Source organism: Stenotrophomonas sp. YJH_SMC_12-1, from assembly GCF_059370935.1.
The window spans coordinates 1-364,027 of the sequence record NZ_JCAFUD010000005.1 but is presented as its reverse complement, the minus strand read 5'-3'; the positions used below and the strand labels follow the sequence as shown (position 1 = coordinate 364,027).

The 364,027-nt window shown below is 66.5% G+C and carries 331 protein-coding genes, 3 tRNA genes, 3 pseudogenes and 2 riboswitches; of the genes and pseudogenes, 141 read left to right on the top strand and 196 right to left on the bottom strand.

Annotated features, from left to right (window positions below; all coding sequences use genetic code 11):
- Positions 1-282 precede the first annotated feature (282 nt).
- Positions 283-420 (top strand): hypothetical protein, encoded by a 138-nt coding sequence (locus tag AC5P8Y_RS11955; RefSeq protein ID WP_154213983.1) that lies wholly within the window; start codon positions 283-285, stop codon positions 418-420.
- 75 nt (positions 421-495) lie between these two features.
- Here AC5P8Y_RS11955 and AC5P8Y_RS11950 read toward each other — a convergent pair whose 3' ends face one another.
- The 4 genes from AC5P8Y_RS11950 to AC5P8Y_RS11935 form a co-directional block, all read right to left on the bottom strand.
- A complete protein-coding gene (locus tag AC5P8Y_RS11950) occupies positions 496-2,007 on the bottom strand; it encodes a hybrid sensor histidine kinase/response regulator (RefSeq protein WP_033834543.1) in 1,512 nt (503 codons plus the stop codon).
- A 4-nt stretch (positions 2,008-2,011) separates the two neighbouring features.
- The gene (locus tag AC5P8Y_RS11945) at positions 2,012-2,452 is read right to left on the bottom strand and encodes a response regulator (RefSeq protein WP_005411057.1); all 441 of its coding nucleotides are present in this window, start codon (positions 2,450-2,452) and stop codon (positions 2,012-2,014) included.
- A complete protein-coding gene (locus tag AC5P8Y_RS11940; protein ID WP_033834544.1) occupies positions 2,449-4,266 on the bottom strand; it encodes a sensor histidine kinase in 1,818 nt (605 codons plus the stop codon). The genes AC5P8Y_RS11945 and AC5P8Y_RS11940 overlap by 4 nt, the downstream gene beginning before the upstream one ends.
- 234 nt (positions 4,267-4,500) lie before the next feature.
- Positions 4,501-4,884 (bottom strand): BON domain-containing protein, encoded by a 384-nt coding sequence (locus tag AC5P8Y_RS11935; RefSeq protein WP_005411059.1) that lies wholly within the window; start codon positions 4,882-4,884, stop codon positions 4,501-4,503.
- Positions 4,885-5,054: 170 nt separating this feature from the next.
- Between AC5P8Y_RS11935 and AC5P8Y_RS11930 the strand changes: the two genes are divergently transcribed.
- The gene (locus AC5P8Y_RS11930; RefSeq protein WP_111108676.1) at positions 5,055-6,098 is read left to right on the top strand and encodes an oxidoreductase; all 1,044 of its coding nucleotides are present in this window, start codon (positions 5,055-5,057) and stop codon (positions 6,096-6,098) included.
- 289 nt (positions 6,099-6,387) lie between these two features.
- Here AC5P8Y_RS11930 and gnd read toward each other — a convergent pair whose 3' ends face one another.
- The 7 genes from gnd to AC5P8Y_RS11895 all read right to left on the bottom strand — a co-directional run bounded on the left by gnd (position 6,388) and on the right by AC5P8Y_RS11895 (position 13,812).
- Positions 6,388-7,293 (bottom strand): phosphogluconate dehydrogenase (NAD(+)-dependent, decarboxylating), encoded by a 906-nt coding sequence (gene gnd, locus AC5P8Y_RS11925; protein ID WP_033834559.1) that lies wholly within the window; start codon positions 7,291-7,293, stop codon positions 6,388-6,390.
- Between the two features lie 10 nt (positions 7,294-7,303).
- Positions 7,304-8,539, bottom strand: a complete 1,236-nt coding sequence (locus tag AC5P8Y_RS11920) for a hypothetical protein (protein WP_049433208.1) — start codon at positions 8,537-8,539, stop codon at positions 7,304-7,306.
- 17 nt (positions 8,540-8,556) lie between these two features.
- On the bottom strand, positions 8,557-9,147 hold the full coding sequence (locus AC5P8Y_RS11915) for a DUF2242 domain-containing protein (protein WP_049403145.1): 591 nt from the start codon (positions 9,145-9,147) through the stop codon (positions 8,557-8,559).
- A 245-nt stretch (positions 9,148-9,392) separates the two neighbouring features.
- Complete coding sequence (locus AC5P8Y_RS11910) at positions 9,393-11,570, bottom strand: carboxy terminal-processing peptidase (protein WP_033834547.1); 2,178 nt, start codon at positions 11,568-11,570, stop codon at positions 9,393-9,395.
- 237 nt (positions 11,571-11,807) lie between these two features.
- A complete protein-coding gene (lipA, locus tag AC5P8Y_RS11905) occupies positions 11,808-12,818 on the bottom strand; it encodes a lipoyl synthase (protein WP_005411065.1) in 1,011 nt (336 codons plus the stop codon).
- Between the two features lie 17 nt (positions 12,819-12,835).
- Positions 12,836-13,546 carry a lipoyl(octanoyl) transferase LipB gene (gene lipB, locus AC5P8Y_RS11900; protein ID WP_005411066.1) on the bottom strand — a complete coding sequence of 237 codons (711 nt, stop codon included), beginning with the start codon at positions 13,544-13,546 and terminating at the stop codon, positions 12,836-12,838.
- Positions 13,534-13,812, bottom strand: a complete 279-nt coding sequence (locus tag AC5P8Y_RS11895; protein WP_005411067.1) for a YbeD family protein — start codon at positions 13,810-13,812, stop codon at positions 13,534-13,536. Before AC5P8Y_RS11895 ends, lipB begins: the two co-directional genes overlap by 13 nt.
- A 351-nt stretch (positions 13,813-14,163) precedes the next feature.
- Between AC5P8Y_RS11895 and AC5P8Y_RS11890 the strand changes: the two genes are divergently transcribed.
- On the top strand, positions 14,164-15,222 hold the full coding sequence (locus AC5P8Y_RS11890) for a lipid A deacylase LpxR family protein (protein ID WP_005411068.1): 1,059 nt from the start codon (positions 14,164-14,166) through the stop codon (positions 15,220-15,222).
- A 395-nt stretch (positions 15,223-15,617) separates the two neighbouring features.
- Here AC5P8Y_RS11890 and AC5P8Y_RS11885 read toward each other — a convergent pair whose 3' ends face one another.
- From AC5P8Y_RS11885 to AC5P8Y_RS11845, 9 genes are all read right to left on the bottom strand, one after another.
- Positions 15,618-16,835: a D-alanyl-D-alanine carboxypeptidase family protein gene (locus tag AC5P8Y_RS11885; protein WP_005411069.1), complete on the bottom strand. Its 1,218-nt coding sequence runs from the start codon at positions 16,833-16,835 to the stop codon at positions 15,618-15,620.
- 100 nt (positions 16,836-16,935) lie between these two features.
- Positions 16,936-18,204: a septal ring lytic transglycosylase RlpA family protein gene (locus AC5P8Y_RS11880; protein ID WP_111188689.1), complete on the bottom strand. Its 1,269-nt coding sequence runs from the start codon at positions 18,202-18,204 to the stop codon at positions 16,936-16,938.
- Positions 18,201-19,346, bottom strand: coding sequence for a lytic murein transglycosylase B (gene mltB, locus AC5P8Y_RS11875; RefSeq protein WP_495201977.1), 1,146 nt, complete (start codon positions 19,344-19,346; stop codon positions 18,201-18,203). Before mltB ends, AC5P8Y_RS11880 begins: the two co-directional genes overlap by 4 nt.
- 991 nt (positions 19,347-20,337) lie before the next feature.
- A complete protein-coding gene (gene rodA / locus AC5P8Y_RS11870) occupies positions 20,338-21,432 on the bottom strand; it encodes a rod shape-determining protein RodA (protein WP_033834551.1) in 1,095 nt (364 codons plus the stop codon).
- Between the two features lie 136 nt (positions 21,433-21,568).
- Positions 21,569-22,681 carry a rod shape-determining protein RodA gene (gene rodA, locus AC5P8Y_RS11865; RefSeq protein WP_005411073.1) on the bottom strand — a complete coding sequence of 371 codons (1,113 nt, stop codon included), beginning with the start codon at positions 22,679-22,681 and terminating at the stop codon, positions 21,569-21,571.
- A complete protein-coding gene (gene mrdA / locus AC5P8Y_RS11860) occupies positions 22,678-24,753 on the bottom strand; it encodes a penicillin-binding protein 2 (protein WP_033834552.1) in 2,076 nt (691 codons plus the stop codon). The genes rodA (AC5P8Y_RS11865) and mrdA overlap by 4 nt, the downstream gene beginning before the upstream one ends.
- A 3-nt stretch (positions 24,754-24,756) precedes the next feature.
- Positions 24,757-25,242 (bottom strand): rod shape-determining protein MreD, encoded by a 486-nt coding sequence (gene mreD, locus AC5P8Y_RS11855; RefSeq protein ID WP_005411075.1) that lies wholly within the window; start codon positions 25,240-25,242, stop codon positions 24,757-24,759.
- Complete coding sequence (gene mreC, locus AC5P8Y_RS11850) at positions 25,239-26,252, bottom strand: rod shape-determining protein MreC (RefSeq protein WP_080240897.1); 1,014 nt, start codon at positions 26,250-26,252, stop codon at positions 25,239-25,241. Before mreC ends, mreD begins: the two co-directional genes overlap by 4 nt.
- Before the next feature lie 121 nt (positions 26,253-26,373).
- A complete protein-coding gene (locus AC5P8Y_RS11845; RefSeq protein ID WP_005411077.1) occupies positions 26,374-27,420 on the bottom strand; it encodes a rod shape-determining protein in 1,047 nt (348 codons plus the stop codon).
- A gap of 283 nt (positions 27,421-27,703) precedes the next feature.
- Here AC5P8Y_RS11845 and AC5P8Y_RS11840 point away from each other — a divergent pair, with 283 nt between their 5' ends.
- On the top strand, positions 27,704-28,642 hold the full coding sequence (locus AC5P8Y_RS11840; RefSeq protein WP_005411078.1) for a carbohydrate kinase family protein: 939 nt from the start codon (positions 27,704-27,706) through the stop codon (positions 28,640-28,642).
- A gap of 494 nt (positions 28,643-29,136) precedes the next feature.
- Here the strand turns inward: AC5P8Y_RS11840 and AC5P8Y_RS11835 are convergent, their stop codons facing one another.
- The 4 genes from AC5P8Y_RS11835 to ubiE all read right to left on the bottom strand — a co-directional run bounded on the left by AC5P8Y_RS11835 (position 29,137) and on the right by ubiE (position 33,579).
- Entirely contained in the window at positions 29,137-29,772 is a 636-nt protein-coding gene (locus tag AC5P8Y_RS11835; RefSeq protein WP_049404065.1) for an HAD family hydrolase, read from the bottom strand.
- Complete coding sequence (locus AC5P8Y_RS11830; protein WP_033834554.1) at positions 29,760-30,491, bottom strand: lipoprotein; 732 nt, start codon at positions 30,489-30,491, stop codon at positions 29,760-29,762. The genes AC5P8Y_RS11835 and AC5P8Y_RS11830 overlap by 13 nt, the downstream gene beginning before the upstream one ends.
- 127 nt (positions 30,492-30,618) lie before the next feature.
- Positions 30,619-32,547 carry a M1 family metallopeptidase gene (locus AC5P8Y_RS11825; RefSeq protein ID WP_049404068.1) on the bottom strand — a complete coding sequence of 643 codons (1,929 nt, stop codon included), beginning with the start codon at positions 32,545-32,547 and terminating at the stop codon, positions 30,619-30,621.
- A gap of 270 nt (positions 32,548-32,817) precedes the next feature.
- Entirely contained in the window at positions 32,818-33,579 is a 762-nt protein-coding gene (ubiE, locus tag AC5P8Y_RS11820; RefSeq protein WP_005411082.1) for a bifunctional demethylmenaquinone methyltransferase/2-methoxy-6-polyprenyl-1,4-benzoquinol methylase UbiE, read from the bottom strand.
- Between the two features lie 80 nt (positions 33,580-33,659).
- On the opposite strand from ubiE, the gene AC5P8Y_RS11815 reads away from it, so the two are divergent.
- The 4 genes from AC5P8Y_RS11815 (at position 33,660) to AC5P8Y_RS11800 (ending at position 35,472) form a co-directional block, all read left to right on the top strand.
- Positions 33,660-34,112 carry a nucleoside deaminase gene (locus tag AC5P8Y_RS11815; RefSeq protein ID WP_099562485.1) on the top strand — a complete coding sequence of 151 codons (453 nt, stop codon included), beginning with the start codon at positions 33,660-33,662 and terminating at the stop codon, positions 34,110-34,112.
- 198 nt (positions 34,113-34,310) lie between these two features.
- A complete protein-coding gene (locus AC5P8Y_RS11810) occupies positions 34,311-34,571 on the top strand; it encodes a hypothetical protein (protein WP_164133210.1) in 261 nt (86 codons plus the stop codon).
- Between the two features lie 75 nt (positions 34,572-34,646).
- On the top strand, positions 34,647-34,982 hold the full coding sequence (locus tag AC5P8Y_RS11805; protein WP_005411085.1) for a hypothetical protein: 336 nt from the start codon (positions 34,647-34,649) through the stop codon (positions 34,980-34,982).
- A gap of 67 nt (positions 34,983-35,049) precedes the next feature.
- Positions 35,050-35,472, top strand: a complete 423-nt coding sequence (locus AC5P8Y_RS11800) for a low affinity iron permease family protein (RefSeq protein ID WP_005411086.1) — start codon at positions 35,050-35,052, stop codon at positions 35,470-35,472.
- Between the two features lie 83 nt (positions 35,473-35,555).
- Here AC5P8Y_RS11800 and smeF read toward each other — a convergent pair whose 3' ends face one another.
- The 3 genes from smeF to smeD all read right to left on the bottom strand — a co-directional run bounded on the left by smeF (position 35,556) and on the right by smeD (position 41,368).
- Positions 35,556-36,956, bottom strand: a complete 1,401-nt coding sequence (gene smeF, locus AC5P8Y_RS11795; RefSeq protein WP_138970161.1) for a multidrug efflux RND transporter outer membrane subunit SmeF — start codon at positions 36,954-36,956, stop codon at positions 35,556-35,558.
- A gap of 92 nt (positions 36,957-37,048) precedes the next feature.
- Entirely contained in the window at positions 37,049-40,171 is a 3,123-nt protein-coding gene (gene smeE, locus AC5P8Y_RS11790; RefSeq protein WP_164133211.1) for a multidrug efflux RND transporter permease subunit SmeE, read from the bottom strand.
- A 12-nt stretch (positions 40,172-40,183) separates the two neighbouring features.
- Entirely contained in the window at positions 40,184-41,368 is a 1,185-nt protein-coding gene (gene smeD / locus AC5P8Y_RS11785; RefSeq protein WP_049404072.1) for a multidrug efflux RND transporter periplasmic adaptor subunit SmeD, read from the bottom strand.
- Positions 41,369-41,594: 226 nt separating this feature from the next.
- Here smeD and smeT point away from each other — a divergent pair, with 226 nt between their 5' ends.
- Positions 41,595-42,254 carry an efflux transporter SmeDEF transcriptional repressor SmeT gene (smeT, locus tag AC5P8Y_RS11780; RefSeq protein WP_049404073.1) on the top strand — a complete coding sequence of 220 codons (660 nt, stop codon included), beginning with the start codon at positions 41,595-41,597 and terminating at the stop codon, positions 42,252-42,254.
- A gap of 45 nt (positions 42,255-42,299) precedes the next feature.
- The gene (locus tag AC5P8Y_RS11775) at positions 42,300-43,292 is read left to right on the top strand and encodes a Gfo/Idh/MocA family protein (protein WP_495201976.1); all 993 of its coding nucleotides are present in this window, start codon (positions 42,300-42,302) and stop codon (positions 43,290-43,292) included.
- Positions 43,293-43,388: 96 nt separating this feature from the next.
- Here AC5P8Y_RS11775 and hslU read toward each other — a convergent pair whose 3' ends face one another.
- The 8 genes from hslU to AC5P8Y_RS11735 all read right to left on the bottom strand — a co-directional run bounded on the left by hslU (position 43,389) and on the right by AC5P8Y_RS11735 (position 50,874).
- Positions 43,389-44,762: an ATP-dependent protease ATPase subunit HslU gene (hslU, locus tag AC5P8Y_RS11770; RefSeq protein WP_005414521.1), complete on the bottom strand. Its 1,374-nt coding sequence runs from the start codon at positions 44,760-44,762 to the stop codon at positions 43,389-43,391.
- A 103-nt stretch (positions 44,763-44,865) separates the two neighbouring features.
- Entirely contained in the window at positions 44,866-45,417 is a 552-nt protein-coding gene (gene hslV / locus AC5P8Y_RS11765) for an ATP-dependent protease subunit HslV (protein WP_005411093.1), read from the bottom strand.
- Positions 45,418-45,502: 85 nt separating this feature from the next.
- A complete protein-coding gene (gene xerC / locus AC5P8Y_RS11760) occupies positions 45,503-46,399 on the bottom strand; it encodes a tyrosine recombinase XerC (RefSeq protein ID WP_005411094.1) in 897 nt (298 codons plus the stop codon).
- Between the two features lie 13 nt (positions 46,400-46,412).
- Positions 46,413-47,087 carry a DUF484 family protein gene (locus AC5P8Y_RS11755; protein WP_005411095.1) on the bottom strand — a complete coding sequence of 225 codons (675 nt, stop codon included), beginning with the start codon at positions 47,085-47,087 and terminating at the stop codon, positions 46,413-46,415.
- Positions 47,084-47,935: a diaminopimelate epimerase gene (gene dapF, locus AC5P8Y_RS11750; RefSeq protein WP_033834522.1), complete on the bottom strand. Its 852-nt coding sequence runs from the start codon at positions 47,933-47,935 to the stop codon at positions 47,084-47,086. The genes AC5P8Y_RS11755 and dapF overlap by 4 nt, the downstream gene beginning before the upstream one ends.
- Complete coding sequence (gene lptM, locus AC5P8Y_RS11745; protein WP_049404075.1) at positions 47,928-48,200, bottom strand: LPS translocon maturation chaperone LptM; 273 nt, start codon at positions 48,198-48,200, stop codon at positions 47,928-47,930. The genes dapF and lptM overlap by 8 nt, the downstream gene beginning before the upstream one ends.
- Before the next feature lie 82 nt (positions 48,201-48,282).
- On the bottom strand, positions 48,283-48,708 hold the full coding sequence (locus tag AC5P8Y_RS11740) for a YbaN family protein (protein ID WP_033834523.1): 426 nt from the start codon (positions 48,706-48,708) through the stop codon (positions 48,283-48,285).
- Positions 48,709-48,762: 54 nt separating this feature from the next.
- Positions 48,763-50,874, bottom strand: a complete 2,112-nt coding sequence (locus AC5P8Y_RS11735) for a S9 family peptidase (RefSeq protein ID WP_111108694.1) — start codon at positions 50,872-50,874, stop codon at positions 48,763-48,765.
- A gap of 220 nt (positions 50,875-51,094) precedes the next feature.
- Here AC5P8Y_RS11735 and AC5P8Y_RS11730 point away from each other — a divergent pair, with 220 nt between their 5' ends.
- Positions 51,095-52,288: a pyridoxal phosphate-dependent aminotransferase gene (locus tag AC5P8Y_RS11730; RefSeq protein WP_181453300.1), complete on the top strand. Its 1,194-nt coding sequence runs from the start codon at positions 51,095-51,097 to the stop codon at positions 52,286-52,288.
- 129 nt (positions 52,289-52,417) lie between these two features.
- Here AC5P8Y_RS11730 and AC5P8Y_RS11725 read toward each other — a convergent pair whose 3' ends face one another.
- Positions 52,418-54,514 (bottom strand): prolyl oligopeptidase family serine peptidase, encoded by a 2,097-nt coding sequence (locus AC5P8Y_RS11725; protein ID WP_111108695.1) that lies wholly within the window; start codon positions 54,512-54,514, stop codon positions 52,418-52,420.
- A gap of 69 nt (positions 54,515-54,583) precedes the next feature.
- Positions 54,584-54,907, bottom strand: a complete 324-nt coding sequence (locus tag AC5P8Y_RS11720; RefSeq protein ID WP_049404081.1) for a hypothetical protein — start codon at positions 54,905-54,907, stop codon at positions 54,584-54,586.
- 128 nt (positions 54,908-55,035) lie between these two features.
- Here AC5P8Y_RS11720 and AC5P8Y_RS11715 point away from each other — a divergent pair, with 128 nt between their 5' ends.
- Positions 55,036-55,656, top strand: coding sequence for a lipocalin family protein (locus AC5P8Y_RS11715; protein ID WP_049404082.1), 621 nt, complete (start codon positions 55,036-55,038; stop codon positions 55,654-55,656).
- A gap of 70 nt (positions 55,657-55,726) precedes the next feature.
- Here AC5P8Y_RS11715 and AC5P8Y_RS11710 read toward each other — a convergent pair whose 3' ends face one another.
- The 3 genes from AC5P8Y_RS11710 to AC5P8Y_RS11700 all read right to left on the bottom strand — a co-directional run bounded on the left by AC5P8Y_RS11710 (position 55,727) and on the right by AC5P8Y_RS11700 (position 58,518).
- Positions 55,727-56,416, bottom strand: a complete 690-nt coding sequence (locus tag AC5P8Y_RS11710; RefSeq protein WP_005411104.1) for a methionine ABC transporter permease — start codon at positions 56,414-56,416, stop codon at positions 55,727-55,729.
- Entirely contained in the window at positions 56,413-57,420 is a 1,008-nt protein-coding gene (locus AC5P8Y_RS11705) for a methionine ABC transporter ATP-binding protein (RefSeq protein ID WP_005411105.1), read from the bottom strand. Before AC5P8Y_RS11705 ends, AC5P8Y_RS11710 begins: the two co-directional genes overlap by 4 nt.
- 201 nt (positions 57,421-57,621) lie before the next feature.
- Positions 57,622-58,518, bottom strand: a complete 897-nt coding sequence (locus tag AC5P8Y_RS11700) for a DMT family transporter (RefSeq protein ID WP_005411106.1) — start codon at positions 58,516-58,518, stop codon at positions 57,622-57,624.
- Positions 58,519-58,661: 143 nt separating this feature from the next.
- Between AC5P8Y_RS11700 and AC5P8Y_RS11695 the strand changes: the two genes are divergently transcribed.
- The 3 genes from AC5P8Y_RS11695 to AC5P8Y_RS11685 all read left to right on the top strand — a co-directional run bounded on the left by AC5P8Y_RS11695 (position 58,662) and on the right by AC5P8Y_RS11685 (position 60,612).
- Complete coding sequence (locus AC5P8Y_RS11695; protein ID WP_005411107.1) at positions 58,662-59,144, top strand: YajQ family cyclic di-GMP-binding protein; 483 nt, start codon at positions 58,662-58,664, stop codon at positions 59,142-59,144.
- Positions 59,145-59,245: 101 nt separating this feature from the next.
- Positions 59,246-59,812 (top strand): DUF1415 domain-containing protein, encoded by a 567-nt coding sequence (locus AC5P8Y_RS11690; protein ID WP_043035533.1) that lies wholly within the window; start codon positions 59,246-59,248, stop codon positions 59,810-59,812.
- Positions 59,809-60,612 (top strand): SDR family oxidoreductase, encoded by an 804-nt coding sequence (locus AC5P8Y_RS11685; protein WP_111108696.1) that lies wholly within the window; start codon positions 59,809-59,811, stop codon positions 60,610-60,612. The genes AC5P8Y_RS11690 and AC5P8Y_RS11685 overlap by 4 nt, the downstream gene beginning before the upstream one ends.
- A gap of 102 nt (positions 60,613-60,714) precedes the next feature.
- On the opposite strand, the gene AC5P8Y_RS11680 is transcribed toward AC5P8Y_RS11685, so the two are convergent.
- Positions 60,715-62,745 carry a M3 family metallopeptidase gene (locus AC5P8Y_RS11680; protein ID WP_495201975.1) on the bottom strand — a complete coding sequence of 677 codons (2,031 nt, stop codon included), beginning with the start codon at positions 62,743-62,745 and terminating at the stop codon, positions 60,715-60,717.
- Between the two features lie 170 nt (positions 62,746-62,915).
- Between AC5P8Y_RS11680 and AC5P8Y_RS11675 the strand changes: the two genes are divergently transcribed.
- A complete protein-coding gene (locus tag AC5P8Y_RS11675; RefSeq protein WP_495201974.1) occupies positions 62,916-63,320 on the top strand; it encodes a hypothetical protein in 405 nt (134 codons plus the stop codon).
- A gap of 53 nt (positions 63,321-63,373) precedes the next feature.
- Here the strand turns inward: AC5P8Y_RS11675 and AC5P8Y_RS11670 are convergent, their stop codons facing one another.
- Complete coding sequence (locus AC5P8Y_RS11670; RefSeq protein ID WP_049433165.1) at positions 63,374-64,486, bottom strand: PLP-dependent cysteine synthase family protein; 1,113 nt, start codon at positions 64,484-64,486, stop codon at positions 63,374-63,376.
- Between the two features lie 125 nt (positions 64,487-64,611).
- Here AC5P8Y_RS11670 and gloA point away from each other — a divergent pair, with 125 nt between their 5' ends.
- Positions 64,612-65,130, top strand: a complete 519-nt coding sequence (gene gloA, locus AC5P8Y_RS11665; protein ID WP_043035640.1) for a lactoylglutathione lyase — start codon at positions 64,612-64,614, stop codon at positions 65,128-65,130.
- Between the two features lie 94 nt (positions 65,131-65,224).
- Positions 65,225-65,653, top strand: coding sequence for a VOC family protein (locus tag AC5P8Y_RS11660; protein WP_049404090.1), 429 nt, complete (start codon positions 65,225-65,227; stop codon positions 65,651-65,653).
- Positions 65,654-65,720: 67 nt separating this feature from the next.
- Here the strand turns inward: AC5P8Y_RS11660 and AC5P8Y_RS11655 are convergent, their stop codons facing one another.
- Entirely contained in the window at positions 65,721-66,152 is a 432-nt protein-coding gene (locus AC5P8Y_RS11655; protein WP_005411115.1) for a CBS domain-containing protein, read from the bottom strand.
- A gap of 445 nt (positions 66,153-66,597) precedes the next feature.
- Positions 66,598-68,436: a glutamine--fructose-6-phosphate transaminase (isomerizing) gene (gene glmS, locus AC5P8Y_RS11650; RefSeq protein ID WP_111188526.1), complete on the bottom strand. Its 1,839-nt coding sequence runs from the start codon at positions 68,434-68,436 to the stop codon at positions 66,598-66,600.
- Between the two features lie 203 nt (positions 68,437-68,639).
- Here glmS and AC5P8Y_RS11645 point away from each other — a divergent pair, with 203 nt between their 5' ends.
- The 7 genes from AC5P8Y_RS11645 (at position 68,640) to AC5P8Y_RS11615 (ending at position 76,429) form a co-directional block, all read left to right on the top strand.
- Positions 68,640-69,917 (top strand): efflux RND transporter periplasmic adaptor subunit, encoded by a 1,278-nt coding sequence (locus tag AC5P8Y_RS11645; protein ID WP_049404093.1) that lies wholly within the window; start codon positions 68,640-68,642, stop codon positions 69,915-69,917.
- Between the two features lie 35 nt (positions 69,918-69,952).
- Positions 69,953-70,678 (top strand): ABC transporter ATP-binding protein, encoded by a 726-nt coding sequence (locus tag AC5P8Y_RS11640; protein WP_005411118.1) that lies wholly within the window; start codon positions 69,953-69,955, stop codon positions 70,676-70,678.
- A 10-nt stretch (positions 70,679-70,688) separates the two neighbouring features.
- A complete protein-coding gene (locus AC5P8Y_RS11635) occupies positions 70,689-71,990 on the top strand; it encodes an ABC transporter permease (protein ID WP_111188527.1) in 1,302 nt (433 codons plus the stop codon).
- Positions 71,991-72,011: 21 nt separating this feature from the next.
- Entirely contained in the window at positions 72,012-73,226 is a 1,215-nt protein-coding gene (locus AC5P8Y_RS11630) for an ABC transporter permease (RefSeq protein ID WP_053495318.1), read from the top strand.
- 16 nt (positions 73,227-73,242) lie between these two features.
- The gene (locus AC5P8Y_RS11625; protein WP_014648487.1) at positions 73,243-73,614 is read left to right on the top strand and encodes a PDZ domain-containing protein; all 372 of its coding nucleotides are present in this window, start codon (positions 73,243-73,245) and stop codon (positions 73,612-73,614) included.
- Between the two features lie 119 nt (positions 73,615-73,733).
- The gene (locus AC5P8Y_RS11620) at positions 73,734-75,080 is read left to right on the top strand and encodes a sigma-54-dependent transcriptional regulator (RefSeq protein WP_049433173.1); all 1,347 of its coding nucleotides are present in this window, start codon (positions 73,734-73,736) and stop codon (positions 75,078-75,080) included.
- Positions 75,077-76,429, top strand: coding sequence for a sensor histidine kinase (locus AC5P8Y_RS11615; RefSeq protein WP_164133213.1), 1,353 nt, complete (start codon positions 75,077-75,079; stop codon positions 76,427-76,429). Before AC5P8Y_RS11620 ends, AC5P8Y_RS11615 begins: the two co-directional genes overlap by 4 nt.
- A 56-nt stretch (positions 76,430-76,485) precedes the next feature.
- Here AC5P8Y_RS11615 and AC5P8Y_RS11610 read toward each other — a convergent pair whose 3' ends face one another.
- The gene (locus AC5P8Y_RS11610; RefSeq protein WP_049433160.1) at positions 76,486-77,019 is read right to left on the bottom strand and encodes a GNAT family N-acetyltransferase; all 534 of its coding nucleotides are present in this window, start codon (positions 77,017-77,019) and stop codon (positions 76,486-76,488) included.
- The gene (glmU, locus tag AC5P8Y_RS11605; protein ID WP_049433159.1) at positions 76,988-78,355 is read right to left on the bottom strand and encodes a bifunctional UDP-N-acetylglucosamine diphosphorylase/glucosamine-1-phosphate N-acetyltransferase GlmU; all 1,368 of its coding nucleotides are present in this window, start codon (positions 78,353-78,355) and stop codon (positions 76,988-76,990) included. The genes AC5P8Y_RS11610 and glmU overlap by 32 nt, the downstream gene beginning before the upstream one ends.
- A gap of 84 nt (positions 78,356-78,439) precedes the next feature.
- Between glmU and AC5P8Y_RS11600 the strand changes: the two genes are divergently transcribed.
- A complete protein-coding gene (locus AC5P8Y_RS11600) occupies positions 78,440-78,823 on the top strand; it encodes a GtrA family protein (RefSeq protein ID WP_111188528.1) in 384 nt (127 codons plus the stop codon).
- A gap of 221 nt (positions 78,824-79,044) precedes the next feature.
- Here AC5P8Y_RS11600 and AC5P8Y_RS11595 read toward each other — a convergent pair whose 3' ends face one another.
- The 9 genes from AC5P8Y_RS11595 to AC5P8Y_RS11555 all read right to left on the bottom strand — a co-directional run bounded on the left by AC5P8Y_RS11595 (position 79,045) and on the right by AC5P8Y_RS11555 (position 86,261).
- A complete protein-coding gene (locus AC5P8Y_RS11595) occupies positions 79,045-79,467 on the bottom strand; it encodes a F0F1 ATP synthase subunit epsilon (RefSeq protein ID WP_005411127.1) in 423 nt (140 codons plus the stop codon).
- Positions 79,468-79,580: 113 nt separating this feature from the next.
- The gene (gene atpD / locus AC5P8Y_RS11590; protein ID WP_005411128.1) at positions 79,581-80,987 is read right to left on the bottom strand and encodes a F0F1 ATP synthase subunit beta; all 1,407 of its coding nucleotides are present in this window, start codon (positions 80,985-80,987) and stop codon (positions 79,581-79,583) included.
- A gap of 37 nt (positions 80,988-81,024) precedes the next feature.
- A complete protein-coding gene (gene atpG / locus AC5P8Y_RS11585) occupies positions 81,025-81,888 on the bottom strand; it encodes a F0F1 ATP synthase subunit gamma (RefSeq protein WP_005411129.1) in 864 nt (287 codons plus the stop codon).
- Between the two features lie 97 nt (positions 81,889-81,985).
- The gene (gene atpA / locus AC5P8Y_RS11580; protein ID WP_005411130.1) at positions 81,986-83,533 is read right to left on the bottom strand and encodes a F0F1 ATP synthase subunit alpha; all 1,548 of its coding nucleotides are present in this window, start codon (positions 83,531-83,533) and stop codon (positions 81,986-81,988) included.
- A 44-nt stretch (positions 83,534-83,577) separates the two neighbouring features.
- A complete protein-coding gene (locus AC5P8Y_RS11575) occupies positions 83,578-84,105 on the bottom strand; it encodes a F0F1 ATP synthase subunit delta (protein WP_005411131.1) in 528 nt (175 codons plus the stop codon).
- 2 nt (positions 84,106-84,107) lie between these two features.
- Positions 84,108-84,578, bottom strand: coding sequence for a F0F1 ATP synthase subunit B (locus AC5P8Y_RS11570; protein WP_005419512.1), 471 nt, complete (start codon positions 84,576-84,578; stop codon positions 84,108-84,110).
- Positions 84,579-84,684: 106 nt separating this feature from the next.
- Positions 84,685-84,990, bottom strand: a complete 306-nt coding sequence (gene atpE / locus AC5P8Y_RS11565; RefSeq protein ID WP_005411133.1) for a F0F1 ATP synthase subunit C — start codon at positions 84,988-84,990, stop codon at positions 84,685-84,687.
- Positions 84,991-85,063: 73 nt separating this feature from the next.
- Positions 85,064-85,864 (bottom strand): F0F1 ATP synthase subunit A, encoded by an 801-nt coding sequence (atpB, locus tag AC5P8Y_RS11560; protein ID WP_005411134.1) that lies wholly within the window; start codon positions 85,862-85,864, stop codon positions 85,064-85,066.
- Between the two features lie 31 nt (positions 85,865-85,895).
- On the bottom strand, positions 85,896-86,261 hold the full coding sequence (locus AC5P8Y_RS11555) for a hypothetical protein (protein ID WP_006394654.1): 366 nt from the start codon (positions 86,259-86,261) through the stop codon (positions 85,896-85,898).
- Positions 86,262-86,719: 458 nt separating this feature from the next.
- Between AC5P8Y_RS11555 and AC5P8Y_RS11550 the strand changes: the two genes are divergently transcribed.
- On the top strand, positions 86,720-87,538 hold the full coding sequence (locus AC5P8Y_RS11550) for a hypothetical protein (protein ID WP_032967007.1): 819 nt from the start codon (positions 86,720-86,722) through the stop codon (positions 87,536-87,538).
- A 438-nt stretch (positions 87,539-87,976) separates the two neighbouring features.
- Here the strand turns inward: AC5P8Y_RS11550 and lpdA are convergent, their stop codons facing one another.
- The 3 genes from lpdA to AC5P8Y_RS11535 all read right to left on the bottom strand — a co-directional run bounded on the left by lpdA (position 87,977) and on the right by AC5P8Y_RS11535 (position 92,288).
- Positions 87,977-89,785: a dihydrolipoyl dehydrogenase gene (gene lpdA, locus AC5P8Y_RS11545; RefSeq protein WP_033833955.1), complete on the bottom strand. Its 1,809-nt coding sequence runs from the start codon at positions 89,783-89,785 to the stop codon at positions 87,977-87,979.
- 107 nt (positions 89,786-89,892) lie between these two features.
- Positions 89,893-91,605, bottom strand: coding sequence for a dihydrolipoyllysine-residue acetyltransferase (gene aceF, locus AC5P8Y_RS11540; RefSeq protein WP_049433156.1), 1,713 nt, complete (start codon positions 91,603-91,605; stop codon positions 89,893-89,895).
- Between the two features lie 167 nt (positions 91,606-91,772).
- On the bottom strand, positions 91,773-92,288 hold the full coding sequence (locus AC5P8Y_RS11535; protein ID WP_005411139.1) for a DNA-deoxyinosine glycosylase: 516 nt from the start codon (positions 92,286-92,288) through the stop codon (positions 91,773-91,775).
- A 186-nt stretch (positions 92,289-92,474) separates the two neighbouring features.
- Between AC5P8Y_RS11535 and AC5P8Y_RS11530 the strand changes: the two genes are divergently transcribed.
- From AC5P8Y_RS11530 to glpK, 3 genes and pseudogenes are all read left to right on the top strand, one after another.
- Positions 92,475-93,110: an OmpW/AlkL family protein gene (locus AC5P8Y_RS11530; protein WP_005411140.1), complete on the top strand. Its 636-nt coding sequence runs from the start codon at positions 92,475-92,477 to the stop codon at positions 93,108-93,110.
- Positions 93,111-93,238: 128 nt separating this feature from the next.
- Positions 93,239-94,745: pseudogene (gene glpD / locus AC5P8Y_RS11525) on the top strand (glycerol-3-phosphate dehydrogenase).
- A 105-nt stretch (positions 94,746-94,850) separates the two neighbouring features.
- Positions 94,851-96,350: a glycerol kinase GlpK gene (gene glpK / locus AC5P8Y_RS11520; RefSeq protein ID WP_005414549.1), complete on the top strand. Its 1,500-nt coding sequence runs from the start codon at positions 94,851-94,853 to the stop codon at positions 96,348-96,350.
- Positions 96,351-96,456: 106 nt separating this feature from the next.
- Here glpK and AC5P8Y_RS11515 read toward each other — a convergent pair whose 3' ends face one another.
- Together AC5P8Y_RS11515 and AC5P8Y_RS11510 are read right to left on the bottom strand one after the other, a co-directional pair.
- A complete protein-coding gene (locus tag AC5P8Y_RS11515; RefSeq protein WP_012481327.1) occupies positions 96,457-97,251 on the bottom strand; it encodes a MetQ/NlpA family ABC transporter substrate-binding protein in 795 nt (264 codons plus the stop codon).
- A gap of 26 nt (positions 97,252-97,277) precedes the next feature.
- Entirely contained in the window at positions 97,278-98,249 is a 972-nt protein-coding gene (locus tag AC5P8Y_RS11510; protein ID WP_005411144.1) for a helix-turn-helix transcriptional regulator, read from the bottom strand.
- A gap of 81 nt (positions 98,250-98,330) precedes the next feature.
- Between AC5P8Y_RS11510 and AC5P8Y_RS11505 the strand changes: the two genes are divergently transcribed.
- Both AC5P8Y_RS11505 and AC5P8Y_RS11500 read left to right on the top strand, forming a co-directional pair.
- Entirely contained in the window at positions 98,331-98,933 is a 603-nt protein-coding gene (locus AC5P8Y_RS11505) for a LolA-like protein (protein WP_033833962.1), read from the top strand.
- Positions 98,934-99,039: 106 nt separating this feature from the next.
- Positions 99,040-99,816 (top strand): DUF481 domain-containing protein, encoded by a 777-nt coding sequence (locus AC5P8Y_RS11500; RefSeq protein WP_005411146.1) that lies wholly within the window; start codon positions 99,040-99,042, stop codon positions 99,814-99,816.
- 71 nt (positions 99,817-99,887) lie between these two features.
- On the opposite strand, the gene hemC is transcribed toward AC5P8Y_RS11500, so the two are convergent.
- The 5 genes from hemC to mdoH all read right to left on the bottom strand — a co-directional run bounded on the left by hemC (position 99,888) and on the right by mdoH (position 105,793).
- A complete protein-coding gene (gene hemC / locus AC5P8Y_RS11495) occupies positions 99,888-100,799 on the bottom strand; it encodes a hydroxymethylbilane synthase (RefSeq protein WP_111188530.1) in 912 nt (303 codons plus the stop codon).
- Between the two features lie 569 nt (positions 100,800-101,368).
- Positions 101,369-102,100 carry a LytR/AlgR family response regulator transcription factor gene (locus AC5P8Y_RS11490; RefSeq protein WP_033833965.1) on the bottom strand — a complete coding sequence of 244 codons (732 nt, stop codon included), beginning with the start codon at positions 102,098-102,100 and terminating at the stop codon, positions 101,369-101,371.
- 10 nt (positions 102,101-102,110) lie between these two features.
- A complete protein-coding gene (locus tag AC5P8Y_RS11485) occupies positions 102,111-103,154 on the bottom strand; it encodes a sensor histidine kinase (RefSeq protein WP_172958422.1) in 1,044 nt (347 codons plus the stop codon).
- 3 nt (positions 103,155-103,157) lie between these two features.
- Positions 103,158-103,817, bottom strand: a complete 660-nt coding sequence (locus AC5P8Y_RS11480; RefSeq protein WP_049450392.1) for an alpha/beta hydrolase — start codon at positions 103,815-103,817, stop codon at positions 103,158-103,160.
- 50 nt (positions 103,818-103,867) lie between these two features.
- Entirely contained in the window at positions 103,868-105,793 is a 1,926-nt protein-coding gene (gene mdoH / locus AC5P8Y_RS11475; RefSeq protein ID WP_033833967.1) for a glucans biosynthesis glucosyltransferase MdoH, read from the bottom strand.
- 496 nt (positions 105,794-106,289) lie between these two features.
- Between mdoH and AC5P8Y_RS11470 the strand changes: the two genes are divergently transcribed.
- On the top strand, positions 106,290-108,335 hold the full coding sequence (locus tag AC5P8Y_RS11470) for a TonB-dependent receptor domain-containing protein (protein ID WP_033833968.1): 2,046 nt from the start codon (positions 106,290-106,292) through the stop codon (positions 108,333-108,335).
- 60 nt (positions 108,336-108,395) lie between these two features.
- Here the strand turns inward: AC5P8Y_RS11470 and AC5P8Y_RS11465 are convergent, their stop codons facing one another.
- Positions 108,396-108,569, bottom strand: coding sequence for a hypothetical protein (locus AC5P8Y_RS11465; RefSeq protein WP_005411154.1), 174 nt, complete (start codon positions 108,567-108,569; stop codon positions 108,396-108,398).
- Between the two features lie 217 nt (positions 108,570-108,786).
- On the opposite strand from AC5P8Y_RS11465, the gene AC5P8Y_RS11460 reads away from it, so the two are divergent.
- Positions 108,787-109,173, top strand: coding sequence for a DUF2628 domain-containing protein (locus AC5P8Y_RS11460; RefSeq protein ID WP_005414559.1), 387 nt, complete (start codon positions 108,787-108,789; stop codon positions 109,171-109,173).
- Between the two features lie 77 nt (positions 109,174-109,250).
- Here AC5P8Y_RS11460 and AC5P8Y_RS11455 read toward each other — a convergent pair whose 3' ends face one another.
- The 3 genes and pseudogenes from AC5P8Y_RS11455 to AC5P8Y_RS11445 all read right to left on the bottom strand — a co-directional run.
- Positions 109,251-111,782 (bottom strand): methyl-accepting chemotaxis protein, encoded by a 2,532-nt coding sequence (locus tag AC5P8Y_RS11455; RefSeq protein ID WP_033833969.1) that lies wholly within the window; start codon positions 111,780-111,782, stop codon positions 109,251-109,253.
- Between the two features lie 209 nt (positions 111,783-111,991).
- Positions 111,992-112,885: an NAD-dependent epimerase/dehydratase family protein gene (locus AC5P8Y_RS11450; protein WP_005414561.1), complete on the bottom strand. Its 894-nt coding sequence runs from the start codon at positions 112,883-112,885 to the stop codon at positions 111,992-111,994.
- A gap of 98 nt (positions 112,886-112,983) precedes the next feature.
- Positions 112,984-113,265 (bottom strand): annotated as a pseudogene (locus tag AC5P8Y_RS11445) (S41 family peptidase); the annotation flags it as partial.
- Between the two features lie 121 nt (positions 113,266-113,386).
- Here AC5P8Y_RS11445 and AC5P8Y_RS11440 point away from each other — a divergent pair.
- Positions 113,387-113,692 carry a KGG domain-containing protein gene (locus AC5P8Y_RS11440; protein ID WP_033833971.1) on the top strand — a complete coding sequence of 102 codons (306 nt, stop codon included), beginning with the start codon at positions 113,387-113,389 and terminating at the stop codon, positions 113,690-113,692.
- A gap of 10 nt (positions 113,693-113,702) precedes the next feature.
- On the opposite strand, the gene AC5P8Y_RS11435 is transcribed toward AC5P8Y_RS11440, so the two are convergent.
- On the bottom strand, positions 113,703-115,175 hold the full coding sequence (locus AC5P8Y_RS11435) for an MFS transporter (protein WP_423168004.1): 1,473 nt from the start codon (positions 115,173-115,175) through the stop codon (positions 113,703-113,705).
- A 126-nt stretch (positions 115,176-115,301) separates the two neighbouring features.
- On the opposite strand from AC5P8Y_RS11435, the gene AC5P8Y_RS11430 reads away from it, so the two are divergent.
- On the top strand, positions 115,302-115,931 hold the full coding sequence (locus AC5P8Y_RS11430) for a TetR/AcrR family transcriptional regulator (protein WP_088431967.1): 630 nt from the start codon (positions 115,302-115,304) through the stop codon (positions 115,929-115,931).
- 15 nt (positions 115,932-115,946) lie between these two features.
- Here AC5P8Y_RS11430 and AC5P8Y_RS11425 read toward each other — a convergent pair whose 3' ends face one another.
- On the bottom strand, positions 115,947-116,297 hold the full coding sequence (locus AC5P8Y_RS11425) for a VOC family protein (protein ID WP_005411161.1): 351 nt from the start codon (positions 116,295-116,297) through the stop codon (positions 115,947-115,949).
- Positions 116,298-116,453: 156 nt separating this feature from the next.
- Positions 116,454-116,654, bottom strand: coding sequence for a hypothetical protein (locus tag AC5P8Y_RS11420; RefSeq protein ID WP_005411162.1), 201 nt, complete (start codon positions 116,652-116,654; stop codon positions 116,454-116,456).
- Between the two features lie 188 nt (positions 116,655-116,842).
- On the opposite strand from AC5P8Y_RS11420, the gene AC5P8Y_RS11415 reads away from it, so the two are divergent.
- Positions 116,843-120,199, top strand: coding sequence for an autotransporter domain-containing protein (locus AC5P8Y_RS11415; protein WP_495201973.1), 3,357 nt, complete (start codon positions 116,843-116,845; stop codon positions 120,197-120,199).
- A 115-nt stretch (positions 120,200-120,314) separates the two neighbouring features.
- On the opposite strand, the gene AC5P8Y_RS11410 is transcribed toward AC5P8Y_RS11415, so the two are convergent.
- The 4 genes from AC5P8Y_RS11410 to AC5P8Y_RS11395 all read right to left on the bottom strand — a co-directional run bounded on the left by AC5P8Y_RS11410 (position 120,315) and on the right by AC5P8Y_RS11395 (position 124,448).
- Positions 120,315-120,677, bottom strand: a complete 363-nt coding sequence (locus AC5P8Y_RS11410; protein WP_032967009.1) for a hypothetical protein — start codon at positions 120,675-120,677, stop codon at positions 120,315-120,317.
- Positions 120,678-120,701: 24 nt separating this feature from the next.
- Positions 120,702-121,082, bottom strand: coding sequence for a hypothetical protein (locus AC5P8Y_RS11405; protein ID WP_005411165.1), 381 nt, complete (start codon positions 121,080-121,082; stop codon positions 120,702-120,704).
- A 66-nt stretch (positions 121,083-121,148) separates the two neighbouring features.
- Positions 121,149-123,650 carry an RHS repeat protein gene (locus AC5P8Y_RS11400; protein WP_495201972.1) on the bottom strand — a complete coding sequence of 834 codons (2,502 nt, stop codon included), beginning with the start codon at positions 123,648-123,650 and terminating at the stop codon, positions 121,149-121,151.
- A gap of 345 nt (positions 123,651-123,995) precedes the next feature.
- Positions 123,996-124,448, bottom strand: coding sequence for a PA2169 family four-helix-bundle protein (locus AC5P8Y_RS11395; protein WP_005411167.1), 453 nt, complete (start codon positions 124,446-124,448; stop codon positions 123,996-123,998).
- Positions 124,449-125,002: 554 nt separating this feature from the next.
- Here AC5P8Y_RS11395 and AC5P8Y_RS11390 point away from each other — a divergent pair.
- Together AC5P8Y_RS11390 and AC5P8Y_RS11385 are read left to right on the top strand one after the other, a co-directional pair.
- Positions 125,003-127,837, top strand: coding sequence for a TonB-dependent receptor (locus AC5P8Y_RS11390; protein ID WP_495201971.1), 2,835 nt, complete (start codon positions 125,003-125,005; stop codon positions 127,835-127,837).
- A gap of 260 nt (positions 127,838-128,097) precedes the next feature.
- Positions 128,098-129,126, top strand: a complete 1,029-nt coding sequence (locus AC5P8Y_RS11385; protein ID WP_033833977.1) for a hypothetical protein — start codon at positions 128,098-128,100, stop codon at positions 129,124-129,126.
- A 27-nt stretch (positions 129,127-129,153) separates the two neighbouring features.
- On the opposite strand, the gene AC5P8Y_RS11380 is transcribed toward AC5P8Y_RS11385, so the two are convergent.
- Positions 129,154-130,104, bottom strand: a complete 951-nt coding sequence (locus AC5P8Y_RS11380) for a DMT family transporter (protein WP_495201970.1) — start codon at positions 130,102-130,104, stop codon at positions 129,154-129,156.
- Between the two features lie 7 nt (positions 130,105-130,111).
- On the opposite strand from AC5P8Y_RS11380, the gene AC5P8Y_RS11375 reads away from it, so the two are divergent.
- Entirely contained in the window at positions 130,112-130,915 is an 804-nt protein-coding gene (locus AC5P8Y_RS11375) for an AraC family transcriptional regulator (RefSeq protein WP_104920900.1), read from the top strand.
- Positions 130,916-131,000: 85 nt separating this feature from the next.
- The gene (locus tag AC5P8Y_RS11370) at positions 131,001-131,642 is read left to right on the top strand and encodes a glutathione S-transferase family protein (protein WP_033833980.1); all 642 of its coding nucleotides are present in this window, start codon (positions 131,001-131,003) and stop codon (positions 131,640-131,642) included.
- A gap of 23 nt (positions 131,643-131,665) precedes the next feature.
- Here AC5P8Y_RS11370 and AC5P8Y_RS11365 read toward each other — a convergent pair whose 3' ends face one another.
- Positions 131,666-132,073 carry a hypothetical protein gene (locus AC5P8Y_RS11365; protein ID WP_495201969.1) on the bottom strand — a complete coding sequence of 136 codons (408 nt, stop codon included), beginning with the start codon at positions 132,071-132,073 and terminating at the stop codon, positions 131,666-131,668.
- Positions 132,074-132,122: 49 nt separating this feature from the next.
- Complete coding sequence (locus AC5P8Y_RS11360; protein WP_495201978.1) at positions 132,123-132,542, bottom strand: H-NS histone family protein; 420 nt, start codon at positions 132,540-132,542, stop codon at positions 132,123-132,125.
- Positions 132,543-132,660: 118 nt separating this feature from the next.
- Between AC5P8Y_RS11360 and AC5P8Y_RS11355 the strand changes: the two genes are divergently transcribed.
- A complete protein-coding gene (locus AC5P8Y_RS11355; protein WP_495201968.1) occupies positions 132,661-133,053 on the top strand; it encodes a DoxX family protein in 393 nt (130 codons plus the stop codon).
- An 18-nt stretch (positions 133,054-133,071) separates the two neighbouring features.
- Here AC5P8Y_RS11355 and AC5P8Y_RS11350 read toward each other — a convergent pair whose 3' ends face one another.
- From AC5P8Y_RS11350 to dtd, 8 genes are all read right to left on the bottom strand, one after another.
- The gene (locus AC5P8Y_RS11350) at positions 133,072-134,847 is read right to left on the bottom strand and encodes a serine hydrolase domain-containing protein (RefSeq protein ID WP_231522798.1); all 1,776 of its coding nucleotides are present in this window, start codon (positions 134,845-134,847) and stop codon (positions 133,072-133,074) included.
- Between the two features lie 61 nt (positions 134,848-134,908).
- Positions 134,909-135,550: a hypothetical protein gene (locus AC5P8Y_RS11345; protein WP_495201967.1), complete on the bottom strand. Its 642-nt coding sequence runs from the start codon at positions 135,548-135,550 to the stop codon at positions 134,909-134,911.
- Positions 135,551-135,835: 285 nt separating this feature from the next.
- Positions 135,836-141,964: a DEAD/DEAH box helicase gene (locus tag AC5P8Y_RS11340; RefSeq protein WP_495201966.1), complete on the bottom strand. Its 6,129-nt coding sequence runs from the start codon at positions 141,962-141,964 to the stop codon at positions 135,836-135,838.
- Entirely contained in the window at positions 141,961-145,215 is a 3,255-nt protein-coding gene (locus AC5P8Y_RS11335; RefSeq protein WP_164133229.1) for an STY4851/ECs_5259 family protein, read from the bottom strand. The genes AC5P8Y_RS11340 and AC5P8Y_RS11335 overlap by 4 nt, the downstream gene beginning before the upstream one ends.
- 761 nt (positions 145,216-145,976) lie before the next feature.
- Positions 145,977-146,052, bottom strand: a tRNA-Ile gene (locus tag AC5P8Y_RS11330).
- 40 nt (positions 146,053-146,092) lie between these two features.
- The gene (locus AC5P8Y_RS11325) at positions 146,093-146,422 is read right to left on the bottom strand and encodes a hypothetical protein (protein ID WP_164133228.1); all 330 of its coding nucleotides are present in this window, start codon (positions 146,420-146,422) and stop codon (positions 146,093-146,095) included.
- Between the two features lie 563 nt (positions 146,423-146,985).
- Positions 146,986-148,839 carry an RNA polymerase sigma factor RpoD gene (gene rpoD / locus AC5P8Y_RS11320; protein WP_005411179.1) on the bottom strand — a complete coding sequence of 618 codons (1,854 nt, stop codon included), beginning with the start codon at positions 148,837-148,839 and terminating at the stop codon, positions 146,986-146,988.
- Between the two features lie 89 nt (positions 148,840-148,928).
- Entirely contained in the window at positions 148,929-149,369 is a 441-nt protein-coding gene (dtd, locus tag AC5P8Y_RS11315) for a D-aminoacyl-tRNA deacylase (protein ID WP_005411180.1), read from the bottom strand.
- A gap of 61 nt (positions 149,370-149,430) precedes the next feature.
- On the opposite strand from dtd, the gene AC5P8Y_RS11310 reads away from it, so the two are divergent.
- The 4 genes from AC5P8Y_RS11310 to AC5P8Y_RS11295 all read left to right on the top strand — a co-directional run bounded on the left by AC5P8Y_RS11310 (position 149,431) and on the right by AC5P8Y_RS11295 (position 153,686).
- Positions 149,431-150,351: a lauroyl acyltransferase gene (locus AC5P8Y_RS11310; protein WP_164133227.1), complete on the top strand. Its 921-nt coding sequence runs from the start codon at positions 149,431-149,433 to the stop codon at positions 150,349-150,351.
- A gap of 87 nt (positions 150,352-150,438) precedes the next feature.
- Positions 150,439-151,575: a GTP cyclohydrolase II RibA gene (gene ribA / locus AC5P8Y_RS11305; protein WP_111108297.1), complete on the top strand. Its 1,137-nt coding sequence runs from the start codon at positions 150,439-150,441 to the stop codon at positions 151,573-151,575.
- 75 nt (positions 151,576-151,650) lie between these two features.
- On the top strand, positions 151,651-152,151 hold the full coding sequence (locus AC5P8Y_RS11300) for a PH domain-containing protein (RefSeq protein ID WP_005414594.1): 501 nt from the start codon (positions 151,651-151,653) through the stop codon (positions 152,149-152,151).
- Positions 152,148-153,686 carry a PH domain-containing protein gene (locus AC5P8Y_RS11295; protein ID WP_049402286.1) on the top strand — a complete coding sequence of 513 codons (1,539 nt, stop codon included), beginning with the start codon at positions 152,148-152,150 and terminating at the stop codon, positions 153,684-153,686. The genes AC5P8Y_RS11300 and AC5P8Y_RS11295 overlap by 4 nt, the downstream gene beginning before the upstream one ends.
- A gap of 61 nt (positions 153,687-153,747) precedes the next feature.
- On the opposite strand, the gene AC5P8Y_RS11290 is transcribed toward AC5P8Y_RS11295, so the two are convergent.
- Entirely contained in the window at positions 153,748-154,806 is a 1,059-nt protein-coding gene (locus tag AC5P8Y_RS11290; protein WP_012481363.1) for a CDP-glycerol glycerophosphotransferase family protein, read from the bottom strand.
- On the opposite strand from AC5P8Y_RS11290, the gene AC5P8Y_RS11285 reads away from it, so the two are divergent.
- Positions 154,805-155,623, top strand: coding sequence for a glycosyltransferase family 2 protein (locus tag AC5P8Y_RS11285; RefSeq protein ID WP_005414597.1), 819 nt, complete (start codon positions 154,805-154,807; stop codon positions 155,621-155,623). The genes AC5P8Y_RS11290 and AC5P8Y_RS11285 overlap by 2 nt on opposite strands.
- Positions 155,624-155,666: 43 nt before the next feature.
- A complete protein-coding gene (locus AC5P8Y_RS11280) occupies positions 155,667-156,788 on the top strand; it encodes a glycosyltransferase family 4 protein (RefSeq protein WP_495201965.1) in 1,122 nt (373 codons plus the stop codon).
- 18 nt (positions 156,789-156,806) lie between these two features.
- Here the strand turns inward: AC5P8Y_RS11280 and AC5P8Y_RS11275 are convergent, their stop codons facing one another.
- The 4 genes from AC5P8Y_RS11275 to def all read right to left on the bottom strand — a co-directional run bounded on the left by AC5P8Y_RS11275 (position 156,807) and on the right by def (position 161,443).
- Positions 156,807-158,528: an ArnT family glycosyltransferase gene (locus AC5P8Y_RS11275; protein WP_033834008.1), complete on the bottom strand. Its 1,722-nt coding sequence runs from the start codon at positions 158,526-158,528 to the stop codon at positions 156,807-156,809.
- Between the two features lie 23 nt (positions 158,529-158,551).
- The gene (gene rsmB, locus AC5P8Y_RS11270) at positions 158,552-159,883 is read right to left on the bottom strand and encodes a 16S rRNA (cytosine(967)-C(5))-methyltransferase RsmB (RefSeq protein WP_049430216.1); all 1,332 of its coding nucleotides are present in this window, start codon (positions 159,881-159,883) and stop codon (positions 158,552-158,554) included.
- Positions 159,884-159,886: 3 nt separating this feature from the next.
- Positions 159,887-160,810, bottom strand: a complete 924-nt coding sequence (gene fmt / locus AC5P8Y_RS11265; protein ID WP_024957899.1) for a methionyl-tRNA formyltransferase — start codon at positions 160,808-160,810, stop codon at positions 159,887-159,889.
- Between the two features lie 120 nt (positions 160,811-160,930).
- Entirely contained in the window at positions 160,931-161,443 is a 513-nt protein-coding gene (gene def / locus AC5P8Y_RS11260) for a peptide deformylase (RefSeq protein WP_005411192.1), read from the bottom strand.
- Between the two features lie 126 nt (positions 161,444-161,569).
- Here def and AC5P8Y_RS11255 point away from each other — a divergent pair, with 126 nt between their 5' ends.
- The 9 genes from AC5P8Y_RS11255 to AC5P8Y_RS11215 all read left to right on the top strand — a co-directional run bounded on the left by AC5P8Y_RS11255 (position 161,570) and on the right by AC5P8Y_RS11215 (position 171,197).
- Complete coding sequence (locus tag AC5P8Y_RS11255; protein ID WP_005414604.1) at positions 161,570-162,703, top strand: LysM peptidoglycan-binding domain-containing protein; 1,134 nt, start codon at positions 161,570-161,572, stop codon at positions 162,701-162,703.
- Positions 162,704-162,864: 161 nt separating this feature from the next.
- Positions 162,865-163,992 carry a DNA-processing protein DprA gene (gene dprA, locus AC5P8Y_RS11250; protein WP_111108298.1) on the top strand — a complete coding sequence of 376 codons (1,128 nt, stop codon included), beginning with the start codon at positions 162,865-162,867 and terminating at the stop codon, positions 163,990-163,992.
- Between the two features lie 43 nt (positions 163,993-164,035).
- On the top strand, positions 164,036-164,509 hold the full coding sequence (locus AC5P8Y_RS11245; RefSeq protein WP_005411195.1) for a DUF494 family protein: 474 nt from the start codon (positions 164,036-164,038) through the stop codon (positions 164,507-164,509).
- A gap of 39 nt (positions 164,510-164,548) precedes the next feature.
- Complete coding sequence (locus AC5P8Y_RS11240; RefSeq protein WP_049402282.1) at positions 164,549-165,313, top strand: pilin; 765 nt, start codon at positions 164,549-164,551, stop codon at positions 165,311-165,313.
- A 49-nt stretch (positions 165,314-165,362) separates the two neighbouring features.
- Entirely contained in the window at positions 165,363-166,295 is a 933-nt protein-coding gene (locus tag AC5P8Y_RS11235) for an RDD family protein (RefSeq protein WP_049402281.1), read from the top strand.
- 193 nt (positions 166,296-166,488) lie between these two features.
- Entirely contained in the window at positions 166,489-168,975 is a 2,487-nt protein-coding gene (locus tag AC5P8Y_RS11230; RefSeq protein WP_005414607.1) for a DNA topoisomerase I, read from the top strand.
- A 129-nt stretch (positions 168,976-169,104) separates the two neighbouring features.
- Positions 169,105-169,695, top strand: coding sequence for an L-threonylcarbamoyladenylate synthase type 1 TsaC (tsaC, locus tag AC5P8Y_RS11225; protein ID WP_005411199.1), 591 nt, complete (start codon positions 169,105-169,107; stop codon positions 169,693-169,695).
- 43 nt (positions 169,696-169,738) lie between these two features.
- Positions 169,739-170,428 carry a DUF4124 domain-containing protein gene (locus AC5P8Y_RS11220; protein ID WP_049402280.1) on the top strand — a complete coding sequence of 230 codons (690 nt, stop codon included), beginning with the start codon at positions 169,739-169,741 and terminating at the stop codon, positions 170,426-170,428.
- A gap of 22 nt (positions 170,429-170,450) precedes the next feature.
- A complete protein-coding gene (locus tag AC5P8Y_RS11215) occupies positions 170,451-171,197 on the top strand; it encodes a hypothetical protein (RefSeq protein WP_049402279.1) in 747 nt (248 codons plus the stop codon).
- 94 nt (positions 171,198-171,291) lie between these two features.
- On the opposite strand, the gene AC5P8Y_RS11210 is transcribed toward AC5P8Y_RS11215, so the two are convergent.
- A complete protein-coding gene (locus AC5P8Y_RS11210) occupies positions 171,292-172,068 on the bottom strand; it encodes an SDR family oxidoreductase (protein ID WP_005411202.1) in 777 nt (258 codons plus the stop codon).
- Positions 172,069-172,179: 111 nt separating this feature from the next.
- Between AC5P8Y_RS11210 and AC5P8Y_RS11205 the strand changes: the two genes are divergently transcribed.
- Entirely contained in the window at positions 172,180-172,392 is a 213-nt protein-coding gene (locus AC5P8Y_RS11205) for a hypothetical protein (RefSeq protein WP_033835254.1), read from the top strand.
- A 99-nt stretch (positions 172,393-172,491) separates the two neighbouring features.
- Here the strand turns inward: AC5P8Y_RS11205 and sppA are convergent, their stop codons facing one another.
- From sppA to AC5P8Y_RS11185, 4 genes are all read right to left on the bottom strand, one after another.
- Positions 172,492-174,414 (bottom strand): signal peptide peptidase SppA, encoded by a 1,923-nt coding sequence (sppA, locus tag AC5P8Y_RS11200; RefSeq protein ID WP_005411204.1) that lies wholly within the window; start codon positions 174,412-174,414, stop codon positions 172,492-172,494.
- 115 nt (positions 174,415-174,529) lie between these two features.
- Positions 174,530-175,894, bottom strand: a complete 1,365-nt coding sequence (locus tag AC5P8Y_RS11195; protein ID WP_005411205.1) for an MATE family efflux transporter — start codon at positions 175,892-175,894, stop codon at positions 174,530-174,532.
- Positions 175,895-176,130: 236 nt separating this feature from the next.
- Entirely contained in the window at positions 176,131-176,715 is a 585-nt protein-coding gene (locus tag AC5P8Y_RS11190) for a DUF3106 domain-containing protein (protein WP_005414612.1), read from the bottom strand.
- Positions 176,708-177,712 carry a hypothetical protein gene (locus AC5P8Y_RS11185; protein ID WP_049402278.1) on the bottom strand — a complete coding sequence of 335 codons (1,005 nt, stop codon included), beginning with the start codon at positions 177,710-177,712 and terminating at the stop codon, positions 176,708-176,710. The genes AC5P8Y_RS11190 and AC5P8Y_RS11185 overlap by 8 nt, the downstream gene beginning before the upstream one ends.
- 413 nt (positions 177,713-178,125) lie before the next feature.
- On the opposite strand from AC5P8Y_RS11185, the gene AC5P8Y_RS11180 reads away from it, so the two are divergent.
- The gene (locus AC5P8Y_RS11180) at positions 178,126-180,303 is read left to right on the top strand and encodes a primosomal protein N' (protein ID WP_049402294.1); all 2,178 of its coding nucleotides are present in this window, start codon (positions 178,126-178,128) and stop codon (positions 180,301-180,303) included.
- A 96-nt stretch (positions 180,304-180,399) separates the two neighbouring features.
- On the opposite strand, the gene AC5P8Y_RS11175 is transcribed toward AC5P8Y_RS11180, so the two are convergent.
- Together AC5P8Y_RS11175 and AC5P8Y_RS11170 are read right to left on the bottom strand one after the other, a co-directional pair.
- Positions 180,400-181,020, bottom strand: coding sequence for a glutathione S-transferase family protein (locus AC5P8Y_RS11175; protein ID WP_005414615.1), 621 nt, complete (start codon positions 181,018-181,020; stop codon positions 180,400-180,402).
- Positions 181,021-181,162: 142 nt separating this feature from the next.
- The gene (locus AC5P8Y_RS11170; RefSeq protein WP_005411210.1) at positions 181,163-181,942 is read right to left on the bottom strand and encodes an NYN domain-containing protein; all 780 of its coding nucleotides are present in this window, start codon (positions 181,940-181,942) and stop codon (positions 181,163-181,165) included.
- 123 nt (positions 181,943-182,065) lie between these two features.
- Here AC5P8Y_RS11170 and AC5P8Y_RS11165 point away from each other — a divergent pair, with 123 nt between their 5' ends.
- On the top strand, positions 182,066-183,346 hold the full coding sequence (locus AC5P8Y_RS11165; protein ID WP_012481378.1) for an NAD(P)/FAD-dependent oxidoreductase: 1,281 nt from the start codon (positions 182,066-182,068) through the stop codon (positions 183,344-183,346).
- A 91-nt stretch (positions 183,347-183,437) separates the two neighbouring features.
- On the opposite strand, the gene AC5P8Y_RS11160 is transcribed toward AC5P8Y_RS11165, so the two are convergent.
- The 3 genes from AC5P8Y_RS11160 to AC5P8Y_RS11150 all read right to left on the bottom strand — a co-directional run bounded on the left by AC5P8Y_RS11160 (position 183,438) and on the right by AC5P8Y_RS11150 (position 184,677).
- Positions 183,438-183,893, bottom strand: a complete 456-nt coding sequence (locus tag AC5P8Y_RS11160) for a hypothetical protein (RefSeq protein ID WP_049450292.1) — start codon at positions 183,891-183,893, stop codon at positions 183,438-183,440.
- A gap of 5 nt (positions 183,894-183,898) precedes the next feature.
- On the bottom strand, positions 183,899-184,330 hold the full coding sequence (locus tag AC5P8Y_RS11155) for a nuclear transport factor 2 family protein (RefSeq protein ID WP_005411213.1): 432 nt from the start codon (positions 184,328-184,330) through the stop codon (positions 183,899-183,901).
- 71 nt (positions 184,331-184,401) lie between these two features.
- Positions 184,402-184,677, bottom strand: a complete 276-nt coding sequence (locus AC5P8Y_RS11150; RefSeq protein WP_005411214.1) for a GIY-YIG nuclease family protein — start codon at positions 184,675-184,677, stop codon at positions 184,402-184,404.
- Between the two features lie 40 nt (positions 184,678-184,717).
- Positions 184,718-184,807: riboswitch (glycine riboswitch) on the top strand.
- A gap of 13 nt (positions 184,808-184,820) precedes the next feature.
- Positions 184,821-184,926, top strand: a riboswitch (glycine riboswitch).
- Positions 184,927-185,008: 82 nt separating this feature from the next.
- On the opposite strand from AC5P8Y_RS11150, the gene AC5P8Y_RS11145 reads away from it, so the two are divergent.
- Entirely contained in the window at positions 185,009-185,626 is a 618-nt protein-coding gene (locus tag AC5P8Y_RS11145) for a trimeric intracellular cation channel family protein (protein WP_033835258.1), read from the top strand.
- A 168-nt stretch (positions 185,627-185,794) separates the two neighbouring features.
- Here AC5P8Y_RS11145 and AC5P8Y_RS11140 read toward each other — a convergent pair whose 3' ends face one another.
- From AC5P8Y_RS11140 to AC5P8Y_RS11110, 7 genes are all read right to left on the bottom strand, one after another.
- Complete coding sequence (locus AC5P8Y_RS11140) at positions 185,795-186,868, bottom strand: 3-deoxy-7-phosphoheptulonate synthase (protein WP_005411216.1); 1,074 nt, start codon at positions 186,866-186,868, stop codon at positions 185,795-185,797.
- 295 nt (positions 186,869-187,163) lie between these two features.
- Positions 187,164-187,421, bottom strand: coding sequence for a hypothetical protein (locus AC5P8Y_RS11135; RefSeq protein WP_005411217.1), 258 nt, complete (start codon positions 187,419-187,421; stop codon positions 187,164-187,166).
- Positions 187,422-187,532: 111 nt separating this feature from the next.
- Positions 187,533-187,871, bottom strand: coding sequence for a DUF6616 family protein (locus AC5P8Y_RS11130; RefSeq protein WP_005411218.1), 339 nt, complete (start codon positions 187,869-187,871; stop codon positions 187,533-187,535).
- A 47-nt stretch (positions 187,872-187,918) separates the two neighbouring features.
- The gene (locus AC5P8Y_RS11125) at positions 187,919-188,659 is read right to left on the bottom strand and encodes a DNA alkylation repair protein (protein ID WP_049430234.1); all 741 of its coding nucleotides are present in this window, start codon (positions 188,657-188,659) and stop codon (positions 187,919-187,921) included.
- Positions 188,656-189,156, bottom strand: coding sequence for a MarR family winged helix-turn-helix transcriptional regulator (locus AC5P8Y_RS11120; protein ID WP_005414623.1), 501 nt, complete (start codon positions 189,154-189,156; stop codon positions 188,656-188,658). The genes AC5P8Y_RS11125 and AC5P8Y_RS11120 overlap by 4 nt, the downstream gene beginning before the upstream one ends.
- Positions 189,157-189,228: 72 nt before the next feature.
- Positions 189,229-190,527 (bottom strand): sensor histidine kinase, encoded by a 1,299-nt coding sequence (locus AC5P8Y_RS11115; protein WP_033835267.1) that lies wholly within the window; start codon positions 190,525-190,527, stop codon positions 189,229-189,231.
- Positions 190,528-190,559: 32 nt separating this feature from the next.
- Positions 190,560-191,267 carry a response regulator gene (locus AC5P8Y_RS11110; protein ID WP_005411222.1) on the bottom strand — a complete coding sequence of 236 codons (708 nt, stop codon included), beginning with the start codon at positions 191,265-191,267 and terminating at the stop codon, positions 190,560-190,562.
- 106 nt (positions 191,268-191,373) lie between these two features.
- Between AC5P8Y_RS11110 and AC5P8Y_RS11105 the strand changes: the two genes are divergently transcribed.
- Positions 191,374-192,303 carry an aspartyl protease family protein gene (locus tag AC5P8Y_RS11105; RefSeq protein ID WP_111108780.1) on the top strand — a complete coding sequence of 310 codons (930 nt, stop codon included), beginning with the start codon at positions 191,374-191,376 and terminating at the stop codon, positions 192,301-192,303.
- A 67-nt stretch (positions 192,304-192,370) separates the two neighbouring features.
- Positions 192,371-193,534, top strand: coding sequence for a serine hydrolase domain-containing protein (locus tag AC5P8Y_RS11100; protein WP_049402275.1), 1,164 nt, complete (start codon positions 192,371-192,373; stop codon positions 193,532-193,534).
- Positions 193,535-193,562: 28 nt separating this feature from the next.
- Here the strand turns inward: AC5P8Y_RS11100 and AC5P8Y_RS11095 are convergent, their stop codons facing one another.
- The 3 genes from AC5P8Y_RS11095 to AC5P8Y_RS11085 all read right to left on the bottom strand — a co-directional run bounded on the left by AC5P8Y_RS11095 (position 193,563) and on the right by AC5P8Y_RS11085 (position 196,326).
- Positions 193,563-194,174, bottom strand: coding sequence for a DUF6445 family protein (locus AC5P8Y_RS11095; protein ID WP_033835262.1), 612 nt, complete (start codon positions 194,172-194,174; stop codon positions 193,563-193,565).
- Between the two features lie 133 nt (positions 194,175-194,307).
- Positions 194,308-195,957 carry a chaperonin GroEL gene (gene groL / locus AC5P8Y_RS11090; protein ID WP_005411226.1) on the bottom strand — a complete coding sequence of 550 codons (1,650 nt, stop codon included), beginning with the start codon at positions 195,955-195,957 and terminating at the stop codon, positions 194,308-194,310.
- Positions 195,958-196,038: 81 nt separating this feature from the next.
- Positions 196,039-196,326: a co-chaperone GroES gene (locus tag AC5P8Y_RS11085; RefSeq protein ID WP_005411227.1), complete on the bottom strand. Its 288-nt coding sequence runs from the start codon at positions 196,324-196,326 to the stop codon at positions 196,039-196,041.
- Between the two features lie 312 nt (positions 196,327-196,638).
- Here AC5P8Y_RS11085 and AC5P8Y_RS11080 point away from each other — a divergent pair, with 312 nt between their 5' ends.
- The 5 genes from AC5P8Y_RS11080 to AC5P8Y_RS11060 all read left to right on the top strand — a co-directional run bounded on the left by AC5P8Y_RS11080 (position 196,639) and on the right by AC5P8Y_RS11060 (position 204,991).
- A complete protein-coding gene (locus AC5P8Y_RS11080) occupies positions 196,639-198,429 on the top strand; it encodes an endonuclease (RefSeq protein ID WP_005414629.1) in 1,791 nt (596 codons plus the stop codon).
- A gap of 68 nt (positions 198,430-198,497) precedes the next feature.
- Entirely contained in the window at positions 198,498-198,836 is a 339-nt protein-coding gene (cutA, locus tag AC5P8Y_RS11075; RefSeq protein WP_033834043.1) for a divalent-cation tolerance protein CutA, read from the top strand.
- The gene (locus AC5P8Y_RS11070; RefSeq protein ID WP_111108779.1) at positions 198,833-201,205 is read left to right on the top strand and encodes a protein-disulfide reductase DsbD family protein; all 2,373 of its coding nucleotides are present in this window, start codon (positions 198,833-198,835) and stop codon (positions 201,203-201,205) included. Before cutA ends, AC5P8Y_RS11070 begins: the two co-directional genes overlap by 4 nt.
- Positions 201,202-201,765, top strand: coding sequence for a TlpA family protein disulfide reductase (locus AC5P8Y_RS11065; protein WP_111108778.1), 564 nt, complete (start codon positions 201,202-201,204; stop codon positions 201,763-201,765). The genes AC5P8Y_RS11070 and AC5P8Y_RS11065 overlap by 4 nt, the downstream gene beginning before the upstream one ends.
- 706 nt (positions 201,766-202,471) lie before the next feature.
- Positions 202,472-204,991, top strand: coding sequence for a PepSY domain-containing protein (locus tag AC5P8Y_RS11060; protein ID WP_111108777.1), 2,520 nt, complete (start codon positions 202,472-202,474; stop codon positions 204,989-204,991).
- Between the two features lie 77 nt (positions 204,992-205,068).
- On the opposite strand, the gene AC5P8Y_RS11055 is transcribed toward AC5P8Y_RS11060, so the two are convergent.
- Positions 205,069-207,606: a methyl-accepting chemotaxis protein gene (locus AC5P8Y_RS11055; RefSeq protein WP_111188665.1), complete on the bottom strand. Its 2,538-nt coding sequence runs from the start codon at positions 207,604-207,606 to the stop codon at positions 205,069-205,071.
- Positions 207,607-207,808: 202 nt separating this feature from the next.
- Between AC5P8Y_RS11055 and AC5P8Y_RS11050 the strand changes: the two genes are divergently transcribed.
- Entirely contained in the window at positions 207,809-208,648 is an 840-nt protein-coding gene (locus AC5P8Y_RS11050) for an arylamine N-acetyltransferase family protein (RefSeq protein WP_111108775.1), read from the top strand.
- Between the two features lie 65 nt (positions 208,649-208,713).
- Here AC5P8Y_RS11050 and AC5P8Y_RS11045 read toward each other — a convergent pair whose 3' ends face one another.
- From AC5P8Y_RS11045 to AC5P8Y_RS11035, 3 genes are read right to left on the bottom strand one after another with little or no spacing between them, the layout of a single operon-like run.
- Positions 208,714-209,085 (bottom strand): VOC family protein, encoded by a 372-nt coding sequence (locus AC5P8Y_RS11045; RefSeq protein ID WP_005411235.1) that lies wholly within the window; start codon positions 209,083-209,085, stop codon positions 208,714-208,716.
- A gap of 22 nt (positions 209,086-209,107) precedes the next feature.
- Positions 209,108-209,746 carry a response regulator transcription factor gene (locus AC5P8Y_RS11040; protein WP_005411236.1) on the bottom strand — a complete coding sequence of 213 codons (639 nt, stop codon included), beginning with the start codon at positions 209,744-209,746 and terminating at the stop codon, positions 209,108-209,110.
- Positions 209,743-210,843 carry a sensor histidine kinase gene (locus AC5P8Y_RS11035; RefSeq protein WP_495201964.1) on the bottom strand — a complete coding sequence of 367 codons (1,101 nt, stop codon included), beginning with the start codon at positions 210,841-210,843 and terminating at the stop codon, positions 209,743-209,745. The genes AC5P8Y_RS11040 and AC5P8Y_RS11035 overlap by 4 nt, the downstream gene beginning before the upstream one ends.
- Before the next feature lie 154 nt (positions 210,844-210,997).
- Here AC5P8Y_RS11035 and AC5P8Y_RS11030 point away from each other — a divergent pair, with 154 nt between their 5' ends.
- From AC5P8Y_RS11030 to AC5P8Y_RS11020, 3 genes are all read left to right on the top strand, one after another.
- Entirely contained in the window at positions 210,998-211,420 is a 423-nt protein-coding gene (locus tag AC5P8Y_RS11030; RefSeq protein WP_049403531.1) for a DUF2141 domain-containing protein, read from the top strand.
- A 26-nt stretch (positions 211,421-211,446) separates the two neighbouring features.
- Entirely contained in the window at positions 211,447-212,970 is a 1,524-nt protein-coding gene (locus AC5P8Y_RS11025; protein ID WP_049433114.1) for a carotenoid oxygenase family protein, read from the top strand.
- Positions 212,971-213,032: 62 nt separating this feature from the next.
- Positions 213,033-213,749, top strand: a complete 717-nt coding sequence (locus AC5P8Y_RS11020) for an ABC transporter substrate-binding protein (RefSeq protein WP_049433113.1) — start codon at positions 213,033-213,035, stop codon at positions 213,747-213,749.
- A gap of 31 nt (positions 213,750-213,780) precedes the next feature.
- On the opposite strand, the gene AC5P8Y_RS11015 is transcribed toward AC5P8Y_RS11020, so the two are convergent.
- Positions 213,781-214,680 (bottom strand): LysR substrate-binding domain-containing protein, encoded by a 900-nt coding sequence (locus AC5P8Y_RS11015; RefSeq protein WP_005411241.1) that lies wholly within the window; start codon positions 214,678-214,680, stop codon positions 213,781-213,783.
- Between the two features lie 98 nt (positions 214,681-214,778).
- Between AC5P8Y_RS11015 and AC5P8Y_RS11010 the strand changes: the two genes are divergently transcribed.
- Complete coding sequence (locus tag AC5P8Y_RS11010; RefSeq protein WP_174842251.1) at positions 214,779-214,922, top strand: hypothetical protein; 144 nt, start codon at positions 214,779-214,781, stop codon at positions 214,920-214,922.
- A 7-nt stretch (positions 214,923-214,929) separates the two neighbouring features.
- On the opposite strand, the gene AC5P8Y_RS11005 is transcribed toward AC5P8Y_RS11010, so the two are convergent.
- Both AC5P8Y_RS11005 and AC5P8Y_RS11000 read right to left on the bottom strand, forming a co-directional pair.
- Complete coding sequence (locus tag AC5P8Y_RS11005; protein WP_033834050.1) at positions 214,930-215,496, bottom strand: GIY-YIG nuclease family protein; 567 nt, start codon at positions 215,494-215,496, stop codon at positions 214,930-214,932.
- 42 nt (positions 215,497-215,538) lie between these two features.
- Positions 215,539-217,092, bottom strand: a complete 1,554-nt coding sequence (locus tag AC5P8Y_RS11000) for an alkaline phosphatase (RefSeq protein WP_049403537.1) — start codon at positions 217,090-217,092, stop codon at positions 215,539-215,541.
- 121 nt (positions 217,093-217,213) lie between these two features.
- On the opposite strand from AC5P8Y_RS11000, the gene AC5P8Y_RS10995 reads away from it, so the two are divergent.
- On the top strand, positions 217,214-218,008 hold the full coding sequence (locus tag AC5P8Y_RS10995; protein WP_033834052.1) for a D-alanyl-D-alanine carboxypeptidase family protein: 795 nt from the start codon (positions 217,214-217,216) through the stop codon (positions 218,006-218,008).
- A 13-nt stretch (positions 218,009-218,021) separates the two neighbouring features.
- On the opposite strand, the gene AC5P8Y_RS10990 is transcribed toward AC5P8Y_RS10995, so the two are convergent.
- Together AC5P8Y_RS10990 and AC5P8Y_RS10985 are read right to left on the bottom strand one after the other, a co-directional pair.
- The gene (locus AC5P8Y_RS10990; RefSeq protein ID WP_005414647.1) at positions 218,022-218,615 is read right to left on the bottom strand and encodes a TetR/AcrR family transcriptional regulator; all 594 of its coding nucleotides are present in this window, start codon (positions 218,613-218,615) and stop codon (positions 218,022-218,024) included.
- 16 nt (positions 218,616-218,631) lie between these two features.
- Positions 218,632-219,228: an NAD(P)H-dependent oxidoreductase gene (locus tag AC5P8Y_RS10985; RefSeq protein WP_049403528.1), complete on the bottom strand. Its 597-nt coding sequence runs from the start codon at positions 219,226-219,228 to the stop codon at positions 218,632-218,634.
- 126 nt (positions 219,229-219,354) lie between these two features.
- Here AC5P8Y_RS10985 and AC5P8Y_RS10980 point away from each other — a divergent pair, with 126 nt between their 5' ends.
- Complete coding sequence (locus tag AC5P8Y_RS10980; RefSeq protein ID WP_033834054.1) at positions 219,355-219,888, top strand: hypothetical protein; 534 nt, start codon at positions 219,355-219,357, stop codon at positions 219,886-219,888.
- Positions 219,889-219,962: 74 nt separating this feature from the next.
- Here AC5P8Y_RS10980 and AC5P8Y_RS10975 read toward each other — a convergent pair whose 3' ends face one another.
- Positions 219,963-220,790: an isocitrate lyase/PEP mutase family protein gene (locus AC5P8Y_RS10975; protein WP_049403527.1), complete on the bottom strand. Its 828-nt coding sequence runs from the start codon at positions 220,788-220,790 to the stop codon at positions 219,963-219,965.
- A 165-nt stretch (positions 220,791-220,955) separates the two neighbouring features.
- On the opposite strand from AC5P8Y_RS10975, the gene AC5P8Y_RS10970 reads away from it, so the two are divergent.
- The 4 genes from AC5P8Y_RS10970 (at position 220,956) to accC (ending at position 224,468) form a co-directional block, all read left to right on the top strand.
- Positions 220,956-221,684, top strand: coding sequence for a DOPA 4,5-dioxygenase family protein (locus tag AC5P8Y_RS10970; RefSeq protein WP_033834056.1), 729 nt, complete (start codon positions 220,956-220,958; stop codon positions 221,682-221,684).
- Between the two features lie 423 nt (positions 221,685-222,107).
- Positions 222,108-222,551: a type II 3-dehydroquinate dehydratase gene (gene aroQ, locus AC5P8Y_RS10965; RefSeq protein ID WP_005411251.1), complete on the top strand. Its 444-nt coding sequence runs from the start codon at positions 222,108-222,110 to the stop codon at positions 222,549-222,551.
- Between the two features lie 59 nt (positions 222,552-222,610).
- The gene (gene accB, locus AC5P8Y_RS10960; protein ID WP_005411252.1) at positions 222,611-223,090 is read left to right on the top strand and encodes an acetyl-CoA carboxylase biotin carboxyl carrier protein; all 480 of its coding nucleotides are present in this window, start codon (positions 222,611-222,613) and stop codon (positions 223,088-223,090) included.
- Positions 223,091-223,100: 10 nt separating this feature from the next.
- Positions 223,101-224,468: an acetyl-CoA carboxylase biotin carboxylase subunit gene (gene accC / locus AC5P8Y_RS10955; RefSeq protein WP_049403525.1), complete on the top strand. Its 1,368-nt coding sequence runs from the start codon at positions 223,101-223,103 to the stop codon at positions 224,466-224,468.
- Positions 224,469-224,565: 97 nt separating this feature from the next.
- Here the strand turns inward: accC and AC5P8Y_RS10950 are convergent, their stop codons facing one another.
- Both AC5P8Y_RS10950 and AC5P8Y_RS10945 read right to left on the bottom strand, forming a co-directional pair.
- Positions 224,566-224,940, bottom strand: coding sequence for a hypothetical protein (locus tag AC5P8Y_RS10950; RefSeq protein ID WP_005411254.1), 375 nt, complete (start codon positions 224,938-224,940; stop codon positions 224,566-224,568).
- Positions 224,937-225,902, bottom strand: coding sequence for a hypothetical protein (locus AC5P8Y_RS10945; protein ID WP_049403524.1), 966 nt, complete (start codon positions 225,900-225,902; stop codon positions 224,937-224,939). The genes AC5P8Y_RS10950 and AC5P8Y_RS10945 overlap by 4 nt, the downstream gene beginning before the upstream one ends.
- Before the next feature lie 164 nt (positions 225,903-226,066).
- On the opposite strand from AC5P8Y_RS10945, the gene prmA reads away from it, so the two are divergent.
- From prmA to fis, 3 genes are all read left to right on the top strand, one after another.
- Positions 226,067-226,987, top strand: coding sequence for a 50S ribosomal protein L11 methyltransferase (gene prmA, locus AC5P8Y_RS10940; RefSeq protein WP_033834057.1), 921 nt, complete (start codon positions 226,067-226,069; stop codon positions 226,985-226,987).
- 42 nt (positions 226,988-227,029) lie between these two features.
- Positions 227,030-227,797 carry a DUF3426 domain-containing protein gene (locus tag AC5P8Y_RS10935; protein ID WP_033834058.1) on the top strand — a complete coding sequence of 256 codons (768 nt, stop codon included), beginning with the start codon at positions 227,030-227,032 and terminating at the stop codon, positions 227,795-227,797.
- A gap of 114 nt (positions 227,798-227,911) precedes the next feature.
- Positions 227,912-228,187 carry a DNA-binding transcriptional regulator Fis gene (fis, locus tag AC5P8Y_RS10930; protein ID WP_005419706.1) on the top strand — a complete coding sequence of 92 codons (276 nt, stop codon included), beginning with the start codon at positions 227,912-227,914 and terminating at the stop codon, positions 228,185-228,187.
- 125 nt (positions 228,188-228,312) lie between these two features.
- Here the strand turns inward: fis and AC5P8Y_RS10925 are convergent, their stop codons facing one another.
- The 6 genes from AC5P8Y_RS10925 to AC5P8Y_RS10900 are packed head-to-tail and all read right to left on the bottom strand — an operon-like array spanning position 228,313 to position 234,113.
- Entirely contained in the window at positions 228,313-229,308 is a 996-nt protein-coding gene (locus AC5P8Y_RS10925; protein WP_005414654.1) for a phosphatidate cytidylyltransferase, read from the bottom strand.
- Positions 229,305-229,934: a lysophospholipid acyltransferase family protein gene (locus AC5P8Y_RS10920; RefSeq protein WP_005411260.1), complete on the bottom strand. Its 630-nt coding sequence runs from the start codon at positions 229,932-229,934 to the stop codon at positions 229,305-229,307. Before AC5P8Y_RS10920 ends, AC5P8Y_RS10925 begins: the two co-directional genes overlap by 4 nt.
- A 13-nt stretch (positions 229,935-229,947) precedes the next feature.
- Positions 229,948-230,385, bottom strand: a complete 438-nt coding sequence (locus AC5P8Y_RS10915) for a hypothetical protein (protein WP_005411261.1) — start codon at positions 230,383-230,385, stop codon at positions 229,948-229,950.
- Entirely contained in the window at positions 230,382-231,710 is a 1,329-nt protein-coding gene (locus AC5P8Y_RS10910) for a phosphatase PAP2/dual specificity phosphatase family protein (RefSeq protein ID WP_049403523.1), read from the bottom strand. The genes AC5P8Y_RS10915 and AC5P8Y_RS10910 overlap by 4 nt, the downstream gene beginning before the upstream one ends.
- Positions 231,710-233,461, bottom strand: a complete 1,752-nt coding sequence (locus tag AC5P8Y_RS10905) for a bifunctional alpha/beta hydrolase/class I SAM-dependent methyltransferase (RefSeq protein WP_049403522.1) — start codon at positions 233,459-233,461, stop codon at positions 231,710-231,712. Before AC5P8Y_RS10905 ends, AC5P8Y_RS10910 begins: the two co-directional genes overlap by 1 nt.
- A gap of 34 nt (positions 233,462-233,495) precedes the next feature.
- Positions 233,496-234,113, bottom strand: coding sequence for a CDP-alcohol phosphatidyltransferase family protein (locus AC5P8Y_RS10900; protein WP_049403521.1), 618 nt, complete (start codon positions 234,111-234,113; stop codon positions 233,496-233,498).
- 223 nt (positions 234,114-234,336) lie between these two features.
- On the opposite strand from AC5P8Y_RS10900, the gene purH reads away from it, so the two are divergent.
- Entirely contained in the window at positions 234,337-235,920 is a 1,584-nt protein-coding gene (gene purH, locus AC5P8Y_RS10895; RefSeq protein ID WP_049403520.1) for a bifunctional phosphoribosylaminoimidazolecarboxamide formyltransferase/IMP cyclohydrolase, read from the top strand.
- Between the two features lie 61 nt (positions 235,921-235,981).
- Positions 235,982-237,265, top strand: a complete 1,284-nt coding sequence (gene purD, locus AC5P8Y_RS10890) for a phosphoribosylamine--glycine ligase (RefSeq protein ID WP_049403519.1) — start codon at positions 235,982-235,984, stop codon at positions 237,263-237,265.
- A 78-nt stretch (positions 237,266-237,343) separates the two neighbouring features.
- Here purD and AC5P8Y_RS10885 read toward each other — a convergent pair whose 3' ends face one another.
- The 8 genes from AC5P8Y_RS10885 to rhlB form a co-directional block, all read right to left on the bottom strand.
- Entirely contained in the window at positions 237,344-237,676 is a 333-nt protein-coding gene (locus AC5P8Y_RS10885; RefSeq protein ID WP_005414661.1) for a helix-turn-helix domain-containing protein, read from the bottom strand.
- Positions 237,660-238,043: a type II toxin-antitoxin system RelE/ParE family toxin gene (locus AC5P8Y_RS10880; RefSeq protein ID WP_049403536.1), complete on the bottom strand. Its 384-nt coding sequence runs from the start codon at positions 238,041-238,043 to the stop codon at positions 237,660-237,662. The genes AC5P8Y_RS10885 and AC5P8Y_RS10880 overlap by 17 nt, the downstream gene beginning before the upstream one ends.
- A 175-nt stretch (positions 238,044-238,218) precedes the next feature.
- Complete coding sequence (rpoH, locus tag AC5P8Y_RS10875) at positions 238,219-239,094, bottom strand: RNA polymerase sigma factor RpoH (protein ID WP_005411269.1); 876 nt, start codon at positions 239,092-239,094, stop codon at positions 238,219-238,221.
- Positions 239,095-239,372: 278 nt separating this feature from the next.
- Positions 239,373-240,086 carry a uracil-DNA glycosylase gene (ung, locus tag AC5P8Y_RS10870; RefSeq protein WP_033834068.1) on the bottom strand — a complete coding sequence of 238 codons (714 nt, stop codon included), beginning with the start codon at positions 240,084-240,086 and terminating at the stop codon, positions 239,373-239,375.
- A 9-nt stretch (positions 240,087-240,095) separates the two neighbouring features.
- A complete protein-coding gene (locus AC5P8Y_RS10865; protein WP_005411271.1) occupies positions 240,096-240,938 on the bottom strand; it encodes a response regulator in 843 nt (280 codons plus the stop codon).
- A 7-nt stretch (positions 240,939-240,945) separates the two neighbouring features.
- Positions 240,946-241,893, bottom strand: a complete 948-nt coding sequence (ftsX, locus tag AC5P8Y_RS10860; protein ID WP_005414664.1) for a permease-like cell division protein FtsX — start codon at positions 241,891-241,893, stop codon at positions 240,946-240,948.
- 3 nt (positions 241,894-241,896) lie between these two features.
- Entirely contained in the window at positions 241,897-242,583 is a 687-nt protein-coding gene (gene ftsE, locus AC5P8Y_RS10855) for a cell division ATP-binding protein FtsE (protein WP_005411273.1), read from the bottom strand.
- A gap of 177 nt (positions 242,584-242,760) precedes the next feature.
- Positions 242,761-244,485 (bottom strand): ATP-dependent RNA helicase RhlB, encoded by a 1,725-nt coding sequence (gene rhlB / locus AC5P8Y_RS10850; protein WP_049403517.1) that lies wholly within the window; start codon positions 244,483-244,485, stop codon positions 242,761-242,763.
- A 511-nt stretch (positions 244,486-244,996) separates the two neighbouring features.
- On the opposite strand from rhlB, the gene trxA reads away from it, so the two are divergent.
- From trxA to AC5P8Y_RS10835, 3 genes are all read left to right on the top strand, one after another.
- Positions 244,997-245,326, top strand: a complete 330-nt coding sequence (gene trxA / locus AC5P8Y_RS10845; protein WP_005411275.1) for a thioredoxin — start codon at positions 244,997-244,999, stop codon at positions 245,324-245,326.
- Positions 245,327-245,554: 228 nt separating this feature from the next.
- On the top strand, positions 245,555-247,300 hold the full coding sequence (gene rho / locus AC5P8Y_RS10840) for a transcription termination factor Rho (protein ID WP_005414668.1): 1,746 nt from the start codon (positions 245,555-245,557) through the stop codon (positions 247,298-247,300).
- A 209-nt stretch (positions 247,301-247,509) separates the two neighbouring features.
- Positions 247,510-249,084: a sensor domain-containing diguanylate cyclase gene (locus AC5P8Y_RS10835; protein ID WP_049433104.1), complete on the top strand. Its 1,575-nt coding sequence runs from the start codon at positions 247,510-247,512 to the stop codon at positions 249,082-249,084.
- Positions 249,085-249,118: 34 nt separating this feature from the next.
- Here the strand turns inward: AC5P8Y_RS10835 and AC5P8Y_RS10830 are convergent, their stop codons facing one another.
- From AC5P8Y_RS10830 to AC5P8Y_RS10780, 11 genes are all read right to left on the bottom strand, one after another.
- The gene (locus AC5P8Y_RS10830; protein WP_049403515.1) at positions 249,119-250,006 is read right to left on the bottom strand and encodes an energy transducer TonB; all 888 of its coding nucleotides are present in this window, start codon (positions 250,004-250,006) and stop codon (positions 249,119-249,121) included.
- Positions 250,007-250,067: 61 nt separating this feature from the next.
- On the bottom strand, positions 250,068-251,798 hold the full coding sequence (gene aceK / locus AC5P8Y_RS10825; RefSeq protein ID WP_111108774.1) for a bifunctional isocitrate dehydrogenase kinase/phosphatase: 1,731 nt from the start codon (positions 251,796-251,798) through the stop codon (positions 250,068-250,070).
- Between the two features lie 146 nt (positions 251,799-251,944).
- Positions 251,945-252,304 carry a hypothetical protein gene (locus AC5P8Y_RS10820; protein WP_005411280.1) on the bottom strand — a complete coding sequence of 120 codons (360 nt, stop codon included), beginning with the start codon at positions 252,302-252,304 and terminating at the stop codon, positions 251,945-251,947.
- Positions 252,305-252,357: 53 nt separating this feature from the next.
- Positions 252,358-252,774, bottom strand: coding sequence for a roadblock/LC7 domain-containing protein (locus AC5P8Y_RS10815; protein WP_005411281.1), 417 nt, complete (start codon positions 252,772-252,774; stop codon positions 252,358-252,360).
- On the bottom strand, positions 252,767-253,315 hold the full coding sequence (locus AC5P8Y_RS10810) for a GTP-binding protein (protein ID WP_005411282.1): 549 nt from the start codon (positions 253,313-253,315) through the stop codon (positions 252,767-252,769). Before AC5P8Y_RS10810 ends, AC5P8Y_RS10815 begins: the two co-directional genes overlap by 8 nt.
- On the bottom strand, positions 253,308-254,270 hold the full coding sequence (locus tag AC5P8Y_RS10805; protein WP_111108773.1) for a hypothetical protein: 963 nt from the start codon (positions 254,268-254,270) through the stop codon (positions 253,308-253,310). The genes AC5P8Y_RS10810 and AC5P8Y_RS10805 overlap by 8 nt, the downstream gene beginning before the upstream one ends.
- 314 nt (positions 254,271-254,584) lie before the next feature.
- Entirely contained in the window at positions 254,585-256,807 is a 2,223-nt protein-coding gene (locus tag AC5P8Y_RS10800; protein ID WP_033833567.1) for an NADP-dependent isocitrate dehydrogenase, read from the bottom strand.
- A gap of 342 nt (positions 256,808-257,149) precedes the next feature.
- Positions 257,150-257,662, bottom strand: a complete 513-nt coding sequence (locus tag AC5P8Y_RS10795; RefSeq protein ID WP_005411286.1) for a hypothetical protein — start codon at positions 257,660-257,662, stop codon at positions 257,150-257,152.
- Between the two features lie 45 nt (positions 257,663-257,707).
- Entirely contained in the window at positions 257,708-258,001 is a 294-nt protein-coding gene (locus AC5P8Y_RS10790) for a LysM peptidoglycan-binding domain-containing protein (protein WP_005411287.1), read from the bottom strand.
- A gap of 215 nt (positions 258,002-258,216) precedes the next feature.
- On the bottom strand, positions 258,217-259,035 hold the full coding sequence (queF, locus tag AC5P8Y_RS10785; protein ID WP_033833570.1) for an NADPH-dependent 7-cyano-7-deazaguanine reductase QueF: 819 nt from the start codon (positions 259,033-259,035) through the stop codon (positions 258,217-258,219).
- Between the two features lie 522 nt (positions 259,036-259,557).
- A complete protein-coding gene (locus tag AC5P8Y_RS10780; protein WP_111109105.1) occupies positions 259,558-260,877 on the bottom strand; it encodes a M20 family metallopeptidase in 1,320 nt (439 codons plus the stop codon).
- Between the two features lie 188 nt (positions 260,878-261,065).
- Here AC5P8Y_RS10780 and AC5P8Y_RS10775 point away from each other — a divergent pair, with 188 nt between their 5' ends.
- The 9 genes from AC5P8Y_RS10775 to AC5P8Y_RS10735 all read left to right on the top strand — a co-directional run bounded on the left by AC5P8Y_RS10775 (position 261,066) and on the right by AC5P8Y_RS10735 (position 275,295).
- Complete coding sequence (locus tag AC5P8Y_RS10775; protein ID WP_111109104.1) at positions 261,066-262,310, top strand: efflux RND transporter periplasmic adaptor subunit; 1,245 nt, start codon at positions 261,066-261,068, stop codon at positions 262,308-262,310.
- 74 nt (positions 262,311-262,384) lie between these two features.
- A complete protein-coding gene (locus AC5P8Y_RS10770; protein ID WP_005414680.1) occupies positions 262,385-265,618 on the top strand; it encodes an efflux RND transporter permease subunit in 3,234 nt (1,077 codons plus the stop codon).
- 31 nt (positions 265,619-265,649) lie between these two features.
- Positions 265,650-268,772, top strand: coding sequence for an efflux RND transporter permease subunit (locus AC5P8Y_RS10765; RefSeq protein ID WP_111109103.1), 3,123 nt, complete (start codon positions 265,650-265,652; stop codon positions 268,770-268,772).
- A gap of 168 nt (positions 268,773-268,940) precedes the next feature.
- Entirely contained in the window at positions 268,941-271,118 is a 2,178-nt protein-coding gene (gene yccS, locus AC5P8Y_RS10760) for a YccS family putative transporter (RefSeq protein WP_111109102.1), read from the top strand.
- A gap of 156 nt (positions 271,119-271,274) precedes the next feature.
- Positions 271,275-272,069, top strand: coding sequence for an SDR family NAD(P)-dependent oxidoreductase (locus AC5P8Y_RS10755; protein WP_012481431.1), 795 nt, complete (start codon positions 271,275-271,277; stop codon positions 272,067-272,069).
- Positions 272,070-272,153: 84 nt separating this feature from the next.
- Positions 272,154-274,043, top strand: a complete 1,890-nt coding sequence (locus AC5P8Y_RS10750; protein ID WP_495201963.1) for an MFS transporter — start codon at positions 272,154-272,156, stop codon at positions 274,041-274,043.
- 182 nt (positions 274,044-274,225) lie between these two features.
- Positions 274,226-274,513 (top strand): CD225/dispanin family protein, encoded by a 288-nt coding sequence (locus AC5P8Y_RS10745; protein ID WP_005411297.1) that lies wholly within the window; start codon positions 274,226-274,228, stop codon positions 274,511-274,513.
- Positions 274,514-274,547: 34 nt separating this feature from the next.
- A complete protein-coding gene (locus AC5P8Y_RS10740) occupies positions 274,548-274,826 on the top strand; it encodes a CD225/dispanin family protein (protein WP_005411298.1) in 279 nt (92 codons plus the stop codon).
- 43 nt (positions 274,827-274,869) lie between these two features.
- On the top strand, positions 274,870-275,295 hold the full coding sequence (locus tag AC5P8Y_RS10735) for a DUF2752 domain-containing protein (protein WP_049403569.1): 426 nt from the start codon (positions 274,870-274,872) through the stop codon (positions 275,293-275,295).
- Between the two features lie 509 nt (positions 275,296-275,804).
- Here AC5P8Y_RS10735 and ampE read toward each other — a convergent pair.
- The 5 genes from ampE to AC5P8Y_RS10710 all read right to left on the bottom strand — a co-directional run bounded on the left by ampE (position 275,805) and on the right by AC5P8Y_RS10710 (position 279,488).
- The gene (gene ampE / locus AC5P8Y_RS10730) at positions 275,805-276,692 is read right to left on the bottom strand and encodes a regulatory signaling modulator protein AmpE (RefSeq protein WP_005414686.1); all 888 of its coding nucleotides are present in this window, start codon (positions 276,690-276,692) and stop codon (positions 275,805-275,807) included.
- 134 nt (positions 276,693-276,826) lie between these two features.
- Entirely contained in the window at positions 276,827-277,732 is a 906-nt protein-coding gene (gene nudC, locus AC5P8Y_RS10725; RefSeq protein ID WP_049403567.1) for an NAD(+) diphosphatase, read from the bottom strand.
- A gap of 119 nt (positions 277,733-277,851) precedes the next feature.
- Positions 277,852-278,244 carry an iron-sulfur cluster insertion protein ErpA gene (gene erpA, locus AC5P8Y_RS10720; protein ID WP_005411302.1) on the bottom strand — a complete coding sequence of 131 codons (393 nt, stop codon included), beginning with the start codon at positions 278,242-278,244 and terminating at the stop codon, positions 277,852-277,854.
- Positions 278,245-278,275: 31 nt separating this feature from the next.
- Positions 278,276-278,740: a bactofilin family protein gene (locus AC5P8Y_RS10715; protein WP_024958552.1), complete on the bottom strand. Its 465-nt coding sequence runs from the start codon at positions 278,738-278,740 to the stop codon at positions 278,276-278,278.
- A 4-nt stretch (positions 278,741-278,744) separates the two neighbouring features.
- Entirely contained in the window at positions 278,745-279,488 is a 744-nt protein-coding gene (locus AC5P8Y_RS10710; RefSeq protein WP_005411304.1) for a DUF6776 family protein, read from the bottom strand.
- Positions 279,489-279,667: 179 nt separating this feature from the next.
- On the opposite strand from AC5P8Y_RS10710, the gene AC5P8Y_RS10705 reads away from it, so the two are divergent.
- Genes AC5P8Y_RS10705 through AC5P8Y_RS10695 form a run of 3 tightly spaced genes read left to right on the top strand, consistent with a single transcriptional unit; the run spans position 279,668 to position 284,452 of the window.
- A complete protein-coding gene (locus tag AC5P8Y_RS10705) occupies positions 279,668-280,285 on the top strand; it encodes a DUF4126 domain-containing protein (RefSeq protein WP_005411305.1) in 618 nt (205 codons plus the stop codon).
- Positions 280,286-280,329: 44 nt separating this feature from the next.
- A complete protein-coding gene (locus AC5P8Y_RS10700) occupies positions 280,330-282,216 on the top strand; it encodes an EAL domain-containing protein (RefSeq protein WP_495201962.1) in 1,887 nt (628 codons plus the stop codon).
- A gap of 1 nt (position 282,217) precedes the next feature.
- Positions 282,218-284,452: an ATP-binding protein gene (locus AC5P8Y_RS10695; protein WP_164133453.1), complete on the top strand. Its 2,235-nt coding sequence runs from the start codon at positions 282,218-282,220 to the stop codon at positions 284,450-284,452.
- Position 284,453: 1 nt separating this feature from the next.
- Here AC5P8Y_RS10695 and bfr read toward each other — a convergent pair whose 3' ends face one another.
- The 3 genes from bfr to AC5P8Y_RS10680 all read right to left on the bottom strand — a co-directional run bounded on the left by bfr (position 284,454) and on the right by AC5P8Y_RS10680 (position 286,005).
- Entirely contained in the window at positions 284,454-284,924 is a 471-nt protein-coding gene (bfr, locus tag AC5P8Y_RS10690; protein WP_005414691.1) for a bacterioferritin, read from the bottom strand.
- A gap of 142 nt (positions 284,925-285,066) precedes the next feature.
- Complete coding sequence (locus AC5P8Y_RS10685; protein ID WP_049402336.1) at positions 285,067-285,276, bottom strand: (2Fe-2S)-binding protein; 210 nt, start codon at positions 285,274-285,276, stop codon at positions 285,067-285,069.
- A 108-nt stretch (positions 285,277-285,384) separates the two neighbouring features.
- Positions 285,385-286,005, bottom strand: a complete 621-nt coding sequence (locus tag AC5P8Y_RS10680; protein WP_005411310.1) for an RNA pyrophosphohydrolase — start codon at positions 286,003-286,005, stop codon at positions 285,385-285,387.
- A 121-nt stretch (positions 286,006-286,126) separates the two neighbouring features.
- Here AC5P8Y_RS10680 and AC5P8Y_RS10675 point away from each other — a divergent pair.
- Together AC5P8Y_RS10675 and AC5P8Y_RS10670 are read left to right on the top strand one after the other, a co-directional pair.
- Positions 286,127-286,203 (top strand) — tRNA-Met (locus AC5P8Y_RS10675).
- A 55-nt stretch (positions 286,204-286,258) separates the two neighbouring features.
- Positions 286,259-286,333, top strand: a tRNA-Gln gene (locus AC5P8Y_RS10670).
- Between the two features lie 322 nt (positions 286,334-286,655).
- Here AC5P8Y_RS10670 and rpsI read toward each other — a convergent pair.
- Positions 286,656-287,048: a 30S ribosomal protein S9 gene (rpsI, locus tag AC5P8Y_RS10665; protein WP_005411311.1), complete on the bottom strand. Its 393-nt coding sequence runs from the start codon at positions 287,046-287,048 to the stop codon at positions 286,656-286,658.
- A gap of 2 nt (positions 287,049-287,050) precedes the next feature.
- On the bottom strand, positions 287,051-287,479 hold the full coding sequence (rplM, locus tag AC5P8Y_RS10660; protein ID WP_005414692.1) for a 50S ribosomal protein L13: 429 nt from the start codon (positions 287,477-287,479) through the stop codon (positions 287,051-287,053).
- A gap of 198 nt (positions 287,480-287,677) precedes the next feature.
- Here rplM and coq7 point away from each other — a divergent pair, with 198 nt between their 5' ends.
- Complete coding sequence (gene coq7 / locus AC5P8Y_RS10655) at positions 287,678-288,322, top strand: 2-polyprenyl-3-methyl-6-methoxy-1,4-benzoquinone monooxygenase (protein WP_005411313.1); 645 nt, start codon at positions 287,678-287,680, stop codon at positions 288,320-288,322.
- Positions 288,323-288,404: 82 nt separating this feature from the next.
- Here the strand turns inward: coq7 and AC5P8Y_RS10650 are convergent, their stop codons facing one another.
- Positions 288,405-288,725 (bottom strand): DMT family transporter, encoded by a 321-nt coding sequence (locus AC5P8Y_RS10650; RefSeq protein WP_005411314.1) that lies wholly within the window; start codon positions 288,723-288,725, stop codon positions 288,405-288,407.
- 168 nt (positions 288,726-288,893) lie between these two features.
- Positions 288,894-289,688 (bottom strand): adenosylmethionine decarboxylase, encoded by a 795-nt coding sequence (gene speD, locus AC5P8Y_RS10645; protein ID WP_005411315.1) that lies wholly within the window; start codon positions 289,686-289,688, stop codon positions 288,894-288,896.
- Positions 289,689-289,837: 149 nt separating this feature from the next.
- Between speD and crp the strand changes: the two genes are divergently transcribed.
- Positions 289,838-290,527: a cAMP-activated global transcriptional regulator CRP gene (gene crp / locus AC5P8Y_RS10640; protein WP_012481435.1), complete on the top strand. Its 690-nt coding sequence runs from the start codon at positions 289,838-289,840 to the stop codon at positions 290,525-290,527.
- A gap of 62 nt (positions 290,528-290,589) precedes the next feature.
- Complete coding sequence (locus tag AC5P8Y_RS10635) at positions 290,590-291,351, top strand: sulfite exporter TauE/SafE family protein (RefSeq protein WP_005411317.1); 762 nt, start codon at positions 290,590-290,592, stop codon at positions 291,349-291,351.
- A 116-nt stretch (positions 291,352-291,467) separates the two neighbouring features.
- Here the strand turns inward: AC5P8Y_RS10635 and AC5P8Y_RS10630 are convergent, their stop codons facing one another.
- The 6 genes from AC5P8Y_RS10630 to trpE form a co-directional block, all read right to left on the bottom strand.
- Positions 291,468-292,184 carry a haloacid dehalogenase-like hydrolase gene (locus AC5P8Y_RS10630; protein ID WP_005411318.1) on the bottom strand — a complete coding sequence of 239 codons (717 nt, stop codon included), beginning with the start codon at positions 292,182-292,184 and terminating at the stop codon, positions 291,468-291,470.
- Positions 292,181-292,975: an indole-3-glycerol phosphate synthase TrpC gene (gene trpC, locus AC5P8Y_RS10625; protein WP_005414695.1), complete on the bottom strand. Its 795-nt coding sequence runs from the start codon at positions 292,973-292,975 to the stop codon at positions 292,181-292,183. Before trpC ends, AC5P8Y_RS10630 begins: the two co-directional genes overlap by 4 nt.
- A gap of 75 nt (positions 292,976-293,050) precedes the next feature.
- Entirely contained in the window at positions 293,051-294,082 is a 1,032-nt protein-coding gene (trpD, locus tag AC5P8Y_RS10620) for an anthranilate phosphoribosyltransferase (protein WP_005411320.1), read from the bottom strand.
- Between the two features lie 16 nt (positions 294,083-294,098).
- Complete coding sequence (locus AC5P8Y_RS10615) at positions 294,099-294,686, bottom strand: anthranilate synthase component II (protein WP_005414697.1); 588 nt, start codon at positions 294,684-294,686, stop codon at positions 294,099-294,101.
- 2 nt (positions 294,687-294,688) lie between these two features.
- Entirely contained in the window at positions 294,689-295,468 is a 780-nt protein-coding gene (locus AC5P8Y_RS10610) for an SIMPL domain-containing protein (RefSeq protein ID WP_049402337.1), read from the bottom strand.
- A gap of 66 nt (positions 295,469-295,534) precedes the next feature.
- Positions 295,535-297,010 (bottom strand): anthranilate synthase component I, encoded by a 1,476-nt coding sequence (trpE, locus tag AC5P8Y_RS10605; protein ID WP_033833582.1) that lies wholly within the window; start codon positions 297,008-297,010, stop codon positions 295,535-295,537.
- 367 nt (positions 297,011-297,377) lie between these two features.
- Between trpE and AC5P8Y_RS10600 the strand changes: the two genes are divergently transcribed.
- The gene (locus AC5P8Y_RS10600; RefSeq protein ID WP_053451622.1) at positions 297,378-298,322 is read left to right on the top strand and encodes an IS481-like element ISStma12 family transposase; all 945 of its coding nucleotides are present in this window, start codon (positions 297,378-297,380) and stop codon (positions 298,320-298,322) included.
- Between the two features lie 9 nt (positions 298,323-298,331).
- Here the strand turns inward: AC5P8Y_RS10600 and yegS are convergent, their stop codons facing one another.
- From yegS to AC5P8Y_RS10580, 4 genes are all read right to left on the bottom strand, one after another.
- Entirely contained in the window at positions 298,332-299,270 is a 939-nt protein-coding gene (gene yegS / locus AC5P8Y_RS10595) for a lipid kinase YegS (RefSeq protein WP_049403442.1), read from the bottom strand.
- Positions 299,271-299,596: 326 nt separating this feature from the next.
- Positions 299,597-300,079, bottom strand: a complete 483-nt coding sequence (locus AC5P8Y_RS10590) for a GNAT family N-acetyltransferase (protein WP_164133452.1) — start codon at positions 300,077-300,079, stop codon at positions 299,597-299,599.
- 59 nt (positions 300,080-300,138) lie between these two features.
- Positions 300,139-300,813: a ribulose-phosphate 3-epimerase gene (gene rpe, locus AC5P8Y_RS10585; protein ID WP_088436233.1), complete on the bottom strand. Its 675-nt coding sequence runs from the start codon at positions 300,811-300,813 to the stop codon at positions 300,139-300,141.
- A gap of 29 nt (positions 300,814-300,842) precedes the next feature.
- Complete coding sequence (locus AC5P8Y_RS10580) at positions 300,843-301,172, bottom strand: J domain-containing protein (protein ID WP_164133451.1); 330 nt, start codon at positions 301,170-301,172, stop codon at positions 300,843-300,845.
- A 144-nt stretch (positions 301,173-301,316) separates the two neighbouring features.
- Here AC5P8Y_RS10580 and AC5P8Y_RS10575 point away from each other — a divergent pair, with 144 nt between their 5' ends.
- From AC5P8Y_RS10575 to AC5P8Y_RS10540, 8 genes are all read left to right on the top strand, one after another.
- Complete coding sequence (locus AC5P8Y_RS10575; RefSeq protein ID WP_164133450.1) at positions 301,317-302,243, top strand: phosphoribosylaminoimidazolesuccinocarboxamide synthase; 927 nt, start codon at positions 301,317-301,319, stop codon at positions 302,241-302,243.
- A 201-nt stretch (positions 302,244-302,444) separates the two neighbouring features.
- Positions 302,445-302,930: an Mpo1 family 2-hydroxy fatty acid dioxygenase gene (locus AC5P8Y_RS10570; RefSeq protein WP_005411329.1), complete on the top strand. Its 486-nt coding sequence runs from the start codon at positions 302,445-302,447 to the stop codon at positions 302,928-302,930.
- Positions 302,931-303,263: 333 nt separating this feature from the next.
- Positions 303,264-306,092 carry a monovalent cation/H+ antiporter subunit A gene (locus AC5P8Y_RS10565; protein WP_049433488.1) on the top strand — a complete coding sequence of 943 codons (2,829 nt, stop codon included), beginning with the start codon at positions 303,264-303,266 and terminating at the stop codon, positions 306,090-306,092.
- Positions 306,092-306,484 (top strand): Na+/H+ antiporter subunit C, encoded by a 393-nt coding sequence (locus AC5P8Y_RS10560; protein ID WP_005414705.1) that lies wholly within the window; start codon positions 306,092-306,094, stop codon positions 306,482-306,484. Before AC5P8Y_RS10565 ends, AC5P8Y_RS10560 begins: the two co-directional genes overlap by 1 nt.
- Positions 306,481-308,016 carry a monovalent cation/H+ antiporter subunit D gene (locus AC5P8Y_RS10555; protein WP_033833876.1) on the top strand — a complete coding sequence of 512 codons (1,536 nt, stop codon included), beginning with the start codon at positions 306,481-306,483 and terminating at the stop codon, positions 308,014-308,016. Before AC5P8Y_RS10560 ends, AC5P8Y_RS10555 begins: the two co-directional genes overlap by 4 nt.
- A complete protein-coding gene (locus AC5P8Y_RS10550; RefSeq protein WP_005411333.1) occupies positions 308,013-308,519 on the top strand; it encodes a Na+/H+ antiporter subunit E in 507 nt (168 codons plus the stop codon). The genes AC5P8Y_RS10555 and AC5P8Y_RS10550 overlap by 4 nt, the downstream gene beginning before the upstream one ends.
- Entirely contained in the window at positions 308,516-308,800 is a 285-nt protein-coding gene (locus AC5P8Y_RS10545) for a K+/H+ antiporter subunit F (RefSeq protein WP_005411334.1), read from the top strand. The genes AC5P8Y_RS10550 and AC5P8Y_RS10545 overlap by 4 nt, the downstream gene beginning before the upstream one ends.
- The gene (locus AC5P8Y_RS10540) at positions 308,797-309,186 is read left to right on the top strand and encodes a Na+/H+ antiporter subunit G (RefSeq protein WP_049402775.1); all 390 of its coding nucleotides are present in this window, start codon (positions 308,797-308,799) and stop codon (positions 309,184-309,186) included. Before AC5P8Y_RS10545 ends, AC5P8Y_RS10540 begins: the two co-directional genes overlap by 4 nt.
- Before the next feature lie 74 nt (positions 309,187-309,260).
- Here AC5P8Y_RS10540 and AC5P8Y_RS10535 read toward each other — a convergent pair whose 3' ends face one another.
- Together AC5P8Y_RS10535 and AC5P8Y_RS10530 are read right to left on the bottom strand one after the other, a co-directional pair.
- The gene (locus AC5P8Y_RS10535; protein WP_495201961.1) at positions 309,261-310,220 is read right to left on the bottom strand and encodes a sodium:calcium antiporter; all 960 of its coding nucleotides are present in this window, start codon (positions 310,218-310,220) and stop codon (positions 309,261-309,263) included.
- A gap of 75 nt (positions 310,221-310,295) precedes the next feature.
- Complete coding sequence (locus tag AC5P8Y_RS10530; protein WP_495201960.1) at positions 310,296-310,952, bottom strand: hypothetical protein; 657 nt, start codon at positions 310,950-310,952, stop codon at positions 310,296-310,298.
- 125 nt (positions 310,953-311,077) lie between these two features.
- Between AC5P8Y_RS10530 and AC5P8Y_RS10525 the strand changes: the two genes are divergently transcribed.
- Positions 311,078-311,614, top strand: a complete 537-nt coding sequence (locus AC5P8Y_RS10525; RefSeq protein ID WP_033833880.1) for a hypothetical protein — start codon at positions 311,078-311,080, stop codon at positions 311,612-311,614.
- An 84-nt stretch (positions 311,615-311,698) separates the two neighbouring features.
- On the opposite strand, the gene hmgA is transcribed toward AC5P8Y_RS10525, so the two are convergent.
- Both hmgA and hppD read right to left on the bottom strand, forming a co-directional pair.
- A complete protein-coding gene (gene hmgA, locus AC5P8Y_RS10520) occupies positions 311,699-312,997 on the bottom strand; it encodes a homogentisate 1,2-dioxygenase (RefSeq protein ID WP_005411339.1) in 1,299 nt (432 codons plus the stop codon).
- 85 nt (positions 312,998-313,082) lie between these two features.
- Positions 313,083-314,195, bottom strand: coding sequence for a 4-hydroxyphenylpyruvate dioxygenase (hppD, locus tag AC5P8Y_RS10515; RefSeq protein WP_005411340.1), 1,113 nt, complete (start codon positions 314,193-314,195; stop codon positions 313,083-313,085).
- 66 nt (positions 314,196-314,261) lie between these two features.
- Here hppD and AC5P8Y_RS10510 point away from each other — a divergent pair, with 66 nt between their 5' ends.
- Positions 314,262-314,819, top strand: coding sequence for a MarR family winged helix-turn-helix transcriptional regulator (locus AC5P8Y_RS10510; protein WP_005411341.1), 558 nt, complete (start codon positions 314,262-314,264; stop codon positions 314,817-314,819).
- A 375-nt stretch (positions 314,820-315,194) separates the two neighbouring features.
- Positions 315,195-316,250: a PDDEXK nuclease domain-containing protein gene (locus AC5P8Y_RS10505; protein ID WP_033833882.1), complete on the top strand. Its 1,056-nt coding sequence runs from the start codon at positions 315,195-315,197 to the stop codon at positions 316,248-316,250.
- A 31-nt stretch (positions 316,251-316,281) separates the two neighbouring features.
- Here AC5P8Y_RS10505 and AC5P8Y_RS10500 read toward each other — a convergent pair whose 3' ends face one another.
- From AC5P8Y_RS10500 to AC5P8Y_RS10485, 4 genes are all read right to left on the bottom strand, one after another.
- On the bottom strand, positions 316,282-317,421 hold the full coding sequence (locus AC5P8Y_RS10500; RefSeq protein ID WP_464049365.1) for a hypothetical protein: 1,140 nt from the start codon (positions 317,419-317,421) through the stop codon (positions 316,282-316,284).
- 324 nt (positions 317,422-317,745) lie between these two features.
- Positions 317,746-318,351 carry a thioredoxin family protein gene (locus tag AC5P8Y_RS10495; protein ID WP_049402778.1) on the bottom strand — a complete coding sequence of 202 codons (606 nt, stop codon included), beginning with the start codon at positions 318,349-318,351 and terminating at the stop codon, positions 317,746-317,748.
- A gap of 19 nt (positions 318,352-318,370) precedes the next feature.
- Positions 318,371-319,870, bottom strand: a complete 1,500-nt coding sequence (locus AC5P8Y_RS10490) for a peptide MFS transporter (protein ID WP_065178867.1) — start codon at positions 319,868-319,870, stop codon at positions 318,371-318,373.
- Between the two features lie 181 nt (positions 319,871-320,051).
- A complete protein-coding gene (locus tag AC5P8Y_RS10485; RefSeq protein WP_005414712.1) occupies positions 320,052-320,927 on the bottom strand; it encodes a tryptophan 2,3-dioxygenase in 876 nt (291 codons plus the stop codon).
- Positions 320,928-321,262: 335 nt separating this feature from the next.
- Here AC5P8Y_RS10485 and pdhA point away from each other — a divergent pair, with 335 nt between their 5' ends.
- The 5 genes from pdhA to AC5P8Y_RS10460 all read left to right on the top strand — a co-directional run bounded on the left by pdhA (position 321,263) and on the right by AC5P8Y_RS10460 (position 326,340).
- The gene (gene pdhA / locus AC5P8Y_RS10480) at positions 321,263-322,345 is read left to right on the top strand and encodes a pyruvate dehydrogenase (acetyl-transferring) E1 component subunit alpha (protein WP_043034275.1); all 1,083 of its coding nucleotides are present in this window, start codon (positions 321,263-321,265) and stop codon (positions 322,343-322,345) included.
- Positions 322,338-323,405 carry an alpha-ketoacid dehydrogenase subunit beta gene (locus AC5P8Y_RS10475; protein WP_005414714.1) on the top strand — a complete coding sequence of 356 codons (1,068 nt, stop codon included), beginning with the start codon at positions 322,338-322,340 and terminating at the stop codon, positions 323,403-323,405. Before pdhA ends, AC5P8Y_RS10475 begins: the two co-directional genes overlap by 8 nt.
- A 1-nt stretch (position 323,406) precedes the next feature.
- Positions 323,407-323,760, top strand: coding sequence for an SH3 domain-containing protein (locus AC5P8Y_RS10470; protein WP_005411349.1), 354 nt, complete (start codon positions 323,407-323,409; stop codon positions 323,758-323,760).
- On the top strand, positions 323,757-325,148 hold the full coding sequence (locus tag AC5P8Y_RS10465) for a dihydrolipoamide acetyltransferase family protein (protein ID WP_033833886.1): 1,392 nt from the start codon (positions 323,757-323,759) through the stop codon (positions 325,146-325,148). Before AC5P8Y_RS10470 ends, AC5P8Y_RS10465 begins: the two co-directional genes overlap by 4 nt.
- Positions 325,149-325,359: 211 nt before the next feature.
- A complete protein-coding gene (locus AC5P8Y_RS10460; protein WP_239502966.1) occupies positions 325,360-326,340 on the top strand; it encodes a hypothetical protein in 981 nt (326 codons plus the stop codon).
- 35 nt (positions 326,341-326,375) lie between these two features.
- On the opposite strand, the gene AC5P8Y_RS10455 is transcribed toward AC5P8Y_RS10460, so the two are convergent.
- From AC5P8Y_RS10455 to AC5P8Y_RS10445, 3 genes are all read right to left on the bottom strand, one after another.
- Positions 326,376-326,762 (bottom strand): VOC family protein, encoded by a 387-nt coding sequence (locus AC5P8Y_RS10455; protein WP_049402780.1) that lies wholly within the window; start codon positions 326,760-326,762, stop codon positions 326,376-326,378.
- 345 nt (positions 326,763-327,107) lie between these two features.
- Positions 327,108-327,815, bottom strand: a complete 708-nt coding sequence (locus AC5P8Y_RS10450; RefSeq protein WP_049454149.1) for a helix-turn-helix transcriptional regulator — start codon at positions 327,813-327,815, stop codon at positions 327,108-327,110.
- The gene (locus tag AC5P8Y_RS10445; RefSeq protein WP_231522943.1) at positions 327,815-328,450 is read right to left on the bottom strand and encodes a Rossmann-fold NAD(P)-binding domain-containing protein; all 636 of its coding nucleotides are present in this window, start codon (positions 328,448-328,450) and stop codon (positions 327,815-327,817) included. The genes AC5P8Y_RS10450 and AC5P8Y_RS10445 overlap by 1 nt, the downstream gene beginning before the upstream one ends.
- Before the next feature lie 106 nt (positions 328,451-328,556).
- Here AC5P8Y_RS10445 and AC5P8Y_RS10440 point away from each other — a divergent pair, with 106 nt between their 5' ends.
- A complete protein-coding gene (locus tag AC5P8Y_RS10440; RefSeq protein ID WP_033833889.1) occupies positions 328,557-330,095 on the top strand; it encodes a GGDEF domain-containing protein in 1,539 nt (512 codons plus the stop codon).
- A 321-nt stretch (positions 330,096-330,416) separates the two neighbouring features.
- Here AC5P8Y_RS10440 and AC5P8Y_RS10435 read toward each other — a convergent pair whose 3' ends face one another.
- Positions 330,417-331,343, bottom strand: coding sequence for a DUF808 domain-containing protein (locus tag AC5P8Y_RS10435; protein ID WP_005411357.1), 927 nt, complete (start codon positions 331,341-331,343; stop codon positions 330,417-330,419).
- A 207-nt stretch (positions 331,344-331,550) separates the two neighbouring features.
- On the opposite strand from AC5P8Y_RS10435, the pseudogene AC5P8Y_RS10430 reads away from it, so the two are divergent.
- Together AC5P8Y_RS10430 and AC5P8Y_RS10425 are read left to right on the top strand one after the other, a co-directional pair.
- Positions 331,551-333,197: pseudogene (locus AC5P8Y_RS10430) on the top strand (ABC1 kinase family protein); the annotation flags it as partial.
- A 244-nt stretch (positions 333,198-333,441) separates the two neighbouring features.
- A complete protein-coding gene (locus AC5P8Y_RS10425; RefSeq protein ID WP_049433497.1) occupies positions 333,442-335,547 on the top strand; it encodes a phosphoglycerol transferase I in 2,106 nt (701 codons plus the stop codon).
- 625 nt (positions 335,548-336,172) lie between these two features.
- Here AC5P8Y_RS10425 and AC5P8Y_RS10420 read toward each other — a convergent pair.
- Both AC5P8Y_RS10420 and AC5P8Y_RS10415 read right to left on the bottom strand, forming a co-directional pair.
- On the bottom strand, positions 336,173-338,602 hold the full coding sequence (locus AC5P8Y_RS10420; protein ID WP_049397258.1) for a DUF3772 domain-containing protein: 2,430 nt from the start codon (positions 338,600-338,602) through the stop codon (positions 336,173-336,175).
- A gap of 247 nt (positions 338,603-338,849) precedes the next feature.
- The gene (locus AC5P8Y_RS10415) at positions 338,850-339,098 is read right to left on the bottom strand and encodes a hypothetical protein (protein ID WP_033834858.1); all 249 of its coding nucleotides are present in this window, start codon (positions 339,096-339,098) and stop codon (positions 338,850-338,852) included.
- A gap of 182 nt (positions 339,099-339,280) precedes the next feature.
- On the opposite strand from AC5P8Y_RS10415, the gene AC5P8Y_RS10410 reads away from it, so the two are divergent.
- From AC5P8Y_RS10410 to AC5P8Y_RS10400, 3 genes are all read left to right on the top strand, one after another.
- Entirely contained in the window at positions 339,281-339,775 is a 495-nt protein-coding gene (locus AC5P8Y_RS10410; RefSeq protein WP_012481467.1) for a lipocalin family protein, read from the top strand.
- Between the two features lie 11 nt (positions 339,776-339,786).
- Positions 339,787-340,995, top strand: coding sequence for an NAD(P)/FAD-dependent oxidoreductase (locus tag AC5P8Y_RS10405; RefSeq protein ID WP_033834859.1), 1,209 nt, complete (start codon positions 339,787-339,789; stop codon positions 340,993-340,995).
- Between the two features lie 126 nt (positions 340,996-341,121).
- The gene (locus tag AC5P8Y_RS10400) at positions 341,122-341,604 is read left to right on the top strand and encodes a hypothetical protein (RefSeq protein ID WP_005411364.1); all 483 of its coding nucleotides are present in this window, start codon (positions 341,122-341,124) and stop codon (positions 341,602-341,604) included.
- Between the two features lie 153 nt (positions 341,605-341,757).
- Here AC5P8Y_RS10400 and AC5P8Y_RS10395 read toward each other — a convergent pair whose 3' ends face one another.
- Positions 341,758-342,192, bottom strand: coding sequence for a PepSY domain-containing protein (locus AC5P8Y_RS10395; RefSeq protein ID WP_005411365.1), 435 nt, complete (start codon positions 342,190-342,192; stop codon positions 341,758-341,760).
- 163 nt (positions 342,193-342,355) lie between these two features.
- Here AC5P8Y_RS10395 and AC5P8Y_RS10390 point away from each other — a divergent pair, with 163 nt between their 5' ends.
- The 3 genes from AC5P8Y_RS10390 to AC5P8Y_RS10380 are packed head-to-tail and all read left to right on the top strand — an operon-like array spanning position 342,356 to position 344,621.
- Complete coding sequence (locus AC5P8Y_RS10390) at positions 342,356-342,646, top strand: PepSY domain-containing protein (protein WP_033834860.1); 291 nt, start codon at positions 342,356-342,358, stop codon at positions 342,644-342,646.
- Positions 342,646-343,305, top strand: coding sequence for a response regulator transcription factor (locus tag AC5P8Y_RS10385; RefSeq protein WP_111172521.1), 660 nt, complete (start codon positions 342,646-342,648; stop codon positions 343,303-343,305). Before AC5P8Y_RS10390 ends, AC5P8Y_RS10385 begins: the two co-directional genes overlap by 1 nt.
- Positions 343,302-344,621 (top strand): sensor histidine kinase, encoded by a 1,320-nt coding sequence (locus AC5P8Y_RS10380; protein WP_495201959.1) that lies wholly within the window; start codon positions 343,302-343,304, stop codon positions 344,619-344,621. Before AC5P8Y_RS10385 ends, AC5P8Y_RS10380 begins: the two co-directional genes overlap by 4 nt.
- A gap of 163 nt (positions 344,622-344,784) precedes the next feature.
- Here the strand turns inward: AC5P8Y_RS10380 and AC5P8Y_RS10375 are convergent, their stop codons facing one another.
- Positions 344,785-345,105, bottom strand: a complete 321-nt coding sequence (locus AC5P8Y_RS10375; RefSeq protein ID WP_059035666.1) for a DUF6122 family protein — start codon at positions 345,103-345,105, stop codon at positions 344,785-344,787.
- 37 nt (positions 345,106-345,142) lie between these two features.
- Positions 345,143-347,032 carry an arginine decarboxylase gene (speA, locus tag AC5P8Y_RS10370; protein WP_033834863.1) on the bottom strand — a complete coding sequence of 630 codons (1,890 nt, stop codon included), beginning with the start codon at positions 347,030-347,032 and terminating at the stop codon, positions 345,143-345,145.
- Between the two features lie 191 nt (positions 347,033-347,223).
- Between speA and speE the strand changes: the two genes are divergently transcribed.
- Positions 347,224-348,075 carry a polyamine aminopropyltransferase gene (gene speE / locus AC5P8Y_RS10365; RefSeq protein ID WP_049432009.1) on the top strand — a complete coding sequence of 284 codons (852 nt, stop codon included), beginning with the start codon at positions 347,224-347,226 and terminating at the stop codon, positions 348,073-348,075.
- A 118-nt stretch (positions 348,076-348,193) separates the two neighbouring features.
- Here speE and AC5P8Y_RS10360 read toward each other — a convergent pair whose 3' ends face one another.
- Complete coding sequence (locus tag AC5P8Y_RS10360) at positions 348,194-349,099, bottom strand: aspartyl/asparaginyl beta-hydroxylase domain-containing protein (RefSeq protein WP_024957655.1); 906 nt, start codon at positions 349,097-349,099, stop codon at positions 348,194-348,196.
- 434 nt (positions 349,100-349,533) lie between these two features.
- Between AC5P8Y_RS10360 and AC5P8Y_RS10355 the strand changes: the two genes are divergently transcribed.
- The gene (locus AC5P8Y_RS10355; RefSeq protein ID WP_111117745.1) at positions 349,534-350,193 is read left to right on the top strand and encodes an RIO1 family regulatory kinase/ATPase domain-containing protein; all 660 of its coding nucleotides are present in this window, start codon (positions 349,534-349,536) and stop codon (positions 350,191-350,193) included.
- Positions 350,194-350,318: 125 nt separating this feature from the next.
- Here AC5P8Y_RS10355 and AC5P8Y_RS10350 read toward each other — a convergent pair whose 3' ends face one another.
- The gene (locus tag AC5P8Y_RS10350; protein ID WP_005411374.1) at positions 350,319-350,657 is read right to left on the bottom strand and encodes a P-II family nitrogen regulator; all 339 of its coding nucleotides are present in this window, start codon (positions 350,655-350,657) and stop codon (positions 350,319-350,321) included.
- 155 nt (positions 350,658-350,812) lie between these two features.
- On the opposite strand from AC5P8Y_RS10350, the gene ubiK (AC5P8Y_RS10345) reads away from it, so the two are divergent.
- On the top strand, positions 350,813-351,070 hold the full coding sequence (ubiK, locus tag AC5P8Y_RS10345) for a ubiquinone biosynthesis accessory factor UbiK (protein WP_069138732.1): 258 nt from the start codon (positions 350,813-350,815) through the stop codon (positions 351,068-351,070).
- A 35-nt stretch (positions 351,071-351,105) separates the two neighbouring features.
- Here ubiK (AC5P8Y_RS10345) and AC5P8Y_RS10340 read toward each other — a convergent pair whose 3' ends face one another.
- Positions 351,106-352,035 carry a hypothetical protein gene (locus AC5P8Y_RS10340; RefSeq protein WP_495201958.1) on the bottom strand — a complete coding sequence of 310 codons (930 nt, stop codon included), beginning with the start codon at positions 352,033-352,035 and terminating at the stop codon, positions 351,106-351,108.
- Between the two features lie 73 nt (positions 352,036-352,108).
- Between AC5P8Y_RS10340 and ubiK (AC5P8Y_RS10335) the strand changes: the two genes are divergently transcribed.
- Positions 352,109-352,360 (top strand): ubiquinone biosynthesis accessory factor UbiK, encoded by a 252-nt coding sequence (gene ubiK / locus AC5P8Y_RS10335; RefSeq protein WP_005411375.1) that lies wholly within the window; start codon positions 352,109-352,111, stop codon positions 352,358-352,360.
- A 126-nt stretch (positions 352,361-352,486) separates the two neighbouring features.
- Positions 352,487-352,921 (top strand): NAD(+)--rifampin ADP-ribosyltransferase, encoded by a 435-nt coding sequence (arr, locus tag AC5P8Y_RS10330; protein ID WP_495201957.1) that lies wholly within the window; start codon positions 352,487-352,489, stop codon positions 352,919-352,921.
- Between the two features lie 156 nt (positions 352,922-353,077).
- Here arr and AC5P8Y_RS10325 read toward each other — a convergent pair whose 3' ends face one another.
- From AC5P8Y_RS10325 to AC5P8Y_RS10305, 5 genes are all read right to left on the bottom strand, one after another.
- Positions 353,078-353,683, bottom strand: coding sequence for a hypothetical protein (locus AC5P8Y_RS10325; protein ID WP_495201956.1), 606 nt, complete (start codon positions 353,681-353,683; stop codon positions 353,078-353,080).
- Positions 353,684-354,202: 519 nt separating this feature from the next.
- A complete protein-coding gene (locus AC5P8Y_RS10320) occupies positions 354,203-354,505 on the bottom strand; it encodes a hypothetical protein (protein ID WP_495201955.1) in 303 nt (100 codons plus the stop codon).
- Positions 354,506-355,182: 677 nt separating this feature from the next.
- A complete protein-coding gene (locus AC5P8Y_RS10315) occupies positions 355,183-355,887 on the bottom strand; it encodes a hypothetical protein (RefSeq protein WP_495201954.1) in 705 nt (234 codons plus the stop codon).
- 433 nt (positions 355,888-356,320) lie between these two features.
- Positions 356,321-356,650, bottom strand: a complete 330-nt coding sequence (locus AC5P8Y_RS10310) for a hypothetical protein (protein WP_495201953.1) — start codon at positions 356,648-356,650, stop codon at positions 356,321-356,323.
- A gap of 240 nt (positions 356,651-356,890) precedes the next feature.
- Positions 356,891-357,493: a DUF998 domain-containing protein gene (locus AC5P8Y_RS10305; protein WP_005419996.1), complete on the bottom strand. Its 603-nt coding sequence runs from the start codon at positions 357,491-357,493 to the stop codon at positions 356,891-356,893.
- 255 nt (positions 357,494-357,748) lie between these two features.
- Between AC5P8Y_RS10305 and AC5P8Y_RS10300 the strand changes: the two genes are divergently transcribed.
- From AC5P8Y_RS10300 to AC5P8Y_RS10275, 6 genes are all read left to right on the top strand, one after another.
- The gene (locus AC5P8Y_RS10300) at positions 357,749-358,609 is read left to right on the top strand and encodes an OST-HTH/LOTUS domain-containing protein (protein WP_235646041.1); all 861 of its coding nucleotides are present in this window, start codon (positions 357,749-357,751) and stop codon (positions 358,607-358,609) included.
- 474 nt (positions 358,610-359,083) lie between these two features.
- Positions 359,084-359,440, top strand: a complete 357-nt coding sequence (locus AC5P8Y_RS10295) for a hypothetical protein (protein ID WP_049404444.1) — start codon at positions 359,084-359,086, stop codon at positions 359,438-359,440.
- A 45-nt stretch (positions 359,441-359,485) separates the two neighbouring features.
- On the top strand, positions 359,486-360,082 hold the full coding sequence (locus AC5P8Y_RS10290; protein WP_495201952.1) for a cold-shock protein: 597 nt from the start codon (positions 359,486-359,488) through the stop codon (positions 360,080-360,082).
- Between the two features lie 99 nt (positions 360,083-360,181).
- On the top strand, positions 360,182-360,844 hold the full coding sequence (locus AC5P8Y_RS10285; protein ID WP_049404441.1) for an imm11 family protein: 663 nt from the start codon (positions 360,182-360,184) through the stop codon (positions 360,842-360,844).
- A gap of 41 nt (positions 360,845-360,885) precedes the next feature.
- Positions 360,886-363,585: an XVIPCD domain-containing protein gene (locus AC5P8Y_RS10280; RefSeq protein WP_495201951.1), complete on the top strand. Its 2,700-nt coding sequence runs from the start codon at positions 360,886-360,888 to the stop codon at positions 363,583-363,585.
- Positions 363,586-363,790: 205 nt separating this feature from the next.
- The coding region (locus AC5P8Y_RS10275) for a magnesium chelatase domain-containing protein (RefSeq protein ID WP_495201950.1) at positions 363,791-364,027 on the top strand (237 nt) is incomplete at its 3' end.

Here is a 364,027-nt window from a genome sequence, read left to right as displayed (position 1 = left end):
TGGAACAGGCGGTGGACGCCCTGCCACGCTTCCCCTGGGAAACTGCCGAACGGTAGTGCCGGCCGCTGGCCGGCAACCGCATTGATCCCGCCACACAGGGATGCCGGCCAGCGGCCGGCACTACCGGGCATCAGCCCAGCGCTTCGGCCGCTGCGCGGAAGACCAGCTGCATCTGCAGCGGCTGGAACAGACGGTGGACGCCCTGCCGCGGTTCCTCTGGGAAACTGCCGAACGGTAGTGCCGGCCGCTGGCCGGCAACCGCATTGATCCCGCCACACAGGGATGCCGGCCAGCGGCCGGCACTACCTGGCATCAGCCCAGCGCTTCGGCCACGGCGCGGAAGACCTGCTGCATCTGCAGCGGCTGGAACAGGCGGTGGACGCCCTGCCACGCTTCTCCTGGGAAACTGCCGAACGGTAGTGCCGGCCGCTGGCCGGCAACCGCGTTGATCCCGCCACACAGGGATGCCGGCCAGAGGCCGGCACTACCGGGGCATCAGCCCAGCGCTTCGGCCACGGCGCGGAAGACCTGCTGCATCTGCAGCGGCTTGTGCAGCACATGCACCTCCACGCCGTCCGGGAAGGCATCGGCCGCGACCGGCACTGCCGGGTCTTCCAGTACCAGTGCCGGGCCGCGATAGCCCAACGTCGCCATCTCGCCCAGCAGCTGGCTGGCCGGCAGCAGCTTGGAGCCGGCATCGGCAATCACCAGCGCGGGCATCGCCTCCTGCTGCATCCAGCGCAGCGCTGCCGGCCCATCGGAGGCCAACTGCAGCTGGTAGCCCTGGCTGGACAGCGCATTGCCCAGCAGCGATAGACGCGTGGCTTCGCCATCGACCACCAGGATCGATTGGCCGCTGCCCAAGGCCACCAGCTGTTCGATCGGCTCGCTGCCATCGATGGCGTCGTGCATCGGCAGGCGCAGTTCGAAGCAGGTGCCCTGCCCCGGCTGGCTGCTGACGTGAATGCTGCCGCCGGCACCTTCAACGATGCGCTTGCAGGAAATCAGCCCCAAGCCAGTGCCGTCGGCCTTGGTGGTGAAGAACGGATTGAACAGGTGCGACAGCGTGTCCGCATCCATGCCGATGCCTTCGTCGGCGACCCGTATGTGCATCCAGTCCACGCCATCGCGATGGCCAGCATGGCTGGCAGTCAGGCTCAGGCGGCCACCGTTGGGCATCGCCTGTATCGCGTTGAGCGCCAGGTTCAGCATCACCTGCTGCAGTTCGGTGTAGTTGGCGTCGACCACCAGGCCTTCGTCCTGCACCTGCAATTCCAGGCGCACCGCATCAGGCACGTTGCTGCGCAACAGTAGTGCCACCGCATCGAACAGGCCATCGATCTCGATGCGCTCGCTCGGCTTGCGCGAACCGCGCACGAACGACAGCATCGATTCGGCCATCTCATGGCCACGGCGGCCGCACTCGGCGATGACATCGGCTAGGTGGTGCAGCTGCGGATCGTCGGTACGCGCCTTCAGCAGGTCCGGCATGATCAGCAACGGCTGCAGGATGTTGCGCAGGTCGTGGCTGAGCCCGGCTGCGAGCAGCGACAGGCTTTCCAGGCGCTGTGCGCGCATCAGCTCGGTTTCCACCCGTGCGCGCTCGATCGCGCTGCGTGCATCGCGGATCGCACGTGCCACCGCCGACGGCAGGCGCGCCGGCTGGTGCTTGATGATGTAGTCATTGGCGCCCTTCTGCAGCGCCGCCACCGCATTCTCCTCACCCATGGTGCCGGAGACGAAGATGAAGGGTACTTCCGGCGAGGTCTCGCGCACGATGCGCAGCGCGTCATCACCGGAAAACCCCGGCATGCTCAGGTCGGACAGCACGATGTCCGGCTGGAACGCGGCCAGTGCCTGGCGCAGTTCGGCCTCGCTCTCGACACGCTCGAAGCGGGCCTCCAGGCCCGCATCGAGCATCTGTTCGGACATCAGCTCGGCATCTTCCGGTGAGTCCTCCACCAGCAGGATGCGCAGCGCCCCCAGGGCGGGACCGGTCAAGGGCATGGGCTCACTCGAGTTCCGGTGCCTGGTTGATCAACGCCCAGAACTTGCCCAGCGTCTGTACGGCGCCAAAGAACTGGTCCACGTCCACTGGCTTGACCACATAAGCATTCACGCCCATGTCCCAGCTCCGGGCCAGATCGCTTTCCTCGCGCGAGGACGACAGGATCACCACCGGCAGGCGCTTGAGCTCTTCGTGTTCGCGGATCTGCCGCAGTACTTCCAGGCCATCCATGCGCGGCATCTTGATATCCAGCAGCAGCACCGCCGGCAGGCCTTCCTCGCGGTTGGCGAAGGCACCACGGCGCAGCAGGTAGTCCATCACTTCCACGCCATCCTCGACGTGCACGATGGGGTTGGCCAGACGCGCCTCTTCCAGGGCGTCGATCGCCATTTCGGCGTCGGCCGGGCTGTCTTCGGCGAGAAGAATGGTGCGCAAAGTGGTCATGCAGAAGGCCCTTGTTTGTCCGCATCGATCGCGGGAGGCAGGTAGAAGTGGAAGGTGGCGCCGACGTCCGGTTCAGCCTCGGCCCAGATACGGCCGCCATGACGGGTGAGCACGCGGCGCACGCTGGCCAGGCCGATGCCGGTACCCGGGTAGTCGCTGGCCTTGTGCAGGCGCTGGAACACGCCGAACAGTTTGCCGGCATAAGCCATGTCAAAGCCTGCACCATTGTCGCTGACCGTGAACTGATGACCGCCGTCAGGCTGCGGCTGGTAGTCCACGCGGATCTTCGCCGGTTCGCGGTTGCCCGAGTACTTCACCGCGTTGCCGAGCAGGTTCAGCCAGACCTGGCGGATCATGTTCTCATCGCCGACCACGATCGGCAGCGGCGCGATGCTCCACTCCACCTGGTGCACATGGCCACTGTTCTCCGCCTCGGCCTGCAGGTTGGAATCGAGCATGGCGCGGGTATCGGCCACCAGCGACTGCATGTCCACCGCCTGCTGGCGCATCGCCGCACGGCCCAGGCGCGAGTAGACCAGCAGGTCATCGATCAGCGCCGCCATGCGCCGGGCCGAACTGGAGATCACGTCCAGGTAATGACGGCTCTTGTCATCGGCAGCGTCGCCCAGGTGGCGCGACAGCTTGTCGGAGAATCCGGCGACGTGGCGCAGCGGTGCGCGCAGGTCATGCGAGACCGAGTAGCTGAAGGCCTCCAGCTCGCGGTTGACCTCGGACACCTGCGCGACCTTGCCTTCCAGCTGGCGGTTGAGCTCTTCAACGCGCAGCTGGACTGCGCGTTGCATGGTGACATCGCTGACCGTCAGCAGCACCACTTCATCATCGGTATCGGGCAGCGGCATGCGCCGTGCGTTCAGCAGCATGTAGCGCGCCATGCCGTCGGCGGTGCGCTGTTCGTGCTCGAAATCCCACAGCTCGCGGCCGCGCAGCAGCACGTCGGACAGGCGTTGGCGCACGACGGCGTCCTTCCAGGCACCGTCGCCGACGCTTTCCAGCAGCAGGCCATCGGCGCGTTCGTCCTGCAGCCCGTACAGCTCGGCGAAGGCGGGGTTATGCAACTGCACGCGCAGGTCGCGGTCGAGCAGCACGATGGGTTCGCGCACGGTCTGCAACACCGATGCCGCGCGTGCCGCCGAGCGCAGCGATTGGCGTTCGGCGTGCAGGCGCCGCCCGATCTGCCGCTGCAGGAGCCAAAGCACCAGGCCGAGCAGTCCCAGCTGGATCACCAGCGAACTCCAAGACACCAGCTCGGTCTGCTTGCGCTGGCGCGCCGCCTGCTCGGCCCGCAGTGTCAACAGTTGCTGTTCGCTGGCCTGGAGTTCTTCCACCAGGCCACGGATCGGATAGCGCGTGCTCAGGTCCTTCACCAGCTCGCGTTGATCGCTGTTGGGTTCAGATCTGGCCAGCTCGCGGGCAAGCGCCATCCGCCCTTCCAGCATCGATTCGATACGGCCGATGCGGATCAGCTGGTCGGGGTTGTCGCGGGTCATCCGCCCCAGTTCGGCCAAGCGACCGGGAATGTCGTTGGCTGCGGCCATGCGCTCGCGCAGCCCGGGTGCGTCCACGCCCTTGGACAGCGTCAATGCGGCCGATTCGACGTCGCGCACATCAGCCTGCAGCTGCTGCAGGGCCACGCCCACCGCCTGGGTATGGTTGACCCAGGCCATTGCCTGCTCGTTGTCCTGCTGCAGTTTGCGCAGGGTCAACCACGGCACCACGATGATCGCTGCGGCCGCCAGCCCCAGGGCCGGCAACCGCCAGCGGTCCCAGATGTCGTCACTGAAAACCAGCGCCATAGTTCCTCTTCAGCACGGCCGCAGGGCGTCGGCCGGACCCTGTCCGGCTGCGGCGGAACCGGCAATATAGCGCAGGCGGTCACAACGCAGGGGTTTCCCCCCTGGTTGGCTGAACAGGTTCGCAGTCCTCAGACCTGTAGAGCCGGGCCAAGCTCGGCTGCCTTGGAGTTCCAGCCGAACATGGCCGCGGCCCTACAGCTCAACGGGCGCCCCGCGAGGGGGCGCCCGTCAGCTTCAGCGCTTGGCGGCAGCGCTGACCTTCAATGCGGCTGCATCAACGCGGGTCACGCCCTTGATGCCCTTGGCGGTGGTGACGGCCTTGTCCTTCTCGGCCTGGCTCGCTACGGCACCGCTCAGGCTGACCACGCCGTTCACGGTTTCCACCTTGATTTCGGTACCCGGAACGTTGCTGCTGGCGAGCAGGTCGGCCTTCACCTTGGTGGTGATCCAGGTATCGGTCACCGGCTCGTTGGAATCGTGGCGATCAGCATGGGTCGCCGGGTGCGCGCTGGTCGGCGGGCTCTTCGCGGCCGGATCCTTGGCGAATGCGGCCGAGGAGGACAGCGCCAGGCCCAGCGTCAGGGCGGAGGCAATCAGCGTGCGGGTCGTATTGCTCATCGTGTCGTACTCCTTCGGAATGTGCTGCCAGTCTGGACAAACCGGCGTAGAGCAGGCGTGGCGTTGCGGTCATGCCGCTGTGAATCGGGCTACCTACAACGACAACCGTTCAGCTTTGGCCCGTGAGCCCGCGTCGTTTACCCTGCCCTTCCCACTGCCGGAGCTCTGTCATGCGCCCCGACCTGCAACTGGCCCTGATCGGCTACGGCCTCGCCGGCCGTGTCTTCCACGCACCGCTGATCCAGCACACACCCGGCCTGGTGCTGCACAGCATCGTCAGTTCGCAGCGAGACACGTTGCTGCGCGCGTTCAGCGACGTGCACGTGCGTGCCACGCCGCAGGAGGTGTTCGACGACCCGGCCGTGGATGCCGTAGTGATCGCCACGCCCAATGAACAGCACGCGCCGCTGGCGATCGCAGCGCTGGCCGCCGGCAAGCACGTGCTGGTCGACAAGCCGTTCGCGCTGGATGTCGCTGAAGCCGAAGCCGTTCTGGCTGCGGCACGCGATGCCGGACGCATCGCCACCGTCTTCCAGAACCGGCGCTTCGATGCCGACTTCCTCACGCTGCAGGCGCTGCTTGCGGACGGGGCACTGGGCGACATCGCCGAGTGCCATGTGCACTTCGATCGCTATCGCCCGCAGGTGCGTGACCGCTGGCGCGAGCAGGACGGTCCCGGCAGTGGCCTGTGGTACGACCTGGGCCCGCACCTGCTGGACCAGATGCTGGTGCTGTTCGGCTGGCCCGAAGCGATCGATGCTGATCTGGCCGTGCAGCGCGATGGCGGCAGCGCCATCGATTACTTCCACGCCGTGCTGCACTACCCGCGGCATCGCGCGATCGTGCATTCCGGTTCCCTGGTGGCAGCTCCCACGCCGCATCTCAGCGTGCATGGCAGCAAGGCCAGTTGGATCAAGCACGGCCTGGATGTGCAGGAAGCGCAGCTGCGCCGCGGTGTGGCGCCCGGTGCGCCCGGCTGGGGCATCGACCCGCGGCATGGCGAGCTGGTGCGCTGTGATGCCGAGGACAACGTGCAGCGCGGCACCGTCGACAATCTGCCCGGTGACTACCGTCGGTTGTATGCGCAGTTCGCCGCGGCCATGCATGGCGACGGCGAAGCCACGGTCGATCCGGTGCAGGCGCTGCAGCTGATGCGGCTGCTGCAGGCAGGCATGGACAGTGCGCGCGAAGGGCGGCGGATCGCGTTGGGGTGATCGGCAGGGCTGCGCCCTGCACCCGTGGTAGTGCCGGCCGCTGGCCGGCAACCTCAACAGCAACGACAAAAACCGGCAATCCGTGAGATGGCAGGATGGGTCCGGTTGCGGGAGCCGTACCCACCCCGCCTTCGACAGAGTCCCGCGCCCGACGGTAGGTGTCGACCTTGGTCGACACATCGACGTGGAAGCCATCGGAGACGGCTTTTGCAGAGTCGAGCCATGCTCGACTGCCTGCATGGGGTCAGAGCCCTTTCCTGCGGAAAGGGATCCGACCCCGGCTTCGTGCTTACGATTTCTTGATCGCGTGGCCGCCGAATTCGTTGCGCATCGCCGACAGCAGGCGGTCGGTGAACGAATTGGATTCGCGCGAGCGCAGGCGTTCCAGCAGCGACAGGGTGATCACCGGTGCCGGCACATCGAGCGAGATCGCTTCGGCCACGGTCCAGCGGCCTTCACCGGAGTCCTCCACGTACGGCGCGATGCCATCCAGCGACGGATTGCGCTTGAGGGCTTCGGTGCTCAGGTCCAGCAGCCACGAGCGCACCACGCTGCCGTGGCGCCAGACTTCGGCCACCTGGGCCAGGTCCAGTTCCATTTCCTGCTTGCGCTCCATCAGCGCGAAGCCCTCCGCGTAGGCCTGCATCATTCCGTACTCGATGCCGTTGTGGACCATCTTGGTGAAGTGGCCAGCGCCGGACGGGCCGACACGACCCCAGCCACGGTCTTCGGCCGGTGCCAGCGTGCGCAGCAGCGGTGCGATCTGCTCCACCACCGCCGCTTCACCACCGACCATCAGGCTGTAGCCTTCCTGCAGGCCCCATACGCCACCGCTGGTGCCGCAGTCGACGTAGCCCAGGTCGTCTTCGGCCAGCGCCTTGGCGCGACGGATCGAGTCCTGGTAGTTGGAGTTGCCGCCGTCGATGACGATGTCACCCTCGGCCAGGTGCGGAGTCAGCTGACCCAGGGTCTGGTCGACGGTTTCGCCGGCCGGCACCATCAGCCACACCACGCGCGGCACCGGCAGCGCGGCCACCGCGGCGGCCAGCGAATCGACCACCTCCAGGCCGGCCTCGGCGGCGCGCTGGCGGGCACCTTCGCCCGGGTCGTAGCCGACGACGCGGTGGCCGCCGCGATGCAGGCGCTGGGCCATGTTGGCGCCCATGCGGCCGAGGCCGATCATTGCAATATCCATTGTTTCACCTTCAGTTGGGGTCTAGGGTCAGGCTGCCTGGCCTGCCGGTAGCCGCGCAGTGGCGCAGCTGCGCCTCGCGCCAACGCCGGTAGAGCGTGGTATGCAGATTGTGCACCGCCAGGTCGATCGAAAAGGGGGTTCGCGGGTTGCGGTCAAGCAGGCGGGCGATGTGGTAGCCGATGGGACGTATACCGCGCGGATGCACATAGATCACGAACTGCTGGTAGAACGGATCGTCCAGCAGGCGGTCCATGCGTGCCAGCGTGGCGTGGTAGCGCGGTTCCAGCCGTGCACGAAGGTCCGGGTCGCGCTCGAACAACAGGCGTTCGAAGTAGCGCCGGCCGATACGCGGGATGTCCTGCGCCAGCGCCCACAGCTCGGCATTGCGCTGGTCGTACCAGGCAAGGCCGCCGTGCGCGGCCAACGCCTGCGCGGCCTCCTCGCCCACCGACACCACCACGAAGTTTTCGGCCTGGTTGCTCAGGTCGTCCAGCATGCCCTTGTCGTACACATGTTCGATGAAACCAGGCACACCGACGAAGGCCTGGCGGCCCATCGCCGAGGTGCGCACCGCCTTGCCATCGGCGAAGTAGTCACCGGCGTGTGCGCCAAGCAGGATGCTGTCGGTATCGTGCAGCGCGAGGAACGTACCGATCGACAGTTCTTCTGCGGAGAATGCAGCGTCGAAGGCCGCATCGCCATACAGCTCGCGCTGTGTGGCCAGTTGTGCGACCTGGCGACCGACTCCACATTCGGCGCGTACATTGCCGCTGTAGAACGCCTGCAGCGCCTGGCTGTTGCCCGTAATGGGCACGAAACCACGGCCGAAGCTTCGCGTGCGCTGCCAGCCTTGCGCGTGTGCGCCGTACAGGCCGAAGCCGATCCAACCGAGCTGCAGGCCAGAGAAGCGGAATCCTGCATTGCCCTGCAGTGCAGCAGCGGCACGTTGCGTGGCTGCATCCAGCTGGAAGGCGTAGGCGCAAACCGTAGCCGGATCGTCCAGCACCTTCTGCAGCAACGCCTTGCGCGCTGCAGCGGGCATGTCCGCCGGCCATTGCACGCGCAGATCGCCTGCCGCCTGAGCCTCCGGCAGCGACGCGCGCGTGCACACAGGGCCACCATGCACCTGCGGTGCACTGATCGCGCGTGTTTCGAAGTGCCACCCCAGGCGCTGCAGCAGGCCTTGTGTACAGTCCAGCGGCGTGGCTGCCGTGCCCAGCGCGGGCAGCAGCAGGGCCACGCCCATCCATCTGCCGCGCACGTTCAATCCTGGTCCGTGCTCGCCGGTGCGGGCTCCGGGGTTGTGACCACAGGCGGAACGGGCTTGCCTGCCTCCGCCGGAAGGTACTGTTGCAGGCGCTGGAAGAAGCGACGATAGAACTCAGCATCGGCAACCGTGCTGCTGGCCACTTTCACCAGCGAGTCGTCATTGCTGCCGAACGGCAGCGATACGGATCCGAGCGCACCGACGCCAACACTGGCCGAGGTCGGACTCTTCTTCAACGCATAGCGATCCTGCACGGCACTGACGAATACCAGTGTCTGGCTCCCGCGCGGTGCGCAGGAAATACGCAGCACCAGCTGCTCGTGATCGTCCTCGCGCGGCTGGAAGTTCTTGTTGCCTTCCACCTGCGCCGCGTCGGAACGGGCGATGGCATAGCCCTGGCTGAGCAGGGTGCGCCGTGCGGCCTCGCAGGCGTCACCGGGACGGCCATCGACGGTGCGCGAGAAGGTGTCGCCGGAATCAAAGGATTCGCGAAGCAACGTGCTGTCAGCAGCGCGGCCACCACAGGCCGACAGGATCAGGGCGCTGGCGAGCGCCACGGCAACACTGGAAAGACGGGAGGCCCGCATGGGTACTCCTGCGAGGACGGTATCGCCAAGGGTAGTCCTGCGGCCGTGTGCGGCAGGTCGAAAGCACGCCCGCCAGCCCCCGCCGTTGCTGCCGGTTCATGCACGGAAAAGGGGACGGAGGGGATTAAGTCGTTTGTGGCACTTCGCCCCGCCACGCATGGCACGGCGCTACCGTGAACGAGGTCCCCCAAACGAAAAAAGGGCCGGCAATGCCGGCCCCTCGGGTATCACATGCCGTCGCCGGCTCAGTCCGCCCAGCGGCCGGCACCGGTGGACTGCGGCAGCACCTGCGCCGACAGCGGGCGGTCGTTGGCCAGCAGGTTCACCGCGTCGGCCAGGATCGAGGCTGACTCGCGCAGCAGCGGGTCCGGGCGCTTTTCGGCAGCCTTCTCGCGCGCGGCATCCTTGACGATGTCGCGCTCGTTGCCGGTCAGGCCGTCATCGCTGCTGTCATCGGCCAGCGGGTCCAGGGCCAGGCCCAGCTCCTTGCGCTGCACCTGGCGCTCCTTGCGCTGGGTATCCTGGCGCTCGCGCTCAGCGCGACGGGTCGCCTCGTTGAGCGAGATGTATTTCTTCGCCGCTTCGGTGCGGAACTGCTGCACGTCCTCGTTCCACCACTGGAACTCCTTGTCGGTGGCGATGCGCGCGTCGTGACGGGTTTCCAGCTTCGGCAGCAACGGCGCGAAGTTGCCGTACTGGGTGTGCGGCACGGCGGCGATGCGGGTCCACGGCAGTGCGTTGTCGTAGGTGCTTTCGCCGAACTCGGTGGCATCGACGCTGGCCGGGAACGCCAGGTCCGGCACCACGCCCTTGTGCTGGGTGCTGCTGCCGCTGATGCGGAAGAACTGGGCAATGGTCAGCTTGACCTGGCCGAAGCGCTGGGTCTCGCCGCTCGGCCAGCGGTCAAGGTCGACGATGTTCTGTACGGTGCCCTTGCCGAAGCTGGTTTCACCGATCACCAGGCCACGACCGTAGTCCTGGATGGCACCGGCGAAGATCTCCGAGGCCGAGGCCGAACCACGGTTGATCAGCACCGCCAGCGGGCCGTCCCAGGCCACGCCCTGGTTGCGGTCGCTGTTGACGGTGACGCGGCCACCGGATTCGCGCACCTGCACCACCGGGCCCTGCTCGATGAACAGGCCAGTCAGTTCGATCGCTTCATCCAGCGAACCACCGCCGTTGTTGCGCAGGTCCAGCACCACGCCGTCCAGCTTGTCGTTCTTGAAGCCGGCCAGCAGCTTGGCCACGTCGCGGGTGGCCGAAGCATAGTCGGCGGCGTTGCGGCGACGGCCTTCGAAGTCCTGGTAGAAGGTCGGCAGCTTGATCACGCCGATCTTCCGTGCCGGCTCGCCGTTGGCGGCCGGAATGGTCATGGTCTCGCCCTTGGCGGCCTGTTCGGCCAGGCGCACCTTCTGCCGGGTCAGCACCAGGGTGTGGTGCTTGCCATCGGCACCTTCGGCAGCCGGAATGAACTCCAGCTTGACCTGGGTGTCCTTGGCGCCGCGGATCTTGGCCACGACATCGTCGATGCGCCAGCCAATCACGTCCTCGACCTGGCCGGACTTGCCCTGGCCAACGCCGACGATGCGGTCACCCGGCTTCAGCGTGCCGTCCACCGCAGCCGGGCCACCGGCGATGATCTCGCGGATGACCACCACATCGTCCTGGCGCTGCAGCTGCGCACCGATGCCTTCCAGCGACAGCGACATCGCCTGGTTGAAGTTCTCGGCGGTGCGCGGGGTGAAGTAATCCGTGTGCGGATCAACGGCACTGGTGTACGAATTCATGAAGAACTGGAAGACGTCTTCGCCCTTCAGTTCATTGACCGACTTCTCCAGCGTCGCGTAGCGCTTGTCCAGCGTCTTGCGGATGTCATCCGGCTTCTTGCCGGCCAGCTTCAGGCGCAGCCAATCGTTCTTCACCGACTTGCGCCACAGCTCATCGAGCTCGGCACTGCTGGCCGCCCACGGCACCTTCTTGCGGTCGTACTCGAAGCGCTCGTCGGTGGTGAAGTCCGGCTCCTGCTTGAGCAGCTTGCGCGCGTACGCCACGCGCTCGCCGACGCGCTGCTTGTAGACAGCGAACACCTGGAACGCCGGCTCCAGCTCGCCGCCCCGGATGGCCGAGGCGATGTTGGCCTCGAACGGTGCGAAGCGCGCCACGTCGGCCTGGGTGAAGTACTGCTTGCCGCCGTCAAGCGTTTCCAGATAGCGCTTGAACACGTCCTTGGAGGTGGCCTCGTCCAGCGCGCGCGGGCGATAGGCGTAGCGGCTGTCGGACAGCAGGCCGTACACCAGCTTGGAGGTGGTCACCTGGTCGGCGGTGGCCGCCGCGGGCAATGCGGGCGAGTCGGCCTTGGCCGCCAACGCCAGTGGCGCGACCAGCGCCAGGGCCATCAGGAATGCGGGGGCTTTGAATTTCATTGACGTGCTCGAAGGCGCCTTGCCAAGGGGGAGACTGCGGGGTGTTAAGACACCACGACAGTGCCGAAAGTTGCCGGGTTTGTCACCCGGCCGCGCTCGGTGGAAAACCAGCCTAGCCGGGCCGGTGTAGCAAATTGTGAATGCAGGCGAAGGCGGGGCCGAGCATGGGCTCGGCTTTACAACAGGCAAAGGCGTGCGAACCAACGTTCGCACCCACCAGGGCGGTTCGCACCCACCTCAGGAGACGCCGGCGCCCTTGGCCTGCACGTCGGCGTGATACGACGAGCGCACCATCGGGCCGGAAGCAACATGGCTGAAGCCCAGCTCGTAGCCGTAGTCCTCCAGCGCCTTGTAGTCTTCCGGGGTCCAGTACTTCAGCACCGGGTGGTGGTGTGCGGTCGGCTGCAGGTACTGGCCGATGGTGATCATGTCCACGTCGTGTGCGCGCAGGTCGCGCAGGGTGGCCTTGATCTGTTCGAAGTCCTCGCCCAGGCCCAGCATGATGCCGCTCTTGGTCGGCACGTCCGGATGCTGCGCCTTGAAGTTCTTCAGCAGGTTCAGCGACCACTGGTAGTCCGCACCCGGGCGCACGTTGCGGTACAGGTCCGGCACGGTCTCGATGTTGTGGTTGAACACATCCGGCGGGTTCTGCGCCAGGATCTCCAGCGCGCGCTCCATGCGGCCCTTGCCACGGAAGTCCGGGGTCAGCACTTCGATGCGGGTGCCCGGCGACTTCTCGCGAATGGCGGTGATGCAGTCGACGAAGTGCTGGGCACCACCGTCGCGCAGGTCATCGCGGTCGACGCTGGTCACCACCACGTACTTCAGGCCCATGTCGGCCACGGTCTGGCCGAGGCTGGCCGGTTCGTTGGCATCCGGCGGCTTCGGGCGGCCGTGGGCCACGTCGCAGAACGAGCAGCGGCGGGTGCAGACCTCGCCCAGGATCATGAAGGTGGCGGTGCCGTGGCCGAAGCACTCGTGGATGTTCGGGCAGCTGGCTTCCTCGCACACGGTCACCAGGCGGTTTTCGCGCAGCTTGGCCTTCAGGTTCTGCACGGCATTGCCCGAAGGAATGCGCACGCGGATCCAGGACGGTTTGCGCAGCACCGGCGCATCGGCGAACTGCACCGGCGAGCGGTTGATCTTGTCACCGCCCAGCTGCTTGACCCCGGCCTGCAACGGCGCGGCGGACGGGGAGTCGCCCTGCACGATCTGCAGGGGAATGGAACGGGCGGTGGTTTCAGTCATGGCAGTTCCGGGGGCGGTCAGGCGGCCGCAGAAAGATCGGGCAGTTCGGGGGTGTGCTGCAGCAGCAGGCCGAACTGGCGGGCCAGGTGGTCCAGCAGCACCGGCTTGACGGCCTCCATCCCGGAGGGACCGCCCAAGTCTACCACCGAGGTCACCTGCAACCCCTGATAGCCACAGGGATTGATGCGGTGGAAGGGCTCCAGGTCCATGGCCACATTGAAGGCCAGGCCGTGGAAGGTGCAGCCGCGACGCACGCGGATGCCGAGCGCAGCGATCTTGGCGCCGCCAACATAGACGCCCGGGGCACCTTCGCGGCGTTCGGCACCGATGTTCCACTCGCCCAGCGTATCGATGATGGCCTGCTCGATGCGGCACACGTAATCGCGCACACCGATGCCCAGGCGCGGCAGGCGCAGCAGCGGGTAGACCACGATCTGGCCGGGGCCGTGATAGGTCACCTGGCCGCCACGGTCCACATGCAGCACCGGGATATCGCCCGGCGCCAGCACATGCTCATCCTTGCCGGCCTGGCCCAGGGTGAACACCGGGTCGTGTTCGACCACCCACAATTCGTCGGCATCGGTGTCGCTGCGCTGGTCGGTGAAGCGCTGCATGGCGCGCCACACCGGCTCGTACGCCTGGCGGCCAAGGTCACGCACCAGCGCCGGACGCGGCGCGCGGTCCTCGGGGGCGGCTTCAGCCGGGCAGCTGTCGGCTACAGCGTCCACTTCACTTCCGGGTGGTCGCGCAGCGCCTGGTGCGCCAGGTCGTACTGTTCGCGGCTCTCAGCCTTGAACACGATGCGGACGGACACGTACTTGCCGTTGGAGGAATGCTTCCAGCTGATGCGTTCATTGACGACATCGATGCCGGCAGCCAGCAGCAGGCGGGGGAGCTCATGTTCCAGGCCGCGGTTGGCCGGGCCCATGGCGCTGAGCTCGAACTGGCCGGGGAACTGGAAGCCGTGGTCGGGGTTGTCGGACTTGATTTCCATGGACCCATTATCGGGCCGCAGGGCAACAAACCCAAGAGTATTCATCAACGTCAAAGACGGCACCGGCGGCCTGCTGCGTTGCAGGGCACCCAGAGGCGCGGGGCGAAAGCCCAACGGCAGCTGACTGCAATCTGCTGTCACGCACTGGCCCAGGCATCGTATGGCGGCCAGTGGTCACCTTCACACCAGACCCGCGGCGCTTGCGCGGGTAACAAATTATGTCCGCTGGACAATGTTGTTTTCGGAACAGACAAGTGATTCGAACGTGCTCGTTCCGCCGCGCGGGCGCGAGTACCGTAGCGTTGCATATAACGACTGAAAACCGTCCCCTTCCCCATGAGCATTCCATCCATGCGTAGTGTCGCAGCCCTGGGGCTGGCCGGCCTGCTGGCCTCTGCCCTCCCCCTTGCCGCCCAGGCGGCCGAACAATGTGGCCCGGACGCGATGCGCGACCACCCGCCGCAGATCAACTTCCGCGTTGACAACGACCTGTTTGGTGGCCGCCACCAGGACCAGGGCTACACCAACGGTGCGCTGTTGACCCTGGTCTCGCCCAATCTGGTCGACTACACCGACGACCCCTGCCTGCCGCGCATGGCGCGCTGGGTGAACCAGTACCTGGAAGGGCTGCATCCGGGCAGGTTCGAACAGCAGAACATGATCTTCAGCATCGGCCAGGGCATCTTCACCCCGACCGATTTCAGCCGCAGGGACCTGATCGAGGACGACCGTCCTTATGCCGGCGTACTGATCGCAAACTTCGGTTTCAATGCGCGCAGCGGCGACCGCCTGCAGACCACCCAGCTGACTCTGGGCGTGGTCGGCCCGTGGGCACAGGGCAAGCAGGTGCAGAATGCCGTGCACGAAGTGCTGGGCGACGAGAAATTCAAGGGCTGGGACAACCAGCTGCACAACGAGCCGCTGTTCATGCTCACCCATGAGCGCATGCGCCGCTGGCCCGGCGATGCCAGCGTCAATGCCGACGGCTGGGGTTGGGACGCGATCAGCCACTACGGCGGGTCGATCGGCAACCTGGAAACCAAGGCCAACCTCGGCGGTGAGGTGCGCTTCGGCTGGAAGCTGCCGGACGACTTCGGCAGCACGCCGTTGCGCCCGGCCGGCGAGAACACTGCGCCGACCCGCGGCGGCCGTCCCAATGGCTGGTCCTGGCACCTGTTCGCGACCTCGGACGCGGCCTGGGTGATCCGCGACATCACGCTGGATGGCAACACGTTCCGCAACAGTCACAGCGTGGACAAGCGCCATGTGGTGGCCTACGGCGGCTACGGCGTGGCCGTGATGTACGGACGCTGGAAGTTCGCCGCGGCGCGCTACCACAGCACGCGCGAGTTCAACGGCCAGCGCGAAGCACCGGTGTTCGGCAGCTTCACCATCAGCCGCTCGCTGTAAGCGAGGGGCTGAGGGTGAAGCGGGTAGGTGCCGACCGTTGGTCGGCACACCGGTTATTGCATGGCTCGCTGTAAGCGAGGGGCTGAGGGTAGTGCCGGCCGCTGGCCGGCTGCCGGCATATCCGGATGGGTCCATGGGGAGCCGGCCAGCGGCCGGCACTACCCACATCCGGATGGGTCCATGAGGAGCCGGCCAGCGGCCGGCACTACCCACATCCGGATGGGTCCATGAGGAGCCGGCCAGCGGCCGGCACTACCCACATCCGGATGGCTTCATGGGCAGCCGGCCAGCGGCCGGCACTACCCATATCCGGCGGGAATCATGCGGAGCCGGCATCCCGAAACGGAAAAGGCCGGCATTCGCCGGCCTTTTCCTTCACCACGCCAGGGCGTGGATCATTCCGATTCCCACCACATCCAGAAGCTGTCCCACAGGCGCTTGAAGAAGCCGGCCTGCTCGACGGCGGCCACGGCCACCAGCGGTGCCTCGGCGATGACCTTGCCATCCAGGGTGACCTTCACGGTACCGATCTGCTGGCCGGCGGTGAACGGTGCTTCCAGGGTCTTGGGCACGTCGATGCTCGGCTTCAGGTCGTTGTAGCGGCCGCGCGGCACGCTGACCAGCATCGGCTGGGCCACGCCCAGCTGCACCTTGTCGGTGGTGCCCTTCCAGACCTTGTGCTCGGCCACGGCCTTGCCCGGCTCGTAGAGGCGGTGGGTCTCGAAGAAGCGGAAGCCCCAGTTCAGCAGGGCCAGGCTGTCATCGGCACGCTGCTTCTCCGACGCACCGCCCAGCACCACCGCGATCAGGCGCTGGTCGCCACGCTGGGCCGAGCTCATCAGGCAGTAGCCCGCCTCGGAGGTGTGGCCGGTCTTGATGCCGTCCACGCTGCCATCGCGCCACAGCAGCAGGTTGCGGTTCGGCTGCTTGATGTTGCCGACCTGGAATTCCTTGATCTTGTTGTACGCGTAGGTTTCCGGGTAATCGCGGACCATCGCGCGGCCCAGCAGCGCCAGATCGTAGGCGGTGCTGTGGTGGCCCTGCGCGGTCAGGCCATGGGCGTTGACGAAGTGCGAGTCCTTCATGCCGATCTTGGCGGCGTAGCTGTTCATCAGCGAGGCAAAGGCCTCTTCGCTGCCAGCCACATGTTCGGCCAGGGCGATCGCGGCATCATTGCCGGACTGGATCGCCATGCCCTTTTCCATGTCTTCCAGGCGCGCGGTCTGGTTGACCGGGAATCCGCTGTAGCTGCCATCGGTGCCGGCGCCGCCCTCGCGCCAGGCGCGCTCGCTCATCATCACCTGGTCATCCGCACGGACCTTGCCGTTCTTGACCTCGGCGGCGATCACGTAGGACGTCATCACCTTGGTGATGCTGGCCGGGGCCAGCTGCTCGTGGATGTTTTCACCAGCCAGCACCTGGCCGGTGGCGTAATCCATCAGCACCCAGGCCTTGGACACGCTTGGCGCCGGGGCCGGCGGAGTGGCGACGGTGGCCGGGGCGGCGGCGGCGGCGGGCGCCGGCGTGGCCGGAGTCGGCAGCGGCGTCTGGGCGGAAGCCAGGCCCACCACCAGGGTGGCGGCCAGGGCGGTGGCGGCGGAACGGAAATTCATTGGACAGCAGGCTCCAGGGGACGGCCGGGAATGGAGGGTGGAACGTAACGGCCATTGTAAGGCCGGGGGAGCATGGGCCGGCAGCACCGGCCCGGGCGGATCAGTCCTTGACGATCTGCGGCGAACCCAGGCCCAGACCGGCGATGCGACCGACAAGTTCCGCCGCACTGGCATGGTCGCTTGCCGGAACACGCAGGCGGAACAGGGTGCGGCCACCGGCGGCGATGTCGCTGATGGTCGCGCCGACGATGCCGGCGGCACTGAGCTGGCCCATCGCGCGGTTGGCGTTGTCGCGGTTGGAGAAGCTGGCGACCTGCACCATCACCGCGCCGACCATCTGCTGCGACAGGCTCGGCGCCGCCGCGGCGGCACGCACCGGTGCCGGTGCCACCGCGCGCGGGGCCGTGCTGGCGACAACCGCCGGAGCCGGCGCGGAGTTGCGCACCACCGGCGCGCTTGGCGGCAGGCTGCTGACCGCCACATCCGGCGCGGTGCTGGCCACGCCCCGGGTGGTGGCCGGCTGGCCGCGCGCCGGGGCGCCATCGGTCGGCAAGCGGTTGACCAGGCGATCGATATCACTGTCGGTGGAAGCACGTGGCGCCGGCGCCGGGCGCGCACTGGCCACCGCGGTGGCGGCAGCCGCTTCAGCCGCACGACGCTCGCGACGCGACGGCTTCTGCGCCATCTGGTTGCTCTCGCCCGGTTGCAGCGCGCGCACCTCGACATTGCCGGTACCGCGTTGGGTGATGCCCAGGCGCACGGCGGCGGCATAACTGAGATCGACCACGCGGCCGTCATGGAACGGGCCACGATCGTTGACACGCACGATCACCGACTCGCCGTTGTCCAGGTTGGTCACGCGGGCGAAGCTGGGCAGCGGCAGCGTCTTGTGCGCGGCAGTGAACTGGTACATGTCGTAGACCTCGCGGTTGGAGGTCAGGCGGCCATGGAACTTGGCCCCGTAGTACGACGCGGTGCCGCGCTCGACGTAGTCATGGGTGTCGTCGAGCACCTTGTACGACTTGCCCAGCACCACGTACGGCGACTTGTTGCCGATGGCCGAACGTTCCTCGGCGGTCACTTCCGGCTCGGGGATGCAGGCCACGTTGGGAATGTAGTCGGGCGTGCTGTCACGCACGCCTGGTTTGTACAGGCCACCAGCGGTGTAATTGCCGCGGGTGCTGAGGTCTTCCTTGGCCGCTGCATACGGCGAACCTTCCGGGCAGTGCGCCGGTCGCGAACCACGGCCCTGCACCAGCGTGCCGCTGGACTTGCCACCATGGCCGGCCGTGGCCGGCTTCTTCGGCGCGCTGCTGCAGGCCGCCAGCGCGAAGACGATCAAGCTCGGGACCAACCATCTGATGTTCATGCCGGGGGCAGCTCCTGTCCGGCGATGGCCTGGGACAGCTGGAACACGGCCATCGCGTACATCTTCGAGAGGTTGTAGCGGGTGATCGCGTAGTAGTTCTGGAAGCCCAGCCAGTACTGCTTGCCGGTGCTGCCTTCCAGGGTGATCGGGGTGGCGGTGGCGCCCGGCTGCACCGGCGTGCTCGGCTGGTAGCCGCGCTGTGCGAGGTCGGCCAGCGACCAGGTGGGCATCCATTCGGTCGGGTTGAACTCCTCGCGGCCCGTGGCCAGCGTGGCCGGTACCGCAACCTGGCCACCACGCATCCAGCCCCCCTTCTTCACGAAGTAGTTGGCGATGGAGGAGAACACGTCGTCGTAGCTGTTGAACAGGTCGCGTCGACCATCACCGTTGCCGTCCACCGCGTAATCGAGGTAACTGGACGGCATGAACTGGCCCATGCCCATCGCACCGGCATAACTGCCCTTGAGCGTGGTGATGTCCAGTTTCTCTTCGCGGCCCAGCTCGAACAGCTTGGCCAGCTCATCGCGGAAGAACAGTTCGCGGCGCACTTCGCGTTCGAGCTTGGCCGGGTCGCCGCTGCGTGGGTAGTAGAACGCCAGCGTGTACAGCGCATCGAGCACGCGATGGCTGCCGGCATTCTTTCCGTAACTGGTTTCCACGCCGATGATCGCCACGATCACTTCGGCCGGCACGCCGGTGCGCTGCTGCACGCGATCCAGTTCGGCACGGTGTTCGGCCAGGAACGCGCGGCCGCCATCAATGCGTGCCTTGCTGATGAACATCGGCCGGTATTCGTTCCACGGCTTGACCCGCTCGGCCGGGCGCGACATCGCGGCGATGATCGGCTGGCGCACCTGCGCCTGGTCGAGCACGCTGCTGATCTGCTCCGGCTTCAGGCCATAGCGCTTGGCGGTATCGGCAATGAAGCGGGCCCGCGCGACCTCGAATGGCACCGGGGTGAGATCGACCGGCGGCGCGGTAGCCGCAGTTGCTTCGGGTGCAGCCTCGGCCGGCCCATGGGCCCTGGTGGCGGGCTGGCGCGGCGTACTGCTGGCCTGGGGTGAAGACGGTGGGGACTTCGGCTGGGTCGCGCAGGCGACCAGGCCGAGGGTGAGCATGCAGGCCAGAGTGCGTCGAATCATCGTCGCAGGTTAGCAGGTCATGGATGAATTAAAACCCCTAACACCATGAATCACAACGATTTGCCCGTGTTCAGCGGGAAATGTGAAGGCGTCGTGATCGTGCTTCCCCATTCAGATAGAGGTGGCCGGTTGCGTCCCCATCCCCGCAGACGCAACCGGCGACCGGATCCGGTCGATACCTGCGCGGCTGCCGCTCCCCAGTGGCAGTGCCCCGCGCTCCTTGTATCCGTTGGATCAGTACTGCTTCCCGCCCGACGCCCCCTCGCGCTGCAACGATAGACGGCGCGCCGTGCCGAACGGGCCGCCATTGTGCAGGCCGATTACGACAAGTCCATTGATCAAGATCAACGCGGCGTAAAAGTGTGAACCAGCTAACATTTTTTGCGGACTTTGGTCAGCGAGTGTGCTGTCCTGCATCGTTGTGAGAACGCTTCCACAGCGAGCGTTGCGCAGAGTCAGGAAGTTTCCAGCCAACGGCGCAGCCCCTCGTGGGTGGTCGCGAAAAGCAGTTAACGGGTGAGGCCAGGTAGATGGGCTGCGCAGGGGCCGCTGCAAGTACGTCCATGTAAGCTCGATCGCCGCATCCATGCGGCTCACGCCCCTGCGCAGCCCATCTACCCGGCCACGGACAGGTTCCGTGCGCGTCTACCCACGGAGAAGAAAGAGAAGATCAAAAGCAAAAGCGGCTTGGCGGGTCGCTTCATTGCCTTGTGTGGAGCCGAGCCATGCTCGGCTCACAAGCAAGCGCAGCGCCGCGACCCGCTTTTGCTTTTCTCTTTTTTCTCCGTGGGTGGCAGACCGCCAAAATCTGTCAGAGGGCGGTCGGGTTGGGTACGTGGGGGTGTCAGCCGCATGGATGCGGCTGTCAAGCCTCCAGGGACGGATTCACGGCGTCCCCCGCGTACCCAACCCGACCGGCCCACCCGCGGCTTCTGCTTTCCGCGACCACCCAGACACCACCCACGAGGGGCTGCGCCGTTGGCTGGAAACCCTATCCCCCGTGCACGGGCCGGTGCCCGCGCACCGCCATCACCAGCCCGATACCCGCCAGCAGCGACACCGCCGAGGTACCGCCATAGCTGATCAACGGCATCGGAATGCCCACCACCGGCAGCAGGCCGGAAATCATCCCGCCGTTCACCAGTACGTACACGAAGAACGCCAAGCCCAGGCTGCCGGCCAGCAACCGTGCGTGCGTGTCGCGGGCGTGCACCGCGATCCACAGGCAGCGGCCGACCACGAACAGGTACAGCGCAAACACGGTGGCCACGCCGATCCAGCCGAACTCTTCGGCCAGCACCGAGAACGCGAAGTCGGTGGTGTACTCAGGCAGGAAGTCCAGCGTGGCCTGGGTGCCCTGCCCCCAGCCGCGCCCGTCCCAGCCACCGGAGCCGATCGCGATGCGCGACTGCAGGATGTTCCAACCGGTGCCAAGCGGATCCGCCGACGGATCAAGGAAGGTCAGCACGCGATCCTTCTGGTACTGCCGCAGCAGGCCGAACCAGGCCAGCGGCGCGGCAACGGCAAGGCCCGTCGCGCCAGTTGCCACCCAGCCCCAGTGCAATCCGGCCAACAGCAGCGCGAACACGCCGCTGGCGGTAACCAGCGTGGCGGTGCCCAGGTTGGGCTGCATCAGGATCAGCACGGCGGGTACACCGATCAGCACGGTGGTGGTCAGTACGGTGCGCGGCGACGGTGGCAGCGGTTGCCGATGCAGGTACCAGGCCATCATCAGCGGCAGGCTGAGCTTGAGCAGTTCGGACGGCTGCAGGTAGAACACGCCGAGATTGAGCCAGCGCTGCCCGTACTTGCCTGTACCGATCACATACACCGCCATCAGCGGCAGCATCGACAGCGCATAGATTGCCGGCGTCCACGCGCGCAGCCGCAGCAGCGAAACGCGCGACAGCAGCCACATCGACGCCAGGCCACCGGCAAAACGCGCCGCCTGCCCAGCCACCGGACCGGACACGCTGTGCAGCACCGCCAGGCCCGCGCCCATCAGGATCAGCAACGCGATCAGCAACGGCAGATCGATCGTGCGCGCCACCTCACGGCAGCCGCCAAGCAGTCGTTTCCATTCCACGCGGGCACGGTAGCAATGCGTGCTTGCGTGAAGCTGTCAGGGTGCGCGTGCGCTTGTAGAGTCAAGCCGTGCTCGACTCTACAGAACAGCGGAAGCAATCGAGCAGATGGAAGCGCGACGAAGCGCGCGACCGGTGCTAGCCGTAGCCGCCGTGCACCGGGTTGTGGCTGCGCACCGCCATCACCAGGCCGAAGCCGGCCAGCAGTGACACCGCCGAGGTACCGCCGTAGCTGATCAGCGGCATCGGCACGCCCACCACCGGCAGCAGGCCGGAAATCATCCCGCCGTTCACCAGTACATAGACGAAGAACGCCAGGCCGGTAGCGCCGGCCAACAGGCGCGAATAGGAATCGCGCGACTGGCTGGCGATCCACAGGCAACGCCCGATCACCACCAGGTACAGGGTCAGCACCAGGGCCACACCCATCCAGCCGAATTCCTCGCTCAGCACCGAGAACGCGAAGTCGGTGGTCTGTTCGGGAATGAAGTTCAGGTGCGACTGCGAGCCCTCGCCCCAGCCCTTGCCATCGAAGCCGCCGGAGCCGATCGCGATCTTCGACTGGATGATGTTCCAGCCGGCCCCCAGTGCATCCATCTCCGGGTCCAGGAACATCATGATGCGGTCCTTCTGGTACGGCCGCAGCAGCCAGAACCAGGCCACCGGCGCGACCGCAGCCACGCCGCCCACGCCCAGCCCGACCCACCACCACGGCAGGCCTGCCAGCAGCAGTACGAACACGCCGCTGGCGGCGATCAGCACGCCGGTACCGAAGTCGGGCTGCAACATCACCAGGCCGGTCGGCACGCCGATGATGATCAAGGCCACCAGCACGGTGTTGAAGCGCGGCGGCAGCGGCATCTTGTGCAGGTACCAGGCCACCATCATCGGCAGGCTGACCTTCAGCAGCTCGGCCGGCTGCAGGTAGAAGAACTTCAGGTCCAGCCACTGCCGGCCGTACTTGCCGGTGCCGAGCACGAACACCGCCAGCAGCGGAATCATGGAGATCGCATAGATCATCGGCGTGGCCGAGCGGATGCGCAGGATCGGCACCCGCGAGATGCCCCACAGTGCAGCCATGCCCACCGCGAAACGCGCGCCCTGGGCCATCACCAGGCCGTCGCCACCGGCACTCTTCAAGGTGGCCAGGCCGATCACCATCAGCGCGCCCAAGGCCAGGCACAACACCCAGTCCAGCGTGCTGAAGAAGCGGCGCAGCATGTCGCCGGCCCAGCGCAGGAACACTTTCATCGTGCGGGCTCCGCAACCGTCGGGCGTGGCGTGGCCGGCAGTGCGGCAGCGGCCGGCGTGCCCGGCTGCGGCGCAGGGGCCGGTTCGGGGGCGGGGGCTCCCACCTGCACCGGGTGTTCGCCCAGCTGCGCGGCCGTCAGATCACCGGCCTGGCGTGCGCCGGCGTCTTCGTTGTCGAACGCGGTGGCACCGATGGCGGTGGTACCACGCTCGCTGTCCAGCGGCTGCATGCCCTCGGGCATCTTGCCCAGCAGGTAGGCATCGAACACCTTGCGGGCGATCGGCGCAGCAGCCGAACCACCATAGCCACCGCCTTCCACCGCCACCGCGATCGCGATCACCGGGTTTTCGACCGGCGCGAAGCCGACGAACAGCGCGCGGTGGCGCAGGTGCATCGGCAGGCTCTTCGGGTTCACCGCTGCGGTGCCCTTGCGGCTGATGACCTGCGCGGTACCGGTCTTGCCGGCCATCACGTACGGCGCACCGACCGCCACGCGCCAGCCGCTGCCGCCCGGCCGCATGGTCGCCATCATGCCCTCGCGCACCGCCTGCACGTTGTTGGGGTTGGGGCTGACCGGCTTGCTCTCGCCGGGCGGCGTCGCGGTCCAGTCGCTGTCGAAGCCGTCGCGCTGCTGGATCACCAGGTGCGGGGTGCGCAGCTGCCCGTCGGCCAGCGCGCTGACGCCGCGCGCCAACTGCAGCGGGGTGACCTTCCAGTCGCCCTGGCCGATGCTGATGTTGACCGTATCGCCGGGGTACCAGGCTTCCTTGCGGGTCTTCCGCTTGTAGGCCGGCGACGGCAGGATGCCGCCGATTTCGCCGGTGAGGTCGATACCGGTCGGCTGGCCGAAGCCGTAGTACTCCATGTAATGGTCGAAGCGCTCGATGCCCAGGTCCAGCGCCAGCTTGTAGTAGTAGGTGTTGACCGACTCGGCGATGGACTTGCGCAGATCGGTCCAGCCATGGCCGCCACGATGCGCATCACCCCAGCCACGGCTGGTGCCGGGCAGGTAGAACATGCCGGTGGACAGCACCTTGTCTTCCGGGCGGCGCACGCCCGAGTCCAGGCCGGCCAGGCCGATCAGCGGCTTCAGCGTGGAACCGGGAGCGACGCCGCCGAGCACCAGGCGGTTGAACTGCGGCCGCGACGGGTTCTCGTTCAGCGCCTTGAAGTCGGCATGGGAAATGCCGTTGACGAACAGGTTGGGGTCGTAGGACGGCAGGCTGACCATCGCCAGCACCTCGCCGGTACGCGGGTCCATCGCCACTGCCGAGCCTTCCTGGTCGCCGAAGGCGGCCACCATGGCACGCTGCAGGTCCGCGTCGATCGACAGCCGCAGGTCGGCGCCGGACTGCGCGGCCACCCGGCCGATGGTGCGGATGGCACGGCCCTGCACGTTGGTTTCGACCTGCTCGTAGCCGACCTTGCCGCGCAGCTGCTGCTCGTAATAGCGCTCCAGGCCGGACTTGCCGATGTGGGTCAGCGCGGCATTGCCTTCGCCGAGGATCTCCAGGTCCTTGTCGTCGACGCGGCCGACATAGCCGATGATGTGCGCGAACAGGTCACCGTACGGATAACGCCGGGTCAGGTAGGGCTCAAGCTCGACGCCGGGGAAGCGCCAACGGTCGACGGCGAAGCGCGCCATCTCCTCGTCGCTCATGCGCAGCTTCAGCGTGACCGGCAGGAACTTGCGGCGCGCCTTGCGCGACTTGTTGAACGCTTCCAGCTCTTCCGGGCTGATGCTGATGATCTTCGCCAGCCCTTCCAGGGTGGCGTCCATGTCCTTGACCTTGTCCGGGGTCACGTCCAGGCGGAACGCTGGCACGTTCTCGGCCAGCAGGCGACCGTTGCGGTCGTAGATCATGCCGCGCCCGGGCACCACCGGCCGCGGCTTGATGCGGTTGGCTTCCGAGCGCGTGGCGTAGACGTCGTGATCCAGCACCTGCAGCTTGAAGTACCAGCCGCCCAGGCCCAGCAGGCAGACCAGCACGCCCAGGAAACCCAGCGCCGCACGGCGGCGGAACTGTTCGGCTTCGGCGTGCGGGTTCTTGACCTGGCGGCGCGGGATCATGGCTCAGCGCCCGCGCTTGCCGAAGCGCACTGCGTCCAGCAGCACGAACACCAGCGGCCACAGGCCCATGCCCAACAGCGGCGCCCACCAGTACGACCACGGCAGGGTCGGCTCGCCCACCAGGATGTGGACCAGCGCGCTGACGATGCGGTCGTTGAACAACAGGCCACCGATGGCCAGCATCTGCTGCGACATCGGGAAGAAGCGGATGCGGGCGCGGAAACGCTGCAGGATGAAGGCCAGCATCACCAGCCGCAGCGCCTGTTCGCCGAGCACGCCGCCGTACAGCAGGTCGGCGACCACGCCGCTGGCGAAAGCGATGCCCAGGCCGACGCGCTCGGGCGTCTCGATCACCCAGTACGCCAGTACCAGCGCCAGCCAGTACGGGCGCAGCGGCTGCAGCAGCGCCGGCAACGGCAGCAGGCCCAGCAGCAGGGCTACGACCAGGCTGGCCGGCAATACCCACGGGTTGTCGCGCAGGCGGCTCATCGCTGGGCCTCCGGCGTGGTCGGTTGCCGGCCAGCGGCCGGCACTACCGGGGAGCTGACCGGAGCTGGCGTCGTTGTCGCTGGCGCGGCTCCCGCTGGCACGGTGGCGCCGGTGGCCGGGCCACCCGGAGTGGTTTCTTCCAGCTGCAGGCGCAGTTCCGGCGGAATGCGGATCGCCGCACCGGGGCGCAGCAGCAGCACATCACGGCCACGATCCAGCTGGGCGGCTGGCTTCAGTTCGCCGACCAGGAAGGCATGGGTGTCGTCCGGGCGCAGGCCGGTGATGGTGCCGACCGGGAAGCCGGCCGGGAAGCGGCCACCGAGGCCGGAGGTGACGATCTCATCGCCCACTTCCACACCCGCGCTGAGCGGGATGTCGCGCAGCTCCAGCGTGTCGCCGCGACCGTAGACGATCAGGCGTACGCCGTTGCGGGCCACGGTGACCGGCACCGCGTGGTCGGGGTCGGTCAGCAGCAGCACGGTGGAGGTACCGCCGGTGACGCTGATCACCTGCCCCATCAGGCCACCGGCATCGATCACCGCCTGCCCGACGTGCACGCCTTCGCGGCTGCCGGCGTCGAGCACCAGGCGCTGCTTCACCGGGTCCAGGTCGATATCCAGGATCGGCGCCAGCTGCACGTCCAGGCCACTGCGCTCGGCCACGTTCAGCAGTTCGCGCAGCTGGGCGTTGTCCAGCGCCGCGGTCTGCAGACGGGTCAGGCGCGCGTTGGCCAGCAGCAGCTGGTTGCGCAGTTCACGGTTCTCGGTGACCAGCTGGGTGTGGCTGGCTGCGGAATCCTTGACCTGGTTGCCGAGCTTGCCGGGCAGACCCGCCAGTGCCCACACAGGCTGCACCAGGCTGTTGGCCTGCTCGCGCAGGCGCGCCAGCCAACCCGCCTGATCGTCAAGGACGATCAGTGTGATGGCCAATGCAAGATAGGCCAGCAACCGCAGGGGGCTGGCGGCATCACCGGATCGGGAGGCAACGGGAGGACCGGCGTAGGGCGGCACGGCAACGATTCAACTGGCAGAAGGCGGAAGGGAAACACGCGGACGCCCCGCCGGTGCCGGCCCGCCATCGCGGCGGGCCGCACCCCGGAAGGGCGCGGCGGGCAGGAACGGCCGGGACGGCTTATTCCGGCGCAAAGAACTCGTTGCCGTGCATGTCCACCAGTTCCAGCGCACGACCGCCACCGCGGGCCACGCAGGTCAGCGGATCGTCGGCCACCTGCACGTGCAGGCCGGTTTCCTCGGAGATCAGGCGGTCCAGGTCACGCAGCAGGGCGCCGCCGCCGGTCAGCACGATGCCGCGCTCGGCAACGTCGGCACACAGTTCCGGCGGGGTCTGCTCCAGCGCCAGCTTGACCGCGCTGACGATGCCCGACAGCGGTTCGTGCAGGGCTTCAAGCACCTCGTTGGAGCTGATCTTGATCATCTTCGGCACGCCCTCGGCGAGGTTGCGGCCGGAGATCTCCAGCTCCTGCACCTCGGCCTGCGGGTAGGCACAACCCAGCTCGACCTTGATGCGCTCGGCGGTGGCTTCACCGATCAGCATGCCGTGGTTGCGGCGCACGTAGTTGGTGATGGATTCGTCGAAGCGGTCGCCGCCGATGCGGACCGAGGCCGAATAGACGATGCCGTTGAGCGAGATCACCGCCACTTCGGTGGTGCCGCCGCCGATGTCGATGACCATCGAGCCACGGGCTTCGGTGACCGGCATGCCGGCGCCGATCGCGGCAGCCATCGGTTCTTCGATCAGGTACACGTCACGGGCACCGGCTTCCTCGGCCGATTCCTTGATCGCGCGGCGCTCGACCTGGGTCGAACCGGCCGGCACGCAGACCAGCACGCGCGGGCTCGGGCGCAGCACGCGCGACTTGTGCACCTTCTTGATGAAGTGCTTGAGCATCGCCTCGGTGTAGGTGAAGTCGGCGATGACGCCGTCCTTCATCGGGCGGATGGTGGTGATGTGGCCCGGGGTACGGCCGAGCATCTGCTTGGCCTCGGCGCCAACGGCTGCCACCGAGCGGGTGCCACCGATGGCACGGTCCTGGCGCACGGCCACGACCGACGGCTCGTTCAGCACGATCCCCTGCCCGCGCACGTAGATGAGGGTGTTGGCCGTGCCCAGGTCGATGGACAGGTCGTTGGAGAACATGCCACGGAGTTTCTTGAACATCTGAGGAAGGAGTCCTGAGGGGTGTCGTGCCCGCCGCGGGATGGCGAAAAAATGGGCAGAAATCGAGGCCGACAAGCCTAGCAACCCGCCTGCCGCCGAGCAAGGAAAAAACTAGCTGAACCCGCGTCTTCACAGGCTTTCGGCCTGATCGGGCATCACCCGGTTCTGGCCCTGAGCGGCACCAGCGGGTAACCTTTGCGCCGTCGGGCGCCCAAGGGCGCCGTTTGCTTGCCCGCTGAACCGGGCCGGCCCACCCCAAAATTCACCGCATAGGCTTACATCGATGTCCGCTCTGATCTGTGGTTCTCTTGCCTTCGACACCATCATGGTGTTCCCGGACCAGTTCAAGAATCACATCCTGCCGGACAAGGTGCACATCCTGAACGTGTCCTTCCTCGTGCCGCGCATGCGCCGCGAGTTCGGCGGCTGCGCCGGCAACATCGCCTACAACCTGCACCTGCTGGGCGGCCAGCCGATCCCGATGGGCACCGTGGGTTCGGACTTCGGCCCGTACCGCGAATACTTCGAAGGCCTGGGCATCGACCTGTCGCGCGTGCGCGTGATCGACGAGCTGTTCACCCCCCAGGCGTTCATCACCACCGACCACGACAACAACCAGATCACCGCCTTCCACCCGGGCGCGATGATGCGCTCCTACGAGAACCATGTGCGCGGCGTGCCGGGCGTGACCCTGGGCCTGGTCGGCCCGGACGGCCGCGAAGGCATGATCCAGAACGCGCAGGAGTTCCACGAGGACGGCATTCCTTTCATCTTCGACCCGGGCCAGGCCATGCCGCTGTTCAACGGCCCCGAGCTGCGCGCCTTCATCGATCAGGCCGACTACGTGGTGGTCAACGACTACGAGTCGAACCTGCTGCAGGAGCGCACCGGCTGGGACGAGAAGGAGATCGTCAGCCGGGTCAAGGCCTACATCACCACCCGTGGCCCGAAGGGTGCGGTCATCCACACCCCGGAAAAGAGCTACGACATCCCGCCGGCGCACGAACGCCGCGTGGTCGATCCGACCGGCTGTGGCGACGCCTTCCGCGCCGGCCTGATCTACGGCATCCAGAAGGGTTACGACTGGCTGACCATCGGCCGCATGGGCAACCTGATGGGCGCGCTGAAGGTCGAGCACCCGGGCACGCAGAACCAGCGCTTCACCTTCGATGAGTTCAACGAGCAGTTCAAGCAGCAGTTCGGTTACGCGCTGGGCGCGTAAGCCGAACTACCCACGCATTCCACCTTGTCCCCGCGCCTTCGGCGCGCCCTCTTGAACAACAAGGGGGCTTTCCACCCGATGCGCTGCTGGGAATGCTGTTGGTAGGTGTCGACCTTGGTCGACACTGCCGGCCAACGGCCGGCACTACCCCTTCTGCCAGGCCGCCAACCTGGCCACGGGTGTTCTGGTAGGTGTCGACCTTGGTCGACACTGCCGGCCAGCGGCCGGCACTACCCCTTTTGCCAGGCCGCCAGCCTGGCCACCGGTGTTCTGGTAGGTGTCGACCTTGGTCGACACTGCCGGCCAGCGGCCGGCACTACCCCTTCCGCTGCCAGGCCGCCAACCTGGCCACGGGTGTACTGGTAGGTGTCGACCTTGGTCGACACTGCCGGCCAGCGGCCGGCACTACCCCTTCTGCTGCCAGGCCGCCAGCCTGGCCACGGGTGTTCTGGTGGGTGTCGACCTTGGTCGACACTGCCGGCCAGCGGCCGGCACTACCCCTTCCGCTGCCAGGCCGCCAGCAAGGCGCGGCAATCGGCGAAATGCCAGTCGGCGCTGCCGGGCCACGGGTTCTCCGGCAGATTGACCAGCACGGTGTGGGCGCCCGCGGCGCGACCGCACTCCAGGTCGTAGGCGTGGTCACCGACCATCACCGCGTGCGCAGCCCCGATGCCCCAGCGACGAAGATGCTGCTGCAGGCCATCCGGCGAGGGCTTGGGCACCGCTTCATCGCGACCGATGATGTCTGCGTCGTCGAACAACGCCCCGACCCCGATCGCCTCCAGCGTCAGCTTCGCCAGCGCATGGTCGTTGCGGGTCAGGATGCCCAGCCGGCAACCCGCCGCCGCCAGCGCGCGCAGCAGCTTCACCGCCCCCGGCGCTGGCAGCGCGTCCTCGGCCAGCGCGCGCTCGTGATCCAGCAGCCACGCGCGCTTGGCCTGCGCCGGCGCGTCCGGCAGCGCCGCGATATGGTCGAGGATGTCCTCCTCGGCCGCGATCTCCAGCGCGCGGCGGATCGCGGCGAAGTCATGCACGGCCACCGTCAGTGTGCCGTCCATGTCGAACACCCAGTGCCGGATCGCGGACAACGCGTGCACTGCGCTGCCCGTCGCAACCCTCACTGCCACCACTGCGGCATGCGGCTGGCGTCGACACCGCCGGTTTCAAACACGGCCGTGCGCGTGCCACCGGCCTTGACCGGGAACTCGATGCTGATCGACTTGCCCTTGCGCGCCAGCTTCCACAGTGCCTTCTGATCGGTGATGAACAGGGCGATGGCTTCATCGGTCTTCGGGCGCCAGGCCGCCATTGGTACCGGCTTGCCGTCATCCACGGTCACTTTCACCGTGCATTGCGGGCAACGGAAATCACCGGCCTGCAGCACCAGGTAGGCATGCCGCTTCCACTCCGGATGATCGCGGAACACCAGCTGCACCGGTTTGGCACCGCTGCCATCCACGTCCACCCGTTCCTTGCTGTAGATCTGCGCCGAGACCTGGTTGCCCTTGCTGCCCACCGGAATCTGGTTGTACTGCCATAGCCCCTGCATGCGGCGCAGGTCGCGCGCGGCATCGCCCTTGGCCTTGACCTCGTCGAAGCCTGCGGCGATGCGCTCGGCGGCGGCGGTGTCCTTGTACTGGTCCAGCAGCGAGGCACCATGCAGGCGCGCGCGTTCCCAGTCCTGCGCGGCCACGGCCATGTCGTACTGCTTGGCCACGTCTTCGGCCTTGGCCTCCTTCTGCGCCTGCGCGGCGGCCGCAGCGGCTTCCTGCGCCCTGCGTTCCTCTTCCGGGTTGCTGCAGGCGGCCAGGGCCAGGGTGCAGGCGGTGAGCAGGATCAGTCGTTTCATGGCGGAGGTCCTATGCGAGTGCATCCCGATTCTATCGGCAGCGAAAAGCGGATACACCAACGGCGGGTTTCCCCGCCGTTGGTGGTGAAGCAGTGACCGGTTGCCGGCCAGCGGCCGGCACTACCGCTTACTTGGCTTCAGCCTTGGCCAGCATGTCCTGGACCGAGGCGGTGGTGATCGGGTGGTAGCCCGGTTTGGCCTTTTCGAAGGCCTGCTTGGCCAGTTCCAGACCCTTCGGGGTCTTCACCAGTTCGGCGTAGATCGGCAGGATCAGCTTGCGACGGCCGACGCGCTCGATGAATGCAGCCGCCCCTTCATTGGCCTGCTCGTAGCCGCTGCGGATCGCCAGCGGGTACCAGCGCATGGCGATCTCGCCATTGGGGGTGCCGGTGAAGTGGAAGGCCTTGTCCAGCGTGGCCAGCTTGTCCAGCGGCTGGGTCGCACCGAGGCCGTCGATGAAGCGCACCCATTCCTGGGTGCTCCAGTCGGCGATGACCTGGCTGCTGGGCACGGTGCCGGCGCTGGCGAAGGCGATGCGCGCGGTATCGACGCTGCTGAAGTTGCGTGACTGCGCCTTGGCCGCGAACGCCGGGATGCCCGGCTCGTCCAGCCACGCCTTCAGTTCGGCCTCGGTCACGGCCGACGGATTCTTCGGCAGCAGGTTCTTCTTCATGTACGCGACGAACTGGTCGGTGTTCGCGCTCTGGAAGGCGTGGTCATCGAACCAGCCCCGCAGGAACGGATCGAAGGTCTCGCGGCCGAAGCGCTGCTCCAGGAACTCCAGGAACCATGCACCCTTGACGTAGGCGACCTGGCTGAGCGCTTCGTCGGGATCACGCTCGTTCAGCGGCGGCAGCGCCAGTGCCTGGTCGGCCGGGCTCATGTCCTTCACTTCGGCCAGCAGGTCGGTCTGGTCGATCTGCTTCTCCATCTCGGCCATCTCCTTGCCGTACAGGGCTTCGGTGATGCGGCCCTGGACGTAGGTGGTGAAGCCTTCATTGAGCCAGATGTCCTTCCAGCTGGCGTTGGTCACCAGGTTGCCCGACCAGCTGTGCGCCAGCTCGTGGGCCACCAGCGAGACCAGCGACTTGTCGCCGACGATCACGGTCGGGGTGGCGAAGGTCAGGCGCGGGTTTTCCATGCCGCCGAACGGGAACGACGGCGGCAGCACCAGCATGTCGTAGCGGCCCCAGCGGTATTCGCCGTACAGCTTCTCGGCGGCACCGATCATCTTCTCGGTGTCTTCGAATTCCTTGGCGGCCTTGTTGACCATGGTCGGCTCGGCCCAGACGCCGGAGCGGCCGGAGATCGGCTCGAACACTAGGTCGCCGGCCGCGATGGCCAGCAGGTAGGACGGAATCGGCTGCGGCATCTTGAAGGTGTAGTCACCGTCACGCGCCGCCTTCGGATCGTTGTCGGCGCTCATCAGCACCATCACGTCCGGGCGCGAGACCACGTGCGCGCTGTAGGTGAAACGCACGCTCGGGGTGTCCTGCAGCGGCACCCACGAACGGGCGTGGATGGCCTGCGACTGGCTGAACATGAAGGGCAGCTTCTTGCCCTCGGTCATCGACGGTGCCAGCCACTGCAGGCCCGATGCGGTCGGCGCGGTGTGGTAGGTCACTTCCACCTTGGCCGGCTGTTCCGGGGCCTCGATGGTCAGCTTGCTGCCGAACACCTTGTCAGCGGCGGCCAGCTCGAACTTCAGCGGGCTGCGCGCGCCATCGGCGGCGACGGCCTCGACCTTGGACACGGTCAGCTCGCGGGTGTCGAGCACCAGCTGCCTGGCGTCCTTCTGCTTCCATTCCAGGGTGTAGGTGGCGGTGCCGCCGATCTGCTTCTGGTCGAAGTCCAGCTTCAGATCCAGCGCGATGTCCTTGATGACGACCTTGTCCGGCTCGGCGTACGAGCTTTCGTCGTGGCTGCGGTTCTCGGCGTTCACGGGGGCGGCAGGGGCCTTTGCGGCAGTCGGGGCGGCGGCGGGCGCGGCCGCCTCCTGGGAGCAGCCGGCGGCCAGGGCCACGGCCAGCGGAAGGAGCATCAGCGGATTACGCATGAATCGGGACCGTTACGGGGATCAAACCCCAATGGTACCTCCCTCCGGCCCGGCAGGCGTTGCGCGGTGCGGGGTAATGGCAGGCAAGCCGATCCTGCGCCTCGGGCGCATGCCAACCAAGGTTGGCATCTACAGGCAGGTACCAACCTTGGTTGGCACGGATCCATCAACGCATGCGGCAGGCCCGCGCCGACCCAGGTCGGCACCCACCAGAGCGGATCACCGCAGCGGGCGAGTACCAACCACGGTTGGCACACACCAGAGCGGGGCTTACAGCTTGTAGCCGGAGTGGATCGAAACGATGCCGCCGGTCAGGTTCTTGTAGTGGCAGCGCTCGAACCCGGCCTGCCCCATCATCGCCTTCAGTTCATCCTGCGGCGGGTGCTTGCGGATGCTCTCGGCCAGGTACTGGTAGCTGTCCGAGTCATTGGCGAACAGCTTGCCCAGCTTCGGCAGGATCTTGAACGAGTGGAAGTCGTAGATCGGCTTGAACCAGTCCGCGGTGACTTCGGAGAACTCCAGCACGCGGGCCTGGCCGCCCACCTTCAGCACGCGGTACATCTCGCGCAGGCCAGCGTCCTTGTCGGTCACGTTGCGCAGGCCGAAGGCGATGGTGACCAGGTCGAAGCTGTTGTCCGGGAACGGCAGGGCCTCGGCGTTGCACTGCACGTAGTCCAGGCCGAGCACCAGGCCGCGGTTGGTCAGGCGGTCACGGCCGACCGACAGCATGCCGGCGTTGATGTCGCCCAGCACCACCGAGCCCTCGGCGCCGACGCGCTCCTTCAGCAGGGCGGCGATGTCACCGGTGCCGCCCGCCAGATCGAGCACGCGGTCGCCCGGCTTCACCTGCGCGGTGGCCACGTAGTAGCGCTTCCACGCCCGGTGCACGCCCAGGCTCATCAGGTCGTTCATCAGGTCGTAGTTGCGCGCGACCGAGGTGAACACCTGGCCGACCAGCTTCTGCTTGTCCTTGGCGGCGACGTCGCGGAACCCGAAATGGGTGGTACCGGCTTTGTAGGGGGATTCGCTCATGGCCCCGATTATCGCACCGCCGGGGGCCAGCGGCACCCCCTGCCCGTATCATGGCGGGCCACGACTTACCGGAGCCCCGCATGATCACCACGCCCGACTACCAGGCCCTGCTGCAGACCGCCATCGCCGAAGCCCGCCAGGGCCTGGCCGAGGGCGGCGTGCCGATCGGCGCGGCCCTGTACCACAACGACGGCCGCCTGCTTGGCTGCGGCCACAACCGCCGCGTGCAGGAAGGCGACCCGTCGGTGCACGGCGAGACCGATGCGTTCCGCAAGGCCGGCCGCCAGCGCCGTTACCAGGACACGATCATGGTCACCACCCTGGCACCGTGCTGGTACTGCTCTGGCCTGGTGCGCCAGTTCAACATCGGCACCGTGGTGGTGGGCGAATCGCGCACCTTCCAGGGCGGCATCGACTGGTTGCGGGAAAATGGCGTCAACGTGGTCGACCTGGACAGCCAGGAATGCGTGGACCTGCTGGGCGGCTTCATTGCGCAGCACCCGGAGATCTGGAATGAAGACATCGGTGAATGATCACCACGCAGTGTCCTGTTGAACCCGTTTAATGAACGCTTCAGTGCCGGCACGCCCCAGTGCCGGCAGCGTTTGCGGCCATTGCCGTGAACCAGTGCACAGTCAGCTGCGCAACGTGCACACGCTGCGATAACACCCCGCCCGGCTGCCGCGCCTAGGGTGGGGTTACCGGGACTTCTTTCCCCGGCGGAGCCAGCCATGTGCGCGCACGCCGTACGACCTGCACCAGACTCGATCCTCGACCCGATCCGCGAACGCCTGCAGCGCCAATATGCACTGCACCGGCGCGGCGCGTTGTTCTGGACCGCCTACCAGCGCATGCAACTGGAGCTGGTCCGTCGCCATCCGCTCGACCACGAGCGCCTGTGCAACGCGCTGGCCACCCTGGCCGAAGATCTCGGTGCCGTCGAGCACGCGCAGTTGATTGGACATGCCAACGCCAGCTCCACATCGCGCTGACGCGGCATGCACCGCCACATACGCCACACTCCGATGAACCCCCACTCCCTTTCCACTCAACCGAACTGGATTGTCATGCACGCTGAAGTCCCCACCATTCCTCCGGTCATCAACGTTGACGCCGAGCTGGATCACTGGCGCCGCCAACATGCCGAAGGCGCACTGCCGCACAACTCGTTCGGCTCGTACGTGCCGTGGATCAAGTTTGCCTGCGATTCGCTGATCACCCAGCCGCGCGCCAGCGAGGCCGAACGTGACGAGATGTTCCAGACCCAGTACGCCCTGCAGATCATGCCGCGACTGAGTGAAGCCCAGGCCCGCGAATTCGTCGATCGTTGCTGGCAGCACGTCTACCAGAGCAGTCCGGTGCGCAGCCTGCAGGCACCGCGGCTGCAGCGCATGCGCGCCTGACCGCCGCTGCACGGCGCCTGCACGGGCCACTGCCGATCATCCTCGTCACCTGAGTGGGACGACGACGATGAAAGTACGAAACCTGTTCAATACGATCGCCAAGAAGGCCGCGGCCGCCACCGGCTCGCCGTGGACCTTCCTGGCCGCAGTAGCGATCGTGGTGATCTGGGGCATCAGTGGCCCGGTGTTCGGTTTCAACGACACCTGGCAGCTGGTGATCAACACCGGCACCACCATCATCACCTTCCTGATGGTGTTCCTGATCCAGCACACGCAGAACGCGGACACCGCCGCGATGCAGATCAAGCTGGACGAGCTGATCCGGGCGACGGCCGAAGCCAACAACGAACTGTTGGATCTGGAAGAACTGGACGAAGCGCGCCTGGAAGAGATCCGCGCCGAGTACGAGCAGATGGCGCGCGAAGCCGGCGATGCGCTCGCGCGCGTTCGCGCCTGCCATGCAGCGCGGCGCGACGATGAAGCGGTGTAGCAGGTCCTGAAATGACAATGCCGGCCAGCGGCCGGCACTACCATCGATCATCAGGGTAGAGCCGGCCGCTGGCCGGCTGCCCTTCAGCTGCGCTCGTGCCAGCCACCGCCCAGCACCTTGTACAGGGTGATGCGGTTGGCCTGCTGCGCCAGCTGCGCCTGCAGCTGGGTCTGTTGTGCGTTGTAGGCGGTACGCCGCGCATCAAGCAGGGTCACGAAGCTGTCCAGGCCCGCGTCGTAGCGCGCCTGCGACAGGCGGTTGGCCTGTTCGGCCGCTTCCACCAGGCGCTGCTGTGAACTCACCTGCTCGTCCAGGCTGACATTCAACGCCAGCGCATCGGCGGTTTCGCGGAAGCCCACCTGGATCGACTTCTCGTACTGCGCCAGAGCGATATCACGATCCGCGTTGGCGATGGCCAGGTTGGCGCGCAGCTTGCCGCCCTGGAAGATCGGCAGCGTGATCTTCGGCAGGAAGCTCCACACGCGCGTACCGCTGTCGAACAGGTTGGACAGTTCGCTCGAACCACTGCCGATGCTGCCGGTCAGCGAGATGCTCGGGAAGAACGCCGCGCGTGCCGCACCGATGTTGGCGTTGGCCGCCAACAGCTGGTGTTCGGCGGCCATGATGTCCGGGCGCTGCAGCAGCACGTCGCTGGGCAGGCCGGCCGGCGGCGGTGCCAGTGCAAGCAGCTGCGGCTCGATGCTGTCCGGCAGCAGCGCCGGATCCAGCTGGCCACCGGCCAGCAGCGCCAGCGCGTTGCGGTCCTGGGCCAGCTGGCCACGCAGGCGTGCGGCGTCCGTACGCGCGGTCTCGACCAGGGTACGGGTCTGGGTCAGCTCCAGCGCCGAACTGCCACCACGTTCGTGGCGGGCCTCGGCCAGGCGCAGCGAATCCTCGTAGGTCTTCAGCGTGGCATCGGCGATCTTCAGCCGCTGCGCGTCGGCACCGTAGGTCAGCCATGCGGTGGCCGTCTCGGCCACCAGGCTCAACTGCGCGTTGCGGCGGTTGGCGGCGACGGCGAAGTACTGCTGCAGCGCGGCTTCACTGAGATTGCGCACGCGGCCGAACAGATCCAGCTCGAACTCGGCCACGCCGACACCGGCGGTGAACTGTTCGTTGACACCGGCGTCGGTGCCCTGGCGCTGCATCTGGCCGGTAACGGCCACGCCGGGCACGCGATCAGCGCGCTGCACACGGTACTGGCCGCGCGCGCGCTCAACGTTGAGCACGGCCACGCGCAGATCGCGGTTGTTCTGCAGCGACTGGTCGATCACCTGCTGCAGGCGCGCATCGGTGAAGAAGTCGCGCCAGCCGACGGCGGCGACATCGGCCACCTCGCCCTGCGCGGCCTCGGCCGGCCACTGCGCCGGGATCGCCGGGGCGACAGCGGTGTTCTTCGGCACCAGGGTGGAGCAGCCGGCGAGCGCGAGCACAGCGGCAATGGAAAGGAACAGGGATGCACTTTTCATGGGAATGACTTCCATCGGTACTGCCGGATGGCAGGAGGTCATGCCGGCCAGCGGCCGGCACTACCGTTTCGACAACGCCAGCCTGAGGCCGGCATGACCGTTTCAGGTCACGTCGTGGATTTGCGCTTGAACACGCGCTGCACCACCACGAAGAACAGCGGCACGAAGAACACGCCGAGCACGGTGCCGACGATCATGCCGCCGAGCACGCCGGTGCCGATCGCCTGCTTGGCGCCGGAACCGGCACCGGTGGAGATCGCCAGCGGTACCACGCCCATGCCGAAGGCCAGCGAGGTCATCACGATCGGGCGCAGGCGGTCGCGCACGGCATGCATGATCGATTCGATCAGGCCTGCGCCCTTCTCCAGGTTCTCCTTGGCGAACTCCACGATCAGGATCGCGTTCTTGCTGGTCAGGCCCACCGTGGTCAGCATCGCCACCTGGAAGTAGATATCGCGTTCCAGGCCCTTGAAGGTATTGGCCAGCACCGCGCCGAGGATGCCCAGCGGGGCCGCCAGCAGCACTGCGGTCGGCACGCTCCAGCTTTCGTACATCGCGGCCAGACACAGGAATACGATCATCAGCGAGAGCGTGTACAGCAGTGGCGTCTGCGAGCCAGCCTGGCGCTCCTGGTACGACATCGCCGTCCATTCGATGCCGAAGCCCGCCGGCAGCTGCTTGGCCAGCTGTTCGATCTCGGCCATGGCATCACCGGAGGCGACACCCGGGGCCGGTTCGCCCTGGATTTCCATGGCCGACACACCGTTGTAGCGTTCCAGGCGCGGCGAACCGTAATCCCAGTGCTTGGTAGCGAAGGCACTGAACGGCACCATTTCACCCTTGTCGTTCTTCACGGACCAGAGATCGAAGTCCTCCGGCACCATGCGGAACGGCTGGTCGGCCTGCACGAACACACGCTTGACGCGGCCACGATCGACGAAGTCGTCGATGTATGAGCTGCCCCACGCGGCGGCCAGCGTGCCGTTGATCTGGTCGATCGACAGCCCCAGCGAGGTCGCCTTGGCCGCGTCGATGTCGATGCGGAACTGCGGCGTGTCCTCCTGGCCGTTCGGGCGCACGTTGGCCAGCTTCTTGCTACCGGCGGCGAGGCCGAGCAGCTGGTTGCGCGCGGCCACCAGTGCCTCGTGGCCCTGGCCGCTGTTGTCCTTCAGGAAGAAGGTATAGCCCGAGGCGGTGCCCAGTTCCGGGATGGCCGGCGGCGGGAAGGCGAAGATGAAGGCATCCTTGATCTGGCCCAGGGCCGCCATCGCGCGTCCGGTGATCGGCATCACGCCATTGTTGGCGTCACGCTCGCTCCAGTCCTTCAGCTTGACGAATGCCATGCCGGCGTTCTGGCCCATGCCGGCGAAGCTGAAGCCCTGCACCGAGAACACCGAGTCCACCGCATCCTTCTCGTTCTGCAGGAAGTGGTTTTCCAGTGCCGCGATCGATTCCAGCGTACGTTCCTGGGTGGCACCCACCGGGGCCTGCACCAGCGCCATCAACACGCCCTGGTCTTCGTTGGGCAGGAATGAGCTGGGCAGGCGCACGAACAACACGCCCATCAGCACGAACAGCGCCGCCACGATGCCCATGAAACGCCACGGGCGATGGATGATGCCGCGCACGCCACGCTGGTAGCTTTCGCTGGTGCGGTCGAATCCACGGTTGAAGCCATTGAAGAAGCGACCGGCCAGGCCGCGGTGGGCGACGTGGTGCTCACCCTTCTTCAGCGGCTTGAGCATGGTCGCGCACAGCGCCGGGGTCAGCACGATCGCGACCAGCACCGACAATGCCATCGCCGAGACGATCGTGGCCGAGAACTGGCGGTAGATCACGCCGGTGGAGCCACTCATGAAGGCCATCGGCACGAACACCGCCGACAACACCAGGCCGATGCCCACCAGCGCGCCGGTGATCTGGCCCATCGACTTGCGGGTCGCCTCGAGCGGCGACAGTCCTTCCTCGGACATGATGCGCTCGACGTTCTCCACCACCACGATGGCATCGTCCACCAGCAGGCCGATCGCAAGCACCATCGCGAACATGGTCAGCATGTTCACCGAGAAGCCGAGCATGGCCAGCACGCCGAAGGTACCCAGCAGCACCACCGGCACGGCGATGGTCGGGATCAGGGTGGCGCGGAAGTTCTGCAGGAACAGGTACATCACCACGAACACCAGCACGATCGCTTCGATCAGGGTCTGCACCACGCCCTTGATCGACACGCGCACGAACGGGGTGGTGTCGTACGGGAACTCGGCCTTCAGCCCGGCCGGGAAGAAGCTCTTCATGTCTTCCAGCGCGGCATTCACACCAGCGGCGGTATCGAGCGCGTTGGCGCCGGTGGCCAGGGTCACCGCCAGGCCGCTGGCCGGCTGGCCGTTGTAGCGGGTGACGAAGTCGTAGGACTCGGCACCCAGCTCGACGCGGGCGACATCCCCCAGGCGCAGCTCGGCACCGTCCTGCGCACCGCGCACGATGATGTTGCGGAACTGTTCCGGGGTCTGCAGGCGCGACTGCGCGTTGATGGTGGCGTTGAGCTGCTGGCCCTTGATCGACGGTGCACCGCCAAGCTGGCCGATGGCCACCTGCGCGTTCTGTGCCTTGATCGCTGCGGTCACTTCCGCAACCGACAGGCCATAGGTATGCAGCTTGTTCGGATCCAGCCAGATGCGCATGGCGTACTTGCCACCGAACACCTGGATGTTGCCCACGCCTGGCACGCGGCTCAGGCGATCGACAACATTGGAACCGACGTAGTCGGCGATGTCGTTGGCGTCCATGCTGCCGTTCTCGGACACGAACGCGATGACGTTCAGGAAGCCCGAGCTGGACTTGGCCACGTTGATGCCCTGCCGCTGCACTTCCTGCGGCAGCAGCGGCATGGCCAGCTGCAGCTTGTTCTGCACCTGCACCTGGGCGATGTCCGGGTTGGTGCCGCTCTCGAAGGTCAGAGTGATGGTGGCCTGGCCGTTGGACGAGCTGTTGGAGGAGAAGTAGATCAGGCCATCAAGGCCCTTCATGTTCTGCTCGATGATCTGCGTCACCGAGTCCTCGACCACCTTGGCCGATGCACCCGGGTAGGTGGCGCTGATTTCCACCGCCGGCGGTGCGACGTTGGGGTACATCGAGACCGGCAGCTTGAACAGGGCCAGGCCGCCGGCGAGCATGATGATGATGGCGATCACCCACGCGAAGATGGGTCGATCGATGAAAAAGCGTGCCATGGGGTTCTCCGCTTACTTCGCGTCGCCGGCCGGGGCGGCAGGCTGGGCGGCCGCTGCCGGCTTGGCCGGAGCAGCGCCCTTCTCGGTGGCCTTGACCGGCATGCCGGGGCCGATCTTCTGCAGGCCTTCGACAATGACCTTGTCGCCGGCCTTCAGGCCGTCCTCGACCAGCCACTTGTCGCCGACCGTGCGGCTGACCTTGACCGGGCGCACTTCGACCTTGTTGTCCTTGCCGACCACCATCGCCGTGGTGTCGCCCTTCGGATCGCGGGCGATGCCCTGCATCGGCACCAGCACTGCATCACTGCGCACGCCGCCGCCGATCACCGCACGCACGTACATGCCCGGCATCAGCAGGCCGTCCGGGTTGTCCACCTTCACGCGCAGGCCGAAGCTGCCGGTGGTCGGATCGACGCTGACTTCGGAGAACTCCAGCGTACCCTTGTGCTCGAAGGTGCTGCCGTCTTCCATCAGGATGCTGACCGGCAGGGTCTGGTTGTCCTGCAGGCGGCCGGCGGCCAGTTCGCGGCGCAGCTGCAGCAGCTCGGCCGAAGACTGGGTCAGGTCGACATAGATCGGGTCCAGCTGCTGCACGGTAGCCAGTGCATTGGCCTGGCCGGCGCTGACCAGCGCACCCTGGGTGACGCTGGACTTGCCGATGCGGCCGCTGATCGGCGCGGTGATGCGGGCGTAGCCCAGGGTGACGTTGGCCGCATCCAGCGATGCCTTCGCGGCGCCGACATCCGCCTCGGCCTGCTTCTGCGCGGCCACGGCATTTTCCAGGTCCTGCTGGCTGACCGCGTCGACCTTGGCCAGCTCGGTGATGCGCTTGGCGCTCAGGCGCGCGGCGTTGGCCGTGGCTTCGGCGCGGGCCAGCTGGGCGCGGGCGCTGTTGGCCTGGGCGCGGTAGCTGGCGTCCTCGATCTGGTAGAGCGGCTCGCCGGCCTTGACCATGCCGCCTTCGGTGAACAGGCGCTTGGCAACGATGCCGTTTACCTGCGGGCGCACTTCGGCGACCAGGAAGGCGTTGGTACGGCCCGGCAGTTCGCGGGTCAGGCCCACGGTCTCGGACTTCAGCGTGACCACGGTGACGTCACCCGGGCCCTGCTCGGGGGCCTGGGGTTGGCCGCCGCAGGCAGCCACGGCTGCGGCGATGGCCAGCGACAGTGCAAAGGGTCGGATTCGGCTCAGCAACATGACGGAAAGGCTCTTGAAGGAAAGGATCTCAGCCGGCGCTGATACGGCGGACCCTTCGACCGGTAAAGGTGAAGACCGTGAGAACAGCGCCCACCCGGGTGGAGCGGGAGCCGGACCGGCCTGCCACGCACACGACGGGAATGATGGGAGCGAAATATACATACATGCTTGTTTGTTTGTAAACCGGTACAATTCAGCCACGTTTCACCCGCACTCGTACCTACCCATGGCCCGCAAGACCAAAGAGGACACCCAGGCAACCCGGGAAGGCATCCTTGACGCCGCCGAAGCCTGCTTCCATGAACACGGCGTGGCCCGTACCACGCTGGAGATGATCGGCGCCCGCGCCGGCTATACCCGTGGCGCGGTCTACTGGCACTTCAAGAACAAGAGCGAGGTGCTGGCCGCGATCGTCGAACGGGTGCACCTGCCCTTCATGCAGGAACTGGAGCGCACCTCGACCGACCAGCGCGACACCCCCGTGCACGACCTGCGCGCGGTGATGATCCAGTCCTTCATCGAGCTGTCCGAAGACGAGCGCCTGCGCAAGACCATGGAGATCATGCTGCGCAGCGATGCCTCGGCCGACACCAGGGTGCTGACCGAAATGCAGCAGGCCGGATTCCGCGATGCGCTGGACCGGATGGAGCGTGCCCTGCGCCGCGCCCGCGATCTGGGCCAGCTGCGCGAAGGCGCCGACCCCAAGATCGCCGCGCGCATGCTGCATGCAACCGTGCTGGGCGTGCTGCACGGGGCGATGGTCGAACCGGACCTGATGGACCTCAAGCGCGACGGCATGCTCGCACTGGACATGACCCTGGCCGCCTACGTGAAGGACGGCGTGTTCGTGCCGGGCACTGTGCCCGAGCCGCTGCCCGAAGCGTGAGTGGCGCTGCTGCCGCCACCGCCGCGCCCATCTGAGGACAGCCCCGTGATCCTGGACAACGTGGTGTGGGGCTTCATCGGCTGTGGCAGCGTCACCGAGAAGAAGAGCGGCCCCGCCCTGGCCAGCACACCCGGCTCACGGGTGGCAGCGGTCATGCGCCGCAATGCGGGATTGGCCGAGGATTATGCGCGGCGCCACGCGATTCCGCGCTGGTACGCGGACGCCGACGCACTCATCGCCGATCCGGAAGTGAACGCGGTGTACGTCGCAACGCCGCCCTCGACGCACATGCAATACGCGCTGCAGGCGATCGCCGCGGGCAAGCCGGTCTACATCGAAAAGCCGATGGCCATGGACCACGACGAGTGCCAGCGCATCATCGCGGCCAGCGCCCGCAGCGGCGTGCCCGTTTTCGTGGCCTACTACCGCCGTGCCCTGCCCCGCTTCGCACAGGTGAAGCAGCTGCTGGACAACGGCGCGATCGGAACGCCGCGCAGCGTGCGCGCCACCCTGCATCGGCCGCATTCGGCGAATGCCGCATCGCCCGACTTCTGGCGGACCAATCCGTCGATCGCCGGCGGCGGGCTGTTCGTCGATCTGGGCTCGCATACCCTGGACCTGCTCGACCATCTGCTGGGGCCGCTGAGCGACGTGCGTGGCCTGGCCAGTTCGCTGACCGGCGCCTACGCCGCCGAGGACAGTGTCTCGATGTGCTTCCGTACCGGCAGCGGGGCGCACGGCATCGCGCAATGGAGCTTCTGCGCGTTCCGCCGCCAGGATGAGGTCGAGATCACCGGCGACCGCGGGCAGCTGCGCTTTGCCACCTTCGAGGACGTTCCAGTGGTTCTGGAGACCGAAGCGGGCATGCAGGCATTCGACGTCCCGAACCCGCCATCGATCCAGCAGCCATTGATCGCCTCCCTCGTGGACGAGCTGCGCGGCAACGGCCGTTCGCCCTCGACCGGCATCAGCGCCGCCCGCACCAGTGCGGTGATCGACCAGGTGCTGCGGGACTACCGCACCCGGCAGTCGCGCTGACCGCACAAGAAAATGGCCGCCCTGCGGCGGCCTTTTCTGTTGCAGCGGGCGGGGTCAGAGCCCTCGCTGGGGCGAGGGATCCGACCCCTACAGGCATTACAGGATGTAGCGGCTCAGGTCCGGGTCCTGCACCAGCTCACCCAGGTGCTTGTCGACGTAGGCGCTGTCGATCGCCAGGCTTTCGCCATCGCGGTCCGGTGCCTCGTAGCTGAGCGAATCCAGCAGGCGCTCCAGCACCGTATGCAGGCGACGGGCACCGATGTTCTCCTGGCGCTCGTTCACCTGGAAGGCGATTTCGGCCAGGCGCTCGATGGCGTCGGCGGTGAAGCTGACCTTGACGCCCTCGGTAGCCAGCAGCGCCTCGTACTGCTTGGTCAGCGCGGCCTTCGGCTCGGTCAGGATGCGCACGAAATCACCCTTGCTCAGCGCACCCAGTTCAACGCGGATCGGGAAGCGACCCTGCAGCTCCGGAATCAGATCGCTGGGCTTGGCCAGGTGGAACGCACCGGATGCAATGAACAGGATGTGGTCGGTCTTGATCGTGCCGTACTTGGTGGACACGTTGGAGCCTTCCACCAGCGGCAGCAGGTCGCGCTGCACGCCTTCGCGGGAGACATCGCCGCCGCCCACGTTATCGCCACGCTTGGCGACCTTGTCGATCTCGTCGATGAAGACGATGCCGTGCTGCTCGCAGGCCTCGATCGCCGCAGTGCGGATATCGTCCTCATTGACCAGCTTGCCGGCCTCTTCCTCGATCAGCAGCGGTCGCGCGGCCTTGATGGTCAGCGTGCGCTTGTGCGCCTTGGCGCCGCCGCCAAGGTTGGCGAACATCGACTTCAGCTGCTGGCCCATTTCCTCCATGCCCGGCGGGGTCATGATGTCCATGCTGACATTGGCGGCCAGGTCGAGTTCGATCTCGCGCTCGTCCAGCTCACCGTTGCGCAGCATCTTGCGGAACTTGATGCGGGTCTCGTTGTCCTGCGCCGACGGTTCGTTGCGGGCGACTTCCGGATCGAAGCCGATGCCACCGCTGCGGCGCGGCAGCAGCGCATCGAGGATGCGGTCTTCGGCGCGTTCCTCGGCCTGGGTACGCACGCGCACCTTGGCCTGTTCGCGGTACAGCTTCACTGCCGTATCGGCGAGGTCGCGGATGATCTGCTCGACGTCCTTGCCGACGTATCCGACTTCGGTGAAGCGCGTGGCTTCGACCTTCACGAACGGCGCGTTGGCCAGCGTGGCCAGGCGACGCGCGATCTCGGTCTTGCCGACGCCGGTCGGGCCGATCATCAGGATGTTCTTCGGCATCACTTCATTGCGCAGCTCAGGCACCAGCTGCATGCGGCGCCAGCGGTTGCGCAGGGCGATGGCCACGGCGCGCTTGGCGTCGTGCTGGCCCACGATATGCCGGTCCAGTTCCTGCACGATCTCGCGCGGGGTCATGGTGGCGGAGGAAACTTCGATCTTCGACATGGATGTGCTCACGAATTCGTTGTCGGTCGCGCCGGCCGCTGGCCGGCAACCAGGCACGCGTGTGGGGGATCATGAGGTTGCCGGCCAGCAGCCGGCGCGACCCTCAGAGTTCCTCGACCACCACGTTGCGGTTGGTGTAGATGCAGATATCGCCGGCAATGCCGATCGCTTCGCTGGCGATGGTGCGCGCATCCAGTTCGGTGTGTGCCATCAACGCGCGTGCAGCCGACAGCGCATAGGAACCACCCGAGCCGATGGCGATGATGCCGTCCTCCGGTTCGATCACATCGCCGGTGCCGCTGATGATCAGCGAGGTTTCCTTGTCGGCCACGGCCAACAGGGCTTCAAGCTTTCCGAGGCGGCGCTCGGTGCGCCAATCCTTGGCCAGTTCGACCGCAGCACGCTGCAACTGGCCGTGCTTTTCCAGCTTGGCCTCGAACAGCTCGAACAGGGTGAAGGCATCGGCGGCGGCACCGGCAAAGCCGGCCAGCACCTGGCCATCACGACCGAGGCGGCGCACCTTGCGCGCATTGCCCTTCATCACGGTGTGGCCCAGCGTGACCTGGCCGTCGCCGGCAATGGCCACGTGCTCGCCGCGACGGACGCAGACGATGGTGGTGGCGTGGAAAACGTTGGGGTTCTGACTGGGGTCCATGATGCCTCCGGGGTGACAGAACCAGAGGTGGGGACTGCCCTGCGCCCTTCAAGCCACCCGCGACCGGCTGCCGCACGGGCAACGTTCAGCTTTCTCCGCTGCCCTCGCTGCTGCTTCGACGCTTCGCGCGCGGATGCGCCGCGTCGTAGACCTTGGCCAGGTGCTGGAAATCCAGGTGGGTGTAGATCTGGGTGGTGGCGATGTCGGCATGGCCCAGCAGCTCCTGCACGCCGCGCAGATCACCGGATGATTCCAGGATATGGCTGGCGAAACTGTGCCGCAGCATGTGCGGGTGCACGTGCTTGAACAGGCCCTGGCGCTGCGCCAGCTGGCGGATGCGGATCTGCACCGCGCGTTGGCTGATCGGTCCGTTGCGGCCGGGAAATACCGGCGAGGCCGGACCACCGCCACTTTCGGCGCGCCACGCCTGCAGCGCTTCGCGCGCCGGCCGGCCGAACGGCACGCGGCGCTGCCGATTGCCCTTGCCCAGCACGTTGACCAGCCCGCTGTCGAAATCCAGATCGCGCCAGGTCAGCGCGCAGACTTCGCTCAGGCGCAGGCCGGAAGAATAAAAAAGTTCTAGCAGCGCGCGGTCACGGCGGCCGAGTTCACCTTCCGGCTCCAGCTCGACCAGCTGCACGGCCTCATCGGCGTCGAGGACCTGTGGCAACCGGCGCGGCGCGCGCGGCGCCTTCAGCGTTGCTGCAGGACTGACCTCGATGCGGCCGTGCTTGAGCAACCAGGCATAGAAGCTGCGGCAGGCGGACAAGCGGCGCTGCAGGCTCTTGGCCGACAGGCCACGGCGGTGCTCATCGGCGACGAACTGGCGCAGCGCGTCGGCATCGAGTGCCTCCACTGCAACACCGCGCGGCTCGGCCCAGACCGACAGCGCGTCCAAGTCACGGCGGTAGGCATCGAGCGTATGCGCCGACATCCGCCGCTCCACCTGCAGATGCTGCAGGAAGGCCTGTACCGCGCTCATCGTCGTGTCCTGCTCAGCCCGGGAAGCGCTTCAGGCCGGCGACCAGGGCGTCGCCCATCATGCGCAGGAACAGCGTGCCCATACCCGGATAGAAACGGTTCGGATCGTGGCTGCCCACCGCAATCAGGCCCACGCCCGGCAACGGCAGCAGCGCGGTGGTCTGCACTTCCTCGCTGCGCACGCCATACAGCACGGCATTCTTTTCCGGCTGCAGGCGGCCGCAGATCGGCTCGCCGTCCTTCAGGCAGTCGCGGAACGGGCCGAGCTGCGGATCATCGGCGGCGATCACCTGCAACCAGTCGGCCTGTTCCAGCCCGGCCACCGGTGTGTGCACCACCAATCGCACCAGGTCGCCGGCGAAATCTTCCTGCAGCGAGGCCGCCATCGCACGCAGGGTGTCGGCGGCGTTGTCCTGCTTCATCAACGCCAGGGTCAGCTGGTGCGTGCGCACCGCCAGGCGTTCGTTGACCTGGGCAGTCGCGCCCAGGTCGGCCAACCGTCGTGCCAGCTCGCGGTTCTTCTCGCGCAGCACTTCCAGCTGGTAGCTGGCCAGCGACGCGGTCGGGCCGTCGTCACGCGGCACCACCAGGGTCAGGGCCAGGTCCGGGAACTGCTTGAGGAAGCCGGGATGTCGCCGCAACCAGGCAGCGACCTCGTGGGCCCCGAGCTTGTCGACGGTTTCGGTCATGCCATCCACTCCCCTTCGAAGACGAATGCGGTCGGGCCGGCCATCACCACAGGCTGGCCATCGCCCGGCCACTGGATGCGCAGGTCACCGCCGGGCAGGCTGATGCGTGCATCACGCTGCAGGCGGCCGCGCTGCATCAGGGTCACCGCAGCGGCGCAGGCGCCACTGCCGCAGGCCAGGGTTTCGCCGACGCCGCGTTCATTCACACGCAGGCGTGCATGCGCCGGGCCCATCACCTGGGCGAAGCCCACGTTCACCGAGCGCGGGAACGAGGCATGCTGCTGCAGCAGCGCACCGACGCGCTCGACCGGTGCAGCATCGATCAGGCCCACTTCGATCACTGCATGCGGGTTGCCCATCGACACCGCAGCGAAACGCACGCTTTCGCCCTGCAGCGGCAGCAGGTATTCCTCGCGCGCGTGGGCGAAACCCACCAGCGGCACGTTGGCCGGCTCGAACGCCGGCACGCCCATGGTCACCGCGAACTGGCCATCGCCCAGCACTTCCACCTCATGGCTGGCCAGCGGGCTGTCGATGACGAAGCGGTCGCCCTGCGCACTGCCTTCGCGCACCAGCCAGGCGGCGATGCAGCGCGCACCATTGCCGCACTGTTCGGAATTGGAGCCGTCGGCATTCCAGATGCGGTACGACGCCACCGAGCCTTCCGCGCGCGGCGCTTCGATGGTCAGGATCTGATCGCAGCCGACGCCGGTGTGGCGGTCGGCCAGCTGCGCGGCCAGTTCAGGCGTGGGCGGCGCGGTGCCGTCACGCAGGTCGATCACTACGAAATCATTGCCCGCGCCATGCATCTTGCTGAAGCGCAGGGCCTTGGAACCGGCCTTACTCATTCCCGCCGCCCACCTTCTTCGCAGGCGCAGGCGCCGGTTGCGTGGTCGGTGCAGCCGGCTCCACGGTCGTGGCCGGGGGGCCGCTGCCTTCGGTCTGCGCCGGGGTCGCTTCGGTAGCGGGCTCGGCAACAGGTTCGACGGTTTCTTCCACCGGCACCGGCTTCTGCGGCAGTACCAGCGGGCCCTTGTTGCCGCAGGCGGCGAGGAACAGCAGCGAAGCCGCTGCCAGCGGAATCAGGATGGCGTTTCGATGGGGGATCTTCATGCCCCGAGTATAGCCATTGGCGGCTGAGCGGTTGGTGCAGGGGATCGGGTTGCCGGCCAGCGGCCGGCACTACCGCAGGTGCTCAATCCGCGGGGGGCGGCAGTGGCCGGGTCCACAGCCAGATCGCCACCACGGTCATGCTGCCGATCGAGAACCACTTCACCCAGGCAATCGGCACGCACCAGAGCATGATGCCGGCGCATACCGCCATGGTGATCGTGGCCATCCACTTGCCGTAGCGGCTGACCGCCCCGTGTGCCTGCCAGTTGGCGATGGCCGGGCCGAAGCGTGGATGCTGCAGCAGCCAGTTGTGCAGGCGCTCGGAGCCACGCGAGGCGGCCCAGGCCGAAATCAGGATGAATACGGTGGTCGGCAGGCCCGGCACGAAGATGCCGACGATGCCGGTGCCGAGGCTGACATAGGCCAGCAGCCACCACGCCCAGCGGAAACGCACCACGCGCGGTGGCGTGGTGGCACCGCGAGGGACGGAAGGATCTGGCGCGCTCATGGCCGCAAGGATACCGGTTCAGGGTGCCAGGCAGTGCCCGGCACCCTGTCGCGATCACGGCTGGGCGATGCCCAGCTGCTGCAGTACGAACGCGTACGACTCGGACAGCTCGCGATAGCGCTGGAAGCGCCCCGACTTGCCGCCGTGGCCGGCTTCCATGTTGGTGCGGAACAGGATCGGGTAGTGGCCGGTGTTGTCGTCACGCAGCTTGGCCACCCACTTGGCCGGTTCCCAGTACTGCACCTGCGAATCCCACAGGCCGGTGCCCACGAACAGCGCCGGGTACGCCTGCTGCTTCACGTTGTCGTAGGGCGAGTAGGACAGCATGTAGTCGTAGAACTGCTTCTGCTCCGGGTTGCCCCACTCGTCGTACTCGTTGGTGGTCAACGGAATGGTCGGGTCGAGCATGGTGGTCACCACATCGACGAACGGCACCTGGGCCACCATCACGCGGTAGTCCTGCGGCGCCTGGTTGGCCACCGCGCCCATCAGCAGGCCACCGGCACTGCCGCCGGATGCCGCCACGCGATCCTTCGCCGCCCAGCCCTGCGCCACCAGGCCACGGGTGACGTCGATGAAGTCGTTGAAGGTGTTCTGCTTGTGCAGCAGCTTGCCGTTCTCGTACCAGTCGCGGCCCATTTCCTGGCCACCGCGGATGTGGGCGATGGCATACACCACGCCGCGGTCGAGCAGGCTCACCGCGGTCTGGTTGAAATACGGATCCATCGACATGCCGTAGCTGCCATACGCGTACTGGAACAACGCGCCCTTGCCATCCTTCTGGTAGCCCTTGCGGTAGACCAGCGACACCGGCACCTTCACGCCATCGCGTGCGGTGATCCAGACGCGGTCGGTTTCGTACTTCGACGCGTCATAGCCGATCACCGGCTGCACCTTCAGCTGGCGGCGCTCACCGGTGGCGGTGTTCAGTTCGAACACGGTGGTGGGGGTGGTCATCGAGGTGTAGACGTAGCGCAACCAGGGCGTATCGGCCTCGGTGTTGTCGCCCAGGCCCATCGAGTACGCCGGCTCGTCGGCCTTCACGTAGTCGCTGCGGCCATCCTTGAACAGCAGGCGGATGCGTTCCAGGCCCTCGGAGCGTTCGGCGATGGCGGTGTAGCCATCGAACAGTTCGAAGCCTTCGATGAACACCGCATCGTCGTGCGCGATCCAGTCCTTCCACTGCGCACGCGAGGTCGCATCGGTCGGTGCGGTGACCAGCTTGAAGTTCTTGGCACCGTCATTGGTACGGATCACCCAGCGGCCATCGTAGTGGTCGGCGTCGTACTCGACATCGCGCTGGCGCGGCGCCAGCACGGTGAAGTGGGTCGGGTCGCTGGCCGGCGCGTAACGCTCTTCCGAGGACACGGTGCTGTGCACGCCGATGGTGATGAAGCGATCGTCGCGGGTGCGGCCGATGCCCATGTAGAAGCTGTCGTCCTTCTCTTCGTAGACGACGGTGTCGGCGCTGGCCGGGGTGCCCAGCACGTGCTTCTTCACGCGCACGGTCAGCAGCGTTTCCGGATCGTTCTCGACATACAGCACGGTGCGGTTGTCGTCGGCCCAGACCAGGTCGCCCGAGCTGCCGGTGATCACATCGGGCAGCACCTTGCCGGTGGCCAGGTCCTTGAAGCGGATGGTGTACTGGCGGCGGCCGACATCATCATCGGCCCAGGCCAGCAGCTGGTTGTCCTGGCTGACTTCCATCGAGCCGACGCTGAAATAGCCCTTGCCGGCAGCCATCGCGTTGACGTCCAGCAGGATTTCCTCGGCGGCCTCCATGCTGCCCTTGCGGCGCGCATGGATCGGGTAGTCCTGGCCGGTCTCGAAGCGGCTGTAGTACCAGTAGCCACGCTCGCGCGCCGGCACGCTGGAATCGTCCTGCTTGATGCGGCCGACGATCTCCTTGTAAAGGGTGTCTTCCAGCGGCTTCAGCGGCGCCAGCAGCTGGTCGGCGTAGGCATTCTCGGCCTGCAGGTAGGCCAGCATGTCCTTGTTCCCGCGCTTGTCGTCGCGCAGCCAGTAGTAGTCATCGCTGCGGGTCGCGCCGAACGGCGCCTTGACCACATGCGGATGCTTGGCGGCGTCCGGCGGAACGGGCGGAGTGGCGGCGGTGGCAGTGGTGGTCATCAGGCTGGCAAGCAACAGGCAGAGGGTGGATTTCATGAGATAGGGCTCCTTGAGGGGCAATGCAATGGCGTCCTTGCGCCCGAGTCTGGGTTGCGGAAGGACGGTGGGCAACCCTGCGGAACGTCATGGTGGCCATGCCTGCCGGTAGTGCCGGCCGCTGGCCGGCACCCTCACGGCCTGCGGGTGGGGCGGTTGCCGGCCAGCGGCCGGCACTGCCAGAGCGCGTGACCCCGGTGCGCGGCGTACCATGGGCTGCATGAGTACCCTGCCCCATACGCCGGGCTACAGCCGGCGCAGCCATGAAATCGCTCCGTTCCACGTGATGTCCCTGCTGGCCCGCGCGCAAGCGCTGGAACAGGCCGGCCACGACGTGATCCACCTGGAAATCGGCGAACCGGACTTCACCACCGCCGAACCGATCGTGCGTGCCGGCCAGGCCGCATTGGCCGCCGGCCATACCCGCTACACGGCCGCACGTGGCCTGCCAGCCCTGCGCCAGGCGATCAGCGGCTTCTATCGCAGCCACTACGGGCTGGACATCGACCCCGAACGCATCCTGGTCACCCCCGGCGGCTCCGGTGCGCTGCTGCTGGCCAGCAGCCTGCTGGTCGATCCCGGCCGCCACTGGCTGCTGGCCGACCCTGGTTATCCGTGCAACCGCCACTTCCTGCGCCTCGTTGAAGGCGGCGCACAGCTGGTGCCGGTCGGCCCGGACACTGCCTACCAGCTCACACCGTCGCTGGTGGAACAGCATTGGAATGCCGACAGCGTCGGCGCGCTGGTTGCCTCACCGGCCAACCCGACCGGCACCGTGCTCTCCGCCGACGAACTGGCCGCCCTGTCGAAGACCCTGCACGCGCGCGGTGGTCACCTGGTGGTGGACGAGATCTACCACGGCCTCACCTATGGCCTGGATGCACCCAGCGTGCTGCAGGTGGATGACAGCGCATTCGTGCTGAACAGCTTTTCCAAATACTTCGGCATGACCGGTTGGCGGCTGGGCTGGCTGGTGGCACCGCCAGCAGCCGTGCCGGACCTGGAGAAACTCGCGCAGAACCTGTACATCAGCGCGTCGAGCATCGCCCAGCATGCCGCGCTCGCCTGCTTCAGCGCGGAGTCGATGGCGATCTTCGAGCAGCGTCGCGAAGCGTTCCGCCAGCGCCGCGACTTCCTGCTGCCCGCGCTGCGCGAGCTGGGCTTCCGCATCGAAGTCGAGCCGCAGGGTGCGTTCTACCTGTACGCCGATGTCAGCGCATTCACCGATGACGCACAGGCGTTCTGCGCCCACTTCCTGGAAACCGAGCACGTGGCATTCACGCCCGGGCCGGATTTCGGCTTCCATCGCGCCAACCAGCACGTGCGCCTGGCCTATACCCAGGAAGTGCCGCGGTTGCAGGAGGCGGTGGCACGGATCGCGCGTGGGTTGCAGCGCTGGCAGGGATCACGTTGACGGTAGTGCCGGCCGCTGGCCGGCAACCCGGGAATGCGTGAATGATGCGGTTGCCGGCCAGCGGCCGGCACTACCGGATAAAGAAAAACGCCGCCCCGGGGGGCGGCGTTTTCCGTTCTGCCTGTCTGCTTACTTACCGCCCAACCGCTCCCACAGGAAGCTGTAGGCCAGCGCCGACATGTGTGCGGCCTGCGCATTGTTGGCTGCACCGCCGTGGCCACCTTCGATGTTCTCGTAGTAGGTCACGTCCTTGCCGGCGTCGATCATCTTCGCCGCCATCTTGCGGGCGTGGCCCGGGTGCACGCGGTCATCGCGGGTGGAGGTGGTGAACAGCACCGGCGGGTACTTCTTCTTCGCGTCGAACAGGTGGTACGGCGAGAAGGTCTTGATGAACGCCCAGTCGCTGGTATCCGGGTTGCCGTACTCGGCCATCCACGAGGCGCCGGCCAGCAGATGGCTGTAGCGCTTCATGTCCAGCAGCGGCACCTGCACCACCACCGCACCGAACAGTTCCGGGTACTGGGTCAGCATGTTGCCGGTCAGCAGGCCACCGTTGCTGCCGCCCTGCACGCCCAGGTGCCTGGCGCTGGTGATCTTGCGCTTGACCAGATCGCGTGCCACTGCGGCCATGTCTTCATAGGCCTTGTGGCGGTTCTGCTTCAGCGCCGCCTGGTGCCAGCGTGGGCCGTATTCGCCGCCGCCACGGATGTTGGCAACCACGTACACGCCGCCCTTCTCCAGCCAGGCGCGGCCCATACCACCGGAGTAGCCCGGGGTCAGCGAGATCTCGAAACCACCGTAACCGTACAGCAGGGTCGGGTTGGAACCGTCCAGCTTCATCGCCTTGTCGTGCACCACGAAGTACGGCACGCGGGTGCCGTCCTTGCTGGTGGCGAAGTGCTGCTCGATCACCTTGCCCTTGGCATCGAAGAAGGCCGGCATGGTCTTCAGCGTTTCCGGGGCCTGCCCGATCTCGGCCAGCGCCAGAGTGGTCGGGGTCAGGTAGTCGGTGGCGGTCAGCCACACCGCGTCGCTGTCGTTGCTGTCGACAGCAGCCACGCCCAGCGTGCCGAAGGCCGGCGCGCCGACGAAGCGGCTGGTCTGCCAGCCATTGGCGCCCGGGGTCAGCACCGACAGGCGGTTCTTGACGTCATCCAGCACGTTCAGCACCAGGTGGCTCTTGGTCCAGGTGGCGCTGGCCAGCGAGGTGGTCGCGGTCGGGGTGAACAGCACGTCGAACTCACGCTTGCCGGCCAGGAAGTCATCCAGCCTGGTCGCCAGCAGCGAACCGGACGCATAGGTCTTGCCACCCACGGTCCACGGATCACGCAGCTCCAGGGTCAGCCACTGCTTGTGCAGGCCCTTCTCGGCCGAGTTCGGCGCATCGATCTTGGTCAGCGTGCCATCGTCGCCACGCAGGTAGATCTCGTTGTTGTAGAACGCCAGCGTGCGGCTGACCAGATTGCGCTCGAAGCCCGGGGTGTCATCGTGCATCGCCGCGATGTACATGTCTTCCGGCTTGCCTTCATACACCACGCTGGCGGAGGCCATCGGCGTACCACGCTTCCACAGCTTGGCCACGCGCGGGTAGCCGGAGGTGGTCATCGAGCCGGCACCGAAGTCGGTGTAGACGAATACGGTGTCGCGATCGATCCAGTTCAGGCCGCCCTTCGACTCCGGACGGAAGAAGCCGTCCTTGATCCAGGTCTTGTTGGCCAGGTCGAACTCGCGGGTCACGTCGGCGTCGGCACCACCGCGCGACAGCGCGATCAGGCAGCGGCTGTAATCCGGGCGCAGGCAGTCGGCGCCGTGCCAGACCCAGTTCTCGCCCTCGGCCTTGTTCAGGGCATCGAGGTCAAGCACGGTCTCCCACTGCGGCGAGGCCTTGCGGTACTCGGCCAGCGTGGTGCGGCGCCACAGGCCACGCTCGTGCTGCTGGTCCTTCCAGAAGTTGTAATAGTAGTCACCGATCTTCTGCACGGCGGGAATCTTGGCATCGGAGTCGAGCACCTCGCGGATGCTGGTCTCCATCTGCTTGAAGGCCAGGGTCTGCGCCAGGCGCGCCTCGGACTTGGCGTTCTGTTCCTTGACCCAGGACAGCGGCTTGTCGCCGGTGACGTCCTCCAGCCAGGCGTAGCGATCGGTGTCTTCAGCAGCCACGGCGGTCCCCACCGAGGCAGCGGTCATCATGCCAGCCAGCAGGCAGGCGGAAGCGAGTCGAGACATTGCAGCTCCAGGCAGTCATAAGCCGTGGAACGCTAGCATGGATCGCTGCAGCCGCCCCCGTGTCGAAGGTCAGGCCGTGGCCGTAGCGCGGCGACGGCGGGGCGTCCCGGCGGTGCGACGATGTGCCTGTCCACCGGTGCGACGGGCCAGCCGCAGCCACGACAGGCGCGGCACAGGGAAGCGCAGCAGCGCCCACCAGGCCACCAGCGGCATGCCCACCAGCCACATCGGCAGCCAGCCCAGCCAGGCGTTGCTGCCGCGCGCGGCTGGCCAGACCAGTACCAGCGCCAGGCCGGCCAGGGCCACCTGCCGCACGCTGCGCAGCAGGCGCGGATCGGCGCGTTCAATGATGACGCGTTCAGTTGCAGGGCGGCGGACGGAACGTGCGTTCATGGGGCTTCTCCGGTGGACAATGCAACACAGCTTGGGCAAGGCCCTTCTCACAGGTTGCGACACCATTGACGGATCGCGCACGCTCAGTCGACCATGCTCAGGCAAAGCCCTTCTGAGCCCGCTCCCGCATGACTTCGATCCGCCCGCTCTGCGCCATGCTGTTGGCCCTGTCCCTGGCGGGCCCCGCCGTGGCCGCCAGTGAGCCGCCATCGCCCCGCGCCAGCACCCCGCGCGCGACCGACCCGGATGCGCCGACCGACCCGGATGCGCCGATCGACCTGAAGCGCTTCATGGGCACCTGGTACGTGATCGGCCGCGTGCCGAACTTCATCGAACGTGGCCATGTGGCCAGCGTCAACGACTACGAACTGCGCGACGAGCACAAGGTCGGCATCACCTACCGCTACCGTGATGGCTTCGGCGAACCGCTGCAGGAAGTGCGTGCCCGCGCCAGCGTCGACCCGGACAGCGGCAACCACGGCTGGCGCACCTGGTTCTACCGCGTCGTGCCTACCCATTCGCGGGTGCTGGAAGTGGCACCGGATTACTCGTGGGCACTGATCGGTTACCCGGGCCGCGAGATGGCCTGGATCTTCTCGCGTACGCCGGACATGGACAAAGCCCTGTACAAGGAGCTGGCCGAGCGCCTGCGTGACGAGTACGGGGTGAACACCGACAAGCTCAAGCGCGTGCCGCAGCACCCGGAGCAGGTCGGGAAGCTGGGTTACGAAGTACCGAACGTGCGTTGACCGCACGTGGGATTGCCGGCCAGCGGCCGGCACTACCCGAACAAGATGCCGGGCGCCGCCCAGCATTCTGTTATCTGCGGCTGTAATGCGCGACCAGGCGGTCGCCGAGCATCTGCAGCAGCTGCACCAGGATCAGCAGCAGGACCACGGTGACCAGCGCCACGTCGGTGTGCGAGCGCTGGTAGCCGTCGCGGAAGGCCAGGTCGCCAAGGCCACCGGAGCCGATCGCACCGCCCATCGCGGTGAAGCCGATCAGCGCGACGGTGGTGACCGTTGCGCCAGCGATCAGGCCCGGGCGCGCTTCCGGCAGCAGCACGCGGGTGACCAGCTGCCAGGTGGTGGCTCCCATCGCCTGGGTCGCTTCGATCACGCCACGGTCCACTTCGCGCAGTGCGGTCTCGACCAGGCGCGCGTAGAACGGCGCGGCACCGATGACCAGCGGCACGATCGCACCGCGTACACCCAGCGACGTCCCCATCAGGAACAGGGTGACCGGGATCAGCACGATCATCAGGATGATGAAGGGCACTGAACGCAGCAGGTTCACCACCAGCGCCAGCACGCCGTACGCAAATGGCCGGCGCTTCATCTGCGGTGCACCGAACAGGTACAGCAGCACGCCCAGGGGCAGGCCGATGGCCAGGGTCAGCGGCAGCGAACCGAGCAGCATCAGCAGGGTGTCGATGGTGGCCTGGCCGATGTCGGCCCACTTGCCCGCGTCCAGGTGGCGGAAGAATCCGCCGGCAGTAGCGATGATCATCGACGCAGCTCCTCAACATGCACGCCGGCGGCCACGAATGCGGCCTGCGCGGCGGACTGGTCGCCGCCCACCAGGGCGACCACCAGCTGGCCATACGGGGTGTCCTTGATCCGGTCGATGCGACCGGACAGGATGTTGTAGTCGACCCCGGTCTCGCGCGCGACGCGGCCGAGCAGGGGTTCGTAGGTGTCGCCACCGAGGAAGGTCAGGCGCACGATACGGCCACCGACGGCATCGAAATCGCGGTGCAGCGTGCCCTCGTCCACATGCTCCGATTCGCTGACGAAACGGCGCGTGGTCGGGTGCTGCGGGTGCAGGAACACCCGGGTGACCGGACCGGTTTCGACCATCTGGCCGGCATCGAGCACCGCAACGCGGTCGCAGACACGGCGGATCACGTCCATCTCATGGGTGATCAGCACGATGGTCAGGCCCAGCTCGCGATTGATCTTCGACAGCAGCGACAGCACCGAAGCGGTGGTCTGCGGATCGAGCGCACTGGTGGCCTCGTCGCACAGCAGGATCTGCGGACGGGTCGCCAGCGCGCGGGCGATGCCGACGCGCTGTTTCTGGCCACCGGACAGCTGCGCCGGATACTTCTGCGCATGCGCTTCGAGGCCCACGGTCTGCAGCAGCTCGGCCACGCGCGCGTCGATCTCCGTCTTCGGCGTGCCGGCCAGTTCCAGCGGGAAGGCGACATTGCCGGCCACCGTGCGCGAGGACAGCAGGTTGAAGTGCTGGAAGATCATGCCGATGCGCCGGCGCAGCGCGCGCAGGCCGTCCGCGTCCAGCGCGGTGACATCCTCACCGCCGATCAGCAGCCGGCCACCACTGGGCTCTTCCAGGCGGTTGATCATGCGGATCAGTGTCGACTTGCCGGCGCCGGAATGACCGATGATGCCGAACACCTCACCGGCCTCGATGGTCAGGTCCAACGGTTGCAGCGCGCTGACTTCGCGGCCGGCAACGGCATAGGATTTGTGCAGGCGCTGGAACTCGATCACGGGCGTGGCTCACCGGCTGGGTGACGGAAGGGGGCGTGCAGCCTACCAGCGCAGGCGGTCGCGCGCCCGCGCCATGGCCCAGAATGTTATTCCTTTTGGTTCTAAGAAACTGTCCCCGGTAGTGCCGGCCGCTGGCCGGCACCTGCAGCGGTCCCTCCGGCGCAAGGGGTTGCCGGCCAGCGGCCGGCACTACCCCCGGGCTCAGGGATGATCCAGCGGCTTCGGCGGTTCCTGCCGGTTTACCCGCTCGCGATGCAGCAGGTACAGCCCCGAGGCGACGATGATCGCCGCGCCCACCCAGGTATAGCCGTCCGGCAGCTGGCCCCAGAAGGCCAGATCCCAGCCGATCACCCAGACCAGGCCGCTGTACTCCAGCGGCGCGATCATCGAGGCCTCGCCCAGCTGGAAGGCCTTGGTCAGGGCAATCTGGCCCAGCGCCCCGGCCAGGCCCATGCCGGCAATCAAAGGCGCGTGTGCCAGCTGCAGCGGTACCCAGCCGGGAATGGCGAGCAGGCCGGCGCCGATGGCCATGATCACCAGGAACCAGACCACCATCGACTGCGAGGTATCGGTGCGGGTCAGCAGGCTGACCGTGATCGCCGCCACGGCATAGGCCGTTGCCGCCGCCAGCACCATCAGGCCGGGCACCGAAATGAAGCCATCCACGCCCGGCCGCAGCACCACCAGCACGCCCACCAGGCCAATGCCGATGGCGACCCAGCGCCGCGGCCCGACCCGCTCGCCCAGCAACGGCACCGACAGCGCGGCGATCAGCAGCGGGGCAACGAAGTAGATGGTGTAGGCGGTGGACAGCGGCAGGTCGCGCAGGGCGAACACGAAGCAGCCGATCATCGCCATGCCCAACGCGCCGCGCAGCAGGTGCAGGCCCCAGCGCCGCGGCACCAGCGAACGTGGGCCGGCACTGACCAGCACCCACACCAGCACGAACGGCAACGAGGCCGCACCACGCAGGAAAGTCACTTCCAGGGTGGGATAGCTGGCCGACAGCTGCTTCATGCCAGCGTCCATCAGCGAGAAACAGGCGACCGCAGCGACCATCCAGGCCACCGCACGCGAAGGGGAGCGTTGCACGTTCATGGCCCATTATCGCCCGGTCGTCGCATTCTGTAGAGCTCGGCCGCTCTTCAAAAAGCAGCCGAGCGTGGGCTCGGTTCTACAAACGGCGGGCATGGGGCCCTCGCGATAGAATGGCTGCCACTGAATCCTGCGGAGCATCGCCCATGCCTTCCTTCGACGTCGTGTCCGAAGTCGACACCCACGAACTGACCAACGCCATCGACCAGGCCAACCGCGAACTGGCCACCCGCTTCGATTTCAAGGGCGTGGATGCCAAGTTCGAACGCGATGGCGATGTGATCAACCAGTTCGCGCCGACCGAATTCCAGCTCAAGCAGATGAACGACATCCTGCGTGCACGCCTGGCCGCGCGCGGCATCGACGTGCTCAGCCTCGAGTTTGGCGACATCGAGACCAACCTGGCCCAGGCCCGGCAGAAGATCACCGTCAAGCAGGGCATCGAGCAGAAGATCGCCAAGAAGATCGCCGCCGCACTGAAGGACGCCAAGCTGAAGGTGGAAAGCCAGATCAATGGCGACAAGCTGCGCGTGCAGGGCAAGAAGCGCGATGACCTGCAGGACGCCATCGCCGTGCTCAAGGCCGGCAAGTTCGAGCTGCCGCTGCAGTTCAACAATTTCCGCGACTGAGCCACCTGCCGGGAATCCCCCGGCGCTGCCAGCCGCAGGTACGACGGCGCGTTGCCAGCGACGCGCCTACAATGTCGGCCCCGCCAGCCGACGTGCCCGCCATGACCGATTCCGACCTGCCCATCGATGACCCGATCGCCGCCACCCGCCTGTGGCTGGAGCGCATCGTCATCGGCCTGAACCTGTGCCCGTTCGCCAAGGCGGTATACGTGAAGGACCAGGTCCGCATCGTGCTCAGCGATGCGACCACGACAGAAGCGCTGGTTGAACAGCTGGCCGAGGAGCTGGTGCTGCTGCGCGACACGCCGGCCGAGCAGATCGACACGACGCTGATCGTGCATCCGCAGGTGCTGAGCGATTTCCTCGACTACAACGACTTCCTCGACAACGCCGATGCGGCGATCGAGGCACTGGACCTGCAGGGGATCCTGCAGGTGGCCAGCTTCCATCCGGATTACCAGTTCGAGGGCGTGGCCGCCGACGACGCCAGCAACTACACCAACCGCGCGCCCTTCCCCACCCTGCACCTGCTGCGCGAAGACAGCGTGGCGCGCGCGGTGGATGTGTATCCGGACCCGGACGTGATCGTCGAGCGCAACATCCAGACCCTGGACCGCATCGGCGTGGACGGCTGGCATCGCCGCCTGCGCGGCGAAGACCTGACGTGAGCACGGTGCCGCCGATTGCCGCATGGCCGGCCGCGCCACTGTCGGGCAAGGTGGTGCTGGTCACCGGCGGCGCCAATGGCATCGGTCGCGGTATTGCCCAGGCCGTGCTCGGTGCCGGCGGACGCGTGCTGATCGGCGACCTGGACAGGGAGGCCGGCCAAGCCTGCCTGGACGAATGGCAGCGCGGTGAGGATGCCGCGTTCCAGCGTTTGGACATCACCGACGAAGCCAGCGTGCGCGACTTCATCGCCGAGGCGCTGCAGCGTTTCGGACACATCGACGGGCTGGTCAACAATGCCGGCATCGCCGGGCCGCACGGCACGCGGGTGCAGGACATGGACTGGCACGAATGGCAACGCCGGCTGTCGTCGCTGCATGGCGCCTTCCTGTGCAGCAAGCACGCGCTGCCGGCGCTGACCGCCAGCGCCGCCGGTGCGATCATCAACATCGCCTCGACCCGCGCCTGGCAATCCGAAGCACACAGCGAAGCCTATGCCGCAGCCAAGGGCGGGCTGGTGGGCTTCACCCATGCGCTGGCGATCAGCAGCGGCCCGGCGGTGCGGGTGAACAGCATCAGTCCCGGCTGGATCGGCACCTGCGAGTGGCAGGCACCCTCACGGCGACACGCACCGGAGTATTCGGCCACCGACCATGCGCAACACCCGGTCGGCCGCGTCGGCCAGCCGGAGGACATCGGTGCGTTGGCCGTATACCTGCTGTCATCACTGTCCGGTTTCAGTACCGGCCAGGATTTCATCGTCGACGGCGGCATGACCCGGAAGATGATCTACGCCGAATGACCCGCCACCGGTAGTGCCGGCCGCTGGCCGGCATTCCGGTAGATCCACGCCATGCGTGGATGGCGGTGAAGTGCCAACCAAGGTTGGCACCTACCCGACGCCTTACGCCATGCCCGAGTGGCGCAGCAGCGCATCGATCTGCGGAGCACGGCCGCGGAAGGCCTTGAAGTTGTCCGCCGCCGGGCGGCTGCCACCGCGCGACAGGATCTCATCACGGAAGCGTGCACCGGTTTCAGCCAGTGCCTGCGGCGCTTCCTCGAAAGCGGCATAGGCGTCGGCGCTGAGTACCTCGGCCCACTTGTAGCTGTAGTAACCCGCGGCGTAACCGCCCGCAAAGATGTGGCTGAACTGGTGCGGGAAGCGGTTCCAGGCCGGCGGGTGGTTCACCGCCACTTCCGCGCGCACGCGGTCCAACAGTGCCAGCACGCTGTCCTGCGCTGGTTCGAACTGGCTGTGCAGCAGCATGTCGAACAGGCCGAACTCCAGCTGGCGGACGGTGGCCATGCCGCTGTGGAAGTTGCGCGCAGCCAGCATGCGCTCGTACAGCGCGCGCGGCAGCGGCTCGCCGCTGTCCACGTGCGCGGTCATGGCCTGCAGGTGCTCCCACTCCCAGCAGAAGTTCTCCATGAACTGGCTGGGCAGTTCCACTGCATCCCATTCCACGCCATTGATGCCGGCCACGCCCAGTTCGCCGATGCGGGTCAGCAGCTGGTGCAGGCCATGGCCCATCTCATGGAACAGCGTGGTCACTTCGTTGTGGCTGAAGGTGGCCGGCTTGCCATTGGCACCGCGGCCGAAGTTGCACACCAGGTAGACCAGCGGCGTCTGCACGCTGCCGTCCGGGCGCACGCGACGGTTGCGGCAATCGTCCATCCACGCGCCACCGCGCTTGCCCTCGCGGGCGTACAGGTCCAGGTAGAACTGGCCAACCAGCGCACCCTGCGCATCGACCAACCGGAAGAAGCGCACATCCTCGTGCCACACCGGTGCGCTGTCCTCCTGCACGCGCAGGCCGTACAGCTGCTCGATCACCGAGAACAGGCCGCCCAGCACCTTCGGTTCAGTGAAGTACTGCTTCACTTCCTGTTCGGAATAGCTGTAACGGGCCTGCTTCAGGCGGTCGGCGGCGAACGCCAGGTCCCAGGCCTGCAGGCTGTCGATGCCCAGCTGCTCGCGTGCGAACTGCTCAAGGTCGGCCCGGTCCCTGGCCGCGAACGGCTTGGCGCGCGCGGCCAGGTCACGCAGGAAACCCAGCACTTCGGCCGGGTCCTGCGCCATCTTGGTCGCTACCGAATAATCGCCATACGAATCGAAGCCGAGCAGCGCGGCCAGTTCAGCGCGCAGGGCGAGGATCCGATCGATGTTGCCGCTGTTGTCCAGGGACTCATCGCCGAATTCGGACGCACGCTGTGCGCTGGCGCGGTACAGGATCTCGCGCAGGTCGCGGTCCTCACCCCAGGTCTGCACCGGCAGGTAGCACGGCATCTGCAGGGTCAGTTTCCAGCCGGCCTTGCCGTCCTTCTGTGCTGCCGCATGCGCGGCGGCCTTCACGTCTTCCGGCAGGCCCTTCAGCCGCGCTTCGTCCTCGATGATCAGCGACCAGGCATCGGTAGCGTCGAGCACGTTCTGCGAGAACTTCGCCGACAGCGCCGACAGTTCTTCCTTGATCGCCGCGAAGCGCTGCTGCGCCTCCGGCGCCAGCTCGGCACCACCGAGGCGGAAATCGCGCAGGGTGTTGTCCAGCACCTTGCGCTGGGCCGCGTCGAAGCGCGCCGCCTCGGCACTGGCGGCCAGCGTCTGGTACTGCCGGTACAACGCCAGGTTCTGGCCCAGCGCGCTGGCGAAGCGGGTCACCCGCGGCAGGTTGCTGTTGTAGGCCTCACGCAGTTCCGGGGTGTTGACCACTCCCTGCAGGTGGCCGACCAGACCCCAGGCGCGCCCCAGGCGCTCGGTGGCGTCATCCAGCGGGGCAACGAAGGTCTGCCAGGTGACCGGCTGCACCTGCTCGGCGGCGCTGACGGCGGCTTCGGCCTCGGCCAGCAGCACGTCCAGCGCCGGCGCCACGTGCTCGGGGCGGATGGCCTCGAAGCGCGGCAGGCCGGAAAAATCGAGCAGGGGGTTGGCAACGGTCACGGCAGATCTCCAGGGTACGGGCCCGGCAGGCGGGCAGCATGCAGGATATGGCGCTGGCAGGCGGGGCTGACAAGGGGGCACGGCCCGGCATTCACGTCGGCCTTACGGTCGCGCACCGAAGCTCTGGCTGCGGGGGAGTCCGCAGCGGTACGCACCGAACGAGGCCCTACATGGAAGGTCTGCCTGCAGTTGCATCCGCCTCACCGGCCCGGTCACTGGCATTGTCCGCCAGCCCGGCCGAACTGACCTGGATCGCCGCATTGTGCGATGCCGGCGATGACGCCCCGCGCCATCTGCAGCAGTTGCAGGCAGTGCTGCAGCAGGGCGGCACGTTCAACGATGCGCAGGAGTGGTACCCGTTCGAGGTGATCGAACGCGGCGCCAGCCAGCTGCGGCTGGGCCATGAGCGCGAGTTCGTGATCTGCGTGCTGCTGTGGCTGCAGGCGCTGGCCCAGGGCCGAGCGAGCATCCTGGACCCGAGCCTGCATCTGGATGATCGCGCGATGGACATCGAGGCCTTGCCCGATGCACTGCGCGACGCGGTGCTGGACGCGTTCACTGCAGCGGGATATTGAGCCGCCCCGGCGACCGGGTAGAGTCGACGCACAGCCGGCCGTACGTTGCCGCGTTACAACGCTTCCAGGCTGCACCACGGCAATTCGGGCAGTCCCTGCCCGGCCACCGCCGCCGCCAGTTGCGCATCGGCGCCGTCGACGTCGATGCCCTGGCGCGCATACCACGACGGGTCGTAGTAGCTCTGTGCGTAGCGCTCGCCGCTGTCGCACAGGATGCTGACGATGCTGCCCTGATGGCCCGCCTCGCGCATCCACTGCGCCGCCTGCAGCACACCGATGAAGTTGGTGCCGGTGGAGCCACCGACACGGCGGCCCAGCTGGCGGCTGACATGGCGCATCGCGGCCAGGCTCAGCGCATCGGGCACCTTCACCATCGCATCGACACTGGTCGGGATGAAGCTCGCCTCTACCCGCGGCCGGCCGATGCCTTCCACGCGCGAGCCACCGCTGCAGGTCAGGCCGCGCCAGTCCTGCTCACCGGCCACGGCGGCTTTGTAGCCATCGAAGAACACCGACACTTCCGGGTCCGCACAGAGGATGCGGGTGTCATGCCGGCGATAGCTGACATAGCGCCCCAGCGTCGCTGCGGTACCGCCGGTACCGGGGCTGCACACGATCCATTCCGGAACCGGGCTGGGCTCCTCGGCCATCTGCTTGAAGATGGACTCGGCGATGTTGTTGTTGGCACGCCAGTCGGTGGCGCGCTCGGCATAGGTGAACTGGTCCATGAAGTGGCCGCCGGTTTCACGGGCCAGCTTTTCCGAATCACAGTTGAGGTCGCAGGCACGTTCGACCAGGTGGCAACGGCCGCCGTGGAACTCGATCGCGGCGATCTTTTCAGGCGAGGTGGAGGCCGGGATCACCGCAATGAACGGCAGGCCGAGCAGCCGCGCGAAATAGGCTTCGGACACGGCGGTCGAGCCGCTGGAGGCCTCGATCACCGGACGCCCTTCACCCAACCAGCCATTGGCCAGCGCATACAGGAACAGCGAGCGCGCCAGCCGGTGCTTCAGGCTGCCGGTGGGATGGCTCGACTCATCCTTCAGGTACAGGTCGATGCCCTCGAACCCTGGCAGCGCCAGCGGGATCAGGTGGGTATCGGCGGAACGGTTGAAATCAGCTTCGATCTTGCGGATGGCGGCAGCCACCCATTCACGCTGCGACATGGCGGACAATCGTTGTCAGGACGGAACGGTGCGATCCGGCCATTGTACGTCGCAGTGCCGTCAGGTGCTGGCCGGTAGAATGGCGCCATCCGGCCGGCAACGGCCCTGTCTGAAGGACCTCCCCCATGACCATTCCCGCCCTGCGCGATGTTCCCGGCGTCGCCGCCCAGGCCCCGGCCGAAACCACCGGCTTCGTGTTCAACCACACCATGCTGCGCGTGAAGGACATTGCCGCTTCGCTGGACTTCTATACCCGCGTGCTCGGCTACCAGCTGATCGACAAGCGCGACTTCCCCGAGGCCCAGTTCAGCCTGTACTTCCTGGCCTACGTGCCCGCTGGCGCCACGGTGCCGGAAGATGACAACGCCCGCCGCCTGTGGATGGCCGGGCTGCCGGGCGTACTGGAACTGACCCACAACCACGGCACCGAAACCCAGGACGGCGCGGTCTACCACGACGGCAACAGCGACCCGCGCGGCTTCGGCCACATCTGCGTGTCGGTGCCGGACATCGAGGCCGCCTGCCGGCGCTTCGAGGATCTGGGCGTGACCTTCCAGAAGCGCCTGACCGACGGCCGCATGAAGAACCTGGCTTTCATCAAGGACCCGGACGGCTACTGGGTTGAGATCATCGCCAACGTCTGACCCGAAAAGGGGACGGAGGGGATTAAGTCGTTTCTGGCATTATTGGGCTGGAAGCGACTTAATCCCCTCCGTCCCCTTTTTCTGCGAGGTTCGTATGGAAACGATGGAACTGCACCGCGGCCGCCTGATCGACCACATCCAGCTGGTAGTGCGCGACATGGCGGCCAGTCGCCGCTTCTACCAGGCGGTGTTCGATACGATCGGCATCCCGATCGCCGGTGAAGGCGATGACTACTTCTGGGCCGATGAGCTGTTCATTTCCAGCGCCAGCAGCACGGCCGCCGCCGGCCAGCTGACCGGCCGCCACCATCTGGCCTTCCAGGCCCGCGACAGCGCAACCGTCGATGCCTTCCATACCGCCGCGATCGCCGCCGGCGGCACCGACAACGGCGCGCCCGGTGAACGCCCTTACCACCCGGGCTACTACGGCGCGTTCGTGCTCGACCCGGATGGCAACAACATCGAAGTGGTCTACCACGGCCCAGCCAACTACAGCGCCGACTCGGTGAAGGTCACTTTCTGAATTCACCGATGCCGTGAACGAAGAAGCCGGGCAATGCCCGGCTTCTCTGCTTCCAGCGCTGCAGCCCTCAGTGGGCGGCCATGTAGATGTCCTGCAGCACGGCCTTTTCCAGCTCCAGCTCGCCCAGCAGGTTCTTCACGATGTCGCCCAGGCTGAGGATGCCGACCAGACGAGTGCCTTCGGTGACCATCAGATGACGGCGCCGCGAGTACGTCATCAGCGACATGGCCTGCTTCAGGGTGGCCTCCGGGGCGATGCCCTCCAGGCCGGTGGACGGCAGGCTGGAAATCACCCGGCGGCCGGCCTGCGGGCCGTCGTCGGCCAGGGTACGCACGATGTCCTTCTCGGAAATGATGCCGACCGGGGCATCGTCCTTCATCACCACCAGTGCAGCGATCCTGTTCGCGCTCATCTTGTGGGCGGCGGCACCAATGGTGTCTTCGGCATCGATGGTGATGACAGCTTCTTTCTTGGATTGCAGGAGTTCGCGGACGTTCATTCTTGTTTCCTGGTGCAGGTCACTGAAGTCAAAAAGTGTGCTCTTCCGATACGCCCCCTCCCCGGGAACAGACCTTTCAGCGCACGTCTGGCGCACCCGGCTGCCGCTTGGAATGGATCGGCAGACGACGTGCTGCAACGCGAACGAGGTGGGTTCAACCGCTCAACCCGGACCTCGGTCAAATCGATTCTACGACTGCGACCATCGGTCACTACCGGCATCGATAGGACAGTTCGTCGTGGGAACCAACCGACGATCCAGAGAATGGCACCGCGGCTGAAACCGCCGCTGAATACACGCGATGCCACGCGTTAAAGATTGATTGCCTGCTGCCGACGGTGGACAGAACACCCTGTGACTGTCCCACTTGCCGCTGCCACCGGCACAAACGAAAGGGGGCCACACGGCCCCCTTCGCTTGCAACCTCCAACCGAGCTGACGGGTGTTACTCCACCGTCACGCTCTTGGCCAGGTTGCGCGGCTTGTCCACGTCGGTGCCGCGCGCCAGCGCGGTGTGGTAGGCCAGCAACTGCACCGGAATGGTGTGCACGATCGGGCTGAGCACGCCGGCATGACGCGGCGTACGGATCACGTGCACGCCTTCGGACTCGTTGAAGTTGCTGTCCTGGTCGGCGAACACGAACAGTTCACCGCCACGCGCGCGCACTTCCTGCATGTTCGACTTCACCTTTTCCAGCAGGCTGTCGTTCGGCGCGATCACCACCACCGGCATGGCCTCGTCCACCAGCGCCAGCGGGCCATGCTTCAGCTCGCCCGCCGGGTAGGCCTCGGCGTGGATGTAGGAGATTTCCTTGAGCTTGAGCGCGCCTTCCAGCGCGATCGGGTAATGCAGGCCACGACCCAGGAACAGCGCGCTGCTCTTGCGTGCGAAACGCTCGGCCCACGCAGCGATCTGCGGCTCCATGTTCAATGCGTGCTGCACGCTGCCCGGCAGGAAGCGCAGCTGCTCAAGGTAGTCCGCTTCCTGCGCCGCGTCGATGCGGCCGTGCAGCTTGCCCAGCACCACGGTCAGCTGGAACAGTGCCGCCAGCTGGGTGGTGAAGGCCTTGGTCGAGGCCACGCCGATCTCGGCACCGGCACGGGTGTAGCACACCAGTTCGCTGGCGCGCGGGATCGCGCTTTCCGGCACGTTGCAGATCGACAGCGTGTGCTTGTGGCCCAGCGACTTGGCGTACTTCAGTGCTTCCATCGTGTCCAGCGTTTCGCCGGACTGGGAAATGGTCACGATCAGGTGCTTCGGATTCGCGTAGGCAGCGCGGTAACGGTACTCGCTGGCGATCTCCACGCTGCACGGCAGGCCGGCGATGGCCTCGACCCAGTAGCGTGCAGTCAGGCCGGCGTAGTAGCTGGTACCGCAGGCGATGATCTGCACGCCTTCGATGCCCGACAACACGGCTTCGGCGTTCTTGCCGAACAGCTCGGCCGGGAAACCACCGGCATCGATCGCCGCCTCGATGGTGTCGCCCAGCGCGCGCGGCTGCTCGTGGATTTCCTTCTGCATGAAGTGGCGGTACGGGCCCAGCTCCAGCGATGCCAGCGAGACATCCGACAGATGCACCTCACGCTCGACCGCCTGGTCATGCTCATCGAAGATGCGCACGCCATCGCGGCGGATTTCGGCGGTATCGCCTTCCTCCAGGAAAATCACTTTGCGGGTGGCCGAGATCACCGCCGAGACATCCGAAGCGACGAAGTTTTCGCCTTCGCCCAGGCCGATCAGCAGAGGGCAGCCCATGCGCGCGCAGACGAAGCGCTCCGGCTCGGCGCGGCTGACCACGGCCAGCGCGTAGGCGCCGGTCAGTTCCTTCACCGTGTGCTGCAGCGCCACCAGCAGGTCGTCGCCATCCTTCAGGTGGTGGTGGATCAGGTGTGCGATGACTTCCGTATCGGTCTGCGACTCGAAGGTGTAGCCCAGCGCGCGCAACTTCTCGCGCTGCTCTTCATGGTTCTCGATGATGCCGTTGTGCACCAGCGCCACGCCCTGGCTGATGTGCGGATGCGCGTTGGCCTCAGTGACACCGCCGTGGGTGGCCCAGCGGGTGTGGCCGATGCCCAGCACCGCATTGAAGCCCTCGGCCTCGGCCGCCGTGGCCATTTCCGACACTCGACCGGTACGGCGGACACGACGTACCTCGGGGCGCTCGGCGTGGTCGATCACCGCGATGCCCGAGGAGTCGTAACCACGGTACTCAAGCCGCTTCAGGCCCTCGATCAGTACCGGCACCACGTCGCGATCGGCGATTGCACCCACGATTCCACACATGTCACGCGTTTCCTTGAAGACGATCGGCGCATTCTAGCCCGCGTGTCCGGCTTCCCCCTCCTGTCCGCTTAATGAAAGTGTCCGGAAAGGTGTCCGCGGACACCCGGACACTTCATCGAACCTCCCAACTCATTGACCCGAAAGGAAATAGAGTTGGCACGCTACATGCTTGGTACTCACTACCACCGTCAGGCACGCACCCGATGATCCGCGACACTTCCGCACAGGACCAGATCGTTTCCTCCGCCCCGGCCGGCCGGCCCCGTGCAAACTGGCAGCGCTACCGCTGGCCTGCGCTGGGTGCCATCGCGCTGCTCGCTGGCATCGGCTGGGCAGTGCATGCCTGGTCCAATGCCAGCCGCTCCTTCGACAGCAGCCGCGTGCGCATCGCCGAAGTGAAACGTGGCGACCTGGTGCGCGACATCGCTGCCGACGGCCGCGTGATCGCCGCCAACAGCCCGGTCCTGTATGCCATCTCTGCGGGCACCGTGGACCTGAAGGTGGTCGCCGGTGACGTGGTGAAGAAGGGGCAGGAGCTGGCGGTCATCGACAGCCCCGAACTGCGCAGCAAGCTGGCCCAGGAACAGGCCACCCTGGCCGGCCTGGAGGCCGAGGCCAGCCGTGCCGCGCTGGACGCCACCCTGGCCCGCGCCAAGTCGCGCAAGGAAACCGACCAGGCCACCATCGAACGGCAGGCCGCCGACCGCGACCTGCAGCGCTACCAGCGCGGCTACGACGGCGGGGCGGTGCCGCAGATCGACCTGGCCAAGGCCAAGGACTCGCTGAAGAAAGCCGACATCACCCTGGCCAACGCCACCACCGATGCCCGCCTGCAGAGCCAGGGCGCGGACCTGGATGCCCGCAACAAGCGCCTGCTGGCCGATCGCCAGAAGGCGGTGGTGGCCGAAGTACAGCGCCAGGTCGATGCGCTGACGCTGCGTGCCCCGTTCGATGGCCAGGTCGGCCAGGTGCAGGCGGTGCAGTCCACCAACCTGGCCGCCAATGCCCCGGTGCTGGGCGTGGTCGACCTGTCCAAGTTCGAAGTCGAGATCAAGGTGCCGGAGAGCTTCGCCCGCGACCTGGCGATCGGCATGCCCGCACAGCTGACCGGCGGCAACGGCCAGCCCTTCCCGGGCGAGATCAGCGCGGTGTCGCCGGAAGTGGTCAACGGTGAGGTCAACGCGCGCGTGCGCTTTGCCAGCGCGCAGCCCGAAGGCCTGCGCCAGAGCCAACGGATGTCAGTGCGCGTGCTGCTCGATACCCGCAAGAACGTGCTGAAGGTCGAGCGTGGCCCGTTCGTCGAACAGGGCAACGGCATGGCCTACGTGATGGATGGCCGCACCGCCGTGCGCCGTCCGGTGGAACTGGGCGTCAGCAGCCTGGGCGAAGTGGAAATCAAGTCGGGTGTGCAGCCGGGCGACCGCATCGTGGTCTCCGGCAGCGACCTGTTCAAGGACGCCGAACGCGTCTCCGTCAACTGATACCTGATACCTGAATCCTGGAGAGAGGACACCCCATGTACATGCTCGAAATGCGTTCGGTCGCCAAGGTCTTCCGCACCGAACAGGTGGAAACCCACGCACTGCGCTCGCTGGAACTGCAGGTCAAGGAAGGTGAGTTCGTCGCGGTCACCGGCCCGTCCGGCTCCGGCAAGACCACCTTTCTCAACATCGCCGGCCTGCTGGAAACCTTCACCAGCGGTACCTACATGCTGGACGGCCAGGACGTGAGCACGCTGGGCGACGACGCCCGCAGCCGCCTGCGCAACCAGAAGATCGGCTTCATCTTCCAGGGCTTCAACCTGATCCCCGACCTGAACCTGTTCGACAACGTCGACGTTCCGCTGCGCTATCGCAGGATGAGCGCCAACGAGCGCCGCGAACGCATCGAGAAGGCACTGACCCAGGTCGGCCTGGGCTCGCGCATGAAGCACTATCCGAATGAACTGTCGGGTGGCCAGCAGCAGCGCGCGGCCATCGCGCGTGCGCTGGCCGGCAGCCCGCGCCTGCTGCTGGCCGACGAACCGACCGGCAATCTGGATACGCAGATGGCCCGGGGCGTGATGGAGCTGCTGGAGGAGATCAACGCCGCCGGCACCACCATCGTGATGGTCACCCACGACCCGGAACTGGCCGCGCGTGCGCAGCGCAACGTGCACATCGTCGATGGCCAGGTGACCGACCTGGTGCGCGAGCCGGTGCTGGCCACGCCGTTGCGCCACATCGTCGCCGTCAACGAGTGAGGGCCCGACCATGTTCGCCTACTACGCCCGATTGGCGGCGCGCAGTTTCCGCCGCAACAAGGTCCTGACCGCGCTGATGGTGATCGCCATAGCGCTCGGCATCGGCGCCTCGATGACCACGTTGACCGTATTCCACGTGCTGTCCGGCGACCCGATTCCGGGCAAGAGTGACCGGCTGTTCTATGTGCAGGTCGATCCGCGCCCGCGCGGCGGCTATACCCCGGGTGAGGAGCCTGAGGAACAGATGACACGGCGCGACGCCGAGACCCTGCTGCGCGAGAAGCGCGGCATCCGCCAGGCGATGATGAGTGCGGGCGGAGGCACGGTGGAACCGGAGCTCAGCACGCTCAAGCCATTCTCGGTGGATACGCGCTGGACGTCGGCCGATTTCTTCCCGATGTTCGACGTACCGATGCAGTACGGGCGTGCCTGGAGCAGCAGCGATGATGACAATCGCAGCCGCGTGGTGGTGCTGTCGAAAGCGATCAACGACAAGCTGTTCCAGGGTGCTGACAGCACCGGTCGCGAGATCCGCCTGAGTGGCCATTCACTGCGGGTGATCGGCGTGATGAAGAAGTGGAATCCCGAACCCCACTTCTTCGATCTGACCACCGGCAACTACGGCAAGGATGAAGACCTGCTGGTGCCGTTCTCCACTGCGATGGACCTGGAGTTCGGCAGCAACGGCAACATGAACTGCTTCGGCGAGAATCCGGATGGCAGCAGCAACTCGATCAGCGCGCCCTGCAGCTGGATCCAGTACTGGGTGGAGCTGGACCCGGCCAAGGTCGAGGACTACCGCAACTACCTGGTCAACTACTCGGACCAGCAGCGCGCGGCGGGCCGTTTCGAGCGCCCCACCAACGTGCGTCTGCGCCCGGTGATGGAGTGGTTGACGTTCAAGAACGCCGTGCCCAGCGACGTGCGCCTGCAGATGTGGCTGGCACTGGGCTTTCTCGGCGTCTGCCTGGTCAACACCGTGGGCCTGCTGCTGGCGAAGTTCCTGCGCCGCAGTGGCGAGATCGGTGTGCGCCGCGCCCTCGGTGCCAGCCGTGGGCAGATCTTCCTGCAATGCCTGGTTGAAGCCGGTGCGATCGGCGTTGCCGGCGGCGTGCTCGGCATCGGCCTGGCCCTGCTCGGCCTGTATGCGGTGCGCCAGCAACCCGTGGACTACGCGAGCCTGGCCCACCTGGACGGCAGCATGCTGCTGCTGGCCATTGGCCTGACCCTGTTCGCCAGCCTCGCCGCTGGTTTCCTGCCCGCCTGGCGCGCGATGCAGGTTACCCCGGCCATCCAGCTCAAGTCGCAGTAAGCACGAGTACGAGGACCTCCCATGGATATCCGCCCCATCCTCAGCACCCTGCGCCGGCACAAGACAGCCGCCGCCCTGATCGTGCTGGAAGTCGCCCTGACCTGCGCCATCGTCTGCAATGCCCTGTTCCTGGTCACCCAGCGCGTTGAACGGATCAGCCAGACCAGCGGCCTGGCCGAGAACGAGCTGGTGTTCGTCCGGGTCAGCGGCATCGGCAAGCAGACCAATGGCCAGGCCCGCACCCAGGAGGACCTGTCCGCCCTGCGCGCCGTTCCCGGGGTCACCGCCGCCGCGAAGGTCAACCAGCTGCCGTTCCGCCCGAACTCCTCCAATACCAGCGTTTCGCTGAAGCAGGAACAGGAACGTCCGACCGCCTTCGTCACCATGTACATGTTCGGCGAAGGTGGACTGTCCACGCTTGGACTGCAGCTGACCGCCGGCCGCGACTTCCAGCCCGGTGAATACAGCAACGTCGAGGATGCACAGAAGAACGCCTCCACCAATACCGCCTCCTCGGTGATCATCAGCCGCACGCTCGCCGACAGGCTGTACCCCGGCGAGAACGCACTGGGCAAGACGTTCTACATGGGCAAGCAGCCACTGCACGTGGTGGGTATTGTCGCGTCATTGGCCACGCCCACCGATTACAACAACAACACCACGCTGTCGATGGTGCTGCCTGTGCGGACCGATTTCACCCAGGGCCCGTACGTCCTGCGCACCGCTCCGGAACGGCGCGAGGAAGTACTCAAGGGCGCGATCGCCGCGCTTGAACGCAACGACCCCAACCGGCTGGTGCGCGAGAAGCTGACCTATGAGGCGCAGCGCAATGACTACTTCAAGAACGACAGGGCCATGGTCGGGCTGCTGATCACGGTGTGCATCTCGCTGCTGGTGGTCACCGCACTGGGCATCATCGGCCTGGCCAGCTTCTGGGTGCAGCAGCGCAGCAAGCAGATTGGTATCCGTCGCGCGCTCGGCGCGACGCGTGGGCAGATCCTGCGCTACTTCCAGACCGAGAACTTCCTGCTGGCCACGCTGGGCATCGTGCTAGGCATGCTGGCCGCCTATGCGATCAACCTGGCACTGATGAACATGTACGAGCTGCCGCGCATGCCGCTGCACTACCTGCCGCTGGGCGCACTGCTGCTGTGGGTGCTTGGCCAGATCGCGGTGTTCGGGCCGGCCCGGCGCGCGGCAGCGGTACCGCCTGCGGTTGCCACGCGGGGCGCATGAGATGCGTATCCGCTGGATGCTGATGATGATGCTCCTGCCACTGCCGGCACTGGCCGGCGGTGGCAGCTCGCAGACACTGGAGTGGCGCCAGGACGATGCGCGCCTGGCATTGCGTTCGAGCGAAGGCCAGGTGCGCGTGGAAGCCGCCGGCCCGGAAGCCCGCTTCGGCGTGCGCAGCGGCGATCGCATCCTGCGGGTGGATGACACCACCGTACGCAGGATCGAGCATCTTGCCGAGGCCCTGCGGCGTTCAAGCGCCGCCAGGGCCTATCTCCTGCTGCAGCGCGACAGGCAGGAACTGACGGTCGCGGTGGACGCCGCTGCCTGGCGCAGGGCGCTGGTCGCTCCGCCTCCGCCAGCACCGCCACCGCCGCCGCCCCGGCGCTGAGCCCGCCGCCCCGACGGCCACAGGTTTGGCTATGCTTGATGGGTGGCGTCGGGCTCTCCCGGTGCGTGGACACGAACGGCTCCATCGGCGCCGCCCATCCCTTTCTGCAGAACCGCTTGATGCCTGCGATCCTGATCATCGACGACAACGCCAGCGTGGGTACTGCGCTGGACGTGCTGTTCTCCCTGCACGACATCGACACCCTGCAGGCGCACACGCCCGCCGATGGGCTGGCCCTGCTCGAGTCGCAGCCGGTCGATCTGGTGATCCAGGACATGAACTTCAGCGAGGACACCACCTCCGGTGAGGAGGGCGAAGCGTTGTTCGCGCAGATCCGTGCGCGCCATCCGGACCTGCCGGTGATCCTGCTGACCGCCTGGACCCACCTGAGCAGTGCAGTGGACCTGGTCAAGGCCGGTGCGGCCGACTACCTGGCCAAGCCCTGGGACGACCGCAAGCTGATGACCACGGTCAACAACCTGCTGGAACTGTCCGAGGCACGCCGCGAACTGGACCGGCGCCGCAGCCGTGAACTGCACCAGCGCAACGCGCTGGAAGAGAAGTACGACCTGTGCGGCGCGGTCTTCGCCGACCCCGCCAGCGAGCGCGTCATCGCCCTCGCCTGCCAGGTCGCACGCTCGGAACTGCCGGTACTGATCACCGGCGCGAATGGTGCCGGCAAGGAGAAGATCGCGCAGATCATCCAGGCCAATTCGCTGGTGGCCAAGGGCCCGTTCGTGGCGGTCAACTGTGGCGCGTTGCCCTCGGAACTGATCGAAGCCGAACTGTTCGGTGCCGAGGCCGGTGCGTATACCGGCGCCAACAAGGCGCGCGAAGGCAAGTTCGAGGCCGCCGATGGTGGCACCCTGTTCCTGGATGAGATCGGCAACCTGTCGCTCGGCGGGCAGATGAAGCTGCTGCGCGTGCTGGAAACCGGCCGCTTCGAGCGCCTGGGTTCCAACCGCGAGCGCCAGGTCAAGGTCCGCGTGGTCAGCGCGACCAATGCCGACCTGCCGGCGATGATCCGCGACGGTACCTTCCGCGAAGATCTCTATTACCGCCTCAACACGGTGGAACTGGTGCTGCCGCCGCTGGCCGACCGCCCGGGCGACATCGTGCCGCTGGCCGAGCGATTCCTGACCGCTGGCAAGCCGCTGTCCAGCGCCGCCACCGCAGCACTGCAGCGGCACCCCTGGCCAGGCAACGTGCGCGAGCTGCGCAACGTGATCCAGCGTGCCGAACTGCTGGCCACCGGCAACCGCATCGAAGTGGCCGATCTCAACCTGCCGCGCGCAGCCGTCGTACCACGACCGGCACCCAGCGCAGGCAATGATCCCGACCGCGCACGCATCGAGGATGTGCTGGCACGCAACCATGGCGTCATCGCCCAGGCTGCCGCCGAGCTCGGCCTGAGCCGCCAGGCGCTGTACCGGCGCATGGACCGCCACGGTATTCCACGCGAATGAAGCGGCGCTCGTTCACTTTCCGCCTGTTCCTGCGCCTGCTGCCGGTGCTGGCACTGGCTGCGGCACTTCCGTGGCTGCTGGCCTACTGGATGGACCATGGCTGGGTGGTGACCACGGTGTCGGCGCTGATCCTGCTGTCGCTGATGTGGTGGACGCTGCGTCGGGCCACCGCCCCGGTGCGGTCACTGATGCGGGCCCTGGCGGGCACCACCAGCAGCTATCGCGACGGCGAATACAACTTCGGCGTGCACTGGCCCGGCAATGACGAGCTCGGCGACCTGGTGCAGGCACACCGGGAACTGGGTGATGTACTGCGTGAGCAGCGGCAGCGCCTGGTGCAACGTGAGCTGCTGCTGGACACCATGGTGCAGAACACGCCGGTTGCGATGCTGTTGATCGCCTCCGGCGGTGATGGCATCGCCCGCGTGGTGTTCTCCAACCTGGCCGCGCGCAAGCTGCTGCACGGCGGCTGGAAGCTGGAAGGCCAACGCCTGGAAGACGTGCTGGAACAGGTGCCGGTGGAACTGCGCGATGCCATCGCCCGTGGCGGTGACAGCCTGTTCGCGGTGCACGCCGAAGGCGAGGATGGTGACGAGGACGACGAGCAGGTCTACCACCTCTCGCGGCGTGCGTTCCAGCTCAACGGCCGCCCACACGACCTGCTGCTGGTGCGCCTGTTGACCGCCGAACTGCGCCGCCAGGAAGTGCAGACCTGGAAGAAGGTGATCCGGGTAATCAGCCACGAGCTCAACAACTCACTGGCGCCGATTGCTTCGCTCGCCCATTCCGGCGGCGTGCTGGTGCAGCGTGAACGCTTTGACCGGCTGCCCGAGATCTTCACCACCATCGAGGACCGCGCACGCCACCTGGAAGGCTTCATCCGTGGCTATGCGCGCTTTGCCAAGCTGCCACAGCCGCAGCTGCAGACCGTGCACTGGGCGCCGTTCCTGTCCAGCCTGCGCCAGCAGATCCCGTTCGGCATGGAACGTGAGCCGGACGAGGAGCTGAGCAGCCGCATCGACATCGCGCAGTTCGGGCAGGCGTTGTTGAACCTGCTGAAGAATGCGCACGAAGCCTGCGCTGAAGCCGAGCCGCCCAACGACGATGTGCAGGTACAGCTGACCCGGCTGCCGCAGTGGCTGCGCCTGGACGTGCTTGACCGCGGCAAGGGCATGAACGAGCAGGTGCTGCAGAACGCACTGATGCCGTTCTATTCGACCAAGCGCAATGGCACCGGGCTGGGGCTGGCGCTGACGCGGGAGATCGTGGAGGCCCACGGCGGACGGGTGTCACTGCAGAACCGCGGCGATGGCGGGTTGTGCGTGTCGATCCTGCTGCCGGTGGGTTGAGCGGACCGATCGGGTAGATCCACGCGATGCGTGGATATGCCGACCGAGGTCGGCACCTACCAGGCCTGCCGCATCGCCACGCGTAGATGCATCGGAAACCCCAGCGCGGCCTCTTCGGCCATCACCGCCTGCAGCCCTGCACCCCACTCCGCCTCCGGTACGGCGACGAACCCTTCACTGGCATAGAAGGCCGCATTCCACGGCACGTCGGACAACGTGGTCAGCACGGCCGAGCGATAGCCCGCCGCCCGGGCCTGTACCAATGCATGGCGCAACAACGTGCGCCCATGACCTTGCCGCGCGTGTGCAGGATCCACATCCATCTGCAGCACGTGGAACTCACCTGCCAGTTCGCCGGCAAGCAGATAGCCGGCGATGCCACCGTCTGCCGCATCCACCACCCACAGCTGCCCGCGTTCAAGGCCATCCTGTAGTGTCGGCAGGTCCAGGCCATACCCGGCGAACACCGGATAGGCCTCATGGCCCCTCAACACCTCGCCGGCGCGCTGCTCGATGCCGGGCAGCACACCGAGTTCATCGGCGCGGGGAATGCGGGGCTCAGGACTTCTTGAGCGGGCGCTTCCAGCCATCGATGGTTTCCTGTCGGACACGCGCCAGTGTCAGCTTGCCGTCCGGCGCGTTGCGAGTGATGACCGAACCGGCGGCAATGGTCGCGCCGTCGCCAATGGTCACCGGTGCCACCAGCGAGCTGTTGGAGCCGATGAACGCGTTGTCGCCAATGGTGGTGGTCGACTTGTTCACGCCATCGTAGTTGCAGGTGATGGTGCCAGCGCCGATGTTCACCTTGCTGCCGATCACCGCATCGCCCAGGTAGGTGAGGTGATTGGCCTTGCTACCGACACCCAGCGTGACCTTCTTGGTCTCGACGAAGTTGCCGACGTGCACGCCATCGGCCAGCACGGTGCCCGGTCGCAGGCGCGCGAATGGGCCGATCTGCGCGGCGCCCTCGGTAACCACGCCCTCCAGATCGCAGTGCGCACGCACTTCGGTGCCCGGCCCAAGGTTGACGTCCTTCAAACGGTTGAACGGACCGACGGTGACGCCGTCGCCGAGCACGATGTTGCCTTCCAGCACCACGTCGACATCGATCAGCACGTCGCTGCCGACGGTGACGGTGCCTCGGATGTCGAGCCGTGCGGGGTCGCGCACGCGCGCGCCCTGCGCGCACAGCGAACGCACCGCGCGACGCTGCCAGGCACGCTCCAGCTGCGACAGCTGCCACGGATCATTCGCGCCCTCAGCCTCCTGTGCATCGGCGACCAGCGCCATCTCGGCCGGGGTGTACTCCTGCGCGGCGAAGGCGAACACGTCGGTGAGGTAGTACTCGCCCTGCGCGTTGCTGTTGGACAGCTGCGACAGCCAGCGGCGCAGCGCGGTCGATTCCGCGGTGATGATGCCGGTGTTGATGATGCGTACGCGCAACTGCTCGTCGCTGGCATCCTTCTGCTCGACGATCGCACCCACCTTGCCCTCGGCATCGCGCAGCACGCGCCCATAGCCGGTCGGGTCATCCACCTCGGCCACCAGCACCGCCAGCCGACCCGGCTGCGCGAGCAGGTCACGCAGGGTCTGCGCACGAATCAGCGGTACGTCGCCGTACAGCACCAGTACCTGCGCGGCATCGGGCACCTGCGGCATCGCCTGCGCGACGGCGTGGCCGGTGCCGAGCTGCTGCGCCTGTTCAGCCCATTGCAGGTCCTGCTGGCCGGCGAAGCACTGGCGCACGGCTTCGCCGCCGTGGCCATGGACCACATGGATTGCCGCCGGCTGGAGCTCACGGGCCGCATCGATCACGTGCGCCAGCATCGGCTGGCCCGCGATCGGCTGCAGCACCTTCGGCAGCACCGACTTCATGCGCTTGCCAGCGCCGGCGGCGAGGATGATGACGTGCAGGGGTTGGGTCATAGGAACGGCAGTCCGTGGATCGTTGCCGGTGATTCTAGAGCGTGCGCCGTTAACATGGGCATCCCTCCCCCCTTCGCCATGCCGATGAGCCTCATCCGCCAGGGAAGCGCCTACCTCGTCATCGGGCTCGTGCAGCTGCTGCTCGACTGGCTCGTGTTCGTGGTCACCACCGCGCTCGGCATGCCCGTGGCGCCAGCCAACGTCGCCGGGCGCCTGGCCGGCATGCTGCTGGGCTTCTGGCTCAACGGCCGCTACACCTTTGCCGAGGCCGGCACCCGCAAGCTGGGATGGAAGCGATTTGCACGCTTCTTCGGCCTATGGCTGCTGCTCACCGTGGCGAGCACATTGCTGGTGAGCCTGGTGGACCACGCGCTGGGCCTGCAGTACACCTGGCTGGCCAAACCGCTGGTGGAAGGCGCGTTGGCGTGTGTGTCGTTCCTGCTGATGCGATACGTGGTGTATCGCTGAGACGGCACCAGGATCGGGATCGGGATCGGGATCGGGATCGGGATCGGGATCGGGACTGGTAGAGTCGACTGTTAGTCGACTAACGCGCGCAGCGCGGGATTTTCGCGGCCTGAACGTAGAGCAGTCGACTAACAGTCGACTCTACCCAGTCGACTCTACCCCGCCACCCGAACAAAAACGCCGGCACAGGGCCGGCGTTTTCGTGGATGCAGCGCGGAACCTCAGTGCTTGAGGGTCTTGCGCAGGCGTTCCAGGGCCTGCAGCTGGACGACGGCTTCGGCCAGCTTCTGCTGGGCTTCGGCCACTTCCATGGCTTCACCGCGGTTGGCCAGGATGCGCTCGGCTTCTTCCTTGGCCTTGCGGACCGAGGCTTCGTCGATGTCCTGCGCGCGGATCGCGGTGTCGGCCAGCACGGTCACCACCTGCGGCTGCACTTCCAGGATGCCGCCGGAAATGGCGAAATCCAGCTGCTCGCCATTCGGCGTGGTCACCACCACCTTGCCCGGCTTCAGGCGGGTGATCAGCGGCGCGTGCTTGGGCGCGATGCCCAGTTCGCCCAGCTCACCGGTGGCCACGACCAGGGTCGCTTCGCCACGGAAGATTTCCTGCTCGGCGCTGACGATGTCGCAACGGATCGTGCTCATGCAAATCTCTTCGCTGTTCGCGGCGGCGCAATGCCACCGTGGGAGTCCACCGGCGCGGGCGGTTGCCCGGCGCCGGCGTCAGGTCGGGCAGGATCGCTCCCGCCCGCCCCGGATCAGGCCTTCTCGGCCATCTTCTTGGCCTTCTCGACCGCTTCTTCGATGCCGCCGACCATGTAGAACGCCTGCTCCGGCAGGTGGTCGTACTCGCCATCGACGATGGCCTTGAAGCCACGGATGGTGTCCTTCAGCGGCACGTACTTGCCCGGCGAACCGGTGAACACTTCGGCCACGTGGAACGGCTGGCTGAAGAAGCGCTCGATCTTACGGGCGCGCGACACGGCCTGCTTGTCCTCTTCGGACAGTTCGTCCATGCCCAGGATCGCGATGATGTCCTTCAGTTCCTTGTACTTCTGCAGGGTCTGCTGGACGCGCTGGGCGGTGTCGTAGTGCTCGTGGCCGATGACCAGCGGGTCCATCTGGCGGCTGGTGGAATCCAGCGGATCGACGGCCGGGTAGATACCCAGCGAGGCGATCGAACGCGACAGGGTGACGGTCGAGTCCAGGTGGGCGAAGGTGGTTGCCGGCGACGGGTCGGTCAGGTCGTCCGCGGGAACGTAGACGGCCTGGATCGAGGTGATCGAACCGTTCTTGGTCGAGGTGATGCGCTCCTGCAGGACGCCCATTTCCTCGGCCAGGGTCGGCTGGTAACCCACGGCGGACGGCATGCGGCCCAGCAGTGCCGACACTTCGGTACCGGCCAGGGTGTAGCGGTAGATGTTGTCGACGAACAGCAGGACGTCCTTGCCCTTGCCGTTTTCGTCCTTCTCGTCGCGGAAGTACTCGGCCATGGTCAGGCCGGTCAGGGCGACGCGCAGACGGTTGCCCGGCGGCTCGTTCATCTGGCCGTACACCATCGCCACCTTGTCGAGGACGTTGGAGTCCTTCATTTCGTGGTAGAAGTCGTTGCCCTCACGGGTACGCTCACCCACGCCGGCGAACACGGACAGACCGCTGTGCGCCTTGGCGATGTTGTTGATCAGTTCCATCATGTTGACGGTCTTGCCGACGCCGGCGCCGCCGAACAGGCCGACCTTGCCGCCCTTGGCGAACGGGCACATCAGGTCGATGACCTTGATGCCGGTTTCCAGCAGTTCGGTGGCCGGGGACTGGTCTTCGTACGACGGGGCCGCACGGTGGATTTCCCAGCTGTCGCTGGCGGCCACCGGGCCGGCTTCGTCGATCGGACGGCCGAGCACGTCCATGATGCGGCCCAGGGTGCCGGCGCCGACCGGCACCGAGATGCCACGGCCGGTGTTGACGGCAACCAGGTTGCGCTTCAGGCCGTCGGTGGAACCGAGGGCGATGGTACGCACCACGCCGTCGCCCAGCTGCTGCTGGACTTCGAGGGTGATCTCGGTGTTTTCCACCTTCAGTGCGTCGTACACCTTCGGCACCGATTCACGCGGGAATTCGACGTCGACGACCGCGCCGATGATCTGAACGATCTTGCCCTGACTCATTGCTGCATCCTCTAATGTGTGCTTTGAACGAACGCGGTCAGACTGCTGCCGCGCCGCCGACGATTTCGGAGATTTCCTGGGTGATCGCTGCCTGGCGCGCCTTGTTGTAGACGAGCTGCAGGGTGCCGATCAGCTTGTTGGCGTTGTCGCTCGCCGCCTTCATCGCAACCATGCGTGCCGCATGCTCGGAGGCGACGTTTTCCAGCAGTGCCTGGTACACCAGCGACTCGATGTAACGCGTCATCACGTGCTCGAGCACGGTCGCGGCATCGGGTTCGTACAGGTAGTCCCAGTCGTGGTGAGCGACCTGCTTCTCAGCCGGCGGCAGCGGCAGCAGCTGATCGAAGCTGGCCTTCTGCACCATGGTGTTCACGAAGCGGTTGTAGACCAGGTACACGCGGTCGATCTTGCCTTCGGTGAAGGCGTCGAGCATGACCTTGATCACACCGATCAGCGATTCCAGCTTCGGCACGTCGCCGATGTGGGTCACGCTGCCGACCATGTTGACCTTCACGCGGCGGAAGAAGGTCGAAGCCTTCTGGCCAATGGTCACCAGGTCCACTTCCGCACCCTTGTCCTGCCATGCCTTGGCTTCGCCCAGCATCTTGCGGAACAGGTTGTTGTTCAGGCCGCCAGCCAGGCCGCGATCGGAGGAGATCACGATGAAGCCGACCCGCTTGACCTGCTCACGCTCGACCAGGAACGGATGCTGGTAGTCGGTGCTGGCCTGGGCCAGGTGACCGATCACCTGCTTCATCGCCTGCGCGTACGGACGCGAGGTCTTCATCCGATCCTGCGCCTTGCGGATCTTGGAGGCCGAGACCATTTCCAGGGCGCGCGTCACCTTGCGGGTGTTCTGCACGCTCTTGATCTTGGTTTTGATTTCGCGTCCGCTTGCCATCTCTTGTTTCCCGTGGCGCGGGGCTGCTGCCCCGCGTTGTTCAACCGTTTGTCATCTGGTCCAGCGGAGCCAGCGGCTCCGCTCTACAGGACCGCGATTACCAGCTGCCGGTGGTCTTGAACTCGGCGATGCCCTTCTTGAAGGCACCTTCGATGTCGTTGTCCCAACCGCCGGTGGCGTTGACCTTGCTGACCAGCTCGCCCTGGGTGTTGGCGAAGTGGGCGTGCAGGCCTTCTTCGAACGCCAGCAGCTTGTTGACCGGCACGTCGTCGAGGTAACCCTCGTTGACGGCGTAGATCGACAGTGCCTGGTTGGCGATCGACATCGGCGCGTACTGCTTCTGCTTCATCAGCTCGGTGACGCGCTGGCCACGCTCCAGCTGCTTGCGGGTCGCTTCGTCCAGGTCCGAGGCGAACTGCGCGAACGCAGCCAGCTCGCGGTACTGGGCCAGCGAGATACGGATGCCGCCGGACAGCTTCTTGATGATCTTGGTCTGGGCCGAGCCACCGACGCGCGACACCGAGATACCGGCGTTCACGGCCGGGCGGATGCCGGCGTTGAACAGATCGGTTTCCAGGAAGATCTGGCCGTCGGTGATCGAGATCACGTTGGTCGGAACGAAGGCGGACACGTCGCCGGCCTGGGTTTCGATGATCGGCAGCGCGGTCAGCGAACCGGTCTTGCCGGTGACCTTGCCTTCGGTGAACTTCTCGACGTATTCCTCGGACACGCGGGCAGCGCGCTCGAGCAGACGGGAGTGCAGGTAGAACACGTCACCCGGGTAGGCTTCACGGCCCGGCGGGCGCTTCAGCAGCAGCGAGATCTGGCGGTAGGCGACAGCCTGCTTGGACAGATCGTCGTACACGATCAGCGCGTCTTCGCCGCGGTCCATGAAGTACTCACCCATGGTGCAGCCCGAGTAGGCGCTGATGTACTGCATGGCAGCCGATTCGGAAGCGGTCGCGGCCACCACGATGGTGTGGGCCAGCGCGCCGTTCTCTTCCAGCTTGCGCACGATGTTGGCGATGGTCGAAGCCTTCTGGCCGATCGCAACGTACACGCACTTGATGCCTGTGCCCTTCTGGTTGATCACGGCATCGATCGCCATCGCGGTCTTGCCGGTCTGGCGGTCACCGATGATCAGCTCGCGCTGGCCACGGCCGATCGGGATCATCGAGTCGACCGACTTGTAGCCGGTCTGCACCGGCTGGTCGACCGACTTGCGCCAGATCACGCCCGGCGCAACACGCTCCACCGGAGCGGTCAGGTCGGTGCCCAGCGGGCCCTTGCCGTCGATCGGCTCGCCCAGCGCGTTCACGACGCGGCCCAGCAGTTCCGGACCGACCGGCACTTCCAGGATGCGGCCGGTGGTCTTGGCGACGTCGCCTTCGCGCAGGTGCTCGTAGTCACCCAGCACCACGGCGCCGACCGAGTCGCGCTCCAGGTTCAGGGCCAGTGCGAAGGTGTTGTTCGGCAGTTCGATCATTTCGCCCTGCATCACGTCGGCCAGACCGAAGATGCGCACGATGCCGTCGGACACGCTGGTCACGGTGCCTTCGTTGCGCGATTCCGCGGCCAGCTTGACCTTCTCGATGCGGTTCTTGATCAGTTCGCTGATTTCGGAGGGGTTGAGCGTGGTTGCCATCGTCAAGTCCTAGTGCCGGCAGCGGGGCCGGACGTTAAATGAATTCAGTTAGCGAGCGCGGTCTGCAGACGGGCCAGCTTGCCCTTCAGCGAACCATCGATGACCACGTCGCCGGCGTCGATCACGGCGCCGCCGATCAGCGAGGCATCGACCGCGGTGGTCACGTCGACCTCGCGGTTGAAGCGCTTGCGCAGCGCGACCTTGATCGCGTCCAGCTCGCCGGCCGACAGTTCGGCGGCCGAGGTGACCGTGGCCTTGACCACGTGCTCAGCTTCGGCGCGCAGGGCGTCGAACATGCCGGAAATCTCCGGCAGCAGCGGCAGACGATGCGATTCGGCCAGGATGGCCAAGAAGCGCGAGTAGGTCTCGCCGTGGGACACCGGCGCCAGCAGGGCGACGGCGTCGTCACGACCCAGCTCCGGGTTGGCGAGCAGGGCCGCCACGCGCGGGTCGGCGGCGACGTGGGCGGAGAACGCCAGGGCGTCCGACCACGGCGCGAACGCGCCTTCGTCGCGCGCGGTCGCGAACGCGGCGCGGGCGTACGGGCGGGCAAGCGTGAGGGCCTGGCTCATCCTTAGATCTCCGAGGCCAGCTCGTCGAGCAGCGCCTTGTGGGCGTTGGCGTCGATTTCGCGCTTGAGCAGCTTTTCGGCACCGGTCACGGCCAGCGCGGACACCTGCTTGCGCAGATCTTCACGGGCACGGTTGGCGGCGGCGTCGATTTCAGCCTGGGCCAGTTCCTTCTGACGGGTGGCTTCGGTGATCGCTTCGTTACGGGCAGCATCAACGATCTGGTTGGCACGCGCGTGGGCCTGATCGATGATCTCGTTGGCCTTGGTGCGTGCTTCCTTCAGCGCTTCGTTGACCTTCTCCTGCGCCTGGGCCAGATCTTTCTGGCTGCGGTCGGCAGCAGCGAGGCCTTCAGCAATCTTCTGCTGGCGCTCTTCGATCGCGTTCATCAGCGGCGGCCAGATCTTGGTCGCGATGATCCAGATCAGACCAGCGAAGGCCAGCGCCTGCGCAAGAAGGGTGAAATTGATATTCATGGTTAGCTCGATCGCTGGTTTCGGGGTGGACGCGCCGCCGTAGCGGCACATCCGGCCTTCATCCGAAACCGGGTGCATAAGCACCCGGTCGTCTCAAACCGCTGTATCAGCCGGCCAGAGCCTTGGTGACGGCGCCAGCGAAGGCAGCCGACAGCGGGTTGGCGAAGGCCAGCAGCAGGCCAACGGCGACCGAGATGATGAACGCGGCGTCGATCAGGCCGGCGGTGATGAACATGCGGACCTGCAGGACCGGGATCAGTTCCGGCTGGCGGGCGGCCGACTCCAGGAACTTACCAGCCATGATGGCCAGACCCAGACCGGCGCCCAGCGCGGCCAGGCCGATCATGATGCCGACGGCAAGGGCGGTGGAGCTCTGAATCTGCGCGAAGTTGGTCAGGACGGCGAAGTACATGGTTATCTCCAGGAACTTAAGTTGCTAAGGGTGATGAAACGGATGAAGGTTGAAACGCGTTGAAGCTTGAAACTCAGTGAGCGTCTTCCGACAGGCTCAGGTACACGATCGACAGCATCATGAAGATGAAGGCCTGCAGCGGGATCACCAGCAGGTGGAACAGCATCCAGCCGAGGCCGAACACACCACCGGCAATGGCACCGAAGAAACCGGCACCACCCAGCACCCAGATCAGCAGGAACACGATTTCGCCGCCGAACATGTTGCCGAACAGTCGCATCGCCAGCGAGATCGGCTTGCTCAGCCACTCGACGATGTTGAGGATCAGGTTGAACGGCATCATCCACTTGCCGAACGGGGCCGTCAGGAATTCCTTGATGAAGCCGCCCAGGCCCTTGGACTTGAGCGCGAAGAACAGCATCAGGAAGAACACGCTGATGGCCATGCCCAGGGTGGCATTGACGTCAGCGGTCGGCACCGGCTTCCAGTAGTGCACGCCCGCCCATTCCAGCGGCTTGGCGATGAAATCGGCCGGGATCATCTTCAGCAGATTCATCAGCAGAATCCAGAAGAAGATGGTGATGGCGATCGGCGTGACCAGCTTGCTCTTGCCGTGGTAGGTGTCCTTGGCCTGGCGGTCGACGAACTCCAGGCAGATTTCAACGAAGGCCTGCCACTTGCCCGGCACGCCGGCGGTGGCCTTGCGGGTGCCCAGCCAGAACGCGACAACGATCACCAGGCCCATCAGGACCGCGGTGAGGAAGGTATCGACGTGGATATGCCAGAACATACCCTCACCCTTGCCGACCGGCGCGGTCAGGTTGTGCAGGTGATGCTGGATGTAGCTGGTAGGGGTTAGAGCCTCGCCCGCCATGTGTCCGGAACCTTCAGTTAATTGAATTCTGTCAACGCCTGGCCATCGCCAGGACCTGGAACATCAAGCCGACGGCGATACCGGCCAACAGCGCCAATGCAGGCAGCTTGAAGACCAGGAACCCCACCAGCAGGACGCCGAAAACCACAACCCACTTGGCCACGATCGCAATGATCAGGCGAGCCATCGCCGATCCTGCGGCCAGTGCCCCACCGCCCAGTGCCATCCGTGCCGCCACCCAGCCACCGGCCGAAATGGCCACACCGGACGCCAGCGCGCCGAGGGCGTATTTCGGACCTACCAGCAGGAAGGCCAGGGCCAGGACAGCCACTGCGGCCAGCGGGTAGACCGCGGCGCGCAGCATCAGTCGCCGACCCGCATCAACGGAGTTCAGCACAGGACGTCCCGCGTGGTTGCAAGTGGAGGGCTGAGGCGGCTACAGCAGGGGGGCCTCATCGAGCCGCCAAATTATAGCAATGGGACAATTTGCGAGACAACCGCTCCCTGTTCATCCCTGGAAGCCGCAAGTTGCGGTAACGGTTACATTTTTGCGTGCCACCAGGGGGACAATGACGTCCGCACCATGTTGCGACGCACTATTGAACTTTGGTCGCAGGCTGCGGAACTTTCGTCAGACATGCCGGTCCGATCATTCGACCTGCCTGCAGCATCCTCGTCGGCTCCGCCCCCGCAGGTCCCACGATGGCCCCGAAGCCCGGCTCCGGGGCCATCTTTTTGCATCGTCGCGACAGCACTGAACCGTACACATGCCATGGACCATACGTTCACGCATGGTGGACGGGCCTGTCCGGCACAGTGGCCTTCATTCTGATGAACCACTGCAAGGACTCTTCGATGCGCCCCGTACCCACCCTGCTCGCCCTCTCCCTGCTCGCTGCCGGCGCCTCGTTCGCCAATGCGGCCCACGCCGCCGAAGGCGATGACCGCTTTGCCATCCGTCTGGGTGCGATGAACATCGATTCGGACAACACCCTCCGCGGCAGCACCACCGTGGCCGGCCAGGACATCTCCCTGAACCAGGACTTCAAGCTGGGTGGCAAGGAATGGGAGCCGCGCATCGACGGCATGTTCCGCATCAGCAACCGTCAGCGCCTCCTGTTCAACTACTTCAAGTACGACAAGGACCGCCGCGAAACCCTCGACCAGGGCATTTCCTTCGGCGGTGAGAACGTGCCGGCCGGCAGCTTCGTGAAGGGTGAGCTGAAGTACCAGGTGGCCAGCCTGGTCTATGACTACTCGGTGGTTGATACCGACACCTTCGACCTCGGCCTGCAGATCGGTGGCGAATACGCCAAGGTCAGCACCAAGGGCTACGCCGACCTGGGCACGGTGTACGAAGGCCAGTTCCTCGACGAGAAGGCCGATGGCGTGGCACCTGTGGTGGGCGCCCGCATGACCTTCACGCCGTCCGAGCGCTGGATGATCACGCTGCAGGGCCAGTACCTCAACACGCGCTGGGGCAGCTTCGATGACTACAAGGGCGACCTGAGCCGCGCCAATGCCATCGTCGATTACCGCTTCACCAAGAACTTCGGCGTGTTCGCCGGCTACGACTGGTTCAAGCTGGACGTGGACAAGAAGGGCAGCGACGGTACTGTCGGCCTGAAGCAGGAATTCAAGGGCCCGGTGGCCGGTATCAGCTTCGTGTTCTGATCCCCCGCCCCTTCCACGGCACTCTCTCTCCTGGCGCGGCCTCCGGAACATCGGGGCCGCGTTTTTTGTGGCATCGTCGAGCAGAGAAGCAGGTTGGTCGAGCGCGGGGGGAGAGGGGCTTGCGTGCGAATGTCCCCCGGCGCCGGCCTACGGCCGACGCCTCCTCCTTTACTTCGCACACAAGCCCCTCTCCCCCCGCGTGTCAGGAATCCGGGCGGCTTTGGCACTGGCTCTGACTATCCGCAAGCCGAGCCACTGCGCGGGTGGCGGGCGTTTCGACAAAGTAAAGGAGGAGGCGACCGCCACAGGCGGGCGACGGGGGACATTTGTCGAAATGCCTGCCACCCGCGCGGCGGCCCCACCCTTCGCTGCAGCACTGATCGAAGAAAAAAGCCCCAGCAGATGCCGGGGCTTTTCGTTCGGAACGGCGCGGGCGCCTTACTTCTTCTTCGGCATGTACAGATCGGTGATCGTGCCGTCGTAGATTTCCGAGGCCATCGCCACCGACTCGCTCAGCGTCGGATGGGCATGGATGGTGTGGCCGATGTCTTCGGCTTCCGCACCCATCTCGATGGCCAGGCCGATCTCGGCCAGCAGGTCACCGGCGTGCACGCCGACGATCGCACCGCCGATGATGCGGTGGGTTTCTTCGTCGAAGATCAGCTTGGTGAAGCCCTCGGTGCGGCCGATGCCGATCGCGCGGCCACTGGCGGCCCACGGGAACTTGGCCACGCCGACCTTCAGGCCCTTGGCCTTGGCTTCGGTCTCGGTCACACCGACCCAGGCGATTTCCGGGTTGGTATAGGCCACCGACGGAATCACGCGGGCCACCCATTCCTTCTTGTGCCCAGCAGCCACTTCGGCGGCCAGCTTGCCTTCGTGCGTGGCCTTGTGGGCCAGCATCGGGTTGCCGACGATGTCGCCGATGGCAAAGATGTGCGGCACGTTGGTGCGCATCTGGCGGTCGACCGGGATGAAGCCACGGTCGGTGACCTGCACGCCGGCCTTCTCGGCATCGATCTTCCTGCCGTTCGGCGAGCGGCCCACGGCCACCAGCACGCGGTCGAAGGTGCCCTGCGCCAGCGCAGGCGCCTGCCCTTCCTCGGCGGCGTCGAAGGTGACGGTGATGCCCTTGGCATCGGCGGTGACGCCCGAGGCCTTGGTCTTCAGGTGCACTTCGATGCCCTGCTTCTTCAGGCGGTCGGCCAGCGGCTTGACCAGGTCCTTGTCGGCGCCCGGCATCAGCTGGTCCATGAACTCGACCACGGTGACCTTGCTGCCCAGCGCGCTGTACACGGTGGCCATTTCCAGGCCGATGATGCCGCCGCCGACGACCAGCAGCGAGCCCGGCACTTCGGCCAGCTCCAGCGCGTCGGTGGAATCCATCACGCGCTTGTCGTCCCACGGGAAGTTCGGCAGCTTCACCGCCTGCGAACCGGCGGCGATGATGCACTTCTGGAAGCGCAGCAGCTGGGTGCTGCCGTCAGCAGCGGTGATTTCCAGCTCGTTGGCCGAGATGAACTTGCCGACGCCCTGCACGTTGCGGACCTTGCGCTGCTTGGCCATGCCGGCCAGGCCCTTGGTCAGCTGGTTGACGACCTTTTCCTTGTACTGGCGCAGCTTGTCCAGGGTGATGGTCGGCTTGCCGAACTCGACGCCGAAATCACCGGCATGGGCCACTTCGTCGATGACCGCTGCGGCGTGCAGCAGCGCCTTGGACGGAATGCAACCCACGTTGAGGCAGACGCCGCCGAGGCTGGCGTAGCGTTCGACCAGCACCGTATCCAGTCCGACGTCGGCAGCGCGGAAGGCGGCGGTGTAGCCGCCCGGGCCCGAGCCCAGCACGACCATCTCGCATTCGATGTCGGCCGGCTTGCCGCTGGACAGCGCCGGCTTCGGCGCAGCCGGTTCGGCCGGGGCGCGGTGCGACGGGGTCACCGGCGGCTTGCTGGCCGGAGCGGCTGCAGCCGGAGCCGGCGCAGCGGCCTTGGCCGGGGCTTCGGCGGCGCCTTCAGCGTCCAGCACCACGACCACGGCGCCTTCGGACAGGGTGTCGCCCAGCTTGACCTTGATTTCCTTGACCACGCCGGCAGCCGAGGACGGCACTTCCAGGGTGGCCTTGTCCGATTCCAGGGTCACCAGACCCTGGTCCTTCTTCACCGTGTCGCCGACGGCGACCAACACTTCGATCACCGGCACATCGCTGTAATCGCCGATGTCGGGAACCTTGACTTCAATCGTGGCCATGGTGGGTTTTCCTCGTGCCCGCCCGGCATGGCCGGTGGGCTGTCACTGCATCTGTTCACGCGGCCGCGCCAGGGGCTGCGGCCGCACGGTGGGGGCGAAGCGATGCCTTACAGCAGCACGCGGCGCATGTCGGCCAGTACCTGCGACAGGTACGTGGTGAAGCGTGCGGCCAGGGCGCCGTCGATGACGCGGTGGTCGTAGCTCAGCGACAGCGGCAGCATCAGCTTCGGTGCGAATTCCTTGCCGTTCCAGACCGGCTGGATGGACGACTTGGAGACGCCAAGAATGGCCACTTCCGGTGCATTGACGATCGGGGTGAACGCGGTGCCGCCGATGCCACCCAGCGAGCTGATCGAGAAGCAGCCGCCGCTCATGTCGGCCGGGCCCAGCTTGCCGTCACGTGCCTTCTTGGCCAGTTCGCCGGTTTCCTGCGCGATCTGCACCACACCCTTCTTGTCCACGTCGCGGATCACCGGCACGACCAGGCCGTTCGGCGTGTCAGCGGCGAAGCCGATGTGGAAGTACTTCTTCAGGGTCAGGTTTTCACCGCTGGCATCGAGCGAGGCGTTGAATTCCGGGAACTTCTTCAGCGCCGCGGCGCTGGCCTTGATCAGGAAGGCGAGCATGGTCAGCTTGATGCCGGCCTTCTCGTTCTCCTTGTTCAGCGCCACGCGCAGGCCTTCCAGGTCGGTGATGTCAGCCTGCTCGAACTGGGTGACGTGCGGGATCATCGCCCAGTTGCGGGCCAGGTTCGCACCCGAGATCTTCTTGATGCGCGACAGCGGCTGGACTTCGGTCTCGCCGAACTTGCTGAAGTCGACCTTCGGCCACGGCAGCAGGTTCAGGCCACCACCGGCAGCGGCAGCAGCACCGCCGGCAGCCGGCACGCCACCACTGAGTGCGGCCTTGACGAACTTCTGCACGTCACCCTTGGTGATGCGGCCACCCTTCTCGGTGCCGTTGATCTGCAGCAGGTCCACGCCCAGTTCGCGGGCGAACACACGCACCGCCGGGGTGGCATACGGCACCTTGGCCGGCAGCACGCCATCGGCGTTGAACTGCACCGGCGGGCTGGACGGGGTACCCGCCGAGGCGATCTCGCGGGCCGCCAGCTTGTCCGGCTGCGCCGGCACAGCGACCGGCTCGACCTTGGTGGCGGTCTCGGCGGCAGCCGGAGCGGCCGCAGCGGCAGCCTTGGTCGGCGCCGGCGCGGCAGCGCCCTCGGCTTCGATGATGGCGACCACATTGCCCTGCGACAGAGTGTCGCCGACCTTGACCTTGATCTCCTTGACCACGCCGGCCACCGACGACGGCACTTCCATGGTGGCCTTGTCGCTTTCCAGCGTGACCAGGCCCTGGTCCTTCTTGACCGTGTCGCCGACGGCGACCAGCACTTCGATGACCGGAATGCCGGAGTAGTCGCCGATGTCCGGCACCAGCGCTTCAACCGCACCACCGCTGGCAGCCGGAGCGGCCGGCGCAGCTGCGGCTGGAGCCGGCGCGCTCTGGGTAGCGGCAGCCGGGGCAGCGGCCTTGGCCGGCGCGGCAACCGCCGGCTTGGCGGCTTCGGCTTCGCCTGCGGCCACTTCGATCAGGGCCACGACCTTGCCTTCGGACAGGCTGTCGCCGACCTTGACCTTCAGTTCCTTGACCACGCCCGCCACCGAGGACGGCACTTCCATGGTCGCCTTGTCGCTTTCCAGCGTCACCAGGCCCTGGTCCTTCTTGACCGTGTCGCCGACGGCGACAAGCACCTCGATTACCGGGATATCGCTGTAGTCACCGATATCGGGGACAAGTGCTTCCTTGATTTCGGCCATGGGGATAACTCCGGCAATCTGGTGTAGGGAAACGTCTATTGTGCGGCCAGCGGGGGCCAGCGCCAACCGTTACAGGTGTTTTCAGTACGCACGCAGCCGGGACAGGCTGTTGCCCATGGGTCGCGGCCGCGACCAGTCGGTAGCGTATTGTCCGGACGATGTCCGCTTCATGTCGCCCGCGCGTCGGCCACCGGCTGCCAGGCCTGCCGCAGGCGCGGCAACGACCACGCCGCATTGGCAGGGCTGGTCGACGGCAATGCGACCAGCTTCGGCGGGGTTTCCAGCCGTGGCAGCACCCAGCGCTGGAATGCCTGCAGCGAGGCACCACCATTGCAGCCGATCAGCTTCAGCTCAGGCAGCGTGGCGATCAGTTCCGGCAGCGCATTGGCCACTTCCGTGCCACGCACGATGTCGGCATCCAGGCTGCCGCGCCGCTCGCAGCGGCCGATCACATCCCACAGGCCGATGCCCGCGGCGTTCAACGCCTGCAGCCGTTGCACATAGGGCAGAGCCGCGTCGAAACCGCAGATATCGGCCATCAGCGGCCAGAAGCGGTTGCGCGGATGCGCGTAGTAACGCTGCTCCTGGAGGGATGCCACGCCTGGCATCGAACCCAGCAGCAGCACCCTGCAATCCACGTTCACCTGCGCTTGCAGGCCGACGCACAGCGTTGCCGCGCTCACATCTTCTCCAACTGAATGAATGCCACTGACGACCAGAAACCCCATGGATACAGGCTTTTCGCGCTGATCGCTGAACAAGGAAAACTATTTTTTAACGCGCGTCGGATTCGATTCATGTTGAGGCGACTACGGTGTGCTCGCCCCGCAACCGGGGGCCCAAAACAAGAAACATTAGGAGATACCCCCATGCGCTCCATCCGTATCCTGAGTCTCGCCCTGCTGACCTCCGCCGCCTTCGCGCCGGCCGCTTTCGCCCAGGACAGCAGCTCCACCGATACCGCTTCGGGCAAGCATTTTGCCGTGGTTGGCGGCGTCGCGCTGCTGCAGCCGAAGAATGATCCGATCGACGGCATCAAGAAGGTCGATGGTGGCCCGGCGCCGACCGTCAGCTTCAGCTACTACATCAACGACAACTGGGCCGTTGAACTGTGGGGCGCCGCCGACAAGTTCGACCACAAGGTGAAGGGCCCGAACAATGCCCGCCTGGGCAACGTCGAGCAGCAGCCGGTCGCGCTGAGCGGCCAGTACCACTTCGGCCAGGCTGACAACGTGTTCCGTCCGTTCGTGGGCGTGGGCTACTACCAGTCCAGCTTCAGCAATGAAACGCTGGCCGACGGCAGCAGCTCCGACATCCGCCTCAAGGACGCCAAGGGCGTGATCGGCACCGTCGGCGTGGACATGAACATCAACTCCACCTGGTTCGCCCGTGCCGATGCCCGCTACATGCGTTCGCGTCCGGACGTGAAGGTCGGCGGCGAGAAGATCGGCGAAGCCAAGATGGATCCGTGGACCGTCGGCTTCGGCATCGGTGCCCGCTTCTGATCCAGACAGCACCGGCTTCACTGATGTAACGCGACGGGCCCTGCGGGGCCCGTCGTCGTTTCCGTCACCCGCGTTCTGTAGAGTCGACTGTCAGTCGACTCTACGCACACACAGGACACGGAGACGCGATGGACGACGTCGACCTGCTGGTGATCGGTGGCGGCATCAACGGCGCCGGCATCGCCCGTGATGCGGCCGGCCGCGGCCTGCGGGTGCTGTTGTGCGAGCAGGATGACCTGGCCGCACACACCTCCAGCGCCAGCAGCAAACTGATCCACGGAGGCCTGCGCTACCTTGAACAGGGCGAGTTCGGACTGGTGCGCAAGGCACTGGGTGAACGCGAAGTGGTGCGGCGGCAGGCCCCCCATCTGGTCCGTCCGTTGCGCTTCGTGCTGCCATGGGAACCCCACCTGCGACCGCGTTGGATGCTGCGCGCGGGCCTGTGGCTGTATGATCATCTGGGCCGGCGCAGCCCGAGTTTTCCCGCCTCGCGCGCACTGGACCTGCAACGCGACCCGCTTGGCCCCTGGCTCTCCCCGGCGCTGCGGCAGGCCTTCAGCTACGCCGATGCGCAGGTCGATGACGCGCGGCTGGTACTGCTCAATGCGCTGGACGCCGCCGGGCGTGGCGCACGGGTACATGTGCGCAGCCGCTGCATTGAACTGCGCCCTGTGCTGGGCCGTTGGCAGGCCACGCTGGAAGCCACCGACGGCCGGCAGCAAACGGTGATCGCCCAGGCCGTTGCCAATGCAGCCGGCCCTTGGGCAGGAGGCCTGCTGGAACGTATGCAGGCGCGCGATGGCGGCCCCGCCCTGCGCCTGGTACAGGGCAGCCACATCGTGCTGCGCCGGCCCTGGCCCGACGACAGCGCCTGCCTGCTTCAGCAGCCCGATGGCCGCGTGGTGTTCCTGCTGCCCTTCGCCCACGACCACCTGCTGGTCGGCACCACCGACACCGACTACCGCGGCGACCCGGCCCGGTGCAGCGTGCTGCCTTCGGAGGTGGCTTACCTGTGCGAGGCCGCCAACCACTACCTGCGCGAGCCGATCACCCCGCAGGACGTGGTCTGGCAGTTCGCAGGGGTACGCCCGCTACTTGCCGATCCCGATCCGCGTGCAGCGAAGCTGAGCCGTGACTACCGCCTGCAGTTGCAGTCCGGCCCGGCGCCCGCGCTGCATGTGCTGGGCGGCAAGCTGACCACGTACCGCGCGCTGGCCGAAGAAGCGCTGGACCTGCTGCGCCCCGCCCTGCCGCAGATGGGACCGGCATGGACGGCAACGGGCCACCCACTGCCGGGCAGCGACTGGGGCGACGCCGCGCAGGCGTGCTCGCGCCTGCAGGCACTGGCACCGTGGCTGCCCGCAGAGATTGCGCGCCGCTGGGCCGGCGCCTACGGCAGCCGCAGCGCGGAGCTGCTGCAGGGCGCTCAGGACACGGGCGATCTTGGCGAGGAGTTTGGCGGCGGCCTGCATGCGCAGGGAAGTGGCTTTCCTGCGCGACCACGAATGGGCGCGTAGCGCCGAGGACGTGCTGTGGCGGCGGAGCAAGCTGGGGCTGCGGCTGGATGCGGCGCAGGTGGCGCGGCTGCAGGCGTGGATGGGGGGTCGGATCCCTTTCCGAGGGAAACGGCTCTGACCCCCGTGTTGCCACGTGTGCCAACCAAGGTTGGCAGCTACCAGGGTGGCCGCGCGCGACGCGATCGATGCATTAGGATTTCCCCATCGCCACCGGAGACGCTGCATGACGCCCCGCTACGTGCTGGCCATCGACCAGGGCACCACCAGTTCGCGCGCGATCCTGTTCGACCGTGCTGGCGACATCGTCGGCAGTGCGCAGCGCGAGTTCGCGCAGATCTTCCCGCAACCCGGCTGGGTCGAGCATGACCCGCGCGAGATCCTCACCAGTGTCTATGCCACGCTGACCGAACTGCTCAGCCGCGAACAGATCGACCCGCGTCATATCGCCGCGCTGGGCATCACCAACCAGCGCGAGACCACCGTGGTCTGGGACCGCGCCACCGGCCAGCCGATCCACAATGCCATCGTCTGGCAGTCGCGGCAGAGCCATGCCATCTGCGAGCGACTGAAGTGCGACGGGCATGAGGCACTGGTCCGCGAACGCACCGGCCTGCTGATCGACGCCTATTTTTCCGCCACCAAGGTGCGCTGGATCCTCGACCACGTGGAAGGTGCGCAGCAACGCGCCGAGCGTGGCGAGCTGCTGTTCGGCACCATCGACAGCTGGCTGGTATGGAACCTCAGTGGCGGCCAGGCGCATGTGACCGACTACAGCAACGCCGCACGCACCCTGTTGTTCAACATCCACACGCTGGACTGGGATGACGACCTGCTGGCGCTGCTGGACATACCCCGCGCGATGCTGCCGCAGGTGCGCGATTCCAGCACGGTGTATGCGCACACACGGCCGCAGTTCTTCTTCGACCACCCGATCCCGATCGCCGGCATCGCCGGAGACCAGCAGGCGGCGCTGTTCGGCCAGGCCTGCTTCCAGCCGGGCATGGTCAAGAACACCTATGGCACCGGCTGCTTCATGCTGATGCACACCGGCACGCAGGCGGTGCGCTCGCGCAACGGCCTGCTGACGACCATTGCCTGGGGCCTGGACGGGCGCGTGGAATATGCACTCGAAGGCTCGATCTTCATCGCCGGCTCGGTGGTGCAGTGGCTGCGTGACGGCCTGCGCATGATCGAGCGTGCCAGCGACAGCCAGGCACTGGCCGCGCAGGTGCCGGACAGCGGCGGCGCGTATCTGGTGCCGGCATTCGTCGGCCTGGGCGCGCCCTACTGGCGCAGCGATGTGCGCGGCGCGATGTTCGGCCTGACCCGTGGCACCCGCAAGGCACACTTCGTGCGTGCCGCGCTGGAGGCGATGGCCTACCAGACCCGCGACGTGCTTGATGCGATGCAGTCCGATGCGGGCATCGCGCTGACCGAACTGCGCGCCGACGGCGGTGCGATCGGCAACGATTTCCTGGCCGGCTTCCAGGCCGACATCCTTGGGGTGCCTCTGCTGCGGCCGCGGCTGACCGAGACCACCGCGCTGGGCGCGGCCTACCTGGCCGGTCTGGCCGTCGGGTTCTGGTCCAGCCGCGAGCAGATCGCCGCGCAATGGGGCCTGGACCGGCGCTTCGAGCCACAGATGGAAGTGGCGCGGCGCGAGAAACTCTATGCAGGCTGGCAGCAGGCCGTGGCGGCCACCCTCGCCTTCCACGTCGACTGAAGGTCGTGCCGGCCGCTGGCCGGCAACCCCCCGATCTTTGGCGGCGTTTGCAGATTGCCGGCCAGTGGCCGGCACGACCGCATGGCCAGAACGTCCGTAGCGCCGGTCAGAACGCCGGCAGCACCGCGCCCTTGTACCTGGTCTCGATGAAAGCCTTCACCTGCGGGCTGGTCAGGGCCTTGGCCAGCTTCTGCACGCGGGCGTCGTCCTTGTTGTCCGGCCGCGCGACCAGGAAGTTCACGTACGGCGAGTCCTTGCTCTCGATCGCCAGTGCATCCTTGGTCGGGTTGAGGCCCGCATCCAGCGCGTAGTTGGTGTTGATCAGGGCCAGGTCGACCTGGTCCAGCACGCGCGGCAGCATCGCCGAGTCCAGCTCGCGGAACTTCAGGTTCTTCGGGTTGGCGGTGATGTCACGCAGGGTCGACAGCGCGTTGGCCGGATCCTTCAGCTCGATCACGCCGGCCTTGTGCAGCAGGATCAGCGCGCGGCTGTTGTTGCTCGGGTCGTTCGGGATCACCACGTCGGCACCGTCGCGCAGCTCGGCCAGCGACTTGACCTTGCGCGAATAGGCACCGAACGGCTCGATATGCACGCCGATCACCTTCACCAGATCGGTCTTGCGATCGCGGTTGTAGGCATCCAGGTACGGCTCGGTCTGGAAGTAGTTGGCGTCCACCTGCTTCTGCACCAGCTGGTCGTTGGGCTGCACGTAGTCGTTGAACACGCGCACGTCCAGGTCCACGCCTTCCTGCTTGAGGATCGGCTTGACCACCTCAAGGATCTCGGCATGCGGCACGGCCGTGGCGGCCACCACCAGCTTCTGCGAGGGCTCGCCGGACTTGCCGCAGGCGGTCAGGGCCAGCGCAGCGGCGAGCAGGGGCAGCAACAGGGTCTTCTTCATGGGCGGAGGAGTTCTCGGGGGGAGTGTCAGGATTTTTCGTAGTTGCTCAGGGCCAGCTCGAGCAGCGCCTTGGCCTGCTCGCGCAGCATCACCGGCTCGACGATTTCGGCATCCGAGCCGTAGTGCAGCACGTCCATCAGCAGTTCGCGTGAGACGCTGTACGGCACCTTCAGTTCATAGCGGCCATCGGCCAGGAAGCGGCCCTGCTGCTTGGAGTGCCAATGCTCGTCGGCCACCCAGCGCGCGGCCTTGGCACTGAACAGGATGGTCGCCCAGCCCTTCGGCGCACCGGAGAAGATGCCGTAGCTGGCACCCAGCTGCTCGTCCAGCTCGCTGTCGGCGACGTCACGGGCAGTGCTGTCGACCACGCGCGCCTTGTGGATGCGGTCCACGGCGAAGCTGCGCAGGGCTTCGCGGTCATGGTCCCAGGCATCCAGGTACCAGTTGTCGCGGTAATGGGTCAGGCGCTGCGGCGAGACGGTGCGCTTGGTCGGCTCGTCGGTGGAACGGGCACGGTACTCGAACGCCAGCTGGCGGCGCTCCAGCACCGCCGAGGCCACGCTGCGGAAGCTGCCTTCATCGAACTTGCGGCCGCGGTGCGGGATTACCCGCACACGGTCCACCGGCCAGTTGGAGACACCGGCCTGGGCAGCCAGCAGGCTCTCGATACGCTGCTGCAGCGGCGCCAGCACCGAGGACAGCACGCCGCCGCCGGTACGCGCCAGCAGGTGCTGCGAGGCCAGCAGGGCGTGCAGCTCCTCCGAGCTGAGCCACAGGCCAGGCAGTTCGAAGCGGTCGCTCTCGTCGGCCTGGTAGCGGAAGCCGGCCTCGCCGTCGCCCTCGATCGGTGCCATCAGCGCATCGCGCAGGAAGGCCAGGTCGCGGTAGACGGTGGCACGGGAACAACCGAGCTTGTCCTGCAGGGTCGCCACCGTCACCGGATAGCGCGCGGACTTGAGCAGACGATGCAGGGCGGTGATGCGTTCGTATCGGTCCATACCCCCGATTATGTCCGAGTCGCGGGTCTTGTGTGGGACGTTTGGGCTATCGTGGTCGCCCCCACCCCCATGGAATGCCCGATGCGCCGGTTGCCCGCCCTGTCCCTGCTGGCCTGCCTGCTGCTGGCTGCCTGCGATCGCGCACCGGCGCCGGCCAGGACCGAAGCCCCCGTGCCCGCGGCAGATCCGGCCCAGGCCGTACTGGGCGCCAGCCAACGCTTTGCGGCCCTGGGCAGTTTCCATGCCGAGCTGGAGGTGCTGGGCGCGCCGCAGCCGGTGCGCAGTGCCATGGACTTCGTCGCCCCCGACCGCTTCCGGGTGCAGACCCCGGGCGGGCCGCAGACGATCATTGGCGACACCATGTTCCTGCAGGCCGACGGTGCGATCCGCCAGGTTCCCACCCCGCCGGGCCTGCTGGAGCAGTGGCGCAATCCCTTGCCGGCCGACGCCCTGCCTGCCGAGCTGCAGGCCGAAGACCTGGGCAGCCAATCGCTGGATGGAGTCGAAACCCGTCACTACCGGCTGCGTGGCGCCCAGCCCGGCGAACGCCTGGAATACTGGGTGGACGCCCAGGGCCTGCCACGGCAGATCGTGCGCAGCGGCAGCAGCAACGGCCGCAATTTCCAGCTGCGCCTGCGCTATTCGCGCTTCAACGACCCGGCATTGCGTATCGATCTGCCCTGAATAGGCGTCCGCGGCAACGTCTGCTGAAGCGCGCCTTGGATCGATTCTGACCGCCATCACGCTTCCAGTATCATCACCGGCTGTCAACCGCTTCGGAGAAGCCCCGATGTCCCTGCGCGTGTCCCTGCTGATCCCCCTGCTGCTGTGCGCGCCGCTCGCGTATGCACAGGATGCCTCCGAACTGGCGGCGATGTCTTCGCCGTGGAGCGGCAGTGGCGGCGAGCTCGGCTTCGCCTCGGCACGCGGCAACAGCAGCACCGAGAGCTTCAACGGCCGCCTGCGCCTGCGCTACACCGACGGCGACTGGGTGCACAGCATGGACCTGGCCGGCCTGCGCTCCAGCTCCAAGGTGACCGAGACCCGCGACGACGGCACCACCACCCGCCGCAACAACACCACCGCCAACCGCTACACCGGCAGTGCCGGCAGCGCGCTGCAGCTGGGCGAGCACCGCCAGCTGACGGCCACGGTGCGTACCGAGCGCGACGACTTCGCCACCTACGACCGCCAGAGCTCGTTCGGTCTGGGTTACGGCACCCGCCTGTGGAACACCGAGCGCTTCTCGTTCGACGCGCAGATCGGCCCCGGTGTGCGCCGCACCCACAGCACCGAGGACGACCGCACCCGCACCGGCATGATCGGCCGCGGCCTGTTCGACATGAAGTACTCGCTGACCGACAACACCGACCTGGTCAACACCCTGCTGGTCGAATCCGGTTCGTACAACACCTTCGGCCAGAACGACTTCGGCGTGTCGGTGAGCATGAACGAGCACCTGGCGCTGAAGGCCGGCTGGCAGGCGCGTTACAACAGTGACGTGGCCGAGGACAAGCGCAAGACCGATACGCTGACCACGATGAACGTGGTCTACAAGTTCAAGTAAGAAACAGGCGCCAAGGGCGCCCGTTCTTCTTCCGGTGGTGCCGGCCGCTGGCCGGCACGACCTGCGATGGCTCAGACGTTCAGCAGTTCGCCGGCACCGGCATCCAGCAGCATCTTCGCCACTTGCTGGCCCAGCGCTTCCGGATCACTGCCTGGGCCCACGGCTTCGGCGCGCACCGCACGGCCGTCGCTGGCGCTGCCAACCAGCCCCTGCAGGTGCAGGTCATCGCCCTGCCACTGCGCGATGGCCGCCACCGGCACGTGGCAGCTGCCGTGCAACGCACGATTCATCGCCCGCTCGGCTTCCACGCAGGCACGCGTGGCCGCGTCATCAAGCGGGGCGAACAACGCCATCAGACGCGCATTGCCACCATCGCACTCCACCGCCACCGCGCCCTGCGCCGGGGCCGGCAGCCACTGCGGCGGTTGCAGGCGCGCGACGATGCGCTCGCCCAGACCCAGACGCTCCAGGCCGGCCACGGCCAGCACGATGGCGTCGTAGCCACCGTTGTCGAGTTTGGCCAGGCGGGTGTTGACGTTACCGCGCAGGTCGAGCAGTTCCAGGTCCGGTCGCAGCGCGCGCAGCTGCGCCTGGCGACGCAGCGACGAGGTGCCGACCCGCGCACCGATCGGCAGCGCGTCCAGCGAGGCGTACAGGTTGGAGACGAAGCCATCGGCTGGATCGTGGCGGGTCAGCATTGCCGGCAACGCGAACGGCGCATCCAGTTCCATCGGCACATCCTTCAGCGAGTGCACCGCGCAGTCGGCCTCACCGCGCAGCATGGCCAGCTCCAGCTCCTTCAGGAACAGGCCCTTGCCACCGATGGCGGCCAGCGAACGGTCGAGCACTTCGTCGCCGCGGGTGCTCATCGGCACCAGTTCCACATGCAAGCCGGGATTGGCCTGGCGCAGGCGGTCGGCGACGTGTTCGCTCTGCCAAAGGGCGAGCGGGCTCTTGCGGGTGGCGATGCGGACGGTTTCCATCCGGTCATTATCGCGCCTTCGGCGCGGATACGGCCAACGGCGGAGCCCCTCGTGGCTGGCGGAGGGGTCGTGAAAGCAACAGCCGCGCTTGGCCGGACGGGGTGGGGTCACGGGGGACGCCGTGAATCCGTCCGTGGAGGCTTGGCCGCGGCATCCATGCCGCGGACACCCCCGCGACCCCACCCCGCCCGGCCTCTGACAGCTTCAGTGCGCGTCAGCCACGGAAGATCAAAAGAAAAAAGCAGAAGCAAAAGCAACAGCCGACGGCTTCCGGGGTCAGATCCCTTTTCCGCAGGAAAAGGGATCTGACCCCTCTTTCCAAGCCGATAACAACAATGCTCTTGCTGTCCGATGCGTTGAAGAACGAGAGGGTTGGGCCGGGGTGGGGCGGCGGGACCGTTGGCGCCATGGATGGCGCCATCGAGCTTACATGGATGTACTTGCAGCGTGTCCCGCCGCCCCACCCCGGCCCAACCCAGCACGTAGAAACAACGAGCCATGACCCGCTGTTGCTGTTGCTGTTGCTGTTGATTTCATAGCAGTCGCGGCCGCAGGCCGCGCGGGACCACTCACAGATGCCGCAGTTCCTGCTTCAGCGTCGCCACGCAGCGGCGGCTGACTTCCAGCGGCTGCTTGCCATGCCGCAGCACCGCCTGCACTTGACCACCCGAGCCTCGACGCAGCTCCACCAGCTCGTGGCGCGCCACCAGGCAGTTGCGATGGATGCGGATGAAGCGGCTGGCGAACTCTTCCTCCAGCGACTTCAGCGACTCCTCGATCAGGTCCTCGCCGCGCGCATGGTGCACCACCACGTACTTCTCTTCCGCCTGCAGGTAGTGGATGTCGTCCAGCGGGATCAGCCGCAGGCTGCCACGCAGGCGTGCGCACAGCATGCTGCGGGCCTGCTGCCCGCCGTTGTCCTGCGGCTGGCCATCGCGGCCGGCCAGGAACGTGCGTGCACGTGCGATCGCTGCGGCAAGGCGCTCGGCGCGGACCGGCTTCATCAGGTAATCGATGGCCGCCGCCTCGAACGCCGACAGCGCATGCGCGTCATAAGCCGTGCAGAACACCACCGCCGGGCGCGGCTCGAAGCTGGCCAGGTGGCGGGCGGCTTCCAGGCCGTCCAGCCCGGGCATGGCGATATCCAGCAGGACCAGGTCCGGCTGCAGCTCCGCGCACGCATGCAGGGCCTGCTCGCCGTTGCCGGCCTCGGCCACCACGTCCACCCCGTCCTGCGCCGCCAGCAGGCTGCGCAGGCGTTCCCGCGCCAGCGGTTCGTCATCGGCGATGACTACCCTCACGGTCGTCCCCTCACTGGATCGGCACTGTCACCTGGCAGGCATAGTAGCCCTCGCTCCAGCCAGCCGTCATCCGCGCGGCGGCGCCGAAGCGCCACGCCAGCCGATGAGCGATGCTGTGCTGGGCATGGCCGGCACCACGCGCCAGCGCCAACCCCGGCGCCTGCGGATCGGGCGCGGGATTGCGCACGCGGATCTGCAGCTCGTTGCCCTCGCGCACCAGCTGCAATTCGATGGTGCCGCCCTCTGGCAGCCGCGAAATACCATGCAGCACTGCGTTTTCCACCAGCGGCTGCAGTACCAGCCTCGGCAGTGGCAGGTCCCACGGCAGCGGCTCATCGCGCTGCCAGCGCACCTGCAGACGCTCGCCGAGGCGCAGCGACTCTATCGACAGATAGCGCTCGGCCAGCTCGCATTCGTCACGCAGGGTGGAGTCGCCCTCGCCCGCGCCCAGGGCAGCACGGAACAGATCGGACAGATCCAGCACCGCGCGTTCGGCCACCGCCGGATCGCGATGCAGCAGGCTGGCGATCAGGTTCATGCTGTTGAACAGGAAGTGCGGCCGGATCCGCGCCTGCAGCGCGTCGGCCTGGGCACGCGCGTTGGCCTGCACCTGCGCGGCCCAGCGATCGCTCACATAGAAGTAGCGCAGGGCAAGCGCGGCGATCAGTGCCGTGGTTGCCGCACTGCCCAGGGTGAAGCGCCAGAAGCTGATGCCGCGGGCGAAGTTGTCGCCCAGTACCGCGTACAGTGCATGCACGATGCCGGCACAGACCACCGCGATCAGGGTCGCCAGCACGATCGCCGCGACAGCGCCCAGCACCGGCGGCAGCCTCGACAGAGCCTGCCGCAGGAGGCACAGGCTGGCGGTCACCGCCAGCGCCAGCCACAGCGCGAAGCCGCTGGCCGACAGCAGCTCGCCGAAGGCCCAGTGGCGGCTGCCATCGGGCGCCAGCGCCAGCACCACCACCGCCAGCTGGGCCAGGCCGAGCATCGCCGCCAGCCGCGGCAGGCGGCACAGTTCCGGCATCCACGGCGATGTGCTGGCCGGGGGCATGGCTCAGGCAGCGCCCAACCGTTCCTGCAGCCAGTCACCCAGCGCCTGGATCTCTTCGGCGCAGACCTGGTGGGCCATCGGGTAGCTGTGCCACTCCACCTCCAGGCCCAGCGCCTGCAGGGCCTGCGCGCTGTGTACGGCCACCGCCTGCGGAATCACCGGGTCGCTGCTGCCATGGGCCATGAACACCGGCACCTGCACCGCACCGTCAACGCGCCTGGCGCTCTCGGCTTCCGGCAGGTAAGTGGACAGTGCGATCAGGCCGGCCAGTGGCGCGGTGCGCGACAGTGCAGCGGTGAGGATGATCGCCCCGCCCTGCGAGAAGCCGGCCAGGAAGATCTTCTCCGGCGCGACGCCGCGCTCGATCTCACGTGCGATCAGCGCATCCAGCTGCAGCACCGATTCCTGCACGCCGGCCATGTCGGCACGCGAGCGGAAGTCCATCCCGACGATGTCGTACCAGCCGCGCATCGGCACGCCGTTGTTGATCGTGATCGGCCGCACCGGTGCGTGCGGGAACACGAAGCGCAGCGCCGGCCAGTGCGGACGCACCAGTTCCGGCACGATCGGCGCGAAGTCGTGGCCGTCGGCGCCAAGCCCGTGCAGCCAGATTACCGACCACTGTGGCGAGGCGCCGGTTTCCTGTTCCACCGTTTGCAGCATGATGCGGCTCCTTCAAGTTCGAGCCGCATTATGCCGCTGGTGCAGGGCCATCAGTACAGCGGCGGTTGCTCGGCGGCTTCCCGGCGCAGCTGCGCGGCGCGCACCAGCACCGGTGGCGGAATGTTCTCTTCGGGGATGTCGAGCAGGCCGAGGCGATGCAGGAAGGCACCCGGGCCGCGCGAGGAGGTCAGCGCCACCACCGGAACGGCCAGCACCATGCCGATCACCACCGGCGCCATCCAGGCTGCCAGCGACGGCGACACCGCCCACGCCAGCACACCCATGAACGCACCAAACACACCCAGCCCGCCGTAGCCACGGATCAAGGCCATCCACGAGATGCCACCATCGTCACGCTGCTGTGCGTCCCAGCCGGAATCGCGGCCGGACAGCACTTCGGCCACGCCGCGCGACTGCACGTACATCACCACCGGTGCCATCAGTGCGGCCAGCACGGTCTCCACCAGCATCGACACGAACGCACGGATCGCACCGCCGCAACCGCGGCGGTCGACAGGGTCCATCAGCATCGCCAGATAGCCCAGCACCTTGGGCAGCAGCAGCACCGCCATGGTGGCGGCGAACAGGCGCACCACCTGCTCCTCGTCCTGGGCCCGCCAGTACACGCTGGGTGACAGGTGCAGCAGGGCATTGAAATCGATGCCTTCCTGGAACAGCGGGATCGCAATGCCGATCAACATCAGCATCGCCCACATCGGCGCGGTGAAGTAATGACCGATGCCGATCAGCATGTGGGTGCGGCTGATCCAGTGCAGGCCACGGCTGCCGACCACCTTGCCGTGCTGCAGGTTGCCCTGGCACCAGCGACGGTCGCGCACCAGCAGGTCGGTCAGGGTCGGCGGGCCTTCTTCGTAGCTGCCCCCCAGGTACGGCACCATGTGCGCGGCCCAGCCGCCACGGCGCATCAGCGCTGCTTCGACGAAATCGTGGCTGAGCACGTGGCCGCCGAACGGCTTGCGCCCCGGCAGCGCTGGCAAGCCGGCGTGGTCGGCGAAGGCACGGGTGCGGATGATGGCGTTGTGGCCCCAGTAGTTGCTCTCGGCGCCATGCCACCAGGCCACGCCACGGGCGATCACCGGGCCGTACACGCGACCGCCGAACTGCTGCATGCGTGCGAACAGGGTGCGGCCACCGATCACCGAGGGCAGGGTCTGGATCAGGCCGACATCGGCGTTGTGTTCCATGCCGGCCACCAGGCGCACGATGCTGTCGCCGGTCATCAGGCTGTCGGCGTCCAGGATCAGCATCTGCGGGTAAGCGCCACCGAAGCGGCGCACCCAGTCGGCGATGTTGCCGGCCTTGCGCCCGCTGTTGTCGCCACGGCGGCGGTAGAACAGCCGCGTCTGGCCGTCCGGCACGCGCTCGCGCAGTTCAGCGAATACCTGCTCTTCGGCGCGTGCGATGTCCTCGCGCCGGGTATCGCTGAGCACGAAGAAGTCGAAGCGTTCGAGCTGGCCGGTGGCGGCCACCGACTCGTAGATCGCCTGCAGGCCCGCCAGCAGTCGGCGCGGATCCTCGTTGTAGGTCGGCATCAGCAGCGCGGTGCGGCTGTGCACGGTCGGCAGCGGCTTGTCCGGGTCGATGCCAAGGCGATAGCCACGGTCGAACACGGCGGTCAGGAAGCCGGCCACGGCGCTGGCGAAGGACAGCGCGATCCAGGCGAACAGGCCGACGAACAGCACCAGCAGGCAGGCTTCCAGCACGCTGATGCCATTGGCCGACAGCACCCGCCACATCATGCGGGTGGCGATGGCGGTCATGGCCAGGGTGCCGCCGAAGATGTAGAACCGGCGCAGGCCGATCAGGCGTGGCGAGGTACGGTGCCGACGGACCTTCAGCTTGCCTTCGCGCAGGGTCTGTTCGGGCATCGGCAGCGGAGATTCGGCCGGCAGCAGCGCCCAGCCGGCGTCGAGCCGGGGCGCATCCGCTTCCGCGTGGATGGTGTGACCCCCCATCACCGCTTACTCCCCACGATCGGCATGGTCGGCTGTCCCGGCCGGGCTGCATGCGCGAAGGTTCCCGGCGCGCCTTCCCGGCGCCCGCACTTGTCCTGGCTGTACCGGCCCTTGGCCGCACAGTCGCTGTCTGTCACTACCGGAACCCACACGATCTCCAACGGGGCGGAATCGAAAATGCGGCCCAGTCTAGGGCGCCGGATGTAAGCCGAGTGCGAAGGTCTACGCGGGGATTTATCCCCATTCAGCAAACAGCAGGCGATGGCGGACCGCGCAGCGGAATGTCGCTTCGTGGCACCGGGTACTGGATCGCAACAAACGCGAACGGTTATCATTTCATTAACCAGGCAGGTCGCCGTCTTCCGTACGGCCGAGACCCACCCAGCTGCGCCGGCCCGAACCGTGCGCCCTACGACCCATGGAAGGGGGCCTGCCTGCTTGTCTGCGTGTGCCCGCTGCTTCCATCCGGTCCCCCCCTCATTCGATGGAAGCCGTCATGTCCAAGCCGTTCCGCTCCCGTTCCGCGCGCCTGCCGCGCACCCGCCTGGCCAGTGCCCTGGCCACCGCCTGCCTGCTGGCCCTGCCCGGCGTGGCCGCTGCAGAGGCCAGCGCCGATGCCTCCACCAAGGACCTGGATACCGTGGTGGTCACCGCCTCGGGCAACCAGCAGTGGATCAAGGATGCGCCGGCCAGCATCAGCGTGATCAGCCGCGAGGACATCGCGCGCCAGCCGGTGCACGACCTGGCCACCCTGCTCAGCCGCGTGCCCGGCGTGACCGGTGGCCTCAGTGCGGTTGGCGAGCAGTCCAAGATCAAGCTGCGCGGCATGCCGTCGAACTACACGCTGGTGCTGGTGGACGGCAAGCGCATGGGCAGCTCTGCCTCGACGAACTACCGGCCGGACCTGGGCCGCCAGGACCTGAACTGGATCTCGCCCGACCAGATCGAGCGCATCGAAGTGGTGCGCGGACCGATGTCGTCGCTGTATGGCTCCGACGCCATGGGCGGCGTGATCAACATCATCACCCGGCGCATCGGTGATGACTGGAGCGGCAGCGCCACCCACAGCTATACCCGCCCGGGCGACGGCAAGCGCGGCGACACCCAGCAGATCGGTGCGACGTTCTCCGGCCCGCTCGGCGAGCGCTTCGGCCTGCGCATCGGTGCCAACAGCATGCGCCGCGATTCGGATCGCTCCAATGGTGGTGTCTACGGCAACGCGTATGCAGGCGAGAAGGACCGCAATGTCGATGCGCTGCTGCAGTGGAAACTGAGCGACGCGCAGGAACTGTCGCTCGAAGCCGGCCATGGCGTGCAGCAGGCCTTCATCGACGCTTCGCTGGAAAAGCAGGATGAAGGCGCCTGGGGTGCCAGCGAACTCAAGCGCAGCTCGCTGGCGCTCAACCACGATGGCAAGTGGAGCTTCGGCAATTCGAAGATCAGTGCGTACTGGACCGAGTACAGGAACGACATCGGTGCTACCGGCCGTTCCGAAGCCACCGATACGATCATCGAGGGCAGCCTGACCACGCCGTTCACCCTGGGCGTTGAACATCAGTTCGCGGCGGGTGGGCAGTGGAAGCGCCAGCAGCTGACCAACACCGACACCATCGGCCGCGCGCCGATCGACTATGCCGGCAATGCCGTCAGCGGCTCCGATCTGGAAGTGGATACCTGGGCCCTGTTCGTCGAAGACGAAGTGAAGCTGCACCGTACCCTGGCACTGACCCTGGGCGCGCGCCTGGATCACCATGAGACGTTCGGTGGCCACGTCAGCCCGCGCGCCTACCTGGTCTGGCATCCGGCCGAGCAATGGACCATCCGCGGTGGCGTTTCCAAGGGCTTCCGCGCCCCCAGCCTGACCGAGAACTCCGCCAGCGCCGCCACCCAGTCCGGTGGCCGTGGCTGCACCTCGCTGATTCCGCTGGGCTATAGCCGCGGCGGCTGCTACATGGCCGGCAACCCGGACCTGGACCCGGAAACCAGCACCAACCGCGAAATCGGCATCAGCTTCGACAACGACCTGGTCGATGCCGGCCTGACCTACTTCCACACCGACTTCAGGAACAAGATCGAGTACGCACCGCTGGGCAGGTTCAACGGCATCTGGTGGACGCGGATGAGCAACGTGCAGCGCGCACGCACCAGCGGCATGGAAGGCAACTTCAATGTCCGCTTCGGCGAGCACTGGCGCTGGCGCACCTCGGCGACGTGGATGAAGGAAGCCAGGAACCTGACCACCGGCCGCAACCTGATCGATACCCCCGAATTCTCGGGCTATTCGTCGCTGGACTGGACGCCCGACGCGGTGTTTTCCAGCAGTCTGTCGGCGCAGTACACCGGCAGGCAGGCCGGCACGGCGACGACCTTCCTCAAGGCCTACACGCTGTATGACCTGACCGCGGCCTGGAACGTCAATGAGGTACTGACCCTGCGTGGCGGCGTCAGCAACCTGGCCGACAAGAAGCTGTATGCGGAAGGCTCCACCGATTACTTCGTGGCCGGGCGCAGCTACTTCCTCAGCATGACCGCGCGGTTCTGACCAAGAGCGTCCGCCGCGATCGCGCTGGCGACGGGCCAGCGCGATCGGCGGTGTTGCGGATTACTCGCTTTCCAATGCGGCGGCGGGCGCCGCGCTCTGCGTAGCCGCCGTGCGTGCACGGTCCATCGCCACCGCCAGTTGCTGGCGTGCGAGCAGCTGTTGTGCCTGCACCACTTCAGGTGTCGGCAGGAGCACCGGTCCCGGTGCGTTTTCCGGTGTAGCAGGTGTGGTCATGCAACCTCCATGGACATCCCGCCGCCGCACGGATTCAGCTGGTGCGGCAGCGGAACTGCGCACCCTATCCTAAAAACAAGGCGGGCGGGTGACGGTGCGCGCCCCTGCCGCAGCAGCCGGAACAAGGCAGGCGTCACATTTTTGACGGTGACGCTTGGATCCTGAATAGGACTTGCCCTATCATGAAAACGTTTTCTCACAGGGATGTCTCCCCCCAATGAATACCACTGACCTGTCCCAGTTCAGCCCGAAGTGGCAGTTCCGCTTCAACTTCTTCCGCCAGCACGGCGCCCCCAAGAACCCCGGCTTCAAGCAGGCCTGGAAGGCGCTGTCCTTTGGTGACCGCCTGAAGATCAACCTGAACTTCTTCGCGTTGTTCTTCGGTGCCATCTACCTGCTGATTCTTGGCATGTGGCGCAAGGCACTGGTGGTGATCGGCATCAACATCGTGCTGGCCATCGTCTCCATGTTCCTTCCGGACGTCGTCGGGCGCATGCTGTTCATCGCCATGAACCTGCTGGTCGCCTCCAGCACCAACTACAGCTACTACCTGGAGAAGGTGGAAGGCCGTACCAGCTGGAACCCGTTTGAAGGAATGTTCTGAGCCATCAGACCTGCGCAGGATGCGCGGCAAGGATGCAACCGACGCCCGGCCCCCTCCGGGCGTCTTCGTTTCCGGGATTAGGCCGCGCGGCGGGCCATGGCCTCCGGTTCGGCCTGCAGGCGGAAGCGCGAGACCGCCACGGCCAGCTGCTCGGCCTGCTCCTCCATCGCCCGCGCCGCGGCGCTTGCCTCCTCCACCAGTGCGGCGTTCTGCTGGGTGGTCTCATCCATCTGCACCACGGTCTGGTTGACCTGCTCGATGCCGGCGGACTGTTCGCGCGACGCAGCCGAGATCTCGGCCATGATCTCGTTGACGCGCCCCACCTGGCCGACGATGGCCTGCATGGTACGGCCCGCACCGTGCACCAGCTGCGCACCGGCACCGACCTGCGCCACGGATGCGTCGATCAGTTCCTTGATCTCCTTCGCTGCGCCCGCCGAGCGTTGCGCCAGCGCGCGCACTTCGCTGGCGACCACCGCGAAGCCGCGGCCCTGCTCACCGGCCCGCGCCGCTTCCACCGCCGCATTCAACGCCAGGATGTTGGTCTGGAACGCGATGCCGTCGATCACCGAAATGATCTCGGCGATGCGCTGCGAGGAGGCCTCGATCTGCTCCATGGTCTGCACCACCTGGTTGACCACTTCCCCGCCCTCGCTGGCAACGTCAGCGGCGGATCCTGCCAGGGTATTGGCCTGCAGCGCGTGGTCGGCGTTCTGGCGCACGGTGGAGGTCAGCTCCTCCATCGAGGCGGCGGTTTCTTCCAGGTTGGCGGCCTGCTGCTCGGTACGACGCGAGAGATCGCTGTTGCCCGCAGCGATCTCACCCGCCGCCAGGCGGATGCTGGCGGCCGACTGCTGGATCTGGCCGACGATCTGGGTCAACTGCTGCACGGTGCTGTTGGCATCGTCGCGCATCACCGCGAACACGCCATGGAAATCACCGCGCATGCGTGCGCTGAGGTCGCCGGCGGCAATCGCGCGAAGCAGCGTCGAAAGCTCAGCCAGGTTGTGATCGCTGACCTGCATCATGATGTTGAGGGTCTCCACCATGCGGCGGAAATCGTGGTCGAAGCGCTGGGCATCACCGCGTACAGCGAAGTCGCCGGCTGCCGCGGCGGCGGCCAGCTGCTGGATCTGCTCGTTGATCGCGGCCAGGTTGCTCTTGGTGGTGGCCATCGCTGCGGTGAACACTGCCTTCTCGCCCGGCAGCGCTTCCATGTCCACGCTGAGGTCACCCACCGCGTAACGCTGCATCACCTCGACCAGGCGCTGGGTGACCGCATTGCTGGAAGCCACCAGCTGGTTGCTGTCGGCCACCATGCGGCCGTACTCGCCGGGGAAGGCAGTGGCGTCCATGCGGTAGCTCAGCTCGCCAGCATCGTGGCGGCGCGCCATTTCCGCCTGCGCCGCCATCACCGCCTGCAGCTGCCCGCGCATGCCCTGCATCGCGTCCAGCAGGCGGCCCACTTCATCGTTGCTGCGCGCAGGCAAGGTGCTGTCGAGCTTGCCGGCGGCGACGTCACCCGCCACCCGCACCGCTTCGGCCAACGGGCGGATCGCCAGGCGGCGCAGCAGCACATAGACGCCGGCACTCAGCGTCAGCGCGGCCACCACGCCCACCAGCAGCGTCAACCACAGCAGCTGGCGCGCCTCGGCCACGATCACCGCGTGCGGCATCACCACGCCCAGCGCGAAGCGCTGCGGGGCATTGCCCACGCGTAGCGGCACGTAGACGCGCACGTTGCCGGCTGCATCGGGCGTGAAGGCTTCGAACCGGCGGTCGGCGGCGATGTCGGCCAGCATGCTGCGGGTCAATGCGTCGGTGCGCGGCTTGCCGATCTCGGCGGCATTCGCCGAGGCCAGCACCACGCCGTTGGGCGAAAGCAGCTCGACGCGGCCTGCGCCCATCGGCGTCAGCGTCGCCAGGTGCTTCTGCAGCGCCGCCAGCGAGAAGTCGACGGTGAACACGCCGAGGAAGGTACCGTTTTCGACGATCGGCGAGCTCAACGTGCTCATCAGCACCTGCTGGCCGGCGATGTCGTAGGCATAGGGCTCGCTGACCTTGGGCAGCTTGTCGCGGCTGGGTACCACATACCAGTCGGCCGAGCCGTCGGCGGCTTCGGTGTAGTCGGTCATGGTCGACTGCTGCGGCTTGCCGTCATGCCAGGCCCAGTAGCTCATGTAGCGGCCGCTGGCATCGTGCATCGCGGTATTGGCGAACTCGGCATCCCTGCCATCGAAGGCATCGGCCTCCCACATGGTGCTCTTGCCGAGCCACTCCGGGTGGGTGCGCAGCTGCTCGCCCAGCACGGCAGCCAGGCTGGCGCGATCGGGCACGTCGCCCCGCGCACGCTGGGCGAGCACGGCTTCGACCATGGCATCGTTGCTGGCAAACGCCGTGCCCAGATCGGCGGCGACCTGGCGCGCTTCAGCGTTGGCCTCGCTGGTCATGGTCTGGCGCGAGGCATCGATCAGGCTGGCACTGGCCTGGCGATAGATCAGGAACGCCGTCAGGCCGAAGCACAGCAGCGCGATGACGGCGGTGCCCAGCATCAGCTTGTGGGCGATGCTGCCCGGGCGGCGGGCAGCGGCGGAACGGGAAGAAGGCATGGAGGGGTCCGCAAGGCAGTTCAGGACGACCGGCACCGGAAGGGCACCGCGCAGGCGCGCGATCCGTCGCGCAGGCCACCGGCCGCCGGGACCCGCCCGGCGCAGGAAGCGCACCGGGTTAGCGGCCGCCTGCCAACGAGGTTGAGGCGACCGGCCTACACATTCCTGAATCCACTCAGGGACGGGACAGGGATCCGTCCCCGCTTCCCCTATTCGGCCACCCGATCCTTGATCCACTCCGCGCGTGGCAACACCTCGATGCTGCCTGCGGCGTACTGCTGCAGCACGGCGTCCGGCCCGAAACGCGGCTGCCACCCCAGCTCCCTGCGGATGCGGGCGCTGTCGTAGACGCGGTCGACGCTCAGCGGCAACGGCCAGCCGCGGCGCTCGAACTCGGCCAGCAGCTGCGGTACGCGCCGGGCCAGTACATTGCGCGGCTGGGTGGCCAGTTCCAGGCAATCCTCGCGCCGGAACGGGGTCGCGGCGCAGGCGATGTAGCGGGCGAAGGCCGGCCCCTCATCCAGCAGCAGCGCGGCATGGGCACTGGCCACGTCACGGGCGTCGATCCCACGATGCAACCGGAACATCGCCATCCGTTCCGGCGGTTCCGGGAAGCAGCGCCCCATCCGCAGCACGCGCACCCCGAAGTCCGGTGCGGCGGCAGCTTCAGCCAGGGCCTCGGCCTGCAGCTTGCTGCGGTGGTAGATCGTTCGCGGCAGCGGCTCGGTATCCTCATCGATCCAGCGGCATCCCCCTGCCACCACCGCGTGGCCGTACAGCGCGGTGGTACTGGTCAACACGAACCGCCGTGCGCCTGCCTCGCGCGCCGCCTGCAGCAGGTGCGCAGTCGCGTCCACGTTGATCTGCTGGAACACCGCGTCCGGTACCAGGCCGACGTGTGGCGCATGCAGGGCCGCGGTATGGATGACCGCGTCGACGCCCTGCACCGCGCGCACGACGGCTTGATGATCGGTGACATCGGCAATGATGCGCGTGGTGGCAAACGGACTGCGGTCCAGACCCACCACTTCATGGGCAGCCGCCAGCGCGCCGAAGATCGCGCGCCCGATCCGCCCGGAACTGCCGGTCAACAGAATCTTCATTGAGTCCATTCACTCGAAGCGCCCGGGAACTACCGGGATGCTTCGATTCTAGGCATGCAACGGAACATCTGCGATAGGACGACCGCGCAACTGTGCGTTCATCCTGACGACTTCGGCGGAGCCAGCAGTTGACGTGCGATGGAGAGTGGATCGTCGCCGCCTGCCGCGTGGGGCGCGACACCGGTCCGTTCGCCGTTGCCACCGGTGCGCAGTTTGATCGGTTGCCGGTGCGGAACGTTTATCTGATAGCCATCGGGCAGCAGCACAGGATCATCGAACATATGTGCGGCACCGCCACTGCGGCCGCCGGCGTTGCGCGCACATCCGAGGGCCGGCAGTGAATACGCGACGAATGCGGCCGCCGGTCCGGCTGCGTGATCATCACGGTGCGCAGGGCGCGTGAAAACCGGGGCGAAGATGGCGACCTGGACTTAGCGTGCGGTGGCCAAGCATGGACGCCGTCGCCCACGAAGGCGGCGTCCACACTGCAGGAGATTTCACATGACTGAGCAGAAGCCGCGCAGCTCCAACCGGGGCTTCGCCTCGATGGACCAGGACAAACAGCGCGCGATCGCCGCCAAGGGCGGGCGCGCGGCACATGCCTCCGGCAATGCGCACGAATTCAGTCCGGCCGAAGCACGTGTCGCAGGCCGCAAGGGCGGCGAAGCGATCAGCCGCGACCGCCAGCACATGGCCACGATCGGACGCGAAGGTGGACACGCACGCCACGCCAACGCGCGCCAGCAGCAACAACAGCCTCAGGCGATCGAACGCACGGCAGAGGACCCGCAACGCCAGCAGGGCTGAATGCTGCGCGTCAAGCCGATGCACGCTGCCGATGCAGCCCAAGCGCCGCAAGCAGGGCCAGCGCACCCGCCACCGCCATCGCCCAACCGAACCCGCTGGCCATCGCACTGCGGTACCAGGTCAGCACCTGCGGCGTGGCGTGCATCGAGCCCGGGTGCAGGATCAGTTCACGCGCCTGCGCAACAAGCCGCTGCTGCCCTGCGGCCTGTGCGCAGGCGGTGAACTGCTGTACGGCACGCTGGCCCATCAGGCTGCCCATCAGCGCGATGCCCAGGCTCATGCCTGCCTGGCGCAGCGCGTTCATCGTGGCTGACGCGATACCTGCACGTTCGGCCGGTGCGTTGGCCATGATCGCCATGCCGGTCGCTGGCACCGCCAGCCCCATTCCAATGCCAAGCAGCATCAGCACGGCAGTGGCATGAGCGCGCGAAGTAGCCGGTTCGAACGTGGCCATTGCGCACAGCGCCACACCGGCCAGGACGTAGCCCAGCACCAGCGCGGCATGCAGCCCGAGGCGGGCAACCAGGCGCCCGAACAACAGCGAGACAACACCCATCAACAGGAACTGGGGAGCCAGCTGCGAGCCTGCCAGCGCGGCGCTGTGCCCCTGTGCCTGCTGGAAGAACAGCGACAGGAAGAACAGGCTCGCATAGGCGGTGAAGCCCAGCACGAACGAGGCCAGGTTGAGCATGCGGAAGCGACCGTCGGCGAACAGGTCCAGCGGCAGCAGTGGGCGTGCCACCCGCCGCTCGACGATGCCGAACAGGATCAGCCCCGCAGTTGCGGCGCCCAGCGCCAGAAGCGTCACCGGGGCCAGCAGGCCCTGCTCGCCGATCGCGATCAGGCCATAGCACAGCGCGCCCAGCGCGCCGATGCTGAGCAGCTGCCCGGCCGGATCCAGCGCGGCGTGCTGCGGGTGCCGTCGCTCGGCGATGCCCCAGGCGCCAAGCACAAACGCCAGCAGCCCCAAAGGCAGGTTGATCAGGAAGATGCTGGGCCAGCCGGCCCGCTGCACCAGCGCACCGCCGAGCAACGGGCCAAGCACCAGGGCAAGCGCGCTGAAGGCGGACCAGCCACCGATCACGCGTGCACGCTGGCCCGGATCGGGAAATGCGTGACTCAGGATCGGCATCGCACTGGGAATCAACAGCGCACCTGCCACGCCCTGCACCGCGCGCCCGGCGACCAGGGTCGAAAGGTCCTTGGCGCAGGCGCACAGCAGCGAGCCCATGGTGAAGGTGGCGACGCTCAGCAGCCACATCCGCCGATGACCGTAGCGATCCCCCAACGGACCGGCCGACAGCATCAGCGCCGACAGTGCGATCGCATAGGCGTTGATCACCCATTGCAGGCCCGCCATGTCGGTCTGCAGCGCCTGCTGCAGGGTTGGCAGGGCCACGTTGACGATGCTGATGTCCAGCGAAGCGAGGAATGTACCGAGGTAGGCCGCCAGCACCAGGGCGGGCCGTTGGAGGCGTCTCATGCGTGGATCCGGGGGGAGGATGTGCGCGCATCCTATCTACTGACTGACCGTCGGTCAATGACTGGCGATCAGTCAGTGCGAAGGGGCAGCTAGAATGGCGTCCGTCACACCCGGATACCGCCCACCATGCAGACCCCAGCTGTCGCCAGGCCTCGCACCAAGCCCGCCGAAACCCGCCAGGAGGAACTGATGGACGCCGCGCAGGCGTTGTTCCTTTCGCAGGGTGTGGACGCCACCACCATCAGCGACATCGTCGCCGCGGCCGACGTGGCCAAGGGCACTTTCTATACCTATTTCGCCTCCCGCACCGAGATCCTGCAGGCGCTGGCGCAGCGCTACACGCGGCAGTTCATGGACGAGGTCGAGCAGGCAGTGCAGCAACACCCTGCCAGTGATGGCGCAGCGCGCCTGCGCGCCTGGATCCGCGCCAACATCGAGATCTACGCGCGCACCCACGCGTTGCATGACGTGGTGTACGCCAACCATCACCACCACCAGCGGGGCAATGCCGAGCGCAATGCGATCCAGCAGCAGCTGCTGGGCATCCTCGAAGCGGGCAACGCAGCCGGACTGTGGCAGCTGCCTGCTCCACAGGTCACCGCCTCGTTGATCTATGCCGGCGTGCACGGGGCCACCGACGACCTGATCGCCACACCCGCACAGGATGCCGATGCCTTCATCGCCGCTGTGGAAGCGGATTGCCTGCGCATGGTCGGCGTTCCGGCAGCGCCGACGCGCAGCGGCAGACGCCGCTGAAGGAACGCTTCCCGCTCAGGTGTGGGCGAGAATGTTCAACAGCCGCCCGAACGGGTCGCGGACGAAGAAACGACGCACTCCCCAAGGCTCGTCGGCAGGGCCATACTCCAGCGGGATGCCGGCCGCGTGCATGCGCTCCAGCACCTGCTGCAGGTCGTCCACTTCGATCGACAGATCGGGCACCGCGGTGCCGGAACCCCCTTCGCTGGCAAAGCTCACCTGCGCCAGCGCACTGCCCTGCCCGCCATGGGTGACGATCCAGCCATGATCCATCACCACCGGCATGCCCAGCAGCCCGCCATAGAACGCTGCGGCACGCGCCGGGTCGGGCGTGGCGATGTTGGCGACAATGCGTTTGACGGCCATGTCCAGCGGCTCCGGTGCGATTTCCCATCCTCGCCGCTGCGTGCATGGCCCGCAAGCGGGCTCGGGCCAGATGCCCGCATCGCCATCTGAGGCGATCGCTGGAACAGAAGAGCCCCGTCGATGACGGGGCTCCGCGTACGGCTCAAACGGCGCGACTCACACGCCCATGCACAGATCGACCACGCAGGTGTTGTACGCCTGCTGGCATTCACCGGCATCGGTGCCACTGGCCAGGCACATCTGATAGGCCCGCCAGCACGGCTGGTCGCAGGGCTCGACCGGCCCTGCCACTGCCACCGAACCGGTACACGCCAACGCGAATACCGCCACTGCGATCACCTTCCTGACAACACGCATCGCCATCACTCCTTGATAAGCCTGGTGAGCCCAGGCCGGCCCACGTTATCGAGGACACGGGGAGACGAAGTGAAGCCCACTGTCACGCACACTTAACCTGTTCACAATTTTCCTTTCACATGCATGGGGGATGTCGCCACGGATTGGCGTTAACGGCCTTGTTGCCCGTCCACCAAGGAAGTTGCCCGATGAATCACCCGCTGCACGGCCGTTCGTCCCACTCCCGCTCCCCGCTGCACAGCCGCCTCGCGCTGGCCGTGTCCAGCTCTCTGTTGCTTGCCGCTGCCGCGCCCGCCATGGCCGGCGAGGCGCTCGACGCATGGCAGCAACAGCGCCAGCTGCAGGCGGAGTGGGCACAGCCCGCCGTCAGCGCGCCTGCCGCATCGACGGCCGCCACGCCTGCGGCAACCGGCACCGCCCTGCTCGGCAATCCGGGCGATGCCGCCAGCTGGCGCAGCGATGAATTCAACGCCGACTGGGGCCTGGGTGCGATGGGGGCCGACTACGCGTATGCCCGCGGCCTGACCGGCAAGGGCGTGCGCCTGGCGCTGTTCGACACCGGATCGGCACTGGCTCACCCCGAATTCGCCGGCCGCAACACCTCCAGCATCACCATCGGCCCGAACTGTGCGTCACCGGGAACCGTCGGCGGTACCGGCGCGTGCAGCCAGACACAGGGTGATCAACCGGGTATCAACTACTACACGCTCGGCGCGGGCGTGCCTGCTTCCCTGCAGGCCAACATCATTGCCGCAGGCCGTGAATGGGGTTTCCGCTATGCCGATCACGGCACGCATGTCCTCGGAACCATTGGGGCCAACCGCAATGGCACGGGGATGCACGGCGTCGCCTTCGGTGCCGATCTGACGACCGCCCGTGTATTTGGTGACACTTACTACGAATGGAGGCGCCAGGCGAGCGGAGGCTACCTGCCTGAGGCCGTGGAACGGACGGATCCCGATGGTGCCGCAAGGCTGGACATGTACGCGCAGCTGCAGGCACAAGGCGTGCGTGCCATCAATCACAGCTGGGGCATCTCCACCCGGAACATGACCGTGGCCGCACTGGATGCCCAGTACGCACGCATCGGTGCCGGCTACGACGTATACGGAAGCATCTACAAGGACAGTGCAAACGCCCCCGCTTCGCAGTTGATCCAGGTCTGGTCGGCCGGCAATGGCAGCGGCGCCGTCGCCGGTATCACCGCGGCCCTGCCGCGCTGGAAGCCGGAGATCGAGCCCTACTGGCTGGCCGTCGCCAACGTTCGCCAGCCCAATACAGCCAATGGTGAAACCGACTACGTGATCAACGCAGGCTCGAGCATCTGTGGCGCTGCCGCCAACTGGTGCATTTCCGCACCCGGCACGGCAATCCTCAGCACCATCGTTTCCGGTGACATCCAGGGACGGCTGGAGAAGACCGCAGACTACGTCCGTCTTCTCATCGACAGCCAGAATCCCACGTACGACTACGGCCTGAAGACCGGCACGTCCATGGCCGCCCCCCATATCACCGGCGCACTCGGCTTGTTGATGGAGCGCTTCCCCTACCTGGACAACGCCCAGGTGCGCGACGTCCTGCTGACCACCGCGCGCGATCTCGGTGCGGCAGGCGTCGACCCGATCTACGGCTGGGGCATGGTTGACCTGCGCAGGGCCATCGAGGGCTATGGCTCGCTGCGCGTGGATACCAACGTGGTGATGAACCAGAGGGCCGGCGGCCTGAAGGTGTGGGAAGGCGATGCCTGGGACGACTGGACCAATGACATCGGCGGCCCCGGCACGCTGACCAAATCCGGCATCGGTTGGCTGCGCCTGAGCGGCGACAACAGCTTCAACGGCGCGGTGCTGCGCGAGGGCACGCTGGAGTTGAACGGCAGCAACACCCTCACCTCGGCAGTCGATGTGCAAGGCGGCCGGTTCCTGCTCAACGGCAGCCTGGTCTCCACCGCACTCACCACCACCGGTGGCGTCAGCACGGTCAGCGCCAGCGGCGTTCTGAAGGACGGGAACCTGACCGTCAATGGCGGCGTGGTGTCCTTCAATGGCATGCAGACCGGCGGCACCACCACGGTCGGCAGCAACGGCCTACTGAAGGGTATCGGCACGTTGGGCAGCACCCGAGTGGACGGCACCATCGCGCCCGGCAATTCGATCGGCACGCTGACCATCAACGGCGACTACGTGCAGGGCGCGACCGGCGTCTACGCCGCCGAACTCGCGCCTGGCGGGCGCAGCGACCAGTTGCACGTGACCGGTACCGCCACCCTCGGCGGCACGCTGGTCGCGTTGCCGGAACCAGGCATCTACTATCTCGGCGAGCAGTTCAACTTCATCCGCGCCGACGGTGGCATCAACGGCCAGTTCGCGAAAACCGACTTCAGCGCGTTCTCGCCGTTCCTGCAGTTCAGCCTCGCCTACGGGGCCAATGGCACCCGCATCGACGTGGCACGCGGTGCCTCGCTGGCCAGCGCCGCCACCACCCCGAACCAGCGCGCGGTGGCCGCCGCGGCGGACCTGCTGGCAATCAACCAGGGCCTGCCCAAGCCGCTGACCCAGCTGTTCCCGCAGCAGGTCGGCGGCGTGCTCGACGGCCTCAGCGGCGAACTGCACGCAGCCACGCCGCTCGCACTGGTGGAAGGCAGCCGCTACGTTCGCGATGCCGCGCTGTCCCGCCGTGCAGGTGCAGTCGCGCCAGGCGCCGATGCGGGCGACGCCACCGGCGCCTGGGTGCAGGCTCTGGGCGGCAACAGCAGGCTGGACGGCAACAGCAATGCCGCCCGCACCGAAGCCAACAGCAACGGCCTGCTGGCCGGTATCGACCACGAGTTCTCTGGCTGGCAGGTCGGCGTGCTGGCTGGCACCGGCCGCACCGACGTCAAGCAGCAGGCGCTTCGTGCCAAGTCGAAGATCGACAACACCCACTTCGGTGCATATGCCAGTCACAACTGGGGCGGCCTCGGCCTGCGTGGCGGCGTCGCCTGGAGCAAGCACAAGGTGAAGAGCACCCGCGATGTCGACTTCGCAGGGTTCAGCGACAGCCTGAGCGCCCGCTACAACGCGCATACCCGCCAGGCCTTCATCGAAGCCGGCTACCGCTTTGGTGGCCCGGAGGCCGGGCTGGAACCCTACCTGCAGGTCGCGCGCGTGGAGGTGGACCTGAAGCAGATCAACGAGCGCGGTGGTGCAGCCGCCCTGCACGGCAAGGTGGACGACACCGGCACCACGATCGCCACCGCTGGCCTGCGCTTCGACAAGGGCCTGAAGGCATCGTTCCAGCAGGACAGCTGGCTGCACCTGCGTGGGGGCGTGGGCTACCGTCGTGCCTCGGGTGACCGCAGCCAGCTGGCCGACCTCGCATTCGCCAACAGCACCACCACCTTCGCGGTCGAAGGCGCCCCGATTGCCGACAGCGCCGTTGTGGCCGAGCTCGGGCTGTCGGCCTGGCTGACCCCGCGCCAGCAGCTGGAGCTGGGCTACAGCGGCCAGTACGGCAGTGAAAGCCGCGACCACAGCGCCAACATGCGCTGGTCGGTTCGCTTCTAGACGCGTGTTCTCCTGACGGTTTGGGGCGGCCTCAGGGCCGCCCCTTTTTTATCCACGCCCCAGGGCCATGCGCGATACCCCAGGATCATCGCGTCCTGGATCCATCCGTGGAGGGTTACGCGTGAATGAAGATCGACTGGAGCCGGGTCGCCCAGCCATTGCACCCGGTGGAGTTGAACGCCTCGAGCCGGACATTCTTCCCCGATGTCAGCGCTGCCAACGCCGCCGCGTAGGCTTCCTTGGCTCCCGGCCGGGACATGTCGATTGCAAAGGTATCGGTATTGCAGAAAGCCGTACTCGAAACATGCACGTACACAATTCCCGCCGGGCCGTCCATGTACGGCCGCAGCGACAGAATCGTCATCTGATCGCTGGTTGGCTCCGCCTTCAGTGGTGCAGACAGGCACAAGGCCAACGTCAAGGCCAACCCCGCTCCCAACCTCCTGCGGAAGCCCGGCGTCGCGTCACTCATCATCATGTAGTTCCCCTGTGGATTCAGACATCAGGCCTCAGGCATCGTCACGGCCCTCAGCTGCATTACCCCGGAGGTGCAGCCGTCGACACGCAATCCGACACGCAGCTTGTTCTGCCAGGCGATGAGCAGCATCGAGACCATCTCCCTCTGCATTGGATGATCATTGAGGAGAATGAAGCGATTGCCACCCCCACAATCCGAGCCCGCTGGAAGCACACCTTGCGTCACCAGGTAGAACCCTTCCCCGCCCCAGCCAGTTGCGACGGATACGATCCGATGGCCTTCCAGATTGTAAGGCTCAGCATTTGCCGTTGAGGCCAGGCCAGTTCCCAGCACTGCCACCACCGCCAGCAGGACCTTGCCGCCGATGGCGCCACGCGGGCGCGATACAGCACGTACTCCAGCCATGTTCTTCCTTCCCCTGTCATGAACAACCGGTTGACGGTCCACTGCGGCCGGTGCAGCCCGCTACGCTCAGCCCAGCAGCAGCTGGTACAGCAGGGGCACGATGTCACCCTGCGGACGCTGGACATGCGAGACATCGGACACCGGCGTGCAGCTCCCCGTGGCGCCACAGGCAAGCACGCGATACGCATAGCTGGTGGCAGGGCGTGCGGCAGACGTCCAGTTCGCGGCGTTGCCTTCGTAGACCGTGGTCCAGGTCACCCCGTCCACGCTTTCCTCGACGACGTAGCGGACGGCAGAGGCCACAGGCGACCACCCAACGAAGTCCTTCGCGGCCGGCGAACGCCGCATCGGCACCATTGCCTTGGCGACCAGGCTTCCGCCCAGCGTGATGTAATCGGTCCGCTTGTCCTCGCGCTCGCTCGCCTGGTAGCGGAGGACGCCGGCGTGGTCGTACATCGAGGTGATCCGTCCGAACGATGAATCTGTCTGTGTGCGGCGACCGTCAGCGTCGTAACGGTAGCTCTCGGAACCTGCCGCCGCACGCAGCCGGTTGCCGAAGTCGAAGGTGAACGGCTGTCCGTTCTTCGCCCGCAGATTGCCTTGGGCATCGTAGGCCAGGCCGACCACGGTTGCCCCTCCGCACCCGTTGATCTTCACGTTGGTCAAGCGCCAGGCGTTGTCATAGCAGTAGTGATGGTCACGGCCGAGAATCGTCACCCGCGTGAGGTTGTCCAACGCGTCATAGCTGTAGCTCGCCGAGCCGAACATGGGCGAGGAAGCCGAAACGAGCCGATCCAGCGCGTCATAGCCCAGATTGCGGTTGCCACGCTGATTGCGGCCCGTGGCACCGTCAGTGATTGCCATCACATTGCCGACCGCATCGTAGTCGTAGCCGTCGCTGAGGATCCGGGTTGCGCCAAGGGTGTCCTGGCTTTCATCCGGCAACTGGCGCGCGTTCTGCACCATCGTGTGGACAATACCGTTGCCATAGGTGAACTGACGAATCGCGCCGTTGGGGTAATAGACCACGCCAGCGGCGTAGGAGCCCGCCTGCCCGGCCTGTCCCAGCGCGTTGGGCGCATACGCGACCACGTTGCCGGAGGGATAGCGATGCGCGGACAGGTTGCCCAGTGCGTCGTAGGCATACCCCATCGCCAGCGCTTCGCCATCGGTGGGGCTCTGCACCTCACCGATGAGCAGCCCGCGACGGTTGTACGCATAGCTGTTGTGCGTCTCCACCCCGGCGTTCAACGTGGTGACCTGCTTGACCAGGCCATCGGGCCAGTAGCTCCAGCGCTGGTTGCCATTGCCGTCGGGGAACTGCAGTGATGCGAGCCGGTTGCGTGCGTCATAGGAACGCACCACCCGGCGCCCGCTCGCCGCGGCAATGTCCTGGTTGCAGTTGCCTGCATCGGACAGGTCCAACCCCTGCGCGCTTCCAACCGGGTTCGATGCGGCGTCGTAGTCGAATACGGTGGCGCCGGTTTCCGGTTCGATCATCTTGCACAACCGCTGCGCCGCATCGTAGACATAGCGCCGGGTCGACGTCACCGAACCATTGCTGGCCCTGCGGGTGATCGACGTCGGCTTGCCGAAGACGTCCCGCGGGATATCCAGCACGGCTCCCTCTGCCAGTTCGATACGTACCGGCCAGTCAAGCTTCGCGGCATCTGCACCGGTGTAGGTCACGACGGTCGGGATACCCCTGGCATTGGTCGTGCGCACGCGCCGCCCCGGCAGGTACTCGGTTGTGCTGACCAGCGCGCCAATCTCGGAATCCTGGCTGACCTGGACCACCCGCCCAAGTGCGTCGTACGTCGTACGGACGCCAGTTCCGGCGTCCTGGACCGTACCGACCCCCGCGACAGGATAGGACTGGAAGGTGACCCGCCCTGCCGTGTCATAGGCGGTCACCGAGGCCCGCTGCGTGCCGGCTTCATTGCCCGCGTCGTACTCGCGCACCAGCAATGGGCGCCACAGCGCATCGTAGTAGGTGACCTTGCGCGCATTGCCGGTGCTGACCGTCTGCCGCCAATGACCGGCAGGAATGCCGTACTCGGCGCCGCCCACCTGGGCAAACTGTGTCGTGGTGGACGCCCAGTCCACCGTATCGCCGTCGGGGTAGTCGACCAGCGACATGCGCCCCATCGCGTCGTAGTCGTAACGCGTGGTGTTGCCCCGGCCATCGGTGATCCAGCGTATCCAGCCATTGTCATCCACGCCGGCAGACTGGGTCGAACCATCCGCATACTGGATGTTCCCGGGGATACCGCGCTTCCAGCCGGACAGGCTCACCGTATTGCCACGCCCGTCCACCACGGCGCGAACGGTACCGTCGCTGTTGTAGTGAATGGTCTGCTGGAGCTGGCCGAAGGCATGGATCCGCTGGGGCTTCGCGGTGGCCGGGTCATAATCCACCTGGGACTCGGTCCGGCCCGTGTCCTGGTTGACCGACGTCCGGACCTGGCCAAGCACCCACTTCGACAGATCATCGTGATAGGTGATGATGTTGGTCTTGCTGTAGGACTGCGCCCCCGCACTTCCCACAACCGTGCCCAGCAACATCATCGCGGAAAGTGCATTGACTCGACGCATCGTCAGTGGGCCTGTTCGCAATGGATGGCGATGGGACAACCAGGATCAGGCAACGGAAAGACCGGCGAAGCGCACATCACAGCAAACCGCGCACACGCACAAAACCGGACGCGACTGCATCCGGTTGGCGATTGACGTTGATGCTGGACGAAGCCCCCTTCGTCATGCCGCGCCTGTTCCCTGGACTCGGCCAAGTATAACCATGGAAACGGGGGCGGGACGCCCGGTCCTTCGCAGCCCTGCCGGGCTGCGAAGGTTCGCGGGGCATGACGCGCCTCCGGGGCTCGACGGCCGCGATCGGCCGCCCCTCGCGGGACGTCAGGCGGCCTTCATGGCGTGCTTGCGTGCCCGCATGACGTTGTGGCACTCCTGCACATCCGGCAGCAGCTGGGTCACTTCCTGGCGCACCGCCGGCGGCAGATCGTTGTCCTGCAGCACATCCTTGAACGCGCCCAGCAGGCGGTCTTCGGATTCTTCCAGTTCGGCCACGTAGCCGTAGTTGGTATCACCAAACGCGGCGCGCACCTTGCCGTAGAACTGCTGCATCGAACCGACCATGGTGCCGTGCTCGGCCGGCTTGCCGCCGCTGGCGGCAACCGAACCGCTGAGCGCCGCGACGATCCGCGCCTTGACCCCGGCGATACGGGTGAACAGTGCCGACAGTTCGGCATCCTTTACCTTCGTTGCGGCTTCCTCATAGAAGGACTTGCCATCACGGGCGATCTCGATCAGGTCGTTGAGGCGATGTTCGATGGTGGACTGGGTGCTCATGGCGTCGCTCCTGTGTGCTCGAAAGTCAGTGGAGAATGGCAGCGCGTCGGCACTGCCTTCGACCTCACTATCATCGTCCTCGTGTGCCGGCCAGGTGAGTACGAATTGATGTACACATCACCATGCGGAACACGTGCTGACTTCTTCATTGCCGGCATCATTGAATGTTCACGGAAAACAAGCATGCGATGCCTGCCTCACCATGGCGCGATGACGATGATCACACTGATCAGCAGCGCAATCGCCAGAATCACCAGCAGCACATGCCATTGCTTCCAGCTGGGTTTCGGCTTGCCAGGCGTATTCATCGGCGGCCTCCTGTGTATGCAGGGAAAGGAGCTGCCAGACTGAAGCGAAACGACATTGCACAACGTCGACGCGACGTGCACTCCCCGTGCAGGACAGCGGCCAAGGGCGCGCGAAGATAACGCGTCCATAACGCAGTTCAAATGTGAGTGGGATGTTAGGTTCCTCTCGATTCCGGGTAACGGAATGCAGACCGGTCGTAGCGCCGCGCGCATTGCGACCACACAACGGATTTGGAGAGAGAAACAATGCACTACAAATACACTCTGCTTTCGGCAGGGATCGGCGCCGTGTTGGCTGCCGTTTTCTCGCCGGCTGCCAATGCACAGGACGACGCTGCGAAGTCTCCGAAGAACCTGGACCGCATCCAGGTGACGGGATCGGCGATACGCAGCGTGGATGTGGAAACCCAGCAGCCGGTGCTTGCCATCTCGCGCAAGATGATCGAGCAGCAGGGCTTCACCACCATCGCCGACGTCCTGCAGAACCTCACGTCGGCCGGCGCACCAGCGCTCTCGCGTTCGCGCACGCTGTCGTCCGGCGAAGACGTCGGCGGCAGCTACGCAAACATCCGCAACCTCGGCGCCACCCGCACCCTGGTGCTGGTGAACGGCAAGCGCCTGGGCGCCAGCACCAGCGGCCTGCAGGACCTGAGCCAGATTCCGATGAGCGCGGTCGAGCGCATCGACGTGCTCAAGGATGGCGCCTCGGTGCTCTACGGATCCGACGCCATCGCCGGCGTCATCAACATCATTACCCGCAAGAGCGTCGAGGGGCTGGAGCTTTCGGCGCAGCATGGCCAGTTCAGCCAGGGCGACGGCAAGGACAGCACGTTCTCGCTCGTTACCGGCGCGCGCGGCGAGCGAGGTGGCTACACCTTGGCCCTGGAATACCAGAAGGCCGACCCGGTGTTCGCACGCGACCGCTGGTTCTCCAAGCATGGTGGTTCGGGGCCGGGTTATCCGCGCGCGGGCTGGAGCGACCTCAGCCAGAACGGCTCCTGGTGTGACCCGGCGCTTTACGACTGTGCCACCGGAAATTCCGTGTTCAAGACACTCAATCGTGGTGGCGACCCGAAGAACCCGAACGATTACCATCCGATCACGCCGGCCGAGTATTCCAACGGCAACGAGCAGATGCATGTGCAGACCGGCATCGAGCGCCGGTCGCTGTTCCTCAGCTCCGACTATGCACTGAGTGACCAGATCACCTTCACCACCGATATCGGCTACAACGAGCGCATCTCGGACCAGCAGATTGCCGGCTACCCCTACGAATCGACCAAGTTCGGGACGCCGCTGGCCGGCAACAGTGCGTTCAACCCGGTCGGCCATGACATTGCCTTCAACCGCCGCCTGTGGGAGCTTCCGCGCACGACCGAAAGCAAGCTGAAGTCACTGCGCGTGGCACCGACGCTGTCGGGCTACTTCGAACTGGCCAGCAGAACGTTCGACTGGGAGGTGGGCGCGCTGTTCAACCGCAACGAGGTGACCAAGACCGGCCGTGGTGACATGAGCCTGATCGCCTCGCGCCAAGCGCTGGGACAGTCCTTTGTTGATGGCAACGGTGTAGCACGCTGTGGCAGCGCAGGTGCACCGATCGCCGGCTGCCTGGCCTGGAATCCGCTGCTGCCGTACGGCATTGCTGGCGCCGGCTCGCTTGCCGACCCGGAACTGCAGCGCTTCCTGTTCCCCACGTTCACCGATACCGGCATCACCAAGACCCGAAGCTACTTCGCCAACATCTCCGGCCCGGTGCTGGAACTGCCGGCGGGCGAGCTCTCGGTGGCGATGGGCTACCAGTACCGCAAGGAAGAAGGACGCTACGTTCCCGACGCCTTTGCCCAGTCGCGCCAGAGCACTGCACTGGGGGCACAGACCACTGCGGGCGGTTACAGCCTCAATGAAGTCTTCGCCGAAGTGAATGTGCCGGTGCTGCGTGACCTTCCGTTCGCCAAGGAGCTGACCGTCAACGTTGCGGCACGCTATTCCGACTACAGCAACTTCGGCAGCACCACCAACACCAAGGCCAGCTTCGCCTGGCGCCCGGTCGAGGAGCTGATGGTGCGCGGCACCTTCGCCGAGGGCTTCCGTGCTCCCAGCATCTCCGACCTGTATGGCGGCCTGGGCACCAGCTTCGAAACCTACGTGGACCCCTGCGGCGTCGGCGCCACCAACAGCGTCAACGGCAACGCGGCCTGCAACGCCGCCGGTGTTCCGCGTGGCTACGAGCAGCTGGCCCAGGGCCTGAAGCCCTGCACCAGCTACCCGTGCGCCACCCCGAACGAGTTCACCACGGGCTCGAACCCGAACCTGCGCCCGGAAGAGTCCAAGAGCAAGACCGTCGGTGTGGTCTGGAGCCCGCGCTGGGTCAACGGTCTGGACATCAACCTGGACTGGTACAGCTACAAGATCACCAACATGATCATCGAGGACAACGTCGATCGCATCCTCCGTGACTGCTACGTGCTGGGCAATGCCTCGCGCTGCGGCAGCGTCAAGCGTGCCGCTGATGGCCACATCACCAGCATGTTCTACGGCCTGACCAACCTCGGCGCGATGAAGACCGAGGGGTGGGACCTGGGCATCCGTTACCGCCTGCCGGAGTACGCGTTCGGTCGCTTCACCCTTGACCTGCAGAACAGTTACGTCTCCAAGTACGACGAGGAGAAGCAGAACTCGGCCGGTGACACCATCATGGACGGTCGTATTGGACGCCCGGGGGTGTTCCGCCTGCGGTCCAATCTCGGCGTCAACTGGCAGCTGGGCAACCTCTCGGCCCAGTACACGGTGCGCTACTACTCTGGGATGATGGAAGGCTGCATGCCAAACCGGCCCTGCACCGCGCCCGAACGCATCGCCAACGGCGAACCGGATGCCGTGCGCAGGGTCGGCTCGAATGCGTTCCACGACATCCAGGTCAGCTACAGGCTGCCCTGGGATGGCACCGTGGCAGTGGGCTCGAACAATGTGTTCGACCATCGCGGCCCGATCATGTTCTCCAAGCCGCAGAGTTCCTTCCCCTACTACGGCGGCTTCGATATCGGCCGCACGGTGTACGTGAAGTACTCGCAGCGCTTCTGACCGTAGCGTCCGTGCACGTGGCCGGCGGAAGGGGAGTTCCGCCGGCCACGCCGCACACAACCTCCACCCAATCTCCACGCTACTTCGACCCAATCTCCAACATCCCCGGCAACACTGGCGCAACGGCAGCAGATGGAGCAGGCAAGCGAGGATCGCCCGCGCGGCATCCACCTCGCCCGACCTCTCCGGATTCACCACTGAATGCGATGGACCACCCCCTCCCCGCTGCGGGGATGGGGCTGGTCCAAGGGAAGCAAGCGATGACAACGGCAGTACACAGTGGCTTGACCGATCTGGTCATGGATGCGCAGCGCTACCTGCGCCGGATCCTGCCCGGCCTGGCCTCGGTGGTCGGCCCCGTGGCTGCGGCCCGCTTCATCCCGCAGACCATGGCCTCGCGCTATCACATCGCCGAGCTGACCCTCTATGGTGAAACGCCGGCGATGCTGGCAGTTCCACGCGTCCCGGGCGAATCCAGCAGCCGCGTCATCCAGGATGTGAAAGTGCTGCGCTCAGCGGCAAAGGCCATGGTGCTGTATGTCTCGCCGTACCTCACCCCCACCCAGCGCAGGTTCCTGGTCGAGAACCATATCGACTTCGTGGTACCGCACAACCAGCTGTACGCCCCCAGCCTGGCGATCGAGTTCCGCGATGCACCCGACCACGAGAAGAAGGCGATTTCGCTGCTGCCTTCGGCGCAGGCCGTGCTCATCCACGTACTCCTGGCGGACCAGGCACGCTGGTGGTCACCGCGTGAGGTCAGCCGTGCTGCCGGATACACCTCGATGACCGCGTCGAGGCTCTCCGCTGAACTGGTCGGTCGCGGACTGGCCGAACGCTCCACCGGCGGACGCGAACGCTTCCTGAGACTCGCCGGCAGCCGCGGCGAGGTCTGGGCGGGAGCGCAGCCGTTCCTGCGCTCCCCCGTGCTGAAGGAAGTGGAGGTCTGCTGGGAACAGGTCGCCGACGTTCTGGCCCGACATGCTCAATCCGCCCCCCAGGCAGGGACGGAAGCAATGCTTGCGGTGCCGTCGAAAGACCACGGCATCACACGCGCCCTGTACATCGATGCCTGGCGGAAGCTGGGGACACTGCCTGCAGCCGGCCCCGACTGCACGCGCAGCGGAACGTTGCAGATATGGTCGTATCCGCCTGCCTTCACCGGTAGCGGTGACCGCGTGGACCCGCTGTCGCTGTACCTGAGCCTGCAGGGCAAGCGCGGCTACGACGCCGACGCGCTGGAGCAGGAGGTGGAGCAGGCGCTGTGCGGGACGACACGCCACGGCTGAGGTCCGCGCGGGTCCGGCCCGACCGCGTCAGGACGCTTCGCCCCCACTCGCCATCGTCGCGCGCTTCGCTGCGTACTCGGCGAAGATCACACCGGATACCGCCAGCACGCCCCCTGCCAGTACCCAGCCACTGAGCGATTCACCCAGCAGCAGCACGGCCAGTGCGGCGGTCACGATCGGCACCAGGTTGAAGAAGCCGGAGACACGCGCTGCGCCCAACCGTGACAATCCGGTCATCCAGGTCAGTGGGGCCAGGATCGACGCGCATACTGCCGCAAACCCGATGCAGCCGACCGCAGTGAGATTGTTCACCCCGGTACCGACCAGCAGCTGCGCCGGCAACAGGATCAGCGACGCGGCGGTGGCCTGCAGGAACAACGATTCCAGCACCGTCAGCGGGATCTTCCAGCGCTGCATCAGCACGTTGTAGGCGGCAAAGGCCAACGCACCGATCAGCATGATCGCATCACCGCGGTTCAGGCCCTGCGCTGCCAACCGCGCCAGGTCGCCCTGCGAGACCACCGCCGCCACCCCGACAGTGGAAATCACCGCACCGGCAATGGAGGTACCGCGCACCGGATGGCCCATGAACACGCGTGACAACGCCAATGCGAGCAGTGGAATCAATGCCTGGATCACGCCCATGTTGGTGGCCGAGGTGAAGTGCGCCGCATAGTACGCAAGGCACTGGTACATCACCCCGCCCAGGCACCCCAGCAGCAGGAAGCGGCCAAGGTTGGCACGCACGGCCTGCAGGTTGTTGCGCAGCCGCGGCAGCGCGAAGGGCAACAGGACAATGGCCGCCACCAGCCAGCGGAAGAAACCAATATCGATGGGACCGACCGCGCCCGAGGCCAGCTTGGTCACGATGGTATTCGCGCCCCACAGCAGGCAGGCAAGGATTGGGAAGAGGTAGTTCAAGAGCGTGGGTGTACGTGGGGGAATGGCCAGCGTACGCTTGGCGCATATCGAGGACATCCTGAAAATGCGTCACTCCGACCCCGGGTTGCGGCAACCGATGGAGCCCATCCCCACCTTCCGCCAGCTGCCCGGTCCGGTCTACTTCCGGCAGGGTGCGATGGAGCCCACCGATTGGGGCACGCACAGCCATCCTTGGGGCCAGTTCAACTTCGTCGCACAAGGGGTGATGGAGATGAAGATCGACGGCGAGTGGATGGTGTCCCCACCCCATTACGCGATCTGGATCCCACCGGGAATGCCCCACTATTCGCGCAACCGGTCGCGGCTGGCCTATCGCTCGGCCTACCTGTCGCCGGCGTTGTCACGCCGCCTGCCCGAGCGCTGCAGTGCGCTGGAAGTCAGCCCATTGCTGCGCGAGCTGCTGCACGAGCTGGCGCGACAGGGCGTGACCGATCCGCGGACGCCGGCCCAGCGGCGCATGGCCGCCGTGGTGATCGACCAGATCCTCAATGCCGCAGTGCTGCCCAGCTTCCTGCCAATCGCCAGCAGCGATGTGTTGAAGCAGGTGATGGCGTATGTGGAGAAGCACCTGTCCGCAGCCGAGTCGGTCGCCGATATCGCGCAGCGACATCATATGAGCGTACGCAAGCTGGAGCGCATGGCACGCAGCGAGCTGGGCATGTCACTCGGTGACTGGCGCGGTCGGGTGAAGTTCGTGCGTGCCACCGAAGCGCTGTGCACACGCCGGCCGATCAGCCGGATTGCCGAGGAGCTGGGCTACTCCGGCGTCAGCGCCTTCGCAGAGATGTTCAAGCGGCACGCACAGTGCACGCCGGACCAGTACCGGAAACTGCATCGGGCGGGGTGAAGAGCGCATCGAGGGATGTCGATTTCCGTCCTCGTCGTTCGTCGGAACAGAAGAGACAGGCCTTCCCGCCTGCAGGAGCGCCGCGATGTCCCCCATCCTCACCGCCTTTGCCACCTCCCCCGACCGCGGCCAGGGCCTGGCCCGTGACATGCGCGTGCGCTGGGCGCTGGAGGAACTGGGCGTGCCCTATGACGTGCAGCTGCTGACCTTCGCCGAAATGAAGCAACCTGCCCACCTGGCGCGGAATCCCTTCGGACAGATTCCCACCTGGCAGGAGGGCGACCAGGTCCTGTTCGAATCCGGCGCGATCGTCCTGCACCTGGCCGAACAGCATGCCGGCCTGCTGCCCGTCGGTCCGGATGCACGCATGCGCGCAGTCATGTGGGTGTTCGCCGCGTTGAATACGGTGGAGCCACCCATCGTCGAGCGCTCGATGGCCTGGGTGCTGGAGCGCGAACAGCCCTGGTATGCACAGCGATTGGTGATGCTGGACGAGCGCGTGCGGATGCGTCTCTCGCAACTGTCCGCGTGGTTGGGCGCGGCAGCGTGGCTGGACGGCGGGTTCAGCGTGGGCGACCTGATGATGGTCTCGGTACTGCTGCGCCTGAAGAGCAGCGGCCTGCTCGACGAGTACCCGCTGCTTGTGGCCTATGTGGCACGGGCGACGCAGCGTCCCGCCTATCAGCGCGCGTTTGCTGCGCAGTTGGCGCTATTCCAGAACGGGTAGTTCCACGCCATGGGGGGAAACACTCAGCGCAAGCTGCGCCGGCAGGCGGCCTGCACCAGCATCAGCTGCGCCACCAGGATCAGCATCGCGCAGCCTGACAGCAGCCACGGGTCGATGTACCACTGCCCATTGAAACTGAAGTCGCCTGCGGAAATGCGTTTCCAACCGTTGAAGTGCTGCATCGCTGCCACCACGAACGCGAAGCCACCCGCGGCGTACGACAACCAGGGCACGATGAGGCTCCCCGGCCGCGCGAACAATGTCAGCACGCCCAGCACACCGATGACAGTGCGTTGTACGCGGCAGTATGGGCAGACATAGGCCATCCCGCTCCACTCCACCGCCCAGGCCAACAGGCTGACCAGCACGGCCACGCCTGCGGCTGTGTACAGGACTTTCGGCGTGATCGTCATGCCACCCTCGTGTGCCATCCGGTGCTCCTTGGTTGAAAGATCCGGGCAGGGTAGCAGTGCTGCAGCCTCATCCCTTCTTGATGACAGTCCGCTTGCCGATGGTGCTGGTCTTGCCAGCGGTCGGCCTGGCCAAACCAGGAATCAGGAAATCGGTGGCCTTGTGGCCCATCGAGACCTTGGACGCCAACCAGCGCGGCATGCGCCCGCGACCGGTCCAGGTCAGGCGCTTGTATTCCGGGTCGCGATACTTGGGCGCGACTTTGCCGGATTTACGGCGGACGGCTTTTCGGGCGGGCGCAGGTGTTTCCGAGGCTTGGCCGCCAAAGAGTTCTTCAAGGGTGTAGCCGGCTTCGGCGGCGGCGGCCTTCAGCATCCGCCGCACCGCACTGGCCGGACGGCGGCTGGAAATCAGCTGTTTCCGCTGTTCAGCGGCAACCACCAGGGCACCCAGCTCGCGAAGGCTGAGCGATTCAATATCGATCGTCATGCGGGAAAGTTCTACTGCAGCGCGGCAGCTGTCAAGGTGCCCTGCCCGGCGCGTGGACACGGGCTTCACCGCCGGTGGGCTCCGATCGCCTGCGTCGGCCATCTCCGAGGACCTCGACGTGAGCACTTCATCGCATTCGCTCGCCTACCTGCTTGCGCGCATCCTGCTGATGGCACTGTTCCTGGTGTCCGGCATCGGCAAGCTCGGCGACCTCAACGGTACCCAGGGCTACATGGAAGCGATGGGGGTACCCGGCATCCTGCTGTGGCCTACCATTGCTTTCGAGATCGGCAGCGGCCTGTGCATCCTGCTGGGCTTCCAGACCCGGCTGGTATCGATCGTGCTGGCAGGCTTCAGCCTGGTCACCGCCTTCATCTTCCACCACAACGTTGGCGACCCCACCCAGCAGATCATGTTCCTGAAGAACCTGGGGCTGGCCGGTGGCTTCCTGCTGCTGGCCTGCACCGGGGCGGGGCGCTACAGCATCGATGGGCGTGGGCGGCGCGGATGAGCACGCGGCATGCCGCCATCATCCCCGGCCCACGGGCTGGACGCGCTGCAGACGCAGGTTGCGCCATGTCGGCTGGGAGCTGCGGAAATCCACCGCTTCGCCATCGCTGGTGAACAGCAGGCCTGGCTCCACTTCAGTGACCAGGCGGATGCCATCGATGTACAGCCAGCCCTGTCGCTGCTCCAGCACAACGGACATCGACGGTTTTCCCCATTGGTCGATGCGATAGCGCCCCAGCCAGGGTTGCCAATGGGGCGCGTGCGGCCCGGTGGACCCATCGATGGGATCGTTCTGGTCCAGGCTATCCTCGCCGTTCGTACATTCCAGGTGCGCCGGCAGCATCTCCGTCGCCGCATGGTAACGGTACGTCGCAACCTCTCCATCGGTGTCCGCGGTGAACAGCTGGTCGCTGTCGATGGCCGCAAACCGTCTGCCCACAGCTTGCGCCCCACGATGCAGTTGCAGTTCACCGCTTCCGGCAACCACGATCTTCGCCTTGCCGCTGCGCCCTATCCAGTCTCCCGCCATCCGCTGCATCTGGTCCTGGTTCAACCTGATCGGCGCCAGGGACGATAGCGGCACACGCGGCTGACGGGGCCCGAAACGCGCCGACAGCAGCTGATCGATCAGACGCTCGCCGATGCCGTACCCCGCGGACGTCGCGCGGTTGAACATCGCGGCGAATCCAGCGTTGGCCTGCCTGCAGTAGGTGAACACGCACCCGAATCCGAAGCCTCCGCCGCGATGGTGAAGCAGCCGCACCGGCGTACTGCCGTAGAGCCGTTCGCTGCGCATTACGCCGAGCCCGTAGTCACCGCCCAGGCCGAAGCCATGCATCTCGTCCCAGAGATGGGGCTCGAGCAGCTGCTGCGCGCCGGCTTGGCCGCCACCGAGCAGGAAGCCAAGATACTTCGCCATGTCGGCGGCACTGGTCCAGACGCCTCCCGACACCACCAGCGGTGTCACCGGCGGCACCTGCGCATGGCCGTCCTGGGTTCCCAGTGCCCGCCACTTGCTTGCCAGGTAGACCGACGCATCGGCCGTACTCTCGTGCATTCCCAGTGGCTCGAAGATCCGGCGCTGCAGCCAGGCCGGATAGCCGATGCCCGCAACCTGCTCAAGGACATGACCGGCAAGGTCGAAGCCCAGGTTGGAATAGCGATAGCGCGTACCCACCGGAAAGCGCAGCCATGTCTGCGAGATGCTGCGGACGTGCGCATCAAAGCCCGGTGACGCCGGTTCGTAATTGTTGCCCAGCGGCGCCTCGTGCGTGAATCCCGCGCGATTGGCAAGCAGCAGGCGCAGGGTGATGCGCTCCTGCGGGGAATGCTCGAAGCGACTGCGCACCGTGAACGACGGCAGATAGCGGGTAATGGGCGCATCCAGATCAAGGATGCCGTCCTGCACGGCCAACAGCACCGCCACCGCCGCGAAATTCTTCGAGGTGGACTGGATGCTGAACATCGTACTGGCGTCTACTGCTGCACTACCGTGACCCGACGCGTACCCGAAGCCCTCGAGCCAGCGCACCTGCCCGCCTTCGACCAGGCAGACGGCAGCGGCACCGATGCCGCTGCCTTGCATGGCGGAGCGGATCACGCTGCGCTCCGCTTCGATCAGGTTCCCGGTGGTGACGGTGGGCTGCGCCGCCGTGGCAACACCGGTGGGCATGAGCGTGGCCGCCGGAACAGCCGCGACATTGGCCAGGAAGGCGCGACGACTAAGCGTACCAGGCATCAGATCACTCCACTTCGGGATGCCGCCATCTTCCCGCCAGCAGAAATGGCGGGGCATGTGTCATTCGGCACAGAGTGCGGTGATCGACGGTGCTGCGCCTTCGCCGGCCGAGCAGGCCTCAGCCCGGAGGGTCCGGCAAGCGGATTCCCTGCGCCGAAACAAAGGCGCGGGACTCGCTCCAATAGGCCTGTGGCGGTTCCCGCAGCTCTGGTCGCGCCCAGTAATCGTCGCCATGCAATACGCTCATCACATGACGCCAGCCATCACGCGGATCATGAACCTGAAATCGACCACGATGATGGCGGGGACGATACGCGTAGTGGCCGAGCGCCTCCTGGCGCGCTTCATCCGGCGAACGACCCGCCTGATGGACCAGCGTCCATGCACGCATGTGGCGCGCATGCGCGAGCGCGCCAAGGTACTCGTCCTCATCCAGCAGTGGCACCTGCTCACCGCGGGCCAGGCACAGTGCGTCCGATTCGGCTTCATAGTCCAGCGACGGCTGTGCAAGCTCCGGGCGCCGGTGCCAGTAGCCTTCACCCTCCACCTGCAGCATCGCCCAATGCCAGGGCTCGTCGTGGAAGATCAGCGCGTGTTCGTATTCGCGGCCGGGGCTCTGGTCGGGATAGCGCTTCCGTGCCTGTTCGAGCGCCTGCGCCTCGGGCACCTGGCCATAGTGGACCAGGCACCAGGCGAACAGGTGCCGACTGTCTTCGATTTCGGTGGTGAAGTCTTCCACCGGGGTAGCGGTGCTGGCCATGGTCGATCCCTGTCTGCGGATCAGATGGTACCGACGCTCCAGGTCGCGGGGGGCGATGGGGTCTGCGGCCGGTTATGCGAGATCGGTTGGCCCACCAGCAACCAAATAACGGCACTAAGTTCTTGATTTGGCTTCACCAAAAGACAAATGCAATAGTAGATCGACTCATAATTTGACTCACTTTTTGATTAACTGGTGTCGGATGACACTGAACTGCATAGGCCGTCGCGCCGAACACAGAATTCACCCTCGATTGTCCTCGGGCCAGTCCGAAGGTGGTGTTTTCTATTCAATCCAGACGGTTACCTTTGTCCGCTGCTTGGCGTACTTCGGTCGAATTCGCCCTTTCAATCCGATAGGCGGATCGCAAGTCCAGAAGTCCACGCCCTGGTCCAGGTGAAGTGAGAGCTTGGATCCATCCGAATAACAAACGGTCAGCAAGCGAGCGTGGTCAACCTGCGCCTTGCTACGAATTGTCGTTGCCACCTTGAGGTCTGGGCGCTCCTGGAACGCACTCTGGATCGCCCGGGTCCGTTCAACTTCGCTGGTGAAGTCACGACCGTTACCTCCGCGCCCGAACGATGGTTCGAGTTCGGTGGTACGAATCTCCACGGGTAGTTGGCCGTCGCCAGGCCTCGCGACCATCTGCACAAATGCTGCGAGTACGGCAGGCGAATCGGGGCTTCGGAAGTACCTATCGGAATAATGGATGCTCTCTGGGCGCTCAAGTAGCTTCTGCTGGATGCCTGGCAACGCCTTATCTAGCTCGCCCGCAAGCCATTCACCGAACTTTCGGGCCGGGTACGCACCGTGCGATGCGATCGTCACATGGCCAGCATTGCCGCCCCCGGGGGGAGTCCGAATCTGCTCGATTGGGACACCTTCGTACGAATAGTCAAACTGTCTGCCACCCCTAACTACTACGCCATTACTTCCCCACCCTGCCCCGGGCACAAGGGTTGCGCTCCCGCTCTCAGCAATCGCCCATGCACAGGCCGAGCCATCACAACCAAACTCGACCAGTGGATGCGATCTCTCCGAAGCAACATCGATCCTCTCCACCGCCTCGATAAGACCAGATTCGAGCCAGGCAGCGAGGTCCTCGCGCGCGCCGGGATCCATCTCAGAGACAGGAGAAGCGAGCACGACGCGGACGGAGGGTGGCGTCGTGACTTCCGCAGCAGCTTGCAGGATGACCTGTCGGAATGGCCAGCCGGGCGCATCCCAACCTTCGTCGGCACGCACGAAGACCCGCAACATTCCGCCCACTGTCGAAGCGAGTACGCGCCGAACGGCCTGCGCCACAGGCGACGTCTCCACCATTGATCCTGACCCGAAGAGACATAGCTCTGACGGCAGACACAGCTTGTTCGTCACCTCAGGCGTTAGCAGGGCCAGCGCTTTACGGCGATCAAGCTGATCGGCTACATCCTTCGTATCATGAGATAACATGCAATGAGTACAAGCTCGTTCGCAGTCCTTCGAACAGTGCGCTAGCTCGGCGGCACGACGAACTAGCGAGGCAATGTCGTCGACCGCCTTCGTAACGTACCCTGCACCTCCAGATGCACGGTCGAAGAGAATAATCGACTGTCCCACGCTTTCGCCTTGTAAGCTCCGTTGGAACGCGAAGCCAATCTCTTCCGGCTCGACGCCCAAATGCTCCGCGGTCGCATTTCGCAACAGCACTGCCACTGATAGCGCCGTTTCCCGATCCGCGAGTAGTCGTCCCGAGCTTTCGGAAAGCTGCAACTCAAGCACATCGCCGAGCTCCCGACTACCCAAGGCGCCGACACGCTTGATCGACCAAGGATTAGCTTCTGCGTCGCATCGCCCACCGCGCCGAAGCCGGAGATGCCGCGGATCCAACGCTGCCGACGTGATATCGGCACGGGCCGATTCTGTACGACCGCATTGGAGGCAAATCTCAAAGCCAGCCAGATGCTCTCCGCGCGCAACATGGAAGATCTCGCTATCAGCTGATGCCCGGACACGGCCTATGGCACGTGGAAGCTGCATCCACGGCGCGCTGACGGCAAAGGCTGGGGGCTCTAGCGCTCGGTAAGTGGGCAGCGAAACCTCGTCAGTGGGTTTACATTCTGCGCCTACCGCGAAGCCTGCAGGCTCCAGATACTCCGTCCGCTCCAATGTGGCCCCACTCTCCCCACATGTACGGCAAGCGACAGGCCTGTGACTCTCCTCTGAAGCCGCGCCACAGCGCAGACAACGCGCAAACCATCGGAAATTCTGTAAGGAACGGCCGTCATCCTCCGATGCGGGACGCTTCCAGTTAAGGGTCACGCCGCCCACGCGATACTTCGCACCGTTAACGACGACGTCGGCACCGGGTTGGTATTCCCGCAGCGCCATCGCCATGGAGCGACTTAACGCTGCATCTTTCGTCCGCTCCCCACGCGTTCCGAACGACGGCAGCACCAGTTCACGAACATGCGTCGGGAAGCCGCGTGCCGGAAGAAACCCGCGCGTGGCCAGGGAGGACAGCAGCGTCTCCTCACGCATGTATTCGAGCCGCATGCCGATGGCTTTTCGCGCCATACCGGCCACACCCTCCTGCTCATCGAGCAGGGGGAGATACTCAGCCCACCATGCATCCGCGACTGCATCCAAGGCATCGGCACACCCGTACGCCAAATCTTCCAACGCCCAGCTCGCCAAGGCACTTCCTCGTACGATGGTCGAAAGTGCGGACCGCGCGCGTGGCTCGAGGGTCTGAGTGCGCAACATGTCCGAAAGCCGTGTCGCCTGTGCATCGCCACGATCGCTTCCGGCACTCATCACGGTGGACGCTTCGGACGCTCCGAAGAAGAGCCCGACTCCCAATCGTTCGCCACGAGGCGTCTGGGGAAGGTTTAGGAAATAGCCCAGCAGCCACGCATTGATGTGACGTTGAACGGTCAAGGCGCTCTCAAGGCTCACGCGAGGGACGCGGGTCACTTGCGAAAGGAAAGCACCGGGCGCGTCAAACAGCGCCTGCGCTCTCGGCTCTGGACGGCACAAGGTGTAGGCAAGTGCGCGGGATTCGCCGCGCCGACCGGCGCGGCCGGCACGCTGAAGATAGTTGGCGGCCAAGGGGGGCGGATTCGTCATGGCGACTACGGACAAGCCACCGATGTCAACGCCCATCTCCATCGTCGTGGAGCAGCTTAGCACATTGAGCTTCCCAGCCTTGAACTCCTCGGTAATGCGCTCCAGGGTTGTGTTGCTTATCTGTGCGGAGTGCTCGCGTACTGCAAAGAACTCGGCACCGAGGTATGCGAGGTCCATCGCATCGTTCCAAACACCTTCGCCCCGCAAACCACGAACTGCGGGCTGGGCGTCAAGCCACGCCCGACGCTTTGTCATCGTCCATGCCTCGTTGCCGTCGCGCCAATGCGCCATAGGAATTCGAGGAACTTCCACCTCGCGCGCACGTGATTTGTCGGCATCGATACCTGAGAGATGGGGCGTAACCCCACGCAATGTGGTCGAGAGCAAGCGATTGGTAACCGGACACAGCCAAAGCTTGGCAGGCTCCGCGATCGCCTGGTCTTGCAGCCGAAGAAAGTACCCGTGTCCATCTATCAGGAGGGCAGGACGCACGCCCCCCGTCAAATAGCTAAAGGCATCATCCAGCACCGTGTTGACGGAAGCGAGCGCGCTCGTATCTCCAGGACTGAGACCAAAGGCAGCAAACAGCAGCCGATAAAGACGATGTCGAGGGGGCAGGCCCGCGCGCAATGGAGCTGGCCACAATAGCGGCCGCATCTGCGGCCCCCACAGGCCATCCGTACGACTAGGGACAAGATCTCGATGCCGATAGAGGCGCTTTGGAAGCAGTGGCGCGCCCATCCACCGGGCGCTGTCCTCGCTGATGTCGACCGCAGCGTTTTCACGTACGTGCGTGCTGATCACGAGGGAAAGAAAGTCGCGCCACTCCGCATCAGTTCCACCGATTGCGCGCCAGCTGTTGGGGGAGGTCAGCGACTCCAGGGCTGGATAGCGCAACTCCGCAAGACCCATTGTTTCGAGCGAGTTCATGCGCTTCGGGCGGCGATACAATTCGCGCAGCAGCAACTGATCCGCGGCCGCGCTGGGCTGGCCAAACATGTGCGCAACCTCATCGAAGTAATGCGCCACGTGAGAGAGTTCGCTCCTAGCCGCAAGTCGCGCCGCCATATCACGCCAACCCAATCGACCACCCGCTGGACTCAACTTCTCGCGAATCTTGGCAATTTTCTCTTCCAGCCGGAGTCGCGCCTCGGTCGTGTCAGCCAGTTTCAGTTGCTGCGAGAATCCCGCCAACGCCATCTCTTGCACATCGCGCTCATCCGGTGAAATAGCGTCCTCACGCGATTCCGCGAGCGCGTGAGGAACTGCCGAACGGATGAAGTCGCGCAACGATCGGTCGAATAGCCTAACCGCGCCACGGGCGGTGCCTTGCCGGCTATCGGTGAATGCCAGAAGGCGACGCCCTCCGAGGAGCACATCGGGCCCAGCGCTGACATCCGGATCCGCGGGCGCTGAGCGCAACAATTCGGGAATAACTGTTCCTAATGTAAATGGACCGGAAACGCGCAGCTCCCTGCGCGCCCGGTCCACCTTCCAGGAACCGTCGCACACTGGACACTCGCGCAGGTGGTCATGCTCCGCTGCCACCAGCTCCGTCTGCCAGGATTCCGCATAGGCCTCGCCGGTCTTTCGATCGACCTGAATGATCTGCGTGACCTCATCGGCCTGCTTGTAGCGGCGCGGGAGCAGAATGAGCTTGGTTCGCGCCCCACCATCCGTGTCTAACGCGATGTCTTCATCCGCAGCCGCGTCGCTGTCCTCCGAATCTGCGCCATCCACGTCGCACAGGAATTCATTCTCTTTGGCACCGCCGGCCCGGATAAACATCTGGCCATTGGATGTCGCCGCCTCCGCATCGAGCGATTCGTGACCGCAGTGAATGCAAAGACGTAGCGGAAAGATCTTCGAATCGCAATGATCGCATGTGCTCCGATCTTTGAGAAAGACAGAACCGAATGCCCATTTCTCATCAAGGCCCTGACTCGCTCGACCGGGACAATCGCCGTTGATGCAAGCCCACGCTCCCTCAACCGTTTGCTGCATGACGTGCGATCTAACTGGGAGGAAGCGCGTATCCTGCCCCTCCTCCAAAATGCCTTTACGCGCGACGCCGGAGCTCGCCACGTCAATCCAACGAGCAGCCTCGTTGGCGGGCAATTGGAGGTGACTCGCGACCTCGGATAGGCTCCGTGGGCTGGCCGCCAGGAACGACCTAAGCTGCAGCGCAGTCTTGCTGCCTGTCAGGTGGTTGAATAACTCAAACGCATCATCGATTTTCTCGAGCGAGTCTAGGCCAAGGCCCGGAGAGTCGACATTGCCGAGCTCCGGCACCGCGCGACGCCCCCGAACCACTGCAACACGCTCAATCAGAACGCCTGACAGGTCCGCTAGGAACCTGCGCAATGCCTCATCGGAGGCCGGCGAATCGTCGCCGATCGTCGCGGAGGTCGCGATAACCTGAACGTCCTCCGGCAGAACCCCAAAGGCCTCCATGGTGCGCCGCAACTGGAGCGCAAGTTCGGCAGCCTGCGTTCCCATGTACGAGTGCGCCTCATCAATGACGATCCAGCGCAGTCTTCCGCGCGACTTCTGCAGAATCGGTGCATCGACATGCCGAACTAGCATGTATTCGAGCATCGTCGTATTAGTTATGAGCAACTGCGGAGGACTTTGACGAAGGTGCTTTCGATCTGGCACCTCCGCCACAGAGAAGCTCTTCCGCTTGTGGGCGGGAAGTTCATCCTCAAGCCTGCCGTTGTACAAGCAGAAACGGATCCGACCTCCAAATGGCTCGGTCCAAGCGGCAAGCCGCTCCCGCTGGCTCCGAATCAATGCATTGAGTGGATAGATAAACAGTGCGCGCACGCCTTCATCCGCCTGCCCGCTCGAAGACTGGCGGGAGAGCTCGCTCAGGATCGGGAATAGGAATGATTCGGTCTTACCCGAGCCTGTACCGCTGGAGACAAGCACATGCTTGCGTTCTTGGAGGGCGGCCTGCCAGGCCGCAAGCTGGTGGGTGAAAGGCTGGCGGGTCTTCGGGAACGAATATTCCTTAGCGTATCGCTCCGGAGGCTGTCCGATCGCCTCGACGAACGACGCATCCAGCAAGCCATCATTTACGAGATTCTCGAGCGTTCTGTCCGCCTGCTTCCAGCCAAACATCGCCTCGAACGCAGGATCAGCCGTAATGCCAATGTCGCCTCCCGCGGGTGCCGCGAAGGTGGCATGTAGCAGCGTACGCAGCGAAGCGCTTGCTGGACGGAGCATGCTTACTGCCGCATCCGCTACGCGGGCCGGAAGTGCTTGCAAAAGAGGGGCGATCTTCAATGCATCTTGTGTTTTCATGTGCAGGCGAGATGAATCCGGGCAGTCGCAAATAGGGTGTCAAAGAGGCTTCGATCGAAACGGCGAGCGAGCACTAGCTCGCGTCGTAGGTCGGCGGAAACGTCGCCCGTTTCCGACATGGTTGCGCACACGGCTGGTGCTACTAGGTAAGGAAGACGTTCGTCATCGCATTGGCGCGGTGTCGCACCGGGTAGCAATCTTGCGGCATCACGAGATGCCGCAAGAACACCCGGTAGCGGAGGAAGCTGTGCCCCACCTTCTACGGCGGCGGCCAAGCATTGGCTCCACTGTTTCAGCTGGTCGCCCAGACGCGCTCTGGCTCCTGCGGCGAAGTGAGCCTTTTGCGGCGACGTGAGGCGACAACAAATCACGACGTTCTGAAGTACACCGGCAAATACCGCCCGGTCTTCCTCTGATACATGGAGGCAATCCGCACACGCATTAACGACACCATCAAACACGGCAGGTTCGACGCTGTGTCCGCCATACTTGCCGTCCATAGCCCCAGCCCACCAATCAGCCAGCGACCTCCAAGCGGATGTGGGGATCAAGTGCCACCAAAGCGGCTCATCACGTGCACGCTGAGCAAATGAGTTCGCATTCGATGCGCCGGAATAAGCAAGCAGTCGCAGGGCCACCTCTGACGACCCTAACAGCCCTCCGACGACATCGAGATATGGTCCCGGGACGTCTCGGAAACGCTGCAGCCATCGATCGATGAACGCAATCTCGGCCTGGTTATTCGCCTCTAGCGGTTGCGAAACTACGGACGACAGATGCCTAATCAGCGCTTTCTTACGCTCTCTCTGAGAGGCATCTTCCTGTAGCAGCGACGCAGTGACGCTCGCCCCAGAAGACACAAAGTCACCTTCAATCTTGATGGCGAGCGGGCGAATGGATGACAGGTTGGCGGCAATTAGCGACCATCCCGGTTGTAGTGTGTCACTCAGGCACCAGGCATCCTCACCCTCAATGTCGCGCTCAAGTCGTATGCACTCATCGTGCGAGAAATGCCTCGCCGTCAATTCAAGTTGTTCGGGCACGCTTTCGCCATCGGCATCCACCAGAATGCGATTCCCTTGGCGCAGCAAGCGCACAGGCGCCACGTCGAGCGAGGTAGCCCGCCCCTCATCGATCATCTCGATGCGCATACGCCCATCCGCGCCGTGGCGGCTGGCATCCAGCTCGCGCAACTCTTCTGAGATCCACGACAGAGGCAAGCCATAGGAGATGCCATGGTCCAGTTCGCAGACGACTGGCATGGTCTGATTCCCACCCCAGCTGACAAATATAAGCCTGCCCGCCCGTTTAGCGAGGCAAGCCTCGTAGTGGCCAACACGGTCGAGGCTTGTCCTCGGCGGTGCAGGAGCGCCAGAGACGGTCTCGCGAAACCCGCTTGTCTGCGCATGGGAATTCAGCTCGATCGACGCGAGCGAACGGGAAACGGACGGCGGCGGGCGCAGAAGCACGGTCGCCCGCGCCACACTCCCCGGCGATGCGTCTGCTGGCACGGTCCATTGTCCCGGGCTATCGGTGACCGGAGTCGGCTTAATCACTCCACCAACAAGCCAGCCCGGAGCCAGGGTCAGCCGGAACTTGGACGAGTCACTTGATTGGAATGTCACCTTGAAGTCGGCCGGCAGCACTAACGCCTTCCGCCTCGCGACGATCGCGTCACCCACGCGGGCTCGGTACGTCACCAGTCCAAGTGCACCTTTTAGTTGATTCGACCATGTGTCTCCCAGGGCCGACTTCCATTCAAGGACAGCCACCGGGGCGTCGCGTAATTCGGCCGTTGGCGCCCCCGCGAAGACCGTTCCCGCATCGGGCGAATGGACTGCCAACCGACGTCCTCGCAGATCAATCAGCAAAGACTCTTCCAGACTTGAGGCGCGTACGTCATAGACCTCACCTCCGCACTCAACTGAAATTCGCCCTTCTGTTTGCGCAAGCCTACGTAACCCGCTCGGAAACTGGATCTGACCTCGCTCCGTAACCTCTCCCTCGATGATCGCGTCCTGCGGAACGCAAACCAGAACATGCACGTCGCGCGCTCGCCCGTCGCCTTGCGTGAGGAAACGCCAGCGATCAATCGACGCCCCCGGCACGGGGACATCGCTAGGAACGAAGACCCACGGCATCGATGCATCAAGTGCGTCGCCGTCTCGTACGGGCAATAGGAATGCGCAGCCGGCCGCGGCGGCTATCAGACCAACGGATATATCAGGAGCATCGAAAGGAGACGGAATTCCGAGCTGAGAGGCAGTGGGGCGCGGCCGGACGAGGTATCGACCGCTGGGTTGCCGCGACAGCGAAGCAAGTGGGCGGACGGAGATACCGTCCGCCGTCACTCCCAACTTCAGTACAGCCGGGGTATCTCCATCCGGCAAATCGAGCGAGTCCGGAAGCGGGGCGAGTTTCGTCATCCATTGCCACGCGTCGCCTAGGTGGTGTAGTTCGCGAACGCATATTGCACTATCTAGCGCGCCTGAGGACGTTGCCTGACGCGCCGTCTCCAGGAGCTCTCGCAATAGCTGCTTTGCCGCTTCCGAGTCAAGACGGAACGGCAAGCGCGACTGCAAGTCCGGAATGCTGTCGAGGTACTCCAAAAGTGAATGCTTCTGAGGGTCAAATTCCCGTGCGAGCATGGACGCTGCTCCGGCCACCTCGACACAGAGCTGTTCGAAATCATGGGATTGCCGGTAGCTTCTCGGGAGCCTGGAGATAGGAATCTCAAGTCCGGCGCGTTGTACTGCGGCGCCTTCTCCGCCCCGAACGTATTCTCGAATCAGGCGCTTCAAAAGCGAGCGCAGCGCGGAATAGCCTTCCACAAAGGCCACAGGAAAGCCGCCATTAACCACCAGCGTTTCCAGATACTGGTGACTCATCCCGTCACCGCGGATGACCATCAGGTTCCAGTACGAGAGTGCTTTCAGTAGGAGGGGGCCGAACTGCAGCCCTGCAAGACGCCGGAGTGTTGCGACCGCAACGCCGCAGTCCTCCCACGACCATGGACCTTCTCGGTAGCTTCGGCGGAAGTTCTCGGCCGCCACCAGCGGAACAAGGCGAACGCGCTGCTCAAGCGGATAACGGCGGTCGAGTAGAGGAGCTGAGAGCGCTTCTAGCTCTGGGGCTCGACATTCATATCGGTAGAGTGCACGGCCGTCCGGAGCGACGAGTCCACGTAGCGCCAGGAACGCGGACAGAGCGGTGCTCGCCCCACACGCACGGGCAGGATGCATGATCGTCATGCGCCCCATTCCCTAGGCTGGCCTATGCCAAAGCGCAGCCGACATTTCAAGGCGCTGACGGCGCCCATCACCATTCCATAGTGCAACACGGAAGCCCCCCCCCTCCTAGCTCCAAGTTAAGCACACCTGCCAATCAAACGGAAATCTCGACCAAGCTTCGATCTCAATATCAGCTGATACTGACCCCCGGGCGTATGGCACGGCTGGCGGAGGCTTTGCCAGCCAGGGGGCATTTAGTGATTCAACATACCCTCTCTAGACAAGCCTCATTAGCTCAATGCACGAACTCCTGACCAAGCCCATCAAAGTGCGCCGGTTGGTGCCGATCATTTACTCCAAGCCTTTTCGCGATACGGGAAGGTATGACAGCTCCGAGAGACTTCCCGATGTTGACTTGCTTCTTGATCGGACCCTGGCCGGGTACTCAGCCATCGTGATGATGCTCGCCTTGCCGGCATAGCGATATCGATAACGCCAGACCTGTGCGCCATTGGGCGTACCTCGATGCACAGGCCATTGGTGTCTACAATTCAGTATGCGCTTTCGCGCGGCTTGAGTGTGCGCAGCTTAGTGTCGGTGAGCATATGCGAGTCAACATTTGTAAGTCAGACGCCCCGTGGCTGACCCTGTGACTCACAGCCTGACTCGCATTTCTGTCCGATTCAATCGGACGACCCAGGACAGGCACGTACAAAAAAACCCGCAATTTGCCGGCTTATGACCAACGTCTGGACTAACCTAGACAACGCTGGATGATTATATGGTGGGCCCATCAGGATTCGAACCTGAAACCAAGGGATTATGAGTCCCCTGCTCTAACCGTTGAGCTATAGGCCCTGCGCAGCGTCACAGTGTAGTGGAGGCCGCGCATGATCGGCTACCCGGCAGCAGCAAGAACTTCAGCAACGCGCCCCAACCGTTTCTCCGCCGCTTCCGCAAACCACGCCTGACGCCGCAGGTGTGCCTGGAACAACGCCACCGTCCCTCTGGCTTCTTCCAGCCCAATCTGGTTGTCGCCACTGAAGCCAGCAAGCAGTCCGGCACCGGACTGTGTCAGCAATGCCAACGTCGCTCGTCGGGCGAACCCCAATGGATCCTCGCGCTCATCACGCAACACATCGTCCCAGTCCAACAACGGGGGAAAGTCGCAGCCACGCGTATCCGAGCCACCCCCGCCGCATCCACCGTCAATCTCCGTCAGCCCCATACTCACTCTCCTACGATTCGTCGAACCTCTTCCGCCTCCTGTTGAGAGAGGCGACCGGGTGCTTCAACACGGTCGTAGGGCCGCCCGCAGCTTTCCCCTTGCAGGGTCTTGTATGGCTGCGCGCCACCCGGCCAGAAACCCTTGGGCTCACCGAAATGGCGAGAGCTGCGGTTTGACCGTGGATTGCCTGCTGTTGCGGCAGACAGTCCGCCTACGACGGTGTGTTGAGCACCTGCGGAGGACTGTGTGGAAGGAAGGCTAGAGGCTTCAATTGGTGAATGCGACATTGCGTGCACTTATCACGCCCATCCGACTACTCATTTCATTGAGGCACCTGGGGTTTCGGCTGAATGACCACTTCCCCCGGCAGCGAAACGCGGCGAAGGCCTCAACAATTCTCAAGCCAGTTGCGTCACAAGGCTCGGCAATGAGGCCTGCGTGCGTTCACGTGCGTAGCCGGATACGTCACTGCGAACAGCAGCCGAGCAAAGCACACGCCATCCCAAAAAGAAAAACCCCGCACCAGGCGGGGTTCCTCTCAATGCTTCAACAGCCGCTGGCTATCAATCGATATCAAGGAAGCTGCGCAGCTGCTCCGAGCGGCTCGGGTGACGCAGCTTGCGCAGGGCCTTCGCTTCGATCTGGCGGATGCGCTCGCGGGTCACGTCGAACTGCTTGCCGACCTCTTCCAGCGTATGGTCGGTGTTCATGTCGATGCCGAAGCGCATGCGCAGCACCTTGGCTTCCCTCGGGGTGAGGCCGGCCAGCACGTCGCGCACGGTTTCAGACAGATTGATGTTGGTGGTGTTCTCGATCGGGGACTCCACGTTGGTGTCCTCGATGAAGTCGCCCAGATGGGAATCCTCGTCGTCGCCGATCGGGGTTTCCATCGAGATCGGCTCTTTGGCGATCTTCATCACCTTGCGGATCTTGTCTTCCGGCATGTCCATTTCCTTGGCCAGCTCCTCCGGCGTGGCCTCGCGGCCGTACTGCTGGAGCATCTGGCGGGAAATGCGGTTCAACTTGTTGATCGTCTCGATCATGTGCACCGGAATACGGATGGTGCGTGCCTGGTCGGCGATCGAGCGGGTGATCGCCTGGCGGATCCACCAGGTGGCATAGGTCGAGAACTTGTAACCGCGGCGGTATTCGAACTTGTCCACGGCCTTCATCAGGCCGATGTTGCCTTCCTGGATCAGGTCGAGGAACTGCAGGCCACGGTTGGTGTACTTCTTGGCGATGGAGATGACCAGGCGCAGGTTGGCCTCGACCATTTCCTTCTTGGCCTTGCGTGCCTTGGCTTCACCGTAGGCCATGGCACGGCTGATTTCCTTCAGCTCTTCCAGGTCCAGCTGGGTCAGCGTCTCGATGTCGATCGTCGCCTGCTGTTCGGCAATGATCTGGTCCTTCACTTCGCGCAGCGCCGAGGACCACTTCTGCTTGCGCTTCAGTGCGTCTTCCACCCACTCCAGGTTGGTCTGGTTGCCTTCCCAGGAACGGATGAAGTCCTTGCGCGGCATGCGGGCGGTAACGGTAGCCAGGTTCAGCACGCGGCGCTCATGGGCCTTGATCGATGCCATGGTGTCGCGCAGCTGCTTGGTCAGCACGTCGGTCAGCGGCAGCGGCAGCTTCAGGGTGACGAACACCGCCGACATTTCTTCGCGCAGGCGCGGCAGGTTCTTCTTGTCGCCCTTGGTCGCGGCCTTCTTGAAGGCGTTGAAGGCATCGCTCAGCGCCTGCATGCGCGCGGCGACTTCCTCCGGATCCGGACCGGTCGGTGCGGCTTCTTCATCGCCACCGTCGACATCGTCGTCCTCGTCCTCGTCGCCTTCGGCGTCCGCATCGGCGCTGTCATCGGCAGCGACCGCCGGCGGCGCCGGCTCTTCGTCGACCAGGTCGTTGAAGCCGACGATCACTTCGGCCAGGCGCTTCTTGCCTTCCTTGTGGGCTTCGTAGTCGTTCAGCAGCGACTCGACCGAAACCGGGAACTGGCCCAGGGCCGCCTGGACCTGCGAAAGGCCTTCCTCGATGCGCTTGGCGATAGCGATTTCGCCTTCGCGGGTCAGCAGCTCGACGGTGCCCATTTCGCGCATGTACATGCGCACCGGGTCGGTGGTACGGCCACCTTCGGTGTCGAGCGCGCTCAGCGCGGCGGCAGCTTCTTCAGCCGCGGTGTCATCGACTTCGCGGTTGCCGGTGTTGCCATCGTTGAGAAGCAGGGTTTCCACATCCGGCGCAACTTCATGGACATCGATGCCCATGCCGTTGATCATGCCGATGATGTCTTCGATCTGTTCCGGGTCGACCATGTCGTCCGGCAGATGGTCATTGACTTCGGCGTAGGTCAGGTAGCCCTGTTCCAGGCCCTTGCTGATCAGTTGCTTGATTTCGGATTGGGCAGGACGTTCGTTGGCCATGTAGTGCTCGCGCCACCGGCAGGGAGAAATAGGGAACGTAGCATTATACCAGCCCGGGGCCCTGCCTGCCGGGCGGTGGTCCCGCAGGCTCAGGGCCGGAGAAGGAAGGTCACGGGACCGTCATTGACCAGGCTGACGACCATATGGGCACCAAATCGGCCCGTTTCCACCCCTGGCGCGTGATTTTCACGACAGATCTCGACAAAACGGTTGAACCCGCGTTCAGCCTCTTCCGGCGGCGCGGCCGTGGTGAAGCTCGGCCGCATGCCCGAACGGGTGTCGGCGGCCAGGGTGAACTGGCTGACCAGCAGCAGGCCGCCGCCGGTATCGCGCAGCGAGCGGTTCATCTTCCCGGCCTCGTCGGCGAACACCCGGTAGCCCAGCAGGCGCTCGGCCATCCGCCGCAACTGGGCCTCGGTATCGCCCGGCTCCATGCCGACCAGGGCCAACAGGCCAGGGCCGATCTGCCCCACGGCCTCATCGTCGACATGGACGGCGGCCTGGCTGACACGCTGGATCAGGACGAGCATCGTGGGCTTCCAATGAACAGGGCCGGCCACGATAGCAGCGCCCTTGGCTAAACTGGCGCCGATGAATCCGCAACGCAAAGCCCGGCTGGTCTACCGCGCCACCACCCTGTTCGCCCGCCTGCCCTGGCCGCTCCTGCGGGCGTTCGCGCGCGCCCTGGCGTGGGCATGGATCGCCCTCAATGCCCGTGAGAGCCGCGTCACCCGGCGCAACCTGGAACTGGCCTACCCGGAACTGGATGGCGCCGCGCGCGACCGCCTGCACCGTGATCTGCTGCGCTCCACCGCGCTGCAGGCCATCGAAACCCTGCGGCTGTGGAGCCAGGCGCCGGCCGACAACCTGCGCCTGCACCTGAAGCAGCGCCATGGCGAGGCCCTGTACGACGCCGCCCTGGCCAGCGGCAAGGGCGTGATCGTGGCCGCGCCGCACTTCGGCAACTGGGAGCTGCTGAACCAGTGGCTGGCCTCGCGCGGGCAGATCGCCATCGTCTACAAGCCGCCGGAGGACGAGGCCAGCGATGCCTTCCTGCAGCTGGTGCGCGGCGGCCAGAACGTACAGCAGGTGCGCGCCGAAGGGCCGGCCGTGCGCCAGCTGTTCAAGGTGCTCAAGGACGGCGGTGCCACCGGCATCCTGCCCGACCAGCAGCCCAAGGCCGGCGACGGCGTGTTCGTGCCGTTCTTCGGCGTGCAGGCACTGACCATGACCCTGGTCAACCGGCTGGCCGAGCGCACCGGCGCCACCGTGCTGTATGGCTGGTGCGAGCGCGTTGGGCCGGACATGGAATTCGCCCTGCACATCGAGCCGACCGACCCGGCCGTGGCCGACCCGGACCCGCAGGTGGCGGCCACCGCGCTCAACGCCGGCATCGAGCGCATCGCCCGCCGCGACCCGACGCAGTACCAATGGACCTACAAGCGCTATACGCTGCGGCCACCGGGCAGCGGCGAGGAAGACCCGTACGCGACCGAAGAGCATCCGCACTGACGGTCGCACCATGCGGGCCCGTCCGGCCCCTGCGACCGGCGGCCGCACCACGTTGAATACGACGCCGGCGCCCCCATAGAGACTGCGATGTCCGCCTCCCCCGGTCCTGCCATGCCTGCTGCCTCTTCCCTGTTCGGCGATCCCGCCGCGATCCGCTGCGAACGCGCGGTGGCCGAACTGCGTGCCGGTCGCCCGGTACTGCTCCACGATGGCCAGGGCCAGCGCCTGGCGGTGATTGCACTGGACAGCGCCACTGCCAGCAGCTTTGCCACGTTCGCCGGTGCCGCGCGCGAGCGCCACTACCTGTTCCTGACCGCGACCCGCGCCCGCGTGCTCGGCGTGGAAGCACCGGAAGGCGCGCGCCTGCCGCTGGCTGGCATTGCCTTCGATACCCTGCCCTCGCTGGGTTACCTGCGCGAGCCCGGCCCCATGCCCGACGGCTGGGCGGCCGGCGACGCCTTCGATGCCGGCGCGGTGGAGCTGGCCCGCCTGGGCCTGCTGCTGCCGGCGATGGTCGCGGTGCGCCTGGACGTGGATGACCACACGTTCGACGGTGCCGCCGAGGTGGCCCTGTGCGACCTGGCCGAAGGCGCAGCACATGCGGCCCACGACTACGAACTGGTGGCGCGTTCGCCGGTACCGCTGCGCGACGTCGGCATGACCACCTTCGCGGTGTTCCGCGGCGGCGTGGCCCAGCGCGACCAGGTCGCGATCATCGTCGGCGAACCGGACCTGTCGTCGGTGGTACCGGTACGCGTGCACTCCTCGTGCCTGACCGGCGACCTGTTCGGCTCGCTCAAGTGCGACTGCGGCGACCAGCTGCGGCGCGGGCTGCGCAAGCTGAAGGAACTGGGCGGTGGCGTGCTGCTGTACCTGGACCAGGAAGGCCGCGGCACCGGCATCGCCGCCAAGATGCGCGCCTATGGCTACCAGCACGACGGCCTGGATACCATCGACGCCGATGCGCAGCTGGGCTTCGGTGCCGACGAGCGGCGCTACGGCAGCGCGGTGGCGATGCTGCGTGGCCTGGGCATTTCGCGCGTGGCGCTGCTCAGCAACAACCCGACCAAGGCACAGCGCCTGCGCAATGCTGGCATCGAAGTGCTGGACTGCATTCCGGTCACCGGCGAGATCACTGCCGAGAACGAGAACTACCTGCGCACCAAGGCCGACCGTGCCGGCCACCTGCTGGATGTCGATGCGCTGATCCAGGCTGCCCAGTAACGCAGCCGACCTGCTACCGTCTGCGCGGTGCGGCCACGGCCGCTACCGCCCGCCCTGCTGCCTGACGGAGCCCGCGTGACCGACGCCACGATTCCTGCACCACCCGCCACCGACTGGCAGTCACTGCCGCAACGCGCAGCCCGCCTGGCCGCACTGGAAGGTGCCTTTGGCGGCCTGTTCGTCCCGGGCCTGCCACTGGCGGCGGCGGCGTGGTTCTTCGATCTGCCCGGTGGCCTGTGGACCGCTGCAGCCGGGCTGCTGATGGGTGTGGCTTTTGGTGCGTGGCTGGGCCGTCGACGCCTGGTCCGCACCCGTTGGCGGCTGGACGCACAGGGCCTGGGCCTGCGCCGCGACCTCATGTGGCAGCTGGAGACGCGCATCCCGCTTTCGCGGGTGCAGCATCTCGATCTGCGCCGGGGCCCGCTGGAGCGCCGTGCCGGCCTGGCCACGCTGATCGTGCACACCGCCGGCACCCGCATGAGCGCGGTGACCGTGAGCGGCCTGGACCAGGCCGACGCCGAGCGCCTGCGCGACACCCTGTCCCACCAGCTCGACCAGGACGCCGACGCCCTGTGAGCCTGCCGCCGCCCCTGCCTGCACCGCTGCCCGCCGGTACCGAGGACCACCGCCTGCACCCGTGGTCGTGGCTGTTCGTGCTGCTGATGCAGCTGCGCCATTACTTCCTGCCACTGGTCGCTCTGCTGGTGTTCGGCCAGCGCGGCGACCGCGATCCGATGTGGGCGCAGCTGATTCCGCTGACGGCAATTGCCGCCCTGGTCCTGGTGTCGGTGCTGCAGTACCTCAGCTACCGCTACCGCATCGGCAGCGATGCGATCACCGTGCGCAGTGGCCTGTTGGCGCGCAACCGCCGCGAGATCCCGTTCGCCCGCATCCACAACGTGGAAGTTCGGCAGAACCCGCTGCACCGCCTGTTCGGCGTGGCCGAACTGCGCCTGGAATCGGCCGGCGGTGTGCGCCCTGAAGCGGAGATGCGGGTACTGAAGCTGGACCAGGCACTGGCGCTGGAACGGCTGGTCCGCCAGCGCGGGCAGGCGCCGCAGGCCAACGACGCCGTCGATGCACCGCCCATTGCCGACGTCGACAGCGAACGCGTACTGCTGCGACTGTCCAGCTGGGACGTGGTGCGCATGGGACTGCTCTCCAACCGCGGCTGGGCACTGGCAGTGGCCGCGTTCGGCGTCCTGTTCCAGACCGTGCCACGGCCGGTGATGGACGATGCCATCCAGCGCGGCGGCCGCGAGGCCTTCGGCTATGCCAGCCACCTGCATCCCGGCGTGACCGGCGCGTTGCTGCTGGCGGCGGCGGCCCTGCTGCTGGGCTGGCTGGCGCTGCGCGTGCTGTCAGTGGTGCTGACCCTGTTGCGTTACCACGGCTTCACCCTCGTCGAGCAGGACCGCCGCCTGACGGTGTCGGCCGGGATGCTCAGCCGCACCCGCAGCAGCGTGGCACGTCGCCGCATCCAGGCCTGGACGCTGCGCGAAGGCACCCTGCAGCGCTGGTTCGGGCTGCGCCAGCTGCGCATCGACAGTGCCGCCGGTGGCCCTTCGCGTGATGAGGACCGCGCCCTGCGCGAACTGGCGCCGCTGGCAACCCGCGAGCATTGCACGCAACTGGTGCAGCACCTGCTCCCCCAGCTGCACTGGCCACCGGCGCAATGGCAGTCCATCCCGCAGCGTGGCTGGTGGCGGCTGTGCCTGGGCGCGCTGCTGCTGGTGCCGCTGCTGGCCGCCGCCGCGTACTGGCGCTGGGGCCCATGGGGCCTGGTCGTGCTGGCCTGGCTGCCGGTCGCGTTGTTGGTCGCACACCGTCAGATGGCACGCATGGGCTGGTATCTGGACGAGCACTATGTGGCCGTGCGCGGCGGCTGGTGGAAACGCTGGTGGCGCTGGGCCGAGCTGGACAAGGTGCAGGGCCTGCGCCTGCAGCGTTCACCGCTGGACAAGGTGCTGGGCACCAGCAGCCTGCAACTGGATACCGCCGGTGCGCATGGCGACGTGGCACTCACCCTGCACCATCTGCCGCAGGCACAGGCACAGCAGGCGATGGATCAACTGGCGGCCGCGCTGGCGCGGCGCAAACTGCGCTGGTGATGCGGGGTCGGATCCCGGCCTGGATCAGGTCGTGCCGGCCGCGAGCAGGGTCAGCGAGGCATCATCGCTGCGAGGGGCCCCAATAGCCCAGGTCCCTTCGGATCTGCAGATCGCGCACCCAGCTGCCGAGAGGCTTGCGGCGCAGCGCACCCATTTCACCGGACAGGAAATCCTCGGTGGCCGCGATTACCCGCTCGCTGGACAGGCCGTCGCGGTACGGATGGATGGCATCGGCGTAACGCACGATTTCCGCCTGCAGCGCGGCATCCGGATGCAGCGCGCGCTGCAGCATCGCCGGCAGCTGTGCCGGGTCGTCGAAATCAATCATGTGCGGCTTCGGCACGCGGTTGCGGAAGGTCACCACCGGCTTGTGCTGGACGATGAACTCCGAAACGATCGACGAGGTGTCCGACACCAGCACATCGGCGGCGCGCTGCGCGGCCATCACCTGCTCCGGCTCGATGAAGCGGGCATTGGCACCGGCCAGCGCGCGGTAGCGCTCGAACAGTTCCGGCGGACATTTGGGATGCAGGGTCAGCAGCCAGTAGCGCCCACCGGCAGCGATATCGGCGGCGATCTGCGCATGCAGGTGCGGTGCCGCACTCAGCCGCTCGGTGAAGGTGGAACCAAACAGGATCACCGGGCGATCGCCGGCCGGCGCGCGCAGTGCGGCGCTCTCGCCACCGTCATCGCGGAACAGCGGGTCCAGCTTCGGCCAGCCGGTCTCGGCCACCGCGAAATGGCCCTGCTGGGCCGCGATCTCGCGGAACGGTGTGGTGGTGGCCGGCCCCTGCGTGCAGTACAGGTCGAACATGCCGCGCACCCGGAAGTGGCCGCGCGCGCTGTCGCGCTTTTCCACATTGAAGCCATGGAACAGCTGCACCTTGGCCCCCGAAAGGAAGGTCGGCACCCAGTTCGCCGCGCTGAACACCGCCCGCGGGCGCATTGCCAGGGCCTGCTTCAGGCCGACGTTGGCCACCCCCGGCAGGCTGCTGCCGGCCGCGCCGCCTTCGAACCAGGCCGCAACCTCCTGCCCGGACGCGTGCAACGCCTGCGCCAACGGGGCGAGAATAGGCAGCGCATAGCGCTCCGTCGCAAACAACAGGTACCCGGCCATCATGTCCTCCACGACCGCTCCCATCGAACGGCCTCGCATCTCGGCGTGCATTATCGCGTTCAACGAGGCCGGGCGCATCGGCGACTGCCTGGCCTCGCTGGCCTTCTGCGATGAGATCGTGGTGGTGGACTCGCAGTCCACCGATGCGACCGTGGCCATCGCCGAGGCGGCCGGTGCCCGCGTGCTGCAGCGTCGGTTCGAGGGCTTCCGCAGCCAGAAGGCGTTCTGCGTCGAGCAGGCCAGCCACGACTGGGTACTGTGTTTGGATGCAGACGAGCGCATCAGCCCCGAGCTGCGTGCGGCCATCGAACAGGCCCGTGACGGCGGCTTCGCCGGCCACGCCGGCTACCGCTTCGCCCGCCTGTCTGAGTACTTTGGCAGGTTCCTGCGCCACGGCAATGCCTACCCGGACCGGGTGATGCGCCTGTTCGACCGCCGCCAGGGCGGCTGGCGCGGCAAGCGCGAGATCCACGAGGCGGCCAGCGTCGACGGCAGCGTCGGCACCCTGCGCGGCGATCTCATCCACTATCCCTATCGATCGTTGCAGCAGCAGCTGGCCAAGACCGAGAAGTATGCGCGGATGATGGCCGAGCACGAGTTCGCGCGTGGCAAGCGCGCCACGCTGGGCAAGCTGGTGCTGGCGCCGGCCTGGCGGTTCTGGCGTGGCTTCCTGTTCCGCGGCGGCTTCCGCGACGGCTGGCACGGCCTGGTCTATGCCTATGTGCGTGCCAACTACGTACGGCAGAAGACCATCATGCTGTGGATGCTGGGCAACGGCCAGGCGGTGGCCGATCCTCCAGCCCCTGTGGAACGGCCCTGAGCCGGCTGTGTCACACTTGCCGCGCGTTGCCTGAAGATCCCCCATGAAAATCCTGTACACCAACTTCCACTATGGCGACGGTGGCGGCCACACCACGTACATCGTGTCCCTGGCGCGCGCCCTGCATGGCCAGCACACGCTCCATGTCGCAGCCCCCGCCGACAGCCGCCTGCTGCGCACGGTGGCCGAGGAAGGAATCGCCACCCCGCTGCCGATGGCCTTTGGCAGCGGCCTGCCGACCTTGCCACGACAACTGGCCGAACAGCATGCGCTGCGCCGGCTGGTGCGGGACGAGGGCATCGACCTGGTCCACGCCAACGGTGCTCGTGATCACCGCTTCGTGATGCAGGGACTGCTCGGCATGCGCCGCCCGCCGATCATCCTGACCAAGCACAACAGCAAGCCCACCCGTACGCTTGGCAATGCCTTCAGGGCCCGCTGGGCCACCGACCGCGTGATTGCGGTTTCGGCACACACCGGGCGCCTGCTGGAGCAGGGCCCGTACCGGCGCTGCCCGATCGATGTGGTCCGCAACGGCGTCGACCTGGACCGCTTCGCGCCGCTGCCGGCCGACGCCGGCCAGGCAATGCGGCAGCAATGGACGCAGGACCCGGATGCGCTGCTGCTGGTCAGCAACGCCGGCACCGATGACTACAAGGGCTGGATCGACCTTGCGCAGGCCATTGCCCTGCTCCCCGACGCGATCCGGCCGCACGTACACATGGCGGTCGCAGGTCACCTGCCCAACGCGCAGCAACGCGCGCAGGTGCAGGCCCTCGGCGATGTCGCCACGCAGGTCCACTTCACCGGACTGCTGGCCGATACGCGCCCACTGATCGCCGCCGGCGACGTCGGCTTCGTGCTGTCCAACGACATCGAAACAATTTCCTTCGCCTGCCGCGAAATGATGGCCAGCGCCAGGCCGATGCTGGTCAGCGACTACGCGGGGCTGCCGGAAAACATCGAGCAGGGAGTCGACGGCTGGGTCGTGCCCACCCGCAACGTGGCCGCCATCGCCGCACAGGTGCAGGCGATGTATGAACAACGCCAGGCGCTGTCGGCGATGGGCATGGCCGCCCGCCGCCATGCAGAGCGTGAGTTCGGCCTGCAGACCTTCGCCGGGGCGACCCTGGCCAGCTATCACGCCGCCTTGGCCAGCACCTGAGCCACATTGCCCGAACGCTCAATCGGTAAGGCCGGGCCCCTGCAGGCGGCGCTCGTGCTCGAGTTCCGCCGCCGACGGCCGGCAGGTGCCGGCGACCGCGTCGGCAGGCACCAGCCACCAGCGGCGACGATTGGAAATGCCCGCCATTTCGGCCTGCGCACGGTCAATGCAGGCCTGCATCGCATCTTCGTTCACCAGCAGCCAGCGGTGCTGCGGAACCAGCCGCTGCCAGCGCACGGCCGCCTGCAGCTGTTCATGCCAGCGGTTCTCGAATCCAAAGGTCGCCGCGCGGCGGTCCGCCATCAGCAGATTCTGTTCCTTCCAGGCCACCAGCCCCAGTTCCGCGCCTGGCCCGAGACGCGCGCCGACGTCACGCATCAGACCACGCGCAGAGCTTGAATCATTCAGCAACGGGTAACCGAACAGGCCGTAGAGCACCCAGGCCACGGCCAGGGTCGATAGCAGCGCCAGGTGGCTTCGACGCCAGCCGGTCACCACCAGGCTCAAGCCACCCCAGAGCCCCATCGCCAAGATCGTCCACGCCAGTGCATCGGTCGCGCCGGGCGGCAATCCGCGTCCATGGGCAAGGTTCACCTCGAAGCGCGGATCACCCAGCAACGCGAGCGCCCCGACCAGGCTCAATCCCAGTGCCAGCAACGCGGCAAACCCTCCCAGCACGCGCTGCACATCGCGCCGCTTCAGCAGCCCGGGCAGCAGCGGCGCCAGCGCCAGGCAGAACATCGGCAGCGCCGGCAGGATGTAGACATCACGCTTGCCCTGGGGAATCGAGAAGAACAGCACGACCAGCAACCACCAGGCCAGCGGCAGCAGGTAGCGTGGATCGCGGCGGCACAGGCGCCGCCGCCACGCCGGGATCGCCCATGGCAGCGCCAGGAACGCGGGTATCCACATCGTTGGCATGACACCGAAGAAGTACCACCACGGCTGGTGATGGTCCCAGGACTGCGTGTAGCGGCGGGCCGTCTGCCGCACCAGGATGTCGTTGATGTAGCCGCGGTACTCGTCCGATCCGGTGCCCAGCGCGGCCAGCAGCATCGGCGCCAGCCACAGCGATATCGCCAGCAGGAAGGCCAGCGGTGCCAGCCAGAAGCGGCCATCGCGTGCGTGCAGGGAAACGCGGGGCCACTGCAGGGCTGCAGCGATGGCCGCCGGCACGATCATCAGCAGCGCCAGCATGCCCACGCCCTTGGTGATCACCCCGATACCGGCAAAGAACCAGCCCAGCCACCACCAGCGCCAGGCCGGGCCCAGCAGCAGGTGGCGCAGCAGGCCATAGTTGGCCAGGGTGATGAACAGCACCAGCAGCGGATCGATCTGCGCCTTTTTCGCCTGGAAGGTGAACTGCAGCGCGAACAGCAGTGCCCACCCTGCGCAGAGCCCGACCTGCCGCGTCCACAGCCGGCGCCCCAGATCGACCACGCACCACAGCGTGCCCAATGCGGCCAGCAGCGAGGGCAGCAGGAAGGCCACGCGCCAGTGGCCAACCAGGCCATACAGCGAGGCCTGCCACCACATCAGCATCGGCGGCTTGTCCGAATACAGCTCGGTACCGCGATGCGGGAACAACCAATAACCGCTGTCGACCATCTGCCTGGCCACCAGCGCGAAGCGTGGTTCGTCAGAGGGCCACGGATCGCGGAGACCGAGCCCGGCCCCCAGCACCAGCAGGGCCACCACCACGAACAACCACGTCTGGCGCGACGCGTGGGTCTTCAGCATGGGACTCGAAACGGCAGCGGGGGTCAGGCTGCTTTTATCAGACGCGCGTAGAAGAAACCGTCAGCATCGTTGTCACCAGGCAGTCGCTGGCGTGCCACGCCTTCGCAATCCACGCCGAACGCATCGCCCAGCGGCTGCGCCACCGCGTCCGGATGCCACTTCAGGAACGCACGCACCTGATCGATGTTCTCGGCGCGCAGGATCGAGCAGGTGGCGTACAGCAGCACGCCGCCGGGGCGCAGCATCGACCAGCAGGCTTCCAGCAGGCGCGCCTGCACGCCCACCAGTGCATCGACGTCCTCGGCGCGACGGTGGAACATCACATCCGGCTGGCGGCGGATCACGCCCGTGGCCGAACATGGCGCATCCAGCAGGATCGCGTCGAACGGCACGCCGTCCCACCACGAACCGGGATCGCTGGCATCGGCGACCAGGGTCTGCACATGCTCGCCCACACCGGTGCGGGTGTAAGTGTCACGTGCCCGGGCCAGACGGCGCGCGTCGATATCCAGCGCCAGCAGGCGCAGGCTCGGATCACGCTCCAGCAGATGCGCCGATTTGCCGCCGGGTGCCGCGCAGGCATCCAGCACGCGGGCACCGGTCGCGGGTGCCAACGCATCGGCCGCGCATTGCGCCGACAGGTCCTGCACCGACAGTGCACCATCGCCGAAGCCCGGCAGCTGGTTCACAGCAACGGGGGTCGCCAGGCGCAACGCATCGGCGCACAGTGCAGTGGCTTCAGCGGCAATGCCGGCCTCGGCCAGCGTCGCCAGGGCCTTGTCGCGACCGCCGTGCTGGCGGTTGGCACGCAGCCACAAGGGCGCTGGTTGCAGGCTGGCGCTGAAGATCGCTTCGGCCTGCGCCGGCCAGTCGCGTTCGATGGCATCAGCCAACCATTCCGGGAAGGCGTCGCGCGCAGGCTGCTCGGGGAACCCCTCGCGCTGGGCGCGGCGCAGGATCGCGTTGACCAGGCCTGCCTGGCGCTCACGGCCCAGCGCACGCGCCGCATCGACCGTAGCCGAAAGCGCTGCGTGCGCAGGCAGTTCGAGCACGTCCAGCTGGGCGAAACCGACCATCAGCAGCGTGCGCAGGTCGGCATCGCGCGCCGACAGCGGCTTCTGCATCCAGGCCTGCAAGGCCGCGTCATAGGTGCTGCGACGGCGCAGCACAGCGAAACACAGGGCTTCCAGCAGCGCGCGGTCGCGGCTGTCGGCCAGCTTCGGCAGCGCCCATGCCAGTTCGGCCTTCAGCGAACGGCCACGGGTGAACACCTGTGCCAGCACGCGTGCGGCCAGCATGCGCGTGGCCGCGCCCGGTGCCGCCTTGGCGACGGAGAAATCGTTCTGCTTGGACACCGCTTATGCCCCCACGCGCAGGTCGCGGCGAGCGTTGAGGTAATCGGCAGCGGTGATCGCCTTGCCGCCTTCACGCTGCAGCACGCGCAGGCGCAGCGCGCCCTGGCCACAGGCAATGTCGATGCCGTCGCGGCCGGCGGCCAGCACGGTGCCCGGCGCCTGGCCGTGGTCTGCCTCCAGTGCCACCGCACCATGGATGCGCACGCGTTCGCCAGCCAGCGTTGCCTCGGCGATCGGCCACGGATTGAACGCGCGCACGGTACGCGCCAGCGCGTCGGCGTCCTGCGCCCAGTCCAGCCTGGCTTCGGCCTTGTCCAGCTTGTGCGCGTACGTCACGCCCTGTTCCGGCTGCGGTCGCGCGATCGGCTTGATGCCCGCGCGCAGCAGGCCCAGGCCATCGGACAACACCTGGGCACCAAGCTCGGCCAGCTTGTCGTGCAGCTGGCCGCCGGTATCGGTGGCGGCGATCGGCAGCTCCTGGTGCAGCAGCACCGGGCCGGTATCCAGGCCAGCCTCCATCTGCATCAGGCACACCCCGGTCTTCGCGTCACCAGCCTGGATCGCACGCTGGATCGGCGCAGCGCCGCGCCAGCGCGGCAGCAGCGAGGCATGCACGTTCCAGCAACCATGGGTCGGGATGGCCAGTACTGCCTTGGGCAGGATCAGGCCATAGGCCACCACCACCATCAGGTCCGGCTGCAGGTCGCGCAACTGCTGCTGGGCGGCCGCGTCCTTCAGCGACTCCGGCTGGTAGACCGGAATGCCACGGGCCACGGCTTCGAGCTTGACCGGCGAAGGCGCCAGGCCACGGCCTCGGCCGGCCGGGCGATCAGGCTGGGTATAGACGGCCACGACCTCATGGTGGCGCGCAGCCGCGCGCAGCGACGACACCGCGAATTCCGGCGTACCGGCAAAGACAATCCTCATGGCTACCCCACTTGCAGGATGGATTCGTGCAGGAAAGAAAACGGCGCCGTCGGCCGGCGCCGTAGAGCCCGCGCGAGCCGCGCAGGCACGGGCCACCCGAAGGGTGGCCCGGATTGGCGATCACGCCACGTGCTTGCGCTGCTTGGCCAGCTTCTTGCGCACCATCTCGCGCTTGAGCGGCGACAGATAGTCGATGAACAGCTTGCCGTCCAGGTGATCCATCTCGTGCTGGATGCAGGTGGCCAGCACGTCACCAGCCTCCATCTGCTGTTCCTGGCCGTTGCGATCCAGGTACTTCACGGTGATGGTGTCGGCACGGGTCACGTCGGCGAAGATGCCCGGAACCGACAGGCAGCCCTCCTGGTACACCCGGCCCCCGTCCTTGGCGACGATTTCCGGATTGATGAACACATGCGGTTCATTCTTTTCTTCGCTGACGTCGATGACCATGAAGCGCTTGTGCACGTCCACCTGGGTGGCGGCCAGGCCGATGCCCGGGGCGTCGTACATGGTCAGGAACATGTTGTCGATCAGTTCCTGGAAGGCCGGCGTGGTGACTTCGGCAGCTTCGATCAACGCGGCCTTGGTACGCAGGCGCGGATCGGGGAACTCGAGAATGGGGAGAAGGGCCATGGCTGTTTCCGGATAGGGGGCCGGCACGCCGGCATACGTCGCAGATTCTAGCTCCAACGCTTGCCTTGCGCCCCGGTTTCTGGACTATAGTGCGCGGACCTGTTGGGGAATCAGGGCTTCACACCTATGTTGCTTCGTTTTCGTACGGTCGTCGCCGCGGCGATGCTGACCGTGGCTGCCTATGCTACCGCCGTGGAAGTGAATGGCGGGCACCCGGACACCTATGTGGTCCGAAAAGGGGATACGTTGTGGGATATCGCCGCACGTTTCCTGCAGAAGCCGTGGCTGTGGCCGGAGATCTGGCAGGCCAATCCGCAGATCGCCAATCCGCACCTGATCTATCCCGGTGACGTCCTGAGCCTGGCCTACCTGGACCGGGTGACCGTGGCGGCCCGGCCCGGCCCACGCCAGGAGGCCCCGATCGACGCCATTCCGCTGGCCCAGGTCGAGCCGTTCCTGAAGCAGCTGAGCGTGGTCGACAGCATCGAGCAGCTGCCCTACGTGGCCGGCCTGGAAGAGGAACGCCTGCGTGCCACCAGCGGCCACGCCGTCTATGTGCGCCTGGCCGACGCCCAGGTGGGCCAGCGCTGGGCGGTTGTCCGCCCGACCGTGCGCTACGCCCAGCCCAAGCCGACCGAGGACCTGACCGCCAACGGCGACGTCACCCCGGGCAGCGGCAACCTGTGGCGCGCCTACAGCGCCCCCAACCACCGCCGCGGCGTGCTCGGCTATGAGCTGGCCCAGGTCGCCACCGGCACCATCACCCATGTCGCCGGAGGCAAGGTCGAGGCGTCCACCCTGGTACTGGACAAGAACGAAGGCGGCCGCGAGGTGCGTGCCGGCGACCGCCTGGTGCCGATCGAGGCCAGGCCGTACGACCTGCAGTTCGTGCCCCATGTCCCCGCCGCAGGCGTCGAGGGCGTCGACGTACGCGTGCTGGCCGTCACCGACATGTTCACCGCCGGCGGCCCCCGCGACGTGATCGCGATCTCGGCTGGTCGCACGCAGGGCGTGGACAATGGAACCGTGTTCTCGCTGTGGCGCCCGGGCCGCCATGTGGCGCACCGCATGAAGTACCCGAACTCGTCGCGCACGGACGATTCGCTCAGCACCGGCGCCGGCCGGGTCTCGCTGCCGGACGAGTACGCGGCGCATGCCATGGTGTTCCGCACCTTCGACAATGTCAGCTACGCGCTGGTGATGCAGGGCGTGAAGCCGGTGCGCGTGGGGTACAACGCGCTGCACCCGGACGCGCGGTAGTCGACTGACAGTCGACTGCTCTTCACCGCCCCGAAAGCGCCCGCGCTGCGCGCGGTAGTCGAGTGACAGTCGACTCTACAGGGGCGGTCTCCGGCAAAGTCTGACAGCCACATGCGAAGGCGCCCTAGGGCGCCTTTGTTGCATGCGCTCGATAGTGGGGAATGACCAAGCAAGCTGATGAGGCGCTGCTGCGCCTGGTGATGGCAGGCGGCGCGCTGGCGCCACGGCGGACCCTGCTGCAGGCCGCGGGCAGCGCGGAGACCGCGATCGCGCAGGGCGCCGCGAACTGGCGCGCGCACGGTTGCACGCCAGAGCAGTGCGCTGCACTGGAACACCCCGACGCCCGCGCCTGGACCGTGGCACGGCACTGGCTGGAAGACGACGACCACCATCTGCTGTCCTTCGCCGATGCGGCCTTTCCGCCGCCCCTGCTGGACGTCCCGAACCCGCCACTGGCGCTGTTCGTGGCGGGCGATCCGAGCCTGGCCTGGCGCCCCTCGGTGGCGCTGGTCGGCAGCCGCTCGCCAACCCCGGGAGGACGCGCGCTGGCCGCGCGCTTTGCCGGCTGCTTCGTCGAGGCCGGACTGGCCGTAACCAGTGGCCTGGCGGCCGGCATCGACGCGGCCGCCCACCTGGCCACACTGGAGGCAGGCGGCTGCACCGTGGCGGTGATCGGAACCGGCCCTGATCGGGCCTATCCGAACAGCCACCAACGGTTGCAGGGGCGGATCGCCGCCGAGGGCGCGGTGCTCAGCGAGTACCCGCCCGGCACACCGGCACGCCCGGGCCACTTCCCCGCGCGCAACCGCCTGGTGGCCGGGCTGGCGCTGGCGACGGTGGTGGTCGAGGCCGCGCAACGCTCCGGCGCCCTGATCACCGCACGGCTGGCTGCCGAGGCGGGCCGTGAAGTCTGTGCCCTGCCCGGCTCGGTACTCAACCCACGCGCAGCGGGCTGCCACCGGCTGATCCGTGAAGGGGCCGCACTGGTCGAGCGCCCCGAGGAAGTGCTGGAACTGCTGGCCCCTGCCCTTCGCCAGCAGCTGCCGGGCTTGCAATCACGGCTGGGCACCCCCACTGAACAGGCACCGCCGGCGCTCCTGCCGGCGCGCTGGGCCGACGACCCTGACTACCAGTGCTTGTGGCGGGCCCTGGACCACGACCCAAGCAGTATGGATTCACTGATCACACGCTGTGCATTGACGGCGCCCCAGGTGTCCTCCATGCTGCTGGCCATGGAACTGGCGGGAATCGTGGTGTGCGTACACGGCCGCTACTGTCGAACTCCCTAGTTTCTTCACCTCCACAGCGTCGCGCGACGCAGGCCGAGGGGCAATGAAAGAGAGCATCCTGGACGTACTGCTGTACCTGTTTGAACACTATTTCAGCGAAGACGCGGACCTGATCCGTGACCGCGATTCGCTCCAGAACGGCCTGATCCAGGCCGGTTTCAGCCCAACCGAGATCAACAAGGCGTTCGACTGGCTCGACGCCCTGGCCGCGCAGCGGCCGAGCGTGGCCCAGGCACGGGTCGACGGCCCCGTGCGCGTCTACCACGGCCCCGAGCTGGACAAGCTGGACGTGGAATGCCGCGGCTTCCTGCTGTACCTGGAACAGCACGGCATCCTCGACGCCGACCAGCGCGAGCTGGTGCTGGACCGGGCGATGGCCCTGGACCAGGACGAACTGGACCTGGACGACCTGAAGTGGGTCGTACTGATGGTGCTGTTCAACCAGCCTGGCTCCGAAGCGGCCTATGCCTGGATGGAGACGCAGATGTTCATGGACGAGCCAGAACCCCTGCACTGACCGTACACTTGGGGGCATAGCGCATTCAGGAGCGTCCCCGTGAGCGAGTGGTTCCATGCAGAAGGCAACCGGCAGCAAGGTCCGCTGCCGGCGGAACAATTGGTCGAGCTGTTCCGCAACAACCAGATCACCCTGGACACCCTGGTCTGGCGCGACGGACTGCCGCAATGGCAGCCGTTGCGCACCGTCGTGGACGAACTCGGCCTGATCGTGCCGGCGCTGGACGCCGCCGTACCGCCGGTCGAACCCGAACCGGAACCGGAACCGGAACCCGTCGCACCGCCTCCGCCGCAGCCGCCGGTACTGCCGGCGTCCACGCCCTACGCCGCCAGTGCATCGGCCACCGTCCTGCCGGCACCGAAAAAGAAGCTGTCCGGCTGTGCGCTGACCGCCATCATCGGTGGTGCCCTGTTGCTGGTACTGGTCCCGATCGTGGCCATCCTGGCCGCCATCGCGCTGCCGGCCTACAACGACTACACCGTGCGCAGCAAAGTCACCGGCGCCGTGGCCGCGCTGCAGCCGCTGAAGGACCAGGTGCAGCATTTCGCCGATGACGAAGGCCGCTGCCCGGGTGCCAATGACGCCGGCTTCCCGGCCCCGGGCGACTTCGCCAACGCGGGCCTGTCGGCGGTGAACATCGGCCGCTTCAACAACGGTCACTGCGGCATCGAAGCAACGCTGGCGGTACCAGGCAAGGGCATCGACGGCGACCTGCTGTGGCTGGAATACGATCGCGACAGCGGCCGCTGGGAATGCAGTGGCGAAAGCAACGACAAGTACCTGCCGCCGACGTGCCGCGGCTGAGCCACGCGCACGCCAGCACCTCCAAGGATGATTCAACAGGGAACATGCAATGACTGAGTGGTACTACGCCGAAGGACAGCAACGCCAGGGCCCGCTGCCGGTCCAGGAGATCCGCCAGCGCTTCCAGCGCGGCCAGTTGAACCTGGACACCCTGGTCTGGCGCGAGGGCATGGCCCAGTGGGCTGCACTGCGCCAGGTGGTCGACGAGCTCGGCCTGCAGACGCTGGCCGATGCCAGCACCGCCACCAGCAGCGGCGGGTTCGACCTGCGCAGCGACTATGCCGCCATCGACAGCGGCACCGCACCGCTGCCCGGCACCGGCGCGCTCAGCAGCTCGCCATACAGCGCTCCAGCCGCCGTCGGCAGCGGTGGCCACGCACAGCCTGTGGTTGGCGGTGAAGTGGTCTACGCAGGCTTCTGGAAGCGCGTGGCGGCCTACATGATCGACTACTTCGTGCTGGTCATCCCCGGCAGCATGATAGGAGCCATCCTCGGTGCGATCCTGGGCGCCAGCATGGGCGCGGTGGGCAGTGGCGAATCAGCCATCGAGATCGTGGCCCAGCTGGCCAGTGCCCTGATCAACCTCTGCATCGGCATGGCGTACTACACCTGGTTCCATGCCTCGAAGGGCGGCGCCACGCTGGGCAAGATGGCGGTCGGCATCAAGGTCGTTCGCGGCAACGGCGAGCGCCTGACCAAGGCCCGCGCGTTCGGTCGTTACTGGGCCATGCTGCTGAGCAGCTTCACCCTCGGCATCGGCTTCCTGATGGCGGCCTTCACCGAACGCAAGCAGGGCCTGCACGACATGATCTGCGACACTCTGGTGGTCGACCGCTGGGCCTACACCGACCAGCCCCACCTGCAGCGCCGCGAGCTGGGCACCGTCACCGTGCTGGTACTGGTGTTGACGGCGGTACTGTCGCTGGTGGGCCTGGCGCTGCTGGTGTTCGCGGTCGGCTTCATCGCCAAGATGGCCTCCTGAACGGCCATCCTCACGGCTGGCTGCTTGACACGGACTGGCCGGGCGTGATTCCTCTAATAAGGTGAAACCTGAACGCCCGGCACATTACCGGGCGTTCAGTTTATGGATTTGCGCGTGGCCGCTTCACTAATGCGGCCATTTGCTCCACCCTAGCGGCCCCTTCCCCACGGTTCGCCCCACAGACCCTGCTGCCATGCCCAAGCACCTGCTCATCGTCGAATCGCCGGCCAAGGCCAAGACGATCAACAAATACCTCGGCAAGGACTACACCGTCCTGGCCTCGTATGGGCATGTGCGTGACCTGATTCCGAAGGAAGGCGCGGTCGACCCGGACAACGGGTTCGCCATGCACTACGACGTGATCGACAAGAACGAGAAGCACGTCGACGCGATCGCCAAGGCCGCCAAGGGCGCCGACGACATCCTGCTGGCGACCGACCCGGATCGCGAGGGTGAAGCGATCAGCTGGCATATCGCCGAGATCCTGAAGGAACGCGGGCTGGTCAAGGACAAGCCCATGCAGCGCGTGGTGTTCACCGAGATCACCCCGCGCGCCATCAAGGAAGCCATCAGCCAGCCGCGCGCGATCGCCAGCGACCTGGTCGATGCCCAGCAGGCGCGCCGCGCGCTGGATTACCTGGTCGGTTTCAACCTGTCGCCGGTGCTGTGGCGCAAGGTCCAGCGCGGCCTGTCCGCCGGCCGCGTGCAGAGCCCGGCGCTGCGCATGATCGTCGAGCGCGAGGAAGAGATCGAAGCCTTCATCGCCCGCGAGTACTGGTCGATCGCCGCCGAGTGCGCGCACCCGTCGCAGCACTTCAACGCCAAGCTGATCAAGCTGGACGGGCAGAAGTTCGAGCAGTTCACCATCACCGATGGCGACACCGCTGAAGCGGCGCGGATGCGCATCCAGCAGGCCGCGCAGGGCTCGCTGCACGTCACCGACGTGGCCAGCAAAGAGCGCAAGCGCCGCCCGGCGCCGCCGTTCACCACCTCCACCCTGCAGCAGGAAGCCTCGCGCAAGCTCGGCTTCACCACCCGCAAGACCATGCAGGTGGCGCAGAAGCTGTATGAAGGCGTGGCGATTGGTGACGAAGGCACCGTCGGCCTGATCTCGTACATGCGTACCGACTCGGTGAACCTGTCGCAGGATGCGCTGGCCGAGATCCGCGACGTGATCGCCCGTGATTACGGCATCGCCTCGCTGCCCGACCAGCCCAACACCTACCAGACCAAGTCGAAGAACGCCCAGGAGGCGCACGAAGCGGTACGCCCGACCTCGGCCCTGCGCACCCCGGCCCAGGTCGCACGCTTCCTCACCGACGACGAGCGCCGCCTGTACGAGCTGATCTGGAAGCGTGCAGTGGCCTGTCAGATGATTCCGGCCACGCTCAACACGGTCAGCGTCGACCTGTCGGCCGGCAGCGAGCACGTGTTCCGTGCCAGCGGCACCACCGTGGTCGTGCCCGGCTTCCTGGCCGTGTACGAGGAAGGCAAGGACAACAAGAGTGCCGAGGACGAGGACGAAGGCCGCAAGCTGCCGGCGATGAAGCCCGGCGACCGCGTGCCGCTGGAACGCATCCAGGCCGAACAGCATTTCACCCAGCCGCCACCGCGCTACACCGAAGCGGCGCTGGTGAAGGCGCTGGAAGAGTACGGCATCGGCCGTCCCTCGACCTACGCCTCGATCATCCAGACCCTGTTGTTCCGCAAGTACGTGGAAATGGAAGGGCGCAGCTTCCGCCCGTCCGATGTGGGGCGCGCGGTGTCCAAGTTCCTGTCCAGCCACTTCACCCAGTACGTGGATTACGACTTCACCGCCAAGCTTGAAGACGAGCTCGATGCCGTCTCGCGTGGCGAAGAAGACTGGATCCCGCTGATGTCGCGCTTCTGGGAACCGTTCAAGGAACTGGTCGAAGACAAGAAGGAATCGGTCGACCGCGCGGAGGCCAGTGGCGCGCGCGAGCTCGGCACCGACCCCAAGACCGGCAAGCCGGTCAGCGTGCGGTTGGGCCGTTTCGGGCCTTATGCCGCCATCGGCAGCACCGCCGAAGATGCCGAGGAGAAGCCGAAGTTCGCTTCGCTGCGCCCTGGCCAGTCGATGCACACCATTTCCCTGGAAGACGCGCTGGAGCTGTTCCTGATGCCGCGCGCACTGGGCGAGGACAACGGCGAGCCGGTCAGCGTCGGCATCGGCCGCTTCGGCCCGTTCGCCAAGCGCGGCAGCACCTATGCCTCGCTGAAGAAGGAGGACGACCCGTACACCATCGACCTGGCGCGCGCCGTGTTCCTGATCGAAGAGAAGGAAGAGATCGCGCGCAACCGGATCATCAAGGAGTTCGAGGGCAGCGACATCCAGGTGTTGAACGGCCGCTTCGGCCCGTACATCAGCGACGGCAGGATGAACGGCAAGATCCCCAAGGATCGCGAACCGGCGTCGCTGACCCTGGCTGAAGTGCAGCAGTTGATGGAAGAAACCGGCAAGCCGGTGCGCAAGGGCTTCGGTGCCAAGAAGGCCGCCGCGAAGAAAGCCCCGGCCAAGAAGGCGGCAGTGAAGAAGGAAGCGGCGCCGAAGAAGGCCGCTGCAAAGAAAGCGCCTGCCAAGAAGGCCGCGGCCAAGAAAGCAGTAAAGAAGGCCGCCGCGAAGAAGGCCCCGGCGAAGAAGGCCGCCGCAAAGAAGTAGATCCACGCCAAGCGTGGATGAGGGGCAGTGCCGGCCGCTGGCCGGCAACCCCAGAAGCATCAGATGCCGGCCAGCGGCCGGCACTACCGGGTGCCAGGGTCCACCCCTTCTGCACGCAGCAGGGGGATAATGAAGGCCCACGCCGGGCCGGTCGCCGCCATGAAAGAACTCACCCTGGACTCTGCTGTCGCCACGCTCCGCGCGGGCGGCGTGATCGCCTACCCGACCGAAGCGGTCTGGGGCCTGGGCTGTGACCCTTCGCACGAGGCGGCGGTGCACATGGTGCTGCGACTGAAACAGCGCCCGATCGAAAAAGGCATGATTCTGGTCGCGGCCGATCTGGCGCAGCTGGAAGGCTGGGTGCGCCTGCAGGCCCTGCCGGACGCACGCCAGCGCGCGGTGCTGGCCAGCTGGCCCGGCGCCAACACCTGGATCCTGCCGGCCGGACCCCGTGCCCAGCCGTGGGTCACCGGGGAGCACAGCGGCATCGCCGTGCGCATCAGCGCCCACCCGCTGGTGGCCGAACTCTGCCGTGCCTGGGGAGGCCCGCTGGTCTCCACCAGCGCCAACCTGGCCGGCGAACCACCGGCGCGCCGCCGCGAAGAACTGGATCCACGCCTGCTGCGCCTGCTTGATGGCATCCTGGATGGCGAAACCGGCGGCCTGGCCCAGCCCACCCCGATCCGCGACGCGCTCAGCGGCAACGTGCTGCGCTCCTGAGCGGCCGATTGCGCTGCCCCGGACAATCGCGCACCCTGCCGTCATGAACCTGCTGCGCACCGCTTTGGGCCTGTGCCTGCTGCTGCCATCGACGGCACCGGCGGCCGAGGACGTGCGGGTCTACCGCTGCGTCGCCAGCAACGGCGGCGTGGCCCTGCAGGACAGGCCCTGCAACAGCGGCCGCCAGGAAGTCCGCGACCTGCAGCGCCCGCGCGATCCAGCGCCGCAGGGGGTGCGCAGCGATGCGGCCCCCGCACCGCCGGACGAATCTCCGGTGATGCGTGACCGCGAGGTCCGCCACGTCTACATCCAGCCGCCGCAGCCGCTGTACGAATGCGTGCGCGACGATGGCCAGCGCTATACCAGCGACAGCAACGAGGGCAATCCGCGTTGGGTGCCGTTGTGGACCAGCGTCTGGCTGCCACACGGGCATCGGGGCCCATCGTACCCGGGTCCGCGCCCGGCCATCGGCACACCGATCGGTCCGCCCGTCGGCGAGGGCGCCGGTTACCGGCCGCCCGCCGTCGGCGTAGGCGTGCAGGTCCCGGCCGGCAGCGTGCTGGTGCGCGACAGCTGCCACGCGCTGCCGCCACAGGAGGTCTGTGCGCGCCTGCGCGACCGCCGCTGGGAACTGGACCGTCGCTACAACAGCGCATTGCAGAGCGAGCGCACCGCCATCAACAACGAACAGCGTGGCATCGACGCGCGCCTGTCACGCGACTGCCAGCGTTGAGCGCAGCCTGTACGCTGTGAGCATGAACAGACTGATCTGGTTGCTTCTGGCGCTGCTGCCCGGAAGCGCGTTGGCCGAAGAGGGCGTGATCTACCGCTGCACCTCCAGCAGTAGTGACGTCCCTACCCTGCAGCGCACGCCGTGCCCCACCGGCAGCAAGCAGCAGGTGCTGCGCGTGCCCGGCCCGGCCAACCCGCAGCCGGCTGCCGCTGCACCTGTGGCTGCGGAACCTGCACCCGCCCCCGTCGAAACACCCGCGCCGGTGCCAGCCGGACCGGCCGTTGCCCCTGCGGCCCCAGCGAAACCACGACGCGCGGACGAAGGACGCACCATCATGGAAGCGGGAATGGTTGAACGCGAAGGTGCCAACCAGATTCTCGACAGTGCGACCCTGCGCCGTGATGCCGATGCCCGTGCCGAAGCAGGCAACGGTCCACCGAAGCCGCCGCTTCCCCCGATCTTCCAGTGCACCGACGGACAGGGCGGTGGTTATCTGCACGAGTACGAGGCATCACCTGGTCGCTGCGAACCGATGACGGTGCAGGGCCTGGGCGGGGTCACGCCGATGAACGCGGCCGGCTGCGAAGTCGTACGCGACCGCTGCGAGGAACTTCCCGAAGCACAGCGATGCGGCAGCTGGCAGCAGCGCTTCCGTGATACCCGCGGCCGTGAACGCTTCGCCGCACCGGAAAACCGCGATACCGCGCGCGGTGAACGCGAGCGGCTGCAGGCGGTGTTGGAGGCCAGCAACTGCCCGGTACCGGGGTGACCGCCACCCGGTAGTGCCGGCCGCTGGCCGGCAACCACAGGATCTTCAGATGATTGCAGTTGCCGGCCAGCGGCCGGCACTACCCGCTGAAAGATCAGAACCCGTAACGCAGGAAGCCGCCATCCACCGCGATGCACTCACCGGTGACATAGCTGGCTGCCGGCAGGCAGAGGAAGCCCACCGCGGCGGCCACTTCCTCCGGCTCGCCGATACGACGCATCGGCGTGCGGTTGATCACTTCCTCGTAGTAATCCGGGTCCGACAACGGACCGGAGGTCCGCCGCGTGCGGATGTACCACGGCGCCACTGCATTGACCCGGATGCCATCCTCGGCCCACTCGACGGCCAGGTTGCGGGTCATCTGGTGCATCGCGGCCTTGCTCATGCCGTAGACCACGCCGCTGCGCACATGGGTCAGGCCGGACACGCTGCCGACGTTGACGATCGACGACGATGCGTGGCGAGCCAGCAGCGGATGCGCGTAGCGCGACAGCTCGAACGCCGAGAACAGGTTGGTCTCGAAGATCTTCCGCCATTCGTCCTCTGAATACTCCGTGGCCGCCTTGGTGACGTTGCCGCCAGCGTTGTTGACCAGGATGTGCAGGCCATCACTGTGGTCTTCTACCCAGTCCAGGATCTGCCGGCGGTCCTCGTCGTCGGAGACATCGGCGGCCAGCGCGTGCACCTGCATCTGCGGATACACATCCAGCAGCTCGTCGCGCGCGGTCTCCAGCATGTCGATATCGCGCCCGACGATCATCAGGTCCGCGCCGAAGCCGGCCAGTTCGTGTGCGATGGCCAGGCCGATACCGGCGCTGGCACCGGTGATCAGGGCGGTCTGCCCGTCCAGGCGCCACCGTTGCTGGGTCATGTGTCCTCCGGGGCCGCGCCCGCTGCATTTCGATGCGGCAAGGATACGCGCTCACGGCGGCCCTCTGCCGAGGATGCGACACTGCACGTACGCCCACTGCGGAGAGCCGCCATGCGCATCCCGACCCTGTTCTCGTCCCTGCTGGCCGGCGTGCTGCTGGTGGCCTGCCAGCGGCCGCCGACGCCGAACCCGGAGAAGCCACCGGTGCCCAAAGCGATGTCGCGTGCGATGCAGGAACCGCTGGACCGCGCCAAGGGCGCGCAGAAAGCAGTGGAAGAAGCCGCCGCACGCGAACGCAAGGCCGAGGCCGACGCGACGCAGTGACCTGTGGGGTCAGAGCCCTTTGCGGGGCAAAGGGATCCGACCCCCACCAACGAAAACGCCCGGCCAGGGCCGGGCGTTTTCATTCGTCACCGCTGCCGATCAGAACCCGCAGAAGCAGTAGGCCAGCGCCTTCACCGGCGTACCGTTGCCCTTCTCGCGCGCCGCGTTCTCGACAAAGCGCAGCTGCGTATCCACTTCCGGCATCGTGCGCGCCAGCACCATCCGCGCCATGCCCGAGTCAGACAGCATCCAGGCGCCGGCACGGCTGCCGGCGAAACCGCTGACAAACTGCGCGAACGGCGTTGCCGCCTTCTCGATGTAGCGCACGCGATAGGCATCGGCCTTGCCCAGCTTGGCGCGGCTGGCGGCATCGGCCACGGCATCCTTCAGGCCACCGAAGGCATCGACCAGGCCACGTTCCTTGGCCTGCGCACCGCTCCACACGCGGCCACGCGCCACTTCGTCGACGGCCTCGACCGGCTTCTTGCGGGCGTCGGCGACGCGACCGGTGAAGTCGGCGTAACCCTTGTTGATCACCGACTGGATGACCTGGCCCACGGCCGGATCCATCGGGCGGGTGACATCGAACGCACCCGCGAAACGTGTGGTGCCGACACCATCGGTGTGCACGCCGATCTTGTCCAGCGCGCGGCTGAAGTTCGGCACCATGCCGAAGATGCCGATCGAACCGGTGATGGTCGACGGATCGGCATAGATGCGATCGGCATTCATGCTGATCCAGTAGCCACCGGAGGCGGCCAGGTCGCCCATCGACACCACCACCGGCTTGCCGGCGGCCTGCAGGGCCACCACTTCGCGGCGGATCTGCTCGGAGGCGAACACTTCACCGCCCGGCGAATCCACGCGCAGCACCACCGCCTTCACGTTCTCGTCGTCACGCGCGGCACGCAGCAGCGCCGAGGTCGATTCGCCACCGATGCGGCCGGCCGGGAGATCGCCGCCGCTGATTTCGCCGGCGGCCACAACCACCGCTACCTGCGGACGGTTGTCCACCGGGTTGCGGCGCGCATCGAGCTGGCCCAGGTAGGTGCCGAAGTCGACGTTGCGGAAACCACCGTCGGCATCGTCATCGGCCACGCCGCGCTCGATCATCAGATCCTCGAACTCCTCGCGGGTCTTCAGCGCGGTCACCAGCTTCTGCTGCAGGGCGAACTTGGCCAGGTCGCCACCGGCGGCGGCGATGCCTTCCGGCAGCGTGTCGATGCCGGCGGCCAGCTGTGCCGGGTCCAGGCGACGCGCCTTGGCGATGTCCGCAAGATAGCGCTGCCACACGTCGTTCATCCAGAACAGGTCGGCTTCCTTGGAGGCCGGCGAGGCCGCATCGAGCACGTACGGCTCGGCCGCGGACTTGTACTCGCCCACCTTGAACAGGTGCACGTCCACGCCCAGCTTGTCCTGCAGGCCGGTGCGGAAGTACTGGCGGTAGCGGCCCAGGCCCTCGAGCACCACCGACCCCATCGGATCCAGGTAGACCTCGTCGGCCTGTGCGGCCAGCAGGTACTGCGACTGGCCCATGCTCTCGCTGTAGGCCACCAGCTGCTTGCCGGAGGCACGCAGGTCCTGCAGCGCGGTGGCCACTTCACGCAGCGAAGCGAAGCCGGACGGCTGCAGCTTGTCCAGCTCCAGCACCACGCGCTCGATCTTCTTGTCTTCCTTGGCCGACTCGATCACCCGCAGCAGGTCGCGCAGCTGGATCTCTTCGGCGCCGTTGTCGCCCACCGCCTTGGCCAGTGCGCGGCTGACCGGGTCGGCGCTGAACTGCTCGACCAGGCGACCTTCCGGGGCGATCACCAGGGTGGTGCGATCCTGCAGTGACTTGCTGGCACCGGCACCCATGCCCGCCGCGATGACGAACATCACCAGCAGCAGGAACAGCAGGCCGAAGAACAGCAGGTTGAGGATCAACCGGCGGGTGAAGTTCATGACGTCCCACAGCCCGATGAAGAAACTGGCGACGGGGTTGCGACGCGCCGGGGGCAGCGGGGGCACGGGTTGATTCATGGAACGCTCCGGATGGCTTCTTGCCGTGGTACCAGCATAGCCGGTGCCGCGTGATGCAGCATCGGACACAAGTCAGGGGATCGCCCGCCATGGGTCGGCATGGCGGGCGCAAAGGTCAGGACAACATCGACTGGCCGATGCGCAGGCTGCTGCGGCGCAGGCGCCAGCCCATCAGGATGGCAGCGGCGGTCAGGCCAACGATCAGGCCGATCCACATGCCCTGCGGGCCCATGCCCAGGCCCAGGCCGAGCCCGGCGCCGAGCGGCATGCCCAGGCCCCAGTACGCGAACATGGCGATGAACATCGGCACGCGGGTGTCTTTCAGGCCGCGCAGCGCGCCGGCCGACAGTACCTGGATGCCATCCGGGAACTGGAAGGTGGCCGCGTACAGCAGCAGCGTCGAGGCCAGGCCGGCCACCGCCAGGTCGTTGGTGTAGACACCGACGATGGCATCGTGGCCGAACAGCAGCACCGCCGCCGACAGCGTCTGCGTGCCCATGATGATCGCGTAGCCGGCCCAGGCCGCACGCCGTACGCCGAAGCCATCGCCACGGCCAACCGCATGGCCGACGCGCACGGTGGTGGCCTCGGCCACGCCCATCGGGATCATGAAGCACAGCTGCGCCACGTTGATCGCGATCTGGTGCGCGGCCGCTTCATTCGCACCCAGACGGCCGATCAGCAGCGCGGTGACGATGAACAGGCCGCCTTCCATCAGCACGGTAATGCCGATCGGCAGGCCGGTGCGCAGCAGGTCCCAGATCGCCTTCCAGCGCGGTCCTTCGAAGTGCGAGAACAGCTGCAGGTGGGCGAAGCGCTTGGTGCGCCACAGGTAGAGGGCAAACGCCGTGGCCTGCAGCCACATCATCACCGCCGAAGCGATGCCCAGGCCTTCCGCACCCAGTTCTGGGAAACCGAGCTTGCCGTTGGCCAGCACGTAGCCCATCGGCGCCAGCACCAGCAGGCCGCCGAAGCCGAGCAGCATGGTCGGCAACGTCCAGTGCATGCCTTCGCTCAGGTAACGCATGCAGAAGTACAGGGTCAGTGCGGGCCCGCCCCAGCGCACCGCGTGCAGGAACGCGGTCGCCCCCGGCACGATGTCCGGCGCGATCCCGAACGCTGGCAGCAGCGGCGGCACCACCGTGAGGAAGGTGAACATGATCAGGCCCAGGCCCAGCGCCAGCCACAACGCCTGGCGGAACAGCGGGCCGATTTCGCGCTCGCGGCCGGCGCCGTGCAGCTGCGATACCGAGGCGGTGAGCGAGATCAGGGTGCCGATCGGGATCAGCATCGGCAGCCACAACAGCGCCGTGCCGATGGTCACCGCGGCCAGGGTCGCGGTGGCGTGGTGGCCGGCAATGACGTTGTCGACGAAGGAGATCAGACCGGTGGACACATGCCCGAGCACAAGCGGCAGGGCGAGCAGACCGGTGGCGCCGACTTCCTTGCTGAAGCGCGGCGTGGAGGTTGCAGTAGACATAAGGTGCTTGACGCGAACTACGGTTGCGCGCGAAGGGCACAGGCACCGGGTTGCGGCCGGTCATCTTACGCGCGCAGCGCGCGCATTCCCATGACATGGCGTGAATGCTGGGTTCCGGCAGGCCTCGGCATCACGCGTTGCGATCGCGTTACGAACAGAAAAAGGGGACGGAGGGGATTAAGTCGTTTCAAGCCCGACTGTGCCGAACACGACTTAATCCCCTCCGTCCCCTTTGTTTACTGGCCGGCCTGGCGCTTGAGCCAGGCATCGCGCTCGGCGGCCGGCACGGCGAGGAACGCGCCTCGCACCGTGTCACGCTCCTGCGGTGGCGTGCGCTGCGCGACCAGGGTCAGCTGGGCCAGCTGCGCTGGGCTGAGCTGGCGCAGCACGGCCAGCGCGGCCTCGCGCTGTTCCGGTGGCACGAAGCCGAACAGGCCGTGCAGCTTGGGGAACTCCAGTCCCAGCTGCGGGCCCAGCCGCCAGCCCTCGCGGAAGGCCTGGTCCTGCGCCTGGAACTGCTCGCGCAGGCGCTGCTGCTGGTCCGCCGGCAGCGCATTGAACCGCGCCGCAGCCTGCCGGATGCGCTCCCGCTCGCTCTCCGGCAGGGCGCGCCAGGCCGCGTAGTCGGCACGGCGCTGACGCTGCTGCTGGGCGTCGAGCTGGGTGAACGCAGCGGGCGTCGTGTTTGTGGTGGCCGGAGCAGGAGCCGCCGGTGAACTGCCCGGCACTGGCGGCGGCAGCGGCACGCTCAAGGTCTGCGGCGCGGCGGACAGCGACAACGGCAGGGCCAGCAGCAGGCTGGCGAACAGGGTCTTATTCATCGGCGGCAGCGGTTTCCAGCGTGGCGCTGGCCGGCTCGGGCCGGCTCGGCCTGGATTGCGATTCGTCCACCGGCAACGGGCCGCCGGCGGCGGTCCAGGCATACAGATCGGCATCGGCCACCAGCGGATAGTCGCGGTCGGCCAGCATCATGGCGTCGTCGGAGGCTTGGGCCGGGGTCGCATCCGGCGTGGCATTGACCTTGCTCGGCGGAAGCGCTTCCACCGTGACCGGGCCAGCTTCGCCCACTACCCCTTCCGGCAGTGGAGCGTCGCTACCGGATGAATGTCCTTGCCAGTAGCGCCAGCCCAGTGCCGCGGCCAACAGCACCGCCACCGTCGCCAGCAGGATCACCGGGCCGCGCCAGCGCGGCCTGGCATTGGGACGCCGCCGCTTGCCCTGGGCGGCCGCACGATCATCGCGCTGCGGTGCGCGCCAGCTGGTCGCGGGAGCTTCATTGCTGGCGGCCGGCGCAGCCGGCTGCTGCAGCTGCTGCAGGCGCTTGGCCGGCAGGTCGCGGATGCGCAGCTGCACCTGTTCGGCCAGCTGGCGCCATGCCGACGCATCGGGCTGGCCGTGCGCATCACGGGGGCAGGCATCGGCCAGCAGGTGCTGGTAGCCCGCTTCGTCCTGGTCGAGCACGCGCATGGCGATACCCTCGTCCAGACTGCCGCCCACCCGCAGCAGGAGTGCCAAGCGCGGCAGCGGCCCCATTTCGCCCAGCGCGGCCAACGGCGGCAGCCACTGGCCGCCCACCGGCTCGCGCAGCGCCTGGCGCTGGCCCAGCAGGGTCCAGAAGCGGATCGGCCACTGCGCCATCGGCAGGTCGCTGGCGACCGCGGCGAAGGCGCGCATCACCGCCACCAGCGTCTGCTCGGCTCGCGCGGCATCGCCGCACTGCAGCTCAGCCACCACCAGGGCGCGGCGCTCGACGCCGCGCAGGAACGCCGACAGCGCGCCGGCCGCGGTCGAGGAAACAGGGGCGGGCACAGCCGTCATCGGTCACTCCAAAGGTCTGCCGGCATGATAGCGGCAGCCCATCGGCACCCGTAGGACTTGCGCGCGCAGGCACTTCGTGCTGCAGGTTGTGCACAGCACCACGCCCACCTCGGGGAAAACTGCGGCATCCAGCTGAATTCACTCTGTTTCAGCAATGTTTCACACTCAAGTTGTTGATTTTGAATGACTTTGAAGTGTGGCGATTTTTTGACCAACCCAAGCGTGAGCTCGTCGCCATCGGCCTCCTGCGTTCCCGTCGACCGGTAACGCACAACGTTATCCACAGAACATGTGGATAAGACTGAATCTCCAATGGACACCGATATTTAGGTGACATTTATGATTCGACGAGGGCCCCCCGGCAGTCTCTGGCCCCTGCCATCCGCGCGCGCATGGCCCGTTACACTGGCCCGATGCTTTCACCCATTCCGACCCTGCAGGTCGCCCTGCCCGTCCCGCTGCCGCGCCTGTTCGACTACCTGTCACCAGAGGGCGATGGCCCCACGGTCGCGGTCGGCTGCCGCCTGAAGGTGCCGTTCGGCAACCGCGAGCTGGTCGGCGTAGTGGTGGGGCACGGCCAGACCGATGACGGCCAGGGACTGCGCCAGGCCTTGGCCTGGTGCGACCCGCAACCGCTGCTCCAGGGCGAGCTGTGGCACAGCCTGCAGTGGCTGGCGCGCTACACCCATGCGCCACTGGGCGAGGTGCTGAGCACCGCCCTGCCGGCCCCGCTGCGCCATGGCGACGCCCTGCCCGACACCCATCACTGGGGCTGGCAGCTGACCGCCGAAGGCCGCGCCCAGCGCGAAAAACTGCGCGCCGGCAGCCGCCCCCGGCAGCTGGCCGAGCTGCTGGCCGACGCCATCGTCGATGAGGACGTGCTGGGCGAACGCATGGACGACTGGCGCACCGCCGCGCGCAGCCTGGCCAAGCGCGAGCTGGCCGAACGCGTGGCGCTGCGCGTCGCTCCGCAGCACGCGCAGCCACTGCCTGGCCCCACCCTCAACACGGAGCAGGCAGAGGCCGTGGCGGCGATCAACGCAGTCGAGGGCTTCCAACCGTTCCTGCTGGATGGCGTAACCGGCAGCGGCAAGACCGAGGTCTACCTGCAGGCCATCATCCACTGCCTGGCCCAAGGCAAGCAGGCGCTGGTGCTGGTGCCGGAAATCGGCCTCACCCCGCAGACCCTGGCACGCTTCCGCGGCCGCCTCGGCATCGCCGTGCATGCACTGCATTCGGGGTTGAACGACAACGAGCGCGCCCGGGTCTGGGCGGCGGCTTCGCGCGGCGAAGCACGGGTGATCGTCGGCACCCGCTCGGCGGTGTTCACGCCGCTGCCGCAGGCCGGCCTGCTGATCGTCGACGAGGAGCATGACGGCAGCTACAAGCAGCAGGATGGCATCCGCTACCACGCACGCGATTTCGCCCTGGTCCGGGGCAAGGCGCTGGGCGTTCCGGTGCTGCTGGGCAGCGCTACGCCTTCACTGGAGACGCTGCACAACGCCTATGCCGGGCGCTACACCCACCTGCGCCTGAAGCAGCGTGCCGGTGATGCGCGGCCACCGCGCGTGCGCATCCTTGATGTGCGCAAGCGACCATTGCATGACGGCCTCTCGGCCGACGTGCTGGCCGGCATTGGCGAGCACCTGCAGCGCGGCCAGCAGGTGCTGGTGTTCAAGAACCGCCGTGGCTATGCGCCAGTACTGCTGTGCCACGACTGCGGCTGGACCGCGCCATGCAACCGCTGCGATGCACCGATGACCGTGCATGGCGGCGGTCGTCGCCTGCAGTGCCATCACTGCGGCGCGCGGCAACCGGCGCCGCTGGCATGCCCCGCGTGCGGGAGTCTGGCGCTGCAACCGCAGGGCATCGGCACCGAGCGCCTGGAAGAACATCTCACCGCCGCCTTCGCCGACTTCCCGGTGGTGCGCATCGACCGCAGCACTACCTCGCGACGCGATGCACTGGAACAACAGCTGGCGAAACTGGGCGACCGGCCCGGCATCCTGGTCGGCACGCAGATCCTGGCCAAGGGCCACGACCTGCCCAAGCTGACCCTGGTGGTGGTGGTCGGCATCGACGAGGGCCTGTTCTCCGCCGACTTCCGCGCCAGCGAGAAACTGGCGCAGCAGCTGATCCAGGTCGCCGGTCGCGCCGGACGCGCGCGCGACCCGGGCGAGGTCTGGCTGCAGACGCATCACCCGGGGCACCCACTGCTGGAGACCCTGGTCAGCGGTGGCTACCACCCGTTCGCGCAGGCCGAGTTGAACCAGCGCCAGGCCGCAGGATTCCCGCCGTTCGCGCATCTGGCGCTGATGCGCGCCGAAGCGCAGCAGGTGGAGCATGCCAATGCATTCCTGCTGGCAGCGCGACAGCTGCTGGGCGAGCAGGACGTGGTGGAGGCCTATGGACCCATGCCGGCGCCGATGCCACGGCGCGCCGGCTACCAGCGCGCCCAGCTGCTGCTGTCTGCCGCGCAGCGGCCACCGCTGCACGGGGTGCTTTCGCAACTGGTACCGCAGCTGTATGCGCTGCCGGAAGCACGCAAGGTGCGCTGGTCGCTGGATGTGGATCCGACGGATCTTTATTGAGGGGTCAGAGCCCACCCGTCGGGTGGGATCCGACCCCGATGCCCTGGGGTCGGATCCCTTTTCGCAGAAAAGGGCTCTGACCCCGGACGCTTTCGCTTACGTCAGCGGCGACATCACGCCCCGCTGGTAGGCGGGGCGCTCACGAAGACGGGCGTACCAGTCGGCCAGGTGCGGCAGTTCCGGACGCTGGATCGGCAGTTCGAACCAGGCATAGATCAGCGAGCCCAGCGGGATGTCACCCATCGCGAATGTCTCGCCGGACAGCCACGGCTGCTTGGCCAGGGTGGCATCGGCCATCGCCAGGTAGTCGCCGGCGCGCACGATGGCGGCATTGATCCGCGCTTCGTCGCGGTCGGCCGGAGCGGTGCGCATGATGCCCCAGATCAGGTCGGTGTACAGCGGCGCCATGCGCGAGGTGCTCCAGTCCATCCACTTCTCGGCCTGGGCGCGTTCCATCGGGTCTTCGGCGTACAGCGTGCCCAGCGCGTAGCGCGCACTCAGGTAGCGCACGATGGCGTTCGATTCCCACAGCGGCAGGCCGTGGTCTTCGATCACCGGTACCAGGCCATTGGGATTCATCGCCTGGTATTCCGGCGTCTGCGTGCCGCCGTGGCTGCCACCGACCTCGATGGACTCGTACGGCAGGCCGATTTCCTCGGCACACCACAGCACCTTGCGGACGTTGCTGGAATTGCGACGGCCCCAGATCTTCAACATGCGGTATTCCTTGCTGGCAATGCGAGCGGCAACGATACCCCTGATCGGGCGGGGTGTGTGCATGCCGGATGCGGGATCTGGCGTCCGGGAATTGCCGGCCAGCGGCCGGCACTACCGGTTCCTCGCTGGCCAGCGGCCGGCATTACCGGTTCTTTTTCGGCAGCGCGCGCACGTAGGACGACTTGCCATCCTTCTTCAGTTCGAACAGGCCGATCGCCGCCAGCAGATCGCTGAGCTTGCCGTAGCCGTAGTTGCGCGGGTCGAACGACGCCTGGTTGCCGATCTGGCTGCCGACCGGGCCGAGGTGCGACCAGCCATCCTCGCCCTCGGCCGCGGACACCGCGCGGCGCAGCATCTTCACCAGCCGCGTGTCGCTGCGCATTTCCGCACCGCTCTTGCGCGGGCGCGCATCGTCGTTGGCCACCGGCTCGTTCGAGGCCTGTTCGCTGGAGGCCTGTTCGGTATCCGGCACGCTGGCGTGGGTCTGGCCCAGTGCTTCCAGGTAGGTGAATTTCGAGCACGCGTTGACGAACGGCTCGGGTGTTTTCTTCTCGCCGAAACCGTACACCTTCACGCCATCGGTCAACAGGCGCATCACCATCGGGGTGAAGTCCGCATCGCTGGAGACGATGGCAAAGCCATCCAGGTTGCGCGCGTACAGCAGGTCCATGGCATCGATCACCATCGCCATGTCCGAGGCATTCTTGCCCTTGCTGTAGGCGAACTGCTGGATGGGACGGATCGCATACTCATGCAGCACCGCTTCCCACCCCTTCAGTCGCGGGCTCTTCCAGTTGCCATAGGCGCGGCGCACGTTGGCCACCCCATAGCGGGCCACTTCGGCCAACACCTCGTCGATCTTCGAGGCCGGCGCATTGTCGGCGTCGATCAACAGGGCGATGCGCTTTTCCGGTTCGCTCATGGACTCCTCGCGGGCGGTTGCCTGAACCCGAGTATCGCCGATCCACGCGGGCGCTGACGTGACAGGCGGCCGCCGTGCGAAGATGCCAGGCGCTTCCCCCAATGCCCCCACTGGAGTGAGTCGATGAGTCGCGAGCGCGTTCCCCACCTGGTTGTTGTCGGCGGCGGTTTTGCCGGTCTCTGGGCCACCCGTGCCCTGGCCCGCGAGCGCATACGCATCACCCTGGTCGACCGCCGCAACCATCACCTGTTCCAGCCGCTGCTGTACCAGGTGGCCACTGCGGGCCTGTCCGCGCCGGATATCGCTGCACCACTGCGCCATATCCTCGGCCACCAGCGCAACGTGGAAGTCCGCCTCGGCGAAGTGGTCGCCATCGACAAGCAGGCCCGGCAGATCCGCATGGCCGATGGCAGCACGCTGGACTACGACAGCCTGCTGCTGGCCACCGGCGCCACCCACGCCTACTTCGGCAACGACCAGTGGGCCGATGATGCGCCCGGCCTGAAGACGCTGGACGATGCGATCGCGCTGCGCCGCAAGCTGCTGCTGGCGTTCGAGCGCGCCGAGGCGGAACCGGACCCGGCGAAGAAGGCCGCATGGCTGAGCTTCGCGGTGGTCGGTGGCGGTCCCACCGGTGTTGAACTGGCCGGCACCCTGGCCGAGATCGCGCGGCATACGTTGCGCAACGAATTCCGCCACATCGACCCGGCCAGCGCCAAGGTGCGGCTGGTCGAGGCCGGCCCGCGCGTGCTGTCCTCGTTCCCGGAAGTACTTTCGCTGAAAGCACGCCGCCAGCTGGAAAAGCTGGGCGTGGAAGTGCTGACCGGTACCCCGGTGAGCGACATCGACAGCCAGGGCTTCACGCTCGGTGACCAGTTCGTGCCGGCCCGCACCGTGGTCTGGGCCGCCGGCGTGGCCGCTTCACCGCTGGCGCGCACGCTGGACGTGCCGCTGGACCGCGCCGGCCGCGTGCCGGTGCAACCGGACCTGACCCTGCCCGATCACCCGGAGCTGTTCGTGGCCGGTGACCTGGCCGCACTGAGCCAGGCCGACGGCAAGCCGGTACCCGGCGTGGCACCCGCTGCCAAGCAGATGGGCAAATACGTGGCCGAGGTGATCCGCGCACGCCTGCACGGCAAGCCCGAGCCCGGCCCGTTCAAGTACGCCGACTACGGCAACCTGGCCACCATCGGTCGCATGGCCGCGATCGTGCACCTGGGGCGGCTGCAGCTGTCGGGCGTGCTGGCCTGGTGGTTCTGGCTGGCCGCGCACGTGTTCTTCCTGATCGGCTTCCGCAACCGCATCGTAGTGCTGCTGAACTGGGCCGTGGCGTACTGGAGCTACCAGCGCAGCGCGCGCATCATCTTCGGTGATGACCAGGAAGACCGGCGACCCCGGCGGTAGTGCCGGCCGCTGGCCGGCTGCCGCGCGGTCCGTCCCCTCTCCGCAGGAAAGGGCTCTGACTCCGTCAACATCATCCATGCATGGCGTGGATCTACCGCTTCATCGGGCCGCCGGGCACCCGCCGTTTCGACCATGCGCGGCAGAAGTCCTCCTTCCTTGCGGTGTCGGCAATCTGCGCGGCACTCCAGTTGCGGGTAATCCAGATCGTCAGTGCCGTGCTGCTCAGATGCCAGCGCAGCATGTCGTGCCGTGGCTGCCGCCAAAGATGGCGGCGGGCAATCCAGAACGCCTCCCGTTCCACCTCTGGCACCTTCTTCTTCATCGCGTCGTCGTCGAAGAACTGCGCGGCGAAACTCCAGGGATTCATCGGCTGAAATCCTGTTCGCGGTTCACTGCTGCACGCAGCCACACCACTGGGCGCACGGTCTGCTGGCTTCGGCCAACCGCCCACCAGGGCAAGCCCGAGCAGGTACAGCAGGCCAGGCAGCAGTGCGATGCCGGCGGCCAGTACGACGACGGAGACCCATGCCTTACCGGCGGCACGCATCGTGCTCACTTCGCCTTCGGTTTCGGGTACCACAACGCGTTGACGATGACCCAGCGCTGGTCGAAGCGCCCCATGTGGAAGTAATCGACGAACCACGGCGTTTCCAATCGCACCGAGGCGGCATTGCCGGTCACGTCCAGCACCGTGCAGCGGCGGTCCCATTGATCCTTCGGGGTCTTCAACGCGCCCTGCTTCGTCAGCGCGACCAGTTCTTCCTTCGACATGCGGCGCAGGCCCAGCCGCTCGTCGGGCGTATCGCCGAGGACCGCGCGCTTGGCCAGGTCCGGGTGCAGGGAGCGGGCGACGCGCTGCGGGTCGGCCTCCAGCTGGCCGTCGACGTAGTCATGGCAGGTGGCTTCGATGGCCGCGAGGGTGGCCGGGTCGGCAGCGGGACTGGTTGACGCGGAGAGAGCGAACAACAGGGCGACGGTGGACATCCGGGTCTCCAGCGCTGAGGGCTGGGCGATCATCGCATGGCGGCACAGAGGCATCCATGTATGCCATGGATCTACAGGGACCCAGCATCCACCGCCTGCAGCCAGGCCAGCTTGCGTTCCCGCGGCTGCTGCTTGAGCTGCCATTCGGCCCGCGAGGCGGCGGCCCGGTCCGGGTACTCGCGCACGGCCAGCACGCGCAGCGGCGGCCGGGCCCGGGTGTAGCGCGCGCCCTTGCCGGCCTGGTGGGCGGCAAAACGCGCGTCCACGTCGGTGCTGATGCCGGCGTAATAGCTGCCATCGCGACATTCGAGCAGGTACAGGAACCACGGGCGGAGGGACGGGGCCATGCCCGGATTATGCCGTGCTGCACTGCAGCGGATATACTGGCGCCCGAATGCAGGAGAGAGGCGCCGCGCTGGCGCCCGCCGAAGGCGCAGGCTCCCATGATCGCTCAGGCCGGTGGGCTGGAATCCCACCAACCATGCATTCGACTCGCCGAGCTGGAGAGAGGTCACCGGGCATGCCCGGGACGATCCGCCGAAGGGGCACGCGGCCCATGCCGCTGAACTCTCAGGCAAAAGGACAGCGGGAGCGGCACCGGTCATCGTCATCCCGTCATTGCGCAGGCAGTGGCGGTAGTCGCGCATGGCCGGCCCCACCGCGCCCGGAGCCTGCCCAATGCTGCTGTCCATCATCTACCTGATCGCCATTTCCGCCGAAGCCATGACCGGCGCGCTGGCCGCCGGCCGCCGCCGCATGGACCTGTTCGGCGTGGTCATGATCGCCTGCGTCACCGCCCTCGGTGGTGGATCACTGCGCGACATCCTGCTCGGCCACTACCCGCTGGGCTGGGTGAAGCATCCGGAGTACCTGGGCTTCACCGTATGCGCGGCGCTGATCGCCACTTGGGTGGCGCGCTGGATGCACCACTTCCGCCGCACCTTCCTGGTGCTCGATGGCCTGGGCCTGATCGCCTTCACCCTGATCGGCTGCTCGATTGCGCGCGAAGCCGGCCATGCGATGCCGATCGTGCTGATCGCCGGCATGTTGACCGGCGCGTTCGGCGGCGTGCTGCGCGACATCCTCTGCAACGAGGTGCCGCTGATCTTCCAGAAGGAGCTGTACGCGATCATCGCGCTGCTGACCGGCGCGGCCTACCTGTTGCTGCTGCACTGGGGCGTGGCCGACGCCACCGCGATCCTGTGCTGCCTCGGCGGCGGCTTCGCGCTACGCCTGCTGGCGATCCACTACCGCTGGGAAATGCCGAAGTTCGTGTACCACGACGAAGTGCATTGAGGTTCGCGCGGCGGAATCCGCACCACCCCGGCGATGTACCTGGCGCTGTCGCTCATGCGCAGCGCCAGGCGCATCGCCGGTGCAGATGGGCCGGTCTCCAACTCCGACCGGCCCTGATCGCGGCCGCACCCCCGCAGGCGCTGGCCGCCATCCACACACGTGCCGCACTCAAGCGGCTTCGGACACCTTCACGTCGCGACGGGCGCGCACGGCCGCGGCCAGTCGCTCCAGCACCGTCACGGTGGTGTCCCAGTCGATGCAGCCATCGGTGATGCTCTGCCCGTAGACCAGCGGTTGGCCTTCCACCAGTTCCTGGCGACCACCGACCAGATGGCTCTCGATCATCACACCGACGATGCGCTGTTCACCGTCTTCCAACTGAACGGCGATGTCCTCGATCACCTTCGGCTGGTTGTCCGGATTCTTCAGGCTGTTGGCATGGCTGGCGTCGATCATCAGACGAGTCGGCAGCTTGGCCTTGGCCAGCGCCTGGCAGGCCTCGGCGACACTGCCTGCATCGTAGTTCGGCTGCTTGCCGCCGCGCAGGATCACATGGCAATCCGGGTTGCCAGTGGTCGACACGATGGCGGTGCCGCCCTGCTTGGTGACCGACAGGAAGTGATGCGGATTGGAGGCCGCACCCACCGCGTCGGCGGCGATCTTCACGTTGCCATCGGTGCCGTTCTTGAAGCCGACCGGGCACGACAGCCCCGAGGCCAGTTCGCGGTGCACCTGGCTTTCGGTGGTGCGCGCACCAATGGCGCCCCAGGCCACCAGATCGGCGATGTACTGCGGCGAGATCACGTCGAGGAACTCGACACCGGCCGGCAGGCCGAGCTTGTTGATGTCGCGCAGCAGGCCACGGGCAATGCGCAGGCCCTTGTCGATCCTGAAGCTGCCATCCAGGTCCGGGTCGTTGATCAGGCCCTTCCAGCCCACCGTGGTGCGCGGCTTCTCGAAGTACACGCGCATCACGATTTCAAGTTCCCCGGCCAGCGCGTCACGCAGCGGCTTCAGGCGCTGGGCGTACTCGATGGCGGCCTTCGGGTCGTGGATCGAGCATGGGCCAACCACCACCGCCAGGCGGTCGTCACGGCCATGCAGGATCTGGTGCAGGGCCGCGCGCGAGGCGCTGACGGTGTCGGAGGCTTCATCGTCACACGGCAGCATCGCCAGCAGCTGGGCAGGCGGTGTCAGCGGTTCGATGGTGCGGATACGCAGGTCGTCGGTGTGCGGGGGCATTGGGGGAGGTCTCCGGAACGTTGGGGGTCCCCAGCGTGGCGGCATGAAAAAAGCCGCCAGGTTCGCTGGCGGCTTTCGGGAATGCGTCTGAAGCTTTCTTCAGGGTGAGCGCAGTCCTTCCTCCGCCAATGGCTTCGGAAAGTAATACCAGTAAAAGCGGGTGGCGGCTGCGTTCATGGGTTGTATTGATAGCACAGCTTTTGCGCAGTGCAAAATGTTTCATCCGCAACTGGGGACGCGGTTCAGCGAGATGCGCGCCGGCCCTGCCCACGCGGCGGCAACCACGCAACGTCGCTCATTTGCCATGCACTTCCACATCCAGTAGCAGGCCCTCATGGATGTCGGCCCAGCGTTCCAGCACGCGATCCAGTTCCTGCCGGGCCTCGTCCAGCTGCTCGGGGTTGAGCAGGGAACGCGCGGTGTAGAGATCGGAAACCAAGCGCCGCAGGGCCGATTCCTGGATGGCCACCGACGGCCCCTCCAGCCCCGGCAACTGCAACGCCGGGCTGTCGCCAAGAGGGCCGAACAGCGTGACCTGGAGCGTGCTCTGCATGATCGACCTTCCTGCGGATGGACATGGGCAATGTCCTGTTTACCGCGTCTGGGTGACAGGCGCATGTGCCACCCATGCCCAGCACGGAATCTGCCGGCGTCTGCCGCGCCGCTACAAGGCGGCCAGGTCGGCAAGGTGCTGGGCCATGCTGTCCATCGCGCCTACCGCCTGGGTGGTGGTGAAGTACTCATGCCAGCCGGTAGCGGCAATGCCGGCCATCAACGCATCGACCTCCTCGCGGCTTGCGCAGCGCCAGACCGCATAGAACTGCTCATCGCTGCCGTGCGGTACGCCCGAGGCAATGCGGCCCATCGCCAGCGGCGTGATGCGGACCGGATCGAACTGCTGCATGCCGGCGCCGATACGGGCGAAGAAGGCGTTCCGCTGCTCGGGCGGAAGTGTGGTCCAGGCAGGGGTGGCGGTGTAGAGCTCGATGAAGGTGTGCGACATGGTGGTTCTTCCTTGAGGGTTCGGGGGTTGCCGGCCAGCGGCCGCCACTACCGGAGCGAGCGCAGCGCGCGTTTGCGGATGTAGGCGTTGGCGTCGCTGTGGCGCTCATGCTGCCAACGCGTACACAGCTGGCGCAGCCACTGCGGCTGAGTCTTGCCGGCATCGTTGAGCCAATTTCCGACCGAATCCTGCACATAGCGTTCCGGATCGTCGGCCAGTGCTTCCAGCAGCGCGGATGCATGTTCCGGGTGCTGCTTGAACAGTGCGATATGCGTGGCCCAGACACCGCGCGGACGCAGTGCTTCGCAGGCGAAGCGGCGCAGGTACGGCGATGTTTCCTGTGACCACGATTGCAGGTGCTCCAGCGCCTGCAGTGGTGCGGCAACGATGTCCGTGCGTAGTGCCAGCCACGCCCATTCGCGCACACCGAAATGGGGGTCATCGGCCAGTGTGCGCATCTGCTGCAGCTTCCCTGCCAGCGTTGCGCGGGCATCGCTGCCGATCAGGTAGCAGGCCCAGCCGCGCACGGTATCGGAGCTGTGATGCTGCCAGAGCGCAGGCGCCCCCTGCCCCGCCTCACGCAGCAGTTGCGCAGCCAGGGCCATGCGCAGCGTGATGCCCTTGCCTGAGGCGTCCCGCATGCGTTGCAGCGCCTCCGGTGCAAGCGCAGGCGCCACCACCTGCAGCAGCGCGGCAAAATCCACTGCCAGGCATTCTGCCAGATGGGTGGCGGGGACGCGGCCGGTGTTGAGTGCTTGCCGGCGTTCCGCAGGAATGGACGTGCTCATGCTGCGGATTCCCGCCCGGCGTCCGTGTGCTGCCAGACCTTGTGCAGCAGCTGTGACAGCTGCTGCTGTTCATCAGCATCCAGGCCGTTGAACAGCCCACCGATCCATTGCGTGTGCTGCTCGAACAGCGATTCGGCCAAACGCTTTCCCGGTGCGGTCAGCACGATCTGCAGGCGGCGGCCATCCCCGTCATCGTTGCGACGCTGCAGCAGGCCTTCGCGCTGCAGGCCATCGAGCAGGCCGCTGATGGTGGCGCGGGTCACGCCGGCGCGCTCGGCCAGCACATGCGGCGGCAGTGCGCCACCGGCCCCGTGCAACAGGAACAGCACGATGAAGCGACCCTCGCTGAGCCCATGCGGTGCCAGCCGCGCGGCGCAGTCGCGATCGATCGACGAGGACAGCGAGAGCAGCTGGAAACACAGGCGCAGCGGCGCGATGTTGGCGTGACCGCGTCGCTGCGCTTCCTCGATCAGGGCATGGTGCTTGGCTTCGATCATCTCACGCACGTGATATGGTTAGGCGCCTAATCATACAGCCAAACAGCCGCTGCCTGTAAACCACAGCCGATATCAGGTGAACTTTCCCAGCAGCAGGCACGCAATCAGCCCGCCGCCCTCCCGGTGCAGCAGCTGCAGTTCGCCCGCGTGCCGCCTCGCCACATTGGCGGCCACTGCCAGCCCAAGTCCCGCTCCACCGGTGGTGCGACTACGAGAACGCTCGCTGCGCTGGAACGGTTGCAGCAGGCGTACTCGGTCGCCCTCGGCGATACCTGGGCCCCGATCCATCACCTCCAGCTGGACCCCTCGCTCAACCACGGCAAGCCGCAGTTCCATCGCCCCGGCATAGCGATCGGCATTGTCGATAAGGTTGTCGAACGCGCGCCGAAGCAGCAACGCGTCGCCGTGCCAGGGCAGACTGTCCGGCCCCTGGATGGAGATCTCGACACCGCGCAGCAACGCTGCCTGCACGCACTCCTCCAGCAGCGCGGCCAGATCCAGCGGGCGCATCTGCAACGGCTGCAGTTCACCGCGTGCGTAATCGAGCACCTGCTCGATCATCGTGTCCATGCGCTCGATGTCCGCCACCATCCGGGCCGCCTGTGGTGTGGGCGCGAACTCGGCGCGCAGTCGCAGGCCGGTCAATGGTGTGCGCAGGTCGTGCGCCACTGCAGCCAGCATATGGGTCATGTCCTGGGCCTGCGCACGCAGGCGCTCTCGACCGGTGCCGATCGCGGCGGCCAGCATCTGTACCTCGCGCGGGCCATCATCCGGCAGGGGCGTGTCGGCTTGCAGGTCCACGCGTGCACTGGCATCGGCCAAGCGTCGTAGTGGACGCCCCAGCCGGATCGATGCCCACGCCGCCAGCGGCGCCAGCAACACGGCACCGCCCAGCAGCGCCAGTATCACCTGTCGCCGCCAAGCTGCCAGATCACTGTGATCGCTGCCGACCACCCGCCAGCGGCCATCGGCCTGGCGCACGCCCAGTTCAAACGGCGGCCATTGCATCGCGGTCAGCAGCGCGGCCTGCGCCTTCAGTACACCGACCCGCGCCGTGCCGTCGAGCACCGCGCCGCCTTCGATGACCTGCACATCAGGCGCCTTGCCCTGTCCGCTCCAGACCAGGCGCACCTCCTTCGCCGGCAAACCCATCTGCAGCGCCGCCAACTGGGTGAGCCAGTCACTGGCACTGCCCTGTGGTGGCGCATCCTGCGTCGCCAGATGCAGGCCCAGTGGTGCCGCGGCCTGTTCCCCCCGCAGCACCTGCACGGCCTGGTCCAACCGCATCGGTGGCGGCGCGGGCCGAGGCATCCAGCCAACCACGGCCACGCTGACCAGTGTCGCCAGCAGCAGGCTGGCCAGGGCCAGCATCGTGATCCAACGCGCGGTCGGCCACCGGCTGCTCACAGCACCTGTACCTCGGCGTGGAAGCGATAGCCTTCGCCACGCGATGTCTGCACCAGGGCTTCCGCACCGGGTGAGGCCTGCCCGAGCTTGCGGCGCAGGCGGCTGATCGCCAGGTCGACCGCGCGGTCGACGCTGTCACTCGGTTCGCCACGGCTCAGCTGCAGCAGCTGCTCGCGCCCCAGCACCCGCCCGGGGCGTTCGGCCAGCGCCAGCAACAGGCTGAATTCACCACGGCTGAGCACCAGCTCGTTCCCATCCGGCGCCAGCAGGCGACGTTGTTCCGGCAGCAACCGCCAACCAGAAAAGCGCAGTTCACTGGCTACCTGCGCGCGCAGCTTGTCCTGCCGGCGCAGCAGCGCGCGTACCCGCGCCAGCAGCTCGCGCGGGTCGAACGGCTTGGCCAGGTAGTCGTCCGCGCCCATCTCCAGGCCGATCACCCTGTCCGGTGCGCTGCCCATCGCCGACAGCATCAGGATCGGAATGGCCCGTGCCTGCAGCCGGCGGCAGACCGACAGGCCATCCTCACCGGGCATCATCCAGTCGAGGATGATCACGTCCGGGCGATCGACCTGCAGCAGCACGTCCAGCGCCGTCGCGTCCGCTGCCACCCGTACCTGGTAGCCATGCAGCAACAGGCAATCGGCGATGGCATCACGGATGCTGGCGTCGTCATCGACAACGATGACACGGGCGGGAGTCGTCATGCAGGCAGTATCAGGCAGGTCTGTATCAGGACGGTATCAACGCCGATGTTCCCGCGATACGCGGCTGCGCGCCAATGGTCACCCATGATCACTGCGGAGACCTGCCTTGCGCCTCATCCCATTCGTCCTGCTTGCTGCCCCGCTGGCTGCGCTGGCGTCCGATTCCCCCAAACACATCCTGCCGATGTGGATGCAGGGCGGTCATCCGGCCGTGGCCGTGTCGCTGGACGGGCGTGCCGAACCGCTGCGCTTCGTGGTCGACAGCGCGGCAGGCGCCACGCTGGTCGATGACCGCGTCGTGCGGCGCTACGGTCTGGGAGATGCGGATGCGGAGGTATCACGGGCCCAAGGGGCAAGTGCAGCCTCCGCGCGGCTGCAGCGCATACGCAGAACGTCCTGGCAGCTGGGCAGTTGGCAGCTGCAGGCCCAAGCCATGAAGGTCGATCTGTCGTCGTTGCCGAAGGACGATGATCCGGCCATTGACGGCTTGATCGGCAACGATCTGACCGGACGCTGGGATACCCGTTGGGACTTCGGCCGCAATCAACTGGCGCTGTGGACACCCGGCGGATTGAACCTGGAAGGACCGGGTTGCCAGCCCAATGCGCTGCCCGGACGCACTGACGGCCTGCGCCAGTTCGGCTTCATCATGCTTGCACTGGGCGCGCCCGCGGTGGACGCCATCGCCGTGGTCGACACCGGTGCCGCGCAGACCGTCCTCAACGCCGAAGCAGCCCGCGCACTGGGGCTGCGCACCGACGGCAGCGACGCACGGGTGCGGGTGCGTGAAAAGGGCACCGAAGGCCTGGGCGGCGGAAAGCAGGCAACCTGGCTGTACACCCTGCCCGGCATGGCCGGCAACGGCTGGCAGCACCCCTCGATGGAGGTCCGCATCAGCGAACTGCCAGTGTTCAAGGCGATCGGCCTGGAGGGCCGGCCGGCGCTGATCCTTGGTGCGGATGCAATGCGCGGCGGCCAGGTGGACATCGGTGCCGGCGCGTCCCGGATCTGCCTGCGCCGGCCGCAGGCCAGCTGACATCCGGCAATGACGCCAGCGGCAGCCTGGCGTAGCATCACCGTGCGCCCCACCAGGAGTTCCACGCATGTGCCGTGCCGCCCTGATGTTGCTGACGCTGTTCCCGCTGGCCGTGCTGGCTGCACCTCCCCCGGTACCCTCGCCAGCCCGCATCGATGCCGAAGCGCAGCGGTTGATGCAGGCCGCACAGGCGCGCGGCATGGCACTGGCGGTGATCGACGGCGGAAAGGTGGTGCACGTCGCCGCCTACGGCGAGCGCAATACCGCAGGCGAACCACTGCGCACCGATACGGTGATGTACGCCGCCTCGCTGACCAAGATGGCATTCGGCCATCTGGTCGCGCAGCTGGCGCAGGACCGCAGGATCGATCTGGATGCCAGCATCGCCACAGCGCTGGACAAGCCGTTGCCGGACTATCCGCCCGAAACGAAGAAGTACGCCGACTACCGCGTGCTGGCCGATGATGCGCGCTGGCGCCAGCTCACCCCACGCCTGCTGCTCAACCACGCCAGTGGCTTTGCCAACTTCGCGTTTCTTGAACCGGACGGCCGGCTGAAGTTCCACTTCGATCCAGGCAGCCGCTACGGCTATTCCGGCGAAGGGCTGATCCTGCTGCAGTTCGTGATCGAACGCGGACGGCTGGGCGAGGATGTGGGTGCGTTGATGCAGCAGCGGGTATTCGACCGCCTCGGCATGACCCGCACCAGCATGATGTGGCGCGGGGACTTCGCCACCAACCTGGCCGACGGCTGGACCATGGAGGGCACCGCCGAGCCGCACGATGAGCGCAGCCGCGTGCGCGCGGCCGGTTCGATGGATACCACCATCGCCGACATGGCCCGTTTCGCCGCCGGCTACGTGCGCGGCGATGGGCTGTCAGCGACGATGCGCAAGGAGCTGGTGCGGCCGCAGCTGCCGATCACCACCGCCAGCCAGTTCCCCACCCTGCAGCCGGAGCTGCCGAAGGCGCTGCAGCGCAAGGACCTGGCGGCCGGCCTGGGAGTGGTGACGTTCCGTGGCCCGCAAGGCGCGGGCTTCTACAAGGGTGGCCACGATGATGCGGTCGGTAATACGCTGGTGTGCGTCGAGCAGCAGCAGCGCTGCGTGGTGATCCTGGGCAACGATGTGCGCGCCGAGGCGACCTTCCCGGCGCTGGTGGCCTTCGTGCTCGGCGACATCGGCGTACCGTGGCAATGGGAGTACGGCGCTGCGAAGGCATTCGTGAAGTAGATCCACGCCATGCGTGGATGACCTCCCTTCAACGCGCCTGCTCGAAGAACATCAGGTAGACCAGCCGCCCATTCTCCGGCCGGTCGCCGAAGGCCGGGCCGGCGGTATGCCAGAACCACGGGCGCAGCAGCACCAGGCGGTTGAAGCGCATCGGGATGCGCATGGTCATTTCCCACTGGCTGTCGTCGACGCTGTCGCGCTCGATGATGTCCCGATGCATGTCGCCGCCGTTGGCGTAGCCCAGCGCAGCCAGCTCGTAGGCGTTCAGCGCCATGCGCTCGGTGTTGGTGCGGCGATGGCGGAAGAACTCGGTACCCCCTTCGCAGTGCTCCGGGGCGCTGAGGTAGAGGATGCCGGACCAGTGCGAATGGTCGGTGTGCACCTTGGCGCGACCCACATCGCTGGCCAGGGTCAGCCGGAACTTGCCGTGCGACTGCAACGGATTGACCGGCCGCAGCGGCTCGTTGACCAACCGCGACGCGGCCTCGGACAGGCCGTCCAGCTCCAGCCGTTCGAGCGAATTACGCCCGGGGAATGCCCCCTCCTGCGCCGGGTAGGTCAGGCCCAGCCCGGCCTGGCGCAGGCCGTGTGCATCGGCTGGAGAGAGGAAGTCGTCGACGACGATGAACGAGGTAGGCATGGTCTGCGAGCGTAGCGACGCGGCGCCATGGCGGCAACCGGGCAACAAAAAACCCCGCCTCGCGGCGGGGTTTTTCCGTGCATCGGGGAGACGCGCCGGCCAGGGCCGGCAACGTCCGACGCGGGCGTGGGCCTTAGAAGTCCATGCCGCCCATGCCACCCATGCCGCCCATGCCACCGGCGCCGCCCATGGCCGGCTCGTCCTTCTTCGGAGCTTCGGCAACCATGGCTTCGGTGGTGATCATCAGGCCAGCGATCGAGGCCGCGTTCTGCAGCGCCGAACGGGTCACCTTGGTCGGGTCCAGGATGCCGAACTGCAGCATGTCGCCGAACTCGCCGGTGGCGGCGTTGTAGCCGAAGCTGCCGGTGCCTTCCTTGACCTTGTTGATGATGACCGACGGCTCGTCACCGGCGTTGGCAACGATCTCGCGCAGCGGGGCTTCCATCGCACGCAGGGCAATCTGGATGCCGTGGTTCTGGTCTTCGTTGGCGCCCTTCAGGCCGGCCAGCGCGGTGATCGCGCGGACCAGGGCAACGCCGCCGCCCGGAACCACGCCTTCTTCAACGGCCGCACGGGTGGCGTGCAGGGCGTCGTCGACGCGATCCTTCTTTTCCTTCATTTCGATTTCGGTCGAGGCGCCGACCTTGATCACGGCAACACCGCCGGCCAGCTTGGCCACGCGTTCCTGCAGCTTCTCGCGGTCGTAATCCGAGGAGGTGTCCTGGATCTGGGTCTTGATCTGCGCCACGCGTGCATCAACGTTGGCCTTGTCGCCGACGCCGTCGATGATGGTGGTGTTCTCCTTGGAGACCTGCACCTTCTTGGCGCGACCCAGGTCCTTGATGGTGGCCTTCTCCAGCGACAGGCCGACTTCTTCGGAGATCACGGTGCCGCCGGTCAGCACGGCCATGTCTTCCAGCATCGCCTTGCGACGGTCGCCGAAGCCCGGGGCCTTGACGGCCACGACCTTGACGATGCCACGGATGGTGTTGACGACCAGGGTGGCCAGCGCTTCGCCTTCAACTTCCTCGGCCACGATCAGCAGCGGCTTGCCGGCCTTGGCGACGCCTTCCAGCACCGGCAGCAGGTCACGGACGTTGGAGATCTTCTTGTCGTGCAGCAGGATGAACGGGTCATCCAGGTCAGCGGTCTGCGACTGCTGGTTGTTGATGAAGTACGGCGACAGGTAGCCGCGGTCGAACTGCATGCCCTTGACCACGTCCAGCTCGTTGTCCAGGCCCGAGCCTTCTTCAACGGTGATGACGCCTTCCTTGCCGACTTCCTTCATCGCGTCAGCGATGATCTGGCCGATCGACTCGTCCGAGTTGGCCGAGATGGTACCGACCTGGGCGATCGCCTTGTCGTCGGCGGTCGGCTTGGAAATGTTCTTCAGCTCGGCGACGGCGGCCGAAACGGCCTTGTCGATACCGCGCTTGAGGTCCATCGGGTTCATGCCGGCGGCAACGGCCTTGGCGCCTTCGCGGATCAGGGCCTGGGCCAGCACGGTGGCGGTGGTGGTGCCGTCGCCGGCATCGTCGTTGGTGCGCGAAGCAACTTCCTTCACCATCTGCGCGCCCATGTTCTCGAACTTGTCAGCCAGTTCGATTTCCTTGGCGACGGAGACGCCGTCCTTGGTGATGGTCGGGGCGCCGAAGCTCTTTTCCAGCACGACGTTGCGGCCCTTCGGGCCCAGGGTGGCCTTGACGGCATTGGCGAGAACGTTGACGCCGCGCACCATGCGCGAACGGGCGTCTTCACCGAAACGAATATCCTTGGCAGCCATTGCATTTACCTCATTGGTAGCGCCGGACGATGCCCGGCGGCTGGGAGTTTGGGATCAGGTTGAAACAGGTCGCGCCGAGGCTCAGCCGATGACGGCGAGCACGTCGTCTTCGCGCAGGACCTTGTATTCGACGCCTTCGCTCTTGTACGAGCTGCCGGCGTACTGGCCATAGATGACCTTGTCGCCGACCTTCAGCGACGGCGCGCGCACGTTGCCGTTGTCCAGCGGCTTGCCCGGGCCGACGGCCACGACCTCACCCTTGGTGGACTTTTCCTTGGCCGAGTCGGGGATGACGATGCCACCGGCGGAGATTTCGTCGGCTTCGATCGGCTTGACCACAACGCGGTCGTGCAGCGGCTTGATGCTCATAGGAGACCTCTTAAGTGATTGATTGGTCTAAAAAAGTCCGGCGATGTTAGCACTCACCCCAGGCGAGTGCCAGAACCGCACGTGAAGAAACCCGACAACGTCGGGAGCAGGGCAGAGATGGAGCCCCGCCGCCCCCTTTCAAGGGCGGAATGAAAAAATTTTTTCCACCCGCGCGCCTCGGCCAAGGCGTCGGTCCTGGACAATTTCGGTGACAAGCGTCGCACTGTCAGATATCTGACGTTCATTTACGACAAAGTGTCACTGGATCGGCCTTAGGCTCGGTCACGCATTCCCAATCACAAGGAGTAGTCGATGCGATTGCTGTCCCCGCTTGCCGCCGCCTGCCTGCTGGCACTGGCCGCGGCGCCGGCCCAGGCCGAGGTCTTCATCAACGAACTGCACTACGACGACAGCACCGCCGCCGGTGACGTCGGCGAAGCCATCGAAGTGGTCGCTACCGCAGGTGAAGACCTGTCCGGCTACCGCCTCTACCTCTACAACGGCAGCAATCCTTCGGCCGCCACGGTCTACGCCAACAACCCGGTCCCTGCCGGCACCGCCGCCGGTTGCGGCAGCGCCAGCATCGCCGTGGTCAACTACCCGACCAACGGCATCCAGAACGGCCCGAACGACGGCATCGCCCTGGTCGACGCCAGCGGCAAGGTGGTCCAGTTCCTCAGCTACGAGGGCGCCATCACCGCCTCCGGTGGCCCTGCCGCCGGCATGACCAGCCAGAACATTCCGGTGGCCGAGACCAACAGCACGGCCCCCGGCACCTCGTTGCAGCTGACCGGCAGCGGCAGCCAGTACGCCCACTTCACCTGGGCCGAGTCGGCCAGGCAGACCTTCGGCAGCTGCAACAACGGCCAGACCTTCAGTGGCGGCGGCACCCCGGGCCCGAACACGCCGCCGTCGGTGTCCACCACCACCCCGGCGCAGGGCAGCAGCACCTTCCCGGCCGCCGCCGATCTGGAAGTGGTGTTCAGCGAAACCGTGAACCTCGCCAGCGGCGCCTTCGCGCTGAGCTGCGGTACCTCCGGCAGCGTGCCGCTGACCTTCCCGGCCAGCGGGCGCAGCGTGAAGCTGTCCACCAACACCGCGCTGGTGGCCGGTGAAGCCTGCCGCTTCGACATCCGCGCCGCGCGCATCACCGACCTGCAGGGCGCACACCCGGCGGCCGACAGCCGCATCGCCTTCACCGTGGCCAGCACCGGCGGCAATCCGGACCCGGGCAACCCGGGTGTGCCGGCCGGCTACTACTCCAAGGTCAACACCTCCAGCCCGAGCCAGCTGCGCTGCTCGCTGCACGCGACAATCAAGGGCCACACCGCCTACCCGTACAGCGGCTCGGGCACCAGTACCTGGACCATCCTGGAGATCGCAGACGAGGACCCGAACAACCCGAACCGCATCCTCGACGCGTATCGCAACCGCAGCTACGCCAAGGTGACCGATCGCGCTGGCAGCGGCAGTGGCCTGAAGTACAACCGCGAGCACACCTGGCCGAACTCGCTGGGTTTTGCCACCACCACGGGTGACAAGGGCCTGCCGTACGCGCCGTATACCGACACCCACATGCTGTACCTGACCGATGCACAGTGGAACGCCGACCGTGGCAACAAGCCGTTCGGCAAGTGCGACGCCAGCTGCGGCGAGCGCGCCACCGAGGCCAACAACGGCCAGGGTGGCGGCAGTGGTGGCTATCCGGGCAACTCCAACTGGGTGCGCACGCCGGACGGCAACACCGGCACGTTCGAGGTGTGGGGCAAGCGCAAGGGCGACATGGCGCGTGCGGTGATGTACATGGCGATCCGCTACGAGGGCGGCAAGGATGCAGCCACTGGCCAGTCCGAGCCGGACCTGGAGCTGACCGACGACCGCAGCAGGATCGTCAAGACCAGCAGCTCACCGGCCTACATGGGCCTACTGTCGACGCTGATCGACTGGCACCTGTCCGATCCGCCGGATGATGCCGAGCGTGCGCGCAATGACGTGATCTACAGCTTCCAGGGCAACCGCAACCCGTTCATCGACCACCCCGAGTGGGCGACCCCTGGCCTGTTCACCTCGGCCAAGCCGGCCACCTGCCAGCTGGCCAACTGACCGCGCAACGCAGCGGTCCACGGCCGCCGCCGGGTCCTGACCCGGCGGCGGCCCTATACTCGACGGTCATGTCGACCGTCGATCCCGTCCTGCTGCTGTTGACCACCTGCCCGGACCGGGCCAGCGCCGAGCGCATCGCGCACACGCTGGTTGGCGAGCGCCTGGCCGCGTGCGTGACCCGCCTCGATGGCGCGCAGTCGACCTACCGCTGGCAGGGCGAGGTGACCACCGACGCCGAGCTGCAGCTGCTGGTGAAGACCACCGCGAGTCGCGTCGATGACGCAATCGCCCGGATCGTCGAACTGCATCCGTATGAACTCCCGGAGTGCATCGCGGTCGAAACCCGGGCCGGCCTGCCGGCGTATCTGGACTGGATCCGGGCACAGACCCGGGAGGACACTGATTGAAGACTCTGTTTGCGCGTGGCGCCGCCCTGTGCGCCCTGTTGTGGCTCTCGCTGCCGGCGTTCGCCCTGGATGAGAAAGACCTGCTGCCGGTGGACCAGGCGTTCGCGCTGACCGCCACCGCCCCCGAACGTGGCCAGGTGCAACTGCAGTTCAAGATCGCGCCCGGCTATTACCTGTATCGCCACCGCACCAGCGTCAAGGCCGACCCGGCCTTCAATGCCGGCGCGCTGCAGATGCCCAAGGGCGACAAGCACCACGACGATTTCTTCGGCGAGGTCGAAACCTATCGCGAGCGCCTGCAGGCCACCCTGCCCGGCACGCCGACCGAGGCCGCCGGCACCATCAGTCTGGAAGTGCGTTACCAGGGCTGCGCAGATGCCGGTGTCTGCTACCCGCCGCAGAAGCGCGTGGTGCAGGTCACCCTGCCCGGCAGCGGTGCACAGGCGGCGGCCCCGGCCGGCCGCGCCGGTGCGGCCAGTCCGTTCAACAACCCACTGGCCGGTGCCGGCAACAGCGGCGGCCTGCGCCTGCCGGGTGCCGCCAGCAACAGCCAGGCGCTGCCGCTGCCGTCGGAACAGGCGTTCGGCTTCGATGCCATCGCCAGCGACGGCAACACCCTGCTGCTGCGCTTCAGCCCGGCACCGGGCTACTACCTGTATCGCGACCGCACCTCGCTGAAGCTGGAAGGCAGCACCGGCGTGCAGGCCAGCACGCCGCGTTGGCCAGCCGCGCAGTCGCATCGCGACGAGCACTTCGGCGATGTCTCGGTGTACTTCAACCAGGTGGAAGTGCCGCTGCCGTTGCGGCGCACGGTTGCCGACGCGGTTGACGGCACCCTCGTGGTGACCTTCCAGGGCTGCCAGACCGATGGCATCTGCTACCCGCCAATGACGCGCCGGGTGAAGCTGTCGGTCCCGGCCGGCAAGGTCAGCGCCAGCGCCGACCAGGCACCGCCGCGCAACGAGGTAATCAGCCCGTTGGCTGTGGCGCCACGCGAAGGCGCCAACGGCGCCCCCCTGCGCCTGCTGCCGACGGTGCCCAATACGGACGCCGCCCCCCCGGCCGTCGCAGGCACCGTGGACGGCAATGAATTCGCCGCCGATGCGCGCGGTGACAATGCGCTGCGTACGCGCCCGCCGGCGACCACACCGAACCCGGACCGTTCGTTCGTCTGGGTGCTGCTGCTGGCGCTGGCCGGCGGCCTGGTGCTGAACCTGATGCCCTGCGTGCTGCCGATCCTGTCGCTGAAGGTCCTGAGCCTGGCGCAGAGTGGCGAAAGCCCGCAGCGCGCACGCAGCCACGCGCTCTGGTATACCTTGGGCGTGCTGGTCGCATTCGCGGTGATCGGTGCGTTGATGGTGGGCCTGCGCGCAATCGGCAACGCCGTCGGCATCGGCTTCCAGCTGCAGCACCCGGGCGTGGTGGCGGCGCTGGCCTACATCATGTTCGCGGTAGGCCTGAGCCTGTCCGGCGTGTTCACCCTGGGCGGCGGCATCGGCAACCTGGGCCAGTCGCTGGCCAGCCGCAGCGGCCCGGCCGGTGACTTCTTCACCGGTGCGCTGGCCTGCGTGGTCGGCAGTGCCTGCGTCGGCCCGTTCATGGGTGGCGCGATTGCCTACGCGTTCATTGCCCCGCCGCTGAAGGCGATGACCGTGTTCCTGTTCCTCGGCCTGGGCCTGGCGCTGCCGTTCCTGCTGATCGGCTTCGTGCCGGCGCTGGCGCGCCGCCTGCCCAAGCCCGGCCCGTGGATGGAAACGCTCAAGCACGTGCTGGCCTTCCCGATGTACGCCACCGCGCTGTGGCTGCTGTGGGTGCTGGGCAAGCAACGCGGCGTGGACGGCATGGCGCTGGTGCTGGGTGGCCTGTTGCTGTTCGCCTTCGGCCTGTGGCTGTTCGAGCGCAACCGCTGGACCGGCTCGCGTGCGGTGACCCTGCTCGGCGTGCTGCTGGCGATCGGCGCATTGGTACCGGCCTGGGGCGTGACCCAGCTGGCAGCGCCGGCACGCGCCGCACAGGCCGCCAGCGACAACGTGGTGGAGTATTCGCCGCAGTTGCTGGACCGCCTGCGCGCCGACAACCGCGTGGTGTTCGTCAACATGACCGCCGACTGGTGCGTGAGCTGCAAGGCCAACGAGCGCGCCGTGCTGTCGCGGCCGGAGTTCAAGGACCTGCTCAAGCGCACCAACGCGGTGTACATGCGCGGTGACTACACCAACGTCGATCCGCAGATCACCACGTTCCTGGAAGAGCACAAGGCCGTCGGCGTGCCGCTGTACGTGGTGTACGGCCCCGGCGCACCGCCGACCGTGCTGCCGACCCTGCTGACCCAGGCGGTGGTGGAGGAAGCGCTGCTGCGCACCGCACGATGAAGTGGCAACGGCCAGCGCTGCTGTGGACAGCGGTGCTGGCCGCCGGCCTTGGCCTGTGGGCCGGGCATCGATCGGCTCCTGCGCCGGTTGGGCCTGAGGCAACGCCAGCGGCACCTGCTGCCGCGGCTGCGGCACCGGTCCTGCAGGTTGGCGACAGTCTGCCCGCATTGTCGCTGCCCGATCTTGAAGGCCGTCCGCTGGACCTGCGCCAGCACGCTGGCGGTCGCCCGCTGTTGATCAATGTCTGGGCCAGCTGGTGCGCGCCCTGCGTGGAAGAAATGCCCGAACTGGCGCGTTTCGCACATATCCAGGGCGAGCACGGTGTGCAGGTGCTGGGACTGGCGCTGGATACGCCGGAGGACGTGCGCGGTTTCCTGCAGCGGGTACCGGTGGATTATCCGATCGTGATCGAGACCCCGGGGCCGCGCGATGCCAGCGTGCAGCTGGGCAATACACAGGGCCTGCTGCCCTACAGCGTGCTGTTCGATGCGCAGGGGCGGCTGGTGAAGGCCAAGCTGGGACCGTTCGCCCACGGCGAGATCGATAGCTGGGTGAAGTGAGGGTGTTTTTTGCAGGGCTTGCAGCCCTGCACCCTGCTCAATGCAACGGCAACAGCCAAAGCCAAAGCGGGCATTCCGTGGGATGGCGGGGCGGTGTCGGAGTGCGGGGACGCTGCAAGTACGTCCCTGTAAGCTTGGCAGCCGCATCCATGCGGCTGACACCCCGCACTCCGACACCGCCCCGCCTCTGACAGATCTTCGCGGCTGTTGGTAGGTGTCGACCTTGGTCGACACATCTGTCAGATATCGATATTCAGAACGGAATCAGACCCCGTGCCGACCAACGGTCGGCACCTACCAAAGCAGAACGCCGTTCCGACAGATCGCAGGAAACTGTCGAAGGCGGGGTGGGTCCGGTTGAGGGGGCGTGAGCCGCATGGATGCGGCGACCGAGCTTACATGGGTGAGGGCGCTTTGCTTGCGAAGCACTGCTTCGCAAGCGCCCGAACGCACAGCCGCCAGCGGCTGGGCCGGGCCCCGGAGGGGGACTTGCAGCGTCCCCCTCAACCGGACCCACCCCGCCAACCCACGGAAAGCCAGCTTTTGACGTTGACGTTGCTCCGGCTTGTAGCGGGTGCAGGGCTGCAAAGCCCTGCAACAAAACCCTCCTTGACCGTAGCCCGTCCGCCACGGAGAATTCCGCGACTAATTCTCATTTGCTGTTGCGCAGGATGCGGGCGGCAGCCTTCCAGGCCCTCCTCCTTCCATGTTCAAGAACGTCCTGTTCCAACTGCACTGGCTGCTGGGCATCACCGCCGGTGCCGTATTGGCCGTGATGGGCCTCAGCGGCGCCGTGCTGTCCTTCGAGGACGAACTGCTGCGCGCGGCCAACCCCGGCTTCGCCGAAATCGCCGAGCACCATGCCGACGGCCAGCTTCCGCTTCAACTCAGCGAACTGGTGCCGCTGCTGCAGGCCGGCAGTGATCGCCCCCTGCAGCGCCTGCGCGTGGACGCCACCGGGCAGCGGCCTTCGGTGGCACGCTTCGCTGGTGGCAAGGAACACTGGGTCTACTTCGACCCGTACAGCGGCGAGCGCTTCAGTGCCTTGCGTGGGCAGGCGTTCTTCGACTTCGTCGAGGACCTGCACCGCCACCTCGCCGCGGGCGAGCGCGGCAAGTGGATCACCGGCAGCTGTGCGATCGCGCTGCTGTTCTTCACCCTGTCCGGTCTTTACCTGCGCTGGCCGCGGCGCTGGTGGCGCTGGCGCAGCTGGCTGGCGCTGGAATGGAAACGCAGCGGCCGCGGCTTCCTGTGGAGCCTGCACTCGGTGGTCGGCACCTGGATGCTGCTGATCTACCTGATGAGTGCGCTGACCGGCCTGTGGTGGTCCTTCGACTGGTATCGCAGTGCCGCCAATACGCTGCTGGGCGTCGCACCGGCCGCCAAGCACAAGGTCGCCACCGGCGCCGCCCTGAACCTGGAGCGCATCGAAGCCACGCTGTATGCCCTGCCCGGCGTGCACACCGGCTACATCGACCTGCGCCTGCCGGAAAAGCCTGGCCAGGCGGTCAACGTGCGGGTGATGGCTGGCGATCCGTCACAGCGCGGTGGCCACCATGACCGTGCACATGATCTGCTGCAGCTGGATCCGGCCAGCGGGGCAATCCTCGATTCGCGCCCCTACGCGCGCCAGGGCGCCGGCGCGCAGCTGGCCACCAGCGTGTTCGCATTGCACTCGGGCAGCTACTTCGGCATGCCCGGGCGTGTCGTGGTGATGCTCAGCAGTCTGGCCATGAGCCTGTTCTTCATCACCGGCTGGATGCTGTACCTGGACCGCCGCCGCAGCCAGCGTGCCGCGCGCGGGCTGCGCCGGTCGCTGCCGGTTGCCACCGATGATGGCCGCGCACCTTGGCTGGTCGTGCATGCCAGCCAGAGCGGGCTGGGCGAGCAGCTGGCCTGGCGTGCCGCCGCGCAGCTGCAGGCCGCTGGCCATGGCGTGCAGGTACTGCCATTGGCCCGGGTCGATGCCCCGCAGCTCGCGCGCACTGCGCAGGCATTGTTCGTGCTGAGCACCTTCGGCGATGGCGAACCGCCGGATGCGGCACGGGGCGCTGCGCGACGGCTGCTGGCACAAGCGCCCGATCTGTCGGGCCTGCAGTTCGGCCTGCTCGCCCTGGGTGACCGCCAGTACCCGCATTACTGCGGCTTTGGCCGCCAATTCGATGGCTGGCTGCTGGGCAACGGCGCACGTGCGCTGTTCGAGCGCATCGATGTCGATGCCGCCGCGATACCGGCGCTGCGCCAGTGGCAGCAGCATCTCGGCGCGCTGACCGGCATCGCCACCGATGACAGCGTGTTGCCGGCCGCGACGCAGATGCACGAGTGGCGCCTGCTCGGCCGTGACCGCCTCAATCCAGGCAGCGTGGGCGGCGCCATCTGGCGCATCCGTCTTGCGCCACCGGCCGATGTGCAGTGGCAGGCGGGCGACATCCTGCACATCGCGCCCCGCCACAACGCGCGGCACGCCGCTGCGGTGCTGAAGGCACATGGGCTGGATCCCCAGCAGCCGCTGCTGATTGACGGCCAGCCGCGCACGCTGTTGGCGCTGGCCAGCGAGCGCGAGCTGCCCGATGCCGATGCTGCGCTGGCGGTGCAGGATGCGTGCCTCTGGCTGGCAGGGCTGCCACTGCTGCCGGGGCGCGAGTACTCCATCGCATCCTGTACGGATGACGGTGCGGTCGAACTGGTGGTGCGGCTGGTCCATGACGAAACCGGACGCACCGGCCTGGGTTCGGGCTGGCTGTCGCTGCATGCGCCGGTCGGTGCCAGCATCGTGGCCCGCGTGCACCGCAACCCCGGTTTCCATCGCGTTGGCGGTGCGCCGATGGTGCTGATCGGCAATGGCACCGGCATCGCGGGCCTGCGCAGCCTGCTGCGCGAAGCCGCGCATGCAGGTGAACACGGGCACTGGCTGCTGTTCGGCGAACGCCAGCGCGCGCACGACTTCCTGTTCGCCGATGAGATCGAAGCGTGGCAGGCCGATGGCCATCTCGCGCGGGTGGACCTGGCGTTCTCGCGCGATGGTGAGGGCGGCTATGTGCAGGATCGCCTGCGTGCAGCAGCCGATGCCCTGCGCGACTGGATGCAGCGTGGTGCGGTCATCCACGTCTGCGGTTCGCTGCTGGGCATGGCCGAAGGCGTGGACCAGGTGCTGCGCGAAGCGCTGGGTGATGAAGAAGTGGAAACGCTGCTGGAGACCGGGCGCTACCGTCGCGACGTGTATTGAGCCACAAGGGTAGTACCGGCCGCCGGCCGGCATGATCAGGGGCGTGCCGGCCAGCGGCCGGCACTACCGGAGCACGATCAGGCCGCAGCGCGCGCCTGTGGCATCGACTGCAACTGGAACGCGCCCACCGCTTCGGTCAGCGCGTGTACCTGCGCCTGCATCTGCGCGGTGGAGGCACCAGCCTCTTCCACCAGGCTGGCGTTGCGCTGGGTGCTGGCTTCCATCTGCACGATAGTCTGCTTCACCTGCGCGATGCCGGCATGCTGGTCCTGCGACGCACTGCGGATACCGGCCAGCAGCTCGGCCAGCTGCTGCACGCTGCCAACGATCTCGCCCATCGTGATGCCCGCCTGCTCGGCCTGCTGGTTGCCCTGGCCAACACGCGCCACCGAATCCTCGATCAGTCCTTTGATCTGCTTGGCCGCTTCGGCACTGCGCTGGGCCAGCAGGCGCACTTCCGCAGCCACCACGGCGAAGCTGCGGCCCTGCTCACCTGCACGCGCGGCTTCCACCGCGGCATTCAGCGCGAGGATGTTGGTCTGGAAAGCGATGCCATCGATCAGCTGGGTGATGTCGCCGATCCGCCGCGAGGCCTCGCTGATGCCATGCATGGTCGCGACCACCTGGCCGACGGCCTCGCCACCGCGCTGGGCCACCGCGGCCGCCCCCTGCACCAGGGCATCGGCGCGGCCCGCGGCATCGGCATTGCGGCCAACGGTGTCGGTCAACTCGTGCATCGACGCTGCCGTCTCTTCCAGGTTGGCCGCCTGCTGTTCGGTACGCTGCGACAGATCATGGTGCCCGGCAACGATCTCACCAACGCCGGTGTCGAGGCTGGACGTCGCCTGCTGGATGCGGGTGACGATGCGGCCCAGTTGCGCGACCGTGGCGTTGGCATCGTCGCGCATGCGTGCGAACACGCCCTGCAGCTCACCTTCCATGCGCACGCTGAGGTCACCACGGGCCAGCGCCGCCAGAAGCGCCTGCAGATCGCCGAGGTTGGTCTCGAAGGTCGCAAGCAGGCGGTTGATGCTGGTCGACAACGTGCGCACGAAGCCCTGTTTTCCCTCCAGCGCGATGCGGCCGTGCAGGTCGCCATGTGCGGCGGCATCGACCAGTGCTGCCACTTCGGTTTCCAGCAGCGTTTCCAGCGCGCGGCTGCGCCACTCCACTGCCACGCCGAGGAAATGCCCTTCGTCGGTGATGGCATTGGCGATCAACTGGTAGCGGACGCCGGCATGACCGATCTCGCGCTCCTCGCGCTGGCGCACGCCAGCCAGGCTGGCCAGTGCCGGATGCAGGCGTACCGCATCGCTCCCCACCAGATCTTCAAGCCGGAGTGCAAGCTGCTCCAGCAGCGCCGGATTGGCGTACGCCACCAGGCCTTCGGCATCGATCACCATCAAGCCGGCCTGTGCGCTGTCCAATGCCTGGCGCACGCGGGTGTTGCCGCGGGCCACCGCACGCTCGGTCTCGATGCGCGCGCGCAGGCGCTGCTGCATGTCGACCAGGCGCTGGGCCAGCTGGCCGATTTCATCGTTGGCGTTGTAGACCCGCAGGGTGGTGTCGAGGCGGTCGTCGGCGATGTCGCTGGCGAAACGCAGGGTGTCCTGGATCGGCTGGCGCACCGCACGCAGCACCAGCACCAGGCTGGTGATCAGCACGCCGGCCACCAGCAGCAGGGTCAGTGCGAACAGCACGCTCATGGTGCGCGCGCCGGCCTGCTGGCGTGCCTGCGCCCCGGCCAGCGCCGCCACCTGTGCCTGCTGGAATGCGGCCAACGCCGGCGCTACGCCCGTGGCGGTATCCAGCAGCGACTGCGCTTCCACATCCAGGCCGACGCGGGCAGCGGTATACCCCAGCAGTGCGGCCTGATACGCCTCCATCCCGGTGCGCAGGGTGTCCTGCACATCCGCAGGCAGGCCCGCCAGCGCGAGGTCGAACGGCAGCTTCTCCTCGCTGGCGCGGTCGGCGTGGGTGGAATCACCGTCGAGCAGCAGCAGTGCCTCCTGCCGCCGCATCTTCTGCAGGGACAACGCCAGCGCATCCCGCTGCTGCGCATCCACCTGCCCCTGCAGCGTGTCTGCAGCCAGTTGCAGCTGCGCGGCGAGGCCGGCCTCACCACGGCCCATCTCGTCGACCCGTTCGAACAGGGCGGCAACACCCTGCGAGAACGCGTCTGCAGCTTCGGTCAGCGCCTGCAGGGCCTTGCGCCGGCCGGCATCCATCGGCATCGTGCGCAGGGCCTGCAGATCGTCCTGCAGCGCCTTTTGCGTGGCCAGCAGCTGCGCGCGGTCGGCATCATCGAAACTGCGTGCATACTGGGTCTGCAGGCGACGCGCTTCGGCCACCCGCGTGGACAGGCTGGCAGCCAGATCGCTGCCGCGCTGGTAGCTGGCCTGGCTGCGCGCAGCCAGTGCGTTGGCACGGCCAGTCCAGGCGTAGACAGCAGCGATCGCCACCAGGCCCAGGCCGCAGATCCACAGTGTGGCCTTGAGCTTGTTGGCCACGCTGAGCCGATGTGGCTGCAGCCAGCGCAGCAGCCCGGGGGACGCCGAGTGCAACGCAGCAAGGCGCGTGCGCAGGGACCGGAGGTGGGGGACAACGGCCGACATGACAGACTCCAGGCGAAAAGACGCACCTGTATCGGCCTGACTCAGGACAACTTTAGCGCCTTCTTCGTCTGCGTCCCCCCATCGCTGGTGGACGCGGCCTTTGTACCGGGTGCAGGCGACGGAGGCATGACACGGCCGCCGCGCTTGACCTCAACCCCGGTTGGGGGAGCACAGTGGACCTCCCCTCCCGCCCGGTGCCGCCATGACGACGCTCGATGTCCCCCGCTACCTGCAGCGCCTGCAGCTGGATGCCCCGCCACCGCTGACGCTGGCCGGCCTGACCCTGCTGCAGCAGCGTCACAACGCAGTGCTGCCGTTCGAGACCCTCAGCTGCCTGCTGCGCGATGCGGTACCGATCGACCTGGACAGCGTGCAGCGCAAGCTGCTCGACGACCGTCGTGGCGGCTACTGCTTCGAACTCAACGGCGGCCTGCTGGCGCTGCTGCAGGCGCTGGGCTTCGATGCACAGCCATTGAGCGCGCGCGTGCTGCTGGCTGCCCAGGACGGCGAACTGACCGCACGGACCCACCTGCTGCTGCGCGTGCAGGTGGACGGCGATGACTGGCTGGTGGATGCCGGTTTCGGCAGCCTGACCCCGACCGTGCCGCTGCGGCTGCATGATCCGCAGCCGCAGGCCACGCCGCACGAACGCTATCTGCTGCAGCGGCTGCCCGGCGAGGGGGATTTCGTGCTGTCCGCCGAATCCGCTGACGGCTGGCGGGCGATGTACCGTTTCGACCTGCACGTGCCGGCACCGATCGACAACGTGGTGGGCAACTGGTACGTGTGCACCCATCCCGACTCCAGCTTCCCTGGCCAGCTGCGCGCGTCGCTGACCGGGCCGGACTGGCGACGCACCATCGGCAGCGGCAACTACACCGAGTACCGCCCCGGGCAGGCACCGGACAAGCGCCCGCTGCATGATGTGGGTGATGTGCGTGCCGTGTTGCAACAGCGCTTCGGCATGCAGCTACCGGACGACCCGCGACTGGACCCGGCCATCAATGACTGGCTGCAGCGCTCGCGCGCCGCGACCTTGTAGGGCCGAGCCCATGCTCGGCTGAGCTGGAGCGGCTGGGCCAACAGCAGCCGAGCGTGGTCTCGGCTCTACAGAGCTGCGCGCGCCTGCAGCGCAATGCGGTTGCCTTCGCTGTCGCGGATCTCGGCCACGCGCCAGTCGCCCGCGTCGGCGGGTCCGAAGCACAGCTCGGCGCCCGCTTGCAGTGCTCGCTCCAGGCTCGCATCCAGGTCATCGACGCCGATGTAGACGCGCGCCCCCTGTTCGGAAGGCCGGTAGTCCGCGCCGAGCACCAGCGCAATGCTGGCACCGGCGGCCTCATCGGAGAACGGCAGGTAGGCCATCCGGCAGTCGTGCAGCACGACAGGTTCGTCCACCGCGACCTGCAGCCACCGCTGGTAGAACGTGATGGCACGGTCCAGGTCACTGGCCGGGATTTCCACATGCAGGATCGGGTTCACTGGCACTCCTTGCTCGGTCCACTCAGATGATGCGCAGGGTAATCGCCTTCAGCACCGCACGGGTGCGATCGCGGGTGCCCAGCTTGTCGAGTATGGCGGACACGTAGTTCTTCACCGTGCCCTCGGCCAGGAACAGGCTGCGCGCGATCTCCTTGTTGCTGTAGCCACCGGCCAGCAAGCGCAGGATCGCCACCTCGCGTTCCCCGAAGGTATCGGTGGGCGGTGCTTCATCGTGGAAGCGGTAGCGGGCGCGTACCGGCTCGGTGCTGACCGGCAGCAGCAGGGTTTCACCTGCGGCGACGCGCTCGATCGCCTCGCGCAGGTCTGCGGGTGCGGCGTCCTTGAGCAGGAAGCCCTGTGCGCCGGCCTCGCTGGCACGCAGCAGCAGATCACTTTCATCAAAGGTCGTCAGCAGCAGCCACGGCGTGGCATCGCCGCGCGCGCGCAGCTGGCGCACTGCTTCGATGCCGTCCATCCCGGGCATGCGGATGTCACTGAGCACAACATCCACGCGCTGGGTGGACAGCGCGTCCAGCAACGCCTGGCCCTCCTCGGCCTCCAGCGCCACGTCCACGCCCAACCCCTGCAACAACGCACGCAGCCCGGCGCGGACCAGCGCCTGGTCGTCGGCCAGGGCAACACGGATCGCGCTGCCGTTCATGCCGGCACCCAGGCGGTCAGGTGCATGCCGCCCTGTGCGGTGCGGGCCAGTTCCAACTGGCCACGCACTGCGGCCAGGCGCTCACGCATGCCGGCGATGCCGTTGCCCTCGCGGATACGCTCGGCGCGCTGGCCGTCGTCACGGATGTCGATACGCAACCGGGAATCCTCCTCGTTGATCGTCAGCCATACGGTGTCTGCGTTGCCATGCCGGGCGGCATTGGTCAGCGCTTCCTGTACCAGGCGCAGCACGGTCTCGGCCATCAGCGGGTCAACCACGCGCACGCACTCGCCGATCTGCAGCTGCAGCTTCGGGCGCGGGAACGGCGCGGCCAGCGCGTGCAATGCGGTGGCCAGATCGAGGCCGCGATCATCGCGCATCGATTGCACCACCTGGCGGATGTCGGCCAGCAACTCGCCGGACAGCTGCTCGGCCAGCACCAATCCTTCGCGCTTGGCCAGCACAGGGTCGGCCGCAAGGGCACGCAGGTTCAAGCGCATCGCGGTGAGCTTGTGCCCGGCCACATCGTGCAGTTCGCGGGCCAGGCGCAGGCGCTCGGCGTCGCGTGCACTGTCGGCCAGCAGCGCGCGGGTAGCCAGCAGGTCGGCATTGACGCGGGCCAGGTCATCGCGGGCCAGCGCCGTGCTGCGGGCATAGTGTGCGGTCAGTGCGGCGAAGGCCTGGAAGCCGCCATAGAGCAGCACCACCAGCAGCGGCTGGCTGAAGCCGCTGTGGCGCAGCACGAGATACATGGCGAGGTTGGCCAGCAGTGCAACAGCCAGCACGAAGCGCGGTGGCCAATGCTCGGCCAGCTGCGCCACCAGCACCACCAGCAGTACCCGTGCGGTGCCGGTACGCGGCTGCAGCGCAACCAGCACGACCGCCAGCAACGCCTGCAACACCGCCGCGACAGCGCGCACGCGGGATGGCACCGACGCCCAGCCGTGCACCACGAACAGCAGCAAGAACACGGCAAGCAGCAGCAGGCTCAGCCCGGCACCGTTGCGCTGCACCGCGAATGACAGGCCCACCACCAGCACGGTGGCCAGGCCGGCGAGGCTGAGGGGACGCAACAGATGGCGGAACAGGCTGGGCATGGCCAGATGCTGACCGCCGCACACGCCGGCGGCAATGGGTCTGGCGCCGAAAGTGACTTCTGGCACGTCGAATCGATGACCACTGGCCCTGAACCCGGTGCAGCGCCGCACGCAGACTGGCGCCACACCGCCACACACTTCCGGAGCCACTGCCATGATCCGCACCGCCCTGCTCAGCACCGCCCTGACTGCCCTGGCCCTGGCCGGCAGTGCCCACGCCGCCGACCTGGCCGTGACCGTGCACGACGTCCGTGTGCAGACCGGCACCCTGCGCGTTGCGCTGGTCGACAGCGCCGCCGCCTGGGACGGCAAGGCCAGGCCCGTGCAGGCCCAGCAGGCGGCGCCCAGCGGCGACAGCGCCCACTTCACGTTCAAGGGCGTTCCGGCCGGCAGCTATGCCGTGCTGCTCACCCACGACGAGAACGACAACGGCAAGCTCGACACCAACCTGGTCGGGATGCCGGTGGAGGGCTACGGCTTCAGCAACAATCCGAAGGTGATGCGCAAGCCGACCTTCGACGAGGCGCGCGTCGACCTGCCGGCCGCCGGCATCGCCATCGACATCACCCTGCGCTGATTCCTGCATCCAGACCCGAGGCCACCATGGACCGTCGCCGCTTCCTTCGTACCCTGCTCAGCAGCAGTGCCTGTCTGGCCCTGGGCACCACCGCGCTGCGCAGCGCTCCCGCCTTCGCCGGCGACCCGGCGCGGTTCGCGCAGGGCATGCAGGAACACCCGTGGCTGCTCGGCTGGCGCAGCGTCGGCAGCGAAAGCCTCGGCCCGGCCACCGTGCAGTTGCAGGGAAAGCTGCCGTCAGGCCTGGCTGGCACGCTGTACCGCAACGGTCCGGCGTGGACCGAGCGCGATGGCTTCCGCTACGACCACTGGTTCGACGGCGACGGCATGGTGCATGGCTGGCGCTTCAATGGTGATGGCAGCCTGACCCATCACGGGCGCATGGTCGCCACGCCGAAATTCACCCGTGAACAGAAGGCCGGCCGCTTCCAGTATCCGGCCGCCGGCACCAGCGTTCCCGGTGCGCTGGCGGTACGCAACAACGATGATGCCAACGTGGCCAACACCTCGGTGACGATGATCAATGGCCGCCTGTTCGCCCTGTGCGAATCCGGTTCGGCGTTCGAAGTGGACCCGGATTCGCTGCAGACGCTTGGCCCTGTCACCTGGCGTCCGGACCTGGCGGCGCTGCCGTTCTCGGCGCACCCGCTGGCCGACCGCGACGGCAGCCTCTGGAACTTCGGCTCGATCAGCCTGATGGGGGGCCATGGCCTGCTGGTCTGGCACATCGGTGCGGACGGCCAGCTGCGCAGCGCCAATGTGATCGAAACACCCGAGCATGGCTACCTGCATGCCTTCGCGATGACCGACCAGCACCTGGTGTTCGTGATGATGCCGTTCGATTTCACCGGCGCAGGTGGCAGCTTCTTCGAGCGCATGCAGTTCGCACCGCAGCGTCCGGTGCGCATCGCGGTGGTCGCCAAGGATGCGCCGGACAAGGCGCAATGGTTCGAGGCCCCGTTCGCGGCGATCTACCACTTCGGCGACGCGTTCACCCGCGATGGCGGCATCGTGCTGCGCGCAGTGCGCCACGACGACATCAATGAGGCGCGCTCGCCGATGAAGGAAGCGATGGCCGGTGATGGCGCACACGCGGCCAACAGTGGCGCCAGCCTGGTCGAGCTGCATCTGGACCTGCGTCGTGGACAGGCCCGCTGGCAGACGTTGGGCATCAGCGCCGTGGAGTTCCCGTTGTTCGACCCGCGCTCGGCGAACACACGTGGCGCACGGCTGTATGCGCCGACAATCGACGGCACGGCCACTGCGCCGTACTTCAACGCGGTGGCCGCGTTCGAGATCGAGCACGGGCGCCGCCAACTCTGGAACTACGGCGCGGACATCATGGCCGAAGAGCATGTGTTCGTACCGCGCCCGGGCAGCCGCAACGCCGATGACGGCTGGCTGATCGGCACCCTGCTCGATCCGGTGAACCAGCGCAGCGGTCTGGCCGTGCTGGATGCGCGCCATGTGGATGACGGTCCGCTGGCCCAGGCGTGGCTGCCGTATGCGGTGCCACTGGGCTTCCACGGCACCTTCGCCGCGCGCGGCTGAGTCCACGCCACGCGGACAGCGTTGTTGGCATGCTGGGTCTCCCCTGCCCCGTGGAGTCCTGCATGTCCCTGGCCGACCACCGACGTACGCTGGCACCGCACGGTTTCCTGCGCGTGGCGATCAACCTGGGCAACCCGGTGCTGGCACAGGGCGACGCGCGCTCACCGCGCGGCCCCTCGCTGGAACTGGCTACCGCGTTGGCGCAACGGATGGGGGTGCAGGCACGCTTCACCTGCCACGGTGCCGCAGCCTCGGTGGTCGCCGCAGCGGGCGAAGACGGCTGGGATCTGGCCTTCCTGGCGATCGATCCGGCGCGTGCCGACCGCATCGCCTTCAGCGCTCCGTATGTGGAGATCGAAGGCACTTACCTGGTGCGCGAAGACAGCCCGGCGCAGCAAGTGGCCGACCTCGACCGCGACGGACTGCGCATCGCGGTGGGGCGTGGCGCGGCCTATGACCTGTTCCTGAGCCGGGAACTGCGCCATGCCACGATCGAGCGGGCGGACACCTCGGCAGCGGCCATCGCCCTGTTCGACCAGCACGGCCTGGATGCCGCCGCCGGTGTACGCCAGCCGCTGGCGGCCTGGGCGAAGGCACATCCCGGCCATCGGGTGCTGGCCGATCGCTTCACCGCGATCCAGCAGGCAGTGGCGGCACCGGCCTCACGCCCCGCCGATGCGCTGCGGGCGCTGTTTGAGGAAGTGGAAGCGATCAAGGCGGGCCCGTTGCTGGAGGAAGCGTTCGCGCGTGCCGGGCAGGCGGTCACCCTGGTGCAGTGACTGTAGAGTCGAGATCGAGCACCGCGCGGCGTTACAGATGCGCGTCCGCCATGTGCTGCACATGCTCGGCGGCCTGCGCATGCAGCCAGTCGCGGAACGCGAGGAAGCCGCGATGGCTGGCCGAGCGCTGCGGGTACACCAGCCAATGCGGCCACGCCGTCTTCAGGCGCTGGCTGGACAGCGCGACCAGCTGGCCGGATTCCAGCAGCAGGCGTGCCCGGGTCACCCGGCCAAGGGCCACGCCTACGCCATCCAGTGCGGCGCGATGGTGCGCCTCCGAATCATCCAGCACCGCCACGAAGCGCGATGGCGGGCTCTGCCCGCTCAACGCGAACCAGGCGCCCCACGCGCCGTCGGGATCACCGAGCAGCGGCCACTGGGTCAGCGGTACACGGTCGATGCCCCCCATGCGCTCGATCAGCGCGGGGCTCGCCATCGGCACCAGCCACTCGTCGAACAGCGGTTCCACCACCAGGCCCGGCCATTGCCCGCTGCCCAGCCGCAGCGCGGCGTCGAACTGGCGCTGCCGCTCGAAATCAATCAGGCGCTCACTCGACTGCAGGTTGATCTCGATCTGCGGGTGCTCAGCCACGAAGTGACCCAGGCGCGGCACCAGCCAGGCCGATGCCATCGATGGCACCGCACTGATCGTCAGCACGTGCTCGGCACGCGCGGCATAGGGCTGGAAGGCTTCGTTTATCGCATCCAGATGCGGCCCCACCTGCTCGAGCAGGCGCTGCCCCTCAAGGGTAAGGGTGATACCACGCGGCTGGCGGATCAGCAGCGGCTGCCCGAGCCGTTCTTCCAGCTGCCTCATCTGGTGGCTGAGCGCGCTGACGGTCAGGTTCATCGACGCCGCCGCGCGCGACAGGTTGCCAAGCCGAGCGGCAGCCACGAAGCCTTGGAGGGCATGGAGCGGAGGGCGGGACATAAGGCTTGAAATTCTCTCAAGTCATGCTTGCGGAAATGTCGCTTTTTGCCCGTCCATGCTGCTCGTATCGTGCAATCCACTCAAGTGGAGGCACGCTCATGAACATCTTCGGCGGCTTGTTGTTCCTGCAGGGCCACGTGGCCAGCGCCGAGCTGGCACGCCAGCTGGCCAGCCCGTCCACACCTGCCCCGCAGTGCGCGCGGCAACCGGCCGTGCCGGTTCAGCCGCCGCGAACCCGTTGAACGCTCCTCAACCTGCATACCAGCGTTGGACGTGCTCAGGCAGCCATGGGATCGGATCGATGTCCAATGCCCGACAACCGTCGAGGGTGTCACGCAGCGCGCCCTCGCCGGGGCCACCGGGAATCCGCAGGCCTTCCTCTTCGGGAAGCTGCACCGCAGCCCAGTCGTGCAGCCGGTCCATGCGCAGGCGAAGGGCGGCTCGCAGCCACCCCTTCAGTGGATAGCAGCGATAGCCCTGTTCGCCCAGGCCGGCAACCGCAAGCGACAAAGCGTGGTTGGCACCACGTACCCATTCGGTGCGGCCTCCAGCCTTGTCCTGGACCGTCATCGGCGCCGGCGCGCGGTGCGCCTTGAACGGCGAACGCAGCTGCAGCTCCAGATCCCGCGCATCGCGCTCGCTTTCCGCTTCCACCAGCGCACCGGCGTCGAGATCGAAGAACTCGAACCAACGCCGGTGCAATGCGCTGATGCGCCCAAGCGGATCACGTGAGAAACCAATCTTCGCGTAGTCTTCCCACGCACAGGGGAAGACGTAGGCGAAGACACGACCGTCAATGCGGATATCCGACTGCATGTGCGCAGGCTGCCTCGACAACAGCCCGCGTGCAACCGGGCGTTACCGTGGACGCTGCAGCGCTTCCTGCACTGCGGTAGCCACGTCGGTATTGTCGGTGTAGCTGCCGTCGTTCCAGCGCACGTGCTGACGGTAGCCGGCATCGACGCCCCGCACGCGCTTGCCCAGCAGCTCCGCGCCGGCGCCCCTGGCCCACAGCGGCACCAGCGCGTTGGAGTGGTTGCCGGTGGGGCGGAAGCTGATTCCGGGCATGCGGCCGCGACCGTTGTTGCGTACCGGCGCGAAAGCCACGTCCTGTGCATCCGGGCCCATCGGCATGCTGTTGTCGTGGTCGGTGGTGACGATCAACAGGTTGCGCTCCCAGCCACCGTTGCGCTCGATCCAGTCGACCACCGCCGCCACCGCGTCATTGAACTCCACGGTCTCTTCGATCAGCCGGCCATACTGCGGCTGATCGCTGCACTGGCCGTAATGCCATTCGGTGCCGCACGCACTGGTATGTGCGGCCCAGTCGGTGGCGCCGCCTTCCACCATCAGGTACAGCCCCTTGGACGAGCGCTGCTGCAGGAACTGCAGTGCGCCACGCGTCATGGTCGCCAGATCGGGCACGCTGTCGATCTTCCTCACTCCCGAGGGCGTGCCTGCATCCTTGCCCAGCACCTGCAGCTGGCGCGCCTGCTGCAGTGTGTTGGCCACGCGCGGTACACCGATCAGCGGCCGGTCGGCCGGCAACCGTCCCTGCGCCAGTGCGGCGAACGCTTCCTTGCTGCGGATCAGGCGCCACGGTCCCGCCGGATTGCCGCCGATGGTGCTGCCCGCTTCCAGCTGCTGCCAATCCTGCTGCGACACCCACTCCCATGGATTCGCACAGCCCTCCGCCTTCGCGGCGTCCGCACCTTCATGGCAGGCGCGGCCGTCGACGCTGTAGCCCGGGCCACCCGTGCCCATCACCAGGTCCATGTGGCCCTGCGCCAGCATCTGGTGTGCGATGGCGTGATAGTTGCTGCGCGATTCGTTCTGCGCCGCGAACGCGGCCGGCGTGGCATGCGCGAACGGCACCGAGGTGACCACGCCGGTGGCCATGCCCAGGCGCTTGGCGCGCAGCGTATTGAACTCGACCGGCTGGCCATCGTTGTTGAAGTTGATGGCGTTGTTGTAGGTCTTGATCCCCGAGGACAGCGCAGTGCCCGCCGCCGCACTGTCGGTAGCCACCGCGGCCAGGTACTGGTAGCCCGCAAAGGGCAGGTCCTGCGCAGGAACCGGCGCGTCATCCCAGGCCTTGCCCGGGTCGTAGCCAAGCGTCTGCGCGTTGTCACCGGTCGGCTGGCTGCTCGCGTTCAACGGAAAGGTGGTCACCGCCAGGCGCAGTGGGAAATCCGCATAGGGTGCGCCTTCACGGCTGCCGTACTGCCAGTAGGCGGCGGCGTCCCAGGTACCCCAGCCGGCACCGTCGTTGATCATCACGATCACATTGAGCGGACCGGCTTCGGCGGTGGAAACAGCCTCGGCGCGCAGGTTGGGCTGGCAGCCGCCAAGTGCGGCCAGCGCGAGCAGCAACGAAAAATGAAGCCAGCGGCGTGGAATGCGTGCAGTCATCGGATGTCCCGTCGGGCCATCGGCGGCCCACAATGGCGATACGTTATATCGTTTCAATATTTCAGCTTCGTGCAGCCGCCGCACACTATCCTCCTGGGTTCCCACTGCCATCGTCGCTTCCATGCCGTCTCCTGCTCCTGCGCGTGCACCGCTGTCGTCCATCACCCTCGATGCGGCAACTTTCGCGGTGATTCACCAGCACAACGCGGATATCGCCAGGCAGCCGGCCTCGCTGACCAAGCTGATGACCGCCTACGCGGCTTACGAATGTGTCGAGGAGCGCGGGCGCTCGTGGGGCGACGAAGTCACCATCGCCGCCGACGACGTGCATGCGGTCGCCGACGATGAAACGCGCATGGGCCTGGTGCCCGGCGAAACGGTCACGCTCGCGCGCCTGCTGGAAGGGTTGATGATCGTCTCCGGCAATGACGCGGCGCTGGCCATCGCGCGCCACCTGGACGGATCGCAGCCTGCGTTCCTGGAGCGCATGAACCGGCACGCACGCCAGCTCGGCCTGCGCAGCAGCTGGTTCGCCAGCGTCTCCGGCATCACCACGCCGCGCCATGCATCCAGCGCGCGCGACATGGCAGTGCTGGCCGCCTGCCTGCTGAATGACCATCCGCAGATACGGGCAATCACCGCGCAGCGCGCGTTCGTGCATGGCAGCTTCAGCCGCAACAACCAGAACGCGTTGCTTGGCGATGACGGCGTGGATGGCTTGAAGACCGGCTACACCCAGGCAGCAGGCTTCTGCCTGGCCGCCACCGCATGCCGGGCAGTGCCCGGGCGGGATCAGCCGGTACGCCTGATCACCGTGGTATTGGGTTCTGAAAGCCGTGACGCGCGCGACGCACTGGTGCGCGATCAGCTGGCGGCAGGATTCGCCAAGATGGCCAGCACCACCGCCGGGGCCTGACGCCCGAAGCCGCTCAACGCCGCTTGACCGTCGCCACGATCAGCCGCTGCAGCTCGGCCTCGGCGTTGGTCTTGTCCAGCGCGCCTGCCGCCACGGCTTCGGACAGGGCTTCAGCCGCACCGAGAATCGCCCAGCGCCCAGCAAGGGGCACCGTGCCATCGGCGGCAAACGGACCCAGCCATACGTCGCAGTTGTCGATGAAGTCCTGCTGGTAACGCCGCCGCACCTCGTGCAGTTCCGGCGCTCCTACCAGCGCGGCGAGGATGCCCTGCACTTCACTGCCCTGGCTGAGGATGCAGTCGATGTAGCCGGAGGCGATGGCCGCCGCACGGTCGGCCAGCTGCGCGCGGGCGCGGCCGATGCGCTCGTGGAATACCACCGTCTGGCGCCCGTCATAGTCATCGTAGAGCGCGGCCAGCAGGCCGTTGCGGGTCACGAAGTGATCGTAGGCCACCGGCTTGGTCACGCCCGCCGCCTCGGCCAGCCGACCCAGCGTCAACGCGTCGGTGCCTTCTTCGCCAACCAGCGCCCAGGCCACGTCCAGCAACTGGCGGGCGCGTTGCTCGCGGGTCAATCGGCGGCGCGTGGGAGCGGCGTTGGCAGGCATCGGCGGAACACGGCGATCAGCGCATCGGGGTGCCTATTTTACGGCCGATCGCCAGCGCGGTCTGCAGATGCGTTCCGGCCGCACCGGTATCGGCATCCAGCAGCAGGTCGGACGTCAGCACGCGCGCGCCGCAGTAGTCGAAGATGCCCATGTCGATCTGCGTCTTCATCGCCGCATCGTAGCCACGACGTTCAACCATCGCTGCATCGGCGCCGCCCAGCCCCACCAGATGCACGTTCAGGCGCTGCAGCTTCTTCACCAGCTTGCCCTGCGCATCCTGTGCGTAGGCCCATTCGTTGGTGAAGACCCGGTCGATCCAGCCCTTCAGCAGTGCCGGGAACGACCACCAGTACAACGGGAACACCAGCACCAGTGCATCGGTCGCCTCCAGCCGTGCGTGCTCGGCGGCGATGTCGGCCGGTACCGCGCCAGTGCTGCGGAACAAAGCCTGGTCCTGGGCGTTGAAGCGTGGATCGAAGCCTTCGGCCATCAGATCGGCGTAGGCCACGGTGTTGCCGGCGTCGGCAGCAGTGATGGCGTCGCCGATGCGATGCGCCATCGCATGGGTCAGCGAACCGGGTTCAGGGTGGGCGATGACAATGAGGCTGTGCATGGGGGGTCTCCAGAAATCACTCCCTACCGATAGTAAGTAGTGATTTTCGGGATACCAGCGCCATCGATGGGACGCTGTTTTCGCATCCACCGTATAGTGCGGCGGTGCCCTGTGAGACACCCGCCGATGCGCCGATACCTGCTTGTTCCCCTGTTGCTCCTGCTGCTGGCCGCGATGGCCCCGGCGGCGCGGGCCGGCGTACTCAGCGCCGACGAGTCGGCGGCCCTGCGCCAGGACGTGCAGGCGATGATGGGCGCATTCGCCCGCGGCGATGCCGAGCTGATCATCGCCCGCACCCATCCCAGCCTGAAGCGCCTGGCCGGGGGCGATGAGGCCTATGCGCGGATGACCCGCGACACCCTGAAAGAGCTGCGCAAGGCCGGGGTCACCATCATCAGCGACGAGGCCGGTGTGCCGGGCCGCACCTATGCAGCCGGTGATGAAGAAGTCTGCTTCGTGCCACGCCAATCGCTGCTGCGCGTGCGCGAGGCGCCGATGCGCAGCACCTCGTTCATGCTCGCCGTGCGCCGCGTCGGCACAACCCGATGGAGTTTCATTGACGGCGCTGCACTGCTGGACAACCCCGCGCTGCTGCGGCAACTGCTGCCGGCGCTGGAGCCTGGCGTGACGCTGCCCAAGGGCGGGATGCAGGCGCTGTAATCGCAGGCGCATCCATCCACGCATGGCGTGGATCTACTGCCGTCTGCTGGCCTGGGCCAGTGCCGGGGTTTCCGTCAGCGGAACAGGGCGTTCAAGGCCGTGCCCGACGCCGCCTGCTGCAGCCCATCGAAGCGTCCGTCCTGCACGATCGGCTGGGTCGCCTGCATCAGCCCGCCCCACGCGGCACGGGCGAGTGCGCCGCCCAGGCTCACCCGGCGAATGCCGAGCGCGGCAATGTCCTGCAGGCGCAGCGGTGTCGGTCCACCGACCAGCAGGTTCACCGGCTTCGACCCGGCAGCGGCGACCACCGCGCTGATCTGCTCGCGCGTGCTGATGCCAGGTGCATACAGCACGTCGGCACCGGCCTCTGCGTAGGCACGCAGGCGCTGCAGGGTGTCCTGCAGATCCGGCACGCCAACGAAGAAGTTCTCGGCGCGGCCGACCAGCAGCACGTCGCCACCCGCGCGGTCGATGGCTGCACGGGCAGCGCGCAGGCGCTCGACCGCCTGGTCGATCGGACGCAGCGGTGCATCGGCCACGCCGCTGGCATCCTCGATCGACAATGCCGCAATGCCGGTGTCGATCGCCGCGGCCACCGCCTCCTGCACCGCCTGCGGCGTGGCGCCGAAGCCATCACCGAAGTCGGCATTCAACGGCAATGGGGTCGCTGCCGCCATCACGCGCAGATGCGCCAGCGTGGCCTGCAGCGAAACCGCTCCGTCCGGACGTCCTTCGCTCCAAGCGCAGCCGGCACTGGTGGTGGCCAGTGCCTGGAAGCCCTGCCGCTGCAGGTAGCGGGCACTGCCCACATCCCACGGGTTGGGCAGCACGAAGCAACCCTGCGCGTGCAGCTGGCGGAAGAACGCGCGCTTTTGCTGTGTGTCGGCATCGGGCGAGATCATGGAAGGGCTCCGGGCGGCAGACCTGCACCCTAGCCCGCCCAGCGGCCACGCTCAACGACAACGGGGCGCACCTGCATGAGGTGATGCCCCCTGCTTATTGGACGCTGTGGATGCGGGTGCCCGAGCGTGCTTGCCTGCCCACACGATGCCGCCACGGAGCCCTTCATGCACCCGGACCCGCAGACCCTCACCGACGCCGGCGATGATGACGCCCACTGGGCCGACCTGCTGTCGCCGGCGCGGCGCCGCCTGATCGCTTCGGCGGGTCTGGCCGCTGGCGGCCTGGCCAGTGCATCGACGGCCGCCGCAGCACCGCGCGGCAACGACGCGGTGAACACCACCGAGCCTGGCCGCCCCGGCTTCCGTGCCATCGTGCCGCCAGCACCAGAAGGGCGCAGCCCCTGGGGCCAGGCCACGGCCAGCGAACCGACCCCGCGCCCGGCCAGCGTGCGTCCCGGCGAGGCCACCCTGCCCGTGACCCCACGCGCCTACACCGACATCAAGAGCTATCACGCGCACATCTACTTCGACGAGGACAGCTTCGAGAAGGCTGCGCTGCTGCGGCGCTGGGCGGCCGAGCGCTTCCCGGTGGAGCTGGGCAACTGGAACCTGGAACCACGCGGGCCGCACGTCACCCCGTCGTTCTACTTCGGCTTCACCAACGACCTGCTGCCGGTGCTGGTGCCCTGGCTGCAGCTCAACAGCCTGGGCCTGACCATCCTGATCCACCCCAATACCGGTGATGGCCGCGCCGACCACCTGTATTACGCGTTGTGGGTAAACCGCGCGCAGCCGGTGAATGCCTACAACTGGCCGGCACCGAAGCCTGGAGAACGGGAACCGCTGGAAGAGGTGTTTCCGAATGTGGTGCCGACGGTGCCGCTGGAGACGTGAGCGGGGGCGTGGCGGGGGGCAGTAGGTGTGCGGCGCACCTTGGGCTGCCCCTCGGTGGGTGCGTAGCGTGCTACGTACCGAACGTCCTTCATCCACGCATGGCGTGGATCTACCGACCGGAGGCCCATCATCCACCCGTGGCGTGGATCTACTGACCGGTAGCCTCATCCGCGCGTGGCGTGGATCTACCGCAGCACCGCCCATGGCAGCATCAGCCTGCCCATGCCTGCCGCCATCGTCGGCCTACGTGCAAGCATCCCCGCCCTGCGAGCCATTCAGCGCGCCTTGATCCAGGGCCCGCCATACGGCCACAAGCGCTCCGGCAGATTTCAAACGTTCGATTGAAACGCTGCAAACTTCGCCGAACTGGACAGCATCCGCCGGTTCCGCCAGACTGCCGCCCTTTCCCGTCTTCCGGATCCCATGGCGAAGCTGCTGGTCCTGCACGGCCCCAACCTCAACCTGCTCGGCACACGCGAGCCGGAGGTCTACGGCCACACCACGCTGGCCGACATCGACCAGGCCCTGGCCAGCCAGGCATCGGCCGCCGGACATGCGGTGGAGAGCCTGCAGTCCAATGCCGAGCACGTGCTGGTGGACCGCGTGCAGGCCGCACGCGACGACGGAACCGCTTTCATCCTGATCAACCCCGCCGCCTTCACCCACACCTCGGTTGCCCTGCGCGATGCGCTGGCCGCGGTGGCGGTGCCGTTCATCGAGATCCACCTGTCCAACCCGCATACCCGCGAACCGTTCCGCCAGCACAGCTACTTCAGTGACAAGGCGGTGGGCGTGGTGTGCGGCTTCGGTGCCGACAGCTACCGCTACGCGATGGACGCGGCGCTGCTGCGGGTATCCGCCACCTGATTGTCGACCCGGGCGCCCACGGCGCTCTCCTCACCTAGATAGAAACCAAAGAGGCCCTCATGGATCTGCGCAAAATCAAGAAGCTGATCGACCTGCTGGAAGAGTCGAACCTGGCTGAAATCGAAATCAAGGAAGGCGAAGAGTCGGTGCGCCTGTCGCGTGCCCCGGTGGCCGGCTATGCCGCCCCGGTCGCCGCCCCGGTGTACGCCGCTCCGGCCGCCCCGGCACCGCAGGCAATGCCGATGCAGTCGCCGACCGAAGCCTCCACCGGCGGTACCGCCAAGCCGGGCCCGGCACTGCCGGAAGGCCACGTGCTGCGCTCGCCGATGGTCGGCACCTTCTACGCGTCGTCCGCCCCGGACAAGCCGGCCTTCGTCACCGTTGGGCAGCAGGTCAAGGAAGGCGAGACCCTGGCCATCATCGAAGCAATGAAGATGTTCAACCCGATCGAAGCCGACACGTCCGGCACCATCGTCGCCATCCTCGGCGAGAACGGCCAGCCGGTGGAATTCGACCAGCCGCTGTTCGTGATCGGCTGAGGGGCACGCCATGCTCGACAAAGTCGTCATCGCCAACCGAGGGGAGATCGCGCTGCGCATCCTGCGCGCGTGCCACACCCTTGGCATCCGCACGGTGGCCGTGCATTCCACGGTCGACCGCAACCTCAAGCATGTGGCCATGGCCGACGAGTCGGTCTGCATCGGCCCGGCGCCGTCGCCGCAGAGCTACCTCAACATTCCGGCGCTGATTGCCGCCGCTGAAGTCACCGACGCGCAGGCGATCCATCCCGGTTACGGCTTCCTGTCGGAGAACGCCGACTTCGCCGAGCGCGTGGAAGAATCCGGCTTCATCTTCATCGGCCCCAAGGCTGACACCATCCGCATGATGGGCGACAAGGTCGAAGCCATCCGCGCGATGAAGTCGGCCGGCGTGCCGTGTGTGCCCGGTTCGGGCGGCCCGCTGGGCGATGACATCGTCGCCAACACCAAGATCGCCCGTGAGATCGGCTACCCGGTCATCATCAAGGCGGCCGGTGGCGGTGGCGGTCGCGGCATGCGCGTGGTGCATGCCGAGGCCTCGTTGAAGACCTCGATCGAAACCACCAAGAGCGAGGCCAAGGCCGCGTTCGGCAATGGCGAGGTCTACATGGAGAAGTTCCTGGAGAACCCGCGCCACGTGGAAATCCAGGTGCTGGCCGACGGCCAGGGCAACGCCATCCACCTGGGTGAGCGCGACTGCTCGATGCAGCGCCGCCACCAGAAGGTGGTGGAAGAAGCGCCGGCACCGGGCATCACCGCCGAACAGCGCGAGCAGATCGGCAAGGTATGCACCGAAGCCTGCATCCGCATCGGCTACCGTGGCGCGGGCACGTTCGAGTTCCTGTACGAGGACGGCCGCTTCTACTTCATCGAAATGAACACCCGCATCCAGGTGGAACATCCGGTCACCGAAATGGTCACCGGCATCGACCTGGTGGCCGAGCAGCTGAAGATCGCCGCTGGCCAGAAGCTGTCGATCAAGCAGAGCGACGTGGTACTGACCGGCCACGCGATCGAGTGCCGCATCAACGCCGAAGATGCTGAGACCTTCGTGCCGAGCCCGGGCACCATCACCGGCTTCCATCCGCCGGGCGGCCCCGGCGTGCGCGTGGATACCCACATCTACAGTGGCTACCGCGTGCCGTCGAATTACGACTCGATGATCGGCAAGCTGATCGTGCACGGCCCGGACCGCGAAACTGCCATCGCCCGCATGCGGGTGGCGCTGAGCGAGATGGTGGTCGACGGCATCAAGACCAACATCGCCCTGCAGCAGCGGATCATGCGCGACAAGGGCTTCCAGGCCGGTGGCCAGAACATTCACTACCTGGAAAAGCGTCTTGCCGAGCGCAAGAACAAGCCGATCGCACTGACCTGATCGGCAGCAGGTACTGGACATGAAAAGGGCGGGGATATCCCCGCCCTTTTTCTATTGCCGTAGAGCCGAGCGTGGGCTCGGCTCTGTAGCAGGTGCATCAGCGCTTGTCGGCAGCTTCGGCCGGGATCTGCGAATTCGCCAGCGGGCGAACACCATTGGGCGAGCTCGGGTCGACGATCACCATCGTCTCGGTGGACCCATCGGGCCACACCACCTGAAAGGTACTGCCTGCCGGCAACGAAGCAAACGGCATGCCGCTCTGCGCGCGATAGACCGCAGCGACCTGGCTGGCACCCACGCGGCGCACATCTTCCTGCGCCTTCACCGTGGTCAGTTCCACTTTCGACAGATGCCGGTAACGATCTTCATAGGTGTCGATCATCAACAGCCCGACCGCGCCGGCCGAATAGGCCACGAACAGTGCCACCCAGAACCAGAACTTGGCCCCATGCAGGAATCGACGGTAGTTCATTGCCCGCCCCTCTTTCCAACCAATCGCTTGATCCACTGCTTCATTTTCCCCGCACCTTGCCGCGAAACCGCAGCGTCATACACGAAATCCCGGAAATCCTGCGTCCCATCCTGCGAACAGATCCCTCCATTCGCGCAAAAACTGTTGACCAGCACGCTGTCGGCACCACACGGTAGACCGAGCTCGCAGGCCGCAACCCGCCACGCCAGTTCACTGAGCTGTTCACCCGCCACCAGGCCAGTGAGCGCCTGGTCGCCCGCCGCGCGCACGCCCATGCCCGGTGCAATGGCCATGAAGGCCTCCGGATCGCGCGATGTGCGCACCCGCTCGACCAGGTTACGGCGGTACTCGGGGCTGTCATTCAGCGGCTCGCCTTCGGCAAACAGCGATGCTTCCGCTGCGAGGTTGCCCTGCGTGGCCGCCTTGCGGCGCTCGGCCAGCACCAGCGCGGACCCCAGCTTGTCGCCCGGCACGAAGCCGCCACAGCGCTGCGCCACGCGCTCGCGTGCCTGCACCATCGCCGGTGCAGCGGTCAGGCCCAGCCCGGCCAGCACATTGTTGTCCAACCGATAACCGCCCGGATCGATGGCGTACTGCGCGCAGTAGTCGTAGACCCGGCTGAGCATCCAGCGCGCCTCGTGATTGCCGTCGTCGGCCTGCACGCGCAGGCGCTGCGCGTAGGCGTACAGATCGGTGGCATCCTCGATGTCCGCGCGCAGGTCCAGCGGCAGGCCCGAAGGCAGCGCGTTGCCGCGCTCGAACGCCGCCAGGCGACGCGCCAACGCTTCCGGCACGACCGGCAGGGGCGCCGCATCGTCCGCCGCAACCTGCGCCGTCGGCAGTTCGCCTGCGGTCACCGGTACCGACCCGGCATGGCCGCTGGCCCGATACCCGGCCACGCCCAGCACGGCCACCGCCGGCAGCACGAGCAACCAGGTTTTCAGGGTCGGAGCAAAGGCCATTGGCGGCAGTGAGCGTTCATGGCGCACAGGAAAGCACCAAGTTTAGCAAGGCCCGCCAGGCCTGTCTGAATCGGTTCCGTTCATCTCCGAGCGGCATCTCAGGCAATACGGAGACGCTCCGATGGTCTAGCATGGCCCCCTTTCCCGCGATTGCCCCCACCGCCATGCCGTTCCTGGAACTGACCCTGCGTTGCACCGAAGCTACCCAGCCCCGCTATGAGAATGCGCTGGAGGATGTCGGCGCACTGGCCGTCACGCTGCTTGATGCCGAGGCCGATACCAGCAACGAACAGGCCATTCTCGAGCCGGGCGTGGGCGAGACCCCGCTATGGGACACCCTGGTGCTGAGCGCGCTGTTTCCCGCCGACAGCAACGCATTGCTGCTGCTGGCCGCGCTGGAGGCGTTCGACCCGGAACTTGACTGGAGCAGCGGCAGTTTCCGCGCGGTCGAGGACGAGGACTGGGAACGCGCCTGGCTGGACCAGTTCCAGCCGATGGCTTTCGGCAGCCGCACCTGGATCGTGCCGTGGAACCATGAACTGCCGGAGGCCGCACAGGCGGCCGACGCCGCCGTGGTGCGGCTGGACCCGGGCCTGGCGTTCGGCTCGGGCACCCACCCGACCACCGCGCTCTGCCTGCGCTGGCTGGACCAGCTGGCCGTGGATGGCCTGCTGCAGGGCCAGCGCGTGCTCGACTTCGGCTGCGGCTCCGGCATCCTTGCGCTTGCCGCGCTGAAGCTGGGCGCCGCTGAGGCCATCGGCGTGGACAACGATCCGCAGGCCCTGGTCGCCACCGCCGACAATGCCGAGCGCAACGGCGAACTGGCGCGCATGCACGTGTACCTGCCGCCGGACGAACCGGTCGCCACCTACCCGATCGTGGTCGCCAACATCCTCGCCTCGGCACTGGACGCGTTGGCCGAGCTGCTGGCCGCGCGCGTGGCTGCCGGCGGCCGCATCGCCCTGTCCGGCATCCTGCACGGCCAGGAAGGTGAACTGCTGCAGCGCTATGCCGAATGGTTCGACGACCTGCAGGCGACGCAGGATGGCGACTGGATGCGCATCACCGGCGTGCGCCGCGCCTGATCGTGGTTGAATGACTGCTGGACCCGAGCCCGCACCCTGAGCATGTCCGAGCCGAACCCACCGCGACGCCCTCTGGCAACCTTCCTGCGCACCGCCCCGGAAGGTTCGCCCGTGCCTGCGACCGATGCGCGCACGCAGGAACCGGAAGAACACGCGTCGCCTGCCATGCAGGTGCCAGCCGGGCCCGCCGAAGCGGCGCATGTGGCGGCGGAGATGCAGCACGACGATGCGCCTGTCATCGTTGATGACATTGCGGCCATCGCGTCGGCACCGGTTGCAGTGCCGGCGACGACGGCCGCCGTTGACGCGCCGAGTTTCCTTGGCAGTGCGCGCCCCCGCAGCCTGCCGGCACCGCGCTGGCACTGGCTGCTGGTTGCAGGGCTGGCGCTGCTGCTGGTGCTGCAGAGCGTGCTGGCCGACCGTGCGCGGCTGGCCGCCGACGCCGGCAACCGTGCTTGGCTGGGCACGCTCTGCGGCCTCCTGCGCTGCAGCCTGCCGGCCTGGCATGAACCGACCGCCTTCACCATGACCAGCCGCGAGATCCGGCCGCTGCCCGGGCAGGCCGGCGTGCTGCAGGTGCAGGCCAGCATCCGCAACGACGCACGCTGGGCACAGGCCTGGCCGGACCTGCGCCTGTCACTGTCCGATGCTGATGGCCGGGTGATCGGCAGCGGTGTGTTCACGCCTGCGCAGTACCTGGGCGAGAACCCCGGCGCGGCCCTGCTGGAACCGGGCCAGAGCGCGCGCGTCGCCTTCCGTGTGCAGGAGCCCGCCGCATCCACCGTCGCATTCACCTTCGACTTCCTCTGAACGTGAAAAGGCGACCGGCCGTGGCAGGCCGGGCACGCTCGCGCTAGACTGGCCGCCACCACCTCGTCCGGCCGCGCGCACCGCGCGCACGGGCCCACCGAATCGGGAACCCCCTTGAACGCTGTCCTCTCTCGTCCTGACAACAGTCGTGGCGCTCCCCGGCCACCGCTGCGTGAACATGTCGCCCAATCCGTGCGCCGTTACCTGCGTGACCTCGATGGCTGCGACGCGGACGATGTCTACGAGATCGTGCTGCGCGAGATGGAGATCCCGCTGTTCGTGGAAGTGCTCAACCACTGCGAAGGCAACCAGAGCCGCGCCGCCGCGATGCTGGGCATCCACCGTGCCACCCTGCGCAAGAAGCTGAAGGAATACGGCATCAGCGCGTAAACGCGCACGGGTAGTGCCGGCCGCTGGCCGGCAACCCCACGAACGGTGGCAGGATGTTGCAGTTGCCGGCCAGCGGCCGGCACTACCGGTAGATCCGCCCCATGCGTGGATGGAAGCCGGCAGAATCAACCGCCGCCGCCCGCCTTCCAGTAATACCGCACCACGTGGAAGAACACCGGCGCGGCGAAGCACACCGAATCCAGCCGGTCGAGCATGCCGCCATGGCCCTCGATCATGTGGCCCCAGTCCTTGATGCCCCGGTCACGCTTGATCGCCGACATCACCAGGCCGCCCCAGAACCCCATCAGGTTGATCAGCAGCGACAGGCCGAACGCCTGCAGCGGCGTGAACGGGGTGATCCACCACAGCGCCGCGCCCAGTGCGCTGGCACTCAGCACGCCGCCGACGAAGCCCTCCACCGTCTTCGACGGCGACAGCTTCGGCGCGATCAGGTGCTTGCCCAACAACTTGCCCCAGATGTACTGCAGCACGTCCGAGGACTGCACCACGATCACCAGGAAAGCAAACAGCAGCACGTTGCGCGAGGGGTCATGGCCCGGCACGTGCAGGTTCAGCAGCAGCGGCACGTGCGAGATGCAGAACACGCAGATCATCAGCCCCCACTGCACCTTCGCCGTGCGCTCCAGGTAGTGCGTGGTATCGCCGCCGATGGTCGACAGGATCGGCAGGAACAGGAACGCGTAGACCGGAATCAGCAGCGTGTACATGCCGTACCAGTCGATCCACACCAGGTAGTACTGCCACGGCAGCACGATGTAGAACGCGGCCAGCAGCGCGTAGTAATCGCCTGAGCGGGTCGGCGCCAGGGTGATGAACTCGCGCAGTGCGAACAGCGAGATGATCGCGAACAGCACGATCACCCCGGCGCGGCCGAAGAACAGCGCCAGCCCGACCACGATCGCCATTACCCACCACGCGCGGATGCGCGACACCAGGTTGGCGATGACCGCGCTGGGCCGGCCGCGCTGGCGCCATCGCAGCGTTTCGGCCACCAACGTGGCCAGTACCAGCACCGCACCGACGCCAGCGAACAGCAGGCCGGTCTGCTGGCCCACGCTCTGCGCTGCCAGGTCGCCGGACACATCGATCAGGAAACTCATGCGCGCCCCCCGTTCGGCGCCAGGTCCAGCAGCGCCTGCCGGCTGCGGGCCAGGAAGGCCGCCTTGTCCTCGTCGGCCTGCAGCCGCAGCGGCGTACCGAAGGTGGCCGTGCACAGCAGCGGCAGCGGCAGGAACCGGCCCTTGGGCATCACCCGCTTCAGGTTGTCGATCCACACCGGCACGAATTCCAGCTCCGGCCGTTGCCGTGCCAGGTGATAGATGCCGCTCTTGAACGGCAGCAGCGGCTCATCGCCCACGTTGCGGGTACCTTCCGGAAACAGGATCAGCGAGCAGTCTTCGTCCACCGCGTCACGCAGGGCCTGCAGCGGATCCTGCTGGCGATGGCCGGCCTCGCGCTCGACCAGCACGCCGTTGAACACCGCATCGATCAGGTAGCGACGCAGGCCGTCGCGCTGCCAGTATTCGGCCGCGGCAACTGGCCGCACCTGGCGCCGCAACGCAGGCGGCATCGACGACCAGATCAGCACGAAGTCGCCATGGCTGGCGTGGTTGCCGTAGTACACACGGCGCTCGCTGGACGGCGCGCAACCGATCCACAGCGCGCGTGCGCCGGTCACTACATGGATCGCACCACTGCAGGCGCGGGCAATCAGTTCGGCGAACATTGGTCCCTCCCGTTCACGTCTGCGGCCACAACACGGCCAGCACCAGCAGTGCGAACTGCACCGCTGTCAGCAGGTACTGGCGCAGCAGCAGGCGACGCATGCCGACCCAGCGCGCGTCCCAGCCCCGCAGGGGCGCCTCGGGCGACGCGCGGCGCAGGCCGCTGTCCTGCAGCAGCTGATCAGTGCGGCGCGCGGCGGCATCGCCGTCCATACGCTCATCGCGCAGCAGCTGCAGCAGGCTGGCGTCCAGCGCAACCCGCCACGCGTGGTACGTCTGGGCCACCCCTGCAGACATGCTGGCCAGCAGCAACCCTGCAGCGATCATCGCCAGGCCCGGCTCGGTGCCGAGCAGCAGCAATGCCACCAGCAGCAGCCCCAGCGACAGGCATGCCGGCCAACGCCCCTGCCGCAGCAGCAGCTGCATGGTCGCCAGATCGGGAACCGTGCTCATGCGCGCACTCCTGCCGCGTCGGTGATGGCACGCAGATGGGCCGTACCCAGCACGATGCCAGGGCGCGCAGCACGCACGATCGCCACCGCCGCGTCCGCATCGGCCGCACGACCACTGCGCAGCAGCCAGGTGGCCACGCTGGCGGCGCTGCGCGAATAGCCCAGCGCGCAGCACACCAGCAACGGGCCGTGCGCATGCAGGCGCTCGATGGCCTCGGCTGCTTCGCACAGCTGTTCCGGTGCAGGGACCACCAGGTCCAGCATCGGCACGCTGGCATACGCGGCGCCCTGCGCGCGACAGGACAGCTCGGCGCAGGCATCGACCACGCCCATCAGGGGGGCCGGCAATGCCTCAGAGGGAATGCGCCCCAGCCACACACCGTCCATCACCGGCACCGGCTGCGGCGCACGCCGCGTCCACAGCCGCGAGTTGATCCAGGCAGCGCCCAGGTACGGTGCCAGCAGCCATCGCGCGGCCATCGTCAGGCGGCCATCGGCGCGCTTCTGGAACACCGCTGTACCCAGCCCGGCATAGGCCAGCGCCACCAGCAGCAACGACGCCACCGGCCACAGCAGCCACAACGCGGCGCCACGCAGAAGCACCACCGGCACCAGCAATACGGCGGCCCCCAGCAGGTACAACGCTGCCAATCGCCAACGCCTCTCATCACGCGCGGTGTGCCAGGCCCGCAATGGTGGCGTGCCCTGCTCCGGCCACAGCCAGACGCACAGCCAACCGGCCAGCAGGCCGGTCGGGATATCGATGAAATGGTGCTGGAACGTGGTCAGCACCGAGACGCCGATCAGCAGTGCCCACACATGCAGTAGCCCGCGCCACGCGCCATGCAGGTACTGCGCGAACTTCACCCACAGCACGATCAACAACACGATGTGCAGCGACGGCGCCTGGTTGAACGGCTTGTCGAAGCCCAGCAGCACATCGAACAGCCAGCCGAACACACCGCCGATCTCCGGACGCTCGAAGCTGAAACGCAGCGGCCACAGCAGGAAGCAGGCCACCGCGATGACCTGCGCACTGAACAGCCGCAGCGCGTGCCGGTCCAGCTCCAGCCGTTGCCGGCACAGGAAGAACGAGATCGCGTAGAACAGGTCGATCGACCAGTACGGCACGATCGTCCACGGCACGAACGGGATGCGTGTCTCCCACGCGAACGCCATCACCGGCAGGGTGGCGTGGCGGCCGGCCATCCAGTTGGCGAAGCCGTAGCTTGCGAAGAAGAACGGACCCAGCAGGGCCAGCCACAGCAGGGCGCGCCGCCAGGGGCGCCCCTCCGCGGCCAGCGGGGTTGCGGCGAGCGTCGCCATCACGCGGTCCGGCGCGCCAGCGACACGGTGAAGATGCCGAAGTCGTCGATGCGCTGCGCCACCTTCTCGAAACCGGCCAGGCGCACCAGCTCATCCATCTCCTGCTGGGTACGGCGGCGCATCACCCACGCCGCGCCACCGCGATGGCTGGTCAGCGCGCGGGCGATGAATTCCAGCTGCGGGTGCCAGGGTTGGCCGGTGTAAGCCAGGTAGCCGCCCACCGGCACCGTTGCGGCGATACCCTGCAGCGAGCGCAGCACGGCGTCGTTGTCGGGGAACAGCTCGTACAGGCCCGAGACCACCGCCAGTGTCGGTGCTGGATCGACCTTGGCCAGTTGCGCCGGATCGAACGCATCGCCCTGCTCGAAGCGGGCGATGTCGGCCGCACCAAGGCGCTCGATCAACGCTTGGCCCTGGGTCACGTTCAGATCGCTGAAATCACGCAGCACGATACGGTCGGCGCGCTGTTCGCCCTGGCCCAGCGCTTCCAGCACATACCGGCCATGGCCGGCGGCCACGTCCAGCACACGCACCGGCGTGCCCTGCCCCCGCAGGCGCTGGGCAGCGTCGCGCAGCAGTTCCTGCAGGTGCTGGCCGCGCACGCGGATGCCACGCCAGCCGATTGCATCCAGGTAGTTGCGGTCGACCATCCGCCCCAATGGGCCCTTGCCGCGCGCCTCATTCCGGTAGATGTAGTCCAGCGTGCTACCGGAATCGAAACCGGTCAGCAGGCCCAGCGCGATGCCTTCGGACAGCGTGCCGCCGAAGCGCAGGCCGCCACGCACCACGCGCCAGCGCAGGTCGGCCAGGCTGTTGCGCTCCGGTGGCCAGGCCAGGATCTCGGATTCTTCGAAGGTTGGCCCGTGACGGTGCGCGTCGCGCCGTGACAGCTCGCGCAGCGGCTCGGCAAAACGCGCCTGGATGAAGCTGCGGATGCGCGCCAGTGCTGGTGCACGATCGCGCTCGCCCAGCGTGTCGTGGAAGAAGCCCGGCAGATGCACACGCTCCTTGATCGGGCTGGACAGGCGCTCGTAGAAGCGGTCCTGCGGGCCACGGTGCACGACGAAATCCGAGCCGGACACCAGCAGCTGCACCGGTACGCTGATCGCCTGCGCATCGGCCACGATGCGGTCGGCCGCCTCGTACAGGCCCAGCAGCACGCACACCGAAATCGGCCGGGTGATCAGCGGGTCGGTGCGATAGCTTTCCACCCGCGCCGGGTCATGGGTCAGCCACTGCGGCTTGACGTAGCTGTTGACGAAGAAATTGCCGCGCAGCTTCTGCATCAGCGCCAGGCCCGGGCGTGCGAACGGCACGTACAGCTTCACCTTGAACGCCGGCGAAGCCATCACCAGCGCGCGCAGGCGTGGTGCGTAGTCGTGCACCCAGGTGGCGGCGACCACCGCCCCTACGCTCTGCGCGATCACCACGATGTCTTCCACCGCAATGCCGTGCTCGGCGCCGATGTGGGCGATGAAACTGTCCAGATCACGCACCAGCGCCGGGAAGCCCGGTGCATCGCCCCGTGCACCCGGCGAACGGCCATTGCCGCGCGCGTCCCAGGCGAAGAAGGCGGTGTCGGGCAGGTCCAGCTCATCGACCAGGTGGGTGACCCGGCCGGAGTGCTCATGGCCGCGGTGCAGCAGCACGATGGCCTTGGTGGCCGGCGTTGCGGTGGTGCCCGCCCAGTACCGGTAGAACAGCGGTACCTGGTCGAAGCTGTGGAATTCCCGTTCCTGCGCCTGACGCATGCAATCTCCTGATTGTCTTCTTGTATCTGCTTGATTAATTCGGCGAAACCGCTGCTTCCCGCAGTCCCCGACGGACGCGGTTGACCATCGTCAGCACGCACAGCACCGCCATGACCGCGGCCACGCCAGTGACCGTCATCGCGCCAACCCACTCGAACGCCAGCAGCAGGCCCAGCGCACCGATCACGAACGCGCGGTCGCTCTTGCCCATCGGGCCGTCATAGCGGCGGCTGGCCCCGACCATCAGCCCCAGCACCCCGGCGTACTCGCTCAGGGCCGCGGTCCAGGCCAGCAGCCACAGCGCTTCCGGGCGCACGCCCGGCACGCTGAGCAGGCTCAGGTACAGCGCCGCATCGGCAACCACATCGCACAGCTCGTTCAGATAGGCGCCCAGCCGCGACTGCTGGCCGAACTCGCGGGCCAGCATGCCGTCCACGGCGTTGAGCGCCATGCGCAGCAGCATCCACAGTGGCAGCAGCAGGTACAGCAGGGGCTGCGCCGGCGCGCAGCACCACACGGCCGCAGCCACCAGCAGCGAGACCACGGCAGCGGCCATGGTCACCGTGTTGGCGGTGATCCCCCTGCGGTACAGGCCGCGTACGGCCGGACGCAACAGGTCCTGGAAACGTCCCTTCAATGCATAGATCGACATGATCCGTACCCGCTGATCCTTGGCAGTGCGGGCACAGCCTACCCCATCGTTGGCAGATTCCGGCAACCCTGCTCTGGTCCGCAGGCCAGCCCCCGGATCGGGCCGGATCGGTGTGCCCGACCCGGCCTTGCGTCGATCGCCACGGCAAATTACCCCTTCCAGCGCCCGCCACCGGCCCCCACCGCCTACAATATCGGCCCCGCTCCGCTGCCGATTCTGTCCCATGACTGCTGATCTGTTGCCCGTCCGCCGGGCCCTCCTCTCCGTTTCCGACAAGACCGGTCTGGTCGAGCTGGCCACTGCGCTGGCGGCACGCGGCGTGGAGCTGCTGTCCACCGGCGGCACCGCCAAGGCGATCCGCGATGCGGGCCTGGCCGTGAAGGACGTGGCCGACGTCACCGGCTTCCCCGAAATGATGGACGGCCGGGTCAAGACCCTGCACCCGATGGTGCACGGCGGCCTGCTGGGCCGTTCGGGCCTGGATGATGCGGTGATGGCTGAGCACGGCATCGGTGCCATCGACCTGCTGGTGCTGAACCTGTACCCGTTCGAATCGGTCACCGCCAAGGCCGACTGCACGCTGGCCGACGCGGTCGAGAACATCGACATCGGCGGCCCGGCCATGCTGCGTTCGGCGGCCAAGAACTTCGCCCGCGTGGCAGTGGCCACCGACCCGTCGCAGTACGCCGAACTGCTGGCCTCGCTGGCGGCCAACAACGGCCAGCTGACGGCCGCCACCCGCTTCGCGTTCTCGGTGGCCGCGTTCAACCGCGTCGCCCAATACGACGCGGCGATCAGCAACTACCTGTCGGCGGTCACCGCCACCGACGCCGCCGTGCCGGTGCGTGCCGAGTACCCGGCACAGATGAACTCCACCTTCGTGAAGGTGATGGATCTGCGCTACGGCGAGAACCCGCACCAGAGCGGCGCGTTCTACCGCGACCTGTACCCGGTGCCGGGCACGCTGGCCACCTTCCAGCAGCTGCAGGGCAAGGAACTGAGCTACAACAACCTGGCCGATGCCGACGCGGCGTGGGAATGCGTGCGCCAGTTCGATGCACCGGCCTGCGTCATCGTCAAGCACGCCAACCCGTGTGGCGTGGCCGTCGGTGCCGGCAACGGCGATGCCTACGAGCTGGCCTACGCCACCGACCCGACCAGCGCCTTCGGCGGCATCATCGCCTTCAACAAGCCGCTGGACGCCGCCACTGCCAAGGTGATCCTGGACCGCCAGTTCGTGGAAGTGCTGATTGCGCCAGACTACGAGCCGGCCGCGCTGGAATACGCGCAGAAGAAGGCCAACGTGCGCGTGCTGCGCATCCCGCATGGTGATGGCCTGAACAACTTCGACAGCAAGCGCGTGGGCTCGGGCCTGCTGCTGCAGTCCTCGGACAACCGCGGCATGACCCGCGACGAGCTGAAGGTGGTCAGCAAGCTGGCGCCGACCGACAAGCAGTTCACCGACCTGCTGTTCGCCTGGAAGGTGGCCAAGTTCGTGAAGTCCAACGCGATTGTGTACGCCAAGGACAACCGTACGATTGGCGTGGGCGCCGGCCAGATGAGCCGCGTGTACTCGGCCCGCATCGCCGGCATCAAGGCCGCCGATGCGAACCTGGTGGTCGAGGGTTCGGTGATGGCTTCCGATGCGTTCTTCCCGTTCCGCGACGGCATCGACGCCGCTGCTGCCGCCGGCATCAAGGCGGTCATCCAGCCGGGCGGTTCGATGCGCGATGCCGAAGTGATCGCCGCCGCCGACGAACATGGCCTGGCGATGGTGTTCACCGGCGTGCGCCACTTCCGCCACTGATCCGCATCACGAAGCCGGGCCCTGCCCGGCTTTTCTCTTCCGTACCCGAGAACCCTGTCCCATGAAGATCCTCGTCATCGGCTCTGGCGGCCGCGAACACGCCCTGGCATGGAAGCTGGCCCAGTCCTCCCGTGTCACCGAAGTGATCGTGGCACCCGGCAACGCTGGCACCGCCAGCGAAGACAAGTGCCGCAACGTGGCGGTGAAAGTCACCGATATCGACGGTCTGCTGGCGCTGGCCCAGGCTGAAGGCGTGGCACTGACCGTGGTCGGCCCTGAAGTACCGCTGGTGGCTGGCGTGGTCGACCGCTTCCGCGCCGCCGGCCTGCGCATCTTCGGGCCGACCGCCGCCGCCGCGCAGCTGGAAGGCAGCAAGGCCTACGCCAAGGACTTCCTGGCCCGCCACAACATCCCCACCGCGTTCTACGCCGTGCACACCGACGTGGACGCCGCCCTGACCTACATCCGCGAGAAGGGCGCGCCGATCGTGGTCAAGGCCGATGGCCTGGCCGCCGGCAAGGGCGTGATCGTGGCGATGACCCTGGCCGAAGCCGAGGACGCGGTGCGTGACATGCTCTCGGGCAACGCGTTCGGCGATGCCGGTGCGCGCGTGGTGATCGAGGAGTTCCTCGACGGCGAGGAAGCCAGCTTCATTTCGATGGTGGACGGCGTGCATGCGCTGCCGATGGCCACCTCGCAGGACCACAAGCGCGTCGGCGACGGCGATACCGGCCCGAACACCGGCGGCATGGGCGCCTATTCGCCGGCCCCGGTGGTGACGCCGGAGGTGCATGCGCGGGTGATGCGCGAGGTGGTGAACCCCACCGTGCAGGGCATGATCGCCGACGGCATCCCGTTCACCGGCTTCCTCTACGCGGGCCTGATGATCGACGCCAGCGGCGCGCCGAAGGTGATCGAATTCAACGTGCGCTTTGGCGACCCGGAAACGCAGCCGGTGATGCTGCGCCTGCAGTCGGACCTGGTCGAGCTGGTGGAAGCCGCCATCGATGGCCGCCTGGACCAGGTCGAAGCGCAGTGGGATGCGCGCCCGTCGCTGGGCGTGGTGCTGGCGGCCAGGCCGTACCCGGAAGCGCCGATCACCGGTGACGTGATTTCCGGCCTGGACGACGTGCCGGCCAGTGCCAAGGTGTTCCATGCCGGTACGGCATTGGATGCGCAGGGCCACGTGGTCAGTGCCGGCGGTCGCGTGCTGTGCGTGGCCGCACTGGGCGACAGCGTGCGCGACGCGCAGGCCAATGCCTATGCCGGCGTGGCAAAGGTGACCTGGGCCAACGAGTTCCACCGCAACGACATCGGCTGGCGCGCGATCGCACGCGAGGGGTGAGGCCCCCCCCCGCTTCCATGCATGGCGCGGATTGAATACCACGGTAAAGCAAAGGCCCGGCATTGCCGGGCCTTTGCTTTACAGGACTGCTTCGAGACCCTTCCGATCAATCAGGTTCAAAAGCTTCAGCGACGGCCCGCTCGGCTTCTTCTCGCCCTGTTCCCAGCTACGGACCGTCGAAACGCTGGTGTTGAGCACACCTGCGAACACCGGCTGGCTAAGTTCCAGCGACGTGCGAAGTGCACGGATCTGGGCGCTGCTGTATTCGGGCACAGGCTCCAGACAAAGCGCCTCATACATGCTCATGCGCCGCTTGTCGATGAAGCCGCTGGCGTAAAGGCCCGCCGCGCCTTCATGCACCGCATCGAGGATCGCACTCTTTGCACGTCTATGTTCAACCGTCTTTGTCATGGCAAATCTCCTGCAGTTCTCCGCAGATAACTGCCCTGTCCAACTGTGCAGGGCTCATTCCCAAGAACTCAGACGCATACAGCTGAAGGGCATCCCGTTCCGCACTATTGATGGTCGCGCGCGCGCTCTTCTCGTAGCAGAAGAGAAAGAACCAGTAGCGCCCCACCTTGGTTGCGACAATAACGCGGGCGCTACCGCGCTTTCCGTGGCCCGGCAGCGCAACTCGCTTTTTGAGAAGGCCGCCCCCTATGTCTGCATCAATCAGTCCTTGACGCATTTCCACCACCGCGCGGCACAAGGCTCTATCGGTCAGTGAAGAACGTCGTGTACTGCGGTTGAAGCTTCGAGTGCGGAAGACACGTGACATGATCATACCGTGCCACCGAGTGGTACGGCGTGAAAATCAGCGTCCAGCGCATGCTCCGGTCGGCGCAGCTGCCGCCCTGGCGTCAGGATTGATCCACGCCATGCGTGGATGCGCTCCAAAAACAAAAAGGCCCGGCATCACCGCCGGGCCTTTCTTCATTCCAACGCCTTCCCGCTTACGCGGTGAACAGCGCCTTCATCTTCTTCAGCGCGTTCGCCTCAACCTGGCGGATGCGCTCGGCCGACACGCCGTACTCGTCGGCCAGCTCCTGCAGCGTCACCTTGCTGTCGGCGTCCAGCCAGCGACGGCGGATGATGTCGCGCGAGCGGGCATCCAGTTCGGCCAGGCCTTCGCGCAGCAGCTGCATCTGGTTGTCTTCGCTGTCCTCGCGCTCGTAGGCCATCGACGGGTCTTCGTCATCGGCAACCAGGAACGCAGCCGGCGACGGCGGTGCGTGTTCGTTGTCCTCGTCGGTCGGCGCGTCGAAACCGATATCGCGGCCGGACAGGCGCGACTCCATTTCCATGACTTCGCGCTCGGACACGTTCAGGTCCTTGGCCACCGCGCTCACTTCCGCCGCGTTCATCCAGCCCAGGCGCGTCTTCGACTTGCGCAGGTTGAAGAACAGCTTGCGCTGCGCCTTGGTGGTGGCGACCTTGACGATGCGCCAGTTCTTCAGGATGAACTCGTGCATCTCTGCACGGATCCAGTGCACGGCGAAGGAGACCAGGCGCACGCCCATGTCCGGGTCGAAACGCTTGACCGCCTTCATCAGGCCGATGTTGCCTTCCTGGATCAGATCGCCCAGGGCAAGGCCGTAGCCGTTGTAACCGCGGGCCACGTGCACCACGAAGCGCAGGTGCGAATGCACCAGCTCGCGGGCGGCGTCCAGATCGTTGCCGTCGCGGAAGCGACGGGCCAGGTCCTGTTCGTCATCGACCGACAGCACCGGGATCTGGTGCACGGCACCGATGTAGGCGTCCAGCGAACCGAGCGCACTGGGAATCGGGAGATTGTTTGCCACAAGGGCAGTAGAGGTGTTCTGGCTCATAGGCACCCATCTTAGCAGTCCGGGATTTGGACTGCTAAAGGAGGAAAAAGTTCCAGCATCCTATTGATGCAACACTGGTCCCAAACAGAGCCCTACCGTAGCGCGATTTGATGACAGTGGCGAGCGCGCTTTTCGGGATTCACAATCCCTTGGAATTCAAGCAATTACCTGCCGGGAACCGGCCGATTCCGGTCAAGCGGAGCTGAACGGGCCGTTCTGGAGGCCCATTCAGGCCAGGGAACGTTGTCCGGCGTTCAGGCCCGGCCGCCAGCCGGCGCTCAGAGCACCGAGCGCGGCGGCAGCGACCAGTCGATCGGGGCCTGGCCGCGACGCTGCAGGTACTCGTTGGCCATCGAGAAATGGCGGCAGCCGAGGAAGCCACGATGGGCCGACAGCGGCGACGGATGCGGGGCCTTCAGAACGCGATGGCGACGGGTATCAATGACCTTGCCCTTCTGCTGCGCGTAGGCACCCCAGAGCATGAACACCAAGCCTTCGCGTTCGCGGTTGAGCACGTCCACCACGTGATCGGTGAAACCTTCCCAGCCACGGCCCTGGTGTGCGCCGGCCTTGCCCTCCTCCACCGTCAGCACGGCATTGAGCAGCAGCACGCCGCGTTGCGCCCACGGGATCAGGCAGCCGTGTTCCGGGCGCGGGATACCGAGATCGCTTTCGATCTCCTTGTAGATGTTCAGCAGCGACGGCGGCACCGGCACGCCCGGCGGCACCGAGAAACTCAGGCCATGCGCCTGGCCACGGCCGTGGTACGGGTCCTGGCCGAGGATCACCACCTTCACCTGCTCAAATGGCGTGGCGTCGAATGCGGCGAAGATCTGCGGGCCGGGCGGGAATACCGCTGCGCCACTGGCCTTGCGCTGGCGCAGGAAGCTGGACAGCTCGCGCATCTGCGGCTGCAGGAGGTAATCGCCGACATGCTGCTTCCAGCTCGGTTCCAGCTGGATCGTCGGGGTGTCCGCTACTTCATCAATCATTGCACCACTTCATCGAATCAGGGGTCCATCGTTCAACCGGGCCAGGCGCAGCTGGAACAGCACCTTGGTGACCAGCAGCCGTTCTTCGATCGGCTTGAGTACCAGGTCGTTGGCGCCGGACTGCAGCAGCCCGGTCTGGTTGTGCGGGTTGCCGTCGCCGGTCATCACCAGCACCGGCAGGCGGCGCTTGCCGTAACCGAAGTCCACGCGCACGCGCTGCACCACGTCGCGGCCGCTCAGTTCCCCCTTCAGGGTGACGTCGGTCAGCACCAGGTCGATGCGATGGCGGCTGCGGCCCAGCGACTCGGCGGTGAGCAGGGTGAACGCCTCTTCGGCGCTGACCACGTGCAGCACGTTCAACTGCTGGCGCTCGAGCATGCGCTTGGTGGCCTCGGCCACCACGCGGCTGTCCTCGATGTAGAGGATGGTCGCGCCGGGAATGGTCTGCGGCTGCACATAGCCGCGGATGAAGGTCGCCAGCGCCTCGTGGCCCAGCGCCTTGTCGAAATAGTCGGTGACGTACTCGGTGAAGCGACGCTGCTCCAGATGCTGCTGGGCATCGCCGGACACCACGATCACCGGCACGTAGGCCTGGCCGGCCGCTTCGCGGACCATCCGCGCCAGCGCCAGGCCGTCGCCATCACGCAGGGTCAGCGAGGTGGTCACCAGGTCCACCGGGCCCTGCGCCAGCGCCTGCTGCGCATCCTCGATGCTGTCGCAGCCGATCACCTCCACGCCTGGCAGGTCGCGCTGCAGGACGTCGGCGATCAGCTTGCGGACCAGCTTCGAGCCATCGACCACCATCACCCGCGTCGCGGGCCCTTCAAGATGCTTCAGCGCTTGCGGTTGCATGCCGGTCTCAGGTGTCGGTCGGTCGGGTCTGGCGCAGGAAGTGGCCGGTGACCAGCCACGCACCCAGCCAGCCCAGCAGCAGCGTGCCGAGCAGGACCAGGCCACCGTGCAGCAGGTCCAGGCCGTGCAGCACGAACGGGCTGCCGTAGCTGCGCGAGAGTTCGGCCAGCGGTACGCGCAGCGCGGCACCGGCGGCGCCGATCAGCGCCAGCGCAACCGCGCCGGCGCCCAGGCCATACCACGCACCCAGGTACAGGAACGGGCGGCGGATGAAGCCATCACTGGCGCCGAGCAGCTGCAGCACGCCGATCTCTTCGCGGCGGGCCTGGATGTCCAGGCGCACGGTGTTGCCGACCACCAGCGCGGCACCGACGCCGAGCAGGACCGACAGCACCTGCACCAGCCGCGCGCCGAACGCCAGCCAGGCATCCAGGCGCTGGCGCCACAGTGCATCGTGCTGCACCAGGTCGGCCTCGGGCAGGCTCTCCAGCGCGCGTGCCAGGCGCGCGTCGTCCTTGCCCTGGCCGGGGGTGATCACCAGCAGCGAGGGCAGCGGGTTGTCATTGAGTGCGTCGATCGCCTCGCCGAGGCCGGCGTCGCGCAGTTCCTGCAGGCCCTGCTCGGGCGTGCGCACGTTCACTTCGGCCACGTCGTCGCGGTCGCGCAGCTGGCCGGCCAGGCGCAGCGCGCCGGGGCCATCGACGTTGCCCTTCAGGAACACATTGATGTCGCGCGACTGCTGCACGCTGCCGGCGAACTGCTTGAGGTTGTCCAGCGCGATCGACAGGCCCAGCGGCAGGGCCAGCGCCAGCGCCATGACCATCACCGTCAGCAGGGTCGCCCACGGTTTGCGGCAGGCACGGCCGAGGCTGAACACCACGCTGTGCGCGTGGTGCTGGAACCAGACGCCCACGCGCGAGGGGGCGGCGGCTTCGCTGTTTTCGTTCTTCGCCATGGGTTACTCCGCCAGATCCTGCGGCGAGATGTCATCCACCAGCCGGCCGTGGTCGAGGATCAGCACGCGCTTGCGCATGCGGCGCAGCAGCGGCAGGTCGTGGCTGACCACCAGCACGCTGGTGCCGCGCGCGGGCAGCTCGGCGAACAGAGCCATGATCTCCGCCGCCAGGGTCGGGTCGAGGTTGCCGGTCGGTTCATCGGCCACCAGCAGCTTGGGCTCACCGACGATGGCGCGGGCGATGCCGACGCGCTGCTGCTCACCGGCCGACAGCTGCGAGGGCAGCGCCTTCTCGCGGTGGCCCAGGCCCATCCGTTCCAGCACCGAGCGCACGCGCTTGCTGATGTCGCCACGGCGGGTGCCGCGCAGGATCAGCGGCAGCGCCACGTTCTCGGCGATCGAGCGGTCCATCAGCAGGCGGTGGTCCTGGTAGACCGCACCCACCGCGCGACGGTGGCGGGGCACATCGCCGCCACGCACCTTCAGCAGGTTGCGCTCGTCGAACACCACCGCGCCACGGCTGGGCCGCTCGTCCAGGTGGATCAACTTGAGCAGGGTGCTTTTGCCCGCACCGGAATGGCCGGTGACGAACAGCATCTCGCCCGGCGCGACCTCGAAGCTGACATCGGTCAGTGCCTCGTGGCCACCGGCGTACTGTTTGCTGACATTGTCGAAGCGCAGGACACTCATGCCCCGATTATGCAGGACCGGCGCGACGTCGTGGAGACGGTCACACGATCGGTAGTGCCGGCCGCTGGCCGGCAACCCACACAGCTGCCGGCCAGGGTGGGTGCCGACCGTTGGCCGGCACGCCCTTGAAGCCACCCGACCAACGGTCGGGTGCTACCCGCTGATCGGCAGCGCCGATCAGCTGCCCGACAGCATCCGGCGGATCTTGCGGCCGATGCGGGTCAGGAACGAATCGCCGGTATCAGCAGCCGTGCGCACCGGCTTGGCCACCACCTGCACCGGCGTGACCGGGCTGGCGCCATTGCCGGCGGCGTTCTGCACGCCCTCGGCACCTTCGACCGGACGACCGTGGCGACGGCGGCGGCGCTTGCGCGGCTTGTGCTCGCCGTCCGCAGCACCTTCCGGTGCGCCTTCGGCGCGCGGCGGGCGCGGCGGACGCGGGGCCTGGGCAGCGGCGCCTTCGGCACCGGCGGCCGGCGCGGCAGCGCCCTGCTCGCCTTCCGCGCGTGGCTTGCGCGGGCCACGCGAACGGCGTTCGCCGCTGCGCTCACCGTCACGGCCACCACGGCCACCACCACCACCGGAACGGCCGCCACTGCGGCCACCGCCCCGACGCTCTTCCTCGGCGGCACGGGCTTCGCGTGCTTCGCGGAAGATCTGGCCGACGCTTTCGTTGTCCTCGCCTTCCTCGCCTGCAGCCGGAGCCGGGCGTTCGGGGCGCGGCAGCGGGGTCAGCAGTTCCTTGGTGACCGGCTCGGACGGAATCTTCTGCTCGATATAGGCCTCGATGTCCGGCAGGCCCATGGCGTAGCGCTCGCAGGCGAAGCTGATGGCGTCGCCCTCTTCACCCAGGCGCGCGGTGCGGCCGATGCGATGCACGTAGTCTTCGGCGTCGAACGGCAGGTCGTAGTTGTAGACGTACTTGATGCCGTCGATGTGCAGGCCGCGCGCAGCCACGTCGGTGGCCACCAGGATTTCCAGCTGGCCCTTCTGGAAGCGGTTGAGCAGGCTCTCGCGCTTCTTCTGCGGCACATCACCGGACAGCACGCCGACACGGTAGCCGGCCTTTTCCAGCGAACGCGCCACGCGCTCGACGAACACCTTGGTGTTGACGAAGACCATGGTGCGCGCGCCTTCGCTGCGCGACAGCAGGCCCAGCAGCAGCGGGATCTTCTCGTCGTCGGCCGGGAAGTAGATGCGCTGGCGCACGCGCGCGGCGGTGATGGTCTCGGCTTCGACCACCAGCTTCTGCGGCTCGTTCATGTGCTCGTAGGCCAGCTCCAGCACGCGGTGGCTGAGGGTGGCACTGAACAGCAGGGTCTGGCGGGTGGTGCGCTCCGGCATGCGGCGCAGCAGGAAGCGGATGTCCTTGATGAAGCCCAGGTCGAACATACGGTCGGCTTCGTCCAGCACGCAGATCTCGCAGGCGTGCAGCGACACCACCTTGTGCTGCTTGACGTAGTCGATCAGGCGGCCCGGGGTGGCGATGATCACGTCCACGCCCTGCTGCAGCAGCTCGCGCTGCTTGTCGTAATCCACGCCGCCGTAGACCAGGGCGAAGCGCAGGCCCAGGTCGGAACCGAACTTCACCGCATCCTTGTGGATCTGGATGGCCAGCTCGCGGGTCGGGGCGAGGATCAGCGCACGCGGATCTTCCGGCTTGCGATCGGCCAGCGCCGGACGCGTCAGCAGGCGGTTCACGACAGCGACCAGGAAGGCCAGGGTCTTGCCGGTGCCGGTCTGGGCCTGGCCGGCGACATCACCGCCGGGCAGCGCGACCGGCAGGGTCAGCGCCTGGATCGGGGTGCAGCGGGTGAATCCGGCTCCTTCAAGGCCGGCCTGCAGGGCCGGGTGCAGCTCGAAGGAGGAAAAGGTCAAATCGGTCAGCGGTTTGTCGCTCATGAGTCCGTCTTGGTATGGCCGCCGGCCCGTGGGGCGGCTGGCACTTCATCGTCTAGGGGCACCGTCGCAAACTGCGGCCCCTGCGGCGGGTTGGCAGGCTGGGACCACCCGGTCCGCGCGCCGCACAATGGCCCAGTTTAACGCACTCGGGCCGGCAAACCGGAATGCCCTGTCTCACCAGCTGGAGAGACGGCGCGCCTTCATCCAGCCACACGGGACTTGAACGACCCCGCCGGTCCCGCTGGTGTCGCCCGCTGCCATCCCCATCTTCGGGAAGACAGTGAAATCCGACACATACCGGGCTTCGAAGCGATCACGATACGCTGGGTTCCAGCCGGCGCCTGTCCCCGCCCTGCGATAGGGGTACACTGCCGGCCGTGAGCGTCCAGGCATCCCGCCGAACGCACCGCGGCAGTGCGCCGCGAGGCAACGACGAGGGTCGCGCCACCGGGCATGGCCCAGTTCACCCACCTCCGGCATGGCCGGGTGCAATCCAAGACGAGAAACCAAGATGAGCGACAAGGTTGTACATGTCGGCGACGCCGACTTTGATAGCGCAGTGCTGAATTCCAAGGAACCGGTGCTGGTCGATTTCTGGGCCGAATGGTGTGGCCCGTGCAAGATGATCGCCCCGGCGCTGGACGAACTGGCCGATGCCTACCAGGGCCGCGCCAAGATCGCCAAGGTCAACGTCGACCACAATCGTGCGCTGGCCGCCAAGTACCACGTGCGTTCGATCCCGTACCTGGTCGTGTTCAAGGACGGCGAGAAGGTCGGCGAGCAGATCGGTGCGGTGGGCAAGGCCCAGCTGGCCGGCCTGCTGGACAAGGCCCTGGCCTGATCCTGCTGTTTTCCGGCAGCCGCCACCCGCGGCTGCCGGCGGACGCCCTGCGTCCATGATGAATGCTGTTCCCGGCAGCCCTTGCACGGCGCCGCAGGCCGATGATAGTGTCGGCACATCCGGCCGCGTTCGCGTGCCGCACCCTCTGGACGCAGTTTCTTCCAGACCCATTCCCAACGTTCGCCGCCCCAGCCGGGCGCTCGCACCTTCAAGCGAGGAATAACGCTCTTGTCCGATAACACTTCCGAAACCGGCAGCGCCGATGCGCCCGCCGAAAAGCGCGTGCGCAAGCCCCGCGTGAGCAAGGCCGCCGCCCCGGCAGCCGCCGAAACCAGCGCCGCTCCGGCGCAGCCGACCCTGCCGCTGGCCGCCGCGCCCGAGGCACCGGCCCCCGCCCCCGCACCGAGCGCGCCCGCCGCCGAGGCCCCTGCCAGCAGTGGCGGTGGCGAAGGTGGTGAGGGTCGCGAATCCGGCCAGCCGCGGCAGCAGAACCACCAGGGCGGTGGCCAGAACCAGGGCCAGAACCCGTACAACCAGAACGGCCAGCAGGGCCAGGGGCAAGGCCAGGGCAACCGCCGTGACCGCTTCCGCAACCGCCGCGACCGTGACCGCAACAACAACCGCTTCCGCGACGACGGCATGCCCAACGACGGCGGCGAGCAGCAGCCCTTCGTGCCGCGTCCGCACGCCAACGTGCCGGAAGGTTTCCCGGTCTATTCGCTGAGCGACCTCAAGCGCATGCCGGCACAGAAGCTGCTGGAAATCGCCGAGCAGCTGCAGATCTCCGAAGGCGTGGCACGCGCCCGCAAGCAGGATGTGATCTTCGCCCTGCTGAAGGTGCTGACCCGCCATGGTGACGGCGTCGCCGCCGACGGCGTGCTGGAAATCCTGCCGGACGGCTTCGGCTTCCTGCGCGCGGCCGAAGCCAGCTACCTGGCCGGCCCGGACGACACCTACATCTCGCCCAGCCAGATCCGCCGCTTCAACCTGCGCACCGGCGACCATATCTCCGGCCGCATCCGCTTCCCGAAGGACGGCGAGCGCTACTTCGCGCTGAACATCGTCGACACCATCAACGGCGAGCCGATCGAAGCGTCGAAGAACAAGGTGCTGTTCGAGAACCTGACCGCCCTGTTCCCGCGCCGCCGCTTCACCCTGGAGCGCGGCAACGGTTCGTCGGAAGACATCACCGGCCGCATCCTCGACCTGATGGCGCCGCAGGGCAAGGGCCAGCGCTCGCTCATCGTGTCGCAGCCGAAGGCCGGCAAGACCATGATGATGCAGCAGGTCGCCACCGCCATCACCACCAACCACCCGGACGTGCACCTGATCGTGCTGCTGATCGACGAGCGCCCGGAAGAAGTGACCGAAATGCAGCGCACCGTGCGCGGCGAGGTCATCAGCTCGACCTTCGACGAACCGGCCGCGCGCCACGTGCAGGTGGCCGAAATGGTCATCGAGCGCGCCAAGCGCCTGGTCGAGCACAAGAAGGACGTGGTGATCCTGCTCGACTCGATCACCCGCCTGGCCCGCGCCTACAACAACGTGGTGCCGAGCTCGGGCAAGGTGCTGACCGGTGGCGTGGACGCCAACGCCCTGCACCGCCCGAAGCGCTTCTTCGGTGCCGCGCGCAACGTGGAAGAAGGCGGCAGCCTGACCATCATCGCCACCGCGCTGGTCGACACCGGCTCAAAGATGGACGAGGTGATCTACGAAGAGTTCAAGGGCACCGGCAACAGCGAAGTGCACCTGAGCCGTCGCATCGCTGAAAAGCGCGTGTTCCCGGCCATCGACATCAACCGTTCCGGCACCCGCCGCGAAGACCTGCTGATCGAGCCGGAACTGCTGCAGAAGATCTGGATCCTGCGCAAGCTGCTGCATCCGATGGATGAAATGGCCGCGATGGAGTTCCTGCTGGACAAGATGAAGAACACCAAGTCCAACGACGAGTTCTTCGGTTCGATGAAGCGCTGATCCACGGCATTGCATCGAAAAGAACCTGCCGCTCGCTGCGGCAGGTTTTTTTTTACCTGCAGGGCGACCCACTTCACTTCACCGCCGCCCGGTTTTGGCGATAATCCGCCCGATGCCCTGCCCGGCCTCGAGGGCCTGGCCACCGATTCCCGCTGTCGCCCCTTCCGGAGAACCGGTCGGGTCCAGCCTCCTGCCGGATCCGTCGACGCATGCGAACGCTGTCTCCCCGCCTCAACCTGGGCAAGCTGATCCTCGCCCTGGCCCTGCTCAGCGCCATCATCGCGCTGGCCAACACCCTGCTGGCCAGCTACCGGGTGCAGCGCGACCAGCTGGTCGGCAACACCCTGGAGGCCAACCGCGTCTACGCCACCAAACTGGCCGAAACGACCCAGAACTTCCTGCTGGCTGCCCAGCAGGAACTGGCCTACGCCGCCACGCGGCTCGGCCAGGGCAACCTCGACCCGGCACAGGCCCAGGACGAAGCCAGCCGCCTGCAGCTGCAGACCAACAGCTTCAACTCTTCGCTGGTGGTGGATGCCGACGGCCTGGTGATCGCCACCTCGCCGCAGACCCTGCAGCTGCAGGGCGAAGTGCTGCACAGCGTCGGCAACAATGCCGCGCTGGCCGCGCGCCAGCCGATGATCAGCGACCCGTACCAGTCGGCCACCGGCAAGCTGCTGGTCTCGCTGTCGCACCCGATCTTCGATCGCCAGGGCCACTACCGTGGTTACGTCAGCGGCACCCTGTACCTGCGCCAGCGCAGCGCACTGCACACGCTGCTGGGCAAGCACTACTACCGTGATGGTTCCTACCTGTACGTGGTCGATCGCCATGGCCGCCTGCTGTACCACGCCGATGGCAAGCGGGTGGGCGACTACGTGGTCGGCAACCCCGCAGTAAAGGCCGTGGTGCGCGGCGAGCGTGGCGCGCAGCAGGTGCGCAACAACCTGGGCGTGTCGATGCTGGCCGGCTATGCGCCGGTGGCGGCCACCGGCTGGGGCATCATCGCCCAGCGCCCGACCGAGGCCACGCTGCAGCCGCTGTCGCGGTTGATGACTGCGGTAATCTGGAACGCAATCCCGCTGGGCCTGCTGTCGCTGCTGATCACCTGGTGGTTCGCCCGTCGCATCTCGATGCCGCTGTGGCAGCTCGCACGCAACGTGCAGGGCGGCGAAGACACCGGCAATGCGATCAGCCACGTCAGCGGCATCCGCGCGTGGTACTTCGAGGTCGCCCAGCTCAAGCAGGCGGTACTGCACAGCTTCAATGCGCTGCAGGACCGCATCGGCACGCTCAACCGCGCCAGCCGCACCGATCCGCTGACCAGTCTTCTCAACCGCCGCGGCCTGCAGCAGGCGCTGGATGCCCTGCAGATACAGGGCATCCCGTTCGCGATCCTGGCGCTGGACATCGATCGCTTCAAATCGATCAATGACAACCACGGCCATGACGTCGGCGACGCTGCCATCGTCCACATCGCCAACCAGATGCGCCGCTACTCGCGCGACAGCGACATCCTCTGCCGCGCCGGCGGCGAGGAGTTCCTGCTGCTGTTGCCGGGCATCAGCGCCGAGTCAGCGCGACAGGCTGGCGAGCGTCTGCGCCAGCACATTGCCGACCATCCGTTTGAACCGGTCGGCACCATCACCGTCTCGCTGGGCGTGGCCCACTTCCCCAGCTTCCATGTCGATGCCGAGCAGGCGCTGCGGCTGGCCGACAAGGCGCTGTACCTGGCCAAGGAGCAGGGCCGCAACCGGGTGGTGGTCTACCCCTACGCCGATTGACGCGGAGCCGGGCTGGCCGGCTCCGCAGTGATCGTCAGCCCTGCTCCAGCGGCGTCAGCAGGCGCAGGCCGCGCTTGGCGCCGTCGACCATGTAGATGCCGCCCTCGGGCAGCAGGTCGCTGCCGGCCTGCTCGATCGCATCTGCCTTCCGCCACGGCACGGCCTGCCGTGGGCCCGGGATGAAGGCACGCCAGCGGCCATAGCGCTCCGCTCCATTGGGATCATCGTTCAGGCCGAAATTGACCGGTATGCGTACCGTCCAGCTGTCGCGGGTGCTGGCTTCGCCGGTGGTCGGTGGGTTGAACGTCCACTTGCGGGCACTGCTGACGGCGGCCCTGGCCAGGATTTCGCGCATCTTGGCAAGGGTGCGCTCGCGTCCGACCACGGTCATGTTCACCTGCTCGGCAACGACATCGGCCACCGTGCCGTCACGCGCGATCCTGACCACCAGCAGTACTTCGCCTTGGCCGCCGCTCCGATAGACCTCTTCCGGATAACGCGGGGGCGCCATGCGACCTTGGGTCACCGAATCTGTGGCTTTCTCATCGTACTCGCTGAAGTTGACGCTGGTCATGCTGACTTCGTAGCCACCATCGGCCATGGCCTTGCCCCGCAGGCGCACCCGCAATGGCGCACGTGCCGCCACCGCCGTGCCATCGCGCAGGGTGGGTTCGAAGCGCCAGCCACCGATGGTGCCCTCCACGAAGGACGCGATGCTCGGAGACAGCATCGACTTCTGGTCCAGTACCAACGAACTGACCGCGCCCTCGGGCGTGACCTCGATATGGCCAGAGAGCACCATGCTCATCTCCGCGGTGGCACGCACCGCGCGCGTGGTCTGCGCGCTGGCATCGCCGGCGAACAGCGGAGCGCCGGCACCGACGGCCAACGCGAGAGCGAGGAACAATGGGGAACGCATCATTGCCGGATCCTTGGTGATGAAGGGCGAGAGTACCTCAGTCCCAACACCCATGACAGCTGGCTCACGCCAACCGGTGCGCGCCAGCATAGGGCGGCGTGTCCGGATAGTCACCTCGGGCGAAGCGTTCCTGCAGGCCCTGCCACCAGCCCGGGTCGAACAGGTGCCGGTAGTGCTCGCGCACCGCTGCCAGCTCTGCAGCGGGCAGGCCCATGAACGGGCCGAAGCGCTCGGGAAACACGTCGCGCGGACCGACATGGAACCATGGCTCATCGGACATCGCTTCCTCCGGCGTACGCGGCTCCGGCCAGGCGCGGAACACGCAGTCGCTGACCAGGCACAGCTCGTCGTAGTCGTAGAATACGGCCCGGCCATGCCGTGATACGCCGAAATTCTTTGGCAGCATGTCACCGGGGAAGATGTTGTTGCGCGCCATGTCGGTGATCGCCTGCGCATAGTCGAGCACTGCCGCCCGCACCGCCTCCGCGCCCTGCTCGCGCAGGTACAGATTCAAGGGACGAAAACGACGCTGCACATAGCACAGTGCGACTTCGACCTCATCGCCATCGATGCGTACGCTCTGCGCGCACTGCTGCAGCAGTTCTTCCAGCAAGGCCGGCGCGAAGCGGTCGCGCGGAAAGCGCAGGTGGCGATAGGGCTGTGCGTCGAGCAGGCGGCCGACACGATCGAGGTTGAACACCAGTGCGTACTTCTCTTCCACCTGCTGCCGCGACATCGCCTTGGGCCACGCGAAACGGTCGCGGATCAGCTTGAACACCAGCGGGTAACTGGGCAGGGTGAACACCGCCATGACCATGCCCGGCGTGCCCTCTGCATGCACCAGCCGCTCCTGCGGGTGCTCGTTGAAATGACGGAAGAAGGTGCGGTAGCGCTCGGTCTTGCCCTGCTTGGCGCGGCCCAGCACGGTGTATATCTCATCGATGGGCTTGCCCGGCAGCAGACTGCGCAGGAACACCACCGCATCACCGACCGTGGCCAGGTTGGCCTGGAAATAGCTGCGTGACACGCCGAACAGGTGGGCCACGTCCCGGCGCCGGGTCAGCACTGCATCGGCGCGCAGGCCACGCTCGTCGTTCACCAGGGCAATCACGCACGGCGAGAACCGGTGCTCGCCGAACACGCGGCCAACCAGGTAAGCGCGGCGCTCGCGGTAGAACACCGTGTCGAGCAGCTCGATGCTGCGTACCGGCGTATCGCCCCAGTGGGCCAGGTCATCCTGCAGGCGCACCGCGATGGCCGCGGCGCAGCGCAGCTGGTGCGCATAGGGGATATCGAAGCGATAGTCGGCCAGCACCCGCTGCAGCGCCTCCACCGGCCGCGTCGGCGAAACCGCGTAGGTATGCCGCGCCACCGGGTGGGTGATGGCATCGGAGGGTTCGACATCGAAGGCGATGAACTCCAGCGCCGGGTCCACGCCGCGGGTAGCGAACAGGCGTCGCGACAACGTGTTGTAGAAGGTCTTGTACAGCTCCGCGTCGATCAGGCCCTGCAGCAGCGCGCTGTAGCGGGCGTGCACCCGCAACCACAGCGCGCGCTCGCCGATCGCGTCACCGGCAAGGCGGCGCAGCGCATCCATCTGCTCGGCGATGCACAGGTCGTACAGGGCGATGCGCTCGACCGCATCCTGCCGGGCGCCGGCCCAGTCGCGCTGCTCGAAGCGCTGCCGCGCCCGTGCGGTGATCGCCACAAAGCGGGCGTGGTACTGCTCGAAACCGTCGCGGATGGCTACCGCGATGCGCGGTGCCAGCTCGGCAGCGATGTCAGGACTGGACATGCATGGCTCACCCGGGAGGACCGGCTTCACCATACGCTGGCGTGTGCGATGCCGTCGAGCGCGAAGGTAGTGCCGGCCGCTGGCCGGCAGCACCTGGACCGTCTATGGGTCGATGCAGTTGCCGGCCAGCACCCGGCACTACCGGCTCAGATCGCCAGTTCGGCTTCCACGTCCTGCACCTTGCGCCGTGCCAATGCCAGGTTGGACCTGGTACGGTCCAGCACGATGTAGAAGAACAGGCCCTTCTTCTTCGCCACCGGGCGCATGATGTGGTACGCCTTGCCCAACGAGATCAGGATGTCCTCGATGCTGTCGTTGAGGTTCAGCGATGCGGCGGTCTTCATCTTGGCACGGATCACTTCGGTGTTGCCGGCGGCGGCCACTTCCATGTCCATGCCGGCACCGGCTTCGCCCAGCAGCATGCCGCTTTCATAGTCGACCAGCGCCACTGCCTGCGCGCCGTCGATGCCCATCAGTGCGTTCAACGATTCGTTCAGTCCAGCCACGTCGCACCCCTTGTCGATGATGGTTCGAGCCCCTCGTTCCCCTGCGGCCGGGCTCACGATCCGCCGAGTTCGGCCAGGATCGCCTGGCCACATTCCCTGCTCTGCCACAGCACCTGGCCGATCACGCTGCGCTGGTCGCAGGCCGCCATCAGCAGCAACGGCACGCGCCCCTCGGCCTGGATCGCCAGCATCAGCACCTTGCCGCCCGCGGCCTCCAGCATCAGCGTCTGCAGATCCCCAAGCACAAGTTCGCGTCCCACTGCTGCAGCCAGCGCCAGCATCGCGCTGGTCATCGCTGCCAGGCGTTCACCGCGCCCTTCGGCACCGGCACTGACCAGGGCGAAGCCATCCACACTGGCCAGCACCACCGTGCGTATGCCTTCCACCCGCTGCTGCAGGTCTCGCAGCAAGGGCTGCAGGCGCTCACGCTGGCCGGCGTCGGGCAACAGCGCCACCTGCCCGTCAGCCATGCGCGGCCACCAGTGCGTGCGCTTCCATCTCGCCCATCAATACATCCATCAGCAGCAATCCCTGTTCGCGGTCGCGGGTATCCACGGCCAGTAGCGGCAGCGGCTGGTCATCAAGGCAGGCACGGGCGGCCCAGTCATCCAGCGCGGCGTGCGGTGCCTGGTCGAGATGGGTGACGGCCACTACCAGCGCCAATGACGATGCGAACGGCCGCAACACCTGCAGATAATCCTCCAGTTCGGCAACCACGCCCGCGCGCCGCGCATCCAGCAGCAGCACGGCGCCGCGGGCGCCCTGCAGCAGGATCGGCCAGAGGAAATCGAAACGCTGCTGTCCCGGCGTGCCATACAGGCGCAGCCGCTCGCCATTGGGCAGGTCGATATCTGCATAGTCCAGGGCGACGGTGGTGGAGGCCTTGTCGGCACCGAGGCGGTCGCTGTTGGCCACGTCGGTGTCGACCACCGCGCCGGCCGCGATGCTGCGCACCAGGGTCGACTTGCCACTGCCCATGCCGCCCAGCACCACCACCTTGTGCTCACGCATTGCGCTCGCTCCCACGCAGGTGACGCCACAGGCGGGCGAGCAGGCCGTTGTCAGCGCCGGCAGCGCGTTCCGGCAGCGGTACCGCCGGCGCTACCTGCAGCTGCGCGTAACCGCACAGGTAAGCGGCATGGATGAAATCGCGCACGGCCGCAGGCGGCAGATCAAGCAACATCGCGCACTCGTCCACCGTGCACGCGCGCTTGAGCAACAGCGAGCACAGGCGGAAGCCATCATGGTCATGGCCCAGCACACGGAAGTCGGGCCAGCGCAGCAGCTTTACCGAAGCACCGCGCAGGCGTTCGTCCAGTGCCTGCCAATGGCGGCTGCGCTGCGCCCATTGCCACAGCAGCGGCCGCAGTGGCTGGCGTGGCCGCTCACCGGCCAGGCCATGCAGGCGTGCGGGTGTCAGCGCATCCAGCTGCAGGCGTTCGAAGGCATCGGCCAAACGCTCCACCAGGGCCGTAGCCGGTTCCTGCAGCAGCACGGCCTGGTCATGCTCAAGGTCCATCAGCAGCAGTGGCTCGCCCGCATCACTCAACAGGGCCTGGCCCTGTCGCAGCGGCAGCCGCTCGCGCAGCAGACGGGTGATGGCATGCGCACCATCAGCCAGGCGGACCGGTGCGGGTGCGTGCATGGCCAAGGGCTCCACTGCCAACTGCATGCGACGCAGCGCGCGACCGATGGCACTGTCATCAAGCACGTCCTGGTGCCCGTCGCCATCACGCAGCTGGCCGCCGATGTCTTCGATCCAGCACTGCAGTCGCGGACGCTGCTGGCGCATGCGCTGGGCCGCGTTGCGCAGCGCCGGCGTATCGCGGATGACCAGCAGGTCGCAATCGTCCAGGTCCTGGCTGCGGCGGATCTGGCCGTCCGGCAGGGCCGATGCCAAGCGCAGCCGCTGCAGCAGGGCCTGCTCGCCCTGGATGTCGGTTCCCACTACCAGCACGCGTGCCATCCGTGTTCCCCGTGCGGCCACCTCCCCGGTGGCCTCGCGTCGCCAAGGCTAGGGCATCGCCAGCGGCAGCCGTCGTGATCGACTGCTCAGATCGAGGGCGGTTGCAGACGGTGTCCGATCAGTTCTGCGACGGCCATCGCGGGCAAGTTTCATGCCTCGTTGACGACATTCCGACAGCCGACGGGAATCACGGTTCTGGACGCGGGTCGAATGGGGTGAGATCCCTTTTGCATGGCAAAAGGGTTCTGACCCGGAGCCCAAAAGAAACCCGCGCCGAAGCGCGGGTTCCGGTGTCACGACCGAACGGCGATGGATCAGCCGCGCAGCTGCTCCAGCGCGGCGTTGAAGGTCGCGCTCGGGCGCATCGCCTTGCTCGCCTTGGCGACGTCCGGGCGGTAGTAGCCGCCGATGTCCACGGCCTTGCCCTGCACCGCGATCAGCTCTTCGACGATCTTCTGCTCGTTGTCGGTCAGTGCCTTGGCCAGCGGTGCGAAGCGTGCCTTCAGTGCCGCATCTTCGTCCTGTGCGGCCAGCGCCTGCGCCCAGTACAGCGCGATGTAGAAGTGGCTGCCACGGTTGTCGATGCCACCCAGCTTGCGCGACGGCGACTTGTCGTTGTCCAGGAACTGGCCGTTGGCTTCGTCCAGCGCCTTGGCCAGCACGCGGGCGGCGGCGTTGTCGTAGCGGTTGCCCAGGTGTTCCAGCGACGCGGCCAGGGCCAGGAACTCACCCAGCGAATCCCAGCGCAGGTAGTCCTCTTCGACGAACTGCTGCACGTGCTTCGGGGCCGAACCACCGGCGCCGGTCTCGAACAGGCCGCCACCGGCCATCAGCGGCACGATCGACAGCATCTTGGCGCTGGTGCCCAGCTCCATGATCGGGAACAGGTCGGTCAGGTAGTCGCGCAGCACGTTGCCGGTCACCGAGATGGTGTCCTCGCCCTTGCGGATGCGGTCCAGCGAGAACGCGGTGGCTTCCACCGGCGGCAGGATGCGGATGTCCAGGCCGGTGGTGTCGTGGTTCTTCAGGTACTGCTCGACCTTGGCGATGACCTGCGCGTCGTGGGCGCGGGCGGCATCCAGCCAGAACACGGCCGGGGTGCTGCTCAGGCGGGCGCGTTCGACGGCCAGCTTGACCCAGTCCTGGATCGGAGCGTCCTTGGTCTGGCACATGCGCCAGATGTCACCCGCTTCCACGGCGTGTTCGAACACCACGTTGCCGGCATCGTCGGTGACCTTGACCACGCCGTCGGCAGCAATCTGGAAGGTCTTGTCGTGCGAACCGTACTCTTCGGCCTTCTGCGCCATCAGGCCGACGTTCGGCACCGAACCCATGGTGGCCGGGTCGAAGGCGCCGTGCGCCTTGCAGTCGTCGATGACGGCCTGGTACACGCCGGCGTAGCAGCGGTCCGGGATGACCGCCTTGGTGTCCTGCAGCTTGCCTTCGGCGTTCCACATCTTGCCCGAGTCGCGGATCATCGCCGGCATCGAGGCGTCGACGATCACGTCGCTCGGCACGTGCAGGTTGGTGATGCCCTTGTCCGAATTGACCATGGCCACGCCCGGACGCTGCGCGTACTCGGCGGCCAGGTCCGCTTCGATCGCGGCGCGGGTGGCTTCCGGCAGCGACGGCAGGCGCGCGGCCAGGTCACCGATGCCGTTGTTGGCATCGAAACCGGCCTGCTTGAGCACGTCGGCGTGCTTGGCCAGCACGTCCTTGTAGAACTCGTTGACCGCCACACCGAACATGATCGGGTCGGAGACCTTCATCATGGTCGCCTTCAGGTGCAGCGAGAACAGCACGCCCTGGGCCTTGGCATCGGCGATCTGCTCACCGATGAACGCGGCCAGCGCCTTGCGGCTCATGACGGCGGCATCGACGATCTCGCCGGCCTTGACCGCGGTCTTTTCCTTCAGCACGACGGCGCTGCCGTCCTTGCCGTGGAAGGTGATCTTCAGCGCACCGGCGTTGGCCAGGGTGGCCGACTGCTCGCTGCCGTAGAAATCGCCGGCGGCCATGTGCGCGACGTGCGACTTCGAATCCGACGCCCAGGCGCCCATGCGGTGCGGGTGCTTGCGCGCGTAGTTCTTCACCGACAGCGGTGCACGGCGGTCGGAGTTGCCTTCGCGCAGCACCGGGTTCACCGCACTGCCCTTGACCTTGTCGTAGCGCGCCTTGTAGTCGCGCTGCTGGTCGTCGGCCGGGGTCTCCGGGTAATCCGGCAGCGGATAGCCCTGGTCCTGCAGTTCCTTGATGGCCGCCTTCAACTGCGGCACCGAGGCGGAGATGTTCGGCAGCTTGATGATGTTGGCGTCCGGGGTGGTCGCCAGCTGGCCCAGCTCGGCCAGGTCGTCGCTGACCTTCTGCGCGTCGGACAGCAGTTCCGGGAACTGCGACAGGATGCGGCCGGACAGCGAGATGTCACGGGTTTCCACCACGATGCCGGCAGTGGCGGTGTAGGCGTCGACGATCGGCAGCAGCGACTGGGTCGCCAGGAACGGTGCTTCGTCGGTCAGCGTGTAGAGGATCTTGGACATGGGGGACTTGGACTCTGTAGCAATGCTCAGGGGAAGGCCGGCGCCAGCGCCGGGCCACGTGCAACCGTGTCGCTTTCCCCCGTCGCCGTCAGGGTGGGCGCGCGGCGGGGAAACCCCTGCATTGTCGCGTTTTCAGCCGCGCGGGGCAAAGCCGCGCCATACGCGGCGGTACTGCACGCCGGCAACGCTGTGATCCATCCACGCACGGCGTGGATCTGCGCGAACGCCGCCGTCAGTGGATCCACGCCATGCATGGATGAAGCCAGCCACCGGCCAATAAAAAAGGACGCAGCCTTGCGGCTGCGTCCATCGTGAGTCCTGCCGGGAGAGAGTCGGCAGGACTTACTTGACCTCGAACTCCTGCGGCGTTCCAGCCGCCTTGCCATCGACCGTGACCTCGGCGCGGTACTTGCCGGCCGGCCAGCCCTTTGCATTCTTGAACGTGACGTTGGTGGTCTCCGCGCCGCTGGCATTCAGGGTCGCGGTCTGTTCGCCGGCCACCTGGCCGTCCTGGAAGGTCAGCTTGGCACCGACATTGACGTTGTTTGCGGCGCCATCGGTCTTGACCGAGACGATGACATCATCCTTCGGCGAGAACAGTGCAGCCGGGGCGACCGATTTGTCGGCGGCAGCGGTCTTGCCCACGGTGACGGTGGAAACGCTGACCGCGGCAGCTTCCGCCATCGGCGGCGGTGCACCGGTCATCGGTGCCGGCGCTGCCGGCTCGGCCGGAGCCGTGGCGGCCGGAGCGGCGTTGGTGTCGGTCGACTCTTCCTTCTTCTTGCAACCGACCAAGGCAACGCTGCCCAACAGGGCGGCGATCAGGGCGGTCTGGAGCGGGGTGGTCTTGATCATTCGGGGTTCCTCCCAGGGATTGTCGGACGGGGTTTGATCGCCGGCTTACTTCGGCGGCAGTTTCAGGGTCTGGCCCGGGAAGATCTTGTCCGGGTCGTCAAGCACATCGCGATTGGCTTCGAAGATCTTCTTCCAGGCGTTGGCGTCGCCCAGATGCTGCTTGGCGATCTTCGACAGCGAGTCACCCTTCTGCACGGTATAGGTGCCGCCGCTGACGATCTCGGCGGTGCTGTCCACCGAAGCGCTCACGCCGGAGAAGTCCGCCTTCGGCACCTGCTCGGCGGTACTGTCGACGCTGGCGCTGACGCCGGAGAAATCGGCTTTCTTCTCGGTACTCATCCACAACTCCCGTCTGCATGACTACGTGGCTCGCACGGTGCCATGGCGGTTGTTAAATGGGGATGGTGCAGATGTGAAGCCGCCCCGGGGGGCGGCTGAACAATCGGGAGAGACGGTGCCCGGTAGTGCCGGCCGCTGGCCGGCTGTGCCAGAGGGATCCGGCCTTGGCCGATTGCCGGGCATGGCCCGGCACAACGGGCAACCGCCTGCGGCGGTTACTGGCGCAGTTCGCGGTAGGTCGCGGCCGGGGCGGCAATGCCGGGACTGGCGCGCCACGGGTTGATGTCCAGGCCGCCACGGCGGGTATAGCGCGCCTCGACTTCCAGCCATTGCGGCTGGCAGCGCGCAGACACCTCGCTGAAGATCCGCTCAACGCACTGCTCGTGGAACTCGGCGTGCTCGCGGTAGCTGACCAGATAGCGCAGCAGGCCGGCACGATCGATCTTCGGCCCGCGGTAGCGCAGGCTGACCGTCGCCCAGTCCGGCTGGCCGGTGACCGGGCAGTTGGACTTCAGCAGTGCCGAGACCAGGGTCTCCTCCACCACCTCACCGGCATTGGCCGAGAGAAAGTCCGCCTGCGGCGGGCCGTAGCAGTCGATCTCCAGCTCCAGCCCGTCGATGGATTCACCGAGCGGCGTCTCGCGCAGGCCCGGCAGCCCGAACTCGACCTGGACCGGCGCACCGGCACAATCCGACAGATCCGCCACGATGCGCGCGCGCAGTGCCTCGGCGCTGTCGATGCGGGTGCTGTTGAGGGAGTTGAGGTACAGCTTGAACGACTTCGATTCGATCAGCCGCGGCGAGGTGCACGGCACCTGCACGGTGGCCACGGCCACCTGCGGCTTGCCACGCGGGTCGAGCCAGCTCAGCTCGAAGGCGTGCCAGCGGTCATGGCCGACGAACGGCAGCGCGGCCTCATCGAGGCCGATCTCGGCGCGGGCGCCGCTGCGGGGGATGGGAAACAGCAGGCCGGGATCGTACTGCGACGGGTAACTGACCTCGCGACCGAGGCTGGAATCCTGTGGGGTGTTCATGGGGGTCATTGTATCGCGCGGACGGCGGGCCTTCGGCCGGGCCGGCCAACGGCGGAGCCCCTCCGTGGTGGTTCAGGCACGATCTCGGGGTCGGCCGGGAGGGTGGGTTGGCTGGGGGCCGCTGCAAGTACGTCCATGTAAGCTCGGTCGCCGCATCCATGCGGCTCACGCCCCCAGCCAACCCACCCTCCCGGCCATGGACAATTTCCCGCGCCACCACGGGAAAGATCAGAAAAATCAAGATCAAAAGCCGATCCTTCAGACGTTCATGACGTCCGCCGTGCCGACCAACGGTCGGCACCCACCAACAGCAGCGGGCACCAACAGCCGCGGGAAACTGTCGAAGGCGGGGTGGGTCCGGTTGAGGGGGTGTCCGCGGCATGGATGCCGCGGCCAAGCCCCCATGGACGGGTTTACGGCGTCCCCCTCAACCGGACCCACCCCGCCATCCCACGGAATGCCCGCTTTTGACGTTGACGTTGATTTAGGCGGGTGCGGGGCTGCAAGCCCTGCCGGAAACCCTCACCCCGCAGGCGTGCCTGCACCGTTCAAGTAATCCAGGCTCACCTGCAGCAACGCGCGCAGTCCGACATCCAGCGCCTTCTCATCCAGCAGGAACTTCGGCGAATGATTGGCCGGCGCCGTCGCCGGGTCGATGCCCACGCTGGTGGAACCGACGAAGAAGAACATGCCCGGCACTTCCTTCGCGTACAGCGAGAAATCTTCCGCGCCCATCTGCAGCGGTGGCTCGTACACGTTGTCCTTGCCCACCACCGCCTGCAGGCTCGGCAGCATCTTCGCGGTCAGCGCCGGGTCGTTCACCGTGGCCGGGTTGCCTTCCGATTCGTAGATGTCGGTCACCGCCTTCGCACCGTGCGCGGCGGCGGTGTGTTCGGCCACGTTGCGCAGGTCGGCGAAGATCTGCTGGCGCATGCCCTCGTCGAAGGTGCGGATGGTGCCGACCATCTCCACCTCGTCCGGAATGATGTTGTAGCGGATGCCGCCGTTGATCGCACCGAAGGTCAGCACCGCCGGTTGCTTGGACAGGTTGGCGCGGCGGCTGACGATGGTCTGCGCGGTACCGACCAGATCGGCCGTGGCCACGATCGGGTCGACACCGTTCCACGGTGCGGAGCCGTGCGTCTGGCGACCGATCACCTTGATGCCGAAGCGGTCCGAGGCTGCCATCAGCGGACCGCCACGCACGGCGATCTGACCGGCCTGCACGCTGGAGAACACATGCAGGCCAAACACCGCCTCCGGCTTGAAGTCGGCGAACAGGCCTTCCTTCAGCATCAGCGCGGCACCGCCCTCTTCCGGCGGCGGTGCGCCTTCCTCGGCCGGCTGGAAGATCAGCATCACCTGGCCCGGCAGGTCCTTCTTCATCGACACCAGCGCTTCGGCCACGCCCAGCAGGGTGGCGGTGTGCGCGTCATGGCCGCAGGCATGCATCACGCCCACGGTCTGGCCGCGGTACTGGTCGGTGGCCTTGGAGGCGAACGGCAGCCCGGTCTGCTCGGTCACCGGCAGCGCGTCCATGTCCGCACGCAGCGCGATCTTCGGGCCGGGCTTGCCGCCTTCGATGATCGCCACCACGCCGTGGTGGGCGATGCCGGTCTTCGGCTTCAAGCCCATCGCACGCAGGCGCTTGGCGACCTCGGCCGAGGTGCGCACCTCGCGGTTGGACAGTTCCGGGTGCTGATGGAAGTCGCGGCGCCATTCAACCACCTTGGCCTGCAGGCGCTGGGCAGCGGCGGTCACTTCGGGGCGTTGCCCGTCCTGGGCGTGGGCAACGGCCGGCAGGGCCAGCAGCAGGGCGGACAGCAGCAGCGAACGGCGCATCGCAATCTCCACAGCAAGAGGGGTCCAGCTGAATGTAGGGCAACACCGCCGCCACGGGAACCTCCGCGGCCGGATCCGGTCTTAGCGCCCGTCCCATCCGTCATGCAGGAAACGTGATGTGGCACAGGTATGCTTTGCGCATTGCCAACCGGGGCCGCGCCCCGTCCAGCCCTCTTGGAGTCCTCGTAATGTCACGTGTTTGGAAGATCGTGCTGCTGGTCGTGGCGGTTCTGGTGCTGGCCGTGGTCGGCCTGCGCGTCATCGGCGGGGGCAAGGACAAGGCTGGAAAGCCGGCAGCGGGAGCGCGCAAGGGTGGCGAAGACCCGGATGCCGGCCCGGTGCCGGTGACCGTGGTCGAGGCCACGCACCAGGACGTACCGGTGTATGCCAGCGCACTGGGTACCGTGACGGCAATGAACACCGTCACCGTCAGCCCGCAGGTCGGTGGCCAGCTGATGAGCCTGAACTTCCGCGAAGGCCAGGAAGTGAAGAAGGGCGACGTGCTGGCAGTGATCGATCCACGCACCGCCCAGGCCAGCTATGACCAGGCCGCGGCAGCCAAGCGCCAGAACGAGGCGCTGCTGGCCACCGCGCGCTCCAACTACCAGCGCTCCAATGCGCCGGAGTACCGCCAGTTCGTCGCCAAGACCGATCTGGATACACAGCGAAACCAAGTGGCACAGTACGAAAGCGCAGTCGCGGCGAACGAGGCCAGCATGCGCTCGGCACAGGTGCAGCTGCAGTACACCAGGGTCACCGCACCGATCACCGGCATCGCCGGCATCCGCGCGGTCGACGCGGGCAACGTGGTCAACGCCGGCACCGCGCTGGTCACCCTGACCCAGATCCACCCGATCCACGTCCTGTTCAACCTGCCCGAACGCCAGCTCGGCGACGTGCGCCAGGCGCAGGCCGCCGGCGCGGTGCCGGTGGCGGCACTGGACCGCGCCGACTCGCACGTGCTGTCCGGCGACGGCAAGCTGGACGTGGTCGACAACCTGATCAGTGCCGACAGCGGCACCTTCAAGGCGCGCGCGCTGTTCGACAACACCGACAACGGCCTGTGGCCGGGCCAGTTCGTCAACGTGCGCATGCAGCTGCGCACGATTGCCGGCGGCGTGGTCATTCCGACCCAGGCCGTGCTGCGTGGGCCGGATGGCGAGTACGTCTACGTCGTGCAGGGCGACAACACGGTGAAGATGCAGACCGTGCGCAGCGGCGTGGAAGTGGGCGACAGCCAGGTGCAGATCGCCGAAGGCCTGAAGGGCGGCGAGCGGGTGGTCAGTGAAGGCCAGTTCCGCCTGAAGCCGGGCAGCAAGGTCACCGCGCTGAAGCCGGGCGAAACCCCGGCCGCACCGACCGAGGCCGAGCTGAAGGCGGCCGAACAGAAGAACGGTGGCGGCGGTGGCCGTCGCGGTGGCGGTCCGCGCTGAGCGCAGGCCACGGTTCTCCCTCGCGCCGGCGGACCCGCCGGCGCCGACATTGAAGTGCCAGCAAGGATCAGTCCGTGGGCTTTTCGACGATCTTCATCCGCCGCCCGATCGCTACCTCGCTGTTGATGGCGGGCCTGTTGCTGCTGGGCATCCTCGGTTACCGCAAGCTGCCGGTGTCGGCGCTGCCGGAAATCGATGCGCCCAGCCTGGTGGTCACCACCCAGTACCCCGGCGCCAACGCCACCACCATGGCCTCGCTGGTCACCACGCCGCTGGAGCGCCAGTTCGGCCAGATCTCCGGGCTGGAGCTGATGACCTCCGACTCGTCGGCTGGCTTGTCCACGATCATCCTGCAGTTCTCGATGGACCGCGACATCGACATCGCCGCGCAGGACGTGCAGGCGGCGATCCGCCAGGCCACCCTGCCCTCGTCGCTGCCCTACCAGCCGGTCTACAACCGGGTGAACCCGGCCGACGCGGCCATCGTCACCCTGAAACTGACCTCTGACACGCGCCCGCTGCGCGACGTCAACAATTACGCCGACTCGATCCTGGCCCAGCGCCTGTCGCAGGTGCAGGGCGTCGGCCTGGTCTCGATTGCCGGCAACGTGCGCCCGGCCGTGCGCATCCAGGTCAATCCGGCGCAGCTGTCGAACATGGGCCTGACCCTGGAACAGCTGCGCAGCGCGCTCACCCAGGCCAACGTCAATGCGCCCAAGGGCTCGTTGAACGGCAAGACCCAGTCCTACAGCATCGGCACCAACGACCAGCTGGCCAGCGCCGCCGAGTACCGCGACACCATCATCAGCTACAAGAACGGCCGCCCGGTGCGGCTGTCCGACGTGGCCGAGGTGGTCGACGGCGTGGAGAACGACCAGCTGGCGGCCTGGGCCGATGGCAAGCCGGCGGTGCTGCTGGAAGTGCGTCGCCAGCCGGGCGCCAACATCGTGCAGACCGTCGAGCGCATCCGCGCGATCCTGCCCCAGCTGCAGGGCGTGCTGCCGGCCGACGTGCACCTGGAGATCTTCAACGACCGCACCGAGACCATCCGCGCCTCGGTGCATGAAGTGCAGTTCACCCTGATCCTCACCATCGGCCTGGTGGTGGCGGTGATCTTCGTGTTCCTGCGCCGGCTGTGGGCCACCATCATCCCCTCGGTGGCGGTGCCGCTGTCGCTGGCCGGCACCTTCGCTGTGATGGCCTTTGCCGGCATGTCGCTGGACAACCTGTCGCTGATGGCGCTGGTGGTGGCTACCGGCTTCGTGGTCGACGATGCGATCGTGATGATCGAGAACATCGTGCGTTACATCGAGCAGGGCAAGAGTGGCAAGGAAGCGGCCGAGATCGGCGCACGCCAGATCGGCTTCACCGTGCTGTCGCTGACGGTCTCGCTGGTGGCGGTGTTCCTGCCGCTGCTGCTGATGCCTGGCGTCACCGGCCGCCTGTTCCACGAGTTCGCCTGGGTGCTGAGCATCGCCGTGGTGCTGTCGATGCTGATCTCGCTGACGCTGACCCCGATGATGTGCGCCTACCTGCTCAAGCCCGACGCCCTGCCCGAAGGCGAGGACGCGCACGAGCGTGCAGCGGCGGCCGGCAAGCAGAACCTGTGGACGCGCACCGTCGGCCTGTACGAGCACAGCCTGGACTGGGTGCTGGGCCACCAGCGCCTGACCCTGGCCGTGGCCGGCGGCGCGCTGGTGCTGACCGTGCTGCTGTATGTGCTGATTCCCAAGGGGCTGCTGCCCGAACAGGACACCGGCCTGATCACCGGCGTGGTGCAGGCCGACCAGAACATCGCTTTCCCGCAGATGGAACAGCGCACAAGGCAGGTTGCCGAAGCGCTGCGCCAGGATCCGGACGTGACCGGCGTGTCGGCGTTCATCGGTGCCGGCAGCATGAACCCCACGCTCAACCAGGGCCAGCTGTCGATCGTGCTGAAGGAGCGCAGCCAGCGTGATGGCCTGGATGAGATCCTGCCGCGCCTGCAGAAGGCGGTAGCCGGTATTCCGGGCGTGGCCCTGTACCTGAAACCGGTGCAGGACGTGACCCTCGATACCCGCGTGGCCGCCACCGAATACCAGTACTCGCTGTCGGACGTGGACAGCGCCGAAGTGGCCACGCAGGCCACGCGCCTGACCGAAGCGCTGCGCAAGCGCCCGGAACTGGCCGACGTGGACAACAACCTGTCCAACCAGGGCCGCGCGCTTGAACTGAACATCGACCGCGACAAGGCCAGTGTGCTGGGCGTGCCGATGCAGACCATCGACGACACGCTCTACGATGCGTTCGGCCAGCGCCAGATCTCGACCATCTTCACCGAACTCAACCAGTATCGGGTTGTGCTGGAAGTGGCGCCGGAGTTCCGTACCAGCACCGCGCTGATGGAACAGCTGGCCGTGGCTTCCAACGGCGCCGGCGCGCTGACCGGCACCAATGCCACCAGCTTCGGCCAGGTCACCTCGTCCAACTCGTCCACCGCCACCGGCATCGGCGCGCAGAACACCGGCATCACGGTCGGCGCCGGCAACATCATTCCGCTGTCGGCGCTGGCCGAAGGCAAGGTCAGCAGTGCGCCGCTGGTGGTCAGCCACCAGCAGCAGCTGCCGGCAGTGACGGTCTCGTTCAACGTGGCGCCGGGCTATTCGCTGTCCGAAGCGGTGCGTGCGATCCAGGAGACCAAGGACAGCCTGGACATGCCGGCACACCTGCATGCCGAGTTCATCGGCAAGGCCGCCGAATTCACCGGCAGCCAGACCGATGTGGTGTGGCTGCTGCTGGCCTCGCTGGTGGTGATCTACATCGTGCTCGGCGTGCTCTACGAGAGCTACATCCACCCCATCACGATCATCTCCACGCTGCCACCGGCCGGCGTCGGCGCGCTGCTGGCGCTGATGCTGTGCGGGCTGAGCCTGTCGGTGGACGGCATCGTCGGCATCGTGCTGCTGATCGGCATCGTCAAGAAGAACGGCATCATGATGGTGGACTTCGCAATCGAGGCGCGTCGCGCCGGTGCCAACGCGCATGAAGCGATCCGCCGCGCCTGCCTGCTGCGCTTCCGCCCGATCATGATGACCACCGCCGCGGCCATGCTCGGCGCACTGCCGCTGGCGCTGGGCACCGGCATCGGCTCGGAGCTGCGCCGCCCGCTGGGCATCGCCATCGTCGGCGGCCTGCTGCTGTCGCAGCTGGTCACGCTGTACACAACGCCGGTGATCTACCTGTACATGGAACGCTTCTCCGAATGGCTGGCGCGCCGCCGCGAGCAGCGCGCACTGCGCAACGGTTCGCTGCAGGAGCCGCAGGCATGATCCACGCGCCGCTGCTGCGGTGGGCCGCACGATGAACCTGTCCGGCCCCTTCATCCGCCGCCCGATCGGCACCGCCCTGCTGGCCATCGGCCTGTTCATGGTCGGCCTGATCTGCTACCTGCGCCTGGGCGTATCGGCACTGCCGAACATCGAGATCCCGGTGATCTTCGTGCACGCCAGCCAGTCCGGCGCGGATGCGGCGACCATGGCCTCGACAGTCACCGCGCCGCTGGAGCGCCACCTCGGCCAGCTGCCGGGCATCGACCGCATGCGCTCGTCGAGCTCGGAAGGCAGCTCGCTGGTGTTCATGATCTTCCAGAGCGGCCACAACATCGATTCGGCCGCGCTGGACGTGCAGACCGCGATCAACTCGGCGCAGGCCGACCTGCCTTCGGGCATGGGTTCGCCGATGTACCAGAAGGCGAATCCGAACGACGACCCGGTCATCGCCATCGCGCTGACCTCGCAGACGCAGTCGGCCGACGAGCTGTACAACGTCGCCGACTCGCTGCTGGCCCAGCGCATCCGCCAGATCAGCGGCGTTGCTTCGGTCGACATCGCTGGCGCTTCGACGCCGGCGGTGCGTGTGGACGTCAACCTGCGCCTGATGAACACGCTCGGCCTGACCGCCGATGACCTGCGCAACGCCGTGCGCGCGGCCAACGTGACCTCGCCCACCGGCTTCCTCAGCGACGGCAACACCACTACCGCGATCATCGCCAACGACTCGGTGGCGCGTGCCGCCGACTTCGCCGACCTGGTGGTCAAGACCCAGGGCGATGGCCGGGTGATCCGCCTGAAGGACATCGCCAACGTCTACGACGGCCAGCAGGATGCCTACCAGGCCGCGTGGTTCGACCACAAACCGGCGGTGGTGATGTACGTGTTCACCCGTGCCGGCGCCAACATCGTGGAGACCGTGGACCGGGTCAAGGCGCAGATCCCGACCCTGCGCGATTACCTGCAGCCCGGCACCACGATGACGCCGTACTTCGACCGAACGCCGACCATCCGCTCGTCGCTGCATGAAGTGCAGATCACCCTGCTGATCAGCCTGGCGATGGTGGTGCTGACCATGGCGCTGTTCCTGCGCCGGCTGGCACCCACGCTGATCGCCGCGGTGACCGTGCCACTGTCGCTGGCCGGTGCCGCGCTGGTGATGTACGTGATGGGCTTCACCCTGAACAACCTGAGCCTGCTGGCGCTGGTGATCGCCATCGGCTTCGTGGTCGACGATGCGATCGTGGTGATCGAGAACATCATGCGCCACCTCGACGAAGGCATGCCGCGGATGCAGGCGGCGCTCACCGGCGCGCGCGAGATCGGCTTTACCATCGTCTCGATCACCGCCTCGCTGGTGGCGGTGTTCATCCCGCTCCTGTTCGCCAGCGGCATGATGGGTGCGTTCTTCCGCGAATTCACCGTCACCCTGGTGGCGGCCATCGTGGTGTCCATGATCGTCTCGCTGACGCTGACTCCGGCGCTGTGCAGCCGGTTCCTCAGCGCGCACGACCACAGCGCGCCGCCGTCGCGCTTCGGCCGCTGGCTGGATGCCGGCCATGAGCGCATGCTTCGCGTCTACACCGTGTTCCTCGACTTCTCGCTGCGCCACGCGCTGCTGCTGTCGCTGACCCCGCTGATCCTGATCGGCGCCACCGTCTTCCTGTTCGGCGCGGTGAAAAAGGGCGCGTTCCCGCCGCAGGACACCGGCCTGATCTGGGGCCGCGCCAATTCCAGCGCCACGGTGTCCTTCGAGGACATGGTCGCCCGCCAGCGTCGCATCACCGACATGCTGATGGCCGACCCCGCGGTGAAGACCGTGGGCGTGCGCCTGGGCAGCGGCCGCCAGGGCTCCAGCGCACAGTTCAACATCGAGCTGAAGTCGCGCAGCGATGGCCGTCGCGAAACCACGGCGCACGCACTCGCACGGCTGAGTGCCAAGGCCGACCGCTACCCCGACCTGCAGCTGCGCCTGCGCGCGATCCAGGATCTGCCCAGCAACGATGGCGGCGGTTCCAGCCAGGGCGCGCAGTACCGCATCTCGCTGCAGGGCAACGACCTGGCATCGCTGCAGGAATGGCTGCCCAAGCTGCAGGCGGAGCTGAAGAAGAACCCCAAGCTGCGCGATGTCGGTACCGACGTGGACAACGCCGGCCTGCGCCAGAACATCCAGATCGACCGCGCCAAGGCCGCACGCCTGGGTATCACCGTGGGTGCCATCGACGGTGCGCTGTACGGTGCGTTCGGCCAGCGCCAGATCTCCACCATCTATTCGGACATCAACCAGTACAGCGTGGTGGTCAACGCCCTGCCCTCGCAGACCGCCACCCCCGCCGCGCTGGACGAGGTGTACGTGCGTGCGCGCAACGGCGACATGGTGCCGATCACCGCGGTGGCCACGCAGATGCCCGGCCTGGCCCCGTCGCAGATCACCCACGAGAACCAGTACACGACGATGGACCTCAGCTACAACCTGGCTCCGAACGTGAGCATGGGTGAGGCCAAGGCGATCATCGACGCGACCGTGGCCGGCATGCGCATGCCTGGTGACATCCGCCTGGCCGATGATGCGGGCTTCGGCTTCAACTCCGACCCCAGCGACATGCTGATCCTGGTGTTCGCCGCGATCCTGACCGTGTACCTGGTGCTGGGCATGCTCTACGAGAGCCTGATCCATCCGGTCACCATCCTGTCCACGCTGCCGGCGGCGGGCGTGGGTGCACTGCTCGCGTTGTTCGGCACCAACACCGAGTTGTCGGTGATCTCGATGATCGCGCTGGTGCTGTTGATCGGCATCGTCAAGAAGAACGCGATCATGATGATCGACTTCGCGCTGGTGGCGCAGCGCGAGCATGGCCTGGCACCGCGCGATGCCGCGCGCGAGGCCAGCATCGTGCGCTTCCGCCCGATCATGATGACCACGATGGTGGCGATCCTGGCGGCGGTGCCGCTGGCGATCGGCCTGGGCGAAGGCTCCGAACTGCGCCGCCCGCTGGGCATCGCGATGATCGGCGGCCTGCTGTTCTCGCAGAGCCTGACCCTGCTCAGCACGCCGGCGCTGTACGTGATCTTCTCGTGCCTGGCCGAACGCTGGCGGGCCCGTCGCGCGCGCAAGCGCGAAGCGAAGCTGCTCAAGCGCGCGCAGCGTGCGTAGAACGGCCCATCCACGCATGGCGTGGATCCAAGGGTAGAGCCGGCCGCTGGCCGGCTTTCTCGGTACGGCAAATCTGCCGGCCAGCGGCCGGCACTACCGCAGTGGTCCGCCCTCCATATTTCACGCGCACCCCGCAATAATGGTGGGAGATCCTTCCGCCGAGCCTGCATGCCCGCCCGCCAATCCCGCCTCAGCCGCCTGTGGGCCCACGAGAAGGCCAGTTACGGCCTGCGCGTGTTCATCGCCCTGACCGCAGCGCTTGCCGTGTGCTGGCAGCTGGATGCGCTGACCGCCCTGCCCGGCGTTTTCCTCGGCATCATCGCCAGCGCCATCGCCGAGACCGACGACAACTGGTGGGGCCGGACCAAGGCGGTGCTGCTGTCGCTGCTGTGTTTCTGTATCGCTGCAGCCTCGGTGATCTGGCTGTTCCCGTGGCCATGGATCTTCATCGGCGCGCTGGCACTGTCCACCTTCGGCCTGACCCTGCTGGGCGCGCTCGGCGAGCGCTACGCATCCATCGCCCAGGCCACGGTAACGCTGGCGATCTACACGATGATCGGGCTGGAGCAGCACGGTGCCAGCGACCTGCACACCGCGCTGCAAGCGGTCAGCCACCTGCTGGCGGGCGCCCTCTGGTACGGACTGCTGTCGATCCTGTGGACCGCACTGTTCGCCAACCGACCGGTGCGCGAGCGCGTGGCGCGGCTTTACATCGAGCTGGGCCGCTACCTGCAGCTGAAGGCCGCCCTGTTCGAACCGGTACGTGAGGCCGACCTGCAACGCCGCCAGCTCAACCTGGCCGAGCAGAACCGGCGCGTGGTCGGCGCGTTGAACGAGGCCAAGACCGCGATTCTCGCCCGCTTCGGCCGTTCCGGGCGGCCGGGCGTGAACTCCGGCCTGTACCTGCGCCTCTATTACATGGCACAGGATTTCCACGAGCGCGCCAGTTCCTCGCACTACCCTTACGGTGCCCTGGTCGATGCGTTCTTCCACAGCGACGTGCTGTACCGCTGCCAGCGCCTGCTCGATCTTCAAGGCCAGGCCTGCGCGCGCCTGGGCGAGGCGATCCGCCTGCGCCGCCCGTTTGTGTATGGCGAAAGCAACCAGCAGGCCGGGCGCGACCTGGCCGATGCGCTGGCCTACCTGCGCGACCAGCAGCGCCCGCAGTGGCAGCGACTGCTGGGTTCGCTGGACCTGCTGGTGCACAACCTGCGCAGCATCGAACGCCGCCTGCTTGACGCCGAACGCTCCGAGGCCAGCCTCGACAATGTCGATACGCGCCTGCGCGACAGCAACCCGCATACCCTGCGCGAGATGGGCGTGCGCGTGCGCCAGCAGCTCACGCCCGGCTCTGTCCTGTTCCGCCACGGCCTGCGCATGGCATTGGCGCTGATCGCCGGTTTCGCCGCGATCCGCCTGTTCAATGCGCAGAACGGCTCGTGGGTGCTGCTGACCATCGTATTCGTGTGCCGGCCCAACTTCGGCGCCACCCGCCAACGCCTGGCGCAGCGCATCGTCGGCACCGTGGCGGGCCTCGTGCTCACCTGGGCGCTGCTGCAGTTGTTCCCGCAACTGCACGTGCAACTGCTGATCGCGCTGCTGTCGGCGCTGCTGTTCTTCTTCACCCGTACCGACCGCTACCTGGTGGCATCGGCGGCGATCACGGTGATGGCCCTGACCTGCTTCAACCTGATCGGCGATGGCTTCGTGCTGATCGTGCCGCGCATGGTCGACACACTGCTGGGCTGCGCGATCGCCGCTGCCGCCGCGTTCCTGATCCTGCCCGACTGGCAGGGCCGCCAGCTGCACCTTGTGCTGGCGCGGGTGCTGGATACCGCCGCGCGCTACCTGGATTCGGTGCTGGGCCAGTACCGCAGCGGCATGCGCGATGACCTGGCCTACCGCATCGCCCGCCGCGACATGCACAACGCCGACGCCGCGCTGTCCACCGCGCTGTCGAACATGCTGCGCGAACCCGGTCACGTGCGCCGCAACCTGGATGCCGGCTTCCACTTCCTGGCGCTGTCCAACACGCTGCTTGGCCATCTGTCGGCGCTGGGCGCGCATCGCGACCAGGTGGACAGCTTTGCTGGCGACCCGCTGGCATTGGCGGCCGGTGAGCGCGTGCGCAAGGCGCTGCAGCAGCTGGCCTCGGCCCTGACCGCACGGCAGCCGGTCAACGAGGACGACAACGACGCTGATCGCGCGGTGGCGGCCGAACTGGAGCAGATCGACGAGGCGATGCCGGCGAAGCTGCAGTTGATCCGCACGCAGATGGCGCTGGTGCTGCGGATGCTGCCGAAGGTGCGGGCGGCGGCGAATGAGGCGGTGCGCACGCTCACCTGAAGGCCGGCGCCGGGCATGGCCTGGCGCGACCCGCAGTCCATCCACGCATGGCGTGGATCTACTGCACCGTGTGCAACCGTGTGTTGCGCCTGGCGCTGCATCCCGATCACGGTCCTGCGCGGATACTGGGTGATCCCCTGCTCCTGGACTCCCCCCATGAAGATCGAACTCGCCGGCCGCACCGCGCTCGTTACCGCTTCCACCGCCGGCATCGGCCTGGCGATCGCCCAGGGTCTTGCCGCGGCGGGTGCGCGGGTCATTCTCAACGGCCGCAGCACCGACAGTGTCGAACGCGCCCGCCAGCGCCTGCTCGCCGCCGTTCCGGGTGCCGAGGTGATCGGCGTCGCCGCCGACCTTTCCGATGCAGCCGGTGTCGATGTGCTGCTGGCCGGCCTGCCCAAGGTCGACATCCTGGTCAACAACGCCGGCATCTTCGGCCCCGAGGACTTCTTCGAGACCGAAGACGCCACCTGGGAGCGCTACTGGCAGACCAACGTGATGTCCGGCGTGCGCCTGTCGCGTGCGCTGCTGCCGGCGATGGTCGACGCCGGCTGGGGCCGCGTGCTGTTCATCTCCTCCGAATCGGCACGCAACATTCCCGCCGACATGATCCATTACGGTGTCAGCAAGACCGCGCAGCTGTCGCTGTCGCGCGGCCTGGCCAAGCGCGTGGCCGGCAGTGGCGTCACTGTCAACGCGGTGCTGCCCGGCCCGACCCTGTCCGACGGTTTCGCGGCGATGTTCGAAGATGAACGCCAGCGCAGCGGCAAGCCGCTGGAGCAGATCGGCCGCGAGTTCGTGATGGCACACCGGCCGTCTTCGGTGATCCAGCGCACCGCCACGGTCGAGGAAGTAGCCAACATGGTGGTGTACCTGGCCTCGCCGCAGGCTTCGGCCACCTCCGGTGCAGCACTGCGCGTGGATGGCGGCGTGGTCGACGATATCGTCTGAGACCATCGACAGGTGTGCGGACCAACGGTCCGCACCCACAGCGGATAGGCAGGAATGCTAGGCTGCGCCGGTCAAGGAGGTTCCATGTCCGGTCACAACCAGTTCGCCCTGCTGCGCCAGCGCCGTTTCCTGCCGTTCTTCGTGGTCCAGGCGCTCGGTGCGTTCAACGACAACGTGTACCGGCAGGCGATCATCAGCATGTTGCTGTTCATGGCCGTGCCGGAGGAAGAACTGGGGCTGTACGCCACGCTGGCACCGGCCATCTTCATCCTGCCGTACTTCCTGTTCTCGGCACTGGCCGGGCAGATCGCCGACAAACTGGAGAAATCGCGACTGATCGTGATCACCACCACCATGGAGATCGTGATCATGTCGCTGGCGGCCACCGGCTTCCTCACCCAGAGCCTGCCGGTGCTGCTGGTCGCCTTGTTCTGCACCGGTATGCAGTCAACCCTGTTCGGCCCGGTGAAGTACTCGGTGCTGCCCTCGGTGCTCAAGCCCGAAGAGCTGACCGGCGGCAACGGTCTGGTCGAGATGGGCACCTCGATGTCGATCCTGTCCGGCATGATCGTCGGCGGCCTGGTGTTCACCGTGGCCGGCAGCCATGGCACGGTGGTGGCCGCGTGCGCGATCATCGCGCTGGCGATCTGCGGCAACATCGCCGCCCGCCTGATTCCCAAGGTCGATGCCGGCGACCCGGACCTGAAGATCAACTGGAACCCGCTGCCGGAATCACTGGCGGTGCTGCGCATGGCGCGCCAGCAGAAGGCGGTGCGCAATTCAATCCTGGGCGTGTCCTGGTTCTGGTTCGTCGGCACCGTGCTGACCTCGCAGCTGCCGGCCTATGCGGTGACCAACCTCGGCGGCGAACCGACCCTGTACATCTTTGCGCTGGCCCTGTTCTCGGTCGGCACCGGCGTCGGCTCGCTGCTGTGCGAAAAGCTGTCGGCACGCACGGTGGAAATCGGCCTGGTGCCGTTGGGCGCGTTCGGCATGACCGCGTTCCTGCTCGACCTGTACTTCGCGCGCAGCGGCGAGGCGACGGTGCACGGGTTGACCATCGGCACCTTCCTGCAGCAGCCCGGCAGCATCCGCATCGTCATCGACCTGATCGGCATCGGCCTGTTCACCGGTATCTTCGTGGTGCCATTGTTCGCGCTGATCCAGAGCCGCACGCCGAAGGCGCAGATGTCGCGCGTGTTCGCGGCGCTGAACATCCAGAATTCCGGCTTCATCGTCGGCGCAGCCCTGTTGTCACTGGCCGCGCACAAGCTGCTGCACTGGACCATCCCGCAGCAGTTCCTGGCGCTGGCCATCGCCAACGCGCTGGTGGCGATCTACATCTTCACCATCGTCCCCGAATTCCTGATGCGCTTCCTCAGCTGGCTGATGGTGCGCACCCTGTACCGGCTGCGCCCGCACGGCATCGAAGCCAACGTGCCCGACCAAGGCGCCGCGCTGCTGGTCTGCAACCATGTCAGCTACATGGACGCACTGATCCTGTCGGCGACGATTCCGCGTCCGGTGCGCTTCGTCATGTACTACAGGATCTTCAACATCCCGGTGATGCGCTGGATCTTCCGTACCGCCAAGGCGATCCCGATCGCCGGTGCGCGCGAAGACCCGGCGCTGATGCAACGCGCGTTCGATGACATCGACGCCGCGTTGGCCGAAGGCGAGCTGGTCTGCATCTTCCCGGAAGGCGCACTGACCAAGGATGGTGCAATCGCCCCGTTCAAGTCCGGCGTCGAGAAGATCCTCGAACGGCGGCCGGTGCCGGTGGTGCCGATGGCCCTGCGCGGCATGTGGTCGAGCATGTGGAGCCGGCGCGACAGCCGCCTCGGCCGCATGCGGGTGCCACGCCGTTTCCGAGCCACCGTCGAGGTAGTGGCGGCACCGTCCATGGACGGCCACACCACCAACGCCCAGGCGCTGGAAGCCCAGGTGCGGGCCCTGCGCGGCGATCACGCCTGACAGAATCGGACTGACAGGCAGGCCCGGCAACCTCCCCCGCATACGCCACCGTCCAGTGGCGAACACGACATGTCGTGCGTGTAAACGCATACATGCAACGCCGGTTGCGGTAGATTACGCACCCACAGGGGGGAGGTTCGGCCGATTCACCAAGGCCGGCCACCAAGGAATGGAGTCTCGCTTTGAATCAACCACCACCGCTCAGCCGTCCGGTCTACATCCCCAACCATCTGGTCTGGGCGATCCTGACGACGCTGTTCTGCTGCCTGCCGTTGGGCGTGGTGTCGATCGTCTATGCCTCCCAGGTCGATGGCCGCCGCGCGGCTGGCGATCTGCCGGGGGCCTACAGCGCGTCGCGCAAGGCGGGCTGGTGGGCGGTGGCTTCGGCCGTGGCCCTGCCGGTCCTGTTGCTGTTGTGGCTCGGGCTGTTCGGCGGCTTGGCCGTACTGGGCGCTCTTTCCGACCAATGATTCACCACCACCACCCATCAAGGAGCTTGAACCCATGAATACCGCTACTCCGCAGGTCCCGAACAACCTGGTCTGGGCCATCCTGACCACCCTGTTCTGCTGCCTGCCGGCCGGCATCGTGTCGATCGTCTACGCCGCACAGGTCAACGGCAAGCTGGCCGCTGGCGACATCGCCGGCGCCCAGGACTCCGCCGCCAAGGCCAAGAAGTGGGCCATCTGGTCGGCCATTGCCTGGGCCGTGCTGGTCGTGCTGTACGTGCTGTTCTTCGTCGTGCTCGGCGGCATGGGCGCGATGAGCAACAGCGGCTACTGATACGCCTGGACGGATCCGGCGCCTGCGCCGGATCCGTTGTTGCATGTCCGCGCTTCCCGCTCGTTCCCGACTCGCCCGCTGGGCGCCGCTGCTGGCTTCCGCCGGCCTGGCCGTGGGTGCCACGGTGGTGCTGCGCAACGTCAATCCGTATGTCGCCGGCAATCCACTGCCGAGCTGCCCGCTGTACGCCCTGACCGGCCTGTACTGCCCGGGCTGTGGCAGCACGCGCTGCCTGTACTCCATGGTCCACTTCGACCTGCCCGGCGCGATGGCGATGAACCCGCTGCTGGTCATCAGCCTGCCGTTCCTGTTGCTGATGCTGCTGAACATCGCCGGCATCCGCCCACGCGTGCTCGACCCGCTGATGCGGTTGCTGGCCAATCCTGTGTTCTGGCTCTGGGTGCTGCCCGGGTATGCGCTGCTGCGCAACCTGCCGTGGGCACCGTTCACTGCACTGGCACCGATCTAGGTTTCCAGCCAACGGCGCAGCCCCTCGTGGTGGGCGGCGTTTGTAGGTCATGGGATAGGCCGGGCGGGTGGACTGCGCAGGGGTCGCTGCGAGTACGTCCATGTAAGCTCGGTCGCCGCATCCATGCGGCTCACGCCCCTGCGCAGCCCACCCGCCCGGCCACGGACAGTTTCCGTGTGCGTCCACCACGGAAAAGAAAAAGAAGATCAAAAGCGAAAGCGGACCGCTTCGCTCCGCATCCACGCATGGCGTGGATCTACCGTGTCGACCAAGGTCGACACCCACCGGCAGTCGCAGTTGACCCACCGTCACCGGGAAACTGTCGGGGGTGGGGCGGTGTGGGGCCGCAGGACCGTTGGCGCCATGGATGGCGCCATCGAGCCCCCAGGGACGGGTTTACGGCGTGTCCTGCAGCCCCACACCGCCCCGCCCAACCCTCAGCAACCCAGAGCCGCTTTGGCTTTGGCGTTTACCTCTGCAGGTGCAGGGCTGCAAGCCCTGCAAAGCAACTACGTCACCCAGCCTGCAATCACCAGCAGGGCGAGGATCGCCAGCCACAGCAGCAGCATCCGCCACACCAGGCTCATCGCATCACGCAGGTCCGGCAACCGCTGCCACACCGGCAACAGCCCCGCCTCGGTGTAGTCGTGCGCGTCCTCGCGCAGTTCGGCGTTGACGCTGGCCCGCGCCACCGCACCCAGGAACCCGGTGTTGCCGGTCAGGCGCTCGCCATGGGCCTGGCGCCACGCCTTCCACGCCGTATCGAAGTTGCCCACCAGCGCCATCGAGAACGCCATCAGCTGTGCCACCGGCCACTCGATCCAGCCCAGCAGCCGCTGCGCCAGCGCCAGCGGCTCGACCGGCACGCGGGCACGCATCGGGCTTTCCGCCATCAGCGCCAGCAGCCGGTAACCGAGCGCGCCAGCCGGGCCCAGCAACAGGAACCAGAACAGCACCGCGAACCAGCGCCGCAGTGCGTTGAGCACCGTCGCCTCGACCAGCGACGGAATGTCCTCGCGCAGGCTGCCGCCGGCCGACTGCAGGTTGCGCACTGCAGCCTGCCGCGTCGCCGCATCATCGGCATCGATGATGGCCTCGATATCGCGGTCCAGGTCACGCGGGCCCCAGCACCAGGCCAGCACCGCCACGCCCAGCAGCAGCGACGGCAGGCCGAACAGCACCCCGCGCAACAGCCACGCCAGCAGCGCCATCAGCAACAGCGGCGGCAGCAGGGCCAAGGCAACGCCGGCCGGTCCCTGCCAGGCCTTGCCACCACGCGCATCCAGCCAGCCCAGCCAACGCCGGAAACCGTCGAAACGGCGCAGCGAGGCAGCAGCGGCCGGAGCAACATGGCCCAGGGCCAGTGCCACCAGCACGGCGGCCAGAGTGGTGAACATGGCAGGTCTCCCTACGAAACAGAACGCTCGGCGCCGCTACCTTACCTGTCGCAGCAGCGCCCTCAGCGGTGAACCGGACTGTAACCCGTGCCGTGTTCAGGTGGCGGCAATGCAATCACCCCAGCCGGCCCGCCTCAGCCCTTCTGCTGCCGGTACCAATGCTCGATCAGGCCGCGCGAAATCGAGATCGGCGGCGACAGGCGGATGCCCTGGCCATCGTCCTCCACATCGCGCGCCAGCGCTGCGCCGACCTCGTCGGCACTGAACCAGCGCGCGTCTTCCAGCTCACCGTCCACGGTCGGCAGGTCATCCTGCGCCTGTGCGCGAAAGCCAACCATCAGCGCACCCGGGAATGGCCAGGGCTGCGAACCGAGGTACTGGCAGGCCGTCACCCGCACTTTGCTCTCCTCGTGGACTTCGCGCACCACGGTCTGCTCGAAGGTCTCGCCCGGTTCGACGAAGCCGGCCAGCACCGAGTAGCGACGTGGCGCCCAGTTTGACTGGCGGCCGAGCAGCAGGCGGCCCTGGTTTTCAACCGCCACGATCACAGCGGGGTCGACACGCGGATAGTGCTCGGTGGAACACTGCGCGCAACGCCCCACGAAGCCGCCACGGGCAAACGCTACGGTACCACCACATACCCCGCAGAAACGGGTGCGCGAGTGCCAGTAGGACATGCCACGTGCGTAGCTGAAAGCGGTCGCATCAGCCACCGACCACAGCAGGGCGGCCTGGCGCAGGTCGAGGCGACGTGGTGCGCTGACGGTGACGCTGGCGGCTTCAACCGAGAACCACGCTTGTTCCCCGCGCAGGCCGAGGAAGATCGCGGAGCCGGGACCGCCGCCGATGTCGGCGCCGGTCAGCGCCAGCGGCTGGTCGTCATCGCCGGTGAAGGCGCTGCCGTCCTGATCGAGCACCAGAATGTGCGCGCCCGGCCACAGGCGCGCCAGTGCATCGGCATCTTCGCGCAGGGCATCGGCGCGCTCCAGCGGTTCGCCCACGAAGGCGAAACCGGAAAGCGGCGAAGGAGTATTGGGCATCCTGCAAGCGTGCCGCCAATCGATGCGGGTGGCAAGCCGCGGGCTTTGCCGAAGCCGTCTGTGGGTGTGGAGCTTGCTCCACACACCTTGTCGCGCGGGACGCAGGCCCCGCGCCCCGCCTACATGCTGAAACTGCTGCCGCAGCCGCAGGTGGTCTTTGCGTTCGGGTTGCGGATCACGAACTGTGCACCGGTCAGGCTCTCGGTGTAGTCCACCTCGGCGCCCATCAGGTACTGCAGGCTCAACGGGTCGACCAGCAGGGTCACCCCGCTGGTCTGTACCGCCAGATCGTCCTCGGCACGGTTCTCGTCGAACTCGAACCCGTACTGGAAGCCCGAACAGCCACCACCTTCGATGTACACGCGCAGGGCCAGGTCGGGGTTGCCCTCTTCCTGGATCAGGGATTTGACCTTGGCGGCCGCCGACTCGGTGAAGTTCAGCGGGCGCTCCAGCGACTGGTAATCGGGCGCGGCGGCCGGGGTGGCGCCGGGCAGGGAGACTAGCGTGCTCATGGTGTCAGCATGGGGGTGCCGACGATGGCTTTCAAGCCATCGCCTCGGCCAGCTTGCGGCGCGCGGCGGTGTCACCCTTGCCGCCATTGGCCTCATCAGCTTCCGGGGCCGGCAGGGCGGCCATCGGGGCGCTGGCATGGATCAGGCGGCCGTTCAGCTGGGCGCCCGCATTCATCTCCACCACCTGGTAATGGACGTTGCCGTTGACCCGCGCGCTCGGGGTCAGTTCGACTTTCTCGCTGGCGTGCACGTCGCCGTCCAGGCGGCCACTGATGACCACCACCTGGGCACGGATCTCGCCCTCGATCACGCCATGCTCGGCGACCGTCAGGGTCGCGCCACTGGCGCCTTCGGCGGCGATCACCTTGCCATGGATGCGGCCTTCCACGTACAGGCCACCACTGAATTCCACATCACCGCGGATCACCACCTGGTTGCCGATCAGGGCATCCACCACCAGCTGGCCTTCACGGTTGGATTTGCTGCTTCCGAACATCTGCCTACTCCCCTTTGCTGGCCGGCGCACCGGCCTGTTTCCAGTCGAATACCTGGGTGGTACCCCCCGTACCACTCCCCAATGTCACCCGCACGCGTTGCGGGGTGAAGTCAGCCGGCAGCATCACGCTGCCGGTGAGCTGCTGGAAGTACCGGAACGAGTAATCCTGTCCCGGTACCTTGCTGCGCTGGTGCAGATCATCCCAGCTGATCGTGGCCAGCTTGCCGTTCTTGACGCCTTCCACGGTGAAGCGCATCTGCCCCTGGCTGATGGCGCCGCGGTTGAGGTTCTGGGTCAGCACCGCGGTGTACTGCCAGGTGCCGGCCGCTTCCGGGCTGAACTCGATCGAATGGGTGTTCAGGCCCTTGCGCTGGCTGGTCGAACCCACCAGGCGCTCATAGAAGGCAACGTCGGCACGCAGGCCGGCGATTTCCTCATCGCGCTCGGCCAGCGAGGACTGCACCTCGGTATTGGCGGCGCGGCTGATGCGGTCGGAGGCTTCCAGCGTGGCCTGCTTCTGGCGCAGTTCGGTCAGCTGCGCCTGCAGCGTCTCGGCACGCTTCTCGGCGGCCTGCAGGCGCTGGCCCTGCGCATCGCGCGGGGTGGCCATCCAGCAGCCGCCGAGCACCGCCAGCACCAGGCTGAGCAGCCAGATGCCGCCGATCACCAGCAGGCGGCGGCGGTCGGCCGGCGGTTGCGGCGCGCCGGGCAGGCGGACCTGCACGCGCATGGGAGGACGGTTGGTCATGGGTGGATTCCGGGGCATCGCGAGGGCGACACCGGTACGGCCCCTGTGGCAAACGACGGGCTAGTGTATGACAGGACGGGTGGGTTTCCTGCGCAGTGGCGAGCCACGGTCTGTGGCGTTCAGGCATGCCATCGTCGATAGTGTGGTCCCCTGCACAGTTCCGTCGCCGGAGCATCGCCATGACCGAAGCCCACCTGTTCGTGATCGGCATCCTGCTGGCCTGGCTGGCCGGCATCCGCGTCTACCTCACCGTGTTCGGTGTCGGCCTGGCCGGCCTGCTCGGCTGGGTCGACCTGCCACCGGCCCTGCAGGCCACTGAATCGTGGTGGGTGCTGGGCACTTCGGCGGCGCTGGCGGTGACCGAATTCTTCGCCGACAAGATTCCCGGCGTCGACTCGGCGTGGGATCTGGTGCAGACCCTGGCACGTGTACCCGCAGGTGCCTTCCTTGCCGCAGCCACGCTGTCGCCGGATGGGCAGCTGGGCACCGGCGCACTTGCTGCCGGTGCAGGTGTCGCGCTGGCCAGCCACGGCCTGAAGGCAGGCACCCGCGCCCTGCTCAATACCTCGCCCGAGCCTGCCAGCAACTGGGTGGCCTCCGCCGCCGAGGACACCGTGGTGGTCGGTGGCCTGGCCCTGGCCCTGGCACACCCGTGGATCGCGCTGATCGTGGTGCTGGCCTGCAGCCTGGCGGGCGCGCTGCTGGTGTGGCTGGTCTGGCGCACCTTGTGGAAGGGCGTGCGCTGGCTGGCACGCAGTGCGTCGCCCGACAGTCCACGCCAGCCCGGCACCGGTTGATCGCCGGGCTTGTCGCATAATGGACGCGAACACCAGGAGCACCGATGGCCGCAAACGAATCCCCCGCGGGCGCCCGCCCGGGACGCGCTGAAACCCCTCCGGCCGATCATTGGCAACGCTGGACCGCTGAACCGGCGAGCGCCGTCGCCGCAGCGCCGGCAGCGGTTCCGCCGCTGGCCGCCTCCGACGCACCCGCATCGATCGGCAGCGCACCGCCGCCGCTGCCCGGCCCATCCCTGCTGGCCGAGGCCGGCGGCAATGACCCGGCACCGCTGCACTCCGATTCGCCCTACCGCGTGCTGATCGTCGAGGATGATCGCGCCCAGGCACTGTTCGCACAGAGCGTGCTGCATGGCGCCGGCATGCAGGCGATCGTGCACAGCGATGCCGACGGTGCGCTGCAGGCGATCAAGGAACATCGCCCTGACCTGATCCTGATGGACCTGCACCTGCCCGGCCTGGACGGCATGCGCCTGACCGCGCTGATCCGCCAGCAGCCCGGCCTGCAGCTGCTGCCCATCGTGTTCCTCAGCGGCGACCCGGACCCGGAACGCCAGTTCGAGGTGCTCGACAGTGGCGCCGACGACTACCTGAGCAAGCCGATCCGCCCGCGCCACCTGATCGCCGCCGTGGCCAACCGCATCCGCCGCGCGCGGGCGCAGGCCGCAACCCTGCCCGGCGTATCCGGCACCCCGGCCACCAGCAATCCGGAAACCGGGCTGCCGACGCGGCATCACGTGCTGCAGCAGCTCAACGCCGCGCTCGCCCACCGCGACCAGGGCGGCGTGCTGTTCGTCGAGATATCCAGCGCGCTGGGCCTGCGCGAGCGCTATGGCTATGCCGCCTTCGAGCGCCTGATGGTGCAGGCCGGGCAACGCCTGGCAGAAGCCGGCCACCCGCACCTGCTGGCGCGCCTGAACGACAACAGCTTCCTGCTGCTTGCGCGCAATGCCAGCGAGGACAGCCTGGAAGGCATTGCCGCTGCGCTGCGCGAGCAGTTGTCGGCGCGGGCCTTCGTGATCCGCGATGACGAATCGGTGCATCTGCGGGGCGTGGTCGGCTATGCACCGCTGTCGCCGGGCTTCGACGATGCCAACAGCGCGCTGGAGGCAGTCGAGCGCACCACCCTGCAGGCACGGTTGCTCAGCGCCGGCGTGGCCGGCCACGTGCACCGCGACGTGACCAGCGAGCAGGAACACCTGGCACTGCTGGAAGGCCAGCTTGAGCTGGCCTACCAGCCGATCGTCGCCGTCGCCGGCGGCAACACCGCGCAGTACCAGCTGCTGCTGCGCCTTCGCCAGGCCGACGGTACGCTGCTGGCGGCAGGCCAGGTGATTCCGGCCGCAGAGGCTGCCGGGCGCATCGCCGATCTCGACCAGCAGGTGATGGACCATGCACTGGGCCTTCTCGACCTTTACCGGCACGCGACGCAACCACTGAACCTGTTCGTTTCGCAGTCGCTGCGCACCCTGCAACGCGATGCGTTCGCGGATTGGCTGCTGGAATCGCTGCAGCAGCGCGACCTGCCCGGCAGCGCGCTGGTGATCGACGTCCGCCTGCCCGACGCGCTGATCCATACCGTGCCGCTACAGCAGTTCTGCCAGCGCATGGCCGGCGCCAGCGTGCGCTTCTGCCTGAGCCAGTTCGAACCCGGGGGCGAAGCCGATGCGCTGCTGACCCAGCTGCCGTTGTCGTTCGTGCGCATGGCCGCGCGCTTCTCCAGCAGTCATTCCAATCCGGCCACGCGCGAAGAGCTGCGCCGGGCAATCGAGCGGGCTCACTCCGCCGGGCAGCAGATCATCGGCCAGCAGATCGAAGATCCGCAGGCCGCCGCCGCGATGTGGGTGGGCGGTGTCGACTACATCCAGGGCAACATGGTGCAGTCGGCCGGCAGCGATCTGAACTTCGACTTCCACAACGCGGTGCTCTGACGTGCCGATGTGGGTCGCGCTGCTGGTTGCCCTTGCTGCGACCTCCATCAGCGCGCTGCTGTTGGGCCTGCGGCTGCGCGCGCGCAACCGGGCACTGGCCCAGCTGCAGCGCGAGCGCAGCCTGCTGGCCGCCGAACGTGACCAGCTGCGCCGCACCACCGAACGACAGGGGCAGCTGGAACAGCAGCTGCTGCAGGCCAAGCAGGCCGCCGAGGCGGCGGTGCTGGCCAAGGGTGAGTTCCTGGCCACGATGAGCCACGAGATCCGTACGCCGCTCAACGGCATCCTGCCGATGCTGGAGCTGATCGCACGCGGCCCGCTGGGCGAGGACCAGCGGCAGATGCTGGCCACCGCCTCGGCCAGCTCGCAGCAGCTGCTGCGCATCGTCGACGACATCCTCGACTACTCGCGGCTGGAAGCACAGGCGCTGGAACTGGAGATCACCAGCTTCAACCTGCGCGACCTGCTCGATGGCGTGGTGCAGCTGATGCAGCGCGCCGCCGACGCCAAGGGCCTGTCGCTGGGGCTGCAGCTGGACCCGTCAGTGCGCCTGCCGGTGCGTGGCGACCCGGTACGCCTGCGCCAGGTGTTGAGCAACCTGCTGGCCAACGCGATCAAGTTCACCGCGCGCGGCCAGGTACAGCTGCGCGTGCAGCGCCTGGGCGAAGGTCCCGCACAGCACCAGCTGCGCTTCGAGATCATCGACACCGGCATCGGCATCGACGAGGCACTGCAGGCGCGCCTGTTCCAGTCCTTCAGCCAGGCCGATGCCTCAACGACCCGCATCTACGGTGGCACCGGCCTGGGCCTGGCGATCTGCAAGCGCATCATCGACCTGATGCACGGGCGCATCGGCGTGCAGTCCACGCCCGGCCAGGGCGCCACGTTCTGGTTCGAGATCCCGTTGTTGAAGGTGCCCGGCGACCTGCCGGCCATGGCGCGCACGCCAGACGCGCTGCTGCTGTTCAGTGGCGATGCCATCCTGCAGGCACGCATCGAGCGCATCGCGGCCCATCATGGACTGCTGGTGCACGCCCTGGCGCAGTTCGATGCCGTGGTCGAGCGCCTGCGCGCGGTGCCGAGGCCGGGGCAACCGGCACCGGCGTGGCTGCTGGTCGATGCACGTGCGCGCCGCATCGGTGAAGCGACGCTGCAACAGGCGTTGGCCGAACGTGGCGAAGACGACGGGCTGCAGGTGCTGTGGCTGCAGGACGATGCCCTTCCGCCACGCCCACGTCAGCGGCAGCTACCCTCGCATTTCGACGACGCTGGGCTGCATGCACTGCTGGCTGCACCGGTTGCGCATGCGCGCCCTGCCGCGCTGCTGGCCAACGCCGGACAGGGCCAGTCCACGCCCACGCTGCCGCCGCTGCACCTGCGCGTGCTGCTGGTGGAGGACAACACGGTCAACCGCATGGTGGCCGAGCAGCTGCTGCGCGTGTTCCAGTGCGAAGTGTGCAACGCCGCCGATGGCGAGCAGGCGTTGCTTGCCCTGCGCGAAGGCGACGTGGATGTGGTGCTGATGGATTGCCAGATGCCGGTGCTGGACGGCTATGCCGCCACCCGCCGCTGGCGCGCCGAGGAAGTGGAAAACGGGCGCCCGCGCCTGCCGATCATCGCGATGACCGCCAATGCCATGGCCGGTGACCGCGAGCGCTGCCTGCAGGCCGGCATGGACGACTATCTGTCCAAGCCGATTGCACGCGACACCCTGCATGCGCTGCTGCAGCGCTGGGGCGGCGGCAAAGCCGCATCACCTGCACGGCCTTCGATAGAGCCAAGCCATGCCCGGCTGACGGCCGATAGCCGTCGCGCTCCATCAGCCGAGCATGGCTCGGCTCTGCAGGACGATGACAGCCGAGTCGGCTCCAAGCCGCAGCCGGTGCTGGACCGCGACGTGCTGGACGAACTGCATGCAGTGATCGGGGAGAGCGCCATCCAGATCGTCTCGGTGTTCCTGGAGGATGCGCCGGCAATGGTGCAGCAGCTGCAGCAGGCCGCGCAGAACGGCGACGAGCCTCGCCTGCAGGCCGTCGCGCACAGCCTCAAGTCATCCAGCGCGAACGTGGGCGCACTGTCGCTGTCGTCAGTCGCGCAGCGCATCGAGCACGAAGCCCGCAGCGGCAGCCTGCAGCGCCCCGCAGTAGCGGTGGCGCTGCTGGTTGCGGAATTCGCCCGAGCGCGCGTGGCACTGACGGGCTACCTGGCACAGCATCGCGCCGGCCAGGCCGGCTGACTCACTCTTCCAGCTTGCTCAGCAGGTACTTCGGTTCACCGATGCGCTCGATCAGGTCGAGCTGGGTTTCCAGCCAGTCGATGTGCTCTTCTTCCGAATCGAGGATCTTCACGAACAGCTGGCGGCTGACGTAGTCGCCGACCGAATCGGCATACGCCACGGCCTCGCGCAGGGTGACCACGCCATCGCGTTCCAGCGACAGGTCGCACTGCAGGATCTCGGTCGGGTTCTCACCAATGCGCAGCTTGCCCAGCGCCTGGAAGTTCGGCAGGCCTTCGAGGAACAGGATGCGGTCGGCGAGCATGTCGGCATGCTTCATCTCGTCGATCGATTCCTTGTACTCGTGTTCGGCCAGTTCCTTGATCCCCCAGTTCTTCAGCATCTTGGCATGCAGGAAGTACTGGTTGATCGCGGTCAGCTCGTTGTAGAGGACCTTGTTGAGGAATTCGATGACCTTGGTGTCGCCCTTCATGGGGATGCTCCTGCACGCTGAAAACGCAGGCACTTTAACGCCTTGCCTGCAGTCGTGAAGGAACGCGAATCGTGCGCATTGGCCTGTGCGGCCGCACGTGAAGAATGCGAAAGCGCGCCGTCAACGCGCCGCCAAGAGACGATCAGGCGACCTGGGCCAGACCCAATACCGGCAGCGGCAGATCGTGGATGGCACGCGCCTTGGCCAGCAGATCGCCGGCCATGTCCAGGCAGGAACCGCAGGTAGCGCCACAGCCGGTACGCATGGTCAGTTCGGCCACCGTACTGACGCCATGGCTGGCGGCTTCGCGGATCTGGTGGTCGGTGACTCCGTTGCAGATGCAGACGTACACAGGCGTGAACCGGGCTGGCAGGCCAGAAGCGGCCTGTTGGCTATTCCAATGGAAACGAGAATGGTTGTCAATCAGAGACCTGAACCATTCTCGATACCGTTCAGCCCGTCAGCTGGCCGGGCCATCGCCCGTGGCCTTCTTCGGCCAATAGCCGCGGGTCCGAGGGCGCTTGCGTGGGCGGTCGTGCCCGGCGGTATGGCCAGGCATCCAGGCTTCGGCGGCGCTCTTGGGCATGGCGGTAACCCCCTGCCCGGCCACCCCGCGGGCCAGCGGCGCCAGATGTCGCAACGCACGCGCATAGACGCCACGCTTGAACATCACCACATGCTCCACCGGGTACCAGAAGTCCACCCAGCGCCAGTGGTCGAACTCGGGCGAGTCGGTGTGGTCCAGCTTCACGTGGGATTCGTCGCCGGTCAGGCGCAGCAGGAACCAGACCTGCTTCTGGCCGATGCAGACCTGCCGCTCATTGCGGCGGATGGCCCGCGCCGGCAGCTTGTAGCGCAGCCAGCCGGGCGTCGCCCCGAGCACTTCCACATGCTCGGGCAGCAGGCCGGTCTCTTCCTGCAGTTCACGATACATGGCCTCGACAGGCGTCTCGTCGGTGTTCATGCCACCCTGCGGGAACTGCCAGCCGTCCCGGCGCACGCGTCGTGCCCAGAACACCTGGCCGTCCTGCCGCATCAGCACGATGCCGACGTTCGGTCGATAGCCGTCCGGATCGATCACGATGCGGACTCCTAAGAAAATCTACTGGCCGGGACTATCCCATGCCCTCTGTCGGCCCACAAGCACGACACAAAAGTGTTGACAGGGGCGGTACACATCCGCAGAATAGCGGGCTCACCAAGGCTATGTAGCTCAGCCGGTTAGAGCACAGCACTCATAATGCTGGGGTCGGTGGTTCGAGTCCACCCATAGCCACCACACTGAAAATCAAGTTGTTTTTCAGCGTGAAAAGTGAGAAAATAGTTGCACGTTTTGCCCCGTCGCCAAGCGGTAAGGCACCTGACTCTGACTCAGGCATTCGGTGGTTCGAATCCATCCGGGGCAGCCAAATTAAAAACAAAAGGCCAGATCGAAAGATCTGGCCTTTTGCTTTTCATCTGGTCGCGCATTCCACCTTGTCCCCGCGCCTGTCGGCACACCCCCTTGAACAACAAGGGGGCTCTTCTCCAGAAAGAACCCTGGGGTCGGATCCTTTTCCGCAGGGAAAGGCCCTGACCCCACCCTCCCGACACGCGAGACCACGGGTAGTGCCGGCCGCTGGCCGGCAACCAGGAAATCCATGACCCCGGAACGACAAAAGCCCGGCCGAAGCCGGGCTTTTGCTTTTCCATCCAGCGGGCTCCCGAAGGAGCCCAACCAGGCGCGGTAAATCAGCGCTTGGAGAACTGGGTGGCGCGGCGGGCCTTGTGCAGACCGACCTTCTTACGCTCGACTTCACGGGCGTCACGGGTCATGAAGCCAGCCTTGCGCAGCTCGGACTTCAGGGTTTCGTCGTACTCGACCAGAGCACGGGCGATGCCCAGACGGATCGCACCGGCCTGGCCGGTGGTGCCGCCGCCAGCGGCGGTGACCAGGATGTCGAAGCTCTCGGTGTTCTTGGTCAGCTCGAGCGGCTGGCGCACGATCATGCGCGCGGTCTCACGACCGAAGAACTCGTCCAGCGGACGGCCATTGACGGTGATGTTGCCCGAACCCTTGCGCAGGAACACGCGAGCGGTGGAGGACTTGCGGCGGCCAGTGCCGTAGTTTTGAGTGATAGCCATGATTAGATATCCAGAACCTGCGGCTGCTGTGCGGCGTGCGGATGCTCAGTGCCAGCGTAGACCTTGAGCTTGCGGTACATCTGGCGACCCAGCGGGCCCTTCGGCAGCATGCCCTTGACGGCGATCTCGATCACGCGCTCCGGGTGGCGCTCCAGCGCCTGGGCCAGGGACTCGGTCTTCAGGTTGCCGATGTAACCGGTGAAACGGTGATACATCTTGTCCTGCAGCTTCTTGCCGGTGACGGCAATCTTTTCTGCATTGATGACGACCAGGTAGTCGCCGGTATCAACGTGCGGGGTGTAGACCGGCTTGTGCTTGCCACGCAGACGGCGGGCCAGCTCGGTGGCGAGACGGCCCAGGGTCTTGCCCTCGGCGTCGACGAGGTACCAGTCGCGCTGGACGGTCTCGTTCTTGGCAGTGAAAGTGCTCATGAAGAACTCTAGGTTAGGTCGGGCTCATTGCGGCGAAAGGCTCGCCGGAACTCTGCCACGCGTTGTGAAAAGGTGAAGCGTAAGAGGCGGGATTGTACTCATCCTGCCGCGGGAGCGCAACCCGTCCCCTGGGCCGGGTTGGCAGGGGCGCGGGGCCGGGCGAGAATCGGGGGGTCTTCCGCTCCACCGCGTACTGCCATGACCGTGCTCCGCCAGACCACTCCGCTGGACCACCTGCTGACCGAGGCGCAGCGCGCCCTGGACACAGTGTTCGGCAATCCGCCGGCGGCCCGCCCCTACCCCGCCACGGACACCGGCGAGCCCGGCATGGACAGCGCCGAGCGGCGCCATGCCGCAGGCCTGATGCGGATCAACCACGTCGGCGAGGTCTGCGCGCAGGGCCTGTACTTCGGCCAGGCCGCCGTGGCGCGCGACCCGGCCACGCGGGAGCACCTGCTGGAAGCGGCGCAGGAAGAAACCGACCACCTGGCCTGGTGCGCCACCCGGCTGGCCGAACTGGACAGCCGTCCGAGCCTGTTCAACCCGCTCTGGTACGCCGGCAGCTACACCATCGGCACCCTGGCCGGGCTGCGCGGCGACGGCTGGAACCTGGGCTTCGTGGTCGAGACCGAGCGCCAGGTGGAGGCCCACCTGGACGAGCACCTGGTCGACCTGCCGGCCGGCGACCTGCGCAGCCGCGCGGTCATCGCGGTGATGAAGGAAGACGAGGCCCGCCATGCGGACCACGCCGAGCAGGCCGGCGCTCGCCGCCTGCCGTTCCCGATCCCGGGCGTGATGGCACTGGCCTCCAGGGTGATGAAGACCATCGCCTACCGCATTTGAAGGGTCGCCCGCACCAACGGTGCGGGCCTACCAGGAGGTGCGGGGGGCGACGGTGGGGCCCGACCGTTGGTCGGGCCATCAATCAGTTCGGCGAGACCAGCTTCAGCCCGATCACACCAGCCACGATCAGGCCCACGCAGGCCAGGCGGGCCGGCGATGCGCTGTCGTTGAACAGGTAGATGCCCAGCACCGCCACACCCATGGCACCGATACCGGTCCAGATCGCGTAGGCCGTGCCGACCGGGATGCTCTTCATCGCCTGGCTCATCAGGTACAGGCTGATCAGCGCGGATACCACCGTGGCAGCGGTGGGCAGGGGTTTGCTGAAGCCTTCGGAGTACTTCATTCCGAGGGCGAAACCGATCTCGAACAGGCCGGCCAGCAGCAGGTAGATCCAGGGCATGGGTGGGGGCTCCTTACCTTTTTTGAAAAAAACGAAACGGCCCGGTGTTTTCACACCGGGCCGTGGGTCGGTACATCACCGTGGAACTGTAACGCGTGCGGGGCACTGGTTCCACGGGGCGGGTCGTCCCGCCTGGGTGGCGATGCCTGCGGGCATCGCACATGGGGCTTACTCGGACAGGTTGCGGCCGTGGAACAGCTCTTCGATCTCGCGCTTGAGCAGCGCCTCGATCTTCATGCGTTCCTTGAACGACAGGTTCTTGGCCTTTTCCTCGAACAGGTACTGGTCCAGGTCGAAGTCCTTCAGGTGCATCTTCGTGTGGAAGATGTTTTCCTGGTAGACGTTGACGTCGAACATCTCGTAACGCGACTTGATGTTCTTGGCCAGGAAGTTCTGGATCGAGTTGATCTTGTGGTCGATGAAGTGCTTCTTGCCCTTCACATCGCGGGTGAAGCCACGGACGCGGTAGTCCATGATCACGATGTCCGACTCAAGGCTCTCGATCAGGTAGTTCAGGGCCTTCAGCGGGGAAATGACGCCACAGGTGGCCACGTCGATGTCCGCGCGGAACGTCGCGATACCTTCCTGCGGATGGGTTTCCGGGTAGGTGTGGACAGTGATGTGGCTCTTGTCCATGTGCGCGACCACGGCGTCGGAGATCAGCTCCTTGCCGGCCAGCTTCTTGTCGATCACCGGCTCTTCGGAGATCAGGATGGTCACCGAGGCACCCTGCGGGTCGTAGTCCTGGCGGGCCACGTTCAGGATGTTGGCGCCGATGATCTCGGCGACATCGGTCAAGATTTGAGTCAGCCTGTCGGCGTTGTACTCTTCATCGATGTATTCAATGTAACGCTGACGCTCCTCTTCGGTGCGCGCGTAACACACGTCATAGATGTTGAAGCTCAGCGCCTTGGTGAGGTTGTTGAAACCCTGCAGCCTCAGGCGAGGCAACGGCTTGACCACGGCGGTCGATTCCTGTGTAAGAAGGGAAAGGGGGAATTATGGGGCAAACTGCCCCCGGGGGGAACGTGAAGACGCAAGAGTTCTGGCACACTGTTTGCCCTTAACAATTGCGCTGGTTAAGCTCCGCTATCGACCCCGTGAATCCGTTCATGCGCAGAGGGAGCGCCCCTATCGTGTCAACCGTGCGCCTAGCTAGCAGTCCACTGGCCTTGGATATCGCCACCATCGATCGTTTCCTGGCGCACAGCCACCGGCGGCGATATCCCACCCGTACCGACGTCTTCCGACCCGGTGACCCGGCGGGAACCCTGTACTACGTTGTCAGCGGCTCGGTTTCAATCATGGCCGAGGAAGATGACGATCGAGAGCTTGTGCTGGGCTACTTCGGTGCCGGCGAGTTCGTTGGCGAAATGGGCCTGTTCGTCGAATCGGACCGCCGCGAGGTGATCCTGCGGACCCGTACCGCCTGCGAACTGGCCGAAATCAGCTACGAGCGCCTGCACCAGCTGTTCCTCGGCCCGCTGTCGGCCGACGCCCCGCGCCTGCTGTATGCGCTGGGCCAGCAGATTTCCAAGCGCCTGCTCGATACCAGCCGCAAGGCCAGTCGCCTGGCATTCCTGGATGTTACCGATCGGATCGTGCGCACACTGCACGATCTGGCGCAGGAACCAGAAGCGATGAGCCATCCGCAGGGCAGCCAGCTGCGCGTGTCACGCCAGGAACTGGCGCGCCTGGTCGGCTGCTCGCGCGAAATGGCCGGCCGCGTGCTGAAGAAGCTGCAGACCGACGGCCTGCTGCATGCCCGCGGCAAGACCGTGGTGCTGTACGGCACCCGTTGACCGTTGAGCACCCGGTGGGTGCGGACCTTGGTCCGCACTCCTTCGCGCGCTAGGCTCGTTGCATGGAACTGAGCAGCGAATTCTGGTGGTTCATCCTCATCGGCCTTGGCGCGCAGCTGGTTGACGGCGCACTGGGCATGGCCTTCGGCCTGGTGTCCTCGTCGGTGATGCTGAGCATGGGCCTGCCACCGGCGCAGGTCAGCGCCAGCATCCACACCGCTGAAGTGTTCACCACCGGCGCCTCGGGCGTGTCGCACCTCGCCGCCGGGAATGTCGATAAACGCCTGTTCCTGCGGCTGGCCCTGCCCGGTGCGGTGGGCGGCGCCCTGGGCGCGTACGTGCTCACCCAGATCCCCGGCGACATCATCCGCCCCCTCATCTACCTGTACCTGCTGGTGCTGGCGATCATCATCCTGGCGCGTGCCGCGGGGCGCTGGATGCCCAAGGGCGAGATCCGCCGGGTACCGGTGCTGGGCTTCTTCGCGGGCCTGCTGGACGCCAGCGGCGGTGGCGGCTGGGGACCGATCGCCACGTCCACCCTGCTCGCCCGTGGCGGCCAGGCGCGCACCACCATCGGTACGGTCAACGCGGCCGAGTTCGTGGTCACGTTGACGGTGTCAGCGACCTTCCTGTTGTCGATGGGCGTGCAGCACCTGCAGATCGTCGCCGGCCTGCTGATCGGCGGCATGATGGCCGCGCCGGTGGCGGCGATCCTGGTCAAGCGGGTGAAGGAGCGCTGGGTGCTGGTGGCCGTGGGCGTGCTGGTGCTGGGGATCAGCCTGTTCCAGATCGGCCATGCGGTGTACGGGTACCTGGGGCATTGAGCGTTTGCCGGCCAGCGGCCGGCACTACCGGGACGGAGGAGGGTAGTGCCGGCCGCTGGCCGGCAGATCCGTCATCGTGCGATGGGGTCAGGCCCCGGACGGGATCCGGCCCCGGGCTACGCCTTGTCGCCGCCGCGGTCCACGCAGCCCCAGTTGAGGATGCGGGTGCCGGCCGGCAGCACGCGGCGGAAGAAGTCCACCCTGGATCGCTTCGGGTTCACCACCACCGGCGCCTTGGCGGCCAGCAGCAACGGCAGGTCGGCGGTGCTGTCGGAGTAGGCGATGTCGATATTGCCGTAGCCGCGCTCGCGCAGCATGCGCATCTTTTCTTCGTTGTGGCAGTGGCGGGTCGGGCCGACGCCGCCCAGTCGCGGGCCGACCTCGGTGCCGATCACCGGCACGTCCTGGTGGGCAACGAACGCCAGGATGGCGCGGGCCAGTTCCGGCGGCGCGCCGGTGGCGACCACTACACGGTCGCCCTTGGCACGGTGCGCGGCGAACACCTCCAGCGCCTGTGGCAGCAGCTTGGCGCGCATCTGCGCCTCGTTGCGCAGCACGTAGGCATCGATCACCTTGTTGAAATCGCGCGCACGGTGCAGGCCGAAGCTGCCGATCCACACGTAGACCGAAATACCCGTCCGGCGGGTCGGCAGCATCGCCACCAACGGCCCGGCGATCGGCGTGACCAGCAGCGCGGCCAGCATGCGCAGCGGGTTGCGCTTGATCAGCGAGGCGAACAGATGGGTGCCCGAATCGCCGTCGTAGAGGGTGTGGTCGAAATCGAAGACCACCAGCGGCGCATCGTCGCGCGGCGTCGGATAGTGCGTTGTCATGCCGCGAAGAATAGCTGACGCAGGCCCTCGCCCGGCTCTTCCACGCGCATGAAGGCCTCGCCGACCAGGAATGCATGGATGCCGGCATCGCGCATCAGCGCGACGTCCTGCGGGCCGAGGATGCCACTCTCGGTGACCAGCAGGCGGTCACGCGGCACCGCCTGCTGCATGTCCAGCGTGGTCTGCAGCGACACCTCGAAGGTGCGCAGGTTGCGGTTGTTGATGCCGATCATCGGCGCCGGCACCTGCAGCGCGCGCTCCAGTTCGTCGATGTCATGCACTTCCACCAGCACGTCCATGCCCAGCGACAGCGCCAGCTCGGACAACGTGGCCAGCTGGGTATCGTCCAGCGCGGCGACGATCAGCAGGATGCAGTCGGCGCCCAGCACGCGCGCCTCGTACACCTGGTAGGCGTCGATGACGAAATCCTTGCGCAGCACCGGCAGCGTGCAGGCTTCGCGGGCCTGCTGCAGATAGGCGTCGGCGCCCTGGAAGAAGTCCACGTCGGTCAGCACCGACAGGCAGCTGGCGCCACCGAACTCGTAGCTGACGGCGATGTCGGCCGGGCGGAAATCCGGGCGGATCACGCCCTTGGAGGGGCTGGCCTTCTTCACCTCGGCAATCACCGCCGGGTCGCCATTGGCCACCGCCGCCTGCAGCGCGCGCACGAAGCCACGTACCGGCGGGGCGCTGGCCACGGCGGCCTGCAGCTCCTCGAGCGGGCGCTGGGCGCGGCGCTGGGCCACTTCTTCGGCCTTGCGGGCCAGGATCGTCTGCAGGATGTCGCTCATCGTCTTCGGGTCGGTGCGGGGGGCGGTGAGGACGGCCATTATCGGCCATCGAGAGGGTGAGGCTGAACCGCGCGCTCAGGCAACCAGCGCGCGGGTGGTCTCCACATACTGCTGCAGGCGCTGGCGGGCGCTGCCATTGGCGATGGCGGCACGGGCGCGGGCCAGGCCGTCTCCGATGTCGCTGGCCACACCGGCCACATACAGGGCGGCACCGGCATTCAGCGCGACGATGTCCAGCGCCGGGCCCGGCTCGTTGTCGAGCACGGCGCGCAGCATCTGGATGGACTGTTCCGGACCGTCCACGCGCAGGTTGCGGCTGGCCGACATGGCGATGCCGAAGTCCTCCGGGTGGATCTCGTACTCGCGCACCTTGCCGTCGCGCAGTTCGCCGACCAAGGTGCCGGCGCCCAGCGAGATCTCGTCCATGTTGTCACGGCCCCAGACCACCATCGCGCGCTCGGTACCCAGTTCGCGCAGCACGCGCGCCTGGATGCCGACCAGATCGGGATGGAACACGCCCATCAGTACCGACGGTGCACTGGCCGGGTTGGTCAGCGGACCGAGGATGTTGAAGATGGTGCGCACGCCCATCTCGCGGCGCACCGGCGCGACGACCTTCATCGACGGGTGATGGATCGGCGCGAACATGAAGCCGATGCCGGTCCGGTCGATGGCCGCGGCCACCTGGTCAGGCTGCAGCTCGATCACCGCGCCCAGCGCTTCCAGCGCATCGGCACTGCCGGACTTGGACGACACGCTGCGGTTGCCATGCTTGGCCACGCGCGCGCCTGCAGCAGCAGCGACGAACATCGCGCAGGTGGAGATGTTGAAGGTGTGCGAGCCATCGCCACCGGTGCCAACGATGTCAACCAGGTTGGAGGTATCGGCCACCGGCACTGGCCGGGCGAATTCACGCATCACGGTGGCCGCCGCGGCGATTTCGTCCACGGTCTCCTTCTTCACGCGCAGCCCGGTGAGGATGGCGGCGGTCATCATCGGCGAGACATCGCCGCGCATGATCTGCCGCATCAGGTCGACCATTTCGTCGAAGAAGATTTCGCGGTGTTCGATGGTGCGATGCAGGGCTTCCTGGGGGGAGAAGCTCATGGGAATGCTCCTTGGATCAGGCCGCCGGGCGCTGCAGGAAATTGCGCAGCAGGGCGTGACCGTGTTCGGTGAGGATGGACTCGGGGTGGAACTGCACGCCTTCCACCGGGAACTGGCGGTGGCGCAGGCCCATGATCTCTTCGATCGAGCCGTCGTCGTTCTCGGTCCAGGCGGTCACTTCCAGCACATCAGGCAGGCTGTTCTTGTCCACCACCAGCGAGTGGTAGCGGGTGGCTTGGTAGCGGTCCGGCAGGCCGGCGAACACGCCCTTGCCTTCATGGCGGATCGGCGAGGTCTTGCCGTGCATGATGTTGCCGGCACGGATGACCGTGCCGCCGTAGACCTGGCCGATGCCCTGGTGGCCCAGGCACACGCCGAGGATCGGCGTGGTCGGGCCCAGGCGCTCGATCAGTTCCAGCGACACGCCCGCTTCGTTGGGCGTGCACGGGCCGGGCGAGATGACGATGCGCTCGGGCTTCTGCGCGGCAATCTCGTCCACGCTCATTGCATCGTTGCGCACCACCTTCACCTCGGCGCCCAGCGTCTGCAGGTACTGCACGAGGTTGTAGGTGAAGCTGTCGTAGTTGTCGATCATCCACAACATGGTCAGGTTCCGTCGCTTATCAGGAAAATGGCGTACACGTTTTCGGTGTAGGTGATGGGGCCGGCCTCCACCGACTCGCGTAGGCGCGAGCCCGTGGTCTCGATGCTGTTCATCGGTGCCTCGGGCGCGGGCGGCGAGGGCGGCGTTACCAGATCCCCACTGCTGGGCCAATTGCCCGCCTGCACGCCATAGGCAAAGTTCGGCGCTACATCGGAAATGCTGTACAGCCCGCGCAGCTGGGTGCCGTAGGCCTTGGCCAGGCCCTGCGCAGACTGGCGGGTCTGGGCCGCCGCCTCGCCCTTGAGTTCGCGGCGCAGCGCCACTTCGCCCGAGTACATCGGCGCCACGCTGCTGACCTGCAGGTTCTCGTTGGCCTTCAGCGCCCCCAGCACGTCCTGCATCTGCTGGACGCTGGCGAAGCTGGCGCGCAGTTGGCGTGACACGCGGGTGCCGATGAAAACCTGCCGGTTCTGCTCATAGCGCGTGGCAGGACCGACCCGCAGGTTGTCCGCGCGCACGCTGCCTTCCACCGCCTTGTGCTGCTTGAACAGTGCCAGCACGCGGGCAACGTTGTCCTGCACGCGGCGGCGCGCGGCGTCGGCATCCATGTCGGTCTCTTCGATGTTCAACTGCAGGCCGAACCGGTCCGGCATCACCACGCGACGCGCCTCGCCCTTCACCAGCAGGTGCGGCTGCGACGGAATGGTATTGGCCTGCGCCCACGCAGACGGGGCCATCGTGGCCAGCAGTGACGACCACAGCAATGCGCTCAGCAGCTTCATGCAGTACTCCTTGTCTTGAACGGGAACAGCGGAACGACCACGGCGCGGCGCCGTGGCGAGGCAGGCTTACAGGCCCTTGGCGGCCTGGGCGACGGCGCGGAACAGCGCGCGGCCCTTGTTCATCGTCTCGTCCCATTCCTTGTCCGGGTCCGAGTCGTAGACGATGCCGGCGCCGGCCTGCACGTACAGGCGGCCGTCCTTGATCACCGCGGTGCGGATCGCGATCGCGGTATCGGCATCGCCGTGCCAGCCGATGTAGCCGATGCTGCCGGCGTAGACATTGCGCTTGATCGGTTCCAGCTCGCGGATCACTTCCAGCGCGCGGATCTTCGGCGCGCCGCTGACGGTGCCTGCCGGGAAGGTGGCGCGCAGCACGTCGGCGTAGCTCAGGCCCGGCTGCAGCTGCCCGGTCACTTCGCTGACGATGTGCATGACATGGCTGTAGCGCTCGATCACGAACTGCTCGCCCACTTCCACGGTGCCCGCCCTGGACACACGACCGGCATCGTTGCGGCCGAGGTCGATCAGCATCAGGTGCTCGGCGCGTTCCTTCGGGTCGGCCAGCAGCTCGGCTTCCAGCGCCAGGTCCTGCTCGGGCGTGGCGCCACGCGGGCGGGTGCCGGCGATCGGGCGCACGGTGACTTTGCCATCCTGAAGGCGCACCAGGATTTCCGGCGAGGAGCCGACCACCTGCAGGTCGCCGACATCCAGGAAATACATGTACGGCGACGGGTTCAGTGCACGCAGCGCGCGGTACACATCCACCGGCCGCGCCTTGAACGGCACGCTCAGGCGCTGGCTCAGCACCACCTGGAAGATGTCACCGGCGCGGATGTATTCCTTGCTGCGCTGGACCGCATCGACGAACCCTTCGCGGGTGAACCCGGAAACGAAATCGGATTCGTCCAGCACATCGCTGTTGAGCGGTGCGGGATAACCGGCGCCCGGTGCACGCAGCTTGGCAGTCAGCGCATCCAGGCGCGCCTGGGCCTGCTCGAAGGCGCCCTCGACCCGGGGGTCGGCGTGCACGATCAGGTACAGGCGGCCCTTGAGGTTGTCGAACACGGCCAGCTCGTTGGAATCCAGCAGCAGGATGTCCGGCGTGCCCAGCTCATCGCGGCCGGCCGGCGGGGCCAGGCGTGGTTCGATGTAGCCGATGCACTCGAAGCCGAACCAGCCGACCAGGCCACCGGTGAAGCCCGGCAGGCCTTCCAGCTTCGGCACCGAGTGGGCGCTGCGCAGCGCCTCGACTTCAGCGAACGGGTCGGCGACCTCGCGGGTGTCCACCACCTGGCCGTCTTCTCGCACGGTCAGCGTGTGGCCGTGGAAGGCGTACACGCGGCGCGCCGGCAGGCCGATGATCGAGTAACGACCAAAGCGCTCGCCGCCTTCGACGGATTCAAACAGGTAGGTATTGGGGCCGTCGGCGAGCTTCAGATAGACCGAAAGCGGCGTGTCCAGGTCGGACAGCACTTCGCGGACGACGGGAATGTGGGTGTGGCCTTCAGCGGCCTGCTGCTGAAACTGAGCGTGCGAGTTCAAGACGACTTTCCTTCCGGGACACAGCGTTATGGGGGCGGACGACGGCAACGGGCCACCATCGCCACCAACGGCGTGCGGAAGAAAGGGTATGCGGGGTCGTCAGGCTGGACACCCCTTGACTGTATCGCAGCTTGGACGGCAGGGGAACCCTGGAAAACTGAACCACGGGACGGGCGGGGCCAGCCACGGAAACCGACGACGCGGACCGGTAGAGTCGACTGTTGGTCGACTTGCGCGCGTAGCGCGGGGTTTTACGCCGTCGGAACGAGAAGCAGTCGACTAACTGTGATCTCTCGGTAGGTTGTTCATCCGGGGCATCTTTGGAAAATGGTGGTTACCACGCCTATCCAGTCCCCAAAGAGCCCGGATGAACCACCATAAAAATGCCCGTTTGACGCCGTTTAGTCGAGAACTTCTTGTCCGCCGCATCACTGAGCAAGGCCTTCGGCCAGAAGAGGCCGCCCAGGCTCGCGGGGTGAGTGTACGCACGGCTTACAAGTGGCTGGCCCGGTATCGAGCCGAGGGCCTGATTGGGCTGCAGAACCGCAGCTCTCGGCCCAGCCGCAGCCCCCATGGCACCCCTGAGGCATTGGTAGAGCAGATCGTTCAGCGTCGACGTCAACGGCAAACCTACCTGACCATTTCCAAGGCACTGGGTGTGGCTCACAGCACCATTTCACGACTGATGCGCCGACGAGGACTCAATCGCCTGTGCCTTCTGGACCCACCGAAGAAGGCGGTCCGGTATGAGTACGACAGCCCGGGCGGCTTGCTGCACTTGGATATCAAGAAACTCGGCAACTTCCACCGGCCCGGACACCGGGTCGATCCGAATCGGCGTGGCAATGCTGGCGGCGGTGGCTGGGGCTATGTCCATGTGGCCATTGATGACCACTCCCGAGTCGCCTTCAGTAGCGTTCACACCGATGAGAAGGGCTCAACGGCCTGCCAAGCGCTGCTGGCCGCTTTGGCGTACTACAAGACGCTGGGGGTCACCTTCCAGCGTGTCCTGACTGACAACGGCGCCTGCTATCGCTCCGGCGTCTTCGCTCGACTCGTCGCCTCGTTGGGCATGAAGCACTATCGGACCAAGCCCTACACCCCGCGAACCAACGGTAAGGCCGAGCGCTTCATCCAGACCAGCTTGCGCGAATGGGCCTACGCCTGCGAGTACGCTTCGTCAGAGCAACGTGATGCCGTGCTGCCTGAATGGCTGCATTACTACAACTGGCACCGACCCCACATGGGGATCGGCAGCCAACCGCCTATTTCCAGAATCCCGCTGAACAACGTGGTGGGTTTACACAACTAACAGTCGACTCTACCTCCCCTTCCCAGCCAGCAACGGGCAGCCAGCCGGCAGGTGCATCCGTACCCTGCCCGGCACGCACTCGATGCGGAACTGGCGGGCCTGTACCGGCTCGCCATCCAGATTGAGGGTCAGCGGGCGCTCGGATGCGATCTCCAGCCACGGCAGCCGCGCACGCGTGGCCAGCTGTTCCAGCGCAGCCTGGGTGCCCGACTTCAGCATCTGGCCGAGGGTGGCGGTGACCTCCCCTTCCAGTTCCGGAAGCACGGTCACATCCAGCAGCCCGTCGTCGATCAGGGCCTGCGGGCACAGCTGCTGGCCACCGCCGGCCTGGCGGCCATTGCCGATGCCGAGCGCGATGAAGTCGCCTTCCCACGCGAAATCCGGGCCGGACAGGCGCGCGGTGATCGGCTCGATGCGGCCCAGCTTGGCGATGCCGGTGATCACATAGGCCAGCCCGCCCAGCATCTTCTTCAAGCCCGCATCAGTCTCCACCGTCACCTGCGTGCCGAAGCCACCGCTGGCGAGATTGGCGCACCACCATTGGGTGCCATCGGCGTCAACGCGCAACAGGTCAATAGCGTGCGGCGTCGCCTGCCCGATCAAGGCGAAGGCCTCCTTCGGTTCGGTCGGCATGCCGGCCGCAGTCGCGAAATCGTTGGCGGTCCCCATCGGGATCAGCGCCAGCGAGGGCAGCGCATCTGCCAGCTCCTCACGATGCGCCAGTGTCTCGGCCACTGCACTGAGCGTGCCATCGCCACCGGCGGCCACGATCACATCCACGCCATGATCGATCGCCTCGGCGACATAGCGCTCGGCGTCACCGTCCTCCCAGGTCACCCGCACTTCCAGCTGCACGCCCTGTCCGCGCCAATGGTCGACGGCGTCGCGCAACTCCTCGTTGCCAGCGGATTTTCCATTGAGGATCAGGCGCCAGCGCGGGGTGGTCATGCAGAGCTTCCAAGGATGCGGTGGCACAGGCTAGCAATGCGCTGTTTGCCCGCGGTGAATGTCACGCAGATGTCATTCAGCTACCGGAGAATGGGAGTCCATAGCAGGGACGACGGATGGAGGCAGGATCAGCCTCCCACGCATGCAGCGAGGCCACGCCAGTGATTGGCGTGGCTTTTTTTTGGGGTGTGCAGGGAGTGCGAACCAAGGTTCGCACCCACCAGGTTGCGGTTCGCTGCCCCCAGGTTGCGGTTCGCCCCCCCCCCGGGTTGCGGTTTGCACCCACCCGGTTGGTAGATCCACGCCATGCGTGGATGCACTTCGCTTCAACCGTTGGCGAAATCGTGCAGCGCCTGGCCCTGCAGCCGGTACACGGTCCACTCGTCCTGCGGCTTCGCACCGGCAGCGGTGTAGAACTCGATGGCCGGGCTGTTCCAGTCCAGCACCGACCATTCGAAGCGACCGCAGCCTTCAGCCACGGCCTGGCGTGCGATGTACTTCAGCAGTGCCTTGCCGGCGCCCACGCCGCGCTTTTCCTGGCTGACATACAGGTCTTCCAGGTAGATGCCCTTGCGGCCCAGCCAGGTGGAGTAGTTGTAGAAGTACACCGCATAGCCGATGGCCTCGCCGTCGGCTTCGCAGATCAACGCGCGCGCCGTGGCATCGACACCGAACAGGCTCTCGGCGATTCCGATCTCATCGGTCTGTACCGAATGCTCGGCCTTCTCGTAGATGGCCAGTTCGCGGATGAAATGCAGGATCAGGCCAGCATCGGCCACGGTGGCCGGACGGATGTTCAACAGTGCCATGCGCAGATAAAGGGGACGGAGGGAATTAGACGAGATTAATCCCCTCCGTCCCCTTTTTGTCAGCGTGCCGCAGCGACGTTGGCGCGCATCTGCGCGATCACGTCCTGGTAGCTGGTCTTGGCGTTGAAGATGGCCGAGCCGGCGACAAAGGTGTCGGCACCGGCAGCCGCGATCTCGCCGATGTTGTCGGCCTTCACGCCGCCGTCGATCTCCAGGCGGATGTCCTTGCCGCTGGCATCGATCATCTTGCGCACCACCTTCAGCTTGTCCAGCGCCGAGGGGATGAAGGCCTGGCCACCAAAGCCCGGGTTGACCGACATCAGCAGCACCAGGTCCAGGTCCTCCAGCACCCAGTCGAGGATGTCCACCGGCGTGGCCGGGTTCAGCACGATGCCCGGCTTGCAGCCCAGCGAGCGGATCAGCTGGATGGTGCGGTGCACGTGGCGGCTCGCCTCCGGGTGGAAGCTGATGTAGGTGGCACCGGCCTCGGCGAAGTCCGGGATGATGCGGTCCACCGGCTCGACCATCAGGTGCACGTCGATCGGCGCGGTCACGCCGTGCTTGCGCAGCGCCTGGCAGACCATCGGGCCGATGGTCAGGTTCGGCACGTAGTGGTTGTCCATCACGTCGAAGTGGACCCAGTCCGCGCCAGCGGCGAGGACGTTGTCGACTTCCTCGCCGAGGCGGGCGAAGTTGGCGGACAGGATGGAGGGGGCGATGAGGCAGTTGGACATGGCCGGGCCTTGCAACGAGGGGAAAGGGGTCAGCGCTTGCGCAGGGTCTTGATGCGGTCGTAGGCGGCGTTGATGCGCCGCGACTTCAGCTCGGCCTGCCGCTGCAGCTCGGGGGCGGCGCCGCCAAGCTTGTCGGGGTGGTACTGCGAGATCAGCTTGCGGTAGGCGCGCTCGACCTCGGCATCGGTGGCCTCGGAGGTCAGCCCCAGCTCCCGGTACGGATTCTCCTTGTTCAGGCGGAACCAGTCCGAATCGAAGGCATGGCCGATCAGCAGGCCGACCACTGCACCAAACAGCGGATTGGGCCGGAACAGCAGGGCGCCGGCGATGAATCCGAGCAGTTTTCCGTACCAGCGCATGGCGCTCCGGGGTCGACCGACGAAATGGACGCTCATTTTACGTCACAGCGGGCCCGGACGGCTTTACACTAGGCCGCCCGCTGGTCAGCGGGCCCGCCGGGTCCGTTGGGCAGCAGCCGTATCGACAACGCCCCAGGAGTGCCCGTGCCAACCACGCTGTTGCAATCCGATCTCCCCGGCCTGCCCTTGCGCCATCGCGGCAAGGTGCGTGATGTGTTCGATATCCCGCGCGAGCGGCTGCCAGCCGGAACCCCGCCGGGCGAGTACCTGCTGATGGTGGCCACCGATCGCCTGTCGGCGTTCGACGTGGTCCTGCCCGACCCGATTCCGGGCAAGGGTGAGATGCTCTGCCAGGTCTCCAACTTCTGGTTCGCCAAGACCGCGCACCTGATGCCCAACCACCTGACCGGCATCGACGTGGCCAGCGTGCTGCCCGAAGGGGTGGACCCGGCCCTGTATGCCAGGCGCGCGGTGGTCACCCGCAAGCTGAAGCCGGTGCCGGTGGAAGCGATCGCCCGCGGCTACCTGATCGGCAGCGGCTGGAAGGATTACCAGCGCACCGGCAAGGTCAGCGGCATCGACCTGCCCGACGGCCTGCGCCAGGCCGAGCAGCTGCCCGAGCCGATCTTCACCCCCTCGACCAAGGCCGCTGTCGGCGACCATGACGAGAACATCGATTTCGATGCGATGGTGAAGCAGGTCGGTGCGGAACTGGCCGAGCGCGTGCGCGACGCCACCCTGCGCATCTACAAGTTCGCGGCCGATTACGCCCGCGAGCGCGGCATCATCCTGGCCGATACCAAGTTCGAGTTCGGTACCGACGCCGATGGCCGCCTGTACATCATGGACGAGATGCTGACGCCGGATTCCTCGCGTTACTGGCCGGCCGACGAGTACGAAGTGGGCACCAGCCCGCCGAGCTACGACAAGCAGTTCGTGCGCGATTACCTGGAGACGCTGGACTGGGGCAAGACCGCCCCGGGCCCGACCATCCCGGCCGAGATCATCGAGCGCACCCGCGCCAAGTATGCCGAGGCACTGCAGCGCCTGGCCGGGATCAACGTCGACTGATGCGCCTGCGCCCCCGGCCGGAAAGGCGGGGGGCGCGTTCGGTAGTGCCGGCCGCTGGCCGGCAACCTCGCGAACACCTGCAGCCAGGCATGGCCTGGCTCTGGTAGTGCCGGCCGCTGGCCGGCAATCTCATGAACTCGGCTATGCTCTGGAGTGCCGGCCAGCGGCCGGTACTACCGTTGTCCGAGGAAGCAACGCAGCATGCAGACATCCACCGAGCTTGCGCGGCCGATCGACCGCTATTTCGCCAGCTACTCCGACGACCACCGCAATGTGATCAACCAGCGCATCCACGTGGTGGCGGTCCCGGCGATCCTGTGGTCGGTGGTGGCTCTGCTCTGGTGCCTGCCGCCGCTGATCACCTGGTTCCAGTACGGCATCTGGTCGGCGTTCGCGATGTTCAGCGCCTGGTGCTTCTACAACAAACTGTCGCGCCCGCTGGGCATCGGCATGCTCATCCAGTTCTTCGTGTTCGGCTGCCTGTGCCGCCTGCTGGAGGCCGAAATCGGCCTGCACAACCTGTTCTGGCTGGCGGTGGGCGTGTTCGTGGTGGCCTGGATCGCGCAGTTCATCGGCCACAAGTTCGAGGGCCGCAAGCCCAGCTTCCTGACCGACCTGACCTACCTGCTGATCGGCCCGGCCTGGGTGATGGCCAAGTTCTACCGCAAGCTCGACTGGCGCTACTGACCTGCCCAGGGTCGACGGCGCCCCTCGTTTCCTGAACGGGCAGATTCCATCACCCGCACTCCACGACGGCCCTGCCAGCCTGCGCCGGTGATCCGCTCCCCACTTCCCGCCCGTCGACGGCAGCCCCTGTGCGACAGGGCCTGCGGTCTCCCTGCGTGGGCGTAGGGCGTCCCCTGAGGGCAAGCGAGGAGAAGACGCAGGAACGCGATGTTGCGTCGCAGAAAATATGAATCAGCGGACGTTACATGCAATTGATCGCTGTTCGATGGGTTTCAGCGACATTTCGCAGCCTGTTATCCTCCCTGACCTGCTCGTGAATCATGGATTCCCTGCATGCTCCCCAGCCTGCCCCTGCTGCTGGCCCTGCCGTTCCTGATGGCAGCGGCTGTTGCGGCCTTCCCCCGTAGTTCGCGCTCGACTGCTGCCTGGCTGGCGGCGCTGGCGCCGTTGGGCGGACTGGCCATCCTCGGCTGGTTGACCCCGTCCGTACTCGACGGCCAGGTGGTGCGGACGATGGTCCCTTGGCTGCCGCAGATCGGCCTGGACTTCACCCTGCGCCTGGACGGGCTGGCGTGGATGTTCGCCGGGCTGGTGCTGGGCATCGGCGCGCTGGTGGTGCTGTACGCGCGCTACTACCTGAGCCAGCAGGACAACGCGCACCGCTTCTACTGCTACCTGCTGCTGTTCATGGGCGCCATGCTGGGCATGGTGCTGTCGGGCAACCTGCTGTTGCTGATGATCTTCTGGGAAATGACCAGCATCAGCTCGTTCCTGCTGATCGGTTTCTGGTCACATCGCCAGGACGCCCGCGAGGGCGCGCGGATGGCGCTGGTGATCACCGGCGGCGGCGGCCTTGCGCTGCTCGGTGGCGTACTGCTGATCGGGCGCATCGTCGGCAGCTTCGACCTGGACGTGGTGCTGGCCGCCGGCGAGCAGATCCGCGCCAGCGCGCTGTACCCGTACGCGCTGTTCCTGGTGCTGGCGGGCATCTTCACCAAGAGCGCGCAGTTCCCGTTCCATTTCTGGCTGCCGCACGCGATGGCCGCGCCCACTCCGGTCTCTGCCTACCTGCACTCGGCCACCATGGTGAAGGCCGGTGTGTTCCTGCTGGCGCGCCTGCATCCAGCGCTGGCCGGCAGCGACCTGTTCTTCTACACGGTCAGCGGCATCGGTGCGATCACGCTGTTGATCGGCGCTTGGAACGCGATCTTCCAGCACGATCTGAAAGGCCTGCTGGCTTATTCGACCATTTCCCATCTGGGCCTGATCACCCTGCTGTTCGGCCTGTCCACGCCGATGGCGGTGGTGGCCGGTGTGTTCCACATCCTCAACCACGCCACCTTCAAGGCCTCGCTGTTCATGGCCGCCGGCATCATCGACCATGAGACCGGCACCCGCGACATGCGCAAGCTGGGCGGCCTGCGCAGGCTGATGCCGTTCACCAGCGCGCTGGCGATCATCGCCTCGCTGGCGATGGCCGGCATCCCGCTGCTCAACGGCTTCCTGTCCAAGGAAATGCTGTTTGCCGAGGCGATCACGGCCGGAGGCCCGGGAATCATGCGCACGGCGGTGTCGATCGCCGCATTGCTGGCTGGCGTGTTCGGGGTGGCCTACAGCCTGCGCTTCGTGCACGACACCTTCTTTGGCGCCGGCCCGCACGACCTGGATCGCGTGCCCCACGAACCACCGCGCTGGATGAAGGTACCGGTGGAACTGCTGGTGGTGATCTGCGTGGCAGTAGGCATCGCCCCGGCACTGACCGTGGCACCGGTGCTGCATGCCGCTGCGGCGTCGATCCTCGGCAGCGCCATGCCCGAATACAGCCTGGCGGTATGGCACGGCTTCAACCTGCCGCTGGCAATGAGCGCGATCGGCGTGATCGGCGGCGTGGCGCTGTACTTCGGCCTGCGCAAGCTGATCAACCTGCATGCCGTGACCAACGTCAGCACTGGCCGCAATGTGTTCCATGCACAGCTGGATGCCGTGTCCGCACTGGCCATGCGCCTGACCAACGGCATCGCCAACGGCAGCCTGCAGCGCATGCTGCTGGGCCTGGTGCTGGTGGCGATCGCAGTTGCCGCCGCGCCATTCGTGGCAAATCCGGCGTCGCCAAACTGGACCGCGCCGCAGCCGATGCCGCTGCTGGGCTGGGCGTTGTGGCTGGTGATGATGGCCTGCGCCGTGGCCACCCTGCGCATCTACAAGCAACGCCTGCTGGCGGTGCTGCTGGTCGGCGGCGTCGGCCTGATGGTGGCGCTGACCTTCGTGTTCCTGTCCGCACCCGACCTGGCCCTGACCCAGCTGCTCGTTGAGATGGTGACGCTGGTGCTGATGCTGCTGGGCATGAACTACCTGCCCGCGCAGTCCGGGCCGGAACGCCCGCGCTGGCGCAAGCGCCGCGATGCGGTGATCGCGATCATCGCCGGCGCCGGGCTGGGTGCGCTGGCCTATTCGGCGATGACCCTGCCGCCGAACACCATGGCCGGCGAACTGCTCGCCCGTGCGTTGCCCGAGGCCTACGGCCAGAACGTGGTCAACGTGATCCTGGTCGACTTCCGCGGCTTCGATACCTTCGGCGAGATCACCGTGTTCGGCATCGCCGCGCTGGTGGTGCACGCACTGCTGCGGCGCACGCGGATGGCACCGGAACAGATCATGCCCGGCCCGCCGATCAAGCTGCCGGTACCGGCCGACCTGGCCCAGATCATGTTCCCGCTGACGCTGACCGTGTCGATCTTCCTGTTCCTGCGCGGCCACAACGCGCCCGGTGGTGGCTTCATCGCCGGCCTGGTGCTGGCGGTGCCGCTGCTGATCCAGTACGTGATCCAGGGCACCGCGTCGGTGGAATCGCGCTTCGGCTTCGACTACATCCGCTGCATCGGCATGGGGCTGCTGATCGCCCTGCTCAGCGGCAGCGCCTCGATGCTGTTCGGCGTGCCGTTCCTGACCAGTGGCCACCTCGACCTGCATCTGCCATTGATCGGCGACGTGCCGCTGGCCAGCGCGATCGGTTTTGACATCGGCGTGTATCTGGTGGTGTTCGGCGGCGCCATGCTGATGCTGTCGATGATGGGCACGATCAAGCCCTCACGTACCCGCGCTGCCCGCAAGGGTGAGATCGACCTGCAACGCCGTTCGGCCCGCACCGGGGAGATGCACTGATGGAACTGGCCCTGGCTACCGCGATCGGCGTGCTGACCGCCATCGGCATCTACCTGCTGCTGCGTGCACGCAGCTTCGACGTGATCCTCGGCATGACCTTCCTGTCCTACGCCACCAACCTGCTGATCTTCGCCGGTGGCCGCGTGGTGCTGGGCAAGGCGCCGGTGCTGCAGGAGGGCGTGGACAGCCACCTGGGCAACTACACCGACCCGCTGCCGCAGGCACTGGTGCTGACCGCGATCGTGATCGCCTTCGCGATGACCGCAGTGAGCATCGTGCTGGCCATGCGCAGCCGCAGCGACAACCACAGCGACCATGTGGACGCCCACGAGCCCGACGACGACCTGCAGGATGAGAGCGCCTCGCCGCGCCAGGGCGAGGATCGCGCATGAACCATCTGGTGATCCTGCCGATCCTGATTCCGCTGCTCGGCGCCGCGCTGTCGCTGTTCGTCGAACACCGCCGCTACGGCCCCAGGGTGCAGCGCGCGGTGGCCTGGACTGCACTGTCGGCGCTGGCGCTTGCGGTGGGCCTGCTGTTCGCGTCGACCGCGGGCGGTGACATCAACGTCTACCTGCTGGGCGACTGGCCGTCGCGGCTGGGCATCGCGCTGGTGGCCGACCGGCTGTCGGCATGGATGCTGCTGACCACCCTGCTGCTGGCCATTCCCTGCCTGCTGCACGCCTGCTCGGGTTGGGACCGCCGCGCACCGCACTTCCATGCACTGTTCCAGTTCCAGCTGGTCGGCCTCAACGGCGCGTTCCTGACCGGCGACATCTTCAACCTGTTCGTGTTCTTCGAGGTGATGCTGATCGCCTCCTACGGCCTGCTGCTCAGCGGTGGCCGCGGCCTGCGCATGCGCATCGGCCTGCACTACGTGGTGTTCAACGTCACCGCCTCGACCCTGTTCCTGATCGCGCTGGGCCTGCTGTACGCCACGCTGGGTTCGCTGAACATGGCCGAGCTGTCGCAGCGCATCGCCGCGGTGCCGCCGACGCAGCTGACCCTGGTGAAGGCTACGATGGGCCTGTTGCTGCTGGTGTTCTGCGCCAAGGCCGCGCTGATGCCGCTGTACCTGTGGCTGCCGGAAGCCTATTCGCGCGCGCCGGCCGCAGTGGCGGCGCTCTTCGCGATCATGACCAAGGTCGGCCTGTATTCGGTGCTGCGCATCCAGATGCTGTGGTTCGGCGACGATGCCGGCGCGATGGCCGGCTATGGCCGCGACTGGCTGCTGTGGGCCGGCGTGGCGACGCTGGTGCTGGGCGGGCTCGGCGCCCTGGCCGCGACCCGCCTGCGCGTACTGATTTCCTACCTGGTCATCGTGTCGGCAGCCACGCTGTTCATCGCCTTCTCGGTGGGCACGCCGCAGGTGCTGTCGGCCGGCCTGTACTACCTGCCGCACAGCAGCTTCGTGGCCGCTGCGCTGTTCCTGGTTGCCGACCTGATCCGCCGCCGCCGTGGTGGCGCCAGCGACCGCAAGGAGGTGGTGGCGCCGATGCCGGGCAAGGAAACGCCGGCGGTGCTGTTCCTGATCGGGGCAGTGTCGGTGGCCGGCCTGCCGCCTCTGTCCGGCTTCCTGGCCAAGGCCGCACTGCTGGCCGGCATGCCGGCGCAGTACACCGGCCCGGTCTGGACCGCCGTGCTGGTCAGCAGCCTGCTGGTGATCATGGGCCTGACCCGCGGCGGCATCCGCCTGTTCTGGCGCGTGCCGCCGGTCGATCCCGATGCACCGAAGCCGCGCAAGGCTCCCCTGCGCCGGGTAGAACTCTACGCCGCCTGCCTGCTGCTGGCCTACGGCATCGGCATGACCGTGGCCGCGGCACCGTTGATGCGCTACACCGACGCCACCGCCGCACAGCTGCTGCAACCCAGCGAGTACGTGCAGCAACTGCGTGCGACCACGCCGGAGATCCGCCAGCCATGACCGCCCAGCGCTCCCTGTTCCGTCGCCTGATTCCCTCGCCGATGCTCAGCATCATGGTGGTGGCGTTCTGGCTGCTGATGTCCGACAGCTTCACCCTCGGCCAGATCGTGCTGGGGCTGCTGCTGGGCGTGGTGGTGCCGCTGTTCGCCGCGCGCCTGGACCGCGAGTTCGCCCGCATCGGCACCCTGCGGCCACTGCCCAGGCTGGTGTGCGTGACCCTGTGGGACATCCTGATGTCCAACATCCGCGTCGCCCTGCAGGTGCTGGGCCCGGAAAAGAACATCCACCCGGGTTTCATCTGGCTGCCGCTGGACATCGCCAACATCCACGGCATCGCCGCGCTGACCAGCATGATCACCCTGACCCCGGGCACGGTCTCGGCCGCGCTCAGCGACGACCGCAAGTTCCTGCTGGTGCATGTGCTGCACCTGGAGGACCCACAGGACCTGATCGATACGATCAAGCGCCGTTACGAGGCGCCGTTGATGGAGATCTTCCCATGACCGGTTTTGAAGTCATCCAGACCACCCTGGTTGTGTGCATGCACGTGGTCGGCCTGGCCATGCTGCTGGCCACCTGGCGCCTGCTGCGCGGGCCGACCGTGCCCGACCGCATCCTTGCGCTGGATACCCTGTCGGTGACCGCGATCGCCGAGCTGATGCTGTTCGGCATGTACCTCAATTCGCCGATCTACTTCGAGGCGGCGCTGATCATCGCCATGCTCGGCTTCGGCAGCACCGTGGTGCTGAGCAAGTTCGTGCTGCGCCGGGACATCGTCGAATGATCACCGCGATCCAGATCGGCCTGTCGATCCTGCTGCTGTTCGGCTGCTTCTTCATCCTGGTCGGCGCACTGGGCCTGGTGAAGCTGTCGACCTTCTTCAAGCGCCTGCACGCGCCGACCAAGGCCAGCACGCTGGGCGTCGGCTGCGTGCTGGTGTGCTCGGTCTGCTACCACATCTTCCTCGGCCAGGACCCGCAGCCGCGCGAGCTGCTGATCACCGTGTTCCTGTTCATCACCGCACCGATCAGCGCGCACATGATGGCCAAGGCCGCGCTGTCGCTGCTGATGGAGACCCGCCCCACCCTGCCGGGCAACGAACGTGCCGCCGAGGAGCAGCTGCCGCCGCCGGAGCCGGTGCGGGAAGAAAAAACCACGCAGAACCGGTAGTGCCGGCCGCTGGCCGGCAGTGGCAAGGGTTCCGTCAGAGGCAGTGAGGTTGCCGGCCAGCGGCCGGCACTACCTCATGCCGCGCCGACCAGCAGCAGCTCCAGCACGAACCAGCCGACAAACGCGACCAGCAGGATCACACCTTCGCCGCGGCTGATCTTCAGGTCGCCACGCAGCATCGGGTACAGCACCAGCGCGAACGCCAGCAGCGCCGGCAGTTCCAGGCGCACGAACGAGGCCGGCAGCGCCAGCGGCTGCAGCACGGCCATCGCACCGATCACCAGCAGCAGGTTGACCACGCTGGAACCCAGCACGTGGCCCAGCACCATGTCGCCATGCCCGCGACGCGCGGCGGCGATGGCGGTGGTCACCTCCGGCAGTGCGGTACCGATCGCCACCGGCAGCAGGCCGACCAGCAGGGGCGTCCAACCCAGGGCGGCGCCGAAGTCGGCGGCGGCGCCCACCACCAGGCGCGCGCCCCAGTACAGCGTCAACGCGGCAATCAGCACGCGCAGCACGTTCAACGGCAGGCTGGTGCGGCTCAGTGCGGACTCGGCGATGGCCACCTGCACCTCCGCGCTCTCGCTGCGACCGCGGCGCAGCAGCAGCACCTGCACCACGATGAAGCCGACCAGCAGTATGCCGCCTTCCCAACGTGCCAGGCCGCCATCAAGCCCGAACAGGATCAGCAGCACACCCGCCGCCAGCAGCGACCACCACAGCACCGTCTGCAGGCGCGCGCGCAGCAGCAGGGGCGCAGCCATGGCCGCCACGGCCAGGGTCACGCCCAGGTTGACGATGCTGCTGCCCACCGCGTTGCCCAGTGCCAGCTCCGGTTGGCCCACCGCCAGGGCGCGCGCGTTGACTGCCAGTTCCGGCAACGAGGTGGTCACCCCGAGCAGCAACAGCCCGGCAGTGAATGGGCTGGCCCCGAAACGCTGGGCCAGGCCGGACACGGCCTTGACGATGGAGTCCCCGCCCAATGCCAGCAGCAGCAGGCCGAGCAGGAACCAGACAATGGCAATGGCGATCATCGAGCACTCCCCCAGCGGTCTCGTGGCGCGATTCTACGCTTGGCCCGTACGCGCGGCTGGGCCGTGGATCAAGGATCAGCCACAGCCTTCCGCATAATCGACCTGCGGGGTCTGTCCGACGCGCCAGGCACCCACCCGGCCATCGGCACCGAGTGCGAAGTCGATCACCGCCCCGCCCTCCTGCGCCGGCCGCACGCGCAGGTGCTGGGCCTTCTCGTCATACTTGTCGGGGCCGACGTCCGCGCGCTCGGGATACAGCACCTGCAGCTCACCCAGGGTCATGCCGACCTTGCCACCGCCCGGTGCGGTGATGGCGGCGCTGCGCACGTCGTAGCGCACCAGCTTGCGGCCCTCGATCATCAGGCGCGGATCTTCGGCATCCTGCGGGCGCAGGAAGTAGCAGCCGTCGTTGCTGTCGTCAGCCGGCAGTGGCTTGCCGGCCTCATCGGTGCCCAGACCCTGCAGCGGCGTGCCGAAGCCGGCACGGACCTCGGCGATGCCGGCACCCAGCTTCGCCCCAGCGAAGCCATCCAGGCGCGCGGGACTGTCCTCGCGACGGTCATTGGCTGGACGGGTGGCCAGGTCGGGATCCGTCGACTGCGCGGGTCCGGTCGCCGAGGCGGTTTCCGCCGGGGTGTCGCTGCCGCTGCCGGCCGCCCCCTGCTTGTCGGGGCCAGCACTGCAGGCGGTGAGCGAAAGGAGCAACAGACCAGCAAGCGGAAGGTGCTTCATCGGTGCGGTTCCCTGGCACAAGGATGGCTGCACGCTAGCCCATCCGGTGTGCAGGCGCTGCATTGTCATCGCGGTTTCATCGCCTTCGTTCAGGCTCGGCGAGCACCGACCTGGCCGTCCCTTCCATGCAACCGCGCAAGACCGATCTCGCCCGAACCGCGCTGCAGGCCCACCGCGCGCCGCTGGACATGCGCCAGCGCCGGCTGCTGATCCTGTGCGACGGCCAGCGTACCGTCGCCGACCTGACCGGTCTGCTCGGCCAGGAAGCACCGGCGATGGTCATCCAGCTGGTACAGGCGGGGTACCTGAGCACCGGCACGGGCGCCACGACCCCAGCACCGTCGACCGCAGCCGCGGTAGCGCCGGTGCCCGCGCCGCCGGCAGCGACACCTGCTGCACCCGCGGTCGAACGCCGGCGCTCACTGGTGGCAGCGCGCATCTACGTGCTGGGCATCCTGGAAATGCAGCGGCATCCACAGGCGGCGGCGCTGTTCCGCGACCTGCAGCAAGCGCGTGCGGAGGACGAGGTGCTGCAGCGACTGCAGTCGGCAATGCAGCTGCTGCCCACGCTCACTTCGGATGGCTATTGCCAGCGCGTACGGCAGCGCCTGCTGGAGGCGTTGCCATTGGAGCATTGCGACGCGTTCGCCGAGGTCGCCTGAAGAAAAAGGGGACGGAGGGGATTAAGCCGTTTCAGGCACACGTGTGCTGATTGCGGCTTAATCCCCTCCGTCCCCTTTTTAGGGTCAGCGGAAGTTGTTGCGCAGGCCGTTCCAGCACTGCTGGTAATCGCCCTGGCGGTGGCCAGCGGCCAGCGCCTGTGCGGTCGGGCGGATCACTGCGCGGGTCTCGAACATGAAGGCCATCGTGTCCTTGATCACATCGGCCTTGGACAGATCGGCATTGGACGCCTTGTCGAAGGTCGGCGCGTCCGGGCCGTGACCACTCATGCAGTTGTGCAGCGATGCGCCACCCGGGACGAAGCCTTCGGCCTTGGCATCGTAGGCGCCATGCACCAGGCCCATGAACTCGCTGGCGATGTTGCGGTGGAACCACGGCGGACGGAACGTGTTCTGCGCCACCAGCCAGCGCGGCGGGAAGATCGCAAAGTCCATGTTGCTGGTGCCCGGGGTGTCACTGGGCGAATGCAGCACCAGGAAGATCGACGGATCCGGGTGGTCGTAGCTGATCGAACCGATGGTGTTGAAGCGGCGCAGATCGTAACGGTACGGCGCGTAGTTGCCGTGCCAGGCCACCACGTCCAGCGGCGAATGGTCGATCGGCGCACGCCACAGGCGGCCCTCGAACTTGGCGATCAGTTCGAAATCGCCATCGACGTCCTCGAACGCCGCATGCGGGGTCTCGAAGTCGCGCGGATTGGCCAGGCCGTTGGATCCGATCGGGCCAAGGTCGGGCAGCTTCAGCAGCGCACCGTAGTTCTCGCAGATATAGCCGCGGCTGGGGCCATCGGGCAGTTCAACGCGGAAGCGCACGCCGCGCGGGATCACCGCGATCTGCTGCGGCTCGATCTCGATCACGCCCAGCTCGGTCAGCAGGCGCAGCGCGCCCAGCTGCGGCACGATCAGCAGCTCGCCGTCGGCGTCGTAGAAGTAGCGGCCGACCATGTCGCGGTTGGCAGCGTATAGGTGGATGCCCACGCCGGCATGCGCATCGGGCGAGCCGTTGCCACCCATCGTGTACAGGCCTTCGACAAAATCGGTCGGCAGCTCCGGCAGCGGCAGCGGGCTCCAGCGCAGCTGGTTCGGTGAAGCCGGCTGTGCGCCGAAATCACACTGCAGCTGCGACTGCGCGAACGGGGTGAACTCGCCATGGGTCACCGCCGGGCGGATCCGGTACAGCCAGCTGCGGCGGTTGCTGCCACGCGGCGCGGTGAAGGCGGTGCCGGTCAACTGTTCGGCGTACAGGCCGTGGGCCACCTTCTGCGGTGAGTTCTGCCCGACCGGCAGCGCGCCGGCAACGGCCTCGGTGGCGAATTCGTTGCCGAAGCCGGACTGGTAGCCGCGGGCGGTGATGGCGGGGGACATGGGAACTCCAGAGATTGCCGGCCAGCGGCCGGCACGACCATTCGGACAGGCAATGCCGGCGGGACGCCGACATTGCCTGCAGACCTTACAGCACGCCGCGGCGGATCTGGTCGCGCTCGATGCTCTCGAACAGTGCGGTGAAGTTGCCTTCGCCGAAGCCTTCGTTGCCCTTGCGCTGGATGATCTCGAAGAAGATCGGGCCGATGCAGTTCTGGGTGAAGATCTGCAGCAGCTTGCGCTGGTGGGTTTCCGGATCGGCATCGATCAGGATCTTGTTCTTCGCCAGGCGCGGCACGTCTTCACCGTGGTTCGGCACGCGCTGGTCGATCACGTCGAAGTAGGTCTCCGGCGTATCGAGGAAGTCCACGCCCTGCGCGCGCATCGCTTCGACGGTCTCGTAGATGTTCTCGGTGAAGCAGGCGATGTGCTGGATGCCCTCGCCCTTGTACGCGTCCAGGTATTCGTTGATCTGGCTCTTCGGGTCGGACGATTCGTTCAGCGGGATGCGCACGATGCCATCCGGCGCGGTCATCGCCTTGGACACCAGGCCGGTCTTCAGGCCCTTGATGTCGAAGTAGCGGATCTCGCGGAAGTTGAACAGGCGCTCGTAGTAGTCCGACCACTGCTGCATGTTGCCGAAATACAGGTTGTGGGTCAGGTGGTCGATGAAGGTCAGGCCGAAGCCCACCGGGTGCAGGTCGGCACCGGCGATCGGCTCGTAGTCGCCGTCGTAGATGCTGCCGGCGCTGCCGTAGCGATCGACCAGGTACAGCATGCAGTCGCCGATGCCCTTGATGACCGGCGCGCTGACCGCCTTGCTGTCCGGCTTGAAGGCGATGGCTTCGGCGCCGTTGCCCAGCGCGGTCTGGTAGACCTCCTGGCCCGGCTTCTTGAAGCGGATGGCGAAGCCGCAGGCGCACGGACCGTGCTTCTCGGCGAAGTCGGCGGCGAACGAATCGGGGTCCTCATTGACCAGGAAGTTGACGTCGCCCTGGCGATAGACGGTAATCGGACGCTGCTTGTGCTTGAGCACCGCGCTGAAGCCCATCTTCCGGAAGTACTCGTGCAGCTCCTGGCCACGGCCGGCCGGGGCGGCGAATTCGACGAACTCGAAGCCGTCGATGCCCATCGGGTTCTCGAAGGTGGTGACCTGCATGCCGGGGTTGGGATGCGAGGCGGTCGGGACTGCGGTATTCATGGCGTGGCTCCGAATCGGTACCGCATCGGTACAAACCAGGTGCGGGCAGGTAGGGACCCGGCGAGAATGCAGGGTCTGGACCTACCCCTTATAGTTACACTTGAAACCACCAGCAAGGTGCACCGCAACATGAGCCCCGCCGATCCCGTTTCGACCCGCCTGCGTTCCTCGCACGTCCTGCTCGACCTGGAACAGTTCCTGCCGTACCGGCTGAGCGTGCTGTCCAACCGGGTCAGCGGCAACATCGCCAAGCTATACGGCGATCGTTACGGTCTGGCGATTCCCGAATGGCGGGTGATCACCATCCTGGCGCTGTACCCGGGCTCCTCGGCCAGCGAGGTCTCCGACCGCACGGCGATGGACAAGGTGGCGGTCAGCCGTGCCGTGGCCCGCCTGCTGGAGCGCGGCTTCATCAAGCGCGAGACCCACGGCGACGACCGCCGCCGCTCGGTGCTGGCGCTGTCGGCAGCCGGCTTCGAGGTGTACGAGACCATCGCGCCGATGGTGATCGAAATCACCCGCAAGCTGATGTCGGTGCTGAGCGAAGAGGAAGAGCAGGTGCTGGAGAAGCTGATCCTGCGCCTGGCCGGCGAAGGCCTGGAGCGGATGGGCGAAGGGGTCTAAAAGAAAAAGGGGACGGAGGGGATTAAGTCGTTTTGGGCCCCAAGTCGCGGGTGCCGACCCCGGCCGGTAGCGGAACAGTGGCTGGGCGATTGCCGTCCGCCCCCTTTGATCTGACGGGACCCGCTTCTTGGCGGACTGCGGACCGACCGCGAACGATGCCATCGGACGCATTCACCTTCCGCAGATCCCGTCCTGAAGTGTCGCCTTCGCCCAGCGGCATTTCCGCATTGGCCCGATACGGCCCGTTTCCGCCAGGCTGGTGTATCGGAACGGGCTGATCCAGTGAATTCTCCTATTGGACTGCTCACGTGTGCGGCCGGACGGTAAACGTTCAACGGGTATCAGCCCGGCCATCCACATCGAACGGGCTCCCTCATGGATGACTCGCGTTCAACGTCGCCGCATGGCCAGGAATTGCTGGCCGATCTCAGAGAGCTGATCTGCGCAGCGCGCAGCAGGATGCACAGGTCCATCAACGCCGAGTTGACGCTGCTGTACTGGCGAATCGGCCGTCGCATCCATGTTGACCAGATGGCGGGGCAGCGTGCGCGTTACGGCGAGGTTCTCTTCACCCGGATCGCCAAGGCGCTGTCTGCCGAGTTCGGCACATCCTTCGGTGAGAAGAGCCTGCGCCGGATGGTGCAGTTCTCCATCGCATTTGCAGACGAGCAGATTGTCGTATCGCTGATACGACAATTGAGCTGGACCCATTTCATCGCGCTGATCCCACTGGCGGACCCACTCAAGCGCGACTTCTATGCACAGATGGCCGCCACCGAGGGCTGGAGTGTACGTACGCTGCGCCAGCGCGTCGATTCGATGCTGTATGAGCGCACGGCACTCTCCAGTCAGCCAGAGCAGACCATCGCCGAAGAGTTGGCGGCACTGCGCGGCAACCAGCAGCTGTCTCCAGGGCTGGTACTGCGTGATCCCTACGTACTGGACTTTCTTGGCCTCAAGGACAGCTGGGACGAGCAGGACCTTGAAACCGCGATCCTTCGCGAGATGCAGGGCTTCCTGCTTGAACTTGGCACGGGCTTCAGTTTCGTCGCCCGCCAGAAGCGCATCCAGATCGACGGCGATGACTTCCACCTGGACCTGCTGTTCTACAACCGGCGCCTGCGCAGACTAATTGCCATCGAGTTGAAGATCGGCGAGTTCAAGCCGGCCTACAAGGGACAGATGGAACTCTATCTGCGCTGGCTGGACCGGTACGAACGTGAGGACGGCGAGCAGGCGCCGTTGGGCATCATCCTCTGCACAGGGAAGAAAGCGGGCCAGATTGAATTGCTGGAGCTGGATCGCTCAGGCATCCATGTTGCGGAGTACCTGACCACGCTGCCCTCCCGGGAGGTCCTCAAGCAAAGATTGCAGACTGCCATGGAGCGGGCGCGGCAGCAGCTGCAGACCGCGGCGCCCGGCCTCCCGTAGATCTACGCCACGCGCGGATGGCGTTCATGCTTCAGCTCAGATGCTTGCGCCGTGCATGGATCCACGGCACCGCGAGCGCCGCGATGGCACCACCGGCGAAGCCGAGGGAAGCCGCAACCGTGGCTGCTTCGACCGCCCCCGGCAGCGCCAGCGCCGCCGCCACCAGCAGCAGCGACGGCAGGCCGACGAAGGTGCCCAGGAAGAAATGCCAACGCGGTGACCAGGTATTGAGCTGCAGCAGGCTGACCGGTTGCCAGGCTTCCGAGGCGGCGTCCTCGGCGATCTTCGCCACCGCCTTGGCCAGGTCCACTTCCGGCAGCGCGCGCCCCTGCCGTGCGGTCGCCAGCAGCTCGGCCACGGCCTCCACCGGCGGGAAACTGGACGGCCACGCGACCGGCGCCGGCACGCCATACGCGGTCAGCACCGGCACGCTCAGCCACGGCGCCACCAGCGGGCGCATGCGACGGCGGCCATGCACGCACCAGATCTGTTGCTGCCCATGCGCGGTGACGCTGTACAGCGCCAGTTCGTTGGCCGGCGGGTAGCCGAGCATGGTCACCCGCGCGGCCAGGCTGTCCTGCCCCATCGCGCGCAGGAAGCCGGGGCGGCTGCGCCCTTCCTGCATCCACGCCAGTCCCAGCGCACCCACCAGATAGGCCTCGGCCACGTCCTTGCTGCCAGCGGTGGCGCGTTCGTCACTGGCCAGGTACCAGGCCAGCGATTTCGGTTCGGCGACATCCTCCAGGCCCCAGCGGCTGTCGTCTCCCAGCACATGGCGCACCAGCAGGCGCGCGGGCGCGGTTTCGCCACGTTCGCCGGGTTGCAGGAATGGCAGCACGCCCTGGATGAAGGTGGACAGCTCGATCGCACGCACGCCGTGCCCCTGCCACTCCGGTGGCAGCAGCCCGGCCAGCTGGCCGTCGGCGGCCAGCGCATCAAGCCGGGACTTCTGCTCGACCAGCTTCTGCACCGCCCCCTTCAGCACCACGTTGTCGGGCAGCGCGATCTGCGGCAGGCGATGGCGCGGCGGCGCCAGGTCGACGGTGGCCTCGCCGGTTCCGGTGTCATCCAGCAGCGCCTCCTGCGGCGGCAGGGTTACGCCCTCGCCTGCTCCACCCTCGGCCAACTCACTGGCGGGTTCGGGCAGTCGTTCGGCGTGGTCGCTGTGCATGGGCGTTCCGGAAGGTTGCATCGACGGGATGTCGACTGAGGTCCTTGCCGGTAACGGCGAGCGCGTTGCGATATTGAGATGCCGATTCCGGGAATGTGACCGCAACCACAGTAGATCCACGCCATGCGTGGATGCACTTCTGTGCCGACCAACGGTCGGCACCCACCGGGGATGGCGGTCAACGGTCGGCACCCACCGGGGATGGCGGTCAACGGTCGGCACCCACCGGGGATGGCGGTCAGCGATCGGCACCCACCGGGGGTGGCGGTCAGCGGTCGGCACCCACCCACCACCACCCCTGCCGGCCAGCGGCCGGCACTACCCCTATTCCGGTTTGTCAGGTGCCCATTGTTTCAGGAACGCGCTCACCCGTGCCGGCTGGAAGGCTTCGCCCCTGCGCAGTTCGCCGGTGGCCTGCGAGACCAGCAGGCTTCCATCGGCATCGAGCACCAGCAGGCGCGGATAGTCGCGCTCCATCTCGGGGAACTGGGCGAAGAAGGCGGTGTTGGGCTGCTCGTCGCTGGCGTTGACCTTCACCCACACGTAGTGGGCATCGCGGAAGCGGCGCAGGTCGCCGTTGCCTTCCACGATCTCATCCAGCGCATGGCAGCGGTCGCAGGCGGCGTTGCCGACCTCCAGCAGGATGCGCTTCTTGCCGCGCTGGGCTTCCACCTTGGCGGTGGCCAGATCATCGGCAGGGTCGCGGGCCGGGTCGAACTGCGCGCCGAGCCCGGCGATGGCGGCGATATCCGCCGCCACCGGGGTGTTGCCCGAGGCCACCGGTTCGCTGGGGTCAGCGACCGGTGGTTCGGTGGGTCGGGTATCCAGGGGCTGCGTGGGCTCGGCGGCGGCAGGCGGTTGCGGTTGGGAACAGGCGCCGATCAGCGCCGCACAGACCACCACCACTGCTCCACCGAGCTTCATGCGCATGCCTTCTACCCTCTCATCGTTACTTGACGCCGTGCATCAGCTTGTTGATCAGCGGGGCGATCAGGAACAGCACCACGCCGGAGCCGATCAGGGCCCAGAACCCGAAGGTATACCCCTTCAGGGCCGACTCGACCGTCATGCCGCCTTCACCACTGACCACGCCGGCGAAGATGCCCGACAGGTTGTTGCCGATGCCGGTGGACAGGAACCAGCCGCCCATGCCGAAGCCGACCAGGCGCACCGGGGCCAGCTTGGTCACCATCGACAGGCCGATCGGCGACAGGCACAGCTCACCCACCGACTGGATGACGTAGACCATGAACAGGGTCCAGAACGGGATCTTGCCGTCCACCACCATCTGCGACAGGGCGAACATCAGCAGCGCGAAGGCGGCGCCGTTGAACAGCAGGCCCAGGCCGAACTTGCGCGGGATCGACGGATTGGCGCGGCCCATCGCCACCCAGATCCAGGCGATGACCGGGGCCAGGGTGATGATCGCCACCGAGTTGACCGACTGGAACCACGCGGTCGGGAAGGTCCAGCTGCCGAACTGGCGGTTGACGATGTTCTCGGCCAGGAAGGTGAACGAGCTGCCGGCCTGCTCGAAGAACATCCAGAACATCACGTTGAAGGCGAAGATGATCAGCATGGCGATCACGCGGTCGCGCTGCACCTTGCCTTCGCGGATGCCCTCGACCAGCAGCAGGATGGCCAGCGCGGTGAACATCGCGCCGAGGATCCAGGCCAGCGCGGTGGCGCCGGTGGCCAGCAGGAAGTACGCGACCGGGATGGCGACCACGGCACCGGCCAGCACCATGATGATGCGGCCGAAACCTTCCGCGCCGGCCGGCGGTGCGCCGATGCCCTTCAGGCCGGCACGACCGATGTAGAACCACACCAGCGAGATCAGCATGCCCACGCCCGAGGCGATGAACACGACCTTGTAGGACGGCATCGCATCGGTACCGAACACCTTGCGGGCCAGGTACTCGGTCAGCACCGGGGCGATCATCGCGCCGATGTTGATGCCCATGTAGAAGATGGTGAAGCCCGAATCGCGGCGCTCGTCCTTCAGGCCGTACAGCTTGCCGACCATGGTCGAGATGTTGGGCTTGAACAGACCGTTGCCGACGATGATCGTGGCCAGGCCGAGCTTAAAGATGTGCTCCTGCGGCAGCGAGATCATGAACAGGCCGGCGGCCATGATGATCGCGCCGGTCAGGATCGAGCGCTGGTAGCCCAGTACCCGGTCGGCCACGTAGCCGCCGAAGATGGCCGCGGCGTATACCAGGGCCAGGTAGGCGCCATAGATGCGGCTGGCGTCGCCTTCACCGGCAGCGCTGCCGTTGTAGAACTGGGCGACGATGTACAGCACCAAGGCCCAGCGGATGCCGTAGAACGCAAAGCGTTCCCAGAACTCGGTCATGAACAGCATCCACAACGGGCGCGGGTGGCCCAGCGTGGTCTTGAAGTCCGGCAGCGCCGGCTCTGGGGTGTTCGCAGTGGCGTTTACGCTCATGCGGATTTCCTGGTTCGGTGGATGACGAGCACGTCCGCTGTGCAGTTGGAGCAACGCGCGAGGATCACCGACTTCTGGCGTTCACGTCAAATACACGCCGTTTGAGGCAGGTGCCAGCCTGCTCGCTGAACTTGCATCTGAAACGATTTAGCCGTCGGCCGCGATCCAAGCTGAATACGGATCAGGCCTGTTCTGCCGGGGGCGCGGCCTGCAGGCTGGTGCGCACCTGGAACAGCTCGGGGAAGAAGGTCAGCTCCAGTGCCTTGGCCAGGAAGCCCACGCCGGACGAGCCACCGGTGCCGCGCTTGAAGCCGATCACCCGCATCACCGTGCGCATGTGGCGGAAGCGCCACAGCTGGAAGGCGGTCTCCAGGTCCACCAGGTCCTCGCACAGCGCGTACTCGCGCCAGTAGCGGTCGGTGTCCTGGTAGATGCGTTCGAAGACCGGCTGCAGGGCGTCGTCGGCCACGTGCGGCTGGGTCCAGTCGTGGGCCTCGTAGACCGCCGGCACGGCATGGCCGAAGCGGGCCAGGTACTTCAGGAATTCCTCGTACAGGCTGGGCGCCTCCAGCACGGTGCGCAGCTGCGCCTGCCCGGCCGGGTCGTGCTCGAACACCTGCAGCATCTGCGCGTTCTTGTTGCCCAGCAGGAACTCGATGTAGCGGTACTGCAGCGACTGGAAGCCCGACGACGGGCCCAGCACGTCGCGGAAGCCCATGTATTCGGAAGGGGTCAGTGTTTCCAGCACCGACCACTGCTCGGTCAGCTGGCGCAGCACCTGCTTGCTGCGCGCCAGCACCTTGCGGCACTGCCAGACTTCATCGCGCTGCAGGAAGCCGATTGCGGCACGCAGCTCATGGCCCAGCAGCTTCAGCCACAGTTCCGAGGTCTGGTGCTGGATGATGAAGAGCATCTCGTCATGGTGCGGCGGGCTGGACAGCGGCTGCTGCGCGCTGAGCAGCTGGTCCAGCCGCAGGTAGCCGCCGTAGGTGAGGCGTCCCTGCAGGTCGGTGTGGATGCCGGCTTCGAGATCGCGTTGGTTGTTGTCGACGGACATGGGCGGGACCAGATCGGGGGCGGCAAGGGTAGCGCGTTGCCGCCGCGCTGGCAGCCGCCGGGTCCATACCGGGGCGTGCGGTTGGCCGTGGAGCATCGGCCGATCCCAGGCCTGCGCGTGGAACCGTCCAGGCCGTTGTACTGGCGGTCAGCCAGAGGCGTATTCTGATGCTTTGCAGCAACGACTGAATACGTTGTTGTTATTGGCCCCCCACCCGCCGGCAGGGGTAAAACGGGGAATCGCCGTGTTGCGGCGCAGGAAGGCTATTCCGTACGCGTTCCTTAACATGGCGATTCATATCATTTGTAACTTCTCTGTCGAAGGTGCAGTACGCAATGACGGTTGCCGCTGAATTCAAGATCGAATACCTGCAGTACCTGGATACGGACGGCAAACTCGTCCGCGATGACCTGCCCGCGTCGCTGCGCGACCCCAAGGTCCTGGTACCGCTGTTCAAGCAGATGCTGTTCGTACGTACGTTCGACAGCAAATCCATCGCACTGCAGCGCACCGGCAAGCTCGGCACCTATGCCGCCTGCCTGGGCCACGAAGCCGCACACGTGGGTATCGGCGCGGCGATGCAGAAGGACGACGTGTTCGCGCCTTCGTACCGCGAGTATGGCGCGATGTTCATGCGTGGCGTGCGACCGCACGACGTGCTGATGTACTGGGGCGGCGACGAACGCGGCAACGATTACGGCGGCAACGCGGCCAAGGACTTCCCGTTCTGCGTGCCGATCTCCACCCAGTGCCTGCATGCCGCAGGCGCGGCGCTGAAGTTCAAGCTCAACAAGGAACCGCAGATCGCGGTGGCGGTGTGCGGCGACGGCGGCAGCTCCAAGACCGACTTCTACGCAGCACTGAATTCGGCCGGCGCCTACAAGCTCCCGCTGATCCTGTGCATCGTCAACAACGGTTGGGCCATCTCGGTTCCGCGTTCGGCCCAGACCGGTGCCGAAACACTGGCGCAGAAGGGCCTGGCGGGTGGCCTGCACTGCCTGCAGGTGGACGGCAATGACCTGATCGCGGTGCTGGCGGCCATGGAGCAGGCGCGCGAACGTGCGCTGGCCGGCAACGGCGGCACCGTGCTGGAACTGATGACCTACCGCCTGTCTGACCACACCACCGCCGATGACGCGCGCCGCTACCGCGACGACGCCGAAGTGAAGGATGCCTGGCAGCGCGAGCCGATGCTGCGCCTGCGCAAGTACCTGATCAACGCCGGTGTGTGGAGCGAAGACGAAGAGACCGCCTGGGTCGCCGAGTGCGGCACGCGCGTGGACGAGGAAGTGAACCTGTACCTCAACACGCCGGTGCAGCCGGTCGAGGCGATGTTCGACTTCCTGTATGCCGATCCGCCGCCGGACCTGCTGGCCCAGCGTGCCCAGGCGATCGCCCTGGAGAAGCGCCATGGATGAGATCAAGAACGGCGCGCCCGGCGCGCACACCAACGCCGCCGACAGCGCTGCGGTCGCGCGCGGAGAAGAGAGCATGACCACCACCCCGATCACCCTCATCGAAGCCATCACCCAGGCGCTGGCCTGGGAGCTGGAACACGACCCGTCGGTGCTGGTGCTGGGCGAAGACGTGGGCGTCAACGGCGGCGTGTTCCGCGCCACTGCCGGTCTGCAGCAGCGCTTCGGCTCGGACCGCATCCTCGACACCCCGCTGGATGAAACCACCATCGCCGGCCTGACGATTGGTCTTGCCGCGCAGGGCATGAAGCCGGTGGCCGAAGCCCAGTTCGATGGCTTCATGTACCCGATGGTCGACCATATCGTCTGCCACGCCGCACGCCTGCGTTACCGCACGCGTGGCCGCCTGCACTGCCCGATGGTGCTGCGCGTGCCGTGGGGCGGTGGCATCCGCGCGCCGGAACACCACAGCGAAGCCAACGAGGCGATCTTCACCAACGTGCCGGGCCTGCGCGTGGTGCTGCCGTCGTCGCCGCAGCGTGCCTATGGCCTGCTGTTGGCCGCGATCCGCGAACCGGATCCGGTGATCTACATGGAGCCCAAGCGCATCTACCGCCAGTACAAGGAAGTGGTCGTCAACGACGGCGAAGCCTTGCCGCTGGACGTCTGCTTTGTGCTGCGCGATGGCACCGACGTGACCCTGGTGACCTGGGGCGCGCAGGTGAAGGAAGCGCTGGAAGCGGCCGACAAGCTGGCCGGCGAAGGCATCAGTGCCGAAGTCATCGATGTGGCCACGCTGCGTCCGCTGGACTTCGCCACCATCGCCGAATCGGTGGCCAAGACCGGCCGCTGCGTGATCGTGCAGGAGGCCCCGAAAACCGCGGGCTTCGGCGCCGAGATCGCCGCGCGCCTGGCCGAGGAATCGATCTACGACCTGCTGGCCCCGGTCGAGCGCGTCACTGGCTACGACACCCACATTCCGCTGTTCCGCCTGGAAATGAAGTACCTGCCGAGCGTTGAGCGGATCGTGGCTGCGGCCAAGCGCGCGGTGGCGGCCGGCTGACATGCGGGCCCGCCTTCTGGGGGCTTACCGCAGCCAGTATCCCAACCCGCTCCGGTTCCACACCGGCCAGATCGTCGAAGTAGGTGTCCGTGACGAGGAATGGCCGGCGTTTGCCTGGGTACGCACCAACGATGGGCGCGCTGGCTGGGCGCCCATCGCCTGGTTGCAGCTGCTGGACGAGGGTCGCGCCGAAGCGCTGTGCGACTACGACGCCCGCGAGCTGGATGTGGAAAGCGGCGAGATGGTGAAGCTTCATCACGAACACGGCGGGTGGTGGTGGTCCGAGCGCGCCAATGGCGCGACGGGTTGGCTGCCGGCCCGCGAACTGGAACTGCTGGAAGAGAACTGCAAATGAGCCAGACCAAGAACTTCAACCTGCCCGACCTGGGCGAAGGCCTGCCGGACGCGACCATCGTCGAGTGGTTCGTCAAGGAAGGCGATGTGATCAAGCTGGACGAGCCGCTGGTGTCGATGGAGACCGCCAAGGCCGTGGTGGAAGTGCCCTCGCCGTTCTCCGGCAAGGTGCTGAAGCTGTCCGGCGGTGCCGGCGACATCATCCCGACCGGTTCGGTGCTGGCCAGCTTCGAACTGGACCCGAACCTGCCGCAGCGTGCCGACGGCCAGGACACCGGCCACAGCCATGGTCATGCCGCACCGGCCACGCCGGCTGCCGCACCGACCCCGCCGCCGCTGCCGGCTGCGCCGGTCGCTGCGGAGGAAGCCAAGCCGGCCGCCGCCGAGCGTGACGACGCCGGTACCGTGGTCGGCGCCATGCAGAGCTCCAACGCCGTGCATGCCGAACAGGCGCTGGCCGTCGGTGGCGTCAAGGCCGTGCCGGCCGTGCGTGCGATGGCGCGCAAGCTGGGCGTGGACCTGAGCCGCGTGGCCGCTACCGGGACCGATGGCGCGGTCACCATGTCCGACGTCAAGCAGGCCGCCGCCAACGGCACCGCCAAGCTCGGCGCTGCTCCGGCACCGGTTGCCGCTGCTGCCTATGCCGCGCCGGTCCCGGCGCAGGTGTCTGCCCCGGTGCAGAGCGAAGCCCGCACCCCGCTGTCCGCCGCCGGCAAGCCGATGCGTACCCAGCCGCCGGGCGTGGTCGCCAAGGGCCAGCCGGAACCGCTGAAGGGCGTGCGCCGCAACATGGCACGCGTGATGGCCGATGCGCACAGCAAGGTGGTGCCGACCACGCTGAACGACGACGCCGACATCCACGCCTGGCTGCCGGGCAACGACGTCACCGCGCGCCTGGTGCGTTCGATCGTGGTCGCCGCGCAGAAGGTGCCGGCGATGAACGCGTGGTTCGACGGTGAAGCGCTGACCCGCACCCTGCACGCGCAGGTCGACATCGGCATCGCCGTGGACACCGACGACGGCCTGTTCGTGCCGGCCCTGCGCAACGCCGACATGCTCGACGCACGTGGCATCCGCGAAGGCGTCAACCGCCTGCGCGAGCAGGTGGAGTCGCGTTCGATCGCCGCCTCGGAACTGAGCGGCTACACCATCTCGCTGTCCAACTTCGGCATGTTCGCCGGCCGCTACGCTACCCCGGTCGTGGTGCCGCCGTGCGTGGCCATCGTCGGTGCCGGTCGTGCCCGCCACCAGATGACTCCGGTGATGGGCGGCGTGGAAGCGCACAAGGTCATCCCGCTGTCGGTCACCTTCGACCACCGGGCAGCCACCGGCGGCGAAGCCGCCCGCTTCCTGCGCGCGATGATGGACGACCTGGCGCTGGCCAGCTGATCGGTGGGTGCCAACCTTGGTTGGCACATGAACTGGAAAAACGCCGGGCACTGCCCGGCGTTTTTTTTGCCTGCTCTACTGTAGAGCCGAGCCATGCTCGGCTGCTTCTTGCTGATCAACCGAAGGTGTGCGCAAGCACATTTGGGAATAGTTGCATGGACTCCCACGCCAGGCTCCTTAGCATCAAGCCACCAGACCTGTCTGTTCTGCCATGTCAAATCCAACCACGATCATTGATGCATTCCTGACCAAGGGTGCCCAGCTATTTCGCGAGCGGCCCTTCGGGCCATTGCCATCACCGGAAGAAGCACTGGACGAGCTTCCGATTCCAACACTGGTCTATCTGCGATGGTTGGCTTCAACGGGCGCCTTCATCGATCAGGCGGTGGGATCGACCATCGCCCGGTCAAATTTCCCAATGGAACTCGTCGCAAACCTGCAGGCGGCATTTCATGGTGAGATTCCCGGCAACGCTCTCAGTGAGGATGCACTGGGCTTCACTGTCGAGTACTTCAGTCCACGCGCCACCTACCTCTCTGACTTCTTTTCGTTGTTCCCTCAAGACGCCATGCCTTCGCCGGACGCCATGTGGGACAAACAGGAGCAGGTGTACGCAATTATCGACTCCCGTCTGCAGTCATGGCGCAACGGCGAGCCCATCGTCCGGGCGGTCATCCCCAATGCCGATCAACAAGGACACGCCGAACCGGCTACGCCGCTGGACGCTGACGTCTGGATCACGATGCTCGCAACGCTATCGAATGCTGCGGTCACCCACGAAGGTGACCGTGCATATGCCAACCACTTCTGCAGGCCACTGACGAAACCACCGTCAGTAGAAGTCGTCCTTGCGGTCATGAGGGAATTCCTTCGGAACCCGCCATATGACGCGTCGATCATGTGTGCAGCCGAGAACTTCCTGTCGGACATTCCGCTCTCCCGCTACATCAAAGCCTATTCCATCCTCGCACCTGAACTGCTGGACCGTTCTTCAGATGCCGCGCTCAATCTGTTTGATTATCCAGGTTGTGAACTGACGCCACGTCAGATACGGCAGTTCATCAAGGAACTCAGGCGGTGCAATCCCGGCCGCGATGTGGTCGGAGAGCTGGCCCAGCTGGCTATTGAGTGGGATTCGGAGGACGACGAGACATTTTCAATCGTCATCGAAGCAGCGCAGAAGCAAGGGTAGGTCCAGGAGCCGCACGTACCGGCTCCCTCCCTGATTCAATCGCGAGCGACCATACCTTCGGCGCGGCTGTAAACACGCAGGCGATGACCATCCGGATCGGCGCCGACGAAGGTGTGGCCGAACTCCAGCGTCACCGGCGCCTGCAGGATCTGCACGCCGAGTGCGCGCCACGCATCGTGCGTCTGCTGCACGGCGTTGGGGTTGGCGACCACCATCGCCAGTTCCGCGGCACCGGCCTGCGCGGACACCGGTGGCTGCACGTCATCGCGCTGCCACAGGCCCAGCGCGGCACCATCGCCGAGCAGGAACAGGGCAAAGCCGGGCGACTGCTCGACCGGCGGCTTGTCGAGGATGCCGCTGTAGAAGGTGGCGCTGGTGGCGACGTCGCGCACGTACTGCAGCAGGGTGCTGGGCTTGAACATGGGGAAGCTCCGTTGTTGGGAGCGATCATGGTGGTATGGGCCTGCTGACAGTTTCTGTCAGCAGATTCGACTGTCGGTAGAGTCGACTGTTAGTCGACTGCTCCTCCTTCAGCCTGCTTGAAACCCCGCGCTGCGCGCGACAGTCGGCCGTCGGTAGAGTCGACTGTTAGTCGACTGCTCTTCCTTCGGCCTGCTTGAACCCCCGCGCTGCGCGCGATAGTCGACCGTCGGTAGAGTCGACTGTTAGTCGACTACTCTTCCTTCAGCCTGCTTGAACCCCCGCGCTGCGCGCGATAGTCGACTAACAGTCGACTCTACACCCCTTGCTCCCCGCTGTTGCTGTGGCTATGAGCGATCCAGCCAGTCGGGTGCAATGCCCTGCGCCTTCTGCCAGCGCCGCAGCAGGGTGGCGCGTGGCACGAGGTAGTGATCCTCCAGCACACGCGCCTGGCGGATGCGGTCCAGACGGAAATGGCGGAAATCCTCGCGGCTCTCGCACCACGCCGCCAGCATCGGCACCTCATCGAAGTAGCCCAGCGCGAACGGCCAGACGATGCGCTCGCTGCGCTGGCCGTGCGCATCCTCGTAGCCGAACTTCAGGCGCTGCTGTGAACCCACTGCTTCGCGCACGGCCTGCAGACGCGCAGCCGGCACCTTGGCCGCAGCGCGCGAAGGGCCAACGCGCAGGCCACTGTCACGCAAGGCTTCCCGGCGCGCTGCTGGCAGCACATGCGCGATGCGCGCCAGGGCATCACGTGCGGCCTCGGCCAGCGCCGGCTCGGTGCGCGCGGCGACCCAGCGCAGGCCGAGCACCAGCGCATCGATCTCGGCCGGCGGCAGGGTCATCGGTGGCAGGGTGTCGCTCGGCGCCAGCTGGTAGCCAACGCCGGCCTCGCCACGCAGGTCAGCGCCCTGCTCACGCAGGGTCTCGATATCGCGGTACAGCGTGCGCAGGCTGATGCCCAGCGCTTCGGCCAGCGTCTGCCCGGCCACCGGCCGCCGATGGCGGCGCAGCAGCTGCAGCAACTGGGTCAGGCGCAGCGCACGTGACATCAGCCGACCAGTGCGCTCGATGCAACCACGTGCTCACCCGGCTGCGGGGCCAGCGCGGACTCGACCAGTGCCTTGGCGATCTCGCTCGCCGGGTTGATCCGCCACGCCCGTGGCAACACCGGCCCCAATGCACCCAACATCGTCAGGGCCAGGCGCTCGCCACGACGCACCTCGTTGCGCTCGCCCCCGATCAGCCCTGGACGAACCAGGGTCAACGCGTTGAAGCCCAGCGCGCGCAGGTCACGCTCCAGCTCGCCCTTCACCCGGCTGTAGAAGATCGACGACTGTGGATTGGCGCCGGCCGCGGAATTCAGCACATAAGTCTGTGCACCCTGTGCCTGCGCCAGGCGGGCGAAGGCCAACGGGTAGTCATGATCGATGCGATGGAAGGCCTCGCGGCTGCCGGCCTGGGCAATGGTGCTGCCGAGCGCGCAGATGACCGCGTCCACGCGCGCCCATGCTGGCGAAGTGGGCAACGCGTCGAAGGCCAGTACCGGGTTCTCCAGCTTCCCGTGGGTCATGCCCAACGGGCGGCGGGTGGGCGCCACCACGTCACTGCAGCGCGGGTCGTCCAGCAGCCGGGGCAGGGCCAGCCCGCCGACCAGGCCGGTCGCCCCCAGCAACATCACGCGCATCACCACCTCCACTGCGGCATCCTGTCGCCCATCCTAGCCGTTCAAGCCGTCGGCGGCCGCGCCGATATGCTGGAACCAGTCCCTGCCAGCCCCCAGGATTCGCTCCATGACGGACCAGCCCGACCACCGCCCTGCCCCCGGTACCGCCCTTGGGCCGCCGGCACGCGTGCGCGCGGTGGTGGACGATGGGCTGGGCGACCGCGTGGTACTGCAGGGCGGTGGTGCCGTGGCACTGCAGCAGCTGTTCGCCGGCGCCGACGCGCCGGAACCGCTGCTGGCCGCCTTCGCCAACGGTATGGCCACCCTGCCCGGCGAACTGGGTGACATGGGCGACCGCCTGCAGTCGGCGCAGGCCAGTGCCGATTGGCCGCGCTACGGGCGCGCGATGCGGCAGCTGATCGACAAGTACATCCGCACCATCGAACAGCATTCGCCGGACGGACAGCCGGAAAGCCTGCGCCTGTCCGAGCAGCTGCGGCTGCTGCTGGGTGGCGCGGTGGTGGCCCTGCTGCAGCACGACCCGGATCTGCGCGAACAAGCGCAGGCGCTGGCCACGCGCCTGCGCCAGTGGCAGCCGGGTACCGCACTGGAGCCGATCGAACAGGGCGTGCGCGAACTCGGGCACCAGGTCGGCGTGCGTGCCGAGAGCTGGCAGGAGCAGCAGGCGCTGCTGCTGGAACTGTTCGCGCTGCTGTTGGAAAACGTGAGCGAGCTGCTGGACGACCGCAGTTGGCTGCAGGGCCAGATCGCGGCGGTGCGCCAGCTGCTGGACGGGCCGCTGGAAGCCGAGGCAGTCGAGCGCACCCGTGCCGAACTGCGCGAAGTGATCTACAAGCAGGGCCTGCTGCGCCAGGGCATCGACGATTCGAAGGCGGCGATGCGCGGGTTGATGGGCGAGTTCATCGAGCGCATGGATGGCATGGCCACCAGCACCGGCGAATACCACGACCGCATCGGCAGCTACGCACTGCAGCTGCGCGAGGCGCGTAGCATCGCCGACCTCAACCAGCTGCTGCAGGACGTGATGCGCGACACCGGCAAGGTACAGCAGCAGGCCGCGCAGGCCCGCGATCACCTGGCCAATGCGCGGCAGGAAGTGGAACGCGCCGAACAGCGCATTGCCGAGCTGGAGCAGGAACTGCGTGCCGCCGGTGACCTGGCGCGCATCGATCCGCTGACCCAGGCGCTGAACCGCCGCGGCCTGGACGAACTGCTGCAGCGTGAACTGGCGCGTGCTGCGCGCAACAACTCACCGCTGGGCGTGGCGGTGATCGACCTGGATGATTTCCACCTGACCAACGAGGCGCACGGCCACGCCGGCGGCGATGCGTTGCTGCAGCACCTGGTGGCCGTTTGCAGGCTGCTGCTGCGCGCCACTGACGGCATCGCACGGCTGGGTGGCGACGAGTTCGTGCTGGTGCTGCCGGAAACCCAGGGTGCCGACAGCATGGCCACCGTGCAGCGCCTGCAACGCTCACTGGCGCACCGTGTGCTGACCGTGCAGGACCGGCGCGTGCCGGTGCACTTCAGCGCCGGGCTGGCGCAATGGCAGCCGGGCGACGATACCGAGGCTTTGCTGCGCCGTGCGGATGACGCGTTGTATGCGGCCAAGCGACAGGGCAAGAACCGCGTGCAGGCGGGCTGACCGTCCGGCCCGTCGCGAACCGCTTTGGTAGGTGCCAACCTTGGTTGGCACGCGCGCCAAACAAAGCGCCGACCAAGGTCGGCCTCTACCGGGGAACCCGCCGGCGATGATCCCGACCCCCCTGAACCGCTTTGGTAGGTGCCAACCTTGGTTGGCACACGCGGGAAACGAAGCGCCGACCAAGGTCGGCCTCTACCTGGGAACCCGCCGGCGACGATGCCGACCACCCTGAACCGCTTTGGTAGGTGCCAACCTTGGTTGGCACACGCAGGAAACGAAGCGCCGACCAAGGTCGGCCTCTACCTTGCGACCCGCCGGTGATTACTTGCCGCGCAGCTTCTGGAACCCGGTCACGGCCGCGAGCACGATGGCGCCGGCGATGATGCCGACCACCATGTTACCCACCGCGCTGACCAGCCAGCCCCACTGCCCCTCGCCGCCCATCGCCTGTACTGCGTGGTGCAGCGCCGGTACGTTGTGCACCAGGATGCCTCCGCCCACCAGGAACATGGCAATGGTGCCGGCCACCGACAGGAACTTCATCAGCCACGGCGCCGAGGCCACCAGGCCGCGACCGAAGGCGGCCACGGCCCCACCCTTGCGCGACAGGTACAGGCCGACGTCATCAAGCTTCACGATGCCCGCCACCAGCCCATAGACGAAGACCGTCATCGCCAGTGCAACCACGGCCAGCGTGACCAGCTGGTTGGTGAACGATGCCGTGGCGACCACGCCCAGGGTCAGTACGATGATCTCGGCCGAGAGGATGAAGTCGGTGCGGATCGCGCCTTTCACCTTGTCCTTCTCCCACGCCACCATGTCCACCTGCGCGTCGGCCAGCGCCTTGCGCCGCTCGGCCTGATGCTCGGCGTCGTCCTCGGCTGAGTGCAGGAACCGGTGCGCCAGCTTCTCAACGCCCTCAAAGCACAGGAACGCGCCGCCGATCATCATCAGCGGCACGATCAGCGGCACGTTCCAGCCGCGGCTGTGCAGCCAGGCCTCCAGCGCACTGATCGCCAATGCTGCGGGCACCAGGATCACCTTGTTGACCAGCGAGCCCTTGGCCACCGCCCACACCACCGGCAGTTCGCGGTTGGCGTTGACCCCGGTGACCTGCTGCGCGTTCAGCGCCAGGTCGTCGCCCAGCACGCCGGCGGTTTTCTTCGCCGCGACCTTGGTCAGGACCGAGACATCGTCGAGGAGGGTGGCGATATCGTCGAGCAGGGCGAACAGGCTGGCACCGGCCATGGGGAGTCCAGAGAGGGAATGAGCGGATTCTGACCGATCCGGTGTGGACTGCGGAAGACGTCGGATTCACCGCGTGCCCACCGCCCCCCGGCGACACTGCGGAATCCGGACATCGCCGGCCCGTGGCCGGCGCTACCTGTCTTCGTCGCATGGGAGTTCCGCTTGAGCAATCCGCCCACCGCCAATGGCAATCCTCCGCTGGTCAAAGGCATGAACCGGCGCAGCCAGATCCTGCGCCTGCTGATGCGCTATCGCCATTCAGGGGTGTTCTCGGGCATGAACCTGGATGCCGCGGGCAATCCAGCCGATGTTCCCGCGGACGGCAACCCGGAACAGTTCGTCAGCGACCTGGAAGCGCTGGGCCCGACCTTCGTCAAGCTGGGCCAGATGCTGTCCACGCGCCCGGACATGGTGCCGGTGGAGTTCGCCACAGCCCTGGAGCGCATGCAGGAAAAGGTGGCCGAGATTCCGGTCGAGCGCATCCATGCGATCGTCGAGCAGGAGCTGGGCGCACCGGTGAACAAGCTGTTCGCCTCATTCGATCCCGAACCGCTGGGCTGTGCCTCGATCGCGCAGGTGCATCGCGCGGTGCTGCACGACGGACGCCAGGTGGCAGTGAAAGTGCAGAAGCCTGAAGTGGCTGCACAACTTCGCTCGGACCTGGAGGCGCTGCGCAGCTTCGCGCTGGCCGCCGACCACCTGACCCAGGTGGGCCGCCGCGTGCGCCTGCGCGACTGGCTCAACGAGTTCGCAAAGACCCTGATGCAGGAGCTGGACTACCACGCCGAGGCCGAGAACCTGGCCCGTTTCGGCCGACACCTGAAGCCGTTCCGCCGCCTGTGGATTCCGCAACCGCTGTGGGACTACAGCAGCCAGCGCGTGCTGACCATGGAACTGGCCACCGGCGTGCGCGTGGATGCGATTCCCGATGTGCGCCGCACCGAACAATCGATGGACCCGCTGGCGGCGGCTCTGATCCGCGGCTACCTGGACCAGATCTTCGTGCACGGCGAGATCCACGCCGACCCGCACCCCGGCAACCTGCGGGTGATGCCCGATGGACGGCTGGCGATCTTCGACCTGGGCATGGTCGCGCACATGCCGCCGCGCCTGCGCGAGCGGCTGCTGAAGATCCTGTTCGCCGCAGTCGATGGCCGTGGCGAGGAAGTAGCCGACGATCTGATCAGCATCAGCACGCGGCTGGAGGCCTTCGACGAAGAGCGCTACCTGCGCGAGACCGGCCAGCTGATCGCGCGCTACGCCGCCAGCGGCAGTTTCTCCGAAGGCCGCGTGGTGCTGGACATGGTGCGCATCGCCACCGCCTGCGGCCTGCGCACCCCGCCGGAACTGAGCCTGCTCGGCAAGGCGCTGCTCAACCTGGAAACCGTATGCCGCTTGCTGGCACCGGACCTGGATACCCGCCGTATCGTCGAACGCCAGCTGCAGCACGTGATGCGTGCGCGCCTGAAGAAGTCCCTGTCGGCAGCCAACATCGCCAGCGAGGCGATGGAGCTGCAGCAGCTGCTGCGCGATGGGCCGCGCAAGCTGTCGGACATCATGGCGCTGCTGGCCGAGAACCGTCTGCAGATGAAGGTGACGGGCCTGGAAGAATCGCGGCTGATGGAGAACCTGCAGAAGATCGCCAACCGCGTGGCGGCCGGCATCATCAGCGCGGCATTGATCATGGCCGCCGCGATGATGATGAAGATCGACACCGGCTGGCATCTGTTCGGCTACCCGCTCATCGCCCTGATTCTGTTGTTCATCGGCGTAGTGCTCGGCCTTGGCATCGTGACCAGTGCATTGCTGTTCGATCGTCGCGCGCGGGCACGCGAAGAGCGCGGGCATCGCTAGCGAATCTACGAAAACACCCGTATTCATGCGGTTTTTAATGCAATCCAACGAAGCCTTTCACGCTCGTTTTACCTTCTGAGCGCGATTTCGCGCGCGTCATTTGAACAAACATTTCAGTCAGGTTCGTGCATGCACTATCGGGTCATCGGCCTGTCACATGCATGTGCTTGCGGCAGCGCCGGTCGGATGGACACGCGTCGGTACGACGTCCATCACCACCACCCCGTCACTGCCGAAGCTGCCTATGCTCTGGATACTGCTGCTGTCGTTGTTGCTGCTGTGCTGGTTGTTCCTCGCGTCCGGCAAATGGGTGTGGTGGAAGGCCAGTGCGTTCTCGCTGCTGCTGCTCACGCTCAGCGCATGGTGGCTGATCGACAAGCTGTCCGGTGATGGGCTCAACGCCGCCACGCTGTACCACCTCGGCGCCGACATGGAAGGCGCCGGAGTCTCCGACTTCAAGGGCTACATCGCCGGCTTCATCGTGCTGGCGCTGGTCTCGCTGCTGCCGCTGTTCGCCACGCGGGTGAAGCGCTGGCGCCGGCCCGGCCACGGTGGCGTGCTGTTCGCGGGCTTCGCGGCCGTGTGGGTGGCCACGATCATGATCAGCCCGCTGGCCCGCGACGGCCAACGCCTGTACCAGCAGCTGCGCCCGGTCGACTTCGCCCGCATCGCCCCCGAATACCAGGTACCGACGCAGCCGCTGCAGCGCCCGCGCAACATCGTCTGGATCTACGGCGAGAGCCTGGAGCGCACCTACCTGGACGAAAACGTATTCCCGGGCCTGATGCCCAATCTCAACCGGCTGGCGTCCGAGTCGCTGGACGTGCGCAACCTGGCCTCGGCCGAGGGCAGCGGCTGGACCATTGCCGGCCTGGTGTCGTCGATGTGCGGCGTGCCGCTGACCACTTCGCAGGGCGATGAGAACAGCATGGACCGGATGGGCAGCTTCCTGCCCAAGGCGGTGTGCCTGGGCGACTACCTGAAGCAGCAGGGCTATACCAACCATTACCTGGGCGGGGCCAACGGCCAGTTCGCCGGCAAGGGCCAGTTCCTGGCCAGCCACGGTTTTGACGAAGTGCATGACCTCGCCTGGTTCAAGCAGCAGAAAAAGATCGGACGCATCCACTACTCCGCCTGGGGCGTGCACGACGACGTGCTGCTGGATACCGCCTACCAGCGCTTCGAACAGCTCTCGCGCGCCGGCTCGCCGTTCATGCTCACCACGCTCACCATGGACACCCACCACCCGGCGGGCCATCTGCCGGTGTCGTGCAAGGGCGAGCGCTACCAGAGCCAGTACGGCAACATCAACATGCTCAACGCGCTCAAGTGCAGTGACCGGCTGATCTCGCAGCTGGTCGAACGCATCCAGGCCAGCCCGTACGGCAAGGACACGCTGATCGTGATCGCCTCCGACCACCTGGCGATGCCCAACGATCTGACCCACATCCTGACCCGGCAGAAGCGCGAGAACCTGCTGCTGTTCCTGGGCGATGGCATTGCGCCGCAGCAGCTCAGCGCCGACGCCGGCACCACTCTGGATTCGGGTGCGACCCTGCTCAGCCTGCTGGACCCGAACCTGAAGACGATGGGCTTTGGCCGTTCACTGATCGATACCCAGCGCGCGCCCAGCGCCAGCGTGGCCACCCAGCGTGATGGCGGCCGAGACTACCCGCAGTACCTCGCCTTCGCCCGCTCGCTGTGGCTGGGTGAGCCGACCCGCGAACTGAGGATCGACGGCGACGACCAGGTGGTGGTCGGCCTGCAGCACGTGCAACCGCCGGTGCTGCTGGAATATGACAAGGACTGGGGATTGAAGTCGGTGTATCTGGAGAACACCTCGCGCCAGTTTGATGATGCAGACCCGGACAACACCCTGGCCTATGTCGACCGCTGCACCGCGTTCGAGGATGGCTCGGCCGATGGCGACTGGTGCGCCCTGCTGGTCAACCGCGACAACGGCATCAAGCTGTACCGTGACAACGACCTGCGTGGCGGCATTGCCGTGGATGCACCGCTGGACGCATTCCAGGGCCCGCGCCCGAGCGTGCGCCAGGCGCACATGATCACCCAGAAGGGTCGCCGCACCCGCGCCGGCCAGTACATGCTGCAGCTGGTGGCGAGCACGCGCCCCGATCGTGGTTTCTGGATCGAAGCGGTGTCCTCGCAGCGCAAGGTGGTGCTGGCCCAGCAGTGGGTGCAGCCCGATGCCAACGGCAAGATCAACGTGTCGTTCGGGCTGGACCACGAAGTGGATGATCTGGAAATCCGCGCGTGGTTGAACCATGCCGAGAAGCTGGCAGTGGACACGTTCGCACTGGTGCCCTCGCGCGGCCGACCGCGGGGGTAGGGTTCTTTGCAGGGCTGCGCCCTGCACCCGTGGTAGTTCCGGCCGCTGGCCGGCCACCTCAGAAGCAACGGCAACAGCGGGCATTCCGTGGTTTGGCGGGGTGGGTCCGGTTGCGGGGGACGCTGCAAGTCCCCCTTCCGGGGCCTGGCCCAGCCGCTGGCGGCTGTGCGTTCGGGCGCTTGCGAAGCAGTGCTTCGCAAGCAAAGCGCCCTCCCCCATGTAAGCTCGGTCGCCGCATCCATGCGGCTCACGCCCCCGCAACCGGACCCACACCGCCTTCGACAGTTTGCTGCGGTCTGTTGGACATGCCGATGGGATCAGATCCGTTTTCCGGAGGAAAACGGATCTGATCCCAGATTGATTTCGATATCTGACAGAAATGTCGACCAAGGTCGACACCTACCGACAGCCGCAGGAATCTGTCAGAGGTGGGGCGGTGTCGGAGTGTGGGGTGTCAGCCGCATGGATGCGGCTGCCAAGCCTCCATGGACGGATTCACGGCGTCCCCGCACTCCGACACCGCCCCGCCAAACCACGGAATGCCTGCGGTTGCGGTTGCTTCTGAGGTTGCCGGCCAGCGGCCGGCACTACCACGGGTGCAGGGCGCAGCCCTGCAGAACACCCCCTACTCCTGCGGATCGCGGGTGATGTGGATATCGGTCGGGGTCGACAGCGGAATGTTCCGCTCCGCCAGTATCTGCAGCAGGCTGAAGTACAGATCGCTGCGGGTGGCGTAGACCTGCCGCGGGCTGGCCACGTACGCGAAGCTGTTGATGGTGATCTGGCCACCGGCAATGCTGTCGATGTAGACCGTCGGCGCCGGCTGCTTCAGCACGTTGGTATGCGCGGTGTACGCATCCAGCAACGCCTGCCGCAGGTTGCCGACATCGGTGCTGGGCGGCACCGCGAACTGGATCTGGATGCGGCCCTGGTTGTTGCCCATCGTCATGTTGCGCACGGTCTTGGTGACCAGCTCGGAGTTGGGCACGATCAGCGTCGACTTGTCGCCCACCTGGATCTCGGTCGAACGCAGGCTGATGCGGCGGATGTCGCCCTCCTGGTCGCCCAGCTTCACCCAGTCGCCGATCTTCACCGGGCGCTCGGCCAGCAGGATCAGGCCGGAGACGAAGTTCTGGGTGATCACCTGCAGGCCAAAACCGATACCCACTGACAGCGCACTGACCAGCAACGCCAGCTTGCTCAGCTGCAGGCCCATCGCGCTCAGCGCCCAGATCACCGCGATGATGATGCCCACGTAACGGGCAACCGTACTGACCGAATTGCGTGCGCCCAGATCCAGTTCGGTCTTGGGCAGGTAGGTGTCGGTCAGCCAGCGCTGCACCAGCTGGGTGATCGCCAGGCCGGCCAGCAGCGCCAGTACCGCCAACACGATCCCCGCCGGTGCCAGCTTGGTGCCACCGATATCGAATCCGGTCGTGAACAGTGAAGTGAAGCGCTCCACCACCGCGCCGATGTTGCCGAACGGTGCCACCAGGGCCAGCAGCGCGATCAGTACGACGATGGTACGCAACGCCGCCGACAGCAGCACGCCGGCCTGCTCCAGCCGCGATACGCTCAGGCCGGTGCTGAGCAGGATGGTCTGGCCAACCTTGCTGTCGGCGTTGAGCATCCAGGTGCTCAGGTCATCGACGAACTTGAACAGCAGGGTCGCGGCCAGCACTACGATGCTGCCGCCGATCAGCTGTTGGTTCACGAACTTGGCGAAGTTCAGGTAGCCCAGCAATGTGGCGATGATGGCCGCCACCACCGCAATGTTGCCCGCTACCCGGGCCAGTACCAGCCAGCTGCTGCGACGCACCGGCGTGGCCGCGCCCACGCCATCGGCCTGTGCCTCCAGCTTGGCCTCGGCCTCGGCGGTCTGCCGGCGATGCAGGCGTGCCAGGGTCACCAGCATGGCCATGATCAGGCCGAGGTAGGTCAGCGCAATCAGGCCGTCCAGCGCCACCGTGGTGACGTCGCTGGTACGCGTGGCCTGATCGAGGGCGACCAGCACCGTGCTCAGCCAGGCCAGCGCCGCCGCGCCCCACGCGTACTTGCGCAGCTTGAGTGCGGCGGTGTCATCCAGATTCAGCAAACGCCACGACGGACGCTTGGGTACCAGCATGCACGCGCTGAGCGCCGCAATGAAGGCGGCGCGGAAGGTGGCCGTCTCCAGGCCGTCGGCCACCACCTGCAGGCGCGGCGCGATTGCATCGATCGCATCGAGCGCTGCCATCAGCACCACCACGGCATAGCCGGGCAGCAGCGTACCGACCAGCAGCAGCCACATGGCCAGGCCGGATCGCCGCAGGCGACCGTCCGGCGCACGCTCGGACGCCGCAAAGCGCCGCCCCAGCCTGCGCAGCCACAGCCGCAGCGGGAACATCATCACCAGCGCGGCCAGCAGGCCCAGCAACGGCGTGCCCCAGCCATTGGCCCGGACACCAGCAACAAACGTATCGCGCCCCTGCTCGGCCAACGGCGCAACGCGTGCGATATCGATCGGCAGGCGCTCGGCCACCTTGCTCCACAGCGCCGGAGACAACGGCGAGGCGACCTTCTTCCCCATGTCTTCGGCGCGTTGCGCAGTGCGCTGCTGGTCGATGTCGGCTGCCAGCTGCTGGGCACGCACGGCACTGGCCTTGGCCTGCGCTACCGACGCGGCCAGGCCGTCGCGCTGTTTGGTGATGGTGCGTCGTTGCGCGGCCAGTTCCGGCGGTTCGGTGGTGCCTTCCGCAGGCGTGCCCAGCTGCGCCAGCTGTTCGCTGATCCGATCCAGCTGCGGCTGCAACGCCTTCTCCAGCGCTTCGGCATCGCGCCGGGCCTGCGAGGCATTCTCGGACAGCATCGCCAGTGTCTCGATGGCCTCTGCATCGCCCCGCTTGCGCTCGACCTCCTTCAGCCTGGAATCGATGTCCGCCAGTTGCTGCTTCGGCGTGGGGTCCTCATCCTGGGCCAGCACCGGTGCGGACAGCAGGAAGGCAGTGCACAGCAGCAGGGCCAGCCAAGGCCCCCGTGCACGGATCGATCGCAGGAAAGAAGACACGCCAGCCACACCGTTTCGCGCGGACCACCGCGCCTGCGCGCGACTATACGGCACAGGCGGTAAAGGCCGGATGGTGGGGCAGAGGACCACACCCACCGCGATGGGAGCTTCGACGGGGTGATGGCGCGGGGTGGTCACGACGGGGCGATAACGGCCTGGCGATTGCGGCGGGGTGATCGTGGCCGGGCGAATCGACTCTATCCCGTCGGTTCACCCCGCCTGCGTTTCCGCGCGCACGCACGCCACGCCGGCGAAGTCAGTACTTCAGGCGCAGCTCTTCCACGACCGGCTGCTGCAGCGCGTACCAGTCCTGGAACTCTTCCTCGGTGATCTCATCGGGCGCATACACCGCCACCGGGTGCCAGTCGTGGTCGGTGGGCAGCGGCTGGCGCGGGCCGGCACGCAGGCTGTAGCTGACGCCCTCGTAGTCGACCAGGTCATCAACCTGCGGCCACTGCTCGCGTGCGAACGCGGATTCACTCTTCAACAGGATTACCTGGTACATCGGCACCTCCACCTCGGTTGGATCAGGAAAACACGGCGCTGGCGGCAGCATACCGCCACGCCGGTGACAACGGCCACGCCGCAGCGGCGACGGAACGTTCTGGACACGGCCATCGCCCCGGCTTCACCCGCCCATGGCAAGGCCATCGGCATCGTGGAGGCCCACCCCTGCCACGACCGCCGATGACCGACCACCCGCCGCTGAAGACCGTCGCCGACCTCAAGCTGCCCCGCTACCTGGGCACCTGGTACGAAATCGCACGCCTGCCGATGCGCCACGAGCCGGAAGGCTGCACCGACGTGTCGGCGCACTACACCCTGCTCGACAACGGCAACGTCGGCGTCACCAACCGCTGCCGCATGGACGGCGACGTCGAGGAAGCCACCGGCGAGGCCTGTGCCATCGACAACGACAGCGCGCGGCTGGAGGTGAGCTTCCTGCCCAAGGGTCTGCGCTGGTTGCCGTTCGCCAAGGGCGACTACTGGGTGATCCAGGTCGCTCCGGACTACAGCGTGGCGCTGGTCGGCAGCCCGGACCGCAAGTACCTGTGGCTGCTGGCCCGCGAACCGCAGCTGGACGCCACCGTGCAGGATCATTATCTGGCCACCGCCCGCCTGCAGGGCTTCGATCTGTCCGAACTGATCCACACCCCGCACACCGGTCGCCCCACAGCCTGAGCCGCCCACTCATGGACCTGAAGAGTGGCTACCCGTGGTGGGCGGTGCGCAACGGCCTGATCCACGCCTTCCCACCGCTGGCGCGGGATCTGCGCTGCGACGTGCTGGTGGTCGGCGGCGGCATCACCGGTTCGCTGATTGCCGACGAGTTGTCCGGGCATGGCCACGACGTGGCGGTGATCGAGCAGCGTGACATCGGCTGGGGCAGCACCGCTGCCAGCACCGCGCTGCTGCAGTACGAGATCGACACCCACCTGCTGGAACTGGCCCAGCGCTATGGCCAAGACGCCGCGGCGCTTGCCTACCGGGCGTGTGCGGAAGCAATCCCAGCGCTGGGCGACGTGGCACGCGGGTTGAAGGACGTGGATTTCCAGCGCATGGACAGCCTGTACCTGGCCAGCCGCCATCGCGACGTTCCGCGCCTGATGGCCGAAGGTGAGGCGCGGCGCAGCATCGGCCTGGATGCCCGTTGGCTGGGCCCGGAGGCACTGCAGGAACGCTTCGACGTGGACGCCGGTGGTGCCCTGCTCACGCGCCAGGCGGCGCGGGTCGATCCGTATCGGCTGACCTATGCGCTGCTGCAGCGCCTGCGTCGGCGCGGCGGCCACGTGCATGACCGCACGGTGCTGCACAGCCTCGATGCCACTGCGCGCGGGGTGACCGCCCGTACCGAAGACGGTGCCACCATCCGCGCCCGCCACGTGGTGCTGGCCATGGGCTATGCCAACCAGCGCTGGCTCAAGCAACGGGTTGCACGCGACCGCAGCAGCTACGCCTTCATCACCGATCCCATCGATGCGGACGTGCTTGGCCGGCTGCGCACCACCATGGTGTGGGAGAGCGCCCGCCCCTACCTGTACCTGCGCGCCACAGGCGACCGTCGCCTGCTGGTGGGCGGGCTGGACGACGCCATCGACATCCCCGCCCGCCGCGACCGGCGCGTTCAGAGCAAGGCCGACAAGCTGATGAAGCAGCTGCTGCATTGGTTCCCACGGCTGGACCCGGTGCCGGCGTTTTCCTGGGCCGGCACCTTCGCCGAAACGGCGGACGGCCTGCCGTTCTTCGGCCCGCACGATCAGTGGGGGCCGCGGGTGCACTTCGCCATGGCCTACGGCGGCAACGGCATCACCTATTCGATGATCGGCGCGCAGCTGCTGCGGGCCGGGATCGAGCGGCGGGCGCATCCGCTGGCGGGGCTGTTCGGGTTCGGGCGCTTGTAGCCTGCAGCCAGGCATGGCCTGGCTCTACCGCGAGCGGGCGCCGACAGGCATCATTCAAGCAGCCCCTGCTAGCGTCGGCCTGTACCGCCGCGTGTTGCGCGGCCATCTGTCCGCTAGAGCACCGTCATGATCCGCCCCCTGACCCTGCTGCTGTGCCTGGCCCTGCCGGGAACCGTGCTGGCCCAGTCCGCCGCCGGCGCCACCGCGCCGCAGGCTGCCGGCCTGGACCTGACGCTGCCGCAGGCGCCGATGCGCTACCTCAACGACCCGGCCCTGCAGCAGGATCCGCCGGGCACGTACTACGGTGACAAGAGCGGCCCGCGCGTACACGACGACGCGAAGATCGCCGACGTCACCGACGACAAGGTCAAGGTATCCGGCAGCTTCACCACCGGCATCGGCTATTCCAAGAACGGTGGCAACAGCCACTACAACGCCGCCACGCTGAACCTGAGCAAGAACTACACCACCGATGAGGGCAAGACCCACGGGGTCAACGTCAACATCCACGTGAGCGAAGGCAAGGGCCCGGGCTTCTTCGGCCCGTACGGCGGCTACTACGGCCGCGGCCCGGGCTATTGGGATTACCCGCCGCCGTTTGGCTGGTAACGCCCCGCGTCGGGCCTGGGCCGACCAAGGTCGGCCACTATCGCTGCGTACGCTTGGTAGGTGTCGACCTTGCATGTGCCGGTGGGTGTCGACCTTGGTCGACACGCTCTGCATTCCGTGCCGGCCAGCGGCCGGCACCTACCCGCACGCGAATCAATCCAGCCAGCCATCGCGCTCGCTGTGCAGGATGCGGCCGTCATAACCGCTCAGGCGCACCTCCACCTTCTGGTTGCGGGCATTGCGGGCTTCCAGCGACCAGGTCGCACCATCGCGTTCCAGCGAATGGATCTCGCGCAGGCCATGCGCCTGTGCCCGTGCCAGCACCTGCTCGGTGGTCAACAGCGCGCGGCTGCTGTGCTCATCGAAGATCTCGCCGGTCTTCGGGTCCACGTAGACCTCGCTGAAGCGGCCATCGGCGCGGCTCACGTCAGCCTCCCACAGGCCATCATCGCGTTCGATCTCGTGGATCTGGGTGTAGCCGGCCTTGCGCAGGGTCTGTTCAACCTGGGCCATGCCCAGCGGCGCAGCCTGTACGGCCGGCGCGACGGCCAGCAGGGCAACAGTGGCGAGGGTGAGTGACTTCAACATGGGGGTTCTCCTGTTCGTGTTCGTGTTCGTGTTCGTGGCCGGACCATCCCGGCAACGCCACAATGCAGCCCGTGGTTAACAGCGCCTTAGCCGGCACTGTTAACCAGCTGTTAGTCACCTCCGCCACACTCACGCCTGGTCCTACAGTCCTCCCCGCGCCCCGATGCTCTCCACCCTGCCCCTGCTGCTGGCCCTGGCCAGCGCCCCGACCGCCGCCGCGCCCGCACAGGACCCGGCGCAGCAGGTCGCGCGCCGCGCCGTGCAGCAGGGCCGCTACGTGCCATTGGAAAGCGTGGTGCGCGATGCGCTCAAGCGCTTTCCGGGCCAACTGCTGGAAGTGGAGCTGGACGACGGCGTCTACGAAGTGGAGATCCTGCGCAGCGACGGCGTGGTGGTGGAGCTGGACTATGATGCGCGCAGCGGAAAGCTGCTGAAGACGGAGCTGGACGACTGATGCGCATCCTGTTGGCCGAAGACGATGCCGCACTGGCACAGCGCCTGGTGCCCCTGCTGGAACAGGCCGGCTACGTGGTGCACGTGGTCGCCGACGGCCGCCAGGCCGAGGAGATCGGCCAGATCGAAGACCTGCAGGCGGCCATCGTCGACCTGGGCCTGCCCGGGCTGGACGGATTGAGCGTGATCGAGCGCTGGCGCGGCAACGGCCGCAGCTTCCCGGTGCTGGTGCTGACCGCACGCGGGCGCTGGCACGACAAGCTGGCCGGCTTCGACGCAGGCGCCGACGATTACCTCACCAAACCGTTCCAGGCCGACGAACTGGTGCTGCGCCTGCGCGCCCTGATCCGCCGCAGCCATGGCCACGCCAGCCCGCGCCTGCACTGCGGGCCGCTGCAGCTGGACGTCAACGCTGGCCGTTTCGAGCTGGACGGCCAACCGCTGTCGCTCAGCCCGCAGGAGTTCCGCCTGCTCAGTTACTTCATCCACCACAGCGGCCAGGTGATCGGCCGCGACCGCCTGGGCGAACAGGTGTTCGACGGTGGCCACGACCCGGACTCCAATGCGCTGGACGTGCTGCTCGGACGCGTGCGCCGCAAGGTCGGCATCGACCTGATCCAGACCGTGCGCGGCCAGGGCTGGCGGCTGGCCGCGCCGTGAGCCGGCAACCCTCCCTGCGACGGCGCCTGCTGCTGGCTGGCGGCGCCGGCCTGCTGCTGGTTTCGCTGCTGGCCAGCGCGCTGCTGGGCGAACTGTTCAAGCGCAGCGCGCGTGACCGCCTCGACCACGAACTGCAGCAGGACATGCTGACCCTGCTGGCGCAGGCCGAAGTGGACCCGGAAGGACAGCTGCGCCTGCGCCAGGAACCGAATGACGCGCGCTTCCAGCGCGTGTTCTCCGGTGCCTATTGGCAGATTGCCGGTGCCGATGGCCGCGTGCTGCTGCAGTCGCGCTCGCTGTGGGATGAAACCCTGCCGGCCATGGCCACAGGTGCGGCCACGCGCAATCTGGCTGGGCCACTCCAGCAATCCCTGCGTGCACGCGTGCAGCAGGTGCGCCTGCCGCGCGCCAGCGCACCGTTAGTCGCCGTGGTTGCCACCGACCGCAGCGCGCTGGATGCGGATGTGGCCGCGTTCCGGCAGCGCACCGCCATCGCGCTGGGCGTGCTGGTCGCGGCGTGGCTGGCGGTGCTCGCCAGCCAGGTCCACTTCGGCCTGCGCCCGCTGCATCGCCTCGGTGCGCAGCTGGAACGGGTACGGCGCGGCGATGCGCAGCGCATCGACACGCAGGAACTGGGAGCGGAAGTCGCACCACTGGGTGAGGAACTCAACGCGCTGCTGGACCACCAGCAACGCATGGTCGCGCGCGCGCGCACCAGTGCACAGGATCTGGCGCATGCGCTGAAAACCCCGTTGAGCGTATTGGCCACCGAGGCCGACGGCGACGGCAGGGACTGGCGGGCGACCGTTCGTGAGCAGAGCGCCCGCATGCAGGCCAGTGTCGACCGCTACCTGGCCGCTGGGTTGGCCGCCAACCATCGCCAACGCACCGACGTGGCGACTGTCGCGCAGGCGCTGTGCCGGCTGATGGCACGCGTGCATGGCGAACGCGGCATTGCGTTCACAGCGGAAGGCATTGATCCGGCGCTGCAGTTCGCCGGTGCCAGTGCGGATCTGGAAGAGATGCTGGGTAATCTGTTGGACAACGCCGGGCGGTGGGCGCGACAGCAGGTCACTGTCGAAGCGGAAGCCCACGACGGGCAGTTGCGCATCGAAGTGCGTGATGACGGCCCTGGCCTGGCGGCGGATGCGCTGTCCCAGGTCACACAGCGTGGTGTACGCCTGGATGAGCGCGAGGGCAGCAGTGGATTGGGGTTGGCGATCGTGGGCGATATCGCCGCCAGTTATGGCGGGCGCCTGGCGCTGGAAAATGCGCAGCCCGGCCTGCGCGCAACGTTGTGGTTGCCGGTGGGGTGAAGCGGCCAACCTAACGGTGGGTAGTGCCGGCCGCTGGCCGGCAACCACGTGGTCGCCGGGAACGCCTTGGGGAAGCCGGCCAGCGGCCGGCTCTACCAAGCGCCAATCCGACCGGTCGCCGTACACCCGGTAGGTGTCGACCTTGGTCGACACACATCAAACATCAACGGTGATGCATCCACCAGCAATCAATCGCGTCCAGCACGATGTGGATGATCAAACCGATGCCGAACAACCGCGTTTTCTTCGGCACGCACAGGCCTGCATACACGGCAATCGCCGGTGCGGTGTGCAAGGGATGGAACCCGATGCTGCAGCGGTTCGGTGCATAGATCGGGTCGGCCAGCAGATGGTCCAGGTCGATGATCCATCCCAGCAGCATCAGCAGCCACGCCGAAGCAAAGCGCTTGCGCCAGAACAGCCATGCCAGCAGGGCTGGCACGGCGGCATGCAGGAACAGGTGGAAGATCGCGCGGACGCTCATCTGCAACGGTGGCGCCGGGCAGGCCCGGCGCCGTCCATCAGACCAGCGGTTCGTCGGACAGGTAGGTGTAACCGGTCAGGCCGGCTTCCAGCGCCTCCGACAACTCCTGCGCGCGTTCCGGCGACAACTGGGCCTCGGCCACGCGCTGGGCATAGGTCGCGCGCAGTTCGTCCAGGCGGTAACCCACGTAGTCCAGCATCACGTCGGTGGTGTCGCCACGGCGCTGCTGGGTAATGGCATAGCCATCGGCATCGGCCAGCACTTCCACCGCGTCGGTATCACCGAACAGGTTGTGAATGTCGCCCAGGATCTCCTGGTAGGCGCCGACCATGAAGAAACCGATGCGGTAGCTTTCGCCCGGCTTCATCCTGTGCAGCGGCAGCGAGCTGTCCAGGCTCTCGTTCTCGACATAGGTTTCCACCATGCCGTCCGAGTCGCAGGTCATGTCGGCGATGATGCCGCGACGGTCCGGGGTCTCGTCCAGGCGCTCGATCGGTACGATCGGGAACACCTGGTCGATTGCCCACACGTCGGGGATCGATTCGAACACGCTGAAGTTGACGAAGTACTTGTCGACCAGGCGCTCGTTCAGTTCGTCCAGCACCGGGCGGTGGCTCTTCTCGTCATAGCTCAGGCGCGCACGCACGCCGTGGGCGATGGCGTAGAACAGGTCGTCGATACGCGCACGCTGCGGCAGGTCGATCTGACCCAGCGCGTAGCTGGCCAGGCCTTCGGCATGGAAATGCTGCGCTTCCTGGAACAGCTCCACCGCCGGGCGCACGTCCAGCTCGTCGTGGATCTCGCGCAGGTGCCGAATCGCCGCCGGTTCGTCGTCGTGCTGGTCCGGCACGCGGCCTTCCTGCGCCTCTTCCACTTCCGAGACGTTGGCGATCAGCACCGCGTGGTGCGCGGTCATCGCGCGGCCGCACTCGGTCACGATGCGCGGCGGGGTCAGGCCGAATTCTTCGCACGCATTGGCCAGCGGCTGCACGATGTTGCTGGCATAGGAATGCAGGCCGTAGTTGATCGAGCAGAAGCTGCGCGAACGGGTGCCTTCATAGTCCACGCCCAAGCCACCGCCCACGTCGACGTGGGTGATCTTCGCGCCCAGGCGCGACAGCTCCACGAAGTAGCGGGTGGCTTCGCGCATGCCGTTGGCGATGTCGCGCACGTTGGAGATCTGCGAGCCCATGTGGAAGTGCAGCAGGTTCAGGCAGTCGGCGTACTCGGTGTCACGCAGCGACTTCCACAGGTCCAGCAGCTGGCGCGGCGACAGGCCGAACTTGGCCTTGTCACCACCGCTGTTCTGCCACTTGCCGGCGCCCAGCGAGGCCAGGCGCATGCGCACGCCCAGGCCCGGCTTCACGTCCAGCGCCTTGGACTCTTCCAGCACCAGCTTCAGCTCGGACGGCTTCTCGATGACGATGAAGGTCTGCAGGCCCAGCTTGCGGCCGATCAGGGCCAGGCGGATGTACTCGCGGTCCTTGTAGCCGTTGCAGACAATCAGGCCACCCGGGCGCGACAGCGCCAGCACGGCCATCAGCTCGGGCTTGCTGCCCGCTTCCAGGCCGAAGCCCTCGCCGTGGTGGCTGGCCAGGGTGCCGGCCACGCCGCGGGTCTGGTTGACCTTGATCGGGTACACGGCGGTGTAGCCACCGCTGTACTCCCAGTCCTGCTGGGCCTGGGCGAAGGCCGCCTGCAGCTTGCCCAGGCGCTGGCCGAGGATGTCCGGGAAGCGCACCAGCAGCGGCAGCTTGGCACCGGCCGCGCGCGCCGCATCGACCACCTTGGGCAGCGACACCACCGGGCCGTCCGCCCCGGTCGGTCTCACCACCATGTGCCCGGCCTGATCCACGTCGAAGTAACCGTCCGCCCAATGCGGGATCGAGTAGGTCTTGCGGGCTTGGTCGAGGGACCAATCGGTCATTTCAGTCGGCCTTGTTGGCAATAAAAGGGGGGGCATGATAACGCCTATGTGCCCACAGGTTCGTTATCATGCGCGCCCGCGCCCGTGACAGGTTCCAACCTGAACGGGCCGATCCGTCCGGATGTGGCATCTGTGCCACGCGGCCCCGCCCGCCAGCCCGGCTCCACCCCTCCGAACAGGACTGTTTTCCAATGACTGACAGCAACAACTGGTACATCGAACACTTCGAGCGCACCGGCTCGGCCATCGGCTACCGCATCACCGGCAAGCTGGACGAGGTGCAGTCGCCGTTCCAGAAGATCGAGATCTTCCAGACCACCGACTGGGGCAACCTGATGACCATCGACGGGGCCATCATGCTGACCAGCAAGGACAACTTCTTCTACCACGAGATGATCAGCCACCCGGTGCTGTTCACCCACGCCGCACCCAAGCGCGTAGTGATCATCGGTGGCGGCGACTGCGGCACCCTGCGCGAAGTGCTCAAGCACACCGGCGTGGAGAGCGTGACCCAGTGCGATATCGACGAGCAGGTCACGGTGATGGCGCGCAAGCACTTCCCGGAACTGTGCGACTCCAACGACGACGCCCGCGCCGAGCTGCTGTTCGACGACGGCGTGGCCTACATGGCCAACTGCCCGGCCGGCAGCGTGGACGTGGTGATCGTGGACTCGACCGACCCGGTCGGCCCGGGTGAAGGCCTGTTCAACAAAGCCTTCTACGAGAGCTGCTTCAAGGCTCTGAAGGACGACGGCATCCTGGTGCAGCAGTCCGAGTCGCCGCTGATGCAGCTGGACCTGATCAACGAAATGCGCGCCGAGATGGGCAAGGCCGGCTTCGGTTCGTTCAAGACCCTGCCGTTCCCGCAGCCGTGCTACCCCACCGGCTGGTGGAGCGTGACCATGGCGCGCAAGGGCGACAGCAGCTTCGACTTCCGCCAGGCCGACTCGGCCGCCAAGACCTTCAACACCCTGTACTACACCGCCGCGCTGCACACCGGCGTGCTGGTGACCCCGCCGTTCGTACAGGCGGCACTGAAGTAAGGCGTGCCGACCAACGGTCGGCACCCACCCATGCAAAAGAAAAGCCCGCGCTGGCGACAGCGCGGGTTTTTTCATGTTCCGGTAGTGCCGGCCGCTGGCCGGCAACCTCTTGTAACGATCAGAGCGCCCAGATACCGGCAATCACCGCCACCACCAGGCCCCACTTGATCAGCTGGTAGGCCACCACGCTGCGCTCGCGCAGTGCCTTGGCCTTCAGGCGCACCTTGTAGACGCTGCCGAACGCTTTGTTGACGCCACCGGTCGGGTCACCCGGCAGGTTCGGCGAGGCGCCACCGGCCAGCAGCGTGGCCGCCACCGCGCGGTTGAACAGGCCCGGCAGGCCGAAGCGCAGCGGGCGGGCGATGTCGCAGAACAGGATCACCCGGTCATCGGGCGTCTCGTTGTGCGCGTGGTGGATGTAGGTCTCGTCGAACATCATCCACTCGCCATCGCGCCAGCTCTTCTTGATGCCGTCCACTTCGATGTAGCAGCCGTCGTTGTTCGGCGTGGCCAAGCCCAGGTGCAGGCGCAGCGAACCGGCGAACGGGTCGCGGTGCGGACGCAGCTCGCTGCCCGACGGCAGCTGCGCGAACATCGCCGCACGCACGTCCGGTAGGGACTCCAGCAACGCCGTGGTCTTGGGGCACATCGCCTTCGCCGACGGGTGCGACGGGCCATACCACTTCAGGTAGAAGCGCTTCCAGCCACGGCGGAAGAACGAGTTGAAACCGGCATCATTGAACGTGCTGGACGCGGCGATCTTCTGCGCATCGCGCAGCGCCAGCGCTTCATCGCGGATCATCTGCCAGTTCTGGCGCAGCGGCTCCAGCTGCGGGAACTCCTTGGCCGGGTCCAGGAACGGCGTGGTCGGCACCTTCGAGAACATGTACATGACCACGTTGATCGGGGCCATGAAACTGGAATGGTCCAGCAGCTGGCGCGACCAGCGCGCGCGGACCTTGCCACGGAAGTGGATGTACAGCACGCAGGCCACGAATAGCGCTGCAATGACGATTTTGATGATCAAAGCACTTTCCTCCAGCCGCGGCCGGAACGGGAAACGGGCGATGCACGGCCTGGTGGCCAGCATCGGTAAGGAACGCGGCAGGGAACGGGGACGTGCCGAAGGGTGCGGCCGCCGATGTCGCGAATTAACAGCTTATGGTCGGCAGGCCGTGCGTCGGGGTCAAGCCGGACGTGCGCGACGTTCAGCGGGCCGCGGATGAACGAACCGATGCGACGCCCAACCTATTGATTCGGAAAGAACCGTCGACCAAGTGAGACATAATTGTCCGATTCTGTGTGACGAACTGTTCCAGCCACGGGGCCGACATTTCTCCGACAAATCGTGGAATAGCGAACTGGCGAGTACTAAAATTAACGAAAACTTAGTAACTCCCTGTAACACCGGTTCGCTTGACGCTTTGCGCCACCCACCGGGTCGTCCGAGACCCCGACATGTATCTTTCTGCTCTGCCCCCCTCCTCCTGCGGCGATGACGCCGCCACCCCGCTGCTGCTCAAGCGCGGCGAACGCTTCCTGGCCCCCGACGTCTATCGCACCTGCCTGGACGGCCGCGAGGCAGTCATCAAGGACTATTCCCGCTACCGCGGCACGCCCGTTTCGCTGATCGCGCGACTGATGGTGCGCCGCGAGGCCCGCATGCTGCAGCGCCTCGGCGGCTGGAAGCACGCCCCCGCGCTGCTCGGCACCCTCGGTGGCCTGGCGCTGGGCATGGAGTTCATCCCCGGCCAGACCCTGAGCACCGCACAGGTCGTGGGCAATGAGGTGTTCGAGCAGCTGCAGCACGCGCTCAGCCGTTTGCACGCCGCCGGCATCAGCCACAACGACCTGCATGGCACCAACGTGGTGGTCAGCGGCGGCGTACCGGTGCTGCTGGACTTCACCTCGGCCTGGCGCGCTCCACGCTGGCTGCGCCGCAACCCGCTGAGCCGGCAACTGAGCCGCAGCGACATGAAGAACCTGCTGAAGATCCGCCAGCGCGTGACCGGCCAGGCGCCGAGTGCCGAGCAGGCCGCACTGGTGGCCGACCCGGGCTGGGTGGCCGCGGTGCGGCAGGGCTGGAAGCGGTTCTACAAGTGGGCGAAGCGCCGGTAGGGGGCGAGCTCGCTCGACCGCGTTACCGCTCTTTGTAGAGCCGAGCCCATGCTCGGCTGCATTTCGCGCGATGCAGGAACAGCAGCCGAGCATCGGCTCGGCTCTACAACATCCCGCCAAACGGCTTACAACGCGTCCGCGTCCAACTCGCCGGTACGGATACGCACCACGCTGCCCAGGTCGTACACGAACACCTTGCCGTCACCGATCTTGCCGGTGCCGGCGGCCTTCACGATGGCCTCAACCACCGCCTCCACCTGGTCATCGGTCACCGCCACTTCCAGCTTCACCTTCGGCAGGAAATCGACCACATACTCCGCGCCGCGGTACAGCTCGGTATGGCCCTTCTGGCGACCAAAGCCCTTGACTTCCGTCACCGTGATCCCGGTAACCCCACGCTCGGCCAGCGCTTCGCGCACGTCGTCGAGCTTGAACGGCTTGATCACCGCCATGACCATCTTCATCGTCTATCTCCTGTCTTCCGGCGTGGAGGATAGCGCCTGAACGCTGCCCGTGCGAAGCCGCTGCGGCCTGTCCGGGCAGTGGGTGCCAGCAGTATTCTTGTGCCCGAATGGCCTGCCCGCGCCGGATGCACGGGCCCAACCCCACGGAGCACCCCATGATCGACCTGAACCAAATCGATGACCTCGCCCGTCGCCTCAGCGACCTGGTGCCGCCGGGCCTGCGCGAATCGCGCGAGGAACTGCAGGCCACCTTCAAGAGCGCGCTGCAGGCGGGGCTGGCCAAACTGGACCTGGTGACGCGCGAAGAGTTTGAAGTGCAGCGTGCTGTGTTGTTGAAGACCCGCGAGAAGTTGGATGCACTGGAAGCGACCGTGCGTGAGCTGGAAAGGCGCTCGACATCAGATTTGAGTTGACGCCACTTTCGCCAGACAGCGAGGCGAAAAGCAGACTACCGCTCATCGTCAAACGCGAAGTGCCTCACGTCCTCGAGATCGAACACGGCACGATCCTGCGTCAGCCGAATCCGGCCGGACACCTGCACGCTGGCAGAGACATTGCACAGGCCAGGACTGTTACGCTCCAGGCATATGCGCTTCTGTTCGGCGTAAAAACGTGCGACCGAACTGGCGGCCCCATGCTTGCCGATATCGAGGATTCGTGCGCCATCGCTACAGCGGGAGTTGCGCAGAACCTCTTCGTGGCGGTTATCCGTTACATATCGAGCTGACAACACGACCTCATCCCGATCATATTTGCCGGGATTCTTAGTGATGGCACACAGCACTTCTTCATGAGGATCGTCTTTTACCGCTGCCGCCCCTACACTGGCATATGCAGATAGCAGCAGGCCCAGCATGGGCACCAATGACGCAGATTTCATAGTCATTTGTCCTTCTCGGTCTTGGGCTGACGCGCTTCCCAGTTTGCAACAGAACCCTCCCCCCTTGGCCTGTTCACCCTTGCTGATGTTGATCCCAAGGCCTTTAGCAACAACCGCCTCCGTGCCGTAAGCACTCCGCTCTGTGGCACGAACCTCATCACTGGTGGCCGCGGCGCGTCCACGCTCCGCCGTATCAATATCGTGCTGATCTTCTTGGGCGATCACCTGCACCCCCGTCTTTGGGCTGTCGACCTTGCTGAGACCGACAGTGACTGTCCCCTTCTGATTGGTATTGGCGAGCGTGACTACCTGTGTTGGAAGCCCATCTGCGGCGTAACTCCAAGTCTGGCTTCCGTTCCCATCGGGGAACGTTAGCGTCGAAATCCTGTTGCGCGCATCGTACGCCCGGTCAATGACCTGTAGCCCTTTTCCTAACAAGCCCCGCCAGCCACGGCCTTTGTGCTCGAAAAGTCCTAGGGAATGGACTGAGGAAGCCATCACAAGGTTTCATGCGTGGTTTAACTCGGCGGGCTGAAGATCGAACCGGCTGTTACCCCACGGCCCCCTCCCCATGATCGACCTGAACCAAATCGATGACCTCGCCCGTCGCCTCAGCGACCTGGTGCCGCCGGGCCTGCGCGAATCGCGCGAGGAACTGCAGGCCACCTTCAAGAGCGCACTGCAGGCCGGCTTGGCCAAGCTCGATCTGGTCACCCGCGAGGAGTTCGAAGTGCAGCGCGCCGTGCTGCTGAAGACCCGCGAAAAGCTGGATGCGCTGGAAACGGCCGTGCGCGAGCTGGAAGGGCGCGGCGCCGCAGAATGAAAAAAGGAGGCGCACCGCGCCTCCCGTTTACAGATTATTTCCCGGATGGGGCCTTGCAGCAAGGCCCACCGGGCGCCCTAGACTCGCCGGCCTGTCGATCCGGCAGGACAAGCAGGGGCAGCAGCGATGGCGCAGGACACCGAATGGGCACCCGTTTCGCATGACACCTGCGACCAGGTCGCCGGGCCGTTCTATCACGGCACCCGCGCTGACCTGGCGGTGGGCGAATTGCTGAGCGCGGGCTTCCGCTCCAACTATCGCGACAGCGTGGTGATGAACCACATCTACTTCACCACCATTGCCAAGGGCGCCGGGCTGGCTGCGGAGATGGCCCGCGGTGAAGGGCGACCGCGCGTGTACGTGGTGGAGCCGACCGGGCCGTTTGAAGACGACCCGAACGTGACCAACAAGAAGTTTCCCGGGAACCCGACGCGGTCGTATCGGAGTGCGCAGCCGTTGCGGGTGGTTGGGGAGATTGTGGAGTGGGAGCTCTACGATGCGGAGTTCGTTCGGCAGTTGAAAGCGTTTGTTGCTTCGGGGAGTGGGGAGATCATTAATTGATGACCTCTGGGCACGGAGCGTCGCGCTCTTCTTCATCGGCTTCGTGGATGACCGTCCCGAGAATGCCGTCATGGGAATCCAGGTGCCCTTTTCCGAAACTTTTCCAGTACGCGCGCCCCGTCGATGCCAGCTACCGGCCAGAAGCGAATGCGGTGATCACAAAGATTGGGACTGCCCATTCGTGACCGGAGACCGGTCGCTGCAGCCTGCGCTCGGGCGTTGGCCACGCAATGCCGTGTAACCGAAGGCCCCGTCCAATACGCGCATTTCGAAACTATCCCCACCCTTGAGCTGGGAAAGGTCGGCAGATTCCGGGGTGTACTGCAGATGGCGAAGAACCCGTGCGTCATCTCCGGGAAGCCGGACATCAGCATTCATCACCCGCTGCACGTTTCCACTTGCGTTGCTGCTGACTTTCACAAGTACAAAGCACTGTGAGCGCTGGTCCGCACCGAACCTGTTCAACAACGACGCAGCGCCGGAGGCCACTTCTTGTGCCAGAAAGCCCATCCCCAGGGAAACAACGATAAAAAGCAGCGAATGCTTTGAGAAGGAGTTCTGCGGATCTTTAATGAAATGCATGCGCGCGGCGATTGCTGCAATCATCAGGACCGAGACTCCCAGCCATACCAGTGGTCGAGCCGTGTTCAACCAGGCGTGCGGCACAAACAGTGACGACCGACCAAGGACGATCACCACAGCGAGGCTCGAAACCGCACATAGCAGCGGGACAAGAATGATGGGCTTGGCTGAAGCGGTCATGGTCGGATTGGATTCCTTGCTCAATGCCTGGCGGGTATGTCCCAGTACGGCCGCACCTTCTCGGGATCAGAGCAACGTCGCACATTCTTCCCCCAAGCCGGAGTTCCCAAGAACAGCCTTCCCTTGGACGGATCCTAAGTGATTGTGACCACCAGGTGCTCGGCAATCGTCAAAACTCTCTGCCGAAGCGGGGGCGGGCATGTCCGCTTCCGGCCAGTAGTGGACGTTGAACGCGCGGGACGGCTCTGCCATTAGCTGGAGCTCTCGCACCAGTTCTTGGTGACGGGTCCTGCTCACGCACAAGAACCATTCCACAGAGGCAGGCCGCTGTTTCCGTGCCTTCCGACTGGAGAGCAACCTCCAAAGCGAGATAGACGCGCCCTTTTTCTCCAGCCTCGATGGCGCTACGAAGGTAGTTCAATAGGAGGGACGAGCGCTTTGGCGGCTCGACGCCAGAACTAAGCCGCGCCGCGAGGCTGCGTCGGTTTGAACAATTTGTTGGACAGCGACGCCAGCCTGCTATTTATCATCGAATGCCTGGAAGAATTGGACGCTGCCCCATGTGGCAAGTGCAGTGGCAAGAATAGCTAGCGGGACAGATAGCCAGTACACCTTGACCGTTTGGCTTTCAGGCATCTGAAGAAAGTATGGGAGCGCCCTCATAAGGGTGGCCGCTACCGCAAATAAAGTTGAGATTGCCAAAATGACGAAGAACTGCTTCCTGTGCTTGCGATAGCCACGAACCTGCATGTAAAAAATTACAAATGCACATAGCGCTGCCACGAAAAACTCAATCTGAAAAGCAAAGACCAAAGAGTTCACTGAGCAATCCTTAGCGGTCCAACTACCTAGTAGACGGACCCGTGGGTCCGGGCATACAACTTACCCACAAAGCACCGCATGGTGGGCTTTTCCCTTGATACAGCTCGATCTTAGGGTGGTTGGGTCCGGCTAACAACCCAGCGTATTACCGGATCGAGCGGGAGGCTCGACTGCCGAACCAATAGCCGATATGGGTCGGTAGCCGACACTGCCATCCTTCCCTGCGGTCGGTCTGGACCCGATGTCCGCTTTCGGCCAGAAGCGGTCACTGAGATGCGCGGCGATTATCTGCAGGACGCTGATCTTTTGAGTCTAATCTTCATGGCTATAGAATGTATAGCCAGCGGGCTTGCGCCCGAATGTACCAATCAGAAAGGCGACGGGGAGAGACTCCTCCACTGTCAGTGCTGGAGCGGAACCGCGGTTGGCGGCAGCATAGGGGCTGCCGGGCTGCCATTCCGATAGAACATAGAACAAGGTGCATGGCGTAATTTTCCGCAGCCGCCGAGTTTGCAGCACGAACCAGCCTGGCGGCAGAAGATCCAACCACTGGCGTGTCTTAAGCTGGCATGTCGATTCCACGGCCGGACAGCACGACTTTGAAATTCGGAATTCTTTCTAGCGCCTAACTCTGGAATTAGGCCGCGCCGCAAGGCGGCGCTGGCTTGGACGAATCTTTAGGCAGCACTCGCCGAGGCCGCAAGGCCACCAAGAATAGCGCTACTTATTGTGAGTGCTGCACCGAAATGGACGACATATCTTGACGCCCTGAACACAAAAACACTGATCCATATATCCGTAAGACATTCATACGCCATGTACTGATCCCATGGTTTCAGCTTATTCTCTGGGAATATTGAGTCCTTCGGCGCATTGGATATTGTTGTATGTGCAGCATTCCTATACCTAACAAGTGGATATAGGTTTAAGAACAGCGGCAGATCAAAAAAATCTTCCTGAACCGTTGGAAGCGTAATTTTGATGTTGTGGCTACCCACATTTAAGGGTATGACAGGGTTGCTGAGCGAAAATTCGTGGACGCCCCCATCTAGAAGCTTTCTGCTTCCGGAGCGAAGCAAGAACGGCCATCTCCTCCATGCCTCCTGTTTGAAGATATCCTTGAAAAGGATGTCAACGTCCAAGGTAATTCTGGTCGTGCGATCTCCAGACCAAAGCGAACCAACTGTCGCAATGGCTGATCCCAGTGTTGCCAGTATCGCTGCACTGGATAGTGAGGTGATGAAGTCTTTGTGAGCGGCGGGTAAAGCAAGAAGCTTAACCGCGATGAGTACCGCGGTCGCATACAATACAAAGACAATTATGTAGTGAAGGATTAGATGCTTGTCATTTCCCTTCGGCTTTCTACGGTTAGTCTCGCCCACGATTCCCTCTGTGCTGTCCAACTATCTTATAAACGGCTCCGCGGGGCTGGCTACGCGACTTATCCACAAAGTACCGTATGGTTGCCCCCCCCCTTGAAACGGCTCGATGTTAGGGCGATCAGGTCCGGCTAACAAGCCTGCGTATAACCGGACCCAGTGGTAGGCTCGGCGGCGGCACCAACACCAATAGCCGCTTTGGGTTGGTAGCGGACATTACCAAGAGATCAATGATCCCATCCCCGACGGGGGCGTCCGCTTTCGGCTAGGAGCGGACATCAATCGCAAGAGTCTTCCTTATCGCGGAACTCCGGCGCGAGAGTCTGAGCTGCATCAGGCCGGCTAGATGCGCGACGCGCGATTCTCAAGCTCGACCCTTGCCACGCTACTGCAGGATGATTGCAGGCTATTGGCCTTGGTCTACTCCAGCGATTCGTCACTCCCGCCTTTCCGCATGGATATGGATAGACGAAACACCGGAAACCAAGGAATGGTTGGACCAAGCATCCAGCTCTTCCGCAATTGAACCACTCAGGAACCATCCGCGGCCGGTGCACTGAGCCGAAGCCAGGGCAAGAACCACAAATTCAGGCCACGAGTGCGCGGCATGACGGGAGCAGGCACTCACCACGAAGCCGCCCTTGTGATATGGCTCGGCGTGGAGATTGCTGACTTCAAGACCTGCTTGCTCAAACATCCGCGCCGCCACCTTGAGAGCTGCCTGCTGCGATGTGCAATTGGTGAACAAGCGCCAGTACAACTCCATGAGTCCACAATCTTCCAAAGGGCCCTCTGGGCGCGGTTGCGCTACTTATAGCAGAAGGCGCGTACGACCTTTCCCCTCTTGCCACCCGGGGTGCCAGCATCAAGGAACAGATAGTTGAAGAGCGCCCACGGCTTGAACAGTGGGCACCCTGGCATGAATCCCGAGAAGATCACCTTGAGCTGGGGCCGGAGAATCGAGAAGTCCTTGATCGGCCTTCCGTGCTCCTGTCGCGCGCTCCCATCAATGCGGAAGCTGCATCTTCAGCGCGCTTGAACCCCCGCGCAGCAGATACAACGCAACCAGAAACGGCCACAACGAGTTGACCGACGAGAACAGCCGCTGTGTCAGCCCCCTGAACCCCTCCGGGTCCGCTCCCACCACGTTCAACCAGAGATAAGCGATGCCCGCGACACTCACCATAGCAGTCACGGCGTACGCCCTTCGGTTGGCAGACCACGCGCTCAATTCGATGTGCGACATCGCCGGTGCAATGATGTTTGCGATGCCGATGGTGTAGAAGCCGTGCATCGGATGGCCCATGGGCCAGAGCCCGTTGGTCAGCATGGAAATGCCAAAGACCAACCAGCAGATTGCACCTACTGCAATCCGGCGACCGGACTCCCGCCATACCCCGATGGAGAACGCCACGAAGCCCACGCCGGAGCCGATAGCGGCGATCCTGCCGCAGAAGCTTGCAAGCGCTGGCGCCTGCAGGAGCTCGCTGGCGTGCTGTGCAAACGTGTTGTAGCCCGGCGCGGCCACGGCGGCAACGCTGGTCCAGAACAGGAACCACGGAAGCGGGACCAGACCCGCACACAGAAGAAGTCGGTTGCGGCGCAACACGTAACGTGATCCTTATAATGGCCTGCGCCAGTGGGTGGAATCCGTTCAAACACCGCAGAACCTTCCTGATCGGGGCAGGATGGCTCCGGCTGACTACAGAGGTAGTCATCTTCTGCACGACGCCCTAGGGGGTCAATAGGCAGAAAGTCACTCATGCCCGCAAGCGATGCAGACAACAACCTCATCATTCTGGTCCAGCCTGAGCTTCCACCATCTCTGGCTGTAAAGTTGACGTGTCCCATGCTCAGGTTTGCCATGTCCGCCGTCGACCAGAATGACATTGTCGGTGCACAGCACGAAGTGCAACGGCTTCTTGGCCGTTGCATTCTGCGACTTCAGCAGTGCGAGCAACTGATGAAGTCCATGCTCGCCTTTCAGAAGTTGTCCGGTACGCCGGAAGCACTCCCAATGGCTTTGGACAAGCGCAAAGCAGAGATCAGCGGCAAGACAATGGGGGTGCTGGTAGGTCACCTGACTGCCGAATGCGTGATCAAAGAGGGCAGCGAAGCCCCTGGCGGCCCATCGGGTTACGACAGCAATTCAAGCTTCGTCGCTCTGCACATGGGGCTAGAGTTTCCAGAGCAATCCCATGTAACGCTGCAAGCCGACCTGCGCGAACTGGTGAACCTCAGGAACGTGCTCGTTCACCACTTCATCGAGCAATACGATATCCAGACTGTCGAAGGATGCCTGAAGGCACAGGCTGCACTCAGCCGTTCCTACGCTCAGATCGACCGCCAATTTCAACGGCTGCGTGCACTTGCGGCAGATGTTGCGCGGGGAGCGAAAGCCTTTGCGGAGCTGGTTCAGTCTCCCCAGTTCCATGAGTTTATGGTCAACGGCATCGCGCCTGATGGACAGATCCATTGGCCGCTCACAGGTATTGTCAGTGCGCTGAGACAGGCCTTCCGAGAAGGGGCGATCGACGGCTGGGTGAGTCTGGACACAGCCGTTCGCTGGGTAGCAGAGCACCACCCGGAACAAACCCCCAAGAAGTACGGCTGTGCCCGATGGCGGCACGTCATTCACGAATCTCGTCAGTTCGAACTGCGCCACTTCGTGCACCACGGCCAGCTCGGGGCTTGGTTCCGCGAGCGGGCAGATTCGACTGGCTAGCCAGGCGCCGCCGTTGGTAATAGCAGCAATACGCTTTCGCCTACCAAGTGCTGTCGCATTTGCCGCTCCCTGCGTCTCTGGCGGAAGGTTCTGACGACTCCGTCGCAGAAGTGCCGCTGCGCCAAGCACGCCAAGGCTCTCGCCGCTTTCCTCGCTATGCGACAATGCCAAAAACGTCTCGGGTTTTGGCGGCATTGACCCCTACCCGTTGGCATTCCGAACAACAGCAGGTAATCGTTACTGCGCCACCGTGCATCGGTGGTCGGGACTCGAAAGCCCGTTTTGTTGGGAAGTAGTTTGCGCTTGCCAGCCGGCACCACCGCGCGTGGTGCCGGCTGGCAATCCGTCTGCCGGCTATGGCGGGCGGGGCGTGGGGGTCCTGTACCCGCCGGTTCCCAACATCCGGTTTTCGAGCCACGCTCTGCCCGCCACCTTTATCGGTGGCGGCGTCCGCCTGCATGCACGGAGCCCGCCATGACCACGCCGCACTCCCCACCCCCGCGCCACATCCAGCAAGTGCCCCCGGCCGAGCCAGCCCTGGATCCCAACAGCCTCATCGCCATCCTGCACGCCATCGGCGCGGGCGCTGCGGCCGACGGCCAGCCCTGGCCCGAGCGGCACCATCTACGCAGCCGGCAGATGCAGTTGTCCGACGCCGACTGCGCACTCACCGGCCAACGCATCGTGCAGGAGATCCTGCTGGCGGCCGAGCGCACGCGCCAGAACGGCGAGCCGGAGCAGTACGTCGGCGACCGGGTGATGGAGGGACTGGTGATGGCCGATCTGGCGCTGACCGCCTTCATCCACGAGCGGATGCGCCCCAAGGACTGAGCGCGCTTATGGCGCTGACCTTTCTGCCTGTGTGCGGGGTGACGAATGAAGAAGCACGGCCTTGCCGCTGCGGCGGTGTGCATCGCGGTGATCGGCGCGATGTGGGTGGAGTGGCCTGAGCCTGCGAGCGATCAGGTGTGGGCCTACCAGAAGCTGCAGCCGGCCGATTACCGCCTGCTGCACAGTGATGCACTCGGCTTCGTGACCGCGAAGGCACTCGAGGGCTTTGAACTGCACACGCGCCATGCCGGGGCGACGTCCTTCGAGATCCGGTGCAAGGGCGTGCTGGTGATGGACGTGGAGAACGCGCCCTCGCGCGTGCTGATCCGCATGCCTGCCGATGCACGGTGGCGGGCGCCGGACATCGAGCGTCTGCGCACCAGCTTCGAGCGTTGGCCGGATCTGCACCAGAGCCAGGGGCGGTTGCTGGTGGAAAGTGCGGGGCCTTCGTGGGTTGAGGCACGGCTTGGGCGCCTTGACAGCTCGGTGCCTGATGACCAGCGCTGCGTGTTCAGGGACCCAGGCCACCCTCGGCTGGAATCTCCCTCGTCATTCCGCCTATCCAGCGGACCATTGCAGGCAATGGAAGGAATGGCAGCATCATTCGCGGCATTGTTCCGAAATCCCCAAAGAGTCGCGTGAATCACGTGCCCCGGCACCGTTTCGGCGCAACTTGTGGCTGCGCAGAAGCCCCGCTAGCATCGGCTCAACGGCTTTTCCCGTTCTGCCCCCGCATCCATGATGGAAGCCCCCGTGACCGAATCGACCGCCACTGAAGTTTCAGCCGAAGCCGCATATCACAAGGGCGAGTTCTTCCTGATCGACGCAGGCTTGCTGAGCAACGGCGGGGTACCCGGTATAGAGATCGCCAACGAAGACAAGCTGATCGATCCGGGGATGAATGTCATCTCGCGTCCTGATGGAACGCCAGGCCAGTATCCGGAGCGCCCCCACCTGGTTCACGTGCCCGAGAAGGGCGCAATGCCACGCGATCTGGAAGAGCTCGCTGGCATCTGGATTGTGTCGGAGCCGTTGAAGCAGCTGTTTGAGCAGACGGACCCCCAGGCGTTTGCCTTTGTTGCCTGCGACTTCAGCCTTGCCGACGGCAGCCCCGGGCCTCAGTACTACCTGGGCAATGTGCTGCGCAGGCTCGACGCCCTGGATGAAGCCTCGTCCCGCGTGAGAATCAAGCTCGACCACAATTATCAGACCGGCGAGGACGAGAAGCTTTACAGCCTTGTCGGCGGCGCCAGCCTGGTGTTCAAACAGGACGTTGTGGGCGATGCCCATATCTTCCGCCAGGATCGCATGGGCGCACCGCCCATCTGCGACCGCGCGATGTTTGATGCATTGAATGCCGCCAACTTTTCCGGCGTACGGCTGCGCGATGTAGCCGATCTCTAGGACGAGCGCCTTCAAACGGATTCTTGAATGAGGTGGTGCGCATGGCCGACACACCGGTTTTCCAGGGACACCATCTGATCGAACAGAATGCGTTCGAACAAAGCCAGCTGCTGAAGTCGCTTGCCAGGAGTGGTCATTTCACGCTCCACGGTTCCGACAACATCCTCAACCTGCCCGCGAACCCCGCGCTGGCAACCCGGTTGGGTATATCGCCGCACTCGGGCGGCCCGTTGAGTGCGTACTCGGATCAACTTAAGTTCGTTCTCGACGACCTCGCAGAAACCTACGACGGCCGAGCGCTGCTGGCGAAGGATTCTGCGCCGGATGTGCGCGCTGCCGCCGCCGAGCGTATGGGTACCCGCATCCAGAACCTGGAGTTCACGCTTCGCGCCGGCATCCTCAACGGCGACCTGGTCACCAACACGCCGGAGAACATGACCCCGGCCGAAGCCAACGCCCGGATCCGCACCTTCTTCGCCGATCTGGACGGCTACCAGCGCACCCACGCCGCGCAGATTGCGGAACTGAAGACCCTCAACCCGACCGAGTTGCGCTGGCGCGGCGTCACCCACTCCGAAGCCAACGTGACGGCGGCCCTGGATGCCATCGACCAATCCGGCAACTCCACCCTGAGCGAGCGCTGGGGGGGCCGCGCATCGTTGGGCACCGCAATCCAGGAGGCCAACCAGGGCGGCCGCCTGCCGCTGAGCGAGCACACCGCGGCCCGCGTGCGTACGGCGTTCAACCCGGAGATGCCACTGACCATCATGCGCCCTGGCCCGGCAACCACGGCTCCGGAACTGGCAGGCTCTGCTGGGCGCGCTGGCGCTGCGGAAGGTGCCGCCGAAGCTGCCACCGCGCGCGGACAGATTACCGGCGCGCGCGTACTCGGGGCCGCGGGTATTGCCGCACTGGCCGTGGACTTCGCCATCACCGGCCACCGCGTGGCCGAGTTGCACACCGAGGGCAACAACGCCGGCGCAAAATCTGCGGCCACCCACTTCGTGGGGCGCACTGCAGGCGGCTTCGGTGGCGGCTTCCTGCTGGGCGCGGGGTACGGATTGTTCACCGGATCGTGGACCGGGCCAGGTGCGCTGGCTACCGGGCTGCTGGGCGGCGTGGCCGGTGGCTTCGGCGGTGAGTACTGGGCCCAGTACCAGGACAAGAAAGCGGTTTACACCCAGGTGGACCGCAGCGGCAACGAATGGAGCCGCGATCCGGAAGATGCCAAGGCCACCTGGAGCCGCAGCGTGCGCACACCGCAGCCCGACGGAAGCTACCGCGAGATCACGATGGTCGCCGGTGGCCGGCTGCTGGACGAGCTGAACTACAAAGCCGCCAACGACTCATATTCACTGGGCATGGCCAACCTGCCCAAGCCGCAGAACCCCTTCAAGCTTGATGCAGGCGGCAAGAGCACGCCGCCGCGCGAGCCGTTTGAAACCAACCGCCACTACGTGCGCAATCCGCACAACGGCGAATGGAACCTCTCCATCCACTCGATGATTGATGGACGCGTCCCTTCTGACTACAGCGTGCCTGTCAGCCCGGAAAAGTCGGGCCAACTGGAACGGGAATCGCAGCGCATCATTGCCCAGAACGCCTTGAACACGCCGGAGGCGCTTGCCGCCCGTTACCAGGTGGCGTTCAACCAGTACAACTGGCACGAGTTCGCCACCATTGAGCCGGTACCGGAGGTGATCACCAACGCGCTGACCCAGACGCAGCCCCTGCGCGCTTCCAACGGCGAGAAGTACACGCAGGACCCCAACGGGCAGTGGCAAACGCCGGGTTGGCTGTATGGCACCAACCCGGCTGAAGGCAGCATCGTCGAGGAGCTCAATCGTACGCGCCAGAGCCAGCAGGCCGGCGTACAGGAGCTGACGTCCATGGCCGACATCGCCCGGGCCAACCCCACGCCAACCGAATACGGCCTGCGCAGCCAGGTGGTGGACGCCTACCGTAGTGCCGGCATTGTGCGCAGTGCAGAAGAGATTGATGACGCCGTAGCCGCCGTTGCCCAGGATCACGCACGCGCCGTGCCCGACTTCGGTACGTTCATGCTGCAGGTGCAAAAGGATGGCTCGCTGGCCACACTGGCCGGGAAAGATGACGAGCGCATGCAGATCGTCTGCGTCACCACGCCACAGGAGATTGCCCAGGCACACGTGCAGCGCTCGACTGCGGAGCAGCAGCCCGCGGATGCCCTGCCGCGCGCGCCAACTTCACCTGAGCCCGCACCGAGTGCATCGCCGCCACACACCTCCAGGCCTGCCACGCAGCACGACGCTGACGTAGACCGGCACCACGGCACGGCCCTTCGCCCAGATGGCAGCGGGCTGCTGGAACAGCTGCGCTCGTCGGTAGCCATGCTGGATGAGAAGAACAACAAGCCGTGGGACCAGAGCAGCGACCGCCTGCTCGCCAGCGCCTACCGGCTTGCAGCAGAAGCCGGGTTCAAGCCCGGCGACCAGGTAGACATGGTACTGAGTGAAGCCACCGAAACCCGTGCTGCGGGCGCCACGCTGTTCGTGACGCGCTCAGGACCGGGCGCGTCATCGGACCCCGCCGCCAACCGGGTGCAGATGCCAACACAGGAGGCCCTGGCGGTCGCACCGGAGCAGCAGTATGCAGCGGCCAACCGGAGCCTCGGCGCTCAGGACCGGGAGCAGTCGCAGCAGCTGGCGCAAGCGCAGGAACACCAGCAGGAAGAGAGCCGGCAGGGGCCGCGGTTGGGTTGATGGCACCCGTTCTGGCTGATCAACGCCGATCCACTTGATACCGGGCGAGTTCCGGCGCTCACATTGCAGAGACTGGTCGCCGCATAGGAACAAGGCACGCTCCAGGCACCTGCCGGAATCCTCCTAGCTGCGTCACCAACAATTCCTATATCCCTGCGCACAGCACCTGCCACACCATTAAACCCCCATCCGCAGGAAACCACACATGAGCCCGGCGCTGGTCTACAGCTGTGCCCGCGCCGGGGTCGATGCCCCGCTGGTGCGGGTGGAGGTGCATCTCTCTGGCGGTCTGCCTGTCACGCAGATCGTGGGCCTGGCCGAAACCAGCGTGCGCGAATCCCGCGAGCGCGTGCGTGCCGCCCTGCTCTGCGCACGCTTCGACTTTCCACAGCGGCGCATCACGTTGAATCTGGCGCCCGCCGACCTGCCAAAGGAAGGCGGG

Bases quoted from the DNA above. Each gene is read 5' to 3' on its own strand.
- AC5P8Y_RS10765 (WP_111109103.1), top strand. From the start codon at position 265,650: ATGAACCTGTCCGGCCCCTTCATCCGCCGCCCGATCGGCACCGCCCTG.
- AC5P8Y_RS11030 (WP_049403531.1), top strand. From the start codon at position 210,998: ATGATCCGCACCGCCCTGCTCAGCACCGCCCTGACTGCCCTGGCCCTG.
- AC5P8Y_RS10610 (WP_049402337.1), bottom strand. From the start codon at position 295,468: ATGAAGCTGCTGAGCGCATTGCTGTGGTCGTCACTGCTGGCCACGATG.
- AC5P8Y_RS11425 (WP_005411161.1), bottom strand. From the start codon at position 116,297: ATGGCCGTCAAACGCATTGTCGCCAACATCGCCACGCCCGACCCGGCG.
- AC5P8Y_RS11150 (WP_005411214.1), bottom strand. From the start codon at position 184,677: ATGGCCCCGTCCCTCCGCCCGTGGTTCCTGTACCTGCTCGAATGTCGC.
- AC5P8Y_RS11385 (WP_033833977.1), top strand. From the start codon at position 128,098: ATGACAACGGCAGTACACAGTGGCTTGACCGATCTGGTCATGGATGCG.
- rpoD (WP_005411179.1), bottom strand. From the start codon at position 148,839: ATGGCCAACGAACGTCCTGCCCAATCCGAAATCAAGCAACTGATCAGC.
- AC5P8Y_RS11290 (WP_012481363.1), bottom strand. From the start codon at position 154,806: ATGATGGCCGGGTACCTGTTGTTTGCGACGGAGCGCTATGCGCTGCCT.
- AC5P8Y_RS11380 (WP_495201970.1), bottom strand. From the start codon at position 130,104: ATGTCCTCGATATGCGCCAAGCGTACGCTGGCCATTCCCCCACGTACA.
- AC5P8Y_RS10435 (WP_005411357.1), bottom strand. From the start codon at position 331,343: ATGGCCGGTGCCAGCCTGTTCGCCCTGCTCGACGATATCGCCACCCTC.
- AC5P8Y_RS10990 (WP_005414647.1), bottom strand. From the start codon at position 218,615: ATGCCTGCCAACGCCGCTCCCACGCGCCGCCGATTGACCCGCGAGCAA.
- AC5P8Y_RS11620 (WP_049433173.1), top strand. From the start codon at position 73,734: ATGCCTGCGATCCTGATCATCGACGACAACGCCAGCGTGGGTACTGCG.
- gnd (WP_033834559.1), bottom strand. From the start codon at position 7,293: ATGGATATTGCAATGATCGGCCTCGGCCGCATGGGCGCCAACATGGCC.
- AC5P8Y_RS11805 (WP_005411085.1), top strand. From the start codon at position 34,647: ATGCACGCTGAAGTCCCCACCATTCCTCCGGTCATCAACGTTGACGCC.
- AC5P8Y_RS11735 (WP_111108694.1), bottom strand. From the start codon at position 50,874: ATGAAATCCACCCTCTGCCTGTTGCTTGCCAGCCTGATGACCACCACT.
- fmt (WP_024957899.1), bottom strand. From the start codon at position 160,810: ATGAGGATTGTCTTTGCCGGTACGCCGGAATTCGCGGTGTCGTCGCTG.
- AC5P8Y_RS10525 (WP_033833880.1), top strand. From the start codon at position 311,078: ATGCAACCGCGCAAGACCGATCTCGCCCGAACCGCGCTGCAGGCCCAC.
- AC5P8Y_RS10710 (WP_005411304.1), bottom strand. From the start codon at position 279,488: ATGACCAACCGTCCTCCCATGCGCGTGCAGGTCCGCCTGCCCGGCGCG.
- AC5P8Y_RS11400 (WP_495201972.1), bottom strand. From the start codon at position 123,650: ATGATGTTGCTGGGCACGGTTGTGGGAAGTGCGGGGGCGCAGTCCTAC.
- smeF (WP_138970161.1), bottom strand. From the start codon at position 36,956: ATGGAAGTCATTCCCATGAAAAGTGCATCCCTGTTCCTTTCCATTGCC.
- AC5P8Y_RS10295 (WP_049404444.1), top strand. From the start codon at position 359,084: ATGACCACGCCGCACTCCCCACCCCCGCGCCACATCCAGCAAGTGCCC.
- AC5P8Y_RS10880 (WP_049403536.1), bottom strand. From the start codon at position 238,043: ATGTCACGTGTCTTCCGCACTCGAAGCTTCAACCGCAGTACACGACGT.
- AC5P8Y_RS11655 (WP_005411115.1), bottom strand. From the start codon at position 66,152: ATGAACGTCCGCGAACTCCTGCAATCCAAGAAAGAAGCTGTCATCACC.
- AC5P8Y_RS11035 (WP_495201964.1), bottom strand. From the start codon at position 210,843: ATGCCCAGCCTGTTCCGCCATCTGTTGCGTCCCCTCAGCCTCGCCGGC.
- AC5P8Y_RS10945 (WP_049403524.1), bottom strand. From the start codon at position 225,902: ATGGCCTTTGCTCCGACCCTGAAAACCTGGTTGCTCGTGCTGCCGGCG.
- AC5P8Y_RS11570 (WP_005419512.1), bottom strand. From the start codon at position 84,578: ATGAATATCAATTTCACCCTTCTTGCGCAGGCGCTGGCCTTCGCTGGT.
- AC5P8Y_RS10375 (WP_059035666.1), bottom strand. From the start codon at position 345,105: ATGAGCGTCCGCGCGATCTTCCACCTGTTCCTGCATGCCGCCGTGCCA.
- ftsX (WP_005414664.1), bottom strand. From the start codon at position 241,893: ATGGCGAAGAACGAAAACAGCGAAGCCGCCGCCCCCTCGCGCGTGGGC.
- AC5P8Y_RS10570 (WP_005411329.1), top strand. From the start codon at position 302,445: ATGCAGACATCCACCGAGCTTGCGCGGCCGATCGACCGCTATTTCGCC.
- AC5P8Y_RS11725 (WP_111108695.1), bottom strand. From the start codon at position 54,514: ATGTCTCGACTCGCTTCCGCCTGCCTGCTGGCTGGCATGATGACCGCT.
- AC5P8Y_RS10780 (WP_111109105.1), bottom strand. From the start codon at position 260,877: ATGCGCCGTTCGCTGCTGCTGTCCGCCCTGCTGCTGGCCCTGCCGGCC.
- AC5P8Y_RS11955 (WP_154213983.1), top strand. From the start codon at position 283: ATGCCGGCCAGCGGCCGGCACTACCTGGCATCAGCCCAGCGCTTCGGC.
- AC5P8Y_RS11095 (WP_033835262.1), bottom strand. From the start codon at position 194,174: ATGCCTACCTCGTTCATCGTCGTCGACGACTTCCTCTCTCCAGCCGAT.
- AC5P8Y_RS11755 (WP_005411095.1), bottom strand. From the start codon at position 47,087: ATGACCGAAACCGTCGACAAGCTCGGGGCCCACGAGGTCGCTGCCTGG.
- AC5P8Y_RS11335 (WP_164133229.1), bottom strand. From the start codon at position 145,215: ATGACGATCATGCATCCTGCCCGTGCGTGTGGGGCGAGCACCGCTCTG.
- AC5P8Y_RS11310 (WP_164133227.1), top strand. From the start codon at position 149,431: ATGAATCCGCAACGCAAAGCCCGGCTGGTCTACCGCGCCACCACCCTG.
- AC5P8Y_RS11600 (WP_111188528.1), top strand. From the start codon at position 78,440: ATGAGCCTCATCCGCCAGGGAAGCGCCTACCTCGTCATCGGGCTCGTG.
- AC5P8Y_RS10300 (WP_235646041.1), top strand. From the start codon at position 357,749: ATGTCCGCCGTCGACCAGAATGACATTGTCGGTGCACAGCACGAAGTG.
- aroQ (WP_005411251.1), top strand. From the start codon at position 222,108: ATGGCGAAGCTGCTGGTCCTGCACGGCCCCAACCTCAACCTGCTCGGC.
- AC5P8Y_RS10705 (WP_005411305.1), top strand. From the start codon at position 279,668: ATGACCGAAGCCCACCTGTTCGTGATCGGCATCCTGCTGGCCTGGCTG.
- AC5P8Y_RS11185 (WP_049402278.1), bottom strand. From the start codon at position 177,712: ATGACGGCTGTGCCCGCCCCTGTTTCCTCGACCGCGGCCGGCGCGCTG.
- AC5P8Y_RS11610 (WP_049433160.1), bottom strand. From the start codon at position 77,019: ATGGCTGGAAGCGCCCGCTCAAGAAGTCCTGAGCCCCGCATTCCCCGC.
- AC5P8Y_RS11360 (WP_495201978.1), bottom strand. From the start codon at position 132,542: ATGACGATCGATATTGAATCGCTCAGCCTTCGCGAGCTGGGTGCCCTG.
- AC5P8Y_RS11195 (WP_005411205.1), bottom strand. From the start codon at position 175,894: ATGTCTACTGCAACCTCCACGCCGCGCTTCAGCAAGGAAGTCGGCGCC.
- AC5P8Y_RS11690 (WP_043035533.1), top strand. From the start codon at position 59,246: ATGACCGATTCCGACCTGCCCATCGATGACCCGATCGCCGCCACCCGC.
- AC5P8Y_RS11825 (WP_049404068.1), bottom strand. From the start codon at position 32,547: ATGCGTAATCCGCTGATGCTCCTTCCGCTGGCCGTGGCCCTGGCCGCC.
- hemC (WP_111188530.1), bottom strand. From the start codon at position 100,799: ATGGAAACCGTCCGCATCGCCACCCGCAAGAGCCCGCTCGCCCTTTGG.
- AC5P8Y_RS10995 (WP_033834052.1), top strand. From the start codon at position 217,214: ATGCCGTCTCCTGCTCCTGCGCGTGCACCGCTGTCGTCCATCACCCTC.
- AC5P8Y_RS11065 (WP_111108778.1), top strand. From the start codon at position 201,202: ATGAAGTGGCAACGGCCAGCGCTGCTGTGGACAGCGGTGCTGGCCGCC.
- AC5P8Y_RS11465 (WP_005411154.1), bottom strand. From the start codon at position 108,569: ATGACCACACCTGCTACACCGGAAAACGCACCGGGACCGGTGCTCCTG.
- AC5P8Y_RS11515 (WP_012481327.1), bottom strand. From the start codon at position 97,251: ATGAAGAAGACCCTGTTGCTGCCCCTGCTCGCCGCTGCGCTGGCCCTG.
- AC5P8Y_RS11895 (WP_005411067.1), bottom strand. From the start codon at position 13,812: ATGGAAATCAAGTCCGACAACCCCGACCACGGCTTCCAGTTCCCCGGC.
- pdhA (WP_043034275.1), top strand. From the start codon at position 321,263: ATGACGGTTGCCGCTGAATTCAAGATCGAATACCTGCAGTACCTGGAT.
- atpG (WP_005411129.1), bottom strand. From the start codon at position 81,888: ATGGCAAGCGGACGCGAAATCAAAACCAAGATCAAGAGCGTGCAGAAC.
- def (WP_005411192.1), bottom strand. From the start codon at position 161,443: ATGGCCCTTCTCCCCATTCTCGAGTTCCCCGATCCGCGCCTGCGTACC.
- hppD (WP_005411340.1), bottom strand. From the start codon at position 314,195: ATGAATACCGCAGTCCCGACCGCCTCGCATCCCAACCCCGGCATGCAG.
- AC5P8Y_RS10490 (WP_065178867.1), bottom strand. From the start codon at position 319,870: ATGAGCGTAAACGCCACTGCGAACACCCCAGAGCCGGCGCTGCCGGAC.
- AC5P8Y_RS10755 (WP_012481431.1), top strand. From the start codon at position 271,275: ATGAAGATCGAACTCGCCGGCCGCACCGCGCTCGTTACCGCTTCCACC.
- AC5P8Y_RS11370 (WP_033833980.1), top strand. From the start codon at position 131,001: ATGTCCCCCATCCTCACCGCCTTTGCCACCTCCCCCGACCGCGGCCAG.
- AC5P8Y_RS10355 (WP_111117745.1), top strand. From the start codon at position 349,534: ATGTATCTTTCTGCTCTGCCCCCCTCCTCCTGCGGCGATGACGCCGCC.
- AC5P8Y_RS10900 (WP_049403521.1), bottom strand. From the start codon at position 234,113: ATGTCGATCTATGCATTGAAGGGACGTTTCCAGGACCTGTTGCGTCCG.
- ung (WP_033834068.1), bottom strand. From the start codon at position 240,086: ATGATTGATGAAGTAGCGGACACCCCGACGATCCAGCTGGAACCGAGC.
- AC5P8Y_RS11630 (WP_053495318.1), top strand. From the start codon at position 72,012: ATGGATATCCGCCCCATCCTCAGCACCCTGCGCCGGCACAAGACAGCC.
- AC5P8Y_RS11010 (WP_174842251.1), top strand. From the start codon at position 214,779: ATGAACATCTTCGGCGGCTTGTTGTTCCTGCAGGGCCACGTGGCCAGC.
- AC5P8Y_RS10590 (WP_164133452.1), bottom strand. From the start codon at position 300,079: ATGGCACTGTTGAACATCCGTCCGGCCACCGTGGCCGATGCTGGCCTG.
- trxA (WP_005411275.1), top strand. From the start codon at position 244,997: ATGAGCGACAAGGTTGTACATGTCGGCGACGCCGACTTTGATAGCGCA.
- AC5P8Y_RS10500 (WP_464049365.1), bottom strand. From the start codon at position 317,421: ATGCACAGCGACCACGCCGAACGACTGCCCGAACCCGCCAGTGAGTTG.
- AC5P8Y_RS10470 (WP_005411349.1), top strand. From the start codon at position 323,407: ATGCGGGCCCGCCTTCTGGGGGCTTACCGCAGCCAGTATCCCAACCCG.
- groL (WP_005411226.1), bottom strand. From the start codon at position 195,957: ATGGCTGCCAAGGATATTCGTTTCGGTGAAGACGCCCGTTCGCGCATG.
- AC5P8Y_RS10905 (WP_049403522.1), bottom strand. From the start codon at position 233,461: ATGCGTCAGGCGCAGGAACGGGAATTCCACAGCTTCGACCAGGTACCG.
- AC5P8Y_RS11440 (WP_033833971.1), top strand. From the start codon at position 113,387: ATGACTGAGCAGAAGCCGCGCAGCTCCAACCGGGGCTTCGCCTCGATG.
- AC5P8Y_RS11935 (WP_005411059.1), bottom strand. From the start codon at position 4,884: ATGAGCAATACGACCCGCACGCTGATTGCCTCCGCCCTGACGCTGGGC.
- AC5P8Y_RS11255 (WP_005414604.1), top strand. From the start codon at position 161,570: ATGTTGCTTCGTTTTCGTACGGTCGTCGCCGCGGCGATGCTGACCGTG.
- AC5P8Y_RS11710 (WP_005411104.1), bottom strand. From the start codon at position 56,416: ATGATCATCGCTACTGCCGGCGGATTCTTCCGCCACCTGGACGCGGGC.
- AC5P8Y_RS10460 (WP_239502966.1), top strand. From the start codon at position 325,360: ATGTCAAATCCAACCACGATCATTGATGCATTCCTGACCAAGGGTGCC.
- AC5P8Y_RS11125 (WP_049430234.1), bottom strand. From the start codon at position 188,659: ATGAGCACGTCCATTCCTGCGGAACGCCGGCAAGCACTCAACACCGGC.
- AC5P8Y_RS10340 (WP_495201958.1), bottom strand. From the start codon at position 352,035: ATGGCTTCCTCAGTCCATTCCCTAGGACTTTTCGAGCACAAAGGCCGT.
- AC5P8Y_RS10775 (WP_111109104.1), top strand. From the start codon at position 261,066: ATGTCACGTGTTTGGAAGATCGTGCTGCTGGTCGTGGCGGTTCTGGTG.
- AC5P8Y_RS11275 (WP_033834008.1), bottom strand. From the start codon at position 158,528: ATGCTGAAGACCCACGCGTCGCGCCAGACGTGGTTGTTCGTGGTGGTG.
- AC5P8Y_RS10415 (WP_033834858.1), bottom strand. From the start codon at position 339,098: ATGTACCAGGTAATCCTGTTGAAGAGTGAATCCGCGTTCGCACGCGAG.
- AC5P8Y_RS11910 (WP_033834547.1), bottom strand. From the start codon at position 11,570: ATGAAATTCAAAGCCCCCGCATTCCTGATGGCCCTGGCGCTGGTCGCG.
- AC5P8Y_RS10440 (WP_033833889.1), top strand. From the start codon at position 328,557: ATGACGGACCAGCCCGACCACCGCCCTGCCCCCGGTACCGCCCTTGGG.
- accB (WP_005411252.1), top strand. From the start codon at position 222,611: ATGGATCTGCGCAAAATCAAGAAGCTGATCGACCTGCTGGAAGAGTCG.
- ampE (WP_005414686.1), bottom strand. From the start codon at position 276,692: ATGTTCACCACTCTGGCCGCCGTGCTGGTGGCACTGGCCCTGGGCCAT.
- speE (WP_049432009.1), top strand. From the start codon at position 347,224: ATGACTGACAGCAACAACTGGTACATCGAACACTTCGAGCGCACCGGC.
- hslU (WP_005414521.1), bottom strand. From the start codon at position 44,762: ATGTCGAAGATCGAAGTTTCCTCCGCCACCATGACCCCGCGCGAGATC.
- smeD (WP_049404072.1), bottom strand. From the start codon at position 41,368: ATGTTGCTGAGCCGAATCCGACCCTTTGCACTGTCGCTGGCCATCGCC.
- AC5P8Y_RS10980 (WP_033834054.1), top strand. From the start codon at position 219,355: ATGCGCCGATACCTGCTTGTTCCCCTGTTGCTCCTGCTGCTGGCCGCG.
- AC5P8Y_RS11190 (WP_005414612.1), bottom strand. From the start codon at position 176,715: ATGAATAAGACCCTGTTCGCCAGCCTGCTGCTGGCCCTGCCGTTGTCG.
- AC5P8Y_RS11395 (WP_005411167.1), bottom strand. From the start codon at position 124,448: ATGAGCACCCAGTCCACCATCGAACATCGCCTCAACGACCTGATCGAG.
- AC5P8Y_RS11215 (WP_049402279.1), top strand. From the start codon at position 170,451: ATGAACAGACTGATCTGGTTGCTTCTGGCGCTGCTGCCCGGAAGCGCG.
- AC5P8Y_RS10285 (WP_049404441.1), top strand. From the start codon at position 360,182: ATGGAAGCCCCCGTGACCGAATCGACCGCCACTGAAGTTTCAGCCGAA.
- AC5P8Y_RS11455 (WP_033833969.1), bottom strand. From the start codon at position 111,782: ATGCCTTCTTCCCGTTCCGCCGCTGCCCGCCGCCCGGGCAGCATCGCC.
- AC5P8Y_RS10750 (WP_495201963.1), top strand. From the start codon at position 272,154: ATGTCCGGTCACAACCAGTTCGCCCTGCTGCGCCAGCGCCGTTTCCTG.
- AC5P8Y_RS11635 (WP_111188527.1), top strand. From the start codon at position 70,689: ATGTTCGCCTACTACGCCCGATTGGCGGCGCGCAGTTTCCGCCGCAAC.
- mreD (WP_005411075.1), bottom strand. From the start codon at position 25,242: ATGAGCCGCCTGCGCGACAACCCGTGGGTATTGCCGGCCAGCCTGGTC.
- AC5P8Y_RS10630 (WP_005411318.1), bottom strand. From the start codon at position 292,184: ATGACAACGCACTATCCGACGCCGCGCGACGATGCGCCGCTGGTGGTC.
- mrdA (WP_033834552.1), bottom strand. From the start codon at position 24,753: ATGATCCCGCGCCGCCAGGTCAAGAACCCGCACGCCGAAGCCGAACAG.
- rpe (WP_088436233.1), bottom strand. From the start codon at position 300,813: ATGTCCAACTGCCTCATCGCCCCCTCCATCCTGTCCGCCAACTTCGCC.
- AC5P8Y_RS10970 (WP_033834056.1), top strand. From the start codon at position 220,956: ATGCACCCGGACCCGCAGACCCTCACCGACGCCGGCGATGATGACGCC.
- AC5P8Y_RS11940 (WP_033834544.1), bottom strand. From the start codon at position 4,266: ATGGCGCTGGTTTTCAGTGACGACATCTGGGACCGCTGGCGGTTGCCG.
- AC5P8Y_RS10550 (WP_005411333.1), top strand. From the start codon at position 308,013: ATGACCGCCCAGCGCTCCCTGTTCCGTCGCCTGATTCCCTCGCCGATG.
- AC5P8Y_RS11160 (WP_049450292.1), bottom strand. From the start codon at position 183,893: ATGCGTGCCGCCGGTAAGGCATGGGTCTCCGTCGTCGTACTGGCCGCC.
- AC5P8Y_RS10445 (WP_231522943.1), bottom strand. From the start codon at position 328,450: ATGCGCGTGATGTTGCTGGGGGCGACCGGCCTGGTCGGCGGGCTGGCC.
- AC5P8Y_RS10925 (WP_005414654.1), bottom strand. From the start codon at position 229,308: ATGAGTTTCCTGATCGATGTGTCCGGCGACCTGGCAGCGCAGAGCGTG.
- AC5P8Y_RS11130 (WP_005411218.1), bottom strand. From the start codon at position 187,871: ATGTCGCACACCTTCATCGAGCTCTACACCGCCACCCCTGCCTGGACC.
- ubiE (WP_005411082.1), bottom strand. From the start codon at position 33,579: ATGAGCGAATCCCCCTACAAAGCCGGTACCACCCATTTCGGGTTCCGC.
- purH (WP_049403520.1), top strand. From the start codon at position 234,337: ATGACTGCTGATCTGTTGCCCGTCCGCCGGGCCCTCCTCTCCGTTTCC.
- trpC (WP_005414695.1), bottom strand. From the start codon at position 292,975: ATGAGCGACATCCTGCAGACGATCCTGGCCCGCAAGGCCGAAGAAGTG.
- yegS (WP_049403442.1), bottom strand. From the start codon at position 299,270: ATGACCACCCCGCGCTGGCGCCTGATCCTCAATGGAAAATCCGCTGGC.
- tsaC (WP_005411199.1), top strand. From the start codon at position 169,105: ATGAAGGCCCACGCCGGGCCGGTCGCCGCCATGAAAGAACTCACCCTG.
- atpD (WP_005411128.1), bottom strand. From the start codon at position 80,987: ATGAGTCAGGGCAAGATCGTTCAGATCATCGGCGCGGTCGTCGACGTC.
- AC5P8Y_RS10280 (WP_495201951.1), top strand. From the start codon at position 360,886: ATGGCCGACACACCGGTTTTCCAGGGACACCATCTGATCGAACAGAAT.
- dprA (WP_111108298.1), top strand. From the start codon at position 162,865: ATGACCAAGCAAGCTGATGAGGCGCTGCTGCGCCTGGTGATGGCAGGC.
- AC5P8Y_RS11230 (WP_005414607.1), top strand. From the start codon at position 166,489: ATGCCCAAGCACCTGCTCATCGTCGAATCGCCGGCCAAGGCCAAGACG.
- sppA (WP_005411204.1), bottom strand. From the start codon at position 174,414: ATGAATCAACCCGTGCCCCCGCTGCCCCCGGCGCGTCGCAACCCCGTC.
- AC5P8Y_RS11375 (WP_104920900.1), top strand. From the start codon at position 130,112: ATGCGTCACTCCGACCCCGGGTTGCGGCAACCGATGGAGCCCATCCCC.
- rpsI (WP_005411311.1), bottom strand. From the start codon at position 287,048: ATGGCTATCACTCAAAACTACGGCACTGGCCGCCGCAAGTCCTCCACC.
- AC5P8Y_RS11145 (WP_033835258.1), top strand. From the start codon at position 185,009: ATGCTGCTGTCCATCATCTACCTGATCGCCATTTCCGCCGAAGCCATG.
- AC5P8Y_RS11470 (WP_033833968.1), top strand. From the start codon at position 106,290: ATGTCCAAGCCGTTCCGCTCCCGTTCCGCGCGCCTGCCGCGCACCCGC.
- AC5P8Y_RS11720 (WP_049404081.1), bottom strand. From the start codon at position 54,907: ATGAACGCACGTTCCGTCCGCCGCCCTGCAACTGAACGCGTCATCATT.
- AC5P8Y_RS10540 (WP_049402775.1), top strand. From the start codon at position 308,797: ATGATCACCGCGATCCAGATCGGCCTGTCGATCCTGCTGCTGTTCGGC.
- AC5P8Y_RS10805 (WP_111108773.1), bottom strand. From the start codon at position 254,270: ATGGCACGCGTGCTGGTAGTGGGAACCGACATCCAGGGCGAGCAGGCC.
- AC5P8Y_RS11460 (WP_005414559.1), top strand. From the start codon at position 108,787: ATGAATACCACTGACCTGTCCCAGTTCAGCCCGAAGTGGCAGTTCCGC.
- AC5P8Y_RS11080 (WP_005414629.1), top strand. From the start codon at position 196,639: ATGCGATTGCTGTCCCCGCTTGCCGCCGCCTGCCTGCTGGCACTGGCC.
- xerC (WP_005411094.1), bottom strand. From the start codon at position 46,399: ATGAGCGCGGTACAGGCCTTCCTGCAGCATCTGCAGGTGGAGCGGCGG.
- AC5P8Y_RS11220 (WP_049402280.1), top strand. From the start codon at position 169,739: ATGAACCTGCTGCGCACCGCTTTGGGCCTGTGCCTGCTGCTGCCATCG.
- smeT (WP_049404073.1), top strand. From the start codon at position 41,595: ATGGCCCGCAAGACCAAAGAGGACACCCAGGCAACCCGGGAAGGCATC.
- AC5P8Y_RS10975 (WP_049403527.1), bottom strand. From the start codon at position 220,790: ATGATCTCGCCCGATGCCGACACACAGCAAAAGCGCGCGTTCTTCCGC.
- AC5P8Y_RS10475 (WP_005414714.1), top strand. From the start codon at position 322,338: ATGGATGAGATCAAGAACGGCGCGCCCGGCGCGCACACCAACGCCGCC.
- AC5P8Y_RS11915 (WP_049403145.1), bottom strand. From the start codon at position 9,147: ATGCGGGCCTCCCGTCTTTCCAGTGTTGCCGTGGCGCTCGCCAGCGCC.
- AC5P8Y_RS10530 (WP_495201960.1), bottom strand. From the start codon at position 310,952: ATGAAGCACCTTCCGCTTGCTGGTCTGTTGCTCCTTTCGCTCACCGCC.
- AC5P8Y_RS10715 (WP_024958552.1), bottom strand. From the start codon at position 278,740: ATGTTCGGAAGCAGCAAATCCAACCGTGAAGGCCAGCTGGTGGTGGAT.
- ribA (WP_111108297.1), top strand. From the start codon at position 150,439: ATGTCCGCCTCCCCCGGTCCTGCCATGCCTGCTGCCTCTTCCCTGTTC.
- AC5P8Y_RS11050 (WP_111108775.1), top strand. From the start codon at position 207,809: ATGACGACGCTCGATGTCCCCCGCTACCTGCAGCGCCTGCAGCTGGAT.
- AC5P8Y_RS11345 (WP_495201967.1), bottom strand. From the start codon at position 135,550: ATGGCCAGCACCGCTACCCCGGTGGAAGACTTCACCACCGAAATCGAA.
- speA (WP_033834863.1), bottom strand. From the start codon at position 347,032: ATGACCGATTGGTCCCTCGACCAAGCCCGCAAGACCTACTCGATCCCG.
- AC5P8Y_RS11500 (WP_005411146.1), top strand. From the start codon at position 99,040: ATGTCCCTGCGCGTGTCCCTGCTGATCCCCCTGCTGCTGTGCGCGCCG.
- AC5P8Y_RS11645 (WP_049404093.1), top strand. From the start codon at position 68,640: ATGATCCGCGACACTTCCGCACAGGACCAGATCGTTTCCTCCGCCCCG.
- AC5P8Y_RS11930 (WP_111108676.1), top strand. From the start codon at position 5,055: ATGCGCCCCGACCTGCAACTGGCCCTGATCGGCTACGGCCTCGCCGGC.
- AC5P8Y_RS11115 (WP_033835267.1), bottom strand. From the start codon at position 190,527: ATGCTGGCCCTGGCCAGCCTGCTGCTGGCGACACTGGTCAGCGTGGCC.
- AC5P8Y_RS11085 (WP_005411227.1), bottom strand. From the start codon at position 196,326: ATGAGCATCAAGCCGCTGCACGACCGCGTTGTGGTCAAGCCGATCGAA.
- glmS (WP_111188526.1), bottom strand. From the start codon at position 68,436: ATGTGTGGAATCGTGGGTGCAATCGCCGATCGCGACGTGGTGCCGGTA.
- glmU (WP_049433159.1), bottom strand. From the start codon at position 78,355: ATGACCCAACCCCTGCACGTCATCATCCTCGCCGCCGGCGCTGGCAAG.
- smeE (WP_164133211.1), bottom strand. From the start codon at position 40,171: ATGGCACGCTTTTTCATCGATCGACCCATCTTCGCGTGGGTGATCGCC.
- AC5P8Y_RS10290 (WP_495201952.1), top strand. From the start codon at position 359,486: ATGAAGAAGCACGGCCTTGCCGCTGCGGCGGTGTGCATCGCGGTGATC.
- coq7 (WP_005411313.1), top strand. From the start codon at position 287,678: ATGACCGTGCTCCGCCAGACCACTCCGCTGGACCACCTGCTGACCGAG.
- AC5P8Y_RS11120 (WP_005414623.1), bottom strand. From the start codon at position 189,156: ATGATCGAAGCCAAGCACCATGCCCTGATCGAGGAAGCGCAGCGACGC.
- AC5P8Y_RS10935 (WP_033834058.1), top strand. From the start codon at position 227,030: ATGTCCGAGCCGAACCCACCGCGACGCCCTCTGGCAACCTTCCTGCGC.
- AC5P8Y_RS11140 (WP_005411216.1), bottom strand. From the start codon at position 186,868: ATGCCCCCGCACACCGACGACCTGCGTATCCGCACCATCGAACCGCTG.
- AC5P8Y_RS11945 (WP_005411057.1), bottom strand. From the start codon at position 2,452: ATGACCACTTTGCGCACCATTCTTCTCGCCGAAGACAGCCCGGCCGAC.
- AC5P8Y_RS10450 (WP_049454149.1), bottom strand. From the start codon at position 327,815: ATGTCACGTGCGCTGCGCCTGACCCAGTTGCTGCAGCTGCTGCGCCGC.
- AC5P8Y_RS10815 (WP_005411281.1), bottom strand. From the start codon at position 252,774: ATGGCTGACGGGCAGGTGGCGCTGTTGCCCGACGCCGGCCAGCGTGAG.
- AC5P8Y_RS11550 (WP_032967007.1), top strand. From the start codon at position 86,720: ATGCGCCCCGTACCCACCCTGCTCGCCCTCTCCCTGCTCGCTGCCGGC.
- AC5P8Y_RS11025 (WP_049433114.1), top strand. From the start codon at position 211,447: ATGGACCGTCGCCGCTTCCTTCGTACCCTGCTCAGCAGCAGTGCCTGT.
- trpD (WP_005411320.1), bottom strand. From the start codon at position 294,082: ATGAGCTTCTCCCCCCAGGAAGCCCTGCATCGCACCATCGAACACCGC.
- bfr (WP_005414691.1), bottom strand. From the start codon at position 284,924: ATGAAGGGCGACACCAAGGTCATCGAATTCCTCAACAAGGTCCTCTAC.
- AC5P8Y_RS11430 (WP_088431967.1), top strand. From the start codon at position 115,302: ATGCAGACCCCAGCTGTCGCCAGGCCTCGCACCAAGCCCGCCGAAACC.
- AC5P8Y_RS10615 (WP_005414697.1), bottom strand. From the start codon at position 294,686: ATGTTGTGGATGATCGACAACTACGACAGCTTCACCTACAACCTCGTG.
- AC5P8Y_RS10310 (WP_495201953.1), bottom strand. From the start codon at position 356,650: ATGGAGTTGTACTGGCGCTTGTTCACCAATTGCACATCGCAGCAGGCA.
- AC5P8Y_RS10650 (WP_005411314.1), bottom strand. From the start codon at position 288,725: ATGCCCTGGATCTACCTGCTGCTGGCCGGCCTGTTCGAGATCGGTTTC.
- AC5P8Y_RS11830 (WP_033834554.1), bottom strand. From the start codon at position 30,491: ATGAAACGACTGATCCTGCTCACCGCCTGCACCCTGGCCCTGGCCGCC.
- AC5P8Y_RS10545 (WP_005411334.1), top strand. From the start codon at position 308,516: ATGACCGGTTTTGAAGTCATCCAGACCACCCTGGTTGTGTGCATGCAC.
- AC5P8Y_RS11845 (WP_005411077.1), bottom strand. From the start codon at position 27,420: ATGTTCAAGAAACTCCGTGGCATGTTCTCCAACGACCTGTCCATCGAC.
- AC5P8Y_RS11175 (WP_005414615.1), bottom strand. From the start codon at position 181,020: ATGTTGAAGATCTGGGGCCGTCGCAATTCCAGCAACGTCCGCAAGGTG.
- AC5P8Y_RS11675 (WP_495201974.1), top strand. From the start codon at position 62,916: ATGGAAGGTCTGCCTGCAGTTGCATCCGCCTCACCGGCCCGGTCACTG.
- lptM (WP_049404075.1), bottom strand. From the start codon at position 48,200: ATGAAGATCCCCCATCGAAACGCCATCCTGATTCCGCTGGCAGCGGCT.
- AC5P8Y_RS11180 (WP_049402294.1), top strand. From the start codon at position 178,126: ATGCTTTCACCCATTCCGACCCTGCAGGTCGCCCTGCCCGTCCCGCTG.
- mltB (WP_495201977.1), bottom strand. From the start codon at position 19,346: ATGATTCGACGCACTCTGGCCTGCATGCTCACCCTCGGCCTGGTCGCC.
- AC5P8Y_RS11390 (WP_495201971.1), top strand. From the start codon at position 125,003: ATGCACTACAAATACACTCTGCTTTCGGCAGGGATCGGCGCCGTGTTG.
- purD (WP_049403519.1), top strand. From the start codon at position 235,982: ATGAAGATCCTCGTCATCGGCTCTGGCGGCCGCGAACACGCCCTGGCA.
- AC5P8Y_RS10920 (WP_005411260.1), bottom strand. From the start codon at position 229,934: ATGTTCGCCGAACTGATTGCCCGCGCCTGCAGTGGTGCGATCCATGTA.
- AC5P8Y_RS11165 (WP_012481378.1), top strand. From the start codon at position 182,066: ATGAGTCGCGAGCGCGTTCCCCACCTGGTTGTTGTCGGCGGCGGTTTT.
- AC5P8Y_RS11040 (WP_005411236.1), bottom strand. From the start codon at position 209,746: ATGAACGGCAGCGCGATCCGTGTTGCCCTGGCCGACGACCAGGCGCTG.
- AC5P8Y_RS10800 (WP_033833567.1), bottom strand. From the start codon at position 256,807: ATGTCCAAGATCCTCTACACGCTGACCGACGAAGCACCGTTCCTGGCG.
- rodA (WP_005411073.1), bottom strand. From the start codon at position 22,681: ATGAAAGTGTTCCTGCGCTGGGCCGGCGACATGCTGCGCCGCTTCTTC.
- AC5P8Y_RS11575 (WP_005411131.1), bottom strand. From the start codon at position 84,105: ATGAGCCAGGCCCTCACGCTTGCCCGCCCGTACGCCCGCGCCGCGTTC.
- AC5P8Y_RS11110 (WP_005411222.1), bottom strand. From the start codon at position 191,267: ATGACGACTCCCGCCCGTGTCATCGTTGTCGATGACGACGCCAGCATC.
- AC5P8Y_RS11155 (WP_005411213.1), bottom strand. From the start codon at position 184,330: ATGTCCACCGTCGCCCTGTTGTTCGCTCTCTCCGCGTCAACCAGTCCC.
- AC5P8Y_RS10830 (WP_049403515.1), bottom strand. From the start codon at position 250,006: ATGATGCGTTCCCCATTGTTCCTCGCTCTCGCGTTGGCCGTCGGTGCC.
- AC5P8Y_RS11020 (WP_049433113.1), top strand. From the start codon at position 213,033: ATGTCCCTGGCCGACCACCGACGTACGCTGGCACCGCACGGTTTCCTG.
- AC5P8Y_RS10400 (WP_005411364.1), top strand. From the start codon at position 341,122: ATGATCCGCCCCCTGACCCTGCTGCTGTGCCTGGCCCTGCCGGGAACC.
- atpE (WP_005411133.1), bottom strand. From the start codon at position 84,990: ATGTACTTCGCCGTCCTGACCAACTTCGCGCAGATTCAGAGCTCCACC.
- AC5P8Y_RS10410 (WP_012481467.1), top strand. From the start codon at position 339,281: ATGACCGACCACCCGCCGCTGAAGACCGTCGCCGACCTCAAGCTGCCC.
- AC5P8Y_RS10700 (WP_495201962.1), top strand. From the start codon at position 280,330: ATGGCCGCAAACGAATCCCCCGCGGGCGCCCGCCCGGGACGCGCTGAA.
- AC5P8Y_RS10580 (WP_164133451.1), bottom strand. From the start codon at position 301,172: ATGCGCTGGTACGGAAAACTGCTCGGATTCATCGCCGGCGCCCTGCTG.
- AC5P8Y_RS11420 (WP_005411162.1), bottom strand. From the start codon at position 116,654: ATGCGTGTTGTCAGGAAGGTGATCGCAGTGGCGGTATTCGCGTTGGCG.
- mdoH (WP_033833967.1), bottom strand. From the start codon at position 105,793: ATGGGGGGTCACACCATCCACGCGGAAGCGGATGCGCCCCGGCTCGAC.
- AC5P8Y_RS10395 (WP_005411365.1), bottom strand. From the start codon at position 342,192: ATGTTGAAGTCACTCACCCTCGCCACTGTTGCCCTGCTGGCCGTCGCG.
- AC5P8Y_RS11325 (WP_164133228.1), bottom strand. From the start codon at position 146,422: ATGGGGCTGACGGAGATTGACGGTGGATGCGGCGGGGGTGGCTCGGAT.
- AC5P8Y_RS11695 (WP_005411107.1), top strand. From the start codon at position 58,662: ATGCCTTCCTTCGACGTCGTGTCCGAAGTCGACACCCACGAACTGACC.
- AC5P8Y_RS11485 (WP_172958422.1), bottom strand. From the start codon at position 103,154: ATGCCCCCGGCCAGCACATCGCCGTGGATGCCGGAACTGTGCCGCCTG.
- atpA (WP_005411130.1), bottom strand. From the start codon at position 83,533: ATGGCAACCACGCTCAACCCCTCCGAAATCAGCGAACTGATCAAGAAC.
- AC5P8Y_RS11135 (WP_005411217.1), bottom strand. From the start codon at position 187,421: ATGCAGAGCACGCTCCAGGTCACGCTGTTCGGCCCTCTTGGCGACAGC.
- AC5P8Y_RS10555 (WP_033833876.1), top strand. From the start codon at position 306,481: ATGAACCATCTGGTGATCCTGCCGATCCTGATTCCGCTGCTCGGCGCC.
- AC5P8Y_RS11005 (WP_033834050.1), bottom strand. From the start codon at position 215,496: ATGCAGTCGGATATCCGCATTGACGGTCGTGTCTTCGCCTACGTCTTC.
- prmA (WP_033834057.1), top strand. From the start codon at position 226,067: ATGCCGTTCCTGGAACTGACCCTGCGTTGCACCGAAGCTACCCAGCCC.
- AC5P8Y_RS10560 (WP_005414705.1), top strand. From the start codon at position 306,092: ATGGAACTGGCCCTGGCTACCGCGATCGGCGTGCTGACCGCCATCGGC.
- AC5P8Y_RS11730 (WP_181453300.1), top strand. From the start codon at position 51,095: ATGAGTACCCTGCCCCATACGCCGGGCTACAGCCGGCGCAGCCATGAA.
- AC5P8Y_RS10600 (WP_053451622.1), top strand. From the start codon at position 297,378: ATGAACCACCATAAAAATGCCCGTTTGACGCCGTTTAGTCGAGAACTT.
- AC5P8Y_RS11890 (WP_005411068.1), top strand. From the start codon at position 14,164: ATGCGTAGTGTCGCAGCCCTGGGGCTGGCCGGCCTGCTGGCCTCTGCC.
- rplM (WP_005414692.1), bottom strand. From the start codon at position 287,479: ATGAGCACTTTCACTGCCAAGAACGAGACCGTCCAGCGCGACTGGTAC.
- AC5P8Y_RS11950 (WP_033834543.1), bottom strand. From the start codon at position 2,007: ATGCCCTTGACCGGTCCCGCCCTGGGGGCGCTGCGCATCCTGCTGGTG.
- aceK (WP_111108774.1), bottom strand. From the start codon at position 251,798: ATGTCCAGTCCTGACATCGCTGCCGAGCTGGCACCGCGCATCGCGGTA.
- AC5P8Y_RS11505 (WP_033833962.1), top strand. From the start codon at position 98,331: ATGCGCCGGTTGCCCGCCCTGTCCCTGCTGGCCTGCCTGCTGCTGGCT.
- AC5P8Y_RS11235 (WP_049402281.1), top strand. From the start codon at position 165,363: ATGACTGAGTGGTACTACGCCGAAGGACAGCAACGCCAGGGCCCGCTG.
- AC5P8Y_RS11055 (WP_111188665.1), bottom strand. From the start codon at position 207,606: ATGTCGGCCGTTGTCCCCCACCTCCGGTCCCTGCGCACGCGCCTTGCT.
- AC5P8Y_RS10865 (WP_005411271.1), bottom strand. From the start codon at position 240,938: ATGCAACCGCAAGCGCTGAAGCATCTTGAAGGGCCCGCGACGCGGGTG.
- AC5P8Y_RS10910 (WP_049403523.1), bottom strand. From the start codon at position 231,710: ATGGCGACGCTCGCCGCAACCCCGCTGGCCGCGGAGGGGCGCCCCTGG.
- AC5P8Y_RS10485 (WP_005414712.1), bottom strand. From the start codon at position 320,927: ATGTCCGTCGACAACAACCAACGCGATCTCGAAGCCGGCATCCACACC.
- AC5P8Y_RS10635 (WP_005411317.1), top strand. From the start codon at position 290,590: ATGGAACTGAGCAGCGAATTCTGGTGGTTCATCCTCATCGGCCTTGGC.
- AC5P8Y_RS11920 (WP_049433208.1), bottom strand. From the start codon at position 8,539: ATGGGCGTGGCCCTGCTGCTGCCCGCGCTGGGCACGGCAGCCACGCCG.
- ubiK (WP_069138732.1), top strand. From the start codon at position 350,813: ATGATCGACCTGAACCAAATCGATGACCTCGCCCGTCGCCTCAGCGAC.
- AC5P8Y_RS10735 (WP_049403569.1), top strand. From the start codon at position 274,870: ATGTCCGCGCTTCCCGCTCGTTCCCGACTCGCCCGCTGGGCGCCGCTG.
- AC5P8Y_RS11810 (WP_164133210.1), top strand. From the start codon at position 34,311: ATGTGCGCGCACGCCGTACGACCTGCACCAGACTCGATCCTCGACCCG.
- AC5P8Y_RS10505 (WP_033833882.1), top strand. From the start codon at position 315,195: ATGGATGACTCGCGTTCAACGTCGCCGCATGGCCAGGAATTGCTGGCC.
- AC5P8Y_RS11060 (WP_111108777.1), top strand. From the start codon at position 202,472: ATGTTCAAGAACGTCCTGTTCCAACTGCACTGGCTGCTGGGCATCACC.
- yccS (WP_111109102.1), top strand. From the start codon at position 268,941: ATGCCCGCCCGCCAATCCCGCCTCAGCCGCCTGTGGGCCCACGAGAAG.
- AC5P8Y_RS10455 (WP_049402780.1), bottom strand. From the start codon at position 326,762: ATGTTCAAGCCCAGCACCCTGCTGCAGTACGTGCGCGACGTCGCCACC.
- AC5P8Y_RS10495 (WP_049402778.1), bottom strand. From the start codon at position 318,351: ATGCGCATGAAGCTCGGTGGAGCAGTGGTGGTGGTCTGTGCGGCGCTG.
- AC5P8Y_RS10835 (WP_049433104.1), top strand. From the start codon at position 247,510: ATGCGAACGCTGTCTCCCCGCCTCAACCTGGGCAAGCTGATCCTCGCC.
- atpB (WP_005411134.1), bottom strand. From the start codon at position 85,864: ATGGCGGGCGAGGCTCTAACCCCTACCAGCTACATCCAGCATCACCTG.
- AC5P8Y_RS11815 (WP_099562485.1), top strand. From the start codon at position 33,660: ATGATCACCACGCCCGACTACCAGGCCCTGCTGCAGACCGCCATCGCC.
- dapF (WP_033834522.1), bottom strand. From the start codon at position 47,935: ATGAGTAAGGCCGGTTCCAAGGCCCTGCGCTTCAGCAAGATGCATGGC.
- AC5P8Y_RS10425 (WP_049433497.1), top strand. From the start codon at position 333,442: ATGCTCTGGATACTGCTGCTGTCGTTGTTGCTGCTGTGCTGGTTGTTC.
- AC5P8Y_RS11365 (WP_495201969.1), bottom strand. From the start codon at position 132,073: ATGGCACACGAGGGTGGCATGACGATCACGCCGAAAGTCCTGTACACA.
- erpA (WP_005411302.1), bottom strand. From the start codon at position 278,244: ATGAGCACGCTAGTCTCCCTGCCCGGCGCCACCCCGGCCGCCGCGCCC.
- hslV (WP_005411093.1), bottom strand. From the start codon at position 45,417: ATGGACCCCAGTCAGAACCCCAACGTTTTCCACGCCACCACCATCGTC.
- dtd (WP_005411180.1), bottom strand. From the start codon at position 149,369: ATGCTCGTCCTGATCCAGCGTGTCAGCCAGGCCGCCGTCCATGTCGAC.
- AC5P8Y_RS10390 (WP_033834860.1), top strand. From the start codon at position 342,356: ATGCTCTCCACCCTGCCCCTGCTGCTGGCCCTGGCCAGCGCCCCGACC.
- AC5P8Y_RS10535 (WP_495201961.1), bottom strand. From the start codon at position 310,220: ATGATCGCCATTGCCATTGTCTGGTTCCTGCTCGGCCTGCTGCTGCTG.
- AC5P8Y_RS11405 (WP_005411165.1), bottom strand. From the start codon at position 121,082: ATGGCTGGAGTACGTGCTGTATCGCGCCCGCGTGGCGCCATCGGCGGC.
- AC5P8Y_RS11410 (WP_032967009.1), bottom strand. From the start codon at position 120,677: ATGATGATGAGTGACGCGACGCCGGGCTTCCGCAGGAGGTTGGGAGCG.
- AC5P8Y_RS11000 (WP_049403537.1), bottom strand. From the start codon at position 217,092: ATGACTGCACGCATTCCACGCCGCTGGCTTCATTTTTCGTTGCTGCTC.
- AC5P8Y_RS11640 (WP_005411118.1), top strand. From the start codon at position 69,953: ATGTACATGCTCGAAATGCGTTCGGTCGCCAAGGTCTTCCGCACCGAA.
- rpoH (WP_005411269.1), bottom strand. From the start codon at position 239,094: ATGAGCCAGAACACCTCTACTGCCCTTGTGGCAAACAATCTCCCGATT.
- rhlB (WP_049403517.1), bottom strand. From the start codon at position 244,485: ATGAGCGACAAACCGCTGACCGATTTGACCTTTTCCTCCTTCGAGCTG.
- lipA (WP_005411065.1), bottom strand. From the start codon at position 12,818: ATGACTGAAACCACCGCCCGTTCCATTCCCCTGCAGATCGTGCAGGGC.
- AC5P8Y_RS10565 (WP_049433488.1), top strand. From the start codon at position 303,264: ATGCTCCCCAGCCTGCCCCTGCTGCTGGCCCTGCCGTTCCTGATGGCA.
- ubiK (WP_005411375.1), top strand. From the start codon at position 352,109: ATGATCGACCTGAACCAAATCGATGACCTCGCCCGTCGCCTCAGCGAC.
- AC5P8Y_RS10510 (WP_005411341.1), top strand. From the start codon at position 314,262: ATGCAGGGTCTGGACCTACCCCTTATAGTTACACTTGAAACCACCAGC.
- glpK (WP_005414549.1), top strand. From the start codon at position 94,851: ATGACGCCCCGCTACGTGCTGGCCATCGACCAGGGCACCACCAGTTCG.
- AC5P8Y_RS11615 (WP_164133213.1), top strand. From the start codon at position 75,077: ATGAAGCGGCGCTCGTTCACTTTCCGCCTGTTCCTGCGCCTGCTGCCG.
- AC5P8Y_RS11100 (WP_049402275.1), top strand. From the start codon at position 192,371: ATGTGCCGTGCCGCCCTGATGTTGCTGACGCTGTTCCCGCTGGCCGTG.
- accC (WP_049403525.1), top strand. From the start codon at position 223,101: ATGCTCGACAAAGTCGTCATCGCCAACCGAGGGGAGATCGCGCTGCGC.
- AC5P8Y_RS11210 (WP_005411202.1), bottom strand. From the start codon at position 172,068: ATGACCCAGCAACGGTGGCGCCTGGACGGGCAGACCGCCCTGATCACC.
- AC5P8Y_RS11740 (WP_033834523.1), bottom strand. From the start codon at position 48,708: ATGAGCGCGCCAGATCCTTCCGTCCCTCGCGGTGCCACCACGCCACCG.
- ftsE (WP_005411273.1), bottom strand. From the start codon at position 242,583: ATGAGTGTCCTGCGCTTCGACAATGTCAGCAAACAGTACGCCGGTGGC.
- cutA (WP_033834043.1), top strand. From the start codon at position 198,498: ATGTCGACCGTCGATCCCGTCCTGCTGCTGTTGACCACCTGCCCGGAC.
- AC5P8Y_RS11280 (WP_495201965.1), top strand. From the start codon at position 155,667: ATGAAAATCCTGTACACCAACTTCCACTATGGCGACGGTGGCGGCCAC.
- AC5P8Y_RS11435 (WP_423168004.1), bottom strand. From the start codon at position 115,175: ATGAGACGCCTCCAACGGCCCGCCCTGGTGCTGGCGGCCTACCTCGGT.
- gloA (WP_043035640.1), top strand. From the start codon at position 64,612: ATGACCATTCCCGCCCTGCGCGATGTTCCCGGCGTCGCCGCCCAGGCC.
- AC5P8Y_RS11205 (WP_033835254.1), top strand. From the start codon at position 172,180: ATGCGCATCCCGACCCTGTTCTCGTCCCTGCTGGCCGGCGTGCTGCTG.
- AC5P8Y_RS10790 (WP_005411287.1), bottom strand. From the start codon at position 258,001: ATGAGTACCGAGAAGAAAGCCGATTTCTCCGGCGTCAGCGCCAGCGTC.
- AC5P8Y_RS11415 (WP_495201973.1), top strand. From the start codon at position 116,843: ATGAATCACCCGCTGCACGGCCGTTCGTCCCACTCCCGCTCCCCGCTG.
- AC5P8Y_RS11350 (WP_231522798.1), bottom strand. From the start codon at position 134,847: ATGCCCCGCCATTTCTGCTGGCGGGAAGATGGCGGCATCCCGAAGTGG.
- arr (WP_495201957.1), top strand. From the start codon at position 352,487: ATGGCGCAGGACACCGAATGGGCACCCGTTTCGCATGACACCTGCGAC.
- AC5P8Y_RS11285 (WP_005414597.1), top strand. From the start codon at position 154,805: ATGTCCTCCACGACCGCTCCCATCGAACGGCCTCGCATCTCGGCGTGC.
- AC5P8Y_RS10405 (WP_033834859.1), top strand. From the start codon at position 339,787: ATGGACCTGAAGAGTGGCTACCCGTGGTGGGCGGTGCGCAACGGCCTG.
- AC5P8Y_RS11015 (WP_005411241.1), bottom strand. From the start codon at position 214,680: ATGTCCCGCCCTCCGCTCCATGCCCTCCAAGGCTTCGTGGCTGCCGCT.
- AC5P8Y_RS11595 (WP_005411127.1), bottom strand. From the start codon at position 79,467: ATGAGCACGATCCGTTGCGACATCGTCAGCGCCGAGCAGGAAATCTTC.
- AC5P8Y_RS10465 (WP_033833886.1), top strand. From the start codon at position 323,757: ATGAGCCAGACCAAGAACTTCAACCTGCCCGACCTGGGCGAAGGCCTG.
- AC5P8Y_RS10740 (WP_005411298.1), top strand. From the start codon at position 274,548: ATGAATACCGCTACTCCGCAGGTCCCGAACAACCTGGTCTGGGCCATC.
- AC5P8Y_RS10325 (WP_495201956.1), bottom strand. From the start codon at position 353,683: ATGACCGCTTCAGCCAAGCCCATCATTCTTGTCCCGCTGCTATGTGCG.
- hmgA (WP_005411339.1), bottom strand. From the start codon at position 312,997: ATGTCCCCCGCCATCACCGCCCGCGGCTACCAGTCCGGCTTCGGCAAC.
- AC5P8Y_RS11840 (WP_005411078.1), top strand. From the start codon at position 27,704: ATGTCCGCTCTGATCTGTGGTTCTCTTGCCTTCGACACCATCATGGTG.
- AC5P8Y_RS11480 (WP_049450392.1), bottom strand. From the start codon at position 103,817: ATGCTGCAAACGGTGGAACAGGAAACCGGCGCCTCGCCACAGTGGTCG.
- AC5P8Y_RS10350 (WP_005411374.1), bottom strand. From the start codon at position 350,657: ATGAAGATGGTCATGGCGGTGATCAAGCCGTTCAAGCTCGACGACGTG.
- AC5P8Y_RS11700 (WP_005411106.1), bottom strand. From the start codon at position 58,518: ATGAACGTGCAACGCTCCCCTTCGCGTGCGGTGGCCTGGATGGTCGCT.
- AC5P8Y_RS11715 (WP_049404082.1), top strand. From the start codon at position 55,036: ATGACTTCGATCCGCCCGCTCTGCGCCATGCTGTTGGCCCTGTCCCTG.
- aceF (WP_049433156.1), bottom strand. From the start codon at position 91,605: ATGGCCGAAATCAAGGAAGCACTTGTCCCCGATATCGGTGACTACAGC.
- AC5P8Y_RS11670 (WP_049433165.1), bottom strand. From the start codon at position 64,486: ATGTCGCAGCGTGAATGGGTGGCTGCCGCCATCCGCAAGATCGAAGCT.
- AC5P8Y_RS11530 (WP_005411140.1), top strand. From the start codon at position 92,475: ATGCGCTCCATCCGTATCCTGAGTCTCGCCCTGCTGACCTCCGCCGCC.
- AC5P8Y_RS11245 (WP_005411195.1), top strand. From the start codon at position 164,036: ATGAAAGAGAGCATCCTGGACGTACTGCTGTACCTGTTTGAACACTAT.
- AC5P8Y_RS11885 (WP_005411069.1), bottom strand. From the start codon at position 16,835: ATGAATTTCCGTTCCGCCGCCACCGCCCTGGCCGCCACCCTGGTGGTG.
- AC5P8Y_RS11625 (WP_014648487.1), top strand. From the start codon at position 73,243: ATGCTGATGATGATGCTCCTGCCACTGCCGGCACTGGCCGGCGGTGGC.
- lpdA (WP_033833955.1), bottom strand. From the start codon at position 89,785: ATGGCCACGATTGAAGTCAAGGTTCCCGACATCGGCGATTACAGCGAT.
- AC5P8Y_RS11660 (WP_049404090.1), top strand. From the start codon at position 65,225: ATGGAAACGATGGAACTGCACCGCGGCCGCCTGATCGACCACATCCAG.
- AC5P8Y_RS11340 (WP_495201966.1), bottom strand. From the start codon at position 141,964: ATGAAAACACAAGATGCATTGAAGATCGCCCCTCTTTTGCAAGCACTT.
- crp (WP_012481435.1), top strand. From the start codon at position 289,838: ATGCGCAGAGGGAGCGCCCCTATCGTGTCAACCGTGCGCCTAGCTAGC.
- AC5P8Y_RS11170 (WP_005411210.1), bottom strand. From the start codon at position 181,942: ATGAGCGAACCGGAAAAGCGCATCGCCCTGTTGATCGACGCCGACAAT.
- AC5P8Y_RS10915 (WP_005411261.1), bottom strand. From the start codon at position 230,385: ATGAGCACGGTTCCCGATCTGGCGACCATGCAGCTGCTGCTGCGGCAG.
- AC5P8Y_RS10810 (WP_005411282.1), bottom strand. From the start codon at position 253,315: ATGCGTGAGCACAAGGTGGTGGTGCTGGGCGGCATGGGCAGTGGCAAG.
- queF (WP_033833570.1), bottom strand. From the start codon at position 259,035: ATGAACACCCCACAGGATTCCAGCCTCGGTCGCGAGGTCAGTTACCCG.
- AC5P8Y_RS10385 (WP_111172521.1), top strand. From the start codon at position 342,646: ATGCGCATCCTGTTGGCCGAAGACGATGCCGCACTGGCACAGCGCCTG.
- AC5P8Y_RS11510 (WP_005411144.1), bottom strand. From the start codon at position 98,249: ATGGACCGATACGAACGCATCACCGCCCTGCATCGTCTGCTCAAGTCC.
- nudC (WP_049403567.1), bottom strand. From the start codon at position 277,732: ATGCCCAATACTCCTTCGCCGCTTTCCGGTTTCGCCTTCGTGGGCGAA.
- AC5P8Y_RS10795 (WP_005411286.1), bottom strand. From the start codon at position 257,662: ATGATCAAGACCACCCCGCTCCAGACCGCCCTGATCGCCGCCCTGTTG.
- AC5P8Y_RS11450 (WP_005414561.1), bottom strand. From the start codon at position 112,885: ATGAAGATTCTGTTGACCGGCAGTTCCGGGCGGATCGGGCGCGCGATC.
- AC5P8Y_RS11880 (WP_111188689.1), bottom strand. From the start codon at position 18,204: ATGAACATCAGATGGTTGGTCCCGAGCTTGATCGTCTTCGCGCTGGCG.
- AC5P8Y_RS10885 (WP_005414661.1), bottom strand. From the start codon at position 237,676: ATGACAAAGACGGTTGAACATAGACGTGCAAAGAGTGCGATCCTCGAT.
- AC5P8Y_RS10985 (WP_049403528.1), bottom strand. From the start codon at position 219,228: ATGCACAGCCTCATTGTCATCGCCCACCCTGAACCCGGTTCGCTGACC.
- AC5P8Y_RS11800 (WP_005411086.1), top strand. From the start codon at position 35,050: ATGAAAGTACGAAACCTGTTCAATACGATCGCCAAGAAGGCCGCGGCC.
- AC5P8Y_RS10950 (WP_005411254.1), bottom strand. From the start codon at position 224,940: ATGAACTACCGTCGATTCCTGCATGGGGCCAAGTTCTGGTTCTGGGTG.